Source organism: Hymenobacter guriensis, from assembly GCF_015773195.1.
Lineage (GTDB): Bacteria > Bacteroidota > Bacteroidia > Cytophagales > Hymenobacteraceae > Hymenobacter > Hymenobacter guriensis.
The window spans coordinates 57672-477654 of sequence record NZ_JADWYK010000003.1 but is presented as its reverse complement, the minus strand read 5'-3'; the positions used below and the strand labels follow the sequence as shown (position 1 = coordinate 477654).

General features: G+C 59.3%; 348 protein-coding genes, 3 tRNA genes, 2 pseudogenes and 1 riboswitch (1 of these 354 running past the window's edge). Of the genes and pseudogenes, 145 read left to right on the top strand and 208 right to left on the bottom strand.

Features of this window, described 5'->3' with window-relative positions:
* Positions 1 to 418: 418 nt before the first annotated feature.
* From I5L79_RS07960 to ahcY, 4 genes are all read right to left on the bottom strand, one after another.
* Positions 419 to 1732, bottom strand: a complete 1314-nt coding sequence (locus I5L79_RS07960) for a serine hydrolase (protein WP_196954486.1) — start codon at positions 1730 to 1732, stop codon at positions 419 to 421.
* A 364-nt stretch (positions 1733 to 2096) separates the two neighbouring features.
* Positions 2097 to 2912, bottom strand: a complete 816-nt coding sequence (locus I5L79_RS07955; RefSeq protein ID WP_196954485.1) for a formyltransferase family protein — start codon at positions 2910 to 2912, stop codon at positions 2097 to 2099.
* A 4-nt stretch (positions 2913 to 2916) separates the two neighbouring features.
* Positions 2917 to 3846, bottom strand: a complete 930-nt coding sequence (locus I5L79_RS07950; protein WP_196954484.1) for a polysaccharide deacetylase family protein — start codon at positions 3844 to 3846, stop codon at positions 2917 to 2919.
* Positions 3847 to 4057: 211 nt separating this feature from the next.
* Positions 4058 to 5377, bottom strand: a complete 1320-nt coding sequence (gene ahcY, locus I5L79_RS07945; protein ID WP_196954483.1) for an adenosylhomocysteinase — start codon at positions 5375 to 5377, stop codon at positions 4058 to 4060.
* Between the two features lie 373 nt (positions 5378 to 5750).
* Between ahcY and I5L79_RS07940 the strand changes: the two genes are divergently transcribed.
* Together I5L79_RS07940 and I5L79_RS07935 are read left to right on the top strand one after the other, a co-directional pair.
* Positions 5751 to 6341 (top strand): hypothetical protein, encoded by a 591-nt coding sequence (locus I5L79_RS07940; RefSeq protein ID WP_196954482.1) that lies wholly within the window; start codon positions 5751 to 5753, stop codon positions 6339 to 6341.
* Between the two features lie 82 nt (positions 6342 to 6423).
* Entirely contained in the window at positions 6424 to 7626 is a 1203-nt protein-coding gene (locus tag I5L79_RS07935) for a class I SAM-dependent methyltransferase (protein ID WP_317191367.1), read from the top strand.
* A gap of 81 nt (positions 7627 to 7707) precedes the next feature.
* Here the strand turns inward: I5L79_RS07935 and I5L79_RS07930 are convergent, their stop codons facing one another.
* Positions 7708 to 8307: a DNA-3-methyladenine glycosylase gene (locus tag I5L79_RS07930; protein ID WP_196954481.1), complete on the bottom strand. Its 600-nt coding sequence runs from the start codon at positions 8305 to 8307 to the stop codon at positions 7708 to 7710.
* A 53-nt stretch (positions 8308 to 8360) separates the two neighbouring features.
* Positions 8361 to 8580, top strand: a riboswitch (cobalamin riboswitch).
* A gap of 218 nt (positions 8581 to 8798) precedes the next feature.
* Between I5L79_RS07930 and I5L79_RS07925 the strand changes: the two genes are divergently transcribed.
* Both I5L79_RS07925 and I5L79_RS07920 read left to right on the top strand, forming a co-directional pair.
* Positions 8799 to 10703 carry a TonB-dependent receptor gene (locus I5L79_RS07925; RefSeq protein WP_196954480.1) on the top strand — a complete coding sequence of 635 codons (1905 nt, stop codon included), beginning with the start codon at positions 8799 to 8801 and terminating at the stop codon, positions 10701 to 10703.
* Positions 10704 to 10748: 45 nt separating this feature from the next.
* Positions 10749 to 11837, top strand: coding sequence for a DUF5074 domain-containing protein (locus tag I5L79_RS07920; RefSeq protein WP_196954479.1), 1089 nt, complete (start codon positions 10749 to 10751; stop codon positions 11835 to 11837).
* A gap of 84 nt (positions 11838 to 11921) precedes the next feature.
* Here I5L79_RS07920 and I5L79_RS07915 read toward each other — a convergent pair whose 3' ends face one another.
* Complete coding sequence (locus I5L79_RS07915; RefSeq protein ID WP_196954478.1) at positions 11922 to 12191, bottom strand: hypothetical protein; 270 nt, start codon at positions 12189 to 12191, stop codon at positions 11922 to 11924.
* A 534-nt stretch (positions 12192 to 12725) separates the two neighbouring features.
* On the opposite strand from I5L79_RS07915, the gene I5L79_RS23630 reads away from it, so the two are divergent.
* Together I5L79_RS23630 and I5L79_RS07905 are read left to right on the top strand one after the other, a co-directional pair.
* Positions 12726 to 13298, top strand: a complete 573-nt coding sequence (locus I5L79_RS23630) for an AraC family transcriptional regulator (RefSeq protein ID WP_196954477.1) — start codon at positions 12726 to 12728, stop codon at positions 13296 to 13298.
* 216 nt (positions 13299 to 13514) lie between these two features.
* The gene (locus I5L79_RS07905) at positions 13515 to 15791 is read left to right on the top strand and encodes a B12-binding domain-containing radical SAM protein (RefSeq protein WP_196954476.1); all 2277 of its coding nucleotides are present in this window, start codon (positions 13515 to 13517) and stop codon (positions 15789 to 15791) included.
* A gap of 6 nt (positions 15792 to 15797) precedes the next feature.
* Here the strand turns inward: I5L79_RS07905 and I5L79_RS07900 are convergent, their stop codons facing one another.
* The 3 genes from I5L79_RS07900 to I5L79_RS07890 all read right to left on the bottom strand — a co-directional run bounded on the left by I5L79_RS07900 (position 15798) and on the right by I5L79_RS07890 (position 17729).
* Positions 15798 to 16757 carry a hypothetical protein gene (locus tag I5L79_RS07900; protein WP_196954475.1) on the bottom strand — a complete coding sequence of 320 codons (960 nt, stop codon included), beginning with the start codon at positions 16755 to 16757 and terminating at the stop codon, positions 15798 to 15800.
* Between the two features lie 170 nt (positions 16758 to 16927).
* Entirely contained in the window at positions 16928 to 17464 is a 537-nt protein-coding gene (locus I5L79_RS07895; RefSeq protein WP_196954474.1) for a GNAT family N-acetyltransferase, read from the bottom strand.
* Between the two features lie 13 nt (positions 17465 to 17477).
* A complete protein-coding gene (locus I5L79_RS07890; protein WP_231402911.1) occupies positions 17478 to 17729 on the bottom strand; it encodes a hypothetical protein in 252 nt (83 codons plus the stop codon).
* A gap of 153 nt (positions 17730 to 17882) precedes the next feature.
* Between I5L79_RS07890 and I5L79_RS07885 the strand changes: the two genes are divergently transcribed.
* The 4 genes from I5L79_RS07885 (at position 17883) to I5L79_RS07870 (ending at position 21618) form a co-directional block, all read left to right on the top strand.
* Positions 17883 to 17955: transfer RNA gene (locus I5L79_RS07885), tRNA-Gly, on the top strand.
* A 206-nt stretch (positions 17956 to 18161) separates the two neighbouring features.
* Positions 18162 to 19214: a hypothetical protein gene (locus I5L79_RS07880; protein ID WP_196954472.1), complete on the top strand. Its 1053-nt coding sequence runs from the start codon at positions 18162 to 18164 to the stop codon at positions 19212 to 19214.
* Positions 19215 to 19294: 80 nt separating this feature from the next.
* Complete coding sequence (locus I5L79_RS23745; protein WP_196954471.1) at positions 19295 to 19576, top strand: helix-turn-helix domain-containing protein; 282 nt, start codon at positions 19295 to 19297, stop codon at positions 19574 to 19576.
* A 1862-nt stretch (positions 19577 to 21438) separates the two neighbouring features.
* Positions 21439 to 21618, top strand: a complete 180-nt coding sequence (locus I5L79_RS07870) for a DUF4328 domain-containing protein (RefSeq protein ID WP_317191366.1) — start codon at positions 21439 to 21441, stop codon at positions 21616 to 21618.
* Positions 21619 to 21670: 52 nt separating this feature from the next.
* On the opposite strand, the gene I5L79_RS07865 is transcribed toward I5L79_RS07870, so the two are convergent.
* Together I5L79_RS07865 and I5L79_RS07860 are read right to left on the bottom strand one after the other, a co-directional pair.
* Positions 21671 to 23164 (bottom strand): ADP-ribosylglycohydrolase family protein, encoded by a 1494-nt coding sequence (locus I5L79_RS07865; RefSeq protein WP_196954469.1) that lies wholly within the window; start codon positions 23162 to 23164, stop codon positions 21671 to 21673.
* A 493-nt stretch (positions 23165 to 23657) separates the two neighbouring features.
* A complete protein-coding gene (locus I5L79_RS07860; protein WP_196954468.1) occupies positions 23658 to 23981 on the bottom strand; it encodes a hypothetical protein in 324 nt (107 codons plus the stop codon).
* A 63-nt stretch (positions 23982 to 24044) separates the two neighbouring features.
* Here I5L79_RS07860 and I5L79_RS23495 point away from each other — a divergent pair, with 63 nt between their 5' ends.
* From I5L79_RS23495 to I5L79_RS07835, 5 genes and pseudogenes are all read left to right on the top strand, one after another.
* A complete protein-coding gene (locus I5L79_RS23495; protein ID WP_196954467.1) occupies positions 24045 to 24350 on the top strand; it encodes a helix-turn-helix domain-containing protein in 306 nt (101 codons plus the stop codon).
* 235 nt (positions 24351 to 24585) lie between these two features.
* The gene (locus I5L79_RS07850) at positions 24586 to 25404 is read left to right on the top strand and encodes a HipA family kinase (RefSeq protein WP_196954466.1); all 819 of its coding nucleotides are present in this window, start codon (positions 24586 to 24588) and stop codon (positions 25402 to 25404) included.
* Positions 25401 to 26249 carry a DUF3037 domain-containing protein gene (locus tag I5L79_RS07845; protein WP_196954465.1) on the top strand — a complete coding sequence of 283 codons (849 nt, stop codon included), beginning with the start codon at positions 25401 to 25403 and terminating at the stop codon, positions 26247 to 26249. The genes I5L79_RS07850 and I5L79_RS07845 overlap by 4 nt, the downstream gene beginning before the upstream one ends.
* Positions 26250 to 26430: 181 nt before the next feature.
* A pseudogene (locus I5L79_RS23235) lies at positions 26431 to 26853 on the top strand (DUF4007 family protein).
* Positions 26735 to 27706, top strand: a complete 972-nt coding sequence (locus I5L79_RS07835) for a cysteine desulfurase family protein (protein ID WP_196954508.1) — start codon at positions 26735 to 26737, stop codon at positions 27704 to 27706. Before I5L79_RS23235 ends, I5L79_RS07835 begins: the two are co-directional and overlap by 119 nt.
* Positions 27707 to 27863: 157 nt before the next feature.
* Here the strand turns inward: I5L79_RS07835 and I5L79_RS07830 are convergent, their stop codons facing one another.
* The 13 genes from I5L79_RS07830 to I5L79_RS07770 all read right to left on the bottom strand — a co-directional run bounded on the left by I5L79_RS07830 (position 27864) and on the right by I5L79_RS07770 (position 50673).
* Positions 27864 to 28370 (bottom strand): cupin domain-containing protein, encoded by a 507-nt coding sequence (locus I5L79_RS07830; RefSeq protein WP_196954463.1) that lies wholly within the window; start codon positions 28368 to 28370, stop codon positions 27864 to 27866.
* 32 nt (positions 28371 to 28402) lie between these two features.
* The gene (locus tag I5L79_RS07825; protein WP_231402909.1) at positions 28403 to 30037 is read right to left on the bottom strand and encodes a carboxylesterase/lipase family protein; all 1635 of its coding nucleotides are present in this window, start codon (positions 30035 to 30037) and stop codon (positions 28403 to 28405) included.
* A 120-nt stretch (positions 30038 to 30157) separates the two neighbouring features.
* Positions 30158 to 32752 carry a beta-mannosidase gene (locus tag I5L79_RS07820; protein WP_196954461.1) on the bottom strand — a complete coding sequence of 865 codons (2595 nt, stop codon included), beginning with the start codon at positions 32750 to 32752 and terminating at the stop codon, positions 30158 to 30160.
* A 49-nt stretch (positions 32753 to 32801) separates the two neighbouring features.
* Complete coding sequence (locus I5L79_RS07815; RefSeq protein WP_196954460.1) at positions 32802 to 35666, bottom strand: glycoside hydrolase family 2 protein; 2865 nt, start codon at positions 35664 to 35666, stop codon at positions 32802 to 32804.
* Positions 35666 to 37465: a cellulase family glycosylhydrolase gene (locus tag I5L79_RS07810; protein ID WP_196954459.1), complete on the bottom strand. Its 1800-nt coding sequence runs from the start codon at positions 37463 to 37465 to the stop codon at positions 35666 to 35668. The genes I5L79_RS07815 and I5L79_RS07810 overlap by 1 nt, the downstream gene beginning before the upstream one ends.
* Before the next feature lie 75 nt (positions 37466 to 37540).
* Entirely contained in the window at positions 37541 to 38503 is a 963-nt protein-coding gene (locus I5L79_RS07805) for a glycoside hydrolase family 26 protein (protein WP_196954458.1), read from the bottom strand.
* A 96-nt stretch (positions 38504 to 38599) separates the two neighbouring features.
* Positions 38600 to 39478 carry a hypothetical protein gene (locus tag I5L79_RS07800; RefSeq protein WP_196954457.1) on the bottom strand — a complete coding sequence of 293 codons (879 nt, stop codon included), beginning with the start codon at positions 39476 to 39478 and terminating at the stop codon, positions 38600 to 38602.
* A gap of 12 nt (positions 39479 to 39490) precedes the next feature.
* Complete coding sequence (locus tag I5L79_RS07795; RefSeq protein WP_196954456.1) at positions 39491 to 40969, bottom strand: RagB/SusD family nutrient uptake outer membrane protein; 1479 nt, start codon at positions 40967 to 40969, stop codon at positions 39491 to 39493.
* Positions 40970 to 40988: 19 nt separating this feature from the next.
* Positions 40989 to 44120 (bottom strand): SusC/RagA family TonB-linked outer membrane protein, encoded by a 3132-nt coding sequence (locus I5L79_RS07790; protein WP_196954455.1) that lies wholly within the window; start codon positions 44118 to 44120, stop codon positions 40989 to 40991.
* 306 nt (positions 44121 to 44426) lie between these two features.
* Positions 44427 to 45683, bottom strand: a complete 1257-nt coding sequence (locus tag I5L79_RS07785; protein ID WP_196954454.1) for an AGE family epimerase/isomerase — start codon at positions 45681 to 45683, stop codon at positions 44427 to 44429.
* Positions 45680 to 46903 (bottom strand): glycoside hydrolase family 130 protein, encoded by a 1224-nt coding sequence (locus tag I5L79_RS07780; protein ID WP_196954453.1) that lies wholly within the window; start codon positions 46901 to 46903, stop codon positions 45680 to 45682. The genes I5L79_RS07785 and I5L79_RS07780 overlap by 4 nt, the downstream gene beginning before the upstream one ends.
* A 26-nt stretch (positions 46904 to 46929) precedes the next feature.
* Positions 46930 to 48603, bottom strand: coding sequence for a glycosyl hydrolase (locus I5L79_RS07775; protein ID WP_196954452.1), 1674 nt, complete (start codon positions 48601 to 48603; stop codon positions 46930 to 46932).
* 237 nt (positions 48604 to 48840) lie between these two features.
* Entirely contained in the window at positions 48841 to 50673 is a 1833-nt protein-coding gene (locus I5L79_RS07770; RefSeq protein WP_196954451.1) for a sodium:solute symporter family protein, read from the bottom strand.
* A gap of 285 nt (positions 50674 to 50958) precedes the next feature.
* Between I5L79_RS07770 and I5L79_RS07765 the strand changes: the two genes are divergently transcribed.
* Positions 50959 to 51834, top strand: coding sequence for a helix-turn-helix domain-containing protein (locus tag I5L79_RS07765; RefSeq protein ID WP_196954450.1), 876 nt, complete (start codon positions 50959 to 50961; stop codon positions 51832 to 51834).
* A gap of 282 nt (positions 51835 to 52116) precedes the next feature.
* On the top strand, positions 52117 to 53793 hold the full coding sequence (locus tag I5L79_RS07760; RefSeq protein ID WP_196954449.1) for a glycosyl hydrolase: 1677 nt from the start codon (positions 52117 to 52119) through the stop codon (positions 53791 to 53793).
* A gap of 114 nt (positions 53794 to 53907) precedes the next feature.
* On the opposite strand, the gene I5L79_RS07755 is transcribed toward I5L79_RS07760, so the two are convergent.
* From I5L79_RS07755 to I5L79_RS07740, 4 genes are all read right to left on the bottom strand, one after another.
* Positions 53908 to 55266, bottom strand: coding sequence for a site-specific integrase (locus tag I5L79_RS07755; protein ID WP_196954448.1), 1359 nt, complete (start codon positions 55264 to 55266; stop codon positions 53908 to 53910).
* 276 nt (positions 55267 to 55542) lie between these two features.
* The gene (locus I5L79_RS07750; RefSeq protein ID WP_196954447.1) at positions 55543 to 57444 is read right to left on the bottom strand and encodes a DUF294 nucleotidyltransferase-like domain-containing protein; all 1902 of its coding nucleotides are present in this window, start codon (positions 57442 to 57444) and stop codon (positions 55543 to 55545) included.
* A gap of 391 nt (positions 57445 to 57835) precedes the next feature.
* Positions 57836 to 58510, bottom strand: coding sequence for a 3'-5' exonuclease (locus I5L79_RS07745; RefSeq protein WP_196954446.1), 675 nt, complete (start codon positions 58508 to 58510; stop codon positions 57836 to 57838).
* Positions 58511 to 58531: 21 nt separating this feature from the next.
* Positions 58532 to 59593 (bottom strand): LacI family DNA-binding transcriptional regulator, encoded by a 1062-nt coding sequence (locus I5L79_RS07740; protein ID WP_196954445.1) that lies wholly within the window; start codon positions 59591 to 59593, stop codon positions 58532 to 58534.
* 269 nt (positions 59594 to 59862) lie between these two features.
* On the opposite strand from I5L79_RS07740, the gene I5L79_RS07735 reads away from it, so the two are divergent.
* The 4 genes from I5L79_RS07735 (at position 59863) to I5L79_RS07720 (ending at position 65465) form a co-directional block, all read left to right on the top strand.
* Positions 59863 to 60846: an arabinan endo-1,5-alpha-L-arabinosidase gene (locus I5L79_RS07735; protein ID WP_196954444.1), complete on the top strand. Its 984-nt coding sequence runs from the start codon at positions 59863 to 59865 to the stop codon at positions 60844 to 60846.
* 129 nt (positions 60847 to 60975) lie between these two features.
* Entirely contained in the window at positions 60976 to 63027 is a 2052-nt protein-coding gene (gene tkt / locus I5L79_RS07730; RefSeq protein WP_196954443.1) for a transketolase, read from the top strand.
* A 223-nt stretch (positions 63028 to 63250) separates the two neighbouring features.
* On the top strand, positions 63251 to 64399 hold the full coding sequence (gene tal / locus I5L79_RS07725; RefSeq protein WP_196954442.1) for a transaldolase: 1149 nt from the start codon (positions 63251 to 63253) through the stop codon (positions 64397 to 64399).
* Between the two features lie 46 nt (positions 64400 to 64445).
* Positions 64446 to 65465: a glycoside hydrolase family 43 protein gene (locus tag I5L79_RS07720; RefSeq protein ID WP_231402907.1), complete on the top strand. Its 1020-nt coding sequence runs from the start codon at positions 64446 to 64448 to the stop codon at positions 65463 to 65465.
* A 197-nt stretch (positions 65466 to 65662) separates the two neighbouring features.
* Here I5L79_RS07720 and I5L79_RS07715 read toward each other — a convergent pair whose 3' ends face one another.
* From I5L79_RS07715 to I5L79_RS07705, 3 genes are all read right to left on the bottom strand, one after another.
* On the bottom strand, positions 65663 to 68038 hold the full coding sequence (locus tag I5L79_RS07715; RefSeq protein ID WP_196954441.1) for a glycoside hydrolase family 127 protein: 2376 nt from the start codon (positions 68036 to 68038) through the stop codon (positions 65663 to 65665).
* A gap of 96 nt (positions 68039 to 68134) precedes the next feature.
* Positions 68135 to 69127 carry a glycoside hydrolase family 43 protein gene (locus I5L79_RS07710; protein WP_231402905.1) on the bottom strand — a complete coding sequence of 331 codons (993 nt, stop codon included), beginning with the start codon at positions 69125 to 69127 and terminating at the stop codon, positions 68135 to 68137.
* Between the two features lie 64 nt (positions 69128 to 69191).
* Complete coding sequence (locus tag I5L79_RS07705; protein WP_196954440.1) at positions 69192 to 71039, bottom strand: NPCBM/NEW2 domain-containing protein; 1848 nt, start codon at positions 71037 to 71039, stop codon at positions 69192 to 69194.
* A gap of 464 nt (positions 71040 to 71503) precedes the next feature.
* On the opposite strand from I5L79_RS07705, the gene I5L79_RS07700 reads away from it, so the two are divergent.
* A complete protein-coding gene (locus I5L79_RS07700; RefSeq protein WP_196954439.1) occupies positions 71504 to 72349 on the top strand; it encodes an RICIN domain-containing protein in 846 nt (281 codons plus the stop codon).
* A gap of 400 nt (positions 72350 to 72749) precedes the next feature.
* On the opposite strand, the gene I5L79_RS07695 is transcribed toward I5L79_RS07700, so the two are convergent.
* From I5L79_RS07695 to I5L79_RS07645, 11 genes are all read right to left on the bottom strand, one after another.
* Positions 72750 to 74801, bottom strand: coding sequence for an alpha-L-arabinofuranosidase C-terminal domain-containing protein (locus I5L79_RS07695; RefSeq protein WP_196954438.1), 2052 nt, complete (start codon positions 74799 to 74801; stop codon positions 72750 to 72752).
* Positions 74802 to 74813: 12 nt separating this feature from the next.
* Complete coding sequence (locus tag I5L79_RS07690; RefSeq protein ID WP_196954437.1) at positions 74814 to 76514, bottom strand: sodium:solute symporter family transporter; 1701 nt, start codon at positions 76512 to 76514, stop codon at positions 74814 to 74816.
* A 129-nt stretch (positions 76515 to 76643) separates the two neighbouring features.
* Positions 76644 to 78134, bottom strand: a complete 1491-nt coding sequence (gene araA / locus I5L79_RS07685; protein ID WP_196954436.1) for an L-arabinose isomerase — start codon at positions 78132 to 78134, stop codon at positions 76644 to 76646.
* Between the two features lie 67 nt (positions 78135 to 78201).
* The gene (locus I5L79_RS07680; protein ID WP_196954435.1) at positions 78202 to 78903 is read right to left on the bottom strand and encodes an L-ribulose-5-phosphate 4-epimerase; all 702 of its coding nucleotides are present in this window, start codon (positions 78901 to 78903) and stop codon (positions 78202 to 78204) included.
* Positions 78900 to 80633 (bottom strand): ribulokinase, encoded by a 1734-nt coding sequence (locus I5L79_RS07675; RefSeq protein WP_196954434.1) that lies wholly within the window; start codon positions 80631 to 80633, stop codon positions 78900 to 78902. The genes I5L79_RS07680 and I5L79_RS07675 overlap by 4 nt, the downstream gene beginning before the upstream one ends.
* A 41-nt stretch (positions 80634 to 80674) precedes the next feature.
* Positions 80675 to 81871: an aldose epimerase family protein gene (locus I5L79_RS07670; protein WP_231402903.1), complete on the bottom strand. Its 1197-nt coding sequence runs from the start codon at positions 81869 to 81871 to the stop codon at positions 80675 to 80677.
* Positions 81872 to 82257: 386 nt separating this feature from the next.
* Complete coding sequence (locus tag I5L79_RS07665) at positions 82258 to 83970, bottom strand: family 43 glycosylhydrolase (protein ID WP_196954433.1); 1713 nt, start codon at positions 83968 to 83970, stop codon at positions 82258 to 82260.
* A gap of 35 nt (positions 83971 to 84005) precedes the next feature.
* Positions 84006 to 85070 (bottom strand): glycoside hydrolase family 43 protein, encoded by a 1065-nt coding sequence (locus I5L79_RS07660; RefSeq protein ID WP_196954432.1) that lies wholly within the window; start codon positions 85068 to 85070, stop codon positions 84006 to 84008.
* A gap of 81 nt (positions 85071 to 85151) precedes the next feature.
* Entirely contained in the window at positions 85152 to 86654 is a 1503-nt protein-coding gene (locus tag I5L79_RS07655) for a RagB/SusD family nutrient uptake outer membrane protein (RefSeq protein WP_196954431.1), read from the bottom strand.
* 44 nt (positions 86655 to 86698) lie between these two features.
* Positions 86699 to 89842, bottom strand: coding sequence for a SusC/RagA family TonB-linked outer membrane protein (locus tag I5L79_RS07650; protein WP_196954430.1), 3144 nt, complete (start codon positions 89840 to 89842; stop codon positions 86699 to 86701).
* 383 nt (positions 89843 to 90225) lie between these two features.
* Positions 90226 to 90648 (bottom strand): DUF4177 domain-containing protein, encoded by a 423-nt coding sequence (locus I5L79_RS07645; RefSeq protein ID WP_196954429.1) that lies wholly within the window; start codon positions 90646 to 90648, stop codon positions 90226 to 90228.
* A 218-nt stretch (positions 90649 to 90866) separates the two neighbouring features.
* On the opposite strand from I5L79_RS07645, the gene I5L79_RS07640 reads away from it, so the two are divergent.
* Positions 90867 to 91571 (top strand): HAD family hydrolase, encoded by a 705-nt coding sequence (locus I5L79_RS07640; protein ID WP_196954428.1) that lies wholly within the window; start codon positions 90867 to 90869, stop codon positions 91569 to 91571.
* 2 nt (positions 91572 to 91573) lie between these two features.
* Here the strand turns inward: I5L79_RS07640 and uvrB are convergent, their stop codons facing one another.
* The 5 genes from uvrB to I5L79_RS23625 form a co-directional block, all read right to left on the bottom strand.
* Positions 91574 to 93610, bottom strand: coding sequence for an excinuclease ABC subunit UvrB (gene uvrB / locus I5L79_RS07635; protein WP_196954427.1), 2037 nt, complete (start codon positions 93608 to 93610; stop codon positions 91574 to 91576).
* Positions 93611 to 93799: 189 nt separating this feature from the next.
* Positions 93800 to 95593, bottom strand: coding sequence for an outer membrane beta-barrel protein (locus I5L79_RS07630; protein ID WP_196954426.1), 1794 nt, complete (start codon positions 95591 to 95593; stop codon positions 93800 to 93802).
* Positions 95574 to 96155 (bottom strand): RNA polymerase sigma factor, encoded by a 582-nt coding sequence (locus tag I5L79_RS07625; RefSeq protein ID WP_317191365.1) that lies wholly within the window; start codon positions 96153 to 96155, stop codon positions 95574 to 95576. The genes I5L79_RS07630 and I5L79_RS07625 overlap by 20 nt, the downstream gene beginning before the upstream one ends.
* A 389-nt stretch (positions 96156 to 96544) precedes the next feature.
* Complete coding sequence (locus I5L79_RS07620) at positions 96545 to 97270, bottom strand: LytR/AlgR family response regulator transcription factor (RefSeq protein WP_196954424.1); 726 nt, start codon at positions 97268 to 97270, stop codon at positions 96545 to 96547.
* Positions 97271 to 97450: 180 nt separating this feature from the next.
* Positions 97451 to 98617, bottom strand: a complete 1167-nt coding sequence (locus I5L79_RS23625; RefSeq protein WP_196954423.1) for a sensor histidine kinase — start codon at positions 98615 to 98617, stop codon at positions 97451 to 97453.
* Positions 98618 to 98869: 252 nt separating this feature from the next.
* On the opposite strand from I5L79_RS23625, the gene I5L79_RS07610 reads away from it, so the two are divergent.
* From I5L79_RS07610 to I5L79_RS07595, 4 genes are all read left to right on the top strand, one after another.
* Complete coding sequence (locus I5L79_RS07610) at positions 98870 to 99799, top strand: ABC transporter ATP-binding protein (RefSeq protein WP_231402901.1); 930 nt, start codon at positions 98870 to 98872, stop codon at positions 99797 to 99799.
* The gene (locus I5L79_RS07605) at positions 99799 to 100644 is read left to right on the top strand and encodes an ABC transporter permease (RefSeq protein WP_196954422.1); all 846 of its coding nucleotides are present in this window, start codon (positions 99799 to 99801) and stop codon (positions 100642 to 100644) included. The genes I5L79_RS07610 and I5L79_RS07605 overlap by 1 nt, the downstream gene beginning before the upstream one ends.
* Before the next feature lie 231 nt (positions 100645 to 100875).
* Positions 100876 to 103452: a TonB-dependent receptor domain-containing protein gene (locus I5L79_RS07600; RefSeq protein ID WP_196954421.1), complete on the top strand. Its 2577-nt coding sequence runs from the start codon at positions 100876 to 100878 to the stop codon at positions 103450 to 103452.
* A 194-nt stretch (positions 103453 to 103646) separates the two neighbouring features.
* Positions 103647 to 106169 carry a TonB-dependent receptor domain-containing protein gene (locus I5L79_RS07595; RefSeq protein ID WP_196954420.1) on the top strand — a complete coding sequence of 841 codons (2523 nt, stop codon included), beginning with the start codon at positions 103647 to 103649 and terminating at the stop codon, positions 106167 to 106169.
* Between the two features lie 232 nt (positions 106170 to 106401).
* Here the strand turns inward: I5L79_RS07595 and I5L79_RS07590 are convergent, their stop codons facing one another.
* The 10 genes from I5L79_RS07590 to I5L79_RS07545 form a co-directional block, all read right to left on the bottom strand.
* On the bottom strand, positions 106402 to 107139 hold the full coding sequence (locus I5L79_RS07590; protein WP_196954419.1) for a shikimate dehydrogenase family protein: 738 nt from the start codon (positions 107137 to 107139) through the stop codon (positions 106402 to 106404).
* Positions 107140 to 107231: 92 nt separating this feature from the next.
* Positions 107232 to 107882: a DedA family protein gene (locus I5L79_RS07585; protein WP_196954418.1), complete on the bottom strand. Its 651-nt coding sequence runs from the start codon at positions 107880 to 107882 to the stop codon at positions 107232 to 107234.
* Between the two features lie 74 nt (positions 107883 to 107956).
* Positions 107957 to 108601 (bottom strand): spermidine synthase, encoded by a 645-nt coding sequence (locus I5L79_RS07580; protein WP_196954417.1) that lies wholly within the window; start codon positions 108599 to 108601, stop codon positions 107957 to 107959.
* A gap of 86 nt (positions 108602 to 108687) precedes the next feature.
* Positions 108688 to 110043: a PQQ-dependent sugar dehydrogenase gene (locus I5L79_RS07575; RefSeq protein WP_196954416.1), complete on the bottom strand. Its 1356-nt coding sequence runs from the start codon at positions 110041 to 110043 to the stop codon at positions 108688 to 108690.
* A 260-nt stretch (positions 110044 to 110303) separates the two neighbouring features.
* Complete coding sequence (locus I5L79_RS07570) at positions 110304 to 111137, bottom strand: phosphosulfolactate synthase (RefSeq protein WP_196954415.1); 834 nt, start codon at positions 111135 to 111137, stop codon at positions 110304 to 110306.
* A gap of 197 nt (positions 111138 to 111334) precedes the next feature.
* Positions 111335 to 112732, bottom strand: a complete 1398-nt coding sequence (locus tag I5L79_RS07565; RefSeq protein ID WP_196954414.1) for a tetratricopeptide repeat protein — start codon at positions 112730 to 112732, stop codon at positions 111335 to 111337.
* Between the two features lie 92 nt (positions 112733 to 112824).
* Positions 112825 to 113844 carry an NAD-dependent epimerase/dehydratase family protein gene (locus I5L79_RS07560; RefSeq protein ID WP_196954413.1) on the bottom strand — a complete coding sequence of 340 codons (1020 nt, stop codon included), beginning with the start codon at positions 113842 to 113844 and terminating at the stop codon, positions 112825 to 112827.
* A gap of 70 nt (positions 113845 to 113914) precedes the next feature.
* Positions 113915 to 114676 carry a tyrosine-protein phosphatase gene (locus I5L79_RS07555; RefSeq protein WP_196954412.1) on the bottom strand — a complete coding sequence of 254 codons (762 nt, stop codon included), beginning with the start codon at positions 114674 to 114676 and terminating at the stop codon, positions 113915 to 113917.
* 24 nt (positions 114677 to 114700) lie between these two features.
* Positions 114701 to 117175 (bottom strand): GumC family protein, encoded by a 2475-nt coding sequence (locus I5L79_RS07550; RefSeq protein ID WP_196954411.1) that lies wholly within the window; start codon positions 117173 to 117175, stop codon positions 114701 to 114703.
* A 68-nt stretch (positions 117176 to 117243) separates the two neighbouring features.
* Positions 117244 to 118146 carry a polysaccharide biosynthesis/export family protein gene (locus I5L79_RS07545; RefSeq protein ID WP_196954410.1) on the bottom strand — a complete coding sequence of 301 codons (903 nt, stop codon included), beginning with the start codon at positions 118144 to 118146 and terminating at the stop codon, positions 117244 to 117246.
* A gap of 237 nt (positions 118147 to 118383) precedes the next feature.
* Between I5L79_RS07545 and I5L79_RS07540 the strand changes: the two genes are divergently transcribed.
* From I5L79_RS07540 to hpf, 4 genes are all read left to right on the top strand, one after another.
* On the top strand, positions 118384 to 119523 hold the full coding sequence (locus tag I5L79_RS07540) for an acyl-CoA dehydrogenase family protein (RefSeq protein ID WP_196954409.1): 1140 nt from the start codon (positions 118384 to 118386) through the stop codon (positions 119521 to 119523).
* Between the two features lie 81 nt (positions 119524 to 119604).
* The gene (rpsU, locus tag I5L79_RS07535) at positions 119605 to 119802 is read left to right on the top strand and encodes a 30S ribosomal protein S21 (RefSeq protein WP_196954408.1); all 198 of its coding nucleotides are present in this window, start codon (positions 119605 to 119607) and stop codon (positions 119800 to 119802) included.
* Positions 119803 to 119937: 135 nt separating this feature from the next.
* Entirely contained in the window at positions 119938 to 120825 is an 888-nt protein-coding gene (locus I5L79_RS07530) for a tyrosine-type recombinase/integrase (protein WP_196954407.1), read from the top strand.
* Positions 120826 to 120860: 35 nt separating this feature from the next.
* A complete protein-coding gene (hpf, locus tag I5L79_RS07525; RefSeq protein ID WP_196954406.1) occupies positions 120861 to 121160 on the top strand; it encodes a ribosome hibernation-promoting factor, HPF/YfiA family in 300 nt (99 codons plus the stop codon).
* 78 nt (positions 121161 to 121238) lie between these two features.
* Here the strand turns inward: hpf and I5L79_RS23490 are convergent, their stop codons facing one another.
* The 6 genes from I5L79_RS23490 to I5L79_RS07500 all read right to left on the bottom strand — a co-directional run bounded on the left by I5L79_RS23490 (position 121239) and on the right by I5L79_RS07500 (position 127550).
* Positions 121239 to 121370, bottom strand: a complete 132-nt coding sequence (locus I5L79_RS23490; RefSeq protein WP_262894860.1) for a hypothetical protein — start codon at positions 121368 to 121370, stop codon at positions 121239 to 121241.
* 12 nt (positions 121371 to 121382) lie between these two features.
* Positions 121383 to 122645, bottom strand: a complete 1263-nt coding sequence (gene metK / locus I5L79_RS07520) for a methionine adenosyltransferase (RefSeq protein ID WP_196954405.1) — start codon at positions 122643 to 122645, stop codon at positions 121383 to 121385.
* A gap of 184 nt (positions 122646 to 122829) precedes the next feature.
* The gene (locus I5L79_RS07515; RefSeq protein WP_196954404.1) at positions 122830 to 123735 is read right to left on the bottom strand and encodes a hypothetical protein; all 906 of its coding nucleotides are present in this window, start codon (positions 123733 to 123735) and stop codon (positions 122830 to 122832) included.
* Positions 123736 to 123874: 139 nt separating this feature from the next.
* Positions 123875 to 126316, bottom strand: coding sequence for a S9 family peptidase (locus tag I5L79_RS07510; RefSeq protein WP_196954403.1), 2442 nt, complete (start codon positions 126314 to 126316; stop codon positions 123875 to 123877).
* An 81-nt stretch (positions 126317 to 126397) separates the two neighbouring features.
* Positions 126398 to 127045, bottom strand: coding sequence for an HD domain-containing protein (locus I5L79_RS07505; RefSeq protein WP_196954402.1), 648 nt, complete (start codon positions 127043 to 127045; stop codon positions 126398 to 126400).
* 43 nt (positions 127046 to 127088) lie between these two features.
* The gene (locus I5L79_RS07500; protein ID WP_196954401.1) at positions 127089 to 127550 is read right to left on the bottom strand and encodes a GNAT family N-acetyltransferase; all 462 of its coding nucleotides are present in this window, start codon (positions 127548 to 127550) and stop codon (positions 127089 to 127091) included.
* A 105-nt stretch (positions 127551 to 127655) separates the two neighbouring features.
* Between I5L79_RS07500 and I5L79_RS07495 the strand changes: the two genes are divergently transcribed.
* Positions 127656 to 129050, top strand: a complete 1395-nt coding sequence (locus tag I5L79_RS07495; RefSeq protein WP_196954400.1) for a PQQ-dependent sugar dehydrogenase — start codon at positions 127656 to 127658, stop codon at positions 129048 to 129050.
* Between the two features lie 106 nt (positions 129051 to 129156).
* On the opposite strand, the gene I5L79_RS07490 is transcribed toward I5L79_RS07495, so the two are convergent.
* A complete protein-coding gene (locus I5L79_RS07490; RefSeq protein ID WP_196954399.1) occupies positions 129157 to 130143 on the bottom strand; it encodes a cation diffusion facilitator family transporter in 987 nt (328 codons plus the stop codon).
* A 185-nt stretch (positions 130144 to 130328) separates the two neighbouring features.
* Here I5L79_RS07490 and I5L79_RS07485 point away from each other — a divergent pair, with 185 nt between their 5' ends.
* The 3 genes from I5L79_RS07485 (at position 130329) to I5L79_RS07475 (ending at position 135014) form a co-directional block, all read left to right on the top strand.
* Positions 130329 to 131714, top strand: a complete 1386-nt coding sequence (locus I5L79_RS07485) for an Nramp family divalent metal transporter (protein ID WP_196954398.1) — start codon at positions 130329 to 130331, stop codon at positions 131712 to 131714.
* A 90-nt stretch (positions 131715 to 131804) separates the two neighbouring features.
* A complete protein-coding gene (locus I5L79_RS07480; RefSeq protein ID WP_196954397.1) occupies positions 131805 to 134072 on the top strand; it encodes a TonB-dependent receptor in 2268 nt (755 codons plus the stop codon).
* Between the two features lie 99 nt (positions 134073 to 134171).
* On the top strand, positions 134172 to 135014 hold the full coding sequence (locus I5L79_RS07475; RefSeq protein ID WP_196954396.1) for a transporter: 843 nt from the start codon (positions 134172 to 134174) through the stop codon (positions 135012 to 135014).
* A gap of 22 nt (positions 135015 to 135036) precedes the next feature.
* Here I5L79_RS07475 and I5L79_RS07470 read toward each other — a convergent pair whose 3' ends face one another.
* The 11 genes from I5L79_RS07470 to rpmH all read right to left on the bottom strand — a co-directional run bounded on the left by I5L79_RS07470 (position 135037) and on the right by rpmH (position 143519).
* Positions 135037 to 136254 carry a hypothetical protein gene (locus I5L79_RS07470; protein WP_196954395.1) on the bottom strand — a complete coding sequence of 406 codons (1218 nt, stop codon included), beginning with the start codon at positions 136252 to 136254 and terminating at the stop codon, positions 135037 to 135039.
* 48 nt (positions 136255 to 136302) lie between these two features.
* Positions 136303 to 137139, bottom strand: a complete 837-nt coding sequence (locus I5L79_RS07465; RefSeq protein ID WP_196954394.1) for an ion transporter — start codon at positions 137137 to 137139, stop codon at positions 136303 to 136305.
* 17 nt (positions 137140 to 137156) lie between these two features.
* On the bottom strand, positions 137157 to 138473 hold the full coding sequence (locus tag I5L79_RS07460) for an APC family permease (protein WP_196954393.1): 1317 nt from the start codon (positions 138471 to 138473) through the stop codon (positions 137157 to 137159).
* 329 nt (positions 138474 to 138802) lie between these two features.
* Entirely contained in the window at positions 138803 to 139315 is a 513-nt protein-coding gene (locus tag I5L79_RS07455) for a DUF2480 family protein (RefSeq protein WP_196954392.1), read from the bottom strand.
* A gap of 101 nt (positions 139316 to 139416) precedes the next feature.
* Positions 139417 to 140124, bottom strand: a complete 708-nt coding sequence (gene tsaB, locus I5L79_RS07450; protein WP_196954391.1) for a tRNA (adenosine(37)-N6)-threonylcarbamoyltransferase complex dimerization subunit type 1 TsaB — start codon at positions 140122 to 140124, stop codon at positions 139417 to 139419.
* The gene (locus I5L79_RS07445) at positions 140117 to 140455 is read right to left on the bottom strand and encodes a DUF5615 family PIN-like protein (RefSeq protein WP_196954390.1); all 339 of its coding nucleotides are present in this window, start codon (positions 140453 to 140455) and stop codon (positions 140117 to 140119) included. The genes tsaB and I5L79_RS07445 overlap by 8 nt, the downstream gene beginning before the upstream one ends.
* The gene (locus tag I5L79_RS07440) at positions 140452 to 140676 is read right to left on the bottom strand and encodes a DUF433 domain-containing protein (RefSeq protein WP_196954389.1); all 225 of its coding nucleotides are present in this window, start codon (positions 140674 to 140676) and stop codon (positions 140452 to 140454) included. Before I5L79_RS07440 ends, I5L79_RS07445 begins: the two co-directional genes overlap by 4 nt.
* Before the next feature lie 32 nt (positions 140677 to 140708).
* Positions 140709 to 141053 carry a hypothetical protein gene (locus I5L79_RS07435; protein ID WP_196954388.1) on the bottom strand — a complete coding sequence of 115 codons (345 nt, stop codon included), beginning with the start codon at positions 141051 to 141053 and terminating at the stop codon, positions 140709 to 140711.
* Positions 141054 to 141111: 58 nt separating this feature from the next.
* Positions 141112 to 142806: a S41 family peptidase gene (locus I5L79_RS07430; RefSeq protein ID WP_196954387.1), complete on the bottom strand. Its 1695-nt coding sequence runs from the start codon at positions 142804 to 142806 to the stop codon at positions 141112 to 141114.
* A 71-nt stretch (positions 142807 to 142877) separates the two neighbouring features.
* On the bottom strand, positions 142878 to 143327 hold the full coding sequence (locus I5L79_RS07425; RefSeq protein ID WP_196954386.1) for a ribonuclease P protein component: 450 nt from the start codon (positions 143325 to 143327) through the stop codon (positions 142878 to 142880).
* Between the two features lie 33 nt (positions 143328 to 143360).
* A complete protein-coding gene (gene rpmH, locus I5L79_RS07420) occupies positions 143361 to 143519 on the bottom strand; it encodes a 50S ribosomal protein L34 (RefSeq protein WP_084444044.1) in 159 nt (52 codons plus the stop codon).
* Between the two features lie 241 nt (positions 143520 to 143760).
* Between rpmH and I5L79_RS07415 the strand changes: the two genes are divergently transcribed.
* Both I5L79_RS07415 and I5L79_RS07410 read left to right on the top strand, forming a co-directional pair.
* The gene (locus tag I5L79_RS07415) at positions 143761 to 145497 is read left to right on the top strand and encodes a M61 family metallopeptidase (protein WP_196954385.1); all 1737 of its coding nucleotides are present in this window, start codon (positions 143761 to 143763) and stop codon (positions 145495 to 145497) included.
* Positions 145498 to 145504: 7 nt separating this feature from the next.
* A complete protein-coding gene (locus tag I5L79_RS07410; RefSeq protein WP_196954384.1) occupies positions 145505 to 146332 on the top strand; it encodes a hypothetical protein in 828 nt (275 codons plus the stop codon).
* A gap of 90 nt (positions 146333 to 146422) precedes the next feature.
* Here the strand turns inward: I5L79_RS07410 and I5L79_RS07405 are convergent, their stop codons facing one another.
* The 3 genes from I5L79_RS07405 to I5L79_RS07395 form a co-directional block, all read right to left on the bottom strand.
* Entirely contained in the window at positions 146423 to 146692 is a 270-nt protein-coding gene (locus I5L79_RS07405) for a hypothetical protein (RefSeq protein ID WP_196954383.1), read from the bottom strand.
* 85 nt (positions 146693 to 146777) lie between these two features.
* On the bottom strand, positions 146778 to 147722 hold the full coding sequence (locus I5L79_RS07400) for a PfkB family carbohydrate kinase (RefSeq protein ID WP_196954382.1): 945 nt from the start codon (positions 147720 to 147722) through the stop codon (positions 146778 to 146780).
* 159 nt (positions 147723 to 147881) lie between these two features.
* Positions 147882 to 147955, bottom strand: a tRNA-His gene (locus I5L79_RS07395).
* A gap of 179 nt (positions 147956 to 148134) precedes the next feature.
* Between I5L79_RS07395 and I5L79_RS07390 the strand changes: the two genes are divergently transcribed.
* Positions 148135 to 149568, top strand: coding sequence for a DEAD/DEAH box helicase (locus I5L79_RS07390; protein WP_196954381.1), 1434 nt, complete (start codon positions 148135 to 148137; stop codon positions 149566 to 149568).
* A gap of 170 nt (positions 149569 to 149738) precedes the next feature.
* Here I5L79_RS07390 and I5L79_RS07385 read toward each other — a convergent pair whose 3' ends face one another.
* The 3 genes from I5L79_RS07385 to I5L79_RS07375 all read right to left on the bottom strand — a co-directional run bounded on the left by I5L79_RS07385 (position 149739) and on the right by I5L79_RS07375 (position 152134).
* Complete coding sequence (locus tag I5L79_RS07385; protein WP_317191364.1) at positions 149739 to 150191, bottom strand: hypothetical protein; 453 nt, start codon at positions 150189 to 150191, stop codon at positions 149739 to 149741.
* 306 nt (positions 150192 to 150497) lie between these two features.
* A complete protein-coding gene (upp, locus tag I5L79_RS07380; RefSeq protein WP_196954380.1) occupies positions 150498 to 151172 on the bottom strand; it encodes a uracil phosphoribosyltransferase in 675 nt (224 codons plus the stop codon).
* Positions 151160 to 152134, bottom strand: coding sequence for a GNAT family N-acetyltransferase (locus tag I5L79_RS07375; RefSeq protein ID WP_196954379.1), 975 nt, complete (start codon positions 152132 to 152134; stop codon positions 151160 to 151162). The genes upp and I5L79_RS07375 overlap by 13 nt, the downstream gene beginning before the upstream one ends.
* Positions 152135 to 152232: 98 nt before the next feature.
* On the opposite strand from I5L79_RS07375, the gene I5L79_RS07370 reads away from it, so the two are divergent.
* Both I5L79_RS07370 and I5L79_RS07365 read left to right on the top strand, forming a co-directional pair.
* Complete coding sequence (locus tag I5L79_RS07370; protein WP_196954378.1) at positions 152233 to 154128, top strand: capsule assembly Wzi family protein; 1896 nt, start codon at positions 152233 to 152235, stop codon at positions 154126 to 154128.
* 13 nt (positions 154129 to 154141) lie between these two features.
* Positions 154142 to 154498, top strand: a complete 357-nt coding sequence (locus I5L79_RS07365) for a hypothetical protein (RefSeq protein ID WP_196954377.1) — start codon at positions 154142 to 154144, stop codon at positions 154496 to 154498.
* Positions 154499 to 154571: 73 nt separating this feature from the next.
* Here I5L79_RS07365 and I5L79_RS07360 read toward each other — a convergent pair whose 3' ends face one another.
* The gene (locus I5L79_RS07360; RefSeq protein ID WP_196954376.1) at positions 154572 to 155018 is read right to left on the bottom strand and encodes a QcrA and Rieske domain-containing protein; all 447 of its coding nucleotides are present in this window, start codon (positions 155016 to 155018) and stop codon (positions 154572 to 154574) included.
* 118 nt (positions 155019 to 155136) lie between these two features.
* Here I5L79_RS07360 and I5L79_RS07355 point away from each other — a divergent pair, with 118 nt between their 5' ends.
* From I5L79_RS07355 to I5L79_RS07335, 5 genes are all read left to right on the top strand, one after another.
* Positions 155137 to 156987, top strand: a complete 1851-nt coding sequence (locus I5L79_RS07355) for an ABC transporter ATP-binding protein (RefSeq protein ID WP_196954375.1) — start codon at positions 155137 to 155139, stop codon at positions 156985 to 156987.
* Between the two features lie 161 nt (positions 156988 to 157148).
* Positions 157149 to 157616 carry a hypothetical protein gene (locus tag I5L79_RS07350; RefSeq protein WP_196954374.1) on the top strand — a complete coding sequence of 156 codons (468 nt, stop codon included), beginning with the start codon at positions 157149 to 157151 and terminating at the stop codon, positions 157614 to 157616.
* Between the two features lie 9 nt (positions 157617 to 157625).
* The gene (gene lpcA / locus I5L79_RS07345; protein WP_196954373.1) at positions 157626 to 158213 is read left to right on the top strand and encodes a D-sedoheptulose 7-phosphate isomerase; all 588 of its coding nucleotides are present in this window, start codon (positions 157626 to 157628) and stop codon (positions 158211 to 158213) included.
* A gap of 168 nt (positions 158214 to 158381) precedes the next feature.
* A complete protein-coding gene (locus I5L79_RS07340; RefSeq protein ID WP_196954372.1) occupies positions 158382 to 159920 on the top strand; it encodes a YifB family Mg chelatase-like AAA ATPase in 1539 nt (512 codons plus the stop codon).
* Between the two features lie 104 nt (positions 159921 to 160024).
* The gene (locus tag I5L79_RS07335) at positions 160025 to 161059 is read left to right on the top strand and encodes a quinone-dependent dihydroorotate dehydrogenase (protein ID WP_196954371.1); all 1035 of its coding nucleotides are present in this window, start codon (positions 160025 to 160027) and stop codon (positions 161057 to 161059) included.
* A gap of 109 nt (positions 161060 to 161168) precedes the next feature.
* Here I5L79_RS07335 and I5L79_RS07330 read toward each other — a convergent pair whose 3' ends face one another.
* A complete protein-coding gene (locus I5L79_RS07330; RefSeq protein WP_196954370.1) occupies positions 161169 to 161819 on the bottom strand; it encodes a DUF2306 domain-containing protein in 651 nt (216 codons plus the stop codon).
* A gap of 188 nt (positions 161820 to 162007) precedes the next feature.
* The gene (locus I5L79_RS07325; protein WP_196954369.1) at positions 162008 to 163129 is read right to left on the bottom strand and encodes an acyloxyacyl hydrolase; all 1122 of its coding nucleotides are present in this window, start codon (positions 163127 to 163129) and stop codon (positions 162008 to 162010) included.
* A 179-nt stretch (positions 163130 to 163308) separates the two neighbouring features.
* Here I5L79_RS07325 and I5L79_RS07320 point away from each other — a divergent pair, with 179 nt between their 5' ends.
* From I5L79_RS07320 to I5L79_RS07310, 3 genes are all read left to right on the top strand, one after another.
* Entirely contained in the window at positions 163309 to 164052 is a 744-nt protein-coding gene (locus I5L79_RS07320; RefSeq protein ID WP_196954368.1) for a porin family protein, read from the top strand.
* A gap of 158 nt (positions 164053 to 164210) precedes the next feature.
* Complete coding sequence (locus I5L79_RS07315; RefSeq protein WP_196954367.1) at positions 164211 to 164966, top strand: porin family protein; 756 nt, start codon at positions 164211 to 164213, stop codon at positions 164964 to 164966.
* A 214-nt stretch (positions 164967 to 165180) separates the two neighbouring features.
* On the top strand, positions 165181 to 165849 hold the full coding sequence (locus I5L79_RS07310) for a porin family protein (RefSeq protein WP_196954366.1): 669 nt from the start codon (positions 165181 to 165183) through the stop codon (positions 165847 to 165849).
* A gap of 78 nt (positions 165850 to 165927) precedes the next feature.
* Here I5L79_RS07310 and I5L79_RS07305 read toward each other — a convergent pair whose 3' ends face one another.
* The 8 genes from I5L79_RS07305 to uvrA form a co-directional block, all read right to left on the bottom strand.
* On the bottom strand, positions 165928 to 167295 hold the full coding sequence (locus tag I5L79_RS07305) for a dipeptidase (protein WP_196954365.1): 1368 nt from the start codon (positions 167293 to 167295) through the stop codon (positions 165928 to 165930).
* Positions 167296 to 167881: 586 nt separating this feature from the next.
* Entirely contained in the window at positions 167882 to 168526 is a 645-nt protein-coding gene (gene plsY / locus I5L79_RS07300) for a glycerol-3-phosphate 1-O-acyltransferase PlsY (RefSeq protein ID WP_196954364.1), read from the bottom strand.
* A gap of 143 nt (positions 168527 to 168669) precedes the next feature.
* On the bottom strand, positions 168670 to 173955 hold the full coding sequence (locus tag I5L79_RS07295) for a hypothetical protein (RefSeq protein ID WP_196954363.1): 5286 nt from the start codon (positions 173953 to 173955) through the stop codon (positions 168670 to 168672).
* 213 nt (positions 173956 to 174168) lie between these two features.
* Entirely contained in the window at positions 174169 to 174999 is an 831-nt protein-coding gene (gene prmA, locus I5L79_RS07290; RefSeq protein WP_196954362.1) for a 50S ribosomal protein L11 methyltransferase, read from the bottom strand.
* Between the two features lie 155 nt (positions 175000 to 175154).
* Entirely contained in the window at positions 175155 to 175538 is a 384-nt protein-coding gene (locus I5L79_RS07285; protein WP_231402899.1) for a DUF6150 family protein, read from the bottom strand.
* Positions 175539 to 175671: 133 nt separating this feature from the next.
* Positions 175672 to 176436 (bottom strand): triose-phosphate isomerase, encoded by a 765-nt coding sequence (gene tpiA, locus I5L79_RS07280; protein WP_196954361.1) that lies wholly within the window; start codon positions 176434 to 176436, stop codon positions 175672 to 175674.
* Between the two features lie 81 nt (positions 176437 to 176517).
* Positions 176518 to 177291, bottom strand: coding sequence for a TspO/MBR family protein (locus I5L79_RS07275; protein ID WP_196954360.1), 774 nt, complete (start codon positions 177289 to 177291; stop codon positions 176518 to 176520).
* A gap of 117 nt (positions 177292 to 177408) precedes the next feature.
* The gene (gene uvrA, locus I5L79_RS07270; RefSeq protein ID WP_196954359.1) at positions 177409 to 180243 is read right to left on the bottom strand and encodes an excinuclease ABC subunit UvrA; all 2835 of its coding nucleotides are present in this window, start codon (positions 180241 to 180243) and stop codon (positions 177409 to 177411) included.
* 176 nt (positions 180244 to 180419) lie between these two features.
* On the opposite strand from uvrA, the gene I5L79_RS07265 reads away from it, so the two are divergent.
* The 5 genes from I5L79_RS07265 (at position 180420) to I5L79_RS07245 (ending at position 183478) form a co-directional block, all read left to right on the top strand.
* Entirely contained in the window at positions 180420 to 180848 is a 429-nt protein-coding gene (locus I5L79_RS07265; protein WP_196954358.1) for a hypothetical protein, read from the top strand.
* A gap of 101 nt (positions 180849 to 180949) precedes the next feature.
* Positions 180950 to 181513: a DUF4256 domain-containing protein gene (locus I5L79_RS07260; RefSeq protein ID WP_196954357.1), complete on the top strand. Its 564-nt coding sequence runs from the start codon at positions 180950 to 180952 to the stop codon at positions 181511 to 181513.
* Between the two features lie 171 nt (positions 181514 to 181684).
* A complete protein-coding gene (arr, locus tag I5L79_RS07255; RefSeq protein ID WP_196954356.1) occupies positions 181685 to 182101 on the top strand; it encodes an NAD(+)--rifampin ADP-ribosyltransferase in 417 nt (138 codons plus the stop codon).
* 120 nt (positions 182102 to 182221) lie between these two features.
* Positions 182222 to 183124 (top strand): ADP-ribosylglycohydrolase family protein, encoded by a 903-nt coding sequence (locus I5L79_RS07250; RefSeq protein ID WP_196954355.1) that lies wholly within the window; start codon positions 182222 to 182224, stop codon positions 183122 to 183124.
* A 144-nt stretch (positions 183125 to 183268) separates the two neighbouring features.
* The gene (locus I5L79_RS07245; protein WP_196954354.1) at positions 183269 to 183478 is read left to right on the top strand and encodes a hypothetical protein; all 210 of its coding nucleotides are present in this window, start codon (positions 183269 to 183271) and stop codon (positions 183476 to 183478) included.
* Positions 183479 to 183550: 72 nt separating this feature from the next.
* On the opposite strand, the gene I5L79_RS07240 is transcribed toward I5L79_RS07245, so the two are convergent.
* Entirely contained in the window at positions 183551 to 184258 is a 708-nt protein-coding gene (locus I5L79_RS07240; RefSeq protein WP_196954353.1) for a GDSL-type esterase/lipase family protein, read from the bottom strand.
* A gap of 294 nt (positions 184259 to 184552) precedes the next feature.
* Between I5L79_RS07240 and I5L79_RS07235 the strand changes: the two genes are divergently transcribed.
* Complete coding sequence (locus tag I5L79_RS07235; protein WP_196954352.1) at positions 184553 to 186007, top strand: alpha/beta hydrolase family protein; 1455 nt, start codon at positions 184553 to 184555, stop codon at positions 186005 to 186007.
* A gap of 212 nt (positions 186008 to 186219) precedes the next feature.
* Here the strand turns inward: I5L79_RS07235 and I5L79_RS07230 are convergent, their stop codons facing one another.
* From I5L79_RS07230 to I5L79_RS07215, 4 genes are all read right to left on the bottom strand, one after another.
* Positions 186220 to 188370, bottom strand: a complete 2151-nt coding sequence (locus tag I5L79_RS07230; protein ID WP_196954351.1) for an LVIVD repeat-containing protein — start codon at positions 188368 to 188370, stop codon at positions 186220 to 186222.
* A gap of 162 nt (positions 188371 to 188532) precedes the next feature.
* Entirely contained in the window at positions 188533 to 190425 is a 1893-nt protein-coding gene (locus I5L79_RS07225) for a hypothetical protein (RefSeq protein WP_196954350.1), read from the bottom strand.
* A gap of 71 nt (positions 190426 to 190496) precedes the next feature.
* Positions 190497 to 191573, bottom strand: coding sequence for a FecR family protein (locus I5L79_RS07220; RefSeq protein WP_196954349.1), 1077 nt, complete (start codon positions 191571 to 191573; stop codon positions 190497 to 190499).
* A 155-nt stretch (positions 191574 to 191728) separates the two neighbouring features.
* Positions 191729 to 192454, bottom strand: a complete 726-nt coding sequence (locus tag I5L79_RS07215; protein WP_196954348.1) for a head GIN domain-containing protein — start codon at positions 192452 to 192454, stop codon at positions 191729 to 191731.
* Between the two features lie 473 nt (positions 192455 to 192927).
* On the opposite strand from I5L79_RS07215, the gene I5L79_RS07210 reads away from it, so the two are divergent.
* Positions 192928 to 194379 carry a T9SS type A sorting domain-containing protein gene (locus tag I5L79_RS07210; protein WP_196954347.1) on the top strand — a complete coding sequence of 484 codons (1452 nt, stop codon included), beginning with the start codon at positions 192928 to 192930 and terminating at the stop codon, positions 194377 to 194379.
* Positions 194380 to 194472: 93 nt separating this feature from the next.
* Here I5L79_RS07210 and I5L79_RS07205 read toward each other — a convergent pair whose 3' ends face one another.
* Positions 194473 to 195054: an RNA polymerase sigma-70 factor gene (locus tag I5L79_RS07205; RefSeq protein WP_196954346.1), complete on the bottom strand. Its 582-nt coding sequence runs from the start codon at positions 195052 to 195054 to the stop codon at positions 194473 to 194475.
* Between the two features lie 115 nt (positions 195055 to 195169).
* Between I5L79_RS07205 and I5L79_RS07200 the strand changes: the two genes are divergently transcribed.
* A complete protein-coding gene (locus I5L79_RS07200) occupies positions 195170 to 195604 on the top strand; it encodes a copper resistance protein NlpE (protein ID WP_196954345.1) in 435 nt (144 codons plus the stop codon).
* On the opposite strand, the gene I5L79_RS07195 is transcribed toward I5L79_RS07200, so the two are convergent.
* On the bottom strand, positions 195605 to 196906 hold the full coding sequence (locus tag I5L79_RS07195; protein WP_196954344.1) for an MFS transporter: 1302 nt from the start codon (positions 196904 to 196906) through the stop codon (positions 195605 to 195607).
* Positions 196907 to 197049: 143 nt separating this feature from the next.
* On the opposite strand from I5L79_RS07195, the gene I5L79_RS07190 reads away from it, so the two are divergent.
* The 4 genes from I5L79_RS07190 to nth all read left to right on the top strand — a co-directional run bounded on the left by I5L79_RS07190 (position 197050) and on the right by nth (position 199496).
* Positions 197050 to 197607 (top strand): DUF6799 domain-containing protein, encoded by a 558-nt coding sequence (locus I5L79_RS07190; protein ID WP_196954343.1) that lies wholly within the window; start codon positions 197050 to 197052, stop codon positions 197605 to 197607.
* A 262-nt stretch (positions 197608 to 197869) separates the two neighbouring features.
* On the top strand, positions 197870 to 198505 hold the full coding sequence (locus I5L79_RS07185; RefSeq protein ID WP_196954342.1) for an RNA polymerase sigma factor: 636 nt from the start codon (positions 197870 to 197872) through the stop codon (positions 198503 to 198505).
* Positions 198444 to 198674, top strand: a complete 231-nt coding sequence (locus I5L79_RS07180) for an anti-sigma factor (RefSeq protein ID WP_231402897.1) — start codon at positions 198444 to 198446, stop codon at positions 198672 to 198674. Before I5L79_RS07185 ends, I5L79_RS07180 begins: the two co-directional genes overlap by 62 nt.
* Positions 198675 to 198794: 120 nt before the next feature.
* A complete protein-coding gene (gene nth, locus I5L79_RS07175; protein ID WP_196954341.1) occupies positions 198795 to 199496 on the top strand; it encodes an endonuclease III in 702 nt (233 codons plus the stop codon).
* A gap of 58 nt (positions 199497 to 199554) precedes the next feature.
* Here the strand turns inward: nth and I5L79_RS07170 are convergent, their stop codons facing one another.
* Positions 199555 to 200757: a glycosyltransferase family 4 protein gene (locus I5L79_RS07170; RefSeq protein ID WP_196954340.1), complete on the bottom strand. Its 1203-nt coding sequence runs from the start codon at positions 200755 to 200757 to the stop codon at positions 199555 to 199557.
* A gap of 69 nt (positions 200758 to 200826) precedes the next feature.
* On the bottom strand, positions 200827 to 201834 hold the full coding sequence (gene gldB, locus I5L79_RS07165) for a gliding motility lipoprotein GldB (protein WP_231402896.1): 1008 nt from the start codon (positions 201832 to 201834) through the stop codon (positions 200827 to 200829).
* Positions 201835 to 201940: 106 nt separating this feature from the next.
* Here gldB and I5L79_RS07160 point away from each other — a divergent pair, with 106 nt between their 5' ends.
* Positions 201941 to 202618, top strand: a complete 678-nt coding sequence (locus I5L79_RS07160; RefSeq protein ID WP_196954339.1) for a porin family protein — start codon at positions 201941 to 201943, stop codon at positions 202616 to 202618.
* 131 nt (positions 202619 to 202749) lie between these two features.
* Here I5L79_RS07160 and I5L79_RS07155 read toward each other — a convergent pair whose 3' ends face one another.
* From I5L79_RS07155 to I5L79_RS07145, 3 genes are all read right to left on the bottom strand, one after another.
* Positions 202750 to 204357, bottom strand: coding sequence for an Rne/Rng family ribonuclease (locus tag I5L79_RS07155; RefSeq protein ID WP_196954338.1), 1608 nt, complete (start codon positions 204355 to 204357; stop codon positions 202750 to 202752).
* 333 nt (positions 204358 to 204690) lie between these two features.
* Complete coding sequence (locus I5L79_RS07150) at positions 204691 to 205578, bottom strand: tetratricopeptide repeat protein (RefSeq protein ID WP_231402894.1); 888 nt, start codon at positions 205576 to 205578, stop codon at positions 204691 to 204693.
* 75 nt (positions 205579 to 205653) lie between these two features.
* The gene (locus I5L79_RS07145; RefSeq protein WP_196954337.1) at positions 205654 to 205959 is read right to left on the bottom strand and encodes an HU family DNA-binding protein; all 306 of its coding nucleotides are present in this window, start codon (positions 205957 to 205959) and stop codon (positions 205654 to 205656) included.
* A 192-nt stretch (positions 205960 to 206151) separates the two neighbouring features.
* On the opposite strand from I5L79_RS07145, the gene mutY reads away from it, so the two are divergent.
* From mutY to recG, 4 genes are all read left to right on the top strand, one after another.
* Complete coding sequence (gene mutY, locus I5L79_RS07140; protein ID WP_231402892.1) at positions 206152 to 207231, top strand: A/G-specific adenine glycosylase; 1080 nt, start codon at positions 206152 to 206154, stop codon at positions 207229 to 207231.
* Positions 207232 to 207332: 101 nt separating this feature from the next.
* Positions 207333 to 207761 carry a single-stranded DNA-binding protein gene (locus I5L79_RS07135; RefSeq protein WP_196954336.1) on the top strand — a complete coding sequence of 143 codons (429 nt, stop codon included), beginning with the start codon at positions 207333 to 207335 and terminating at the stop codon, positions 207759 to 207761.
* A 110-nt stretch (positions 207762 to 207871) separates the two neighbouring features.
* Positions 207872 to 208465, top strand: coding sequence for a gliding motility lipoprotein GldD (gldD, locus tag I5L79_RS07130; protein ID WP_196954335.1), 594 nt, complete (start codon positions 207872 to 207874; stop codon positions 208463 to 208465).
* Between the two features lie 91 nt (positions 208466 to 208556).
* The gene (gene recG, locus I5L79_RS07125; protein WP_196954334.1) at positions 208557 to 210656 is read left to right on the top strand and encodes an ATP-dependent DNA helicase RecG; all 2100 of its coding nucleotides are present in this window, start codon (positions 208557 to 208559) and stop codon (positions 210654 to 210656) included.
* Between the two features lie 57 nt (positions 210657 to 210713).
* Here the strand turns inward: recG and I5L79_RS07120 are convergent, their stop codons facing one another.
* Positions 210714 to 210857, bottom strand: coding sequence for a hypothetical protein (locus tag I5L79_RS07120; RefSeq protein ID WP_196954333.1), 144 nt, complete (start codon positions 210855 to 210857; stop codon positions 210714 to 210716).
* Between the two features lie 449 nt (positions 210858 to 211306).
* On the opposite strand from I5L79_RS07120, the gene I5L79_RS07115 reads away from it, so the two are divergent.
* Positions 211307 to 212761: a hypothetical protein gene (locus I5L79_RS07115; protein WP_196954332.1), complete on the top strand. Its 1455-nt coding sequence runs from the start codon at positions 211307 to 211309 to the stop codon at positions 212759 to 212761.
* A gap of 112 nt (positions 212762 to 212873) precedes the next feature.
* Here I5L79_RS07115 and I5L79_RS07110 read toward each other — a convergent pair whose 3' ends face one another.
* From I5L79_RS07110 to I5L79_RS07085, 6 genes are all read right to left on the bottom strand, one after another.
* On the bottom strand, positions 212874 to 214661 hold the full coding sequence (locus I5L79_RS07110) for an acyl-CoA dehydrogenase family protein (protein WP_196954331.1): 1788 nt from the start codon (positions 214659 to 214661) through the stop codon (positions 212874 to 212876).
* A 193-nt stretch (positions 214662 to 214854) separates the two neighbouring features.
* Positions 214855 to 216033 (bottom strand): acetyl-CoA C-acyltransferase, encoded by a 1179-nt coding sequence (locus I5L79_RS07105; protein WP_196954330.1) that lies wholly within the window; start codon positions 216031 to 216033, stop codon positions 214855 to 214857.
* A gap of 59 nt (positions 216034 to 216092) precedes the next feature.
* Positions 216093 to 216443 carry a four helix bundle protein gene (locus I5L79_RS07100; protein WP_196954329.1) on the bottom strand — a complete coding sequence of 117 codons (351 nt, stop codon included), beginning with the start codon at positions 216441 to 216443 and terminating at the stop codon, positions 216093 to 216095.
* A gap of 39 nt (positions 216444 to 216482) precedes the next feature.
* Entirely contained in the window at positions 216483 to 218891 is a 2409-nt protein-coding gene (locus I5L79_RS07095) for a 3-hydroxyacyl-CoA dehydrogenase/enoyl-CoA hydratase family protein (protein WP_196954328.1), read from the bottom strand.
* Positions 218892 to 219058: 167 nt separating this feature from the next.
* Positions 219059 to 219538, bottom strand: coding sequence for a MarR family winged helix-turn-helix transcriptional regulator (locus I5L79_RS07090; RefSeq protein WP_196954327.1), 480 nt, complete (start codon positions 219536 to 219538; stop codon positions 219059 to 219061).
* A gap of 127 nt (positions 219539 to 219665) precedes the next feature.
* On the bottom strand, positions 219666 to 221447 hold the full coding sequence (locus tag I5L79_RS07085) for an AMP-dependent synthetase/ligase (protein ID WP_196954326.1): 1782 nt from the start codon (positions 221445 to 221447) through the stop codon (positions 219666 to 219668).
* A 207-nt stretch (positions 221448 to 221654) separates the two neighbouring features.
* On the opposite strand from I5L79_RS07085, the gene I5L79_RS07080 reads away from it, so the two are divergent.
* From I5L79_RS07080 to I5L79_RS07065, 4 genes are all read left to right on the top strand, one after another.
* Positions 221655 to 222803, top strand: a complete 1149-nt coding sequence (locus I5L79_RS07080) for a formimidoylglutamase (protein WP_196954325.1) — start codon at positions 221655 to 221657, stop codon at positions 222801 to 222803.
* 152 nt (positions 222804 to 222955) lie between these two features.
* Positions 222956 to 223207, top strand: coding sequence for a cytochrome b5 domain-containing protein (locus I5L79_RS07075; RefSeq protein ID WP_231402944.1), 252 nt, complete (start codon positions 222956 to 222958; stop codon positions 223205 to 223207).
* 229 nt (positions 223208 to 223436) lie between these two features.
* A complete protein-coding gene (murQ, locus tag I5L79_RS07070) occupies positions 223437 to 224234 on the top strand; it encodes an N-acetylmuramic acid 6-phosphate etherase (RefSeq protein WP_196954323.1) in 798 nt (265 codons plus the stop codon).
* Positions 224235 to 224694: 460 nt separating this feature from the next.
* The gene (locus I5L79_RS07065) at positions 224695 to 225333 is read left to right on the top strand and encodes a hypothetical protein (protein ID WP_196954322.1); all 639 of its coding nucleotides are present in this window, start codon (positions 224695 to 224697) and stop codon (positions 225331 to 225333) included.
* Between the two features lie 426 nt (positions 225334 to 225759).
* On the opposite strand, the gene I5L79_RS07060 is transcribed toward I5L79_RS07065, so the two are convergent.
* Positions 225760 to 226479, bottom strand: coding sequence for a hypothetical protein (locus I5L79_RS07060; RefSeq protein WP_196954321.1), 720 nt, complete (start codon positions 226477 to 226479; stop codon positions 225760 to 225762).
* Between the two features lie 517 nt (positions 226480 to 226996).
* Here I5L79_RS07060 and I5L79_RS07055 point away from each other — a divergent pair.
* Positions 226997 to 227563 (top strand): hypothetical protein, encoded by a 567-nt coding sequence (locus I5L79_RS07055; RefSeq protein WP_196954320.1) that lies wholly within the window; start codon positions 226997 to 226999, stop codon positions 227561 to 227563.
* Between the two features lie 218 nt (positions 227564 to 227781).
* Here the strand turns inward: I5L79_RS07055 and I5L79_RS07050 are convergent, their stop codons facing one another.
* The 3 genes from I5L79_RS07050 to era form a co-directional block, all read right to left on the bottom strand.
* Positions 227782 to 228021, bottom strand: coding sequence for a hypothetical protein (locus I5L79_RS07050; RefSeq protein ID WP_196954319.1), 240 nt, complete (start codon positions 228019 to 228021; stop codon positions 227782 to 227784).
* A 120-nt stretch (positions 228022 to 228141) separates the two neighbouring features.
* Positions 228142 to 229464 (bottom strand): ribosome biogenesis GTPase Der, encoded by a 1323-nt coding sequence (gene der / locus I5L79_RS07045; protein ID WP_196954318.1) that lies wholly within the window; start codon positions 229462 to 229464, stop codon positions 228142 to 228144.
* Positions 229465 to 229630: 166 nt separating this feature from the next.
* Positions 229631 to 230527 (bottom strand): GTPase Era, encoded by an 897-nt coding sequence (gene era, locus I5L79_RS07040; protein ID WP_196954317.1) that lies wholly within the window; start codon positions 230525 to 230527, stop codon positions 229631 to 229633.
* Between the two features lie 211 nt (positions 230528 to 230738).
* Here era and hemH point away from each other — a divergent pair, with 211 nt between their 5' ends.
* Positions 230739 to 231779 (top strand): ferrochelatase, encoded by a 1041-nt coding sequence (gene hemH, locus I5L79_RS07035; protein ID WP_196954316.1) that lies wholly within the window; start codon positions 230739 to 230741, stop codon positions 231777 to 231779.
* A gap of 78 nt (positions 231780 to 231857) precedes the next feature.
* On the opposite strand, the gene I5L79_RS07030 is transcribed toward hemH, so the two are convergent.
* Both I5L79_RS07030 and I5L79_RS07025 read right to left on the bottom strand, forming a co-directional pair.
* Positions 231858 to 232340, bottom strand: coding sequence for a PRC-barrel domain-containing protein (locus tag I5L79_RS07030; RefSeq protein WP_196954315.1), 483 nt, complete (start codon positions 232338 to 232340; stop codon positions 231858 to 231860).
* A 33-nt stretch (positions 232341 to 232373) separates the two neighbouring features.
* Complete coding sequence (locus I5L79_RS07025) at positions 232374 to 233027, bottom strand: hypothetical protein (RefSeq protein WP_196954314.1); 654 nt, start codon at positions 233025 to 233027, stop codon at positions 232374 to 232376.
* Between the two features lie 218 nt (positions 233028 to 233245).
* Between I5L79_RS07025 and I5L79_RS07020 the strand changes: the two genes are divergently transcribed.
* Complete coding sequence (locus tag I5L79_RS07020) at positions 233246 to 234235, top strand: DUF2157 domain-containing protein (protein ID WP_196954313.1); 990 nt, start codon at positions 233246 to 233248, stop codon at positions 234233 to 234235.
* On the top strand, positions 234232 to 235431 hold the full coding sequence (locus tag I5L79_RS07015; protein WP_196954312.1) for a hypothetical protein: 1200 nt from the start codon (positions 234232 to 234234) through the stop codon (positions 235429 to 235431). Before I5L79_RS07020 ends, I5L79_RS07015 begins: the two co-directional genes overlap by 4 nt.
* Positions 235432 to 235489: 58 nt before the next feature.
* Here I5L79_RS07015 and I5L79_RS07010 read toward each other — a convergent pair whose 3' ends face one another.
* Both I5L79_RS07010 and glmM read right to left on the bottom strand, forming a co-directional pair.
* Positions 235490 to 236638: a cysteine desulfurase family protein gene (locus I5L79_RS07010; RefSeq protein WP_196954311.1), complete on the bottom strand. Its 1149-nt coding sequence runs from the start codon at positions 236636 to 236638 to the stop codon at positions 235490 to 235492.
* 132 nt (positions 236639 to 236770) lie between these two features.
* Positions 236771 to 238159, bottom strand: coding sequence for a phosphoglucosamine mutase (gene glmM, locus I5L79_RS07005; protein WP_196954310.1), 1389 nt, complete (start codon positions 238157 to 238159; stop codon positions 236771 to 236773).
* 166 nt (positions 238160 to 238325) lie between these two features.
* Between glmM and mazG the strand changes: the two genes are divergently transcribed.
* The 9 genes from mazG (at position 238326) to I5L79_RS06960 (ending at position 246380) form a co-directional block, all read left to right on the top strand.
* Positions 238326 to 239153 carry a nucleoside triphosphate pyrophosphohydrolase gene (mazG, locus tag I5L79_RS07000; RefSeq protein WP_196954309.1) on the top strand — a complete coding sequence of 276 codons (828 nt, stop codon included), beginning with the start codon at positions 238326 to 238328 and terminating at the stop codon, positions 239151 to 239153.
* A gap of 253 nt (positions 239154 to 239406) precedes the next feature.
* Positions 239407 to 240279: a MotA/TolQ/ExbB proton channel family protein gene (locus I5L79_RS06995; protein WP_231402890.1), complete on the top strand. Its 873-nt coding sequence runs from the start codon at positions 239407 to 239409 to the stop codon at positions 240277 to 240279.
* A gap of 60 nt (positions 240280 to 240339) precedes the next feature.
* Positions 240340 to 240963, top strand: a complete 624-nt coding sequence (locus I5L79_RS06990) for an ExbD/TolR family protein (RefSeq protein ID WP_196954308.1) — start codon at positions 240340 to 240342, stop codon at positions 240961 to 240963.
* Between the two features lie 8 nt (positions 240964 to 240971).
* A complete protein-coding gene (locus tag I5L79_RS06985; protein WP_196954307.1) occupies positions 240972 to 241493 on the top strand; it encodes an ExbD/TolR family protein in 522 nt (173 codons plus the stop codon).
* Entirely contained in the window at positions 241490 to 242317 is an 828-nt protein-coding gene (locus tag I5L79_RS06980; RefSeq protein WP_231402888.1) for an energy transducer TonB, read from the top strand. Before I5L79_RS06985 ends, I5L79_RS06980 begins: the two co-directional genes overlap by 4 nt.
* Before the next feature lie 217 nt (positions 242318 to 242534).
* Positions 242535 to 243359, top strand: a complete 825-nt coding sequence (locus I5L79_RS06975) for an energy transducer TonB (protein ID WP_196954306.1) — start codon at positions 242535 to 242537, stop codon at positions 243357 to 243359.
* Between the two features lie 164 nt (positions 243360 to 243523).
* A complete protein-coding gene (locus I5L79_RS06970; protein WP_196954305.1) occupies positions 243524 to 243772 on the top strand; it encodes a hypothetical protein in 249 nt (82 codons plus the stop codon).
* Complete coding sequence (locus I5L79_RS06965; RefSeq protein ID WP_196954304.1) at positions 243762 to 244727, top strand: PstS family phosphate ABC transporter substrate-binding protein; 966 nt, start codon at positions 243762 to 243764, stop codon at positions 244725 to 244727. Before I5L79_RS06970 ends, I5L79_RS06965 begins: the two co-directional genes overlap by 11 nt.
* 51 nt (positions 244728 to 244778) lie before the next feature.
* Positions 244779 to 246380 (top strand): tetratricopeptide repeat protein, encoded by a 1602-nt coding sequence (locus I5L79_RS06960; protein ID WP_196954303.1) that lies wholly within the window; start codon positions 244779 to 244781, stop codon positions 246378 to 246380.
* An 87-nt stretch (positions 246381 to 246467) separates the two neighbouring features.
* On the opposite strand, the gene I5L79_RS06955 is transcribed toward I5L79_RS06960, so the two are convergent.
* The 14 genes from I5L79_RS06955 to I5L79_RS06890 form a co-directional block, all read right to left on the bottom strand.
* Positions 246468 to 247529, bottom strand: a complete 1062-nt coding sequence (locus tag I5L79_RS06955; protein ID WP_196954302.1) for an RluA family pseudouridine synthase — start codon at positions 247527 to 247529, stop codon at positions 246468 to 246470.
* 84 nt (positions 247530 to 247613) lie between these two features.
* The gene (locus tag I5L79_RS06950) at positions 247614 to 248261 is read right to left on the bottom strand and encodes an OmpH family outer membrane protein (protein WP_196954301.1); all 648 of its coding nucleotides are present in this window, start codon (positions 248259 to 248261) and stop codon (positions 247614 to 247616) included.
* 38 nt (positions 248262 to 248299) lie between these two features.
* Positions 248300 to 248983, bottom strand: a complete 684-nt coding sequence (locus I5L79_RS06945; RefSeq protein WP_196954300.1) for an OmpH family outer membrane protein — start codon at positions 248981 to 248983, stop codon at positions 248300 to 248302.
* Between the two features lie 36 nt (positions 248984 to 249019).
* Positions 249020 to 251614 (bottom strand): outer membrane protein assembly factor BamA, encoded by a 2595-nt coding sequence (bamA, locus tag I5L79_RS06940; protein WP_196954299.1) that lies wholly within the window; start codon positions 251612 to 251614, stop codon positions 249020 to 249022.
* A gap of 10 nt (positions 251615 to 251624) precedes the next feature.
* On the bottom strand, positions 251625 to 252314 hold the full coding sequence (gene uppS / locus I5L79_RS06935; RefSeq protein WP_394368785.1) for a polyprenyl diphosphate synthase: 690 nt from the start codon (positions 252312 to 252314) through the stop codon (positions 251625 to 251627).
* 118 nt (positions 252315 to 252432) lie between these two features.
* Entirely contained in the window at positions 252433 to 253182 is a 750-nt protein-coding gene (gene porG, locus I5L79_RS06930) for a type IX secretion system protein PorG (protein WP_196954297.1), read from the bottom strand.
* A gap of 39 nt (positions 253183 to 253221) precedes the next feature.
* Entirely contained in the window at positions 253222 to 254142 is a 921-nt protein-coding gene (locus I5L79_RS06925) for a DUF6089 family protein (RefSeq protein ID WP_196954296.1), read from the bottom strand.
* A gap of 128 nt (positions 254143 to 254270) precedes the next feature.
* Positions 254271 to 255167 (bottom strand): NAD kinase, encoded by an 897-nt coding sequence (locus I5L79_RS06920; RefSeq protein WP_196954295.1) that lies wholly within the window; start codon positions 255165 to 255167, stop codon positions 254271 to 254273.
* Between the two features lie 26 nt (positions 255168 to 255193).
* Entirely contained in the window at positions 255194 to 256624 is a 1431-nt protein-coding gene (locus I5L79_RS06915; protein ID WP_196954294.1) for a BamA/TamA family outer membrane protein, read from the bottom strand.
* A gap of 11 nt (positions 256625 to 256635) precedes the next feature.
* Positions 256636 to 257313, bottom strand: coding sequence for a CBS domain-containing protein (locus I5L79_RS06910; protein WP_196954293.1), 678 nt, complete (start codon positions 257311 to 257313; stop codon positions 256636 to 256638).
* A gap of 100 nt (positions 257314 to 257413) precedes the next feature.
* The gene (locus tag I5L79_RS06905; RefSeq protein WP_196954292.1) at positions 257414 to 258196 is read right to left on the bottom strand and encodes an alpha/beta fold hydrolase; all 783 of its coding nucleotides are present in this window, start codon (positions 258194 to 258196) and stop codon (positions 257414 to 257416) included.
* Positions 258180 to 258812 (bottom strand): anthranilate synthase component II, encoded by a 633-nt coding sequence (locus I5L79_RS06900; RefSeq protein WP_196954291.1) that lies wholly within the window; start codon positions 258810 to 258812, stop codon positions 258180 to 258182. Before I5L79_RS06900 ends, I5L79_RS06905 begins: the two co-directional genes overlap by 17 nt.
* Before the next feature lie 110 nt (positions 258813 to 258922).
* Positions 258923 to 259444 (bottom strand): CvpA family protein, encoded by a 522-nt coding sequence (locus I5L79_RS06895; RefSeq protein ID WP_196954290.1) that lies wholly within the window; start codon positions 259442 to 259444, stop codon positions 258923 to 258925.
* Between the two features lie 146 nt (positions 259445 to 259590).
* A complete protein-coding gene (locus I5L79_RS06890) occupies positions 259591 to 260055 on the bottom strand; it encodes a GatB/YqeY domain-containing protein (protein ID WP_196954289.1) in 465 nt (154 codons plus the stop codon).
* A gap of 213 nt (positions 260056 to 260268) precedes the next feature.
* Between I5L79_RS06890 and I5L79_RS06885 the strand changes: the two genes are divergently transcribed.
* The 7 genes from I5L79_RS06885 to I5L79_RS06855 all read left to right on the top strand — a co-directional run bounded on the left by I5L79_RS06885 (position 260269) and on the right by I5L79_RS06855 (position 267357).
* The gene (locus I5L79_RS06885) at positions 260269 to 260985 is read left to right on the top strand and encodes a pyridoxine 5'-phosphate synthase (RefSeq protein ID WP_196954288.1); all 717 of its coding nucleotides are present in this window, start codon (positions 260269 to 260271) and stop codon (positions 260983 to 260985) included.
* Positions 260986 to 261091: 106 nt separating this feature from the next.
* Positions 261092 to 262138 (top strand): tRNA 2-selenouridine(34) synthase MnmH, encoded by a 1047-nt coding sequence (mnmH, locus tag I5L79_RS06880; protein ID WP_196954287.1) that lies wholly within the window; start codon positions 261092 to 261094, stop codon positions 262136 to 262138.
* A 38-nt stretch (positions 262139 to 262176) separates the two neighbouring features.
* Positions 262177 to 263235, top strand: coding sequence for a selenide, water dikinase SelD (selD, locus tag I5L79_RS06875; RefSeq protein ID WP_196954286.1), 1059 nt, complete (start codon positions 262177 to 262179; stop codon positions 263233 to 263235).
* A gap of 3 nt (positions 263236 to 263238) precedes the next feature.
* A complete protein-coding gene (locus I5L79_RS06870) occupies positions 263239 to 263832 on the top strand; it encodes a hypothetical protein (RefSeq protein ID WP_196954285.1) in 594 nt (197 codons plus the stop codon).
* A gap of 105 nt (positions 263833 to 263937) precedes the next feature.
* A complete protein-coding gene (locus tag I5L79_RS06865; RefSeq protein ID WP_196954284.1) occupies positions 263938 to 265794 on the top strand; it encodes an ATP-binding protein in 1857 nt (618 codons plus the stop codon).
* Between the two features lie 33 nt (positions 265795 to 265827).
* Positions 265828 to 266607 carry an alpha/beta fold hydrolase gene (locus tag I5L79_RS06860; RefSeq protein WP_231402886.1) on the top strand — a complete coding sequence of 260 codons (780 nt, stop codon included), beginning with the start codon at positions 265828 to 265830 and terminating at the stop codon, positions 266605 to 266607.
* Positions 266608 to 266646: 39 nt separating this feature from the next.
* The gene (locus I5L79_RS06855; RefSeq protein ID WP_196954283.1) at positions 266647 to 267357 is read left to right on the top strand and encodes an SAM-dependent methyltransferase; all 711 of its coding nucleotides are present in this window, start codon (positions 266647 to 266649) and stop codon (positions 267355 to 267357) included.
* 137 nt (positions 267358 to 267494) lie between these two features.
* On the opposite strand, the gene feoB is transcribed toward I5L79_RS06855, so the two are convergent.
* Positions 267495 to 269606 (bottom strand): ferrous iron transport protein B, encoded by a 2112-nt coding sequence (gene feoB, locus I5L79_RS06850; RefSeq protein ID WP_196954494.1) that lies wholly within the window; start codon positions 269604 to 269606, stop codon positions 267495 to 267497.
* Positions 269607 to 269687: 81 nt separating this feature from the next.
* A complete protein-coding gene (locus I5L79_RS06845) occupies positions 269688 to 269951 on the bottom strand; it encodes a FeoA family protein (protein WP_394368784.1) in 264 nt (87 codons plus the stop codon).
* Positions 269952 to 270161: 210 nt separating this feature from the next.
* On the opposite strand from I5L79_RS06845, the gene I5L79_RS06840 reads away from it, so the two are divergent.
* Together I5L79_RS06840 and I5L79_RS06835 are read left to right on the top strand one after the other, a co-directional pair.
* On the top strand, positions 270162 to 271064 hold the full coding sequence (locus I5L79_RS06840) for a carboxypeptidase-like regulatory domain-containing protein (RefSeq protein ID WP_196954282.1): 903 nt from the start codon (positions 270162 to 270164) through the stop codon (positions 271062 to 271064).
* 186 nt (positions 271065 to 271250) lie between these two features.
* Positions 271251 to 272150 carry a carboxypeptidase-like regulatory domain-containing protein gene (locus tag I5L79_RS06835; protein ID WP_196954281.1) on the top strand — a complete coding sequence of 300 codons (900 nt, stop codon included), beginning with the start codon at positions 271251 to 271253 and terminating at the stop codon, positions 272148 to 272150.
* Between the two features lie 179 nt (positions 272151 to 272329).
* On the opposite strand, the gene I5L79_RS06830 is transcribed toward I5L79_RS06835, so the two are convergent.
* Positions 272330 to 274828 carry a bifunctional UDP-N-acetylmuramoyl-tripeptide:D-alanyl-D-alanine ligase/alanine racemase gene (locus I5L79_RS06830; RefSeq protein WP_196954280.1) on the bottom strand — a complete coding sequence of 833 codons (2499 nt, stop codon included), beginning with the start codon at positions 274826 to 274828 and terminating at the stop codon, positions 272330 to 272332.
* Between the two features lie 96 nt (positions 274829 to 274924).
* Here I5L79_RS06830 and I5L79_RS06825 point away from each other — a divergent pair, with 96 nt between their 5' ends.
* On the top strand, positions 274925 to 275800 hold the full coding sequence (locus I5L79_RS06825; protein WP_196954279.1) for an EamA family transporter: 876 nt from the start codon (positions 274925 to 274927) through the stop codon (positions 275798 to 275800).
* Positions 275801 to 275868: 68 nt separating this feature from the next.
* Here the strand turns inward: I5L79_RS06825 and I5L79_RS06820 are convergent, their stop codons facing one another.
* The gene (locus I5L79_RS06820; RefSeq protein WP_196954278.1) at positions 275869 to 278493 is read right to left on the bottom strand and encodes a DUF5686 and carboxypeptidase regulatory-like domain-containing protein; all 2625 of its coding nucleotides are present in this window, start codon (positions 278491 to 278493) and stop codon (positions 275869 to 275871) included.
* 140 nt (positions 278494 to 278633) lie between these two features.
* Between I5L79_RS06820 and I5L79_RS06815 the strand changes: the two genes are divergently transcribed.
* Positions 278634 to 279146 (top strand): regulatory protein RecX, encoded by a 513-nt coding sequence (locus I5L79_RS06815; RefSeq protein WP_196954277.1) that lies wholly within the window; start codon positions 278634 to 278636, stop codon positions 279144 to 279146.
* A 170-nt stretch (positions 279147 to 279316) separates the two neighbouring features.
* Here I5L79_RS06815 and I5L79_RS06810 read toward each other — a convergent pair whose 3' ends face one another.
* Together I5L79_RS06810 and I5L79_RS06805 are read right to left on the bottom strand one after the other, a co-directional pair.
* The gene (locus I5L79_RS06810; RefSeq protein WP_196954276.1) at positions 279317 to 279904 is read right to left on the bottom strand and encodes a GNAT family N-acetyltransferase; all 588 of its coding nucleotides are present in this window, start codon (positions 279902 to 279904) and stop codon (positions 279317 to 279319) included.
* Between the two features lie 26 nt (positions 279905 to 279930).
* Positions 279931 to 280563, bottom strand: a complete 633-nt coding sequence (locus I5L79_RS06805) for a DUF4230 domain-containing protein (protein WP_196954275.1) — start codon at positions 280561 to 280563, stop codon at positions 279931 to 279933.
* Between the two features lie 89 nt (positions 280564 to 280652).
* Between I5L79_RS06805 and I5L79_RS06800 the strand changes: the two genes are divergently transcribed.
* On the top strand, positions 280653 to 281882 hold the full coding sequence (locus I5L79_RS06800) for a hypothetical protein (RefSeq protein WP_196954274.1): 1230 nt from the start codon (positions 280653 to 280655) through the stop codon (positions 281880 to 281882).
* Here the strand turns inward: I5L79_RS06800 and I5L79_RS06795 are convergent.
* The 5 genes from I5L79_RS06795 to I5L79_RS06775 form a co-directional block, all read right to left on the bottom strand.
* The gene (locus I5L79_RS06795) at positions 281808 to 282758 is read right to left on the bottom strand and encodes a 1-aminocyclopropane-1-carboxylate deaminase/D-cysteine desulfhydrase (protein WP_317191362.1); all 951 of its coding nucleotides are present in this window, start codon (positions 282756 to 282758) and stop codon (positions 281808 to 281810) included. The two genes, I5L79_RS06800 and I5L79_RS06795, sit on opposite strands and share 75 nt — an antisense overlap.
* A 130-nt stretch (positions 282759 to 282888) precedes the next feature.
* Positions 282889 to 285456 carry a YfhO family protein gene (locus I5L79_RS06790; protein WP_196954273.1) on the bottom strand — a complete coding sequence of 856 codons (2568 nt, stop codon included), beginning with the start codon at positions 285454 to 285456 and terminating at the stop codon, positions 282889 to 282891.
* 215 nt (positions 285457 to 285671) lie between these two features.
* Complete coding sequence (locus tag I5L79_RS06785; RefSeq protein ID WP_196954272.1) at positions 285672 to 285944, bottom strand: DUF4834 family protein; 273 nt, start codon at positions 285942 to 285944, stop codon at positions 285672 to 285674.
* Positions 285945 to 285956: 12 nt separating this feature from the next.
* Positions 285957 to 286718, bottom strand: a complete 762-nt coding sequence (locus I5L79_RS06780; protein WP_196954271.1) for an FkbM family methyltransferase — start codon at positions 286716 to 286718, stop codon at positions 285957 to 285959.
* A gap of 45 nt (positions 286719 to 286763) precedes the next feature.
* The gene (locus I5L79_RS06775; RefSeq protein ID WP_196954270.1) at positions 286764 to 287234 is read right to left on the bottom strand and encodes a hypothetical protein; all 471 of its coding nucleotides are present in this window, start codon (positions 287232 to 287234) and stop codon (positions 286764 to 286766) included.
* Between the two features lie 136 nt (positions 287235 to 287370).
* Between I5L79_RS06775 and I5L79_RS06770 the strand changes: the two genes are divergently transcribed.
* The 7 genes from I5L79_RS06770 to I5L79_RS06740 all read left to right on the top strand — a co-directional run bounded on the left by I5L79_RS06770 (position 287371) and on the right by I5L79_RS06740 (position 295232).
* A tRNA-Thr gene (locus I5L79_RS06770) sits at positions 287371 to 287443 on the top strand.
* Between the two features lie 647 nt (positions 287444 to 288090).
* Positions 288091 to 289317 carry a DUF1624 domain-containing protein gene (locus I5L79_RS06765; RefSeq protein ID WP_196954269.1) on the top strand — a complete coding sequence of 409 codons (1227 nt, stop codon included), beginning with the start codon at positions 288091 to 288093 and terminating at the stop codon, positions 289315 to 289317.
* A gap of 80 nt (positions 289318 to 289397) precedes the next feature.
* Positions 289398 to 290591 carry a sensor histidine kinase gene (locus I5L79_RS06760; protein WP_196954268.1) on the top strand — a complete coding sequence of 398 codons (1194 nt, stop codon included), beginning with the start codon at positions 289398 to 289400 and terminating at the stop codon, positions 290589 to 290591.
* Complete coding sequence (locus I5L79_RS06755) at positions 290588 to 291355, top strand: LytR/AlgR family response regulator transcription factor (RefSeq protein ID WP_196954267.1); 768 nt, start codon at positions 290588 to 290590, stop codon at positions 291353 to 291355. The genes I5L79_RS06760 and I5L79_RS06755 overlap by 4 nt, the downstream gene beginning before the upstream one ends.
* A gap of 23 nt (positions 291356 to 291378) precedes the next feature.
* Positions 291379 to 292221, top strand: coding sequence for an alpha/beta hydrolase (locus tag I5L79_RS06750; RefSeq protein WP_231402883.1), 843 nt, complete (start codon positions 291379 to 291381; stop codon positions 292219 to 292221).
* A gap of 469 nt (positions 292222 to 292690) precedes the next feature.
* Positions 292691 to 293896: a helix-turn-helix domain-containing protein gene (locus tag I5L79_RS06745; RefSeq protein ID WP_196954266.1), complete on the top strand. Its 1206-nt coding sequence runs from the start codon at positions 292691 to 292693 to the stop codon at positions 293894 to 293896.
* A 127-nt stretch (positions 293897 to 294023) separates the two neighbouring features.
* Entirely contained in the window at positions 294024 to 295232 is a 1209-nt protein-coding gene (locus tag I5L79_RS06740; RefSeq protein ID WP_196954265.1) for an acyltransferase family protein, read from the top strand.
* A 93-nt stretch (positions 295233 to 295325) separates the two neighbouring features.
* Here the strand turns inward: I5L79_RS06740 and I5L79_RS06735 are convergent, their stop codons facing one another.
* Positions 295326 to 296045: a hypothetical protein gene (locus tag I5L79_RS06735; RefSeq protein ID WP_196954264.1), complete on the bottom strand. Its 720-nt coding sequence runs from the start codon at positions 296043 to 296045 to the stop codon at positions 295326 to 295328.
* Between the two features lie 300 nt (positions 296046 to 296345).
* Complete coding sequence (locus I5L79_RS06730; protein WP_196954263.1) at positions 296346 to 296708, bottom strand: hypothetical protein; 363 nt, start codon at positions 296706 to 296708, stop codon at positions 296346 to 296348.
* Between the two features lie 315 nt (positions 296709 to 297023).
* On the opposite strand from I5L79_RS06730, the gene I5L79_RS06725 reads away from it, so the two are divergent.
* Both I5L79_RS06725 and I5L79_RS23620 read left to right on the top strand, forming a co-directional pair.
* Positions 297024 to 297632 (top strand): C40 family peptidase, encoded by a 609-nt coding sequence (locus I5L79_RS06725; protein WP_196954262.1) that lies wholly within the window; start codon positions 297024 to 297026, stop codon positions 297630 to 297632.
* Between the two features lie 151 nt (positions 297633 to 297783).
* Positions 297784 to 298137: pseudogene (locus tag I5L79_RS23620) on the top strand (YkvA family protein); the annotation flags it as partial.
* Between the two features lie 392 nt (positions 298138 to 298529).
* On the opposite strand, the gene I5L79_RS06715 reads toward I5L79_RS23620, so the two are convergent.
* From I5L79_RS06715 to I5L79_RS06695, 5 genes are all read right to left on the bottom strand, one after another.
* Positions 298530 to 298802: an acyl carrier protein gene (locus tag I5L79_RS06715; protein ID WP_196954261.1), complete on the bottom strand. Its 273-nt coding sequence runs from the start codon at positions 298800 to 298802 to the stop codon at positions 298530 to 298532.
* A gap of 32 nt (positions 298803 to 298834) precedes the next feature.
* Positions 298835 to 302347 (bottom strand): efflux RND transporter permease subunit, encoded by a 3513-nt coding sequence (locus tag I5L79_RS06710; RefSeq protein WP_196954260.1) that lies wholly within the window; start codon positions 302345 to 302347, stop codon positions 298835 to 298837.
* Between the two features lie 81 nt (positions 302348 to 302428).
* Positions 302429 to 303586, bottom strand: a complete 1158-nt coding sequence (locus I5L79_RS06705) for an efflux RND transporter periplasmic adaptor subunit (protein WP_196954259.1) — start codon at positions 303584 to 303586, stop codon at positions 302429 to 302431.
* A gap of 45 nt (positions 303587 to 303631) precedes the next feature.
* Entirely contained in the window at positions 303632 to 305293 is a 1662-nt protein-coding gene (locus I5L79_RS06700) for a TolC family protein (protein WP_196954258.1), read from the bottom strand.
* 33 nt (positions 305294 to 305326) lie between these two features.
* Positions 305327 to 305941: a TetR/AcrR family transcriptional regulator gene (locus tag I5L79_RS06695; protein ID WP_196954257.1), complete on the bottom strand. Its 615-nt coding sequence runs from the start codon at positions 305939 to 305941 to the stop codon at positions 305327 to 305329.
* A 298-nt stretch (positions 305942 to 306239) separates the two neighbouring features.
* On the opposite strand from I5L79_RS06695, the gene ispF reads away from it, so the two are divergent.
* The 3 genes from ispF (at position 306240) to I5L79_RS06680 (ending at position 310415) form a co-directional block, all read left to right on the top strand.
* Positions 306240 to 306719 (top strand): 2-C-methyl-D-erythritol 2,4-cyclodiphosphate synthase, encoded by a 480-nt coding sequence (ispF, locus tag I5L79_RS06690; protein ID WP_196954256.1) that lies wholly within the window; start codon positions 306240 to 306242, stop codon positions 306717 to 306719.
* A gap of 144 nt (positions 306720 to 306863) precedes the next feature.
* The gene (locus I5L79_RS23480; RefSeq protein WP_196954255.1) at positions 306864 to 308543 is read left to right on the top strand and encodes a M28 family peptidase; all 1680 of its coding nucleotides are present in this window, start codon (positions 306864 to 306866) and stop codon (positions 308541 to 308543) included.
* Between the two features lie 204 nt (positions 308544 to 308747).
* Positions 308748 to 310415 carry a M28 family peptidase gene (locus I5L79_RS06680; protein ID WP_196954254.1) on the top strand — a complete coding sequence of 556 codons (1668 nt, stop codon included), beginning with the start codon at positions 308748 to 308750 and terminating at the stop codon, positions 310413 to 310415.
* 9 nt (positions 310416 to 310424) lie between these two features.
* Here I5L79_RS06680 and I5L79_RS06675 read toward each other — a convergent pair whose 3' ends face one another.
* Positions 310425 to 310811, bottom strand: a complete 387-nt coding sequence (locus I5L79_RS06675; RefSeq protein ID WP_196954253.1) for a hypothetical protein — start codon at positions 310809 to 310811, stop codon at positions 310425 to 310427.
* A gap of 44 nt (positions 310812 to 310855) precedes the next feature.
* On the opposite strand from I5L79_RS06675, the gene I5L79_RS06670 reads away from it, so the two are divergent.
* Complete coding sequence (locus I5L79_RS06670; protein ID WP_196954252.1) at positions 310856 to 312238, top strand: LutB/LldF family L-lactate oxidation iron-sulfur protein; 1383 nt, start codon at positions 310856 to 310858, stop codon at positions 312236 to 312238.
* Between the two features lie 7 nt (positions 312239 to 312245).
* Here the strand turns inward: I5L79_RS06670 and I5L79_RS06665 are convergent, their stop codons facing one another.
* Complete coding sequence (locus tag I5L79_RS06665; RefSeq protein ID WP_196954251.1) at positions 312246 to 312992, bottom strand: hypothetical protein; 747 nt, start codon at positions 312990 to 312992, stop codon at positions 312246 to 312248.
* A gap of 119 nt (positions 312993 to 313111) precedes the next feature.
* Between I5L79_RS06665 and I5L79_RS06660 the strand changes: the two genes are divergently transcribed.
* Positions 313112 to 314158, top strand: coding sequence for a hypothetical protein (locus tag I5L79_RS06660; protein ID WP_196954250.1), 1047 nt, complete (start codon positions 313112 to 313114; stop codon positions 314156 to 314158).
* A 15-nt stretch (positions 314159 to 314173) separates the two neighbouring features.
* Here the strand turns inward: I5L79_RS06660 and sdaAA are convergent, their stop codons facing one another.
* The 3 genes from sdaAA to I5L79_RS06645 form a co-directional block, all read right to left on the bottom strand.
* On the bottom strand, positions 314174 to 315079 hold the full coding sequence (gene sdaAA / locus I5L79_RS06655; RefSeq protein ID WP_196954249.1) for an L-serine ammonia-lyase, iron-sulfur-dependent, subunit alpha: 906 nt from the start codon (positions 315077 to 315079) through the stop codon (positions 314174 to 314176).
* Between the two features lie 195 nt (positions 315080 to 315274).
* A complete protein-coding gene (gene msrB / locus I5L79_RS06650) occupies positions 315275 to 315742 on the bottom strand; it encodes a peptide-methionine (R)-S-oxide reductase MsrB (protein WP_196954248.1) in 468 nt (155 codons plus the stop codon).
* 81 nt (positions 315743 to 315823) lie between these two features.
* The gene (locus I5L79_RS06645; RefSeq protein WP_196954247.1) at positions 315824 to 316609 is read right to left on the bottom strand and encodes a M949_RS01915 family surface polysaccharide biosynthesis protein; all 786 of its coding nucleotides are present in this window, start codon (positions 316607 to 316609) and stop codon (positions 315824 to 315826) included.
* A 39-nt stretch (positions 316610 to 316648) separates the two neighbouring features.
* On the opposite strand from I5L79_RS06645, the gene I5L79_RS06640 reads away from it, so the two are divergent.
* Positions 316649 to 318157, top strand: a complete 1509-nt coding sequence (locus I5L79_RS06640) for an NAD(P)H-hydrate dehydratase (RefSeq protein ID WP_196954246.1) — start codon at positions 316649 to 316651, stop codon at positions 318155 to 318157.
* A gap of 8 nt (positions 318158 to 318165) precedes the next feature.
* Here the strand turns inward: I5L79_RS06640 and I5L79_RS06635 are convergent, their stop codons facing one another.
* From I5L79_RS06635 to I5L79_RS06620, 4 genes are all read right to left on the bottom strand, one after another.
* Entirely contained in the window at positions 318166 to 319071 is a 906-nt protein-coding gene (locus I5L79_RS06635; RefSeq protein WP_196954245.1) for a UbiA prenyltransferase family protein, read from the bottom strand.
* A gap of 60 nt (positions 319072 to 319131) precedes the next feature.
* Positions 319132 to 319815 (bottom strand): DUF6766 family protein, encoded by a 684-nt coding sequence (locus I5L79_RS06630; protein WP_231402881.1) that lies wholly within the window; start codon positions 319813 to 319815, stop codon positions 319132 to 319134.
* Positions 319816 to 319931: 116 nt separating this feature from the next.
* Complete coding sequence (locus I5L79_RS06625; RefSeq protein ID WP_196954244.1) at positions 319932 to 320510, bottom strand: inorganic diphosphatase; 579 nt, start codon at positions 320508 to 320510, stop codon at positions 319932 to 319934.
* 130 nt (positions 320511 to 320640) lie between these two features.
* Positions 320641 to 322419 carry an alkaline phosphatase family protein gene (locus I5L79_RS06620; RefSeq protein ID WP_231402879.1) on the bottom strand — a complete coding sequence of 593 codons (1779 nt, stop codon included), beginning with the start codon at positions 322417 to 322419 and terminating at the stop codon, positions 320641 to 320643.
* 112 nt (positions 322420 to 322531) lie between these two features.
* Here I5L79_RS06620 and I5L79_RS06615 point away from each other — a divergent pair, with 112 nt between their 5' ends.
* Complete coding sequence (locus I5L79_RS06615) at positions 322532 to 323257, top strand: HAD family hydrolase (protein ID WP_196954243.1); 726 nt, start codon at positions 322532 to 322534, stop codon at positions 323255 to 323257.
* Positions 323258 to 323444: 187 nt separating this feature from the next.
* Here the strand turns inward: I5L79_RS06615 and atpG are convergent, their stop codons facing one another.
* From atpG to I5L79_RS06575, 8 genes are all read right to left on the bottom strand, one after another.
* On the bottom strand, positions 323445 to 324335 hold the full coding sequence (gene atpG / locus I5L79_RS06610) for an ATP synthase F1 subunit gamma (RefSeq protein WP_196954242.1): 891 nt from the start codon (positions 324333 to 324335) through the stop codon (positions 323445 to 323447).
* A 111-nt stretch (positions 324336 to 324446) separates the two neighbouring features.
* Positions 324447 to 326030, bottom strand: a complete 1584-nt coding sequence (atpA, locus tag I5L79_RS06605) for a F0F1 ATP synthase subunit alpha (RefSeq protein ID WP_196954241.1) — start codon at positions 326028 to 326030, stop codon at positions 324447 to 324449.
* Positions 326031 to 326036: 6 nt separating this feature from the next.
* Positions 326037 to 326597 carry an ATP synthase F1 subunit delta gene (gene atpH, locus I5L79_RS06600; RefSeq protein ID WP_196954240.1) on the bottom strand — a complete coding sequence of 187 codons (561 nt, stop codon included), beginning with the start codon at positions 326595 to 326597 and terminating at the stop codon, positions 326037 to 326039.
* 90 nt (positions 326598 to 326687) lie between these two features.
* Positions 326688 to 327179, bottom strand: coding sequence for a F0F1 ATP synthase subunit B (locus I5L79_RS06595; RefSeq protein ID WP_196954239.1), 492 nt, complete (start codon positions 327177 to 327179; stop codon positions 326688 to 326690).
* 153 nt (positions 327180 to 327332) lie between these two features.
* On the bottom strand, positions 327333 to 327593 hold the full coding sequence (gene atpE, locus I5L79_RS06590) for an ATP synthase F0 subunit C (RefSeq protein WP_044511419.1): 261 nt from the start codon (positions 327591 to 327593) through the stop codon (positions 327333 to 327335).
* A gap of 62 nt (positions 327594 to 327655) precedes the next feature.
* A complete protein-coding gene (atpB, locus tag I5L79_RS06585; protein ID WP_196954238.1) occupies positions 327656 to 328735 on the bottom strand; it encodes a F0F1 ATP synthase subunit A in 1080 nt (359 codons plus the stop codon).
* A 33-nt stretch (positions 328736 to 328768) separates the two neighbouring features.
* Complete coding sequence (locus tag I5L79_RS06580; protein ID WP_196954237.1) at positions 328769 to 329146, bottom strand: hypothetical protein; 378 nt, start codon at positions 329144 to 329146, stop codon at positions 328769 to 328771.
* Between the two features lie 178 nt (positions 329147 to 329324).
* Complete coding sequence (locus I5L79_RS06575) at positions 329325 to 329552, bottom strand: AtpZ/AtpI family protein (RefSeq protein ID WP_196954236.1); 228 nt, start codon at positions 329550 to 329552, stop codon at positions 329325 to 329327.
* A 209-nt stretch (positions 329553 to 329761) separates the two neighbouring features.
* On the opposite strand from I5L79_RS06575, the gene porW reads away from it, so the two are divergent.
* From porW to uvrC, 3 genes are all read left to right on the top strand, one after another.
* Positions 329762 to 332731 carry a type IX secretion system periplasmic lipoprotein PorW/SprE gene (porW, locus tag I5L79_RS06570; protein ID WP_196954235.1) on the top strand — a complete coding sequence of 990 codons (2970 nt, stop codon included), beginning with the start codon at positions 329762 to 329764 and terminating at the stop codon, positions 332729 to 332731.
* A 75-nt stretch (positions 332732 to 332806) separates the two neighbouring features.
* Positions 332807 to 335143 (top strand): penicillin-binding protein 1A, encoded by a 2337-nt coding sequence (locus I5L79_RS06565; RefSeq protein ID WP_196954234.1) that lies wholly within the window; start codon positions 332807 to 332809, stop codon positions 335141 to 335143.
* A gap of 209 nt (positions 335144 to 335352) precedes the next feature.
* On the top strand, positions 335353 to 337164 hold the full coding sequence (uvrC, locus tag I5L79_RS06560) for an excinuclease ABC subunit UvrC (protein WP_196954233.1): 1812 nt from the start codon (positions 335353 to 335355) through the stop codon (positions 337162 to 337164).
* A gap of 106 nt (positions 337165 to 337270) precedes the next feature.
* On the opposite strand, the gene porN is transcribed toward uvrC, so the two are convergent.
* From porN to lipB, 10 genes are all read right to left on the bottom strand, one after another.
* Complete coding sequence (gene porN, locus I5L79_RS06555; protein WP_196954232.1) at positions 337271 to 338167, bottom strand: type IX secretion system ring subunit PorN/GldN; 897 nt, start codon at positions 338165 to 338167, stop codon at positions 337271 to 337273.
* Between the two features lie 49 nt (positions 338168 to 338216).
* Entirely contained in the window at positions 338217 to 339794 is a 1578-nt protein-coding gene (porM, locus tag I5L79_RS06550; protein WP_196954231.1) for a type IX secretion system motor protein PorM/GldM, read from the bottom strand.
* Positions 339795 to 339851: 57 nt separating this feature from the next.
* On the bottom strand, positions 339852 to 340658 hold the full coding sequence (gene porL / locus I5L79_RS06545) for a type IX secretion system motor protein PorL/GldL (protein ID WP_196954230.1): 807 nt from the start codon (positions 340656 to 340658) through the stop codon (positions 339852 to 339854).
* A 59-nt stretch (positions 340659 to 340717) separates the two neighbouring features.
* Positions 340718 to 341737, bottom strand: a complete 1020-nt coding sequence (porK, locus tag I5L79_RS06540) for a T9SS ring complex lipoprotein PorK/GldK (protein ID WP_196954229.1) — start codon at positions 341735 to 341737, stop codon at positions 340718 to 340720.
* A 236-nt stretch (positions 341738 to 341973) separates the two neighbouring features.
* Positions 341974 to 342969, bottom strand: coding sequence for a PorP/SprF family type IX secretion system membrane protein (locus I5L79_RS06535; protein ID WP_196954228.1), 996 nt, complete (start codon positions 342967 to 342969; stop codon positions 341974 to 341976).
* A 131-nt stretch (positions 342970 to 343100) separates the two neighbouring features.
* Complete coding sequence (locus I5L79_RS06530; protein ID WP_196954227.1) at positions 343101 to 343919, bottom strand: uroporphyrinogen-III synthase; 819 nt, start codon at positions 343917 to 343919, stop codon at positions 343101 to 343103.
* A gap of 99 nt (positions 343920 to 344018) precedes the next feature.
* Positions 344019 to 345170, bottom strand: coding sequence for a DUF4271 domain-containing protein (locus tag I5L79_RS06525; protein WP_196954226.1), 1152 nt, complete (start codon positions 345168 to 345170; stop codon positions 344019 to 344021).
* A 19-nt stretch (positions 345171 to 345189) separates the two neighbouring features.
* Positions 345190 to 346245 (bottom strand): MraY family glycosyltransferase, encoded by a 1056-nt coding sequence (locus tag I5L79_RS06520; protein WP_231402875.1) that lies wholly within the window; start codon positions 346243 to 346245, stop codon positions 345190 to 345192.
* A 70-nt stretch (positions 346246 to 346315) separates the two neighbouring features.
* Positions 346316 to 346732 carry a hypothetical protein gene (locus I5L79_RS06515; RefSeq protein ID WP_196954225.1) on the bottom strand — a complete coding sequence of 139 codons (417 nt, stop codon included), beginning with the start codon at positions 346730 to 346732 and terminating at the stop codon, positions 346316 to 346318.
* Between the two features lie 6 nt (positions 346733 to 346738).
* Positions 346739 to 347542, bottom strand: coding sequence for a lipoyl(octanoyl) transferase LipB (gene lipB, locus I5L79_RS06510; protein ID WP_196954224.1), 804 nt, complete (start codon positions 347540 to 347542; stop codon positions 346739 to 346741).
* A 193-nt stretch (positions 347543 to 347735) separates the two neighbouring features.
* On the opposite strand from lipB, the gene I5L79_RS06505 reads away from it, so the two are divergent.
* Positions 347736 to 348095 (top strand): YraN family protein, encoded by a 360-nt coding sequence (locus tag I5L79_RS06505; protein ID WP_196954223.1) that lies wholly within the window; start codon positions 347736 to 347738, stop codon positions 348093 to 348095.
* Between the two features lie 78 nt (positions 348096 to 348173).
* Here the strand turns inward: I5L79_RS06505 and I5L79_RS06500 are convergent, their stop codons facing one another.
* Positions 348174 to 349130 (bottom strand): toxin-antitoxin system YwqK family antitoxin, encoded by a 957-nt coding sequence (locus I5L79_RS06500; RefSeq protein WP_196954222.1) that lies wholly within the window; start codon positions 349128 to 349130, stop codon positions 348174 to 348176.
* Between the two features lie 312 nt (positions 349131 to 349442).
* Positions 349443 to 351275 (bottom strand): molecular chaperone HtpG, encoded by a 1833-nt coding sequence (htpG, locus tag I5L79_RS06495; RefSeq protein ID WP_196954221.1) that lies wholly within the window; start codon positions 351273 to 351275, stop codon positions 349443 to 349445.
* Between the two features lie 239 nt (positions 351276 to 351514).
* Here htpG and I5L79_RS06490 point away from each other — a divergent pair, with 239 nt between their 5' ends.
* Positions 351515 to 351799, top strand: coding sequence for a YidH family protein (locus I5L79_RS06490; protein WP_196954220.1), 285 nt, complete (start codon positions 351515 to 351517; stop codon positions 351797 to 351799).
* Here I5L79_RS06490 and I5L79_RS06485 read toward each other — a convergent pair.
* The gene (locus I5L79_RS06485) at positions 351739 to 352239 is read right to left on the bottom strand and encodes a hypothetical protein (RefSeq protein WP_196954219.1); all 501 of its coding nucleotides are present in this window, start codon (positions 352237 to 352239) and stop codon (positions 351739 to 351741) included. The two genes, I5L79_RS06490 and I5L79_RS06485, sit on opposite strands and share 61 nt — an antisense overlap.
* A gap of 547 nt (positions 352240 to 352786) precedes the next feature.
* Here I5L79_RS06485 and I5L79_RS06480 point away from each other — a divergent pair.
* The 7 genes from I5L79_RS06480 (at position 352787) to I5L79_RS06450 (ending at position 361425) form a co-directional block, all read left to right on the top strand.
* A complete protein-coding gene (locus I5L79_RS06480) occupies positions 352787 to 353119 on the top strand; it encodes a hypothetical protein (RefSeq protein WP_196954218.1) in 333 nt (110 codons plus the stop codon).
* A 282-nt stretch (positions 353120 to 353401) separates the two neighbouring features.
* Complete coding sequence (locus I5L79_RS06475) at positions 353402 to 355852, top strand: TonB-dependent receptor (RefSeq protein ID WP_196954217.1); 2451 nt, start codon at positions 353402 to 353404, stop codon at positions 355850 to 355852.
* A gap of 697 nt (positions 355853 to 356549) precedes the next feature.
* On the top strand, positions 356550 to 358526 hold the full coding sequence (locus I5L79_RS06470; RefSeq protein WP_394368790.1) for an NHL repeat-containing protein: 1977 nt from the start codon (positions 356550 to 356552) through the stop codon (positions 358524 to 358526).
* A 165-nt stretch (positions 358527 to 358691) separates the two neighbouring features.
* The gene (locus tag I5L79_RS06465) at positions 358692 to 359939 is read left to right on the top strand and encodes an MFS transporter (protein ID WP_196954215.1); all 1248 of its coding nucleotides are present in this window, start codon (positions 358692 to 358694) and stop codon (positions 359937 to 359939) included.
* A gap of 88 nt (positions 359940 to 360027) precedes the next feature.
* Positions 360028 to 360429: a hypothetical protein gene (locus I5L79_RS06460; protein WP_196954214.1), complete on the top strand. Its 402-nt coding sequence runs from the start codon at positions 360028 to 360030 to the stop codon at positions 360427 to 360429.
* A 103-nt stretch (positions 360430 to 360532) separates the two neighbouring features.
* Positions 360533 to 360988 carry a DUF6526 family protein gene (locus I5L79_RS06455; protein WP_196954213.1) on the top strand — a complete coding sequence of 152 codons (456 nt, stop codon included), beginning with the start codon at positions 360533 to 360535 and terminating at the stop codon, positions 360986 to 360988.
* A 134-nt stretch (positions 360989 to 361122) separates the two neighbouring features.
* A complete protein-coding gene (locus I5L79_RS06450; RefSeq protein WP_196954212.1) occupies positions 361123 to 361425 on the top strand; it encodes a DUF4286 family protein in 303 nt (100 codons plus the stop codon).
* 105 nt (positions 361426 to 361530) lie between these two features.
* Here the strand turns inward: I5L79_RS06450 and I5L79_RS06445 are convergent, their stop codons facing one another.
* The 15 genes from I5L79_RS06445 to I5L79_RS06375 all read right to left on the bottom strand — a co-directional run bounded on the left by I5L79_RS06445 (position 361531) and on the right by I5L79_RS06375 (position 379226).
* Complete coding sequence (locus I5L79_RS06445) at positions 361531 to 362031, bottom strand: GNAT family N-acetyltransferase (RefSeq protein WP_196954211.1); 501 nt, start codon at positions 362029 to 362031, stop codon at positions 361531 to 361533.
* 145 nt (positions 362032 to 362176) lie between these two features.
* Positions 362177 to 362413: a hypothetical protein gene (locus tag I5L79_RS06440; RefSeq protein ID WP_196954210.1), complete on the bottom strand. Its 237-nt coding sequence runs from the start codon at positions 362411 to 362413 to the stop codon at positions 362177 to 362179.
* 96 nt (positions 362414 to 362509) lie between these two features.
* Positions 362510 to 364714 (bottom strand): prolyl oligopeptidase family serine peptidase, encoded by a 2205-nt coding sequence (locus I5L79_RS06435; protein WP_196954209.1) that lies wholly within the window; start codon positions 364712 to 364714, stop codon positions 362510 to 362512.
* Positions 364715 to 364803: 89 nt separating this feature from the next.
* Entirely contained in the window at positions 364804 to 365499 is a 696-nt protein-coding gene (locus I5L79_RS06430) for a hypothetical protein (protein WP_196954208.1), read from the bottom strand.
* A gap of 39 nt (positions 365500 to 365538) precedes the next feature.
* A complete protein-coding gene (locus I5L79_RS06425; protein ID WP_196954207.1) occupies positions 365539 to 366033 on the bottom strand; it encodes a hypothetical protein in 495 nt (164 codons plus the stop codon).
* Positions 366034 to 366161: 128 nt separating this feature from the next.
* Complete coding sequence (locus I5L79_RS06420; RefSeq protein WP_196954206.1) at positions 366162 to 367622, bottom strand: hypothetical protein; 1461 nt, start codon at positions 367620 to 367622, stop codon at positions 366162 to 366164.
* Between the two features lie 61 nt (positions 367623 to 367683).
* The gene (locus I5L79_RS06415) at positions 367684 to 368085 is read right to left on the bottom strand and encodes a DUF6188 family protein (RefSeq protein ID WP_196954205.1); all 402 of its coding nucleotides are present in this window, start codon (positions 368083 to 368085) and stop codon (positions 367684 to 367686) included.
* An 18-nt stretch (positions 368086 to 368103) separates the two neighbouring features.
* The gene (locus I5L79_RS06410; RefSeq protein WP_196954204.1) at positions 368104 to 369579 is read right to left on the bottom strand and encodes a hypothetical protein; all 1476 of its coding nucleotides are present in this window, start codon (positions 369577 to 369579) and stop codon (positions 368104 to 368106) included.
* A 426-nt stretch (positions 369580 to 370005) separates the two neighbouring features.
* Positions 370006 to 373482, bottom strand: a complete 3477-nt coding sequence (locus tag I5L79_RS06405) for a hypothetical protein (RefSeq protein WP_196954203.1) — start codon at positions 373480 to 373482, stop codon at positions 370006 to 370008.
* An 80-nt stretch (positions 373483 to 373562) separates the two neighbouring features.
* Entirely contained in the window at positions 373563 to 373949 is a 387-nt protein-coding gene (locus I5L79_RS06400) for a hypothetical protein (RefSeq protein WP_196954202.1), read from the bottom strand.
* Between the two features lie 73 nt (positions 373950 to 374022).
* Complete coding sequence (locus I5L79_RS06395; RefSeq protein ID WP_196954201.1) at positions 374023 to 375471, bottom strand: hypothetical protein; 1449 nt, start codon at positions 375469 to 375471, stop codon at positions 374023 to 374025.
* A 101-nt stretch (positions 375472 to 375572) separates the two neighbouring features.
* Complete coding sequence (locus I5L79_RS06390; protein ID WP_149069572.1) at positions 375573 to 375965, bottom strand: hypothetical protein; 393 nt, start codon at positions 375963 to 375965, stop codon at positions 375573 to 375575.
* Positions 375966 to 376070: 105 nt separating this feature from the next.
* Positions 376071 to 377441 carry a hypothetical protein gene (locus tag I5L79_RS06385; protein WP_196954200.1) on the bottom strand — a complete coding sequence of 457 codons (1371 nt, stop codon included), beginning with the start codon at positions 377439 to 377441 and terminating at the stop codon, positions 376071 to 376073.
* Positions 377442 to 377564: 123 nt separating this feature from the next.
* Positions 377565 to 378206 carry a DUF4272 domain-containing protein gene (locus I5L79_RS06380; RefSeq protein WP_196954199.1) on the bottom strand — a complete coding sequence of 214 codons (642 nt, stop codon included), beginning with the start codon at positions 378204 to 378206 and terminating at the stop codon, positions 377565 to 377567.
* Between the two features lie 21 nt (positions 378207 to 378227).
* On the bottom strand, positions 378228 to 379226 hold the full coding sequence (locus tag I5L79_RS06375) for a sugar phosphate nucleotidyltransferase (RefSeq protein ID WP_196954198.1): 999 nt from the start codon (positions 379224 to 379226) through the stop codon (positions 378228 to 378230).
* Between the two features lie 228 nt (positions 379227 to 379454).
* Between I5L79_RS06375 and I5L79_RS06370 the strand changes: the two genes are divergently transcribed.
* The 3 genes from I5L79_RS06370 to I5L79_RS06360 all read left to right on the top strand — a co-directional run bounded on the left by I5L79_RS06370 (position 379455) and on the right by I5L79_RS06360 (position 381435).
* Positions 379455 to 380033 carry a LemA family protein gene (locus I5L79_RS06370; RefSeq protein ID WP_196954197.1) on the top strand — a complete coding sequence of 193 codons (579 nt, stop codon included), beginning with the start codon at positions 379455 to 379457 and terminating at the stop codon, positions 380031 to 380033.
* 122 nt (positions 380034 to 380155) lie between these two features.
* On the top strand, positions 380156 to 380608 hold the full coding sequence (locus I5L79_RS06365) for a TPM domain-containing protein (RefSeq protein WP_196954196.1): 453 nt from the start codon (positions 380156 to 380158) through the stop codon (positions 380606 to 380608).
* Entirely contained in the window at positions 380605 to 381435 is an 831-nt protein-coding gene (locus I5L79_RS06360; RefSeq protein ID WP_196954195.1) for a TPM domain-containing protein, read from the top strand. Before I5L79_RS06365 ends, I5L79_RS06360 begins: the two co-directional genes overlap by 4 nt.
* 86 nt (positions 381436 to 381521) lie before the next feature.
* Here I5L79_RS06360 and I5L79_RS06355 read toward each other — a convergent pair whose 3' ends face one another.
* Positions 381522 to 382118 (bottom strand): exonuclease domain-containing protein, encoded by a 597-nt coding sequence (locus I5L79_RS06355; protein WP_196954194.1) that lies wholly within the window; start codon positions 382116 to 382118, stop codon positions 381522 to 381524.
* A gap of 418 nt (positions 382119 to 382536) precedes the next feature.
* Here I5L79_RS06355 and I5L79_RS06350 point away from each other — a divergent pair, with 418 nt between their 5' ends.
* The 3 genes from I5L79_RS06350 to I5L79_RS06340 all read left to right on the top strand — a co-directional run bounded on the left by I5L79_RS06350 (position 382537) and on the right by I5L79_RS06340 (position 388693).
* Positions 382537 to 383283, top strand: coding sequence for a hypothetical protein (locus tag I5L79_RS06350; RefSeq protein WP_196954193.1), 747 nt, complete (start codon positions 382537 to 382539; stop codon positions 383281 to 383283).
* Positions 383284 to 383337: 54 nt separating this feature from the next.
* On the top strand, positions 383338 to 386106 hold the full coding sequence (locus I5L79_RS06345) for a TonB-dependent receptor (protein ID WP_196954192.1): 2769 nt from the start codon (positions 383338 to 383340) through the stop codon (positions 386104 to 386106).
* 172 nt (positions 386107 to 386278) lie between these two features.
* Complete coding sequence (locus I5L79_RS06340) at positions 386279 to 388693, top strand: MG2 domain-containing protein (RefSeq protein ID WP_196954191.1); 2415 nt, start codon at positions 386279 to 386281, stop codon at positions 388691 to 388693.
* A gap of 72 nt (positions 388694 to 388765) precedes the next feature.
* Here I5L79_RS06340 and I5L79_RS06335 read toward each other — a convergent pair whose 3' ends face one another.
* Entirely contained in the window at positions 388766 to 389407 is a 642-nt protein-coding gene (locus I5L79_RS06335; protein ID WP_196954190.1) for a DUF1684 domain-containing protein, read from the bottom strand.
* Positions 389408 to 389482: 75 nt separating this feature from the next.
* Between I5L79_RS06335 and polA the strand changes: the two genes are divergently transcribed.
* The 4 genes from polA (at position 389483) to I5L79_RS06315 (ending at position 394494) form a co-directional block, all read left to right on the top strand.
* Positions 389483 to 392365, top strand: a complete 2883-nt coding sequence (polA, locus tag I5L79_RS06330) for a DNA polymerase I (RefSeq protein ID WP_196954189.1) — start codon at positions 389483 to 389485, stop codon at positions 392363 to 392365.
* Between the two features lie 15 nt (positions 392366 to 392380).
* Positions 392381 to 392863 carry a DinB family protein gene (locus I5L79_RS06325; RefSeq protein ID WP_196954188.1) on the top strand — a complete coding sequence of 161 codons (483 nt, stop codon included), beginning with the start codon at positions 392381 to 392383 and terminating at the stop codon, positions 392861 to 392863.
* A gap of 137 nt (positions 392864 to 393000) precedes the next feature.
* Entirely contained in the window at positions 393001 to 393414 is a 414-nt protein-coding gene (locus tag I5L79_RS06320) for a DoxX family protein (protein WP_196954187.1), read from the top strand.
* A gap of 66 nt (positions 393415 to 393480) precedes the next feature.
* Positions 393481 to 394494, top strand: coding sequence for a YpdA family putative bacillithiol disulfide reductase (locus I5L79_RS06315; RefSeq protein WP_196954186.1), 1014 nt, complete (start codon positions 393481 to 393483; stop codon positions 394492 to 394494).
* Positions 394495 to 394560: 66 nt separating this feature from the next.
* Here I5L79_RS06315 and I5L79_RS06310 read toward each other — a convergent pair whose 3' ends face one another.
* From I5L79_RS06310 to I5L79_RS06295, 4 genes are all read right to left on the bottom strand, one after another.
* Positions 394561 to 395040, bottom strand: coding sequence for a hypothetical protein (locus I5L79_RS06310; protein ID WP_196954185.1), 480 nt, complete (start codon positions 395038 to 395040; stop codon positions 394561 to 394563).
* A 253-nt stretch (positions 395041 to 395293) separates the two neighbouring features.
* The gene (locus I5L79_RS06305) at positions 395294 to 396733 is read right to left on the bottom strand and encodes an SGNH/GDSL hydrolase family protein (protein ID WP_196954184.1); all 1440 of its coding nucleotides are present in this window, start codon (positions 396731 to 396733) and stop codon (positions 395294 to 395296) included.
* Between the two features lie 20 nt (positions 396734 to 396753).
* Positions 396754 to 398019 (bottom strand): OmpP1/FadL family transporter, encoded by a 1266-nt coding sequence (locus tag I5L79_RS06300; protein ID WP_196954183.1) that lies wholly within the window; start codon positions 398017 to 398019, stop codon positions 396754 to 396756.
* An 80-nt stretch (positions 398020 to 398099) separates the two neighbouring features.
* The gene (locus I5L79_RS06295) at positions 398100 to 398942 is read right to left on the bottom strand and encodes a cyanophycinase (protein WP_196954182.1); all 843 of its coding nucleotides are present in this window, start codon (positions 398940 to 398942) and stop codon (positions 398100 to 398102) included.
* Between the two features lie 244 nt (positions 398943 to 399186).
* Between I5L79_RS06295 and mgtE the strand changes: the two genes are divergently transcribed.
* Positions 399187 to 400572 carry a magnesium transporter gene (gene mgtE / locus I5L79_RS06290; RefSeq protein WP_196954181.1) on the top strand — a complete coding sequence of 462 codons (1386 nt, stop codon included), beginning with the start codon at positions 399187 to 399189 and terminating at the stop codon, positions 400570 to 400572.
* An 82-nt stretch (positions 400573 to 400654) separates the two neighbouring features.
* On the opposite strand, the gene I5L79_RS06285 is transcribed toward mgtE, so the two are convergent.
* Together I5L79_RS06285 and arfB are read right to left on the bottom strand one after the other, a co-directional pair.
* Complete coding sequence (locus I5L79_RS06285) at positions 400655 to 401068, bottom strand: hypothetical protein (RefSeq protein WP_196954180.1); 414 nt, start codon at positions 401066 to 401068, stop codon at positions 400655 to 400657.
* A 106-nt stretch (positions 401069 to 401174) separates the two neighbouring features.
* Positions 401175 to 401582, bottom strand: a complete 408-nt coding sequence (arfB, locus tag I5L79_RS06280) for an alternative ribosome rescue aminoacyl-tRNA hydrolase ArfB (RefSeq protein WP_196954179.1) — start codon at positions 401580 to 401582, stop codon at positions 401175 to 401177.
* Positions 401583 to 401736: 154 nt separating this feature from the next.
* Between arfB and I5L79_RS06275 the strand changes: the two genes are divergently transcribed.
* From I5L79_RS06275 to I5L79_RS06265, 3 genes are all read left to right on the top strand, one after another.
* Positions 401737 to 403794, top strand: a complete 2058-nt coding sequence (locus I5L79_RS06275) for a M13 family metallopeptidase (RefSeq protein WP_196954178.1) — start codon at positions 401737 to 401739, stop codon at positions 403792 to 403794.
* Positions 403795 to 403981: 187 nt separating this feature from the next.
* Entirely contained in the window at positions 403982 to 404725 is a 744-nt protein-coding gene (locus tag I5L79_RS06270; RefSeq protein ID WP_196954177.1) for a head GIN domain-containing protein, read from the top strand.
* 133 nt (positions 404726 to 404858) lie between these two features.
* Positions 404859 to 405914 (top strand): DUF3667 domain-containing protein, encoded by a 1056-nt coding sequence (locus tag I5L79_RS06265; protein ID WP_196954176.1) that lies wholly within the window; start codon positions 404859 to 404861, stop codon positions 405912 to 405914.
* 13 nt (positions 405915 to 405927) lie between these two features.
* Here I5L79_RS06265 and I5L79_RS06260 read toward each other — a convergent pair whose 3' ends face one another.
* Entirely contained in the window at positions 405928 to 406500 is a 573-nt protein-coding gene (locus I5L79_RS06260; RefSeq protein ID WP_196954175.1) for a hypothetical protein, read from the bottom strand.
* Between the two features lie 155 nt (positions 406501 to 406655).
* On the opposite strand from I5L79_RS06260, the gene I5L79_RS06255 reads away from it, so the two are divergent.
* Positions 406656 to 407603, top strand: a complete 948-nt coding sequence (locus I5L79_RS06255; protein WP_196954174.1) for a 3-oxoacyl-ACP synthase III family protein — start codon at positions 406656 to 406658, stop codon at positions 407601 to 407603.
* A gap of 3 nt (positions 407604 to 407606) precedes the next feature.
* On the opposite strand, the gene I5L79_RS06250 is transcribed toward I5L79_RS06255, so the two are convergent.
* Together I5L79_RS06250 and I5L79_RS06245 are read right to left on the bottom strand one after the other, a co-directional pair.
* On the bottom strand, positions 407607 to 409718 hold the full coding sequence (locus tag I5L79_RS06250) for a matrixin family metalloprotease (protein WP_196954173.1): 2112 nt from the start codon (positions 409716 to 409718) through the stop codon (positions 407607 to 407609).
* Positions 409719 to 409808: 90 nt separating this feature from the next.
* Positions 409809 to 410717, bottom strand: coding sequence for a DUF72 domain-containing protein (locus tag I5L79_RS06245; protein ID WP_196954172.1), 909 nt, complete (start codon positions 410715 to 410717; stop codon positions 409809 to 409811).
* A gap of 352 nt (positions 410718 to 411069) precedes the next feature.
* Between I5L79_RS06245 and I5L79_RS06240 the strand changes: the two genes are divergently transcribed.
* The 3 genes from I5L79_RS06240 to I5L79_RS06230 all read left to right on the top strand — a co-directional run bounded on the left by I5L79_RS06240 (position 411070) and on the right by I5L79_RS06230 (position 414995).
* A complete protein-coding gene (locus I5L79_RS06240) occupies positions 411070 to 411879 on the top strand; it encodes a septal ring lytic transglycosylase RlpA family protein (RefSeq protein WP_196954171.1) in 810 nt (269 codons plus the stop codon).
* A gap of 205 nt (positions 411880 to 412084) precedes the next feature.
* Positions 412085 to 414517, top strand: a complete 2433-nt coding sequence (locus tag I5L79_RS06235; protein ID WP_196954170.1) for a penicillin acylase family protein — start codon at positions 412085 to 412087, stop codon at positions 414515 to 414517.
* 91 nt (positions 414518 to 414608) lie between these two features.
* A complete protein-coding gene (locus I5L79_RS06230; protein WP_196954169.1) occupies positions 414609 to 414995 on the top strand; it encodes a hypothetical protein in 387 nt (128 codons plus the stop codon).
* A 91-nt stretch (positions 414996 to 415086) separates the two neighbouring features.
* On the opposite strand, the gene I5L79_RS06225 is transcribed toward I5L79_RS06230, so the two are convergent.
* The gene (locus tag I5L79_RS06225; RefSeq protein ID WP_317191360.1) at positions 415087 to 416304 is read right to left on the bottom strand and encodes an alpha/beta hydrolase family protein; all 1218 of its coding nucleotides are present in this window, start codon (positions 416302 to 416304) and stop codon (positions 415087 to 415089) included.
* 262 nt (positions 416305 to 416566) lie between these two features.
* On the opposite strand from I5L79_RS06225, the gene I5L79_RS06220 reads away from it, so the two are divergent.
* From I5L79_RS06220 to I5L79_RS06205, 4 genes are all read left to right on the top strand, one after another.
* Complete coding sequence (locus I5L79_RS06220; protein ID WP_196954168.1) at positions 416567 to 416980, top strand: BlaI/MecI/CopY family transcriptional regulator; 414 nt, start codon at positions 416567 to 416569, stop codon at positions 416978 to 416980.
* The gene (locus I5L79_RS06215; RefSeq protein ID WP_196954167.1) at positions 416937 to 418334 is read left to right on the top strand and encodes an energy transducer TonB; all 1398 of its coding nucleotides are present in this window, start codon (positions 416937 to 416939) and stop codon (positions 418332 to 418334) included. The genes I5L79_RS06220 and I5L79_RS06215 overlap by 44 nt, the downstream gene beginning before the upstream one ends.
* A gap of 190 nt (positions 418335 to 418524) precedes the next feature.
* Positions 418525 to 419559, top strand: coding sequence for a hypothetical protein (locus I5L79_RS06210; RefSeq protein WP_196954166.1), 1035 nt, complete (start codon positions 418525 to 418527; stop codon positions 419557 to 419559).
* Positions 419560 to 419743: 184 nt separating this feature from the next.
* Positions 419744 to 419983 carry the beginning of a response regulator transcription factor gene (locus tag I5L79_RS06205; protein WP_196954165.1) on the top strand. 408 nt of this gene lie beyond the right edge of the window, so only the first 240 of its 648 coding nucleotides appear in the window; it begins with the start codon at positions 419744 to 419746; its stop codon lies off the right edge, out of view.

The following is a 419983-nucleotide window of genomic DNA, read 5'->3' as shown; positions in this document are numbered from 1 at the left end:
AGCAACTCCCCCTTCCGGTTGAAGCGGGCTGCAAAGGTAACAACACCTTCTCCCCTTTTGCAAGCCTGACACAAAAATAAATTTTGTGTTATTCCTACTTATCCAGTCAGCGCGTTTCGCTTCGGGAGGACAAAGGTACGAAACCTCTATCCGCTTTTGCAACCCTGCTGGCAAACTTTTTTCTCTTCCGGAGTTACATCCCATGAATACCAGAAACCAGCCCTATATAGGACTATTCCTGCGTTTGCTCGGAGTACTGCCCAACCGCGTCCCGGTTTGGGAGTGCAAAAGTGAGACTTCCTGCCCGCTTTTCCAAACCTGGCTTCAGTATTCCTTAAGTTAAATGGGTATTTAGCATCCAACGCATATTGCACGACCATGCTAAGCAGCTCTTTTCCAGAAGCAACTGCTGGTTAAGTCAACGTGCATTCTCCTTTAAAAAAAATGGGGCTGTCTGTAATTTGAATAGATGGGGGCGCTCCTCTTCATATTGCTGAATAGCTTGGCCAAGCTCAGCAAGAAAGGGAAGTCCGATGCTTTCGTATTCGTAGGCGCCATCATTAAGGATATCATCTTGGTTTACATAGAGTACAGCACTAAGTAAAAATTCTGTTTGCTGAGTTACATTGGTGATATAGGCGACATCGGCCAAGTAACCGTGGGACATACCTACTATATTATAGATGCGCAAATCAGGTTGCGCTGGTCGGTCAGATTGACGGCCATATATTAAGTACTTCTTGTAGGCATCGAAGTAGCGTGGACTCTTATATAATGAGAAACCCGAACCATGGGGCGTGCTACGCAGGTAATAGCGCAGGAAGGCGTAATCATCGGGAGTAAGCTGTAGGCGGGCGGCAGGTGGTGCTTCCTCAGGAAAAAGAACGGTCTGCAGCATATCGTGAACATTCTGCAGAGGCAGGTAATTGGCCGTAGTGAAGTCGTAGGGCTGTTGGATAAGCTTGCCACTGGCGTAGTACCCTTTGCCTTTGCGAACCTTCCCCAGTGGAAAAGTGAATGGCTGGGAGTTGAAAGCGGCGGGCTGCTGATATATGACCGTGCCTGAGCGGGCATCTAGGAACGTAATGGGGTTGGTGTGACGGTTGGCAGCAGTATCGCAAGGAGCAAAGCGCCGGGTGATACGGGCCTCGGGGTAGCCCAGTGCTGCTAGTCGCGCGTTTAGGGGGCGCTGCCCCAGGAACTCGTAGAGGCGGTTGTAGGCCACATTGTCGCTGACGAGCAGCATGCGCTTGATGTAGTTGCCGACGGTATTCACCCGGTCGGAGTCGGCGGCGGGAACGTATGGCGCAGCCGTCTGACAGCGGTAAGCGGTTCCGGTAGCCATGGGCGTACGGCGCGTGAGACCCGGCTTATTGAGCTGGTTGAGCTTCTCAAGAGCCAGCACAGCAACCGGCAGCTTCACCAGACTGGCCGGATTGAAGTACTGACGGGCGTTGAGGCGGTAGTTGTGCTGCACAAAGTGCGGCTTGCCCTGCGCATCCCGATTGATCTGGGTATAAATAATCTGGAGTTCGTAGTGCTCAGCCCGCTCAGCAATCGGCCACAGGCGTGGGTTGCTGCGAAGCAGGCTGTCCAGCAGTGGACTATCGGTAAGAGCTGCTGGCAATGAAGTTACAGTAAGGCAGGTCCTCTTCTTTGCCCCATCTACCAGCGCCCAGCCCAGCATCAGCCATAGCCCGCAACTCAGCCAAACTATGCGCAAGGTTGTCATCCTAAATCAACAGTAATTGATGCCTGGTTTTACGTTAGCTTCCTGCCTTTGGCCACTTTTGAAATGAACCCTGCGTTAAGTATTCATTTTGCTGAACCTACTTACCCTCGGCTTATAGATGCCCAGACCGATGAGTGAGCTTGCTAAATAAGGCAGTTAGTTCAACCACATCAACTCACAAGCCCCCTTATATACATATAGCGGATCCAGGAACGATGAGACGCAAGTAGGCGTCTTTACACCGTTCCTGAATTCGCTATAACATGACGAAGAGCCGGCTACTGCTCAAGACGCTACTTTTCTCCTTACTTATGCATAATTAAGCTACTATGTAACGACGGGACCAGAACTAATTTATGGATATTTATTCTAATGGCAATACCGTATACTCACTGCGCTTTTTTACGAATTCCGGGCTATTCACCTGCTTGGAAAAATTTTTAAAGTTCTTCACCAATTTTATTTTCTGAGGCAGGCCCCACATTTTGGTATAGTACGTCTTGCCAATACCTAACTCCTTCTGTGGCACTGAAGGGCATGATGCTTTATCTTCTATAGCTCTCATAATAGATTTGACATACAGATCATGCGCATGATTCATCACCTTGACATGAACTTCGCTTAATGTTTCATTGCCGGTGAAATTAACAAAGTCGGTAGCAATGATACTTCCGGTATCTATCCCTTCATCAATCCACATAGTGGTGTTACCAATAAGATGTGGCTCATTGTTAGCAATACACCAATTCGTGCAGTTCGGCCCTCCTTTGACGTATGGTGAAAGACCGGTATGCAAATTCACAACACCAATAGAAGCTTTAATATCAAACATGTGTTTCTTTACCAGGCGGGTTCCTGACACTACAATAATATCAGGCTTATGACTACGGGTAAATTCCAAGCATTCTTCGCTATTGATATTCTCAACTTCTAGTACGGCGCAATCAGGAAGATTAGGGTATTTATTTTTATATGCAGCCTGCATACTGTTCCATGACTCACTGATTTCTTGCAAAAATATTCTTTGATAAATTTTCTCGTAAAGCTTGGAGGCCGTCATTTTCTCCGTTGACTTACGCTTTTCGACTACAATAGCCTTAACCTGATATGCTTCATTGATTTTATTGGCAAGAGCAACCTGGTTGCCTTGCCCATTAATCCAGAGTACAATGTTTTTCATGAGCTTATCTTAACATTTTAGTAAGGCTTTTTACCAACTCCAGGCTGCCATTAATACGACTAAGGGTTTTCAGCCAGCTTTCATTATATAGTTCAGTCCTTGGAATAGCAAATATATCATCCTTGTTCGTATCATAAAACTTCTGATGAACTGCCAAACCCAGCTTATAACCAGCTTTTTTGCTTAACTCGATTGTTTCCTGTGTATAACTACCAATAGGGTAGCTGATGGTAAGTGGAAATTCACCTACCGCCTTTTGAATTTTACCAGCAGATACCTCAAGCTCATTTTCTACTATCGTGCGATCTGCGATAGTACCCAACATAGGATGCGTATGGGAATGCGAACCAATTACGAAGCCAGCAGCTTGTAACTGCCGGATATCATCCCAATTCATCATAAGCTGTGGAATTTCTACATCATTGAAACTCCCCTCAATAACAGAGAGTATTTCCTCACGCTGCACATGAGTTAATTTCTTCAGAAATGGCTTCAGCTTCTTTACGTAGCTTACGCGCTCTGCTTTATTGGCCCACTTAGACACCCACATACCCCGCGGCAGCGCGGCGTGTTCCAGGTTTATCGTAAGCTTGTTGGTATGTTGAAATAAGTATTCCAACACATAAGTCCAGGTAGGATAATTATTGTCGATAGATGATGTTACTACATAGAAAGAAGCCGGGCAGCTATATTTTGTCAGTATAGGTGCTGCATATTCGATATTATCTTTATATCCGTCATCAAATGATATAGTTGCAATGGGCTTCTTACCTTTTTGCCCATAGCCATTCACAACTACATCTTCGATAGTGCGAACAGAATATTTATCTGTTATATATTTAATTGTTTTATCGAACAACGCTACGTCCATGGGGTCCCACAGCGAGTCACGTACCGGATTTACCCGGTGAAAGAGAAAATTTTTGATTTTCATTACCAAAAAATACACAAAATTTAAACCAAAACCTTCTGGATGCTTGCCCAACGAAATTTTCAGCTATCAGCCTACAATACCTTGTACATAGGGCCAGAAGATTTGCCAAGCAATATTCCCGCCAAAGCCCCTTAGTCTTTGCATATACCCCATAACCGACAAGTGGTGGCCTGAGACAGCTCAGGCCACCACTTGTTGCGATTATACTAGCTTAGTAACGGTACAGATCCGACTTGAACGGGCCCTGTACATCTACCCCAATGTAGCTGGCCTGCTTGGGCTTCAGTTCGTCCAGCTCCACGCCAATCTTGGCGAGGTGCAGGCGGGCTACCTTCTCATCAAGGTGCTTGGGCAGCGTGTACACTTTGTTTTCGTAAGCGGCGGCGTTTTGCCACAGCTCCAGCTGCGCCAGCGTCTGGTTGGTGAAGGAGTTCGACATTACGAACGAGGGGTGGCCGGTAGCGCAGCCCAGGTTCACGAGGCGACCTTCGGCGAGGATAATCACCTCTTTGCCGTCGATGGTATACAGGTCTACCTGCGGCTTCACGGTGTCCTTGGTATGGCCATAGTTTTTATTGAGCCACGCCATATCAATTTCATCGTCGAAGTGACCGATGTTGCAGACAATGGCTTTGTCCTTGAGGGCACGGAAGTGCTGCTCGGTGATGATGTCACAGTTGCCGGTGGCAGTTACCACGATATCAGCCTCCTTGATGGCGTTTTCCATCTTCTTGACCGCGTAGCCGTCCATAGCAGCCTGCAGGGCGCAGATGGGGTCAATTTCCGTGACGATAACGCGGGCACCGGCGCCGCGCAGCGAAGCAGCCGTACCTTTTCCTACGTCGCCGTAGCCGGCTACCACGGCAATTTTGCCGGCCATCATCACGTCGGTAGCCCGGCGGATGGCATCCACCGCTGACTCTTTGCAGCCGTATTTATTATCAAACTTCGATTTGGTAACCGAGTCGTTGATATTGAAGGCAGGCATGGGCAGCGTACCGGCTTTCACGCGGTCCATCAGGCGCAGCACGCCCGTAGTGGTTTCTTCCGAGATGCCTTTGATGCCAGCAGCCAGCTCCGGATACTCATTCAGCACCATGTTGGTCAGGTCGCCACCATCGTCCAGAATCATATTCAGGGGCTGACGCTCCTCACCAAACCACAGCGTCTGCTCAATGCACCAGTTGAACTCTTCCTCACTCATGCCTTTCCAGGCATACACCGGAATGCCGGCGGCGGCAATAGCAGCGGCGGCGTGGTCCTGGGTGGAGAAGATATTGCAGGACGACCAAGTAACCTCAGCGCCCAGCTCTTTGAGCGTTTCGATGAGCACCGCCGTCTGGATGGTCATGTGCAGGCAACCGGCGATGCGGGCTCCGGCCAACGGCTTGCTGGCGCCGTACTCCGTGCGCAGGGCCATCAGACCTGGCATTTCAGCTTCGGCCAAACGAATTTCCTTGCGGCCCCACTCGGCCAGTGACATGTCTTTTACTTTGTACGGAACGTAAGCCGTGGTCTTGGTATCCACCATGATGCAGAAAGAATTTGCGAATCAACAGCAAAGGTAGCCAATTTGTTAGGGAGTCAAACCTTTTAACGGCGGCTGATGTGGCCAAAATATTGTTTCTTTGCTTTGTCTGGTAATCTATTGGCGTGGCATTATACTAAACGGTAAATAATGAGCGTTAAGTAGCTATACTTTATAAGTTCGTTCAACCTGCTTTACTGCCAGAATTGTATTTGCAGATTAAGTGCAATTGATAATCAAATAAGTTTAATTATATATAATTAATTTTGTATAGCACTGAGTGAACGTTCGTTAGGGCAGCTCTGTTGGCCCCGCAACAAAGATTTTTAAGCCGTTAGAATGCACATAGTAACGCGCTTATTCTTAAATTTGTACTATGCACACCACGACCAAAAACACCTTGCGCTTTCTCACAGTTTTCCTGCTTGTATTGGTAGTCTCGGCTTCCGGCCTGCGGGCCCAGTCGACCACCATTCAGCTGAGCCCCGAAGATCAGGAACGCAGCTACAATGGTTCACAGAAGAATTTCTTTTTTCAGCCCGAAGGTGAAAAAGACTATCTGAATGCCGGCTTCTTTGGGCAGCATCTGCGCCCCTACGTGGCCGGTAACGCCCAGGCCCTGGAGCACCTGAATGACTACCGTCGGCAGAAGTGGATGCACCTGGGTGAGCGGGCGGTTTTTCTGGGGGCGCTGGGCTTCTACAGCCAACAGGTGCTGGCCCGGGACGAGCGGCAGTACTTCAACAGTGCGCAGAAGGGTGCTCTGGGCGTGGCAGCCGTGAGCCTGCTGGCCAACGTTCTTATCAACCGCAACACCAACTGGCATTTCCGCCGGGCGGTGGAGGCGCAGAATGCTGCTATGCCGGCCGCCCGTGCCGGGGCCTGGCAGCGCATGCAGCCCACCAACGTAGGCGTGGCAACTTTCAGCGGAAAACCCCAGCTGCTGCTAACTTGGTCGCTCCGCTAACGTAACTTGCGGCTGGGTTTTCCGTCTTAACGGGAAGCCTGGTCTGGCGCCCACCCCAGCCGGGTGGGCTTTTTCTTTGCCTGTGGATATTCAACCCGATTTTGCGGGCCTTTCGGACGCGGCCCGCACCTACATTGCGCAGCACCTGCACGATGACCCGGCCAAGCTGGCCCTGCAGGCCCGGCGCCACCCGAGCCTACCCGTGCCGGAGCTGGTACGCCAGATTCAGGCCCGTCAGAAAGCCCGCACTAAATTGCCTGCCTGGGCCGATGACACCAAGCTGATCTTCCCCGCTGCCTTATCGGTAGAACAGGCTTCTTCCGACCGCACGGCAGCGTTCAAGGCCTCGTTGGTGAGCGGTGCGCGGCTGGCGGACCTGACGGGCGGCTTTGGAGTGGATGCCAGTCATTTTGCCCGGCAGGTAGCCGACGTGCACTACGTGGAGCGCAATGCTTCATTGGCGACCGTGGTAGAATATAACCTGCGTCAGCTGCAAATCGGGAACGTGCACGTGCACGCCGCCGACGCTGTGAGCTTCCTGAGAAATACCGAACTCGCCTTCGACTGGCTGTACCTCGACCCGGCCCGGCGTGACACGGCCGCGCGCAAGATTTACCGGCTGCAGGACTGTGAGCCCGACGTAGTGAAGCTGCTGCCTCTGCTGCTACACAAAAGCGAGCGGGTGCTGCTGAAAACTTCGCCCATGCTCGATATTGAGCTGGCGGTGCAAGAGCTGGGCCACGTGCGGCGACTGTGGGTGGTGGCTGTAGACAACGAATGCAAGGAAGTACTGTACGAGTTGGGTCAGGAAGCAGCTATTGACCCGGAGCGGCTGACAGTAAACCTGCGGCGTGACGGTACGCAACAGGAATTCCGCCTGAACCGGGCCCGTGAAGCCCGCGCTATTCCGCGCTATGCCGAGCCGCAGCAGTACCTCTATGAGCCCAACAGCGCTATTCTCAAAGCCGGTGGTTTCCGCAGTATCGGCACGGCTTTCGAGCTGCTGAAGCTGCATCAGCACAGCCACCTGTATACCTCCGATACATTGCGTTCTGAGTTTCCAGGACGCATTTTCCGCATCCGGGCCGTGGAGAAATACGATGGCGTGGCGCTGAAAGCCCACCTCGGCCCCGAGGCCCGCGCCCACGTCACGACCCGCAACTTCCCCGATTCGGTGGCTGATTTCCGCTACCGTACCGGCATCCGCGAAGGCGGGGACCTATACCTGTTCGCCACGACTAATCTGGAAGGCCGGCTGATGGTGCTGGTATGTGAGAAGCTGTGAAATAGTGCGACTGACGGTCTGATCGGACTTCTTGCGCAGACCGCACCAGCGGCACGTCAAACTCACCCTTTCACTGCTTCACTACTTCGCCGGGCTCGTCCAGGGGCTGCCGCGCAGGCGAAAACGCCAGGGAAGGGCGGCATCATCCCCGGCGTAGTCGATGCCAACGCGGGGCGATGCTATAACCTGGTCGGCAGGCACCGGCTCGTTACGGTCCTCCAGCCAGATTTCGGGGCCGGTGAGTGGCGTGCCGTAGCTCCTGGTGCTGATGCCCAGGGCCTGAGTGAGTAAACCGGGGCCACCGGTGAGGTTACGCTGCACCTGCGTGAGGCCCCGGCGAAGCTGCATTTCCGCTATGCCGTGCGTCGGTTCCAGCCCCCTAATCAGAACGGCATCGGCCTTACCAGCTTCGTTGGTGATGACGTTGACCAACGTGTAGCGGCCGTAAATCAGGTAGGCATACGTCACGCCCCCGGCCTCGTACATGATGCGCGTGCGCGCCGTGAACCGCCCCAGGTGCGAGTGGCAGGCCTGGTCGCCGATGTGCGCGTAGGCTTCCGTTTCCACAATGCGCCCACCCGTAAGCTGTCCGTCGAAACAGGTGAACAAGTATTTACCGAGCATATCCCGGGCCAGGGCTACCACGTCGGGCTGCTGATAATATGATAAAGGCAGAATCATGCCTTGGTATACGCATAGCCAGCACTTGGGCTGCTATCATTCGGGAAGGACGCGTATCTTTGCCCCGTAACGGTGGCCGGACTCCAATTGCGGAGCGAGGCTGAAAAGGGAATCCGGTTCAATTCCGGAGCTGTCCCCGCAACTGTACGCTTCATGAGTTTGGCGCGCCTCTGCTGCCACTGTTTCGATAACCGCTACTTACTGCGGCCAGAGAAATGGGAAGGCGGCGCGCCGGAAGCAAGCCAGGAGACCTGCCGCTACAGTACCCTGTTCAGCGCCCGCGGAGGACGGACGGAGAATGAATGCAGTGGCCGCTTCGGTGGCCGGTTTCCCTGTTTTCGGCCTCGGCTTTGGAGGTTTGCAGCTCTGGCTGCCAACTGCCGGAGTTTTGAACTGAATTTTCCTATGGAAATTTAGTTCGGATGGATTGTGCGCGTAGCAGCTGGACCATTGGTCTTGGTCTGGTTGAAAAATATCGGTTGACATTTCTAATGCTGGGCCTACTCGGGCCCGCTCAGGCGGCGCTGGCACAGCAGGCAGCTTTCATCGATTCGGTGCGGGTGTTACCAGCGGTGCGGGTGGAGGTGGAGCGGCCCCGCCGCTTTGCCGTAGGCACCCGCGTCCTCACCCTGGATTCGGCTGCGCTGGCTTCCTATCGTACCGCCACCCTGGCCGATGCGCTGGCGGCCCGTACCCCACTGTATCTAAAGAATTACGGCCCCGGTCAGCTCAGCTCCATTACCATGCGGGGCACCTCAGCCCAGCATACGGCCGTGCTCTGGAATGGCTTCAACGTGATGCTGCCCACGCTGGGCCAGAACGACTTTGCGCTGCTGCCGGTGAGTGGGGCTACGCAGGTGGAAGTGCAGCCCGGCCCGGCCAGCGCCCTCTACGGCTCCGGCGCCATTGGCGGCACCGTGCTGCTGTCGTCGCCGGTGCGGTGGGCGCAGGGGCTGCGGGGCGCGGCGCAGGCCGATGCAGGCAGCTTTGGTTTGCGGGCGGGCAGTGTGGAAGCCGGGTTCAGCAACACGCGCCTGGCGTTGCGCACCAGCGCCACGTACCGCACCGCTACCAACGATTTTCCCTACGATGAGCCTGGTGGCGCCCGCCTGCGCCAAACCAACGCGGCCTTCTGGCAAGGCAGCCTGGCTCAGGATATTGCCTGGCGCGTGGGCAAAGCCGGACAAATACAGGCCGCCGCGTGGCTCACCAAGGCCGACCGCCACATTCAGCCCGCCATTGGCACCCAGAACGATAACGCCCGCCAGCTCGACCAAAACAGCCGCCTGCTGCTGGGCTACGAGCACACCACGGCCCGCCACGAGTCGAGCGTGCGGGTGGCGTGGTTTGAGGATATTCTGAACTACCGCACCAACACGTTTCAAAGTAACTCCCGGGTGCAAACTACCCAGGCCCAGGTTAGCCACACGGTGCGCTTCAGTCAGGCCACCAGCTTGCGCGTGGGAGCCGAAGCCCAGCATTTTGCCGTGCGCATGACGGATTATGGCGGCTTTGTGAGTGAAAACCGCTTTGCCGGCTTTGCCTTGCTCCGCTACGACCCCACGGCCCGTTTGCGCTTGTCGGCCACGCTGCGGCAGGCGGTGCTGCCGGGGCGCCGGCCGCCCTTCACGCCGGTACTGGGCGCAGAGTGGCAGGCGCTGGCTACCGCCCAACACGAATTGCTGCTGAAAGCCAGCGCGGCCCGTGGCTACCGCGCCCCCACCCTCAATGAGCGGTACTACCAGCCCGGCGGCGACCCAAACCTGCAGCCCGAAACCAGCCAGGGCTACGAGACAGGCCTTACGCACAACTGGCATGGCCCGGCGCATCCCGCGCTGAAGCTCCAGACGGAGCTGACAGGTTATCAGCAGTGGATTGATAACTGGGTGATGTGGTGGCCGAAGCCGGGCCAGAGCTTTGTGAGCCCACGCAACCTGCGGCAAGTGCGTACCCAGGGACTGGAAGCATCTTCGGGCCTGCGGTGGCACAATAAAGTAAGCTCCATGCAGGCGCGGGCTGCCTATGCCTATACCCGGGCCTTCAAAACCCGCGACGCGGTAGAAAGCGTCGTGCCAACGCGGCGGCAGTTGGTGTACGTGCCGCTCCATAGCGCTGCCCTGAGCCTGGATGGGACCCACCGCGCTTGGCAGGCCGGGAGCACGCTCACGTTCACGGGCTACCGCTATACGGAAGATGCCGGCACCAACTTCCTGCCTTCCTACCTCCTGCTCGATGCCTACGTGGGCTATACGTGGCGGCAGAAAGCCCCGGCCGGCGCGGCGCTTACGCTGCTAGCCCAGGGCCGCAACCTCACCAATCAGTCCTACCAGAGCTACCTCTACCGGGCTCAGCCCCTGCGCTCCGCGCAACTGAGTTTGCGCGTGGCGTGGCGCTAGGGTTACTCTTTATCTGTCACTCATCTTTCATTTTTCTTTTTCACCATGCATTTGCCCTCTTTCCTACAACGCTGCGCCTCTGCCCTAGCCTTCGGTAGCCTGCTGCTTTTCACGGCTTGCGACCCTGACAACGAACCCGACCCCGTATCCGAAGGTCGTTTTACCAACGTGTACGTGGTGAACGAAGGCGCCTACGGCACGCCCAACGGCAGCGTGAGTTTGTACGACAAAGTCAGTGGCAAAATAACCTCGCTCAACGTGTTCAAGGCCGCCAACGGCCGCGAGATGCTGGCCGATGTGGCGCAGTCGATGACAATTGCGGGCGACCGGGGCTACATCGTGGCCAACAACAACAGTAAGATTGTAGTCGTCTCCCTGCCCGATTTCAAGAGCGTAGACACCATCAAATCCACACTTTCCCAGCCCCGCTACCTCGTGGCCGCTTCCACCGACAAAGCCTACGTGAGCGAGTGGATTCAGGTGCCGTACCCTTCGGCGGTAGCGGGCCGCGTGGCGGTGGTTGATCTGAAAACGAATAAGGTAACCAAAACCGTGGCTGTGGGCCGGCTCCCGGAAGAAATGCTGCTCGTGAACGGCCACTTGTTCGTGACCAACTCCGGCGATAATACGGTTACCGTCATCAATACCAGCACCGACGCCGTGGAAACCACCCTGACGGTGGGCGCCAACCCCGCCAGTCTGGTGCAGGGCTCCGATGGCCGCGTGTGGGTACTGAGTAATGGCGATACGGACTATACTACCCCGGCCAACTCCACAAAAGGCAGCGTGAGTGACTTTGCGCCCACGGCTCCTTATACGGTGCGCCGCCGCGACCTGAACTTTACGGCGGGCTACGGCAGCCGCATCCGGCGCAATGCCAAGGGCACTGTATTCTACCTGAAAACTGCCGAAGGAGTGTTCCGCATGGCCCCCACCGATGCCAGTCTGCCTGTTACTCCATTCCTCAAGCGCAATTTCTACGGCCTCGATGTGGACCCGGACAGTGACGTTATCTATACCGGTGTGGCGCTTTCCTATAACGGCCCGGGCCGCATGGTCACGTACCAGACGGGCGGCCTTCCGCTCGACTCGGCCGAGGTAGGTATTCTGCCCAACGGCTTTGCTTTCTATTAACAAATACCTCCTGTACCAACACAGCAACGGCTGCCCGAACTCTTCGGGCAGCCGTTGCTGCTTTAAAAACGAGTGACAAGAAGCTTAATCGGCAATACCGTCGTTGTTGCGGTCTTTGGTTTCGCCGGCCTGCTCGTACAGGTCGCGGCCGGTAGGCCGGCGGGCCGTATCAGCCTGCATGCCGGCCGCGGCCGAGTCGCTGTTGTTGGGGGAAAGCGCGGCTGGGTCCGTGTCCTTGTGGGCATCGCGCTCCACGTTGGTTTCACCGGCATCGTTCCCGGTGTTGCAGGCCGCCAGGGCAGCCGTGAAAGTGAAAGCAAAAAGGGCCGAGCGAAAAAAACGGGCAGCAGTCATGGCAGATAACGAGGCTTGGAGTGGAAAAAGGAAGAGAGCAGCAGGCTGCTGCCCAATCCTACGGGCGGCAGCCTGCGAGGTTGGTTTCAAGGGCCGGATTTGAGCCTGCTCCATCCTAACCTTCTCCGACCGGGCACGTAACAGAGCGCAGTCGAATCCGGTATATTTGCTGGCATGGCTGTTCGTCGTTCCGCTTCTCTTCGCTCTTCTCCGATCTTACGCCGTACGGGCATTGTAGCTGGCATCAGTCTGCTGCTGGCTCTGTTACTTATCAGCTATCTGTACGGATTTTCCAACGAGTTCTTCGCCAGATTATTCGGCGCTTTTTTCGTACTTTTCTGCCTACTAGCCGTCACCTTTCTTGGTGTGGTGCCCTTTGTGAGCTGGGCTGCTACGCACTGGTTTGGGCCCGGCTGGGAGGACTCCGCTCTGAACACCACCCCACCCCGGAAAAAGGCCTCTCCTGCTGTTTCCGGGAAACCATTGCGACAACGCGTGCGGTCCAATCCTTAACCTCTCATTTCAGTAACCATCGTGAAAACAACCCGCTTGCACATCAAGAATATGGTTTGCCCACGTTGCGTGTCGGCAGTTCGCAATCTGCTCGAACAGGCTGGCTACCGGCCGGCGCAGGTAACGCTGGGTGAAGCCGTGCTGGCCAAAGACACCCCTGCCGACCCCAAAGACGTGGCTCCCCTGCTGCGCGAAGCTGGCTTCGACGTGCTGATGGACCGGGCCGAACAGCTTACCGAACAAATTAAAGGTGCTCTGAGCGACTACCTGGAGCACCTGCGCACGGCGCGCATGCCGCTGACCACCTCCGCTTTCCTCTCCGACCGTTTTGCGGCCACATACTCGCACCTAAGCAAAGTGTTTTCGCGCACGGCCAACCTCACCATCGAGAAGTATTTGATTCGCATGAAGATTGAGCGCGTGAAAGAGCTGCTCAGCTACGGCGAAATGACCCTGGGCGAAATTGCCGACCTGATGCGCTACAGCAGTGGTCAGCACCTAAGCAACCAGTTCCGCCAGGTGACCGGCCGCTCCGTAAGCGAGTTCCGCCGCGACCTGATGCCCCGCCGCATAGCCATGGATCAGCTGGCATAATTTCTACGCATTCCCACGAGGGCCGGAAAAGCAGCGCGAAACTCCCGCTGCTTTTCCGGCCCTTTTGTGTGTACTCTCAGTTGGCCTGGTCAAAGCTGTGTGACGCTACGGGAAGGAAGTGACCAAGCGTACTTGGTCCAGGCGGAACCGGGAAGCAGTTGGGGCGGTTAGAGGCGCGGCGGCGCCGTATCTTTGCAGCTCGCCGATCTGCTGCCCGTGTCCGTTCCTTCGCCCCGCATTCTGCTCATCACCCCGCCGCTCACGCAGCTGAACACGCCCTATCCGGCCACGGCCTACCTGAAGGGCTTTCTGGGCGGGCGCGGCTACCACGTGTCGCAGGCCGACCTGGGACTGGAGCTGGTTTTGAAGATTTTCTCACCGGAAGGCTTGGGGCGGGTATTCGATGCCATTGAAGCCGGCAGATTTCCGCTCAGCGACAATGCCCGACGTATGATACGGCTCCGGCAAAGCTACCAAAGCACCATTGGCCCGGTGATGCGGTTTCTGCAGAACAAGGACAATACCCTGGCCCCGCGCATCTGCCACTCGCGCTTTCTGCCTGAGGCCGGCCGCTTCGACAACGTGGCCGATCTGGAAAACGCTTTCGGCACGATGGGCCTCACCGACCAGGCCCGCCACCTGGCCACGCTCTACCTCGAAGATCTGGCCGATCTGCTCAAGGAAACGGTGGGGCCGCAGTTCGGTTTTTCGCGCTACGCCGAGAAGCTAGGTTTATCGGCTACCTCGTTTGATGAACTTCATGCCGCCCTGCAGACTCCCCCCAACCTGCTTGATGAAATGCTGCTGGAGCTACTGGACGGGCTGCTGGCCCGCACCCAGCCCGACGTGGTGGGCTTTACGGTACCTTTTCCCGGCAACCTCTACGGGGCGCTTCGGCTGGCCGGCCGCATCAAAGAAATCAGCCCAAGTACCTACACCTGCATGGGCGGCGGCTATCCTAACACCGAGCTGCGCACCATCCGGGAGCCTCGCTTCTTCGACTACATCGATTTCCTGACGCTGGATGATGGGGAAGGCCCCTGGCTGCGGCTGCTGGAGCATGTTTCTGGTTGCTTGTTGCTGGTTTCTAGTTCGGACGAATTATCCGCTGGCATTCAACCAGACGTGCATCAACCAGAAACCAGCAACGAGCAACCAGAAACTTACCTGCTCCAGCGCACCTTCCTCCGCAACGCTGCCGGAGAAGTGGAGTATATCAACCAGCCCTTTGCCGATGTACCGCACGCGGAAGTAGGCACTCCCGATTACTCAGATTTGCCCCTTACGGAGTATCTGTCGGTGATTGAGGTGCTGAATCCTATGCACCGGCTCTGGAGCGACGGACGTTGGAACAAGCTTACCGTGGCCCACGGCTGCTACTGGAAGCGCTGCTCCTTCTGCGACGTCACGCTCGACTACATTGCCCGCTACGAAACCGCGCCCAGCACCTTACTGGTAGACCGCATCGAGCAGATTGTGCGCCAAACCGGGCAGACGGGTTTTCATTTCGTGGATGAGGCCGCCCCACCCCTGGCTTTGCGCGACCTAGCCATCGAGCTGCTGCGGCGGCAGGTACGGATTACGTGGTGGGGCAACATCCGCTTCGAAAAAACCTTCACCCCTGATTTGTGCCGACTGCTGGCCGCCTCGGGCTGCATTGCCGTGAGCGGAGGGCTGGAAGTGGCGTCCGATAGGCTGCTGGCTTTGATGGAAAAAGGCGTGACCATTGCCCAGGTAGCCCGCGTCACGGACGGCTTCACCCAGGCCGGCATTATGGTACACGCCTACCTGATGTACGGCTTCCCCACCGAAACAACCCAGGAAACGGTGGATTCGCTGGAAGTGGTGCGGCAGTTGTTTGCGGCGGGCATTGTGCAGAGCGGCTACTGGCACCGCTTCGCCATGACGGCGCACTCGCCCGTAGGCCGCAACCCGGCCAAGTATCAGGTGCAGCAGATTGGCCCCGAGCCCGGCCCCTTCGCCTGGAACGACCTCTGGCACGACGACCCCACCGGCGCCGACCACGAGTTGTTTGGTCCGGGCCTGGCTAAGGCGCTTTACAACTACCTGCACGGCGTGGCCCTGCAAGAGCCGCTGGGTTTCTGGTTTGACTTCAAAGTACCCAAAACCACGGTGCCGCGCCAGCTGATAGCCCAGGCCCTGCAGGAACCCGCAAAACCCGACGTCGCCCGCCCCAACAACCGCCTGTTCTGGCTGGGCAATGCCCCCGAGCTACGCCAGGAATCCGGCCCGAAAGCGGCCCGCGCCATTCTCACCTTCTACGAGCAGGCCGAGGACTTCGAGATAGCCGTACCCGCCGCTGTAGGCGCGTGGCTGCACCAGCTGCTCACCCGCCTCACCACCGACTACGACACCAAGGTTACGCTAAAAGACGCGGCCGGTTCCTACCCCACCAATGCCCAGCCCTGGGAGCAGTTTCTGCAGAGCTCAGCCTGGCGGCAGCTGCGGGAAAAAGGCCTGCTGGTACTATAGGCGGCGCTATTTCAGCTGTCGGAGCCACTGCTCCAGTCCTTCCCACAAGCCCGGGGTAGGCTGCGGCCATTGCCAACGCCCATCGGCGGCCGGGCGACCAGGCAGGTAAAAGCCGGGCCAAGCCGAATCAAACACGCGTACCTGCACGCCCCGCCGCTGGCCAAGGGCTTGTCGCAGTCGGCGGCTGCTTTCGCGCACGCTCAGGGTAGTATCACGCCCCGCGTAGAAGCCAAAAACCGGGATACGCGCCCGCCCCAGCGCCCGAAACGGCTGGCTGCCGGCTTCATCCATCACCTCCACGCTTTCGAGCACCAAGAAGCTGGCCGAGGCCCGGCGGGCAGCCACCGCTACCTCCGATGCCGTCGGCCCACGTCCCCAAGCTCCCAGTCGGGTGGTATCAGCTTCAGGCCGGCGCCGCAGCCACTGTAGCGCCGCCGCGGTAGCATGGGCTACTGCCGAGTCGGCAGGTGCGGACGGAGCTAGCAGCAGCGTAGCTACGCTCGCTTGGCTTAGGCGCAGCACCTGATCGAGGTGGGCGGGCGTGGCCGAAGCCCAGGCAACTATTACCGGGTGACGAGTCAGGGTATCATCCGGCACGTAAAAGGTAGCGGACTGCGCCTTACTGAGGCCCGGCAGGCGCACCGCATGTTCCCGCCACGGGCGCGGCGCGGCGTCGCCGCGTCGTACCAGCACAAACTCGCCGCGCAGGCTATCCAGCTGAAGGGTGCCGCGCAGGAAGTCTCCCTCCCGCAGGGCACTGATGGTGAGGCGGCCCGGGAAACCACCAGCTTGCTCCAGCTGAAGCTGCGGGGCCCGGTAACGCACCGTCCCCAGGGGAACCATGGTGGTCTTTTCGCCCAGGAGCGCCAGCTCAGCCTGCAGTTGCCCGGAAGCCATTTTGCGCAGCTCCAGGCCTATGCGTGCACCTGTACCAGGCATATTCACGGCCCCTTCGTAGTGGCCCAAAGGTGGCGGTACAGTATCGGCAACCGGTTGGTCGGGAGCGGAACAGGCGACCAGCAGCATCAGGCTGCCAACGGCCGGCCACCGGCGGCCGGCAGTCCGTAAAGTACGCGTACAAATAAAGAATACAGAAGCCACCGGCGGCAAAAGTACGAGGGCGCGGCCGTACCCGTTCACAGACCCTTGCGCAGAATCAGATCCTGCTGGATATCGGTGCCTAGCGCAAAGGTGTGCTGCCCGATGGTTTTGAAGCCGAAGCGGCCGTAGAAAGCCAGGGCCCGCGTGTTCTTTTCCCACACGCCCAGCACCACGGCCCGACAACTCTGCAGGCGGGCTTCCTCAATAGCCCGACGCATGAGCGAAGCACCTAGGCCAGTGCCAATCCAGTCTTCGCGCACATACAACCGCTCTATTTCCAGCTGCCGCACGCCCACTTTTTCGGGAGGCAGCCCCAAATCGGAGCCGATGTGCAGCTTGGCGTAGCCTACGAGTTCCTGCTCAAAGTATGCCAGCAGGAAGGTTATTTCGGGCTGCTGTAGCTCGGCAAGCTGAATATCGGGGCTGAAGCTGGCGGCCAGATAGGCGGCCATATCTTCGGGTTGGTTGTCGGCCGCAAAGGTGTCGTGGAAGGTCTGGCGGCCCAGATCAGCCAGCTGTGCTGCTACGGCGGCGGTACGTTTGGCCACCTGAATGCGGAGAGGAGAAGACATGGGGGAACGAGCGTCAGGAAATGGAATGGTCGCCGGGCTCATCGGAAATGCGGGCGTCGCGGCGCATGCGGCGGCCAAAGCGCGTGATGAGCACAAAAGCGGCCAGCAAGGCCAGCGTAGTGAGCAGGTCGGTGGTAGACGGCAGGGCCGCGGGCTGATCGGGCAGCACCCCGGCTCCGGGCAGATAGCCGCTCACGTAAAGCAGCAGCGCCGCTCGCAGCAGCATCAGCGCAATGCCAATCCAGCCCATACTCAGGAGCAACATACCAAACGCGCGACGCCCCGCCGGACTAGCCATAACAAAGAAGCTTGCAGGAAAACCATGACCGGCCGCCGGGCCGGCAACGCCAAATATACTCGGCTAAGAATACGCAGGGCCGTTGTAAATTGGTTTCGGCTCCGTATTTTTGCTTGCCCTGCGGGAGTAGCTCAGTTGGTAGAGCATCAGCTTCCCAAGCTGAGGGTCGCGAGTTCGAGCCTCGTTTCCCGCTCATTACAAATCAGCCACTTAGACACAAGTCTGGGTGGCTGATTTGCTTTTGGTTTAAATACTGGTTTAAACACGTGGGTATTTATGCAAATCTGATTTGCTTAAGCAAAATAGTTTCTTCCAAGCAGGTACCCTGTTCAATTATTATTTACGATGACTTTTGCTGCTATTAAGGACCTACTAGCCTACTTGGCTTCTCCTACCAGTATGCGTCCCGAACCAAAAGTGAACGAAGTGCCCTTGGTCTACCCAACGGATAGCTCTGTTCCTACCGTTAAACAGTTGCGGGCACTGAAAGAGCAGCTCTCAGTAGAGGTTTGGCTGTACTTGCTGTGCGCCGAAGAGGTGGCCCTTCCGGTGAATGAGTCTTTAGTGCAGCATGAGTTGCGTTCCCACCAATACCGAGTGTTGATCCTGATCGGTCAAGATCTGGGCGATGATTTATTAGCCTCTCCTAAGCTACCTCTGCGCTTCCAATGGGTACAATACCAGTTGTTACATGCCTCAGAGGAACAGATACCTTCTGTGTACTACGAGCAATCCGCTCGTGCACTAGTTGCTGAGGCGAAGCGCCTGCAGACGGATAACCAAATCTGGCTCGAACTGAGCCCAGAACTACAGGCAGACTACCTATACATAAAGCGGCCCCCGATAGCTGCTATTCCCTTAGCACCACGTATTATCTTTTCGGGGGGACTAAAGCACCCAGGTCTAGGGAAGTGGCTGGTGCAAGAACTAATCCAGCGTCCTTTGCCAGAAATTGAGCCTTACCTGACCTTAACTTGGGTCTTTGTAGCTCCCGACTTGCGTCGCAGTCTTTGGGACCATCGCCGCACTTTTACTCGGCAAGACATTACTTATCTACTGGATTTGCTAGATGGTGACTGGAGCTATCTGACAACGGGTGGTCGGCCACAGCTTGCCCGTGCCCACACTTGGTTTGCTCGACATCAGTATACTTTGCTTGAGGCACCTGCAGTAGCTTCACAAGGATTGACTGCTCAGCAAGTGGCGCTGATATCTATCTATCGAGGAGAAAAAATAACTAGCCGAAAGGCGGAACAGTTAGCGCAGCAGACGCCCGGTACCAGTGGCAAGAAGATTTACAATAAGTATCGACAACTAGAGCTAGACATTGACCGTCTTAACACAGAAGGCAAGAAACGAAGTTTTCTTATCAAGGATATTGAAGCGGTACTCTTGCATCTAACAGGGCCTGCAAAAAAGCACGCTGAAGATGAGCTATTTAAGTTAAAGTAAGAAATATTTTCCCCGGGGAAACCCGGGGAACTGGAGTTGGCAGGTGCGAGTATTGGGCCGTTCAGTTGACACCCCGCTCTATGCACAACCCTTTCGACATCTTAGATAACCGCCTTCGTCAGGTGGAAACCTTACTACTAGAGCTGGTCCAACAGCAGCGCGCTCAAATAGTCCCTGCTCCCGAAATCGGGGGTATTGAGCTAGCCCAGCAGATTACGCGGTTGAGTAAAGCCCGCCTGTATGCGCTCGTGAGTGCACGCACTATTCCACACGCCAAGCGCGGTAACAAACTCTTTTTTAACAGAACGGAGTTACTCCTGTGGGTAGCTGCTGGCCAACGAGGAACGCACTCGGGTCAATAGGCCCACGAGTTAATCGCCTCCATGGGGCGTACCCCGAAGGCATAGCTCTGCTTATTAAGCTACCTGCCTACCAAGCCAATTGCTGGCCTTACCACCGCTACCTGCCTTCTCTCTTTCTTCTCAGTTGACACAACGGACGCCTCCAGATTTTGGGGGCCGGTTGACGTTCTATGTACGACTGCCTGCACCTGCGCTTTACTCTAAACCCTGAGGAGCCTGGCTATGCTGCCTTCCAGGACTCACTGGCGCTGCGGCTAGGTACAATCACTAGACAGGAGCCTACACACTGGCAACTACGTTATCGTGGCATGCGCCTAGACTACTGGCCCTGTACTGGCCGGGGCAAAATTCGCGGGTCCCTACACACCCTTTTTCATGGCCATAATAGCGGGACCTTTTTCGCTACAGATGTTCCTGTAGCCTGCCAGTTATTATCCGACGCTTTTGGGTTAGCTGTTCAAACTCTTATAGTAGAGCACTTGGAGGTTGGGATAAATTTATCATTACCGAACGCTCCCACTAACTTCCTAGACACGCTGCTTTCCCACAAGGGCAGCCCTTTCTATCCCCAGGAACCGCCCGCTGGCACTACCCGCCCGCTTCTGTTTGTAGCCACTCACCTCGATTACCGTGTCAAGGCCTACGATAAGGGCAAGTATAATAAGGTACAGGGTCTTCACATCCGGCATGCACCTGCTCACCTACTCCGATTCGAAGTAGTCTTCACTCGTTCCCGCCCACTGCAGAGGCTCCTACAGTGTCCTGTCCTAACGCTAGAAGCCATCGCCCAGCCAGTGGCTTTACAAAAACTGGCTCAGGTATTGCGCCAGCATTGGCGCAGTGTCGAGCATCGGTTTGAGCCAGAATTCACTGGCCTGACCTTTCCCGATATGCTGCTGTTACATGCTGCCACCGTGCCTGCCCTTTGGCAAGCCGCGCGTCAGTGTGTCCCTGCTCGTACCCTCACCCGACACCGAGCCCGTAGCCGACACCTGCGGCAGCAGGCTGAGCAATCTACTGCCTTGGCTACCTATCACCAATGCTTTGAGCAGCAATTGACCTGCTTATTATCTAGAGCAGAAGGAATAGAACCAGCAGTGGAAACAAACTCCACTGATTCTACTGTATCAATACCAACGTCCCGCCTTGGCTGCATGCTGTGGCCTAATTTCCACCCATGTAATCAGGTGGAATCTTTCCCAGTAGTGATAGAGGCTTGCCATGCCGTTCATCCTATCCAGCCTGCACTTGGCCTTTTACGACCTGCTCCAACACAATCCATCCTACATGTCGAACACGCAGTTGACCTGCCCATCTCTGCTAGGCTCACTTTCACCACCAAGGCCCTAGCAGACAATCTGACTATCTCCGCTCTTCATTTAGCCGGCCCCCTCCGACCTGCTCCACCCTACCTATCCACATCACTACGACCAAATGGCATAAGCCACAAAATTGTAATAAATCAACCAACGCGGCCTGCTCATCAAGCATACCAACCTGCCGATAAAGACGGCCTGCATTTATTACATCCAGCAAACAACCATTTGTATTGCTGGCACTTACACCAAAAACTCGTTATTAAGCGTGTACGCCCCCCACCAACCCACCCAATTCACCCTAGTTCTGGGATGCGACTTCGCTATAGACGTTGCTAGCAAGTGGGTTTTTAGCGAGTATCACGGGCCTGTTAGCGAGTACATGACAAAGTATTCTGTGGTTACACAGTCACCTCTTTTGTCAGGCCTATCACGATCTACTACAAACTAGGATTGAACCCGGAAAATGAAAGCTGCGACTCCGTACTGCGTTTGAGTGAAGAGATGCCCCAAGGTGCGAGTCTTAGCCATGCGAATGATGTGTAGGTGAAAATCCTTTTCCAACTCGTCACCATGTTGCTTGGGCTTGTGGCTGAAGCTCTCTGGATGTACCGCGCCTACCACAACGAACATCAGCTGTCCCTGGCCTCCTACAGTAAGAGCATGGCAGCCTGGAGCTGGTTTGTTCCGATCCTGAACATTTGGCTCCACTACCGCATCATGTAGGCGTCTGTTCTAACCCGACCACCTCATTTTCCCCACTAGTCCATAACAGGCTCTAGTGAAATGCCTCTACCAACCGGAACTGGGCATCGGTTTCGGGCGATCGGGGGATACGGCAGCTCTTCTCTACCCCTTTCCACTCATGCGCAATGTGTGCCAAAGCCTCAGAACCGCTGAACTTTTGGTAGCGCACCAAATAGCAGCCTATCACGGTACCCGTGCGCCCAATTCCACCCCAGCAATGCACAGCCGCCTTTCGGCCAGCTGCCACTGAGTCGGCTAGCGAGGCAAGGATAGCCTCTAGAGTAGCTTCGTCGGGAAGACCTGCATCTGGTATAGAAAAGCGGTGGTAATGAACCGTCTGCCGACGAGTAACGGCTACCTGTTGAAGAAGTATGTCATAAGGCACCAACTCATGCACTTCGGTTAAATCGAAGAAGTCGGTAATCCCAGCATCAAGGAGGGCATTGAGTTTGACTGTAGCCTTAGCTGGGTTTCGGTCACCAGGATACTCACAGGCCAGTATATTAGGAGTCGCCCAGTAGCTATTAGGAAGCGGACGAGGCACAGCTGCTTTGCTTAACGCGGGCGCTAGCGTAGCAGCGATACGCTGCGCCAGATCTTCGATATTAGCACGGCGGGCCAGCACAGAAAGCCACTCGGCAGGTATAGCTACGTCCCCGTAATAGAGCCCGGCCAAGCCACCCGTGACGGCGCCGGTGGTATCCGTGTCATCGCCCAGGTTGACAGCGGCCAGCACCGTCTCAGCGTAAGTATTGTAGCGAAGCAGGCACCACAAAGCTGCCTCCAACGTGTGCATTACATAGCCGCCACTGCGGATAACCTGCTCGGGCAGGTCAGCTAAGTGTCCTGTCAACAGATACTCAAACTCCTTGATTTCGTTAGCAGGAATGTTCAAGACCTTCAATTGAGCAGGAGCCTGCTCACAGAGCAGAGCATACGCTTCCGCAGGGGTATGCCCAGCACGTAAATGGCTGGCCATTTCCAGGTAAAGAAAGCAGGCTACGGCTGAACGGATGTGCCCATGCGTAATGGCGGATACGTCGAAGATGAGCTGAAACCGGCTTTGGAGGGAAGTCTCGGTAGAGTAGAAAGCTAACGGCAGAATCCGCATGAGAGAGCCGTTGCCATTGCTGTATTCGTCCGTACCGCCGGCCTGTATCAAGTCTGGGTTTGCTTGCAAACGGCTTAATGCCTCACGCGTGGTGACGCCAATATCGAACACGCGACCGTGGGGCGTCCAGAAGTTGTGGTAGTACCATAGGCAGCAGTTGTGCGCCACTTTCGCCAGGCTAAAGCCATCTGCTATGGACTCCGCCAGACAGAAGGTGAGGGAGGCATCATCAGACCAGGTGCCGGCAGGTTGATGGTGCGTACCAAACGCACGCATATGCAGCACAGGATCATGGCGGCGAGCGGTGCGGCTCACAAACTCGACCGGTACACCGAGGGCATCCCCTACAGCAAGACCAAGTAAAGCGGAGCGGAGTTGGTTTTCTAATGACGGCACAGGAGTAGAAGCAAGCATAAGGGCAACGGATTAAGAGAGGTGGGATATTAGGTTCAAGTGGCAGTGTTAGAAAAGGCAGCTGCTCCGCAGTAACTCTGCCATACCGAAGGGAGAAGCATTGTTCTGTCTAGCAAGATAAGTTGTGTGGACACACTTAAGATGCCTCAGAAAGGCAGATTCGCTTGCAAGAAGGGAACACGCTATTTAGCAACATCGATACTTGTAAGACGCACTAAAACCACGGAATTTTGGTATTCGACTTTGCAATTTGCAGTAGTATGAGCCGCATAATTAGCGTGAACTGACATCCTCGGTTTGCCAGACGAAATTCTATCCGCTTTGCTCGCTATTGGTGCGCTATCGATCGAACCCGTACAATAGCCTTGTCAACGCGCACGAGGAAGAAAGCCTCTGACCTAAGCAGTACCCTAAGCACTGGCTTCCAGGATGTTCAGGCTGACTATTTTAGTGGGCCAGAGCAGTAGGCTCCAGCTAGACAGAGAAGCTTGTCTTATTCATGCACGCGCACATAATCGGCATTCCCCATTAACCCCATCGAGGTGCGCAAGGTATCGGGGTGCACTATGCGAAAAGCCAAGCGTGTGTGGTCATCCATTTGCAGGTAAACTGTGCCATCTTCGACAGTATAGTCCAATACAAATTCTCCTACCGTAGTCCCATAGATGGCATTGCGCTCCGTCAGTACTAATCGACCCAAGGGCAAGCTTTGCCGAAACGGGCCCCAAAAGGCATAGGTGCCTGTAACATCTTTCTGATTCAGATGATGGCAGCTACTCAGGGTGGCAACAATACTCAGCAAGAACAGTCGGGCCATAAGGCAGGGGCGTTGATCTAGTGTTTGGGTAGAGCCAAAAAAGCCCCTCCTTATCCAAAGCTAGTGTTTTTTCGCTCTGTAATCATATATGATTACACAAGAATTTATCTAGAGGGCGAGCTTGCCAGGGTGAAACACCCGGTTGTTCGACTTGCTTTTGGCGCACACTTGCGTACGCTGCGCGAAGCTCGGGGCTGGAGTCAGCAAGAGCTAGCCGATCGAGCAGACATATCCAAACCTACTGTCTATCGAATTGAAACCGCACGCTTCTCAGCAACCCTGGATGTACTCGCGGCGCTAGCTCAAGCCATGGATATTCAGCTGCGCGACTTAGTAGACTTTCCGTCGCGTGAAGTACTGTTAGCTTAAGGTTTTATCAGTACAACGCATCTGCTTTAGGTCAGAATGATCATCCACCAAGGAAGCACATAGTTCACTTGTCGGCAGAAGATTTTTTAACCAACTACCTCTGTATAAGTGCTATAACCGGTAGTTTCAAGTCACAGCTAGCAGAGTTAGACCAAAGCGCCCTTTCAACGCAGCTGACTGTTGGTGACCTAATCCAGTTTTCTATGCAATTTCGCAGCCCTAAACACCCGCCCTTGTGTTGATTACTGATAGCTCCTACCAACTTCCCGTTGTTTATGCTCTTAAGCCAGACAAAACATTCGAGAACGGAGCAAATAAGCCACTACTAATCCGCGGCTATAATGACCTCCTAAAATCCGAGGGTGAATACGTTATCAAATGCGTAGATGCCGAGCGCATGAAGGGTGCCGCTTTCCAGCGCGAATTATTAGGCTGTTGGGCTGCTTGGCAGGTAGGGCTACATGCCGTTGAACCGGTTGAGGTAGACATCAGCCCTGATTTTTTGGAGTTGATGAAGGGCCGCGACGAGTATGGTATGGTCAGCCGCTCGTTAGGTCGCAACTTTGGCTCTAGCTACGAGCAAGGATTTAGGGAATTTATCACCGGCCAGCCCCTCACCGATGCTGAAAAGGAACAAGCCTATCTGATTTTTGCGTTTGATGTTTTGTTGAACAACGTTGACCGCAACGCCACCAAGCAAAACATGCTAACCAACGGGCAGCAAATTATGTTGCTCGACCACGAGTTGGGGTTTTCCTTCACTCAGGTCTTTTCGTTTTTACGTTCTCCCGAACCATGGCTGTTGCAACCAAACGATGTAAGCGGCTGGATTGAAAAGCACTACTTTTTTCCGCAGTTGCGCGGCCAACAGTTCGACTTCACCACGCTAACGCCTGCTCTTCAGCGCTTAGACGGTCAATTCTGGCAGGCTGCCCGTCAACATATCCCGCCCACTTGGCGCACACCGGAAATTGACGACATTGAGGCTTATATCTCTCAAGTGCTAGCACACGTATCATCCTTTACTCAAGAACTCAACCGCGTAACCCAATGAAAACGTACCAGTACCAGGTTCTGCGTTACCTGCACGACCACGTGACGGGCGAGTTCGTGAACGTCGGTCTTGTTTTCTACGAACCAGAAACCCGATTCCTCCGTGCCCAGGTTATTACCAAGACCCAACGCCTGACCGGATTTTTCCCCGGCTTGCCGGCTCGGCCTATCATCTCGACGCTACGGCACTTTGCCGTTGCTATCAACCATCGGGCTGAGGCAATATCGGTCAACCCGTTATTCGAGAGCATTGATGACCTCAGCAGCGTCACTTCTGTCCTCATTCGGCCTAACGACGCCGCCTGGCAACTCACACCCGTGCAAAAAGGTCTCACCATGGACCCCGAGCCCGAACGTGTTTGTCAAGAGCTATATCATCGTTTGATTGGGGAATACCAGGAAGAGGCCGCGCCAGCTCGTACCGACGACGAGAAAGTGTGGCGGCAATCGTACAAGCAGTATTTCGACCGCTACCACGTGACCGAAAAGCTGCAACCAAGTCAAATAGCTACCGCAAACGACCAGATTCTCTTTTCTCACACGTGGCAAAACGGGGTGCTGAATTGCTTGGAGCCTGTTACGTTCCAGCTCAAGAATCCTGCTCGTGCCAAAGACAAAGCGTACAAGTGGGCGGGCCGCATCACCGCCCTTAAAACGGGAGATACCCCTCTACACTTGTATTTGCTTACTGCTGCTCCCGCCAATTCTGACCTCCGCAACTCCATCGAGCAAATCATCAAGTCAGCGAGTAGCACCGATGTGCAGGTAGACTTTGTGCACGAAAACGAGGCGGAGTCCTTTGCCCGTAAGATGCAACATAAGATGGAAGCTGCAGGCCACGAGTAACTTCTTATCTACCACCCTCCAACCGCCGGGCGGCTCACGAACAGTGGGCCGCCCGACTTATTACCGGCTAGTCGTAGTTGTAGCCATTTGTAACCAAATCGTAGCAAATGCCACTTTCCTTGCCGACCTTTAAACTTGGATTACCCACCTTATTTCTTAGTGTGGTTAGCTAGTTTACGACATGTCTGTCCAGCCCCCACTCACCACCATTACTGAGATGTTTGAAGCAGTTCCTGCTACTCAAACATTGCTGCCCAGCCCGCCCAGCTTCGCTGGGCATCAAACCTTTGCCATGCGGTCAGCTTGGCTCAAAAAAGGGGTAGATGCGTTGCTGCAAGACCCTGCGATTTTCTCTGCGGAGGGCGCATTGGTTGAGCTGGGGGTAGGCAAAAATATGGTGTCTGCTATCCGCCATTGACTGCTAGCCACGCGGTTAGCAGCCCCAACCGAGAGAGGCAGCTATATCCTGCCCACAGAGCTAGGTCATTCTGTTCTTACCGACAACGGCGCCGACCCCTACCTCGAAGACCCTGCCACCTTGTGGCTACTGCATTGGAACCTCTGCAACCAACCCGCGCCGTCGTATCATCATTTCGGCTATTGAGCACAAGGCCATTGCCAACCCAGCCAAGCAGCTCGTGCGTGAAGGCTTTGAAGTAATTGTTCTTCCCGTTAATGCACAAGGAACAGTAAGTATGACGGCAGCGGCAGAAGCTATAAATGCTAATACGCTTTTGGTTTCCATCCACACTGCTAATGGGGAGGTTGGTACCATCCAGCCCATAGTCGCGCTAGCCCAACTTGCTCACGCCGCCGGAGCCCTCATGCACACCGATGCCGCTCAAGCCGTTGGCAAAATCCCGGTTGACATGCTAGCTTGGGGCGTCGATATGCTCTCCCTCAGCGGCCACAAGCTCTACGGACCCCAAGGCGTAGGAGCCCTCATCGTGCGCCACCCCCGCCGCACCCAACTGGAACCACTCGGCTATGGTGGCGGCCAGGAACGCGGCTGGCGCGCTGGCACCCTCAACGTCCCCGGCATTGTCGGCCTTGGTGCTGCCTGTGCCCTCTCCTCCCAATTATTGCCCGAAGAAAGCTCTAGTCTAGCTACACTGCGCGACGAGTTCGAAGCAGCTGTTCTCTCAGCCATCCCAGGTGCTTACCGCAATGGCAATCCCCAAAACCGGCTCCCTAATAATACAAGCCTAACCATCCCTGACATCGAAGCTGACGCCCTGCTCGCGCGCCTGCCCACTTTGGCCCTCAGTACTGGTTCTGCTTGCGATGCTGGCACTGTCGAGCCATCCCCTATCCTGATCGCCGTTGGCCTTTCTCGTAAGGATGCCCGCGCCACTGTAAGAGTTGGACTAGGCCGATTCAACACGCTACAGGAGGTAATCCTAGCATCATCATTACTCACGTTGCAAGCTTCGAGATTAAGCCAATTGTTAGCGTAAGTTTTCTTGTCTTAGTGCGTGTTTGGGAATTGTTATGCTGAGCCTGTCGAAGCAGCTTTACCGCTTCGTTGAAAAAGCCTCATACGACACGATAGAGCTGCTTCGACAGGCTCAGTATGACGGAATTGCCGCTTGTGCAAAATCCCAAAACATGCTCTTAACGCCCGAAGTCGTCCTGTACGCGTACGATATCATCTTCGTCGGAAGGGTATTGTGCATGGGTGTGCTGCCAGATTTCGGCCACTATTCCCCACCCATCGAGGCCCACTAGGCGGTGCCGCTCGCCCTGGCCAAGAATAATCTGCTCTCCAACGGGGTAGATGCCCAGTGAGTCTTCCTCATCCGTAGGACTAGTGACCACCCCCACCGGTCCCTGGACCACGCGCCAGATTTCGGCCCGGCGGTGGTGGTACTGCCACGACAGGCGCTGCTGCGGGGCTACCACGAGGATTTTAGGACTTAGCTTGCCCGCAAGGCGCAGCGAGTCCACGGCTAGGCCATCGAAATACCTGTCGGCGAACTGCTGAGCCTGCCTTTCGTCAATGACAAAAAAGCCGCCCCAGGGGCGCGCCCAGTCCTGGCGCTCAATCATGAACCCTTGCTGACGTAGCTGCTGCTCAACCTGGGCAAAAAGCTGTTCTCGGGAAGGTAGCGTGTCTTGCATGTAGTTGGAATGGTTAATTGGAGGTCATTTACTTATCGATTTACCTGATCAAGAAAGAGGTACCGCTCCCGGTGGGGCTCAGGTTCGGCGCGGGTTGTCACGTCCAAGTGTAGTACTTGCCCACCGTGTCTGGAGTCATTAGCAGCAGGCCAAGCCGGCAGGCGACGCCCACCAGGGTTGCCGGTTTTGATAAAGTTGGCCAGGTAGGCCTGAAATTGTTCCGCCACTTGGTAATCGGCCTTTTCCCAGGCAAATGCCTTGTTGGTCGCCAGGTTGCCCAGGGCGTACTCAATTTCGGCCGCGTGCACGGCCCCGCGGACGGGTGAAGGGGCAGGCGTTGGGGCTTCCGTATTTTTTAGCAGCCCACCCGCCAGGCCCGGCCTCACGTCGCCGAGCTCAGCTACCAGTGCCGGCCGGGGCCGGGCGAAGATGTAGCGGTACACCGGCTGACCACTGGTCTGCGCGTGCAGGTCGGCCCACTTCCAGGTGCTGTACACAGTAAATCGGTCACAGGCCAGGTCGGTAGCTGCCTGCTCGGCTTCGGCATCGGTGGCGGCGGGGTATAGACGGAGTATTTCGGCGGCCTGCGGGCCATACAGGTGCTGCACGGCCCGCTGGAGGTTGGCTACCGTAGGCGGATCGGTACCCAGCAGGGAATGGTAGGTGACTTCCTGGGAGTTCCAGCCCACCAGCAGCGGCACCAGGGCTTGCTTGCCCGCGGTGAAAACGGCAGCTGGACTTTGGGGAAGAAAACTACCGTCGAGCACCGGCCCAAAGCGCGGGGCTCCAGCTTGGCCTGCCACTTGTAGCAGCTCGGGAGCAGGCAAGGCTCGCAGCGCGGCCAACGACGCGGCGCCCAAGCTGCTGCCAAAGGCTACTCCCTTGCGCTCGGCATCAGGCAGCGGCTCCGGGCTGCGGGCCTGGCTAAGCATGGAGCCGCTTTCGCCAATGGCGCGCACAAACAGCCCCTTTGAGCCTGGTGCCGCCATTTGGGCGCTAACCGATACGGACCCCGCTGACTCCCCGCCGATGGTCACGCGGGCAGGGTCGCCGCCAAACGCGGCAATGTTCTGCTGCACCCAGCGCAGGGCGGCCTGCTGGTCGAGCAGCCCATAGTTGCCGGAGCCCTGCGTACCTGATTCCTGCGTTAGTTCCGGGTGGGCAAGGAAGCCGAACACGCCGAGGCGGTAGTTGACCGTGACTGTGACTATGCCGCGGCGGGCCATGCTTTCCCCGTCGTAGCGGGGCTCGGAGCCGTCGCCGGCCACGTACCCGCCCCCGTAGAAGTACACCAGTACCGGCAGCCGTTCCCTACTAGTGCGCGCCGGCGTCCACACGTTCAGGTAAAGGCAGTCTTCGGCCATGTTGGCGGCGCGGGAGTTCATGTCGCCGTACACGGGCAGCTGCATGGGCTTGGGACCAAACGCACGGGCCGGCCGCACCCCGGTCCAGGTGGCGGCGGGCTGCGGTGCCCGCCAGCGCAACTCACCCACGGGCGGTGCGGCAAACGGTACGCCCTTAAAAACGTGGATGCCCGCCGTCCCGGCTTCGCCTTCGAGCAGGCCGGAAGCTACCAGCACCCGGTGCTGGCGCAAGTTGGCCGTCGTGGATGTCTGGGCGTTGGCCCTTGCAGGCCACAGGCTGCCAAGTAGCAACAAGCTACTCAAACCCCATCCCTTAGATGAGCACAAAAGCTTGGCTAGTATGTGACAAGGGTTTGATATACAGCCTTCGTTGTCAAAAAAAAACGTGTGCATAAGGCAAAGAGAAGGCGTTGCGGCCGAAGGCTAAAATGCATCTACCAACGACTGCACGCGCAGGCGCTGCCGCAGCTCGGCCGCGGTGGTGCCTGCGGCGGGACGCAGGATTACCCTACGGGCCTGGCCGGGCAGCAGGTCGAAGTAGTTGTCCTCAAAAAATCCGTCGCCCTGCGCTAGGCTCAGGTTCACGTCTCGGACCAGCTGCTTGCTTTTTAGGGTAAGCTGAAACGTGCTGTCGTTGAGTTGCTTCCAAGTGGTGGCAACACGGGCCGCCGGCAGGTTAATATCCTTGGGCGGGGCGAAATAATGGGTATTGGCAGTGAGCATTGTACCATCCGCCTCCTGCACTTCACAGCTCAGCACCACTTGCTTAGGGTCGTGGCCCTGCAGGAGCTTGGCGCGGGGGATATCGAGGTACGATCTGCTGGTCAATGGATCGATTTGCAGGGCCTGGGCTTGCTTGTACAGCACCTTGCCGTTGAAATCCAGCAGGCGCACCTGCAGCCGGGCCGGCACGGGGGCCGTGCGGTCGGACACCACGTAGATGCGCACCGTGTCGCCTTCTTCGTGGGGGCTGACTAGCACCGGCGCGTAGAAGCGGCGGGCGTAGTACTGCAAAGCTTTCCAGCGTCCGTAGTAGTCGATGGATGACCAGGAGGCGCCTCCCCAGCAGTCGTTGAGCTGCCAGTACAAAGAGCCCATGACGCGGGGCCGGTTGCGGCGCAGGTGCTCGGCGGCCAGCTTGATGGCGTGGGCCTGCAGCACCTGGCTCACGTAGAGAAACGCGGGAAAATCCTTGGGTTCCCGGAAGTCGCGGCGCAGGTATTCGAGCAGGCGCGGGTTGCCGGCCTGGCTGCGCTGGTGCTGGCGCATCACGGGCGAGGCAATGTCGAAGTCAGTGGGCAGGGCATACTGCTGTACCGATTTCAGCTCCGGAAACGACTGGAAGCCGTACTCGCTCATGAAGCGCGGCACCTGCTGCTCGTAGGCCGAGAGCGGGTCGGTGCCGGCCCACACGGCCCAGTAGTGCATGTCGCCGTTGCGCTGGCGGCTGGCCAGGTCTTCGTAATTAGCCGAGGGGCTGGAGGGCCAGTAGAGGCGGCTGGGGTCTTGCTCGCGCAGCACGGAAGGCAGAAGGTCGTTGAACAGGCGCAGGTAGTCGCCCCAGACCTGCTTCTGATGCGCGGCCCCAATGATGGCCGGCATATTCCAGTCCTGCCAGGCTACCTCGTTTTCGTTGTTGCCCACCCAGATGGCCAGGCTCGGGTGGTGGCGTAGGCGGCGCACCTGGTAGGTGGCTTCTTGGCGCACATTGCTGAAAAAGGCGTTGTCGCCGGGATAAAAGGTGCAGGCAAACATGAAATCCTGCCACACCAGCAAGCCTAGCTCATCGCAGAGGTCATAGAAAACGTCGTTTTCATAGATGCCCCCGCCCCAGACGCGCACCATGTTCATGTTGGCGGCTTTGGCAGCCTGCAGCAGCTGGCGGTACTTGCCGGGCGTCACGCGATTCGGGAAAATATCAGCCGGAATCCAGTTGGCCCCCTTGGCGAAGATGGGAAGGCCATTGACCACGAACTCAAACGACTTGCCGTACTGATCGGCCTGCCGGCGCACTTCCAGGGTGCGCAAGCCAATGCGCCGGGTGGACTTGTCCAACGCCTGGCCGTTGAGCACCAACTGCGCCGTGACGGTATACAAGGGCTGAGCACCGTAGCCGGCCGGAAACCACCGTTGCGGCTTTTCCAGCTGCAGCGGCACCATCAGCACGTGGCGGCCAGGTGTCAGTGAAACAGGTTGATTTATAGTAGGATGAGCGAGCTGGCCGTCGGGGCCTCGGGTTTCAAGCTGCAGCGTGGCGGTGGTGGCCGCCCCCGCCTCGTATTCCACTTCCGTGGTCAGCTCCGCCCGCTCGGGCGTGAGGGTGCGCTGCACCAAGTGCAGATTCGTGAGGCGGGCCTCCGTCCAGGCTTCGAGCTTCACGGGCTGCCAGATGCCTGACGTGACCAGGCGCGGGCCCCAGTCCCAGCCGTATTGGTAGGGGGCTTTGCGGGTGTAAGGGCTCAGCGGCGGGCCTTTTTCCCCCACCACCGTCATAGACTGCTCGTCGTTGCCGGCATACAGCGAAAAGCCCGCCTTAGCCGGCAGGCCGGCTACTTCCTTGAGGGGGGAGCGGAACCGGACGTGCAAGCGGTTTGGGCCTACGCGCAGCTGCGGCTTCACGCTGGCCCGCCACTCCCGGAACATGTTGTCGGAGTGCAGAACAGCTACTTCGTTGAGCGTGACGTCGGCGTACGTATCCAGGCCCTGAAAAACCAGCTCCACGTTGGCTTGCTGCAGGGTTTCGGGGGTGATGGTAAACGTGGTTTCGTACTCCCAGTCGACTTTGCCAATCCACTGCAGCTGCAGCTCGTTGTCGCGGTAGAGCGGGTCCGGAATCTGCCCGGCTGCCAGCAGATCAGTGTGCACGCAGCCGGGCACGGTGGCCGGGGTCCAGGTCTCTTTGCCTACCTGCCGAAAGCGCCAGCCCGAGGTCAGCGTCTGGGTGTTTTTTGCCGCCGGGGCAGCAGGCTTGGGCGGGCCGGCCAGCGCGGCTATGGCCAGCCCAAGCAGGGGTACCATAAGTAAGCGGCTCAGTTGGTAAGGAAGGTGAAACAGGGAAGAAAGCATATCAGTGGTTGTAGGCTTCGGCGCGTAGCTGCAGACCAAGCAAAGGCGGCGAGTCTTTGACTTGCAGGGTCACGATTTTCCGCTCCCCCGGCAGCAAGGTAAAGTAGCCGGCCGAGTAAGTGACGGGCAGCACGGGTTGGCCCTGAGTATTTTGCAGGCTCAGCGTCACGGCCACGGCGGGTACAGTGCCGGGGTTGCTGATTTCGCAGGTTAGTGTGTGCGTATCGGACGTAGCGGGCAGCATACGGGTTTGCAGCTGCGCGGCGGGTAGGGTGTTAAATACTTGAAAGTCGGCGCCGGCCGCGTGCTGCCAGTACTCGTTTTCCGACACTACCTGTCCCTGCGCATTTAGCAGCCGCAGGCGAGTCAAATACACCGGCGGCAAGGAGGCAAGCGGTGCAGGCGTGAGTACCGCCGTCAGCTGGTTGGCCGGGACAAGCGCTACTGCGCGGGTTTCGGTGCTCAGCTGACGGCCCTGCGCATCGTAGCGGGCGTACTGCACCAGGGCGTGCTGCAGTGGCTTCAGGGTGGTATTGACGATGACGACCTGCCCATCGTCGAGGTTTTGCTGGATGTGCACCGGCTCGCAGGCTTTCTGCGCCCCGTAGTAGGCGCCGTGGGTGGAATAGTCGCTGGAATACAGCTGCCAGATCATGCTGGGCCAGGCCGGGTGGCTCATCCATAGTAACACGCCGCTGGTGTTATGCCACAGGCGGCTGTTCCAGGCCTCGAAAATAGCGCGGTGGCTGTCGTAGTTGAGCAGTTGCACTTTCCGGGTGAAATCGTCGAGACTGACCGGAGGGCCGTAGCGCCGAGCCACGTCTGCCAGATAGACTTCTTGCTCGTGCTCGACGTGCAGGTCATGGTAGTACCAGGCGTCAGTGATGGGCCACTGATCCTGGGGAGCCAGAAACTGCCGGATGGCTGCTGCCCCGGGCACGGAAAACGTGCCGATTTCGGTGGTGAATCCCTGGCCGTTCTGGCGGAAGTAGTCGGCTGGGTCGTGGAAGTAGTGCCAGGGGCCGCTGGGGCGCAGGTTGAGGTTGCGGGAGTTGGGCTGGTAGTAGCGGGTACCGTCGTCGGTGGCAATGAGCTGGGCCAAGCTGTCTTCCAGGGCGACGGGGGCGTAGCCTTCGTTGCGGGGGCACCAGAGGGCAATGCTGGGATGGTTGCGGAAGCGGCGCACCACGTCGCGGGCGTTGGCCAGGAACAGGGCGTTATCCGTGGGCTCCAGGTTGTAGCCTTCGGTGGAAAGCCAAAAGTCGTTCCAGATAAGCTGCCCGTACTCGTCGGCCAGGGCGTAGAAATCCTCCTCGGTACTTTCCCCGGTCCAGTTGCGGATCATGTTCAGCCCGGCTTGCTGATGCAGCTGAAAGTAAGGCTCCAGCCGGGCGCGCGACACACGCTTCAGCGCGTCATCCATGCCCCAGTTGCCACCCCGGCAGAAGATGCGCTGCCCGTTTACCTTCAGCACCAGGTAGGGCGCGGCGGCCGGCTGAGGTACCGGCAACAAAACAGTTTGGTCAGCCCCGGGGCGCAAACGGGCCACGTATACTCCGGGCTCTACCTGACGGCGGTTTACATTGTCAAACAGCAGCTGCCCGGCCGGAGCCCGCAACGGGTTGAACTCCACCCGCTGTCCGGTTTTGGTGGGCATATCTACGGTCATTTCGTAGGTTAGCTCCCGTACCCCAAAGCGCACTGATTGTGCATCGGACGTGGTGCCGTTGGCTTCTACCACAGTAAGCGGCAAAGTGTACAGGGCGGGGCGGCCGTAGCCGTTGGGCCACCACAGCCGAGGCCGCGTCAGGCGCAGGGCCTCAAAGTCGGCGGCGCGGAACGTCACTTCCTGGCTTGCCCCGGCGGGTACTGTCACCTGCCGACTGAACGAGCTGCCTTCCAGCTGGCCCGATACGGTGACACGCTGCGGGCGGCGGGTGGCGTTGTACAGGGTGGCGCGCACGGTCAGCTCGGCGCGGGTGGTGTCGGGCAAAGGCAGGTCGGTAATTACCTGCGGATCGAGCAGCGTAACGGGACCGGAGAAGCGCAGGCGCACGGGCTGCCAGAGGCCAGTGTTCCGGTCCCGGATGCCGGGCATCCAGTCCCAGCCCTCAGAGGCAATGAACGTAGGTCCATCAGTGGCCAGCATGCCGCCGTTGGGCCCCTGGCCGCTCCGGGCTGATTCCTCGTGCGGGCGACCGGGGTGCGGCGGGGGCAGCACGCGCACCGCCAGCACGTTTTCCCCGTTGGCGCGCAGCAGCTTGGTTGCGTCGAAGCGGCCGCGCCGAAAAGCGCCCTTCATGAAACCCAACCGGTGGCCGTTCAGCCAGATGTCGGCGGCGTAGTTGATGCCGTCGAATACCAGCCAGGCGCTACGGCCGCGCTGACCTTCAGGCACCCGGAAGCGCAGACGGTACCACCACGCCTGGCGGCTGAGCGTGTCGGGAATAGCCAAGTTGTTGAGGCCAAAAAACGGATCGGGGTACACGCCCTGCTCCACCAGCGTGGTCAGCACAGTGCCAGGCACCATGGCGTTGTACCAGCTGCCCGTGCTCAGACCCGGCCGACTAATCTTTGCCCCCGGGGCAGCTACGTCGTTGGCAGAAGCCAATTCCCAGCCCTGATTGAGTTGAAACTCGCCTTCCGCTACTGGCGTCAGCACGGTCCGCGCGGGCACTTTGGCTTTGCGCACGGGCATAGTCGCGGCTGCGCGGGAGCGGGGCAGCGTGGCTGGGTCCTGGGGAGCGGTCAGGCCGTGGTTGAGCTTGGATTGCTGGGCGTACGCGGGCACCAGCAGCCCCCAGCACGCCAGCAGCCCGACGCTTCGCCACCAGGCGTTGCAGCACCTGGAAGAAGTTGTTGCCATCAGCGTACGGCGGCTGAGCCGCTGGAAGCACTGGGCCCCGACTGGCCGGAGGCGGCAGATGGTGGCATGGGCGAAGAGGTGCGTCGGGCTGTTTGACGTTGAGTTTTGCCGCTGGGCTTGGCCGTGATGATGAGCACGCGCTCCTGCTGCGGCGCCAGCGTGAGAGCAGGCAACGTGAGCGTGCCCCCCTGCTGCCGCAACCCGCTTACGGCCTGGTACTGCAGGCTGGTAGGCTCGAAGAATTGGACCGTGAGCTGCCGGCCGGCCAGCTCGGCCAGGGTGGGCGACGCCGTAACCGGGGCTGGGCTGGCGTTCAGCACATACACGAAATACTGGCTGCCGCAGCGTATCCCGAAGCTCTGCAAGCCCCCCGCTGACACGGTGAATGGCTCGAACTCGCCCTGGCCAGCCGCCAGCATCCGGTCACTGATGGCGCGCACGCCCCGGAAATAAGGCGTCATCTTCTGGTCGTCGAACAGCTCCCACCACCACGTCATGGGCAGAATAGGCGTCGGGCTGAACAGGCCGTACCAGAGGCCGCGCCGGTAGTCGTAGTTGAAGCCGTCCTTATAGCTGGGATTAGCATCTTCCCAGCGGTAGCCGAACTCACCCACTACGTACGGCTTGCCGTAGGTCTGTATGTAGTTAGGGTAGATGGACGGAATTTTTTCCGTGTGCTTGTAGATGTGCTTCTGGTGGAAGTCGAAGTAAGCCACTGCGTTCAAGCCCAGAATGTCGCGGTGCGAGATGCTGGTGGTAACCAAGTGCTGGTAGGGGTCGATATCCTTGAGGTAGCGGCTCATTTCCCCATGCCAGAGCGTAATGGCTTCGTGCGGAATCAGCACGCTGTCCTGCTGGGTGAAGGCGGCGTTATCAACTTCGTTGAAGAATTCCCAGGCGGCAATGTTAGTGCTGTAGCCCCAGCGGGCCACCACGTAACGCAGCTTGTTCTTGTACTTCTCCCGTGCGGCGGGCAGCGTAAAAAACCCGGTGGGCGTGCGGGCCGGGCCGCCGTTTGACTGGTTGTATGCGCTGTTTTTCCAGCCGCCCTGTTCCATCAGGTGGCCGTGCCAGTCGAGGGTGAGCATGAAGTACAAGTTCAGCGAGTCGGTCAAACTCACCAGCTCATCCATGCGCTTGATGGCGCCGGGATGAAAATAGGCTGAGCTGTTGGTGTAGCGCTTGGTAGAGCTGACTTTCGGCCACTCCAGCGGCAGGTTCCAGTAGCACATCCAGGTGCGGAAAAAGTTGGCGCCGTTTTGGGCCAGCGTGGGCAGCAGGTAGTCGTAGGTGAACTTCTGGTCTTCAAACGAGCGGGCCTCCCAGGCAACGTTCTCGCCCACGCCCCGAAACAGCGTCCCGTCGTCGAAGCGGAATGTGTACAGGTTATTAGGGTGCAGAAAGCCCGGCTTGCGGCCCGCCCCTACCGAAAAGGGGCTAACGGCCAATTCCACGGTGCCGGCCTTGCGCGTCAGGCGAAAAACCCCGGCGTAGGGCCCGGTTTCCTGGGGCGCAAACCGCGCTTTCCAGGTGGAGCCCGCGCTCTCGTTGCGCTCAAAGTAGCAGGGCAGCACCACGGGCCGGCCGGTGGGCGAGGTCAGCACCAGATCCAGCGTCACCTCGCGCTGGTTGTAGGCGTTGCGAAACTGCTCGGCCACCGTGATGTCCCACTCCGCCTTTTCGTACTGGCGCACGGGGGCCGTAAGCAGCCGCGGGCTTTGGAGTACGCCCTGGGCATAGCCCGGCCGGGCCGACAGCAGCGCGAGCAGCGTCAGTAGCAATAAACAGCAGTTTTTCATGGTCTGATGGAAGAAGTTGCTGGCTGCTACTGCTTGGTGAATCGGCCAGCAGCAAGTATCCCTAAACCCAAAGGCTTACCGCTTCGGCAGCTCGTCGCGGGTGAGCACGCGCGGGTCGCTGTAAAGGCGCTGAATAACTTCCGGGGAGTTGTTTTCCTGCACCAGCTCGGCCCAGGCCATAAAGAACGTCCAGCGCGGCTGCTGGGCCAGCACTTCGGAGGTGGGCAGCTTGGCACACTCCCCAATGGCCATGGGCTTGTCGCCCACGATGGGCAGGATGTAATCGTACCACGATTTGTCAAAGCCCTGGTCGTACACGTCGAAGGCAAACACGTCCCAGTACTGTGGGCCGGGGTTGTAGGCGGCGAAGTCGCGGCTCATGTCCTGCATATCCCAGACCCAGATCAGGTTGGTCAGGCCCTTGGTGTTGCGCAGGTAGTCGTGGGTGATTTGGTAGAGGCGGGCCGTGCCGTTGGGGCCGGGGCGGCCGCCCCACCAGAACTTGCCCTGGTTCATTTCGTGCAGGGGCCGGAACAGCACTTCCACCTTCTTGTCCTTGAGGTACTGCAGGTAGCGGGCCACGTCGTCCATGCGCAGCTTCCAGGCCTTGTTCAGGGGCGTGCCGTCGGTAATGAGCTCCGTCCACTGGGCATCGGTAAGCAGCTGGTTGAGCAGGCCGGGGTCCCAGCCGCAGGGCTCCCCGGTGGTGGGCGGGCAGGCGTGCCACATCAGGTTCACCACGGCGCCCTGCTGGTACTGGCGCTCAGCTTCCCTGATCATGTCCCAGCGGTGGTCGATGTCGCTCTGGGCAAACAGGAAGTCGCCGCTCCACAGCGCGGGGTACTTGCCCGTCACGCGGTGCACGTAGTCGGTCCACTTGGTAGGCTCAGCAGTAGGCTCCTTGTTGTGCTGGCCCGCCAGCGTCTGCTTGCCGGAAATCTGCTGCAGGTAGGGTAGTACCCGCGGGGCCTGGGCCGCGCAGCTGGCCAGTAGGGTCAAGTGCAGAAAAAGAAGCGTGGTGCGAACAACAGAAGGCATGAACAGAAATCAGGAGAAAAGGCCGGAGAACCGCATAACCCGGCGGGAAAGTCGAAAAAACGTCGGGCGCAGCCCCCGGCCACGCCCAACAAGAAACTAGATTTTCTGGAGCGTGTACCAAGTGGTTTTGGCCCCGCCCAGCTCCATCTTGTTGCCTTCGCCGTTCCAGTCAATGTCGTAGGGCTGCACGTTGAAGGGCATTTTCATCACGGACTTGTCGAAGCTGAATTCCAGCGTGGCCGTTTTGGTCTGGCCGGCCTGCCCGGGGTTGAAGGTGATGGTGTTATCCGAGAAGTCCCGCACCCAGGTGCCCTGGCCCTTGGGCAGGCGCCGGAACTTGTAGTTGTAGTCAGTGCCCTTGAAGTTGAAGTCGGCGTAGGCGTTGTCGGGGCCGGGCTTATGGTCGTAGGTGCCTTCCAGCTTGCCGTCGGGCTGCACGCCGGTTACCTTGAACTCGATGGTGTTGTCGTTTTCCTTGCTGGCGTCGGCAATGTTGTCGGCCACTTTCTTGGTGCCGCTCCAGCCCCAGCTTTCCCCTTCGCCAATGAAGTACTGGAACTGCAGGTTGGTAACCTTCCACGTCCCGTCCATGTCCGACTCATACTCCTTGATCTGCACTTTCCACTCCCGGGTCTGGCCGGTTTCGGAGGTCACGGAGTAGGTGCGGGTGCCGTTGCTGGCCGCAAAGTTGGTCGCCACCCCGGAGGCCGGGTCTACCTTGGCTTTGTAAGAGGTTTCGATGCGCGGCACCACGCTGGACAAGTCGGTGCCCTTCACCACGTACACCGTCACGGTGCCTTCGGTGGGGGTGCGGGTAATTTCGGCCACCCCAATCTGGCCTTTGTCTAGGGTGAAGTTGGTGATGGCGCGCTCATTGCTTTCCACGCCTTCAAAGGGGTCCTGGGTGCAGCTGTGGAGCAGGAGCAAGCCTGGCAGCAGGCCGGCCCAGAGCCGGTAATTCACGGATATATGCATGGTGGGAGGAGGTTAGAGGTTGGTATTCAGGTCGGTTTCCCGGGTCGGAATCGGGTAGAAGTAGGAATTGCCGGGCTGTATAGTCTTGCCGTACTGCTGCACCAGCACCTGCTCCATCTTGTGGGTGCGGCGCAGGTCGAACAGGCGGTTGCCCTCAAAGGCCAGCTCCCAGGCCCGCTCCTGCACCACGGCGTCGCGGAAGGCAGCCGTGCTCAGGCCCTCAGTCAGGTTAGGCAGGCCCGCCCGCTGGCGGATTTGGTTGATGGCGGCGTAGCCTTCGGCCGTGGGGCCACTGGCTTCGGCGAAGAGCAGCACCACATCGGAGTAGCGCAGCACCGGCGTGTTGGCGCTGGTTTGTTCGCCCACTTGCTTGGGGTCGAGGTACTTGCGGGTGAACGGGCGGCTGTAGCCGGTAATGCTAAGCGTGGTTTCCTTTTTGCCGATATAGACTTTTGAAGGAATCAGCTCGGTTTTGCGCTTGTCGGTGTCGGCGAAGCTGTTGTAGATGGCCGGCTCCGTCACGAAGTGGTTGTAGCCCGAGCGGACGCTGGTGCTGTCACTGAGCTTGAACACGGCCCCGTCGATGTAGGGAATGAACATCAGCGGCAGCTTGGAGAAGTTGCCCTCCGAAAGGCCGGAGCGGTCGGTAGCTACGGCGAAGATGTGCTCGGGGCCGTTCTTCTTGTCCACGTCGAAAATGGCTTTCAGGTCCGGGTCGAGGCCGTAGCCGGCCCCGCCGCTGAGCACGTTGCCGGCGTAGGTTTTGGCCTGGGCATACAGGGCATCGGCATTGCCCACGAACTCGTAGCCGGGGGAGCTGGTGGTTTTGCCCGAAGCCTGGGTGAGGTACACCTTGGCCAGCAAGCCCCAGGCGGCTACTTTGTTGACCCGCCCGTCGCGGCGGGTGGCGTCCATCAGCTCACTGGCTTTCTTCAGGTCGGCCTCAATCAGCGCGTAGATAGCCTGCAGGCTGGCTTTGGGCGAGTTGGCCTGGTCCAGGGACGTGACGGGCTCCGTTTTCAGGGGCACTTCGCCAAACAAACGCACCAGGTTGAAGTAGTGCAGGGCCCGCAGGAAGTAGGCCTCGCCCACAATCTGGTTGCGGTTGGCCTCGCTCATGGCCGCAATGCCGGGTACGTTGGCAATGACGGCGTTGGCTCGGTTGGCCCCGATGTAGGCGTAGCGCCAGGCGGTGGTCAGCTCGGGGTTGTCGGCGCGCACGGCCAGCTTGTCGAACTCGAAGTTGCTGGCGCCGGCGTCGGGCTTGAGCGTGATGTTCTCGGTGGGCAGCTCCGTGACCAGGATGAAGTTGCGGGAGTAGTACTCAATTTCCGGCAGGATGGAGTAGGCGTAAATCAGCGCCGCGTTGGCGTCGGCCTCCGTCTTGTAGAAGTTGTTGGTGGAGTTGAAGCCGTAGGGCTCTTCCTGCAGGGAGCAGGCCGTGAGCAAAGCCAGCGCCCCGGCCAGGCAAAGTTGTTGGGGGAGTTTCATGGGAAGGCAGTTGCGAAACTTAGATACCAAGGTTTACACCCAGCGAGAAGGCACGGGGGCGTGGGTAGGAGCCAAACTGCTGGCCGTTGGCAGGCACTTCCGGGTCGAAGCCGGTGTGGTACTTGGTGAAGTTGTAGAGGTTGTTGCCCGAGAAATAGATGCGCAGGCTCTCAATGCCCTTCACGAAGTTGGACTTGAAGTTGTAGCCCAGCGTCACGTTCTGCACCCGCAGAAACGAGCCTTTCGTCACAAACCAGTCGGAGCCGTAGTAGGCGCGGTTGGCGTTTACGCTGGGGTACTCGTTGGTAGGGTTGTCGGGCGTCCAGCGCTGGAGCTGGCGGCTAGGCGAGAACTTGCGGAAGTCGAACACGTCGTTGCCGTACACGCCGTAGAGCTGGGCCGACAGGTCGACGCCGTGGCTGCTCACGCTGGTATTGAGGCTGTACAGGAACTTGGGATTCGGGTTGCCGATGATGGTGCGGTCCTTGTCGTCCACCACGCCGTCACGGTTCAAGTCCACGTACTTGATTTCGCCGGGCTTGGCCATGTCGCCCGTCAGGCCGGCGGCCTGGCCTTCCTCCACGGTCTGAATGATGCCGTCGGTTTTGTAGCCGTAGAACACGTTGATGGGCTCGTTCACGATGAAGGCGTTGAGCGGGGCGCGCAGCATCTCAATGCTGCTGCCGTTCCACACGAAGTTGTCTTCGCCCATGCTCAGGAGCTTGTTGCGGTTGAGGGTGAAGTTGCCGCCTATGCTCCACTGCACCGGCCCTTCCAGGATGTTGGTGTTCACGCCCAGTTCAAACCCCTTGTTTTCAATTTCTCCATCGTTGATCCACAGCCGGTCGTAGCCGGATGATGGGGTGATGTAGGTTTGCCGCAGCAGGTCGCTGGTGCGCTTGTAGTAGTAGTCGGCGCTCAGCGTGAGGCGCTGGTTGAACAAGCCCAGGTCGAGGCCGGCGTTCAGCTGGGAGGTTGTTTCCCAGCGCAGGTCGGGGTTGGGCACACCTTCCCAGATCTTGTTGTAGCCGTCGTAGCCGAAGGTGCCGGGCCCAAAGCCGGTCTGGAACTCGCCGCCGGTGAAATAGCGGCCCGAGCCCAGGCGGTCCAGCGTCTGGTAGGGGCTGATGCCCTGATTGCCGGTCAGGCCGTAGCTCAGGCGCAGCTTGGCTTCCGTTACGGCGGACACGTCGCGCAGGAAACCTTCTTCGTGCAGCTTCCAGCCCAGGGCCGCTGAGGGAAAGAACGCCCACTTGTTGTTGGCCCCGAACTTGGACGAGCCGTCAGCCCGGCCAGTGAAGGTGAAGAGGTACCGGTCGAGCAGGGAGTAGTTCACCCGCCCGATAAAGGAGTTCAGCAGGGACTTGGTCTGACCGTTCGTGGTGTACTGCGTTTTCGCCGTGTTGAGGTTTTCGTTGCGCAGGGCATCGTTGATAAACCCGCGGCCTTCGAGCCGGGAAGTGCGCACCGTGAAGTTTTGCGTGGTGTAACCAGCTACAATATTTAAATTATGCGCCGTGCCAAGATTTTTATTAAAGGTGAAATAATTTTCATTCAGTAATTCATTGCCATTGTAATTATCGATTACACCGTAGCCATTAAATAAATAACCCGTACCAGTAATATCACGAGGCTCGTACACGTCGCCTACTGAGTTGCCGTATTTATCACTAACCTGCGTGCGGAAATTTAGCCAATTAGTAATATCCCAGCTCAGGAACAGTGTACCGAGTACGTCAATGGTCTTGCTTTTATTTAATACCTCGTTGGCGTAGGCTATGGGGTTGCCAAAATCCCGCGGACCGATTTTAAAGTAGGTGCCGTCGGCGTTGTAAATCGGGAATACCGGGGAGCGGTCGGCCGACAATCCCCCGCCAGTGCGCTGGGTATGCGTTAGAATCAGGTTCACGCCGGTCGTCACGTTGTTGAGCAGCTTCTGCTCCAGGTTCAGGCGGCCGTTGTATCGGTCGTAGTAGTTCTTGATGGCCAAGCCTTCTTCCTTGTAGTAGTTGCCGGAAACCGAGAACTTGGTTTGCTCGTTGCCGCCGCTACCTGTGAGCGTGTAGCTCTGCGAAAAGGGGTTGCGGTACACTTCATCGGGCCAGTAGGTGCGGGTAGGCCACTTGGGTTTGTTGGGGTCCTCGCCGCGCAGCTCGGCCACCGAGGGGTAGTAAGTACCCAGGTAATCCTGGCCGGTGAACAAGGGCGTGAGGCCCGCATTCTGCCGCGCTTCATTGTCGATAACGGCCACATCTACCGGGTCCGACCACACATCCAGCTTGCTGGGCAGGGTGGAAATGGTGTTTAGGGTGCTGAGGGTAATGCGGGTCTTACCGGCCTTGCCTTTCTTGGTCGTTACCAGAATCACGCCGTTGGCACCGCGGGAGCCGTAAATAGCCGACGCTGAGGCATCTTTCAGCACCTCAATGCTTTCAATGTCGTCGGGATTGATTTGCTTGAGGTTGCCAGCCTCGCCCCAGGGGTAGCCATCTACTACCAGCAGCGGGCTGTTGGAGCCGTTGATGGAGCTGGCCCCGCGAATGCGCACCGTAGCGCCGGCGCCCGGCTCGCCGGATGGCACCACTACCTGCACACCCGCAATCTTACCCTGCAGCAACTGGTCCACGGAGGAAGCCGGTGTCCTGTTCAGGTCGCTGCCTTTTAGGGAAGCTACCGAGCCGGTCACGTCGCTCTTGGCCACAGTGCCGTAACCAATTACTACGGCTTCATTCAGCAGATTGGCGTTTTCCAGCAGAGCCACATCGGCCATGGCCAAGTTCTGACCTGCTACCACCGTTATGGCCTTTTTCAAGGTGTTGAACCCCACAAAGGAAATCACCAGGTTGTGGCCCCCAGCGGGCACATTCTGCACCGTGTAGGTACCATCGGCATTGGTAGAGCTACCGAGCGAGGTGCCCTCCACGAGGACTGTGGCGCCTGGTATCCCCACCTGCTTCTCGTCCAGCACGCGGCCGCTTACCGAGCCAGTTTGGGCGTAGGCCGTACCAATCGTCGCGGTGCAAGCCAGCACCAGCAGCAAGAGCAGCTTGCTGGCAAAGGCGCGGCACCCAAGCCCGGTGCTGGCTAACCAAGGAATCCATTGCAGCAGCGGTTGCGGGCTGCGGTGTTGGAAGGGGTAGTGTTGTCGCATATGCGTAGGATCAGGTGTTATTAAAATGAGTGGGATTTACTTTAGGCAGGAAAATAATATTCTTATATAGGGCATAGCAATAGCTGATATAAAAGCTGATACTTTATTTATTGAATGACCTACTCTTTACTTATAAATAATACTCAAATTTATCAGTCTGTTAACCAAGTAAATAATACTTTTTTATCAATTAATTATCATGAATTCAATCATTGATCAAAAGCATTCCATCCTAATTTATGAAATCGATGAATCCCGCTTTTAAAACCACGCAATCGGTTCCTGTAATTGCCTGAAACGATTGCACTAAACGGGCACTGAAGCCCGCAGCAGATGCAGCCGAGCCGTTTCCTTTTTGCAACGCTCAATGACTTCCAGGCAGGCCCGCATATTGTGGTAAGGGCACTTCCAGAAGCCAACTTTATCCTGGCCCGTCATGGGTTGGTAGTCGGCCTCTACGCCCCAGTGCCACTCCCCCTGGGCATAGTCCAGCAGGTGCTGCTTGACAAAAAGCCAGGCCCGGCGCGAGTGGCGCAGCATCAGCTCATCTTGACTTAGCTCGTAAGCATTGAGAAAACCGACCATAGCCTCGGCACTCACCCACCACTCGCGGTGCAGATCCAGGTGGCCGGTGCGGCGGTTCAGCTCGTGGGGCAGGCTGCCGTCGGGCAGCAGGGCTGCGGCAGTGGCCTGGGTAAGCTGCCGGCCCGCCGCGTTTATCTGCGTCAGCAGGTCTTCGTCGCCCAGCACCTCGGCCGCCTCGCGCAGCAGCCAGGCCGCTTCAATGTCGTGCCCGTAGGATTCCAGCTCGGCTACGGGGCGCCAGTCGGCGGTGAAAAACAGGCGCAGGTGTCCGGTTTCCGCGTCTACGATGTGGCTGAGGAATGTGGTGAGCAGGCCGCGCAGCTGCGCACCCAGCCCGGCTTCCGGCCAGATGCGATACAGGTTGGCGTAGGCTTCCAGAATATGCAGGTGCGTATTCATGGTTTTGGGCGCGGGCTGGTCCTTCTCACTCAGGCGCACATCGGCCAGCGGCTCGCCCCGGCGGCCAAAGGCCTCGAAGTAGCCGCCGTGCTCGGCATCAAAGCTGTGCTGCTCAATCCAGCGAAACAGCTCCTGGCTTACCTGCAACGCCAGCGGGCACTGCGTAGCCCGGTGGTATTCGCTCAGCCCATAGATGGCGAAGGCCAGGGCGTAGATCTGCTTGCGGGTATCGAGCGGCTGTCCCTGGGCATCGAGCAGCCAGTAGATGCCGCCGTGCTCGTGGTCGAGGAAATGGGCCAGCAGATAATCCAGGGCCCGGGCAGCCGCGACGCGGTGCTTTTCCTGCCCGGTGTGCCGGTACACGGCCGAAAATGACCACAGGATGCGTGCCTGCAATATTCCTCCCCGACCGGCGGCCGGGTCTACCGCGCCGTTGCTGTGCATCCGGCCAATGAAGTCCCCGGCAGGGTTCACGGCTTTTGTCAACCAGAACTCCGTGAGGCGCATCAGCTCGGCTTCGGCTTCCTGCTGGTAGGCAGCCAGCTGCTGCAGGCGCACCTGGATGGCGTGCGGGCTCATACCGTTACGCCATTGTAGTGCGGGGCGGCCTTGCGTGGAGCCCGGTCCTGGTACGCCTGGTTCTGGTCGATGAGGGCATTGATCTGGCGGACCGAGGCGGCAGAGCTGAACTCGTCGGCCGGCGTGTGCAGGGCATAGTCCACGAGCTGCTCCACAGTGGTAGTGGCCACGTGGGTGCGAGTGTCGGAGGAGGCGTAGTAAATGAACACGGTGCCGTCCTCGTCCAGAATCCAGCCGTTGCTGAACACCACATTGGATACGTCGCCCACTCGTTCCTCGCCTTCGGGGGCAATGAAGTAGCCGCCCGGCTTGTGCAGCACCTTGGCCGGCTCGTGCAGGTCGGTCAGGAACACGTAGAGCACGTAGCGCAGGCCGGCGGCGGTGTTGCGCACACCGTGGGCCAAGTGCAGCCAGCCCTGGTCCGTTTTGATGGGCGCGGGGCCCTGGCCGTTTTTCGCCTCGTATACCGTGTGGTACTGCTTGCCGTCCACAATCCACTCCTGGTCTACCACCGCGTTTTCCATCGAATCGGTCAGACCAAAGCCGATGCCGCCGCCGGCGCCCGCCTCAATAAAGCTGTCCTGGGGCCGGGTGTAGAGGGCATACTTGCCTTGCACGAACTCCGGGTGCAGCACCACGTTGCGCTGCTGGGGCGAGGGTGTGCGCAAGTCCGGCAGCCGCTCCCAGGAAACCAGGTCGCGGGTGCGGGCAATACCGCACTGGGCCACTGCCGCCGATTCGTCGCCGGGGCGGGCGGTGGGGTCTTTGCGCTCGGTGCAGAACAAGCCGTAAATCCAGCCGTCCTCGTGCTGCACCACGCGCATGTCGTACACGTTGGTATCGGGCTCCGCGGTTTCCGGCATGGTGATGGGCCGCTCCCAGAACACAAAGTTGTCGATGCCATTGGGGCTTTCGGCCACCGCAAAAAAGGACTTGCGGTCCAGCCCTTCCACCCGGGCTACCAGCAGGTATTTGCCCTCGTGCTTGATGGCGCCGGCATTGAAGGCGGCGTTGATGCCCAGCCGCTCCATCAGGTAGGGATTAGTACGGGGGTTGAAGTCGTAGCGCCAGCTTAGGGGGGCGTGAGCGGCCGTGAGCACCGGATGCTGGTAGCGGGTAAAGACGCCGTTGCCCAGGGGCTGCGGCTTGTTGGGGCGGGTGAGCAGCGACGACTGGTAGTTTTCCAGCGCGTGGAGGCGTTGTTGAAATAAGTTTTCCATCAGAAAACGACTGGGTGAAGCGAGGCTTATTGCTTGGTAATCTTGAGAGTGTGTACCTGCGTTGCGCTCTGCACGCGCAGCAGGTAGAGGCCGGCGCGCAGGCCGGCCAGCGGCAACCGGCGGGCACTACCGGGGTCGGAGTAGGTGGCCACCGTCTGGCCGGTGCTGGTGAGCAGGGTGAGCTGGGTAGCGGCCGGCCAGCCAGCGCCCAGCGCCACCGTGAGTTGGTCGGCGGCTGGGTTTGGGTAAGCCTGCACGCGGAGAGCGGGGTTGGCGGCCGGAGTTGCGGCGGTAGCCAGGCCGCCGTACACGGCCAGCTCCCGGATGGAAAAGCCGTAGGCCGTGCCCCGTGCCGTTCCGCGCAGCTTCACGTAGCGTGCCGTGGTGTTCAGGTCGGGGTACTCGTTGAATAGGCTGGTATTGCCGGTTACTTTCCGCAGCGTCGTCCAGGTAGTTTGGTCGGTGGAAGCCAGCAGCTCGAAGTCCTTGCCAACGGCTGTTTCCCACAGGATGGTGAGGTAACTGAGCGGGTAAGTGGCCCCCAGGTCCACGACCAGCTCCTGTGGGTCGGCGTAGAGGGAGCTCCAGCGGGTGGTTGGGTCGCCATCCACGGCAAACCGGGCCTCGTTCGGGGCTTCGGTGGAAGATACCGTGACGGGGCGCTGGTAGGCCAGGTTACCCGCGTTGGGATTAGCGGCATTCCAGCCGGGCATTTCTTCCAGGGTCAGCACGTTAGCGGCCGAGTACAGGGCCTGCAGCTGGGCGGTGGTATTCTGCGAAAAGACCAGCTCCGACCAACCCATAAAATACGTCCACTTGGGTTGGGCCTGCAGCTGGGCGGCGGTGGGCAGTTGGCCCAGCTCGCCAATGGCAATGGGCTTGCCCGCCGCCACGGCCAGCATGGCCTCGTACTTGGCCGTGGTCAGTCCGTCCCCGTTGTAGAAATCCAGCGAAGCCACGTCGAAGTAGTCGGCGCCGGGGCTGTAGTCCGCTACGTCGGTGGGTAGGGTCGGGAAGTCCTGGATGTTCCATACCCACACGATGTTCGACAGGCCCTTGGTATTTTTCAGGTAGTCGTGGGTGATTTGGTAGAGCTTACGGGAGCCGTTGGGCCCAGACCGCCCGCCCCACCAGAAGGCGCTTTGGTTGGTTTCGTGCAGGGGCCGGAACGCCACTTCCACGCCCCGGCTTTTCAGGTACTGAAAGTAGGGCACCAGCTCATCAAGCCAGGTTTTCCAGCGGGCGTTCAGCACGGTGCCTTCCGTGACCAGGGCCGTCCAGTCGGCGTCGGACATGGTGCTGGTGACGCCGCCCGCGAACTGGCAGGGCGACACGTTCTGGGCGGGGTTGCAGGCATGCCAGGTCAAGGTAACCAGGGCGCCCTGCTGCCACTGTTTCTCGGCTTCCAGCACCATCTGCCACCGGTCGTTGTACTCCCGAAACAGGAAGTCGCTACCCCACAGGCCGGCGTACTTGCCGGTGGTAAACTGCAGCTTGTCGGTGTAGAAGGTAGGCTCGTTCAGCGGCTCCTTGTTGTGAATGCCGCCGATGGTTTTCTTGCCGGAGATGCTGTACAAATAGTTGAGCGACTTGAGCGGCGTTTGGGCCGCGGCAGGCCAGCAGGCCGCCAGCAGCAATAGGGCGGCCAGCCACCGCAAAACCGGGCGGGCAGCTAAAAATGAAGTAGAGAAAGCAGGCATGGGGTGGGAGTTCAGATAAGCGAGCCGGCAGCAACCGATTGATACTATTTTGCAGCTCCCCACGCGGAGGAGCTGCAAAACGAGTTAAAAAGCGTTGGTAGTGGGCAGCAGTAATTTCCCCTTACCCTAGTACTGCCGAGCCAAACGCCACATTCAAAGATACCTGGTGCCCGGCCCGCCGGTGTAATGAATTCTTAGCGTTGTCTTGTAGAAAATTAACCCGGCGAATCCCGCCACCTAGTAGTCCGACAAGCGGTTCCACCAGGTTTTTTTCAGGATGGTTACGACCACGGCCAGAATGGCAAGCGCCACGAGCATTGGCAGCTTCTGGGAAAGCAGCAGGTACATGGGTAGAATGGTGAGGCAGAGCTGCGCGATGATGCCCAGCACCACGTTGAACATGTTCAGCCGAAAATTGCGGTTGGGCTGGAACGCCGGGTCTTCGGCCACCACTAGGGCATTGATGGGACCCCAGAATCCCCAAGGCCGCACGTTGCGGTAGAACGCCTTGAGCACCTCCACGTCGGTAGGCGGCGAGAGGTAAGTCCCAATTACCGAGCCCGCCATCGACAAGGCAAACAGCACGGGGAAAAAATACAGGAACTCCACGCCCTCAAAAAACCGCGAGGCCACCAGCGCCGACACGATGCCAGTGAGCATACCCCAGAAAAAGCCCGTGGCATTGAAGCGCCACCAATGCCACTTGAGCACGTTGGAAGCAATGTAGCCCCCGTACAGCGCCGACACTATCCATTGCAGCACGCTGTTCACGTCCTTGGCCAGAAAGCCCAGCAGCACGCCCACGGCCACCACCACCACGCCCACCAGATAGTTGATGGACATGATTTGCCCGGTACTGGAATGGGGGTTGATGTACTTCAGGTAGATGTCGTTGACGATGTAGGCCTGGGCAGCATTCACCGTGCCGCTGAACGTGCCCATAAAGGCGCCCAGCAAGCCCGTCAGCACCAGGCCCATCAGGCCCACGGGCAGAAACCGGTTGATGGCCTCAGGCAGGATCCGCTCAAAGTCCATGGTGCCGTTGGGGGCGACCAGGTTCATTTGGTCGTAATAGAGCAAGCCCAGGATGGTAAGGCCCACGATCAGCGAGTAGCGGATGGGCAGCAGGATAATGGACACGAACCCGCTCATCTTGCTGGCCTCCTCGGGCGAGCGGGTCGAGAGAATCTTCTGCATATCGTAGTTGGGCGCCGGGCCGGCCAGGGAAGCAAATACGCCCTTGAAGGCCATCATCATAAAGAAAGTGGCGAACAGAGAATACCCGTCGCTGTCGATTTTCTGGTTGACCTGCCCGATGATGCGTGACCAGTCCAGGTCCAGCCGCTGCCCGAAAAACGGGTTGTACCAGCCCGCGGGCACGTTCAGGCTCTTGCCCTGCAGCTCCAGGTAGGCAATGACGGCAATGGCCAGGCAGGCCACCGTCATGATGGCGTACTTGATCAGGTCGCCGAGCACGATGCTGTGCATGCCCCCGATGATGGAGTAGAACATGGCAAAGAGCGTGAACACGATGCCGTACATGTGCGGCACGTACTGCGGGGCCACGGCAAACGGCACGTAGTCCTTCACCAGCGTCCAGGGCACGAAGATTTCAATGAACTTGCCCAGCCCCACGAAGCCGTAGGCCAGAAAGCCCAGGCAGCTGAGCAGCGCAAAGGCAATAACCACCTGGTGGGAGGCCGCCACGCCTGGCCCGCGGGTGCCGAAGCGCGTGGCCAGCCACTCGGCCCCGGTGGAGGCGTTGGAGCGGCGCAGCCAGCGCGAGAGGTACATCATCAGAAACACTTGGTTGAACACGGGCCACAGCCAGGGAATCCAGATGCTTTTCATCCCATACACAAAGCACAAGCTCACCATCCACATCGTGCCGCTGATGTCGAACATATCGGAGGCGTCGCTCAGGCCGAGCTTGTACCAGGGCAGGGTTTTGCCGCCAAGCAGGTAGCTGTCCTTGTCTTCGCGGGCCTTTTTGCGGTACCACAACCCAATGAAGACGGTGGTGAGCAGGTAGGCGGCAATGATGAGCAGGTCGAGCAGATGTAGGCGCATACAGGAATGGTGGGAGGTGAGAAACGCAGCGGGTAGAACACCCTTGATCAGGTGGTGCCAACCTGCCTGCCGAATAGATCCAAAAGTACCGCGCCCTCCACGCCTTTATTAATGATGTTTTAGCATAATCAGATACTTAAATAGCCTAGCACAGGATCATGTCTATTAAATATAGCCTCTGTGCCCTCTATTCAGTGTTTTTACGGTCAGCGGTGCCTGATACATGACAGATACTATCTTATCAAAACCTTGTAGTTTTAACGCATCCCACTACTGTTTTCTCCTATGGCCCACCAGATGATGCGGGAAATAACCCCGCTGACCCAGAACGACTGCTTCATGATTTTCTCCCGCGTCAAGCAGGAGTTCAACTTCCCGCTGCACTACCACGAGGAGTTCGAGCTGAACCTGATTGTGAATGCGGCCGGGGCCAAGCGCATCGTGGGCGACCATATCGAGGTGGTGGAGGACTTAGAGCTGGTGCTGGTAGGGCCCAACCTGAGCCACGCCTGGTTTACGCACCAGTGCCAGAGCCAAGAAATCCGGGAAGTCACCATTCAGTTTCATAAGGACCTGCTGGACGAGCGGTTTCTGCGCCGCAGCCAGCTCAACTTCATCCAGAAGATGTTTGAGAATGCGCAGCGGGGCATCCTGTTCTCGCGCGAGGCCACGGAGCGCATCCGGGACCGGCTCCTGTCGCTGGAGCGCAAAACCGGCTTCGACTCGGTGCTGGAGCTGCTCTCCATCCTGCACGACCTGTCGGCCTCGCGCAACATGCGCATCCTCTCGGATTCCTCCTTCACCAACGACCGGCTGCACTACAACAGCCGGCGCATTGAGAAGGTGTTTGAGTACATGAACGCCCACTACAGCCGCCCCGTGACGTTGGCCGAGGTGGCCAAGGTGGCCAACATGCCCGAGGTGTCGTTCAGCCGCTTCATCAAAAAGCGCACCGGCACCACCTTCATCGACAGCCTCAACGAAATCCGCCTGGGCCACGCCTCCCGCATGCTCATCGACACTACCCACAGCGTGGCCGAAGTGGCTTACAAGTGCGGGTTCAACAACATATCCAACTTCAACCGCATCTTCAAGAAGCGCAAGAACTGCACGCCCAAGGAGTTCCGGCAGAGCTTCTCGGGCACGCGCCTATTTATCTGAGTCAGGGCTTCTGCCTCGCTCAACCTCCTAATTCTTATCGTTTTATTGCCATTTTTTAACGACCTGGCGGGCTCGTTGCTTTTTTCCGGTTGATTGGCAACACCAACCGCCTACCGGCCGGCCCGCTTGCTTTGAGCGGCTCCCTGGCCCCGCCCTATTGCTTACTGCTGCCTGACCAGCCGTCCCCTTCTCGGGCAGGTGCGGGCCGCGCTTTGCCCCGGCCTGTAGCGCCGGCACCCTCCTGCTCTGACCCATCTTTTCCAACCCACCAATTCACTTACCATGTTCAACCTCAAACTCTGCGGGGCTATGGCTCTGCTGCTGCTGGCCGGTACTCAGGCTCTGGCCCAGACTTCCTTTAAAAGCCTGAACTACCTCTACTCCAACGCCGGGCAGCGCACGGTGGCGGGCCAGCACAACCGGGAGCCTAACTCCTCCCCTGCCGTGCAAACCAACCGTATCTACTCCATCACGGGCCAGTACCCCGGCCTGTGGAGCGGGGACTTTCTGTTTGCGTCCTCCGATGTATCGAACCGCTGGACGATGATCAACGAAGCCAAGGCCCAGTGGGCTAGCGGGGCCATCATTAACCTGATGTGGCACGCCTGCCCACCCACTCAGCCCGAGCCGTGCCAGTGGGAGGGCGGTGTGAAAAGCTACCTCAACGACACCCAGTGGAACGAACTGATTACCAACGGCACCCAGCTGAACAACAACTGGAAGGCCCGCCTTGACGTCATTGCCACCTACCTGCAGGACCTGGAAAATAACGGGGTGGAAGTGTACTTCCGCCCCCTGCACGAAATGAACCAGGGCATTTTCTGGTGGGCGGGCCGTCCCGGCGCCAATGGCACCCGCCGCCTGTTTCAGCTTACCCGCGACTACCTACGCAACACCAAGGGCCTGACCAACCTGATCTGGGTGTGGGATTTGCAGGATTTCAGCTCCCTTTCCTCCGACCTTACTAACTACAATCCCGGCAGCAGCTATTGGGACGTGCTGGCCTTGGATATGTACTATACCGATGGACAAGGCTACACTACGGCCAAATACAATGCGATGGTGAATGCCTCAGGGGGCAAACCCATTGCCATTGGCGAGTGCGAAGTGCTGCCCTCGGCCGGCCTGCTGGCGCAGCAGCCTCGCTGGGGCTTCTTCATGGGCTGGGCCGAGCTGGTGTTCAACACTAATTCCAACTCCAACACCAGCATTCAGAATACTTACTTCGCCAGCAACGTGCTGGTGCGGGGCGAGATGCCCGGCTGGGGTGGGGCCTTGCCCACAGCACCGAACCTAGCCTACAACCGGCCGGTAACCGTGTCGTCCTCGGAAAACACCACCAATACGGGCTCCAAAGCCGTGGATGCCAACGGCACCACGCGCTGGGCGAGTACTGCGGCCAACAACCAGAACATTATGGTAGACCTGGGAGCTACCTACAACATCAACCGGGTGCGCCTGGCCTGGGAGGCCGCCTATGCCCGCGACTACCAGGTGCAGGTATCTACCAACGGCACCACTTGGACAACCATAAAAGACGTGTGGGGCAAAGGATCAGCCGCGGCCGACGACCACACCAGCCTCAACGCCCAGGCTCGCTACGTGAAGGTTTACTGCATTAACCGCGCTACCAGCTATGGCTTCTCGCTCTTCGAATTTGAGGTGTATGGCACGGCTGCTGGGGCCCGCGCCCTGGCCACTAGCACGGCCCGGAACTTAGCCGAAACGCCTTTACAAGTGTACCCCAATCCGGTCACCGACCAGCTCACAATGCGCTTGGCACCAGGATGGGAGAGCAGCCAAGTGACACTATTCGACAGCCAGGGCCGCCAGGTATTGCGGGAACAGGTGGCGGGACTGAGTCACCAATTGCGCCTTTCTGTTCTTCCAGTAGGTATGTATCAATTACTGCTCAACAATGGGCGCCAGCAGGTAGTGCAGAGATTTACAAAACGCTAGTATGAGAAGGCGGTGGTTAAGTGCTGCCGCCTTTTCTACGCTTTATTCAGTGTTACCTTTTCAAATGTACAGTTGGCTTATGCTTTAAAAGGGGTAACTAAGTGGCTTCTACTCCTACAACAAACCTTCAAAAGCGGCATCCACGTGCTGAGAAGCAAAAGAATCCAAATAGATTGCAGTTACAGCTTCTGACTTATGCCCCATAGCCTGTGAGATAACCGCTGTGTTAGCCCCACTCCGGCGTAATGCAGTAGCAAAGGAATGGCGGGCTACGTAAGTAGTAAGCGGAACAGCAATGCCTATCCTCTCCCCTAGCTCCTTTAAGTCAGTGTTAACTTGGCCCAAAATCTTGTGTAGCCGATTTTTCACTTGGGTGGGTGTAAGATGCTTTGCAGCATCTAGAATGGGGAAGATATAGCAATTTGGGCTTGCTTGGGTACTGGCACGGTACTGCTCTACAATTGCTTCAACTGGTGCTAGCAACTTAACAGAGAACTTGCCACCTGTTTTCTGACGCAGGTAGGTAAGTCGTAGCCCATCGTCAGTAGCTAACAGGTTCTGCCAACGTAGCTGCGCTAGGTCAACGAAGTTGATACCCCCACAGTAGAAAGAGAAGACAAACACTGCCTTTGCCAGTTGATGGCGTTCCGTAGTTACAACCATATTCTCTAGTTGGCGAATATCGTCTCGGGAGATGGCACGCTTAGCAGTGCTTATATCAAACTTGCCGACCTGGAATTTATGCTTCTCTGCAGATGACCGTGCGAAAGGGTACTTTTCTCCCTTCGCTACACCGGCGGCAATGGCTTTATTTAGCACGGCCCTCAATGTTCGAAAGCGAAGCGACAGAGTAATTTCTTCTACTCCCGAGCTTCGCAAAGCCTCCTCCCAATTCAGGCAGAAGGCAACTGTTACCTGCTCAAATGGAATGTCATGTTGCTCTACCCAAGTGGCACGTTGCTGCTCCATCCCTTTGCCGAGAGGGGGTTCACCTATGCCCGCCTTAACAGCAAGGTATTTTGCCACTTGGTTTCCCAAATCACGATACACCGTAGAATTCCCGACCTGACCAGCCGCTACCATCCCGGCAGCCACCTCCTCGATATAGGCTAACAGCTTGATGCGGCGTTGCGCTTTGCGGTTTTCAATTGCCTTCTTCGCAATAGCTGGAGCGTCATGCTGCTCATCGGCCAGACTCAGTGCCTTAGCTGCCTCGGCGTATTTCTTCTCCCACTCCGCCAGTTTCACTATCAAGTCCTCTCGACCAGGTTCCGGATAGCTGCGGCGGATTTCCTTTTTTTTAGGATTCCAGTAACTCGGATGCAAACTCAAACCAGTAGCAATGTATTTCAACTTCCGGTCCTTGGTAATGCGAATCATGAACGGATGAGAGCCATCTGCTAGCACTTTAGAAGTGTAGTAGACAGTTTTTACCGAGGCCTTGCTCTCCTTGTGTTCTGTTGTTTTGCTCATGGCGTTTAAACCGTCGCTGGTTTAAACGCCAGTTTAAACAAGTATACTAAATAACGCTGAAAGATGATTGCAGGCGCTAAGCATGATCCGCTAAAATGAGCTTAAAACATAGATTCGGCAAACGATAACAACTTATAATAACACTAAAGGCTCAGCTTCCCAAGCTGAGGGTCGCGAGTTCGAGCCTCGTTTCCCGCTCATTGTAAATCAGCCTCCGGCTCCTGTGAGTCGGGGGCTGATTTCGTTTTGGGCTGGAATAAGCAGCTTGGACACCGCCTACAGCGTCTTCGTGAAGCCCACTTTGATTTTAAGCTGGAAGTCGCTGATGACTTTGAAGATTTCCTTGAGCGTGACCTGCTCTACCTGGGTGAGTACGCTGGGGTCGAGGTAGTTGGTGGGCGCAGTGCGGTCATCCATGAGTTGCTTTGCCTGCTTTTTCAGGCGCATGGCCATCAGGTAGTAGTAAGCCTGCAGCAACTCCTGGTATTCCTTTTCGCTGAACACGCCCTGCTGGCGCAGCAGGGTGAGCCGCTCCCCGGTGTTGGTGCCGGCCACCTGGTGACGCAGGGCGTACACCCGCACCAGATCCACGATGGGCGTCATCGTCTTCTTGAGGTCGAACACCTGCTGGGTGCCCTGGGCGAAGGTGCGGAAGTTGCGGAAGAAGGTGAGCGGGGGCTCGTACTGTAGGGCATTCTTGGCCATGAAGTAGAAGAACCGGTCCTGGGGACCGCGCAGCTCCGCGTGCAGAAACGCCTGCAATTCCTGCATAATGGCCTCCTCGCCGTAGAGGTAGCGGCAGTCGAAGAAGGTGGAGAACTGCATCACCGTCTCGGGGTTCGACTCGGTCATCCACTGCTGGTAGTTGCGCTTCCAGTGCGAGAGGGAGTGCGTCCACTTGGGGTTTTTGGCCATGAAGCCGCCCGTGCAGAAGTGCAGCCCGATGTGGTTGAGTTGGTCGGAAACGGCGGTGGCAAAGCGCAGAAAGTAGGCGCGCACCAGCTCCCGCTGCTCGTTGGCCTTGTCTTCGTAAATGATGGCGTTGTCCTGATCCGTGAGCAGGGTTTGCTCCTTGCGGCCCTCACTGCCCAGCACCATAAACACGAACTTGGCCGGGGCGGGGCCGTGCTCGGCCAGCACGCCCTCAATCACCTTCACGGCAATGGTATCGGCCACGGTGGTGATGACCTGGTTCACGATTTCCGCCTTCACGCCCCGGCTCAGCAGCTGGTTAACGATGTCGGGCACCATTTCCCAGCGGCGCTTCAGCTCCCGGTTGCTCTCGGCCAGCTTCACGGCCTGAATAAACATGAACGGCGACTGGGCTAGATCCGATAGCAGCTTATTGCGGCTCAGGAAACCCAGTACTTCCTCGCCCCGCTGCACCAGCAGGTAACGGGTTTTGGTCTGGAACATCAGCAGGATGGCCTCATACACGTAGGCCTCGGCGCGGATAGACACCAGCGGCGTCGCCATAATATCGGCTACGGGCTGACTGGCCGGCAGCTGGCGGGCCACCACCTGGTCGCGCAGGGTCATGTCGGTCACGTAGCCCTGCACGGTGCCGGTGGCGTCCGTCACGAACAGGCAGCTCACGCGGCCAGCCTTCATGCGCCGGGCGGCCTCGAAGATGGGCGTATCGGCGGAGCAGGCCACAATGGCGCGGGTTTCCAGCGTTTCGATGCGGCGGGAAAACAGCTGATCGGCGGCAATGAAGTTCTCCTCCGGGGCGGGCGCGGGCTTCACGAAGTGGGCGTACTCGTCGTTGAGCATCCGCTCCCCGTAGCGCGCCGTGAAGAAGTGAAAGAACTCCTGGTACGCCAGGCACAGCCCCCGGAAGTCGCGGCGGGGCAAGGCCAGCACCCGGGTGCCCTTGCGCGCCACCACCGTGCGGATGGAGCGTTTCTTATTGAGTAGGATGGACATGCCCCCGTAGCAGGTGCCCGCCCCGTAGACTTCGGGCAGGCGGTGGTTCAACTCACTGTCGTAGAAAAACGTGTCGTAGGCACCCTCCACAATGATATCCAGCCCCCGCAGCTTCGACACATCCTGCTGATAGATGAGGGCTTCCTTGGTATGCGTTACTTCCTGTAACAGGTCCACTACCCCACTCAGCACGTCCTCGGGCAGCAGGCTGAACGGCGCCACGGTTTTCAGAAAGGCAAGGCGGTTTTCCATACAAGGGGTTTTGCTTCGGGGAAGGGGTGTTTCGTCTTACGTCGGGGGTGTTTCGTGGCCGGGCGGTAGTGTTTTGTGTCCGGGCGGAGGTGTTGCGCTTACCGTCGGTGGTGTTTTACCTTAAAGCGGAGGTGTTTTGCGTTCGGGTGGTAGTGTTTTCGATTAGGGCGGTAGTGTTTTGTGTTTGGGAGGTTGTGTTTTGCCTTGGGGCGGAGGTGTTTTGTATCTGGGCGGGGGTATTTTGGGTTTGGTCGGAAGCCCGAGGTAGAGACGCGACACTTCGCGTCTCGTCGTTGAACGACAGCACCCGCGCCGTTTCAACGATTGTCGTTCAACGAGGAGACGCGAAGTGTCGCGTCTCTACACGGGTTTCGACCAAATCCCCCTGCCCCTACGCAAACCAGAACGCGGCTTGCTGCAGAAAGCGGCGTAGCCAGGGCGTGGGGGTTTCGGGGATTTCCAGGCGAGGAGCCCGCGCTACCATGTCGTCGGTGAGCAGGCCGCGCTGGCGCAGGGCGAAAAAGCAGCGGGCCGTGGCGTCGGCATCTACCCAGGCATCGTGGGCACTTTCCAGGGGCTCCCCGAACAGGCGGCGGTACAGGTCGCCGAGGCGGCGGTTGGCCAGCGCGGTAGCCTCCGGGTTGTCGTTGGCGGCCAGCTGCATGGTGCAGAACGTGGGCAGCTCCCGCAGCGGGTTGGGCAGGCCCGCCCGGTGGAATTCAACGCCCAGCATATGAAAATCGAGCCGGATGTAGTGGCCCACCACCAGCGGCTGGTAGGTACGCAGGTCGCGTAGCAGCTCTTCTAGCACCGGGCGCGGCTCGCGCCCCTGCGCCGCCAGAAACGCCGGGCTCAGCCCATGAATAGCCTCCGAAGATGCCTGCATACTGCCCGCCGGAATCTGCAGGTAGTAATTAGCCGATTTCACCAGCTCCCCGCCCCGCGTGTACACCGCCCAGGCCACCTGGGCCACGTGCGGCCAGTTGCGCTGGGCGGCGTAGGGCCGCGTCCAGCGGCGCGGCAGCCCCGTGGTTTCGGTATCAACAAACAGGAGATAGTCTCGCACGGCGCAGGCTCCGGAGTTGAGTTACTTGGCGCCGTGCAACGACGATTCGCGCACGAACAATTCCGGCTGCAGCACCACCTGCCGCTGGGTGTAGGCCCCGCCGGCCGAGTCAATCAACTCCAGAAACAGTCGCACGGTGGCCTGGCCCATTTCCTCGCAGCGCTGATCTACGGAGGTAAGCATGGGCTCGGTAATGGACGTGAAGGCCTCGTTGCTGAAGCCGGCCAGGGCAATATCCTGGGGCACGCGTAACCCCTGGCGCTTTACTTCCTGCAAGGCCCCGAGCACTGAGGAGTCACCGGCCGAGAAGACGGCATCGGGCGGGTTGGGCAAGGCCAGCAGGCGGCGCATGGCCTCGGCGCCTTCCTCCATGGTCATATCCGAGTACACAATCAGCTCCTCATCCTGGGGCAGACCGGCATCGTGCAGGGCATCGAGGTAGCCTTGCCGACGATTGCGGTAGATGTTGAGGTGCTGCAGACCGGCGAAGTGGGCAATGCGCCGGCAGCCCTGGTCGATGAGGTGCTTGGTGGATTGGTAGCCGCCTTTCCAGTCGTTCAGCACCACGGAGTTCACCGCGTCGCTGTCCATAGTACGGTCGAAAAACACCAGCGGAATGCCTCGCTTGCGCACTTTCTCGAAGTGGCGGAAGTCGTTGGTGGTGCGGGCTACCGACACCAGAATACCGGCTACCTGGGCGCTGAGCAGGGTTTCGATGTTCTTCCGCTCGTGGGCCGCGTCCTCATTCGACTGGCAGATGATGACGCTGAAGCCGGCTTTGCTGGCCGCGCTTTCGATGCCGTGCACCACCGACGGAAAAAACCGTCCTTCTATATAAGGCACTATCACGCCTAGCAGCTTGCTTTTGCCTTTGCGCAGGGCTGCGGCTAGGTGGTTGGGCTGGTAGTTGAGCTTTTTGGCCAGCTTCTGCACCTTTTGCTTGGTGGCCGGCCCAATGCTGTGGTGGTCGGACAGCGCGCGTGAAATCGTGGTCATGGATACGCCCAGCTCCCGAGCCAGGTCGGCCATGGAAACGGGGGTAGTCGGCGGCTGGGGTTGCTCCTGTTTAGCGCGTTGGGCCATAGAACAAGGGGTGCGGGCGGTAAGGCAGAAGTGAAAAGAACCCTCGGAGAGGGAACGTCAGCGCGGCCGATAATCGGCCGCCGGCAAGGTAAAGAAGCAATGCAGACACCAAATGATACCCGGCAAAGATACATTTCCCGGCAACGTGTGTGCTGATACATCCAACAAGGACATTACCAGAAAAAATTAAGGCTGCTCGTACTTGGTGTGGTGAATTTAGGTAACTAGCAAGACTTACACAATCGTTTATGTAATTCTCGCACTTTTTCATGCAAAAACTCCTGCTTTCCCTCCTGCTGCTTTTGAGCAGCGCCGTCGCGTGGGCCCAGGCCCCGCCCCGTATTCCGGCCCACGACCCGGTGATGATTCGGCAAGACACCCGCTACTACCTGTTCTGCACCGGCCGGGGCATTGCGGTGTGGTCGTCTAGCGATATGAAAAGCTGGCAGCCCGAGCCGGCGGTGTTTGCCGAGGCGCCCGCCTGGGCCACAGCGGCCGTGCCCGGCTTCCGCGGCAACCACATCTGGGCGCCCGATATCTCCTTCCACAACGGCCAGTACAGCCTGTTTTACTCGATTTCGGCCTTTGGCAAAAACACCTCCTGCATCGGGCTGGCTACCAATACCACCCTCAACCCCAAGGACCCCAAGTACAAGTGGGTGGACCACGGGCGCGTGCTACAGTCGGTGCCGGGGCGGGATATGTGGAACGCCATCGACCCCAACCTGATTCGCGACGCGGCCGGTACGCCCTGGCTTACGTTTGGCTCGTTCTGGAACGGCATCAAGCTGGTAAAGCTCCGCCCCGACCTAAAGGCTCCCGCGCAGCCCGAGCAGTGGCAGACGCTGGCCAGCCGCCCCCGCTCCGCCCAGCTCGCCGACTCTCTGCCCGGCGACGGCGCCATTGAAGCCCCGTTCATTTTCCAGAAAAACGGCTTTTACTACCTGTTTACCTCGTTCGACTACTGCTGCCGCGGCGTGGAGAGTACCTACAAAATCATGGTGGGCCGCTCCAAATCCCTGACCGGTCCCTACCTCGACCGCGCCAACGTGCCCCTCACCCAGGGCGGCGGCACCCTGGTGCTGGCCGGCGACAACAACTGGTTTGGCCTGGGCCACAACGCCGTCGTAACCTTCGATAAGACCGATTACTTGTTGTTTCACGCCTACGATGCCGCCGACCAGGGCCACCCCAAGTTGCGCGTGGAAAAGCTGGGTTGGGACACCGCCGGCTGGCCTGTGGTGAAACCGTAAAAGGATGCTTTTGCTGATTTATATACACAATCGATTGTGTATAGAAGTAAAATTCTTACTTTGCTGACCCGTGTGCTGCTTCCCAGCCATTCGGCTTCCTCCTGTACCCGTCAACTATTGATCTGCCCTATGGCCGCTCCCACTCTCTCGCTCGACGAGCTTAGCGTCACCACCCTCCGTTTGCTGTCCGTGGATGCGGTGCAGCAGGCCAACTCTGGCCACCCCGGCCTGCCGCTGGGCGCGGCGCCCATGGCCTACGTGTTGTTTTCGCGCTTTCTGCGCTTCAACCCCCAGGACCCGAAATGGCCCAACCGGGACCGGTTCGTGCTGTCGGCGGGGCACGGCTCGGCTTTGCTCTACAGCCTGCTGCACTTATATGGCTACGATCTGAGCCTCGACGACGTGAAGGCCTTCCGACAGCTGCACTCGCGCACGCCCGGCCACCCAGAGTCGAACATGACGCCGGGCGTGGAAGTAACCACGGGTCCGCTGGGGCAGGGTTTTGGGAACGGTGTGGGCATGGCTATGGCTGAGGCGTTTCTGGGCGCTACCTACAACAAGCCCGGGCACGAAGTCGTGAACCATTACACCTACGCCATTGTAAGCGACGGGGACCTGATGGAGGGCATTGCGGCCGAAGCAGCTTCGCTGGCCGGCCACCTCAAGCTGGGCAAGCTCATCTACCTCTACGACGACAACGACATCTGCCTCGATGGACCTACTAATCTTTCCTACACCGAGGACGCCCTGGCCCGCTTCGAGGCCTATGGCTGGCATACGTCCCGCGTGGCCGATGGCAACGACCTCGACGCCATTGAGGAAGCCATTCGGGCCGCTCAGCAGGAAACCGAGCGGCCCTCGCTGATTTCCATCAAAACCATCATCGGCTACGGCAGCCCCGGCGAAGGGACCAGCAAAGTACACGGCAGCCCGCTGGGGCCCGACAACCTACGCAAAGCCAAGGAGTTTTTCGGCTGGGACCCGGCGCAGTCGTTCGTGGTACCTGAGGACGTGCGCCGGCACATGCTAGAGCCCGGCCAGCGCGGCGCCGAGCTGCAGCAAGCCTGGAATGCGTCGTTCGCTAATTACCAGCAGGAATTTGCGGCTGAAGCGGCGCAGTTTCAGACCTCGTTTGCGGGTGAGCTGCCGGCGGGCTGGGATGCGGAGCTGCCGATTTTCACGGCGGCCGATGGAGCCCTGGCTACGCGTCAGGCTTCGGGCAAAGCCCTGAACGCGCTGAAAAAGACGGTTCCTTACCTGTTTGGCGGCTCGGCTGATTTGGCCAGTTCCAACGAAATGCCCACCAGCAGCGACATCAGCTTCCAGCCCGGCCAGTACCACTACAACAACGTGTGGTTTGGAGTGCGCGAGCACGCCATGGGCGCGGCCCTGAACGGCCTGTCGCACCACGGCGGGCTGCGCGTGTACGGCGGCACCTTCCTCTCCTTCTCCGACTACATGCGCGGCGCCATCCGTCTCACGGCCCTGGCCGAGTCGGCCGTGACGTTCGTGTTTACTCACGACAGCATTGGGCTGGGCGAGGATGGGCCCACGCACCAGCCAGTAGAGCACGTGGCGGCTTTGCGCACCATTCCCAACATCATCTTGCTGCGCCCCGGCGACGCCAACGAAACCGTGGAAGCCTGGCGCGTGGCCATGACCAAGCCTAAGTCGCCGGTGGTGCTGATTTTATCGCGCCAGAAGCTGCCCGTGCTCGACCAGAACCAGTTCGGCTCGGCGCGTGAAGGCGTGGCGAAGGGCGCCTACATTCTGAAAGAAGCCGAATCGGGTCAGCCGGAGCTGATTTTGCTGGCCACGGGTTCGGAAGTTTCGTTGGCCCTGGAAGCGCAGAAAGCCCTGGAAGCAGAAGGCCACGCCACCCGCGTGGTAAGCATGCCCAGTTGGGAGCTGTTTGAGCAGCAAGACAAAGCCTACCAGCGCCAAGTGCTACCGCCCTCGGTGCGCAAGCGGGTTTCCATCGAAGCCGGTTCGCCCATGGGCTGGCACAAGTACGTCACCGACGAAGGCACCGTCATCGGCATCAACCGCTTCGGCGAGTCGGGGCCGGGCGAGGTGTTGATGGAGCTGTTTGGCTTTTCGGTGGAGAACGTGGTAGCCAAAGCCAAAGGCCTGCTGCAAGACGAGCCCGCCGAAACTGAGCCGAAGGAAGTGCTTTCCTAAGCTGTATAAAAGTCAAGGGTTCTGGACGAATTAAACCCATCATGCGAAGTATGAACGCCATGTAGAGCGCAGCGAAGCATCTCGTATGCAGTCGTAAGCAGATTACGTTGGCAACATCAGCACGCGAGATGCTTCGCTGCGCTCTGCATGACGGGCTATTAGTCATTCCACAAAACTTAACCCGCCTTCCTCGTACCCTCCTACCGCTTCACCGACAATTCTCATGAATCCATTAGTAGCCATTAAACAACACGGCCAGAGCATTTGGTTGGATTACATCCGGCGCAACATTTTAGTGAACGGGGAGCTTTCACGCCTGCTCGCCGAGGACGGCCTGCGCGGGGTCACGTCGAACCCGGCCATCTTCGAGAAGGCCATCGGCGGCAGCGCTGACTACGAGGCCAGCATCCAGGCCCTGGCCCGGCAAGGCCTTTCCGCCGAGCAGATCTACGAGCAGCTAGCCATCGAGGACGTGCAGCACGCCTGCGACCTGCTGCGTCCGCTCTATGATGCCCCCGACAGCGGCGGTGACGGCTACGTGAGCCTGGAAGTCTCCCCCACCCTGATTCACGACACCCAGGGCACGGTTGCCGAAGGCCTGCGCTTCTGGCACGCCGTGAACCGGCCCAACGTGATGATCAAGGTCCCCGCCACGCGCGAAGGCCTGCCGGCCATCCGCCAGCTTATTGCCCACGGGGTGAACGTGAACGTGACCTTGATCTTCGGTTTGAACCGCTACAAAGCCGTGGCCGAGGCCTACCTGCAAGGCCTGGAGGACCGCGCTGCCGCCGGCTTGCCCCTGTCGCGCATCGACTCGGTGGCCAGCTTCTTTCTCTCGCGCATTGACGTGCTGCTGGACCCGCAGCTCGAGCAGCTGGCCCAGCAGGGCGGGGAGAAAGCAGCGCTGGCCCAGTCGCTGGTGGGCGAGGTAGCCTTGGCCAGCGCTAAGCAAGCGTATCAGCTCTACAAGGGCATCTTCAGTGGAGCGCGCTGGCAGGCGCTGCAGGCGAAGGGCGCGGCCGTGCAGCGGCTCTTGTGGGCCAGTACGGGCAACAAGAACCCCAAATACGACAACCTGAAGTACGTCGAGCAGCTGATCGGGCCCGAGACGGTCAACACGATTCCCGTCGAGACGTTGGACCTCTACCGCACAGGCGGGCAGCCGCAAAGCCGCCTGGAAGAGGGCACTGAGCAGGCGACCCAGGTGCTGGCCCGCTTGCCCGAGCTGGGCATCGCCTTGGAGCAGGTGAGCCAGCAGCTCGAGGACGAGGGCGCCCATAAATTCAATGAACCCTTTGCCAAGCTGATCAGCACCTTAGAGACGCAGCGCCAAGCGGCCCTGCAATCGGCCACGGCCGAGCCAACCGTTTAGTCCGGTTTTATCACCCAACTGCTTGCTTCTGCCTCCCACCCTATCTATGATGAAGTACCTGATGTCTACCAATATGCTGCGGCAGCCCCTGCGCCTCGGGCTCTTGGGGCTGCTCGGCCTCACGCTGCCTAGCTGCGCGGCCGTGGCCCAAACCAGCCCGGCTACGACTGCTTCTGCCAGCGGCAGCAACCCCATCATCAAGCAGAAATACACCGCCGACCCCGCCGCGCTGGTGCACAACGGTACAGTGTACCTCTACGCCGGCCACGACGAGGCCCCTGCACCCCAGCAAGCCTACGTGATGCATGAGTGGCTGGTGTTTTCTTCAAAGGATATGGTGAGCTGGCAGGAGCATCCCTCACCGCTGAACGTGAAGGCCTTTGCCTGGGCGCGGGATGATGCCTGGGCCTCGCAGGTGGTGGAGCGGGATGGCAAGTTCTATTGGTACGCGGCGGTGGAGCATGGCTCCATTCCTGGCAAAGCCATTGGCGTGGCCGTGGCCGATAACCCGCTCGGGCCGTTCAAAGACGCCCGCGGCTCGGCCCTGATTACGAACAACATGACCACGGACGTGAAGATCGGGTGGGACGATATTGACCCGACGGTGTTCATCGAGAAAAACGGGCAGGCCTACCTGTACTGGGGCAACAGCCAGTGCTACTACGCCAAATTGAAAGCCAACATGACGGAGTTGGACGGCCCGATTCAGAAAGTGACGCTGCCGAACTTCACCGAGGCCCCTTGGGTGCACAAACGCGGCGACTGGTACTATCTCTCCTACGCTTCGGGCTTTCCCGAGAAGATTGTATACGCTATGAGTCGCAGCATCGAAGGTCCGTGGGAATACAAGGGCATCCTGAATGAGCTGGCTGGCAACTCCAACACCAACCACCAGGCCATCATCGACTTCAAAGGCAAGTCCTACTTCATCTATCATAACGGCGGCATCAACACCGACGGCGGCTCCTTCCGCCGCTCCGTGTGCATCGACGACCTGTATTACAACAAGGATGGCACGATGAAGCGGGTGGTCATGACCTCAGAAGGCGTGAAACCGGTTAAGTAATCGTCTCCGCTTTATAGAAAAAGCCCGCTGGAAGCATTTCCAGCGGGCTTTTTCGTCTTTCAGCTTAAAAAAACATCATGCTGAGCGGAGTCGGAGCCTCTCTAGCTCTAGCTACTGATTAGTAATCCAACGCAGCAGCAGAGAGGCTTCGACTCCGCTCAGCATGACATTTACTGTCACAAATCAGTATGCGACAATTACTTGTCGCGGACCATGCGGCAGCCGTAGACGCCGCCGGCGGTTTTGCCGGGGTGGGCCTGCAGCTTCACCAACACACTGTTTTTGCCCTTGGTGAGGGCGGCTGGCAATACATAGGCTTCCTCAAAGTATTGGCCAGGCTTATTGTTTTCGAGCACCTGCGTGGCCACTTTCTGGCCGTCTACCAGCACGTCGAAGGCGCGGTTGTAGGCGTCGCTGCCCCAGTATCTGATAAGGAGCTGGTGAGTGGACTTGGGGTCGGTTTTCAGGCGAAAGGCGAAGAAACCGCCGTCGGTAGCGTGGCGCCACTTGTTGCCGTTGGCGTCACCGGCCACGGAGTTCTGGCTGGTAAGCTCATGGTCGCGCTCCGGCTGCATTTCCCCAATGCGCAGCTCGTCGGTGGTGCGAGCGGTCAATTCCCGCTGGCGCAGCCGCTCGGCCTCAAACTCAGCCTGTCGGGTGGCCCACTGGGCGGGTGTGAACTGGTCCCAGTATACGTTGTAGTGCTCGTCATAAACCTGATAGAACGGCACCAGCCGCACGGGCTGCGACTGGCTGAGCTGGCTTACCTCAAACGCTACCGCTTGCTGGTCAACCGGCTGCACAAAGCTGCTGATTTCGGGTTGGGTCGTGACGAGCACTGGGGCACCTTTCTGTGCATCAGGTGCCTGCTTTCCGAGCTGACCAGCCAGCAGCCAGGGGCCGTAGAGCATAGCCAAGCGCTGCTGATTGTCGGGCAGGGCTTCGGTGTAGAGGCTCTTGGGCAGCACAAGTTCAACCCGGTCGCCGGAGCGCCATTTGCGGGTTAGCACTACGTAGCCATCCGAGCCGGCTTTGGCCTCTACTGCTTTGCCATTGAGGCGCAGCTTCAGGCCGCCCGTAGCCCAGCCGGGCTGGCGCAACTTCAGAGGGAACTTGGTGGCTTTGCGGGCCTGCACCGTCAGGCGCACAGTGTCGGCAGCGGGAAAGCGCGCATCCTGCTTTATGACCACGCTTTTCTCGCGCCACTGTAGCTCCGAGGGTACATAGAGGTTCACGTACAGGCTTTCATCCTGGCCCCGGAAGTAGATACCCTCCCCGTACTTCACGTGGTTTTCCATGCCCGTGCCGGTGCAGCACCAGAACGACTCGGTGGGCGTGTTGTAGGCTTTTTTGCCCCCGGCCACCAGCGGCACGAAGTAGCACATCATGCCCGTTTCCTGGTTTTGGGAAGCCAGAATATGGTTGTAGAGCCCCCGCTCGTAGTAGTCGGCGAGGGCCGCGGTGGGCTGCCAGGCAAACAGGTGCCGGGTCAGCTTGAGCATGTTGTAGGTATTGCAGGTTTCGGTGGTTTCCATGTTCAGCCGGTCCGCGAGCTTGTCGGGCGCGCCCAGGTGCTCATGGTCGCTGTTCCCGCCGTTGGCGTAGGAACGATGCCGGACAATAGCATCCCAGAAGAACTCTGACGTCGTTTTCTCGGCAGCATTACCCGTCAGCTCGTACTGCTGGGCCGCCCCCAGGATCTTCGGAATCTGGGTGTTGGCGTGCTTGCCGGTCAGCTCGTCGCGGCGTTGAGCGAGGGGGCTGAGGATGGCCTGGTGATTGAAGCGGTAGGAAAGCGTGAGGTACTTTTTGTCGGCGGTGAGGGCGTACACGCTAGCCAGCGCGTCGTTCATGCCCCCGTGCTCACAGGCCAGCATCTGCTGCATCTGGGCTTCGGAGAGGTTCTGCGTCACGTCGCCCACCCAGTCGGCCAGCTTCACGGCCACGGTTTTGGCCTGCTCGTTGTCGGTGTACAGGTACGCATCCACCAAGCCGGCCAGCACCTTGTGCACTGTGTACCAAGGCACCCAACCGCCATTCAGATCGAAGCCGCTGGAGCGAATGTCGCCTCGCTTGATTTCGGCAAACAGCTGGTCTTCCTTCGGGATGCCACCTACGTAGCCGGTCTGGCGCTTGCTCTGGCACAAAGCCAGCTCCTGCACCATGTAGTCGACGCGCTGCTTGAACCGGGTGTCACCCGTGGAGGCATACGCCAGCGCACAGGCAGCCAAGTAGTGTCCCAGCGAGTGGCCCGAAATGCCCTGACTTTCCCAGCCTCCGTACTCCTTGCCCTTGGCCGGCAGCCCGGCATTCTGGCGGAAGCGGGCCAGCAGCCGGTCGGGCTCCAGGTCCAGCAGATAGCGCACGTCGCGCTCCTGCGCCGCCTTAAACGGACTATCGAGCAAACGCACATCGCGCAGCGGAAACGCGTAGGCCTGCACCGGCACCACCGGCTCTACCTTGATTTTGGGATTGCGCCACTCCGGCGCGTACGACTGCGCCGCCACCGGACCAGCCGCCAGCAACAGCGCGGCGCTGGTCAGTAGCCAAGTGGAAACAGGTTTGTTTTTCATAGGAAATAAAAGACGTGTTTTGCAGCTATGGTTAGGTCATGCTGTTTTTTCTCTTTCTGGCTTTTCACCTGCCCACGACTGAACAACAGCGGCCAGTTACTCCGCCGGAGCCACACCTGCCTTGGTCATGATGACTTTTTGGATGGTGCCGTCAGTGTTATAGTACAGGTAATCCACGCATACGGAGCGGCGAAACGAGCCACCGGCGGGGCCGTTGGCGCCGTTGTGGTACACGAAGTAAGACTTGCCCTTGAAGTCGATGATGGCCTGGTGGTTGGTGTTGCTGTTCTCGGCCAGCTCATTCAGAATGCCCTTGTATTCCCACGGCCCCTCGGGGCTGCGGCCCATAGCGTAGGCCAGCTTCTCCGGGAATTCGGTGGCGTAGGACAAGTAGTACCAGTCACCGCGCTTATGTACCCAGGGCGCCTCGGTGTAGCTAGGAAGCACAATGGTGTTGATGGGCCCGTCCAGCTCCGTCATGTTGGCTTTGAGCTTGGCGTAGTAGCAGGCCGTATTTCCCCAGTACAGATAAGCTTGACCCGCGTCGTCGATAATAACCGTGGGGTCAATATCATCGAAGAAGCTGTTCACCTTCGTGGTCATATCGTTCGTAACCAGGGCCGAGCCGCGGGCGTCTTTAAAAGGACCAAGCGGGTTATCGGCCACGGCCACGCCTATGGCCTTGCCGGGCACGGTGCGGTGGTCCACGGTGGCGTACCAGTAAAACTTCCCGTTGCGCTCCACCACTTGCGAGGCCCAGGCATCGGCGCGGGCCCAGGTAAAGTCCGTCACGCGCAGGGGCACGGGGTGCTCAGTCCAGGTTACCATGTCTGGGGAAGAGTAGCACAGCCACTCCTTCATCTGGTAGCCTTCCTGCGGAAACGGAGTTTCGTCGTGGCCGGCGTAGATATAGACCTTGCCATCGTGTACCAGCGCGGCCGGGTCGGCTGTGTATTTGTCCCGGATGATGGGGTTGCGATTGGCATCGGGTGTAACAACCGGTGGCACGAAGGGCGCAGGCTTCTCCTTCTGGCAAGCTGACAGCAGGCCCAGAACGGCAACCACCGGCAGGCACATGTATTTTTTCATTGGAAAGGAATTATCCGTTTTTGATATAAGCACACCTACTTATCAGCTTGGGCGCGTAATCAGCCTAGTTGTTCTTTATTGCTGAAATCCGGTAAAGCCCCGCGCCATGGCGGCGGATGTAGGGCGCGAACTCGCCGGTAACCTGGCCCAGATTTTTCCCTGTCCACAGGTCGCGTACGGTGCAGGCGCCTTTCAGTCCCAGACTCTGCAGCGCCACGGCCACACGGCTAGAGTCGGCGGGCATGGGCCGGTAGGGGTTTTTCGTGAACACCAGAAAGTTGAGCGTGCCGCCCGTATTCTGGGCTGCCCCGGCCTGGTCAAGGCCTACTTCACCGGCGAGGTGCGTGAAGCCGGCGGGCAGCTCGTAGGTAATCATGGAGTTGGCGTGCGTGCCGATGCCGCTGGCGTAAGCCTTCCCTCCTACCACTAGTCCGCCACCCGACACACTTTTGTTGGCCACAACCTGCCCCCAGCCGGCGGTGGCTTTTTGCCAGGGCAGGGAGGAGAGCAGCACGGTTTTCTGCCCATCTGAAAGTGTTATGTTCAGCCAGTCGGCATGGTCCCAGGCAATGTCGTCGCCCCCGTCGCGCACGTTCAGGTATAGCTGGCGCGCCCCGCCGATATTGGCTTTGAGCTCTTCGCGGTGGCCGGGCGTCTGGCGCGTAATCGGGCCGCTGGCCCACACGGCCTCGGTTTCGGGCAGCAGCTCCTGGTCCTGGGCATTGAAGACGGCCAGGAACTTGTCGCCGGTTTTGGGGTCGTCGGCGGCCCAGGCAATCAGGTCGTTCCGGCGAAACAGCTGGCGGTTACGGGTGCTGCTGCGGTTTACGGCCAGCACGTCGGAGTTGGTAAGCAGGCTCAGGGTGAAGGCGTCGTTGCTGGGCAGGTCGCCACCGAACATGAGTGGGGAGCGGAAAATGCTCCACAGGGTCATCAGGGTGTACTGCTCGTCGCGGGTGAAGCGCGTCATCCTGTCTTCGCCACGCTCGGCCCGGATACCCAGGCGGCCCAGCGGCAGCATATCGGCATCGGGGAAAGCGCCGGGCCCGATGTAGGGCGCCCAGCGGTTGCATACCTCGAAGTGCTCCTTTAGCTGCTCCCAGGAGTCCCAGAAGTCGCCCACAGTGCGCCACATGTTGGCGTGGGCAGCCACGTGACGGGCCTCCGCAATGGGCGTTTCCCCCGGCGAAGTACTCAGCACAATCTTCCGGCCCGACTTATCAATGGCCCGCCGAATCATCTCCACCTCCGCCTTGTGGTAGGGCAACGACAAGTCGTCTACCTTCACAAAATCGACGCCCCAGCCGGCATAGAGCTTGAACAGGGAGTTGTAGTACTCCTGGGCTCCTGGGCGGCCGGCCACCACCGTGTACATGTCGCGGAGCCAGCCCGCCTGCCCTTCTTTGGAGTAGATATCGGCGGCCGTGGCTTTGCTGCCGAGAATGGGCAGCTTGCGCTGCACTGCTACCACCGGCACTCCGCGCATAATATGAATCCCGAACTTGAGGCCCTTGGCGTGCAGGTAATCGGCCAGAGGCTTGAAGCCTTTACCGCCGGCTGCCGACGGGAAGCGGTTAGGCGCGGGCACGAAGCGCCCGTACTGATCGATGTTCCAGGCGGGGTCTTTCTCGTTGTAGCCGTGGGCCGTGTCGTTGCCCACGTACCAGCGGATATCTACTACTACATACTCCCAGCCGCTGCTTTTCAGGTTGCGGGCCATATAGTCGGCATTGGCCTTCACCTCGGCTTCCGTTACGGTGGGGCCGTAGCAGTCCCAGCTATTCCAGCCCATGGGCGGCGTGGCGGCCCACTGGTGAAAATCGGGCGTGGCGCGTTGAGCCACAGCGGGCAGTGCGCCGGTGGTCAGCAGCACGCCGGCCGCCAAGGCCAGCAGTTTCCGAAAATTGGGCATAAGGAGCTGAGTTGATATCTGGCCGGAAAAGCCGAGGCGTTGTGTAGTTGAGTGTGTAGTTAAGAAAGCCAAGACCCCACTCATTCGCAGCTAGTCCACGCTCCTTTTACCCACCTCTGGTCCCGCAATAAGCTCAGGTAAGCAAAGCTGATAATTTTTCTGGTGCAACGCAATCGATTGTGCAGATTTTATGATTACTTTAGTCCCGCGTTCCTCGCTCAAGAACCAGGCAGGAGCGCTTGCGGCCGAAAACCTTCGGCTTTTCGATTTTACACGAGGCGCAGTACGTTGCCCTCCCTGCTGCGCGTTTCACTTTGCTGCCAATCACTATTCTATCCGTAATGCCCCATATAAACACAATCGTTTGTGACAGTAAACCCAGTATGAACTTGCTTAACCCCCTCTCCTCCTTCAGGAACAACGGCCTTTTCCTTAACCCTTCTTCACTTCTCAATTCAAATCCCATGAAAAAATCAGTACTCTTCGGTTCATTGGCTACGGTATGCCTGCTGGGCATAAGCCAACTGGCAATGGCTCAGGCCCAAACGCTGGTAGACGGCGGCACCTACAAAATCACGCACTACGGCAAAGTGGATCCGACCACGAAAACCCCGCTGTGTCTGGACGTAGACTTCGACTCCAAGGAAGCCGGGGCTAGCGTTGGTCAATATCTCGACAACGGCATTGATGCCCAGCGGTTCGTGCTGGAAGCCCAGACCGACGGCTCCTATAAAATACGGCACACCGGCTCCACCATGTATCTGCAGCCCGTAGCCCTGAACACGGCGGCCGGCACGCAGATTGAGCAGAACGTAACCTCCGACAGTGACGCCCAGCGCTGGCTGATTACCAACACCGGCAACGACCTTTTCGAGTTGATGCTGAAAGCCACCAAGGACGCTGCCAAGCCGCAGGTGCTGGAGGTAGGCTTTGCCAGCGACATTCCCGGGGCCCGCGTGAACCTGTGGGATGACACTGACTTTGCCGAAGCCCAGCGCTGGCAGCTCACGCTCATTTCGAGCCCCACGGCCAACCGGAAAACCAACCCCGCCGAGCTGAATGCCGAGGTGTACCCCAACCCGCTCAGCCGCAACCAGGCGCTGTCGGTAAAAGTAACTACCGTCCGTAGCGGTGCCGCTGAGGTAGAGCTGCTGGATGTACTGGGCCACAAAGTGCTCAGCCAGCGTACCGCTCTGCGAGCTGGCACCAACGCCGTCAGTCTGAGCCGCCAGTCGCTGGCCGCCGGTATCTACATCCTGCGCGTGAGCCAAGGCAACTACGTCCAGCAAACCCGCATTGTGCAGCAGTAACTGCTGCGTGGCCGCGGACTAAAATAGGTAAAAATGAAAGAGCCGGTTCTTGCGAACCGGCTCTTTTTGTTGGTAGTCGTACCTACGTCTTGGCTGATATAGAGACGCATACTTGAGTCTCGTCGTTGAACGACAGTCAGCCTTATGTGGCAACGACTGAGACGCGTGTATGCGTCTCTACAACGACAATTGCTCTTAGTTAAGCGTCAATAAGTATCAACCAGCGGCAGACCGGTGGCTAAGTGCACATACTTACCCGGAAAAATAAAAGAGTGAGAAACTGCCCGCATACAGCCTGCAAAACCAGCCCCTTACCTCTGGTATTGCCGCCTAACGAACAGCCCTCACTCTTTCTCCACCAGTACGTATTGGCTACCCGCAGGTAGCGCCTATTCACTATTTACTTCTTGCCTGCCACCCGCAACACCGTGAAAGAGTTAGGCGCCAGTGTGTACTCCAGCGTAGCCGATGACACCTTGAACTGCAACTCCTTAGGAGCCACGTTCAGCGGCTGCTCCAGCGTGTTCTGGGCCTGCAGGTCGGGGCTGGCCAGTACGGTGGCCTTGCCGGTTTTGCCCAGCTTTTTGGCTCCGGCCAGGTTTACTTTCACCGCGCGGGCTTCCGGCGAGTAGTTTACCAGCTTCACCACCACTTCGCCAGTACCATTATCGGCCACAGCACTCACGAACAGGTTGTCCTGCCCGTTTTTAGCATTGCCAGGCAGTTGCACGGGCAGAATGGTAGTGCCTTTGTTCAGGGCGTACAGCTTCTGCACGTAGTAGTTGGTGGTGCCGTAGGAGTTCAGGTTGTCGAACCAGATCATGTTGGGCGTCCACTGCCAGGCGTCTACATGGGCCAGCATAGGTGCGTAAGAAGCCATGCCCACCACGTCGGCGTTGCGCTCCAAGCCCGTCATAAAGGCGGCTTCCGACAGGGCGCAGTCCCAGTTGTTCTTGTTGTCGGGCGAGCCGATGGCCACGCTTTGGGCGGCGTACTCGCCGGCAAAAATCTTGGGGCCTTTGCGGGAGTACTTGTCGTAGCGGTCGGCGTGCTCCCGGAACCACTCGGGCTTGGCGTAGTAGTGCTCATCCACGTACTCGGCGTTCAGCTCGCCCAGCCGCTTGCTGGCTTTCTCGAACAACTCCCCATCGGGGCTGGGACCGGCGCTACTCACGATCTGGATATTGGGGTACTTGGCCTTCACGGCCTTGGCAAACGGCTCGTAGCGCTCCAGGTACTGGGGGCCCCACTGCTCGTTGCCGATGCCAATCATCTTGAGGTTGAACGGAGCCGGATGGCCCATAGCTACGCGCTTGGCGCCCCAGGGGCTGGTGGCGGGCCCGTTGGCAAACTCAATCAGGTCGATGGCGTCCTGAATGAACGTATCCAGGGTCGGGTCGCCGGTGTTGGGGTCGTTGCCGGCATTGGGGCCGCCGGCGGTGCTGCTCATCGGGGCCAGCTCAGCCGAGTTGAACTGGCAGGCCATACCCACGTTCAGAATGGGCAGAGGCTCGGCGCCAATGTCTTCGGAAAGCTGGAAATACTCGAAGAAGCCCAGGCCGAAGGATTGGTAGTAGTCGGGCGTGGAGCGGTGCTTGAACTCCATGTTCCAGCGGTTGATGAGCGGCTCCCGGGAAGCCACGTCGCCGATGGTTTTCTTCCACTGATACCGCTCGGCCAGGGTGCGGCCTTCCACAATGCAGCCGCCTGGAAAGCGCAGGAAGCCGGGCTGCATGTCTTTCAGCAGCTGCACCAGGTCGGTACGCAGGCCGTTGGGGCGGTTGTTCCAAGTGTCTTTCGGAAACAGAGAAACCACGTCCACGTCCACGGCGCCGGCCCCATCCAGCGTAATCTTCAGGTGGGCTTTGGCGTCGGTGGCGGAGGGCTTGATGGGCAAGGAATACTTCTTCCACTCACTCGTCAGGCCCGAAACCTGGGCCTGGGCCAGAGGCTGGCCTTTCTCACTTTCCAGCGTCACCGTCAGGCTGTTCACGCTGCCGGGGCCTTTGCGGGCGTAGAGCGAGAACGTGTACTCAGCGTTCTGCTTCACGCCCATGCCGCGGAAGCCTTCGTTCACCATGCCCGCATCGGGGCCGGCCACGCGGGCATTCAGTCGCACGAAGTGGCGGTTGGTGGCGCTAATAGGCTGCTGGGAAAGCACGGCATAGGTTTCGAGGCCGGCGCCCCCGCGCAGGGCCTTCCACCCTACCAGGTGCTCATCGGTTTCAAACGACTTGTTTTTGACGAGCTCGGGGTACAGCCCACCGTCGGCGGCGAAGTTGATGTCCTCGAAAAACAGACCATACATGTTTTTCGACACGGCCCCGCCGGGTTTGTTTACCTGCACCGTGATGGTGGCGGGAGCAGCGGATTGGGCGGCGGCGGGCAGCCAGCTCAGCCCCGTGAGGCCAGCGGCCAGCAAGCGTACGCGAAAGGTGGGAAGTGGAAGCATTAGAAGAAGGAGTTACCAGAATTTGACGTAGAGCGCCGTGAGCAGCAGCATCGTGATGACGATGAGCGTCATCGTCTGCCGGCTCACGCGGAACATACCGGGGTTGAGGTCAATGGCCTTGGCATTGATAGCCGGGCCAGCGAGGCTGGTGCCAATCATCAGCACCATAGTGATGGCGAAGGATAGGCCCATGCAGATGAGGAAGGGAATTTCAAACTCGCCCTTGCCATTGGGAAAGGCCGTGTAGAGCAGGGTTTCGCGGCCCAGCACCGCGGGAGCATATTCGTTGAAGAACACCGACAGCACGAAGCCGGCCAGGATGCCCACGATGCCGGCCGTAGCCGTGGTGCGCTTCCAGAACATGCCCAGCAGGAACACCGCCAGGATACCGGGCGAAATGAAGCCCGTGTACTTCTGAATGAATTGGAACCCGCCTTCGCCGCCGATGCCCAGCAAGTCCTTCCAGGTGAAGGCCACGCTCAGAACTACCGCCGCCAGAATGGTGAGTCGGCCCACCCACACCTGCTTTTTCTCCGAAGCCTCGGGGGCCAGGTAGCGTTTATAGATGTCGAGGGTGAAGATGGTGGAAATGGAGTTCACCTTACCGGCCAGCGAGGCCACAATGGCCGCCGTCAGCGCCGCCATCGACAAGCCTTTCAGGCCGTTTGGCAGGAAGGAGAGAATAGCGGAGTAGGCGTTGTCGGAGTTGAAGGAGCCAGTGCTGGCCATTTCGGCCTGTAGGCTACCATTCTTGTAGAGCACGTAGGCGGCAATGCCGGGCAGCATCACAATCACGGGCATCATCAGCTTGAGAATACCGGCGAATAGGATGCCGGTGCGGGCCGTGTGTAGGTCGGCGCCCAGAGCGCGCTGGGTAATGTATTGGTTGCAGCCCCAGTAGTTGAGGTTCACAATCCACTGGCCGGCCAGGTACATGGCAATGCCGGGCAGGGCCAGGTACTTATCTACCTCCGGCTGCGGGGTAGCATCCGTAGGCTTGGGGAAAATCATGTGAAAGTGGTCGGGGGCCTTGTCCATGAGGGCCGTGAAGCCCGAGAAAGCGCCGCCGCCGAGGCCGAACTTGGTGCTCACCAAACTCAGGGCAATGTAAGTGGTGACGAGGCCGCCCACAACCAGTACCACTACCTGCACCACGTCGGTGTAGCCTACCACCTTCATGCCGCCAATGGAAATAAGCAGGGAGAAAATGGCCAGCAGGATGATAATGGTGTGGAAACTGTCGCCGCCGATGAGGTTGCTGAGCGCCAGTGCACCCAGGTACAGGATGGACGTGAGGTTGACGAGCACGTAGAGGAACAGCCAGAAAATGCTCATAATCAAGCTGAGCGTGGAGTTGTAGCGCTGCTCCAGAAACTGCGGCATCGTGAAGATCTTATTCTTCAGGTACACCGGCATAAAGAACACGGCCACAATGATGAGCACCACCGCCGCTACCCACTCGTAGGCCGCTACTGCTACCCCTACTTTGAAGCCGGAGCCCGACATGCCGATAAACTGCTCGGCCGATATGTTGGAGGCAATCATGGAAGCCCCAATGGCCCACCACGTCAGCGAGCCTTCGGCCAGGAAGTAGTCTTTGGTGCTTTGCTCGGCCTTCTGCTTGCTCTTGTAGATGTAGAACCCGTAGGCCGAAACCCCGATCAGGTACACGAAGAAGACGAGCAGGTCTAGCGTCGTAAGGTTATTGCTCATGAGGAGAGTTGAAAAAAGGTAGAGGTTGAGAGCCGGAAGATAGGCCGCACACGTTTGCTGCGGGCTATGCTGCCGCCAGTAATTGCGAGGCCGGCACGCAGCCCGGCCCCGCAATTACCGCTGCTGCCTCTACCGCTGGCTGAAGGCCACGTCGTTGTAGCGCAGCTCGTTTTTGAAGGTGCGCAGCTTGGTTTCGTCGTCGATGATGACGTACTCGATGCCGGCCATTTCGGCGAAGTCTTCGAGGTACTCGGCCGTCAGGTTCTGGCTGTAGCCGGTGTGGTGGGCGCCTCCGGCCAGAATCCAGGCGGCCGCGCCGGTGCTCAGGTCGGGCTTCACTTTCCAGAGCACGCGGGCAACGGGCAGTTTGGGCAAGTCCTGTTCGGGCGCTACGGCTTCTACCTCATTCACCACCAACCGGAAGCGGTGGCCCAGATCCACAATCGTGGCATTGAGCGCCGGGCCGGCGGGGCAGTTGAACACCAGACGGGCCGGGTCGGCCTTGCCGCCGATGCCTAGTGGGTGTACTTCTACCTTGACTTTGCCTTCGGCGATGCTGGGGCAGATTTCGAGCATGTGGGAGCCTAGCACCAGTTCGTTGCCGGGCTGGAAATGGTAGGTGTAATCTTCCATAAAGGAGTTGCCGCCGGGCAGGCCCGCGCCCATCACCTTCATGGCGCGCACCAGGGCTGAGGTCTTCCAGTCGCCTTCCCCGCCGAAGCCGTAGCCCTCCGCCATCAGGCGCTGGGTGGCAATACCGGGCAGCTGGGCCATGCCGTGTAGGTCTTCGAAAGTATCGGTGAAGCCAATGGCCTTAGTGTCCTGTAGGAACTTGCGCATGCCCACTTCAATGCGGGCTGCCTCGCGCAGACTTTCGCGCTGGGCTCCGCCGGCCTTTAGGGAGTCACCCAGCTCGTATTCCTGCTCGTAGGTAGCCAGCAGGTCGTTCACCTGTTCGTCGGTGGCGGCGTTAATCACCGCTACCAGGTCGCCGATGCCGTAGGTGTTTACTGAGTAGCCAAACTTCAGCTCGGCTTCTACTTTGTCGCCCTCGGTCACGGCCACGTAGCGCATGTTGTCGCCGAAGCGCACGATGCGGGCGCCCTGCCAGTCGGCCCAGGCGCAGGCGGCGCGGGCCCAGATGCTGAGGCGCTCCTGCACGTCGGCACTCTGCCAGTGACCTACCACTACTTTGCGCTTCACCTTCAGGCGCGCCCCAATAAAGCCAAACTCCCGGTCGCCGTGCGCCGATTGGTTGGTGTTCATGAAGTCCATGTCGATGTCCTGCCACGGAATGTCACGGTTGAACTGGGTGTGCAGGTGCGCCAGCGGCTTCTGCAGAATCTTCAGGCCGTTGATCCACATTTTGGCCGGCGAGAAGGTGTGCATCCAGGCAATCAGGCCCACGCAGTTGGAAGTCGTATTGGCTTCCTGCACCAGCTTGGTAATGCCGTCCGGGCCAGTCAGCACCGGCTTATACACAATCTTGATGGGGAGGGCTGAGCCCAGGGCTTCGGCAATCTGCTGGGAATGCTGCGCCACCTGCTCCAGGGTTTCGGGGCCGTAAAGGTGCTGGCTGCCGGTGATAAACCAGGCTTCGTAGTGGGAAAGGTCAATCATGGTCGGGATGAAGTATCGTGGGAATGGTTGGTCCCGCTAAGCGAAGCAGGACCTGTTCATTGAGCGTCTAGCGCTGGCCGTAGTAGGAGTTGGCGCCGTGCTTGCGCTCGTAGTGCTTTTGGATGAGGGCTTGCTTGAGGCGGGGCACATCGGGGCGGAGGGTGCAACTGAGGTAGGCCATGCGGGCTACTTCTTCCAGCACGGCGCTGTTGTACACCGCTTTTTCCACCGTTTTGCCCCAGGTAAAGGGCGCGTGGTTGCTGAGCAGTACCATCTCCACTTCCTTGGGCGAAAGGCCGCGCTTTTCAAACTCGTTGATGATCTGCCAGCCGGTCTGGTGCTCGTAGTTGCCGGCAATCATGGCATCCTCCATGGGCGGGGCGCAGGGCACATCGGCCGTAAGGTGGTCGGCGTGGGTGGTACCCAGGATGGGAATATCCAGCTGAGCCTGGGCCCAGGCCGTGGCGTAAGTGGAGTGCGTGTGCACGATGCCCCCGATTTCGGGCCAGTGCCGGAACAGCACCGCGTGGGTTTTGGTATCCGACGAGGGCCGGCCGCTGCCTTCCACCGTGTTGGCGTCGAAGTCCACAATCACGATGTCCTCGGGCCGCAGCGTGTCGTAGGGCACGCCGCTGGGCTTGATGGCAAACACGCCCTTGTCGCGGTCTACCACGCTGGCGTTGCCGAAGGTGAACAGCACCAGCCCGAGCTTGGGCAGCTGCATGTTGGCTTCGTAGCACGCCTGTTTCAGGTCCTGGTACTGGCTCATGCGGTTTGCTCGGCTAAAGAAGGTTCAACCACGGAGGCTTCGCGCTTGGTCTGACTTTCCACGAACTGGCCCAGGGCCTGGTACTGCTCGTAGCGGGCCTGGTAGTCAGCTACGCGGGCGGGGTTGGGCTCGTAGGTTTCGGCAAAGCCGCTGCCCATAGCTTTCTGCGCTGTCAGCACATCGGCGTGGATGCCGGCGGCCACGGCCGCGTACATGGCCGAGCCCAGGGCCGGCGCCTGCTCCGACTTGGCAATTTTGATGGGGCGGTTGAGCACGTCGGCCAGGGTCTGCATCACAAACTGTGACTTCTTAGCCACGCCCCCGATGCCGATAACCTGCTTGATGGGAATGCCCTCCTGCTCGAAGCGCTCCACAATCATCTTGGAGCCGTAGCAAATGGCCTCTACCAGCGCCCGGAAAATCTGCGGGGCCGAAGAGCCCATGGTCAGGTTCATCAAAGCGCCTTTCAGGGCCTGGTTGGCGTCGGGCGTGCGGCGGCCATTCACCCAGTCCAGCGCCAGTACCTGCGACTCCGCGGGGTCTACCGCGGCGGCGGCCTTGGTCAGCTCTACCAGCAGCTTGTCGCTCAGCTCTTCGCGCAGGGCTTCCTGCTGTTCTTGGGTTAGCACATCCGACTGCGGCAGTAAGGCCTGCAGGGGCCATTCCACCAGCTGTCGGAACCAGGCCAGCAAATCACCGAATGCCGACTGGCCGGCTTCCAGCCCCAGCATGCCGGGAATCACGGAGCCATCTACTTGCCCGCAGATGCCCTGCACCAGCTTGCTGCCAACTTCGGCAGTTGGAGCCACTACGATGTCGCAGGTGCTGGTGCCCATCACCTTTACCATGGAGTAGGCTTCAATTTCGCCCGCCACCGCACCGGCGTGGGCATCGAAGGAGCCTACGGCTACTACGGTGTTGGTTGTCAGGCCCAAGCGGGCCGCCCACTCCTCGGAAAGATGACCGGCAATTTCGTCGGCCGTATAGGTTTCTTCGAACAATCGATTGCGCAATTCCCCCAAAGAAGGTTCGAGGTGATTCAGAAACTGAGCTGAGGGCAGGCCGCCCCAGCTCTCGTGCCACATGGCTTTGTGGCCGGCCGCACAGCGGCTTCGCTTGAACGTAGCCAGGTCCTGGCCGGTAAGCAAGAGCGTTACCCAGTCGCAGTGCTCCATCCAGGAGTACGCGGCCTGGGCTACGACAGCGTCTTCGCGCGTCACGTGCATGATCTTGGCCCAGAACCACTCCGAAGAGTAAATACCGCCCTCGAACTTGGTGTAGTCCTCGCCGCCCCAGCTACGGGCTTTGTGGTTGATTTCGGCGGCTTCGTCCAGGGCCGTGTGGTCTTTCCAGAGCACGAACATGGCATTGGGGTTGTCCTCGAACCCAGGCTTGAGTGCTAGGGAAACACCGTGCTCATCCACTGCGCCGGGCGTAGAGCCAGTGGTATCCACGGCTATGCCCACAATCTGCTCTGCGGGCACGTGCTGGGCTACGCGGCGGATGCTGGCTTCCAGCCCTTCGATGTAGTCAAGGGGGTGCTGGCGGAACTGGTTGCGGGCGGGGTTGCAGTACTGTAGCTTTTTCCAGCGCGCGTAGTAGTGCACGGCCTGCGCCACTTCGGCGCCAGTGCGGGCATTGACCAGCAGCGCCCGCACAGAATCAGTGCCATAGTCGACGCCAATTACGTAGGCGTCGGCGCCCGAAGTACCTGTTGGAGAATTTTGCACGGCTTGAAAAACGTAGTGAGGAAAATCAGAATAACAGCTGGCTACTTGCGCACGCCAAACTGATAAATGGTGGAGGATTTGAGCGTGTCGCCGGGCTTGAGAATGGTGCTCGGAAACTTGGGTTGGTTGGGTGAGTCGGGGAAGTGCTGAGTTTCCAGGCAGAAGCCCGCGTGCTTGCCGTACACGGTACCGTCCTTACCGGTGAGCGTGCCATCGAGGAAGTTGCCGGTGTAGAACTGAATGCCAGGCTCGGTGGTGGTTACCGTCATAGTGCGGCCGGTAACGGGCTCATACACCATAGCTGCGGCGTGCAGGCCGCTGGTTTGGTTGAGCACCCAGTTGTGGTCGTAGCCGCCGGGCACCTGGTCAATTCGCTCCCCAATGGCGTGGGGTGTGGTAAAGTCGAAGGGTGTGCCGCGTACCGGGCGCAACTCCCCGGTCGGAATCAGGCCGGCATCTACCACCGTGTAGCGGTCGGCGGGCAGGGTCACCTCGTGGCCCAGAATATCCTTGCCAGCGCCGTGGTTGAGGTTGAAGTAGGCGTGGTTGGTGAGGTTGACGGGCGTGGCCTTGTCGGTAGTAGCCGAATAGTCGATTTTCAGCGCGTCGTCGTTCGTGAGCGTGTAGATAACCGTCACGTTTAGGTTGCCGGGGTAGCCCTCCTCCCCGTCCTTGCTCAGGTAGGTGAGCTTCAGCGTCTGCCCTTCAGCTGAAGAACCGGGCTCGGCCTGCCAGATTACCTGGTCAAAGCCCTTGTTGCCGCCGTGCAGGGTGTTGGCCCCGTTGTTTTTAGCCAGCGTGTATTCCTTGCCATCGAGGGTAAACTTGCCGGCTTTGATGCGGTTGCCATAGCGCCCGATCAGCGCCCCAAAGTAGGGGTTTGACTTGCGGAATGCCAGGCTCTGGTAGCCGCTCACGTCATCAAACCCCAGCACTACGTCGCCGAGCTTGCCGTCCTTATCCGGCACCAACAGGCTGGTGAGCGTGCCGCCAAAGTTGCTGATAGTAGCTTTCAGGCCGTGGGCATTGGTGAGCGTGTAGAGCTGCACCTCGGTGCCGTCGGTGGTTTTGCCAAAATAAGCTGAAGCAGGCACGGCGGCAGAAGCAGTTTGAGTAGTGTCAGCAGAAGTGGCGGTGGTTTCGGCCATTCCAGCCGATTTCTGCTGGTCACAGGAAGCCGCGGTCAGCAAGGTGGCCAGGCCGCCCATAATCAGTCCGCAGGAAGAAGAACGTAGCATTTCGAAAACGAAGGAGGTGGGAGTTTCAGGCGGAAAGAAGCGCAGTTGAGTTAGGTTAGACTCAGCGCAAAAGCAGTGTTTTTGACTACTTGCTCCTATCCTATCCCGGTTGCCCGCTGGTCAGCGGCGGGCATTGCTGGAATCTGGCATCCAAAGTAGAAACTATTATTGATTTACACAATCGTTTGTGTTTTTTTATCTGCTTTTTTTCTTCTGCCGACCGTCTTTTCGCCCATCATCCCGAAACTTCTGTGCAAGTTCCAGCTTGGATTTCGAAGCCTGAGACCAACAAAATAGCCGCTTCGGGTTGCAGCCCGAAGCGGCTATACCACTCCCACCCCATTCGCTCATTGTAGATGGGCTTGAGCAAGCCTTGGGCCCGGTGTTTAGAGCACCGTAATCGACTGCGTAAACTGGCGTACGCCCTGCTGCACCCGCACCAGGTATAAGCCCGGCACCAGCGTCGCCGCTACCTGCTGCCGCACCTGCGGGCGCTCCAGCGTTTGCCGCACCACGGCCTGGCCTTGCAGGTTAAATACTTCCACCGTTACGGCCGAAGCTGCGCGCAGCTCGGGTAGCTCCAGCGTGAAGCCCGTGCGGGAGGCCGGCACCGGGTAAATGCTTACCCCGGTTAGCTTCTGGCCAGCTTTCGTAGCGGTACTAGTACCGGGCGCGGCCACGGCCCAGCGCTGCGCGGCGGTGCCGGCGTAGTCGGCCAGGCTGAGTTGCGTACCGGCAGTGGTAGAAGCGGCGGGCACGCTCACGACGCGGTTGCCGTTCAACGAGGCAAATACGTAGGAACCGTCGTTGGCACGGTCCACGTGGAACTGCTTACAGGTGCTGAAAGAATACGTACCCAGCTGCAGCAGTGCCCCGTTGTTGGGCGAGCAGCCGGCCACCGTCACGGCCAAGCCACCCAGTGCGTTGGTAATCTTGTAGTCGCCGGTGCCCAGCGCGGTGAAGTCCCACTGCTGGCAGGTGAGGCCCGCGGGCGTACCCTGGGCTACGGCCTGCCCGCTTACGCCGGTGCAGCCCCAGGCGTCCCACACCAGGTCGCTGCTTTGGCTGGTGATGGTGTAACGGCCGGCCGGCAGCCAGTCGCGCGTAACCACGGGCCAGTTGGCCGGGCTCCAGGTAAGCTTGGCCAAGCCCAGCTTGGGGGCGCCGTTGTCTTCGCCATCGTAGTAATGGTGGGAAAAATACGTAGCGCCATTCTCCTCAAACAAGCCCGCGTGGCCCGGGCCCACGTAGCGGCCATCCACGTTCAGCACCAGAGTACCGCCACCTTTGTTGAGGTCCACGCCATTCTGATCGAGGAAAGGCCCGGTGGGCGACGTGGAGCGTCCTACCATGATGTAGTAGGAGCTGTTGACGCCCCGGCAGCAGGCCCCCCGGTTGAAAAACATGTAGTAAAAATTACCGTGCTTGGTCAGGAAGGCGGCTTCAGGGTCGCCGTTCACCACAGAAGACTGGGTAGTGGCGGGGCCGTTGAGGGGTTTGCCGGTGGTGGCGTCCAGTTCCAGCACGCGCAGTCCGCTCCAGTAAGAGCCGTAGCTGAACCACACCCGGCCGTCACTGTCCTTGAACAGGGAGGGGTCAATGGCATTCACATTGCTGCCCGCGTTGGTCGAAATTACTTCGCCCTGGTCTTCCCACTTATAGTTGGGGCTGGCCGGGTCCAGCGTCACGTTGGTGGCCAGGCCAATGGCCGACACGCTGGAGCCGAACGTGGAGCACGAGTAGTACAGGTAATACTTGCCGTTCATGTAAATGCAATCCGGGGCCCAGAACGTGCCTTCAAAGCCAGGTACCTTGGTTTTGATCCAGGCCGGGAAGGCTACTTTGCTGAAGACGGTGCGGGAGCCTACCTGCCAGTTCACCAAATCGGTGGAGTACATGGTGGCAATACCGTCGCCGGTACCAAATACCCAGTACTTGTTGCCCTCCTTCACGATGTTGGACGGGTCGTGGACGCCGGTAGCGCCCTGCAGGGCGTAGGCCGCGGGTCGGGCCGCGCCCAGCAACACCAGCAGCACCAGCAGCCACCGGAGGGGGCGCAATTGTGGCGCGGCGGCCTTGGGGAATAAGCGTGTAAGCATAAGGAAAGTTGAATTCGCTGAAAACCGGCGGTTTTCTATTCGCCGCTGGGTTTCAGAATCGGTTGGTTGATGGCCACCGGCACCCCGAAGTTGGGCGTACCGTCGGCGTTCCAGGTGAACTTCTGCATGCGCGGGTTGCGCTTTTCCACGCACCCTTCGTTGGGGTTGGAATTGGCGTGGTAGATAATCCAGTCTTCCTGCCCGTCCTTGGACCGGAAGAAGGAGTTGTGGCCGGTGGCGTAGGCGCGGTTGGCGGGGTTCTGCGCAAACACGGGCTGGGTTGATTTCGTCCAGGAAGAAGGCTGCATGGGGTCGGCGGTGTTGCTGGCCGTGAGCATGCCCAGCGTGTACTGGTCGGTGCCGCAAAAGCTGGCCGAGTACACTAGAAACGTTTTGTCGCCATGCTTCAGGATTTCGGGGCCTTCATTCACGAAGGGCGGCCCCACGTTTTCCCAAGCAAATTCGGGGTGCGAGAGTTCCACCCGCGGGCCGGTGAGCGTGGTGGGGCTGCTCATTTCGGAAATGTAGATGCGCTGCACGGCGTCGATGCCGTTGTGGCCCGACCAGAGGAAGTACCGCTTGTTGTTCTGCTCCAGCACGGTGCCATCAATAGCCCAGAAGTCAGCCGAAGAATTGAACAGCCGGCCCCGGTCTACCCAAGTGCCGGTGGTTGGGTCGGCCGCGGCATTTTCGAGCACCCAGGTGCGCTGCATGCCAAAGGTGCCGGCCTGCCCGGCGGTGTAGTAGATGTACCACTTGCCATCCAGGAAATGTAACTCCGGGGCCCACAGGTTGGCCGAGGCGTTGCCGTTGGGTGCGGGCGTCCATACCACCGTGCTGGGCGCGGTATTCAGGTCCGACATCTTCGGCGTTTTCCAGATGGTCAGCCGCTCGTTGAGCGTGTGCATGTAGTAGTAGAAACCATCTTTTTGCACCACCCACGGGTCAGGGCCGGAAGGCAGCAGCGGGTTCTGGAAGGTGGTAGCCGTGGTAGTGGGCGGCACCACCGGCGGCACAAAGGGCGCGGGCTTGCTGTCCTGGCAGCCCGGGGCCAGCAGAAGCAGGCCAAGAACCACGTAGAGGCGCGTAAATAGTCTCATGAGGACACTAGACAACGATTAACTCAACGACAGAACAGCCGCTCCCGGCAGGTGCCCGGAGCGGCTGTTCAAAGGAGCGGCTTAGAAACCGGGGTTCTGCTTCAGGTTTTTGTCAATGTCGATATCCGTTTGCGGAATGGGCAGCAGCTTGTTCCGGGGCGTAATGAAGTTGTTGAAGTCGGCGTCGCGGCTGCGCAGCTCGTTCAGACCTTCTTCGGTGTCGAACAGGCCGTAGCGCACCAGGTCGCTCCAGCGCACGCCTTCACCCGCCAGCTCCGTAATCCGCTCGTGCCGGATCTGGGTTTGCAGGTCTGCCTTGCTCAGGCCGCCAGCCAGCTCGGTGAGCTGCACGCGGCGGCGTACCTGGTTGATGAGCGGAATAGCCTCTTCTCCCCGACCCAGCTCGTTCAGCGCCTCCGCCTGCATCAGCAGCACGTCGGCGTAGCGGATCAGGCGGATATTGATACCGGAGAAGAAGTCCTCGAAGTTGCGGGTGCGGTCGTTCTGGTACTTGCGCCACAGCAGGCGGCTGGGGTTGATGTTGAGCCCCCCAAAGCCGAAAGCCTGACCGTAGAGCGTAGGCGTGCCCACGGAGCTGAACAGGGTGGCGTCGCGACGCGGGTCCACGGCGCCCGTGGTGGTCTTGTCGGTGTACTCTTCAAACAGCCAGCGGCGCACTTCCACGTCGGTGAAGCCGATGCCGGGAGGGCCGAAGAACTGGGCCCGCTCGTTGCCCTCGGCCCCGCCTACAAAGTCCTGCCCGAAGTTCTTGTTCACGCCCGAGAACTGCACCTCGTAAATCGACTCGCTGTTGTTCTCGTTGTTTTCGGTGAAGTTGTCGGCGTAGTTGGGCACCAGGGAATATTGCCCCGAGCTGATAACCTCCGCAAACTGCGTGGAGGCCTCGGCCCACTTGTGCTGTTGCATGAACACCTTACCCATGAGGGCAGCCGCAGCGCCGCGGGTAGCCCGGCCCTTGTTGGCCGCGTCGTAAGAGAGCGGCAAATCGGCCTTGGCCTTGGTCAGGTCGCCGATGATCTGGGCGTACACCTGATCCTGGGTTGCCTGGGGGGCGCGGGTGCTGGCATCGGCCTGGGTGAGCACCAGCGGGATGTTGCCGAACAGCAGGCCCAGCTCGTAGTAGCACAAGGAGCGCAAGTACAGCGCTTCGGCCAGCAGTCGCTTTTTCAGGTCCGCATTCATGTCAATGCCGGGCACCTGGGTCAGCACCTGATTGGCCCGGTAAATCATCCGGTAGGTGTCGTTCCACAGAAAGGCCGAGCGGCCATCGGTGGTGCTTACCTGCCGGAACACGAGGTACTGGTTCAGGCCCCCGTCCGGCGTGTTCGTAAACGACTCATCGGTGCGGCCGGTGGTAGCAAAGTGCCAGTACAGGCTGTACGACGAGAAAATCTGCTGGGTGGAGTACACCGCAATAACGGCCTGGTTGGCATCGGCTTCGGTTTTCCAGAACTGCCCGGTGCTGGGCACGTTTGGGTCTACCTGGTCCAGCAGATTTTTGTCGCAGCCCGTCGTCAGCAGCAAGGCTGTCAGGGCCGCAAAAGAAAGCTTGGAAATATTCATGGGAATTGCGTCGAAAGAGAAAGGGTATGGCGTTTCGTGGCGCCTTAGAAGTTCACCTGCAGGCCGCCCGTGATGGTGCGCACGTTGGGGTAGGTGCCATTATCGATGCCCCGGCCAAAGAAGCCCGTGCCGGGCGTTTCCGGGTCGAAGCCGGTGTACTTGGTGAAGGTCACCAGGTTGCGGCCGGTCACGTACAGGCGCACGCTGCCCAGGCCATCTACTTTGCTGAGCAGGCTGGCAGGCAGGGTGTAGCCCAGCTGCACGTTTTTCAGGCGCAGGTAGGAGCCGTCTTCCACCCAGCGGGTGCTGGCTATTTCGTAGTTTTTCACTTGCTCAGCACCGCCGCCGTACACCAGGCGTGGCGTGGTGGTGGAAGGGTTTTCCGGCGTCCAGGGCGACAGGTCGCGGCGGAAGTTGGTGTCGCCGTTGAGGCCATCCACGGCCGAGCGGGTCACGTTCAGCAGGTCGTTGCCGGTGACGCCCTGCCAGAAAACACTTAGGTCAAAACCTTTAAAGCCCGCCGTCAGGTTCAGGCCACCCTGCAAAGTCGGGAACGGACTGCCCACGTATTTCCGGTCGCCGGAGTAGGTGATGGCGCCGTCGCCGTTCACGTCTTCAAACTTCACGTCGCCGGGCTGGGCCAGGGGCTGAATTACTTTGCCATCGGCGCTCTTGTAGTTCTGGATTTCTTCCGTGCTCTGGAAAATGCCCATCATCTGCAGCACATACAAGCGGCTCAGCGGCTGGCCTACTTCGGTGCGGGTAGCGCCAAAGTCGCCCGGAATTACGGGCTGAATATCCGAGAGGCGCAGCACTTCATTGCGCAGGGTCGTCAGCGTCAAATCCACGCCATAGGTGAAATCCTTCCGCGTCTCGTGGAAGCCCAGGGCCACTTCCAGCCCTTTATTGCGGAGCTCACCTACGTTGGCAAACGGCTGAGCATTACCAGCGGTGCCCAGATAGCCCGGCAGCGGCGGGCTCACCAGCGCGTCTTTGGTAGTGGAAATGTAGTAGTCGGCCGATAGGCTCAAGCGGCTGTTGAGTAGCTCCATGTCAAGTCCAAAATCGGTGGTGTAGCGCGACTCCCAGCGGATGTCCTTGCTTTCGACACCGGGCTGAATGGCACCGGGCACCAGCACCTGGCCCGTACCCAGCGGGTAGAAAACAGTAGGGTTTATGCGGGCTTGGTACAGATAGGAACCAGGCAGCAAATCGTTGCCATTCACGCCGTAGCTGGCCCGCAGCTTCAGGCTATTTACCATGGGCAGGGCCCCCTTGAAAAAGTCTTCCTCGCTGATACGCCAGCCCACGGAGCCGGCACCGAAGTTGGCGTAGCGGCGGGAGGCATCAAAGCGCGAAGAACCGTCGCGGCGGAAGCTGCCCGTAATCAGGTAGCGGTTTTTATAGTCGTAGTTAACCTGGCTGAAGTAGGAGCGTTTGGCAAATACATCCATACCACCACCCACGGTGGCCGGCGAGGCCGAGTTGGAGCCCTGGCTCAGCACAAAGAAGTACTGGGGCGTGGAGGCAAACCCCGTAGCGTTGGCCGTGGCGTTGTTTACCCGGTTGGATTGCTCCGAGTAGCCCACCACCGCATTCACGTTGTTGTCGCCGAACTGCTTGTTGAAGTTCAGCGTGTTTTCGACCATGGTGAACATGGACGTGCCGCGGTTCTCGAACAGGTAGGTGGTATTAGGGTTCGACTCGCCCAGGCGGATGTAGCCTTCCCGGCGGGCGTTTTTGTCGTTGTAGTCGTGTACTTCCAGGCCCAGGTTCAGGCGGTACGAAAGGAAGTCGAAAATGGAAAACTCCCCGTTGATGCTGCCCTGCAACAGGTTGTTTTTCTGGGTGCGCCGCAGGATTTCCTGGGCCCCGATGGGGTTCACGGAGTAGTTGAACAGGTTGGCGCTGCCGTAGCCATAGCCCCCGAAGTTGGCGGGGTTGTACACCGGAATGCCGGGCAACTCGGCCAGCACATCCACAAACGGCACTTCGTTGAGCAGGGTGGTATTGATGTGGGTGAGAAGGGCGCTCTGGCCCAGCTTGAAGCGGCCGCGCGTCATGCCCGAGTTCAGGCGCACGTTGTAGCGCTCAAACGAAGGGCCTTTCACGATGCCATCCTGCCGGAAGTAGCCGCCCGAAATCAGGAAGTTGGTGGCGCTTTTGCCGGTGGCATTGCCGCCCGAAAACGTCAGGTTGTAGTCTTCTACCTTGCCCGTCTGGAAAAACTCTTTCTGCCAGTCCGTGTCAATAGCCTCGCTGTAGGCCGCCGTGCCCTTCACCGCGCCGGGCATGCGCACCGTGGGGTCGAGGCCGGCATTGCGGTAAGCTACGGCAGCGCGGTCGGCCCACTCGCTGTGGTTGGTCAGGTCGAACTTGCGGTAGATGTCTTCTACCCCTTTATAGGCATTGAAGCTGATTTTCGGCTCCCCGGCCCGGCCCCGCTTGGTGGTAATCAGGATAACGCCGTTGGCTCCGCGCGAACCGTACACGGCCGTGGAAGAGGCATCCTTCAGCACCGTCGCCGACTCGATATCCGTGGGGCTCAAGTCGCGGATGTTGTCGGTCCACAATCCGTCAATCACGTACAGTGGGTTGCTGCCCGAGCCGGTAGTGCCGATACCGCGGATAACCACGTTGGGCACGGCGCCGGGGTTGCCGGCACTTTCCACCAGCACGCCCGCTACCCGGCCCTGTATGGCCTGCGTAAGCGTGGGCACCGGCACCTTCACACTCTCCTTGGCATCCACGCTGCTCACGGCGCTGGTCACGTTCTGGCGGTCCTGGGTGAGGTAGCCCACCACTACCACGTCGCTCAGCGTTTTGGCGTCGGCAGCCATACTCACATTAATGCTGGTGCGGCCCGCTACGGCAGATTCCTGGGAAGTATAGCCCACAAAGGAGAATACCAGAATGGCATTGTCGGGGGCCACCAGCGAGTATTGGCCGTTCACATCGGTTTGCGTACCCACAGTAGTGCCTTTGACTACCACGTTCACCCCCGGCATAGCCTCCCCTTTCTCGTCCGTCACCCGGCCGGTTACCGTCACATCGGCCAGACGCAGGCCCATAGTGCTGGTATCATAGGCCGGGGCCGCGTGTGCCGTTGCGCTCAGCAACGCCAGGGGAGCACAAAGCAGGATTGCCGGCAAGGTAAGCCGGCGCACAATGGGTATGGGCTTCTTCATAGGGGGAAAGAGTGTGGGGATTTTTATGGATAACACAATCGTTTGTGTTTTTAAAACAATCACAATCGTTTGTGTAGATGGTCAAAAAAAAAGCGCAATGGATTTTACCTTATTCCGGGTCTCCTGCCAGGAGACGGCAGGCTTTCTGCTCCCAGGTGTAATTCGCGGAGAGACAACGAACAGGGCAAGATTAACAAATTTGTAACAGATAATCAACAAAAAATATTTTCTTTTACGAAGAAGCCTGCTCCTGCGCGTCTGCACAACGCAATTCTACATAATCGTTAATGTAATACTAGCTCAGGTAATGCCTCCTATATCCGGGCTACAGGCCGACAGAAAGCCCGCGGGTGCCTGCCAAACAACCAGGCACCCGCTCCCTGTTACTTGGCTTTGCGGAACAGATAGCGCGTAAGGAAGATGCCCTGGCCGGTGGTACCGCCGCTGACCAGGGTTTGGGTAAGCGGCGTGGTTTGCATCAGCTCCCAGCCGTCGGCGGCCAACTCGTTCAGATACCGCATAATCGTTTCCTCGTTGGCGTGCACGTTGCCCAGATTCAGCCCGGTCAGGCTGAACAGGTTTTCCATATTGGCTTCCTTGGTGCCTTTAAACTCGGGCGTAAACAGAATGCGGGAACGGCCCATGCCGCCTGCCACTACCGACTCGATAGTGGTCATCTGCAGGTACTGATACTGCGGAGCCGGTACGTAAGCCGGTACTTGCGGGCGGGCAGCCCGGGCAGTGGTCGGGCCGGAATAAGCCAGGCTCAGCCCCAGCGCAAGCAGAGAGGTAACGAAAAGCTTCATAAAGCAGAGAAAGGGGAAGAAAGCGAAAAGTGAAGACTACCCCAATATAAGTCAGAACCTATACAAGTAAAAGTTCTGCGACGCGCCTGTGCCGCGCACTTTTTCCCTGCGCGGCTGGGGTAGCATGCTTCACTTCTCCGGCTGCCGCTTCCTTTGTGTACCTATGGCCTTTTCGGCCCCTTACGGTAGCTTTGCCGGCCTCACCCGTTCTGCCCACTATGGCTGCTCCCAAGCTTGTTGCCTTCGATGCCGATGATACTTTGTGGCCCAACCAGCCGCACTTCGATTACGCCGAAGCCCGCCTCTACGCCCTGCTCACGCACTACGGCGACGCCGACCTGCTGGGCAGCCGCTTCTACGAGGTGCAGCGCCAAAACATGCAGCTGTTCGGCTACGGCGCCAAGTCGTTTATGCTGTCGATGATTGAGACAGTTATCCAGCTGACGCAGGGCGCCGTCACAGGCACCGAAATTCAGCAGATTCTCGACTATGGCAAGCGGCTGCTGGATTTCCCGATTGAGCTCCTGCCCCACGTGCCCGAAGTGCTGGCCGAGGTGAAACGGCGCGGGCTGCCGCTGCTCCTGCTCACCAAAGGCGACCTATTCGACCAGGAAAGCAAGCTGGCCCGCTCCGGCCTTGGCGACCTGTTCGACCATGTGGAAATCGTGAGCGAGAAAAACGAAGCCACCTACCAGCGCATTATGCGGCGCTACCAGGTGCCGCCCGAGGCGTTTGTCATGATTGGCAACTCGCTGAAGTCGGACGTGCTGCCGGTGGCGCGGCTGGGTGGGCGGGCTGTGTATGTACCCTACCACACCACCTGGGTGATGGAGCGGGTGTCGGAAGCCGAGCTGGCCGGCGTGTCGTTTCGGGAAATGGCCTCCCTGGCGGAAGTGCCAGCCTGGCTGGATACCTTGCGGTAGCCCTAATCCCGTTTGGTTTTGAGCACCTGCTTCAGCCCGGCCAGCTCGTCGCGGAGCTTGGCGGCGGTGAGGAAGTCGAGGTCCTTGGCGGCGGCTTCCATCTGCTTTTCGGTCTGCTTGATGAGCTTCTCCAGGTCGGGGCGCGTCATTACGGATACCACCGGCTCGGCCGCAATGGCCAGCGCCACATCCGCATCGGGGCCGGCGTAACCCTGGGCCTCCACCACCCGGTAGTCCGACAGAGAAGTCTGCCCCATGATTTCGGCGTGGCTCTTGCGCACCGTGCGCGGGGTGATGCCGTGCTCCTCATTATAGGCCAACTGGGTGGCACGGCGGCGGTTGGTTTCGTCGATGGCGCGCTGCATGGAGCCCGTCATCCGGTCCGCATACATAATCACCTTGCCCCGGTCGTTACGAGCGGCACGGCCCATCGTCTGAATCAGGCTGCGCTGGTCGCGCAGGAAGCCTTCCTTATCAGCATCCAGAATGGCCACGAGGCTTACTTCCGGCAGGTCGAGGCCTTCACGCAGCAGGTTTACACCGATGAGCACATCAATTTCGCCCAGGCGCAGCTGACGCAGGATTTCTACGCGGTCCAGGGTTTTCACGTCGGAGTGAACGTAGCTGGATTTGATGCCCAAGCGCTCCATGTACTTCTGCAGTTCCTCGGCCATACGCTTGGTGAGGGTGGTCACCAGCACCCGGTCACCCATTTTCACGCGGTTATCTACTTCGTCCAGTAGGTCGTCAATCTGGTTGCCACTGGGGCGCAGGTCAATTTCGGGGTCGAGCAGGCCGGTGGGACGGATAATCTGCTCTACCACCACACCATTGGCCTGGGTAAGCTCATAATCGGCGGGCGTAGCCGATACATACACGGCCTGGCGCACCATGCCCTCAAACTCATTGAAGGTGAGCGGACGGTTATCCATAGCGCTGGGCAGCCGGAAGCCGTATTCTACCAGCGCCGTTTTGCGGCTCCGGTCGCCGCCCCACATGGCCCGAATCTGGGGCATAGTGGCGTGGCTTTCGTCTACCACCAGCAGGTAGTCGTCGGGGAAGTAGTCGAGCAGGCAGAAGGGGCGGCTGCCGGGCTGGCGGCCGTCGAAGTAGCGCGAGTAGTTCTCGATGCCCGAGCAGTAGCCCAACTCCCGAATCATTTCCAGGTCGAATTCCGTGCGCTCCATGATGCGCTTGGCTTCCTGGTCGCGGCCCTCCTTTTCGAAGTAGGCGTGCTGCTGTACCATGTCGAACTGAATTTCCTTGATGGCCTGGTTCAGGCTGTCCTTGCCCGTCACAAATAGCTGGGCCGGGTACAAGGTCATCGACTTCTCGTCACTGAGCTTCTTGCCGCTGGCGGGGTCAATCTTATGAATGGCCTCGATTTCGTCCCCGTAGAAAAAGATGCGGTAGGCGTGGTCGGCGTAGGCCGGGAAGATGTCTACCGTGTCGCCCTTCACCCGGAAGGTGCCGCGCGTAAACTCCATTTCGGTGCGCGAGTACAGAATCTGCACAAAAGAATAGAGCAGGTTGTTGCGGGAGTAGCGCAGGCCCGGCGCCAGGTAAATTACGTTTTTGCCGAACTCCTCGGGGTTGCCGATGCCGTAGATACACGACACCGAAGCCACCACAATCACGTCGCGGCGGCCACTCAGGAGCGTGGAAGTGGTGTGCAGCCGCAGCTTCTCAATTTCCTGGTTGATGGCCAGGTCCTTTTCGATGAACACATCGGTGCTGGCAATGTAAGCCTCGGGCTGGTAGTAGTCGTAGTAGCTGATGTAATACTCGACGGCGTTGTTGGGGAAGAACTGCTTGAACTCGCCGTAGAGCTGGGCCGCCAGGGTTTTGTTGTGGCAGAGCACCAGGGCCGGCTTGCCGGTTTGGGCAATGACGTTGGCCATGGTGAAGGTCTTGCCCGTGCCCGTAGCACCCAGCAGCACCTGGGCCGGCTCACCGTTGTTCACGCCCTCCACGAGCTGGGCAATGGCGCGGGGCTGGTCGCCGGTGGGCTTGAATTCTGAGGTCAGTTGGTAATCCATGCGGGGAGAAAGAGGGCTTAGCGAAACTGCCTTTGCGGCGGCGCCTGCGTGGGACAAAGGTCAGCCTTTGATAACTACGTTAGCTAAATAGAGGTTTCCTCGGGAAAGAAAAAACCCCGACTGCAGACGCAGCCGGGGCGAGGATTTCAAAAGTAGCCGAAACCAAGCGTTTTATAGGCTGAACTTGGCTTAGTGTGCGGCCAGAGCTGGTGCGGCTTTGGCGCCAAACTCCACGCTGGCTTCCAGGCCCACGGAATAAGGCCGTGACTGTTGCCAGTAAGTTTGCGTAGGGTTGGCATTCAGCGTGTTGAGGCCGGTTTCGGCCGCCGGCCCAAAGGCCAGTGCCCACGAAGCGCCCACCGGACGGTACTGCATGCCGGCCCCACCGCGCACGGAAGTCAGCACTTTGCGGTAGGGAGAGTCGCTTGCACCAAAGGAGTAAGACTTTTGTGTTACCAGGTTCTCGTCTTCACCCGAGAAACGGGTGCCCAAGAGCACATTTACAGCAGCCCCTACGCGGGCATACAGCGACCAGCCGTTTTTGGCTCCGTTGCCGTACTGTACCAGCACTGGCACCCCGGCGCTGCGGTATCGGTAGCGGGTTTTCTGCGGCTCATTCAGCACCGTCAGGTCGGTAGCCATCTGGGTACGCACGCGGTCAGTGGATGAGAAACCGCCCGTGAAGGTAGTAGCCGCAGTTGGCTCCAGTGCCGCGTAGGATGTGCGGGAACTGGCCCGGTATTCGGCTGCTTCAACGCCCGCAGCCACGCTCCAGCGGCTGGATAGCCGACGTCGGGCCAGCAACATAATCCGCTGCCCTAGGCCCGCCTGCAGGTTTTCCCGGTATTCTTCGGCTCCGTCCTCATACATGCGGGCATTTACCAGAGCAGTAGACGCAATACGCACATTTGATGCTGGTAAGGCGCCACGTGAGAAATTCACGTTCGGGTTATAAGATGACAGCGTGTGCCCGCCCCCAAACGTCCAGCCAGTAGCCGTGGTCTGTTTTTTCTCATCTTCTCGGCTCAGTTCATCGGCCCAGGCCAAAGCCGAACTGGGGTACGCCGGCTGCAGAGAAGAGGGCAAGTTGCTGACAGCCGTTGCCAACGCGGTTTCGCGGGGCGTCAGCGCGGCCAGATCAGTGAAGGAGGCAGATTTGCCGCTAGTTAGCAGAGAAGCGGAAGCAGCTGCGTCAGCTAGCGTACCTGAAGCAAGTCCATCAGCAGTTGAAACGTCAGTACCCACTTGCGTAGCTGCAGCTGCCGGGCGGAGCGCCGCCATCGAGCCAATGCCGGAACCCGAAGTTTGAGCAGCAAAACCCGAGGCTGGCAAGCCCATTTCGGTAGTAGCAGTAGGATTTGTGGTAGTAGCTGTTGATGCGGCCACGGCAGCCACTGTAGCAGATGGGTTAGCTGGATTAGCAGAAGAACCCGTCCACCGGTAAGCGCGCTCCTGGCTTGTTGGTGCAGACTCATTGTGGGCTACGGAGGTCCCAACTGCCCGGCGCCCGGCAGGCATCGTGTAGCGGGAAGCTGAAGCTTCGGCAGCACCAGCGGCAGCCGGGCTCGTCTGCGAGCGGCCGGTCGTAGCGGTGGCTACGCTGGCCGTGGTGCGGGCAGCGTTGGAACGGGCAGGCGTTGAAAGGGACGCCGGGGCTTCTCCGTTCAGAGCAGGCTGGGCAGCCGAGGCTGAGCGGGAGGCAGCCGAGGTGTTGGCCGCCAGCCCGGCTTCGTGACCACCGGAGTAATGCAGCGTAAACCAGGCGCCCATAGCCATGGCAAACAGCAGGCAGGCGGCCGCCGCCCAGCGGTGCAGCTGCAGGCGCTGGCGGTAGGTTTCATTTTGCTGAACCAGCAGGTCGTGGTCAATCTGCGCCCACAGGTCGGCCCGGGGCGCTATTTCGGCTTCCTCGAACTTCTGTCGAAACAACTGCTCCAGGTTGCCGGTCTGAGGGTTCTGTGGCTTATCGGCTGAAGGTTCCATTGTGACGATGAGCGTCGAGGCGTTCCAGTTTGTTTTTGAGAATAACCCGGGCCCGGGCGTATTGGGATTTGCTGGTACCTTCCGATATCTGCATCAGCTCACCTATTTCCTTGTGGCTGTAGCCTTCGATGGCGAACAAGTTGAATACCATGCGGTAGCGCGGGGCCAAATCCTGAATCATCGTAAGCAGTTCCTCATAACCATAGTTCGCCAGCGTGAATTCCTCGTCGGCCAGCGTTTCGGGGTATTCACCCTCACTTACGGCTACCAGCGGAGCGTTGCGGCGGTGCTGGCGCAGGGCCGCATTCACCATAATACGGCGAATCCAGAATTCCAGCGGACACTCGCGCCGAAAACCCGGCAGATTGCGAAACACCGTCACGAAGCCTTCCTGCAATACGTCTTCGGCCTCGAAAGTGGTTTGGGCGTAGCGCATGCACACGGCCATCATCTTGCCGGAGAACCGCTCGTATAATTGTTTTTGCGCCAGCCGGCTCCCCGCCAGGCAAGCATCGAGCAGGGCCGATTCGTCTAGGATAGCAGGAGAAGCAATAGGACGCACGGGAGCGGTACGGGTAACCGTTTCACGGGAATAACTGGAATCGGCGAGCAGACCACGCAGGCCCGACGCCCCAAAACTGGCCGACAGAGCACTCATACGGCACTCCGATCAACCAGACCGGCTCCCAAAGTTACGGCGGAGCAGCCGGTTGGCAGCCCCGCAAAGGCGGATAGATGATGCATAAATGCAGTTGGCTTCGAAGAACCCTATTCAGCCGGCTGGCTACCGGCTTATAAGGGAGAGGCAGCGGCCCGCAGGGAGGTTGCATGCAGGCTTTGCCGCCAGCCAAATAACCACCTATCCATCTATAAAGCAACCTTTTACCGACACACAATATCCACGAAGGCTAATAAAACACGAAAGTCGAAGCTGGGAGCAACGATTCTAGCTTAAAGCATATTACTTGCGCGGAGCACGGCCGTTACGGCGTCGCGGTACGTGTCGCCGATGGGCAGCAGGCGGCCGGCAATCTGAACTTTGCCCCGTTCAATGTGCTCGATGCGGTTGAGCGCCACCAGAAACGACTTGTGGATGCGCGCAAACCGCTCGGGCGGCAACACCTCCTCCACCCGCCGGAACGACTGCAGCGTCAGCACCTTACCGCTGGTGGTATAAATCATCAGGTACTCCTTCATGCCTTCGATGTAGAGAATATCGTCGAAAGCCACGCGCTGGAGCCGGTGGTCATTTTTCACGAACATGGCATCGGGCGCGGCAGTGGCCTCGGCTGGCGCGGGGGCAATGGCCGCCGGGGCCGGCGCGGCCAGCTGCTGGCGTACCTTCTGCACGGCCTGCACGAACCGCTCGAAGGCAATGGGCTTGAGCAGATAATCGGCCGCGTTCAGGTCGTAGCTGCGGACGGCGTACTGGTCGTAGGCCGTGGTGAAAACCACGCGCGGGCCGGGCTGGGGCAGCAGCTGCGCCAGCTGCAAGCCCGTGAGGCGGGGCATGTGAATATCGAGAAAAACTACATCTACAGGGTTATCCTGCAGAAATGCCAGGCCCGCCAGCGCCTCATGAAACTGCCCCTTCAACTCCAGGCCGGGTATCTGCGCGCAGTAATCGGCCAGCAGCTCCAGGGCCAGGGGTTCGTCGTCCAGAATAGCGCAGGTCATAGGAGAAGGTGATGAGGTGACAGGTGATAAGGGCAATAGGGTGGGCAAGTACGCAAAAACCAGCCAGGGCCCCTACGGTGCGGTGCTGGAGGGCCGTTTTGCGGCTACCACTCAGGAGACTGGCCTTTATCCTCCGGCGGGCAGACGCCCCCGCTGTGCGGGCTACGTCTGCCGCCAGACCTATGGCAGCAGCACCATGGTCACAATGTGCTGGCCGGGCGGGGTTTGCACATCCAGGGCGTAGCGGCTGGGGTAAAGCAGCTCCAGGCGGCGGCGCAGGTTTACCAGCCCCACGCCGCCGGGCTGCCGGGGCAGGTCCCGCTCGGCATCGGCAGGCGCTACGTGGTTGAGCACCGAAAACCGCAGCAGGCCGTCCGCGGCCAGGTGAAGACTGATGTGAACCGCTACGGGGCGAGCGGCCAGGTCGCCATGCTTGAAGGCGTTTTCGACCAGCGGCAGCAGCAGCAGTGGAGCAATAGGGTGGGCACAGTCGGGCCCCGCCCCTTCCACATCAAAGCGGATGGCCTCGGGCGCGGAAGCTGGCAGGCGCAGGCGCTGCAGATCCAGGAAGCTGTGCAGGTGGGCCAGCTCCCGGCTCATGGGTACGGTGTCGGTACTGCTTTCGTAGAGCAGATAGCGCATGATTTCGGCCAGGCGCAGCACGGCCTCCGGGGCTTTGTCGGACTTGCGGCTGGTGAGCGAGTAGATGTTGTTGAGCGTGTTGAACAGGAAGTGCGGGTTGATCTGGGTTTTAAGCATGGCCAACTCCGTGAGCAGCTGCTGGCGCTCCAGCTCCCGGCGGTTGCGCAGCCCGCTGAGGTAGTCGCCCGTGATGCGCAGGCCCGAGCTGAAGAAGATAGTGCTCAGCCCCATCAGCGTGTATGGAATAATCATCATGAGCTTTTGCGGGGCAGTCTGGGCTTCTTCCATAGCGCCGCCCCCAATCAAGCCGGAAATGCCAAAGCGCAACGGCACGTAGGCTGCCAGCAACAGCAGCACGCCGCCCAGGTACGGCCAGAGCCGACCCCGGCCCACGGTGCCCGGCACGAGTACCATCCAGTTGAAATAGAAAATACTCGCCGACAGCACATTCGTGAGCAGGGCCCGCAGCACCAATTGGTTTTGCGGCATCCGCTGCTTGGGCCCGGCGTTGAGGTTGCTGTAGACGGCCAGTCCGTCGAACAGCAAGAGGGCGCCCCAGAACAGGAAATGTACCCATTTAGGCACGGCGGCTTCCTCGGAGCGGGGCCACCACTCCAGGCGGGAAAAGGCGCGCAGCCGGGCACGGCGGCTTTGCGGGGAGGCGGCCGACGAGGGCGCCGCAAGAGGAGAAGCAACGGTTTGCACCCCGGAAGATAGGCAGGCGCCGGATTTTGGCGGGTTCATCTTCAACCAACGCCCCGCCCGGCTTCAACCAACGGCGCACTTTCTGCCCCCAATCCGTGGCCCCGGCTGATTAGCTGAGTTTCTGGTCTGTTTTTCGGGTTGAAGCGGCAAAAACCGCCATTGCCGGGAAAGCCGGCCGGCTTGGTTGAATACCCGGAAAAGCACCGGAAGCAGCCGCTACGTTTGCTGTCGTCTACTCTGCTTTTCTGCGCTATGAACTCAACTGCTCCGCTCCTGGTCGAAACCCGCGACCTGTCTTTCCAATTCGGCCAGCGGCCCATTCTACACAGCCTGCCACTGCAGGTACCGGCCGGCAGCATTTATGGCTTTCTGGGGCCCAACGGGGCTGGCAAAAGCACCACTATGCGGCTGCTGCTGGGGCTGCTACAACCCACGGCCGGCTCGGTTCACCTGTTCGGCTACGAGCTGCGGCGGCACCGCGTGGCTTTGCTCAGCCGCGTGGGCGCCCTCATCGAAAACCCTTCGCTCTACGACCACCTCACGGGCTTTGAGAACGTGGAAGCCACCCGCCGCCTGCGCGGCGTGCCGGCCCACCGCACCGCCGAGGTGCTGGAAATAGTAGGCCTGACGGAAGCCGCCCGCCGTCCGGCCCGCGAGTATTCCCTGGGGATGCGCCAGCGCCTGGGCCTGGCCACCGCCCTGCTCTCCGACCCCGCCCTGCTGCTGCTCGACGAGCCCACCAACGGCCTCGACCCTAACGGCATCATCGACATGCGGGAGCTGCTGCGCCGCCTGCGCGACGACCACGGCAAAACCATCATTGTCTCAAGCCACCTCATCAGTGAAATAGAGAAGGTGGCCACCCACGTGGGCGTCATTCAGCAGGGGCGCATGGCGTTCCAGGGCAGCCTGCCCGACCTGCAGCGTCTGCAAACCGGCCGGGCACGCCTGGTGCTCGAAACCGAAAGTGCCGACACCTGCCGTAACCTGCTGCCCCGGCTACTGGGCTCGGCCCAGGTAATTGGCACCGGCACGCTGTGGCTGCCCTGGCTCACGCCCGCCCAAACCGCTGAGGTGGCCGCCGCCGTGGTGGGCGCCGGGCTGCCGCTCTACGGACTGCGCCTGGAGCAGCCTTCCCTCGAAGAAACCTTTCTGCACCTCACCGAAAACGCCGCTGTATAATGACTACGCTTTCTGCCTCCGACTCTTTCCTGGCTTTGCCGGTTGCCCCGGCTCCCCTCACCCAGCTGCGCCGCAGCCTGCAGGCCGATACGCTCAAGCTCCGGCGCACGGCGGCCCTACGGCTGACGCTTTTCAGCGGGGCGCTGCCGGTCTTGCTGGTGTTCATGATTTACCTGTTCAAGGGGCACGCCATCGTGAAGCCGGGCACCGACCCGTGGCCGAGCTTCCTGATGCGTTCCTGGCAAACGGCAGGCACCCTGCTGCTCCCATTGTTTGTGGTGCTGCTTACCAGTTTGCTCGTGCACGTCGAAACCAAGGCTACGGCCTGGAAGCACCTGTATGCGCAGCCGGTGGGCCGCGGGGCAGTATTTGTTTCCAAGCTGCTGGTATTGCTGGCGCTGAACGCGGTGGCGCTGCTGCTTTTTGCCGGCCTGCTGCTGGGTGCCGGCGCCCTGCTGATGCTGGTGCGGCCCAAGCTGGGCTTCCAGAGCCACGCTATTCCGCTGGAAACCATCGTCTGGATGCTGGGCCGCACCTATGTGGCTACGCTTGGGCTACTGGCTGTGCAGTACATCGTGAGCTTGTTTTGGCGCTCCTTCGTGGTACCAGTAGGTATCGGCATGGGCGCGGTGGTATCGACCATTGCCTTGCTGCAGTGGGAGCATGCCGATAAAATCCCGTACGCGGCCCCACTGGGCACGGCCGTATCCCTGCGCCTCGATAAAGTAAAGGGCATTGTGGTGGCCCACGAGCTGGCCCCGCATGAGTGGTACAGTCTGGCCTGGTTTGCGGGCGCTCTGGTAGTTGGCTATTTTCTGCTGCAGCGGCGCACCATCACTGCCTAAGGTGGCATGGGTATGGCCGGCTGGCGTGCCCGTTCACGCCGATAAATGGCCCGTTGGTTGGAATAAAACCGGCCTGCCGCAACCCTACCGTAGTTTTGCAGTCCTTAGCGCGCTGCTCATACCACTCGGCCAACAGGCTTGTCGGCTGACTTCAATCCCAGTCCTGATTGACCTGCCTGAGTTATACCAGCACCCTGCTCCGCTCTTTTTTCACGCTTCCTTCTTACCGCTATGAAACACACATATCTTCCCTTGGTCCTGACGAGCCTGCTCGCAGCCCCTGCCCTAGCCCAAACCACGCCTGCTCCTGCTGGCCAGCGGCCTACCGGCGGCACCGTAACGGCCACCAGCACTGCCCTGCCCGCCGCGCCCCAAGGCACCGGCCGCCTCGAAGGCACCGTGCTGGATGCCACCACCAAAAAGCCTGTGGAGTATGCCACCGTGGCTTTGCTGCCCGCCAACGGCGAAGTTCCGCTGGATGGGACGGTGGCCGACGACCGGGGCCGCTATCAACTGAAAAACCTGGCTCCCGGCTCTTACCGCCTGCAGATCAGTTTTATTGGTTATACAGCTCAGTTGGTGCCCGTCACCGTAACCAGCGGCGCTACCACGGTGCCCGCCGTGAGTCTGGCTTCCAGCACCCAGAAGCTGGGCGAAGTAACGGTAACGGGTGAGCGTCCCGTAGTAGAAAGCAAGCCCGACCGCCTGGTTTACAACGCCGCCCAGGACGCCACCAACCGCGGGGGCACCGCCGCCGACGTGCTCCGCAAGGCGCCTATGCTGAGTGTGGACCCCGACGGTAACCTGCAGCTGAACGGCTCGGCCAACGTGCGGGTGCTCATCAACGGCAAGCCCTCGGCGGTGGTATCCGGCGACCTGGCGCAGGCCCTCAAGCAGCTGCCCGCCGACCAGATCAAGAACGTGGAGGTAATTACCTCGCCCTCGGCCAAGTACGACGGTGAAGGCTCCGGCGGCATTGTGAACATCGTGCTCAAGGAGAATAACCTGCAGGGCATCAACGGGAACGTAGGTCTGGCCGTGGGCACGCGCAACTCCAACGGCAACCTGGGCCTCAATGCCCGTAAAGGCAAGCTGGGCTTGTCGGCGGCGCTGAATGGGTGGGGCTTCTACGCCCCTGGCGACCAAGAAGTGGACCGCACCGACCGCAACGTGTTAAATAAACAGAAAGACCTGACCACAGGCTATTTGCGCCAGCGCAACGACGGCTTCGGGGGCGGCGGGGGCGGCAATGGCCGCATTGGGCTGGACTACGAGCCGGCTCCGAACCACGCGCTCAGCCTAGCCTTCAACGGTAGCCTGTTCCGCAACCGCTTTGACGTGGATATTGATAACCGGTATGACGTCGCTTTAGGTGAACCTGCTGACAGCACTGGTCAGTTGGGCAACTACCAGCGCGAAACGATGCAGAAGTTTCGCACCCAGAGCTACGATCTGACGGGCACCTACACGCGCACCTTCGGGCAGGGCAGCCGCCGCGAGTGGACGGTGCTGGCCCAGCACTCCCGCAACCGCAACTACCGCTTCTACGATGTAGACCAGTTTCCGCTAGAGGCCAGTACCGATGGAATGCCGGTATTTCAGGAGTTCAGCCCCAACACGGCCCGCAACCTCGAAACCACTATTCAGACCGACTACGTACTGCCTATCAAGGAAAAGCAGACGTTGGAGTTTGGCGGCAAGCTGATTAAGCGCACTGTAGAAAGTGACTACCGCGTAAGCCGGGCCGACGGGGATGCCCCCTTTGCAGAAGTAAGTGCCCTCACCAACACCTACGACTACAACCAGGATGTGCAGGCCGGCTATGCTACGTACGCTACCCCCCTGGGCAAGCTCTACAACGTGCGGCTGGGGGCCCGCGTGGAGCGCACCGACCTGCAGGGCAACTTCCAGAACCAGGACAAGCCCTTCAGCCTCGACTTTACGAACGTGCTGCCCAACGTGGCCCTTACGCGCAACCTCAAGCAGCCGGGCTCTACGGTACGCCTGAGCTATTCGCGCCGGATTCAGCGGCCCAGTATTTTCTACCTGAACCCCTACCGCAACGTAACCGACCCGCGCAACATCTCCCAGGGCAACCCCGAGCTGAAGGCCGAATTCACCGACAACTACGAGGTGAACTGGAATACCTTCGTGAAAGGCTCCGTGCTGAACGTGACGGCCTACTCGCGCCAGACCAACAACGCCATTGAGCGCATATACAAAACCGATAAGCAGGGCCGGGTAGTATCGACCTACGGCAACGTGGCCCGAAACCAGACCTACGGCCTCAACCTGTTTGGCTCGTTCAAGCCTCTGCCCAAGTGGGACATCAGCGGCAACGTAAGTGCCTACTATGTGTACCTCTTCAGCCAGTCGCTGACTGACCTGGGCCAGCGCGGCAAGAACTCCGGCGTGGTGTACTCGGCCAATATCAACTCGGGCTACAAGTTCGACAAGGGCTTGAGTCTGCAGTTCTTCGGCATGCTGAACTCGCCCCGCATTCAGCTGCAGGGCAAAAGCTCAGCCTGGCAGATGTATTCCATTGGCCTGCGCAAGGAAGTGCTGAAGGGTAAAGGCGACTTCACGCTCAACGCCGACAACCCCTTCACGCGCTACGTGAAGCTGGCCAATGACTTCGACAACGGCTTTTCCGACTCGCGCAACACCACCTTCATCTATAACCGCGGCGTGCGGGCCGCCTTCAGCTACCGCTTCGGCAAGCTCGAAAACAAGCCCCAGCGCCCTAAGCGTAGCATCCGGAACGACGACCAGAAAGCCGGCGAGGGTGGCGGCCAGGGTCAGCCGTAAGACTTTGATTGGCTGTTTGAGTGAAATTGGTTGGAACGGCCCGGGGTATTACCCCGGGCTGTTTTTTTGCGGCTCCTGCCAACGCCGGCCCTATTTTCCGGCTCTCTGCGTGAAATAACGGCCGGGCTTGCAGCGTTTCCGAAATTCCACTGTTAGTGGCGTGTCTGTCGATTCTTCTTTTATCCTTTCGTTTTATGAAGCAGTGGTTACACCTGCTGCTGCCGGCGCTGCTGGCAGCCTCTCCTACCCTGGCCCAGACTACCCCGGCCACTCCTACCCAAACGGCTACCAAAGGCACCGGCCGTCTTTCCGGCCGGGTGCTGGACGCGGCCACCCAGAAGCCCGTAGAATACGCCACCGTAGTGCTGCTACCCGCTACGGGCACGGCGCCCCTGGCCTCGACTACCGGCGACGAGCAGGGCCGGTTTGAGCTGAAAAACCTGCCGGCCGGCTCTTTTCGGCTGCAGCTTAGCTTTGTGGGCTACACCACGCGCATCGAAAATGTGACGGTGACGGGCCAGCTGACGGATCTGGGCGCCCTCACCCTGGCTACCAGCACGCAAAAGCTGGGCGAAGTAACCGTGACCGGAGAGCGGCCCGTTATCGAAAGCAAGCCCGACCGGCTGGTATACAACGCCGACCAGGATGCCACCAACGCCGGCGGCACGGCCTCGGACATCCTGCGCAAAACGCCCATGGTGAACGTGGACGGGGACGGCAACGTGCAGCTGCGCGGAACCTCCAACGTGCGTATTCTCATCAACAACAAGCCTTCGGCCATGCTCTCGGGCAACCTGGCGGAGGCCCTGAAGCAGATTCCGGCCGACCAGATCAAGGCCATTGAAGTGGTGACTTCGCCCTCGGCCAAGTACGATGCCGAAGGCTCGGGTGGGGTCATCAACATCGTACTGAAAAAGAACTCCCTGGAAGGCACCAACGGCAGCGTAGGTGCTACGGCCGGCAACCGCAACCAAAGCCTGAATGGCTCCCTTAATGCCAAGCGCGGCAAGTTTGGCGTTAATACCAAGCTCACGGGCTTCCGCAACCTCTACCCCTACCGCTCCAGCACCACCCGCACCGACTTTGTGCCAGGCTCTGGTGGGGAACGGCAGGTGCTGGGGCAGCTGGAGCAACGCACCGTGTCGGAGAATACGGGCAAGGGCGGCTACGGGCAGGTGGAATTCACCTACGACCCTTCGCCCCTGCACAGCTTCACGCTCAGCGGCAACGGAAACCAGTACCAAAGCAGCTCACCCCAGGAGCTGTTCAACGAGTACCGGCAAACTACGCCCTCGGCCCCCGGGCAGTTCTCGCTCGATACGCTGTACTCCCGCGACATTGTGCAACGCTTCCAGTTCCGCAACTACGACCTGAACGCAGGCTACACGCGTACCTTTGGCGAAGCCCAGCCCCGCCGCGAGTGGAGCGTGCTGGCCCAGCACACCCAGAACCGCAACACCCAGGAGTACAGCCTCGACCAGTACCACTCTGCCGATGTGCAAAAGGGCCCGCTGGAATACCAGGAGCGTAGCAACAACCTGGCCCGCAACACCGAAACCACCCTGCAGACGGATTACACGCACCCGTTCAGCGCAACCAGCACCCTGGAGGCCGGGGCCAAGACCATCCGCCGCACCGTCAGCAGCGACTACAGCCTGGATACTTTGCTCACGCGGGTGCAGCCCGACTTTATGCGCAGCGTGCGCCGCTCCAATGCCTTCGACTACAACCAGAACGTGCTGGCAGCCTACGCCACCTACGGCTTCACGCTCGACTCGGTGTACAACTTCAGCCTGGGTGCCCGCCTGGAGCGCACCGATATCAAAGGGGAGTTTCAGGGGGAAAACGGCCGGTTTTCCAATGACTACCTAAACGTGCTGCCCAACCTGAGCGTGACGCGCACCCTTGGCAAGCCGGGCCAGACGTTGCGCTTCAGCTATTCCCGCCGCATTCAGCGCCCCCAGATTTACTACCTGAACCCCTACGTGAACCAGAGTACGCCCAGCAGCATCAGCTACGGTAACCCCAACCTCTCGCCCGAAATAACGGACTCCTACGAGCTGAGCTACGGCACCTTCGGGGAGAAAACCTCCTTGAACGTGTCGGCCTACACGCGGCGCACCGGCAACTCTATTGAGGAGTTCAACCGTTACAACGAGGAATTGGCCCGCACCGAAACTACCTTCGGCAACCTGGCTACCAACACCACCTTCGGGCTGGGCCTGTACGGCTCCTGGAAGCCCGTGAAGGGCTGGGACATCAGCAGCAACCTCAACACCGACTACACCCGCATCTACAGCGCCGCCCTGAGCCGCACAAGCAGCCGCCTGAACGGCTCCATGAACCTGAACACGTCCCTGAAGCTGGGCAAAGCCTACTCCCTGCAGGGCTTCGGCGGCGGCTGGACCGGCGGCGTGCAACTGCAGTCGCGCTACGCGGGCGGCATTTGGTACGGCGTTGGGGTGAAGCGCACCCTGCTCAAGGAAAAGGCCGACCTCACGTTGAACGCCAGCAACTTTCTGCAGAATGGACGGGCTTTCCGCAACACCACCGAAACCGACCAGTTCCGCAGCACCGGCACCTGGTTTCAGTACAACCGCGGCGTGCGTCTGTCCTTCAACTACCGCTTCGGCAAGCTGGATAGCGGCTCCCAGCGCCAGCGCCGCACCATCCAGAACGACGACTCCAAGCAAGGCGGCAGCAAAGGCGGCCAATAGCGGTGAGAGGGGTGACACGTAACACGTTGTCATAGCGAGGCCTGTGGCGCATCAAGCCAGTGTCCGAAGCAATCCGTCCTGAGCAGCGTACCAAGCCCCTAAGGCACAAAGCCCCTGACGCCAGCACGGACGTCAGGGGCTTTTTGGTTTATAACCGGTCTGGTTTTGTCTAGGACGGATTGCTTCGCCTCGCAATGACACCGAAAACTCACTATTTCACTATCTCACCATTTCACTTCTTCCAGATATCCCAGGCGGCTTCGGCTTGCAGGCAGAGCATTTCGAATCCGTTTTTGGTGGCCGCGCCCTGCGCCTGACCCCGCTTCATAAACTCGGTTTCGCGGGGGTTGTACACCAGGTCGTAGAGGAAGTGCTCGGGGGTGAGAGCTTCATAAGCGAGGGTGGGGCAGTCGTCTACGTTGGGGTAGGTACCCACGGGCGTGGTGTTGATGATGAGCTGATGACCGCGCAACAGCTCCGGCGTAAGCTCCTCGTAGGTGAGGCCTGCGCCAAGTGGGTGCCGCGACACAATCCAGTAGCCAATGTTCAGGTCGCGCAGGGCTACCTCCACGGCTTTGGCGGCGCCCCCGTTGCCCAGCACCAGCGCCCGGCCCTCGAAGCCCCGGGGCAAAAAGTCCCGCACCGACTCCCGGAAGCCAATCATGTCGGTGTTGTGGCCGATCAGCCGACCATCGGGGCGAAACTCAATGACATTAACGGCTCCTACGCGGGCAGCCGTGGGCGCCGTATCGTGCAGGTAAGGCCACACGTTTTCCTTGTAGGGTATTGTCACATTGAGGCCGCGCAGCTCGGGGTGGCGCTCCAGCAGCGCCGGCAGCTCATCAATGAATGGCAGCTCAAACAGCTCATAGTGATGATCCGCCAGCTGCAGGCTTTGAAACTTCTGGGTGAAGTACGTCTGGGAAAACGAGTGGGTCAGGGTGCGCCCCAACAATCCGTAGGTAGGCATAAGAACTGAAAATAGAGCGGTAAGCAACGAAAAAACCACCTCAACCCCATGCGGCCAGGTGGTTTTTCTACGTAAAGTTCCGGCAGCGCGCCTTAAGCCTGCCGCGGCGCCAAACGGCTTTTCACTACTTCCCATACCGCCGGCAGCACCGACACCACGATGATACCGATGGTAAACAGCCCGAAGTTCTGCTGGATCCAGGGCAGTCTGCCCAGGAAGTAGCCCGCGCCCGTCAGCAGCGTCACCCACAGCACAGCCCCCACCACGTTATAGCTCAGAAACTTGCCGTAGCTCATGGTGCCTACGCCCGCAATAAAGGGCGCAAACGTGCGAATGATGGGAATGAAGCGGGCGATGATGATGGTTTTGGCTCCGTGCTTTTCGTAGAAGGCCTGGGTGCGCTCCAGGTGTTCCCGCTTCAGGAACCGGGAGTTTTCGCGAAATACGCGGGGCCCCAGGTAGTCGCCAATGTGGTAGTTGAGCGTATCACCCAGCACAGCAGCCAGAATCAGCAAGCCTATCATCAGCCACACATTGAGCGGGGAGTCTGGCAGGGCCGCCGCTGCGCCGGCCGCAAACAGCAGGGAGTCGCCGGGCAGGAAAGGCAGAATAACCACCCCGGTTTCCACGAAAATAATCAGGAAAAGGATGGCGTAGGTCCACGCCCCATACTGCTGGATTATCTCGGCTAGGTGCTTATCGAGATGCAGAATAAAGTCAAGAATCTGTTTCAGAAAATCCATCAGAAGAAGAAAAGGCGCGACCAGCCGCACCACAAAGAAAGCAGGCCCGCCGCACATATCCGTGCCACCTTACCTTACGGCTTGCGGGCCACTACCAGCTGGTTGAGCTTTTCTACCCGTTGAAACACGCGCAACTCCAGGCCCAGTTGCGTGGCGTGCTGGTGCAGAGTTTCCGTAAGGGCCGCGTGGCTTGGGGCTTCAATGGCATTGAGCAGCACCGAGCCGCCAGACTCCAGCAGCCGGTGCAGCGCCTGCCAGAACGGCCAGCCAAACACTTCCGGCGGTATCTGGCTGTCAATCGAAATATCCACGATAATGAGGCCGAATCTTTCCGGAGCCTGCTGCACCCAGGCAAAGGCATCGGCCGGCACAATGCGCAACTCCGGGCCGGCTGTGATGCCAAACTCCTCGGCGGCCAGCTGAATCACGGCCGGGTCCAGCTCCACGGCCGTTATAGAGTGGCGGTACTGCAGCTCCTGGCGCAGCGTCTGTATTACGGAACCGCCGCCCAGGCCCAGCAGCAGCACGTGCCGCACGGCTTCCAGCGGAATCTGCTGCAAGCCAAATCGAAGCACCCGCTGTAGCGCGCCGTAGGAGTAGTTGGCGGTGCGGGAGTCGAGTACCTTACGCCCCTGGTAGAGCGTGACCTCAAGCTCCCCGCTCACGGCCGAAGGCACGCGGCGCGTAAACGGAAACAGGTAGCTCAGAAGCTTTTTCATAGGCCGCAGATTTCCGCGAAAGTACGCCACTGCCAAGGTAATATGCATACGCCTTTTGAACGGTGGAGAGACGCCTGATACCCGCCCTACCCTTCAGCCGTAATGCGCCAGAGCTTACCAGCGGCATCATCGGCGACGAGCAGGGCCCCGTCGGGCAGCACGGTGATGCCCACGGGGCGGCCGTACACTTCCTTTTCGGCTTCGTTGGCTATGAAACCCGTCACGAAGTCTTCCATCGGGCCGCTGGGCTTGCCGTTCCGGAATGGCACGAACACCACTTTGTAGCCTGAGAAGTCAGCGCTGTTCCAGGAACCGTGTTGCCCAATGAACGCACCGTTCTGGTATTTGGCAGGAAAACTCCTCTGGTCATAAAAAGCCAGACCCAGCGAGGCTGTATGCGGGCCCAGCGCTACCTCCGGCACCAGGGTTTTGGCTACTAAATCGGGCCGCTCGCCTTTGCGGCAGGGGTCTTCGTGCCGGCCAAAGTATGCGTAGGGCCAGCCGTAGAACCCACCTGCGCGCACACTTGTCAGGTAGTCGGGCACCAGCTCGTCGCCCAGCTCGTCACGCTCATTCACGGCCGTCCAGAGAGTAGCGGTGCCGGGGGCCCAATCCATACCCACGGGGTTGCGCAGGCCGCTGGCGTAGATCTGCTCACCCGAGCCGTCGGGGTTTATTTCCAATATGTTGGCGCGGCGTTCTTCTTCCTTGATGCCGTGCTCCGCCACGTTGGAGGCCGAGCCCACGCTCACGTAGATTTTTCGCCCATCGGCCGAGGCCAGCAGGTTGCGCGTCCAGTGGTTGTTGTAGCCGCCTTTGGGCAGCTCCAGGATTTTCTCGCCCCGGGCGTTGATGGTCGTTTGGCCGGCCTTGTAGGGGTAGCGCCACACGCCGTTGGTATTGGCCACGTAGAAGTGCGCCCCCAGCAGCAACATGCCAAACGGCTGCTCCTGATCTTTCAGAAACACTTCCCGCATCTCAGGTTTGCCATCCTTGTTGGCGTCGCGCAGCAGCGTAATGCGGTTGGCACTCGTCAGGCGCAGGGACCTGGATGGGTCAAGTTTGAGGGCAGCCGCGGCTTTTTCCTTGGCACTGGAGGGCACCGTGTTGGCTTCGGCCACCAGCACGTCGCCGTTGGGCAGCACGTAGGTGTTGCGGGGGCTTTCGAGGTTGGTGGCATATTCCGTCACGCGGAAGCCGGCCGGTACTATGGGCAGCTTGCCCGCCGGCCAGCCAATAACCTTGCTGCGCTTGGTGTTGGATTTGGTGGAATAAGGTGCAGGCAGATTCACCCCCGTAGCCGCCGTAGCCACAGTATCGGTGGGGGTAGCGGCCTGGGCTTCGGCCTTTTCCTGCTGGCTGGGCTGGGAGCCGCAGGCGGCTAGGAATGTCAGCGCGGCCAAGCCGGTTGGTGCGCGAAAAGAGAAGAGCGTGTTCGACATAAGCAGTGCAGGCAAGGCTCCGGCTGGGTAGCGGACCTTTGCTTGTACTACCAGCAGCAGCAAGAGGTTGGCCCCCGCCGGCGGAAGCTCCCTGAGCAACACAGGCTGCTAAGGGTTTCCTCTTTGTTCATCCCCGCAGCTTCACTTTCTCTGCCTGAGTGCACATCTTGGGTTATTTGCTGTTCTTTTCCACGCAAACAGGCTGCCGATGGAGCATCAGCAGCCTGTTTGCGTGGAATTACTATCCCTCTGTGTTGAAACTAGCCGCGCGGCATGGAGGTGCCGGGCTTGCCCTGCACTTTGGGCTCGGGCTTGAACATGTCGTCCACGTTCTCCAGATCCAGGAAATCCAGGAAAGTGTCGCCGCGCAGCCCCAGCCGGATGGTTTCTAGGCTGATGATTTCGTTGGGCGCGATGTTGCCCAGGTTTACATTGGGCCCGAGCAGCTTGATAAACCACACCTGCTGGGCTTTCTGAGGCGCTTCCCAGATAATCTTCTCGAAAGGAATCTGAGTCAGAATTTCCTCTACCAGACCTGAGCGCACCTCACCGGTGCTACGGAACAAGCCCACGTTGCCGGCTTCCCGGGCTTCGCCAATCACCTTCACGGCGCCGGCCTCCAGCTCCGTTTTCATCTGCGAAATCCACTTGTAGGGCGGAATAATCTTTTCCGCATCCTTGGAGCCTACCTCGCTCAGCACCTTCACATCCTGCGACAGGGTGCGAATGAACTCCAGCTTCTTGTCGTGGTTCAGGTCCAGGGAGCCGTCCGATACCTCGGCGTATTCCATGCCCATCTTATCGAGCAGGCGGCGGTAGTCCTCGAACTGGTTGCGGATGATAAAGGCCTCGAACAGCGTACCTCCGAAATATACCGGAATGCCAGCCTCGCGGTAGACGGCCAGCTTACGCTCCAGGTTGGGCGCTACGTAGGACGTGGCCCAGCCCAGCTTCACAATGTCGGTGTACGCCGCCCCTACTTCCAGAAAGTCTTCCACTTCCCGCACGCTGGAGCCTTTGTCCATCACCATGGTAAAGCCTTGTTCGCGGGGTTTTTCGGTGCGCTCCGGCAGCTGGGTCAGGTTGTAATTCATGTAGTAGGGTCTTGGGGTCTTGGGGTCTTGGGGTCTTGGTCTAGGCCAGACTTCATTTCCCGGAAAAAACAACGTGGGCAAAAGTACGGCTGTTTTTTGGGTCTTGGGGTCTTGGGGTCTTGGGGACTTGGTTGACCGGCGACGAAGCGTGGGCTTCCTTGCGCGGAAACCAAGTCCCCAAGTTTCGGCTCACGCGCCTATTTTCGGTACTGGTCGATGAGGCGGGCCAGGGCCTTCTGGGATTCCAGCTCAGGGAAATAGTCGAACAGTAGGCGGTGCTTGTCGAAGTCCAGCACCAAGGCATTTTCCAGGGTTTCGTAGGCCTCGCGGTAGCGCCCGGCCGCCAGCAGGTAGGCGCACAGGCGGTACTGCAGCTCGGCCTCAGCTGGCTGAATCTCCAGGGCGTTGCGCATCAGGTCCACGGCCCCGTCAAAATTGCCCTGCTCGTAGAGAATGATGCTCCAGTTCAGCCAGGCGTCCTTGCTGTCGGGCGCCACCTGCGTGGCTTTGTCGTAGGCTTCCAGCGCACTTACGATGTTGCCTACCTGGTACTCGGCGGCGGCCAGGGCCATCCAGTACTCCAGGCTTTCGTCGTAGAGCGTCACGGCCTTACGGAAGAAATGAATGGCCTCAAAAGCCCGATTCTGGGCAATGAGCACAATGCCGATGCCAAACCAGGCCTCATCCATCGTGTTGTCGAGGTCAATGGACTTCTGATAAAAGCGGCGGGCCAAGTCCCACTCGGCCAGCTTCTCGTGGCACTCACCAATGTTGCAGAGTGCCTCGGGCGTGGGCTGGCCTTCGGGGTAGCTGAGCTCAAACTCCTCAATGGCCTTGCGGTAGCGCTCCAGGCTCACATAGGTACTGGCCAGGTAGCCATGCGCTTCGTAGAACTTGGCATCAATCAGCAGGGCATAGTCGAAGGAGCTGATGGCGTCGTCGAACTTGCCGGCGCGGAAATACGCCTGCCCCAGGTTGTACCAGGCAATGGCCGAATACGGGTCGTCGTCGGTAAAGCGGCGGAAAAACTCCAGATTTTTTTCTAGCCGGTCGCTTACTTCCAGGCAGTACAGCAGCTCCTGCACGGCCACATCGTTGTCGGAGTTGATGCGCAGGCTTTGCTTGTAGTGCTTGGCGGCACTTTTGTACTTCTGCCAGCTCTGGTAAGCCAGGCCCAGGTTGAAGTGGATGTCGTCGCGCTCGGGGAAGCGCTCCACGGCACTCAGAAAGAAAGCTACGGCCTCGGCAAACTCGCCCTTCTGGGTGGCAATGATGCCGCGCGTCACAGCCACGTCGGGGTTGTCGGGGTCGAGCAGGGCCACGTTCTCAATCTGGTCGGCGGCGGCGGTGTACTCGCCTTTCATGGCCAGCACCTGGGAACGGTCAATCAGCAGCTCGGTGCTGAACGGATACAGGGCAATAGCCGCCTCACAAGCCTGCAGGGCCTGATCGTACTGGGTGTGGGTGGTATAGTGGTCGATGATATTCTCGAAGTCGGCCAGGTCGAAAAACACCGGCTCGTTGCTGGCCATCATTTCCTCAAAACGGCGCACGATGTCCAGCACTTCGTCCCGGTCCTCAAAATTCTCATTCATTCGCATATTCCTACAATCGGCAAAGAGAACCGCCAAAACGGCAGTTCTCCGAGGAAAAGACGCCTGCTCCGCGCAGTGAGCAAGCTACCAGCCTAAGATACAACAACCGCACCGGAGGCCACTACGTTCCGCCGTAATTCCTCGCAGCACCAGGCAATGGTATCGGCCACGGGCCGAAAGCCCAGCCCGGTAGTGCGCTGCACTTTGCCGGCCTCGTACACCAGCGGCTGACGACCGGCACGGGCTGTGTCTTTGGTGATAAGCGGACGGCTGCCCGTGAGCACGCCGCGCGCGTGCTCCAGGCGCCAGATGACCTCAGCGGCCCAATTGGGCACGGCCGTGGTGGGAGGCTTTTTGCCAAAGCAGCGCGCCGCCTGCGCCAGCAGCTCCCGCAAAGGTACGGCTTCGGCGCTGAGGATGTACCGCTCCCCGCGCACCGGCAGCTCCAGCCCCAGCCGCAGCATCTGGGCCACCACTTCGCGCACGTCCACCACGTTGATGGTGCCAGGCGTGTAGAAGCGGTGCTCCTGGTAGGCATAGCGCAAAAGCCGGGTGCTGCTGCGCGTCCAGTCAGCCGGGCCCAGTATCACCGAGGGGTTCACGATGACGGCGGCCAGCCCTTCCGATATTCCCCGCCACACTTCCAGTTCGCCCAGGTATTTGGAAGTAGCATAGGCGGCGTGGGCAGCGCCAAGGTCCCACTTGGCGTCTTCCGTCACCACCAGCGGAAGCGTATTGAGCGTTTCTTCTGAAGCCGCTCCACCGCCCAGTGCCGCCACCGACGACACGTGGCACAGGCGGATACCTGGGCGCTCCAGGCAGGCGTCCACCAGGTTGGCGGTGCCTTCCACATTGATTTGCAGCAGGGCGTCTTCGTCCTGCGGGGCGTAGGAAACCAGCCCGGCACAGTGAAACACGTGCGTGACGCTCTCCAGCGCCTGTCGCAGCAACAATGGGTCAAGCAGGTCACCTTGCAGCCACTCCACCTGTTCGGCAGCGGGCACTGCCGGAATGTGCTGCCGGTACAGGGCCCGCACCTGCTCGCCCCGGGCTATCAGGGCCGGAATCAGGAAAGAGCCAATTAGGCCGCTGCCGCCGGTAACGAAAATCATAGAGGTACTTGGGAATTAGGGACTTGAGGCTTGATTGATGTTTAATTACATCCAATCCCCCACGTCCCTATTACAGACTTCGATTCAGCAGTGGCAAAGCCAGGGCTTTGGCCAGGTAGCCGGTGGGCAGCACTTTGTGACGGAGCGTATCCACGTGCTTAAGGTGATGCGCATCGGTGCCCAGCATATCCACCAGCCCGGCGTCTATCAGCTTTTCGGCTACGTGCCTGGCGCCAGCCGAGTAGTAGCCACACAAAGAGTTCAGGTTCACCTGCAGCATCACGCCCATTTCGCGCAGCCGGGGCAGCTCGTCAAACTTGCTGTAGAGGTAGGTATACCGCTCGGGGTGGGCCAATACCGGCTGGTAGCCCGCCGCCTGCAAGTCGAAGACAATCTGCGGCAGGTTGAAAGGCTCGTTGATGTAGGAGGTTTCTATCAGCAGGTACTTCTTCTCCCCCCCGAAGCTCAGCATTTCTTCTCCGTTTTCGAGGCGGCGCGGAAACCACTCGTCCAGGTAATACTCGGCGGCACACTCCAGCACCACATCGGTGATGCCCGCTGCCGTAGCCGCTTCCTGCAATTGCCTGAGTGCCCCCCGGATGCCTTCCGGCGTGTTGCGGTAGAAGTCGCCCATCACGTGGGGGGTCATGATGAGCTTACGGTAGCCCAGCCCGCGCATCTCCCGCAGCAATTCCACCGAGTGCTCCACGGTTTCGGCACCGTCATCAAGGCCGGGTAGCAGGTGGGAGTGCATATCCGTTAGCAGTTCTCCCAGCGACGCGGCCGGAGCCGGGGCACCTCTACTGAAAATCTTGCGAAACCATAATGCCATGGGGATGCGAACTACGGCCGATTGCTAGGAAAACTGTTTGCGTAGCCGCTGCCACCAGCTACGCCTGGGCTGCGTGTCCTCGTAATAGCCCTGGCCATAGCCGTAGCCGTAGCCATAGCCGTACCCATACCCGTAGCCATACAGCCCGCTCGAGCGAGCATCGTTCAAAATGGTAGCCAAACGGGTAAAACCGTTGGTACGCACCAGCTTGTTGATGTTCTTGAGGAAGGCCTTTTTAGAATAGTCGGCGCGTACGATATAGATCGGCACATCGGCCTTGCGCATGATCAGGATGCCGTCCGTCACTAGTCCTACCGGCGGGGTATCAATCATGATGACGTCGTAGTGCTGGTGCAACTCGCTCAGCATCTCGTCGAATTTGGGGTTCAGAATCAGCTCCGACGGGTTGGGCGGCGTCGGGCCCGCTGAAATAAAGTCCAGAGTAGGAATGGACGTGTGCTGAATACACTCCTGCCAGGTATGGCGCTCAATCAGGATAGTACTGATGCCCTTTACGTTTTCAGCGCCGAATGCCAGATTTACCTTGGGCTTGCGCATATCCAAGTCCAGAATTACCACGCGCTGGTCCGACGAGGCAATAATTCCTGCTAGGTTAACGGTAACAAAGGTTTTTCCTTCGCCGCTAATCGTTGAGGTAATAGAAATCAGCCGTTTCTTCTTGGACGAGGCCATAAACTCCAGGTTCGTACGAATGGAGCGGATAGACTCAGAAATAGCTGATTTTGGGTTTTTGTCGACAACCAGGCGGGATACCAGCAGCTTTTCCTTGTCATAGGTGGGTATGACGCCTAGCACCGGGGCAATGCTGTTACGCTCCAGTTCCCGGATGTTGGTTACGCTATTGTGCATGAAATAGCGCGTAGCTACCAGTCCCAGTCCCATGAATATACCGCCGGCCAGGCCAATGGCGTACACAATCAGACGGACCGGCGAAATGGGTGCACTAGGCATGGAAGCCGGGGACAGAATCTGAAAATCGGGCGTGGTACCGGCTTTTGCGATGCTGTACTCCACCCGCTTGTCCATCAGCATCAGGTACGACTTCTCGTACAAATCGAAGGGGCGCTGCAGGCGGGCGCGCTCGGTTTCGCGCTGCGGCAGTACCTGCAGTTCACTGTTGAGCTTATCGCGCTGCTGGTTGAGCGCACCAAGCTGCTCCCGTACTACGCGCAGGCTCTGCTCCAGCGACTCGCGCACGTTGCGCTTGGCGTATTCGACGGCCGCGCGGCGCTGCTGCACGGCTTCGGTAGCTTCGGTATTAGAGCGCAGCACGCGCCGTAAGTCCTGCTGAGCGAGATTAAGTTCAGCTATCTGCTGAGTAAGGACGGGGTCTTCCAGCAACGCCAGGCCCGGCACACTCTGCTCCACTCCCGTATTCTCGTCGCGCGAAATCTGCTCGCGCGAGGTGAGCCGCGCCACGCTCGTGAGCAGTTCCAGCCGGCGCTGCAGGGCCTGGCGCTCTTTTTCCTGTCCCTCCAGCTGCTGGGTGATAGTGGCCACTCCACCCCGGACGTCGTACATCTTGGCGCGCTTGGCAAACGACTGCAGCGCAATTTCGGCCCGCTGCAGGCTGTCGCGCGTGAGTTCCAACTGCTGATCCAGGTACTGCATAATCTGCTGCTGGCCCTGCGTGTTCTTACTTAGCTTAGCCAGCAGGTACACGGTGTCGATACGGTTGACGATATCGTGCGCTTTGCGCAGATTATGATCCGTAAAGGAGATGCTGATTGTGCTGGCCTCCGGGTTAACAATCTCAACCGACAGGTTATCATCAAAGTATTGATTGATAGCCGCGTCGTCATTGATTACGAAGTGGTAGTTGTTGTTAACAACGTCCTCATCAAAATGCCGGGTTTTCGTAATAACGACTTTCGCGCCACCCAGATCCACCGGAGTGCCTACCCGGTATTCGCGCGGCTCTTCGTTTTTCTCGTGTGTCAGCTGAAAGGTTTCGGGGCCGGTGAACAATACGCCAAAACGCGTGTTGTAAAACCGTGAGTCCTGCACATCATACTCCACGTGAAACGGCGAAGTACCATACAGCTCAGCTTCCAGCACCGTGCCCTGTGAGTAGTAGTTTACATCCAGGTTCAGGGAATCCTTCAGCTGCCGGTAAATGAGGTTGGACTTTATCAGCTCCACTTCGCCGGACAGGTTATTCACGGTCTGCAGCCCTTCGGCCCCACCCAGCGTCTGCCCCAGCCCCAGCGCCCCGGCCTCCTGCTTTTCGTCAATCTTCAGTGTTGAAGAAGACTTATAGGTTGGCTTGGTGTAGCGCAGAAACATCCAGGAGCTGGTTACCCCCAGCAAAATGAGCAGGATAATCCACGGCACACTCCGCCGGGCTACCATCAACAGCGTTGTTACATCGAAGCCGGAGCTTTCTTCTTCAAAGCCAGACTCGATAACGGGCGAGGGGGCCCCATTACCCGCGTTTCTGATCAGTTCTTCTAGCTCAGCGTTTTCGTTGTTGGCCATTCCAGACTACAGAAGTAGATTCTTAATGTTCAGCGTACCTAATAGGCCACGCGACCTGTTGCAACTGCTTATTGCTTGATATTTATAATCAGCAGAACGGTGGTAACAGCGGTGGTTACTACCTGTAACACCGGGATTATGTCAGTTAGTGCCTCTCGGAAGGGCCGGCGCACTGGTTCAATATAGACGATATCGTTTGGCTGCATACGCAGGTCGGCCCGGCGCATGCCTTCAATGGTTGACAGGTCGATAATCTGTACCATCGGATTTTTCAAATCTCCCCGGATCAGGCGGATATTAAATGCCTTTCCGTACCGCGTAGCGCCACCACTGCTACCCGTGTTGGTTCGGGCATCAATCCCATTTACGGTTGCCAGAATCTCGATCAGATTCATATTGTCATTGTACAGTGGCACCACCACACCGCCGGGGGTACCTAGTACAAACACCCGGCTATTGGTTACCCGGGTGGCCACAAAAGCATCCTTGTAAAAGGCATTGTACCGAAGCTGCAGCAGGCTATCGGCCTGTAGCAGCGTGTTGCCGGTGATTTTGACGTAGCCCACCATCGGAAGCTTTACTACGCCGTCGCTCTGCACCAGAAACTCTGAGTCGCCGGCCGGGCGGCTGCCCACATCACCACCGCGGGTTAGCTCACCGCCCGACTGCGTTGCGCCCGTGACAAGGCTCTGATTGCCTGGCACTCCGAAGCGCAACTCCCCGTTGGGGTCTACCAGCCGCTCACCTTTATTGGTGTACACCCGCACCTGCAGGTAATCATTGGGCTTGATGACGTAGTTCTGACTTAGTTTTCTCAGGGCCGTTTGCAGCCGTGCCGTATCCACGGAGGTGCTGTTCTCCGTTTGAAACATGATGTTCTGCCGGTACGACCGGGAGGTGGCACAGGAGGCCAGCAGTACGACCGGAGCCAGCCACAGCCAGCTAAGAAGACGAAGAAGGGGAGTGCGCATGCAGGCTGCTGAAGCCATAAGGGAAAACAAATCCAGCCTCGTGAAAAGCTGGATACCAGAGAATTTTTTCTTAAAAACCTTCAAAGTAACCGAATACGGTTGCCGATTCAAAATTAGCGGGTTCTGCGGACTTCGGGCCCAAAGCAGTTGGTAGCGGCAAAACCGGTAGCTTCGTGGACCCAAATCCAGCTTCGGCTGGTTACGCTCTTACCCTTCCCCACCCAAACCTTTACGAAAATGGAACTGGTAGCAACTGAGAACCAGACAATGATTGCGCAGATGGTGCGCGACTTTGGTGCCACCCACATCAAGCCGCACATGATGCGCTGGGACGAAACCCAGGAATTTCCCGCCGACGTTTTTCACAAGCTCGGTGAACTTGGCCTAATGGGGGTACTGGTGCCCCAGCAGTACGGCGGCTCCGGCTTCGGCTACACGGAGTACGTAACGGCCATTGCGGAGTTGGCTAAAATCGATGGCAGCATTGGCCTGAGCATGGCGGCGCACAACTCCCTGTGCACCGGCCACATCCTGCAGCACGCCTCAGAGGAGCAAAAGCAGAAGTACCTGCCCCGGCTGGCCAGCGGGGAATGGATTGGCGCCTGGGGCCTGACGGAGCCCAACACCGGCTCCGACGCCGGCAACATGCGCACCGTAGCCGTGGAGGATGGGGACTTTTATGTGCTGAATGGCGCTAAAAACTTCATTACGCACGGCAAAAGCGGCCACGTAGCGGTGGTTATTGCCCGCACCGGCGAGGTAGGCGACTCCCGCGCCATGACGGCCTTTATTGTGGAGCGGGGCACGCCCGGCTTCGAGGGCGGCCGCAAGGAAGACAAGCTGGGCATGCGCGCCTCCGAAACCACCGAAATGATTTTCACTGACTGCCGTGTGCCCAAGGAAAACGTGATTGGCAGCGTCGGCGACGGGTTTGTGCAGGCGCTGAAGGTGCTGGACGGGGGCCGCATCAGCATTGCGGCGCTCAGCCTGGGCATTGCGCAGGGCGCCTACGAGGCAGCACTGCAGTACTCCAAGGAGCGGCAGCAGTTCAACCAGCCCATCAGCAACTTCCAGGGCATCAGTTTCAAGCTGGCCGATATGGCCACGGAAATCGAGGCTGCCTCGCTGCTCACCTACCGCGCCGCCGACATGAAGGACCGGGGCCTGAACGTGAACCGCGAATCGGCCATGGCCAAGTTGTATGCCTCGGAAGTGGCTGTGCGCGCTGCCAACGAAGGTGTGCAGATCTTTGGCGGCTACGGCTACACCAAAGACTACCCGGCCGAGAAATACTACCGCGACGCCAAGTTGTGCACCATTGGCGAAGGAACTTCCGAGATTCAGAAGCTGGTTATTGCCCGCACTATTCTCAAGTAACCTTGTCGGGGCTTGCGTAGTAAGCTACAGCCATTTATCTTTGCAGCCCTTAACAGGAGAAGTCTCAACCTCATTGACCATATGATCATCGTCCAAATCAAAGAAAACGAGTCGGTTGACCGCGCCCTCAAGCGTTTCAAAAAGAAATTTGAGCGCACCGGCGTATTGAAGGAACTGCGTCGTCGCACGTTCTTCCAGAAGCCGTCCATCACGAACCGCAAGCAGAAGCAGAAGGCTATCTACAAGCAGGTAACGTACGGCAACGACGCTGCCAACTAACTGACGCGACCTGTGGTCAGGATTTGACCGCCTGAAGGGCTATTCCAGCTTTTCAGGCGGTTTTTTCGCGTTCGTACTTTTCAGTTTAATTCCCTACATTGGGTATCCCGACCTCAACAGTCGGCCTTTTGGTGTATGGAATTATTTTTTTCGTATCTGCGGTCGGAGCGGCGCTATAGTCCGCACACGCTGCTTTCGTACCAGACCGATTTACGGCAGTTCAGCGAGTACCTGAAGACTGCATACGAGCTGGACGACGCGGCCCTAGCCGACCACACCCTCATTCGCTCCTGGATTGTGGAGCTGATGCAGCAGAACCTGGACCCGCGCACCGTCAACCGCAAAATTGCCTGCCTCCGCTCCTACTACAAGTTTCTGCTGCGCACGGGCGTCGTCAGCAAAAATCCGATGCTGCGCATCACGGCCCCCAAAATGGCCAAGAAGCTGCCGGACTTCGTGCCCGAGGAGTCGTTGAACGGGCTGCTGAACTCGTTTGAATTTCCGGAGTCGTTTGAAGGCGCGCGCGACCAACTGGTGCTGGAGCTGCTTTACGGCACCGGCATCCGCCTCTCCGAGCTGCTGGGCATCCGCCACGACGACCTAAGCTTGCCCGGCCGCACCGTGCGCGTCACGGGCAAAGGCAACAAGCAGCGCATCGTACCGCTCAACCCTACGCTGGTGCAGGTACTGGAGCGGTATATAGCCCGGAAGCAACAGGAATTCCCGGCGGGCGGCAACGCGGGCGGCCCCCTGCTCGTTACAAACAAGCAGGAACCGCTCTACGAAAAGTTCGTGTATCGCACCGTGAAGCACTATTTAAGCCATATCACAACGGCCGCCTCGCAGCAGCACCCACACGTGCTGCGGCATTCCTTTGCCACGCATCTGCTCAGCAAAGGGGCTGATCTGAATGCCATTAAAGAGCTGCTGGGCCATGCTAACCTAGCCGCCACGCAGGTGTACACGCACTTATCGATTGATAAGCTGAAAGCGGTTTTTGAAAAGGCCCATCCCAAGGCCTAGTTGTTCCTTTTTCCTACTCCCTAACCCCACTACTGATGAAAGTACAGATGCAATCGGTGCATTTCGATGCCGACCAAAAACTGCTCGACTTCATTCAGAAGCGCCTTGATAAACTGGAAACCTTCTATGACCGTGTTACGGAAGGTGAAGTAATCATGCGCCTCAACAACAAGGATGGTATAGCCAATAAAACGGTAGAAATAAAAGTACTGGTGCCCGGCACCATGCTGTTTGCCCAGGAAGATGCCGGCACTTTTGAAGCCGCCACCGACGCCGCCGCCGACAGCCTGAAGCGCCAGATCACCAAGTATAAGGACAAGATGGTCAGTCACTAACCAGCTGGCAGCTCATAGATTTTAATAAAAAGCCCCGCCTGACGATGCCAGGCGGGGCTTTTTATATTTCGGGCTTGCCTAGTGCTGCACGTAATACAGGAACTCACCCGTGCTGACGCCCGCGCGGTAGATGAAGTACGCCGCCAGCACCGCTAGTCCAAGACGGGCGGACTTGCTGACCGGCAGCAGGGTTTCCATTAAGCGAAGCATAATTTTTAGCGTTTACAGGGCAAACTCGGCTTTGATCTGGTCGACGTAGTCGAGCTTTTCCCAGGTGAAGGTTTCCACAGTGCGGATGCTGCCATCGGCGGCCTGTACCTGCTTGGTGCCGGGCTGGCGCCCCATGTGCCCGTAAGCGGCCGACTCAGCGAAAATCGGGTTCTGCAAGCCCAGACGCTGCACAATGGCGTAGGGGCGCAGGTCGAACAGCTTCTGCACTTTCTCGGCTATTTCGCCGTCGGTGAGTTGGTGCCCGAAAGCGCCGTTGGCTTTGGTGGTGCCGTAGGTCGTCACGAAGACGCCTACCGGCTGAGCAACGCCGATGGCATAGGCTACCTGCACCAGCACCTGGTCGGCCACACCGGCGGCTACCAGGTTTTTGGCAATGTGCCGGGCCGCGTAGGCCGCCGAGCGGTCCACTTTCGAGGAATCTTTACCGGAGAAGGCGCCGCCGCCGTGGGCCCCTTTGCCGCCGTAGGTATCCACAATGATTTTGCGGCCGGTGAGGCCGGAGTCGCCGTGGGGGCCGCCAATCACAAACTTACCCGTGGGGTTGATGTGGTAGGTGATATCGGAGGTAAACAGGGCCTGAACTTCTTCGCCCAACTGCGCCTTCACCCGCGGAATCAGGATGTTGATGATGTCCTCCTTGATGCGGGCCAGCATGGTTTCCTCGCTTTCGTCGAAGTCATCGTGCTGGGTGCTCACCACAATGGTTTCGATGGCCTCGGGCGTGTTGTCGTCGTTGTAGCGGATGGTTACCTGGCTTTTGGCGTCGGGGCGCAGGTAAGTCATTTCCTGCCCGGCCTTGCGAATGGCCGACAGCTCGCGCAGCAAGCGGTGCGAGAGGTCGAGGGCCAGGGGCATGTAGTTCTCAGTTTCGCGGGTGGCGTAGCCGAACATCATGCCCTGGTCGCCGGCGCCCTGCTCTTCGGCCGTGGCGCGCTCCACGCCTTGGTTGATGTCGGCCGACTGCTCGTGCAGGCGGTTCATCACCTCACAGGTGTCGGCGTTGAACAGGTATTCGGGCTTGTTGTAGCCGATGCGGCGGATAACGTCCCGAATGATGGGCTCGGCCTCTACGTGAGCGGTCGACTTGATTTCGCCGGCTACCAGCGCAAAATCGGTGGTCACCAGGGTTTCGCAGGCTACTTTGGCCGTGGGATCCTGGCGCAGATATTCGTCGAGGATGGCGTCGGAAATCTGGTCGGCTACTTTATCAGGGTGACCTTCCGAAACAGATTCGGAGGTGAACAGGTACGGCATCAGCTTGTAAGGTAGAAGTACGCGAGGGGCCGGCAGCCCCACCCTGCCTCTTGAGAATCAGGCAGGCCGCAAAGCTACAAGTTTTCTACGAGGCGAATAAGCTGGGCTGGCAAATCCGTACGCAGCAAGCACCCACACCCCGCAGCCCAGCGGGCGTTTGGTCTGTGCGCGGGCGCATGGACGGCTAGCCGGAAGCCGGCCCGAAACGCGTGGACAGCTCTTGGCAAACATGGGGCGGTACCCGCAGATATTCCAGCACGTCGGCCGTTTTTTCGGATGGCTTGCCTTTTTTATCAGTTTCCATGGTTACGTTTTCCAGGGACAGGAAACAGCAGTCGGGGTCGGACGGGGCGCGATACACGTGCAAACGGCCAAACGGGGCCAATTCATCCTCACTCGTATGCAGCTCTAGGTGGTTCCAGTCGGCGGCTTCGAGGGCCAGCTTGGTGGCGACAGCGTCGGAAAAAGGCGCGGCGGGCCGGGGCAGCGTTAGTTTCTCCGCCCATTCGTTGGACAGCTCTGAGAAGGGCACCTCGGCCTGGCTGCGCGGCATATTCCACGTCATGAGCACGATAATCAGAAATTCGGCCAGCCAGATAAGGTACAGAAAAATTCCGCTGATGGTTAAGCCAAAGATGCTCCAAGTACCTTCGGTGGCAATAGAGGGCAGGGCCCCCAGCACGGTGCCGGGGCTTAGCACCAAGCTCAGAAATACGGTGGCGTCGAAGGTGGTGTGCGTGAAAGAAGCCCGGCTGCCCAGGCTCTCGGTTTCGCCAGCACCGGCCAGCAGTGTCAGGTATACGCACCACTGCACGTACCAGGCCCACAGCGCCACCGCCAAGCCCAGCCAGCCCACTAAGGCCGGATTGCGCAGCTTACCGGCTTTGGTAACGGTTCGAAGTACGTAGCCGAGCACCAAGCCGAACCCCAGCGTCAGGGCAAAATTGATATAGATAAAGGGGATATACCACACGGCATACACGTACACGAAGGCCAGCGGAACCGCCGCTACTGCCCCTACCAGGAGCAAGCCCAAAATACCGCTCACGGTGAAGCGCCCCGAGGGTTGATAGTAAACAGGTGCAGTCATAAAAAGGAAATAGGTGAAAAACGGTTCAACCTAGCACTTTCTATTTGACTTATCCGCTAAAAATTTAGCCTTTCCTTAGTTTTTGAAACTTCGACCTATTCAAAGTGGCTTTCCGAGCCATACGCTTTGCCTAACTAAGTCAGTTTTGCCCGGTTGCTCCTGGGGCGGGGCCTGCTGGCTTCAGGTTGGCATTGAAGAGCTTAAGAATGCGCCGGTATTCGTCGGTCCAAGAGGAAGGCTCCACGAAGCCGTGGTCTTCAACGGGGTACACGGCCAGCTCCCAGTTTTCCTTTTTCAGCTCAATGAGCCGCTGCGAAAGGCGCACAATGTCTTGGAAATGCACGTTGGTATCGACCATGCCATGGCACATCAGCAGCGCACCCTTCAGGCCCTCGGCGTAGTAGATAGGCGAAGAGCGGGCATAGGCTAGGGAGTCGTTGTAAGGCTCGTTGAGGATGTTGTCGGTGTAGCCGTGGTTGTAATGTGCCCAGTCGGTGACGGAACGAAGGGCAGCCCCGGCCCGGAACACCTCAGGCTGGGTGAACATAGCCATAAGCGTGATGAAGCCTCCGTAGGAGCCCCCGTAGATACCGATGCGCTGGGGGCTTATGCCGTATTTTTCCACCAACAGCTTGGCCCCATCTATGTGGTCGTCGAGGTCTTTGCCACCCATGTAGCGGTAGATGCCGGTGCGCACGTCGCGGCCGTAGCCGCTGGAGCCGCGGTAGTCGATGTCCAGCACGGTGTAGCCTTGGTCGGCCAGCAGGTTGTGGAACATGTACTCGCGGAAGTACTGGCTCCACCACTTGTGCGCGTTCTGCAGGTAGCCGGCCCCGTGCACGAATACCACGGCCGGGCCCTGAGGAGCAGCGTTGGCGGGGCGGTACAGGCGAGCATATACATCGGCCCCGTCGCGGGCTTTAATGGTAATAACTTCCGGGTCGCGCCAGGGGTAGCTTTCAAACTCCGGCGTGGTGCTGTGGGTGAGCTGCCGCATTTTCGCGCCGGGCTTGTTGTCCATCACAAACAGCTCCCAGGGCTTGTTGGCGTAGCTGTAGCGCACTAGTAGGGTCTTTTCGTCGGGCGAGAGGGTAACCTCGCTGGCCCCGGGACGCGAAGTAAGCTGAGTGAGTGGGCCTCCGTCCAGGGGCATGCGGTAGAAGTGCTGCTCGCCGGGGTGGGTTTTGTTGGCGGTGAGGTACCAGGTTTTCTTGTCCCGGCTGAGCTGCGCCTGCTGAATCTCAAACTTGCCGCTGGTCAGAGCCTTCTTCTGGCCCGTAGTCACGTCCACGGTGTAGAGGTGAGAAAAGCCGGTTTCCTCGCTCTGAAACCAGATGCGGCGCGAGTCGGGGAGCCAGCCCACGTTGCCGGCCTCGTAGCCAATGCCGGGGCCGTTGATCCAGGCTTCGTCGCGCTGCCGGTCGAGCAGGCTGATTTTCTGGGTGGTCGGGTCGAGGGCAACAATCCAGCGGTCCTTGTTGTCCTGGGAACGAACGACCAGGAAGGCGCGCTGGCCGTTGTCGGACCAGAACGGGCCGTAAGGCGCCACGCGGCGCACTTCGGTGGCGGGCCTTCCGGCTTTGGTTTTGGCGGTGTCGGTGGGGGCTTTGGCCGTGAGCTGGTATTCCTTGCGGTAGGCGGGCAGCTCGTCCAGCCCTTTCAGCTCCTTGTAGCCCAGCACAAACGTGGTGTCGCGCCCGATGTCGTAGATGCCTAGTTCGTAGGCAGTTTGGGGCGCACCCACTTTTGAACGGGTCGGAATTTCCTCGGTGAAGCCCGATACCGTGACGAAATTCGGTACCAGTGCCAGCTTATCGGCGGCCGGTTCCTGCACCAGGGTGTAGGTCACGTAGCGCCCATCGGGACTGAGCTGCAGGTTTTCGACGGTCTTATTGCCCAGCCAGATACCCTTAGGCCGCAGCCGAAGCAGGGCTTTCTGGGCCCGCTCCCGCGCTTTGGCGTCTTGGTCGCGCTGCCGAATTACCTGAAACAGCGCCAGCTGCTGGGCCTTCAGAAACTTAGCCGACTTATCCAACTCGCCGGGGCCGGGCCGGTTACCGCGCCGGAAATCGGTGCGCTGCACGGTTTCGCCGGTGGCGGGGTCCCAGGTGAACAGGTTGCCGCCGCGGGTATAGCTCAGGAGCTTGTCCTGCAAGGCAAAACCGGCCTCCGTTTCCCGCTCGGCGGTGTTGGTAACGCGGCGCACTTTCTGGCTTTTCAGGTCCAGCAGGTAAATGTCGCCGTCCTTCTCGTACACCTTGCGCTGGTGGCGCTGGTCGTAGCGCCCCCGCACGGAAGGCAGCCCGCGCTGCTCGGCCAACGACACTTTGCGCGGGGTGCCGCCTGCGGGACTCACCTCGTAGAGCGAGTCGCGGCGGGCCTGGGCGGGGTTCCACTGGAAGTAGATGTGCTTGCCGTCCTCGCTCCAGTACGGAGCCGAGGGCAACCCGCCCAGCCACTGTGCCGGCTCACGCATAATTTTTTCGACGGTGAGCGGGGCCAGGGCCGACGGAGCCGTTTGGGCCAAGGCCGGTGCGGCCAATGAGGAAGCTATAAAAAGGCTTAGGTAAACAACACGCATACGCTACGAAGGCTTGACAACGGGCCGCAACATACGCAGCCTGCGCCAAGGACTACCCCAAATGCCGGGCGTTGCAAGCCACTAAGCCAGCCCGCCCTGCTCCCAGGCTTGCAGCTCGGCCTGCAGATTGCGCCGGGCAGCGTCCTGCAGTTTGTCCCGAAACGTGGCCGTGCGGTATAGCTGCGGGACGGCCAGCAGCTTCTCCAGCACTTTGCGCCGCCCGCGCCGGTAGAGGACATCAGGCACCAGGCGGTATTCCTGGTGAATCTGGCGGGCATACTGCCAATAGTCGGCTTCGGGGCGGCCAAGCACCTGCAGGTCGGCATCCAGAAAGAAGTGCAGGTCGCTATCCTGCGGCTGGGGCTGGGTGTGGTCTTGGGTGCGCTCAATCAGCAGCACTACCCGCTCCTGCCGCTCGGCGGGCCACTGGCTATGGCGCAGAAACTCGCGGGCCAGCTCAGCACTTTTAGCTTCGTTATCGGAATGCAAGGGGTTGTAGATGGCATCGTGAAACCACGCGGCCAGCTGCACCACGGCCACATCCTGCAGATTGTTCGCGTACTCGTCGATGGTCTGCAGCAGATCCTGCACGTGGGTGAGCGTGTGATAGTGCCGACCAGAGCCGGTATACAGCTCCGTGAGCTGCCGCAACGTTTCTGTACGGCAGGTTTCGTCAGATACTATCGGCGTCGTGAGTTGCTCCCAGCGGGCGGGCAGGGTTGTTTGCATGATTTCGTATGGCTGAGCTGTTGTATGTTTTCTGGTTGGCCACTCAGTTAGCCGTGGGAGTGCCGTAGGGATTGGCGAGCTTGATTTCGAGGTAACGCTCGGGGTTGGCCAGGGGCTGGAACCCGAACTGCTGGTACAGGCCGTGGGCGTCCAGCGTGGCCAGCATCCGGCGGCGCACCCCCTGGATTTCTGGTGCGGCCCACACCACTTCCATCAGCCACTTCGAAAGGCCCTGTCCCCGGAATTCGGGCAACACGAACACGTCACACAGCCAGGCGAAGGTGGCGCGGTCGGTAACAAGGCGGGCAAAGCCAGCCAGCCGGCCATCGGGCGCAAACAAACCGAAGTTCAGGGAGTTGGCTATAGCGCGTTCCAGGGTGGCAAGGGGCATATTTTGCGCCCAGTACGAGTCCTGGCTCAGGTAGCGGTGTATGGCTAGTATGTCTAGGCGGGCAGAGTCGGAACTGATGACGAACTGGCTGATGGGGTGCTGAAACTCGGGCATAGACGAAAATCAGAAAGCTGAAAAACAAAGCTACTGCCCCCGCCGACCCGCGCAATTTTTCGTAGCGTTTAGTTCAGCCCGCTTTTCCCATAACTGCTTCGGCCCATGAAACGATTGTACGCCGCACTATTGCTGCTGTTTTGCTGGCAATACCCTCTACTTGCCCAGCCCGCCTCGGTGCCGGTTGGCGCTACCACCGTCAGCATCCGCACGCTGGCTACGGGGTTTGATACGCCCTGGGAAATGCTCTGGGGCCCCGACAACCAGCTCTGGTTGACGGAGCGCCTCGGCCGCATCAGCCGCGTAAACCCTGAAACCGGCGAAAAAACCCTGCTGCTCACGGTGCCCGATGTGACGGAAAACGTTGAAAGCGGTCTACTGGGTATGGCCCTCCACCCCGACTTCACGGCCTCGCCCTACGTGTACATCGTGTACAACTACACCCAGGACGGCCTACGCGAAAAGCTGGTGCGCTACACCTACAACGGCACCACCCTCATTAACCCGCAAGTGCTGCTGGAAAATATTCCCGCGAGCCCCTATCACAACGGTTCCCGTCTGATCATTCTGCCCGACCTCACTATGCTGATGTCTACCGGTGATGGCAACATCGACTATGAAGCCCAGAACATAGCCTCACCTAGAGGCAAAATCCTGCGCCTGAACCTGGATGGCACCATTCCAGCCGATAACCCCACTGCCGGCAGCCGCGTGTACACGCTGGGTCACCGCAACCCTCAGGGCCTCGTGCGGGCACCCTCGGGCCGCATTTACAGCTCGGAGCACGGCCCCAGCAACGACGACGAAGTAAACTTGATTGAGGCGGGCCGCAACTATGGCTGGCCCACAGTCCAAGGGTTCTGCAACCTGGCGGCTGAAGCCACCTTCTGCGCGGCCAACAACGTGCGGGAGCCGCTCTACGCCTGGACGCCCACTATTGCCGTGTCGGGCCTTACCTACTACGACCACCCGGCCATACCCGGCTGGCAAAACTCGCTGCTACTGCTTAGTCTGAAGGCCGGTCAATTGCTGCAGCTCCCCCTCAATACTGCCGGCGACGCCCTGACCTCGGCGCCCAACCTGGTGCTAAATAAAGAAGCCGGCCGCCTAAGAGCTATCTGCGTGTCGCCGGCCGGGCGGGTGTACGTGGGCACCAGCAACCGGGACGGCAGCGGTTCGCCTGCCGCCTCCGACGACCGGATTATGGTGCTGGAAAACCTGGCCTATACCCCGACGGCTACCCGGCAGCCGGCTCACGCTGCGCTGGACGTATGGCCTAACCCCGCCCACGAAAAGCTGACTATCAGCTTCCCGGCTCCGCTGGCACGAGGAACTCAACTGGTGCTGCAGGATGCTCTGGGCCGGACGGTTCGCTCGGAGCCGCTGGCGGCTGGTAACAGCACACATACTGTTTCACTGAAGGCCCTGCAGCCAGGCGTGTACCAGGCCTTGGTAAAAACTTCTGCGCGCCTGTACCGCCAGCGCATTGTGGTGCAGTAAGGAAAGCATGTTGTAGCCGACGCAGCATCGGCTACAGTACAAGCCCTCCAACTAAGCTACGGCACGAAATTCCGTCTGGTACGCGCCAGACAGCACATTCCTCATATCACACCAACCGGTGCCGCTCGTTTTTGACGACGTTTTCCAGCGTCCAGGATATTTCCTGGGTGAACGGGTGCTGACGCACCGGGCAGTCGGGCATGTGGCAGTGCGAGCAGGCCGCGAAGGTGCAAGGGTCGGCGTGCACAAACATTTCGACTGGCACGGCAAACTCCTGACTGAACAGGTGCTCGATGCTGTGAACCTGCGCGTGGGTCTGCTCCAGGGAAAAGTAGTACGGCATAGTCACGTGGCAGTCGATGTGCAGGTTGGCACCGTAGCGCACCACGCGCAGGTTGTGCACGTCAATCCAGGCCGGTTCGCGGTGCTCCTGCAATTCGGCCACTACGTGCTGCACGGTGGCCTCATCGGTTTCATCCATTAGCCCCGATACCGAGCGACGCACCATGCGGTAGCCATTCACCACAATAAATACGCCCAGCAGCAGCGCCGCGCCCGAGTCGAATAGTACGTTGTCGGTAAAGACGACCAGTAAGAGCGCCACGCACGAAACCAGGGTACTCACGGCGTCGAGGTAGAGGTGCTGCCCGTCCCCAACCAGCGTGGGCGAGTGATGCTCACGCCCGGCCCGTACCAGCAGAAAGCCCACGCCCAGGTTTACCAGGGCCGTGAAGGCCAGCAGCGCCATGCCCCAGTCGGGCTGGGCAATGGCGTGCGGGTGCAGCATAGCCTGCAGGGCCGAATAGAAGATGTACACCCCGGCCATGAGAATCAGGCCGCCCTCGAAGCCCACGGAAAAGTGCTCAATCTTGCCGTGGCCGTAGGGGTGGTTTTCGTCCTTGGGCAGGCTGGCCAGGTAGATGCTGTAGAGCGCAAATCCGCTGGCTACCACGTTAATGATGGACTCCAGCGCGTCGGTGAGTACGGCCTGGGAGCGGGTGAGCAGCCAGGCGTAGAACTTGACGGCCACCAGCACCACGCTTACTACCAGGGACAGCAAAGCAAAGCGTGTTTTGAGGGGCAACGAAAACATAGGCGGGAAACCGAACGGCGGGGCGCAAAATTCCGGGAAAATTCCGGCACCTGCAGGTATACGCAACTTTTTACAACAAAATCGGTAAGCAGACTGTCTTAAAAATAAATTTAGATACGTCTAAAAATTGTTTCTTTGTACGGCTAAGCTCTTCTGAATCTGTGCCGATGCTTCTTTCTGACTCAATGCCTGAAACCTTACCCGCACCCAATCCGGCTGTTCCCGATACCCCTACGGCTGATGCTCCCTCGGAAAGCGGCTGGCGCAAGCCGCGCACGGCCCCGTCCCTGCGCGAAGTCTACGCCAGCATCAAGGTACCCGGCCAGGATGCTTCTTTCTGGCGCAAGCTGATGGCCTTCTGGGGGCCTGGCCTGATGGTGGCCGTGGGCTACATGGACCCCGGCAACTGGGCCACCGACATTGCCGGCGGCTCGCGCTTCGGCTACACGCTGCTGTCGGTTATTCTGATTTCCAACCTGTTTGCCATGCTGCTCCAGCACTTGGCAGCCAAGCTAGGCATCGTGACGGGGCGCGACCTGGCTCAGGCCTGCCGGGACCATTTTTCCAAGCCGGTATCCATGGTGCTCTGGCTGTTCTGCGAAATTGCCATTGCCGCCTGCGACCTGGCTGAAGTCATTGGCTCGGCCATTGCCCTAAACCTGCTGTTTGGCTTGCCGCTGCCCTGGGGCGTGGTACTCACCATTCTTGATGTGCTGGCGGTGCTATACTTCCAGAACAAAGGCTTCCGGGTAATAGAAAGCATTGTAGCGGGCCTGATTGTCCTGATTTTCGGCTGTTTCGTCTACGAAATCCTGGTTTCCAACCCCGATTATCTGGGCATTGCCAAAGGGCTTGTGCCTCAGAAAGAGGTAGTCACCAACCCCGGCATGCTCTACATTGCCATTGGTATTCTGGGGGCTACCGTGATGCCGCATAATCTGTACCTGCACTCCAGCATTGTGCAGACGCGCCAGATCGAGCAAACCGAGAGCGGCCGCCGCATGGCCATCAAGTTTGCCACCATCGACTCTACGGTAGCCTTGTTTCTGGCTTTTTTCGTGAATGCGGCTATTCTGATAACGGCGGCGGCCACGTTCCACAAAAACGGCTTGTTTGATGTGGCTGACATCAACGACGCGCACAAGCTGCTGGCTCCCGTGCTGGGCGCCGGTGCTGCCGGTGCCGTATTCGCCATTGCGCTGCTGGCCTCGGGCCAGAACTCCACGCTCACCGGCACGCTGGCCGGGCAGATTGTGATGGAGGGCTTCCTGAACCTGAAGCTCAAACCCTGGCTGCGCCGCCTTATCACGCGCGGTATTGCCGTAGTGCCCGCCCTCATTGTAACCATCCTCTACGGAGAGAAAGGCACTGCCGATCTGCTGGTGCTTAGCCAAGTGATTCTGAGCTTCCAGCTGAGCTTTGCGGTAGTGCCGTTGGTGCTGTTCACGGGCAGTAAGGCCAAGATGGGCGTATTCGTAAACCGGCCATGGGTGCAGGCCCTGGCCTGGCTGGTATCGGGCATCATCATCGTACTAAACGTCTACCTGCTCTACGAAACCTTCCTGGGCTAACTGGTCCGTCAGCGCGGCAGCTTGAGCTGCCGCGTTTTTTCGGCCTTAGGATTTAGGCTCATCTAAATAAATAAAGTGCCAGCACCTAAAATGAAACATACATTACTACTGGTTTTCCTGTTCATCTTCTCCGTTAGCGGCCGGGCGCAGTCTACCGGCAAGCTGACGGGAGTGGTCCGATCGGACAGCAAGGAAGTTCCTTTTGCCAGCGTGGGGCTGAAAGGCACTACGCTGGGTGCCACGGCCGACGAACACGGCCGCTTCACGCTGGCAGCGGTGCCCGTTGGTGCCTACAAGCTGGTGTGCAGCGCGGTGGGTTACCTGGCCACGGAGCGGGGAGTTGCGGTAGCCGCCGGGCAAACAACCACCGTCAACCTCAGTCTGAACCCGAGTGCCAGCGCCCTGGGCGAAGTGGTGGTGAGCGGCACCCTGAACGAAGTGATGCGCGGAGAGTCGCCGGTGGCGGTGGAGCTGTACTCGCCCAAGCTGTTTCGGAAAAACCCCGCGGTATGTTTGTTCGAGAATCTGGCCATGATCAACGGGGTACGGCCGCAGCTCAACTGCAACGTGTGCGGCACCGGCGACATTCACATCAATGGACTGGAAGGGCCTTACACGATGGTGCTGATTGACGGCATGCCGCTGGTTAGCTCCCTGGGTACGGTATATGGGCTGAGCGGCATTCCGAGCAGCCTGATTGAGCGGGTGGAAGTAGTAAAAGGCCCGGCTTCTACGCTCTACGGCTCCGAAGCCGTGGGCGGCCTCATCAACGTCATCACGAAAAACCCTTCCAAAGCGCCCCGCTTCTCGGCTGATGTACTAGCTACTTCCCACCGCGACGCCAACCTGGACCTGGGTGTGGCCCGCAACATTGGCTCTGCCTCTACCCTGCTAAGCACCAGCCTCTACCACTACACCCAGCGCCGCGACGTGAACGAGGACGGCTTCACGGACGTGCCCACCCAGCAGCGCGTTTCGGTGTTCAACAAGTGGAGCTGGGCGCGGCCCGAACAGCGCGTGGCCAACGTGGCGGGGCGCTACTACTACGAAGACCGGTTTGGGGGACAGCTGGGCTGGGCGCCCGCCCACCGCGGCGGCGACAGTGTGTACGGGGAAAGCGTGTATACCAGCCGCTACGAACTGCTGGGCCAGTACCAGCTGCCCATTGCGGGCCAGAAGGTAATACTCAGCGGTACGCTTAACCAGCATCAGCAAAACTCGGCCTATGGCACTACACTCTACCGCGCCAGCCAGCGCGTGGGCTTCGGGCAGCTTACCTGGGCGCGGGAGCTGAGCATCCGGCACAATCTGCTCGTCGGGGCTACCTACCGCACTACCTGGTACGACGACAACACGCCCGCTACGGCCAGCCCGGCCGGTACCGAACCGCCCCGTAACCAGCCCGACCTGGTGCAATTGCCCGGCGCTTTCGTGCAGGACGAGTGGCGCCTCACGCCCGACGCTACCCTGTTGGCCGGCCTGCGCTACGACTACAACTCCCGGCACGGCAGCATCCTGAGCCCGCGCCTGAACTACAAGTGGGGCCGCCCGGATGGCAGCCGCGTGTGGCGCGTGGGCCTGGGCAATGGCTACCGGGTGGTAAACCTGTTCACGGAAGACCACGCGGCCCTCACCGGCTCCCGGCAGGTAGTGGTGCCCGAGGCCCTGAAGCCGGAGCGCAGCTGGAACGTGAACGTGAACTACAACCGCTTCCTGACGACCCGCAGCGGCAGCACCATCACCCTCGACGCCAGCCTGTTCTACACTTACTTCACCAACAAAATCAGTCCCGATTACGACACCAACGCCGACCAGATCCTGTACCGCAACCTCGACGGCTACGCTGTAAGCCGGGGCCTCACGCTGAATTCTGAGTTTGCCCTGGCCCGCCCATTGAAAGTCATGCTGGGCGTGACGCTGCTGGACGTATTCCGGCAGGAGCGCACGGCGGCCGGTCCGCTACGGCGAGTAGCGCAGCTCCACTCTCCCCCATTTTCGGGTACCTGGGCCGTAAGCTACACGCTGCAGAAGCTGGGCGTGGCGCTGGACTACACGGGCCAAGTGAGCAGCCCCATGCCGCTGCCGGTATTCCCAAACGACTTCCGGCCCGGCCGCTCGCCGTGGTTTGCCCTCCAGAACGTGCAGGCTACCCGCAAGCTGCGTGAGGGGCTGGAAGTGTACGGCGGCCTCAAGAACCTCTTCAACTTCCTGCCCCGCCACCCACTGCTGCGCCCTTTCGACCCCTTCGACAAGCAGGTAGGTGTGGATAATCCGCAGGGCTACACCTTCGATACCAGCTACAACTACGCACCTATGCAGGGGCGACGGTTGTTTCTGGGTATCCGGTACGCCCTGTAGCTGCTACCAGAGAATCGGCAGGTGTAGCTCGACACTTGCACCTTCTATCAACAAGTGTGCGTATCAGGCGGCACCCTCCCACATTTTCTCTCCGGAAGTATGTACTTGTTGCGTGTGCTGGCCGCCTGCCTGTGCCTCTCAGTTGCCGCCCAGGCGCAGGATAAACCCAAAACCTGCCCCTACGATTCCGCGCATTTCAGTTTGTTCAAGCCCGTACCCCGCAACCAGTTGCGCCCCCTACGGCCCGACCGGCCCGGCGTAACGGAAAGCCCATTTACGGTAGATGCCGGCCACTTTCAGCTTGAAATGGATGCCCTGCGCCTGATCAACTCCCGGGAGGATGATGAGCAGAGCCGCACTTGGAAAGTGGCCTACGCCGTGGCCAAGCTCGGCCTCAGCCGCCGCACCGACGTGCAGCTGGAAGTGCCGCTGTACAAGATTGAAAAAGAGCGCACCGCCGATGCGCCCTGGCAGCGCCGCGCCAGCTTCGGCGACCTGACGCTGCGAGTCAAGCACAACTTTCTGGGTGATGATCAGGAAGGCCCCGTGGCCATGGGGGTAGTGGCCTACACGCGCCTGCCTACCAGCGGCCGGGGCGCCGTGGAAGGCGGGCTTATTCTGCCCGTGAACGTGGAGCTGCCGCACCGCTGGAACTTCGACGTACAGCTGGAAACAGACCTGAATTACGATCAGGAAACTCACAACCACTACCTGCGCCTGATGCCCTCCGTGGCCCTCGACCACGAGTTCAACGACACCTTCAGCTTTCTGGTGGAAGGCGTGACGCAGTGGGACGAGCTGCACAGCGGCTGGCGCTCCTCGCTCAATTTGGCGCCTATCATTTCCTTCGGGGAAAATTTTCAGGCCGACCTGGGCACGCATCTGGCGCTCAGCAGAGAAGCCGAGCGGGAGTTCTTTGTGGGGTTCACGTACCGCCGCTAGAGCTCCGGATGCGGGCTTCGGCTTACTCCAACGGCTTGGTACGACGGGCCAGCAGCAGGTTCGAGTCGTTCTGGCGCCAGTTGTAGCCGGTGCCGAAGGGCAACGGGCGCACGCGGTGCACCGTGTCGGCGTAGGCGCGGGTCAGCTCGGGCTGGTAGTGCTTGGCGAAAAGGTTGATGGGGCGCTTATAGGTGCCGTAGTGGGTGAACTGCCAGGTACCTGGCCGGAAGTACTTCATGGCAATGCCCGAATCGTCCTGCAAAATATAGCGGCTGCGCTCCATGGCCAGGTTGCGCACTTTGCTGAAGTAGGACTTGTGCATCAGGTAAGAGGCCGACTTCACGTAGGTGGTTAGCGGGCCGAGGCTGCGCACGTACTTAAGGGCGGCTTCCTGGGTCTGACCCAGCTTCCAGTCGCTGAGGTCGGCGGAGAAGTAGTAGGCTTTCTTATCCTGGCCGGCTTTGTCGCGCATCGTCAGCTCCACGCCGGGCACCACCTTTGGGCCGGGCCGGCTGATGGTGGCCGAGTCGGCTTCGGTGAGCTGGCCTTCGGTATCGAGCTGCACGTAGCGTACGCCGGTTACCTGGTGGTTGGTGCGGGCAGCAAAGAGCAGCATCAGCGGCAATGACCCATCAAGCTCCACCGACTTCAGATCCACGGCCATGTCGTTGGTGCGGAAAAAGCTGAACTCCAGCACCGACCACAACGACTTTTTCAGCATGGTAAACAGCTTCGGATTTTCGAGGGTGCGCTGGTGCGGCACGCTTCCCACCGGCTCCAGGCCCACCAGCACGTAGGTCTGGCTGGTCGGGAACATGGTCACCACGTTCAGCAGATCGGGCCCGCTGAAGGGGTAGAAGATAACGGGGCTCTGGCGGCGCACCGAGTCTAGCTCAGTAGCAGCCCACTGCTGAATCTTGTCGGTGCGGGCGGCGTGGTACTTGCTCCAGCTTTTGTCGGCGTCGGTGGCGTAGGCTTGCCAGGTGGGGCGCTGGGCCAGGGGCCGGAGGGCACTGCCCTGGCTTAGGCGCTGCCCGGCCAGGTAGGCGGCCACGTCCTGTACGGCGGTGGTATCGGGGGCGGCCGCAGTAGCCGGGGCGGCGGCTACGGTATCGGGCGTGGCGGGAGTCGGCGTGGGCGCGGCGGGCTGCTGCTGGGGGGTGGAGGTTTTGGGGTCCGAGCAGGCCGCCAGCGTCAGGAAGAAAGCCGGCCATAGCAACCGGGCAACGGGAAAGCGCATAGTCAGGAGAAATGCGTGGGAGAGAAACAAGCTCGTCAAAGGTACACGTCAAAGCTTCTCGCCACAGTGCCAGCAGTATTCGGCTTCGGGGCGGTGCTCGGTGGCCTGGCACACGTGGCAGATAACCTGCTTGAAGGCCGGGGCCGCCGGCCGGGCGGGCGTGGCCATCTGGGCCGATACGATGCCCGTAGGTACCGCAATGATGGCGTAGCCCAGAATCATAAGCACCGAAGCCAGCGTCTGGCCCAGCACCGTCACCGGGGAAATGTCGCCGTAGCCCACGGTGGTGAGCGTGACGATGGCCCAGTAAATGCTCTTCGGAATGCTGGTAAAGCCATTCTGGCCGCCTTCCACCACGTACATGAGCGTGCCAATGACCACCACCAGCGTAAGCACGGCCGTGAGAAACACCAGAATCTTGTAGCGGCTAGCCTTCAGAGCTGTCAGAATAAACTCGCCTTCGCCCACAAACTGGCCCAGCTTGAAGATGCGGAACACGCGCAGCAGCCGCAGCGTCCGAATCACGATGAGGTTGCGGCTGCCAACGGACAGCAGGCTGGCCAGCGTGGGCACAATGGCCAGAAAATCGATGATGCCGAGCCAGCTGAGCGCATAAGCCAGCGGGCGGCGCACCACCAGCAGGCGCAGCAGGTATTCGATGATGAACAGTCCCGTCATGAACCACTCCACGGCGCGCAGGATAGGGCCGTAGCGGGCATCAATGGGACGCACGCTTTCCAGCATCACGGCCAGCACGCTAAAGCAGATGGCCACCAGTAGCATAATATCGAACGCCCGCCCGGCGCGCGTATCCGATTCGAAGATGACGCTGTACGCCCTGCGTTTCCAGGAGGCGCTGCCGGGGTCAGGGGGAGTGATTTTCATAGCTCAGACCAATAAGCTTAATCCCGGCGGCCTACCCGGCGCCCCACGTAGTACACCAGCAGCCCCACCAGCAGCGTGAGCAGGCCATAGCCGGTTTCGCGGGGCTTGTCTTCGATGATAAACCAGAGCGTCCAGCCATTGAGGGCCAGGAACAGCAGCGGGGTGATGGGGTAGCCCCAGGCGCGGTAGGGGCGCAGCAGCTCGGGCCGGCGCCAGCGCAGCACAAACAGCCCAAGCACCGTGAGGAACGTGAACAAGCTAAGCACGAAGCCCGCGTAGAGCAGCACCTGCTCGAAGGTGGCCGTGAGCAGAAACAGCAGCGTGAGGGCCGTTTGCAAGAGCGTGGCCCGCACCGGAATGCCGGCCGAACTTACTTTGCCCAGGCCTCGGAGCGGGGGCAGGTCCTCCCCCATCACCTGCACAATGCGCGGCCCGGCAAAAATCATGGAGCTGACCGTGGACACCAGTAGCACCGCAATGACGCCGCCCATCAGCCGACCCGCCGCCGACCCGAAGATTTCCGTGGCGGCCACGAAGCCCACTTCCACCTGACCGGCCAGCCGGGGGATGGGCGTAGAGTACAGAAACACGAAGTTCAGCCCCACATAAAGCAAAAGCACCAGCGCGGTACCCAGCAGCAGAATGCGCGGCAAATTGCGCTGGGGATTGGCCATTTCGCCGGTCAGGTAAGCCGCCGCGTTCCAGCCCGAGTAGGCGTACGACACATACACCAACGACACGGCAAAGGCCGGGCTCAGCAGCTGCTGCCAGTCGGCCGCCTGGGGCACAAACGCCAGGTCCGTAGGCGTGGCTGCCGCCAGCCCCGCCCCGATAAACAGCACCAGCACCAGCACCTTCACTGTGGTAATGATGACCTGCAGGCGGCTGCCGGCCTGCTTGTTGGTGGCGTGCACGGCCGTGAGGGCCAGTACCACCCCCACCGACAGCCATTGCGGCGACACCGCCGGCCACACGCTCTGGGCGTAGCGCCCCAGCGCCATAGCCGCCAGGGCCGTGGGCGCCGCAAACCCCACCGTAGCCGACACCCACCCCGACAGAAAGCCCAGGGCCGGGTGATAAATCTGCGACAGGTAGTGGTACTCCCCGCCCGAGCGGGGCATGGCCGCCGCCAGCTCGCCGTAGCACAAGGCCCCGCACAGAGCAATGAGGCCACCCACCACCCACAGCATCAGCAAAGCAAACCCGCTCTGGATGCCCAGCACCTGAAACCCCAGACTGGTAAACACGCCCGTGCCCACCATGCTGGCCACCACAATGGCCACGCCCGTAAGCAAACTAAGTTTATAGGAGTTGACGGCGGCGGGCTCAGACATATAGAAGGTGGATGTGCGCCCCAAAGATGCAACCGTACCCGGCATTTGGCGCGGGGGCCTGCGCCGCGCCGCTTCTACGCGCCTTCACACCGCTTCTATGGGTCTTCACATCAGTTCTACGGGCCTTCACACCGCTTCTATGCACCTTCACATCACTTCTATGGGGCTTCACACCGCTTCTACGGGTCTTCACACCGTTTCTACGAGGCTTCACACCGCTTCTACACGCCTTCACACCGTTTCTACGCGTCTTCACACCGCTGTGTAAGCAACAAAAAGCCCTTCTGATGTATCAGAAGGGCTTTTGAGTTGATAACCGGCCAGACGGCTCAGGCTTTGGGACGCTTGTAGAGGGGCACGGTGCTGCACGGCTCCCCGTACATGATGCTGGCGGCCACGGGCAGCAGCTTCTGCATGATGGCCACGTAGGCGTAGGTGGGCACGGGCTTTTCGCCGCAGCCTTTTATCACCAGCTTGGCGTCACGGTACTGCTCGGCGTCGATACCGGCAATGGCTTCCTGGAACAGCTCCTGCTCCAGCGCTTCCAGATTGCCGAACACGTAGCGGTGGGCGTGGCTCTGGAGCTTGGAGGCCAGCAGCATGTAGGCCCAGGTGGGCACAATGGCATCGGCCGAGCAGATGATGGCCACATTCTGGCCCGCGTACTGAGCCCAGTCGTGGGTTTTAATAAACTCGCGGAAGTCCTTTTCGCGCAGCATCAGCCCATGAAACAGGTTGTCCTTGATGTCATACACCACCCGCTCACCCGGATGAATAAACTCTTCCAGGTTAAGCGTGGTGAGGGCGCTTTGCGCCACCCGGTTGATGAGGATGTCTTCCATGATATAGTTACTGAGAACTTAGATAGTAGAACTTAGAGCTTAGAACCAATGCCTTAGTAAGTAACCTATCGGACTGGGTCTATGTTCTCAGTTCTAACCTTCTAAGCTCTAGTCTTCGGGGTTGTGGTGTACACTTCCTTCAAATAAAACGGCTCGTAGTAGGCCACGCTGCGAAACTCCTGCCGCTGGTAGGCGCCGAGGGCCAGCTCACCCACGGCCACGGCCGAGGGCTCGATGCCCGCCAGAAACCCGGCGTGCGGGTGCTCCGCCACGAGCGGCCGGAACTTGGCCGCGCCGTTACCAAAGCATAACAAGGAGTGGTGGGCTAATTGTTCGCGCAGGGTATCGGCATCGAGGATGAGGGGCGTGGGCGCCAGCTCTTCGGTGCCGTCGTGCCGGTAGAGGGCGGCGTACACTTCCATGCGCCGGGCGTCGAGCATGGGGCAATACAGGTAGGTTTCGGGGCGGGCCGTGTGGCGGGCTACCTGGTAAGCCAGGCTTTGCAGGGTGCCGATGGCCAGCAGGGGCACATCCAGCGCGTAGCAGAAGCCCTTGGCGGCGGCAGCCCCAATCCGCAGCCCGGTGTAGGAGCCCGGCCCGTCGCTCAGGGCCACGGCGGCTACGTCCGGCAGCGCATGGCCAGTATTTTCCAGCAGCTGGCTCACCAGCACACTCAGGTGCGAGGAGTGCGACTTCTCCAGCCGCAGCTCCGTCTGGCCCACCAGGGAGCCATCGGCCACGCGGTGCAGCGCCACGGAACAGACGGGCGAAGAGGTTTCGAGGGAGAGGATGAGGGAGGGCTCAGGCATCTTTAATTTCAACTAGCGGTTCACCGCGTCTCAGCCATTCCAGCGCGGTAGAAAAGGTTTTTAGGAGAACTTCCTGCAGCCGTTCGTTCGAAGTATTTCCGCAGGTGAGCCATAAAATCTGCGGTGGTGGCCCCTGTTGCTCCAGCAAGTAACGGAAGTCGGCATCTTTCGTGATGATAGTAACGCTGGCCGCTTTGGCTGCTTTAAAGATGACGTCATCATCGGCATCACGCAACCCCAGTTCCCGTAGTGGCCAGGCATCCACAGCAAACTTCCAGCGTAACCAAGCCGCCAAAGCCGGTGAAAGCTGGGCGTCAATCCAGAATGTCATGCGGCCAGTTGCGGATAATCGAGCCGTTGCGCCGCGTACTGCAAAGCAGCCTGAATATCGAGCGGCTCAAGGTCGGGCAGTTCCGTCAATACCTGCTCATTTGTCAGGCCCGCGCTCAGCAAACTCAGTACATCCGAAACCCGAATGCGCATCCCCCGAATACAGGGGCGCCCGCCGCACTGGTGTGGATTGGTGGTAATGCGCTGACGAAGATTTTCCATAGGGGCAAAGGTAATGGCAATAAGCGCCTCCACTATGAGTGCTCAACATGTAACTGCTGCAACTTGATCTTCTTAAACAGTCTTTGCAGCAGCCAGGCAATGAAGAGCGAGTCGAGAATAATTGCTACCAGTGGTAGTATCGTATCGGTTTTCACATACAATAGAGGAATTCCAAAAGGGAAATACAGGAATGAACAGGTGGCATACGTTAGCTTGATTTCCCAGTAGCCCGAGGGCAACGCCAATAGCTCCCAGAAACTGTAGTCTTCTTTAAGCGGCCCAGTGAACTCAAAGAAGAACAACTCTACTATTCTATAAACAAACAACGCCACGTAAAGCCCGCTGAACGAAGCGTAATACAGCAGCTTCTTCCACATAAACTATAGAATCAAAAAAGAGCAGACTTTTCAGGGTCTGCTCTCTGGTTGGTAACTTCTACTTCGTGCCGGCACTTTTGCTGGCGCTGGCGGCGCGGCCGTTGGGGCGCAGCAGGGCGGCATAGCGGTTGGGGTCGTTGAGCACCTGCACGGCGGCCAGCACGTTGGGGTCGTCGTCGAAGGAGGCTTCGATCTGGCCTTTCTGGAAGTAGTAGCGCGACACAATTTCCTGCTCCAGCAGCTCCTTGATTTCGGGCTTGAAGCGCGTCAGGTCGTTGCTCTTGTTGGTGGAAACCTTACGGCGGATGGACTCCAGCTCGGTTTTCACATCCTCGTAATGCTTCTCGTCCTTGGCTTTCTTCATCAGGTCGGAGAGGCTTTTCTCGACCTCCGTGGAGTAGCTCACGTCCTTGTTCTGCAGAAACTGCACAAACTTCTGGTACTCCACATCGGAGAGCTTGAACTCGCGGGCCGGCGGAATAGTGGCGTGCTCGGCCCGGTAGCGCGTGGCGTAGTCGAACAGGTAGTTCTTCTGGAGCAGCAGGCGGGTAATTTCGGCTACTTCACGCTCCTGCACCTCTACGTCGGGGGCCACGCCGCCACCGTCAAACACGGTGCGGCCGGCCTGGGTTTTGAAGGCCGTGCGCAGGGAGTCGGGCACTTTGCCCAGCGTGCCGTCGTCGGCGCGGTGCGAGTAGTCGATTTCCTGAATGCAACGACCGCTCGGAATGTAGTATTTGGCGGTCGTCACTTTCAGCTGGGAGTTGTAGCTCAGCGGGCGGGTTGCCTGCACCAGCCCTTTCCCGAACGTCCGCTCCCCTACCAGCACGGCGCGGTCGTAGTCCTGCAACACCCCCGACACAATTTCGGCGGCCGAGGCGGAACGGCTGCTCGTGATAATGGCAATGGGCAGCTGCGTATCCAGCGGGGTATCCAGCGCCTTGTAGGTTTTGTTCCACTCCGTCACCTTGCCCTTGGTGCTCACAATATCGAGGCCCTTCTCCACAAACAGGTTGGAGATATTCACGGCCTCGTTGAGCAGCCCGCCGGGGTTGTCACGGATATCGAACACAATCTTCTTGGCGCCCATTTCCTTGAGCTTGCCCACGGCCAGGCGCACTTCCTTGCCGGCATCCACCGTGAAGCCCGTGAGCTGGAAGTAGCCGATATCGTTGGTGAGCATGCCGTAGTAGGGCACGTTGTCTACCTGAATCTTGTCGCGGGTGATGTTGATTTCCACCGGCGCATCTTGGCCGTAACGGGTCACCATCAGCTTCACCTGGGAGTTGGCCTGCCCTTTCATCAGCTTGCTGATATCGGAGCTGCTCTTTTTCTCCAGCGAAATGCCGTTGATGCTCAGGATTTCGTCGCCGGGCAGCAAGCCGGCTTTCTGGGCGGGGTAGCCTTCGTGCGCGGCTTGCACCACGGTCTTGGTGCCCCGCTTCACTACCAGCACCCCAATGCCACCGTACTGGCCGGTAGTGAGGGTGCGAAAGTCCTCGATATCGTCTTCAGGAATGTAGTTGGTATAAGGATCAAGGCTCTTGAGCATGGCGTCAATACCGGTTTTCACCAGCCGCCCGGGCGTTACCTCATCCACGTAATAGGTATTCACCTCCTTGAACAGGGTGGCGAAAATATCCAGGTTCTTGGCAATTTCGAAGTACCGCTCGTTGTCGGAAACCGAGCGAAACGAGACGAGCAGCGTAGCTCCTCCCAGGAGCAGGCCGGCGGCAATAGACTTTTTACGCATATACGGGCGGGAGGCAGATAAAGACCCTTCACTCAAACGCAGACCAAGCGCCTCAGCAACCCGGTTTTACGTTACCCAGCCGCCGAAGGACGAGACGTGGTAACGGGTGTTGCAGCGGGGGCAGAGGCTTCCTGCAGCAAACGCTCTAGCCCTGAAATTAATTTTTTTTCGATGAGCGTGAAAGGCTTTTTTTCCTTGCCGCTGTAAATAAGGGCCAATACGGCCACCGGATGCCCATTGGCGGCTTCCACGAGCCGATATTTATTGAGCCGGTATGCTTCGCGCAGCAGTCTTTTTAGATAATTCCGGTCTACGGCCCGCTTGAACGTGCGTTTGGAGACACTGACTAGGACTTGCGGCGGAGCCTGTGTGGGCGCGGGCGCGGGCAGCCACACCAGCCGCAAAGGGTATAAACCAAAAGAAGAACCCCGGCCGAACAGCTCTTCAATGAGCTTTTTTCGACACAAGTGTTCTTCTTTCGGAAACGAATAGGAGCGCGCGCCCGGCGCAGGAGTACTCATGAGCGGGGCGAGCCGGCCGGAGCCGGCAGAGGCTTAGCGCTTATGACGACCTTCGTCGGATACGGTCAGGCGCTTGCGGCCTTTGGCACGACGGGAGGCCAGCACGCGGCGGCCGTTGGCGGTTTCCATGCGCGAGCGGAAACCGTGCTTATTGCGGCGCTTGCGCTGCGAAGGCTGAAAAGTACGTTTCATGGTATGTGTAGTGACTCAATGGCAGGTAAGGCCGGCAAAGGTAACAGGTTGGTTTGGAAAAGACAACGCCTTTGTTCACCTTTTTCCTGACCGGCTCGGTCTTGGCAGAGGTCAATCGGGCAGCGGCCGGTGTTTTTGAAGCCCCAAATACAAGCGGAAAACTACCATTTTCTCCCGGCCTTTTCCGCCGGATAGCCGTACCTTTAGGCAGGATTTTCTGCCCCTGCCGCCACGCGCTGCCATGATTCACTACCACGTCTCGTTTGAGAACCCGCTGACCTTCTACGTACAGGTTCAGATGACTTTTGAAGTGCCGGCCGACGCCGCCGAAACTGTAGAGCTGCAGCTGCCCGCCTGGCGCCCCGGCCGCTACGAATTGCAGAACTTTGCCCAGAAAATTCAGCGGGTAGCGGTGCTGGACGCCAACACCCAGGCTATCCTACCCTACCGCAAGCTCACCAAAGACCGGTGGGAAATCCGGGATGTGGCGGGCCGTACGCTGCAGGTACGCTACAACTTCTATGCCCACCAGATGGACGCCGGCGGCTCTTGGCTGGACGAGTCGCAGCTGTATTTGAACGGGGTGCAGTGCTTTATGTACATCGACGGCCGCCAGAACGAAACCTGCCAGCTGAGGCTGGATTTGCCCGAAAACTGGCAGATAGCCTGCGGCCTACCTCAGAGCGGCCCCAATACCTTACAAGCCAACTCTTTCGATCAGCTGGCCGACTCCCCACTGATTGCCAGCCCCACGCTGCAGCAGCGCACCTACCAAGTGCTGGGCCTGCCCTTCACCGTATGGATGCAGGGCGAGTGCGCGCCCGATTGGGAGCAAATCCTACGCGACTTTACGGCCTTCACCGAAGAGCAGATGGCGCTGTTCGGCGGCTTCCCGGTTTCCGACTATCACTACCTGAACCAGATCCTGCCCTACAAGCACTACCACGGCGTAGAGCACACCAACTCCACCGTGATTACGCTGGGCCCGGCCGAGCTGCTGATGACGGAAGGCCTGTACAAGGAATTTCTGGGCGTGAGCTGCCACGAGCTGTTTCATACCTGGAATATCAAAAGCATTCGGCCCGCCGAAATGCAGCCCTACGATTACGCCCGCGAGAACTACTTCCGAACCTGCTACATAGCCGAGGGCATTACGACTTACTACGGGGAATACCTGCTGGCCCGCAGCGGCGTGCGGTCCGTGGAGCAGTATTTCCAGGAGCTGAACACGGTGTTGCGCAAGCACTACGACGACTACGGCCGCTTCAACCTGTCGTTGGCCGATGCCAGCGTGGATTTGTGGCTGGATGGCTACAAGCCCGGCGTGCCCGACCGCAAGGTGTCGGTGTACCACAAAGGAGCACTGGTGGCCTTGCTGCTCGACCTTACCCTGCGCCACCTCACCGGCCACCAGCGCAGCCTCGACGACGTGATGCGCCGCCTGTACGAGGAGTTTGGCTTGAAAGGCATAGGCTACACCGAGGAAGACTACATACGCCTGGTGACGGAAACTGCCGGGCGCGACATGCGGGCGTACTTCGATAAGTTCGTGTACGGCACCGCGCCGCTGGAAGAGCCGCTCGACAAAGCCCTGAGCTGGGTGGGCTGCACCCTGCGCGTTGAGGAAACCGGCTCAGCTTCGGAAAGCTACTTCGGCTTCCGTACAGTGGTGAAAAACGAACGAACGGAGGTTACCGACATCCTGCCCAACTCACCTGCTGCCGTTGCTCTGACGGTGGACGACGAAATAGTGGCCGTGAACGGGCGCCGCGTGGATATGAACCTGCAGTCCTTGTTATCGACCAACAGTGACCTGCGCTACGAGGTAAGCGTGTTTCGCCAGAACCGGCTGCTGACGGTGGTGCTGGAAGCCCAACCCGGCCAGCGGTTCTGGCAGAAGCTCACCGTGGAGAAACTGCCCTCAGCCACCGCCGCGCAACAGGCCAGTTTCCGCCAGTGGATCAAGCAGGACTTCTAGGCCCGTGTTGAAAACCGTTACCCTTATGCCGGCCGGGCGCATTTTCTCAAAAACCTGGATGTTGGCGCTGATTCCGCTGGCGGCCTGCTCCCTGCGCATGCAGCCCAAGGAAATGCCCAAGCCCGACCCTAGCCAGCCGGCCCTGAGAAAGGCGGCGCCCCGTCCCGTGTACCGCTGGGCTCACCTCGATACGCTGGTGCTGGAAGGCGGCCGGGTGTTGCAGCTGTATCCGGCCCCGCCTTCGGTGTACGAGCGGCTGCCGGCGCCTGAGTGGCTGCAAACCGCCGCCACCGCCGAAGCGGAGGAAAACGACCTAGACATAGCTGCCGAGGAGCGGCGGCGCCTGAAAACCGCCGGCCCGCGCGTGCGGCGCACGGGCCGCACTTTGCTGCTGCAGCCGGCTACAGGAAAGCCGCTGCGCTTCGTGGATAACCCCGCCGAAGACTACGAAGCCAACATAGCTTACGAATACGTAGCCGCGCTGCCCAGCATCCGGCACTGGCTTTTATCGGTCCACCTCTATGAGGGCGGCTATTACCTGCTGGTAAGCCAGCAAACCGGCCGCCGCACCCAGGTGTGGAGCCCCCCCGCCGTAGCCCCCGACGGCCGTCATTTCGTGTGTGGCAACTCCGATGTGCTGGCCCGCTACGAACCCAGCGGCCTGCAGGTATGGGAAGTGGAAGCGGCCGGCCTGCGTATGCTCTGGCAGCGCCAGACGGAGTGGGGCCTCAACCAGCCTCGCTGGCTCGACAATCGCACCATCCTTTTCGGCCAGGACTACTTCGACAACGGCGACGTAGATACCCGCGTGATGCGCCTGGCGGTAGTGCCGTAAAAGTTACTTGCAGCTAGGGTTGCCATCAGATCTAAAGAAAAAGCCCCACTGGAAGTATCCGGTGGGGCTTTTCAATGGTTTAAATATGGTCTAGTCGGCTTTGCGGCCAGGGCCTTTCTTGGCGCTGTTCGTGTCGATAGACATAGGCGCGTTTCCTTGAGGGTTGCTGCGGGGCTTGTTTACTTGGGTGCTACGCACGTCCTTGCTTTTGCCGCCGGGGGTGTTGCCTTTGGTTTCGTTGCCCTCTACGGTAATATGGTTATTGCTCGGGTTCTGCACCATCGTGGAGTGGCCTTTGGTATTGGCAAACGGGTTGACCGAGGTTTGCTCGTTGGCGAGGTCGTCTTGTTTGTTTGGCATGACACAGGATGGAAAGGTGGAAAGATGTTTCCTTGTACCCATGCTGCTGCAAAAGAGTTGCCGCCCTGCTCCCCTCGGACGGACGTTACACCGCCGGCACGTTGGCAATGGCCGAAGCGGGCACTACCCTCACCAGGTCGCCAAACTGCGCCTCGCGCGCCTCTATTTCCGCAGGCGTGAGGTTGAGCAGCCGCTCGGTCCCAAACTTCTCCACGCAGAACGAGGCCATGGCCGAGCCGTGAATGACCGCGCGCTTCATGTTTTCAAAGCTGATGTCGTCGGTGGCGGCTAAGTGACCGATAAAGCCGCCCGCGAAGGTGTCACCGGCTCCTGTCGGGTCAAATACTTCTTCCAGCGGCAGCGCCGGGGCGTAGAACACTTTGTTTTTGTGAAACAGCAGTGCGCCGTGCTCCCCTTTCTTGATGATGAGAAACTTCGGGCCCATAGCCAGAATCTTCTTGGCCGCCTTCACCAGCGAGTACTCACCCGAAAGCTGACGGGCTTCCTCATCGTTGATGCTGAGCACGTCCACCATCTCGATGGTGGAGAGCAGCTCGTCGAGGGCAATGTCCATCCAGAAGTTCATCGTATCCATCACAATCAGCTTGGGACGATTCACGAGGCGCTGAATCACGAGGCGCTGAATGGCGGGTGTCAGGTTGCCCAGCATCAGGTATTTGCAGTCCTGGTAGGCATCGGGAATGATGGGGTCGAAATCGGCCAGCACGTTGAGTTCGGTGACCAGGGTCTCGCGCGAGTTCAGGTCCTTGGCGTATTTGCCCGACCAGAAGAACGACTTTTCACCTTCCTTGATCTGCAGACCCTCGGTGTCCACGCCGTGTTCCTTCAGCAGCAGAATATCCGACTGCGGGAAGTCGTCGCCCACTACGGCTACCAGCTTCACAGGCTTCAGCGAGTACGAGGCCGATAAGCCAATATAAGTGGCGGCGCCGCCAATGATTTTGTCGGTTTTGCCGAAGGGCGTTTCCAGGGCGTCGAAGGCAACGGTGCCGATAACAACCAGACTCATAGACAGGAGAAAAAAGGTGATGCGTGCAAAAGTACTACTAGGGCGCTAACACGGCCAGCCCACGAATCCTTCCCTTTTCGGGGCAAAAGCAACGCACGCAAACCAAATCAGCAAACAAAAAAGGTCTCTACCGTAGCGGAGAGACCTTTTTTGAGAGTGGGTAAATAATGGGGCTCGAACCCACGACCTTCGGAATCACAATCCGACGCTCTAACCAGCTGAGCTATATCTACCGTGTTGGGTATTGTAGGCACAAAAGTAGCGCCCCTGCATCGATATGCAAAAAAACCAGGCAGTTTTTTTCGGCGCTGGGGCGAAGTAGCTGAGTAGCTGCGCGGCCACTGGCGCGCTCAACCGTGCTATGCCGCCCGTATTCCCCGTACCTTTGTGCTTTCACTAGTTGCCCAGTACCATGTCAGAGCCCACGCCCGCCCCCGTCACGTTTGCCGATTTCAAGCTGAACAAGCAGCTCCTGACGGCCGTTGCCGAAGCGGGTTTCACCGAACCCACGCCCGTGCAGGAGCAAACCATTCCGCTGCTGCTGGCCGGCCACGATGTGCTGGGCATTGCCCAGACCGGCACCGGCAAAACCGCAGCTTTCGGTCTGCCGCTGCTGATGAAAGTGAAATACGCCCAGGGTACCCACCCCCGCGCCCTCATCCTGGCACCTACCCGGGAGCTGGCCATGCAGCTGGAAAACCATCTGCAGCGGCTGGCCACCCACACCGACCTGCGCATTTTTGCCATTTACGGCGGCCTGGGACCCAAAACCCAGATTGAAACCATTGCCAAGGGTGTTGACATCCTCATTGCCACACCCGGCCGCCTGATGGAGCTGTACCTGAAAGGGGCCCTGGTGCTGAAGGAGCTCAAAACTCTGGTGTTGGACGAAGCCGACAAAATGATGGATATGGGCTTTATGCCCCAGATCCGGCGCATTCTGGAAGTCATTCCGAGCAAGCGGCAGAACGTGCTGTTTTCGGCTACCATGCCCGAAAAGGTGACGGAGCTGAGCGGGGAATTCCTGGAGTTTCCGATTCGGGTGGAGGTGACGCCCGCGGCTACCTCGGCCCAGAACGTAAGTCAAGAACTGTACGAAGTGCCCAACCTCGTCACTAAGATCAACCTGCTGGAGTACCTGTTCCTGGACTGGGACACCTTCCACCGCGTCATGATTTTTACGCGCACCAAGGAAAACGCCGAAAACGTAGCCAGCTTCCTCAAGCGCAAGGCCCACGGCGAGGTACGTGCCATTCACGGCAACAAGGGCCAGAACGTGCGCATCAATGCCATGGAAGCCTTCAAGGAAGGGGAAGTGCGCTTTCTGGTAGCTACCGACGTGGCGGCCCGCGGCATCGATGTGCCCCAGGTAAGCCACGTCATCAACTTCGATGTGCCGCTGGTGTACGACGACTACGTGCACCGCATCGGGCGCACGGGCCGGGCCCAGCACACCGGCGCGGCCATTACCTTCGCCAACGAAGCCGAGATGCACCACATCAAGCGCATTGAGGAGCTGATCCGGCAGCCTATCCCGCTGCTGCCGCTGCCGCCCGAAGTAGCCGTGGTGGAAACGCCCTTCGAGGAGCAGCAAACCATGAACCGCGAGATGGACGACCGGCGCAAGCGCGAAGACCCCAATTACCAGGGTGCGTTCCACGACCGCAAGGAGTGGGTGAAGGCCGGCGAAACCATCGACAAGCGCACCGGCCGCACCTACGAAGCCCGCCCCAACCGCAGCCAGAAGGGCAGCAAAGTAAACCCCTCGAAGGGCAAGTCCTCCTCCCCCGCCGCCAAAGCAGCCCGCGCCGCCCACGGCCGCGCCGAGCACCGGCGGAAGAAGTAAACCACGGATTCGTGCGGATTTTTCGGATTGCACGGATTTTGTAGTTGGCGCGGTTTCCAGTCAGCCGCCCAGCCGCAAACAAAAAGCCTCGCAGTGTGCGGGGCTTTTTTGTTGGGGAAGAATCGTCTACAAAATCCGTGCAATCCGAAAAATTCGCGCGAATCCGTGGTTCAGTGCTGGAAAATAGCCAGGTGGCTGAAGCGGGAAGCCAGCAGCGTGAACGCGCCACCCCAAAGCACGGCGCTCCAGAGCATGTGCAGCAGAATGCGCCAGCGCGGCACGTGCAGCTGGGTGGCAATGACGGTGCCGCCGATCGGGCTGAATAGAATAGGCGTGAGAAACGCAATGCCCCCCATCCCGAAGCGCCGGTAGACACGCACGATGCGGCGGCTGCGGCGGCTGAACAGCGGTTTGCCCTTCTGCTCCCGCTTGCGCCGTAAGTGCAGCGCCCAGGCTTTGCCCACGCTCGAAATCAACAGGACCGTCGTCATCATACCAGCCACGCTCAGGCCCCAGGTAAGCCCGGCCGGCACGCCCGCCGCCACGCCCGCTACCGGCCCGGCCACGAACTTGAACATGCTAACGGCGAAAACAGAGGCGTATTTGAGGATTTCGGGCAGCACGGCAAAAGCAGATGAATAGGTGGGGCAGTCAGGCAGTAAGACGAAGAACAGGGACCAACGCCGCCGGGTGGCGCCGGTTGACGATGCTGTAGTTGGTCGCAACGCCAGCGGATAGCCAGGGTGTTTCCGATTAGTCAGGACCTATTTCGGATTAGTCGGGACGTGTTTTCGGCTGGTCGAAGGGTGTTTTGCTTAGGTCAGGATGTGTTTTCGATTCGTCGGGACGTGTTTCTGAACAGTCAGGACGTGTTTCGGATTAGTCGGGAGGTGTTTTTGAACAGTCGGGAAGGGTTGCGGAACGCGGCCCTACAGCTTGCTGCCGTACGACAGGTCGCCGGCGTCGCCGAGGCCGGGCACGATGTAGGCCTGCGCGTTCAGGCCTTCGTCGATAGCGGCCACCCAGAGCGTGGCCTCCGGAATTTCGCGGGTGATGTGCTCCACGCCTTCAGGGCTGGCAATAACGGCTGCAATGTGCACCTGCCGGGGCGTGCCGAAACGCAGCATGGCCCGGTACGTTTGCACCAGGGACTTGCCCGAGGCCAGCATCGGGTCGGCCAGAATCAGCACCCGCTCGTCCAGGCTGGGGGCCGTGAGGTAGTCGAGCTGCACCTGCACCTGGGCCGTGCCCTCGATGCGGTACGCTGCCGCAAAGGCCGAAGGCGACTGGTCGAAATAATTCAGGAAGCCCTGGTGAAACGGCAGCCCGGCCCGCAGCACGGTAGCCAGCACCGGAAAGTCCTGCAGCAGCATCCCCGTCGACTGGCCCAGGGGTGTGGTCACGGTCTGATGGGTGTAGCTGAGCTGGGAGCTGATGCGGTAGGCTATGATTTCGCCCAGGCGCTGCAGGTTGCGGCGGAAGCGCAGCGAGTCGCGCTGCTTGTCTACGTCGCGCAGCTCGGCCAGAAAATGATTGGCCACGGAAGGCTCGGCGCACACCACGTGTACGCGTTCAGAAATAGCGGGGGGCGTTAGCGCATCCATTGCAGGTACCAGGGACGTTGGGTGAAGGAAATAGCCGCGTAGGATACGGGCGTGGCTCCGAAATTGGCGAAAAAACGGGCAATTGACGGTATCATGCTGCCTTCAAAATCGAGAATCAGCCCGGGTGTGCCCGCATGCCGACGAATAACGGCATCCACCAACACTGACGGCGCTGCCACCTTTTTACCTTCCGATGAAGCCGCCGCAAACAAATAAATCAGCCGCTGGCGGTAATGCACGAACAGGGCCCCAGCCATCAGCTCGCCCGTAGCTGGCTGGCGCACCTCATACACTTCCAGCAAATTGCGCTGCCGCAACGCGAGGGCGAGCAGCCGGAGCTTCTCGTAGTGGCGGGGTTCCAGGCCCGCTTCCGACCCTTTGGTTTGCTGAAAAAGCTGCAGCAGCGGCTCCACGTCGGCCGTTTCAGCTGCAGTCAGCGGCACACTGGCGCTTTCCTGCTGGCGCAGGCGGCGGCGGTAGTCGGCCGCGTAGGCAGCGCGCAGCGTTTCGTAGGGTGCCTCCAACAGCAGATGGTACGTCTGGCGGCGCTGAAGCAGCACGAGTGGTTTGCCCGCGTTGCGCGGCAACGGGCTGCTTGTTGGCAGCCCGTTGGCGTCGTTGAGCTGCGCGTAGAACTGTGTGTACCGGGGCGTCAACTTATCAATAACTAACAGTGCTATCCTGGCCTGCTTTCCGGCTTCATCTGCAAGACTATAAGCGCCCAGCTGCTGGGTAAACGGCGGTTGATACACTTGCCGCCCCCAGGGCCGCCACTTCACGGGCAGGGGCCAAACGGCTAGGTAGCGGCCGGTACCAGCCTCCACTTCCACCAGCGCGTCCCAGCGGCCGGCCGTAGCGTGCAGCCACCAGGAGCAGGCATACGGCAGTCCTTCCCGCGCCGAGCCCACGCAGGCATCCCAGGCAGTTAAATCCAGTTCTCGGTAGCGAAGCAGGCGCGGCATCGGGCAAAGGTACAGGCCGCCCGGCACTCCCGGTTTGGCTGCAACTGCGTAGGTTTACCGACCTGCCCGCCGCTTTTGCGTAAGCGGCTCTGCTACCTATGAAAAAACCGCTTCTCCTCCTTGCCGTCGGGGCCCTGCTGGCCACCCGGGCTTCGGCCCAGACTGACTCTACTGCAACCACTCCCGGCACGCCCGCGCCCGGTGCCCCCGCGCCAGAGGCTTCGCCGTGGAAAATCTACACTGATCCGCCCGCGCCCGACCGCCGGGCTGAGCGGGCGGCACGTACCTCTACCAGAATCGCCGAGCCGGAGCTGACACCGGCCGCCGGGTATGGCGGCCGCCAGGGCACTACCTACGTGCCGCTGGATGCCGATGTGTATCGGCTCATTGACCGCTACGCCCTCAAACTGGGGGCCGACTCCCTGCACGACCCGCACACGGCCGTGCGCCCCTACCCGCGCGCCGTGGTAGCCCGCCTGGCCGAGCGGATGTTGCGCGATACCACAGCCGGCCTTTCGCGCGCCGACCGGTTTAATCTGCGCTACCTGCTGCGCGACAACTGGGCTTACACAAGTCTGGATGCGGGGCTGAACACCAGCCGTCAGCCTATTCTCAAGCACTTCTACCAGCGCCCTTCCGACCTGCTGGCGGTCGAAACGCCCGACTTTACGCTGCGCGTGAACCCCGTACTGGGTTTGCAGGCCGGCCGGGATACCGACATCGACGGGTTGCGCTACATCAACACCCGGGGCGTGCAGGTAGAAGGTACCATCGACGAGAAGCTGGGCTTTTACACCTTCCTGGCCGATAACCAGATGGCCGTACCGGAATACGTGCGCCAACGCGTGCTGCGCGACAATATCGTGCCGCACGAGGGCTACTGGAAACGCTTCAAGAACAAGCCCGGGCAGTACGATTTCCTGTCGGCGCGGGGCTACGTGACGTATGCGGCCTCTAAGCACATCAACGTGCAGTTGGGCCACGACCGGAACTTCATCGGCAACGGCTACCGCTCCCTGATTTTGTCGGACTACGCCGCCCCGTATTTCTACCTCAAGCTGAACACGCGCATCTGGAAGTTCAACTACCAGAACCTGTTCGCGGAAATGACGGCCGACAAGGCCAATGCCGACACCATTTATCAGAAAAAGTACTTTGCCCTGCACCACCTGAGCTTCGACGTGACACCGAACCTGAACATCGGGGTGTTTGAGTCGGTAGTATTCGGGCGCGGAAAGGGGCGCTTTGAATTGCAATACCTGAACCCGATTATCTTCTACCGCAGCGTGGAGCAGCAGCTGGGCTCCAACGACAATGCCCTGCTGGGCCTGGATTTCAAGTGGAACCTCTTCCACACCGCGCAGCTCTACGGGCAGGTGATGCTGGACGAGTTCAAGATCAGCGAAGTGCGGGCCGGTAAAGGCTGGTGGGCCAACAAGCAGGCGTTTCAGCTGGGCGCCAAGTACGTGGACGTAGCCGGCATCCGCAACCTCGATCTGCAGGCCGAGTTCAACTACATCCGGCCCTTCACTTACCAGCACGAAGACAAATTCCGCAACTACCAGCACTACGACCAGCCGCTGGCCCACCCCATGGGCGCCAACCTCTGGGAAATGCTGGGCGTGGTCAGCTACCAGCCCCTGCCGCGCCTGAATGTGGTAGGCAAGGTCTTTTACTCCGAGCAGGGCCTCGACCGGCAGGTAAACCTGGATTTTCCGCCGTACACCGGGTACATCAACTACGGCAGCAACGTGCTTAACTCTTACCTCACCCGCCCAAGCGAATATGGCTTCTCGCTGGGCAGCGGCAACCGCTCCCGCCTGCTGCACGCCGACCTGACGGCTACCTATCAGGTGCGCCACAACCTCTGGCTGGATGCTACCCAGATTGTGCGCAACCGCAGCTCGGCTCAGCCCACCGCCCTCGAAGGCAGCGAAGCCTATTCGGCCCTGAGTTTGCGCTGGAATATTCCGCAGCGTGTCCACGAGTTTTAAGCCAGCTTCCTCAATGCGCCACGATCCGGCTAATGTGCTGCTGTTTCGGCCCGTCAACCAGCAGGAGCTGGATTTGATTGCGGCTTCGGGCTGGCTGGAGTTTCCACCCCGGCTACCGGAGCAGCCCATTTTCTACCCCGTCCTAAACGAGGACTACGCCGCCCAGATAGCCCGCGACTGGAACGTGCCTTACTACGGTATTGGCTACGTGCTCCGCTTTGCCGTGGACGCCGACTACGCGGCCCAGTTTCCGGTGCAGAACGTAGGCGACCGGCAGCACGACGAGCTGTGGGTACCCGCGGAGGAGTTGGCCGAGTTCAACCGCCACATTGTGGGCCGCATCGAAATCGTGAGCATTTTTCGGGCGTAGCTGCCAAGCACTCAACAAAAAGCCCAGGCTCAGCTATAGCAGCTAGGCCTGGGCTTTTTGCTGTGCTTTCCGTTTACCCGGTGATGCGCAGGCTGTTGCCGTTTTGCGTCACGGTGTATTTGGCCAGCGCGCGGGCCGCCGGGCCATTCGATACGGTACCGTCGGGTTGGAAGGCCGAGCCGTGGTTGGGGCACACAAACATATTCTGATCAGGAAAAAACGCTATGGTGGCTCCCTGGTGGGTACAGGGCGCCTGCACGGCCACGTAAGCCCCCGCCGTAGTGCGAGCCACAATCACCTGCCCATCGGCGCTGTACACGTACCCAACGGCCGGATCCTGCAGGGGTGCGTTGGCGGCAGCCGTCAGGTCCAGCGTGAAGTCGGTTTTGCCGGGCGTGGGCGTGGGAGTTGGGGTAGGCTTTACGTCTTCCTTGTCGCTGGAGCAGCCACCCAGGCAGCCTCCACTTAGCAGGGCCACGGCGCCCAACCCGAAGAGTTGAATAAATTCTTTGCGTTCCATACAGTATGTGGCGGAAAAGTACGTGTCCCCGTTTGCCGGGCTTCTTTTCCCCACTCGGCGCCGCCGCCGGATTGGTTGCCTGCCTTCCCGACAAATGCCGGTACCTTTGCCGCTTCCTATGAAGACTTACCTCCGCATTCTGCAGTTTGCCCGCCCCTGGGCCGATTTTCTGCCGCTGTACCTGGTGTATACCATTCTGGGTATATTCTTCGGTATTGCCAACTTCGGCATGCTGATTCCCCTGCTCAACATCCTCTTCGATACCACCGGCAAGATGCTGGCGGAGGCCCCGAGCGTGCCGCCGGCGTTCAGCCTGTCCCTGTCGTTCATCACGGGCACCTTCAACTACTACTTCCGCCAAGTGGTCGAAACGCAGGGCCGGCTTAGCGCCCTGTCGTTTGTGTGCATGCTGCTGATTGCCTCAGTGTTTCTGAGTAACCTGTTTCGCTACCTCAGCTTGCGCCTGCTGGCCAAAGTGCGGGCTCGGGTGATTCGCAACCTGCGCGCAACGCTATACCAGCGCGTGATGCAGCTGCAGCTGAGCTACTTTACTTCCTCCCAGAAAGGCGACCTGATGTCGCGCTTCACCAACGACGTGCAGGAAGTGGAAACCTCAGTGGTGAATTCCCTCACGGCCGTTATCCGGGAGCCGCTCTACATCATCAGCTTCTTTGCGGTGTTGTTCTTTATGTCGTTGAAGCTGACGTTGTTTACCCTGATCCTGCTCCCCATTTCGGGCGGGCTGATTGCCGGAATATCCAAGCGACTGCGCAACCAGGCCAAGCAAAGCCAAAGCACCCTGGGCACCATGCTCTCGGTGATTGACGAGACGCTCAGCGGCGTGCGGGTTATCAAAGCCTTCAACGCCGAGCCCTACATTACCACCAAGTTCCACGACCAGAACGAGCAGTACGCCCGCACCCAGCGCAACATCGACAACACCCGCGACCTGGCCTCGCCGTTCTCGGAGTTTGCCGGGGTTTCGGTGGTGGCGGCGCTGCTGTACTTCGGGGGCACGTTGGTGCTGGGCGGCGAGTCGGACCTCACGGCGGCCAACTTTATCACGTACATCGTGCTGTTTTCGCAGGTGCTGGTGCCGGCCAAGGCGTTGTCGTCGGCATTTAGCAACATCCAGCGCGGGCTGGTAGCCGGGGAGCGGGTACTCAGCGTAATTGACACCGAACCCAGCATTCAGGACAAGCCCGGGGCGCTTAGCTTGCCGCCTTTTGCCAGCTCCATTGAGTTTCGGAATGTGGCCTTCAGCTACGGCGACAAAAACGTGCTCGAAGACATCAACCTCACCATCGGGAAAGGTAAAACCGTGGCGCTGGTGGGCCCCAGCGGCGGCGGCAAAAGCACCCTGGCCGATCTGGTACCGCGCTTCTACGACCCCTCGGCCGGCCAGATTCTGCTCGACGGCCAGGACCTGCGCGATGCTACGCTGCACTCCGTGCGCGACCAGATGGGCATCGTCACCCAGGAAAGCATCCTGTTCAACGACACCATTTTCAACAACATTCGCTTCAACCAGACCGAGGCTACTGAGGAAGAAGTGGTGCGGGCCGCGCAGATTGCCAACGCCCACGACTTCATCACGGCCACGCCGGAAGGCTACCAGACCATGATTGGCGACCGGGGTGCGCGGCTGTCGGGCGGGCAGCGCCAGCGCCTGAGCATTGCCCGCGCCGTGCTGCGCAACCCGCCCATCCTCATCCTCGACGAAGCTACCTCAGCCCTCGATACTGAAAGCGAGAAGCTGGTGCAGGAAGCCCTCACGCGCCTGATGCAAAGCCGTACCTCCCTGGTAATTGCCCACCGCCTGAGCACCGTGCAGCACGCCGACGAAATTGTGGTGCTGCAGCACGGCCGCATTGTGGAGCGGGGCACGCACGAGGAGCTGCTGCGCAACGAAAATGGCCTCTACAAGCGCCTGAGTTTGCTGCAAAGCAGCGCCAACCCACTACAATAAGGCACAGCCGGCAGCAACTATGGCCGGTTGAGGAGCAGCACAATCGTTGGTGCTATTTTGCCGTATAGCCTTCTACTCATCTAATCTTCTCTATATTTAACCTCAACCGTGGCCTGGCACGTACTACGGCTACTTTTTTTCATCTCAGCCTGACCTCTCCCATGCTTGCTCTGAAACGTTTGGTAACCATTCTGGTGATGGTATTTGTGCTGCTGGCCCTGCTGGTGTTACTGGTCCCATCGGTCCGAAGCAGTTTTGCCAGCATGGCCGGCTCCTACGAGTCCCTGTACTTCGGGCTGCTCATTACGGCGGTGGTGCTGCTGGCCATGCAGCTTATCACCGAAAACCTGGATAGCACCCTGCTGCGCCGCAACATCAGCCTGCACGAGGGCAAGATCAATGAGCTGAAGGCCCGCCTCTACGACCAGCAGATGGAGCTGCGGGAGCGGGAGTTTCAGCAGCGCCCCGGCACCGTGCCCGGCACCACCACCTACCCCGACCCGGCGCCCGAGCCCAGCCGGCCTATTTTTCCGCAGTCGGACCCCAGTTTGTCGAACGCCCCCATCGACCAGCCCAACTCCATTATCCCGCCCAACACGCCCGGCTCACCACAACCGCCGATGCGGTAACTTTGCGGCGTGACTACCTCGCTAACCGAACTTATCCGCGCCGAGCTGACCGAGGCGCAGGCCGTGCTCGACCGTTTCGTGCAGAACCCGGCCAACCTGGCCGCCATTGAGCAGGCCGCTCGCCTTATGGCTGACAGCCTGCGGCAGGGCGGCAAAATCCTGACCTGCGGCAACGGCGGCTCCCTCTGCGACGCCCAGCACTTTGCCGAAGAGCTGACCGGCCGCTACCGCCAGAACCGCCGCGCTCTGGCGGCCATTGCCCTCACCGAAGCCTCGCACATGAGCTGCGTGGCCAACGACTTTGGCTACGACCACGTGTTCAGCCGCTACGTGGAAGCCCTGGGCCGCCCCGGCGACGTGCTACTGGCCATCAGCACCAGCGGCAACTCCCCGAACATTCTGCTTGCGGCCCAGGCGGCCCGCGCCGCCGGGATGCAGGTAGTAAGCCTCACCGGCAAGGGCGGCGGCCAGCTGGCCAGCCTCAGCGACGTGGAAATCCGCCCCCCGCACACTGGCTACGCCGACCGGATTCAGGAAATCCACATCAAAGCCATCCACATCATGATTATGCTCATTGAGCAGCTGGTGAACGAGTAAATCCTGTTTCCGCCATCCCGGGCTGCACGCAGGGCCTTATTTCGTTGGAAAGAGTCGTTGATACGTCCTCTACTCCAGCGTTATAAGGCCTTTTGCATGGGAGTAGATGGCAGTTTCTTTTAGCGGGTTCCGTATCTTCCCTCGGCTTCCTTTATACCCTACTTATTTATGCTGACGAAAACCTTCGGCTCGGCCGTGCAGGGCGTGAATGCCTATACTATTACGATTGAAGTGGTGGTGTCGCAGGGCACCAATTTCTACGTGGTGGGCTTGCCCGACAATGCCATCAAGGAAAGCCAGCAGCGGGTGGAAGCGGCCCTTAAGTTCCGAGGCTACCGGATGCCGCGCACCAAGGTGGTGGTAAACATGGCCCCCGCCGATATTCGCAAGGAAGGCTCTTCGTATGACCTGCCCATTGCACTGGGCATTCTGCACGCCTCCCAGCAGTTGGCCACCGAGCGGCTCCCGGAGTACATCATCATGGGCGAGTTGGCGCTGGATGGGGAGCTGCGGCCAATAAAAGGCGTGCTGCCCATTGCCATTCAGGCCCGCAAGGAAGGCTTCAAGGGGTTTATCCTGCCCCGCGAAAACGCCCAGGAAGCCGCCATTGTAAACAACCTCGACATTATTCCGGTGGGCACCATGCAGGAGGCCGTCGATTTTCTGGAAGGCCGCCTGGACATTGAGCCCCTGGTAATGGATACGCGGGACGTATTTCAGCACACGGCCAACCAGTACGCCGCCGACTTTGCCGACGTACAGGGCCAGGAAAACATCAAGCGGGCCCTGGAAATTGCGGCCGCCGGCGGCCACAACGTCATCATGATCGGGCCACCCGGCGCGGGCAAAACCATGCTGGCCAAGCGCCTGCCCAGCATTTTGCCCCCGCTGAACATGCAGGAGGCCCTGGAAACCACCAAGATTCACTCCGTAGCCGGCAAGCTGGGCGCCAATGCTTCCTTGCTCAACACGCGGCCGTTTCGCTCGCCGCACCATACTATTTCTGACGTGGCCCTGGTGGGTGGGGGCGGCAACCCGCAGCCGGGCGAAATATCCTTGTCGCACAACGGGGTGCTGTTTCTGGATGAGCTGCCCGAGTTCAAGCGCACGGTGCTGGAAGTGATGCGCCAGCCCCTGGAAGAGCGGCGCGTGACGATTTCACGGGCCAAAGTCAGCATCGACTTTCCGGCTAATTTCATGTTGATAGCCTCTATGAATCCCTGTCCTTGTGGATATTATAATCACCCCGAGAAAGAGTGCGTGTGCGGGCCGGGCGTGGTGCAGCGCTACCTCAATAAAGTGAGCGGGCCGCTCCTGGACCGCATCGACCTCCATGTGGAAGTAACGCCCGTGACGTTTGACCAGATGACGGAAACGCGCAAGTCGGAAACCAGCGCCGACATCCAGCTGCGCGTGACGGCGGCCCGCCAGCGCCAGGCCGGTCGGTTCCGGGACTTCCCTGACATTCACTCCAACGCCATGATGCCCTCGCAGATGGTGAAGGACGTGTGCCGGATTGGCCCGGCCGGCCTCACGCTCCTGAAAACCGCCATGGAGCGCCTGGGTCTTTCGGCCCGCGCCTACGACCGGATTCTGAAAGTGGCCCGCACCATTGCCGACCTTGCGGGTGCCGAGGAAATCCAGCTTCAGCACCTGGCCGAAGCCATCCAGTACCGCAGCCTTGACCGGGAAGGCTGGGCAGGTTGAAACGGTGAATGAACGGATGAGTGAGCTGGGTAAATGTGCAAGTTGTTCTGCCACTTAACTCACTCGCTCATTTACTCATTCACCGTGCGTAGCTTTGCGGCGCTATGTACCAAGCCCTGCTGAAGCCGCTGCTGTTTCGCCTTGATGCGGAAAAGGCCCACCATTTTGTATTTCAAAATCTGCAGCGGGCTTATCGGCTGCCAGGCGCGCAGGCGCTGTTGCGGGCTTCATACGACTTCCAGCACCCAAGCCTGGAGCGGGAGGTGTTCGGGCTGAAGTTTCGGAACCCGGTGGGTTTGGCGGCGGGCTTCGACAAGAACGCAGAGCTGACCGACGAGTTGGGCGCACTGGGCTTTGGCTTCGTGGAAATCGGGACGGTGACGCCGCGCCCCCAGCCAGGCAACCCCACGCCGCGCCTGTTCCGGCTGCCGCAGGACGAGGCCCTGATCAACCGTATGGGCTTCAACAACCACGGGGCCGAAGCCGCCGCCACCCGCCTCCGCCAGCGCCACAACCACGGGCTCATCATTGGCGGCAACATCGGCAAGAACAAGGACACGCCCAACGAGGATGCGGCCCGGGACTACGTGACCTGTGTGGAGGCCCTGCACGAAGTGGTCGATTATTTCGTGGTGAACGTGTCGTCGCCGAACACGCCGGGGCTGCGGCAGCTGCAGGAGCGAGAGCCGCTGATCCAGCTGCTGCAGCAGGTACAGGAGCGCAACCAGGCGCTGCCCCAGCCCCGGCCGCTGCTGCTCAAAATCGCGCCTGACCTCACCGACGGGCAGTTGGACGACATCCTGATCATCGCCCGTGAAACCAACCTGAGCGGCCTGGTAGCCACCAACACCACCATCAGCCGGGACAATTTGCGCACTCCCGCGGGTGAGGTTAGCAGCCTGGGCGCGGGTGGCCTCAGTGGCAAGCCCCTGCGGGAGCGCGCCACCGAAGTTATCCGCTACCTCAGCCAGCATAGTGCCGGCAACCTGCCTATCATTGGAGTAGGCGGCATTCACTCGCCCCAGGATGCGCAGGAAAAGCTGGCCGCTGGTGCCGCACTGGTGCAGCTGTACACGGGCTTCATCTACGAAGGCCCCGCCCTGGTGAAGCGCATCAATCAGGCGCTGGCCGAACAGTAACGGCTAAACCAAGTCACGCGCTGAACTGGCTTAGCGAATACGCTTCCCGTACTTCGTAAAATGATTTCGTACGAAGTGGCAAAGAGGCTTGGATAAGCCCAGGACGGCATCACAATTTCACGGCTTCACCTTTCGGCACGTGGCGGCGCTGAAACCAGACCAGCAGGGGCACCAGCACCAGCGTAGGCCACAGGAAGTTGAGCGGAAACGCAATGAACTTGAGGCTGGTAACCGAAAATGCAGATACGGCGGCAATATAGGAGCCCACGAAGCCCGAAATATGGTTGCGCAGCCACTGCCTGGCTGGCCAGGGACCCGGCCGCCAAAACCCGCGCAGCTGCCGCATTGTCGTCATCAGGCCAATACCGCCAAATACAACGAGCACCGGGTTGAAAGGCCGGCTGAACAGGCCATAGACCAGCGTGGTCAGGAATATAAGCAAGCCCACCAGCACGCTCACCCAATCGTACAAAGCCGGCCCCTGACCCGCACCCATGCGCTTGTGGTGCAACGACCGGTAGCCGAACTGCGCCAGATACAGGCTAAAGATGCCCGTAAGCAGCAGAAACGTCAGACCGTTGAGGCTGGCTGAAACTATAGCGGTACCACCGGCTACCAGCATGGCCCAGAAAAACACCTTGCCCCAGAGCCGGTGCGCCGGCCCGCCCTTGCGCACTATCAGGGCCACGGGCGCCACAAAAAAGCCGGTAAAGCCCGCCGCAATGTGCAGCCAGCGGTTCAGGAGCAGGAAAGTTTCCATTGGGTAAGTGGCGGGATGGTCGAATGGCTGAAGGGTTGAATAGTCAAAGCAAGCAGCTCAGCCCGGGTCCAGCCACCTTTTTGCGCCGAAGCGTCATTTTGGGCACCTCAGCTTCAGTTTCCGGCCGCTGAGCTCTGCTCCTTCTTTCCCTTTCTAAGAGCCATAAAACCATTCTCCCATCCAACCATTCACAGCTTCGCGCCCAGCTTGAACTCCAGCACGTCGGCGGCGCCACGGTGCACTTTCAGGTCGAGGACGCCGAACAGGTGGTCGGTGAGGTGGTATTTCAGCCCGATTCGCTCGTAGTAGAACTTGTTGGATTTGTACGGATTGTACACGTAGAAACCCAGGTGCGTGACGAAAGCCAGCCGGCCGAACAGCAGCTCATGGCCCAGAAACACGCCGGCCTTTTTCACGTCGGGCAGCGGGCGGCTGGTATCGGCCGTGTCGCGCAGCTCGGCTTGGAGCGACCGGTCGTAGAAGCCCTCCACGCCCAAGAGCAGGTTGCTTTTGCGGTTCATGCGCCGCCCGCCGGCTACCGTCACGGAGTTTACCAGGTACTTGCGCGTATCGGTTTCGTTGCGCTGCTTGTAGCCCAGGCTCGAACTCAGGTTCAGGAAAAGACGGCCCACGTCGGCAGGCTCGGGTGCGGGCAGCTGGTCGAGGGGGCGAAAAGGGCGCTGATTATGCATGTTGAGCCCCAGCACCAGCGTGGGCATGTTGATGCCCAGGTTGGGCTTGGTGGTGGCCCCGTTGGAATAGTGGTTCAGCCCCAGACCGGCCAGCAGCCCCAGGTGGTCCGATAAGGCCACGTCGTACTCCACGCGTGCCAGAATCAGCGCGTTCAGGCGGGAGCTGACGAAGGTGTTTTTGTGGTTGGTGGCCTGGTCGAACGCCTGACTGAACCAGCCCAGGCCGCCGCCCAGTCGGAAATTCAGCTCCTGCCGGGCCGTGCGCCACAGCGGCTTGCTCAGGTATACCCCGGCCCCGTAGCTGCGGCCCAGCGTGGCGTTGTGGTAGTCGTAGTACAGCAGGGCCAAACCCACGCGCGGGTAGCGGTGCCAGGCGTGCCAGGGCTGCTTGCCCTGGGTCTGGCGCTGGAAGTTCAGCTCCACCCCCGTGGGGTGCGCCCGCACCAGGTGGCGCACGCGCGGGGTGTGGGAAATGATGAAAGCGCCCTGCGCATATGCACCTACCACCACGGCCTGCGCCGGTCCGGTTTCGCCTTGCTGCGCGACGGCCAGGCGCGGCAGCACCAGGCACAGCCCCAGCAACATCCTCGTATAGTGGCGCATGGCGTCAGATATCATAGGGGCCAAAATACGGTAGAAATGCGCTGTTAGCGCCAGGGGTGCAACTTCCTTTCCGCAGAATGGCTCCTTCCGGCAAGCCGGCGCCGCGCAACTCCGCGCTTTGCCGTAACATTGTGGCCGCATGGCGCGGCGGCTCATCTGGCCAAAAAACGTAGCCGCGTCTGTTTGTACTGTCTATGCTGATTTCTGACTTTTTCCGCCCCGTGGCGCGAGTAGCCGCGGCGGCTTTGCTTCTGCTGCCCGTAGCCGCTTCCGCCCAAAACGCCGGCAAGCCCCGCCTCGGCCTGAAAACCGGCCTGGTTTTGAGCCGCCTTACCGGCGACGATGTAGACCAGCTGGGTGGCGCCGACTACCGCACCCGCACGGATGGGCGCCGCCCTGATTTCTTTGTAAGCCTGGCCAGCACTATCCCGCTTTCCGGCACCGGCCGGTTTACCGTAGCACCCGAACTGAGCTTCAGCCGCAAGGGCTACCGCATCACCAACACCTTCATTGGCACGACGGGCCTGGAGTCCGGGGAGACGCAGCGGGTATTGCTGACCAAGCGTACGCTCAACTACCTGGAGCTGCCGCTGGCTTTCCGGGTAAATACCAACGGGGGCCTGTACTTTGAGCTGGGGCCGCAGGTGTCGTACCTCATGGGTAGCAAAAGCACCACCGAAACCACCAGCACGTTTGCCGACGGCCGCGACCAGGCTCCTTCCGAAACTTCCGCCACCACCACCAGCGACGTGCAGGGCTTCGATTTCGGGGCTATTGGCGGCATCGGGTTTCAGCACCGGAGCGGGTTCACGGCGGGGCTGCGCTACAGCCGCGGCTTTAAGACGGTGCTGGAACGGGAGGCTCTGCCGGGTAAGCCCATCACCAACAACGACGCCATTATCGTACAGTTCGGCTACCTGCTTCAACTGGGCAAGTAGTCAGTTGTTTACCGGCTTTTTTATGTGAGCAGACCCTGCGGTCTGCTCATTTTTTTTGGCGCGAGTACGGCATTTTTCTGAAACGGGCCGTTTAAGGCCCCAAAACCGCACCATGTGGCGCGGCCTGTGCAATGTTTCACTAACCCCTTTGTTGCACCATGAAAAAGACTCCCCTTCTCGCTCTTTCGCTGCTGTCGGCAGCGGCTCTTTCTGCTTCTTCGGCCTATGCTCAGGGCCCTACCGGTTTTCGGGTGGGACTGAAAGCGGGCGGTACCTACTCCAATGTGTCGGGCGACGACGTGAAGCAGTTTACTGGCTCCGGCTACGATACCAGCTTGGGCTCCTACAAGCTGGGCTACAACGCCGGCCTGACCTTCAACCTGCCCGTTACAAGTGACGGGTTCTTCTCCATTGCTCCGGAGCTGCTGTACAACCGCAAGGGCTACGAAATCACCTCAGATCAGAAAAACGGGCTACCGAGCGGCGTCTCGAAGTACGAGATAGAGCAGCAGCGCGTGCTGCACTATCTCGACCTGCCCATCATGGCGCGCATCAACGCCGATGGGTTCTTCTTTGAGGCCGGCCCACAGGTAAGCTACCTGTTCGGCTCGCGCACCAAAACGCAGACAACTACTAAGTACACCAACGGCGACAAGGACAAGACTGAAGACCGCTCGGAGTTCGTAGACTACCTCGGTGGTATCCGGAAAGAGAAGTACAAAGGCGACCTGTCGAACGTAGACATTAGCGCCGTAGCCGGCCTGGGTTATCAGACTGAAAGCGGCATGAGCCTGGGCCTGCGCTACGCCCGCGGCTTCAACTCCCTCATCGACAGCAAAGACTCCGACAACGAGCCGAAAGTCTTCAACAATGCTTTCACGCTGCAGGTAGGCTACCTCATTGGTGGCAACTAATCTGCGTGGCAGGTTCCCAAAACTATCCTCAAAAGTCCGGCTGCTAGTGGTGGCCGGACTTTTTTTGTTGAGCAACGGCTTTGATACGCTGGCCGATAGCAATATCAGCTAAGCATGTTGCCTTACGGGTAGCTCCGCGCAGCAATAGGCTGGCACGCTTTTCGTTTTGAGTTCCCCATCTGTGCAATTTCCCTAACCTAACTTCATTGCACCCATGAAAAAGACTTCTTTGCTTGTGGCCGCTGCCTTAGTAGCCGGCGCTTTTGCCTCTTCCTCCGCGCACGCCCAGGGTATCCGCCTCGGCTTCAAGGGCGGGGCCAACTACTCCAACCTCTCCGGCGACCTTGTTAACGAAAACCGCTTCCAGAACAAGTGGGGCGCCCACGGCGGTATCATGGCCAACATCAGCTTCACCGACGACGGCTTTCTTTCGATTCAGCCCGAGGTGCTATACTCGCAGAAGGGCTTCAAGTTCAATGACAGTGAGGTATTTGGCATAGTAAAATACCAGGGTAGCCGTACCTACAACTATATTGACGTTCCCGTACTGGTCAAAATCAATGCTGATGGATTCTTCTTCGAAGCCGGCCCGCAGTACAGCTACCTGCTAAAGGTAAAAGATGAGACCGAACGCAGCACAAACGGCGGCATTAGTTACAATAAGTACTCCGGCACCGAAGACTTGGGCGACGTAAACCGCAGCGAAATCGGGTATGCAGCCGGGCTGGGCTACCAGTCGACGGCGGGTTTCCTGGTAGGTATTCGCTACAACGGCTCCTTCACTGACTTCGCCAAGGACGGCTACACGGGCGACGCCGACGTACGCAATGCCCGCAACTCCGTGTTTCAGGCCTCTATCGGCTACCTCATCCCCAGTAAATAAGCTACTTGGCCCATTACACAGCAACGCCCCGCCTGCCAATCGGCAAGCGGGGCGTTGCTGTTTCGCAGCAGCGGTGGCTTAGCTCCGGCTGGCGGCTACGTAGTTCTGGAAGAAGTGCGGAATCGTCTCAATACCCTTCAGGAAGTTGAATACCCCGTAATGCTCGTTGGGCGAGTGGATGGCGTCGGAGTCCAGCCCAAAGCCGAGCAGCACGGAATCCAGGCCCAACTCCGTTTTGAACATGGCCACGATGGGAATAGAGCCCCCGCCCCGGGTTGGAATGGGCTTTTTGCCGAAGGTGGTTTCAAGGGCCTTAGCTGCTGCCCGGTAAGCCACCGAATCGGTGGGCGTAACCACCGGCTCACCGCCGTGATGAGGCGTTACTTTCACCGTGACGCTGGGCGGGGCAATACGCTCAAAGTGCTGCTGAAACAGCTGGGTGATTTCGTCGGAGGTCTGGTTGGGCACCAGGCGCATGGAAATCTTGGCGTAAGCCTTGGAGGCAATAACCGTTTTGGCACCTTCGCCGGTGTAGCCGCCCCAGATGCCGTTTACGTCCAGCGTAGGCCGGATGCCGATGCGCTCCACGGTGGTGTAGCCTTGCTCGCCGTAGATGTCCTTCAGGCCGATGCTTCGCTTGAACTCCTCGTCGGAGTGCGGCACGCGGTTCAGCTCGGCACGCTCCTCGGCGCTGAGCACGGCCACGTTGTCGTAGAAGCCGGGGATGGTGATGTCGTTGTTTTCATCGTGCAAGGAGGCAATCATCTTGCAGAGGATGTTGATGGGATTGGGCACGGCCCCGCCGTAAAGGCCGGAGTGCAGGTCGCGGTTGGGGCCCGTCACTTCTACCTCGTGGTAGCTGAGGCCCCGCAGGCCTACTTCGATGCTGGGCTGGTCGTTGCTGAGGATGCCGGTATCGGAAATCAGGATGACATCGGCCTTCAGCTTTTCCTTGTTGGCGCGCACGAACAGGGCCAGGTTGCTTGAGCCCACTTCCTCCTCGCCCTCAATCATGATCTTCACGTTGCAGGGCACGCCGCCCTGGCTGCGCTGCATCAGCTCGAAGGCCTTCACGTGCATGTACACCTGCCCTTTGTCGTCGCAGGCGCCGCGGGCATAAATCTTCTCATTCTTGATAACGGGCTCGAAGGGCGGCGAATCCCAAAGCTCGTAGGGGTCGGCAGGCTGCACGTCGTAGTGGCCGTAGACGAGGACAGTGGGCAGGCTGGGGTCGATGAGCTTTTCGCCGTACACGATGGGGTTGCCGGCCGTGGGGCACAGCTCTACGTTCTCCAGGCCAGCTTCTTCCAGACGCATTTTCAGGTAGTCGGCGGCCCGCAGCACATCCTGGTGAAATTTGGGGTCGGCCGAAACAGAAGGGATACGGAGCCACTCCAGCAGCTCGCTCAGAAACCGCTCCTGGTGTTGTTCAATGTAGGTGGACATAGGCGGGAAATTAGGGATGAGCGCAAAAGTAGGGAAGGAAATGGTAGGGCTTAATACGAAGCCCATAGAGCTAAGAGTACTCAAAGACCATTTTTCTGGTCTTTGGTCTTACCAATTAAGCATCCATCGTCAAATACCCTATCCACACTAGAAGGCAGCTTACTGCTAGAACTAAAGCCCGATATGGCCATCGACGTATCACAGCCAGCATTATAAGTATTGCGGTTGGCAATAAATAAATGACACCCTGCTTGGTTTTGTTGGGCACTTCTAAAAAGCTCCATGTGGCAGAGTCAAATACCCAGATTAACCATACATATATGCTATTGAATAGGGTAGTCAACAGGCCAACCAACAGCAAACGACCTACCTGCAACTTTGCCGTTTCCTGACCTTGTAGCGTTGCAAGGAGAACAAGCCAGAACAATCCGATTGCCACTGGAAGGCCAACGACTAATCCGAAAGTTTGAGGAATTATAAAATCTCCCAACGCATACGCGGGCTGGCAAACTGCTGCAAACAGTATAATAGCACCGATGCGTCGTAGAATTTGATTCATCAATAGCGACCTGGCTTGTTATATGCTTTACTTCTTATCCCACGGCATGGGCACGCGGCTCTCGGTGCCGGTGCGCAGGCGGCCGATGTTGGCGCGGTGGGTGTACACGAGCAAAGCCGCCAGCACGAAGCCCACTCCAATGAGGAAGGGCTGCGGGGGCCGGAACTGGGGCAGCAGCTGCAACAGGGCAAAGCTCACGCCGGCTGTCATACTGCTCAGGGACACGTAGCGCGAAGTCAGCAGCACCGCCAGAAAGATGAGCAGGCATACGCCCACGGTAGCCGGGGCCACGCCCAGCATCATGCCCAGGATGGTAGCCACGCCCTTACCTCCCCGAAACTGCGCAAACACCGGGTAAATGTGCCCTACCACCGCCAGCACACCACAGGCCAGGCGGTAGTACACCTCGTGCTCGGGCGCAATAGCGCCCTGGCTTACCAGCCAGGCCGGCAGCACGTAGGCCGCCACGAAGCCCTTCAGCGCATCGACCACCAGCACGAAAGAGCCGGGCTTTTTGCCCAGCACCCGAAAGGTGTTGGTGGCGCCCGCGTTGCCGGAGCCATGCTCACGCACATCAAGGCCGTAGAAGCGGCGGCCCACCCAAAGCGCAGTGGGAATGGAGCCAAGCAGGTAAGCGGCCAGCAGGGCGCCCAGAATCAGAATCAGATGCATAAGCGGAGGAACGGGGAGGGAAGAGTTCAAAGATAACGGAACCGCATTGGTGGCCTTCCTACGGTTTTCGTCAATAGGAAGGTACAGGCGCAAAAAGCCCCCGCCAGCAGAACCAGCGGGGGCTTTCCTATTGCCAAAAGAGCTTACTGCTCGCCGAAGGGGTCGTCGGCGGATTCCTTTTTCTTCTTTTTCTTTTTGCTGGTATCCTCGGTCGGGGTCGTGGGCGTGTCCACGGTGGGCTCGGTAACAACCGGCTCGTCTTTCTTCTTTTTCTTTTTGCCAGTGTCTTCGGCTGGAGCAGCATCGGTGGGCGTGGCAGCCGGGGCTTCGGTGACTTCGTCCTTTTTCTTTTTCTTTTTGCGGTCTACCGGCGCATCGTCAACGGGAGCATCGGCGGCAGGGTCGGTAGCTACGTCGAACTCGGAGCCTTTCTTTTTCTTTTTCTTGCCCGTTTCCTCGGTAGCATCGGGCTCCGGCTCGGGCTGGGTGGTCACAATCTTCTTGGCCGCGTCCTTGCCCGTGAGGCCCAGGTAGGTTTTGCGGAAGCGCGTGAGGAAGGACTGCACCTCCTGGTCGTCGCCCAGGAAGAAGCCGTATTCCGTGGCCGTGTTGTAGTCGCCCTTGGCCTTGAAGCCCACGATTTCGTCGTAGGAGCCGTGCTGGGCCTTGGTGAGTACCGTATTGTTGGAGTACTTGATGTAGTACCAGGTCTGGGGCTCGGCCTCCAGGTACATTTCCACCACGTCCCCCGTCGACTCTTTCTTGATTTCGATGAAGCCGTCGATTTCCGCGTTGATGTCCTTCTTGTAAATGCTGACCAGGCCAATCTTGCCAGTGGAGTACCAGGCCCGCTGCTTGTCGGACCACGTGAGCTTCACCCGGTTGAGCACGATGGTGCGCAGCAGCTTTGGCGAGAGTTTCTGCAGGGGCGAGTAGCCGCCTTTGCGGTTCTGGTACTGCTGCACGGCCTTGCTGCCCACAAACTCGCCCAGCTTCAGGTATTCCTCGCGGGTACCGGTCATGGCCTCGGGCAGGCCTTTGGCGTAGCGGCCCATATCCTCGCCCATAGCTATAATGGCTTTTTCGGGCAGGTTGATGTCGAGGGCCATAAACGTGTCCATGGTATAGCGGCTGCTATCGGGCTTGCCAAAGCCGATGGCCGACGCCTCCAGGGTGTAGTCCTTGTTGGAGTTTATCAGCTCCACCTTGCCCCGGAACGTCATGGTGGTGGTCGAGTCGTTGAAGGTCATTACGCTGCCTTCGTACACGTCGGGGCTTTCTTCCTGGCGGCCCATACGGAAGGTGCGCTTGGCCGCATCAAAGCTCAGGGTGCCATCCACCTGAAACACGTTCAGGTCCGTCACGCTGGGCTTCTGCCCCACAAACAGCGGGTACACCTTGTTGCTTTCCGACAGAAACAGCCCCGTAAACAGCGGGGTGCCGTCCTCCGCCTTCGGATCCTGCACCCGCAGCTGAATGCGTTTAGGGTCGATGGAGTCCTGCACGGCAAACCAGGTGGAAGCGTTGGGGCTTTTCACAAACTCCAGCTTCGACTGCCCATCGAAGGCAAAGCGCTTTTTCTTGGAGTTCATGATGGCGCTGCCCCGGTAGGCAATGCGCGGGGCTAGGTGAAACTTATCCTCCGCTTTGATGGACGCCGTAGCCAGCGTCACCGGGCCCGCTTTGTTGTCGCCGTTGCGGCCCAGCAGGCGGGAACCCAGCCCTTTGCCGGTGCTGGCCGTGAGGCCCGCCAGCCCCTGCGTGGAGTCGATGCGGAAGTTGGCAAACTTCAGGGCAAACGAGTCGGCGGCGGCGTTTTTGTAGCTGTAGAGCGCGCTGCCGGTAAAGGCCAGGCGCGACTGCACGTCTACTTCGCCCTGGTAGAGCGCGTGGTATTTCTGCAGCGTGTCCATCGTTACGCGGGCGTTGCGGAAGGCGCGCATATCGGCGCTGGCAGCCACGTACACTTTGTTGGAGTCGGGCTCAATCCAGGCATCAGCCGAGGAAATGCGCGGCACGCCGCCGGCCAGCAAGGTATACTGCTTCAGGTCGTAGACCCCGCTGGAGGCCTGGAACTTGAGGCCGTGCTGGTCGGGCCGGGTGGAGTAGAAATAAGAACGAGTAGAATCAGCCCCGGGCGACACCCGGAACACCACGGTCTTTTTCTTGAAGTCCCACTTGCCGCCGCTCAGCGACGTGCGGTACTGGGTGTAAGGCAGCTCTACGTTGGCCGAGCCGGTTTTCTCGGGCGAGAAGTCGGCAAAGCCCTGCTTGATGTCGTAGTCGATGGCAACGTCGGTAGCCTGCACGGCCGGCTTGTTCACCTCGCTGGATTTGATGCTGAGCGTGGCGCCGTTGCCCTTGTAGTGGTGCTGCAGGAAGGTGAAGCTGCGCGAGCGAACCAAGGACTGCGGCCCCTCGATTCGGCCGTTGCCATACAGGCCGGTGGGCGTCAGCACGGCCTCGCCCCGGTACGAGAAGGCCCCGCCGTAGAAGCGCATATCCTGCCCCGATTTAGCCGTGCTCCAGTACATAGAGTCTTGACGCACGGCCCACTTCATCTGATAGCCGGGCAGCAGATCCACCTTTGGGTACTCGGCTCCTTTGTACGGGCCCTCGGCCAGGGAGGCGGTAGTGCCCACCGTCACCACCGAGTCTTTGTAGAAGATAAACTGTTTGCTCTGGAGCGTAGCGGCCAGGTACTTGATTTCGCCCACGCCCTGGATACCGCGGTTGCTCATCTTCACGGTATTATACAGGCGGCCTTTGTTGCCGTAAAGCGGGAAACCTTCCTTGGGCAGCTGGTACACGAAGCCCAGGGAGCCGTCGTCCTGCATCGTGAGCTTGGTGTCGAAGGACGGCATGATGTCACCCGTCACAAACTTGCCTTTGAAGCCTACCGCCGAGCGGTTCTTGTTGTTCAGGGAGTCGATGCGGAACGGCGGAATATCGAAGTACACGGTGGTATCGTAGGCGCCGCCCAGCACCTCGGGCTTATTGAAGAATACGTAGGCCCCGGTGGTAGCGTCGAACGACGGGTAGGAACCGATTTTCTTGCGCCCCGACTTATTTTTGGGGTGGTTGATGTAGAGCTTGCCCGCCGAGTTCTTGCTCTTGTTGGTCAGGGCCCAGTCCACGTCCTTGCGGGCCTTGATGGAGGTGCCTTTCGAGTTTTTGCCCTTCACGATGATGGAGTCAATCTTGACCAGGTCCACGAAGAACCCGTCGTAGTCGAAGCGGAACTCCCGGCCCTTGAACACGAAAGCCGAGGCCACCAGCGTACCGTTGAACTCGATGTTGCGGTTTTTGAGGATGCGCACCACGCTGCTGTCGGGCTGCACGTACACGGCCACCGAGTCGTCGGAAAAGTTGAAACGGTCCACGCCGCGCACCGTCAGCACTTTGTTATCGAGGTTGAGCACGGCGTTGCGCCCGCCCGGCGCCACCGATTTGATGGCAATGTGGTCGTAGTCTTTCTTGCCCTGCGCCGAGTTTACGTAGTGCGAGGCTTTGGGCAGCACCGTCAGACTGTTGCCATCCGGGTTCAGGCGCACGTATCCATCCCGCGCCAGGCCCGACACGGCGGAGCGCACGTTTGGCTCACTAAGATTGTACTCCTGCACCAGCTGGCTGATGGTAAACGTCTTCGCATTGGAGTGCGTCTTGCTGTAGCTCACCACCATCTGCAGCGGGTGCATACGGTTGATGCTTTTCACCTGCTGGTAGCGCGTGTTGGTGTAGAACTCGCGCGACTCAAACTTGGCGGCCACCTGGTTTTTGGCCGTTAGCATCGAAAAGTTCATCAGCGGGGTATTGATGGGCCAGGTGAGCAGCTCCGTCGTAATTTCCATCTGATGGTAGGAGTCGTAGTAGGGCGTGGTTTTGTAGAGACCTTCTTCGCGGGCCAGTTGCAGCACCTGCCGGGCCTTCGAGAACTTGAGCTTCACGCCGGGGTGATACACGGAGTCCAGCTTGTCTTCGTAGATGGACACGGCCGCCCGGCTCGAGGACAGCAGCGTGTCGCCCAGCTCGTAGGCGCGGGCCGAGGCCTTGAACTTGGTTTGGCCGTTCGACTGCACACTGATGCTCGACAGCGACCCGTCGAGGCTGGCGCTGAAGGTGCGCTGCCCGTTCAGGGCGAAGCCCCCCACGTACTTGATATTGTCGCCGATGTTCTTGACGCGGGCATCGTTGGTGAGGGAGATAAAGCGCGGGTACGAGGTGTCGGTACTGCCGGGCTTTTTCTTGAAGCTCTTGAACGACAGCGCCCCGCGCACCGGGCTTTCCAGCACGGCAGGGTACGTCAGGGTCACGGGCTCGGCCTTGAACTCCGGCTTGCCCATGTCAAAGTCGAAGTGGGTGAGGTCGGCGGTGGCGGGGTTTGCCTTCACCTGCCAGGTGTACTGCCCGCCGTAGCCTACAAAGCGGTTGGTGAGCGGCACCACGTAGCCCGTGGTTTTGGTGATGACGGCCGAGTCGGCCCCAAAGCTGCCTATCAGCAGGTCTACGTCCTTGAGCACGATAACCGGGCCGCGGGTGGTTGGGGCCATGTAGTCGTCGTAGTAGGCGGGCGCCACCATCGTTGGCTCGGGTTCGGGCTCTTTCACCGGGGCTGCAGCGGCTTTGGTGCCGGCGGTTTTCGGAGCTGTTTTGGCGGGCGCAGGCTTCTTGGCCGGCGTGCTCCACCCATCGTTCGACGATGAGCTCCACCCGTCGTTGGTGCCCCAGTCCGAAACTGTGTCCCAGCCATCCGAGCTTTTCTTTTTGGCCGGCTTGGCGGCGGGCTTGGTGGTTTTGATGGCCGCTCCCGTGCGCACCGGATCCGAGGCCGTGGGCGTAGGCTCAGGCGCTACGGCCGGCTCCAGGGACTGGTCGCTCTGGTTGTAGGCAAACGAAAAAGCCCCACGCACCAGCTGCACGCGGTTGTAGCGGGAGTAGTACAGGCGGTTGGTTTGCAGAAACTGCGCGGCCATGGTCATGAACCTTTCCGTGTCGCGCACCTGCTCCCGGTCCAGGGTGGTGCTAATGGTCGACAACAGCCCATCCATCTGCTGGTCGCTCAGGTTCTGCTTGGTCGAGCCGGCCAGAATCACGTTGAAGAACGTTTCGAAGTGAGGCCGGGGCTTAAAGCGCTTGGCCAGCAGCCGCTGTGAAATATCCACAATCAGGCGCTGCTGGGAAGCCGTGAGCTTGTTGCTGGCCCAGAGCGTTTGCAGGGCAGCAGCGCTGGCAATAGCCGCCGGGTTTTTGGTTGAGGCCATCATGGCCTGCACATCCACAATGTACTGGGCCGGGTCGGTTGACAGCTTGCCGGGCTGGGTGCGCGGGGCCGCGGGAGCCGTGGCCGGAGCCGCCGGCTGCTGCGCCCAGGCCCCTACCGATACGAGCAGCAGCGCCGCCCACAGCCAACCAATTACTACTTGCTTCATACTCACTACCGTCAGAACAAACTTATTCGTCTCCAATTTCGCTAAAATTCACCGCATTTGCGCATTGGCCCGCTGTTGCCCGTTTCGGGGCAGCAGCACCGTGGCAGGCAGGTTCTTGCGCTGGCTAACGCTAACCAGACGCGCAATAGTGCCCACAGTTACCCCCGGTTTTGTACTATCCGGGCGGGCGGTAAGCAGCAGCTACGGTCCGGCCTATTTCCGGAAAACGGCCGACACCCAGTGGTTGCTGGTTCGCATCGATTCATAGGTGAAGCCGGCCTGCTCGGCTGCCGCGCGGATCAGGGGCAGGTCTTCTTCATAAAAGCCGGAAAACAGGATGGGGCCGCCCGCTTTCAGGTACTGCCCGTAGGTGCCCATATCTTCCAGCAGTACGTTACGGTTGATGTTGGCCAGGATGATATCGAATGGCGCCTCCCCTTCCAGGGCCGTTACGTCGCCCAGGCGGGCTTCTACGCGGTCCTGTACATGGTTTTCGGCGGCGTTGTCGGCGGCATTTTCGGCCGTCCAGGGCTCCACGTCCACGGCCAGCACCGAGGCAGCGCCGAGGTGCACGGCCATGACGGCCAGAATGCCCGTGCCGCAGCCCATATCCAGCACGCGCTTGTTCTGGTGGTCGATGGTGAGCTGGTTTTCAATCATCAGCGCCGTGGTGTCGTGGTGGCCGGTGCCGAAGGACATGCGCGGCATAATCACGATTTCGTAGGGCAGATCAGGCCGGGCCGGGTGGAACGGGGCCCGCACCGAAACTTTATCGGCAATAACCAGGGGCTGAAAGTTCTTTTCCCACTCGGCATTCCAGTTCTGGCGCGTGATGGTGCGGTGGCTATACTCCAGCTCGCCCAGTCCCTCGTAGCGGCTCATGATTTCGGCTACGTCGTCGGGGTTGAACACGTCTTCGGTGGTGTAGGCGCAGAAGCCTTCGTCGTTGTCTTCGAAGGTATCGAAGCCCACTTCGGCCAGTTCAGCCACCAGTATGTCCGACAGCTCGCCGGGTGCTTTTACGCGCAGTTCAATGAAATCCATGGTATCGGAATGAAAATGAGATGGACGCCAACTGGCGGAGTGTTCCGCCGGGTGTTTCCGTATCAGCGTACAAATAACCGAAATCAAACAGGAAGCCCCGCTACCGGGCTGCGGCGGTAGCGGGGCTTCGGGGCCGGAAGGAGTAGGCTCAGGCGCTACTTACCGTTGCGGCAGCCGGCGTAGGATCGGATTTTGGTGTACTGAATGCTGAAGTCAGCCAGGGCGCGGTTATCGGTCACGAACAGCACGTAATCGGCAAAGTCGCGGGCCCCGGTGAAGTACCAGAAACCCGTTTTATCGGCGAAAAGCTTGTTGCTTTCCTCGTACACCAGCACGTCGGCAAAAGCCTCTTCCGGCTCCACATACACCGTAGCAAAGGACTGCCCCCGGCGGCGCGGGTCCTTCTCCAGAAAGATGGAACCGTAAATCCGGCAAGGCTCCACCGAGGTAGCTACCGTGGCCGCGGTGAAGGGCACAGCCGGTGCGGGCTGAAACGGATTCAGCGTGAGGAACCCGGAAAGTAGCAGACTTGTGAGCATGGAGAATTGCTAAGACTTGCCCTTCCGACAATTATCTGGCCGAAAAAGGTTCTTTGTCATTCCGAACAAAGTGAGGAATCTGGGTCGGCTGCTAGCAGGTACCTCAGATTCCTCACTTTGTTCGGAATGACAGTTAGAACGACTTGATAATCTCGGTGAAGTCGCGGGACTTGAGGGAAGCACCACCGATGAGGCCGCCATCTACGTCGGGCTGCGAAAACAGCTCCCGGGCGTTCTGGGCGTTGGCCGAGCCACCGTACAAAATGCTCGTATTCAGGGCTGCTTCGGCGTCGTAGGCGCGGGCAATCTGCTCCCGAATGAAGGCGTGTACTTCCTGGGCCTGCTGGCTCGTAGCCGTTTTGCCGGTACCAATGGCCCAAATGGGCTCGTAGGCAATAACTACCTGGTCGAACTCCTCATTGCTGAGGTGAAACAGGCCGTCTTTCAGCTGCTTGCTGATGAAGCTGAAAGTGTCGTCGGCTTCGCGGGTTTCCAGCGACTCGCCCACGCAGAAAATGGGCTTCAGGCCGGCGGCCAGGGCGGCTTTCAGCTTCTGGCTCAGCAGCTCATCGTCCTCGCCGAAATACTGGCGGCGCTCCGAGTGGCCCAGAATCACGTACTCCACCCCTACCGACTGCAGCATTTTGGCCGATACTTCGCCGGTAAACGCGCCGGTTTCCTTCTGGTGGCAGTTCTGCGCACCCAGGTGCAGGCGGCCACCCTCGGGCAGCTGGCGGCCAATGGCCGACAGAAACGGAAATGGCGGGCACACCACCACCTCTACCGAGGAGCCGGTGGTTTCGTCCTGCACCATGTTCACAATTTCAGAAATCAGGGCCTGGCCGTCCTGCAACGTGGTGTTCATTTTCCAGTTGCCGGCCACAATGTTCTTACGCATAGCGAAGGGAGAGTTTGATCAGAAGGTGAATTGATTGCAGCCGCAAGGTAAGCGCTACGCCGTGGAATGCCCTAGCCTGCCCTACCGGCGTTTCTGCCACACCAGCCAGGCGGCAGCCAGCACCAACGTGAGGGCCGCGCTCAGGGCCACGCCCGCCAGCCCCGGTGCGTTCCCGCTCCGGGCCAGCGCTATGCCCACCAGCCCCCAGGCTAGCGTGAGCGGGTAAGCCAGCTCCCGAAACTGATGCGTGACGACCACCCCCAGCACCAGCACCACGTTCAGCAGCAGCATAGCCGCGGTGGCGGCAGTGCCGGCGGCGGGTTGCCAAACCGTGCTCAGCCATAGCGTAGCGTTGACCACCGTGGCCACCGTAACCCAGCCGAAGTACAACCCCAGCGGCACGCTGCTGCCCCAGCCGGCCTGCCCGCTGCGGATCAGCCGTCGCGCCCGACCATACGCCACGGCCAACGACCCGAGAATCAGGAATATAACCAGCACGCTCAGTCCCAGCTGCTCATAGGCAAAGACCACTAGCCAGCCCGCCGTAGCCAAGTTGGCCAGAATGAAGGGCTCGGCCACGGCGTCGGGCAGCGGATTCTGGCGCTGCGCGGGCAGCAGCTGCCAGATGGCGTAGCCCAGGATGCCCAGAAAAATCAGCCCCCAGATGCTGAACGCGTAGCCGGCCGGCGTAAGCAAGGTGTAGTACTTGCCGGAAACCACCGCATTGGTTTGCCCATTGAACGGGTAGCGCTGCGCCACGTAGTTGCACAGAATATTGCCCAACACTGCGGCCAGGGCCAGCCAGCGCCACACACGGCTTTCGGGCTGGGTGGCGGAAGAAGAAGTAACGTCCATAAGGCGAATATGCTCTTGAAACTGTCATTCCGAGCGAAGCGAGGAATCTGGGTTACAGGCCAACCCAGATTCCTCGCTTCGCTCGGAATGACAGTTTCGTTTGCTGTTGATGTCTGATTACAGCTTATCTACCAGGAAGCGGGCGGTGTGGTTGGTGTCCTTGAGCTTCACCATTTCTTCGGGCGTGCCCTCGAACAGCAGGTGCCCGCCGTTGATGCCGCCCTCGGGGCCGAGGTCGATAATCCAGTCGGCGCACTTGATGATGTCCATGTTGTGCTCGATGATGAGCACGGAGTTGCCCTGCTCCACCAGCGCGTTCAGGGCCGTCATCAGCTTGTTGATGTCGTGGAAGTGCAGGCCGGTGCTGGGTTCGTCGAAGATGAACAGGATTTTATCGTTCTGCAGGGTGTTTCCCTTAGTTAGGAAGGAAGCCAGCTTCACGCGCTGGGCTTCCCCGCCCGACAGCGTGTTGGCCGACTGTCCCAGGCGGATGTAGCCCAGTCCCACATCGTCGAGCGGTTTGAGGCGCTCCACAATCTTCGGCTGGTCTTTGAAGAACTCGATGCTGTCCTCAATGGTCATTTCGAGCACCTCGTTGATGCTTTTCTCCTTGTACTGCACGTCCAGCACGTCCTGCTTGAACTTGCGGCCCTCACAGGCTTCGCAGGTCAGGTAGATGTCGGCCATGAACTGCATTTCAATCTTCACCTGACCTTCGCCCTGGCACACCTCGCAACGGCCTCCGTCGATGTTGAAGCTAAAGTGTGAAGGTTTGAAGCCCCGGGCTTTGGCTAGCTGCTGGTCGGCAAACAGGCTGCGGATGGCGTCGTAGGCCTTCACGTAGGTGACGGGGTTGGAGCGGCTGCTCTTGCCGATGGGGTTTTGGTCGACGAACTCGACGTGGGTTACCTGCCCGTTCACGCCGGTGAGTCGGTCGAACTTGCCGGTGGCTTCGCCGGCGCCGCCACCGAGCTGCTTGAGCAGGGCCGGAGCCAGAATCCGCCGAATGAGCGTGGATTTGCCGGAGCCGGATACGCCTGTTACCACCGTCATCACGTTCAGCGGAAACTTCACCGACACGTTTTTGAGGTTGTTTTCGCGGGCGCCGGTCAGCTCCAGGGCGTTGCGCCAGGGGCGGCGCGTTTTGGGCACGGCTACCTGCATGCGGCCGCTCAGGTACTGGCCGGTGTAGGTGTCGGAAGTCAGCACCTCGGCGTAGGTGCCCTGGAACTGCAGAATACCGCCGCCACTACCGGCCTCGGGCCCGATGTCGATAATCTGGTCGGCCTGCTCCATCATCTTGTCCTCGTGCTCCACCACAATCACGGTGTTGCCAAGCTGCTGCAAGGAGCGCAGCACCCCAATCAGCTGCTCCGCATCCTTGGGGTGCAGGCCAATCGAAGGCTCATCGAGAATGTACATGGAGCCCACCAGTGCCGAACCAAGCGAGGTAGCCAGCGAAATGCGCTGACTTTCCCCGCCCGAGAGCGTGCTGCTTAGGCGGTTGAGCGTGAGGTAACCCAAGCCCACGCGGTTCAGGTACTCCAAGCGGTTCGTGACTTCCGTCACGAGGCGCTCGGCTACTTTGGCTTCGTGCGCAGGCAGGTCGAGGTTCTGGAAAAACTCCAGGGCCCGGCTCACCGGCAGCAGCACCAGATCGGTAATGCTCTGGCCCTGGATTTTCACGTACTGGGCGTCCTTGCGCAGGCGGGTACCGCGGCAGTCGGGGCAGGTGGTACGACCCCGGTAGCGGCTTTGCAGCACGCGGTACTGAATTTTGTGGGTCTGCTCCGATACCCACTTGAAGTATTTATCCAGCCCGTCGAAGTACTTGTTGCCTTTCCACAGCAGGTTTCGCTCGGCCTCACTCAGTTCGTTGTAGGGCCGGTGAATGGGAAAATCGAAGCGGATGCCGTTTTTGAGCAGGGGCTTCAACCACTCGCTCTGCTTATCGGTGCGCCAGGGGGCAATGGCACCCTCGTACACCGTCAGGCTCTTATCGGGGATGACCAAGTCCTCGTCAATGCCCAGCACCGAGCCGAACCCTTCGCAGGTCTGGCAGGCGCCGTAGGGGTTGTTGAAGGAGAAGAAGTTAACGCTCGGCTCCTCAAAAACCAGTCCGTCCAGCTCAAACCGGTCGGAAAACGTGCGGGTTTCCTCGTCCATCTTCACGACGCAGGTACCGTGCCCCTCGAAGAAGGCAGTTTGCACCGAGTCGGCGAGGCGGAACATCAGGTCTTCGTCGCCGGGCTGAATGGCGGTGCGGTCAATCATGATGAACACGTCGCCCTGCACTTCGGGCTGGCCTTCGGCAATCAGCTCCTCGATGAAGGCGGTTTCGCCGTTCACCACCACGCGGCTATAGCCTTTCTGGAGCAGCAAATCCAGCTCCTTGCTCATGGGGCGACCGTCTTCGGAGGGCAGCAGTGGGGAGAGCAGCGTCACGCGGGTGCCCTCAGGCAGCTGCATGAGGTGGTCCACCACGTCGGCGACGTTGTCCTTCTTCACCTGCTCCCCGCTCACGGGTGAGTAGGTGCGGCCCACCCGCGCAAACAGCAGCTTGAGGTAGTCGTAGATTTCGGTGCTGGTACCCACCGTGGAGCGGTTATTCTTGATGCTAACCTTCTGCTCGATGGCAATGGCCGGCGAAATGCCGCGGATGTAGTCCACGTCGGGCTTGTCCATGCGGCCCAGAAACTGGCGGGCGTAGGAGCTTAAGCTTTCCACGTACATGCGCTGGCCCTCGGCATACAGCGTATCAAACGCCAGCGACGACTTGCCCGAGCCCGAAAGGCCCGTGACCACAATGAACTTATTGCGCGGCAGGGCCACGCTTAGGTTTTTAAGATTATGAACCCGGGCGTTTTTGATGAGGATAAACTCGCGCGGGTCGAGCTGGTCAATGGGGTCGGCCGCGGGGGCAGCCATTTGCAGAGCGGAGTTGTCGGCCATAGGTCGTTAAACAGCCGCAGCCGGGGGTTTGGTTTCCTGTAGCTTCCCGAGGCGCGGTTTACGTCCGGCGAAGGTACGGCGGGGGTGGCTGGGATAGTAAGCGCAGACAACCAAATACCCGATACGTAGTATTCCAACCCCAACAGGCGCCTCATCGGCAACTTAGACAAGGACATATGGACGCATCTGCCCACAACGAAATCGACCTTCTGTTAGCAAAAGCCAAAAGTTCTGGAAGACCTGAAGATCTTTCCGCCTTATGGAAAGCGGCCCTCAACTTGCCGCAATGGCATTTTATAACGCGGCAAACGGCGAATATTGAGGACCGGAAACCGTTCGTGGGAGTTATGGATAATAAGCCCTGGGCATTCCTGTTCACTGACAGACAAAGGGCGCAGGAGTACGCAAGAACAATCCCAAACAGTGGATTTGTGGATGAAAGCGGCAACGTGCTGGTAATATCCACGGACACACAAAAAGCCATTGACTACCTGCTAGCGCTTGCCTCACAAGGCGTATATGGCCTAAGATTCAATGAGCTGAATGGCTGGTTTTCACCAATTGAGAATTTGCCAGCTATTATAAAGCACGTGAATAAAAGTTAATCCGAGCGAGGCTATACCTCGCACCAGAATAGCCCAATTGCTTTATTGCCTCCACGTTTGCTGTTGAGCCTGATGCTCTGCACAAAAAAACACCCCTGCCCATGAATACCAAACGGGAGTTGCCGCCAGAACAGCGCGAAGAATTACTCAGCCTGCTGCAAGCCCGCTTCGAGAAAAATATGGTGCGCCATCCGGGGCTGGTTTGGAGCAACGTTCAGGAAAAGCTGGAAGCCGCGGGTGAGAAGCTCTGGTCGCTGCAGGAAATGGAAAGAACCGGCGGCGAACCGGACGTTGTGGGGTATGACGCCGACACGGGCGAGTATGTTTTCTATGATTGCGCCCCGGAAAGCCCCCAGGGCCGCAGAAGTTTCTGCTATGACCGGGCAGCGCAGGATGCCAGAAAAGAGGCCAAACCCGTCAACAACGCGGTGGACATGGCCGCCGCTATGGGCATTGAGCTGCTGACGGAAGCGCAATACCGGCACCTGCAGCAGCTCGGCCCGTTTGATGCAAAAACCTCCAGTTGGCTAAAAACGCCGTCAGAAATCCGGCAGCTTGGCGGCGCCCTTTTCGCTGATTACCGCTACGGCGCAGTTTTCGTGTACCATAATGGCGCCTCAGCTTATTATGCAGCCCGGGGGTTTCGGGGAGTGCTAAGCGTCTGAGGTGGCCGTTGTGGCTGCAGCGGCTTTTTGTATGGCTAATACCCTGCCCCTGCTGAAACTGACGCCCGCCAACCAGCAGCTACCTTCCGCCGTGTCATTCCAGCTTGCACGCTACACCCGGCATCGTTGAATAGCGTCAAGCAGCAAACGTATTAACCGCTTCAGAATCCCATGCAAACTTCTCCCGACCCCGGCTCCCAGCCATTCTACCACGGTACTAAGGCCGCGCTGCAACCCGGCGACCTGATTGCGCCCGGCTACCAGTCCAACTACGGCCAGCGGAAGAAGGCTTCCTTCGTGTACCTGAGCGCTACCCTGGACGCGGCTATCTGGGGCGCCGAGCTGGCTCAGGGCAAAGGCCCGGGCCGCATCTATATAGTGGAGCCCACCGGCCCGATAGAAGACGACCCTAACCTGACGGACAAGAAGTTTCCCGGTAACCCTACCCGGTCTTACCGCTCCCGCAGTCCGCTACGGGTTGCCGGTGAGGTGACGCAGTGGCAGGGCCACTCGCCCGATAAGCTCAAGGCTATGCGGGATAATCTGGAGCGCCTCCGGCAGCAGGGAATTGAGGCAATAGAGGACTAATGGAGCACGGCTCTGCCGCAGTTGCTTGGCTGCGCTGAGTAACATTACGCCTGAGAAGTTATTCCTTGAATCTCGCCCGTCGCCTTTGGTTCAAAAATCAGGATGCAGCTGCTGCAACATATGCTATATGAGAAATTTCAGGGCTGTCTGCTGGCCGGGGCCATTGGTGATGCCTGGGGCAGCAGCTTTGAAAACGAGCAAGCACTTCCTGCGGCTTCTACCTTCTACCTCGGCGGCCAACCGGCCCGGACCCGGAACTGGGCCCTGACCGATGACACGCAACTGACCTTGGCAACGTGCGAAGTGCTGGCCGCCGGCCCCTTCGACCCGGGCCATCTGGGGCAGCAGTTTGTGGCGTATTATCGGCAAGGCAAACTCACCGGTCTGGGGGCCACTACGCTGCAGGCCATCCGCGACACGGAAGCGGGTATGCACTGGACGCAAACCGGCCGGCGGGGGCATTTTGCGGCAGGCAACGGAGCCGCCATGCGCATAGCTCCCTTCGCCTTTTACCCGACCACCACCCGGAAAACTATTTACGACGCCTGCCGCATTACGCACCAGAACGAAGACGCCTACGCCGGCGCGCTGGCCGTGTATCTGGCTATCAGGGCCGCTTTGCACCAGACCTGGACCGGCCGCAACAATCTGCTGGCGCTTGTTCTGCCCGAACTGCCGGATACCAATCTGAAGGACCGGCTGCAGGAACTAAGCCTCTACCCACCCGAGGCCACTATTGTTGAGGCCGCCCGGCTGGGCAACAATGGGCACGTTGTCAACTCTGTCCCGTTTGCTATTTTTTGCGCCACCAAAGTTCCGGACCTGGGGCTAACCCGCCTGCTGCAGCAGCTTATGGCCACCGGGGGCGACACTGATACCAATGCCTCTATGGCCGGCCAGATTGCCGGGGCGTTGGTTGGGCTGGCCGGTGTGCCACCGGAGTTGCTGCAGAAGCTGGCACAGCTGCCGGATTATCAATGGCTTAGGGATACCATAACCCGTACCATGCCTAAAGTTTGGTAGTGCAGTTCACTCAGGGCTTCCCAGCAGTTCGTTGCGGGTAGCGGATGAGGCTATTTGGCAGTGCTTTCTATTTCTCTCTTCTCCCGCCTTTCTCTCTTCTCCCGCCCTACCGCGCCAATTAATCCTCTAAACCGATAAAATTGTGTGTTCACCTTTCGTGCTGAATGCTTCAGCTCCTTTATTGAACGCATCAATGAGCAGAAAAGTCGGAAGGTGGCGAAAGCCGGGTTCCACACCGTGCTCAACGCTGCCGGCGTCTACAAGCTCGACAACGCCAAATCGAAGGCCGGCCAGAACATCTACCGCGCCGTGCGGGAGGCCAACTTCACCATCGGTTTCCTGCTGAGCAAGTAGCCCCGGCGCAGCTTTCCTTTTGCTGAAACGGGCCGACAGATACGTTCTGCCGGCCCGTTTTGCTTTTTCTGCTTACCGGCGCAGATAAGGTGCCAGCGTCTGCGTCCACACCTTATAGCCGGCGGAGTTCAGGTGCAGGCTGTCGGCTTCGTAGAGTTCCGGGCGGGGCTTACCGCCGGGGCCCAGCAGGGGCGTAACCGTGTCCACGAAGCGCAGGTACTGCGGGTGCGCCTCAATGTAGGTGCGGATAAGCCGGTTGGCTTCCTGCACCTTGGAGTAGAGCGCCCAGCGCAGCGGGCTGGGCTTGATGGCCAGAAACACCAGCGGCACCCGGCGCAGGGGCTTATGCTGGCGCATACGCCGCTCAAACTCCAGGAAAGAGGCATACACTTCCTGGGCGCTGGCCCCGGCCCCGATGTCGTTGTCGCCCTCATATATCACCACTTGCCGGGGCTCGTAGCCCAGCACTACAGGGTCGAAGAAGTACAGCGCGTCGGGGAAGCGCGAGCCGCCGAAGCCCCGGTTGAGCACCGGCAGGCCCGGAAAATCCTGCTGGAGCGTCGTCCACTTGCGCAGCGAGGAGCTGCCATAGAACAGGATGGGCCGCCTGGGTGGCGGGGTAAGACTATCCTGACGGGCGAAGGCGCGCATTTCGGCGGTCCACTGCGCTGGGTCAGTAGATGACGCGCCCGGCGCAGCGTTTTGTGCCAAACCGGCGGCGGACGTCAGCACAAGCAGGGCCGCGCCGCTGAAGAAACGAGAGAGAACAGCGTGTAGCATACAGCAACGAATATAACGGATGACGCCTGTTGCCGCTCTGTTGCAGGTGCGGCAGCAGGCGTCCCGGCGGCTCAGATGACATGGTTTTCCGGCAGCTTCTCAAACATAAGGGTTGGCCCACGAACTGCTGTTGAAGACGGCCAGTGACCGGCAGATTTTTTCAGCGTTTTTCGCACCGCAAGCGTCATCCTGGCCGCAATGCCCAACTCCAACGGGCAAGTCTACGCCTCTTTTGGTATTTTCCCTGCCGCTTAGCACACCTTCCTGCATTTAACCACTGCTTATTTTAATTTTATGAAGAAAATGTTACCCGTATTCCTTCTTATCTGGGGCTTTTTGTGGTCGGTGTCTTCGGCCTGGGCTGGTGCCGAGCCTCCCGTACTAAACGGACAATGGACAGGGCAGCTCAAAGTGCCCGGCGGCGAGATGGAGCTTATCGTCACCATTGTACCGCTGAGCACCGGCGGCTACTACGCGGCCCTCGATGTGCCCAAGCAGAAGGTAAGCCGCATGCCGGTGGAGGCCCAGGTGAAAGGCCGGGACGTGCAGCTGCGCATCGACCAGGCCGGCAGCCGCTTTGTGGGCAAGCTGAGTGAAGATGGCAAGCTTATGGCCGGCACCTGGGAGCAGCCTGGCCTCAAAAGTGAGCTGATCCTGACGCGCACGGCCACCTCGGCCGTCAACGCCGCTTTCAAGGCGGCCCCGCCTTATAAAAAGGAAGAAGTTATTGTGCCCAATAAAGTAGCCAAGCTGCGGCTGGGGGCCACGCTCACGATGCCCAGCGGCACCGGGCCGTTTCCGGCCGTGGCGCTGGTATCGGATATGGGCGCCCAAGACCGCGACGCGTCCCAGGAGCAGTACCGCATGTTCGCCATTCTGGCCGACTACCTCACCCGCCGGGGCTTTGCCGTGCTTCGCTACGACGACCGGGGCGTGGGCCAATCCAACGGCAAGTACCTGGCCGCCACTACCGCCGACCTGGTGAGCGACGCACAATCTGCGCTGGGCTACCTGCGGGCCCACTACCGCGTGAAGAAAACCCAGGTAGGCCTGATCGGGCACGGCGAGGGCGCCAATATCGCGCTGCTGGCCGCCGCCCAGCCCAAAGGCCCCGATTTTCTAATTTCGCTGGCGGGCTACGGGCAGCCCGGCCGGGAAGTGCTGCGCCAGCAGCAGGTAGAGATTATGCGGCTGATTGGAGCCAACACGGCCCAGGTGAAGGCGGCGCTGGATCTGGAAGACCGCATGGTGGAAACCATCCGCCAGACGCCCAACAACGCCTTGGCCCGTGCCAAAGTAGGTGTGATGCTGCGCCAGAACAACGCCGACATCGACCATACCATGGTATCGGCCCGCGCCGACCAGCTTACCTCCACCTGGCACCGGTTTTACCTGGACTTTGATCCGGCGGCCCGGCTGGGCGAGGTGAAGTGCCCCGTGCTGGCCCTCAACGGCACCGACGACCTGCAGGTGGCCTCGGGAAAAAACCTATCGATTCTCAGCAAAGGCCTGCGCAACAGCCCGGAGGTGAAAACCGAAAAGCTCGCCAACGTGAACCACTGGTTTCAGCCGCCTGTAGCTGAATGGGCTATGGTGAGCGGCCAGCAGCAGCCCGTTTTCTCGCCCAAAGCCCTGCAGCTGATGAATGACTGGCTGGTAAAGCAAACCCAGCCCACCGTATCATCTTCCCTGAAAAGCCGGCTGTTGCCTACCAAGCGCGCCCCCGCCCCCGATAAGCCACGGGGGTGATATGGCTGGATGGCTGGATAGTTGACTGCGTAAATAGTTGAACGGCTGGCCGTGCCAGTTGTTGAAACGCTGGGGCACAGACGGCTGCTCCTCGTTTTGCACTTTTTTACTAACGGGCAAGCTGGGGGGTCCAGGAGGAGTTCGAGAGAAGTCTATTAGAAGCCTATACCAACCCTAGGCCCCGAATAAGATAATTCTGAGGAAAGCCCGCGCTAATTGTCGCTGTAGGACACCTCAAACCACTTAGTGCCGCTCCAGATAAGCTGCAGCACGTCGCCGGCGGTGAGAATACGCGTCTGGCTTAGGTTCACCACACCAGTGAAATCCACCAGTTCGCAGTTGTTGGCCATATTCATCAAATAAAGCACTTGCCCGGCCTGCGTCCCGGCCCCAAGAACAATGGTGCGGTCGGTGGCCGTGACCGAGTTGGAAGATACCTGCAAAAACGAGCGGTTGCCCACCGCCACGGCTTGGTTGTCCCCGGTCAGGTTGATGAGGGCGGCATTAGGCCGTAGCGTCAGAGCACCATTTACATCCAGGGAAGTGGCCGCCGCGCTGCCCGTACCAACGCCTACGTTACCGGCTTCCGTCACCACCAGGTCGGGAGCATCTGGGTTGCCGTCCCCGCTCACCGTCACCGATTTCACCCCGCGCAGCTCCAGCGCCCCCTGCCGGTTGGCATCCCCAAAGTCGGTGCCGATGTAGTCGACCACGGCGGTGCCGGCCCCGGTCTTGGTTAGCTGCAGGTGCGGGCCGGCGTTGCCGCTTTCGAAGGTTGCTACGTCGTAGGAGCCGCTATTGAGTACGTGCAGGCGCGAGGCAGCCGGCGCACTGCCCACGCCTACGTTGCCGGCATTGTCTACCCGCAGGCCTTCATTGCCGCCGTCGTTGCTGAGCCACTTGCCGGTCAGCTTTAGATTTTCCGTGGCCGTATGGTTGCCCAGGTTGTCGCCGGGCGTGGCGGTGGAGGGTAGCGTTACGCTATTGCCTCCGCTGATGCTTAGCGTTTGGCCGCTCAAACTCAGCGTAGGCGCGGGCGTCGGCGCGGCGGGTGCCGGTACCGAGCCCAACGAGCCGTCTGGCCCGACCACAACCACGCGAGGGGCCCCGCCCAACGTCACCACACCAATCAGGCTGGAAAAATCAACGCCGATGTATGCCGTGGTGCCATCCGTAGCCAGGGAGTACGGATAGGCATAGCTGGGCACGGTAGCCGCCACGGCGGCCGGAAGAGCCGGGCCGGTGCTTTCCAGCGTAGGGGCGGCCGGATTGCTTATGTCGAATATCTGTACGCCGGTAGCGTCGTAGTTGACCAACACGGCTTTCGTGCCCGCCACGGCCAAGTCGATGGGGGACGAGCCGCCCGCCGCGCTACCCAGCAGCGTCGGGTTGGCAGGGGTAGCTACATCATACACGTGCAGTTTGCCGTCGTTGGTGGCAATGTAGAGGGCAGTGCCGGCCAACGCCAGTCCGTACGGAGCTGCACTCAGCGCGAGGCCACCAGCACCATTCAGGCGCGTGGGGGCGCTGGGGTTGCTGGCATTATACACGTACAGCGCCTTGTTTTCAGCATCGATGATGTACACTGTAGTACCCGCCACGGTCACGCGTAGGCCATTCAGCGTGCTGGTGTAGGGAGCCAGCAGCGTGGTGCTGCGGCGCACGGGCGGCGCGAGAGGGTTGCTCACGTCAAATATTTCCAGGGTATTGCCATCAGCATTAACGACGTACACCGTCGTACCGCTCACGGCTATATCAATAGGATACGAGCTGGTGGGTGAGCCTTCTCCCGTAGCCGCTTGGCTAAGCAAGGAAACGGCGGCCGGGTTGGTGACGTCGAATACCTGCAACAGGTTACCATAGTCGGCCGAGTACAGCAGGGTGCGGCCGGCGCTGGTGCTTACCGCTATGGCGTTGGCGCCGCTGGCCTGCTGCCCCAGCAGCACGGGCACCGCGGGGTTGCTCACGTCGTAGATTCGCAGCCCGTTGTCGGTGGCGGCATAGAGGCGGTTGTTGTACAGCACCACATCATAGGTGCGCTCTTCGCCATCCGGCGCAATGCGCAGCGCGTCCAGCGGTAGAACCGAACCACCCGGAGCCGAGGAGAAAAGTGGAGCCCCCACCCCAAGAGTACCATCGGGCTGAACCTGGGGCAGGCGCACGCCGGTGCCGGAAAGGCCCCGAACGCGCAGGTTGCCATCCACATCCAGCTTTTGCGTGGGGGCAGTAGTGCCGATACCTACGTTACCGGCCGGCGTTTGGGCCCGGCCGGGCAGGGCGCCCAGCCCCAGGCAAAACAGCAGGCAGGCAAGTAACCAGAATTTCAACCGGCAAACTGCCGTAGTACGTAGCACGTGTAGCATGGGCTAGCTGGAATAGAAAGCCCAAAGGAAGCTGCCACCGGTACGCAGAGCCGGGAATAGGTAGTCAACAACCGGATTTATGGAGGCAGACAACCCCGTTTGGTAGGCCGATGCTGTTGGACGCTTTGCCTGGCTGCGGGCAGTTTTCCGGCGATGCAGAAATCAGAAACGCACCCCGGCGCTGTATCCGGCCCAGACGCGCACCAGCGTAGAGTTGTTCAGGTTTTCGGTTAGCAGATGCTGGCCCTGCCCTATCTGCGAATACACCGCCTGGCGGTCGGCGTCATAGCGCTGCGATACCAGAACATTTACTTCCGGCCCGGCGACCATGCGTATCCTGCCTCCCTTCCACAAAGCCCAGCCCACCAGCAGCCGGAGCTGGCTTTGCAGGTTCAGCTTTTTCGTCCAGCCGCTGGGCTCCTCGTTTACGTGCAGGGCCAGCGCATCGAGGCTAAGGCTGAACCGCCTCCGGGCGGCCACCTCCGTGCCCAAACCGTACCCAAGGCCCCAGCGCAGCTGACCATCGAATGGCTGCGCTGCCCCCACAAACTGCGTGTAGAACAGCGCACTGCCGCCCAGCTTGAGCGTGGTCAGCATGGGCCAGGTTTTACTGTAGAGCACATCCAGGCGGTGGTAGCCGTGACGCACAAAGTTGAGCAGACCAATACTTGCTCCGGTTACCGTATCGGCTACGTTGAGTAGGCCCAGCTGCACTCCGCGCACGCGGCGGGCTACGTTCAACACGCCGGCGGCCTGTAGTCCCCGCACCTCGGCCAAAGACACATTCAGCACACCCGCAGTTTGCATCAAAGGACCACTAGGCTCCGTTGCATCGGGGCGGGGCGGGCCGGCATAGTTGAGCACACCGGCCGCCTGCCAGCCGGCCAGGGGGCGCGCCGCTATGTTCAGCACCCCGGCCAGCTGCACACCCCGGCCCCTGCCCCCTACTACGTTGAGCGCGCCGGCGGCCTGCAATCCGCGCAGGTGGCGCCCGGCCAGATTGCCTACCCCCGCCAGCTGCCCGCCGCGCACCGTGTCACGGTCGAGGTTGAGTACTGACCCCAGTTCCAGACCGCGCAGCCCGGCGGCGTAGCCTACCAGCACATTCACGGAATAGCGGTTAACGGCCCGGCCGGCCCGGAGCCCGTTGGTGCCCAAGGGTGGAACCAGGGTTATCTGCCATTTGTGCTCGTCATACAATGAGTTATCAGAGCGTGGGAATACTACGTTGGCCAGAGCCGTGTCGCGCGCGTGCAGGCCCGCTTTTGCCCGCATGATGCTCACGGTAAGGCTGTCGATGAAATGGGAAGCCCGCGCGCCCCGCTGATGCCAGCGGGCCGAGTCGGCGCTAAAGTCCAGGGGCGGCACGGCGGCCACGCGCTGGGCAGTGGTTTTCAGCTGCCGGCCCTTGATCTGGGCCTGGCGCTTCATGGCGGCTAAGGTCTGCTGCGCCTTCGCCATAATATTGCCCAGGTTGAAATACGCGGCTGTATCGGCCGCCATGTTGATGGTATCGGCGGCGGAGAGCGTCGGGCCTGATAAGTCAGGCACCGGCATAGCGGCCACGGAAGCCGTGGCATTAGCGGTAGTGGTCAGTTGCCGGGCCAAAGGGGACTTTTTTACCCGCACTCCTACCCGGCGGGTAGGCAGGGGGCGCAGCGGTACCGCCTGCCGGGGTGGAGCCGGTGGCCCAAGAGGCTTGGGATAAACGCCCGCGCCCGCCAAAAGTCCCGCCGGGGGCCGGTCGTCGGTGCGCCAGAGCACTACCTGGCCTTCCACCACGGCGTAGGAGAGTCGCAACGGCCGGCAGAAGGCATCAAGGGTATAATATAGGGGCCGGGGCGGGCCCGGTGGAATCGTAACGCGGGTTTGCAGCGGTACTACGGTACTGCTATAGCTAAATGATACGCGCGCCTGCCGGCTCAACTGGCGTAGCACGATGCTTAAGGGCTGATTCTCGGCTGTAACAGGCACCGGCCGCTGGAGCACCGGGGGCATCTGGGCCCAGGTCAGCAGGGGCAGCCAACAAAGCAGAAACAGGAGCAGGTGCCGCATACAGACCGGATAGCCCAGCAAAAGTACGGAGCGTCGGTATAGAGCCGGAAAGCAAAAAATAGTGGCGTTGTTTACGGACGCGGAGCCCCCGCCGCGGAGCAGCCGGCCCCACGGAGCACGTAGCTGCCGTCTGGGCTGGTGGAGAGTTCAGCACTTAGGGCCAAGCTAAGCACGCGCAACACCTGGGCGGGCGTAGGCGCCGGAAACGTGCCCGTAAAGCGGCAGGTGAGCAGCGCTGAATCGGACACCGCTACGTGCGTGTGGAAAGTGGTTTCGAGGGTGCGCAAGACGTGCGCTACCGGCGCATTGTCGAAGCTCATTTCCTGCTGCTGCCAGGCCCGGAAGTTGGGGTCAGCCGTAAGTGTACGGCGGGGCCGCTGGGACTGCTTACCCTGAACTACGCCCCGCCGGCCGGGCAGCAGCAGCACGGTATCGGCGGGCGCAGCCCGGGGCCCAAAGGCTACCTTACCCGTTACTACGGAAACTTCCACGGAGTCCTCCCCCGGATAAGCCCGCACGTTAAACGATGTGCCCAAAACCTGCGTGCGGGACGTTGAACTCAGCACGGTGAAGGGCCGCTGCGGGTTTTTCGTAACTTCGAAGAAAGCTTCTCCCGTCAGCTGTACTTCCCGCTGCCCGGCCCTGAAACCAGCGGCGTACCGGAGGCTGGATTGGCGGTTCAGCCACACCTTGCTCCCATCCGGCAAGCCTACCACGCGCACCGCGCTGCCGGCCTCCACGGCCACCATTGGGAGGCTGGCCGGAGCCCCGGAGCGGGTTAAGCGCCACAAGCCCACGGCGCCCAGCAGCAACAGAATGGCCGCCGCTACGCGCAACCAGCCTTGCGAGGCCCACATCGATACCACACGTGCCTCGGGCTGGGCCGCAGCTTCGGCTTTTGCAGCCGGAATGTTTTCCCGTGTCCGAAAGCGTTGCCAAGCTGTTTCAACACTGGCTTCCGTAAAGAGCACGGTTGGTGGGGTGGCCTGCTCCCAGGCCCGGGTAGTCTCCCGCAGCCACTGCTGCCGCTCGGGCTGGGCCTGAACCCAGGCCTGTAGCTCGGCCTGCTCAGCCGGCGTCGCCTCGCCCGCCAGCTGCTTGGCAAGCAGCTCCCAGGGAGCATCGGACGCAGGAACGGGGGCAGACATAGCGCGAAGAAACGATGAGTCAGCCAATGGCTGGTACCAAAGGAACCGACTGGCCCGCCAAATTCGGGATTTTCCGACTGGTGCCCACTATGTCCGGTCCTGGAAAGTGTCGCTCTGCCCCCTCCTTCAACCCAGGCGGGCAGGGCGGCCGGACGCTAGTTGTCGCTCAGCACCCGGCCCGAGCCCGATATCTGGGTATTGATACTGGGCTCGCCTTTGTAGTACACATTGCCGCTTCCGCTGATGCGTACATCCAGCTTTTCGGTCGCGCTTACCCGTGCCCGGCCCGAGCCAACCAGATCCACGTCAACGGCATCGGTATCGAGGTCATAGCTGTTTACCTGCCCGGAGCCGCTGATGCTGATTTCGTGGCGGGCGGCGTTGCCCCGCCAGTTAGCGCGCCCGGAGCCCGAAATCGTAGTAGCCACGGCCGTAGCCTGCTCACAAGCCAGGTCGGTGCTGCCGGAGCCGCTGATGGACACCTCAAGGCGAGGCAGCAGCCAAGTGTTGGTGCTTTCGATACGTCCGGAGCCCGCCAGAATAACCCGGCTGAGCGTGGGTGTGGTGAGGTACACGCGAATCCGGTCATGCTTGCGCACGGTGGTGCGGCCAAAGTCAATGTGCAGCCGGTTGCCCTCTACGTCGGTTTCCAGCACGTCAAGAATGTTGCGCTGCGCTTCTACGCGCACTTCCTGCGTGAGGCCCTGGGTGAGGTATACCTCCGCATCGATGGGCAGCTCAAGCTCCGTGAAGTCCCGGATAGAACGGTTTTCCGACGTCATGGGGCCGCTACCGCGCACGGTAGGGCCCATGAGGTCGTTGTGGCAGCTGGCCAGCAGAACGGTCAGCGGCAGCAGAGCGGAGAGCAGGAAAGTTTTCATAGCAGAAAAGGGGGTTGAAGAGAACAGAAGATTGGTTTCTCTTCTAAGACCCACAACCCGGCTCCTACCCCTACGCGGCCGAAAGTTTTTTCAAAAAAGTTTTTCAGCAACTCAGCTGCCGCCCCAATGCGCTGGCTATTTTGCCCCGTTGCACCCGCTTCCGGTACGTTCATGCCCTCATAAGCGAAGGCGTAGCCACGGTCCGAAAGCACCCGCTCACCACCCAAACCCGGTCGTTGGCATTCATCACGGGTAAGGAATAGCAGCCTATTTCCTATATTCGTTTGATAAGTCCTTGGCAGCGAATGCGCGCCGTACCCAGGCATAGCTGTAGCAGGGCTCCAAGCACCCAGCATGTTTATGCCGGTACAGGAAAGCTACCCCGCCTTGTATCTTTATGCCGGATAGTAGATGTTTTTGTTTGTGTCTCTGCCATTTACCGTTTTTCGCACCGCTCTTTCCTGCCTCTATTGATGAAAACGCTACTCGCTCAACGAATGACAGCCACGTTGCTGGGGCTGACCCCTCTTGCCGCCGGGGCCCAGGGCCTTACCAATGATGGCGCCGTCATCACCATCGAAGCCGGGGCCACGGTCTACGTTTCGGAAGCTGTAACCAACAAGGCAAGTAGCACGCTTACCAACAACGGCCGGCTGGTGATAGGGGGCAACCTCACCAATGCCGGCAGCCTTACGTCCGGCGGGCAGTTGGTATTTGCAGGCAGCGCACCGCAGGAGCTGGATGCCACCGGCGCCACCCTGGCCCGCGTGCGCGTGAGCAACTCCGGCCCCGACGGCAGCAACCAACTGAAGTTTCTCGCCAACACCACTATCACCGATTCGCTCACGCTCACCAAGGGCATGGTGCAAACGCCGGTGGCCGTTACCATCACCTTACCCAATGACGCCGTGCTAACCGGCGAAGGCACCAAACAGTACGTGCAGGGCAATCTGCGTATTGAGCGCAGCAGCCTGGCTGGCGGCAGCGCCACCGATTTCGGCCACGGCTTCAGCCTCAACCCCGGCACCAACGCGCTGGGCGCGGTAGCCGCCACACGCACGGCCGGCCTGCAGACTGCTGGCGTGAGCTACGGTCAGCTGGGCAGCAACAAAGGCATCGACCAGCTGTGGTGGGTAGACGCAGGCACCGCGCCGACCACGCCCGTGCAGGTGCAGCTCAGCTGGCTTGCGGATAATGATAATGGGCTGACGGATTTCTCGCAGGCCCAGATCTGGCGCGGTTCGGCCGCTGCGGGCCCCTGGGTGGCACTGGGCGCCCCCACCAACGCCAGCAGCCGCAGCATTAGCGGCAGCTCCAATGCGCTGGGCTTTTTCACCGTCAGCAACCTGGCCAACCCGCTGCCGGTGGAGCTGCTTAGCTTCACGGCCGAGCGCCAGGGCGAAAATGGCATCCTGCGCTGGACCACAGCCACCGAAAAGGACAATGCCCACTTCGTAGTGGAAGCCTCCGTGGATGGCACCACGTTCCGGCGCATTGGGCAGGTAGACGGGCACGGTACCACCGCGCAACGTCAGGATTACCGGTTCAAGGACGTGAACGTAGCTCGCTACGCCACGGAGCTGGTTTATTACCGGCTGCGGCAGGTAGACAATAACGGGGTGGAGCACCTGGCCCCGGTGCGCACCATCAACGTGCCTTTACAGGCATTTTTCGCAGTGCAGGCGTATCCCAACCCTTTCCAGAATGCGGGCGTGGGCGTGGTAGTCCGTACGTCGCAGACCAGCCCCGCCACGCTGCTCGTGACCGATGCCGTGGGCCGCGTGCTGGTGTCGCGGAAAGTAACGCTGGGCAAAGGCAGCAACGAAGTAGCGTTGCCGGAAGCTCAGCAATGGTCACAGGGTTTCTACTTGCTGCGCGTACAGCAGGGTCCACAGCAGGAAGTCCTGAAGCTTATCCGGGAATAACTCCCAGTCGGTCAGCAAGGCCCGTTGGGGTCCGGTTGTTGGTTGAATTTCTCAGCTAACTCACCGGCCTCAACGGGCCTTTATTGGTCACGGCTAAAACAGCCAGCTGTATAGGTTACGCAGAACGCCGCTTAGCTGCTGACGCAGCACCCGCAGGGCTTTGCCCATCTGATTTTCCACGGTTTTCGGCGAAATTTCCAGCGTTTCGGCTATCTGCTGGTAAGTCATTTCCTCGTAGCGGCTTAGCATAAACACGGCCCGGCACTGCGGCGGCAAGGCAGCCAGCGCCGCTTCTATCGACTCAGTTGCTTCCTGGTGGTGCAATTCCTCGTCGGCGCTCTGCCCGAGGGGTTCCGCATTGCCGGTGGCTTCGTCCCAGGCTACCTGCCGCTTGCCCCGCTCCACGTAGCGCAAAGCCGCGTTCAGAGCTGCCCGGTAGAGGTAGGCCCGGTAGGTTGTGGTAATGACAAGCGTTTCCCGGCTTTGCCATACGCGCGCAAACACATCCTGCAACAAATCCTCCGTGGCCTCCCGGTCCTGCACTACGCGCTGAATCACCTGCCCCAGGGGCCGGTAAAACTCCCGGAACAGCACTTCCATAAATGCGGCCTCGTTGGTACTGCGCAGCTGCGCCAACCGGGTTTCAAGCGCGTCGGAAGAAAGGGCTGCAGCCATGCGTATGAAGGCGAATCGCGGCCTAAAGCTACAGGTTTCGGCGCGTTTCTGCGGCCGGATTTTGACCCTTCGCACGGCGTCTGTCGTATAGCGGGCATCTTACTGCTTTCTGCTTATGCCTCGCTCCTCTACCTCTGCCGCCGTAGCGGCGCTGTTGCTGTTTGCCGCCTGCCAGGGTCGTGAAAACCCGTACGGTACCGGCCCAGAGAATCCGGCCGCCGAAAAAGAGGCACCGCCCGTGGCTCAGCGCCTGGCCGGTACCTACACCGATACCATTCCCTGCGCCGACTGCCGCGGCATCCTCACCAATCTGCAGCTGAATGCCGACAGCACTTACGTGCTGCGGGAAACCTACCTCGATAAGCAGCCTGCGCCAACCGCGCAACGCGGCAACTGGCGCCTGCGCGGGCAGGTACTCACGCTGCCGCCCAGCGGCACCCATCCCGGCCGCAGCTACCTGGTAGAAACCAGCAGCCAGCTTTTGTTGCTGGATGGCAGCGGCAAGCCCATCCGGGACGCCAACCTCGACTATTCGCTGGAGCGGCAGTAATCAGGCGGTCGGAGCAGGCTCAGCGGGTTTGGTGGGCGTCATGTCCAGCTCGCGCAGCTTGTTGGCGCGCCAGGCCGTCACCATGACTACCAGTATCGTCATCGAGCCCCCGAAAACCACCGAGGCCGCCGTGCCCAGCCACTTGGCCATAGCGCCCGACTCAAAGGCCCCAATTTCGTTGCTGGAGCCGATGAAGATGTTATTAACAGCCGACACGCGCCCTTTCATGTGCTCCGGCGTGAAGGTGTGCAGCAGCGTGGAGCGCACAATCACCGATACGGAGTCGAACACGCCGGTGAGGAACAGCAGCACCAGGGAAAGCCAGAAGTTGCGCGACAGGGCAAAGCAGATGGTAGCCAGCCCAAAGCCGCCCACGGCCCACAGCAGCTTGCGGCCGGCGTGGCGCCGCAGCGGGAAGTAGGTAAGCAGCACCGCCATCAGCACCGAGCCCACGGCCGGCGCGGCCTCCAGGTGACCCAGCCCGGCGGCCCCCACCTTCAGAATATCTTCGGCGAAAACCGGCAGCAGCGCCACCGCCCCCCCAAACAGCACGGCAAACAAATCCAGGGAAAGCGCCGCCAGCACCAGCTGATTGGAAAAAATAAACTGCAGGCCCGTGAGAATACTCTCGCGGAAATCGAGCCGGGCGCCAACCTGCGCGGGCAGGGGCCGCGACGCAATACTGCCGAACATCAAAAGTGTCAGCAGCAGTAGCACGGTAGATACCGTGTAGGCGCTGGCTACGCCCAGGTGCGCAATGAGGTAGCCCCCGATTACCGGCCCCAGCACCGAAGAGCCTTGCCAGGTGGTGCTGTTCCAGGTAATGGCGTTGGCCAGCTTTTCGCGGTCGGGAAGCAGCTGCGGCATAAACGAAAACAAGGCCGGTCCCAGAAAACCCCGTGCAATGCCACTCACGAAGATGACGGCGTAAATAGGCAGTGTGCCAAGTCGGCCGTCTTTTAGCAGCTCCAGGCCGTAGGGCGAGGCCAGCAGCGCCAGCGCCCCGGCACATAGCAGCAGCACCGCCACCGCCGACATAATGATGTTCTTGCGCCTGACGGAATCGGCCAGGTGCCCGGCGTACAGGGAGACGGCAATGCTCGGAATAGCTTCCGTCAGGCCAATCAGCCCCAGCTTCCATGGGTCACCGGTAAGCTTGAACAGCTGCCAGCTCACGACCAGCCCCTGGATGCGGGTAGCAATAACGAACAGCGCGCGGGCACTGATAAACCGCCGGAACTCCGGCAGGCGAAGCGCAGCGTAAGGGTCGTGGCCCGGGCGGGCAGCGGCAGGGTCGGGCATAGGGCAAGGCGGGCGTAGGCCACAAAGGTAGGGCCTGCCCCATGGCCTCACCAGCCCGACAATGGCAAATCGACTTCTTGACCGCAATTGCGTAGTAGGCTGGCATCCCGGTTTCATTGCCCACCTCCTACCGTCTGGTTTCTATGTCACGCCTCCTCTACATTTCCCTATTTCTGGCAGCTCTGGGCGCTACGCCCGCGCATGCTCAAACCACCGCGCCCGCCAATGTTGGCGTGAAAACGGCTCTGAAGGATGGAGCCTTCCGTCGCCAGGGCACCATGATGCGCATCCAAAGCGGCAAAATCTCCCGTCTGACTGCTCCCCTCAAGCTCACCAATGGTACCATCGTGCACCCCGATGGACGCATCGTAGGTAAAAATGGCACCCAGCAGCTCCCCAATGGCCGCGCCATCAATATGCAGGGCGATATTGTGGGCCTGAGCGACGATATGCTGACAGCCGACGCCATTCAGCAGCTGGATGAGATGGTGACGGGCTACAAAGGCACGACGATAGCCATGCCCAACGCCGTGCCTGCCGATGCGGCCAAGGCCCTTGCACGCCTGGAACGCAAGGCCGCGTTGGTGCAGCAGTTCACGGAAAAGCTGGCGGAGCGTACCGCCCAGGCCGTACCGGTATCGGAAGAAGCTACCCGCATCAACGCGGAGCTCAGCGCGCTGGAAGCCCGCCAGAAACCTTGATTCTGGTGCTCTTAGTTAGCTTTAGCGCCAAGTGAGCAGCTCTGTTATGGAGTGCCCAGCCCTTTTTAACGCCCGATTAGCGGACTTCGTGAAGAAGGCGTGAAAAAAAGTTTGGTTTTGGGCCCGGCCGGTATTGTGTTTGGTCAGCCGGTTTTCTACATTTGGTCAGGAGGTTGCTCCAATCCCCAAATTTTATACCCCTTCTTCTCCCTTAGCTGCGCAATATGGCCTAAAGCTCTACGTTCCCTTACCCGTAGCCTTTATGGAAACCATGCAGCCGAGCGACTCCGCGTTGATTTCGCTCTACATCAACGGACAAGAAGATGCCTTTGCCCTCTTGCTGGCCCGGCACAAAAGCCGTGTATTTACCACCATCATGCTGATCGTGCGGGACACCGACGTGGCCGATGATCTGCTGCAGGATACCTTTATCAAGGCTATTCACACCATGAAAAGCGGCCGCTACAACGAGGAAGGCAAGTTCTCGTCGTGGATCTGCCGTATTGCCCACAATCTGGCCATTGATTTCTTTCGCAAGGAAAAGCGCAGCCCCCTGCAGAACCTGGATACGTCCAGCCACGCCTTCAACGCGCTTTCCTTTGCGGAAGAGGGTGCAGAGGCCGCTTTCACCCGCGAAGAAACCTATGCCCGTCTGCGGGAGTTAATACAAGACCTGCCGCCCGCGCAAAAGGAAGTACTCATCATGCGTCATTACGGCGAGATGAGCTTCCAGGAAATTGCCGACGCGACGGGGGTGAGCATCAACACGGCGCTGGGCCGGATGCGCTACGCGCTGATCAACCTGCGGAAAATGATGTCCGCGCAACCCGAACTCTATGATCAAAACCTTTACCCACGAGAAGCTCCTCCGGTACGTGTACAACGAATTGCCGGCTGACGAACAAAGCGAAATCGAACAGGCCCTGGTGCACGACGCCGACCTGGCCGCCAAATGCGCTGACTTGCTGCTGGCCCAGCGCGCCCTCAACTCGCTGCAACAGAACCCGCGCCCTGATACCACGCAGGCCATCCTGCAGTATTCGCGCACGTTTCTGAAGGCCGGCTAGGCTGCCCTTCTTTCCTCCGGCATCTGATACCTGTATACTTCCTGGCTGCCGCCGGGGTATGCTGGTATTGGATGCCATTTTTTTGGCCGAACTTGCGGGCTCCCGTTGCCCCGTTGCGTTATGCGTAAAGCCGAGCGTTTCCAGCGTTTTCTGGAATACTTTACCACCCACTTTCCCGAGCCCGAAACGGAGCTGCAGTACGGCAGCCCCTACGAGCTGATTGTGTCCGTAGTCCTGAGTGCCCAGTGCACCGACAAGCGCGTGAATCAGATAACTCCGGAGCTTTTCCGGCAATTCCCCACGCCCGCTCACCTGGCCGCCGCCACCGCCGACGACATTTTCCCGCTGATTCGGAGTGTATCGTACCCCAACAACAAAGCCAAGCACCTGGCGGGGCTGGGCCGGCTGTTGGTTGAGGAGTTCAACTCCGAAGTACCCAGCAACCTGGAAGACCTGCAGCGCCTGCCCGGCGTAGGCCGCAAGACGGCCAACGTGGTGATGTCGGTGATTTACAACCAGCCGGCTATGGCCGTGGATACGCACGTGTTCCGGGTTTCGCACCGGTTGGGACTCGTGAGCAAAGCCGCCAAAACACCGCTAGCTGTGGAGAAAGAGCTGGTGCGCTACATTCCAACAGAGCTTATCCCCAAGGCACATCATTGGCTGATTCTGCACGGCCGCTACATTTGCGTGGCGCGCACGCCTAAGTGTGCCGTGTGCCCGCTTACTTCTATCTGTGCCTACTACGCCCGGCAGATAGCACCTTTGCTGGAAAATTTACCGAGCTTGCCATCAGCACCTGAACTGCCACCTCAGGCCTGAAAACGAGGATTATGCAAGCTTTTGAGTTTATCTTAGTATAAAATCAGTACTAGTGAGTCTATAATCCCCTGGCTCGTTCCAATACTTCTTGCACCACTGCAGCAATCTGTTGCCGGTCAAAATACTTTACTGCTACTTGCCGACCGCGCTGGCCCGCTGCCTGAAGCTGCTGCGGATTATTCAGCAGCATCTGTAGTTGTTGCGCCAGCCGTACCGGCTCCGAAGCGGGTACGTACCATCCAACCTGTTCCTTTTCCACTAGCTCCCGTGTCCAGCCCTTGTTAGTGACGATGACGGGCGTACCCACCGCGAGACTGTCGTAAAACTTGGCCGGGGAATTGGCGTCCAGCACCGGCAGCGCCAGAAATGATGCCACTGATACCTCCGCCAGCTTAAACCAGGCAAACACCGCGTGGCGGGGCTGTGGGGCCACGAGCCGGATGCCCTGGCACCGCGCCGCCGCTTCCCGTACCAGCGGCTCGTGGTAGCCGTGCCCCATAAACAGCCAGCACACGCTGGCATCCTGGGCAAAGAGCTGCTCAGCGGCTTCCAGCAGGGTGGGAATATCGTTGGCGCGCCCAAACGTACCGGCGTAGAGGAGCACGCGCCGACCGGTTAGTCCATGTTGCTCCCGTAGGGCCCATACCGATTCTGCGGTTGCGCGGGCCGCCAGGTCCAGATCAGTGCCGTTGAGTACAGTGGTAACTTTTTTCGGCGCAATACCGACCTGCTCCACGTAGCGCGTCATATCCGGGGACAATGGAAGTATGTGTCGTGCCGACTGGTACAGGCTTTTTTCCAATGCATACAGCCCGCGTTGCGCCAGCTTGCTCGGTACGGCGCCCATGGCAATAGGAAAGGAAGGCCACAAGTCCTGTACTTCAAACACCCAGGGAACCCGCCGTAAGCGCGCCACCTGCGCCGCTGCCCAGGCTGCCGTGAGTGGCGTACTGATGCCCCAGATAACGTCGGGCTTCTTTATTCGCAGGCCCTCGCGCACAGCATAGGCAGCATACTGCCCAAACGACACGATGCGCCGCGCGACGCCCATCCGGTTCTCATAGGGCACGTCGGCCGCGCGCATTTCCACGCCGGCTGGCAGCCACGGAAACTCGTGTGTCAGCCGTTGCCGCTCCCAGGTGCTGGTGGTAATCAGCGTGACGCGGTGCGTGCGCGCAATATGCTCCAGCAGGGCATAGTGCCGACTGGTAGCCGGGCAGTCGGGGTTGGTGTGGTACTGGCTGAAGACGGCAATATGCACAGCAGATTACTTCTGAATTATGAATTCCTCTTCGCTATGCCTATCCATCCAGTCCGCATCATTTTGAGGCTACTTCTTGCGCGGGCGGTACTTCGACTGCGTGAGGATGCGCTGGGCATCCTGCTCGGCCATCAGCTGGCGTAGCGTCACGTTGGGGTGCTCAGCCATGTACTTGCGCACGATCTGCCAGCCCAGCCACGTACCGATGCGGCCCGGCGCGGCGCGGTCGATTTCGGGCGTATTGGGCCGCTCGCCCACATATTTCTGAATAACGAACGGCGTGGTATTGTACAGCAGGTTCTTTTCGATGAAATGCCCCCATACTTTGCCTTCATTGAACTCCAGCCCCTCCAGTTCCCGGCCGGTGTAGCCAATCAGCAGTGAATCGGGGGTGCAGGGCAGGATTTTTTCGGCGAAGTACAAGGCCTTGCCAAACTGCACCATCTCACTCAGCATCGTGGGATTGGTGCGCGGGCGCTGGTTGTACTTGCTCGATACGGCCAGCACCACGGTGGGCAGCAGGTGCGCCGGCGTGTAGCGGCGCAGAATATACTCAGGCACGTTGGGCCGGTAGCTCGCCTTGGGGCCCACAAAGAAATCCAGCCCCAGCACCAGCAGGCTGTCGTTCACGAACACATCCTGGCTCAGGCCGCTCACAAACAGATTGACGGGCGGCACCCGGAAATCCGGAAACTCGTAGCGCACGTGCTGAAACGCCTGGTGCAGCTGCTGGCGCAGGGCGGCCGTGTCCTGGAAAGCCGCTTCGGTTTCGCGTCCCAGCTTCTGCAGGCCCGCATTAGTGGCCAGCTGCGTGAGGCGCTGGGCCAATACATTATCCGAAGGAAACTGCCGACGCTGCAGAAACTGGTTGGCAAAGCCGGGGTGCGCCTGCAAGAACTGCTGCGCATCGGTGGGGTTCTTTATTTGAAAGAAGGGCTTAATCAGGCTTTCCAGATGCACCGGGGCAGCCACGCGGGCAACTTCAGGGTTCTGCTCGCAGGTTTGCTTGTCGCGGCCGCAGCTGGCCAGGCCCGCCAGCAGCCCTACGCTCAGCGCCATTTGGAATACTGCCCGCATACAAATTCGTTTAAGGTTCACGTTTCTATCTTTGAGGCGAAATTAGCCAAAACCGAACGCCTCAACGTAGGCGCTAGTATCTGACCCTTCATTTCTTCGCTGCTTTATGAAAAAACTCTTTCTAGCACTACTGGCCGTGGGCGTTTCGGCCTCGGCGGCTTCGGCTCAGGTTGAAATCGGCCTGCGCCTTTCGCCCGCTGTTACCTCTCTGCGCGCCGATGGCTCGGCCAATAAATTCGAGGGCAAGTCGAAAGTCAGCCTCGGGGGCGGCCTGGTGGTCGATTATTTCTTTGGCGAAAACTACGCCTTTAGCACCGGCATCGACCTGGTAGGCAAAGGCGGCAAGCTCACGTACACGGACAAAGATCCTAATACTCAAGCCACTCTTCAGCAAGAGCTAAAAATCGGCGCGCAATATTTGCAGGTGCCGCTTACCATCAAGCTGTTCACCAACGATATTGCCACCGATACCAAGCTATATTTCCAGCTGGGCGGCTATTTAGGCGCCAACATCGGCACCCGCATTGATGGTGAAAAGGAATTTACCGACCCCGGTTCCGGTGAAACCTTCAAGAGCAACAAATTTCTGCTGATTCCTGATGCCGGTGTGCTGGCGGGCTTCGGCACCGAATACCAGGTTGGCCAAAGCACCAAGGTATTTGCCGGCCTGCGCTACCAGCGCGGTTTGCCCAACATCGACAACTATTTTGAGGACGAGCGGAGCTTCAGCAACGTTGTTATCAAAAACAGTGAGTTCGTCTTAGACTTGGGTATGAAATTCTAAGTGGTTGACTTGGCAGCATAATTAGCCAGTCCATATAATCTGCCATAAACAGATAACGCCCGCGTTGCTTAAAGCAGCGCGGGCGTTTCTTCTACTTGTTCAGGCGGAGTTTCGCAGAAAACGGCCGTCAATTAATCAATAATTTCCACTTCGCGGTCCTGCAGGCGGCTCATGGCCGCCGCTGCCGAGTGCAGCTCGATTTCCTCGCCGTACTCGTCCTCGATGCGGTATTCGGTAATGCCGAGGGAAGTGTCTTTCATCACTTTCACCCATTTGTAGTACTTCAGGTACCACTTCATCTGGCGGCTCACCAGCCCTTTGGTGTAGTAAGCGTGCAGGAAGGGATGTACGTTCAGCGTGACGCCCGACTGGTTTTGAGTTACCAGCAGGTCTTCAATGCTGTTGTCGATTTCATCCGTTACCAGGATGGAGGCCGAAATCTTGCCCGTGCCGCCGCAGGTGGGGCACACCTCACCGGTCACGATGCTTTCGGCGGGCCGCACGCGCTGCCGCGTGATTTGCAGCAGCCCGAACTTAGTGATAGGCAGCACGGTGAAGCGAGCCTTGTCGTGCTTCATCACGTCCTTCACCACATCCTCCACCTTTTTGCGGCTCTCGGCCGACTTCATATCAATGAAATCGACCACGATGATGCCGCCCATGTCGCGCAGGCGCAGCTGCCGGGCTATTTCTTTGGCTGCCAGCATGTTCACCATTAGAGCCGTGGCTTCCTGGTCGCCTTCCTGGTTGCTTTTGTTGCCCGAGTTTACGTCTACTACGTGCAAAGCTTCAGTGTGCTCAATCACGAGGTAGCCGCCGCCAGGCACGGTCACGGTCTTGCCAAACAGCGACTTGAGCTGCTTCTCGATGCCGTGGTGCTCAAACACCTTCACTTTGCCGCTGTGGAGCTTGAGCAGGCCTACTTTATCGGGGGCAATCTTCTGCAGGTAGCTCCGCATCTCCTCGTACATCGGGGGCGAATCCACGATGATAGAGTCGAAGCTCTCATTCAGCATGTCGCGCAGCATGGAACTGCTCCGGCCCAGCTCGCCCAACACTTTATCGTTGGGCTTGGCTTTGCGCAGCGTCTGAAACAACTGATTCCAGTTGTCTACCATGCTTTGCATGTCTTTGTCGAGCTCCGCTACTTCCCGGCCTTCGGCCACGGTACGGATGATGACGCCAAAGTTGTCGGGCTTGATGGAGGCAATGAGGCGCTTGAGACGCTCCCGCTCCGTGCGGCTCACGATTTTCTTTGAGACGCTGATGGTATTGGAAAAAGGAACCAGTACGAGGTAGCGGCCGGCCATGGAAATATCCGTGGACAGGCGTGGGCCCTTGGTCGAAATCGGTTCCTTGATGATCTGAACCAGCAGCTGCTGGCTCTTCTTCAGGGTGTCGGCAATCTTGCCAACCTTGTCGAGCTGCCCGTCAAACTGAAAGGTTTTGAGCGGTCCAACGGCAATTTTCTGCGAATGCACACCTTTCACCCACTTGTTGAGCGAGGGGAAATTCTCCCCTAGGTCTCCGTAGTGCAGAAAGGCGTCTTTTTGATACCCGATGTCAATGAACGCGGCGTTCAGACCGGGCATAACTTTCTTGACCGTGCCCAGGAAGATGTCACCAACCGAGTAGTTGGTGTCGTTGCGGTCGAAATGATATTCGATGAGCCGCTTGTCCTGTAGCAGGGCAATCCGTTCTCCGTCCTGAGTAGAATTAATGATTAATTCGTTACTCAATGGATTAAGCGGTTAGGAAGCACCCACAAGTGCGTGGCGGAGCCAGCGGCCCGGAAACCCGCAAAGGGAAGCCGGTGCATCAGAGCACCAGCTTCCCTTCCAGGCCACGGGGAAAGCGCAGAATCAGCCACTCTCGGGGATACTAAATGAGAGATAGACGAATGCTTGGTCGGCCGCCGGTAGCGGCTACATTCGCCAGCAAACCCCGAAAGGCTTACTTCTTCTTGTGACGGTTCTTGCGCAGACGCTTCTTGCGTTTGTGGGTAGCAATCTTATGACGCTTTCTTTTTTTACCGCAGGGCATGGGTTAAAAGGGTTAGGTTGAAGAAATGATTATTGCAGCTTCTGCAATTCCTGATCGACCGATGCCGACAAGGCCGGATCGGTGCTGTTTTGTTTTAGTTGGGTGAAGACCTTGCGCGCCTCGGCCCGGTTCTCCGTCTGCGCCAGGGAAACCCCGAGGTAGAACTGGCCGCTTTCGTTTTCGGGGTGATATTTCACCAGCTCCCGGAAACGCTCCACGGCTTTTTCGGCCTGGTTGCTCTGCAACGACAGCACGCCCAGGTTGTAGAGCGCCTTTTCGTTGCGGGGGTCAGTAGCCAGCACCTCGCGCAGGAGCACTACGCCTTGTACGGGGTTTTCGCTGGCCATGTACGCCATTCCCAGGTTGGTTTTGGCGTCCAGGTTGTCGGGGTTGTTTTTCAGCACCCGCTCGTATAACTCCCGGGCTTTGGCACTGAGCGTTTTGGCCCGCTCCTCAGTAGCTGCAAAGCTGAACGCCTCGAAGTACTGATCTGCTGCTTTTTTCCATGCCTGCTCGCCGGGCCGGGCTACGGCTACTTGCTCGTAGTAGTAGCCTGCGCTGTCGAACTTGGTTACCGCCGCGTACTTAGCCGCCAGCTCCGACGCCAGCTGCAGCTTGGTGCTGGCATTGGCGGCGGTGTAGCGGGCGCGCAGCTTAGCCAGCTCTTTCTGCTGGGTTGGCGTGGCGCTCATGTGTGGCTTTTCGGCGGAAGCACCCGCAGGAGCAGCACCCTCTACGGAAGCCGTGGAAGGAGCTGCAGCGCCCTGGTCACGGTTGGCCGTACGGGCCGCCGTCTGGGCTAGTTCCCCTTTGCCTTCCTTGGGCTTCACAATGCCTTTGGGCAGGGCAAACAGGGCACCCACAACCGCCAGCGCGACGAGAACCAAAAGAAGTTGATGCGAGGAAGTACGGGTCATTCGGAGAAAAAAGCAGGCCGCCCGGCTTTCATGGAAAACCCAGCGGCGCTGCCACAATGTTACGAAGAAACGAACTTAGGCCTGAGCCAGTTCTTTGATCTTCTTGCTGTTTTTGATCTTGCCGATGAAGGTTTTCGACGGCTTGAAGCTGGGGATGAAGTGCTCGTCGATGATAATCGACGTGTTTTTCGAGATGTTGCGGGCCACTTTCTTCGCGCGTTTTTTGTTCACGAAAGAGCCGAAGCCGCGCACGTAAATGTTGTTGCCTTCGGCCATCGAATCCTTCACGACTTTGAAGAAAGCCTCTACGGTAGCCGAAACGTCTGCTTTCTCGATGCCGGTCTTGTCGGCAATTTCGGCAATTACTTCTGCTTTAGTCACGCTGGTAAGTGTACTATGGGGTGAAAAAAATTGGGGTCTGATTCCCCGGAGCCAAACGTAAGCCTTTGCCCGATAGGCGGTTCGCTTACGAATTGGGGCCACAAAGGTAGTCCCCTTTTTTTGTTTTACAAACGTTTTCGCCTAAACCATTCGGGCATCTGCCTTTCCGACAACCCTTTCTGCTTCAACTTCTTGTCTGTATCCACTTCTCTACCGCCTTCGTCCTTTTTTGCTAATGCCCTGTTGGGGTGGTACCCACGCCACCGCCGCGACCTGCCCTGGCGCCATACCCGCGACCCGTACGCCATCTGGCTGTCGGAGGTAATTCTGCAGCAAACTCGGGTTAAGCAGGGCCTCCCCTACTACCTCGACTTCATCAGCACTTACCCTACCGTGCACGATCTGGCCACCGCGCCGGAGGATGAAGTGCTACGCCACTGGCAGGGCCTGGGCTACTACTCCCGGGCCCGCAACATGCACCACACGGCCCGGCAGGTGGTGCAGGAATATGACGGCCGTTTTCCGGGCTCCTACGCCGGACTGCTGAAGCTGCGCGGCGTGGGCCAGTACACGGCCGCCGCCATTGCCTCCTTTGCCTACGATGAGCCGGTGGCCGTGCTGGATGGGAACGTATACCGGGTGCTGGCGCGGGTGTTCGGCCTTACGGCCGATATTGCGGCACCTGCCAGCCGTAAGATATTCCAGCAGCTGGCCGATACGCTCATTCCGGCCGGGCAACCCGCCGAGTTCAACCAGGCAGTGATGGAGTTCGGGGCCCTGCAGTGCACGCCTGCCAAGCCTGACTGCCTGTTCTGCCCGCTGCAAAGCCAGTGCTTTGCGTTTCAGCACGGCATGGTGCACGAGCTACCCGTGAAAAGTAAGGCCAAAGCAACCCGCACGCGCCACTTTCACTACCTGGTGCTGCGCCACAACGATACCGTGTACATGCGCAAGCGTACCGGTAAAGACATCTGGCAGGGCTTGTACGATTTCGCCTTGCTGGAAACTGATTCCTCGGAGGTGGCGGCTACGGCAGTAGTAGCACATGTGGAACAGATGGGCGGCCAGCTAGCCCCCAACCGCGCCGAGGAGCCTAGCGCCACGTTTCGCCACGTGCTCAGCCACCAGAAACTGGAAGCACGCTTTCACCCGTTGTGGCTGCAGGCACCGCTGGCTGCCGAGCATCTGGCAGCATCGGGGTTGCAGCCGTTCACGCTGGCCGAAGTGGAGAATCTGCCCAAGCCAGTGCTAATTACTAATTTTTTTAGCTGATATTTTAAGCTAATTTCTTTGGTATTTTGTTTTCGCTATAGTATCTTTAATACCAGAAAGCATTCCTGTATTTACTCTCTTAACTTTCTACAGATCAGAACATGGCAGGCATCAACAAAGTAATCCTGATTGGCAACCTGGGCAAAGACCCGGAAGTACGTCACCTGGAAGGCGGCGCCAGCGTAGCCCACTTCACGCTGGCCACCAACGACCATTATAAAGACAAGCAAGGCAACCGCGTAGAGCGCACTGAGTGGCATAACATCACGGCCTGGCGCGGGCTGGCCGAAATGGCGGAGAAGTACCTCAAAAAGGGCCACCAGGTGTACATTGAGGGCAAGCTGCGCACCCGCCAGTATCAGGACAAGGACAACCAGACCCGCTATATCACCGAAATTGTGGCTGATGAAATTACCATGCTCGGTGGGCGTCCTTCCGGCTCCGACGGCCCGGCAGCCCCCGAGCAGGCGGTTGCCGTGGCTCCTGTCACTTTCCGACAGGAGCCGGAGTTGGACCAGCTGCCGTTCTAATATTTTCACTCTTTCTTCCTGATAGAGCCCTGGCACGTGGCCGGGGCTTTTTGCGTTATAGGGTACAGTGCCCGGCAGTGGTTACCTTTGGTAGGTAAATGCATTTCTGAATGTCTGTTTTCTCCTTTTTCCGGGCTGCGTTGATTGCCGGCCTCACGCTGATGCTGGCTGGCTGCTTGTCGGCGCCCGAGTACACGCCCAAGCCCAAGGGCTACAACCGCATCGACCTGCCGCCGCACCGCTACCAGCAGCTGGCACCGGGCCACCCGTACACGTTTGAGTACTCGCGCTACGCTAAAATCCTGCGGGACTCCTCCTACCTGGCGCAACCGCACTGGATAAACGTGTACTACCCCTCGTTGCGAGCCAACGTGCAGATTACCTACACCAACGTGCAGCAGAACCCCAAGCTATACAACAAGATGCTGGAAGACGCCCGTAAGCTCACCAGCAAGCACGAAATCAAGGCGTCGGCCATCGATGAAACCGTGCTGAAAACACCCAGTGGCGTGCGGGTTTCGGTGTTTGAGCTGAGCGGTGAAGTACCCAGCCAATTTCAGTTTTACACCACCGACAGCACCCGGCACTTCTTCCGCGGGGCGCTGTACTTCCGCACTGCCACCGCCAACGACTCCCTCGCCCCGGTCATCGACTACGTGAAGACGGACATCGTGCGGCTGCTGAATACGCTGAAATATCAATAGGTCAAATTGTTGAATGGCTGAATAGTTGGCTGTTGATCACACCTCTCCGCAGCCGACCATTCAGCCATCTGGCTATTCAACCATTTATTCCTTGAGTACTTTCTTTCAGACCAAGATTGAATATCTGCGCGGTGTGGGCCTGCAACGGGCTCAGCTGCTGCAAAAAGAGCTGGGACTGTTCACGTACGGGGACCTGATCCAGCGCTACCCTTTCCGCTACCTCGACCGCACGCAGTTCTACAACATCTGCGACCTGCACGACGATCTGCCCTACGTGCAGATAAAAGGCATTTTGCGCAACCGCGAAGTGCTAGGCGAAGGCCCCAAAAAGCGCATGGTAGCCAAAATAGCCGATGCTAGCGGGGAAATGGAAGTCGTGTGGTTTAAAGGGGTAAACTACCTGGAGAAAATCATCAAGAACCACCAGGAATACATTGTCTTTGGCAAACCCACCATGTTCAACGGGCGGCCGCAGATGGCTCACCCTGAGTTGGAGGAAGTAACCGAGCAGAAGCCTGGCCAGAGCTTTTTGCAGCCCGTCTACAATACCACCGAGAAGCTCAAGAACTACCACCGCGTCGACAGCAAGGCCATTGCCCGCATGGTGGCCGACTTGCTGAAGATTGCGCTGCCGCAGGTAAACGAAACGCTGTCGACCGACCTGATCCGGCAATATGGGCTGATGGACAAAGCCACGGCGCTCCAGCAGATTCACTTTCCGCAGAGCACTGAGTTGCTGCAGGCCGCGCGCTTCCGGCTGAAGTTTGAGGAGCTGTTTTACGTGCAGCTTAAGCTGCTGCGCCAGCGCGACCAGCGGAAGGTAGAGCTGGCCGGGCAGATATTCCGGGAAGTGCCTTCCCTGGTACACTTCTACAAGAACGTGATGCCCTTCGACCTCACCGGGGCCCAGAAGCGCGTTATTCACGACATCTACAAGGACTTCTGCTCGGGCAAGCAAATGAACCGCCTACTCCAGGGCGACGTAGGGTCGGGCAAGACCATTGTGGCCTTCATCAGCATGCTCATGGCGGCCGACAATGGTGCCCAGAGCTGCCTGATGGCGCCCACCGAAATTCTGGCTGACCAACATTATGTGGGCCTGAAGCAGTATGCCGACCTGCTGGGGCTGAAGATTGGCCTGCTTACGGGCTCAACCCGCACGGCCGCGCGCCGCGTGTTGCACGAGCAGCTGCGCTCCGGCGAAATGCACATGCTGGTGGGCACCCATGCCCTGCTCGAAGATGTGGTGCAGTTCCGCAACCTCGGCCTTACCATCATGGACGAGCAGCACCGATTCGGCGTGGCCCAGCGCTCCAAGCTCTGGCAGAAAAATCCACACGTTATTCCGCACGTGCTGGTAATGACGGCCACGCCCATCCCGCGCACCCTGGCCATGACGCTCTACGGTGACCTGGATGTGTCCGTCATCGACGAGCTGCCGGCCGGCCGCAAGCCCATCGTTACGGTGCACCGCTTCGACTCCAACCGCCTGAAAGTGTTTCAGTTTCTGCGCGACCAGATCAACTTGGGCCGGCAGGTCTACATCGTGTACCCGCTCATCGAAGAAAGCGAAGCCATGGCCGACTACAAGGACCTCATGGATGGGTACGAAAGCATTGCCCGCGCTTTTCCGGAGTTCCAGATCAGCATTGTACACGGCCGCATGACGTCCGGCGAGAAAGATGCCGAGATGCAGCGCTTTATTGAGCGCAAAACCCAGATTATGGTTGCTACTACCGTTATCGAAGTGGGAGTGAATGTGCCCAATGCGTCGGTAATGGTGATTGAAAGCACCGAGCGGTTTGGCCTCTCGCAGCTGCACCAGCTGCGCGGTCGTGTAGGCCGGGGTGCCGAGCAGAGCTACTGCATTCTGATGAGCGGCTACAAGCTCAGCAAAGACTCCCGTACCCGCATCGAGACGATGGTGCGCACCAATAACGGCTTCGAAATTGCCGACATCGACCTGAAGCTGCGCGGCCCCGGCGACCTGATGGGCACGCAGCAAAGCGGCGTGCTGGATCTGCTCATTGCCGACTTAGCCAAAGACGGTCGTATCCTGACGGAAAGCCGCGCCGCAGCGCAACAGCTCCTGCTCGAAGACCCCGAACTAGCCAAGCCCGACAACCAGCCCATCCGGCGTCATATCGAGAGTCTGCCGGCTACCGCCGTCAATTGGAGCCGCATCAGCTAGATACCTATATAGCTGAATAGGCATAAAAAAAGCGGAACAACTGTCCGCTTATTGCTTTTACTCGATGCTCATTACCGCTGAGGTGGTGGCTATAGGCGCCGCTCCCGGTACCTGTCGGATGCCGTTGGGGTGGGTACTTACCTGCTGCACCAGAAACGGCAGCGCCTGGGCTACCGGCTGAGGCTTGCGAACAGCCGTCACGGGCTGTTCTGATGTTCTTACGAAACGGCCAGCAACAATAAGTACGAAAAGGAGAAAGGTCTTAAGTAAAAACTTCATAGTAACAGTACCACGGTTGTGTGGCGGCTTTTGTGCAAAAATTGAGCCAAAACTCATTGGCTCCTTAGTAAATTGGTGTTCGGGTTGGCGGAGTAGCGCGGAGGAGGTTATACAACTTACACAATCTGAGGTAGATTTTATCTACATGATTATGGCAATTATACAAAAACAGGCAAAAACACAAGGCAAAGTAAGCTGATTTGCAGCATAAAGACCTTCAAAGCGGCATTATGAAAGAATGAACTTTTTTTCTGCAAACTGTAGCTTACTACGATAAGCCGGGTCGTTTACGGTAGTAAGGCCAGAGTTGATACCTTTGAACAGGACTTTTTTCCGGTTTTTTCCCTTTTTCCCGCTAACTCACTCCTTCCGTGCATTTTATCCTGAAATATATTGGAGCCGCTCTAATTCTGGTGGGTCTTCTGCAAACAGCACCCGCGCTTGCCCAGAGTGTAAAGAAGACCGCGTTCAGCTACTTGCCGGAGCAAACCGACGACCGCTACAACCAGCGGGTGCCGCGCAAAACGCTGCCCATACCTGGCACCACCGACTTTGTAGTGCTAGGCCACAAGTCAGCTTCGGAGTACACCGTTGAGCGGTATGATATAGAGCTAAAGAAGGTGTGGACGGCCACTATTCCCATAGCGACGGGCGAAAGCATAGAAACCTTTGCTGCTAATCCAACCCAGGCCCTGGTAGTCGTCCATCATAAGGATGACGCCGCTCAGTACCTGGCCGTAGTGCCCGTAGAGCTGAGTACCGGCCAGAAAGGGGGCGCTAAAAAGCTGATGGACGCTGCCCCCCGCGACCGGCGGCCCGGCATAGCTGTTTCGCCCGATGGCAAGCGCCTGCTGGCTTTCCGCTACCTGACCCGTGGGGTGCAGATTCGCGCTATCAGCGCGACGCTCTACGATCAGCAACTCGCCAAAATCAAGGACCGCACTTACGATTTCCATGACCTAGGAGACTTCTTTTCGCCGGCAGTGCACGTGGCCAACGACGGCACCCAGTATGTGACGCTGGTAAGCGACGGAATGAAGAAAATAGCTGTACGCCGCTACCGCCTCGATTCCAACGATGTGCAGGTAATGGCCGTGGCCGTTGGTGGTACGTTCGGTGGCAAGGTGGTAAACGTGTTCGATACCAAGTTCACGATGCAGCCAAACGGCGTCATCTTTGGCGCGGCTATCTGCACGGAACGCGAAACCGGCCAGTACTACAGCCTCAAGCTCATCAAGTTCGACCCCACCCAGGGCGGCGACTTGAAATTTGCCCCTGAGTTCCGCTTCACGCCCGAATACCTGGCCGAGGTAAACAAGGCCAGCCAAACCAACGCCAAGCGCCTTGAGGACGTGTATCTGTCGGACATCGTCTTCACCCCCGATAGTGCCTTGGTGGTCATGGCCGAGAAGAAGTACGAAGAAGGCGGCGACAACTCCCCTACTCACGCCCGCGAGCTGCACTTGTTTGGCTACAACCAGTTCCAGACACCCACCTGGCACAGCATCATCGCCAAGGACCAGGTTGCGTCACCCGCCGAGGGTTTCGCCGGTATAGGTTACCGGGTAGCTGCTTTTGGCAATGAGTTGCAGATTGTCACCCAGGAGAAGCTCAAGAATAAGTCAGACCTCTACCTACGCCGGGTAAATGCCCGCACCGGGGTGGTCACGGAGCCAAAGAAGTTGGGACTGAACGTAGCCTCGGACCAAAGCCTGGCTTACGTGAAAGATTTTACCACCTGGCTCGATGCCAAAACTATCATCGGGGTGAGCCGCCCCAACAAGAAGTCGGCGGCCCTGATGCTGAATAAGATTGTGATAAAGTAAACCACGGATCCGCGCGGATTTTGTGGACGATTAAACCAAACAAGAAGGCCTCGTGAAAACGAGGCCTTCTTGTTTGGTTTAATCGTCCACAAAATCCGCGCGAATACGTGGTTTAGTAGGTGTACTCGTTGGCCGCAATCATGTGGTCAGCAATGCGCCGACGCGCCTCCTTGGCGTTGTAGAGGTCGGCTTTGGTAAAGCGCTTCAGGCCCATGGCCAGCAGACGCTGCTCGTCGCCCTCAGTCATGGTGCCGATGGCGTCTTTGCCAAACTTGTTTACTTGGTCTACGGTGTCATAGAGGTACACACGAGCAATGTCGATCTGCGTCGAAACGGCTTCTTCACCTTTGGTAGCGGCTTCCTTCTCCACGCGCAGCAGGGTGCTTTCGGCAGTGTAAACCTTGATGGCCATGTCGGCAATGTTCATCAGTACTTCCTGCTCTTTGGCGAGCGAGTTCATGTACTTCTGCACGGCCGTACCAGCTACCATCAGAATGGCCTTCTTCAGCTTAGCAATGGTTTTCTTTTCAGCAGCAAACAGGCCGGTTTCTTCCTCCAGGTTGAAGTCTGGAATGGCCATCAGCTCCTGTTGCACGGCCTGGGCCGGGCCCATCAGGTCCAGTTCGCCCTTCATGGCCTTCTTCAGGATCATGTCGACGGCCAGCATGCGGTTGATTTCGTTGGTGCCTTCGAAGATACGATTGATGCGCGAATCCCGGTAGGCGCGGTCCATGGGGTAGTCGGCTGAGAAGCCGTAACCGCCGTAGATTTGCACGCCTTCATCCACCACGTAGTCCAGCACTTCCGAGCCTTCTACTTTCAGGATGGCGCACTCCACGGCAAACTCGCGGGCGGCTCCCAGTAGGGCTTCGTTGTGGCTCTGGCCTTTGCTGAGCAATTCCTGCTCCATGCGGTAGATGTCCATGCCAGCGCGGTAGATAGCCGATTCCACGGCGTAGATGCGCACAGCCTGCTGAGCCAGCTTATACTTGATAGCACCGAACTTGCTGATGGGCAGCTTGAACTGCACCCGCTCGTTGGCGTATTTCACGCTCAGCGTGGCAGCCATTTTGGTAGCTCCTAAGCAAGCGGCGGCCAGCTTGATGCGACCGATGTTCAGGATGTTGAAGGCAATGAGGTGGCCTTTGCCAATTTCGCCCAGCACCGCCGACTTCGGTACTTTCACGTCGGACAGGAAGACCTGGCGCGTGGAGGAGCCCTTGATGCCCATCTTGTGCTCCTCGTTGCCGAGGCTCAGACCGGGCGTGTTTTTCTCCACGATGAAGCCGGTGAACTTGTCACCATCCACCTGGGCAAACACGATGAATACGTCAGCGAAGCCGCCGTTGGTAATCCACATTTTCTGGCCGTTGAGCACATAATGCTCGCCGTCCTCGGTAGGCATAGCCTTGGTTTTGGCGCCCAGGGCGTCGGAACCGGAGCCAGGCTCGGTTAGGCAGTAAGCCCCCATCAGCTGACCATTGGTAAGGCCGGGCAGGTACTTGGCCTTTTGCTCCTCATTGCCGAAGTACAGAATGGGCAGCATGGCAATGCCCGTGTGGGCCGCGAAAGCTACCGGGAACGAGTGACCACCACCCACGCCCTCGGTCACGCGCAGCGACGTGGGGAAGTCCATGTCCAACCCGCCGTACTGCTCGGGAATGCTCACCCCAAACAAACCCAGCTCGCCAGCCTTTTCCATCAGGCCACGCATAAGGCCTTCCTCGTGATTATCGAGGCGGTCCAGCAGGGGCATTACTTCCTTATCCACGAAGTCCAGAGCAGTCTGGTGCATCATGTTCTGCTCCTCCGAAAAATCGGCGGGCGTGAATACATCCTGGGCGTCGGTTTCCTTGATGATAAACTCGCCGCCTTTCACAAGTTGGTTGGTTACTTCCATGACCGGGTGAGGTGAAATTGAGTGGGAAATATTAAAGTCAAAAAGAAGAACTACTCGGCTTACCTACTATTTACCGGCATGCAAGCCCCGTTGTTCTGTCGTACCGAAAGATACAAAAATTTGTTATGCTTGCCGACTACTTCCCAAAAAGAAAACCTCGAATGGTTCGAGGTTTTCTTTTTGGGAAAATGGTTTATTTGAGCAACTCGTAGATGCCTGCTACGCCCTGACCACCACCTACGCAGGCGGTTACCATGCCGTACTTCTGGCCGCGGGCACGTAGCTCGTGGAACAGCTGAATGCTGAGCTTAGCGCCGGAGCAACCCAGCGGGTGACCAAGGGCAATAGCTCCGCCGTTCACATTGAGCTTGCTTTCATCTATGCCCAGTTCACGCACTACCGCAATGGACTGAGAAGCAAAAGCCTCGTTCAACTCAAACAAGTCGATATCGTCGAGCTTCATGCCAGCCTGCTTTAATGCCTTCGGCACGGCTTTGATGGGGCCCATACCCATGATGCGCGGATCGATGCCCTCGGTGGCGTAGGTTACCATGCGAGCAATGGGCTCCAGGTTCAGCTCCTTCACCATGCGCTCCGACATAACGATGACGAAAGCCGCACCATCGGAAGTCTGGGACGAGTTGCCGGCCGTTACGGAGCCATTGGCAGCAAATACCGGCTTCAGACGGGCCAGCGCTTCTACCGAAGTATCGGCGCGGGGTCCTTCGTCAGTGTCCACTACGAAGGAGCGGGTTTTCTTTTTGCCAGTAGCTTGGTCGAGGTAAGTTTCCTCTACCGTTACGGGCACAATCTGCTCCTTGAACTTGCCTTCCTGAATGGCTTTAATAGCCTTCTGGTGAGAGTTGTAGGCAAACTGGTCCTGGTCTTCGCGGCTGATTTTGTAGTCCTGGGCTACGGCTTCGGCGGTTAGGCCCATGCCGAGGTAGTAGTCGGGGTGCTGCTGGGCCAGCTTGTAATTGGGCACGGTTTTCCAGCCTACGGTGGGCACTAGGCTCATGCTCTCGGTGCCACCGGCCACGATGCAGTCGGCCATACCGGCGGCAATTTTACCGGCAGCCATAGCAATGGTTTCCACACCCGAGCCGCAGTAGCGGTTCACGATGAGGCCCGAGACGTTCATGGGCAGGGCCAGCAGCGAAATCAGGCGGCCCATCTGCAGGCCCTGCTCTGCTTCCGGTACGGCGTTGCCCACAATCACGTCGTCGATGCGGGTGGGGTCGAGGGCTGGCACCGAGGCTACCAAGTGCTTGATGACGTCGGCGGCGAGGTCATCGGGGCGGGTGAAGCGGAAGCCGCCGCGGTTGGCTTTGCCAACGGCCGTGCGGTAACCAGCTACGATATATGCATTCATTTCTTTAGTACTGAGTAGTGAGACGTGAGTAGTTAGATGCTGTCCTGCTCCAGCAGATTTTAAGTCAGTGACTTCTGTAGGCCAAACAGCATTTTCTGCAATTCTGTGAGTTGCGAGGAAATGGTATTAAGATTTTCTTCTGAAACATAACCGAAGGAAGCAGCTAGCAAGAATTGGGTTTCCAGTTCGTAAGCTGAGCCATTTGCTATGGCCAGAAACTGCCGGAATTCCGGCTTGGAATTTCGGCCTGCACCCTCCGCAATGTTGGAAGGCAAAGACACAGCAGCCCGCCGCATTTGCGAAACCAGACCGTACCGTTCGTTATCCGGAAATCCGGCGCAAAGCTGATATGTGAGCTTGGTTATGCTCATCGCCTTCTGCCAAACCTTCAGCTCCTTATACTGATGCACAGCCAGAAAATCTCAATACTCAATACCAACTACTCACTACTAATTACGAAGCGGTTTGCCGGTGGTCAGAATCGACTGGATGCGCTCCAGCGTTTTCCGCTCACCGGTCAGCGAGAGGAAAGCCTCACGCTCCAGGTCCAGCAGGTATTGCTCCGACACTTCGGTGGGGCTGCTCAGGTCGCCGCCGCACATGATGTAGGCCAGCTTGTTGGCAATCTTCACGTCGTGGTCGGAGATGTAGCGGCCTTCCTTCATGGCGTGTACGCCCGTCATGAACATGCCAAGGGCGCCTTTGCCGTGTACTTTGATATTGGTTTTCTGTACGGGCATGGTGTAGCCGTCTTCAGCCAGCTCAATGGCCGCAGCTTTAGCCTGGGCCAGCACGCGGTTGGAGTTCACCACCACTTCGTCGCCGCGGCGCAGGAAGCCCAGGTCGAAAGCTTCGTGGGCCGAGGTAGACACCTTCGCCATGGAAATCGTCATGAAGGTGTTGCGGAGCAGGTTATACTCCGGCTCACCTTCCTCGTACTTGGCGGCCGTGCGCAGGGTCATTTCCTTGGAGCCACCGCCGCCCGGAATCAGGCCCACGCCGAATTCCACGAGGCCCATATAGGTTTCCGCGGCTGCTACTACCCGGTCGCAGTGCAGGTTCAACTCGCAGCCGCCGCCTAGGGCTAGGCCGTGTGGGGCGCCTACCACCGGAATGCTGCTGTAGCGCATGCGCATCATAGCCTGCTGGAACTGAGCAATCATCAGGTTCAGCTCGTCGTACTCCTGATCCAGCGCGAACATGTACACGAGGCCCAGGTTGGCGCCGGCCGAGAAGTTAGGCGCATCGTTGCCGACTACTAGACCGCGGAAGTCCTTTTCGGCCAGTTCCACGCCTTTCAGCAGACCCTGAATTACGTCGGAGCCCAGCGCGTTCATCTTTGAGTGGAACTCCACATTCAGAATTCCGTCGCCCATATCGAGCACCGAGGCCCCGGCGTTTTTCCACAGCACTTTGCCTGTAGCGCGCAGGTTATCCAGAATGATAAAGTTCTCGACGCCCGGAATAGCCTTGTAGCTCTTCGAATCAATGTCGTAGAACTGCTTTACGCCCTGCTCGCTCACCTTATAGAAGGCAGCGTTGCCGGCGGCCAGCATTTCCTCTACCCAGGGAGCAACAGTCTTGCCTTCAGCCTGTGCTAACTCCAGTCCTTTCTGTACGCCCAGGGCGTCCCAGGTTTCAAAGGGGCCCATGTCCCAGCCGAAGCCGGCGCGCAGGGCGTCGTCAATCTTATAGAGTGAGTCGGTGATTTCCGGAATCCGGTTGCTCACGTAGGCAAACAGACCTGCGAAGGTCTTGCGGTAGAAGTCTCCAGCTTTGTCTTTACCAGCAGCCAGCACCTTGAAGCGGTCTGCCAGTTTCTCAATCGGCTTGGTGGCTTCCAGCGTGGCAAACTTCACCTTGGCGCTGGGCTTGTATTCCAGCGTGTTCAGATCCAGAGCCTGAATTTCGGACTTGCCGCCGGCTCCCTTCACTTTCTTGTAGAAGCCCTGGGCGGTTTTGTCGCCCAGCCACTTGTTCTCGGCCATCTTTTTGATGAAGTCCGGCAGCTGGAATACCGCTTTAGCTTCATCATTCGGCAGGTTTTGGGCGAGGCCGTTGGCTACGTTGATCATCGTATCCAGGCCCACCACGTCGGAAGTACGAAAGGTAGCCGATTTGGCGTGGCCAATAACCGGACCGGTGAGTTTATCTACTTCCTCCACCGTGAGGCCGAGCTGGCTCATCACCTGCACCACGTCCATGATGGCGAAAACGCCCACGCGGTTGGCAATGAAAGCGGGCGTGTCTTTGGCCAGCACGGTGGTTTTGCCCAGGTACAGGTCGCCGTAGTGCATCAGGAAATCTACCACCGACTGGTCCGTGTCCGGGGTCGGAATGATTTCGAGCAGCTTCAGGTAGCGCGGCGGGTTGAAGAAGTGGGTGCCGCAGAAATACTTTTTAAAGTCGTCGGAGCGGCCCTCCGTCATCATATGAATCGGGATGCCGCTGGTGTTCGAGGTGATGAGCGTGCCGGGCTTGCGGAACTGCTCCACGCGCTCAAACAGGCTCTTTTTGATATCGAGGCGCTCCACTACTACCTCAATCGTCCAGTCGCAGCCGGCAATGTCCTTGAGGTTGTCGTCGAAGTTGCCGGTTTTGATGCGCGCGGCATCGGCCTTGCGGTACAGCGGTGAGGGGTTAGCCGCTACGGCCGCCTGCAACGAGCTGTTGACAATGCGGTTTTTCACCGCCGGGTTGTCCAGCTTCAGACCTTTGGCTTCTTCGGCGGGCAGCAGTTCCTTGGGGGCAATGTCGAGCAGCAGCACCTGCACCCCGATGTTGGCGAAGTGGCACGCAATGCGCGAGCCCATCACCCCGGAGCCTAATACAGCTACTTTTTTGATGGTACGATTCATTCTTGGAGAGGAATGAGGTGGGTGAGAAATGAGTTAGTTGGTTGTCGGTCGACAGCTTCGGCGGCTGTCAGCTTTCAGTTGAACTATTCGTCATGCCTACTTTATAGAAGCATGGAGGCACTGCAAAGGTTTGCGGGCAGCTTGTAGCCACCCCGAAACTGACGCTGCTAGGCGGCGGAAGATTCGGAGCGCAGGGGCTTTAGCGTGAAGTCGTCGTAGAGGGTTTTGCTTTCAATCATGCCGGTAATCTGCCCGACAACTTTGAAGAACACATTCAACTCATTCTGCGGGATTTTCTCGCGCACCTTTAGGTTGAAGTGGCGCACCGTCTGGCGGGAAATTTCCTTGCCGCGCAGGCCTTCTTCGGTCAGAAAAATGCGCACCGAGCGTTTGTCCTGGGCATCGGCCTGCTTGTAGATCAGTCCCTTTTCCTCCATGCTGCGCAGGATGCGCGTCAGGGAGCGGGTTTCGAGGCCCAGCAGCGGGGCTATTTTGGTGGCTGGCGTCCCATTTTCCTGGTCGATGTTCAGCAGCACGAAACCAATGCTGGTGGTAATGTCGTGCTTGGCCGCCTGCGTATTATACATGCGCGAAATGGCGTGCCAGGCAACTTTGATGTTATAATCGACAGTTTCTTCGGGGGTCATAGGATGGGATGGCAAGTCCGGTAAACATACGAAAATATGTTATGCTTGCATACTAACTTCCCCTAAAAAAGTTTTGACATAACTACCAGAGCGGCCCCGTAGCACTATCTACAGGGCCGCTCTGGGTTTAGCGCTGGCCGTTCTGGTTATACAGGCCTTCGATGATGTCCTTGTTGTTCTCGGTGATGACCTTGCGCTTCACTTTCATGGTGGGCGTCATCTCACCGGTTTCCACAGTCCAGAGCTGGGGAAGCAGGGCAATTTTCTTTACCTGCTCCCACTGGGCGAAGCCGCTGTTGTATTTCTGCACGAGGTCCTCATACATCTGCACTACCTTCTCGTTTTTCACCAAATCCTGGTTGGAGCAGTTGTAATCTACGCCGTTGCGCTTGCACCAGCCTTTGAGGTCATCAAAGGAGGGAATGACGAGGGCCGAGGGAAACTTCTGCCCGTCGCCGACGACCATAGCCTGCTCTACCAGCGGCGACTCTTTCAGCTTGCCTTCAATTACCTGCGGGGCAATGTACTTGCCGCCCGAGGTCTTGAACATTTCCTTTTTGCGGTCGGTGATTTTCAGGAACTTGCCGTCCACGATTTCGCCGATGTCGCCGGTGTGGAACCAGCCTTCCTCGTCGAATTCCTTGGCCGTCAGCTCGGGTTTGTTGTAGTAGCCTTTCATCACCGACTCCGACTTAGTGAGAATTTCACCGTCTTTGGCAATCTTCACTTCGGTGTTATTGATGATGGGGCCCACGGTGCCAATCATGTTGTTTTCGGGCTCGTAGCCGCCCACAGCAATTACCGGGGAAGTTTCCGTCAGGCCGTAGCCTTCCATCACCCGAATGCCGCCGGCCCAGAATACGCGGGCCAGACGCGGCTGCAGAGCACCGCCCCCACTCACGATGCAGCGGAGGTTGCCGCCCAAAGCCTCACGCCATTTGCTGAAAATAAGCTTGTTGGCAAGCTTCAGCTGGGTGTTGTACAGGAAGCCATTGTCCTTCTGGTTGTCGTATTTCAACCCTAGGTCCAGGGCCCAGAAGAACAGGCTTTTCTTCACGCCGGTTTGCTCGTGGCCCTTCGCTACAATCTTATCGTAGACCTTTTCCAGCAGACGGGGTACGGTCGTGAAGATTTCGGGCTTCACTTCGCGCAGGTTGTCGGCAATGGTTTCCATGCTCTCGGCGTAGTAGATGCTCACGCCGTTGATGAGGTAGAGGTGCGTGACCATCCGCTCGAAGATGTGGCAGAGCGGCAGAAAGCTCAGAGCTTTGTCGTCCTTGGTGACGGGCACGAAGGGCTGGGAGTTACGGCAGTTGCTGAGCAGGTTGTTGTGTGTGAGCATCACCCCTTTGGGCTGGCCGGTGGTACCCGAGGTGTAAATGAGCGTGAGCAGGTCGTCGGGCTGCACGGCGGCTTTCAGGGGCTCCAGATCGGCGGGGTTGCCTTTTTTGCCCAGCTCCAGCAGCTCGTCGAAGTGCCGGGCGCCTTCTATCTTATCGAAGGTGAAGACGTTTTCCGGGGGGATGTTCAGGCCCTGGGTAGCTTCGCGCACTTTGTCGAGCAGCTTCTTATCCGACACGAACACGGCCTTCACGCCGGCATCGGTGAAGATGTACTTGTAGTCCTCAACCGTGATGCTGGGGTACATGGGTACGCTGGTAGCGCCCAGCTGCGCGATGCCGAAGTCGGCGAACATCCACTCGGGGCGGTTCATGGAGATAATAGCCACCTTGTCGTCTTTGCCGATGCCCAAGCTGCGCAAACCCAGGCTGGTCTGATTGGCCTTTTCCACCACCGTATCGGTGCTGATGGGCACGTATTTGCCGTCGATTTTGGCGGCAAAGCAGTCGGGCTTATTGTACTTCTGCTGCAGGTGGGGCAGGATGTCGAAGGTACGGCGAATGTCCATGAAGAGAGAAAGGCACTGGTGGGAAGATGCAAAGACGCGGAACGACGGACCGGAGGGCGAAGAACTTCTGCCCAACACAAACCGCAGCTTAAATAACTACTTTTTTTGCCGGTTGTCCAGCTTATCCTGCAAGAATGCTCTACGCAGCAGCTAGGGCCGTGGCCGGGTTTTGCGTAGCTTTGTGGGAGTCCGCTCCGTCTGCGTCCGATGAATCTCGCTATCTTTTTTGATCCATTGCCCGAAGACCCGCTGGCTGCTGCGCCGGCTCCCACCACGCTGGGGGCCTACGCCTCGCGCTTTGTGGATACGTTTCCCGACTGGCGCACGGCCGATCTGGCCCTGATTGGGCTGGACGAGTGGCGAGGCAGCGCAGCCGGCCCTCCCGCTGCCCACGGGGCCAACGCGGTGCGGGAACGGTTTTACCAGCTGCAGAAAGGTACCGGCCCCATCCGGCTGGTAGATCTGGGCAACCTGCGGCCCGGCCTTACCCTGGAAGACACCTACCTGCGGCTGCGCGAGATTGTGGCGGCTCTGCTGGAAAACAAGACCATTCCGCTATTGCTGGGCGGCTCACAGGACCTCGACTACGGGCAGTTTCTGGCTTACGAAACCCTAGAGCGCCCCGTCAGCCACGTTACCATTGATGCCCGCGTGGACATGGCCGAGCACGATGGCGCCACGGCCGAAGACACGCATCTGCGCCGCATTCTGATGCACGAGCCGAACTTTCTGTTCTGCTTCAGCCAGATCGGGCACCAGCAGTACCTGGTGCCGCCGGGCGTGCTGGGCACCTTGGAAAAGCTGCACTTCGAAACGCTGCGCCTGGGCGAGGTACACACCGACGTGCGCCAGGCCGAGCCACTCATTCGGCAGGCCGATATGCTCAGCTTCGACCTCTCGGCCCTGCGCTGGCCCGATTTCCCTGGCTACTACCCGGCCAGCCCCTACGGCCTCACGGGCGAGGAAGCGTCGCAGCTATGCTGGTACGCCGGCCACAACGACCAGCTCAGTTCCTTTGGCCTCTACGGCTACCGCCCCTGCCGCGACGAGCATGGCCTGGCCGCGTTTGCCGCCGCTACCATGCTCTGGTACTTCATCGAAGGGTTCTACCACCGCCTAGGCGAAACCGACTTCCAGAGCCGCCGCTTTATGCGCTACGCTATTGGGCTGCCGGGCACGCCGGCCAAGCTGGTGTTCTACAAAGCCCGCCGCACCGAAAAGTGGTGGCTGGAAGTGGAAAGCATGGCCGACAGCTCCGTGAAGCGCATTGTGCCCTGCAGCTACCAGGACTACCTGCACGCCTCCCAGGGCGACCTGCCCAACCGCTGGATTCTTACCCAGGCCCTTTTAGGGTAAGTTGCTGGTTTATGGTTTTTAGTTTCTAGTTAATGTCTACGCCAAAGCCTGTTGCGCCTGATGATTCTTCTGCGGAAGCAGAAAAGCTTGCCACTACTGCAGACGCAGACGCCACTGGGGCAACTTCCTTGCCTTCGGCGGGCCTGCCTGAACTGGCAACCAGCAACCAGCAACTAGAAACCTATACCCGCGCCCAGCTTGCACTGCGCAACGGTCAGGACCGGGACGAAATCTGGGTGGCGTACCAGGGGCAGATTTACGACGTGACCCGCTCCCGCCTGTGGCGGCGCGGCAACCACTACGAGCACTGGGCCGGCCAGGACCTCACCGGGGAGCTGGATAAAGACGCCCCGCACACCGCGCACGTCTTCGACAACTTCAAGGTGATTGGCCGGTTGAAGTGAACATGCCCTGGCAAGAAAACGCTGTTATTGCGAGCTTAGCGAAGCAATCCGTCCTGGGCAAAACCAGGCACTTTCTTCTACCAGAAAGCCCCTGACGTTTGTGCGTATAGCAAGAGCTTGTCACATCTGAGGGCGTAGCACATTGTCCAGGACGGATTGCTTCGTCGTGCCTCCTCGCAATGACAGCGCTTCACCACTTCACCTTTCACCACTTCACCTTTCACCTCCCGTGACCACCGAAAGCCCTTCCAACTTCCACGACCTCGAAACCCTTTCTACCCGCGAGCTGCTGGCCGGCATCAACAGCGTCGACCAGACGGTGCCACAGGTGGTGGCCGGTGCTCTGCCGCAGATTGAGGCGCTGGTAGAAGCCACGGTGGCCCGGTTGCAGCGTGGGGGACGGTTGTTCTACATCGGGGCGGGCACGAGCGGGCGGCTAGGCATTCTGGATGCCTCGGAGTGTCCGCCTACGTTCGGGGTGCCGGCCGGCTTGGTAGTGGGCCTCATTGCCGGCGGCGACACCGCCATCCGCCAGGCCGTGGAAAACGCCGAGGACGACCCGCGGCAGGCCTGGCTGGACTTGCAGGCTCACCACATCACGGCCGATGATATGCTGGTGGGCATTGCCGCCTCGGGCCGCACGCCCTACGTCATTGGCGGCCTGGAGCAGGCCCGCCTCCGGGGCATTGCCACCGGCTGCATTGTGTGTAATCCTGCCTCCGCCGTGGCCGCCGTGGCCGACTTTCCCGTGGAAGTGGTAACCGGCCCCGAGTTTGTGACGGGCAGCACCCGCTTAAAGGCCGGCACCGCCCAGAAGCTGGTGCTCAACATGCTCACCACCGCCACTATGATTCGGCTGGGTCGGGTGAAGGGCAACAAGATGGTGGACATGCAGCTCTCCAACCACAAGCTCGTGGACCGGGGCGAAAAGATGATCATGGACGAGTTGGGCATCCCCCAGGCCGAAGCGGCGGCGCTTCTGCAGCAGCACGGCTCCGTGCGGGCCGCTATTGAGGCCGGGCAGTAGGCTTTCGTAATGCCATGTACAAGGTGCGCTTTCTAGCTATCCGGGCCGATTATTTTGGTATAACTCTGCTTGCAGTGCATGTAGCTGTGGTTGTGTTTCTGTGGACCCTGGATGCAGACGACCCGCTAATGGGTATTGCCGATTGGGGTTTTATGTTGCTGCCGTTTAGTGCTTTGCTGCTTGGTCTATCGGCATGTTATTTTCGGGCCAGACATTGGGTGAGCGGAGTAAGCACGCTGCTTTTAAGTGCATGTAGCCTACTTGTCTCGGGCGGCTCTATGTATATGTTAGTGCTTTAATTAAGTACCTTCGGGAAGCAGCCCATATCTGGCTTGCTTCCCGAAGGTTTTTCGTGTACTTAGCACCGCTTTACGAAACTGGTTGGTACATTAACCTTCGGGGATACAAATGTTGTAAGCATTTTCTGTATTCCCTCTAGCAAATACTTCATTTGGACACTGTGAGAAAATTTATTTTATCTATCCTCTTACTCGTTTCTATTAATACTTATTCTCAATCAACAAAAACGAAAGAAGCAGTCCTTATAGCCGATAGCATTTTAAAATCGCAAATTGGAGAAAGATTATTTCAATATTTTATCCTTTCTGAAGGCTCCTATTACAGTTACGAAGATAGACGTGAAAAACAATGGACTGGGAAATTTTTAGAAAAAAACCGACTTCCTAAGTCCTTCGTAACACTGCATTTTTTGTATCATTTCGATTACCCTAATGTAAAAGGTATAAGAGGTGGTCTTTGGTTAATAGTTGACAATAACTTCAAATTAATTGATACTTTAAATTTTGAATTCATTCCAAGATTTATTACTGAAGACAAGCCTTTGGATTTTATTTCTGTTGATTCAGCTTTGACAATCGCAAAATCAAATAGTAAGCCTAACATCTACAAAGTATCTATTCCAACTCTTGCTTACAACGAAAAGCTAAAACAGTATATCTATACTTCTTCACACGATTTGACTGTTGTGTTAAATAGTACAGGCAAAGACATTGGAGAATTTGAAATCATTAAAATAGACGCTAAGACAGGAAACCTCATAAATATCAGCAAAGGATATAAGGGAATTGTGATTAGATAAACTGCATACAACATTGGCATTGCCAACAGTGGGGCGGGACATTGGATCAATCAGCAGCGGTACTTCTGCTGTGCTGTGGTTCGGGGCTTGACGAGCAAAGCCCATCTTTTATTCTTAATATTTAACTTTATCAAAACGCCAGCCAGTGGTTCCGGACGGACGAATATAAAATCCTCACTATCGGCAATACCTGCTCGAGATATAGTTTCTATATGTAGCAGGTTCACAAATGCTGTAGCGGCTATGTAGAGACGCATACTTGCGTCTCATAGTTGAACGGTACGAGGCGCGTACGATGAGACGCAAGTTGCGTCTCTACACCGCTCAGAAAACTGCTTTGTATTCGTCGCGGAGTGGTTTGCGACGAGTATATACAGAAAACGGGCACCCAGTTGGGTGCCCGTTGCTCTTTCAAGCCATTCTCCGCTACCCCTCGCTCTCCCCTTCCTCCGGCTCCTGGCGCTGCTGGCGGACGCGCTTGAGGAGCTGGCGGAGGGTGTAGCTTTTGAGTTTGGCCTTGTCGGTGCCCCGGTAAAGGCTTTTGCCGTCCTGCATCAGCTCCCGCATGAGGGCGTAGAGTTGGTTGAGCACCGTGATGTTGGCGGCCGTGATGCGCTGGTTGCTGGTTTGGGTGGCGTCCTGGGCGGCGCTGTCGGCCATGAGGGCGGTGTGCAGCTGGCGGATCTTGGTGGTTTCGGCGGCGGTGTGGCCCTTGGCGGCCAGGGCGGTGGCATTGTCGGTGAGGTTCTGGAGCAGGTCTTTGAGGGCGGTATCCAGGTTTTCCAGGTCGTTGCTGGCGTAGGCGGCGCGCACTTCCTTCAAGCCGAGCTTCTTCAGGGGCACGGTGAGGCCGGTGACGCGGCGGGCGCGGGCTTCGAGGCGGTTGAGCAGCGCGGGCAGGGCCTCGCCCTTCTCTTTCAGGCGCTGGCCGATGGCGGCAGCCTGCCCCTGCCGCACCAGCTGGCTCACGAGCTTGCCTGCGGCAGCCAGGCGCCGGTCGTACTCGGTCAGGAAAGCGTCGGTGTATTCATCAGGTAACAGGTCCACGAAGTCGGCTTTGTCGCGGGTGTACTGCTCGCGCAGCAGCTTGGCCAGGGGTACCAGCTCTTCGTGGCGAAAAGTAAATTCAGCGGGGTTTGCAGGCATACTATCAGACAGTTAAGGTGAATACCGCCGGTAAACTACCAGAATTTTCAGATTATCAAAATGTCCTTTGCGGCGCAGCCGTTTCCTGCTCCGCCTCCGGTTTGGAAGCTACGGCAACGCCTGCTGCCACAGTAGTAAAGCCTGCCAGAATAACGGCGAAGCCTGCTAAGACGACAGCGAAGCTTGCGAGAGTGACAGCGAAGCTTGCGAGAGTGACAGCGAAGCTTGCGAGAGTGACAGCGAAGCTTGCTGCAACGGTAGCGAAGCCTGCTGGAACGGTAGCGAAGCTTACAGGACGACAGCGAAGCTGGCTAGTATGCTAGCGAAGGTTGCTAGGACGACAGCGAAGTTTACTACATGACAGCGAAGGCTACGACACCACTTGGCTTACCCTAAGCATTGCCCCGCCCAACCTGCCGGCTCCGGTAGCCGCCACGCCAGAATCCGCGTATGCCTACGGGAGCTTTTTCCGCCCCGAGTTGTTGCATCTGTCCCTACCACCACACCCGCCTCTGCCGTGCATACCATTGAGCCGCACTACGCCTGGATTGACCAGTACTCCGCTACCGAAGACCCCCGCTCCCCGCTGTTCGAGGCCGAAAACAGCCTGGAAACCTTTACCAATACCATCTACGGCTACTACATTCACCCCCAGTGGGACAGCCTCGAATCGGAGACGCTGTACCTGAAAATCCTGTTTGTGGATTACGACCTGGGCACGGCCGTCATCGAGTTTATCGGGGAATGGAACGACGCCATCGAAAACGACATCATGCACCTCAAGCGCAACATCATTGATTTGATGACGCATGAGGGCATCCGCAAATTCGTGCTCATCGGCGAAAACGTGTTCAACTTCCATGGCTCCGACGACTCGTACTACGAGGAGTGGTTTGAGGACGTGGAGGACGGCTGGATTGCGGGTGTCAACTTCCAGGAGCACGTGGTGCGCGAAATGCACCAGTTCAACATCGACAACTACGTGAACTTTGGCGGCCAGCTCGACGAGCTGCCCTGGCGCACGTATGCCCCGCGCAAACTCTTCGAGGTGGTGGATGGGTTGCTGCGCCGCCGGTTGGGGTAGGACCGATTGGCCTCACCCCCCGGCCCCCTCTCCCGTGGAGAGGAGGAGCCTCACGATTTCGTTCTGACGTTGCGGGGCTGCTTCGCTCGCGCTACGCAGCCCCGCCGTGGTTTGCTCCGGCGGCTGGGCCGGCGCCCGGCTTTGAGGATTTACCGCAACAAAAAAAGGCCACCTCTTTGCAGAGGCGGCCTTTTTTGTGCGCCGAGAGGCGCAGCAAACTACTTAGCGTCGGTTGCGTCAGCAGCGTTTTCCATAGCGTCAGCCTTGGCTTCGCCAGCGGCTTCTACAGTGTCAGCAGCGGCATCCGAAGCACCGGCATCTTCCATAGCATCAGCCTTGGCTTCAGCATTTTCTTCTACCTGCTCAGCAGCAGCTTCCTGGTTGTTTTCGGTTTTGCTGTCGCAAGAAGCGAAGGTGAACGAAGCAGCAGCCAGGGCGAGGAACAGAACCTTTTTCATTGTGGGGGTTGGGTAAAATGGATGTCGAAAGAAACGTAGCGGCACCGGCGTTCCACCGGAAGTTTTGGTGAGCTACGGGGCTTTATACCCTCCCCCCCGGAAGGTAACCCGACAGTACGATTATTTTTTTCGGAACACGATACCGATGGGCACGCCCGTAAAGTCGAAATGCTCGCGGAGGCGGTTTTCGAGGTAGCGGGCGTAGCTTTCCTTCACGTACTGCGGCAGGTTGCAGAAAAAGGCAAACACCGGATTGTGCGTGGGCAGCTGGGTGGCGTACTTGATGCGCACCAGCTTGCCCTTCTGGATAGGCGGCGGGTACTTCTCGATTTCCTTCAGCATCACCTCGTTCAGCTCCGAAGTCGGGATTTTGCGGCGCTTGCTCTCGTACACCTGCACGGCGGTTTCGATGGCCTTGTGCACGCGCTGCTTGTTGAGCACCGACACGAAAATGATGGGCGGGTAGCTAATAGGCGCAATCTTCTCGCGGATCTTTTCCTCGAACTCCTTGGCCGTATTGGTTTCCTTGTTTTCGATCAGGTCCCACTTGTTCACCAGAATCACGATGCCCTTGCGGTTCTTATCGGCCAGGCCGATGATGTTCATGTCCTGGGCCTCAATACCGCGGGTGGCGTCGAGCATCACGATACACACATCCGACTCTTCCAGCGCCCGCAGGGAGCGTAGCACGGAGTAGAATTCGATGTCTTCGTGCACCTTGGTTTTGCGGCGCAGTCCGGCCGTATCTACCAAGATAAACTCCTGCCCGAAGGCATTGTAGCGGGCCTGGATAGAGTCGCGGGTGGTGCCGGCAATATCCGTCACGATGCTGCGCTCGGTACCCAGCAGCAGGTTCACGAATGAGGATTTGCCCACGTTGGGGCGGCCCACAATAGCAATTTTGGGCACGCCGGCGTCGGGCTCTTCAATACCTTCTTCGGGGAAGTGGCTCACCACGGCATCAAGCAGGTCGCCGGTGCCGGAACCGCTCTGGGAGCTGATGGGGAAAATTTCCCCGTCGCCGATGCCGAGGGCGTAGAACTCGCCGGCAGCATGGGCACGCACGTTGGTATCAGCCTTGTTGGCTACCAGGTACATGGGCTTTTTGCCCTGGTAGCGGCGCAGCACGTTGGCAAACTCTTCGTCGAGGTGGTGCAGGCCGGAGTCTACATCCACCATAAACAGCACTACATCGGCTTCTTCAATGGCCAGCTTTACCTGCTTGTTGATTTCGCCCTCGAAGATGTCTTCGGAGTTGTGCACGTAGCCGCCCGTGTCAATCACGGTGAAGTATTTGCCGGTCCAGTCACCGTAGCCGTAGTGCCGGTCGCGCGTCACACCCGACTCGTTGTCCATAATAGCTTTGCGCTGGCCCACCAGGCGGTTGAACAGCGTGGACTTACCCACATTCGGGCGGCCCACAATGGCAATGGTATTTTTCATGTTGTCTGACTCCAGCCGCCGGCCCGACCAGTTTCGGCAGTGCCCGGAGTAGTTAAGTGAGTGTGAGGTCGGGGGTTGTTTTAGTAGTGAGTAGTTGGTATTGAGTAGTGAGACTCTTGAATATCAATAAAGACCTGTCTCATTACTCAATACCAACTACTCACTACTACTGGTAGCCGAACCGGCTCAAGGCTTTGGGGTCGGTGCGCCAGTTTTCGTTGACTTTGACATGGATTTCCAGGAACACTTTTTTCTGGAAAAACTTCTCCATTTCCTCTCGCGCCCAGGTGCCTACTTTTTTGAGGGCCGCGCCTTGCTGGCCGATGATGATGCCTTTCTGGCTGGGGCGCTCCACGTAAATGATGGAGCGCATGCGGATGATGTCGTCGTCTTCCTTGAACTCTTCGATGGCCACCTCGCAACTGTAGGGCACCTCTTTCTTGTAGAGTTTGAAGATTTTCTCCCGAATCATTTCGGCCGCGAAGAAGCGCTCCGGCTTGTCGGTCAGCTCGTCTTTGGGGTAGTACGGCGGGTGCACAGGCAGCTTTTCGAGCACAAGGTCCAGCAGTTCGCCGGTCCCGAACTTCTCCAGGGCCGAAATGGGCAGTACCCGCGCCGCGTTGGGCAGGTGCTCCTGCCAGTAGGCTACTTTCTCCTCCACGCTGGCCTGGTCGGCCTGGTCGATTTTGTTTACCAGCAGTAGTATGGGCGTGTCCACCATTTTGCGCAGGCGCTCTACTACCGGCTCCTCGTCGTGCTTTTCGTAGATATCCGTCACGAACAGAATTACGTCGGCATCTTCCAAGGAGGAGTACACAAACGACATCATGGCGTTGTGCAGCTCGTATTTGGGCTGGATAATGCCGGGCGTATCGGAGTATACCAGCTGAAAGTCGTCGCCGTTGAGGATGCCCAGAATGCGGTGGCGCGTGGTCTGGGCTTTGCTGGTTACGATGCTGAGCCGCTCGCCCATGAGGGCGTTCATCAGCGTCGACTTGCCCACGTTGGGCTTGCCGATAATGCTCACAAAGCCAGCGCGGTGCGGTTTAGGTTCGGTATTCACTTCAGTGTCTGAAAATTGGCCTGCAAAGGTACGGTTATTCTGAGCGGTTAGCTGTCGGCAGTTAGATATTAGCTTTTTTTGCAGCTGAAACAGAGCCAAACAGCTTTCTTTTTGGTTTAACGCACAGTTCTCCCTCAGACGCCCGCGCCTGGCGGCCGCCTTCCTTGCGAAAGGCCGGCGGCTACAGGCTAACTGCTAACCGTTGCATATAATGCCCTCATCCGCTTCTAAAGGCCGCATCGGCGTACTCCTCGTGAACCTGGGCACGCCCGACTCGCCCCGCACCCCGGACGTACGCCGCTACCTCAACGAATTCCTGACCGATGCCCGGGTGATTGACATGCCGGCCGCCATCCGCTACCCGCTGTTCCGGGGGCTGGTGGTGCCTTTGCGGGCGCCCAAATCGGCCAAGATCTACCAGCTGCTCTGGACGGACCGCGGCTCTCCCCTGCTCTACCATGGCCTCGATCTGCAAAAGCTGGTGCAGGAGCAGCTGGGCAAAGACTACCTCGTGGCCTTCGGGATGCGCTACCAGAACCCCAGCATCGAAAGTGCCCTGGAAGAGTTGCGCGACGCGGCTGTAGAGCGGATTATCGTGCTGCCGCTGTTTCCGCAGTACGCGGCGGCCAGCACGGGCTCGGTGCAGGAAAAGGTGATGGACATTGTGAAAGACTGGTGGATTGTGCCCAGCATCTCGTTCATCAGCAACTTCGTGGAGGAGCCGGGCTTCATCGAAACCTTTGCCACGCTGGGCAAGGCCGAAATGGAAAAGCACGCCTACGACCACATCGTTTTCAGCTACCACGGCATCCCAGAGCGGCACGTGCTGAAGGGCAGCCACAAAGGCTACTGCAAGCTGGGCAGCTGCTGCGCCAGCTACAACAAAAACAACCGTTACTGCTACCGGGCGCAGTGCTTTGAAACGTCGCGGCAACTGGGCAAAGCGTTGGGACTAACTCCGGAACAGTACACTACTACCTTCCAGAGCCGCCTGCAAAGCCGCCTGCGTGACCCGTGGCTGCAGCCCTACACCGACGAGGTGCTCAAGGAACTGCCCAGCAAGGGTATCCACAACGTACTGGCCTTCTCCCCGGCTTTCGTGGCCGACTGCCTGGAAACGACTATTGAGGTAGGTGAAGAATTCAAGGAAATGTTTGAGCAGGCCGGCGGCAAGCACTGGCAGCTGGTGCCTTCGCTCAACTCGCACCCACAATGGGTAGACGCCGTGGCCGATATGATTCGGCGGAATTAGCGTCTTCTTCACTGTAAAGCACGCAGGCCCGCCTCCAGTAATCTGGAAGCGGGCCTGCGTGTTTCAGCTGGCAAGCACTTATCTCAGCCGACGGCGCTGGTAGAACTGGCTGTCGTCGTAGCCGGGCTGGTTGTAAAAACTCTGTTCTCCCTCGGGCAGCTGCAGATTTAGGGCACGCAGCATGGCTTGCTCATACTCGCGGGTAATCTGGATTTCGGCGTAGGGTGGGTAGTCCAGCACCGACTGGGCCGTGAGCGAGGGCACAAACACGTTGTCGCCATCCTCATCCAGTGCAGCCACGCCAATAGGCAGCAGAATGTGCCGGTCCCGCTCGTTGATGTGCAAAGTCTCGTCCAGCTCCACATCCAGGTAGCGGACTTTCAGGGCCTCGGCATCCACAATCAGCTCGTACACCTGGCCAAATTGGCGGCCATCGGCCCCGCGCACGGCCCAGCCGCGTACGTCGGGGTTGCCATCGGCTACTTCAAACTCCGTCAGGTCGCGCAGACGGCGCAGGTGCATACCCTGGGCAGAGGGAATCGGGTCGGTAACGGGTTCCATGGGCAAAACTATCGAAGGGAATACGGCGGCCGCTTAGCGCGCCGGGGGTTGATTGAGAGCCTGCACTACGCGGGCCGCGTGGGTCAAGTAGGCCTTCAGTGCCTGCTGGTCCTGGGGCGTGACAGCCCGACCGGTCAGCGCATCGGCCTCAGTCGTCAGCTGGTTGACTTCTGCCTCCAACTCAGGATAAGCTTTCTGCTGCATAGCCTGCATGAGGGCCGTGGCAGCTACGTAGCCGGGCCGCAGACTGGCGCCGGCCTCATCAAGCCGGCTGGTAGCGCTGGTCAGATCGTCGCGGCGGGTGCTGATGGCCGGGTCGCGCAGGTCGCCCCGGTCGGCAAGGCTGCTGAGTACGGCACTCAACTGCTGCAGGCCGCGGCGGCCGTAGTCGGGCGTGGCGGCATCGGCCGCAGCAAAGGAGGCCAACTCTTCCGGGGTAGCCGCAGCTTCCGTGGGGGTGCTCATATCGGCCACAGCCGCATTGTTGTCGGGACGGGGGCCAGTTTCGGCGCCGGTAGTGCTGTCGGGGGCCGGGTTGGCAGCGGTAGCGGCTGGGGGTGGCGTGGTGGAGTTGGTATCGTGCCTCAGCAGAAAGTAAGCGGCGGCCGCCACCACGGCCAGCACCAGCAGAATCAGCAGCCAGGGACTGGGAGAAGACTTCTTGCGTTGAATATTGATGTCGGCCATAGCAGGGAGAGCAGGGTTTTGGGCTGTCCATACGCATTATAGGAGAAATACGATACGTCCCTTTTCGACGAAGCTTACCCTGACAGCACTGGCAGGAGCTTACATCCGGCGAAGCGCGCTACGAAACTCCCTTCGCCTTTATGGCTATTATCCGGTTCCTCATCTAAGAAGTGCTATGTTTAAGCCCGAAGCTTTCGTGAGCCGGCTTACTACTTTGCATGATACCAGAGCAACTTCTGACTGACTTACAGAATGCCGAGCTGCTACCAGCGGCCCAGGCTGCGGCTATCCGAGAAGATGAGCGGACGCGTCCTTTTTCCCTGCACTATGAGCTGCGCGCCGGGCTGTACCTGGGCATTACCCTGCTCACCGGTGGGCTGGGTGTACTGCTGTATCAGCATCTAAGCGAAATCGGGCACGGGGTCATTATCGGGAGCATGGTGCTGCTGATGGCCGCCAGCTTTGGGTACGCGGCCCGCCACCGGCAGCCCTTCACTTGGGGGCAAACCCGGCCCGTTAGCTTCGTGCCGGACTATATCCTGCTGCTGGGCTGCCTGCTGTTTCTGGCCCTGGAAACGTATCTGCAGGTGCAGTACAACTTCTTCGGGAGCCGCTACGGGCTGGTTACCATTCTCCCGGCCGCGCTGTTCCTGGCCCTGGCGTATAGCTTCGACCACCGGGGCGTGCTGGCTATGAGCCTTACGGCGCTGGCGTCCTGGGTGGGCGTGAGCATTGCTCCGCTTTCGGCCTTCACCGAGAATAGCTTTCTGTCTTCGCGGCTGGGAGGGGCGGCGGTGCTGCTCGGGCTGCTGCTGGCCGGCGTGGGGTTCTATTCCGATTTTGCGGATCGGAAGCGGCACTTTGCCTTCACCTATATTTCCTTGGGAGCCAACCTGGCCCTGCTGGCTGCTACTGTTTCCCTGTTTGATTTTTACCTGTCCAGCTTCTTACCCAATGCGGTGCTGGTGCTGCTTATTCTGGCGCTGAGCGCCGGCCTGGTGTGGTATGCCCGGCTCCGTCATTCCTACCTTTTCCTGCTGATGGGCGCCGTGTATGGCTATATCACCGTCACCTACCTGTTTTTCCATTTGCTTGATTTCAACGACGGGGAAGCTGCTATTATGCTGGGCTTGTTCTATTTCATGGGTTCGGCGGTGGCCGTTATTCTTTTCTTCGTCAACGCCAAGAAATTTCTTCGCCTAGCATGAGCCTGAAAGCCTACAACCCTGCCTGGGCTTACCAGGAAGCCATGCAACAAGCCGCCGCCCGCTGGCACCGTCGCGGCTTGCTTACCGCGGAGCAGCACCAGGCTATCCGGGCGCGCTACCCGCTGGAATTTTACCGGCCCGGGCTGTTTCTGCGCATCGGACTGTTTCTGTTCACCTGCATAGGCGTTGCCGGGGCCGCGGGTTTTCTGGCGCTGATCCTCTCCGACGTCGTGTCCTCTTCCTTCCTGAAAGTGCTGGCCTTCCTGTGTGCCGCCGGGAGCCTGGCTGTGCTGGAAATGAGCATCCGGGGTTCCCGTATTTACCACGCCGGAGCCGACAACGCGCTCCTGTATTGCTGCCTGGGGTGGGTTACTGTTCTTTTCACCGGTGTAGTCTACGACGTAATTCCCGTAGCCAGCCGGCACTACGAATCCCTGGGCAACCCGTATCTGCAGTTGGCACTGGGGCCGCTATTCGTCGTTTTTCTCGTAGCCACCATTCGCTACGCCGATAGGCTGGTGGCCGCCGCCACCTACCTGCTGCTGCTGTTGCTGGTCGTCAATGCCGCGCTGCAGGTGCCGTATGGACAGGCGCTGCTGCCATTTGTGCTCATGCTGGTGGCAGTGGGAGCTTATTGGCTCGTGCGCCAGCTGCATAAGCGCCCTGATTACCTGTACTATCGGTCTTGTCTGACGCTGCTGGAGGTTTTGGTGCTGCTCACGTTTTATGCGGCCGGCAACTATTACGTGGTGCGGGAAGCCAATGCTATGCTCAGCGGTGCCTTCACCTCAACGCAAATTCCGTTGGCCCCGGTCTTTTATGCTCTGACGGCAGGTATCCCGCTGTATTATATTGTAACCGGCTTGCGGCGCCCCAGCCGGATCTGGCTGCTGACGGGGTTACTGACGGCGGTCTGCTCGGTGGCTACGTTGCGGTACTACCGGTCACTGCTGCCACCCGAAATAGCCGCCGTACTGGCCGGTGTGGTGTTGCTGGCCGTAGCTGCCTGGGCTGCACGCTACCTCCGGCCGGAGCGGCATGGGCTCACGTCCCTGCCGGATGATGAGCAGCCGCCTCACTTCAATCTGGAGTCATTGGTGGTGGCCCAAACGGCCGTTGTGCCGCAGGCGCCTCAGCCGGGCTTCGAGTTTGGCGGGGGCCAGTTCGGCGGTGGCGGGGCTGAGAGCACCTATTAGCTGCCATAAGTTCGAATAAGCCAAAGCCTGAACAGGGCCACCATCTACTACTGACTGACTAAATGCTTAGCGGCTCTTTCCGATACATGCGCGCCAGCTGCGCCACGGCGTAATCCACTTCCTCTGCCGTGTTGTACTTGCTCATGGAAAAGCGGATAGTGCCCCGGTCGGGGTCGGCGTTGAGGGCATTGAGCACGTGCGAGCCGGCATTGGCGCCGCTGGTACACGCCGAGCCGCCCGACACCGACACCTTGTTGATATCCAGATTGAAGAGCAGCATCTCGTTCATCTCCGAGGGCGGCAAGCTCACGCTCAGCACCGTGTACAGGCTGTGAGCCGCATCGGCCGAGGTGCCGTTGAACTCCACGCCATCCACTTCAGCGCGCAGCTTCTCGATAAACCGGTCTTTCAGACCCTGAATGTGGCTTTGGTGCGCGGCCATGTCGCGGTAAGCAATTTCCAGCGCCTTGGCCAGGCCGATAATACCATACACATTCTCGGTGCCGGCGCGCTGGTTGCGTTCCTGCGAGCCGCCATGAATAAGGGCATCGACCAGCAGGCCCGAGCGGCGGTACAGGAAGCCTACGCCTTTCGGCCCATGAAACTTGTGGGCCGAGCCTACCAGGAAATGCGCCTTCAACTGCTGCACATCGTGGCGGTAGTGGCCCATCGTCTGCACCGTATCGGTATGAAATACCGCATTGTGCCGGGCACAGATGTCGCCGATAGCGGCAATGTCGTTGAGGTTGCCAATTTCGTTGTTGGCGTGCATCAAACTCACATACGTGCGTGGGTGCGAGGCCAGCAGTTCTTCCAGGTGCTCCAGATCGAGGCGGCCCTGCGCGTCGTGGCGCAGGTAGCTCAGCTTCAGGTCACCGCACTTTTCCAGCGCCTGCATGGTGTGCAGCACGGCGTGGTGCTCCAGCTTGGAAGTAATGCCGTGCTTGAGGCCCAGGGTACGCACACTGCCAAAGGCGGCATAATTATCGGCCTCCGTGCCGCAGGAGGTGAATACGATTTCAGCCGGCGCAGCATTGATGAGGTGCGCAATGGTCTTACGGGCATTTTCGATGGCGGCGCGCACCTGTCGGCCGTGGCCATGAATACTGCTGGGGTTGCCGAAGTGGTTTTGCAGGAAGGGCAGCATAGCATCCAGCACTTCGGGGTCCAGCGGCGTGGTGGCGGCGTTATCGAAATACACGTTCATGAGCAGGGCAACAGCTTATTCAACAGAGACTGAAAGTCTGACGCCACAAAAATACAGGATTCCGACCGGGTAGCCGAAATCCTGTACGTTTATAGCCCCTTCGCAAAGGCCAGCACTTACTGAAACAAGAAGTTATTTGCTGATAATCTCCTTGATGTCGCCGATGATTTTGTTGGCCAGATAGTCAGCCGTGGCGTTGGAGGTCGACTCGGCGTAGATGCGGATGATAGGCTCGGTGTTGGATTTGCGCAGGTGCACCCACTCCTTGTCAAACTCGATTTTCACGCCATCAATCGTGTTGATAGGCTGCTTGGCGTAGCGCGCCTGCATCTGCACCAGTACCTCGTCGGTATTGATTTCCGGGGTCAGCTCAATCTTGTTTTTCGAGATGAAGTAGTTTGGGTACGAGGCACGAAGCTGCGTCATGGTCAGGCCGGTTTTAGCCAGATGGCTTAGGAACAGGGCAATGCCCACCAGGGAGTCGCGGCCGTAGTGCAGCTCGGGGTAGATGATACCGCCGTTGCCTTCCCCACCGATAACGGCGTTGGTTTCCTTCATCTTGTTTACCACATTCACCTCGCCCACGGCGGCGGCGGCGTACTGGCCGCCGTGCTTTTCCGTCACGTCGCGCAGGGCGCGGGTACTGCTGAGGTTGCTCACGGTGTTGCCACCGCCATTCTGCTGCAGCACATAGTCGGCCACGGCCACCAACGTGTACTCCTCCCCGAACATGGAGCCATCCTCATTCACCAGGGCCAGGCGGTCCACGTCCGGGTCCACCACAATACCGAGGTCGAAGGAGCCTTTTTCCAGCACCCGGGCAATATCGCGCAGGTTCTCGGGCAGCGGCTCGGGGTTGTGGGCAAAGTCGCCGGTAGGCTCACAGAACAGCTTTTCGATGATTTCCACGCCCAACTGCTCCAGCAGCATCGGCACGGCAAAGCCCCCCGAAGAATTCACCGCATCCACTACCACCCGGAAGTTTTTGGCTTTAACAGCGGCTTTGTCTACCAAGGGCAGCGCCAGAATAGCGTTGATGTGCTCCTGCAGGAAGGTGTCGTCGGTAGAGTACTGGCCCAGCTTGGTGACGGGCGCAAAGTCAAACGACTCGGAGTCGCCCAGAGCCAGTACCTGCTGGCCGTCTTTGTCGGAAATAAACTCCCCTTTCTGATTCAGCAGCTTCAGGGCATTCCACTGCTTGGGGTTGTGCGAGGCTGTGAGGATGATGCCACCGCCCGCTTTTTTGGCCGGCACGGCCATTTCCACGGTAGGCGTGGTGCTCAAACCCAGGTCGATAACATCAATGCCCAGCCCCTGCAGGGTGGCCGACACCAGGCGACTGACCATTTCGCCCGAGATGCGCGCGTCGCGGCCAATCACGATGGTGTTGTTCTGGGTGGTGTTCAGCACCCAGGTACCGAAGGCAGCGGCATACTTTACTATATCAATCGGCGTGAGGCCGTCGCCGGCCGCGCCCCCAATGGTTCCCCGGATGCCCGAAATAGATTTGATCAGTGCCACAGTGCCAGTAAAAAGTGAAGCGTTGAAAAGTCAACTAAATGCGGGGCAAAAGTAGGCAACTACCCCGGGTTTCGCTACGCCACCCCACCAACCAGCCGGGGCGTGTACTTCCCCGCTATTTGATGTCGATACAGCAGAAGCCGGCGGCCGTTGTATATTTGAACTAATGGAATACTCCCCTGCTGCCCGCCGCCCCGCCCAATTGGAGGCTTTTAGCCGCCTGCTCGATGTGCTGGACCGCCTTCGTGCCGAGTGCCCCTGGGACCGAAAGCAAACCCTGGAAAGCCTGCGCCACCTTACCATTGAGGAAACCTACGAGCTCAGCGACGCCATCATCCGCGGCAACCTGCCCGACCTGCAAAAAGAGCTGGGCGACGTGATGCTGCACCTGACTTTTTACGCCAAGATTGCCAGCGAGCAGGGTGCTTTCGACATTGCCGACGTGCTGAACGCGCAGTGCGAAAAGCTCATTTTCCGCCATCCGCACATCTACGGCAATGTGCAGGCCGAGAGCGAGGAAGACGTAAAGCGCAACTGGGAACAGCTTAAACTCCAGGAAAAAGGCAACTCCTCGGTGCTTGGTGGCGTACCTGCCTCGTTGCCCGCGCTTATCAAAGCCATGCGAATTCAGGAAAAGGCGCGTGGTGCGGGGTTCGACTGGGAAAAGCCGGAGCAGGTGTGGGAAAAGGTGCAGGAAGAATTGCAGGAGTTTGGGAATGAGTTTGCCGATGCGGTGCCTTCCGAAGGCCGACAGGAGCGGGCCGCTGCCGAGTTTGGCGACTTATTATTCTCGCTTATCAATTTTGCCCGCCACGCCGGTATCAACCCCGAAGAAGCCCTGGAACGCACCAACAGGAAGTTTATTCACCGCTTTCAACATCTCGAAACTGCCTCTGCGCGCGACGGATACCAACTGCGGGACCTAACGCTGGCGCAGATGGACGTGTATTGGAACCAGGCCAAGCAGCTGCCGACTGCCGGCTCCCCGGAATAGCGTTTTTTTAAGACCTGCCCTGCATGAAAGCCTTTAAACGCATTTTGGATTTGGCAGCGCGCAGGGTTTTGTTTAGGTTTGCCAGAGAGAGTCTAACTTTCGGAACTGACCCCGCGCACGAGCAGACCCACTTGCTTGCCTTTAGTACGGCAATGGTGCGGGTGAGCGGGGCGTTTCCGTCTTAAAGCCTTTCGTCACAGTTTTCACTCACAACTTCATCTTTCACCAACCAACCTCCTAATTTTCCGGAACAATGGAACAAAAGAATGCCATGAACAAGAACGTGCGGCCTGCCGCTCCTGCTGCACCTAAGGGTGAAGCAAAAGGCGGTTCCGCGTTTGCCGCCATCGTGATTCCGCTGGCTTTTATTGTTAGCATCCTGATCTTCATCTTCGTGTTGGGCAATGGCGCTAACTTCCAGGGTGGTGACAACGCAAATGCTGCTCTGCCAGGCAACTACCTGGGCACCATCTACAAAGGGGGGGTTATCGTACCTATCCTGATGACGCTTTTCCTGCTGGTTATTACGTTCTCGATTGAGCGTTTCCTCACCATCAGCAAAGCCAAAGGCTCCAAGAGCATCGAAAGCTTCGTGCGCTCGATCCGCCAGAAGCTGAACGCCAACGACATCTCGGGTGCTATTGCCGTCTGCGACCAGCAGAAAGGCTCGGTAGCCGCCGTAGTTAAGTCGGGCCTGCTGAAGTACCAGGAAATGTCGCGCGAGCGTGGCCTCGACAAAGACCAGAAAATCCTGGCTATCCAGAAGGAAATCGAGGAATCGACGACGCTGGAGCTGCCTATGCTGGAAAAGAACCTTGTTATCCTCTCCACCATTGCTTCGGTATCGACGCTGGTAGGTCTGCTGGGTACGGTATTCGGTATGATCAAGGCCTTCTCGGCTCTGGCCCAGGCTGGTAACCCCGACGCCGTAGCCCTGGCTGAAGGTATTTCGGAAGCACTGATCAACACGGCTATCGGTATTGCCGGCTCGGCCATTGCCATCATTGCCTACAACTTCTTCACCAGCAAGATTGACGAGCTGACCTACAGCATCGACGAAGCCGGCTTCAGCATTATTCAGACCTTCGCGGCTCAGCACGGCGAAAAAGAAACTTACACAGCTTAAGTTGCGGTTACGCAATAAAGCCAGTGTACGTATCGTTGTCTGAATAAAACCACGCAAGAAATGCCTAAAGTTAAGCCCCATAGAACGTCCCCTTCGCTGGATATGACCCCGATGGTGGACCTGGCCTTCCTGCTGGTGACGTTCTTTATGCTCACCACCAAGTTTGCCCCCGAGGAAGTGGTGATAGTGGATACACCCTCCTCTACCTCGGAAATCAAGCTGCCGGAAAGCAACGTTATCCGCTTGCTTATCGACAAGGATAAGCGCGTGTTCTTCGGGCTGGAAAGCGACAAAGCCCGGGCTCTGCTCCTCGACCGGATGGGCGCCAAGTACGGCGTTTCGTTCACCGAAAAGCAGAAGCGCGCCTTTGGTGGTCTCAACAGCTTTGGCGTGCCGGTTCAGCAGCTCGGCTCTTTGCTCGATATGAGCACGGAGCAGCGCAAAGAGGTAAAGCAGCCTGGTCTGCTTTCCGAAGCTGATACGGTGCAGCTCATCGACTGGGTAATGACCGCCCGCCAGGCCAATATGGACGCGGTGAAGAAACCCACCTTTATTGCCATCAAAGGCGATAATGACGCTGATGTAGCCACGGTAAGAAAAGTTATCCAGCTGTTGCAGAACAAGAACATCAACCGTTTCAACCTCATTACCGACTTGGAGAACAAGCCGGTAGTGAGCCGCTAAGCGCAGCCATGGCAGAAATACAACAACAAGCCGACTCCGGTAAAGGAGGAAAGAAGCGGGCCAAAAAAATGTCGACCAAAATCGACATGACACCGATGGTGGACTTGGCCTTTTTGCTTCTGACCTTCTTTATGCTCACCACCACGTTCAACAAGCCGAACGTGATGCAGGTGACGATGCCCGTGAAGGAGAAGAACAAGGAAGAACAGTCGGAGCTGAAAGCCTCGGATGCCTTTACTATCCTGATGGGTGAGAACAACAAGGTGTACTACTACGAAGGTCTGGCCGATGCTACGACCAAGCCCGAGCTGAAGCTTTCGAGCTACGATGCGAACGGCATTCGGAAAGTGCTACTCCAGCGGCAGCGCCGGAACCCCAAGACGGTGGTTCTGATCAAGCCGGATGACAAGTCCAACTACAAGAATATGGTGGACATCCTGGATGAAATGAACATCACCGACCAGAAAAAGTACGCGCTGGTGCCCATTTCGAAAGTCGACACTGAACTTATTGCAACCTCCGGCTTATGATGGATAACGCGCAACTAGCGCACGCTAGCCTCAACGACATCGTGTTCGAGGGCCGGAACAAGGCCTATGGGGCATATGTGTTGCGGCGCTTGTACAACAAGCACGTGACGCGGGCACTGCTCATTGCCGTTGCTCTTTTCGCCTTGCTCGTAACGTTCCCGCTTCTGGCGCGCATGTTTGGCAGCAACGACGTGGTAGAGGACGACAAGATGCTCAAGGAAAACGTTCTGATGGATGCTCCTCCACTGGACGAAACCAAGCCCCCACCACCACCGCCTCCCCCCGAGGCGCCGCCCCCACCACCGCCCAAACTCTCGACCATCAAGTTCACTCCGCCCGTCGTGAAAAAGGACGAGGAAGTGCGCAAGGTGGAAGAAATTCCGGATCAGAAGGAACTGGAAGAAAAGGTAGTGGCCGCCGTAACGGTGAAAGGCAACACGGACAACCCCAACGACCTGACGGGCCTCGAAGGCACCGGCGACAAGGTAGTGGAGGAAGTGGTGGAGCAGAAGGTATATACCTATGTAGAGCAGATGCCGGTATTCCCCGGTGGTCAGGAAGCCCTGCTGCAATACATCGGTAAAAACATCCGCTACCCCGCCCTCGCCCTACGCAACCAGATCGAAGGCAAGGTATTCGTGAACTTCACCGTAGGCCCTGATGGTAGCGTAACCGACGTAAAGGTTACGAAGCCCCTGGGCGGTGGCACCGACGAAGAAGCTGTTCGCGTAATTAAAACGCTACCGCGCTTCGCTCCGGGCAAACAGAACGGCCGCGCCGTAAGCGTGTCGTTTACCGTTCCGGTGACTTTCGCCATCAAGTAAGCGTTTGGCTTCGGCCCCTAAAACCCGAATCAGGCTCCGGCCTGGTTCGGGTTTTTTCGTGCCCAAAAATATTCTCTAAAAAATACAGCGGGGTATATACTAGCCGTTTCAGCCGGGGCGTTAAGCAGATGAAAGCCAAGCAGGGTTCTGTGAGTGAGAAGGTTGGCTTGGATACTACGCGCTGTGTACCATCGTTCACCTTTAACCTATACCACCTATGACCACGCTCAACCTGCTTACCGCCTCCCTCGACGACATCGTGTTCGAAGGGCGCAACAAGGCCTATGGGGCTTTCGTCCTCCGGCAGCTATACCACCGCCATTTGCAAGCCGCCGTGGGTATTGCCACCGCACTGTTTCTGCTGCTGGTGGCAACGCCCGTATTGGTTCGCTATTTCTGGCCTGAGCCAGTATTGGTTTCTCCGCCAGTGATAAATGATGATGAAGGGGTTCGGTTTACTGAGATAATAGAGCCTAAACCGAAAGAGCTGGGCCGGGCTCCGGTAGCGCCGCCAGTAGTGCGCCCTCCAGATGAAATAGTACCGACTGTTAAACCAGATGAGCAGGTAACAAAACCTGATATAAAGCCCGTAACTCCTGCTGTTAGTGATTACGCAGAGTTCCCCTCTGGTGCTCAGGTTGGGCCGGTGGCTATTCCGGGCACTGGTACTGGCAAAGGTTCCTCAGACAGCAGTACTGCCGGTCCGGCAGTAGCCGTAGCACCGCCTAAGCCATTCCTGACGGCGGAGATTATGCCTGCGTTTGCCGGGGGAGACAAAGCCCTCGGGGAATACTTCCGCAAGAATCTGCACTATCCGGGTCCAGCGCTGCGGAACCAGATTTCAGGGCGGGTGTACGTTTCCTTTACGGTAGGCACCAACGGCGAGGTAATGGACGTGGAGGTACTCAAAGGCTTAGGCTACGGCACCGAAGAAGAAGCCCAACGGGTGATTAAGAGCATGCCGCATTGGGTGCCGGGCCAGCAGGGCGGCCGTGCCGTACCCGTTCGGTTCACGCTGCCTATTACCTTTCAGTTTCAATAAGCCTCCGCCGTAGATTTCCGGGCGCCCTTCGCTGGCCTAGACAACTAGGTGGCGAAGGGCGTTTGTGCGCCTTTGGAGCCAGACTAACTGCGCTGGCCAACCTGCCCCAACAATCTGGCTACCTTTATGCGTTTAAGCTTTTTCTGACCTTCATTTTCTCCTGCATGCTCGACCGCCGCCCCGCCCGCGAACGACTGGGCCAAAAAAGCCCGCAGCGTCTGACACGCTATTTCGTGCTCGTCATGGCCATTGTGTATACCGCCTTGGGCCTTTACCTGCTGCTCGTACCAGTTTCCATTTTCTCATTGCCCACCACGCCCCGCCGTCTGCTGGGAGCCGTGTTTGTCCTCTACGGAATTATTAGATTTGTTCGCAACTACCGCAGCATAACTGGCAAAGACGATGAAGAATAAGCTTTTTTCCCTACAGCTGGGTGCCTTTCTGCTGGCGAGTGTGGTGGTTACCAGCTGCAACAGCGGTGGACCACCTACGGCCGAAAATATCGACGACACGCCCACCAGCGGCGTGCTGAAGGTAGCGGTAGACGCTACCTTCGAGCCCATTGTGAAGTCACACGTCGATACGTTTCAGCAGCTGTATCAGTACGCCAAGATTCAGCCGCAATACGTGCCCGAGTCCGACGCCATGCAAGCGCTGCTCAACAACAAAGTGCGCGTAGCCATTATATCCCGGGAGTTGACTACCGAGGAGAAAACGCATTTTGAGCGGCTCAAGCTCTTTCCCCGCACCACGCACGTTGCCATCGATGCCCTGGCTATTATCGTGAATCCGGCAAATGCCGATTCGCTGCTGACTATAAGCCAACTGCGTGATATTTTCACGGGCAAGGCTACCCAATGGCAGCAGATAAGCCGTAGCAGCAAGCTGGGGGATATTACCGTGGTGTTCGACTCGAATAACTCCAGCACCAGCCGCTACGTGCGCGACTCCGTGACGCGCGGCGCCGAGCTGACAAAGAAGGCATTTGCCTCAAAATCGAACCCCGCGTTGCTGGATTACGTTGCTACCCACACCAATGCCATTGGGGTCATTGGCGTCAACTGGATCAGCGACCGGGACGATGCCTCCGTACAGAGCTTTTTGCGCCGCGTACGGGTAGCTGGCATCAGTACGGCCGAAGCCCCCAAGAGCACGGAAGATTATGTGCAGCCCTATCAGGCCTATCTGGCGCTGAAGACCTACCCGCTCCGGCGCAATGTGTACGTCATCAGCCGGGAGGCGCGGGCAGGACTTGGCACCGGTTTTGCATCCTTCGTAGCCGGAACCAAGGGACAGCTCATCATCCTCAAATCCGGTTTGATGCCAGCCGTCGGTCAGACTCGCATCGTGACGACGAAACCCAACTAGCTTTGCTCCCTATTCACTTTTTTTCTTACGCTTTCATTTAATTTTTCGCACATGAAGTTCAAGCCCTGGAAGCTCTCCCTCCTCGTTGCTTTGTCCGTCAGCACCACGGCTGCCGTGGCGCAGAATGTAGCTGGCGCTCAAAAAGCCATTGAGCTGGAGCGATACAGCGACGCCCGGCGCCAGTTGGGCCAAGGCCAGACGCCGGAGTCGGCGTTCGAGCTGGGTCGCCTGTACCAGATGATGGAAAAGCCGGATTCGGCCGCCTATTTTTTCACGCAGTCGGCTACTGCCTCCAAAGGAGCGCAGGCGCAGATTGCCTCCGGTCGGGCTTACCTGGCCCAAGGCAAGAACGCCGAAGCCCAGATTCAGTTCGAGCAGGCCGTAAAAGCTACTAAGTCGAAAGACAAGGAAGTACTCACGCAGATTGGTCAGGCCTATGCCGAGTCGCCAACCAAAGACAATGGCAAGGCGGTAGAATACCTGACCCTGGCCAACAAGCTGAACAAGAAGGATGACCCGCGCATCATGAACTTGCTGGGCGACATCTATCTGAAGCAGGAGAATGGCGGCGGTGAAGCCATGAACAACTACGAGCGCGCCATTCTGGCCGACCCGAACAACGTAACGGCTTACTACCGCAAAGGCCAACTGAACGTCCGTTCGCGCAACTACAACGGCGCTCGTGACGCCTTCCAGAAAGCCACTATTCTGGACCCCAACTTTGCTCCCGCTTACCGTGAGCTGGGCGAAATGTACTACTTCGTAGGGAAGTACGACGATGCCCTGAGCACCTTCCAGAAGTACCGCGACATGGCGGAAAACACGCCCAGCACGCAGGCTAAGTACGCTTCGTTCCTGTTCCTGACGAAGAAGTACCCCGAAGCGCTGACGGAAGTACAAACCATTCTGCAGCGTGACTCGAAGAACGTGACGATGAACCGTCTGCAGGCGTACTCGCTCTACGAAACGGGCAAAAACGAAGAGGCACTGGCGGCTATGGATGCCTACATGAAGCTGGTACCGGCCGATAAGCTCATCACCGAGGACTACGTGTACTACGGGAAGATGCTGGCCAAAGCTGGCCGTACGCAGGAAGGCATTGCCACCATCGAAAAGGCCATCAAGAACGACCCTGCCAAAGCAGAAGAGCTTCAGAATGACCTGGCGCAGGCTTACCTGGCATCCAAGAACTATCCGAAGGCAATCCAGATGTATAGCATCATTGCCAAGAAGAACCCGGATGCCCTGACCAACAAAGTGTACCTGGCCCGCGCTTACGAGTTCAACAAACAGTACACCCAGGCCGACAGCCTCTACGGCGTTATCACCACGGCTAAGCCTGACTACATTCCTGGCTACTTGATGCGGGCCCGTGCCAATGCTAACCTTGACCCCGACTCCAAGCAGGGTTCGGCCAAGCCTTACTATGAGAAGTACCTGGAGCTGGCTACTGATCCCACCAAGTATAAAGACGGCATTGTGGAAGCCAACAAGTACCTGGGCTACTACTACTACCAGAAAGGCGACAAGGCTGCTTCGCTGCCCTACTGGCAGGCTGCCAAGGCCCTGGACCCAGCCGATGGACAAGTAACTACCGCCATCAATGAAATTACGCGTAAAGCTCCGGCTAAAGCTCCGGTGAAACGCAAGTAATTTGCTTGATGCCTTCTAAAAAAGGCCGCTACTCTCACGAGTAGCGGCCTTTTTTGTGTGGTTTGATAAACCAAATGCTATTGCATGTTACGGCTGTGCAGCGTATGATTCCCACTTCTGCAGCACCGCTTCAAAGTCGGAGGGCAGCTCTACCTCGAACTGCATATTCGCCCCGGTTGTAGGGTGGACGAAGCCCAGGGACTTTGCGTGCAGGGCCTGACGGGGCATCACGGCAAAGGCATCCTCCACAAAGCTCTTGTAGGCGCCTGTACGCTGCCCATACAGCACCTTGTCGCCGCCGTAGGTGGCATCCGAAAACAGTGGGTGGCCTATATGCTTCATGTGGGCTCGGATCTGGTGGGTGCGGCCGGTTTCCAGATTACACTGCACCAGCGCTACGTGCCGGAACTCCTTCAGTACTTTATAGTGCGTTACGGCGGGCTTGCCGTACTCGCCGCCCGGGTATACCGCCTGCACCTTGCGGTCCTTCAGGCTGCGCCCTATATGGCCCGTAATGGTGCCCCGCGGTTCCTTAGGGATGCCCCACACCAGAGCCAGATACGTCCGCTCAATGGTGTGGTGAAAAAACTGCTGCGAAAGGTGCGTCATAGCCCACTCGGTTTTGCCAATAACCAGCAGCCCCGACGTATCCTTGTCGATGCGATGCACAAGGCCGGGTCGGATTTCGCCATTCCGGCCGGTGGGCAGGTGCTGAAAGTGATACGCCAGCCCATTCACCAGCGTACCCTGCCAGTTGCCATAGGCTGGATGTACTACGAGGCCCGCCGGCTTGTTTACCAGCAGCAGTGAGTCGTCCTCATAGCGGATATCCAGCTCCATGGGCTCGGGCACTACTTTGCCTTCGCGCGGCGGCTCGGGTAGGGTAATGGTGATAACGTCGCCGGGCTTTACGCGGTAGTTGGACTTCACGGGCCGCTCGTTTACCTGCACGGCCTCGGCCCTAATAGCGTTCTGGATTTTGGTCCGGGACGCGTTGGGCAGGCGATTCATGAGAAATTTATCGAGCCGCAGAAGCTCCTGGCGCTTATCGGCCTGAATGCGGTGATGCTCGTACAGTTCGTCGCCGGAGTCCTGCTCATCATCGGGCAGCAACAGGTCATCAGGAAGTAAGTCGTCGTCCGGCAACATAAGGCAAAGTGGCTATAGGTAAAAAGAAGAAAGCCGGAACACGGTTCCGGCTTTCCTGTCAGCTAAAGCCCGGAGGCTGTAAGCTTACTTCTTGGTTTTCGTCTTGGTTTTGGTGCTGGTAGCGGCGGCAGGTGCAGGCGTAGTAGCCGGTGCAGTAGTGGCAGGCTTAGCAGCGGCGGCAGCACCAGGCGTAATGCCCATTTTCTTCAGCACCAGCTCCGAGATGTCGCCATCCTTGGGGCCGTGCAGCAGAATAGGCGTAGTGCCGTAACCAGCGTCGGAGTTCAGCACGTAGGCGTAGCCATTTTCCTCGGCTACGGCATCAATGTTCTTTTGCAGCTTGTCCAATACCGGCTTCAGCAAGGTTTGCTGCTTTTGCTGAACGGAAGATTCTGCATTACGCTGAAACTCCTGAATGGACTGCTGCAGGTTCTGCAGCTCCTTTTCTTTATCGGCCCGCACTACGTCCGACATAGTAGCAGCCCCTTTTTGATACGCCTCGCCTTTGGTCTGGTATTCCTGGTATTTAGCCTTGAGCTGGTTTTCCAGCTGGGTGCTGTAGTCCTTCAGCTGCGACTCTATCTGCTTGCTTTCGGGCATCTGGCTCAGCACGTAGTCTACGTTGGTATAGCCTATTTTCTGGGGAGCCGTCTGGGCCAGCGTGACCGTAGCCGTGGTGAGCGTGAGAGCGGCCGCGGCCAGCAACAGTCGGAATTTGGGAAATGAACTCATTCGGTAAAAGAGAAAGGTCTGAGAGTTAGAACGCAAAGTTAATTTTTTCGGCCGGTTGAGCGTGGTGCCGGCTTGGTAGTCGTTTTCTTGGCCGGGGCCGTGGCGCGGGTACCCGCTTCGTCGGCGTTAGGCTCGTCGGTAGCCGGAGTAGCAGGCGTGGCTACAGTGCGTACCGCGCCTTTTTGTGCCGGCTGATTCCGATCTTCTGACCCTAAACCCAATTCCTCCAACACAAATTCCGTGTAGTCGTGCGTCGGGTTGGTATAGAGCATCGTCAGGTCGCCCGATTTGTCGAATACAATCGCCAGCTGCTTTTTCTTGGCTACTTTTTCTACGGCCTCAAACACCTGATCCTGCACGGGCTTGGTGAGTTCCTGGCGCTTTTTGAACAGCTGCCCTTCGTAGCCGAAAATCTTGTTCTGATAGGTTTTAATATCCTGCTCCTTCTGCAGAATCTCATCCTGCCGTTTCTTTTTCATCGGGTCCGTCAGCAACACCTCTTCAGCCTGGTAGGTGCGGTACATCTTGTCGAGGTCCTTGCGCATCGACTCGATGTCCTTCTGCCAGTTCTGCGAGAGGGTGTTCAACTCCTGCTGGGCAGCCCCGTAGGCCGGCATCTTACCCATGATAAACTCCGAATCGATATACCCGAATTTCTGCGCCCACGCGGTAGGCGCCGCCAGTAGCATCAGCAACGGCAGCAAGCTCAGAAGTTTTTTCATAGCGGTAGAAAGTGCTGGTTGGCCAAACAGCTTCCGTTAGCGAATCTGCTGACCAATGATGAAGTGGAAGTGGCCTTTTTCCTGCTTTCCCTGCGAAGTGGACGTGTTATAGCGGTCCACCGCATCGAAACCATAGCCGTAATCGAAGCCTAGCAAACCAAATGCCGACATGAAAATGCGGGCTCCTACCCCTACCGAACGGTAAAGCTTATACGGGTTGTATTTAGAGTACTGGTCGAACGAGTTCCCGGCTTCGGCAAAGCTCAGCACGTACACCGTAGCGGCCGGGTTGAGCGAAACCGGGTAGCGCAACTCCATCACGTACTTGTTGTAGGCTACCCCACCGGTTCCGTTGGGGTCCTGAACGGCATTTGGGTCAGTGGGGTCATCATAGCCGCGCAGACCTACGTATTCGGTGCCTACGAGGAAGTTTGACTGGCCCCCGGAGGCCAGGCCCGAGCCACCAAGCTTGAACCGCTCGAATGGCCCAATTTTGCGGCTGCTGTTATAAGAGCCGATGAAGCCGAAGTGGGCCCGGGTATTCAGCACCAGCTTGCCCACAATAGGCGTAAACCAGGAGGCGTCGAACATCCATTTATGAAACTCCACCCATTCATTTACGCTGGGGTGTGAGCCTTTGAACACCGAATAAGGCGGAGTCAGGTTCACGCTCAACGCCAGAGCCGAGCCCCGGCGCGTATAGGTGGGGTTGTCGGTGCTGTTACGGGAAAGCGTGGTATTGAAGGTGATGTTGTTGGCGTTGCCCGTGCCGTTGTTGCCGAAACCCTGCAGGTAAGTGTAGTTATTCAGCTTGTACTGGCTTACCGACAGGGAGTTACTCAGGGAGAAATAGTCATCGGGCCAGCGCAGGTAGCGGCCCAGGCTCACCGAGGCACTGTTTACCTTGATAGAGCTGCCATTTTTTACGTCGAAGTTGGTGCCCACGCGCTGAATGCTTTTGTTCAGGCTCACCGTAAGTGAGTTGCGCTTGCGGCCACCCAACCATGGCTCCGTAAAGGAGAAGGAGTAAGCCTGGTACTGGATACCGTTGGCCTGCACGTTCAGGGCCAGGCGCTGACCGTCGCCGGCGGGCACGGGGCGCCAGTTGCTGAAGTTGCCGGCCTTGCGCAGCGAAAAATTATTGAATACCAGCCCCACGGTCCCAATAAAGCCCGCGTAGCCGCCCCAGCCGCCCGAAAGCGTAATCTGGTCGGAAGGCTTTTCTTCCACGGTGTAGTTGATGTCCACCGTACCATCGGCCTGGTTGGGCACCGGGTTGATGCCTACTTTCTCGGGGTCGAAATAGCCCAGAGAAGCCAGCTCACGCTGGGAGCGGATGAGTAGCTCGCGGTTGAATTTCTCGCCCGGCAGCGTCCGCAACTCCCGGCGGATTACATGGTCGCTGGTTTTGGTGTTGCCGGCAATGTTGATGTCCTTGATGCGGGCCTGCACGCCTTCCGTCAAGCGCATCTCAATGTCAATCGAGTCACCTTCTACTTTCGTCTCAATGGGCTCGATCTGGAAGAACAGGTACCCATCGTTCATGTAGAGCGAGGTAATATCCTGGCCGGCGGGGTTGTAGTTCAGGCGTTTGTCCAGCGTTTCCTTGCTGTACACGCTGCCTTCCTTAATGCCGAGGATAGAAGCCAGCGTGCGGTTGTCGTACAGGTAGTTGCCCGACCAAGTGATGTTGCGGAAGTAGTACTTGGTACCTTCATCTACCCGGATGTGCAGCGTGAGCTTATCAATATCCTGCTGCGTGGTGCGGTGAATACCGAATTTCCCGTTCTCGGTTCCCAGCCAGAGGTAGCTGCGGGTCTGCGGCACCGAAATCAGCGAGTCGGATACAATAACGGCGTCGCGGTAGCCCTGCGCGTTGTAGTACTCAATCACCTTTTCCTTGTCTTCCTCAAACTCCTTGCGCTGAAATTTCCCGGCGTTCAGAAACTTATAGGGCTTCTTCTCCTTGGTCTTCTTCATCTGCGACTTGAGCTTCCCATCCTTCACGGCCGAGTTACCGGCGAAGTCAATATCGGTGATATGGACTTTCTCGCCCCGGTTTACGTTGAACACCAGCACCGCGCTGTTGGGCAGCGTCGAGTCGGGCTGCTGCGTAACGGTTACTTTGGCGTTCAGGAAGCCCTTATTGGTGAAGAACTTCCGGACCTGCTCCCGCGTGTTGCTCAGCAGCGCATCCGTCACCACTTTGCCCCGGATCAGCTTGATCTTGTTTTTCAGGTCGTCCGACTGCGTTTTACCGATGCCGGTGAAGATAAAGTTCGACAGGCGCGGCCGTTCCTTCACGTCGAAGGTGAGGAAAATGCGGGAGCCCTCGGTGCGGTCTATGGAAACGTTGACATCTCCCACGATACCCTGGTCCCAGAGCCGCCGAATAGCCTTGCCAAGTTCTTCGCCCGGAATATTGATCGGGTCACCGACTTTCAGCCCCGTAATACCGATCAGGGTATTGGGGTCGAGGTAGCGCGTGCCCGTGAATGTGATACCGCCCACCTGATAGTGTTCCGGCTCCCCGGCAGCACCGGCCTTCTGGGCATGTGCAGAACCCCAGGTGCCGCCTATCAAAAGCAGTGTCGCCAGAAGCGCGCCAATGCGGTTAATCAAAAATTTCATTCCCAAAAACTTACGAAACGTTGAGCTGCTCACTGGTTTTACCAAATCGACGCTCCCGCTGCTGATACACGCGGATAGCCTCCTGAAAGTGTTGACGTCTAAAATCCGGCCACAGCAGATCGGTAATATAAAGCTCGGTGTAGGCCAGCTGCCACAGCAGGAAATTGCTGATGCGCTGCTCCCCGCTGGTCCGAATCAGCAGTTCCGGGTCGGGCATTCCGGCGGTGGATAAGTAAGCTGATATGGTCTTTTCCGTTACGTCCGTAGGCTGCACGGTGCCCGCGGCTACGGCCTCACTTAGGAGGCGGGCTGCCTGCGTCAGATCCCAGCGCCCACTGTAGCTCAAGGCCAATACCAGCGTCATGCGGCTGCCCTGCTTGGTCAGGTCAATAGCTTCAGCCAGTTCCCGCTGGCATGAGGCAGGTAAGCTTGCCGTGTCGCCAATGGCTTGCAGCCGGATGTCATTTTTGAGCAGCGTGGCTGTTTCCTGGCGGATGGTATGCACCAGCAGCTGCATCAGGGCCATTACCTCATGCGCCGGCCTGGCCCAGTTTTCCGTGGAAAAGGCATAGAGCGTCAGGTACTGCACACCAAGCTCGGCAGCGGTTTCAACGGTTTCACGCACCGCTTTAATGGCGTTCTGATGGCCAAAAATGCGCAGTCCGCCTTTTTGCTTGGCCCAGCGGCCGTTACCGTCCATGATGACAGCAACGTGCGCAGGAATACGGGAAGGATCTAATTCAGCCGGGGCGGCCATGCGTACTTGTTTGCGTAAGGAGCCCGCAAGTTACGCAAATGGTTGCATTGCACCTGCCTGGCTAGCGCCCTGCTTTGCCTTCACCCTTGGTTACTTCCGGGCAGCGGATTTTATAGAAGGTGTAGGAAATACTCACGCCCCCGTAATAATACCAATCCTGGTCGTGCCGGTTGGCTACCAAGTCGCTTTGCTGGCTCACGTTATCCAGCTGGTCGGAAAACGCTTTGCGGGCGCCGGCCTCCGCCCCCAGGTTCCAGTGCGTCGACAAGCCAAGCTTAAGGCCAATTCCCATAGGCACTGCCAGACCGATCAGCGTGTTTTTCTGCTCCGGCGACGTATAAGAACCGGTAAACTGCGTGCGTACAGGTGCCAGAAAGCCTGCCACGCCAATAAAGGCAAATGGCGTAAAGCGGGTTTTTACCTGTTTGCTGTAATAGTCGAAGAAGTTGTATTCCAGTATCCCGCCTAACTCATAGAGGCTGCCTTTTACATTGGCACTCCGGTACTGGTTTAGGGGCATTGGATTGCCGTTCAGCCCTTGCACCTGTCGGTCATCCGCCCGCAATAAGCCCGCCAAAATATTTCCGCGCAGAGTCACTGCTTTGGAAACATCCTTACGATAAAAGGCTGATAAAGCCGGGCGGTTGTTGGCAATGCGGTATTCCGGGGCCAATTCCCCTTTGTAGCTCAGGGCCCCGAGTCCGAGTCCTATTTCACTGGTGTTCTGCGCGTGAGCGGTGAGGGCAAAAAAAACACTCCCTATTTGCAAAGAGCAAACAAGGAGTGTTTTGAAGAAGGAATCCTGCGTCATCAGACTGGCTGTGGGTGAAACATGACAGCCAGGCGTTGGCTATCGGAATTTGGGGCTCTTTACGCGGGGCGAAAGAATGTAGTTCAACGTCAGACCCGTAACGATGTACCAGTCCTTTTCCTTGCCATGGCCACGAATTTCGTCCATCTGGTTGGCTTCCGTGAAGGTGCCAGGCACCCCTTCGCGCGTGATTTCGTAGCCAAAGTACTTACCACCAGCGCTGGTCAGGTCGTCTTTGCTACGCACATAGTTGCCGCCTACATCATCAATGTAGTCGGTAAAGGTCTTCCGCCAGCCGATTTCGAAGCCAAGGTCGAAGTGGCGGTCCAGCTTGTAGCGGATACCAGCCCCAAAAGGAATTGAAATAGACGTGCGCTTATAAGGCGAGTCGTAGCCAGCGCCTCCCTGTCCCTCTGTGTGCAGAGGTTGCAGAGCCACATAGTCACCTTTAGCCAAGCCAAGCGTGTTGTCGCCTACCAGACCCTTAGGATTGTGGTGGAATACCGCTACACCAGCAAAAACGTACGGCACGAAGTCGGGACGGCGAATGTAGTTGTTGCGGTTTTCCAACAAATCGAAAACACCCACTGCCGCAAACTCGAAAATGTCGTTGCGGAAGTTCATATTCCGGGTGTAGCGGAACTTGGCCTCGCTGTCTTTATCGTCGGCTGCTTTAGCGTCATCACCGGTCACGCGGCCATAGGAGAGCGAGGCACGACCGGAAAGGCGGGGAGCAAAGCGGCGGGTAAACGTAAAGCCAATGTTGGGACGGGTAGCACCCAGCCGCAGACTAGCAATGTTCGTTTTCGGTACAACGTCGCCAAAATAGTTCATGGCGTTAAGCGATACACCTACCGAGTTGTACATCTTCCGTTTCGTGAAACGCTGCGCACTCGCCTCGGTGGCAACCAGCGCCAAGGCTAGTACAAGTGCCAGGGTGAGGGGAAAAAGTTTCTTCATAATCGGGCGAAGTTAGGAAATATCGAGGTTTTGCAGGAGACGCTGACCCATATGGACGCGGCTACACTTGGTTACAAAAGTACGGTTTGCAGGCAATTATAAAAACAACTGCCCGAAAAAGCCTGGTTTTACCCTAATAAAATCCCCTCAGGGTTGCGCCGGTCCAAGCCCCAATTCAGCTTGCTGCGCAACGTACTCAGGAAATTCACATGGTTTAGACGAACCAAACGGGCCGCGAAATTTTCACGCCGAACTGCTATCTGAATAGTGGAATCGACCGTGACAGAGCGGGAATCCAGGGAAAGCAGGAAGTTGTTGCTTCTTCCTTCAATCTCAAATGATATCACGCTTCGGTCGGATACAACGAGCGGACGCACGTTTAGGTTGTGTGGGCACACCGGAGAAATAATGAAATTATTGGTTTGTGGCAGCATTACCGGACCGCCACAGCTCAATGAATACCCCGTGGAACCTGTGGGCGTAGATACAATCAACCCATCGGCCCAGTAAGAGTTTAAATATTCGCCATCGATATAGGTGTGGACCACAATCATGGAGGAAGTATCCCGCTTCAGAATGGAAAACTCATTGAGGCCGAAGGTAATGTCGCCAAACACATCCGGGTCCGTGTCCACGCGAATCAGGCTGCGCTCATCCAGCACGAAGTGGCCTTTAAACAGCGCGTCAATGGCCTGCGGAATCCGGTCGGGGGTGACGGTGGCCAGAAACCCGAGCCGGCCGGTATGAATACCCAGAATCGGAATCTGCAGGCTGCCTACGTAGGTAACGGTATCCAGCAGCGTGCCGTCGCCGCCGATGCTGAGCACGAATTGCATCCCCCGCAGCGAGTCGCCGCGCCGGAACGTGCGGATGTGCGCCGGCACTTGCAAATGCGTTTGCAGATACACCCAAAAAGATTCTACCACGAACAACTCTGCTCCCCGCGCCAGTAGATCATCAAACAGCCCCTGAATGGCCGGCGCCACATTTTCGTCGAAAGGCTTACCGAGAATGGCTATTTTCATAACAGGATGGCAGCGCGCCGAACAATTCAGATGGGAAACTCGGTGCGAATGTAGAAGCCCGCGCCGCCCGTAACCGTACGGGTATACTCCAGCGTCAGAACCCGGTCGTAGTACGTGACCAAATGTACTCCAAGGCCGGCGGAGGCCAGCAGATGATTAGGAAAGCGGTTATCAGCCGGTACCTGGCGGGCGGCCACGTAGCCGGCATCGACAAAGGTATTTAAATATATGGCCAGCGGCAGGGAGCTGAACTTGGGATTGTCGGTGACGCCCACTTCCACGCGGCGCGTAGCCAGCAGCGGGTAAGACAGCCCCTGCTGCACCACCGCGTAATGCTTTCCGTCGATTACGTACCGGTCGTAGCCCCGCACCAGCGTAGCGTAGCCCAGGGCACGGGTATCGGCGTAGGGCAGCAAGGCTTTGCCGGTTAAGCGGGCCTGGCTGGTTACCCCAATACTATAATATAGCTTATGCGGCAGGGCCCAGTAGCGGGCCGCCTGCAAAAAGAGTGTGGTAAAAGCCGGGCTGTTGGAGTTCACATATACCCGCTGCGCCACGGCCAGCTGCAGGTAGCGCCCGGTGAGTGGGTAAGCAAACGTGTTGCGCTGGTTGAAAGTGCGCGTAAGGCGCAGGTCCAGATAGTGGCGCGTGGTGCCCTGCCGGAAGAAGTCGGGGTTGCCGAGGCGCACGGAGTCGGCTATCCACTCGCGGTAGGCCGCCAGGTCCAGGGCCGTACGCCGCTGCACGGTGTTGCGCCAGCGCAGGCCCGCCGTTACGTACTCGCGGCGAACGGCAAACCCTGCAGCGGCGCGGTACGTCAGCAGCCGGTCATTACGGGTCTGGTAGTCGAGGGCGCGGCTGCGAGTAAGGGACGCGCCCAGCGCCAGCCCCGGCCGGTGGCGGGCGCCGGGGTTTTCAAAGAAGACTTCGTATTTCTGATTGAAGCCCAACTGCAGGTTGCCGCGCAGCAGTTCGTTGCGCCCCCGGAAGTTGTAGCGCACGAGGTGCACCCCGTAGTCTACGCGGCGCCACCGGTCGTTGCGGTCGAGCCAGGAGCGGATGTTACGGTCGGCCAGGGAAAAGATGGGCACGGGAAAGGTATACCAGCGTTCCTGCACCCCAAACAGCACCGTCAGGGCGCCATCGCGGCAAACCGTCTGCACGCCTACCGTGTGAAAAAGCTGGAGGTTGAAGAGTCGGCGCCGGTTGCTTTCGAGGCGCTTGGCCAGGTTTTCGACGGTCAGCGTATCGCCTTCGCGGAAATCCAGCTCGGCGCGCAGAATCCGGTCTTTGGTAATGGCATTGCCCGCGAATACGATGGAGGCTACCCGAAGGCGGGTATAGCCCGGGCACTGGGCCCGCACCACGCTATCGGGGGGCATGGCCCGTGCAGTATCGGGGAGGGCACGCGGGCCGGCGGCTGCCAGCAGGCCAGCCGCCAGAATACTTTCTATCACCAGCGCCGCGCTTACAGACTCAGGTACTTCAACAGGGCATCGTAGCGCTCCTGCTCGTTTTCGCCCAGCTCGCCGGCTCCGCTGAACTGGGCCGTGATGAGGTAGCCAAACCGCTCCAGTGTGGCGGCAATGCGCGTCAGGCTGGGCGTATTTACTTTCAATGTGAGGCGAATTTTGTAGGCGTTGGCATCATCCTGGGCTACGTGGGCGCTGAGGATTTTGGCGTTATTTTCCTCCACGTAGCGGCTGATCTGCGACAGGGAGTAGTCCCGCTCATCCATCGACAGCACCAGAATACCGCCCTGGCCCAGGGCAATAGGCATCTGCCCGAAAGCGGCCAGCGTGTCGCCCACGGTTACTACACCCAGGTATTCGTGCTGATCATCAAGCACCGGCACGAGCTGCACTTTGTTTTGCACTGCCTGCTCAATGATGCTGTAAAAATGCTGGTCGCGCTGTACGTGTACATCAGCAAAGCCGAAGTCAATAGACGACAGCAACCGGTCGGCCTGGTCCATGTCCAGCACGTCAGCTTCGGTAATAAGGCCGCGGTACTGGCGGTTTTCCAGCACGGGCAGTTGATCTACGTGAAATTCCTCCAGCCACTTGGCGGCTTTGCTGGCCGAGTCCGACACCTTGAGCGGCGGAATCATCTGATTAATCATGTCTGCGGCTATCATCGTCGACATCGGCATTAGGTACTGAGAAGCGGAAGTTAATGGCCCGGCAGTCGAGACACAAACGCTACGCCCGTTTCTTTGTTCACGAAGCAGGCAGAAAGTAACCCGCTCAGGTAGCCGATACCTGCTGCACCGCCGTGCGCTGCAGAAATTGCCGCAGCCGGGCATTGAAGGCGGCAGGCCGCTCCATCATGGGCGCGTGGCCGCAGTGGTCGAGAAAGTGCAGCTCCGACTTGGGCAGCAGGCGGTTGAACTCGTGCGCCACCGTTGGCGGCGTGATGGTGTCGTTCAGCCCCCAGATCAGCAGCGTGGGCACCTTTATTTTGCTCAGGTCCTTGCCCATGTTGTGCCGCTGGGCCGAGCGCGCAATGTTGATGATACGCAGGCACTTGGCGTTGGAATTGGTGATACTGAACACTTCATCCACCAGTTCCTTGGTCGCCACGGCCGGGTCGTAGAAGGTATAAGCCACGCGCTCCTGCACGAAATCGTAGTTGCCGCGCTTAGGGAAAGAGCCGCCCATGGAATCCTCGAACAGGCCGCTGCTGCCGGTGAGTACCAGTCGGCTTACCTGCTTGGGGTTGCGCAGGGTGTATACCAGCGCAATGTGGCCGCCCAGGGAGTTGCCGAGCAGCGTGTAGGCACCAGGAACGGCTACGGCGGCTACAAACCGCTCCACAAACTTCACCAGCCCGGGCACATCGGCGCTGAGCAGGGGCATTTCGTAGATGGGCAATAGCGGAATCACCACGCGGTACTGCTCGCGGAAGGTGGCTACCACGTCCTGCCAGTTGCTGAGGGCCCCGAATAGCCCATGCAGCAGCAGCAGCACCTCGCCGGTACCTTCATCGATATACTGGTAGCCGTTGTGTTCCTTAATCTGTAATTCCATGGGCGGAAAAGCTGGAGCCGGGGCGGGGCCGCTCCTTTGCAATGATACAATACTTGACCCAATTGCCCAGCAGGGCCAGGCCGTGGGCCGTCAGCAGCGCCTCGGGGTGAAACTGTACCCCGTAGAGCGGCAGCGTGCGGTGCCGGAAAGCCATCAACTCTTCTGAGGCATCGGCGGAGTACGCCAGGGGAACCAGAATTTCGGGTAACTCCTGCAAAACCAACGAGTGGTAGCGGGTGACAGCAAACCGGAGTGGCAGCCCGGTCCATAACGGGTCCTGTGGGTCCGTCAGTATAATATCCGCCACTTTGCCGTGCATGGGCCGGGCCGCCCGCACTACCCGCCCCCCGAAAAACTCGCCCAGCGCCTGGTGGCCCAGGCACACACCCAGCATGGGCATTTGCTGATGATACTGCCGGATGACCTCAGGCATGGTGCCAGCGGCGGCCGGCGTACCCGGGCCCGGCGACAACACGATACCGTCGAAAGATGCTTGCCGCAGTACATCCAGCGCCACATCGTTGCGCGCCACCTGCACCTCGGCCCCGAGCTGACGCAGATAGTCCAGCAGGTTGAAGGTAAAGGAGTCGAAATTATCGAGCAGTAATAAGCGCATGAATTCTGTGGCTTAATGGCTGCATAGGTTTCTGGTTGAATGGCTAAGTTAAAAACTACAAGGCAACCATCTAACAACTCAATCCCTCAGCTATTCAACCCGAAACCCATTTAAAACACGCCGCGCAGCTTATCGAGCAGGTCGGTGGCGAAGGGCAGCACCAGACCTACTACCTGCAGGGCCAGCGGGGTAGCCTCGCGCACCAGCGGCAGCACCTCCGAGTCAGCCACGAGCTGCGGGGAGAGCAGCGTCAGCCCCGTGAGGCCCACGCCGTGCAGCAGCAAACTCAGCCCCAGCACCCATTTCAGCACCCCGGCCGCCCCGCCCAGCACATTGTCGAGCATGCCGAGGGGCGTCAGGTGTACGGCCGTTTTTACGAAGGAGCCCAGCAGGTGCACGCCCCAGAGAATAAGCGCGAAAACCAGCAGAAACGTCACCAGCGGCAGCATACCAAAGGCCTCGCCCACGTAGTGACGCACCAGCGGAATGGCATCCTGCAAGAGCAGCAGCCCGCCCACGGCCCCCAGCACGAAAGCCAGCAGCGAGGCCACTTCCAGCACCAGCCCGCGCCGGAAGCCTTTCACGGCTCCCACGCCCAGCGGAATCAGCAGCAGGATATCGAAGGCGGACACGTTGTTAATGTGCTAATGTGGAGGAATGTGCTGATGTGAAGAATGTGCTGATGTAGGTAAATGCGTTTTTCTCACGCGCCAACTGCCGGCAGTAGAACTGCCATTAGCACATGAGCGAAGCGCAGTTCATTCCCCACATGAGCACATTACACATTCGTGTTGTTGAGCAGGTTGTTGACTACCTGCGAAATGATGCGGCCATCGGCTTGGCCGGACAGTTCGCGGGCGGCGACGCCCATTACCTTGCCCAGGTCAGATGGGCCGGTGGCACCCACGCGCTGGATAATGGCCACCAGCTTTTCTACCAGATCAGCCTCCGAGAGTTGCTGGGGCAGGTATTCTTCGATGATAGCCAGCTCGGCCAGCTCAATTTCCTCCAGATCGGAGCGAAACTGTTTGTTGTAGGTATCGGCGGCCTCGCGGCGCTGCTTGGCCTGCTTGGTGAGCAGCTTGATTTCGGCATCTGGCGAGAGAGAGGCGCCGTGCTGGCCTTCGGCCGTTTCCGCCAGTAGAATCTGGGACTTGATGCTGCGCAGGGTGGTCAGACGAACTTTGTCTTTGGCCAGCATAGCCTGCTTGATATCGGCGTCGATGGTTTCTTTCAGGGCCATGGAATAGAAAGTAGAAGGAAATACAAGATTACGGGTTATTCCGCATTCGGGTGGCAAAGCCGCGCCGGAGCCCGGGCCGCAGAACTCGTGGGGCCTACTCCGGCAATTCCTCTTATCAACAACGAAGGGGCCGGAACAAATCAGCCGGAAATACCCCCGCTGCCCAGAGGCACGTATCTTTGACCAAGTAGCCGCCTTTCTTGCCTTTTGGATATGACCAAGCTTAGCGTAAACATAAATAAAATAGCCACGCTGCGGAATGCCCGCGGCCACAACCGCCCCGACCTGCTGCAAACCGCCAGCGACTGTGAGCGGTTCGGCGCCCAGGGCATCACGGTGCACCCCCGCCCCGATGAGCGTCACATCCGCTACCAGGACGTGCGCGACCTGAAGGCCATTGTCACCACCGAGTTCAACATCGAAGGCAACCCAACGCCCGCCTTCCTGGACCTCGTGCGCGAAGTGCGCCCCGAGCAGGTGACGCTGGTGCCCGACGCCCCCGACGCCATTACCTCCAATGCCGGCTGGGACACCATCACGCACCAGGTGTATCTGCTGGGGGTGGTGCAGGAACTGAAAAGCCTGGGCTGCCGCGTGAGCATCTTCCTCGACCCCGACCTGGCCATGGTGAAAGCCGCCCTGGGCACCGGCACCGACCGTATTGAGCTATACACCGAGGCCTACGCCAGCGGCTACGCCGCCGACCGCGAAGCCGCTGTGGCCCCCTACCGGGCCGCCGCCGCCTTGGCCCACGAACTGGGCCTGAGCGTGAATGCCGGCCACGACCTCGACCTCGACAACCTCGCCTTCCTGCACCAACAGCTGCCCGGCCTGGCCGAAGTCAGCATTGGCCATGCCCTGGTGTGCGACGCGCTGTATCTGGGCCTCGAAAACACCATCCAGCTCTACCGCCGCCAGTTAAAGAATTAGTAATTAACAATTAGTAATGAAGTGTCAGGGAGTAACCGGGGCAATGCCCAAGGGTGCAGTCCCTTTCATTACTAATTATTAATTCTCAATTATTAATTAAAAATCCATGCCTCGTCTGTCTATCGAAGACTTCCTGCAGGGCCCGGCCGATGCACCTATTCTGGATGTGCGGGCACCGCTGGAGTACGCCCAGGGGCATATTCCGGGCGCGGTAAGCTTTCCGCTGTTTTCGGATGAGGAGCGCGCCCGCATCGGCACCACCTACAAGCAAATCAGCCAGGACCGGGCCGTGCTGCTGGGCCTGGATATGTTTGGGCCCAAGATGAGCCGCATGGTGCAGCAGGCCCACAAGCTGGCGCCCGGCAGGCAGGTGCGCCTACACTGCTGGCGCGGTGGTATGCGCAGCGGGGCGGTGCAGTGGCTGCTGGAGCTGGGCGGCCTGCAGGTGCAGCTGCTCGACAAAGGCTACAAAGACTACCGCCGGTTCGCGCTGGCGGAATTTGAGCGCCCGCGCCAGCTGCTGGTGCTGGGCGGCCTCACAGGCTCCGGCAAAACCGATGTGCTGCACGCGCTAACCCAGCTGCAACAGCCGGTCCTGGATCTGGAAGGACTGGCCAGTCACAAAGGCTCGGCCTTTGGCTCCATCGGGCAGCCTGCCCAGCCTACGCAGGAGCAGTTTGAGAATGATCTGGCCTGGCAGCTGGCTCAGTTGCCGACCGCAGCGCCCGTGTGGGTGGAGGATGAAAGCCGCACCATCGGCAGCGTGCATTTGCCCACGCCCTTGTTTGCGCAGATGCAACAGGCTCCGCTGGTGCTGCTTGAGATTCCGCGGGAAGTGCGCGTGCGCAAGCTGGCCGGGGAGTACGGCCGCCAGGATGCTGGCGCCCTCGCCTCTTCTATCCTGCGCATCCGTAAGCGGCTGGGCGGACTAGCCACCAAGGAAGCCCTGGCGGCCATTGCCGAAGACGACATGGAAAAGATGGTCAGCCTTGTGCTCGACTACTACGATAAAACCTACACCCACAGCCTGGGCGGACGCACCTTCCTGCGCGTGCCCTCCACCACCTGCGACGCCGCTGTGAATGCGGAGCTGGTGCTTCGGGCCGTACAAGCCAACTTCCCGGCCCCGCAGCCCGTTGCCCAGCCCCGGTAGCGGCCGGCTCTCTCCCACTCTTCTGTTGCTTTCTGCTTATGAACTCTCCCGAAACCACCGCCGAAACCGTCCGCCTCACCCAGTACAGCCACGGCGCGGGCTGCGGCTGCAAAATTGCGCCCAAGGTCCTCGACCAGATCCTGCACACCAGCATCCCGCAGCCCCACGACGACAAGCTGCTGGTGGGCAATAGCAGCCGCGACGATGCCGCCGTGTACGATATAGGTGGTGGCCAGGCGCTGATTTCCACCACCGACTTCTTCATGCCTATTGTGGATGATGCGTATGATTTCGGCCGCATTGCCTCGGCCAACGCCATTTCCGATGTGTATGCCATGGGCGGACGGCCTGTGCTGGCTATTGCCGTACTGGGCTGGCCCATCGATAAGCTGGCGCCCGAGGTGGCCCGCCGCGTGATTGAAGGCAGCCGCAGCATCTGCGCCGAGGCAGGCATTCCGCTGGCCGGCGGACACAGCATCGACTCGCCCGAGCCGATTTTCGGGCTGGCTGTGACAGGGTTGCTCGACATCAGTAACCTGAAGCGCAACGACACGGCCACGGCCGGCTGCGAGCTGTACCTCACCAAGCCGCTGGGTGTGGGCATGCTCACCACGGCGCAGAAGCGCGGCCTGCTCCAACCCGAGCACGAGCAGATTGCCCCACGCAGCATGATGCACCTCAACAAGATTGGCGCCGACCTGGGTCCGCTGCCCGCCGTGCGCGCTATGACGGACGTAACCGGCTTCGGGCTGCTGGGCCACTTGTCGGAAGTGTGTGAGGGCAGCCAGCTCACCGCCGAAATTGACTTCAGCAAAGTGCCGCTCCTGCCCGAGGCGGAAGTGTACCGGCAGCAGAAGGCCATTCCGGGCGGCACCGTGCGCAACTGGGACTCCTACGGCCACAAAATCGGGAAGCTGACGGACGAGCAGCGCCACTGGCTCTGCGACCCGCAGACGTCCGGCGGGCTGCTGGTGTGCGTGGAACCGGCCGGCCGGGAAGCCGTGCAGGCCGTGTTTGCGCAGTACGGACTGGCGCTGGAAAGCTTCGGGACGCTCCGGGCGCACCAGCCCGGGGAGCCGTGGATTCTGGTACGGTAAGGCATGAAGCTGTTTCCCTTGCTGCGGCAGCTGCTGGAACTAGGGGCGCTGCTGGTGGGCGCCCTGCTGGCCGTGCGCTTCGTAACGGGCCTCTTCAGCCGCCGCCAGTCGATGTACCGCGTGTCGGTGGCCCGGCAGGTGCAGCTGCTGTTCTGGCCTTTGCTCACCCTGGCCGTGGGGTTACCGCTGGTTTGGTCGGCCGGGCTGGCTGCTCCGCTTTCAGCTTACGAATGGCTGCTGACGGGGGCGCTGGCCGCGCTTGTATTGGTGTTTGCGGGGCCGGCCCTGGTGCTGCACCTACAGTACTACCTGCACAACCAGGCTACTACCCTCTGCTTCGAGCCCAAGAAAAACCAACTGGAGATATACGAAAATGACCAGTTGGTGCCGTTTAGCCGCCAGGATGTGGTGCGCGTGCAGTGGGTGCGCTGCCGCTCCCGGCGCTTTTTCTGGAGCCAGTACAGTTTCCTGCGGCTGCATCTGCGCAACGGCACCACCCTCACGCTTACTTCCCTGCTCACCAACCTGACGCCCGTGGCCGAGTTTCTGCGCAACACCCACTTGCAGGAAATTCGCCGCTGGTGGTGTATACTATAGTTGATTTTCTCTTCTTCGGCCATTATCGTGCTTCTCTCAGCTTCTGGATATTCGCGGCGGCCGGTTTCACTTCTACGAAAAGCCGGCTGGCTGCTGGCTTTCTTTGTGCTGCAAGCCAATGCAGGCTACGCGCAGCCTACAGAAGCGGGGCGGCTGGAAGCCCGGCTGCGTCGGCCTCTCACCCCCAGCAGCCGGCTGCAGGTGCTGGACTCCCTGTGTGCCGCCTGGGAGCCATATGATATCAACCGGGCTATTCATTACGGGCAGCGCAACCTGCGGCTGGCCCGGCAGTTGGCGCAGCCTGCCGCTGAGGTGCGGGCGCTAAACCGGCTGGGGCGCTGCTACGTGGCCGTGGCCGATTACCTTACCGCCCGTCAGCTGTACGACCAAGCCCTACACCTGGCCCGCGAGGCGAATAACCCCGATGGAATTGCCTCCACCTACAGCCACCTGGGTGCCCTGCACTACTACCGCAACGACACGATAAGCGCGTGGCGCAACTTTCGGCGGGCCTTGCAGCTGCTGCCTGAGCCCGGCGTGCAGCCCAGAACCCGGGTGAAGGTGCTCAGCAATTCCAGCGACCTGCTGTTTGAAACCCACCAGCCCGGCCGCGCCCGGCAGCTGGGCGAGCAGGCCGTGCAACTGGCCGAACCGCTGCACGATATGGAGCCTGCCATCAAGCACCACCTGAACCTGGGGCTGCTGGCCGTAGAGCAGCAGCAGCCTGCCACGGCGTTGAGGGAGCTGTCGGCTTCCGTTGTGCTGGCTCATCAATATCAGCGCCCTGGCCACGAGGCGGCGGCGCTGCTGGAACTGTCCAGCCTGCATTTTCAGCAGAACAACCTCCCACAGGCACTTACCGAAGCCCAGCGGGCCCTGCGGCTGGCCCAGAACTGGCACGACCGGGAACGGGTGCTCAGTGCCTATGATCTGCTGGCCGAAATCTACGCGGCCCAGGGGCAGTACCCCACTGCCTATCAGTGGCGAATGCTCTACCAGGACCTCAACGACAGCCTCAATGAGCGCCGTCAGCTGACGACCCTGGCCGCCTGGGAAAGCCGCTATAACCTGCGCGATAATGAGCAGCAGATCCGGCAGCTGACCCAGCACACCCAGCACCAAACCACCCGCAACCGACTGCTGCTGCTGTTTTTGGGCGTGCTGACGCTGGCGCTGCTGGGCGCGGGCCTGCTCTATTGGCAGCTGCGCCGCAGCCGGCAGGCACTGGTGCGCAACCACCTGGCTTTGCGTGAGGCCAACCTGCAGGTAGCCCGGCTGGCCGCCGCCAAGGACCGCCTCTATACCATCGTGGCCCACGACCTGCGCGGCCCCGTCACGGCCTTTGCGGGCGTAGCGGAGCTGATTGAGTTCTACCACCGCGAAAACAACGAGGAAGGCCTGCGCAGCCTGCCCGCGCTGGTGCGCCAGTCGGCCGGCGGCCTCAATCATTTACTGGATAACCTCCTGCACTGGGCCGTGATGCAGAGCGGGGAACTGCAGCCCCAGCTGGAGCCCCTGGAAGCCGGGGAGCTGCTGCAGGAGTGTGCGGCCATCTACGCCACACTGGCCCACGCCCGCCACCTCACGCTAACCGTGGAGCTCCTGCCGGCCCGCCTCTACACGCATGCCGACCGCAACATGCTGCGCACCATACTGCGCAACCTCACGGGCAATGCGCTGAAGTTTACCCCGGCCGGGGGAAGCGTCACGCTCAGCGCCCGGCCTGAAGCCGACCGCATAGTATTTCAGGTGCATGACACCGGCACAGGCATGACGGCCACGCAGGTAGAGCAGATTCTGACGCCTTCGAGCCTGCCGCAACCCCCAGCCGCCGACCGCACCGGCACAGGCCTGGGCCTTGCGTTGTGCCGCGCCTTTATCACCCGCCTGCGGGGCACGCTGCGCTTGGTGAGTGTGCCGGGTACGGGCACTACGGTGCAGGTGCGGCTGCCGGCGGCGTAAGTTCGGCGCCGGGGCTGCATCTTTGCGGGTACTATGATCTTGCCCCTCCACTACCGCGAACTGGGCGCCGGGCGCCCCCTGGTGATTCTGCACGGCCTGTTTGGCACCCTCGACAACTGGCAAACCCTGGCCCGCCGCTGGGCCGAGCAGTTTCGCGTCGTCGTGGTAGATTTGCGCAACCACGGCCGCTCCCCGCACTCGCCCGAGCATTCCTACTCGCTGATGAGCCAGGACGTGCTGGCCTTGTTCGACCAACTCAGCCTGCCTGTCGATACTACCCTGATGGGCCACAGCATGGGCGGCAAAGTAGCCATGCGCTTTGCCCTGGACTACCCCGAGCGGCTGGGCCGGCTGATTGTGGTGGACATTGCCCCACGCCTTTCCGATATGCGCCACCAGGACGATATTCTGGCTGGCCTGAATGCCGTTGACCTTTCCACCATCCAGAGCCGACAGCAGGCCGACGATGCCCTGGCCCTCCACATTCCGCAGCCGGGGGTGCGGCAGTTTCTGCTTAAAAACCTCTACCGCCGCGAAGACAACTCGTTTGCCTGGCGCCAGAACCTGCAGGCTCTCACGGCCCAGATGGCGGCCATCGGTGAAGAAATAACCGACCCCGACCCTTTCCTGAAACCCGCCCTGTTCATCCGTGGGGGCAAGTCGGACTACATTTCCACCGAGGACAAGCTCTACGCTATTCCGGCCCTGTTTCCCAACTCGCAGGTGGAAACTGTGGTGGATGCCGGCCACTGGGTGCACGCCGAAAAGCCCGAGGAAGTTTTTGCCCTGGTGCAGGCCTTTGCCGCGCAGTAAGCCCGTAGGCACTTCGTTTTTTTGCTTAGCTGATTTCTTATGCCCGCCGGAACGCTTTACCTCATTCCCGCCACCCTAGCCGACGATACGCTGACGCAGGTCCTGCCCGCCCAGGTGCCGGCCCGGCTGGCGCAGCTGCGGTATTTCCTGGTGGAAAATGCCCGCACGGCCCGGCGCTTTATTAAGCAGGCCGCTCCCGAGCAGGTGATTGAGGAGCTGCGCATCACCGTTATCGACAAAGACAGCCCACCGAGCCAGATCCAGGCGAGCCTGAAGCTGGTGCTGGCCGGCCAGGACGCGGGCGTGATTTCGGAAGCGGGCTGCCCCGGCATTGCCGACCCCGGCGCGGAGCTGGCCAAAGCCGCGCACCAGTTGGGCATTCGGGTGGTGCCGCTGGTTGGGCCGTCGTCGCTGCTGCTGGCGCTGATGGCCTCGGGCATGAACGGGCAGAGCTTTACTTTCCACGGCTACCTGCCCATTGAGCGGGGCCGACGCGGAGCGGCTATCAAGCAGCTCGAAAAACTAGCCCAGGCCCAGCACCAGACGCAGCTGTTCATCGAAACGCCCTACCGCAACATGCAGCTGCTGGAGGATTTGCTCAGCCAGCTGCACGGCAGCACGCGCCTGTGTGTGGCCGCCAACCTTACCGCGCCCAACGAGTACATCCGCACCGATACGATCAGCAACTGGAAAAAAGCCGGCCCGCCCGATCTGCATAAGCAGCCGGCAGTGTTTCTGGTGGGCGTTTGATGGGAGAGTGACGAAAGCAGCCGCCTGATAGTAGGGCGCGGGGCTTGTCCCCGCCCGTCGTTGAACAGATTCGTTAAGACGGCGCAAACGTGCGGTCGGGGACAAGCCCCGCCCCTACTTCCTGGTGGGTATAACCCTTACTTCAGCAACTGGTACACCAGCAGGGCTGAAAAATAGGCCAGCCCGGTCATGTACACCATCTGAAGCAAGGGCCATTTCCAGCCTTTGGTTTCGCGGTAGGTGGTGGCCAGGGTACTCATGCACTGCATGGCAAACACGTAGAATACCAGCAGGGAAGCCGAGCGGGCCGTGGTGAAAAATGGCTGGCCGTCTACGTCCTTGGCCAAAGCCAGCTTCTGCTGCACGGTACGCATATCGGCGTCCTGGCCCACGCTGTAGATGGTGGAAATGGTACCCACAAACACTTCCCGGGCCGCAAACGAAGTCAGCAGCGCAATACCGATTTTCCAGTCGAAGCCCAGGGGGCGGATGGCGGGCTCCAGCGCCCGGCCGAACACGCCGGCGTAGGAGTTTTCGAGGCGAATGGCGGCCACCTGCATGTCGGTTTCGGCAGCGGGACGGGCCTGGGCAGCGGCCTGCTCCCGCACCTGGGCTTCGGCTTTTTCCAGGGTTTGGCCCGGCCCGAAGGAAGCCAGCACCCACAGCATCACCGAAATGGCCACAATCACCTTCCCGGCCTGAAACACGAAGGTTTTGACTTTCTCCACGATGGTGATGCCCACGTTTTTCCAGCGCGGCCACCGGTACACCGGAAACTCCATGATGAAGTAGCTTCGCTCCTTGGTTTTAAGCAGCAGCTTCATGGCCAGGGCCGAGAAAATAGCCGCGAAGAAGCCCAGCAGGTACAGCCCCATCAAGGCAATACCGCGCAGGTTGAAGATACCCAGCACTGGCTCATCAGGCACCACCAGGCCAATCAGCACGGTGTAGATGGGGATGCGCGCCGAGCACGACATGAGCGGCGTGACGAAGATGGTGATGATGCGGTCCTTCCAGTTTTCGATGGTGCGGGCACTCATAATGGCCGGCACGGCGCAGGCCACCCCCGAAATCAGCGGGACTACGCTCTTGCCGTTCAGCCCGAACTTGCGCATGATCTTGTCCATCATGAACGTGACGCGGGCCATGTAGCCGGTTTCCTCGAGCACGGCAATGAAGGCAAACAGCAGGGCAATCTGGGGCACGAACATGAGTACCCCGCCCAGCCCGGCCAGCACGCCCTCCGTGAGCAGATTGATGAGCGGGCCGTCGAAGTTGGTTTGGATAAGGCTGTTGATGAAGGCAATGCCCTCGTCAATCAAATCCATAGGGTAGCTGGCCCAGGCAAACACGGCCTGAAACATCAGAAACAGCACCCCGAAGAAGATAAGGTAGCCCCACACCCGGTGCGTGAGTACCCGGTCAAGGCGGTTGCTATAGGGCTCCTTGCGCTCCGTGCGCGTCACCGACACGGTATCGAGCAGGATGTCGTTGATGCGGGCGTACCGGTCGATGGTTTCCTGGGCCTGCCGCGGCGTGGCTTCAAACCCATACTGCTGCACCAGCTCTCCGATGTACGCCTTATCATCGGCCGACAAAAAGCTGATTTGCCGGTACTGGTGCGCGTAGTGCAGGGCCAGGTAGTCGTTGTGCAGGTTGAAGTAGTAGCGGATCTGCCGGATCATGGGCAGCAGAGCCTCCTCGGGCGCGTAGAACCGCACGGCGGGCGCGTCGAGCTGCTGCGCCATCACAATCTTGAGGGCCGCAATGCCAATGCCTTTGCGGGCATTCATGGGTATCACGGGTACGCCCAGCTCCTGCTGCAGGGCCTGAATGTCAATCTTTACCCCGTGCTGCTCGGCCACGTCCATCATGTTCAAAGCCAGCACGGCGGGCAAGCCCAGGTCGGCCAGCTGGGTGAACAGCAGCAGGTTGCGCCGCAGGTTGCTGGCGTCGGCCGTGATGATGACGAAGTCGGGGTACTGCTGGGACGTTTTGTCGTAGAGCAGGTCGGTTATTACCTTCTCATCAAGGCTCTTCGGGTAAAGAGAATACGTGCCGGGCAGGTCGATGATTTCAGCGCGCAGGCCGGGCGTAAGCTGAGCTATGCCGGTTTTGCGGTCTACCGTCACGCCGGGAAAATTGCCGACCTTCTGGTTCAGCCCCGTCAGCTGGTTGAACAACGACGATTTGCCGGAGTTGGGGTTGCCGATCAGCGCAATGCGCGTGAGGGTGCCCGGATGCCGCATGGCCGCTGCCTCCAGCCTGGCGGCCGAAGTGGCGGCTCCGGCCCGGCCGGTAATCGTATCTGCACTGGCCATACGCAATGGCTACTCCTTCAGCATAATCGTGGCCGCCTCATTCACCCGCAACGACAGCGTGTAATCTTCGCCGTCGCCCACCATCACAGTGATAGGGCAGCCCAGCGGGGCCCGGCTGTTGAGCCGAATGCGCGTACCCGGAATGCACCCCATTTCCAGCAGCTTCAACGCCATTTCGGGGTCATTGAGGCAGCAGATCGTGCCAGCTTCGCCCATGCCAAGGTCTTTGACGCTGCGGGGAGTGGGCTGAGCAGGGGTGAAACGGGTAGACACAGGCAGGTTCTCTATTTAGACTTACTTTAAACAAAGGTACGCCCCATTTGGGTTTCGGCCAAGCCGATAATATCTTTACCTCCTTCCCTGGTAAAGCACGCAATCTATGGTGGTACTTTTCCGAAATGGAATTGTTGTTTATAAACAATCATAGATAATGGCTTTACACTTAGGGGTTTTGTTGTATTTTTGACATACAATCGACCACATATGCAACAACGTCTACTTTCCGTATTAGCCTTTTTCCTGTTCTTGCCCCTGCTGGCCTCGGCCCAGGGCACAGAGAACCGCATCACCGGCCGCATCGTGGACTCCAAAACCAAGGAGCCGATTCCGTTTTCATCCATTGGGATGAAGGAAGAGCAGACCGGGGTGCTTACCAACGAGTATGGCTTCTTCCAGATTGCTATGCCCGAGAAAAATGAGTCGGACTCGCTCGTGGTTATTGCGCTGGGCTACTTCCGCAAGACGGTACCGGTTAAGCGCGGCACCAAGATGGAGGATATCTCTATCGAGGTGGTAAAGCGTGTAATTGAGCTGAAAGGCGTGACCGTAGAGGGCGGCAAAGTGAAGGAGCTGGGCCTCGGCTCCCGCTCCAGCGACCCGGGCGAAGGCATGATTCAGGGCCAGCCGGGCAGCCAGTACGCTTTCTTCGTGAAAAACGACAAAGGCAAGAAGCTGGGCAATATTCGCTCGGTGTCGTTCTACATTGGGGAGCATGGCTTCCCGCGGGAGCCGTTCCGCGTGCGCCTGTACAAAGCCGACGGTGACTATAACTCGCCCAACACCGACCTGCTGACGGAAAACGTGGTAGTATCGGCCCCCGGCGGCGGCCAGTGGTACACCATCGATTTGATCAACTACAACATCCCAGCGCCCGAAGAAGGCTTCTTCGTAGCCATGGAGTGGGTTGTGAGCGGCGACAAGTTCTACACCACCAACTTTGCCGACAACTACACGCCCTACGGCCAGATCATGCGTCCCACGTTCGAGTTCAAGGAAAGCCGTACCTGGAACTACAGCATCGGCAAGGGCTGGAGCCTGATTACGCTCGTCAACAACGGCAAGTACTACAACGCCATGATCAAGGCGGAGGTAGACATGATTAAATAGATGCCGGGCTTGCTTACCTGTTAAAGCCGCCGCCTTCCCAGCTTTTTTCTGGTAAGGCGGCGGCTTTGGCTTTCCGGTCGGGTCAGTTGCCCGGCCAAAACCAGTTGGGCAAAATTGCTGACACCGGTCCGCAACGCTTAGAAGTTGCGGGAACTCATTGTATTTTTGGGCAGTAAACCCTGAACCATGCCGCAACGCGTACTTTTTCTATTTGCTCTGCTTCTTCTGCTTCCGGCCCTGAGCTTTGCGCAGGCCAACCGCATTTCGGGCCGGGTGGTAGACCAGAAAACCAAGGAGCCCATTTCCTTTGCCTCCATTGGCCTGAAGGAAGAGCAGGCCGGTGCCCTTACCAACGAGTACGGCTTTTTCCAGCTGCCCATGCCGGACAAAAACGCCACCGACTCCCTCATCATTATGGCGCTGGGCTACAAGCGCACGGCTTTGCTGGTGCGCAAAGGCACCAAAATGGATGAGCTCATCATTGAGGTTCCCAAGCTACCCATTCTGCTGGGCAACGTCAACATCTCGGCCAGCAAGGTAAAGGAGCTGGAAATGGGCGCCCGCAACAATACGCCCGGCGACGGGATGATTCAGGGCATGCCCGGCAGCCAGTACGCCTTCTGGGTGAAGAACGACAAAAGCAAAAAGCTGGGCATGATTCGCTCCGTTTCCTTTTTTCTGAGTGAAAGTGGCTTCCCCCGGGAGCCTTTCCGCGTGCGCATCTACAAGGCCGATGGCAACTACAGCTCCCCCAACACCGACCTGCTGACGGAAAACGTGGTGGTGTCGGCGCCCGGTGGCGGCCAGTGGTTTACGATTGACCTGGGTGCCTACAATATCCTGGCGCCCGAAGACGGTTTCTACGTGGCCATGGAGTGGATTGTGAGCGGCGACAAGTTCTACACCACCAACTTCATGGATTCCTACACGCCCTACGGCCAGATTCTGCGCCCGACGTTCGAGTTCAAGGAAAGCCGTACCTGGAACTACACCATCGGCCGGGGCTGGACGCTCATCACCCTCGCCAACAACGGCCAGCGCTACAACGCCATGATTAAGGCCTCGGTGGATATGTATAAGGACTGAGAGCTTAGAGCTTAGAGCTTAGAGCTTAGAGCTTAGAGCTTAGAGCTTAGAGCTTAGAGCTTAGAGCTTAGAGTGTATGATAAGGCCCCGCAATGGTTGTTGCGGGGCCTTACTTTTTCTCTTTTCTTATATTTTGCCTGCTGACGCATTACGTAAGCACGAGGCACAAAGCACTAAACTCACTCCGCCACGAACACGCGCTTTACCCGGGTGCTGACGTTAGTGAGCAGCTCGTAGGGAATGGTGCCGATGCGGGCCGCCAGCTCCGAAAGCGTGATGCCGGGGCCGAACACCTCAGCTACGTCGCCGGCCTGCACGCCCGCTATTCCCGTAACGTCGGCCATGCACATATCCATGCATACGTTGCCCACGATGGGGGCGCGCTGGCCGCGGATAACCACTTCGCCCCCGCCGTTGCCAAAGCGCCGGTCGTAGCCGTCGGCATAGCCGATGGCCAGGGTGGCAATGCGCCGCTCATACTCCGTGGCCTGACCGCGGCGGCCGTAGCCCACCGTCTCGCCTGGGGCCAGGGTTTTCACCTGCGACACGGTGGTGCGCAGCGTGCTCACGGGATGCAGCGCGTCCTGCTGCTGCCCGGTGGCCTCCACTCCGTACAGCCCAATGCCCAGCCGCACCATGTCGAAATGACTATCGGGAAAACGGATGATACCGGCGGAGTTAAGCGCGTGTTTCAGCACCGGGTAGCCTAATGCTGCCTCCAGACGCGGGGCCATGCGGCCGAAGGCGGCCAGCTGCTGGCGCGAAAAGTCGTTGTGCTGGGCTTCATCGGCGCCAGCCAAGTGGGTGAGCAGGCTGGCTACGCGCACATAGCCGGCGTGGGCCTGCAGCAGTCCGCACAACTCATCCAGATCTTCTTCGGCGAAGCCCAGGCGGCGCATGCCGGTATCAAGCTTAAGGTGAATGGGCGGCAACGGCTGCTCTTGGGCGGCGCGCACGTACTCCCGCAGCATCTCAAAGGAGAATATTTCGGGTTCTAAGTGGCACTGGCGCAACTTCTGCAACGAGTCGGGCGAGGGATTCATCACCATCAAAGGCAGGCTGATGCCCTGCTGGCGTAGTTCTACTCCTTCGTCGGCGTAGGCCACGGCCAGGTAGTCGGCGCGGTGGAACTGAAGCAGGTTGGCTACTTCATAGGAGCCGCTGCCGTAGGCAAACGCCTTCACCATCACCATGAGCTTGGTGCCCGGCTGCAGGCGGCTGCGGTAGAAGTTGAGGTTGTGCACCAGCGCATCCAGGTTCACCTCCAGCACCGTACCGTGGATTTTCTGCTGAAACGCGGCCACAATCCGCTCGAACCCGAACCGCCGGGCGCCCTTCACAAGAATGGTTTCGTGCCGAAACGCATCGGGCCGGAAGCTGGTCAGAAAGGCCTCGGTATCGGCGTAAAACTCGGCGGCGAAACCGGCAAACAAGCTCTGATGGGCGCTGATATCGGGGCCGATGGCCAGCAGCCGCTCCACGCCGTGCGTGACCAGCTGGGCTGCCACCCGGGCGTACAGTTCCGCCCCCGCGAGTCCGGATTCCAGCACATCAGACAAAATAAGCGTGCGGCGGCCGCGCCGGGGCTGGCGCACCAGCGCATCGAGGGCGAGGCTGAGGCCGGCCAGGTCGTTATTGTAGGTATCGTCGAGGATGTAGCAGTCGTTGAGGGCCTGCTTCATTTCCAGCCGCATGGCCACGGGGTGCAGCCTATCGAGGCGGCGCTGAATTTCGGCGGGTGCCACCTGCCGCCACAGCAGCACCGTGAGGCAGTGCAGAGCATTTTCGAGGGAAGGCTCATCGGCAAAAGGCACCGTGAACGTGTGCTCCTGCGGCAGCGGACGGCGCTGGACCACGCGTACCAAGGTGCGGTCGGCGGAGGCTTCCAGCACCGTTACGGCCACGTGGGCGTCGTGCGGGTGCTGGCGGCTCCAGCTGAAGGTGCGACTGGCTCCAAGCTGTTGCTGGGCCGCGGTATGAATCAGGGCGTGGTCGCGGCAGTAGAACAGCGTATCCACCTCCCGGAACAGCTGCATCTTTTCGGCTACTTTCTCGGCGGGCGAGCTGAAACCGGCGTCGTGGGCGGTGCCCAGGTTGGTGAAGACGCCCAGCGTGGGCTGGATGACGGCCGCCAGCCGAGCCATTTCGCCCTGCTCCGAAATACCGGCCTCGAAAATGCCCAGCGTGTGCGTACGGTTCAACTCCCACACGCTCAGGGGCACGCCCACCTGAGAATTGTAGGAGCGCGGACTTTTGCACAGCAGCTCATCCGGGCTTAGCAGCTGAGCCAGCCACTCTTTCACAATGGTTTTGCCGTTGGAGCCCGTGATGCCAAACACCGGCAGGCGAAATTGGGCCCGATGGTGGGCCGCTACCGCCTGCAACGCCAGCAGACTATCGGCCACGAGCACAAACCCGGCCTCGGGGAAAGCCGCCACGCCGCCCGGAATTTCCCGGGCGCTATCCACCACAAACTGCCGCACCCCGCGCTGGTAGAGCTCCGGCAGGTAGCGGTGCCCGTTGTGCTGTGTTCCGCGGATGGCAAAAAATAACGACCCGGCCGCCACACCCACGCGCCGGCTATCGAGCAGCAGGTACTGCACCGAAGTCGCCGGAGCGGCCGGGGCCTGAAGCAACGTGCCACCCACCAGGGCCGGCAAATCAGAGAATAGCAGCATACAACAAAGGTACGACTAGGTGCGCGCTACCATCGGCACATCGGAAGCGTTGCGGTACCTTTGGCTGTTCTCCGGTTCCACACCCACCCGTTCCCTTTGTCTCGTCATCATTCCGCCGCACTGCTGGCGTTTCTTATCTGGGGCTTTTTCCCGATTCCGCTCAAAGCCCTGGCTTCTTACCCCAGCGGGCAGATTCTGCTGTTTCGGGTGCTGGTGTCGCTCGGGCTGCTGCTGGTCGTGAATCTGGTTTTGCGCCGGGCGGCCCTGCGCGGGCTGGCAGCGCAGCTGCGGCAGGCGTCGCGCCCGGAGCAGCGGCGCGTGCTGGTCCTGGCTGTAGGCGGGGGCCTGCTGCTGGTGGGCAACTGGCTCTTGTTTATTTACACCATCAACCAGGTGAGCGTGCAGGCGGGCTCGTTTGCTTACCTTATCTGCCCCATTCTGACGGCGCTGCTGGGCTTTGCGGTGCTGCACGAACGGCTGCACCGCGGCCAATGGCTGGCCATCGGCCTGAGCACGGGCAGCTGCGCCCTGTTGGGTATGGGCGACTTCCGCTCCCTGGGCCTCAGTGTGGTAGTGGCCCTCACCTACGCTTTCTACCTGATTTCCCAGCGCCTGCTGCGCGACTACGACAAGCTGATTCTGCTGATGCTGCAGCTGGTACTGGCAGCCATTATCCTGGTGCCACTGGCGGGCGTGCTGGGCGCCAGCCTCCCACAAGGCCTGCACGATGCTTACCTGCTGCGCATGGCGGTGGTGCTGAGCGTGTGCTTTACCATCATCCCGCTGTTTCTGAATCTGTACGCCCTCAGCGCGCTGCCCTCGGGCACGGTGGGCATCCTTATGTACGTGAATCCGCTGGTGAGCTTTGTGCTGGCCTTCCTGTACTTCCACGAAGCCGCCACCCTCACGCAGGCGGTGGCCTACACCATCATTCTGGCCTCGGTGGTGCTCTATAACCTACCGCGGAAGTAGCTGTTTTGCTAACCGTTATCCGTTGTTAGCATCAGGCGTGCACTTATACATCTGACAACCAGAAATCCTTAAAATCCTGCCCCTATCCGGATACCGGTGCTGAGCTGCTGGCCGGAGCGCAGGCCGGTGTACACATCTACCCGGAAAACCTTGAAAATGTGCTCGATACCGGCACCCAACTCTACGTAGTGGCCCACGGTGGGCGTGCTGAGGTAGTTGAAAGAAGCCACTTCCTGCCATTTGAGGCGGCGTAGCAGCGGGATTTTATTGAGAAAAAACCCGTTGAAGTGGTGGTTGACGTGGGCTTCCAGGTAGCGCTGCCGGGTGCTGAAGCGGTAATAGTCCAGCAACTGAAACTGGTCGAAGTTGGCGGCAAACCCGGTGAGGTTGCCCGAAAAGTGGCGGTAGTCCATAAACGACAGGCGCGAGTTGCCCAAGAAGCCGCCCACGGTACCATCGAGGTGCATTTGACCCAGGAGGCCCAGCTCCAGGTCCTTGCGCACGCCGGCTTCCAGGCGGGTGTAGCGCACGTCGGAGCCCAGCACGCCACTTATGCCCTGACGCCAGGCAGCACGCAGCCTGGGGTATTTCGAGCCCATGTTGAACTTGCCATCGGGCCGGGTCATGTACTCCTGGCCGGGCTGCCACGTCAGCTCCGCGAAAGCGGTGAGCGACTGGTTGCGGCCAAATGAAGGATCGGGCAGCTCTTCGTTCACGGGCACGTTGGGCGTGAAGGCGCGGCCAGGCACGTCGATGACGACTTTGTTGCTGTGGTTTTGCAGCTCGCGGCGGTCGGCGTAGCCCAGGGCGGTGCGCAGCGTAAGGCCGTTTACCAGTTCGTGGCGGAAGTTGATTTCGCCACCGTCGCGCTGGTAGTACTTGGCGTAGTTGCGGTTGCGCAGCAGTGTGTAGCTGGTGTTGATGAAGGGCGTGAGCTGGGTGGCGGGGTCGAAGTCCTCGATGGTGCGGCCCACCATGAAGCCCACCCGCGTGAACGATAGCGGCCGGAACGTGTAACCCCCGGCCAGGCTGGGGCTGAACAGGCGCGCCCCGAATCCGTAGCGCAAAGCCGGCGTGAGCGAGTAGCTGCGCCGGTCTTCGTAGCGCTGGGTGTAGGTAGCTTCCAGGTTCAGCGTCACGCCTTCTACCGTATTGTAGAGCAGCCCGTTGAAGATGGATGAGACATAGATGCTGCGGCGCCGGAACGAGTTGGAGTAGTTGTATCCCGTGAGCAGCACCTGGGCCGGACTAAGCTGGTTGCGCTTGCGGTCCAGGGAGTCCTGGTAGGGCCGGGAGCGTTTGATGACCTCGGCGCTGTCCTTCACGTGGTAGTCCTTGCGCTCCTCGGCCGTAAGCGGAATTGGCCGCACCTCGTTCCAGAACGTGGAGTCCCGCTCGTTGGCTCCTTTCTCGATGCGCAGGACTTCGCCTTTGCCCAGGGGCTCCACCCCGGCCACGGCTTCTGGCTGACCTTCCACTACTTTCACCTGCTCCCGCACCCGACGCTTGAGATTGGGCAGGCTGGGCCGCTGCTTTTTCACCTCGGCCACGGTTTCGCGTGTTATCGGAGCCTCGGGCTTGGCGGCGGCCACGGCTTCTGCCTTCTCGGTGGGCCGGGCCGGGTAGGTGGCCTGCACGCGGTAGTTGCTGAACACGGCATTGAAGGAGCCACTGCCTTTGAAGCCCATGCCCTGCCCGGTCATACTCAGCTTCTGCGACTGCAGCACCCACACATCGGGGCGGCTGGGCGCGGGCATAAACTGCTGCTCAATGCGGATGGACTCCACGTACTCGATGCCGGCGTTCTGGCCCAGACTCAGATCCAGGCTGTGCAGGTGCCAGTCGCCCTCGTTGAGGTAGATGTAGCCCGAGAAGGCCGGGTCGTTGCGGTGGCGCGGACTCACTTTGATTTTATGAATCTGGTGGCCGTTCTGCTCGGTGGTGCCCACCAGCTCGTAGCGGTAGAACAACATAGCGTTCTGGGCAATGGGCGACACAAAGCCCCGCTCCGAAAAGCCCGACTGCAGCAGGTTGTCGTAGAAATTGAAGCTGCGGCCCGAGGCGCGGTTGAAGCTGAAGCCCCGGCTGTTGCCGCTCACCCGGGAGGCAATCATCCGCTCCCGTACCACGTTGGGCTGCCGGAACGTCAGCTCCGATACCGATTCCGACAAATAAATAACGCCCGGCTTCAGGCTGGGGTCAGTTTTGATGATGCCCAGTATTTTGGCCGGCACATCGAGCAGGCGCACCAAGCCTTTGAGGTAGGTGCGGGCGCTGAAGCCAGCCACTTCGGCGCGGTGGTAGCGGCGCCACTCAATGGCGTGCTGCACCAGGGCGTAGGCCGGGTCGCGGTCCTTGGCGCGCACCAGCACTTCCTTGAGCTGGTAGCTTTCGGGCAGCAGCGTCACGTCGAGGGTGGTGGCCGTGTCGCCGCCGGCTACGCGCACGGTGGTAAACTGCGGCCGGAAGCCCACGTACTGAAACACCAGCTCGTAGGAGCCTGCCTCCAGGCGAAACTGGTACTGGCCCTGCTCGTTGGTAGCGGTGCTTTGGGTGGTACCGCGCACGGCCACGTTGGCAAAGGCCAATGGCGCTTTATCGGGGCCGCTTACCCGCCCGCGTACCACGCCGGCCTGCGCCGCAAACGTCGCCCATACCAATAATAGTAATTGCAGTAATCCAGCACGCCACATCACAAAGTCGGGTTCAGTCGTAGTTTCGGTGAAGATAGATACAAAGACCGGCCCGCAGGTTGCCAGCCGCTACCGAACCACTTGCCGCGCCCAGCCGTTACCTTGGCACTGGGCTGCACCTGCGGCGCTTTTACCTGGCTATGCAACAACGCCCTACCAAAACCTACACGCCCACCGAAGCCCTGCAGAAAATAGCTGCTTTCTGTACCTATCAGGAACGAAATCAGCGGGAAGTGGCCGAAAAGCTGCGTAGCTACGGGCTGGATGAGGACGAAGCCGGCGAAATCATTATCCGCCTCAGCCGGGAAAAGCTGCTGGATGAGGAGCGCTACGCCAAGAGCTTTGTGCGGGGCAAATACCGGCAGAAGAAGTGGGGCCGCCGTCGCATTCAGCAGGAGCTGAAGCAGAAAGGCCTGTCCGACTACTGCATCAAAGCCGGCATGAAGGAAATCGACGGCGACGAATACTACCAGAACCTGACGTCGCTGCTGGAAAAGAAGGACGCCCAGGAAAAGGAGCGTCACCCGGCCAAGCGCCGCCAGAAGCTCACCCAATTCCTCACTCTTAAAGGCTACGAGCAGGACCTCATTCGCATGGCCCTGGAAGACCTGGGCAAGCCGCCTGAGGACGAAGATGAGGCCTACGAAGACTAATGCCGCACTTGCACTTATTGTGAGGAAAAACAAGCCTTATTAAGGAGTAAAATAAGACTTATTCTTCCTCGCAATAAGCACAGGCATGGCTTTACGAGCAGCTTACGTTGTCCGTCGCCTGGGCCAATCCGACTGTTGCACACCTAAAGCACCGACGCGAAGATGCGCCTCTAGATTGATGAGGCAGCCTGGTACTCGGCGCGGAGCAGGCCGAAAAGCTGGGCATCCTGCCATTCGTTGTAGAGGAAGTACCGCTCGCGCTGGAGGCCTTCTTCCCGGAAGCCCTGTTTTTCGAGGCAGCGGCGGGAAGCGGTGTTGCGCGGGTCTACGTCGGCTTCGAGGCGGTGCAGGCTGAGCTCTGTAAAGGCAAATTCCAGCAGGACCGCCAAGGCTTCGGAGGCGTAGCCCTGGCCCCAATGCCCCGAGCCCAGCGCGTAGCCCACGCCCGCGTGGCGGTGCTGGGCGTGAAGGCCATAAAGGGTAGCGGTGCCAATTACCTCGTCGTCGGTGAGGCGGGTGAGGCCCCATTGGAACAGGCTCCGCTCCCGAAATAAGGTTTCTATCTGGGTTTGCAGCTCAGCGGCTTCGGTGAGGCTCGTAAACGCCTCCCGGCTCCAGTAGCGCATCACGGCGGGGTCGGAGAAAATGGTAAACAGGGCCGGCACATCGGCCGGGGCAAGCCAGCGCAGCCGCAGCCGGCGAGTGGTGAGTGTAGGAAGTTGGGTGAGGCCAGGCAGGAACGAAGGAGCAGCAGTCATGTCGCAAGCTTACCACTAGGCGGGCGCTATTGCAACCGGGGCCGGACCGGAGCCGCCAGTTGGCGCGTGAGCACTACGCGGCGGCCCGTCATGGTTTCAAGCATGGGCCGCAGAATCAGCTCGGCGTTCTGGTTGGTCTGAGCCAGAATACCCGACTGCAGGGCGGCGCGGCGCACATTCTGCTCGGCGTACTTATAGCCGGCATCCACCAGCTCGGCATCCTGAAAAAACCCGTTCTCGACGCTGTAAACCTTGCTGTTCTTGTGGTCGATCTGCCAGGTGCAGAGCTCGGCCGGGGGCAGGGCCACGCGCACCACCGAGTCGCCCTCGAACACCACATCCTGAGGGCGCACCTTGCGCAGGTCGAGGCAGCCGACGGCGTCGCCGGCCACAATGAGGGCCACTTTGGCATCGGGCAGGAAGCGGTACGTGCTTTTCTTGTACTCCACCACGTCTTTGAAGTGGTAGCGCACCAGTTCCAGCCGGCCCAGGCTTTCCACCTTCTGCAGCACCGTGTTGTGCGTCACGGTCACGCGGGGCTCGGAGCGCAGCGGGTCGAAGTCAGCCAGGGCGGGCTGTACCTTTTTCCAGAGAAACCAGCCCAGCCCTACCAGAAAAGCCAGGGGCAGCAGGCGGCGCAGAAGACGAGCAAGGGGCATACTCAAGCAGAAATGGTTGGCTGAACCTACGCAAGCTGCGCGGTTTTGGCTGAGGAGGTGGCCGGGGTTTGCGTATTTTGCCGGAGCCTATGCCCTTGCCCGCTCTCCCCTTTCCTGGCTTCTTGCGCGTGTCGGCCGGCCAGCGGCGCTGGCTGGCGCGCTACCACGGCTGGCTGCTGGGGGCCCTGTGGCTGCTGGTGCAACTGCTGCTGCTCTGGAAACACGGCGGCCCGCGTAGCGTAACCGACAGCCGGCGCTACCTGCTCTACGCCCAGCAGATTGCGGAGCAGTGGTATTTCGAGCACGACCACAACCTGCGCTACGTAGGCTATCCAGTGTATTGTAGTCTGTGGCTGAAGTCGGGGGCAGGCCTGTGGGGCATCGTGCTGGGCCAGATGGTGGTGGCTGGCTTGGCTGCTTGGGCGTTTTATCGAGCGCTGCTTCAGCTCACGGGCCGACGCCTAGTGGCTGCCGGCGCTACGGCCTTGCTGCTGCTCTGGCCCGATACGCAGAACCTGAACGCCTATATCCTCACGGAGTCCCTGTTCACGAGCGGCATTCTACTTTGCTTCTGGGCTCTCACGTTTGTCTCAGGTCGTTGGGGAATAACTCGCTTGCTGGTGCTGGCCCTGGCTACGGCGCTGTTGCGGCCAAATGGCTTTCTGATACCGATGGCGTTGGCTGGGGCGGCCGGCTGGCAGTTGTGGCCCCGGCTAACGCCCCGGCAGCGCGGGGTAGTAGTGGTGGCGGTAGCAGCAGTTATGCCCCTGCTCTGGATGGTGCTCAACAAGCTGCTGCTCACGTTTACGCTGATAGAAACCTACTTGCGTGGCGAAATTATCTACCTATACCCCGGCTGGACCGTACAGCCCCGGCAGCCGCTGCAGCTCCCTCCCGCCGACCTGGGGCCCGTCCTGCGGCTGGCATATTTCATCCTGCACAATCCGGCTTACTTCGCCCAGCTCGCTTTGCTGAAAGCCTTTGCCTTGTTCAGCGGCCTCAAGCCTTACTATTCCCGGGTGCATATCGTGGCAGCAGTGGTCGTGCTCTACCCCTGCTACTGGCTGGCCTGGCGCGGCAGTCGGGCTGCCGCGTTTCCAGGTATTGTGCGCTGTTTTCTGGTAGCCCTCATCGGCTTGCAGGCTTTGGTGGTAATGCTCACGATTGAGGACTGGGACGTCCGCTTTCTGGTGCCTATGCTGCCCGCCATCTTCGCGCTGGCCGCCCTGGGTATGGCGGCGTGGTTACCTGGCTGCCTCGGTGGGCCACCACGCGCTGCGCTTCCCGAAACGCTGCCGGAAGCCCGCCCAGCCTTGTAGGCCACCCGTGTGCACGGCTACCAGGGTGCTGCCTGGCCGAAAATAGTCCTGCTCCAGCAGCTGCAACACGCCCCACAGCAGCTTGCCGGTGTAGACGGGGTCGAGTAGCACGCCATGCCGTGCCTGAAACTGCCGGATAAAGTCGAGCAGCCCGGCCGAAAAGCGGGCGTAGCCGCCGTGGTGGAACCCGGAGTGCAGGACCCAGTTTGACGAGGCTGATTCATTTCCAAGTAGCCGCTGCACCTCTGCCCGCAGTAGCTCCCCTTCACGCAGGGCGGCTATGCCCACGGCTGTTTCGGGCGGCAGCAACCCGGTTACCAGCCCGGCCAGCGTACCACCCGTACCGCAGGCCACGGCCACGTAGTCGAAGGACGTGCGCGTGCGCAGCTCGGTGAGCAGCTCAGCGCAGCCCGGCAAGGCCAGCGCATTGGACCCACCCTCGGGCAGTACGTAGGCGGGCCCGAAGTCCTGCTGCAGCTCAGCTACCCACCCCGACTCGTGGCGGCGCTGGTAGGCTTCCCGGCTCACGAAGCGCAGCTGCATTCCATCGGCTCGGGCGCGGGTGAGCGTAGCGTTAAGCGGCCGGTGCGCCAACTCTTCGCCCCGGATGATGCCGATGGTGCGCAGGCCACTGAGGCGCCCGGCAGCGGCTACGGCGGCAATATGGTTGGAGTACGCGCCCCCGAAGGTCAGAAGCTTGTCGTGACCCTGCTCCCGGGCGGCCTGGAGGTTGTACTTAAGCTTGCGCCACTTGTTGCCGGGCAGCTCGGAGTGCGTTAGGTCGTCGCGGAGCAGCAGCAGGCGGATGCCGCGCGCTGCCGCCGCTGGTTCGTCCAGGGGCTGGAGCAGCAAGGGCGCAGCAGGAGGCATCATCATAACAAGGAGGAAACACGACGGCCCCTTATCGGCCGCTGGTGAGCAAGCAGACAAGGGGCCGTAGCATAAGTGTTCAACTCAGGAAAAGGCCGTCATCAGGATGAGCTAACGCCCAACAGCAGTAGCTTCCTTAAGCGACCAGCTGCTCCTGCCCCACCACCGTTTCCGGCCGGCGGCGCAGCGCGTACACTACCGTGCCCAGCAGCGCCAGAATCAGCAGGATAGACGACACGAGCGAAACGGTATTGCCGACGGAGTACGACGTTGGCTCGAAGCGGAACTCGATGGTGTGCTGCCCGGCTGGCACTTGCATGGCGCGCAGCACATAGTTGGCGCGCACGTAGGGCGCAGGCTTGCCATCGATAAAGGCATTCCAGCCGTCTTTGTAGTAGATTTCCGAGAAAACCACGAAGCCGTCCTGCACGGCGTTGACTTTGTACACGAGCTTATCGGGCGAGTATTCCGACAGGGAAATGGTGGAGCCGACGGTGATATAATTGGTTTTGCTGAGCGGAAACTTCGCTGCATCCACTACCGCTGCCGTGGCTGGGTTCAGCCCCGTCAGCGCCTTTATTTCCTCGTCGGGCGTCTGCACTTTCTGGATTTCGCTTACAAACCAGGCGTTGCCCAGCGCGCCGGGGTTGCGCTGTACCTGCACGCCGCCCTGGGCCTGCTGACTGGGCACAATCACGTAGCGGGTGTTCAGCATGTTCAGCACGCCGGGGTTGCCCTGGGCCAGCTGACGCTCAATCAAATCCTGGTAGCGGCGCAGCTTGGCGCCGTGGTAGCCGCCAATGCTTTTGTGGAAGTAGGAGGTGTTGGCTTCGTTGAAGGGGTTGGCCGTGTTGTACACCCGGTAGCTCAGGCCCTTGTCCTGCAAAATCTGCTGGTCGGCGGCCGTGGGCACAAACTGCTGGGCTACGGTTTCGCGCTGGAAGTTGTCGTCGTTGAGGTAGCGCTTATCCACGCCCCACAGGTCTACCAGCGTGAGTACGCCCACCAGCGCCGCGGCTACCGTAGCCGTGAGCTTGCGCTGCAGGTAAAACCATAGCACGGCGCCCGTCAGCAGAATAAACACCAGGGACCGGAACACGTCTTTGTGCATAAGCGAAGCACGGTCCTGCCGGATGGCGTCGAGCGGGAAGCCCTGCTGCTGGAGCACACTGTCGATGGGCGAAGCAAAGTCAACTAAGTCACCACTCCAACTCACTATGTAAGCCAGCAAACACAACCCGGCCGTGATGCCCACGGCGTAGAGCAGGTTACGCTTGAGGAGGGCAGTTTCGGGCGTAGCCACGGGCACGGCCACCAGCGCCGGATGTGTATTCGGCGCGGCCGCTACCACCGTTTGCGGGCGCAGCACGCGGGCCAAAGCCAAAATGGCCAGCAGCGGCACCGCCAGCTGCGCAATAACCAGGGCCATGCTCACCGAGCGAAACTTGTTGTAGCCGGGGAAATAGTCGAAAATCAGGTTGTTGAACGTCTCGAAGTTCTTACCCCAGGCCAGCACAATGGAAAGCAGCGTAGCCGTCAGCAGCCACCAGCGGGTGCGTCGGTCGGCCACAAACAGGCCCAGTACAAACAGCAGCAGCACACCCGCGCCCAGGTACACCGGGCCGCTGGTAATGGGCTGGTCGCCCCAGTAAAGGGGCAGCTGCCGCAGCACATCCTGCAGCTGCGCGGGCGGCACGCCCAGCTGGGCCAGTGCCTGCCCGGTAGCCGAATTCTCGCTTAGGGCACCCTGGGAGGCCCCGCCGTAGTAGTTGGGAACGAGCAGCGTAATGGTTTCGCCCACGCCGTAGCTCCACTGGAAGGCGTAGTCCCGGTCGAGGCCGGAACCCACGTTTTCTTCGGTAGCCGCGGCTGGCTGGCCGGGCGCGGTGGGGGCGGGCGTCTTCAGCTCCGAACGGCCCCGGATGCTGTACTTGCCGTATTCGAGGGTAGTGTAGAGCCGGCCGAAGCTCACACCCACGGCCAGCCCGGCCGCCAGGGCCAGCACAGCTACCCGACTCAGCAGGGCCGGCAGCCGGTTTTCGCGCACGGCAGCCACCAGCTCTATCACGCCAAAGATCAGCACCATCAGCAGCAGATAGTACGTAATCTGCAAGTGGTTGGAGCGCAGGTTCATGGTCAGGCCTAGGGCAAACAGGGCCGCGCCCAGCCACATATTGCGGCGCAGCGCTACCAGCAGCCCGGCCAGCACCAGGGGGGCATAAGCCAGCGCCAGGGACTTGGTGTTGTGTCCAGCCGAGAGAATGATGAGGTTGTAGCTGGTGAAGCCCAGCGCTACCGCGCCTACCACGGCCAGCAGCGGCCGCACGCCCAGCGCTACGAAGAGCAGGTAGCCGCAAAGCAGGGCCAAAAACAGGTTGGCCACCACGGCCGGCAGGTTCAGCGTGAAAATCTTGTGCAGGTAGCCTGATAAATCCCCCGGAAAGTGGGTGCTGATCAGGTAGGTAGGCATCCCCGAGAACATGGAGTTCGTCCAGAGGGCCTCTTTCCCTATTACCTCCCGGTACTGGGCCGCCTCGTGGGCTCCACCGTTGAACTGCACGATGTCGTGCTGGGCCAGGGTTTTCCCGTCGAAGAGGATAGGGGAGAAATACACGGCGGCCAGCACCAGGAAAAACAGGACGGCCAGCAGGTGCGGCAGCACCCGCTGCCACAGGGGCGCGGGGCCGGAGGAAACGGTTGTCATTCGGCGTGAAAAGAAGCTGATATAGTACAGACCCGGCGGGTGCTACGCCCGCCAAAGCAGCCCGAAGGTAGCCCGATTATTTCATTTCCCGGAACCCGGTCGTGCGGTTTTGGGTACTATGCCGGAGCCGGCCGGCCCACAAAAAACCCTTCCACCCACCGACGGATGAAAGGGCTTAATCAGGTTTGAAGGCCTGTGAGAACCTGCCAAAGCCTTTATTTCAACTCCTCAAACTCCACGTATTCGCCGCCCTTGAAGTTGCGCGGCTGGCGCTTGGGCTTGGGCGGCACATAGTCGACGTGTACGTTGCCGGATGCGGGCCGGGGCGGCGTGGAGGGCTGCTCGAAAGGGGCGGCACCGCCAAACTGCTGGCCAAAGTTCTTCATCTGTTTTTTGACGACGCGGCCCAGCGCCCACCGCAGCACTACCGGCAACACGAACCGCACAAGCAGGGCAATAATGAAGAGAGCAAGCAGGAATTTTGGCATCAGGCAAATACGCTAACCAACAAAGCTGGCGGGTTGAAAGTAAAAATCGGCTGTAGCGGCGCTGTCGAGTTGCTCGGGCGGGCACGGCTCCAACTCCCAACGCGCCGACAGCACAAATGGTTTATAGCCCAGTCCGGCCAGCAAGGCTACCACCTGGCGGCGGTTTTCGAGGCCGTTCAGTTCGGTTTGAATAACGGGCTGATGCCGACGCAGCGTATGCTGCATGTGCCGAAAAACTTCGTACTCGAAACCTTCCACGTCGCATTTCACGAAGTCGAGGCGGGGCAGATCGGCCAGCAGCTCATCGGGCACGCGCATGGGCACTTCGTAGGTGCGCACGTAGCGCTCCTGGGGGTTGCTGGCCGCTATTTTGGTCATGCCGTGGTGCAGCAGGCCGTCCCGCTCGGGTGTGCCCATCTGCACGGTGGTGTTTTCGCCGCCCAAGGCGTAGGGCAGCAGGGTAAGGTTGGCGTGGCCGCTCAGCTGCACGTTGTCGCGCCAGATTTCCTGAAAAGCCGGAATAGGCTCCACGGCCAGTACCCGGCCCGTAGGCCCGGTCAGCTTCGAGAGCATCACGGAGTAGTAGCCCAAGTTGGCCCCGATATCCAGGCACACGTCGCCGGGCTTTACCAGTTGCTGCAGAAAAAACAGCTCCGGGTATTTGGCCTTTCCCCAGCCCGCGCCTACCAGCCGCAGATACACGCGACTCACCAGCCGGATGTACCGCTCAAAGCCCAGAGTGCGTACCAGCAGTTTGCGGAGGTCTTTCATCATAACAGCCGCAAAGATGCCGGAAAGCCACGAATTGGCACACGCCGCCTACTGCCGCTCGCGCCGGGGCTGCAGCGCCCTGGCCGTAGCGGCGGCTACCAGCCCACCTATCAGGTACCAGGCTACTGTCATAGCCTTGGTTTGAGGGGTTCGGTTGCTGGGGCCGTTGCCCAGGCCCAGCGGCCCCGGCAGCTTCACGCCGCCTACCCCAGCTGCCAGCCCCAGCATGGCTCCACGCCACCAGGCTCCCCGCCCGCTGCCCACCAAGCTGTAGTATAGCCCATTGCTGAGGATGTCGCCGGCCAGGGTAAGGCCGTAGGCAGCTTTGGCATCAGGCTGTGGTGCCCCCGCCGCCCGCAGCATTTTCCGCAGGCCTCGCTCCCCCAGAACGTCCATACGCGGCGCATCTTCGGGACGCACCCGGCGCACCGTTTCGTGTATCAGGTTGAGCACAACGGCGCCGGTGAGGCCGCTGCCCAAAGCCCGCAGTACGGGCGACGATGATGAAGACTTCTGCATACTCATAGAAAATGAAAATTTGAAAAAGCTTGCTGCAGCTAGCCTTAAGCCGGAAAAAATTAGGCGGCTGCTTGCGTGGTTTCGGCGGGGCTGTATATCTTTGCTGCCCCACAAAGCCAATCGGGCTCCGGGAAATGCCTGTTTAGCTCAGTTGGTAGAGCAGCTCATTCGTAATGAGCAGGTCGTTGGTTCGAGTCCAATAACAGGCTCAGTTATTTAAACCCGTAAAATCGCATATCTGTCCATAGAAGCGGTTTTACGGGTTTTTTACGTTTTGAAGAGCCCATATTTCTGGGGCCGAATCTTTGCCTTCTGGGTAAGAGCTACGCTTGCTTTACGCCCCCCCTTTTTTTATGGTTACTCGGTGAACTGTTCCTAATAAGTACCCATCGATGTGAAGCTTGCCGGTTAACCAGTTGCCGGAGCGGAAGGAGCTTCTGTTCTCCTGCTTGATACTACGCTCCTCGAAAGTGGCCGAGGCGCATAAGGGCTAACCTACTCCCGCGTCACTTGTGACCATCATCACTACGACTAACTTGGCTCAGGTCTACTGCCGGCAACACCCGACACAGAAGCCCCTTCCTCTAGTGCCAAGAAGTGCGGCGAGCCATGACGCTGCTGAAAGTGAAGAGCCTGCTTGCCACCCTACCCGTGGAGTTAGAAGTCACCGCGCAGTGAAATAGTATTCCCTGATTGCATCCTTGGGTCCTACCAAAAACGGATAGCTTAGAGGATAGCCACATCCGGATAACAAAAAGCGTAAATGGGATAAAAAAAGCGCCGCTTGAGCATGTTTTGGCTTGCGGCGTGGCAGCCGACTGATTACTTCGCAACTGAACGAAAACCCGCTATATCCATGGCAGTGCCGCAGCATACCTTTCTCCCTGCCCCAACAGCTCCTACTGCGGGCGAATCGGACGCTGCCCCCACAGAGCATAGCCAAGCGCGGGTACAAGCCGTCGACGTGGTGCGGGGCCTCGTTATGGTCATTATGGCCCTCGACCACATTCGGGAGTTCTGGTCGCCCATGGCTGTGCGGGCAGAGGATGTGGCGCATGCCTCCGCCGCACTGTTTTTCACGCGTTGGGTGACGCATTTCTGCGCCCCCACCTTCGTATTCCTCTCGGGCGTGAGTATCTGGCTGTCGGCCCGGAAGCACGGCTCCCGAGCTTACACAAGTCGTTTTCTGCTTTCGCGCGGGCTGTGGCTGATCGTGGTAGAAGTAGTGCTTATCAGCTTGGTGCTGCAGTGGCAGTATAATTTGTTACTGCTGGAAGTTATCTGGGCCATTGGCGGAAGTATGGTACTGCTGGCTGCCCTGCTTTGGCTCCCGCGCGCCGTGCTGGCCGGGCTGGCCGTAGTCATCATTGGCGGGCACGATGCCCTGCCGGTTATCCAGCCCGTTACGGCGAGCAATGCGGGCTGGGCACTGCTCCACAACCCGCCCTTTGTGCTGCCGGTTGGGGGGTTGCCCCCACTGCTGGTTGCGTATTCTGTGGGGCCGTGGCTGGGCGTGCTGCTGGCCGGCTACGTGCTCGGGCCCTGGTTTGCGCTGCCGCTGCCGACGCGTAATCAGCGCCTGCGCCACTTGGGCCTGTTAGCGCTGGGACTGTTTGGGGTATTGCGGGCCACCAACTGGTACAGCGACCCGGCGCCCTGGAGCGAGCAGCCGCGGGGCCTGGGCTATAGCGTCCTTTCCTTTCTGAACGTAACGAAGTACCCGCCCTCCCTGCTGTTTCTATGCCTCACTTTGGGCGGGGCGCTGCTGTTGCTGAGCGTAACGGAGCAGGCAACGAGCCGGCCGGCCCGGTGGGCCCGCACCTTCGGGCAGGTGCCCCTATTCTACTTCGTTGGCCACCTTGTGCTGGTCAGCGGCGCGGCTTTTGTCTGGACCCGGCTGGCTTTTGGCCAGGCGGTGAACTTATCTTTTGCCGCCGTCAACCAATGGCCTGCCGCCTACCAGCCCAGCCTGTTGCGGGCCTACGGAGTGTGGGTGCTGGTGGTGCTACTGCTGTATTGGCCCTGCCGCTGGTACGGGAACTATAAGCGCCGCCACACGCACTGGTGGCTGTCGTACCTATAAGGGCAACGGCGGCGTAAGCTACGGGGCTCGTTTGCCTGCTACCAGATGGCAGCAGTTGGGTATAGCGTACATTCAGCGTGATGAACATTTTGCAATCTGTGTTTCAGGCTGCCGGCATTCCGTTTCGCCCTCGGGTGTTTTGGGGAATGGCGGCCGCGTTCTGGGGCAGCTTTACCCTGCTGGGCTATCTGCAAACCTCGGCTTACTGGTCGCTGCAGGGCGGCCACGGCCTCACGCGCACCGAGACGCTGGACATGGTGCTGCGGAGCGGACTCTGGCTGCTCAGTACGCCCCTGATTTTAGCCTTGGCGCACCGCGCGCCCCTTACGTCGCCGGGCCGGCTGGCTCGTAACCTACTGTTGCACCTGGGGGCTCTGTTTTTGCTCAACCTGCTCATCTCGGGGCTGGTCTACGGCCTACTCTACCAGGTAGCAGGGCTGCGCACGGGTCGGGCCTGGGCTCCCGACGGCGTGTGGGCCAGCATGCTCCTGCGCCTGAGCAATTCGCTGGCATTGTATCTGCTGTTGGTGTTTGTGTACAGCGTAGCGGCCTACGCTTACCGCAACCAGGCTTTACACCACCAAAACACCCGCTTCGAGCTAGCCAATGAGCAGCTTAAGGCCCAGCTGGCAGGTGCCCAGCTGCAGGCCCTGAAAATGCAGCTCAACCCTCACTTCCTGTTTAACACCCACCATGCTATTGTGGGCCTGATTCTGGAGCAGGAAAATGAACGGGCTATGGCCATGGTTACCGCCCTCAGCGACCTGCTTCGGGCCGTACTGGCCAACGGTGATGCGCAGCTTATTCCTTTGCGGGAGGAGTTGCAGTTCACGACCAAATACCTGCATATTCAGCAGATTCGCTTTCAGGACCGCCTGCGCATCGAGTTGGCTATCGACGATGATGCCCGCGGGTGTTTGTTTCCGCAGTTTCTGCTGCAGCCACTGGTGGAAAATGCCATGGTGCACGGCATTGAGCAGCTGGCCGGCGACGCCCTGGTACGCATTGCAGCCCACCGCGAGGGAGAACAGCTGCTGGTAGAAGTGCGCGACAATGGGCCGGGAGCTTCTCAGCCTGCTGGCCGGCGGCGCAACGGCTCGGCTGAAGGTATCGGGCTGAGCAACACCCGCGCCCGACTGGAAAAGCTTTACCACGGCAGGGCGCACCTCGGTTTCTTCCAACCTGACACGGGCGGCACTATCGTGACCCTACGTGTGCCGTTCACCGAGGCTTTGGTTCAGGAATTCCAGTATGCTACCCCTGCTGCCCTATGAGTTTCCGTGCCTTGATTGTGGACGATGAACAGATTTCCCGGCGCATCATCCACACGTTTCTCCGCGACGAACCCGCAATAGAGGTGGTAGGGGAAGCTGCCAACGGCACCGAGGCCGTGCTGCAAATCCTGCAGCTGCGGCCTGACCTAGTGTTTCTGGACGTGCAGATGCCGGAGCTCGACGGCTTTGAGGTACTGCGCGAAGTATGGCCTTATCACCAGCCCTTCGTGGTGTTTACTACCGCCTACGACGCCTACGCTCTGCGGGCTTTCGAGGTAAGCGCAACGGACTACTTGCTCAAGCCGTTTGACCGGCTGCGCTTTCAGCAAGCAGTGGAACGCGTGAAAAAGCCCCTGGCGCAGCGCCGCGACGCCGAGGCCATTCCGACACTACTGCCCCTTCCGGCCGCCGTGGGCCCACCAGCCCCAGGCTTTCTGCAGCGCCTGCTGGTGAAGGAGCAGCGCCGGCTGTTCTTTGTGAAATCAGCCGACATTCTGTATTTCGAGGCTGACCGAAACTACATCAGCGTGCACACGGCCGTCCACACCCACCTTATTTACCAGAGTCTGACGCAACTAGAGTCGCAGCTGGCACCACAGGATTTTACCCGCATTAGCCGCTCCTGCATTGTGGGCCTGAACCACATCGTTGAACTGGAAACCTATTTCAATGGCGAGTACCTAGTGAAACTGCTCAACGGTGAAATGCTCAAATGGACCCGCAACTACCGCGCTAACCTGGCCTCCTTTCACGGCCGGCAGTAATTCCCCTTTTACTTCTTCCTCTCTTGAAAGCTTCCACGCTGTTTTTGCCAGTTCTGCTTCTGCTTTGGCTGGCCGCCCACTTCCCGGCCAGTGCCCAGGACCGCCCCACGCCTTTGGTAATGGGGCAAACCTTCACAATGGCCTCAGCTGCGCTGGGGGAAACCCGGCGCATCAACGTCTACCTGCCGCCCGCCTACGCCGACTCCTCCGGGGCGGCCGGGCTGCCGGTTCTGTACATGCCCGATGGGGGCATGGGTGAAGACTTTTTGCACGTGGCCGGACTCGTGCAAGTACTGACCGGCAACGGCACCATGCGCCCCTTCATCCTGGTCGGCATTGAAAACACCCAGCGCCGGCGCGACCTGACCGGCCCGACCACGGATCCGGAAGACCAGAAAATTGCCCCGAAGGTCGGCGGCTCAGCGGCCTACCGCACATTTCTCCGCACGGAGCTGATGCCCCTTATTCGCCAACGCTACCGCACGAGTGCCGAAACGGCTCTGGTGGGTGAGTCACTGGCCGGCTTGTTTGTAGTGGAAACCCTGCTGCTGGAACCCGCGCTGTTTGATACCTACGTGGCCTTCGACCCGAGTATATGGTGGAACAAAGGCCAGCTCGTGGGCCAGGCAGATAACCTACTACGCGCTTACACCGGCCCGGCCAAAACGCTATACGTAGCCTTAAGCCGCGACACTGGGCAAACACCCGAGTCGCGACGCCTGGCATCTGTGCTGCGCAGTGCCTCCAAGGGTCGCCTCGTCTGGTATTACCAACCAATGCCGCAGGAGACGCACGCCACCATTTATCATCCCGCCGCGCTTCAGGCATTTCGTCTGGTGTTTAAACCCAATCCCACTAATAAATAACAAGGTTGTAGTATCCCTGGCTCACTATAACTTCGACAAGCACCTCAATCAATGGGCTTGTTCTCTGCAGCGAAGGCCTTGCTGGCAGTATTTGAGCGTGTGGTAGCCAGAAGGGTACAAGTAAAAACTTCTTGGTTGAGCTTCCTCACCAACCGAGTTGGCGGGTTTATCCTATGCTGTGTGGACAGTAACCGCACAGAGGACTTTTACACCTTCAGGACGTCCAGTTGAGCGCAGCCGAAAATATCCTTACCGAACGATTTTGCCTTTACGAAGCGGTAGATATGCCTCGGCTGGGCTCAACTGGACAAACGTTTTTGGTTAATGTCCTAAAAGGCTGGTAGGTTGGCGGCACGTATGGTGGATAAGAGTTAATCTAGTTACAGACGGGAACCAGCCTTTGTCATGCTCAGTCTGACAACTTGCTTAAATTGTCCGCGTGACGAAACAACTGCTTTAACTGCCCGCCATGCTGCCTTTCCTTGATTTGTGGTCGGTGTTGATTCTGCTGGGTGCCGTGCAGGGGCTGTTTCTGAGCTGGACATTCTTTTTTTCCCCGCAGGGAGCACGCCTGAGCAACCGCCTGCTAGGGCTGCTCATGCTCAGCCTGGCCCTGCCCGTCGTGGAAATCCTACTCTGCTACTCGGGCTACATTCGGTTCGTGCCCTTCTTCGTGAGCCTCACCGAGCCGCTCACCTTCGTGATTTCGCCCCTGCTCTACCTCTACGCCCGCAGCCTCACCACTCCCGCCTTTCACTGGCGCCCGCGCTACCTGCTACTGTTGCTGCCCGCTGTCCTGCACGCCATTTACCAGATTCCCTTCTTTGCCCAAAGCAATGCCTGGAAGCTGCGCACGGTGGCCGAGTCGTTTCACCAGCCGCATTCGGAGGCCCCGGTTGCCGCGCATCCTTTCTGGTGGTTCGCCAGCTATGACCTGTTTTATCCGGTCTTCTATCTCGTACTGGGCAGCTACCTGCTGGTGTATCTCGGGCTGCAACTGTGGGTCCTGTTCACGTACTGGCGACAACGGGCCTCACTTCCCGCCCACTCCGCAGCGGCACTTGTCTGGCTTACCCGCCTGGGTGCCGGCTTTGTGTTGCTTCTGCTGGTGTACGTCGGCACCACCGCCTACTACCACCACGCCACCGGCGACGTCAACGACACGGGCGACGTCTGGCTGGCCTCGGTTATTTCTCTGCTATTTTATGGCATGAGCGGCCGGGCCATTAGTCGCTCCAGCCTGCTGGCACTGTCGAGCCCGCTCGAAGCATCAACAGAGCCCGCCGCCCCGCGTCGGAAATATGAAAAAACTGCGCTGAGCCCCGAAGCCACGCACGACATCCTTGACCGGCTCCGCACCCTTATGGCTACCGCCCACCCCTACCGCAACCCCAACCTCTCCCTGGCTGAGCTGGCCGCGCAGCTGCGCCTGCCTCAGCACCACCTCTCCCAGGTCATCAACGAGCAGTGCGGGCAAAATTTCTTCGACTTCATCAACGTCCACCGCATCGAAGAAGTGAAACGGCAGCTCCTGCAGCCCGAAACCGCTCACCTAAAGCTGGAGGAAATCGGGTTTGCCGCCGGGTTCAATTCGAAATCGTCCTTCAACGCCGCTTTTAAAAAGAGCACCCAGATTACACCCTCACAATTTCGCAAAACCGCGTTGGCGCACTAGAAACGCATTTTACTTTAATCCGACGCGTCCGGATTCGTAAGGTAGTACGCCTGGTTTGCGAGGCGTGTCGTGGGGCGTAAAGCCAAAAAGTAGGTTTGAACATCGATTCACCTACTTCCCATTGGCCATGAGCCCTACCACTCCCGTACTTTCCACCCCTACCCGCCGCTATGACCTCGACTGGCTCCGGGTCCTCGCCTTCGGCTTGCTGATTTTCTACCACACGGGCTTGATTTTCGTGGGCTGGAAATTCCACATCATGAGCCGCGTGAGCAGCCCTGCGATGGAGCTGCCCATGGAGTTCCTCAACCAGTGGCGCATGCCGCTGCTGTTTGTAATATCCGGGGTCGGCGTCACCTTCGCTCTAAGCCGCCGCACCGCCGGCCGGTTCGCCGTCGAGCGGCTCCAGCGCCTGCTGCTGCCGCTGATTTTCGGCATGGTCGTCGTTGTGGTTCCGCAGGTCTATTACCAGCGCCTGTCGGAGGGCGCCCACTATTCCTCTTTACTCGACTTCTATCCCCACTACTTCAACGGCGCCGCGCCGAAGGGTAATTTCACCTGGAACCACCTCTGGTTTATCGCCTACCTGCTGGTGTTCTCGCTGCTCAGCCTGCCCGTGTTTCTCCAGCTGCGCAGGCCCGCCGCCCAGGCGGCCCTCGCCCGCTTGGGCAAGTGGCTGGGCCGGCCCGGCACGGTGCTGCTCTTTGCTGTGCCCCTCATTCTCATCCAACTCGTGCTGCGCCCCTACTGGCCCGATACCCGCAACCTAGTGCACGACTGGTTCAACTTCGCCTTCTACCTCACCTTGTTCATCTACGGCTACCTGCTTGGCCCCCTGGCTGGCTTCTGGCAGGCCGCCGAGCGGCAGCGCTACCTGCTGCTGGCCCTGGGTCTGGCCACGTTCAGCTTCTATTACTGGGGCGACGACTACTATTACGAGCTGATTGGCGGGGCCATCAAGCGCGGTGTACAGGGCTTCAACTGCTGGTGCTGGATCCTGATCTGCATCGGTTTCGGCCGCCGCTACCTCAACCAGAATTCTCCCTTGCTGCAGCGTGCCAACGAGGCGGTGTATCCCTTCTACATCCTGCACCAAACCGTTCTTATAGCTCTGGGCTACTATGTTTTGCAGTGGCCCGCCACCAACGCGGCGAAGTTTGTCATCCTCAGCCTGGGCACTTTCGGCTGCACCCTGCTCCTTTATCTCGTCATTCGGCGCTTCTCGGTGCTGCGGGTGCTGTTTGGCCTCAAGCCTCTGGCGCGGGCCAAGGCAACCGCACCCCCACAAACCCCTGGCAGCCCGGTTAGCGTTGAGCACCTGAACTTTGCCGAATAACCTGAGCGCCGAATATCAATCCCACAAAAAAGCCTCCGCATCAGTAAGTTGATGCGGAGGCTTTTTTGTGGGTTGCCCCAACAGGTTCTCGGCTTAGCTGTCGAGGTTTACGTGGCCGATGGGGCCCCGATCCTGCCGACGCGAATCCTGGTCCTGGTTATAGGAAGTCGACGAAGCGGAAGGCGACGAAGTCGTGCGCTTATCCCATTCCGAGGAGCGGTACGAGCCTTCAGCGCGGGGGATGTTGCCCGAGCGGTAGTCGTTGCGACGAGCCTTGGCGCTGCTCCAGTCCGAGTCTTTTGATTTTGGCGTGGAGCGTGAAGCCAAGTAGCCCAGGCCGCCCAGCAGCAGAGCGCCGCCTACCATTTTCTGCGTAGTCGTCAACTTGTTGAACTGGTCAACGGCTTTCGTGCCCAGGTCTTTCACCGACTGGGGCAACTGGTTTACGGTTTCGCGCCAATCGGTTTCGCTGATCCAGGACTGCACTCCCGACTTGCCTTGGTTGAAACGGTCTTCTACCGTGTCGCGCAGGGTGCTGATGCTATCCGTCAGCGAAGATTTGTTTTCCGAAGAAGAAGTATCCGTAGCCGACGAGGGCGAATCACTGCTCAACGTACGGCCGCTGGGCTGCTGAGATGTCGTGTTCTTAGCCGATACGGCCGACGATGACGCTTGCTTATCTTTCTGGGGCTGGCTGGCAGCACCGGAAACCGAATCGGCATTCTGCTGCGAGAAGGAAGAATCAGAAGCAGACTGCGAAGCTTTATTGGAAATAGAGTTACCCGATGAAGGCTGATTTTGCTTATTTTCCATGACTAGGGAGGGTGGTTAAATGGGAGAAAGAATATGCCGCCGGTGAGGCAGCTTCTGAGGTACTATTCGTAAAGCAGCCACGCTAGGTTTCAAAAATATCCGGGTTTTATACACTCATACTCTGGCACTAAGGCAACAGGCCTCCGCCAGCTGCCTCTATTAGTTGCAGTATTTCTTCGGTTGCAGGCCCTGGCACGGCGAATTAAACGCCCCTCTACTCTTCATCATCGAAGCTGCAGCCCACCTTCATATAGAAAATGGGAACGATGCAGTTGGTCAGAGAACCGCGCCTTCGTCTCGCTAGGCCGGGCCGGCACCGCGGTGCATCGTGGCGGGGTCGGGCAGTGGCAGGCCGTTGGCGTAGAGGTGGGCTTCGGCGCGGCCCGCCTGGCGGGCTTCGGCTTCAAAGCAGTTGGCATAGTACCCCACCCGCATCGACTCCAGCAGGTACTTGCGCAGGAAGCCAACGTAGCCATGTTCCCGATACTGCCGGATGTGGCACATTTCGTGGGCTACCCAATACGGGTCGCGCAGAAAATCGACCCGCTTCACCCCGCTCAGATGGATGCTGTTACCCAAAACCATGGCCACGCTCGACGACTTGAGCACCATGCGGGCAATCCGGGCCAAAGGTGAGTTTTCGATAATGCGGGGAGGGTTCATAAGTAGCGGAAAATCGGCCGGAATATACGGGCCATACTCCTAGGCGGTTGCAAGCTCGACCATGAATATTTGCCGTTTTACCTGTATTTAATAAAGTATTTAAGTCGAATACGGCTTCAAAATTTGGATGCCGACTTTTTTTGAGGTTAGCTTTACTCAACGGGCCAGCTAGAGTCTTCACCGATTTTCACTGGTTTCGGATGTCTTTCTCTTCTTTTCTGCGGCTACCGCTCTGAGTATCGAGTAACACGAAGTACGCTAAGGTCCCTGGTTGGGGCCGACCCTTTAATTGATTCTGCCACCCTACGACGGACAATGAAAAACAGAATTCTGTATTGCCTCGCCGCTGCCTCTCTGGCTCTATCTTTCTTCTTCGAGCAAGCTCCTGCTCCCGCAACTTCCGGTGCTCCCGTAGCCGCCGAAGCTTCCTTCCTCCCCGATTTCCTTTCGAGTGACCCCGACGGCGGCGCCAACGACCGCGCCTCCTACCGCGACTCGCTTCAGTACAGCCAGTATGCGCACGCCCTGGGTGTGAAGCTGGAATACACCGAAGACAAAGACCTGCTCCGCACCGTTACCGACTGGCTGGGCACTCCCTACCGCTTCGGCAGCAACACCAAGCGCGGCACCGACTGCTCGGGCTTCGTTACCCGCGTCTTCAAAGAGGTCTACGGTATCACGCTGCAGCGCAGCTCCCGCTCCATGTTTGAGAAGGTGCAGCGCGTAGCCAAGGACGAAATGCAGACCGGCGACCTGGTATTTTTCCGTCGTGGTCCGGGCCAGCCCATCTACCACGTAGGTATTTACCTCACCAGCGGCAAGTTTGCCCACTCAGCCACCAACGGCGGCGTAATGGTAAGCTCCCTGAACCAGGCCTACTACCACCGCAATTTTTACGCGGCCGGCCGCGTGGCCCGCAACTAAGTAGCGCAGCCTTTTTTAGCCGAACAGCCCCAGTCGTTTTCACGGCCGGGGCTGTTGCTTTTCGGGCAGCCAACTATTTTCGCGCTTCGTAGTATAGTAGCTCGGGCAGCCCTACGCCCCGTACTTTGTCTCCCCTTACTTTCCTCCTACTATGGCAAATCAAGCTCCGAGCGGCGACCAGATCAGCTCCTCGCCCTTTTTCAAGCGTGCCCTGCACTCGGCCGAAGAGTATGTGCGCAAGCCCCTTCGTGTAAAGCAGCTTCTGAATGATGCTTACCAGAAAGCCAGTGAAAAGAAAGACGTGGGCACCATTGCCCACGAGGCCTGGGAAAGCATGCAGCGGCTGTTCCGCCTGATCAAGGCGTCGGTGTCGGGGGAATATACGGGCCTGCCTACTCCTACCATTGTAGCGGCCGTGGCGGTAGTGCTGTACTTTCTGAGCCCCATCGACCTGATTCCGGACTTTATCCCAGTGCTGGGTTTGCTTGATGACGTAGCGCTGGTGGCCTGGTTCTCTTCTACCCTGGCCGACGAGATGGACAAGTTTGAAGCCTGGGAAAGCAGCCGCGCCGTAGTTGTCGACAGCCAGCTCAGCGCTAGCGGGCACACCGCCAAGCAGCAGGCCGAGGCTACAGCCGCTACGTTTGTGCCCACTGAAGAATCGGCCAAGAAAGCTGGCGTCACCGACCTGCCTTCCTCGCCCTCGGTGCCCAGCGCCGAATCGACTACGCCCCACACCGACGTAGCCGCCAACACCACCGACGGAACCCGCGTACCCAGCCACGACTCGCAGACGCCCTCGGGCGATACGGGCGGCAACGTCCGATAATTCAGACACGTCATGTCAAGCAAAAAGGCCCGAACCAAATTGGTTCGGGCCTTTTTGCTTGAGCTTGCTTAGGCAGCTACCTGCGCCTGGGGCGTGTGCGAAGCCACGTAGTCCACAAAGTCGCCCACGGTGCTCAAGGGCACCTCGTCGGGGATGGTGATGTGGAAGCTACGCTCCAGCTCCAGAATAATATCTACTACATCCACGGTATCGAAGCCCAGCTCGCGGCTCAGATTACTGGAAATACGCAGACGCGACTGGCGAATGTGCTTGCGCTTGCTGATAATACGCAACACTTGCTGCGTGATGGCCGGTTGGGCCAGAGTCGTCGAGGCAATCATGGGGGAAACGACGTTCAGGTAAGAGGAAAAGATCAGTATTCAGCAAAAACGGGCGGGTTGACCGCCTGCACTTCCTCGGCACCGACCGTCGAGGCCGCCGGGCCGTCAGTGGGATGACCGGAGATTTTTCCTTTCAGCGTTTCGCTGAGCAGATACATAACCGGGACTACAACGAGGGTAATCAAGGTTGCAAACACCAGCCCGAAAATAATGGTCCAGGCCAGCGGCCCCCAGAACGTTACCGACTCACCACCGATAAAGAAGTTGGGCTCGAAAACGGAGAACATTTCATAGAAGTCCACATTCAGGCCTATGGCCAGCGGAATCAGGCCCAGCGTGGCGGCCGTAGCCGTCAGGATTACCGGGTTCAGGCGGGTGCGGCCGGCCAGCACAATGGCTTCACGCAGGGGCATGCCCTGGGAGCGCAGAATATCGGTGAATTCGACCAGCAGGATGCCGTTCTTCACCACGATACCGGCCAGGGCAATGATACCCACGCCCGTCATCACGATGCTGATATTCATGCCCGTGATGGCCAGCCCCCAGAACACGCCGGCCACAGAGAATAGCACTTCGGAGAGAATGATGACCGGCTTGCTGAACGAGTTGAACTGCACCACCAGAATCAGGAAGATCAGGGCTAGGGCGCCGATACCAGCCAGGGGCAGGAAGTCGGAGGTTTCCTTCTGGTCTTCCTGCGCCCCACCCATCTTAATGGTGTAGCCGGCGGGCGTCGGGTAGGCTTTCAGAGCCGTTTCAATGTTGCGTACCACGTCGGGACCGGTGAAGCCCGACAGCACGTTGGAGGAAATGGTGATGACGCGCTTCACGTCCTTGCGCTTGATGCCGCCGTAGGTCGTGCTGTATTTCACGTCAGCCACGGAGCTGATGGGCACCTGGCGCATCTGGCCGGTGGCGTCGCGGAAAGTCAGCGGCGAGTTCAGGATGGCATTTACATCTTCGCGGTAGGGCTTGGCGTAGCGCACCTGGATGGGATACTCGTCATCAGCCGTCTTGAATTTGCTGGCCTCGTAGCCGTAGATGGCCGTGCGCACTTCCATACCGATCTGCGCCGTGCTGATACCCTCGCGGTTGGCGCGGGTCCGGTTGATGTTCACGGCAATTTCCGGGTTGCGGTCCTCCAGGTTGGAGCGCAGCTGCTCGATACCGCCGATGTTCTTGGAGGTGATGTAGCGAATCACATCCTTCGACAAGGCAGCCAGTTTCGGGTAGTCGTCGCCGGCTACTTCGATGGCAATTTCCTTGCCCGTGGGCGGGCCGCTCGACTCCTGGTCCACTGAGATTTCAGTGCCGGGAATTCCTTTCACTGCCTCGCGGATCTTGTCCATGTAGGTGCGGGTTTCGGGGCCGGTCCGCTCACTCATTTCCTTGAAGGCCACGGCCACCTTAGCCAGGTGCGACTGCGACACCCCCGAAGCCGTAGCCTCGCCCGGGTCGCCAGCACCGATGGCCACGTTGGTGATAACCGATTCTACGTCCGGGTTTTTCTGGCCGATGACGCCGTAGATGCGGCGCTCCAGAATGCGGGCTACAGAGTCGGTCACCTCTACGCGGGTGCCTACCGGCATCTTCAGGTAGGTATACACGAACTTCGGGTCACCCTTGGGGAAGAAGTCCACCTTAGGGCTGCGCATGCCCACCGCCACAAACGAAGCGAAGAACACGATTACTACCCCAACCATAACGATAACCGGGTGGCCAATAGCCCAGCGCACCAGGCTGGCGTAGCCATCCATGAAGCGCGGCAACGCCCGGGTCTGGAACCAGGCAATACCCTTGCTGAAGACGAACATGTTCAGCCAGATAAAGGCCGCCACGAACAGCAACAGGTTGCCAATGAAGTGACCGTGCTCCTTGAAGAAGCCGGGGGCTTCGGTGCCAGCTGCCAGGGCTGCGGCGCCCTCGGCCGCGCTGGTGTGGCCACCAATGCCCACCAGGTTGAACAGAATGCCAAAGCCAACTAAGCCAGCCGTCCAGATCAGCAGGTTGCGCGTCACGCGGGGCTTGCTGTCTTCGTGGTGGTGGTCTTCGCGCTCCATGAACGACACGGCAAATACCGGGTTCATGATGAAGGCCACCACCAGCGAGGACATCAGCGTAAGAATAAGCGTGACGGGCAGGTAGAACATGAAGCTACCCACGATGCCGGGCCAGAACATCAGCGGCACGAAGGGGGCCACCGTGGTCAGTGTACCGGCCAGTACCGGTACAAATACCTCACCGGCAGCGTACTTGGCGGCCTGGGCCGTGGTCAGCTTGGGGTGCTCGTGCAGCAGGCGGTGGGTGTTTTCAATCACCACAATGGCGTCGTCTACCACGATACCCAAGGCCAGCAGGAAGGCGAAGAGCACAATCATGTTCAGCGCGAAACCGAACATGGGCAGCATCACGAAAGCCAGGAACATCGAAATCGGCACCGAAAGGCCCACAAACAGCGCGTTGGTGGTGCCCATGAAGAACATCAGAATCACCGTTACCAGGATAAAGCCGATGATGATGGTGTTGATCAGGTCGTGCAGGGTTACGCGGGTGTCGTTCGAGGTGTCACCGGTGATGGTAATGCGCAGGTCGCTCGACAGGCTCTGTTTCGAGTCGTCCACCAGGGTCTTGATCTTGTCGGAGGCGTCGATGAGGTTTTCCCCCTGGCGCTTAATCACGTTCAGCGTAATCGAGGGCTTGCCGTCGAGGCGGGCGTACGATTCGCGGTCCTTGAAGGCGTCCTCCACGGTAGCAATGTCGCCAAGGCGCACGGCTGAGCCGCTCAGGTTCTTGATCTGAATGTTGGCAATGTCGGCAGCGTTGACGTACTGACCGGCCACGCGCACGGCGCGCTTCTGGTCGCCCACGTCCACCGAGCCGCCTGAGATGGTAATGTTCTCCCGGGCAATGGCGCCTTCGATGTCGCCGAAGCCCAGACGGGCGGCGCGGAGCTTGTAGAGGTCTACGTCCACGTTCACCTGCTGCTCCAGCGCCCCGATGATGTCGACGCGGGTAATTTCGGGCAGGGCTTCAATCTTGTCCTGGAAGTCGTCGGCCAGCTTCTTGAGCTGGGCTGCCGGCAGGTTGCCGGCCAGGTTGATCTGCATGATGGGCAGCTCCGACAGGTTTACTTCCTGCACGGTGGGCGGAGTGGGCAGGTCGTTGGGCAACTCGTTGCTTGCCTTGTCCACCGCGTCCTTGATGAGCTGCTTGGCGTACTGCACGTCCACGCCGGAGTTGAACTCTACGTCCACGATGCAATAGTCCTGGTTGGAGGTGGAGTTGATTTTCTTCACCCCGTTCACCGACTTGATTTCTTTCTCAAGCTGGCGCGTCACCAGGTTTTCGATGTCGGTGGGCGAAGTGCCGGGGTACACCGTGGCCACGATGATGCGCGGAATCACGATGTCCGGGAATTTCTCCTTGCCCAGCTTGATGTAAGCAAATATGCCCATCACGCACAGAATCAGCGTGATGATGTAAATACTGGTCTTGTTATTGATGGACCAACTGGTGGGTCCAAACTCTTTTTCGATATCCTGCATGGCTGTGAAAAGCTAGGATGTGAGACGAATCAGGCAGCGCCAGCTGAGGCCGCGGCGGCTTCAGCTGGCACTGGTCCCGGCTTATCCGGCCGAGCCGGCAGGAGCCACCGGCTGACCTTCATTAAGATTTTGATAACCAGCGGAAATCACCTGGTCGTTGGCATTCAGGCCGCCCGTAATTTCCGTACGGCCGTTGTAGGTAGCGCCGGTTTGCACCACACGCTTGGCGGCCACTTTCTTGCCGCCTTTATCGGCTACCACAAACACGTAGCTGTTCTCCTCATCGCGCTGCACCAGATCAACCGGCAGCACCGTGGCGCTGTTCTTATTGTAGTTCTGGATGCGCACGGTGGCTACCATGTTGGGCCGCAGTTGCTGGGCTACCGGGCCGCTCACCCGCAGCTCAATTGAGAAGGTGCGGCTGGCCGGGTTGATGATGCGGCTCACGGTGCGCACGGTAGACGGAATATCCGTAGCTCCCAGATCAGAAATGGTCACCAGGGCTTTGTCGCCGGCTTTGATCTTGTTGGCATAGTTTTCCGATACGTCGGCAACCAGCTTGCCGCCGCCGCCGCTGAGCAGGCGTACCACCGGTACGCCGGGGTTGCCCATTTCGCCCACTTTGGCCGGAACTTCATCCACGGTGCCGCCGAAGGGGGCTACCACGTTGTACATGGCCCGCTGCTGCTGCTGGGTGGCTAAGCTGCGGCGCAGGGCATCGTAGTTGTTTTTGGCCTGCAGGTACTGGATTTCGGTACCGATCTGCTGTTTCCAGAGGCGGTCCTGCTTTTCGAACACCGTTTTGGCCAGTTCCAGGCGGGTGCGCAGCTCGGCAATGCCCGATTCGAGCACGGCTGCGTCCTGAGTGGCAATAACCTGGCCCTTGCTTACCCGGTCGCCGCGCTGCACGCGGATGCTGGTGAGCACGCCCGGCACGCGGGGCGACACATTGGCGTTTTCGTCGAAGTCGGCGCGGCCCTGCACTTCCACGTAGCTGGTGAAGCTTTCGGGCTGCACGCTGATAACCGACACGGGCGTGGCGGCCAGGGTAGCGCCTGCGGTCGGACCGGCTTTGGCTTCCAGCTCGGCAATTTTGGCGGCGTTGGCGGCCTGTTCTTTTTTGAGCTTTTCCAGCTCAGCTTTGGGGTCCTTTTCCCCGCCGCAGCTGGTCAGCTGCAAGCTACCAACAGCTAGCAGGCCGAAAGTGAAGAGACGAAGGGACGTGGAAGGAGTATACATGACGACAGTCGGGAGTTGCGAAAGAAAGAGTTGGAAAGAGGCGCCTTAGTTGCGGGTGCGGCTGTACAGCTCGCCGGTAGCTTTGTCGCGGTCCACTTTGGCTACCAACACATCGTAAATGGCGGCGTAGTAGTTGGTTTGGGCCTCACGCAGCGAGGTTTCAGCCGTCACCACTTCCAGGTTCGAGCCTACGCCTTCCTGAAACTTGATGCGCGAGACGCGGGCCACATCGGCAGCCAGGTCCAGGTTGGCGCGCTGGTTGTCCAGCACATCCAGGGCGTTGATGAGGGTAGTGCGGCTCTGCGCGTCCTGCAGGTCGATGCTCTGGCGCAGGGTTTCAAAGCCTTTCTCAATGCTCTGCTGCTGAATGCGGGCCTGCTGCACCTGGTACTTGCGGCGGAAACCGTCAAACACGGGAATCTGCAAGCTCAACCCCACGTTGCCGAAGCCAAACCAGTTCTGGTTGGGGAAGCCATTGGCAGACCGGGAATCGGGTCCGCGGAAAGCAAACAGGTCGCCGGGGTTCTTGGCGGAGCCCGAAAAGCCGTAGGCTGCCGTAGCCAGCAGGCGCGGGTAAGCGCCGGCGCGGCGGTTGGCCAGGTCCAGGCCGGCCAGAGCCTGCTGGGTTTCCAGGGTGCTGAACTCAATCCGGTTGTTGTAGTTGAAGACGGCAGCCAGTTGGCCGGTGCGGGCCCCGCTGAGGGCCGTTTGCTGGTCCTGCTGCCGCTGGGCATCGGTGGTGCCGGATGGCGCCGTGCCGGTGGGCACGCTGCCAAGGCCCGTTACACCGCCGCCCGTGCTAGTGCTGGCCACCCCGAGGCGCTGCCGCAATTCGCCGGCATCCACCACGGCGGCCCCCAGCGAGTCGGTTAGCTGCACACCCTGGTTTTGGGGTAGTCCCATCTGAAACTTCAGCAACGCCACGCTCAGCTCGGTGAGGCGCTGGGCCTTCTGCTGCTCTACCAGCAGATTATTGCGCTGCACCTGCAGGCGCTGCACGTCCAGCTTCTCGGCAAAACCAGCTTTAAAGGTTTCGTTGGTCTGGTACAGCACCGTATCCAGGCGCTGCACGTTGCGGGCCAGCAGGCCAAGCCGCGCGCGGGCTACCAATGTGCTGTAGTAGGCCTTGCTGACCTGCTCCACCACGTCGATTTCGGCTTGCTGGGTTTGCTTCTGGGCCAGCTGCTCGTATACTTTGGCGGCTTTCAGACCAATCAGGTAAGAGCCGTCAAACAGCAGCTGCGACACCGAAGCGCTGGTGTTGCCGGCCCATTGCAAGCCAAAGGCAAACGCCTGCGGCGGAACTGGCTCCGAAGGCAGCGCTACGGTGCCCAGGTTTACCGTCTGGCCGTTTTCTGCGGCGGCAATATCCTTGGCCGTGAGCGTAGTAGCGCTGCCGCCACCACCCAGTGCTCCAAAGTCGACCAGGCTTTTCTGCAGCTTGAAGTTGTCGGCCACGTTGGCGGCCACGTTCACCTGCGGCAAACCGGCCGATTTGATTTCGCCCACCTTGGCCCGGGCAGTCTGCTCATTTAGGCGCGTGGCCAGCAACGAGGATTTGTTTTTGATGGCGTAGTCGATGGCCTGCTGCAGGCTCAGGTCCAGCGGCCTGTCGGAAACGGCGGTGGGGGCTTGCGCCAGCAGCTTGTGCAGACTCAGAAAGCCCAGTACCGCCAGTAGCAGCGCGGCACGCAAAGCGTTTTTCATAGTGTGATTGGTAAGAAAAGAGCGCGGAAAACGTTATTCAGTTTCCGTCACCTGACGGTATTCATTGATGACTTTGTGGCCTTTGAGCGTGGAAATACCCGTGAGAAAGTGCTCTACTATCACGGAGTTCACGCGCTGGATGTCGAATTGCCTGACCGGAAACACGGCGTTGTTGAACATCAGCTCGATTTCGGCCAGGTGCAGGCGCGACAGCACTTCCACGTCCAGATCGGGGCGGTACAGGCCCTCTTCCATGCCGCGGCGGATGTTGGCGGCTACTTTGGCCAGGATGAAGGTGTTTTTGTGCTCATCGAACAGGGCCCAGGCCTGGGGGTAGTATTTCTGCAGATCATGAAAAATGCTGGGGTGAATGTTGGTGAGCATGTCCCGGTGCCACTGAATCAGGCTGAACATGGCTTCCAGCGCGTTCGAGCCCTGGGCAAAAGCCGTTTCGCAGTCATCTTCCTCGCGGTTGAGGCGCTGCTGCATCACGGCCAGCACAATCTGATCCTTGTTTTCAAACCACTTATAGAGGGTTTTCTTCGACATGCCCAGGCTGGTGGCTATGTCGTCCATCGACACGCTGCGGATACCTTTCCGCATAAACAGCTCCACCGCCCCGACGATAATCCGGTCCTTGATTTCCATTGCGGCTCAAAGGTACTGCGGAAACTCCAAATGAATCCAAAGTTTCCATAACATTTTTTCTATTTTATTTTCTCCGGGCAGAGTTTCCCGGGGAAAGTGGTGGCTTGTTGCCGGCCGGACCAGTTGATTTTTCAGCGGCCAAAGCTGCCTCAGTATTACAGACGGACAGGCCGCAGGTTTACTTTACCGGCCCTATATATTTTTTTACGGGGCCGTTCCGGCCGGCTGGCCCAGGCACCCGGCCGCGAAAAAGCGCCAGCCGTTGTACCTTGGCAGCCTACATTCTTGCCTTGCTTTTATGAAAATCCGCACCGGCTTCGGCTACGATGTGCATCAGCTGCGCGAAGGCCTGCCCTTCTGGCTTGGCGGCATCCAGGTACCGCACACCCACGGCGCCCTCGGTCACTCTGATGCCGACGTGCTCATCCACGTTATCTGCGACGCGCTGCTGGGCGCAGCCAACCTGCGCGACATCGGCTTCCACTTCCCCGATACCGATCCTCAGTACAAGGGCATCGACTCCAAGCGGCTGCTGGCCGAGGTAATGCGCCTGCTGCGCGAGCGGGGCTACACCATCTCCAACATCGACTCCACCATCTGCCTAGAAGCGCCCAAGGTGAACCCGCACATTCCCGAAATGCAGCGCGTGCTGGCCGAGGTAATGGGCATCGAAGCCGACGACATCAGCATCAAAGCCACGACCACCGAAAAGCTGGGCTTTGTAGGCCGCCGCGAAGGCGTAGCCGCCTATGCCTCGGTGCTGATTGTGAAGGGATAAATGGCTGAACGGCTAAATGGCTGAGTTTGTCATGGCGAGCATTCAGCAACTTAAGCCATCCAGCCAGAAAACCATCCGGCCCTTCAGCCGTGCAACCATTCAAGTAAAAACCCATCTAACAGAAAACCCATCACCCCTTCTCATATGAAACTCTCCTTCCTGGGCGCGCTGCTGCTCGCCGGGGCCTGCACCACGGCTGCCGTGGGCCAGCAGCCGGAAAACAAGCGCAAAATCAAGGTAAAGCGCAAGACCAAAACCGAGCAGCCCGCCGCTACCGAGCCGGCCACCGCACCCGCCGCCGCGCCCACCGACTGGGCCCGCCAGTACGGCCAGACCATCACCCAGGCTGATCTGCGCCAGCACCTCACTGTGCTGGCCTCCGATGCCTACGAGGGCCGCGAAACCGGTGAGAAAGGCCAGAAAATGGCCGCTGATTACATCAGCAACCGCTTCAAGGAGCTGGGCCTCACCGGGCCCGTGCAGGGTTCTGACAACCCCTACCTGCAGCACTTCACCATGATTCGTTCTTCATGGAAGGATGGTGCCACGCTGAAAGTGGGCAGCCAGAGCTTTGCCTGGCTCCAGGATTTCTACGGCTACGGATCCTCGCCCTTCCAGCAGGCCACGGTGGTGCAGCCGGTGTTTGCGGGCTATGGTATCGAGCAGGATGGCTACTCCGACTACGCGGCCCTGGGCGACGTGAAAGGCAAGGACCTCATTATTCTGACCGGTGAGCCGATGAAAGACGGCAAGCCGCTGCTGGGCAAGGACGGACAGCCCAGCAAGTGGGGCATGGACTACCGCGGTAAAGCTACCGTGGCCACCCAGAAAGGCGCGCGGAGCGTGTTCTTCGTGAGCTTCAACCCCAACGACAACTTCCAGAAAACGGCTGCCCGCTTCGGTCCTTACCTGAAAAAGCCCACCATCACCTTCGCCGATAAGCCCTCGGACCGCGTGGCCACGTTCTTCGTGTCGCCTGCGGTGGGCTACAAGCTGCTGGGCACCACGGCCGCGGGCGTAACCAAGTACACCGATGCTACCGCCGCCGGGGGCAAGCCGCTGAAATCAACCTTCAAGCCGGCCAAGTTCACCATCACCGCGCCCAAAGACCAGCAGCCTTTCACCACCGAAAACGTGCTGGGCTTTATGGAAGGCTCGGATAAGAAAGACGAAATCCTGGTGGTTTCGGCCCACTACGACCACATCGGCATCATCGACGGCGAGGTGCACAACGGGGCCGACGACGACGGCTCGGGCACGGTATCGGTGCTGGAGCTGGCGGAGGCCTTCACCAAAGCCAAGGCTGAAGGTCACGGCCCCCGCCGCAGCATCCTGTTTTTGACGGTGACGGGCGAGGAAAAAGGCCTGTTGGGCTCGGAGTACTACACCGACCACCCCATCTTCCCGCTGGCTCAGACGGTAACGGACCTCAACATTGACATGGTGGGCCGCACCGACAAAGGCCACGAAGGCAAGGGCGACTACGTGTACGTTATCGGCTCCGACAAGCTTTCCTCGGAGCTGCACGCGGCCCTGGAAAACGCCAACAAGCAGTACGTGCAGATGGACCTGGACTTTCAGTTCAACGACCCGCAGGACCCCAACCGCTTCTACTACCGCTCCGACCACTACAACTTCGCCAAGCACAAAATCCCGGTAGCCTTCTTCTTCAACGGGGTGCACGACGACTACCACGGCCCCAAGGATGAGGTAGACAAAATCGAGTTTGCGAAGATGGAAAAGCGCGCCCAGCTGGTGTACTATCTGGCCTGGGACATTGCCAACCGCGAAAACCGTCCCGTTGTCGATTCCAACAAACCGTAAACTTTGTGCTTAGTGCGTAGTGCCGCGTACTTCTCAGTGCAAGCGTAACCAAACGGCGGCTGCTCCTGCGGCCGCCGTTTGCGTGTCGGACGATGTAGAGACGCATATTGCGTCTCGTCGTTGAACGCTTAGTCAGCAACGGCGAGCCGCAAATAGGCCTCACTCTTTCTAAGCACGAGGTACTAAGCACCAATAACTCCTATTATGAAAAACCTGTACCGTTACGCGCTGGTCCTGGCCCTGGCTGGCCCGGCGGCGCTGCCAGCCGCTGGCCAAGGTAAAATCAAAGTAAAAGTGAAGTCCAAGGGTGAGCAGCCTGCCGCCGCTCCGGCGTCTGCCGCCCCGCCCACCGACTGGGCAATGCAGTACGCGCAAACCATTGATGCGGCCGACTTGCGCCGCCACCTTACTGTGCTGGCTTCCGACGCTTACGAGGGTCGTGAAACCGGTGAGAAAGGCCAGAAAATGGCCGCCGACTACATCAGCAACCGCTTCAAGGAGCTAGGCCTCACCGGGCCGATGACGGGCTCCGACAACCCGTATCTGCAACACTTTACCCTGGAGCGCACCCGCTGGAACGGCACGCCTACGCTGCTAGTAGGCAAGCAGCCCTTCGTGTGGAAGCGCGACTTCTACTCCACTGCCTCCTCGCCGTTCCTGCAGGAAACCACCGTGCAGCCGGTGTTTGCGGGCTACGGCATCGAGCAGGATGGATACTCCGACTACGCCGCTTTGGGCGACGTGAAAGGCAAGGACCTCATCATTCTGACTGGGGAGCCGATGAAAGACGGCAAGTCGGGGCTGCCGGCCGTGGCGGCGGGCGGCAAGGCCTTTGTGCCCAGCACCCGCAGCAAGGTGGCGCTGGCCACCCAAAAAGGTGCCCGCAGCATTTTCTTTGTGAACCTCGATACGGCTGACTACCGCAAGAGCCGGAACTTCGTGCTGCCTTACGTGGAGCAGGCCCGCATGAATATGCTGAGCCAGCAGGCCCCCGCGCCCCGCGCCAACTACTTCTTTGTGTCGCCGGCGCTGGGGCAGGCGCTGCTGCACACCTCGGCCGAAAAGCTGGCTTCTTACCGCGACGCCACGGCTGCTGCCCGCCAGCCGGTTGCGTCCTCCTTCAAGCCCGCGGCTTTCACCATTAAAGCGGCCCGCAAGCAGGAAACCTTCGCCACCGAAAACGTGCTGGGCTTTCTTGAAGGCACCGACAAGAAAGAGGAAGTGCTGGTGATATCCTCGCACTACGACCACCTGGGCATCAAGAACGGCGTGGTATACAACGGGGCCGACGACGACGGCTCGGGCACGGTAGGCGTGCTGGAGCTGGCCGAGGCCTTCACCAAAGCCAAAGCCGAGGGCCACGGACCGCGCCGCAGTATTTTGTTTCTGGCCGTGACGGGCGAGGAAGAAGGCCTGTTTGGTTCCGAGTACTACACCGACCACCCCGTGTACCCGCTGGACCAAACCATTGCCGACCTGAACATGGACATGATTGGCCGCACCGACAAGCAGCACGAGGGCAAGCCCGACTACGTGGACCTGGTGGGCTCCGACAAGCTTTCCTCTGAGCTGCACGCCATCAATGAGGCGGCCAATGCCAGGTACACCAAGCTGGAGCTCGACTACCACTACAACGACCCCAAAGACCCCGAGCGAGTGTACTACCGCTCCGACCACTACAACTTCGCCAAGCACAAAATCCCGGTCATCTTCTACACCACCGGCGACCACGCCGACTACCACCAGCCCACCGACGACGTGGAGAAGATTGAGTTCGAAAAGCTGCAGAAGCGGGCCCAGCTGGTGTTCTATACCGCCTGGGAGCTGGCCAATCGCGACCAGCGCATCGTCGTCGATTCCAACAAGCCGTAGCCTGGCCGGTTACTGGCTCAGGGCCAGCAGTGCGGCTCCCGACAGCTTCCAGCCGCGCTGCTGGCAAAACTGCAGAAAGGCCCGCCTGATGGCCGTTGAAGATGGGATAAAGCTGTAAATGGCTTGGTTGGCTGAGTTGAGGTAGATGGCCACGCGCTCCTGCCGCAGCCAACCGGCGGGCCGGTAATCAACCCGTTTGATGGCCGTATATTCGTAGATGCTGGCCGTTACTACCTTTATTTCCAGCCGATCGGGGTAGAGCACCAAACGCGGGTTTAAGTCGTTACGCGAGTGGCCCGGCAGGAAACCCCAGGTTAGAAAGCTTCCCTGAATTTCATCGACGGGCAGCGCAAAGCCTTCGGGCGGCAAGGGGTCGGGAATGTGGGAGAAGGCCACAGGCGTGAAATGAGGGAGCGAAAACGTGCCCGTAATCTAAAAAAATGCTTACCAAACCCAGTCAATTTCAGCGCGACAGCGAAGCCAAGGCCTTCGACCTGGAGCACCGGCGCAAGATTCGCTTCAACATTGGCAAGTACAACGCGGCCGTGCAGACGGGCCTGGGCTGGTACCAGGACCACGAGCTGGCGCGGGAGCGGGCCTCCTACCTCAAGGCCAACGTCATCAACCACCTCGATGAGTACCTGCTCGAGTTTGAGCGCAACTTCACCGAGCGGGGCGGGCGCGTCATTTGGGCACAGACGGCCGAGGAAGCCCTGCACGAAATCGGCAAGATCATGGCCCGCAAGCATGCCCGCACGGTGGTGAAGGCCAAGAGCATGACCACGGAAGAAATTCACCTGAACCCGTTTCTGGAAAAGAACGGCATCGAGTCCATCGAAACCGACCTGGGCGAGTACATCGTGCAACTGAACGGGGAGCGGCCCTACCACATCGTGACGCCGGCCATGCACCTGAGCAAGCAGGACATTGCCGACATCTTTGTGAAGCACCTGGGCATCAAGCCCACCGACGACGCCCAGGAGCTGGTGCTTACGGCCCGCCGCCTGCTACGCCAGAAGTACACTACGGCCGAGGTAGGCATCACCGGGGGCAACTTCCTCATTGCCGACGTGGGCGGCGTAGCCGTGACGGAAAACGAGGGCAACGCCCGCCTGTCGGCCACCTTTCCCAAAACGCACATTGCCATTGTGGGCATCGAAAAGCTGATTCCCAAGCTGGCTGACCTGGATTTGTTCTGGCCCCTGCTCAGTACCAGCGGCACCGGCCAGCAGCTCACGGTATATAACACCGTGTACACTGGCCCGCGCCAGCCCCTGGAAAAAGACGGCCCCGACGAAATGTACGTGGTGCTGCTCGACAACGGCCGCACCACCCTGCTGGCCCAACCCGACAAGCGCGAGGCACTGCACTGCATCCGCTGCGGGGCCTGCCTGAACGTGTGCCCGGTGTACAAGAACATCGGTGGGCACACCTACGAAACCACTTACTCAGGGCCCATTGGCTCGGTGATTTCGCCCCACCTGGCGGGCATGGAGGAAAATAAGCACCTGAGCTTCGCCAGCAGTTTGTGCGGGGCCTGCACCTCGGTGTGCCCCGTAAAAATCAACCTGCACAGCCTGCTGCTGCGCAACCGCCAGCAGGCCGTGCAGGCCGGCTTCACCGATAAGGAAGAGCGCCGGGCCGTGGGCTTCTGGCTCTATGGCATGAAGCACCGCTGGGCCTGGGATGCCGCCCCGGCCGCCGGCAAAAACTGGGTACTCAGCCGCCTGCTGGGCGAAGTAGGCTGGAGCAAGCGCCGCGACGCCCTGCAGATAGCGCCCAAGTCGTTCCGGCAGCTCTGGAAAGCCCGGCCTAAGAAGTAAGCGGTGCTTACCGCTGGTGCATGAGCAGGGCCGTAACGGCGGCCACCACCGGGCCTTTGGTTTCAGGCTGCAGTGCAGGGTTCAGCCACACCCGGCCACGCCCCAGCAGCTCCACGGCAGCTACTACCGAGCCATTGGCCCGCACAAACTCATAACCGATGGGAGTGCCGGTGGGAAAGCGCATGGGCTGGCCGTCGCGGCGCATGAGGTGGGCAATGGGCCGTACCGTGAATACCGAGTCGCCGTTGGTAAATGAGCCAGCAGGCATTTGCAGCCCCCGGCCCAGGCCCAGGTGGTTTTCAACCACCAGCTGCCACACCGGCTGGTTGAGGGCGACAATGCTGCTGCGGAACACCTCGTCGCTTTTCAGTGTGACGCTGGTGCGGGAGTGGGCGCCGGTAGAGATGCCCAGGTCATTGTCGCTCATGAAGTAGGCCGACTGCGCCTGCCAGGTAGTGCCCTGCACCGGCTGCATTACAAACGACGACTTTTGCCGGACGCGGGTAGCATCAAACCCTACCGATTTGCCAAAGGAATGATTCGTAGTGCTGCGCCAGCCTTTGTGCACAGAGGCCGTGCTGAACTCGCCGAACTGATATCTATAGCGAAACCCCTGCTTGCCCGTAACCGGCAACGGCGTGGTGGCCTGCAGGTCATCGGGAACCTGCATGGCTACGCGGCTGGCGGAGCAGCCCACAAAAGAGAATAGCACGGCGCCGGCTGCCGCCCCGAGGAACAGGGTAGAAAGTTTCATACAGCAAAGTAGTTGGTTGCTGCTCTTACTGCGCGAAAATCAGACCAGAAGCTTCAGCTCAACTGTAAAAGCTTTGAGCCGTACAACCGCCCCGTATACTGGCCTTACCTGCTTAGCTGATGCCCTGGGACTTATTGCTGCATGTGTTGGCCTTCGGGGCCGGGGCAGTGCTGGTGCTTATGACGTTGCTGGGTGCTATTCGCTCCTTTGTGCTGCCCCGCAACGAGTCGGTGCTGATTACGAACTGGCTTTTTCGCAGCATCCGCTACGCATTCAGCGGGCTGGCGCGGCTGCGCACCACCTACGGCGCCCGCGACCGGGTGATGTCGCTCTACGCACCGGTGGCTTTGGTGGCGCTGCCGGGGTTGTGGCTGGTGCTCTTGGGCATAGGCTACACGGCCATCTTTTGGGCCCTGGGCGAAGGCGACCTGGACCGCTGCTTCCGCATCAGCAACAGCTCTTTATTTACGCTGGGCTCGGAAGAACCCAGCGACCATTTCCTGGCCAACGCCATGTCGTACTCCGAGGCCGGGCTGGGGCTGCTGCTGGTTACGCTGCTGATTTCGTACCTGCCCACCATGTACCAGGCGTTTTCGCGGCGGGAGCTGGTGGTGGCCCGGCTGGAGCTGCGGGCGGGTGCCCCTGCCTCGCCCGTCACACTGCTGGAGTGGCTGCACCGCACCGGCTCCCTGGCCGACGACGGCGTGCAGTGGGACCAATGGGAAGCCTGGTTTATGGAGCTGGAGGAAACCCATACCTCCATTGGCATCCTGGCGTTTTTCCGCTCGCCCCAGCCCGGCCGCTCCTGGGTAATGGCTGCCGATATTGTTCTGGATGCCGGGGCTTTGCTGCTTAGCGCTGTCGATGTACCCCGGAACCCGCACGGGGAGTTGTGCTTTAAAGCTGGCTGCATCAGCATCAACCGCATTTACCGCTACTTTGAGGGCGCCAATGCCAGCCCTGACGTCGTGCCCGATTCCATTATTGAAGAACCTACCAGCCAGGATTTCCGCGACGCCTGCCAGCAGCTGCGAAAGGCCGGGATTCCACTGCACGCCAATGAAGCCGCCAGCTGGCACACCTACCAGGAGCTACGCAGCCGCTACCGGCGCGCCATCCACTATCTGGGTCAGCTCACAATGACGCCGGAGATAAAAGCGCTATAGCCCCCGAATATAAGGTTAGGCGCTTTCCTCGTCGGGCAGAATGTTCACGTCCTGTACCAGCACCATCTTCTCGATTTCGCGCCCCCGGGTAGTATTAGCTAAGCCGCCCAAAGCCGTTTCCTTGTAACGGGTCTCCATGCTCTGGCCCACTTCGCCCAGCGCTGCCACGCACTGATCCACGGGAATTACCGGGTCGACGCCGGCAATGGCAATCTGGGCGGAACTGAAGGCAATGGCCGCCGCAGAGGCGTTGCGCACCACGCAGGGCACTTCTACCAGGCCCGCCACCGGGTCGCACACCAGGCCCAGCATACACTGGATGGTGATGGCCACAGCGGCAAACACGTGCTCTACCGAGCCGCCCAGGCAGTACACAATGGCGCCGGCGCCCATAGCCGCTGCCGAACCCGTTTCGGCCTGGCAGCCCCCTACGGCCCCGGCCAGGGAAGCATTTTGCTCGATGATGAGGGCAATGCCCGCCGCTACCAGCAGGCCCTCCAGAATCTTGTGGTCGTCCAGCTTATGCAAGTCCTGCAGCGTGACCAGCACGCCCGGCAAAATACCCGAGGCTCCGGCCGTGGGTGCCGCCACCACCCGGCCCATGCAGGAATTCACTTCCTTGGCGCCCAGGGCGCGCACAATGAGGTTCTTGAACTCGGGGGAAAGCACTGTGACGGGCGAGGCCGCAATTTTCTTTGCCCCGTTGTTGATCATGCCGGAGCGGGACGTCATGTCGCCGGTTAGGCCGGTGTGTACGGCCTCGCGCATCACGTCGTAGGCGCGCTGCAGGCCCGGCCAGATCTGGTCTTCGGTGCGGCCTTTCTGCTCTATTTCGTAGGCCAGCACGGGCTGGTAAAGCGGCTCCCCGGTACTGGCGCAGTGGGCCTGCCAGGAAGCAAAATCAGTGAAGAGAAGTGACATGGGTGGGGTGGGATTATCAGTTGCCTGGTTTCAGTTGTCAGTCGCCAATCAACAGCTGGCTTCTGGTTACTAACAACGGATAACTGCTACAGGTGGGTGGGGTGCGAAAGTCGGGAGAAATTTTGGTCTGCTCCCAGGCAGCAAAAAGCCGCCCCGGCCTGAGGCCAGCGGCGGCTTCGCTTGATGTGGCTGAGCCTACTGCGCAGTTGCTGTTTGCGGCTCAGCCACCAGCTTGACACTGGCTGAGTTGATGCACAAGCGCAGGCCGGAGGGCGGCGGGCCGTCGGGGAAGACGTGGCCCTGGTGGGCGTCGCAGGTGTTGCAGAGCACTTCCACGCGCGTCATGCCGTAGCTGGTGTCTTTCTTGTACTGCAGGGCATTGTCCTTAACGGGCTGGGTGAAGCTGGGCCAGCCCGTGCCCGACTCGAACTTGGTGCGCGAGTCGTAGAGCGGGGTGCCGCAGCACACGCAGGCGTAGAGGCCGGCTTCGTGGGCTTCGCAGTACTCACCGGTGAAGGCCCGCTCGGTGCCGTGCTCCCGCGTGACATGGTACTGCTGGGGCGTGAGTTGCTGGCGCCACTCTTCATTGGTTTTTTCTACGCGCTTATCGGGGGCCGGGCTGCCGTGGTTGGCCAGCCGGATAACGTCGTTCCAGGTTTGCATATTAAAAGGCAGTGTTCAGTTAGAAGTATTCTGAAAACGCCGGGGCCGTGCCAGAAGTTTTCTTCCGCTGGATTATGCCAGCTACAGCTGCCCCATTTCCTGCTCTACAACCCACCGTCGCCAGTGCTGCCGGGCAAAACGCAAAAAGGCTGGCGGAGCTTGCCGAAACGCTTTTTCTGTTTCGTAGCGGCCCATCAGCAGTTCGTACTCCTCTTCCAGCCGCGCCGCGCTGATGGTATCGAGGCAGCAGGCATTGGCGGGTATGCGTTGGGCAGCCGGCACCGAGTCGTATTGCACGACGGTATGGCCGCGCAGGGCGTATTTGGCGGAGCCTTCGCGCATAATTAGCTTCAGGTCAGCCGGGCTTACGTCGCTACGACACACCAGCTTATAAACCAGCGTGGTTTCCGTGCGCCCGTCTACGTCGAGGTCAGTAATGGCCGCCGCGCCGGGAACCGGGCCCAGCCACATGTCGAAGGCGCACTGCTCCACTGCATCCTGCAAGTGCCATAGCTCCTCCCATTTGCCAGCCCGCTGCACATACTGGCGGGCGTATAAACTCACCGATTGTGTATCGTTCGGGTCGTCAAGGCCGGCGGGCAGCGTCTGGACGGAGGAGCGGCTTATCCGCAGTAGATTCGGGCCGTTGGCATCCATCCAACGCTTTAGCTCCAGCACCTGCCCCGGTTGGCGTGGTACGCCAGCGGGCAGCTGGTTGAGTGGCAGATTCTTAACGGTCGTTGAATCGAAAGCAGCGGAGACATTCTTAGCCACAGCTGGTACGGCCGCTTTGGTTTCGGTGGGGGAACGATGTTCGGAGCAGGCTGCCATCAAGGGCAGAGTTGCCCACCAGAGGATAGGGCGCATAGTGTATCTGAGAAACCAGATTCCAAGTATAGCCAGAATATGAAAATCCTTTCCGCTGCCCAAACCCGCGCCCTCGATCAGGCCACCATTCAAGACGAAGGCATTATGTCCTTGGAATTGATGGAACGGGCCGCCACCGCTTTCACGGAGTGGCTGCTGAACCGGCTGAGCGCCGGGCGGGAAGTGCACATCTTCTGCGGGCCCGGCAACAACGGCGGCGACGGGCTGGCGGCGGCGCGCCTGCTCCATCAAGCCGGCCAGCCGGTGCGTGTATGGCTGCTGCCAGCCGCCCGCGACTCCGCCGACTTCACCGCTAACCGCCACCGCCTGCCCCCGGAAGTGCCGTGCGCGGAGCTGAACACCCGCAGCCTCCCCGAGCTGCCGGCCTCGGCAGTGGTGGTGGATGCCCTGTTCGGGACGGGCCTGAGTCGGCCATTAACCGATGAGGCCGCTACCGTGGTGCAACATATCAACCACTCGGCTGCCTCCATCGTGGCCGTGGATATGCCCTCGGGCCTGCTCACCGACGCACCTCAGCCTGCTGGCAGCGTGGTGGTGCGGGCGCGGTACACCGTCAGCTTTGAGTTGCCCAAGCTTGCTTTCTTTTTGCCGCAGAACGCGGAGTTTGTAGGCCTATGGGAAGTGCTGCCGATTGGCCTGGACGAGGGACTTATCCACAATACCCCTGTGGATAACCACACTATCGACTTAAAACTGTTGACAAACCGCCTACCGGCCCGGCAGAAGTTCGGACATAAGGGTACTTATGGGCACGCACTGTTGCTGGCAGGCAGCTACGGTAAGGTGGGTGCGGCGGTGCTGGCCGCCCGGGCCTGCCTGCACGGTGGCGTGGGCTTGCTCACGCTAGGCGTTCCTACAGTCGGCTACGATATCGTGCAAACAGCGGTGCCGGAGGCTATGGCCCTGCCCGGGATTGGACAGGAGCACGTAACTTCTTTGCCCGATCTGGCACCGTACTCCGCCGTAGGTATCGGCCCCGGTTTGGGGCAGCATGACGACAGCCACGCCGCGCTGGAAAAGCTGCTGCGCACGGCCACCGTGCCGCTGGTGCTGGATGCCGATGCGCTGAACCTGCTGGGCGCGAATCGGGCGCTGCTGGATCTGCTGCCGCCCGACGCTATCCTCACGCCCCACCCCAGGGAGTTTGAGCGCCTCACCCAACCCGCCTGCCACGACTACCACCGCCTGGAGCTGCTGCGCGCGTTCTGCCACCGGCATCAGTGCTACGTGGTGCTGAAAGGTGCTCATACCTGCGTGGGCACCCCGGCCGGTGACCTGTACTTCAACACCACCGGCAACGCGGGCATGGCCACCGGTGGCAGCGGCGACGTGCTGACGGGCCTGCTCACGGCGTTGAGGGCCCAGAAACTATCGGCGCTGGATGCCTGCCTGGTGGGCGTGTATGCCCACGGCCGGGCCGGCGACCTGGCCGCGCAGCAGCTGGGCGAAATGGGCCTGGCTGCCGGCGACATCGTGACGCACCTGGGGCCGGCCTTGCAGAAGCTGGTAACGCCCAGCGGTTTCTGAAGTCTGCCTCACCCCGGCAGCCAGCAGGCAGTCAGCCACGGCCCCAGCATCACGGCATCGGCCAGGAGGGCGTAGTAGTAGTCGGAGCGGGTTTCGCGGGCAAAAATGACGACCAGCGCGGCCAGCACCAGCGGCAGCGTGAATACGCCGAGCGGCGCGCCGGTCAGGCCCGGGGGAACCAGCAACGCCGCTCCCAGCAAGGCCAGCAAGGCCAGTACCTGCGCCGCCCGGATGCCAAATACGCCGGGAAAGGTGCGGGTACCGCTCAGACGGTCCTTGGTGTAGTCGCGGATATCAAACACGAAGGTGAGGGCCAGGATGAACAGGAAGCGCCGCCCGAACAGAATTAGCACCACCGGATCGGCCAGCGCCTTGCCCAGGTGCAGGGCGGGCAGCCACACGCTCACGGCCGCCCACACGTAGGCAATCAGAAAGCCTTTGAGCAAGGGCACCTCCCGCAGGCTGCGCCACCGCTGCCGCCAGCGCACTACCGGCAAAGAATAGAACACCGACACGGCCGCCAGATGTCCCAGAAATGCCAGCAGGTGCCAGCTCAGCCCGGCCACAAACAACCACCCGGCGCAGGCCAGGCTCAACAAAGCCAAAGCCAGTAAAATCCGTCGATGAGCCAGCATCCAGCGTTTGCGCGCCGAGAGCAGAGCTGGCTGCGCGTACTTGTAGGGCAGGATGCTGTCGAGGTTATACAGGAACAATGTGGCTGCGAAAACGAACAACCCCAGGCGCGGCGACAACGGCTGCTGCCAGAACAGACCGGTAGACGCGGTAAGGCTGGCAGCAGCAGCTGCTACCAGCACGCTGCTGTAAAGCAGCGCATCCACCGCTGGCCTGATGGCCGCCGGCAGCCAGGCCGGCGCGTGGGCCGCGGGCGGAAAAGAAGAGTCGGCTGAATCCATACCCACCGGGGGCGCAACTAATAGGGCCTACGCACCGGCGAAGATACGCAGCCGGCCGGCTCACTGGCCGGTTTCGTTGTGGCTGGCATCTACGGGCTTCGACTCAGGGGAGCCTTTTTGCCGCAGGAAAATGGACAGACCCACAATAGAAACGATGGACAGAAACTCACTCTGCCAGTTCTGAAACGACTCAAACCAGAACCGGCTGGTGCCCAGGTATTGCCAGAGTGTGATAGTGGGCTGCCCCTCGTGCTGCTGCTCGATGTTGTAGACCTCGGTGCCGCCCTTGGCGTGCAGCCACAGCGAGACGATGAAAAGCAGCAGAAACGCCAGCGTGAGGGAGTTCTTATACAAGGTCAACTGCCAGCCCCCGCGCTTTACCGGGCCGGGCGCATCTTCCTGGTACGGGTTAGGCTCCCGGTCCACTTCCTCCTCCTCGTAGAGCTTTTTCGACTCCGAAGAGCCCTTCTGCCGCAGCCAGATGGTGAGCAGCACGTAGAGCCCCATTTGCAGGAACTCGCTTTCCCAGTTCTCGAAAACAGCTTCCAGGAAGTGCCCTGAGCCCAGGTACTGGCCCAGTGAAAGAGCCGGCAGCTGCAGTTGCTCCAGGTCGTCGTTGTACTCGTGCCAGCCGGTAAGGGCTTGCCCTACCAGCGTGAGCAGCACCAGGACGGAGCCTGTCAGCAGCAGGCTATTCTCATACAGAAACCGCAGAACGGAATTTTTGGGTGGTTTGGAGGGCATAGCAGCCGGTACGTAGCCCGTCGGCAAAGGGTACGGTGGAGCTTCGTGCTGCCAACGCAAAACGTCCCCGCCCGGCGCCAGGCCAGACGGGGACGTTTCGGCACCGCTGCAGTGGGCTACAGCTCCACGCCGGCCGACTGCGGAGCGTCCTGCGTGGTGTGCCCGAAGGTTTCGTTGTAGAGCGCAATGCTTTTCTCTACAATCTTGTAGGCTTCTTCGCGGCCCATAAAGCGCTCCACGCTTACGTGCTTGTGCTCCAGAGCTTTGTAGTCCTCAAAGAAGCGCTGCATCTCGCGCAGGGTGTGCGGGGGCAGGTCATCAAGGTCGTTGTAGTGGTTCACGGAAATGTCGTGGGCAGCTACGGCAATGATTTTGTCGTCTTCCTCGTCGCCATCCACCATCTGCATCACTCCAATCACCTTGGCTTCTACCAGGCACATGGGCACAATGTCCACGGAGCACAGCACCAGGATGTCGAGCGGGTCGTTGTCGTCGCAGTAGGTGCGCGGAATAAAGCCGTAGGCGGCGGGGTAGTGCACGGCCGAGAACAGCACCCGGTCCAGCTTGAGCAGGCCGCTTTCCTTGTCGAGCTCATACTTGCCTTTCGAGCCTTTCGGAATTTCAATGATGCCATTAACTACGTGGGGGGCGTCTTCGCCGCGCGCTACGTCGTGCCAGGGGTTAAAGTGGGCCATTCTCTGTATGAGTTGTTAGTTGTTCGTTGTCAGTTGTTTGTTATTCGTTGTCAGTTGTCAGTTGTTCGTTTCAGGGCCGGGTGCCAGGAAGTGGCACCCGGCCCTGAAACGAACAACTGACAACTGACAACTAGAAGCCGAGCACCTCGGGCAAGGGCTGGCCGGTGCAGCCGTTGGGTTCCTGGATGTGCAGCCACCGGGCTAGGGTGGGCGCAATATCGGTAATCTGGGCCGCGCGGCTGGACTCGCCGTGCTTTACGTGCCAACCCCAAAAAAGTAGCGGCACGTGCGTATCATAGTTGCCGGAGGAGCCGTGCGTGGTGCCCCGGTTCACCGGAAAGGTGTAGGATTCGAGCCAGCCCGGGGCCAGCACCACCAGCACGTCGCCGCTGCGCTTGGGGAAGAAGCCGTTTTCGAGGTACATCAGCATCCCGCTTTCCCAGTGCGACTTTTCCAGGTCTTCGGCCGTGATGGCGCGCGTGACGCCCGCAAACTGCAGCATCACGTTGGCTACCTCCCGCTGGAAGGCCGCCAAGTCCAGCTTCTTCTGGGCCAGCAGCGGACGGTTCAGGTACACCTGCTGGTTTTCGAAGCTAAGCACCCACTGGCCGGGGCCGTGGCGGCGCACCAGCTCGTGCTGCAGGGAGTCGCGCATGAGCTTGGAGCCCACGTTGCCAGCCGGAACCCCGTGCTCCAGCAGGAAGTCGGGGGCGTGGGCCGCGCCGTGGTCGGCCGAGAGGAACACCAGCGCTTTGCCTTTGCCTACGTTGGCATCCAGGTAGTTGAGCAGGCGCTCCAGGTCACGGTCGAGGCGCAGGTAGGTGTCTTCGGCCTCAATGGAGTTCGGGCCGAACTGGTGGCCTACGTAGTCGGTGCTGCTGAAGCTCAGGGCCAGAAAATCCGTGACCTCGCGCAAGCCCATTTGCTCGTTTTTCAGGGCTTCCAGGGCAAAGTCCAGCGTAAGCGAGTTGCCGAAGGGCGTAGAGCGAATCAGGTCGTAGGTGGCCGATTTGCTTGCGGCTGAGGCATCGACGCCGGCCCGGAGTCCGGCCCGGGCAGCGGCCACGTCCACCCCGCTCAGCTTGGGCAGGTCGTGGGGAAACACCGGTTTGGCCTCGCCCTTGAACGCGCCTTCCCATACCGCATCGTCGGCGGTGCTTTCGGTGTAATCCTTCAAGGGCAGCAGCGTTTGCCAGGGCTTGCTTAGGTACTCGGCTGCGTGCAACTCCCCGTTGAACTTGCTGGCCCAGCCTGGCAGCGTGGTTTGGTAAAAGGTGCTGGTGATGAAGGCCCCATTGGCCCCGTCAAACCAATAGGCGGCATTGGCCGCGTGCCCGGCCGGCAGAATGGAGCCCCGGTCCTTGATGCACACTCCTATCACCTTGCTCTGAAAATTGGTAGCCAGGCGCAGCTCGTCGGTGATGGTAGTGGAAAGCATGTTCTTGGGCGACTGTTGCCCGGCCGCGGCCGAGCCGCCTACGGCTTTCACACTTTTGTCTTCAGTCACATAGGTGGCCTTGCTGTCTTCGCGCACCCACCAGTTGTTGCCCACTATGCCATGCACCGAGGGTGTGGTCCCGGTATAGATACTGGCGTGGCCCGGCCCAGTGTAGGTAGGCACGTAGTTGTAATGGGTATTCTCGTAGCTGAAGCCCTGGCTGAGCAGGCGCTTAAAGCCCCCGTCGCCATACTTTTCCCAGTAGCGGTACAGGTAGTCGTAGCGCATCTGATCTACCACGATGCCGACCACGAGCCGGGGCCGGTCGAGCGGAGCCGTCTTTTTCTGCGCCAGCCCGGGCAGGGCCAGCGCCGCCAGCAGCAGCAAACACAAATGCTTTTTCAAATCAGCAGACAACAGGGTGAACAGCCCGGCCGCCAGGCAAACAGCGGCAGCTACGGGCAGGGGCAAAGATACTGGCCCGGGGCCGGAGTTGCACCCCGGGCAGCCAAATTGGTGATGGGCGCGTACAGGCAGCAGGCGGCGCCCCGCTCCTTCCCTGTTGTTTCCTGCTTTCCTGCTCATGGCCGATTCTGCTCCCTACGCCCTCCTTTTCGACATGGATGGCGTCCTCGTCGACAACACCCGCTACCAGGCGCGGGCCTTCCAGCTGCTGTTCCGCGAGCATGGCCTTACCACCAACGCCCGCCGGCTGCTGGCCCGCCTCAACGGCATGCCGGCCACCAACATTCTGCAAACCGTATTTCGCCACCCTGTGCCCAAGAAGCAGCTGGAGGAGTACGCCTCCCAGCGGGAGTTCCTGTATCGTACCCTCTACTGGAACCACCGCCGCGAGCTGCCGGGCCTTACGGCCTTCCTGCAGGCCGCCCGCGCCGCCGGCTTTCGCCTAGCGCTGGGCACCGGCTCCGCTCCCGAAACCATCGGCTACATTCTCGACCACCTGCACCTGCGTTCCTACTTCGATGTGATTGTGGGCAAAGCCGACGTACCCAACGGCAAACCCCACGCCGATACCTTTGCCGTGGCGGCCCGCAAGCTAGGCGTGCCACCCGAGCGGTGCGTGGTCTTCGAGGATGCCATTCTGGGTGAGCAGGCCGCTTACCGGGCCCGTATGCGCTGCATCGGCGTGAGCACCACGCTCAGGGCCGGTCAGTTTCAGGCTCCCCTTACCGTCATCAAGGACTTTACCCAGCTCACGCCTGAGCAGGTCTACGAGCTCTTGGAAGATACCCCTACCGCGCCCCGCCCCGATAAGGCGCTGGCCAGGCGCCAGTACATGCAGCTGTAGCCGGCTGCAAGAGCATGCTTGCCTTTCATCAGTCCCGCTATAAGGGCAAGTCAAGCACATACCTTCACCAATGAGAGAACAACAAAAGGCGCCGCGACGCTCGAGTTAGGTAGATGACACGTTCTTTATCGAACAAAAAAGGCCCGCCTCCTTCCGGAAGCGGGCCTTGTAGTAAAAGCCAGGAAAACTACCGGCTTGACGCCAGGGCCTCGGCCCCACCTACGATTTCGAGAATCTCGGTGGTAATGGCCGCCTGACGGGTACGGTTATACGTCAGCTTGAGCGACTTGAGCAACTCACCAGCGTTGTCGGTTGCCTTGTCCATAGCCGTCATGCGGGCACCGTGTTCCGAGGCGTTGCTTTCCAGCACGGCCTTGTAGAGCTGCACCTTCAGAGACTGTGGAATCAGGGTCTGCACGATTTCCTCCTTCGATGGCTCGAAGATGTAGTCCACGTTTGAGGCAGCAGTAGCCGTGGCCGCAGGCTCGGCAGGCACCAGCGGCAGCAGCTGCTCGGCGCGCACAATCTGCGTGGCTACGTTGCGGAACTCGTTGTACACCATCACTACCTCGTCGAACTGGCCGGTGCGGAAACCTTCCATAGCGGCCTCAGCAGCTTCGCGCACAGTATCAAACGACAGCTTGCCGAACACGTGCTGATAGTTGCCCAGCAACGGACCGCGCTTAGCGAAGTAGTCGTGGGCCTTCTTACCGATGGCCATGAAGGTTACGGTCCCGGCGGCAGCCTGGGCAGCATACCGCTCGCGCAGCAGCTGGTTCACCCCCTTGAAGATGTTGCTGTTGAAGGCACCGGCCAAGCCCCGGTCGGAGGTAATGGCAATGACCAGCACGCGGCGCACCTCGCGCTGCACGGCGTACTCGCTCACTACCTCGCCGCCCGTGAGGCCGGTAAGGTTGCTCAGAATGCTGTTGAGCCGCTGAGCGTAGGGGCGCATGCGCAGGATGTTGTCCTGAGCCCGCCGCAGCTTGGCCGCCGCCACCATTTTCATGGCTTTGGTGATTTGCTGCGTGCTCTGCACCGATACGATGCGGTTCCGAACTTCTTTTAAGCTAGCCATTCTCGTGAAAATGAGTTGTCAGTTGCTCGTTGCCGGTTGTCAGTTTTAGTGAAGCGGCCTTACGGCACCTTCTTCCTGACAACTGACAACCGGCAACTGACAACTAATGAATTACTTATTGGCGTACACCGCCGACAGGTCTTTGGCTACCTGACGGATGGCGTTGGTGATGGTGTCATCCAGCTTGCCGGCTTTCAGGGACTTCAGCACGTCGGGGTGACGGGTGTTCATCACCTGTACAAACTCCTTTTCGAACTCGCGCACCTTGTTTACGGGCACCTGGTCGAGCAGACCGTTGGTAGCGGCGTAAATCACGGCTACCTGATCTTCTACCTTCTGGGGCGAGAACTGGGGCTGCTTCAGGATTTCGAGGTTGCGACGGCCCCGCTCAATGGTGAGCTTGGTCGAGGCGTCGAGGTCGGAGCCGAACTTGGCGAAGGCCTCCAGTTCGCGGAACTGAGCCTGGTCGAGCTTCAGCGTACCAGCCACTTTTTTCATCGACTTGATCTGAGCGTTACCCCCCACGCGCGATACCGAAATACCTACGTTGATGGCTGGCCGGATACCCGAGTTGAAGAGGTTGGTTTCAAGGAAGATCTGCCCGTCCGTAATCGAAATTACGTTCGTGGGGATATACGCCGAAACGTCACCTGCCTGGGTTTCGATGAGGGGCAGTGCCGTGAGCGAACCGCCGCCTTTCACGAGGTGCTTGATGCTCTCGGGCAGGTCGTTCATGTCGCGGGCAATAACGTCGGAAGCGTTGATCTTCGCGGCGCGCTCCAGCAAGCGGCTGTGCAGGTAGAATACGTCGCCGGGATAAGCCTCGCGTCCGGGAGGACGACGCAGCAGCAGCGACACCTCGCGGTAAGCCACCGCCTGCTTCGACAAGTCGTCGTACACCACCAGGGCGGGACGGCCCGTGTCGCGGAAGAACTCGCCGATAGCGGCACCGGTGAAGGGAGCAAAGAACTGCATAGGAGCCGGATCCGAAGCCGAAGCCGAAACCACTACGGTGTAGTCCATAGCACCACCACGCTGCAGGGAGTTTACTACCTGGGCTACAGTGGAGGCTTTCTGGCCTACGGCTACGTAGATGCAGAATACTGGCTCACCGCGGTCGAAGAACTCGCGCTGGTTCAGGATGGTGTCAATAGCCACCGCCGACTTTCCCGTCTGACGGTCGCCGATGATCAGCTCACGCTGGCCGCGCCCAATCGGAATCATGGCGTCAATAGCCTTGATACCCGTTTGCATGGGCTCGGTTACCGGCTGGCGGTAGATTACGCCGGGAGCCTTACGCTCCAGGGGCATATCGTAGGTTTCGCCCTGGATGGGGCCGCGGCCGTCGATGGGCTGGCCCAGCGTGTTCACCACGCGGCCCACAATGCCTTCGCCGACGTTGATAGAGGCAATTTTATTGGTGCGACGCACCGTAGCGCCTTCCCGGATTTCGCTGTAGTCGCCGAGCATTACGGCACCTACATTGTCTTCTTCCAGGTTGAGCACGAGGGCTTGGAGGCCATTTTCAAATTCGAGCAATTCCCCCGACTGGGCATTGCCCAGGCCGTAGATGCGGGCTACACCGTCGCCAACCTGCAGTACCGTACCAACCTCTTCGAGCTCGGCGGCGGTTTTGAAGTTGGACAACTGCTCCCGCAGAATGGCGGATACTTCATCCGGACGTACTTCTGCCATGGTGGATTATAGTTGGGATTGGTAGGGGTTCTTCGAGAATTCGCTGCGCAGCTTGCGCAAGCGGTAACGTACCGAGTCGTCGATCTGCTGGTCGCCCACGCGCAGCACAAAGCCGCCGATGAGCGAGGCATCTACTTTCTCGGTGAGGGTGACCTGCTGGAGGCCGGTTTGCTCGCGCACCATCTGCACTACCTGCAGGCGCGTGGGCGCATCCAGCGGGGTAGCCGTGGTTACTTCGGCCGTTTGCACGCCACGCAGCTGGTTGTACTGGGTCCGGAACTCGGAGCCAATGAATTCCAGGGCGCTTTCGCGGTTTTTCTGGGTGACGATAGTGAAGAACTTCTCCGTGAGGTCCGACACTTTGCCCCCGAACACCGCCCGCAGAATGGCGAGCTTTTTATCGTGGTTCACGATGGGGTTGCGCAGCAGCAGGCGCAGGTCGCGGTTCTCGTCCAGCGTCTTGCTGAACAAGTCCATATCCTCTTTCACCTGCGCCAGCGTCCCGCGCTCCTCAGCCAGGTCCAGCAGGGACTTAGCGTAGCGGGAAGCAACTCGTTGTTCAGACATTGATTTTAGTATTGAGTAGTTGGTAGTGAGTATTGAGACAGGTGTTATCCGGCTGACCGAACCTCACTACTCAATACTTAATACTCACTACTAATTCAATTTTACTTCCTTCAGGTACGAGTCCACGAGCTGCTGCTGAGCGGGCTGGTCGGCCAGCTCGCGGCGCAGGATGCGCTCCGCAATGTCGATGGACAGCTTGGCAGCGGTGTTTTTCACCTCGGCCAGAGCAGCATTTTTCTCGTTCTGAATGGCTTCGCGGGCCTGCACAATCATGCGGTTGCCTTCTTCGGTTGCCTTGGTCTTGGCCTGCTCAATGAGCTGGTTGGATACCGTGGTGGCTTCCTTCAGAATACGGTCGCGCTCCATGCGGGCTTCGGCCAGCAGCTTTTCGTTGCCGGCTTTAAGCTCCTGCATTTCCAGCTTGGCCTGGTCGGCCATGCGCAGCGCACCTTCGATGGAGCTTTCCCGCTCGCGCAGGGAGCTAAGGATAGGCTTCCAAGCGAACTTGGTGAGCAGGAAGAGAAGAATCAGGAAAATGACCAGCTGCCAGAACAGCAGGCCAATACTAGGGTTGGTAAGCATCAGGGCTCAGCTAAATCGGTGAATAATGAAGGCAGACGACTGGGCGCGGGGCCCAGGCTTCATCTGACCACTTCAACCCAAAGAAACCACAAACCCGATGCACCGGCCGGGCTACAGACGAGCCCAGCCGGCGAATCGGGTCTGGCAGATTCTCTACTGAAGCTTCAGGGCAATCAGCAGGCAGACTACTACTGCGAACAGAGCAGCACCTTCTACCAGAGCAGCTACGATCAGCATAGCCGTCTGGATTTTGCCGGAGGCCTCCGGCTGACGGCCGATGGCTTCCATGGCCGAGCCACCGATGCGGCCGATACCCAGACCAGCACCCAGAATAGCCAGACCGGCACCGATACCGGCACCCATTACAGCCAGACCAACAGCATTAACAACCTGCAGCAACAGAGAGAGCAGCATAAGACAAAGAGTTTGAAGAATGTGTGAAGAAAAAACGCAGAAAAAAAGGGGGAATTTGGAGCTTAGTGCGCGTGGCCGCCCGAAACGTGCAGCGGTGCGTCGGCATCGTCACCGCCGATGCCATAGTCGTGGTCGTGGTGCTCTTCCACCGCCCCACCGATGTACATGGCCGTAAGCAGCGTGAAGATGTAGGCCTGCAGAATGGCTACCAGCAGCTCCAGCACGTTGATGAACAAGCCAAAAGCTATGGACAGCGGCGCAATCTTGATGTCATTGAAGATAAAAATCAGTCCAATGAAGCTCAGGATGATGATGTGACCGGCCGTGACGTTGGCAAACAGTCGAACCATCAGAGAGAAAGGCTTCGAAATCACGCCAATGAGCTCCACCGGAATCATAATCGGACGCAGCCACAGTGGAACACCAGGCGTCCAGAAAATGTGCGACCAGTAGTACTTATTGGAGCTGAACGTGGTGATGAGCAGCGTGAGGAAGGCAAATAGGAACGTCACGGCCAAGTTACCGGTGAGGTTGGCCGCGCCTGGCAGCAAGCCCAGCAGGTTGTTGAACCAGATAAAGAAGAAGATGGTGAGCAGGTACGGCAGGTACCGCTCGTACTTTGGGCCAATAGCTTTTTTGGCTACTTCGTCGCGCACAAAGATGATGATGGGCTCGAAGAAGGATTGCACACCCTTGGGTGCGTGGCCGTGGTTTTTGCGGTAGCCGCCGGCCACCGTGAAGAACACCGCAATCAGCAGCACCACGCTCAACAGCAGGGAAGCTACGTTCTTGGTGATGGACAGGTCGTAAACCTTGCTGCCGTCAACGGCTTCGAGGGTTTCGTGCTCCAGCTTGAGGCCTTCGTGCACAGTGCCCTCAGGGTAGAGATGGTGCGAGGAGAAAACCGACAGACCTTTGCCGGGCTGGTACGCCATAACGGGCAGCGGGAGCGTGAAGTGTGGACCTTCACCTTCTTCACCGAAGAAATGCCACTCGTGGGCGTCGCCTACGTGGTGCAGGATCAGCTCACCGGCGTTGAAGGCCTCTTCTTCTTTGTTAGCCTCGTGGACGGAAGCCGTTTGCTCTTGAGCAAAAACAGGGAAAGAAAGAACACAGAAGAGGGCTATCAGTAAGCGCTTCATTCAGAAGACCTTAGGGTGGGGCGGAGCGGGAACCTAAACGGCAGGTTCACCCGGTTTTGAAAACGGGCGCAAGTTAGTCAGAACGCTCCAGACTTCAAACCCAGTAAAGATAAAATACCCAAGAAAGAAGGCCCCCAAGAAGGTGTAAGTACCCCGTCCTTCGTGCGCGCCCCCTCTATATAGGTATACCAGCACGATGCCGATGCTCAAAAACATGCGCAGCACCATGGAGCCGAAGTAGGCGGCCATGAAGTTCTCGGGGTTGGCTTTCACCATCCGGGCCGTCGTCCAGTAGATGGTGCCCGTGAGCAAGGCAAAGTAGCCCAGAATGTAGCCAGCCAGCGGATGCACCGCTGCTTCGCCATAGCGGGCGTTCAGCAGGTACAGGCTCCCGTATAAGAGCAAGCCCAACAGTAACAAGTTGCGAAGAAAGCGAAGCAAGGGCTATACCGGAAGATGATGGGCCGGCAAAGGTAAGGGTTAATCCTGTGGGTTAAGGTGCTGCGCTTAGCTAATGTGGAGAATGTGGTTGAATATGCTGATGCGAGACACATTCTCCACATTAGCACATTCAACCACATTCTCCACATTAACTCTTCTCCGATACTGCCCGAATAACCTGGTATAGGGCAACGAAGATACCCAGTAAGCTTAGGCCCACCGTAGCCCAAGGGCTGCTGTGGTAGCGCCCGTCGAGCCACACGCCCAGCCAGGTGCTCAGACCAATAATGGCCAGCATCTGCATACCGGCACCGGCAAACTTGCCAAATGTGCTGCCGGTTGAGCGGGAATCCTGCGGTGTGGGCGAGTCAGACATAGCAAACCAAGTAAAAGTGACGGGCAGCCGAAAGTACGGATTTTGGGCGGCTGAGGTATGGTTGCCGGTTTCATCCAAAGTGGGTCGGGAAAAAGCGTACTTTTACCCAATGTGCGACGTTGTAGCCCGGAGCAGGTAGACGACTGAACAAATCCGGTCGTTTGGCCCGTTACTGCTTTATTGCTTCGGCATCTGATTATTCTGCTGTTTTGACCCGAACTCTGCTTTCCCGTCTTCTTTTCTGGCCCCTGGCGGCGTTGGTGCTGGCCGCTGGCTTAGCTGGCTGCGCCTCCGAGCGGGGGCCCGTCGGCCGCGCTTACCAGAACGTTGTGGCCCGCGACAACGCCTACTTCCTGGCGCGGGAAAAGATGCGCACGGTGGAGGCCGACCTCGATAAAGGCCGCCTCAACGACTACAACCGCGTGCTGCCCCTTTTTCCTACCATCGACTCGCTCACGGCCGTGAAGCTAGCGGGGGATATGGAGGATATTATAAAGAAGACCTCGATTCCCATCCAGTATCACCCCGGCTCCGACTGGACCGACGACAGCTACATCCTAGTAGGCAAAGCGCGCTACTACAAGCGTGAGCTGGAAGACGCGGTGAAGACCTTCAAGTATGTTAACACAACCAGCAAAGACCCGCACGCCCGCCACGAAGCCCTGATCTGGCTGATGCGCACGTTTCTGGCGCTGAAAGAGTACGAAAGTGCCTCGGCCGTGTCCGACATTCTGGACAAGGAAGTGGGCACGGAGCGCAACGCCCGCGCCCTGTTTACGACCCGCGCCGAGTACCACCTGCGGACCGACAACCCCAAGCTGGCCATTGAGAACCTGGAGAAGGCACTGCCCTACATCACGCCCAAAAACGAGCAGTCACGCACGCGCTACGTGCTGGCCCAGCTTTACCAGGAGCAGGGCGACGATAAGAAGGCCTACGCGCAGCTCAACCAGATTTTGAAACGCAACCCGCCCTACGAGCTGGATTTCTACAGCAAGCTGATGCTGGGCCAGGTATCGGACCTGAACCAGAACGACCGCGCCCGGCTGGATAAATACTTCGCCAAACTCCTAAAAGACACGAAGAACAAGGAGTACGGCGACAAGATCTACTACGAAATGGCCCGGCTGGAATACCGCCAGCAGCGCTACCCCGAGGCCCTGAAGCTGCTGGAAAAATCGGCCCGCGCCGGGGGCGGCAACCAAGCCCAGAAGTCGTACACCTATTTGCTGGCTGGCCGCATCAACTACGAAAACCTGCAGAAGTACCGCGCCGCCGCGGCCTACTACGACAGCACAGTGCAGAACCTGTCGCGCGAGTCGCCGCAGTACGCGGCCATAGCGGAGCGGAGCACCATCCTGCAAGACTTCGCCAAGCAACTGACCATTGTGGAAACGCAGGACAGCCTGCAGGCCTTGGCCCGGTTGGACACGGCTGCGCTTCGGGTGCGCCTAACGGGCTATGCTGAGGCCGAGCTGGCCGCCAAAGCCGCCGAGGAAAAGCGCCTGGCGGCCCAGCGCGAGCGGGACGACCGGCGCCAGACGGGCACTGGCATAAGCAACGTGCGCTCCGGCAACCCCGACATCGACCCATTTGCCTTTGCCAATACCAACACCGGCGCCCAATGGTATTTCGACAACCCAACTTCGCTCAGCACGGCCCGCTCGGAGTTTGTACGCCGCTGGGGCGACCGGCCGTTGCAGGACAACTGGCGCGTAACCAGCGTAGCCAGCGCCTCCCCGGCAGCGGCCCGCGGGGGCAACGTCCCGGTTTCGCTGGCCGGCAACGACGCTACTCAGGTAAATGCCGAAAGCGCCGCCGCGGCGGTCCTCAGCCCAGCCCAGCAGGCCGCCACGCTGGTAGCCCAGTACCGCCAGAGCATTCCGCTGAGCTCCGAGCAGCTGGAGGCATCCAACCAACTGACGCAAGAAGCACTGTTTGCGCTGGGCGGCATCTACGGGCAGCAGCTGCGCGAACCCGCCCGCGCCGCCGAAACCTACGAAAAGCTGCTGACCCGCTTCCCCGGCGGCAAGCACACCCCGGAAGTATACTACAGCCTTTTTCTGCAGTATCAGGCCGCCGGAGATACCAAGGCCGAGCAGTATGCCCAGCGCCTGCGCCAGGAATATCCGACTTCCTCCTACGCCCGGCTGGTGGCCGACCCCGAGTTTCTGCGGCGCATGTCGGTGGCCAATGCAGGCGTGAGCGTGCAGCTGGATTCGGCGTTTGCCCTCTATAAAAAGCAGGAGTTCAAGAAAACGGCCAAGGTGCTGGAGCGCACCCGCAAGCTTTATCCCGAAAGTGACTACAACGACCGGGTAGCCTACCTGGGTGTGCTGCTGGCCCTACGCACCCAGCCACCCATCATTACCAAGGCGCAGGTAGCGAAGTTTGTGAAGGACTACCCCAACAGTGCCCTGAATACCGACGCCCAAACCCTGCTGGCCACCTTCGACCGGTATGAGCAGGGCAGCCTGCCCGGGGCGCTGGCCTCCACCGAAAAGCCCCGCGTATCGTACTTCCGCCCCGGCGAGGTAGACAACCGCATGCGCATTTTCTACGGAGCCAATGAGTCGCCGGTGGTGGTCCCCAAGCCTGCTGCGCCTACCCCGGCGCCCAACATGCCGGTGACAACCCCGGCAGCTTCTGCAGCTCCGGCAGCCGGCCAAAATGATAAGAAGCCCACTACAACGCCACCTACCGTAGCCTCGCCAGCCACCAATACGCCGGCGGCTCCGGCGCAGGCGGTACCTGCCCCGGCCACAGCTACCCCCGGCGGCCCCGACCCGGCTCCTACAGCTCCGGCAGCGCCCTACGCTACCAACCTAAGCGCCAACCATGCGGTGGTGCTGGTTGTACCTAAAGACGCTCCTTTATTGGCTACTCTGCCCGCTCAGCTTGCTGCCTACCACAGCCGCTACTTCCGGGCCAGCAACCTGCAGGTGCAGCAGCAGCCCCTCGGCGACTCGCTGGTGGCCGTAGTGGTCCAGTCCTTGGCCGGGGCCAAAGTAGCGCAAAGCTACGCCCTGAAACTGCGCGGCCCCCAGAGTCCGTTGGGCCGGCTGCGGGGCGTGGGTTACCAAACCCTGGTTGTAGGTATTGAGAACCTGCCGGTGCTGCTCCAACGCCAGAACGTGGCCGAATACGAGCAGTTCTACCAGCAAGCATATCGTCCGTAACTTTGCGGGCGCGCTACCTCATTCGCTGAGCCGGCTTTCCGGCCAGTTGCGCTGGTTGACTTACTTCTTTATCCAATGGCATATTCTGCTGCCCGAAAACCATCGGGCTTGCGCAAGCCGGCCCGCTCTGGGCGTTTCGCGGCCTTTATTCGTACGCTGTGGACGCTGTTCGGCATCGGCCTGCTGGCGTTTCTGTTTTACATCTGGGCCGTCAGCGCCAACTTCCTGAATCTGTTTGGGCGGATGCCCAACCTGAAAACGCTCGAGAATCCTAAAAGCGAGCTGGCCTCGGAAGTGTATTCGTCCGACAACGTACTGATGGGCAAATACTTTCGCGAGAACCGCACACCGGTGGAGTATGAAGACCTTCCCCAGCACCTGGTAGATGCTCTGATTGCTACCGAGGATGCCCGCTTCGAGGAGCATTCCGGCATCGACCCCAAGGCCACCGGCCGGGTAGCGGCGGGCCTGCTTACGGGCGGCAGCGGTGGCGGCGGCTCCACGCTCACCCAGCAGCTGGCCAAAGTGCTGTTTCATACCCGCGAGGATCTGAGCGACGGCCGCCTGAACGACGTGCCGGGCGTACGCATGCTCATCACCAAAACCAAAGAGTGGATTCTGGCCATCCGGCTGGAACGCAGCTACACCAAGCGCGAAATCATGCGCATGTACCTGAACGTGACGGACTATGGCTCCAACGCTTTCGGCATCAGCACGGCGGCCAAGACGTTTTTCGGCAAGAAGCCCAAGGACCTGACACGCCCTGAGGCAGCCACTCTGGTAGGCGTGTTGAACGCGCCCAGCCGTTTCAGCCCCAAGTTTAACCCCCAGCGCAGCAAAATGCGCCGCAATTGGGTGCTGCGCCAGATGCACAAGTATGGCTACATGGATGCCCAGGCGCTTCAGGCCGACACCGTGAAGCCGATTGTGCTGCGCTACAACGTGGAAAACCAGAACGAAGGCATTGCGCCCTACTTCCGGGTAGAAGTAAGCAAGATGCTCCGCGACTGGGCCCGGGAAACCGACCACGACCTGTACGCCGATGGCCTGAAAATCTACACCACGATTGACTCGCGGATGCAGAAGTATGCCGAAACCGCCATTGCCGACCACATGAAGCTGCAGCAGCGTTGGTTTGACACGCACTGGAAAGGCCAGCTGCCCTGGCGCGACGAGAACGGCAAAGTTATTCCCGGCTTTCTGAATACGGCCATCAAGCGCACGGAACGGTACCGGTCCCTGGCGACCCGCTATGAAGGCCAGCCCGATTCCATCAAGTACTACCTCAACAAGAAGTACAAGATGAAGGTGTTTACTTGGCAGGGCGAGAAGGAAGTGACTATGTCGCCCATGGATTCCCTGGCTTACTACAAGCGTTTCCTGCACGCGGGCTTTATGGCCATGAACCCGCTCAACGGGCAAATCAAGGCCTGGGTGGGCGGCACCAACTACAAGTACTTCAAATACGACCACGTAAAGCAGGGCAAACGTCAGCCCGGCTCCACGTTCAAGCCCTTCGTATACACCGCCGCCATTGACCAGGGCTACTCCCCGTGCTACCAGCGTCCCGACGTAGCTACTACGTTCCCGGCCGTAGCCGGTCGGCCGCCTTACACGCCCCGCAACTTTGAGGGCAGCTTCTCGGGCCGAACCTTCACGATGCGGCAGGCGCTGGCCCGCTCCATGAACTCCATCACGGCCTGGCTGGTGCAAAAGCTGGGGCCCGAAACCGTGGTAGCCTACGCCAAGCGCCTCGGCATCACCTCTCCCATCGAAGCGGTGCCGGCCGTAGGTTTCGGCTCCTCCGATGTGAGCATCTACGAGCTGACGGGCGCCTACGGCACCTTTGCCAACCATGGCGTGTGGACGGCGCCGATGATGGTGATGCGCATTGAGGACAAGAACGGCAATGTGCTGCGCGAATTCGTGCCCCAGACCAAGGAGGCGCTCAGCGAGGAAACGGCTTACCTGATGACCTACATGATGCGCGGCGCGGTGGAAGAGAAAGGCGGCACGTCCATTATCCTGCGCGGCGGCTTCAACTTCCCCTACCAGATTGCGGCCAAAACCGGCACCACGTCCAACTACTCCGATGCCTGGTTTATGGGCCTCACGCCCGACTTGGTATGTGGTATGTGGGTGGGCGGCGAAGACCGGAGCATTCACTTCCGCACGGGGGCCTACGGGCAGGGTTCCCGCCTGGCGCTGCCTATCTATGGCATCTTCATGAAGCAGGTGTATAAGAACAACAAGGAAATAGGCATCAGCACCAAGGACTTCCCATTGCCTCAGCAGCCGCTCAGCATCGAAATCGACTGTTCCCGCTACTACGGCGGCCAGCGCGACACGATTCCCTACGAGCAGAAACTAAACCAGGTAGACCTCGGCGACCTGGACGACCAGGACATCTAGGACCACGGACCCGCGCAGATTTCAGCGGATTTTGGCAAATTGCCTCTGCGAGGCCGGGACTTCCCGGCCTCGTTTTTTGTTGTAGTATTCCGGAATTACGGCCGGTTCTGAACCTGGCCCTTACTGGGTTACGTACCCTTTTTACCTACTGCGTACGGCGGCTGATTTCTCCCAAAAGCGCACCGTACCATTGCCAAATTTGTGTTTCTATGGCTGCCAACCCTGAGCTGCAAGACCAAATCCGCCAGCTTCCCCATCGCCCTGGCGTCTACAAGTACTTCGGCGAGGAAGACACGATTATCTACGTAGGCAAGGCCATTGACCTGCGCAAGCGGGTGAGCAGCTACTTCACCAAGCAGGACCACAACAAGAAAACCCAGCAGCTGGTGAAGAACATCCGCCGCATCGAATTCACCATTGTGGACTCGGAATCGGATGCCTTTCTGCTCGAAAACAACCTTATCAAGCAGCATCAGCCCAAGTACAACATCCTGCTCAAGGACGGCAAGACGTATCCGTACCTGCTGCTCACCAACGAGCGGTTTCCGCGCCTGATTCCGACCCGCAACAAAGTACCCGGCCAGGGCCGCTACTACGGCCCCTACGCCAACGTCACGGGCATGAACCTGCTGCTGGAGCTAATCCGGGCCTTGTACCCGCTGCGCACCTGCACCTACAACCTGTCGCCGCAGAATATTGAAACCGGTAAGTTCAAGGTGTGCCTGGAGTACCACCTGGGCAACTGCAAGGGCCCCTGCGAAGGACTCCAGGATGAAGAAACCTACAACCAGTACATCCAGCAGATCAAGCAAATCCTGAACGGCGACCTGCGCCTGCCCAAGCAGTACTTCCGCGAGAAGATGACGCTGGCCGCCCAGGAGCAGCAGTACGAGCTTGCTCACCAGTTCAAGCAGAAGCTCGACCGGCTCGACGAGTTTCAGTCGAAAAGCACCATTGTCAATCCGGCCTTGTCCAACATTGATGTGTTCAGCATTGCGGCCAACGAGAAGTCGGCATTTATCAACTACCTCAAGGTGATGAATGGCAGCATTATCCTCACCCAGTCGCTCGAAGTGCAGAAGAAGCTGGACGAGCCTGATGGGGAAATCCTGGCCTCACTGATTATGCAGATGCGCGAGGAGTTTGAAAGCGAGTCAAAGGAAATCCTGACCAACGTGCCGATTCCCGGCCTGCCCCTGCCCGGCGTCAGCATTGCCCAGCCCCAGATCGGCGACAAGCGCAAGCTCATGGAGCTCAGTATCAAGAATGTGCTGTACCTGCGCAAGGAAAAAGAAAGCATGAACGACCGGAGCAAGGACCTGAATGAGGTGCGCATCATGGAGACCATGAAGAAGGATTTACGCCTGACGGAGCTGCCTAAGCACATCGAATGCTTCGACAACTCCAACTTCCAGGGCGACAATCCGGTAGCGGCTATGGTGTGCTTCCGCAACGCCAAGCCCAGCAAAAAGGACTACCGCCACTTCCATATCAAAACCGTGGTAGGCCCCAACGACTTCGACTCGATGTACGAAATCGTGACGCGCCGCTACCGCCGCCTGCTCGACGAAGGAACCAGCCTCCCGCAACTAGTGATAGTGGATGGTGGCAAAGGGCAGCTGAGTATGGGCGTAAAAGCGCTGAAAGACCTTGGTCTGTGGGGCCAGATTCCCATTATCGGCATTGCCAAGCGGCTGGAGGAAATATACGTCCCGAACGACCCGCTGCCACTTTATATCGACAAGAAAAGCGAAACCCTGCGCCTGATCCAGCGCATGCGCGACGAAGCTCACCGGTTTGGCATTACCTTCCACCGCTCCCGCCGCGACGCCGCCACGCTCAAAACCGAGCTTACCGACGTCAAAGGCCTTGGCCCCGTTACGGCCGATAAGCTGCTCACCAAATTCAAGTCGGTCAAGAAAATCAAAGAACTGTCGGAGGCGGAGCTGATAGCCGAAGTAGGCAAAGCCAAAGCCCGTATTCTGCTCGACTATTTCAGTCAGCCTGACGCTACGGCTTAACCGTTACAGGCTGTTTTGTTAGCTTGGAATATGACTTAAAACAAAAAGCCCCAGACAGCTGTCCGGGGCTTTTTTAGTAGCATAGCTGACTGTAGTTAATCTGCTATTAGAAGGACCACAGGTTGTACTCGTACTCGATGAGGTCGGTAGCGGCTTGCTGCGAGGCCAGAATGCCTTCCCGCTCCCCGCCATACACGTCGGAAAGACGCGCGTTGTTGGGGTTGGATACCTTCACGATATAAGAGTTGAACAGCCAGAGCTCAAATGCATCAGCCAGGTTTTTGTGCTGAGCATCGTTTTGCGGGTTGAACCAGATGGCTTTGTCCGGATTGTTACGGAACATGCGCACCAGGTCGCTGTACTTGAAGGTGCCGATGGCTACGTCGTATGGCTTCTCATTGCCGGGAGCACCAGCGGGCACGAACAACGTCAGCGTTTTGATGTCATGATACATTCTTGACCGTTTCTTGTCAAAAATCATATCCTCCTTCAGCTCAATCTGATACAGGTCTTTTGCCCGGTAAGCGTTGCTTGGGGGAGCAACCGGCTTGGGAGGCGTAGCAGCCCGGGCGTTACGTCCGTTGCGGCCATTGCGGGCAGCAGGCGCCGGAGTATCCCAGCTGTCACCGGCATCCAAACCAGCAGCACGCTCCTCGTCGCTCAACGAAACGCTGGTCTGATCGGTGTAGGAGCTGTTGGCAGCCACTTCCTCACGGGTCAGCGTGCGGGCCAGCGAATCATCCTTGTACGCCTGCAGTTCACCACGACGGACCGCATCCAGAATAACCTGGCTTATCTCCCGCCCCGACGAGAACATCGGTTTGTTTTGCTTTTCGCGCAGGTCAATCATACGCCAGATCGTCTTACGGAACATAATGTCCGAGTTGGGAATCGGGCGGTACGAGCCGTTGCTGCTCGCGGTAGTGGCTTGTTCCTGAGCCGATGCTGCTACCGACAGCGTCAGGCCGGCCGCCAGAGCGGCGAAGGAGAGGAATTTGTTCATACCGGAGTAAGTGAAAAAGCTGTTAGTACAAAGACAATGCTAACAACGCTTACAGCAAGGGAATATTGAAGCTCTTGGCAACATTTACATTCTCAGTGTTATCCTGGAAGTTTTTGCGCTGTACTTCTTTTACTTCAATGTAGAGACGGTCACCCGATTGAGCGGCATTTACCACGTCCGTCAGGTTGGCATCAGGACCACTGATGGAACGCGTGCCCATGGCCGGACGACGGCCACGTACCAGCGTCACTTCGTAGCGGGATACCCGGTACCGGGCATCTTCGGGCAGGAAGGTAGCAAAGCCGGCATCCGGCACCGCTCTCATATTCATGTTCCGAACGGCTACAATGGGCGTTCCTTGTTTTTCGTTGGCTTCACGGCCGCCTACAAAGCACTTGATGTCGGGCTTGGGAATGGGGCGTACCTGGAACGTCTGCGAACCAATGGCATTGCCACCGCTGCTTACGCTGAGCGTTACCTCACGAGCATTAGGAACGAGGGTCACGTCACCCGTTTTCGAGCCGGGAATTACCGAAGCACCCGAAGCCGAGAAACCAGGCTTATACTGCGCCCCCAAAGCAGGAACCGATACATTCAGCTTGTTGCCACACTTGAAGTACAGCGCCTGTACCGAAGCCGACTGGATCTGCATCACGGGTTTGGTGACGGTGTAAGGTACCGTTACGTTGAAGGTTGTATCACGGCCATTCTGGTTGAAGCGGATAGTGCCTTTCCAAGATGCCTTAGCACTACCAGAGGCATCGAAGTTGCCAGGACGCGCTGTAAATTCCACTTTACCATGGCCATCAGGGCCAACCTGCAGAGGCGAACCATTCAGCGTCATGCTCGGGCGCAACGACGAAGCAGAAGCGGTCAGAAACAGTTCTGCTTTATACTTGGTACCGGCAGCTACTGTATTCGACTCAGCGCTGGCAAAAGCACCTACTTTATCGAAAACGATAGTTTGTGCACCTACTTTCTGTCCCAATTGGTTCAGAGCATCGGCCTCGTATTTCAATACTTCAGTTTCCTTTTGGGAAAGAACCGCTAAAGCGGCTACTACGGGAGTATTCTCGAAGTTAAGCTCGGCGAAGTCTTTGTTTTTCTGGTCTTTCTCCGTTACGGCTTTGTCGTCTTTTGCATCCAGGGCCAGCGGGCCGGCAGTTGGCACGAACTGCTTGATGTAGGTGGAGTATTCGTTCAGCACAGTTTTCAGGGGATAAGCTGCGCCATCTTTCTTGCCACCCAACATCGTCATGGCGACTTTGTCTTCGCCACTCATGTTCATCTCAGCTTTGCCTTTCTCCTGAGTAGCTGCCAGCAGCTTTTCACGGATATCGCGCAGGTAGGCCACCATTTTAGCCGTCCGCTCACGCACTTCCTGCCCTTGCTTCAATATGGCAAGGTCACGGGCCTGGTTACGGTTTTTGGCTACTGCCGCCTCAATGCCTTTCACGGCACCCTGGTTAGCCTGGGTCGTCTTATCGTTTACTCCGATCAGGCTGTCATCCAAAAATTTGAATTTGAGCAGAATCGCAGAGTTTACTTGTAGCGCCAGAAGGGCAGTCAGTACTAGGTACATCATGCCTATCATCTTCTGCCGCGGTGTCTCTTTAGCACCCGCCATCGTTTCTTTCTATTCTTATCTGTGAAACTGACACTAACCTCCTGCTAGCCTTCCGGCTTAGCTGGTAGCCCGCATGGCGTTCAGCATGTTGCCGTACACGCGGTTGAGCGAGGTCAGGTTGGACGTCAGGCTCGTTACTTCCTGCTTGAACTGCTCGGTTTCTTTGCCGGCTTCGGTCAGGTTCTCCATTGCCTGGCTCAACGTTCCGTAGAACTTGTTCATGGACTTCAGGTGCGTGTTGGCATCCTGCAGTTCCATTTCGTACACCGCATTCAGCGCGCCCAGATTCTTGGTTACGTTCTGTACCTGCAGGTGATACTCCTTGGCATCAGAGGTAGCATTCGACATAGCCGAAATAGCGTCTACCGTGTTCGAGTAAGCCACGTTGATGCGCTCCAGCGACTGAGCAGCGGTGCGCACTTTAGCCGTATATTCGTCCGTTACGTTAGTAGCCTCACCCAGCGAAGAAAGCTGCTGCGTGGTGGTGCTCAAACGGTTCAGGCCGGCACCCAACGAGGAAATAGCCTCGGGCGTTACGTTGGCATCCTTCAGCATATCGTCCAGCTTGCGGGTCAGGCCCTTGCTGTTTGACTCCGCCGCAAAGCTGGCGTTGCCGGTCGAAGGGTCATAACCTTCGCTCAGCTCAGGGTATACCAGCGACCAGTCGGGGTCTTTGTGCGTGGGCTGGAAGGCACTCAGGGCAAAAATCACCGCTTCCGTGCCCAGACCTACGATGAGCATAATGTCAGCACCATCCCAGTGCTGGATTTTAAACAATGCGCCTACGATTACTACTGCTGCACCCAGACCGTAGATCTTCGGCATTAATACGTCATACAGGAAACTGCCGCCTTTTTGTGCCATTGTACTTGTGTTGTTGGTGAAATTGGAGTTGTTGAAAACACTAAGAGAGTAAAGCGGACTTAGTTCAAAGAGGTGTTAGTACCCATACCAATCTGAATCATTGCCGTCCGGAAGCCAATGTACGAACGGGCCGAATCCTGATATTCGAAGTTGCGCGTACCGGTTTCGAGGAAGTAAGCAATGTCTTTCCAAGAGCCGCCGCGTACTACTTTGCGGGGTTCGTTGTCATCGGGGTTGGTTGGGTTCAAGTCCCACACCACGGGCACCGAGGCTTCCATGTAGGCGTCGTCGCACCACTCGGATACGTTGCCCGACATATCATAGAGGCCAAAATCGTTCGGGAAGTAAGAGCCTACTGCGGAGGTATAGGCAGCACCATCCGAGGCATAGTCGCCACGGCCCGGCTTAAAGTTGGCCAGCATGCAGCCATTCTGGTTGCGCAGGTAAGGGCCACCCCAGGGATACGTAGCCAGGTCGCGGCCACCACGAGCGGCGTACTCCCACTCGGCCTCAGAGGGCAGGCGGAAGTTGGGCGTGGGAGCCAGGCCCAGTTCTTCGTTCGAAGCATTTTTGTTTTTGGTGCGCCAGTTGCAGAAATACTTGGCCGCAAACCAGTCGACGCCCACCACCGGGTAATCGTCGAAAGCAGGGTGCGTGTAGTAGTACTCCATCAGCGGGTCGCCCATGTGATAGGTGAAGTCACGCACCCACACCGTAGAGTCGGGGTACAATTCCGTCATCACGTATTCCTCGCCGAGCACGTCAATAGAGTCCTGCCGGATGGCGTCCATGAACTGACGGTATTCATTGTTGGTAATTTCCGTCTCATCCATGTAGAAGCCGGCAATGGTTACCTGCTTGTTCATGTTTACCATGGAGGCCGAAATATCCTGGTCAGTCTGACCCATGTGGAACGTGCCACCGGGGCAGGGCACCATGCCAAAAGGCACTTCCTGCGGGTTGAATTCCGGGCGGTCTTCGGAGCCAATCAGGTCACCCTGCGGCCCTTTGCCAAAACCACAGCTTCCCAACAACAGGGCCGAAGCAGCAACGAGAGGAAATAAGAAAAGCTTGTTCATAGTCCGGAAGCGAAAGTCTTGTGAGGCGCGATACCCAAAGATTACAATTTTTGCAGCAGGCAAATTTAATGTGTTCAACTCTTGTACGCAAGTATTTCGTTCAACTTCACGTAGCTAGCCGCGAATACCGGTTTATACGGGTTAAAATGAAGGGGGTCAAGGTTCTTCGAAAACTTAAACCGACTGCTTGTTTTACCTTCATTCAACGGCAGAAAAGGCCGAATCACGCTTGAAGCCTAGAAACTGTAACGTGGAGTGCGAATGGCTGGGCGAGAGATACTGACAGGGCGCGGCAGGCGGTAGGAGAGCATAATCTCATGTGAGCTAAACGCACGCGCTTCTTGATTAAATGCAATAAAATCAAAAGCGTACCCCACTCGCAGGGCATTGTCTTTAGTGAAACTCGCTCCCAGCATTCCCTGGAACGACTCTTGAAAACGATACCCAAGCCCTGCCCAATACTTGTCGTCAAGCGTAGCACGCCCACCTAGTTCGAACGAAGTACTTTTTTGCGAAAACTTGCCCCCATCCCCTACTTTACCCGGCAATACCATCTTCACTAAAGCAGTGGGTGTTACCACAACGGAAGGTGTAGCTTCAATATTATACCCCAGCGTGAGATACGCATGGTTCTCACCTGTTACGGACGAGGCCGTATTGCCATCAACATTCTGGAACTGGTACTTCGACCGAAGCAGGTTGTTTACGCTTAGCCCGGCATAGAGTTTTTCGGACTCGTACCACACCCCGGTACCCAGATCAAACTTTCTATCGGCGCTTTCATTAGGCACGGCTGGGTCCCCCTCTTCGGCAGGCCGGTATGTGCCTTTTCCAAGATGGGTGTAGATTCCCTGGACACCGATTCCCAGCTTTCCTTCCCCTATGGTTATATGGTAGGCGTAAGAAACGTTAGCCGTGGTTATTTTGGTTTCCGCAATACGGTCACGATATAAAACTGCTCCTAGCCCACCATGCAGGAACTTTACGGGCACTGAGGCCGACAACAGATAGGTTTGTGGGGAGCCACCCGCATCTTCCGGCAAAGTAGCCTGATATCCCAGATATTGGTAGCGGCCTATAGTAGTAATTTCCCCATATCCTTTCACGCCCGCGTAGGCAGGGTTCAGGTATATACCATTGAAGCCATAGTGCGTAAACTGGGGCTGCTGCTGAGCCAGCGCCGAGCCAGTTGCCAGACAGGCCAATGTACCAATCAGTACTGGAACCCTCATAGTTGTGTTCGAATAGGACCGTATTACGTGAAAAGTGGGACAGGGCTGCTCTACCAAATGTAACGAAAAAGGTCATTACACTGGTTCAGGGCAGCTGGCCCACTCTTCAACGGAAAACGCGGATAGTTAGTCTATTTATTTGACTTGGCTTTTGCATTTGCCTGGGCACCGCTGTGCAGCAGGATATACTGCTCTATAGCCCCGGTCATAGAAGGCGCATTGGGGTGCGGTGCCTGGATGTCAAGCTCCAGGCCGGCATCAATGACTGCTTTGGCCGTGGTGGGGCCAAACGCCGCGATACGCGTTCCGTTCTGCGTGAAGTCGGGAAAGTTGATAAACAGGGAGCTGATACCCGACGGGCTGAAGAAAGCAATGCAGTCATACTTCACATCCGAGAGGTCCGACAGGTCGCTGGCTACGGTGCGGTAGATAACGGCTTCGGTGAATTTGAAGCCATTGGCCCGCATAAACTCCGGGATATCATCCTTGCGGATATCCGAGCACGGATACAGGAATTTCTCGCCCTTGTGCTTCTTGATGACGTCAAACAAATCGGCAGCGGTGCGCTGGCCCACGAAGAGCTTACGCTTGCGCAGTACAATGTACTTCTGCAGGTAATTGGCCGTCTGCTCCGAAATACAGAAGTATTTCATCTCAGCCGGCATCTCAATCTTGGCTTCCTGACAGATGCGGAAGAAATGGTCGACGGCATTGCGGCTGGTGAAGATGACGGCCGTATGCTCCTGAATATTGACTTTCTCTTTACGAAAATCCTTATAGGGAACCGGATCAACCTGGATGAATTCCCGAAAATCTACTTTAATGCCGTATTTCTCCGCAATGGCAAAATAGGGTGATACGTCTCCTGTCGGCTTGGGCTGGGTGACCAGTATGCTCGCGATGCGCTTCGCGTGGCGGCCAGTTCCCGGTTGCTCTTTGCTGTCGGCCATGGTAAGAAAAAAAGGTAAAACTAGGCAATAAGGAGAATGAGAAAGAAGCGAAAAGTCTGAGTGGCACCTTGCCGGAAAGATGGGAAAGCAGTTTAAGTGCTAGAAAACGATAAGCTTTAGCAGAATAATGAGGGGTATAACTTCCGTGGCGCAAAGGTACGAAAACAAATGTAGATTCAGTACCGACGACTTCCGATGCAGGGTAAGGGCAATGCGGACAACCGTGGCCACTAACAGAAAGCTAATCACCCCGTTGGAAAGCCAGAGAACCAGAGCCGGCGCGGCAGTATTAAGGGTAAGGTAGATGATAACGACGAAGGGAAGAGCTAGGCCAATCAGCAGGATAGTGCGCACAAACTCGCGATACTGCACCGTAACTACTGGCAGCACGTCGAAAATGTAGCCCATGATGGAGATGTAAGGGTATTTCAACAGCACGAATGCCAGTACCAGCCCGGTATATAGCAGCACCCGTAGCACAATGGCCGACTCTGGCACGTTGAAAAGCCGCCGCAGGATCAGCACGTTTTGCAGGCTGGTATGCACTGCTACCAGCAGCAGCGCAAACGACAGCGAGAATACCAGCAGCAGCAGCAGATTGAGCCAGGTAGCAGTGGGCTTGATCAAAAAATCCTGGTCGGCAGAATTGTTCAGAAAGCTTCTGAGCTCATAAATCCGGCTGAAACCTGGCCGGTACGTAACACGCACACCCCCATAGAGCAGCCCCAGCAACAGCAGAAAGCACACGTAGGCATTGTGGTAGCCCAAAACCCGCTCCTGCGGCAGCAAGGGGGCCACAGCGTGCGTACTTCGGGCTATAGGTGCCGGTTCGGCATCCACGAACGAAGCGTAAGCGGGCGGCGCAGTTGGATGCCATATGCACAGCAGGTGCTTCGCCGTGAGGCCGGTGGCGGGCACAAAGCGGGCCAGATCCAGCGTGTAGGAACCAGCCTCGGGCGCGGTAAAAACCAGCTGGTTATCGAGGAAAAGACTGAGGTTCTGAAGCGCGGTAAACGTAATAACCGTAGGCTGACCAGATTGTAAGCTAACCCATTGATAGTAAGCACGGCTGGGCTGATGGTAGCCCGCCAGGTACAGCGTCAGCCGATTCTGGCCCGGCTTGTAAATCAACCAATCATCCGACAGGCCAACGGGGGGCGGGGGCGGCAACGGGCGGTACTCGGCCGCGCGACCGGGCACTGCCGCCAGCAGGAGCCAGCTTACCAGCAGTACGAGTTGCCGCCAGTTCATACGGGAAAGAAGAGCCAGCTTAGGACGCCACCCGCTGCCGGGCACTTCTGCTCTGGTACACGCCCAGAAATATGCTTAGCCCCAGCGAAAAGACTACCAGCCCGCCAATCAGCCAGGTATTGCCCAGGTAGGCAAAGTTGATGACGAACAGAATAACCACTAAGTTCAGCAGGGCCAGCAGCATAACGGTGCTGATTTGCTGGAAGCCCATGGCCAGAATGCGGTGGTGAATGTGGTTTTTATCGGGGGAGAAAGGTGAGCGGCCTGCCATCATGCGCACGATAAACACGCGGATGGTATCAAACAACGGCACGAACAGCACGCCCACGGCCACCGAAGGCGCCGACGTGGGAAACGGCTGACGCATCTCAATAAACTGAATCGTGAGAAACGACACGATAAAGCCACAAACCAACGAGCCGGTGTCGCCCATGAAAATGGTGGCCCGGTGGAAGTTGTAGCGCAGAAAACCCAGCATTCCCCCAATCACGCAGATAGATACAAAGGCGTAGTTCCCGTAGGTGGCGCCGCCGTAGCGGTAGAAGTAGTACCCGAATGTACTGACGATGATAAGCACAATACTTCCTGCCAGGCCGTCGAGACCATCAATGAGGTTGATGGCGTTGGTGATGCCCACAATCACGAAGAAAGTGAAGGCATAGCTGATGCCGATAGGCAGCTCATGAATTCCCAGAATACCCTGGAAGCTGGTCAGGCGAATGTCGGCCATAATCATGACTACACCGGTAGCCAGCAGCTGGCCCACAAATTTCTTGGAAACCGAGATACTGACCAGGTCATCCTTGAGCCCCACAAAAAACAGGATGATGCAGCCGGCCAGCAGCTGCTGCACGCCATGCTCCAGGTTGGCGAAGATGGTAAGCGCCGACATGAATCCGGCAAACACGGCTACTCCCCCCAGGCGCGGCGTCAGGGACTCGTGCACGGTGCGCACGTTGGGGGTATCGAGCATGTTCTTCAGGTGGGCGATATAAATGATGGACGGCACCGCGAACAATGCCACCAAAAACGCCCACAGAAAAGAGAGGCCCAGAGAAATACCGAGTGGATTCATAAATCAGAGCTCAAAGAGAAGCATTTACGCCAATGACAGCAATAGAGGATGTACTGCCTTGTTCTTTCTTTTAGTGATGCAGAATACCTTCCTGGTTGAGCAGGGCTATAGGGATGAGGTTAGCCGGCACAATGGAGTCGGGCACGAAGATGTATTTTTTGTCAAAGATCTGCGCACCACGGTAGTAGCTCACCCAGTACTGGTTGTTGAGGTGAAACAGCCCGGGGTCAATAGGCTCGATGGGCACGGCGCTGTGGGCCGGCACTTCCAGCAACACATGACGTAGCGTGGAGGTGCGCACGGCTTCGCCGGTGGGTTGGGTGCCGTAGCCGTTGGAGTTCACAATGACGTTCTGAAGCGGAAAGTCGTTGTAGTTGAGCAGGTACACCAGCCAGCCGGGCTGGCCGTCTTCGGTGGCTGCCGCTTCATCGGGCACCACGGCCATGGCCACACCTTCTACCGGGTCAAACTGAATGTCCTCTTTCATAGCAAATCAAACAGCGTATTCGGCGCCCAGAAGCGTAGCCAGATGCGGGAGCAGGCGGTTTTCAACTTCCGTTACGGGTATTTCACGGCCCAGCTCGCGCTGCATAGACGTCACCGCCTTGTCCGTGATGCCGCAGGGCACGATGTAGCCGAAATACGTGAGGTCGGTATTGACGTTGAGGGCAAAGCCGTGCATGGTTACCCAGCGGCTGCACTTCACGCCCATTGCGCAGATTTTGCGTGGATTGGGGGCTCCTACCTCAAAATCAAGCCATACACCGGTGAGGCCCGCAATGCGCCCGGCCGCCAGGCCATACTCGGCCAGCGTACGGATGACAGCTTCCTCCAGCACACGCAGGTAGCGGTGAATGTCGGTGAAGAAGTTGTCGAGGTCCAGGATGGGGTAGCCCACCAGCTGGCCGGGGCCATGAAAGGTAATGTCGCCGCCGCGGTTGATGCGGTGGAAGGTGGCCCCGTGCGCCGCCAGGGCGCTTTCATCTAGCAGCAGGTGCTCGGGCTTGCCGCTTTTACCCAGCGTATACACCGGCGGGTGCTGGCACAGCAGCAGGTGGTTTGGCGTAGACACCGGAAGCTCGCCGGCCTCAGCTGCTGCGCGGTTACGGGTTTTCAGGGCCAGCGTGGCCGCCAACAGCTCTTCCTGGTAATCCCAGACGGTTTGGTACGCTACCTCGCCCAGCCGCTCTACCTGCACCAACCTGTTTTGTCCGGGCTGCCGGCCCCCCGCCGCAACGGGGGCCTCGGGGGCGGCTACCGGAGGGGTTGTTACGCAGGTAAAGAGCAGAGAATTCATGCGGGGAGCGTAGGGCAGGCCCTTCGGCAGGCAAGACGGGCGCAGGTAAGGCCATCAGCCGAAACAATGGCTGATCAGACACTTTGGCAACGGCCGGGCTTGTTCCGCCGGGGCTAAATTCTCCGCAAAGGTACTAGATTTAGCTCCAATCTGTTTTTCCAGCTATGGATTCCTGGCTTACGCGCTTGCCGGCATGAGCAACGCGGCTCACCAACTCGGGGCGGCCGGCGAGGACGCCGCCGCCGATTTTCTGCAGCAGCAGGGCTACATGGTGGTGCACCGGGGCTACCGCTACCGCCGCGCCGAGGTAGACCTGATTGTGCAGCGCGGGCAGGAGCTGCTGGTGTTTGTAGAGGTAAAAGCCCGCTCCGGCACGCAATACGGCTACCCCGAAACCTTTGTCACGGCGCGCAAGCAGCAGTTGTTTCGGCTGGCCGCCGAGCAGGTGCAGGAAGAGCTCAACTGGCCCGGCGACATTCGGTTCGACATCTTGGCCCTTACCCGCACCACGCACGGCTTCCGCATCGAGCACTTCGAGGATGCATTTTATTAAATTAATAAGGTAAAGCCCCCCGCAACCGATGCATGACGGGCAGCCATTCAGCCTTTAAAGCAGAAAGCAATTGACGTCCTAATTCCGGGCGCCGGGGCGGGAGTTATCGGGCTTGCCTCGGTTGTCGAGCTTATCTTTCTCGAAGATCAGCACGGCGTTGCGGTTGTACTCCTTTATCAGCTCAGGCGTGGTTACTTCGGGGTCGTAGCCGGTTTCGCCGTACTGGTACACATAGTGGCGGCGGTTGCGGAAACCCCAGTACTTCGTCCACTCCCCTACTTTCTTGCCGTTCTCAAACTGCCCGTCCCAGTCGCGCTGCCCGTTGTCGAGGTAGCGCACGTAGTCACCTTCCAGTTTGCCGTTCAGGTACGGTATAACCTCCTTGATCAGCTTCTGCTCCCCATCATAGTAGGTAATGGCGGCGTCGCGCGGGAAGCCCATTTCGTAGTGGACTTTGCTGAGCAGGATGTTGTCTTTGTTGAACCGCTCCCAGCGCAGGTGGCGCGTGCCCACGGCGTAGTAACCGGTTTCTACCACTTTGCCACCCTGCAGCTTCTTGTAAGGGCCGTGCAGCACTTTGTCGACAGCCGGATCAAGCTCGGTGGTGGCTTTGAAAATCTTCTTTTTTCGGGGGTTGAAGTAGTAGCGGGCCGGAGCGTAGGCGTTGGGCTGCTGGAAGGTTTTCAGGTAATAAAACACCTCAATCACCTGATTTTTACCTTTCGGCCCCGACTTGGTATAGCCGCGCTTGATTCTTTCCCCGAGGAAGATGTTCTTCTTTTTCTTCTTGGTTTTTCGCTGCGCTGCTTTTTCGTTTTCCTTGGCCTGCTTTTCCTGCTCCTTGGTCAGGGCCACGCGCTTGGCCACCAGGGAAGGTGAGCCCACCGTGTCGCGGGCGGTAGTGAGCGTGTCGGACGGGCGGTTCTGGATGGCAGGGGCCTCCGGTTTACTATTGAACGATACCAGCTGCGGCGAGCAGGCCCCCAGGCCCAGCATCAGCCCCAACCCTACGTACAGCAAACGAAACAGGCGCATTGGCGAAAAGTGAAGTAGCTAGCGGACGATAAAACGTAAATATACCGACATATAGTGCCCTGCGATGAAATGGTGAGTTGGTGACTTAGCGAGTTTGAGGTTCTACTGTCATTGCGAGTCATGTGGCGCATCAAGCCAGTGTCCGAAGCAATCCGTCCGAAGCCCTACTATGTGAAAAGCCCCTACCCGTTGCGTACGAGTAAGGGCTTTCTGGTAAAAGAATGGAAAGCACAGCTCAGAGGGCAGATTGCTTCGCTAAGCTCGCAATGACAACTCACTAAATCACTAACTCACCATCTCACTAGCTTACCGCTACTCCGCGGCCAGCAGGTCGGCGCTGCGCTTCACAAAAGCTGTGAGGGCCTCACCTTTCAGCATGCCCTGGGCCAGCAGCGCGAGGTCGTAGGCCTGGCGGGCCAGCTTGCTGCCGGCTTCGCCCTCGGCGTGCAGCACACGCTGGGCAATGGGGTGGTTGGCATTCACACTCACGGTGTAAGAGTCGGGCAGGGAGCCAAACATCTGCATGCCACCGCCGCCACCGGCACGCTGCATATCCTTCATGCGGCGCATGAACTCGGGCAGGGTGATGATAACCGGTGCATCCTGGGGCGACAGGGCCTCTACCTGTACATGCATCTGCTCGTTGCTGATGGCTGCCTTGTAGAGCTCCTGCAGCTTGGTTTTGTCGTCGTCGCTGAGTACGCTCTCGGTGCTTTCCTCCTTCTCGATGAGCTTGCCGATGGTGTCGGCGTCCACGCGCTTGAAGGTGGTTTTCTCCAGTTTCTGTTCCAGCTGGCCAATAAAGTGCGAGTCGAGGGGGCCGTCGAGCTTCAGCACGTCGTACCCGCGGTCCTGAGCGGCCTGCACGAAGCCGTGTTGGGCTTCGGCGTCGGTGGTGTAGAGAACCACGGTCTGCTCGCTCTTGTCTTTCTGGTTGGCCTGCACAAACTCCTGGTACTCGGGCAGGGTGAAGAACTTGCCTCCCACGTTCTGCACCAGCGCAAAGTCCTTGGCTTTGTCGTAGAACTTCTCGTCCGACAGCATGCCGTACTTCACAAACAGCCCAATGTCGGACCATTTCTGCTCGTAGCCCGCGCGGTCCTTGCGGTAGAGCTCAGCCAGCTTGTCGGCTACTTTCTTGGTGATGTAGGTGTTGATTTTGCGCACCGCGGCGTCGGCCTGCAGGAAGGAGCGCGACACGTTCAGCGGAATATCCGGCGAGTCAATCACGCCGTGCAGCAGCATCAGGAACTCAGGCACCACGTCCTTCACCTCATCGGTAATAAACACTTGGCGCGAGTAGAGCTGGATTTTGTTGCGCTGGAACTGCAGCTCGTCCTTCACCTTGGGGAAGTACAGAATGCCCGTCAGGTTGAAGGGATAATCGACGTTGAGGTGAATCCAGAACAGCGGCGGCTCCGAAAACGGGTACAGCTCCTGATAGAACTTCACATAGTCCTCGTCGGTCAGCTCCGAGGGCTGCTTAGTCCAGATAGGCGCCGTCTGATTGATAACCTCGCCTTCGAACTCGATTTCGATGGGCAGGAACTTGCAGTACTTATTCAGGATGCCTTTCAGGCGGGCAGGCTCCAGAAACTCGTCGGAGTCTTCGGCTACGTGTAGTACGATGTCGGTGCCGCGGTCGGACTTCTCGGTGGTTTCGAGGCTGAACTCGGTGCTGCCGTCGCACACCCAGTGGGCGCCTTCGGTTTCTTCCTTATAGCTCTTCGAGAAGATTTCAACTTCGCGGGCTACCATAAACGCCGAGTAGAAGCCCAGGCCAAACTGACCGATAATCTGGTCTTTGGCGGCGGCATCCTTTTCCTTGTACTTCTCCACAAACTCGGTAGCCCCGGAGAAGGCAATCTGGTTGATGTACTTCTTGATTTCCTCGGCCGTCATGCCCAGGCCGTGGTCGGAAATGGTGATGGTGCGGGCTTCCTTATCCACGCTCACCTTCACCTTAAGCTCGCCCAGCTCCCCTTTGAACTCGCCTAGCTGGCCCAGGCTTTTCAGCTTTTGGGTGGCGTCCACGGCATTGCTCACCAGCTCGCGCAGGAAGATTTCGTGGTCGGAGTACAGGAATTTCTTGATGATAGGAAAGATGTTCTCGGTATGAATCGAGATGCTGCCTTTCTCTTGCATGGCGGGTTGGTAAAAACTAGACGGAGGTAAAACACAAAACTCTTCGCCGCCCGGCGGTTACCCCGCCGGCGGCCATAGCGCCGCTAGTCAAAACCCATTCCAGTCGGGCTTTACGCTGCCAGATTGACAGCAACTATAGGCCCTTACTCCATTCCTGCTCACGCCAACCGAAGCAATTTTCGTTGCGTACATACCGGCATCAACCGTCAACACTACAGGCTCTCGGCTACTACATCAGCATGGCTGGCTCTTCCACCCGAATTCGTGAACTGCGCGACCTATTAGCCCTGGAACGAACCCAGATGGCCAACGAGCGGACGCTGTTGGCGTACGTGCGTACGGGTATGGCCCTGGTTATTGCCGGTTTCTCGCTTATTCAGTTTTTCCGGCAGAACCTTTTCGTGTGGGCCGGCGTGGCGCTGGTGCCGGCCGGCCTGGCCGTAGTGCTGCTGGGCTGGCTCCGCTACCGGCACAAAGGCAGCGCCTTAACGAGCAGAGCCTCCACGTCGTCGTACACCGAATGAGGGCTGTGCCACTCATCCAGCAGGTGCTGGGCGGCTTCTTCCTGGCCACCCACCAACCAATCGAAGGCCGCTTCCAGCTCGAAAAATAGCTGCACCTCGAAGTGAATAAAACGGCGGCCAGCCCGCAGGATATTTTCAATCACCATCAGATTATACTGACGGCTCCCCACAATCAGGGCCACGCACTCTACCGTGGGCACGCACACTTTGGGCAGCCAGGTATGCAGCAGCCAGAACTGGTCTTCGACGCTGATAGCCGGCAGCGTGCTTATATCGAGCAGGCACTGCCGGATCCGGAGCTTTTGAGCCAGCACGGCAATGGCCTCCAGCGCCGGGCGCAATCCATCGGTCGTAATAGTATCCCCGCACCACCCGTAGTGGAGCAGCTGCGCTTCGGCATTGTAGTGCACCCGAACACAGTTCTCAATATAACATATCACAGTCGTCAGGCTATTAGCTTGACTACAAAAAAAGCATAATAACCACACTACGCCATACACTTACCCGTTTTTATTAACCTCCTATAGAATGTTTATATTTTCTTATACATAGATCCTAAACGCTGCCCGCTGCTCTCCAGAACTACGGTTGTTTCCTTGATTTCACGGGCTTGTATGTTACCTGGTTCTACGCAGGCATTCACACTCAGCCCATATTCTATTCGTCTATAAGCTCCCTGACCTGCCTTTTATAAATCAAATGAAGAGTGGGGGCTCAGCAGTAGCGCGGCCAGGAGCCCGCAGATTATTCGTTAGAGCAAGCAGTAGACGGAAAGCCAGGTGTTTCATAGGATAGAAGCTTTTCAGTGAGAACATGCGCAAAGGTGAAGCGGAAACATTACGTCAATATTTTTCCCTGATGATCAATGCGTTGCCAATTAATGTGCACAGGTATCCGTTACTGCTACCAGGCATAGCGGCAGGCAGTGTGCTTCGGAAACGAGTATCTTGCGCCGGGCTTTTAGTTCGGTCCTGCTGATTTTTTGTCATGGCGTCGCGTCGTTCCTTGCTGGCTGGCTGGCTGCTGCTCTGCTTTTTGCGGGTGCTGCTGCCGGAGGCGTGGGTGCTCCAGCTACACGCGCACGAACACACCACGGAGGAAACAGCGTCGGCGCAACCGGGCAAAAAGCTGGTCAGCCCCAAGCACCAGCACTGCCCCGTCGACCAGTTTCACCACGTCCCGTTTCAGCTGGCTCCACCGCTGGAATTGCCTGTACCCTTTTACCAATATGTAGCGCCTGCTACGGAAGCTGTAGCTTCTGTGGGCCGGGCCGCTACGGTACCTACCGCATACCTGCGGGGCCCGCCGGCCCGGGCATAAACCCTACTGTATAGCCCTGGAGCGCGCCATCTGCCGCCGCGGTCCACTTCGCACTGGCCAGTCGGGCGCTTTCGCCTGCTGGCTCACTGCTCGTCACCTCCATTCCAGCCTTAGCCTATCTATCTGCTTTCCTTCGCCGGATACAGCAGACGGTACGCTGTATCTGTTCCAGGCTGAGCAGAAACCGGAGGTTGACGCCTGGGCTTCTCCGGCAGCTTCACTTACTTCTTCGCCCTGAATGCCCGGCCATTGCTGCCTGCCTCAGTGCGCACATTTTTCAGCATGAAATCATCCTTTATAGCTGCGGGCCTACTGCTGCTGGCCGGCAATAGCGTAATCCAAGCCCAAAACGCCCCGCGGCCGAGCCTGCCGGCCCGGGCTACCCGCACGGCGGCCCCCGTAACCGGCCTGGTAACCGATGCTGCTACCGGCGAACCGCTGCCGGGCGCTACGGTAATTTTCCCCGATGTAAAACAAGCCACCGCTACGGCAGCCGATGGCACGTTCCGGTTTGCCAACATGCCGCAGGGCCGCTTTCTGATGCAGGTGCGCTTCGTGGGCTACACGCCCGTGGTGCGCACCGTAGACACCAGCACCGGCACGGCGCTGGAGGTTGCCCTCACCCCCGCCGAAACTGAAATCGGGCAGGTGATTGTGACGGGCGTATCGGCCAGCACGGAGATGCGCCGCTCCCCGGTGCCCACCAGTGTGGTAGACCAAACGCGCCTGCGCCAGACAGCCGCCACCAACGCCGTGGATGCCCTGGCCCACACGCCCGGCCTCAACCAGATTACCACCGGCGCGGCCATCAGCAAGCCGGTTATCCGGGGGCTGGGGGCCAACCGCGTCATCACCCTGAACAACGGGGCCAAGCAGGAAGGCCAGCAGTGGGGCGACGAGCACGGCATCGAAATCGACGAGTTCAGCATCGACCGGGCCGAGGTGATTAAGGGCCCCGGCTCCTTGCTGTACGGTTCCGACGGGCTGGCCGGCGTCATCAACTTTCTGGCGCCCGACCCGGTGGAGGATGGCCGGATTCTGGGCTCCGTGACGGCCAACTACCAGACCAACAACTACCAGCAGGGCTACTCGCTCTGGAACGCGGGCAACCTGGGTGGCCTGAACTGGCAGGTGCGCGGCTCGGGCAAGGTGGCCGCCGATTATAGGAATAAGTACGACGGCCGGGTGTACAACTCGGGGTTCCGGGAACTGGACGGCAGCGGCTACGTGGGCCTGAACAAAAGCTGGGGCTACACCCACCTCACCTTCAGCTCCTTCAACCAGATCCTGGGGTTGATTGAGGGGGAGCGGGACTCTACTTCGGGCCGGTTTACGCGGGTAAACAGCCTGGGCGAAACGCAGTTAGTGAACGGGAGTGGCTTTTCCGGCTACGGCCTCGACGTGCCCCGCCAGCAGATCAACCACCTGCGCATCGGCACCGACAACAACTTCATCCTGGGCCGGCACCGCCTCACGCTCAACGTGGGCTGGCAGCAGAACCTGCGCCGGGAGTTCGGCAACCCCGAGGACTACTACGAGAAGTCGTTGTTTTTTCAGCTGCGCACCGTGGATTACGCCCTGCGCTGGTTTTTGCCCGAGAAAAACGGCTGGCACACCACACTGGGCTTGAGCGGCATGCAGCAGGAGAACCAGAACAAGGGTGTGGAGTTCCTGATTCCGGCTTACCGCCTGCTGGATGGCGGTATGTTCGGCGTCACCAAAAAGAGCTTCGGTAAGCTCGACCTCAGCGGCGGCCTGCGCTACGATGTGCGCCGCATCACAGCCGACGCGCTGTTTCTGGATGAGGAAGAACAACCGGTACCCCCGGGCCTGGGTGAGGAAAAATTTGCGGGCTTCCAAAGCACCTTTCGCAATGTGAGCGGGAGCGTAGGTGGCGCCTATAACCTGAGCGACAAGTGGCTGCTGAAAGCCAATGCGGCCCGGGGCTTCCGGGCACCCAACATTGCCGAGCTGGGCTCCAACGGCATCCACGAGGGTACCACCCGCTACGAAATCGGGGAGCCGGGCCTGAAGCCGGAAACCAGCTTCCAGCTGGATGGAGGCCTGAGTTTCACGGCCGACCACGTGAGCTTCACGGCCGATGTGTTCCGCAACCGCATTAGCAACTACATCTTCCCGCGCCGCCTGGCTTCTCAGGATGGCACTGACTCCCTCTCGGCGGATGGCGACCGGGTGTTTCGCTACGGGCAGGGTGATGCCCGCCTGGCCGGGGGCGAAGTAAGTCTGGACCTGCACCCCCACCCACTCGACTGGCTGCACTTCGAAAACTCGTTTTCGATGGTGCGGGCGGTGCAGCTAGACCAACCGGCCGGGCAGCGCTACCTGCCGTTTACTCCCGCCAACCGGTTTCAGTCGGAGCTTTGGGTGAACTTCCGGAAGGTGGGCCGCTCGGCGCTGCGCAACCTGTATGCCCGGGGCACCGTGGAGCACAATTTCGCCCAGAACCGCGTGTTCTCGGCCTTCGATACCGAAACCCGCACGCCCGGCTACACCCTGGTAAACGTGGGCGTGGGCACCGAGGTAGCCTCCGCTAAAGGCCGCACGCTGTTTTCGCTGTATCTGGCCGCCAACAATCTGTTCGACGTGGCCTACCAGAACCACTTGAGCCGGCTGAAGTACGCGGCGGCAAACAACGCCACCGGCCGCGCCGGGGTGTACAACATGGGCCGCACGCTGAGCGCGAAGCTGGTAGTGCCCCTGTCGTTTAAGTAAAGCTGCCGTTTACCGCTGCTCGCCACCGGCCTCGGGCAAAGTTGTCCCAGAGTGTCTCGCCCCGCTTTACCTGGCTATAATCGTGTAAGGCAACCATGACCGCATCATTCGGCTGCTTAGCCCCTACTGGGATAGGAGCGTTGAGAAGCTCTACCGATAACTAGTTGCGTCGCGTGACCGAAAAGGGTTCGATCCAGAAGCGGTGGCAGAGCAAGATGCAGATTGTTGTTCGCTTTCGGGCACGCAGTTCATCCGCTTCGATTGTAGTAAATGACAAACGCGAAAGCGCCCCCGTGCTGGCTGGTACGGGGGCGTTTTCGCGTTCGGAGCTGGTTTCTCAGAAACCCAGGTCGTCAGGCTCATTCAGCCCCGGCGGCGCGTGGCTGATACCCAGACTGCTCCGCCAGTAGCTCCCGCAGGCTCGTTTCGGCTAGGCTGTCGGCTTCGAAGCGTAGTGCATTAGTGGGCATATCGGCCACGAGCAGAATGCATAAGGCCTGATCCGAGGTTCGGGGAAGGTACGGCTCGGCAGTGCCCAGGGCGGGGCCGACTCCGTAAGCCTGGGCGTTGACCTCCCGCTATCCGTCGTTCACCCACATTCCCTGGCACCCTATCCGGCTGGCGGATATTTTCGCCCCTGTTGGTTTGCAACGCCGCGCGGCCTAATGCCGGGCGGGTACCGCACAAGTTTCCTGTGATGCACTCGATACGTTTCCTGCGCGCCGGTTTGCTCGCTTTGCTGCTGGTTGCGCCCGCCGCAGTCTTCGCCCAGAACGTGGGCATCGGTACCACCACGCCCGACGCCTCCGCCGCCCTCGACGTAAAGGCCACCGACAAGGGCCTGCTGCCACCCCGCCTGACTTCGGCCCAGCGCGCTGCCATTCCGAGTCCGGCTACTGGTCTGCTGGTGTACCAGACCGATGGCGTGGCTGGCTACTACTATTTCTCCGGCACCGCCTGGCTGAACCTGAGCACCGGCATCCAGCCCGATGCCAGTGGCCTGCTGCCCGGCGTGCCGACCAGCGGATTGGTCAGCACCCTGGCCGGCTCGGGCACTAATAGCTACACCGACGGGCCGGCTACTGCCGCCGCCTTTCGCGCCATCCGGGGCGTCGCGGTGGATGCGTACGGCACGGTGTACGTGGCCGACCAGTTGTCCCACCGCATCCGCGTGATTCGCAACGGGGTGGTGAGTATGCTGGCCGGCTCCGGCAACCCCGGCAGCGCCGACGGCCACGCCGCCTCGGCGCAGTTCAACAACCCGGTGGGCGTGGCCGTCGACGCGGCCGGCACTACGGTGTACGTGGCCGACCAGAACAACCGCAAAATCCGCGTCATCAACAATGGGCAGGTGAGCACCCTGGCTGGCACCGGCGCCGTCGGCACCGCCAACGGGCCCGCTGCCGCCGCTACCTTCCGCGAACCGTTGGGCGTGGCCGTCGATGCCCAGGGCCGGGTGTACGTGGCCGACTCCCAAGGCCACAATATTCGCCTTATCAGCGGCGGGGTGGTGAGTACGCTGGCCGGTACCGGCACCGTCGGCAGCACCGACGGGCCCGCCGCCTCGGCGCAATTCAACCAGCCCTACGGCTTGGCCGTGGATGCGGCCGGGGCCGTGTACGTGGCCGATCAAGGCAACGCCAAAGTCCGCCTGATCCGCGACGGGCAGGTAAGCACCCTGGCCGGCTCAGGCACCCTGGGGTACGCCGACGGGCCGGCCGCCACCGCCCAGTTCACGTCGGTTACCGGGGTGGCCGTCGACGGGCAGGGCGCCGTGTACGTGGCCGACCCCAACAGCCACCGGGTGCGCGTGGTGCGCGGCGGGCAGGTAAGCACGGTGGCCGGCACCGGCACTGCCGGCAGCTCCGACGGGCCCGGTGCCGCCGCCTCGTTCAACACGCCCATCGGCCTGGCCGTGGACCGGCAGGGCACGGTGTACGTGGCCGACTACAACAACAACAAAGTCCGCCTGATCGGGGGCGCCAATTCGCCAGTGCCGGCCCTGAGCGTGAACGGGCAGACGCTGACCGTGGCCGGCGGCAACTCGGTGACGCTGCCCACGCCGGCGCCGCAGACGCTGACGCTGAGCGGGCAGACGCTGGGCATCAGCGGGGGCAATTCGGTGACCTTGCCCGATAACGCCGACAACCTGGGCGACCATACCGCCACGATGCCCATCCGCTACAGCACCAACGACGCGGACAAAATCTGGTTTACCCAGGCCGTCGGGGCCAACGGCTCCAAGCTCGAACACGCCGCAGGCTGGCTGCTCAACTACTACGCCGGCCCAAACAACGGCCTGGCGGGCACCCACCGCTTCCTCACCGGCACGGGCAGCGGCTGGCGGGAGCGGATGCGCATCGATGACAGCGGCAACGTGGGCATCGGCACCGACAACCCCCAGCGCACCCTCGACGTGAACGGCAGCATCCGCCAGACCACCTATTCCCAACCCCTGAGTCTGGGCGCCAACATCCGGGGCCACTTCCCTTGGACGCACAACCTGGGCTACAAGCCCACCCTGATGCTGAGCGTCGAAGACACCGGGGACCCGGGCGCGGGCCGGTACGTCAGCCTCAGCTACGAGTACGTCAACGACAACACAATCAACATCTGGGTGCACAACACCGGGGCCGCGGCCACCTTTCGCGTCCGTTGGATTCGCGTGGATTAGAGACCTAGCCGTAGCCGAAAACTCTCGAACGGCATGCTTTAGCCCTGCTCAGCATGGCGTTTCAAGAGCTGAAGGAAATGATTAAGGAGTAATACCGCCGTTGCCATGCGTTGCGGAGCAAGTAAATCTTCGTAATCTGCGGGGGCGAACTTCTTTCCTGCCTGCATGTCTGCCCCCGCTTCTCCCAAAACTACCGGCCTGTTTTCGGCCATCGTCATTGTTGCTTCGCTGGGCTATTTCGTGGATATCTATGACCTGATTCTGTTCAGCATAGTGCGGGTGGATAGTTTGAACGAGCTGGGCATCACGGCCAAAGACGCGGTAACCAACCAGGGCCTGTACCTCATCAATATGCAGATGGGCGGTATGCTGCTGGGCGGGGTGCTGTGGGGCATTCTGGGGGATAAGCGCGGGCGGCTGTCGGTGCTGTTCGGCTCCATCCTGCTCTACTCACTGGCTAACCTGGCCAACGGCTTCGTGCAGACCATCGACCAGTACGCCTGGCTGCGGCTGATTGCCGGCATCGGGCTGGCTGGGGAGCTGGGCGCGGGCATCACGCTGGTGGCCGAAACGCTGCCCAAGGAAAAGCGCGGCTACGGCACCATGATTGTGGCCACCGTGGGCGTATCGGGAGCCATGCTGGCCTATTGGGTGGGGGCTCGGTTTGGCTGGCGCAATGCCTACTTCGTGGGTGGCGGGCTCGGCTTAGCGCTGCTGGCCTTGCGGGTAGGCGTGTACGAGTCGGGTATGTTCGAGCAAACCAAGAAAAGTGACGTGGAGCGCGGAAACTTTCTGGCCTTGTTCACCAACCGCCGCCGGCTGGCCCGCTATGCCAAGTGCCTGCTTATTGGGGTGCCGCTGTGGTTTGTGGTCGGCATCCTGATTACGCTGGCCCCGGAGTTCAGCACGGCTATGGGCATCACCGGGCCGGTCACGGCCGGACTGGGCGTGTTTTGGTGCTACTTCGGGCTGGTGTTCGGGGATTTTGCCAGCGGCACGCTCAGCCAGGTGCTGCGCAGCCGCAACCGGGCGCTGCAGTTGTTTCTGGTGTTTTGCGGCGTGATGGTGGGCGTGTACCTGTTTGCGGTGCATGGTGCCTCGCCCACGGTGTTTTACGCCGTGTGCTTTGTGCTGGGCATTTCGGTGGGCTTCTGGGCGCTGTTCGTGACGGTGGCCGCCGAGCAGTTCGGCACCAACCTGCGGGCCACGGTAGCTACCACAGCACCCAACTTTGCCCGCGGCTCGGTGGTGCTGCTGGTGCCGCTGTTTCAGGCGTTGCGGGGGCCGCTGGGGCTCATCGGCAGCGCGGCGTTGCTGGGCGCGGGCTCTTTGCTGATTGCCTTCTGGGCCGTGAGCAGCCTACCCGAAAGCTTCGGCAAAGACCTCGACTACGTGGAGCAGGACGAAGCTTAGCCGGGCTGCCGGGCAAAGACGCCTTGCGGTATAAAGTGCGAATCCCAACTCTGCGGGGTGGGCGCCGTACCTAAAGGCGAATTCTCCTATGAACTCGACCGTAGCCATGAAATTATTTGTCGCGCTTCTGGCAGCTGCCTGGTGCAGTGTTGCCGTTGCCCACGCCCAAACCACGCCTGCGGTAACTGACTCAACCCAGCTCACGCTCCAGCAGCAACAGAACCGGGCCTCCGCCGCCCAAGGCGCTCTGAATACCCAAAAGCAGGAATCCGCCGCTTCCCGCACGGCCGTAAACGATTCGAAAGCGCAGCTCAGCGACCAGAAGCGCGCTATGAAGGAGCAAAAGCAGCAGCTGAAAGACCAGAAGCTGGAATTGCGCCGTCAGCAGGAAGTAGCCAAGGCCGACCGCCAGCGCGAAAAGGCCGCCAAAGTGTTGATGAAAGAAGAAAAGCAGCGGGCTAAGGAAGCTAGGAAAGCGGCCCGCGCCTAACGCGTACAGTTAATGGAGCATCAGGCACTCGCCGCGTAGCTCCGCCCCGGCACACGGCGTATGTGTGCCAGATACCAAGTAGTGCTCTTCACCGCCACAACCCATGCCTTCTTCTTCTCCCACCAACCGCCCTACCGTGCGCTGGTACGTGCCGCACCACTTTATTCTGCTGCCGGCGGCACTGGTCATGGCCTTTTATGCCGGGCGGCGCTACGCGGCCATAGCTGGTACCGATGACAACAATGCCCGCCTGTGGTTTTGCGTGGCCGCCGGGGCCGTCATTGTGCTGGGCATGCTCATCATGATGCGCCAGCACTACGCCCTCACCTTGCAGGACCGCATTATCCGGCTGGAAATGCGTCAGCGTTACTTTGAAATCACCCGCGACAGTTTTCAGCCCTTCGAGCAGCAGCTCACCTTTAAGCAGATAGCGGCCCTGCGCTACGCCTCCGATGCCGAGCTGCCCGGGCTGCTGCAGGCGGCTATCCGTGAGAAACTTTCTCCCGCCGCTATCCAGGAGCGCATCGACCACGTGGTGCCCGACAAGATGCGGGTGTGAAAACCCGCCATGTCGCGGCCGTTAGCTGGACTTTTTGTCTGAACTTTGTGTTGCTGGCCTAACCTATGGGCAAGAAAGGCCACCTGCCTTTCTTGCCTCTTTGGCCGTATTCACTCGCTTCGCTGATTTTCCCGATGATTCTTTACAACGTAACTACCAGCCTCGACCCGGAAATTGAAGAGCAGTGGGTTGCCTACATGCGCGACACGCATCTGCCCGAGGTAATGGCTACCGGCTTCTTTCTGAAAAGTCAGCTCTGCCGCCTCCTCAATGAGGAAGATGGCGGCATCACCTACGCGGCTCAGTATTACTGCGTGAGCTTAGCGCAGTTGGAGGAGTACCAGGACGTAGCTGCCCCGGCACTGCGGCAGGAAATCGAGAAGCATTTTGGCGGCCGGTTTGCCTCTTTCCGCACCATGCTGGAAATTGTGGACTAACTCCACAGTATGCCTCTTAGCTTGAAAAGCCGCCTCTTCGGAGGTGGCTTTTCTGTTTTCGGGCGGTACGTTTTGGCAACCCGTTACTTAGAGAGTACCCTATGGCTAACCCTGCACGGCGGCTTCCACTTCCGGGTGGCAGGTGTAGGCCGCCAGCTGCTCGGCCGTCATATTGCCGTTGTGCCATTCGGGGTCGAGGTTGGCGCCTATTTTCTTGTAGAAGCCGATGGCGGGCTCGTTCCATTCGAGTACCTGCCACTTCAGCCGGTGCGCCCCGCTGCGGCGGGCTTCGGCTACCACGGCATCAAACAGCAGCTTGCCAATGCCGGTGCCCCGGGCTGCTTCCGTCACCACCAGATCTTCGAGGTAAAGCATCCGGCCTTTCCAGGTGGAATACGCCGTGTAGTACAGGGCAATACCCAGAATACCCTGCTCTGGCGCCTCAGCCACGAAGAAGCTGAAAATGGGCTCTGGGCCGAACCCGTCGCGGCGCATATCCTCCAGGGTATTGGTGACTTCCTGGGGTGCGCGCTCAAACACAGCCAGCTCAACAATAAGCTCGTGGACGCGGGGTAAGTCGGCTTCGGTGCCGCGGCGGATGATCATAAGTCGGTGACGAGTAAAGGGTGTGGTATTAACTGACAAACCGGCGTCAGGCAAAGGAAAGCGTTGGAGGAATTACCTACCAAAATAAATGAGCAACAGCCTCCGGGGCCATTGCTCATCATGGGTTGCCTACAGCAGGCAGCGCCTACATCTGCGGCTGCATTTTCTTGATGGCCTCCGTGGCGTTTACGGCGTTGATTTCCTGCTTGGCAGCAGTAGCAGCGGCAGTGGCCGAATCCTGCCCGGAAACCTCGGCGGGCAGCGGCGGCAGGGGCTGCACGGTTACGTCCTCATCCTTCTTGTAGTCGGGGTTGCTGCACGACGATACCGTGAGCGTCAGGGAAGCGCCGGCCAGCAGACCAAGCAAGAGCGTTTTTTTCATGGATATAGCTAAAAAAGGCAGGGCCGTTCGGGGTTTGGGGCCGCAAGATACACACGCTGCCCGGAAACGCCTATACGTGTACCGGGCTAAACGAGGCTACTTCACCAGCTTGGCTTGCTTGCCGTAGGGGTTGAGGCCCATGTTGTAGAAAGCAAACGACCAGATATCGGCCCACTCGTCTATCAGCAGCTTGGTGCTTTTGCCGGCGCCGTGGCCGGCGTTTACGTCGATGCGGATGAGCTGAGGCTCGGTGCCGGAATACACGGCCTGCAGGGTGGCCGCAAACTTGAAGGAGTGCGCCGGCACCACCCGGTCGTCGTGGTCGGCGGTGGTGATGAGCGTGGCCGGATACTCCACGCCGGCGCGCAGGTTGTGCAGAGGCGAGAACTTATACAGGTTCTGAAACTGGTGGTAGTTGTCGGAAGTGCCGTACTCGGGCGCCCAGTTCCAGCCAATGGTAAACTTCTGGTAGCGCAGCATATCCATCACGCCCACGGCAGGAAAAGCCACGCGGGCCACATCGGGGCGCTGCGTCATGGTGGCGCCCACCAGCAGGCCGCCATTGGAGCCGCCCGCAATAGCCAGCTTTTCGGGCGTGGTATAACTCTGGATGGCCAGGTACTCGGCGGCGGCAATGAAGTCGTCGAACACGTTTTGCTTGCGGGGCGTCATGCCGGCCTGGTGCCAGGCCTCGCCGTACTCGCCGCCCCCACGCAGGTTGGGAATGGCCAGCACCCCACCGTTTTCAAGCCACAGCATGCGCGCAATGCTGAACGAGGGCGTGAGCGACACGTTGAAGCCGCCGTAGCCATAAAGGTACGTGGGGTTCTGCCCGTCCAGCTTCAGGCCTTTCCGATGCACGATAAACATCGGAATCTTCGTCTTGTCCTTGCTGGCATAGAACACCTGGCGCACCACGTAGTCGTCGGGGTTTACGGCTACTTTGGGCTGGCGAAACACGGTGCTCTGGCCACTGGCCAGATCGTAGCGGTAGATAGTGGTGGGATACGTGAACGAGGTGAAGGCGTAGTACACTTCCCGGGAATCGGGGCGGCCGCCGAAGCCGCTGGCCGTACCCAGGGCGGGTAGCTCCACGTTGCGCTCAAACTCGCCTTTCGCGGAGTACACCTTCACGGCGCTGCTGGCGTCTTTCAGGTAGGTGGCTATGAGCTTGCCACCTACCTGCGCTACTTCTTCCAGCTTGTCCTCCGTCTGGGGCAGTACGTCCTGCCAGTTGCTTTCCTGGGGCCTGGCAGGGTCTACCAGCACCAGCCGGTAGCGCGGCGCCTGATAGTTGGTAAGCACCAGCAGCTTGCCCCCCACGTTCCCGACCACGGAATGGTTGTGCTCGTAGGTTGTGCCGATGGTCTGGAAGCGGCCGGCCTCCTTGTCATTGCTCAGGTCGCGCACCAGCAGGCGGTTGCCGTCGGCCTTGCCATCGGTAAGGTAGATGATAAGGAACCGCTCGTCGTCGGTGGTGCCGGCGTAGCGGAAACCCAGGGGCATTCTGGCGTCCTCGTACACCAGCTTATCGGCGCTTTGCGCAGTGCCCAGCTGGTGGTAGTAGACCTTATGAAATTCGTTTTTGCCAGAGAGCTGACTTTCGCCGGCTTTGGGGGCATCGTAGCGGCTGTAGTAGAAGCCGTTGCCGGCCCAGGCCGCGCCCGACACCTTCACCCATTCCAGCTCATCGGTTAGTGGCTGGCGGGTTTGCAGGTCCAGCACGCGCAGCTTCTGCCAGTCGGAGCCGCCGCCGGAGGTAGCGTAGGCCAGGTAGCGGTGGTCGGGCGAGAAATAGGTGCCGGCCAGGGCCGTGGTACCGTCGGCTGAAAGCTTGTTGGGGTCGAGCAAGACTTCTTCTTTCTCCTCCCCTACCTTCTGCACGTACAGGACCGCCTGGTTTTGCAGCCCGTCGTTTTTCTGGTAGTACAGGTAGTCGCCCTCACGCTGGGGTACGCCGTACCGCTCGTAGTTCCACATCTGCGTCAGCCGCGTCCGGATCTGGTCCCGAAACGGAATCCTGGCCAGATAATCAAACGTGACCTTGTTTTCGGCCGTCACCCAGGCTTTGGTTTCGGGCGAGTCGGGGTCTTCCAGCCAGTGGTAGGGGTCGGTTACGGGCGTGCCGTGGTAGTCGTCGGTATGGTTGCTTTTGCGGGCGGCGGGGTAAGCAGCCGCGTGGTGGCGGGTATTATTCACAGCGGAAGAGGTTGAAGTGGCGTCCGGGCCCGTGGCCGTGCAGGCCGCCAGGGAAGTCACGCCAAAAATCAGCAAAGCCGGTAAGCGTAGAAGGGTGGGCATGGCGGTGGGAAAGAGGGCGGAAACGACCCGGGCGGAAAGGCATTGCTACAAGGTAACAGCCGCAAGCTAAAGCGCCCGGCGTCTCCCCGCTACAGCCGCTGCATGCGCCCGACTTTGGGGATTACCTGAATCAGGAAGCGTTTGTTCCGTTCTTCCTGCCCTTTCGTGGAAGGATAGCGCCCGGTGCCGTAGAATCCGCTTCCCCCGATGATAAGCTCAATGCTTTTGTCCTGACTGAAATTCAGGCCATTCTGCCGCCAGAGGTTAAGCAGATTGAGGGCGCGGCGGTAGCTGAGCTGATAGGCAAACTGCTCGTCGCGGCGGTTGCTGGCTTCGTTATAGAGGTAGCGTGCGGCCATGCCCTCCACTATCACCAAGTAACGCACGTTCTGGGCGCGGGAGCTGGCGCTGAGGCTGCGCAGCTGCTTCTGGAGCAGGCGCCCGGCAGCCAGTAGGGCCGGCTTGTCGCGCTCCTGAATTTCATCACGCCCGGCTTTGAACTGTACGTCCAGCTTCAGCTCGTAGCGCTCATTAGTGGCGTCGTAGCGGAAGTAGCGCCCCTCCAGCCGCCGCAGCGACTCCCGGATGCGCTGGATCTGCTCCAACTCAATGGCTTTGGCGCGCAACTCGCCGTTGGCTTCCTTCAACTCCTTTTCGCGGTCTTTGAAGAGCTTGAAGCTGTACACGAACAGCACCAGCATCACCACGAACAAGGACGTCATCAGGTCCACGTAGCTGGGCCAGAAGAAGTCATTGGATTCGCGGTTTTTGGAGGGGTTGTTCATGAAATAAGGTTGATTCTTGAAGAATTGTTGATTGCCTAGCTATTTATTGAGTTCAACTAGATTGGTTACTTGCTTTATCAACGGGGTAGAGTTGTCGAACGTGATGCATTTATCACTGATAAGGGTTTGAGAATAGTAAATATCAATTAGCTGTCGGTGCGCAACTACGCTTTTGCCGCTCCTAACGTACTGCAAATCATTGCCAACCTTCGTCACTACCTGATATTGTACACCGGCTCTGCCAATTCCCCTACTATCATAATAGTACACACCATTACCACCACATACCGCCAAGGAAACCAAAGCCGCATCAGTAGTGGAGACATGCTGGGCTTTACTGAGCCTAGGGCGAATGAGCAGGCGCTTTATGATTTCTTCAGTGGATAGCTTGCGGTACTGGGCTGGAATTTCGAGCATGATTATCTCATTCTGTTGCGCGTAGATTTTCGTCCTTACTCCTGCCAACAAAAACAGTAGTAATGCACAGCTAAGCCAGAGGGGGATGCAGACCTGGCTTTTGGAGGAGTTGCTCATAATGAGTTATTAAAGCGGAGCTATGCTGAGCTTGTCGAAGCATCTCTACCGCTTCGTCATGGTGGTAATCCAACGAAGCGGTAGAGATGCTTCGACAAGCTCAGCATGACGCTCTTCTACTGTATTGACTACTGAGGCTGCACGCCACCGAATAGCTTATCCAAAAACCGCTGGAAACGGTTTTTGGAGGTGGCCTTTACCAGCACCGTATTTAGGTTCGACAGCTCCGACAGAAGCTTGGCCTGAATCTGAGAGTCCAGCTCTACTTTGCGGAGCAGCTCGCGCTGGGTAGCCGTTACGTCGCGGCTCAGGGCCTGCTGGTTGGCATCCACACTCTTCAGCGGGTCGAGCTGGCGCATGATGCGCTCAAATACGTTGTCCTGGTTGATACGCTGGAAGTACTCGCCCCACTTTTCGTAGGCCTGCTGGGCGTCGCGCTCGTGGTACTGCAGGCGCTTCTGCATCAGGTCAGTCAAGGAAAGGCTGGCTTGGTCGAAGTATTGCTCGGTGCGGCTGCGCAGGGCATCCATTTCCTTTTGATGGCGCTGGAAGAAGTCGAGCTGGTGCTGGATGAGGTTGTCGTTCTGGCCGATGTACTGGCCCAGGTCGTTGATGCCCCGCTCAAAGCCGCGCAGACGGTCTAGAATGCCGGCCACGCTGTGGGCCGTATTGGTGCCCTCGGCCAGCATCTGGTTCAGCTTCTGCTGGTAGCCGGTGAACTGACTGAACATTTCGGCCGACTCCCGGACCTTTTCGAACACGGCAATATTGGCCGCCGCCATCTTGTCGTAACCGATGGTATCGAGGCGCTCCAGAAACTCGCTTTGCACCCGGATGTTCTCCGTTACCTTCTGCATCAAGGGGTTGAACAGCTCAATCTGCCCCACAAACTGCTGGTTGAAGGCATCGAGCACCGACTTGAGGTTGGTGAGCGAGCCGGCCATATCGGCGTGCAGCACCGGCAGCAGCTTCACCTGCAGGAAGGTGTAGTACTGGTTCTGGCGCTCATCTACACGCTGGCGGGCGCGGCGCACCAGGCCTTGGCCTAGCAGCGTAAGCAGCAGCCCCACGAAGGAGCCCGTCATGGCGATGAGTACGCCCGTAAGGAAAGGCCGCAGGGCATCCTCATCCGAAACCCCATTGCGAGCAATGCCTACCAGGCCTAGAATCACGCCCAGAAACGTGCCCAGCAGCCCCAGGTACAGCGGCGTGGCCATACCCGACTGCGCGTCGGTTTCGAGCACCTCGGAGCGGCGCTCCGAAATGTCCTTCAGAATGTCGAAGTCGGCCGCTGCACCTTTGTTGTGGCGCAGGTAGTCGTTGGTATCCAGCAGGATGTCGCGAAAGTCCTCGGTGGCGGGCTCGGCTTTCAGCAGATCGGCCAGGTAGGCATCGGCGGGGGCGTCGGCGGCGTAGTCGGGCAGGTCGCGGCCGTCGGGCGTAACGAGGCGGCGCTCCACGCGCAGGGCAGTTCGCTCGGGATAAAGCAACTCCAGCCGCCGGGCGCGGGCACGCGTCTGCAGGAACTCGCGTACCTGCAAGCCCACTACAACCAGTACAACGACCAGTTCGAGAATGATTTCCAGCATAGTGCTACGAAGCTACACAACTCGAAGTAAGATAGCAGTCGACTCTCCTGCTGATATAATATTAGAAGATGCTAGTGCACCCTACCCCACCATGCATAGTCAGCGCCTCCCTGACATTATGAACGTTCCTTTTGGTATAATGCCAGTTTTCATACGGGCCATCCTCCACCCGAAGCTCCCAGCCATTTATAAAAACCAGGAACAAGTTACCTACCCTATCTGCTAGCGCCGACTTCACCTCTACCTGAAACAGGTCATACCACACGGACCAGGCTTCTTTGCTTCTAGGTTTAAGCTGGCTTTCCTGACCGTAACGCGTTAACACAAACGGACCGTGAATATCTAAGTAGCTCTTCTCTGCATCATTGAAAATAAGCCGTGGCAAACCAGTAAACTGGACACTATTGACTTCTAAGCCAACAATGGGTAGTTCGTAGTATCTACCAACCTCTCTTACTTTCATAAATTAAGCCTTAGGGCTTTACTCAAACCGAATAGCCGCTTTCTGCTCGATCTGCCAGGCGCTGCCTACGCGGCGGAGGGTGCCATCTTCCTCCGTGACGATGCGCGACACCGAGCCGCTGGGCTGCTGGTAGCGGCAGGCCTCACGCAAGGAATACTGGGCGCTCTGAATAGCGTAGGCATGCACGGCCGGATTCGGATTCACGCGGAACGTGGCCGTGTCGGGGTTCTGGGGGTTGAGGCTGATTTGGTAGATGCTGTCGTGCTGGGGCTGGTCCGAGAGGTCGTACTCGCTGAAGCCGCCATTCACGGGCACCTTCACGTAGCGCAAGGCCGGGCCAGGCGCGGCGGGACGCTCCGGCGTCGGCAGCTGCACCGTCGGTACCAGGCTGTCGAACTCATCCCGACTGTCCGGCGTCGGAGTATTTGTTGAGGCGGCCGCAGCATCGTAGGCGGAAGGAGCCTCGCTGATATTTGTAAACGGAGTAGCAGTTGGTGCCGGAGCTTCGGCAGCCGGGGCGGGCGCTGGCTTGGGCATTGGCGCAGGAGCCGGCGCCGACCGAGGCTTTTCCACCGGCCGGGGCTGCGGCTGGCCCTGGCCGGGGTTCGGCCGCACCGCCGTAGCGGCGGGCGCGGCAGCAACCGGGCGCTTGCCCAGTTCCTCGGCCACGCGCTGCTGCACTAACTGCTCAATCTGCTGGCGCAGCTCGGGCGTGAGGCGGGCCGGGGTTGAGCCACTACTCGTGCCGGGACTGGTTTGCAGGGCCTGAATTTCGTCCCGGCGCTTATCGATGCGGCTGCTCAACTCCTTCTGAAATCCATCGAGGCTGCGGCGCATGAGCACGTACAGAAACAGGCTCAGCAACGACACAATCAGCGCTAGCGGGGCAAAGAACTTGCTCATCAGGCTTTCCCCGCTCCCACTGCGGGCGGGCGCGGCGGTTACTGTATTATCTGAGGTAAGCTCCTCCCCTACCGGGGCAGCCGCGTCCTCTGTCATCGTGGTGTCGGGAGCTGCTTCAGCGGCCGAAGCAGCTACATCGGTGGGCGGGGTGCCGTTCTGCACGTAGCCGTTCAGCTGAGTTGCCAGGGCTTCCACGGCCTGCATCCGGGCCGGGTTGCCTCGCCGGGCCGGTGAGGACTTCAGCCGGTTGATGATTTCCGTAGCCAGCTTCTGCACCCGCGCCTTGTCCGAGCTCAACCCTTTGTACATCACGCCCCGACCTTCCAGCGGCTGGTACAGCGCACTGTACACCCGCTGGCTGTCGGCTTTAATGCTGCTGGCAAACTCCTTTAGTCCGTCGCCGCAGCGCAGGGAGTTTTTGAGGTTGGGCCGGCCGGTGTCGTCGTACACAAACTTAATGGTAGCGCACCAGATCTGCACTTTCTGCTCGTCGAGCGTGGGCTGCCCGAGGGCCGTTTGAGCGTGGCTGCTGGCTGCCGCTAGGAGAAGCAGGCTGGTGGAGAAGGTAAGTAAGCGCAAGGTAAAGTTCATTGGGCGGCTAAGCATCTGGTGGGGAATGGTTCTTATTACACTTAGTCGCTCTCATAAGTCCACATATCTCTGTATTCTTTCAGAGAATATGCATTTACAAACGCCTGAGGAACGACTAGGATATTGGAAAAATAAGCTACTTCCATGCAGTCTTCCGTCAGAAATACGCACTTCTTGCCAGTGTATACCTCAGTCTTATGGAAGCTGTAAATAGCGTCTTCGTGTGTTAGTGCCTCAATAAGCTTCTCACGATTCGTCAAAGAAACCAAGTACGTTTCTTCCTGCCCTAAAACAGAATAGCCTATGCTTAGCAGATTATCTAATAGCCCTTCATCATTGCTTACATGATAAAAGAGAACCACAGAGTAATCCGGCAACCACCTGAAAGTGTCTATCAAAAACAAATAGTCCCTATTTCTTGGTCTGCTATGCATTTGGACTCTGCAACTCTCGGCTCAGGTTGTACAGCGCTTGTTTCAGGGGGAGGAAGAACAGGGTTTCCGGCAAGGTTTCGTCGGCCGACAAGAGGCGCTGGAACTGGTGCAGACCCAGGCTCAGGCTGTCCTCGATTTCACGGAGTAGAATGTCTTTCACGCGCTGCCGGTCCACGTCCACGCCCACTTCGCGCATATAAGGCGCTACTTCGTCGCCTTCCAGCACTAGCGTGAGGAAGTTGCGCACATTGTCGAGCACCTGCGTTTTCAGATCAGCATCTACCTGGGCCAGCTTGAGGCGGCGCTGCCCGATTTCGCCCGAGTCTGGCGCGCCGGTGAACTTCACGGGCTTGATCCGGTCGTAGTCGGCGGTGGAGGCCCCGTCTTCGTAGAGCACGCCGCCGTTAGTGGTGGCTTCCTTGGGGTTGTCGGCCAGAATCACACGAAAGTTATGCGGCGGCTCGGTGCCGGTTACGGCCTGGAAAATGGCTTTCGTAATCTTCTCAATAGCCCCCAGGTTACTGCCTCCGGCCAGCAAGCGCAGGTACAGGCTGCCTTTGCCGGAGAAGCAGAGGTAACGCGGCGTTTTCAGGCCGAGGTGCTGCACCAGTTGGGCAGTATGATAAATGATGCTGGTGTAGTGCAGGTAGAACAGCACCCGCAACTGCCGCCCTTTGCCCAGACCCAACGCCTGCGAGAAACGCAGGGCATCGTCGTACTTAAACAGCAGTGAGGTCACGTCGGCCGAGCCGAAGTCGGCGTTGCGCAGGGCTGCGTTCAGGTAGCCTTTATACTCCTGGTTCTGCTCCGAGTCGGGCAGGCTTTCGGCATGGGCCACACCCAAGCGCAGCAGGCCGTTTTGCTTGGGCGCCCCCTGCACGCGGGCGTACCCGTCGCCCCACAGGTCGTCGCCGGCAAAGCGGAACGAGGTGCTGAAGGCCGGATGCTGCTCGGCAAACACCAGCAAGTCGGTGGTGCCGCCGCCGATGTCGATGTTGATGACGTTTTCGTCGCGGTTGGGTACTACCTGATTGGTGGCCGTGAGGTAGTAGTACGGCGCCACCGACTCGGTGAGGCAGATGGTGGAGCGGCGCACCTTGAACACCTCCTGGAATTTCTCGTCCCACACCTGCTGGAACTGGTTACGCAGGAACCCGTCAAAGCTCAGCGGGGCAAACCACACCACACGGGTATCTTCCAGAATACCGCCGTGCAAAGCCGCCTTGTGGCGCATCAGCAGCAGCATTTCCTTGAAGAAGGCCTCAATGCGCGACACGCCCTGCGGGTCCAGCTCCGCCGACCACTTCAGGTTGGTCACAAAGCGGTTCTGGGGCAGCTCCGAAAGGGTTTCGGTGTTAATGCTGAAGCCCACGTTGATGTTGCTGAGCACCTTGGCCGGCTCGTTGGCGAAGCTCAAGGTTTCGCACACGGCCGTTCGGATCGGAAACTCATACGCGGAGCCGCCTTCGCCAATAAAGCTGGGCACAAACTCGCGGGTTTGGAGCGTAGCCACATCACTCTGCAGTTGCCCGGCACCTGAGCGGTAGCGCTGCGTAGCCGACTGCCCAGCATCGGGCAGCGGGGCGTGCAGCCACTCCACTTGCACGTCGGCCTCGCCAATGGTGAAGGGACGCGGATGCGCCCGGGGGCTGTCGGCGTAGGCAATGTGGGTGTTGGTGGTGCCAAAGTCCACGGCGAAGGTGAAGCGACGGGTACCGCGCTCCAGCTCACGCCAGCGCGGCACTACCAGGCCCCGGGCCGGGGCAGCTCCCAGCACGGCGGGCGGGCAGGTAAGCTCGGCAATATCGAAGTGGGTGCCGGTAATTTCGTAGTAGGTGCTGCCGGCGCTGGCCACGCTTTTGGTAGTCCGCTCCTGGCGGGTAGCGCGGCGGGCGGCACCCTGGTCGGTTATCCGCTCCCCACCGGCAAAGAAGGCCAGCTCGTAGCGGCGCTGCAGCATGGTAGGCGAGTTGTCGGCATCCACCAGCATCACCTTGTACAGGTCGTTGTACTCAGGCTGCTGGCGGAACACGTAGAACGGGAAAATGCCCACGCCCACGTTGGCCCGTACAATGCGGCCTTTTTCCAGAATTTCGCGACCCTGCGCGTCTTTCGGGTTCTGCGGGTTGGTATAGTAGCTGCGCTCGAAGGTGATGAAGCGGCCACCCTGCACCGGCACCCGCAGCTGCACGCGCACGTGGTTCAGGTCGATGGTGAAGGTAAGCAGCTCGGCCAGTTCGTGCTCCGTGAAGTACTCAAAGAAGGCCTGACGCAACGGCAGCAGGTAGGGAAAACGGGCCCGCCCCTGCCCATCAGCCCCGTACTGGAACGTAACTTTGCCGGTATGGTAGCGCTGGGTATTTAACTCGTAAGGCAGCTCTACCAGAGAATCTTCCAGGAAGTCCCCAACGGTCAAATAAGGGTACTTGAAGCCTTTGCCGGGCAGCACGCGGCTTTCCAGCGCCAGCTCATCGTGGTAGGGCACGGGTGTGCGGTCATCCCAGGGCTGGCCGTTGAGGTAGTTGGCCCCGGCCATGGTCAGATTCGGGCGCAACACCAACGGGCGCGGACGGCCGGTGCCGGCTTCACGCGTGGGCTGAATGAACAGGTCGGAGCTGGTCACGGCCGACTGGTCGGCGCGGCCGGGCAGCGGCACGCCTTTTACGGTTACCAGGTTGCCCTGAGCATCGGGCAACGCCGGGAAGCGGCTCTGGTACTGCTGGGCTGTCCGGTCACCCTGCATCTGCATTTGGTTGATGCGGGTGCGGTCGAGGGCGGCATATACGCTGCCGGCAAACTCGCGGCCGCGCAGCTGTGGATAGGCCAGAAACAGCTCGTACACAAACTCCTGAAACTGCGGGTCGCGTTGCTCCAGCAAGACGGTCTGCCCATCAAAGTAATGCCCCCGGGCCTGCGGACGCTCCAGATCCAGCGGCTTCACGGCCGGGCCGGTAAACAGCAGGGTGAGCGGCGAGGTGCCCCCCAGCAGGCGCGGACCGCCCGCCAGCTCCGGCGACTCATAGAAGATGAGGTACATGTCGGAGAAGCCCTGGAAGCGCTGGTCCTGGAAGAACAGCTGCAGGGTTTCGCCCAGCAGACGGGTGCCTTCCTCGCTGCGCATCTTCCGGATTTCGGCCTCTGTGTTCCAACGGCGCAGCGTGATTTTGCGGCCAGCCTGGGAGTAGAGGTGGAAGTTGTAAAGCAGCTCCAGCAAGTCCCAGTAGTGCGTCACCAACTCGTGGTACACCGAGCCGGGGTTGCGCTGCCCTTCGCGGGCCAGGAAATCAAACGCCGTTTCAAACAGGTGCATCCGCGCAAACGGCGTCGGGATGCTGATTGCCAGGTTACGGGCCTTACCGCCGGTGGGGTCGGTTACGGTGTTGATTTCAGTACTGGTGACGGGGGCAGTTTTCTGCCAGCCTTGAACTTGCTGGGAACCGTTATTGTGCAGGCGAAGGACTTTAGCCATTCTGAGTTTGCTTGGTTAATGGAACCGCAGTAGAAAAGCGGTGGGGCGGCGGGAGAAGAAAGTCAGAAATCAAGAGCGCGTCATGCTGAGCTTGTCGAAGCATCTCTACCGCTTTGTTGAAGAAGTAAGTCGTTCCAGTTATCTAGTAATGACGCGTAGAACGAGGCAGAAGCAGTTGTTTGATATTCGTTGTCAAGTGCATTTACCTCTAAGCCGCAGAGCATTGAAATGATGCTTTCAATATCCTCATCAGGAAGACTGACATAGCAGAAACTAGCGTGCTTGTTCTGATTATCATGCTGACTTGGCTTGTCGATTTCTTCGTCTGCGAGGATATCGGCAATGCGCTGGGCTAATTCAGGCTTACCATCTTTCTCTAAGAGTTTGAGAGTAGTAGTAAGTGTAGAGAAAGCAAGACCGTTGCTTTGTTCCTTGAGCCGCTTATACCCACCTACTTTCATTTTCAAGAGTAAAAGTCATTTAAACGAAGCGGTAGAGATGCTTCGACTGCGCTCAGCATGACGGCCTAGCGGCTAACGCTTACACCACTTTCACCTTCTCCTCGAAGGCCTTGTCGGTTACATCGTAGAACAGGGCCAGCAGCTTCTTAAAGTTGTCGGGCTCGTTGATGGACTTGTCGGCTTTGTTGAGGTTATCGAGCAGCCAGTTGTGGCTAAGGCCTTTGTTGAAGAAGTCGTTCCACTTCTTTTCCACGGGCTTGCCAGCAATCATGGCGTTGAAGTCGTCGGTGTTCAGGTCGAAGGGGCGAAAGGCGCGGCGGTTCTGGGAAAGTTCCTGGAGCCACTGGTCTATCCCGAACTCGGGGCTGTGCAGCAGGTTGTTCAGCTCCCGGAAGATGGGCTCGTTGCGCAGGGCATAGTCCAGCTTCAGGTTGTCGTGGTAAGGCGCCTTATCAGTGGGCAGGTGCTGCTTGTGGTAGCGCGAGAAATACAGCATCTGCGTGAGGTGCTTGGCTACCAGTTCGCGGGTTTCGTCGGGCAGGTGGCCAAACTGCACCTCCATCGAGTCGCCACCCAGGCCATATTCGTGGAAGTGGGGCGCGCCGCTGCGCAGCTCGGCATCGGAGTACTGCATAAAGTCCACGATGCTGAGGGCGGCCAGCAGCTCGATCAGGTGAGCTTTGTTTTTCTGCTGGGTACCGCCAGGCTGGTTGTCGTAGGGCGTATCGGGCGTGTCGGCGAGGTAGTACAGCGCGTCCAGGCCCGGCAGGTTGTGTTCGTAGTAGCTAAGCGCCGCCTTAGTCTTGGTCAGGAAGTTGTTGGAGTCGATAACCTGATTTTCCTCGCTCTGCAGCGCGAAATAGGGCATCACCGTCACGGCACCGGTCAGCGCCTCGCGCAGGTAGCGGGCGTTGCTGAGGCGGGTATTCGAGTCTTTCAGGTTCTTGAGCAGCAGCGGGAAACCAGCCGCCCCGGTCCCACCAAAGATGCTCGATACGAAAAACACCCGGTCACCTTCCTGGAAATTGTCGGCGAAAAACCGCATTTCCGGGCTTTCCACTACCTTATTCAGCACCACAGAGCCCACGTTGGGCGAGCCGCGGAAGCCGATGGTGAGCGGGCTTTCCAGGTTATCCTGGGTGAAGAGCAGCTCCACCATAGCCTTGGAGTCCACGGAAAGCTGGTCGTAGTGCAGGTACTGGCGGAAGCTCTGATTGATGCCGCCGAAGTCGAAGATGAAGGTGTCCTTTACGCCGCCATTGGCATCGGCCGAAATATTGCTCAGCGTGCTGATGTCGGTTTTGAAGAAGCCTTCCTCTTGCTGTCCCAGGCGGCGGTGTACCTGCTGGTAGCTTTGCAGCAACGCCACCGTGCGGTTCATGTCGCCGTTGTGTGCGTCGGGGTCGATGATGATGGGCACCACCCGGTCGCAGTTGGGCAGCTCTACGCCCGAGGCCAGTAGCATGGTCAGGGAGCGAATCACGCGGGAACCCGTGCCGCCGATGCCAAATAAAAACAGTTTAGCCATGAGAAGTAATGAGTATTGGGTATTGAGTATGTAGAAATGGGATTGAGTTTACAGCAACATTGGCTCATGCCAACTCACGACTCAATACCCAATACTCAATACTAAAACGGGGTGGTGCTGGCGTTGGTGGAGGTGCGCTTGAGCAGCAGGGAGAACAGGAAAAACCAGAGCATGCTCAGCACCGCGTTCCAAGTGGCCAGCCAGTAGATGTAGCTGTGCTGGGTAGCCTGCTGGGCGCTGGTTTGCCAGAGGGTGATAACGAAAGCCAGCACCGCGTTCAGTGCCAGGAAAATGCCCCAGTGGCGTCCCTTATTGAAAGTAGCCACGCCCATAGCGCGGTTGATGCCTAGGTAAAACAGCAGCACCAGCGCCAGAGAAAGGCCCCAGTTCAGCAGCCCCAGGTTGGGAAAGATAACGTCGCGGTACACGGGCGTATCGGCGGGCGGCTGGGGCTGGCCGATGAGTTCGTAGATGGTCTGAAACAGTGCTTTCATAGAAGCTGAGGGAAACGCGGGAATAAGTTAGAAGAGAGGTACGCGGGGAGGATGAAACGGCAAAAGGCCGCATATAGTGTACGCAGCGCGGTTGCGGCGGGGAAATTACCGGGCCGGCTGCAGAGTCAGGTCGATACGAAAGATGGGTTGGGCGTCCTGCTCACCGGTGGTTACGGCCTGTACCCCATCTACCAACGAACTGAGGGCAAACGTCTTGGCGCCGCTCTGATTGGGGTTGCTGTCGTTTTTGGTGGTCCACTGATTTACCCAGGCCGGCCGCCGGTCATTCAGTACCACTTGCAGGGGCCGGGCCGCTTTGCCCAGACGCGTGAGGCGCACTTTCACAAAGTGGGTGTAGCCGGACTCAGGGCCGCTGCTGGCGCGAGTCTGTTCGGTGGCCGCAAACACCTGGGTGATTTTGGCGTCAGTGTCCTGGCCGATGAGTTGGAGATTTTGCTTAAGGTAGGCCACGTCTTGGTACAAAGCCGGCAAGGCTTTCAAGTTCAGACCCAGCACAAACTCCACCGGCTGCGCGGCAGAGGCTTCGGCTACCGTAATGGTGTGGTAGGAAGCCCCTGCGGCTCGCTTGCTGGCGCCTTCATCCCCGTAGTACCAGCTGCCCTGGTTCTGGAATTTGCTCAGCAACGACGACGCAGGTACCGGATACGTAACCCCAAAGTGCGCCTGCTCGGCCGACTGCTTGCTGAGTAGGGCGGCATCGAAGCGGCGCACGGCGTCGGCGGGGCCCAGCACCCAGAAGTAGTAGGGAATATCGGTGTCGCAGCAGCTGGCACGCTTGGCCCCGGCGGTTTTCAGGGCCGGGTAAAAGGCGCCCTTGAAGTCGGAGGTGAAGCCGTAGACCGACACGGCCAAGTCGGAGCGGCCGGCGCGGTTCAGGGCGTCGGTAATATCGGTTTTGATGTAGGGAATGGCGCCGGCGTTTTTCGGAGAGTAGATAAAGTCCGAAATCAGTACGCTCACGGAGCCGGGCTGGTAATAGCGGCTCACCAGCGTATCGAGCACCGAGGGAATATCCGTGCTCTTGGCCGGCTCCTGAATACCCCCACGCACTGTACCCGAGAGCTGCTGGTACGAGTCGCGGTAAGGCTTTTCCTTGATGCGGAAGAACTGCTTTTGCTGGACGGCCGTGCTGCGGTTTACATCCGACAGAAATTGGGCCACGTGCTGCTGAAACCGGGTATTCTCGGCCCCACCACCGGGCTTGGGCATAAACCCTTCCATCGACCCCGACACTTCCAGAAACACGTTCACCTGCGCGAGTGGCGCATTGCTAGCTTCGCTGGGCGCAGCGGTATTTTTGGACGCTACGGCCCCGGGCACTTCCGTAGGCGGCACTTCGGCGGGCGTAGTGGCAGTGCCGCCTTCCGATTTGATGTCTTCCCGGGAATAGCAGCCAGTGAGCAGCAAGGTGGCTGCCACGGCCGGCAGCAGGGTAAGCAAAGTGGGTTTTCGCATCGGGCCAAAGTACAGGTTGGCGGCCGAAGCCGCAACCCCGCGTACTGCCAAGCCCGGCGGAAGGTTGTGCGCCGGCGAGGCGAGTGGCAGAAATTTAGTTACCGGCCCACGCTTTCATAGCCGCTACGTGCTCATTTCCACGTCGTCCCAGTCTTGAGCCCGGTTGAAAATCCACTCCAGGCCTTTACGGCGCTCATACACCAGGCTCTCCGATACCAGCGCCTCGCGCCCCTGCAGGCGCTCATCCACGCAGTACCAGTGCAGTCGATAATAATAGTCCAGCATGCGGTACAGCTCCTCAATGGGCCGCAGTTGCTGCACCCGCGCCAGTTTTGTGTTATCCTCCCCCGCCTCCAGGTTGGGCAGCCTAGCGGCCATATCGTCGCCGCACCATTTGGTGGGCACCAGCTCCGGCGTCATGCCGGTGGCCCACATCATCGCCCAAAGGCTTTCCAGGCTCCAGCGCAGGTTAATCAGCTCCTGCTCCGTGAGTTCTTCGTTGCTTTTGCGGAGCAGAAGCTCCTCTTCTGCTGACAAAAACACGAGCAAATCCTGCTCGGCAAGCCAGTCACGGATAATGCCTACCGGGGCCTGAAAGGAAATATTGATCAGCGCGTTCAGCACGCTCATTCGGCCCTTTACCTCCTCTGTCGAGCGCACCGCCGGCGTATCCAGGATCGGAAGCCAGTCGCAGATGCGGCCACCCAGGGCCAGCACCTTGCCTTCTGACTCCGCTTTCGCTTGAAACTTGAATTCGTCGTTCATCCCTGCACCACTAAATAGCCGTTAGCTGTAGTCTATTTCCGTGTTGTCGCCGATGTTGAGGCTGTGGTTCATCCCGCGGAACGAAGCGTCGGAGCCCACGATGCAGTCGTGCAGCACGGCGGAGCGCAGCTCGGAGTAGGAGCCAATAATGGCGTCGCTGAGGATGGTGTTCCGTACGATGGTCCGGTCGCCGATGGCCACGTTGGGGCCAATGATGGCGTGCGAAATCTGACAGTCGCGGCCGATGCTGACGGGCGGGATAATGATGGTATCCGGAAACTCGGGGTACTCGCGGCGGCCCAGAAACTCGGGGCGGTTGAGCAGGCGGGCGTTGGCTTCGAGCAGGGTTTCCTTGCGGCCGCAGTCAAACCAGTTGTCTACCGGCGTGGTCGTGATGGCCTCACCTTGCTGAATCATGCGCATAAGGGCATCAGTCAGTTGAAACTCGCCGTGGGTGCGCTGATCTTCGTCGATGATCTGCTCCAGGGCCTGGGCCAGTCCTTCCGGGTTGGCAATCTTGTAGAGGCCCACCATAGCGTAGTTGGACTTCGGAATCTTGGGCTTCTCCACCACCTTGGTTACGCGGCCGCCGGCGCCGGTTTCCACCAGCCCAAACATCGTAGGAGTCTTCACTTCCTTCACGGCCAGCACCGTGCCGGGCGTGCGCAGCAGCTGCGCCAGGTCGATGTCCACGATAGTATCGCCGAGCAGGATAAGCACGCCCTCGTCGTGGCGGAACGTGTCGCGGGCCAGCCACAGGGCGTGACCGATGCCCTCCCGCGGCTCCTGCACCACAAACGTAGCCTGCAGCGCCGGGTACTGGCGGCGCACGTAGCGCTCCACTTTCTCGCCCAAGTAGCCGATGATGAACACAAACTCCTCGATGCCCGCGGCCTGGAGCCGGTCGATGATGTGACCCAGGATGGTGGTGCCCGCCACGGGCACCAGCGACTTGGGCTGGGTGTGCGTGTGAGGGCGCAGGCGGGTGCCGATACCAGCAACGGGAATAACTGCTTTCATACCAAAACGGGCGAGGAATAGATTCGCAAAATACAGATTCGATTGGTTTGGCCAGCCTGTATACAACCGGCGGCGCCCGAATTCGTACTGGCAGCACGTGTATATAGGATTTCTTCCATAGGTTTGGTTGACCAAGCTCCGCCGTACCGCCTCGTATAACCGCCCCTTCGGCTCAGCAGTTTTCCTCTTGTTTTCTCTCTCCCTCACTTCCTTTTTCCAACTTCTTCTATGAAACGTTTCCTTCTCTACTTTGCCGGTCTGGTGATTATGCTCAGCCAGACTTCCTGCGGCTACAACTCCATGGTGCAGAAAGATCAGGCCGTAAAAGCCCAGTGGGCCAACGTGCAGAACAGCTACCAGCGCCGCTCCGACCTGATTCCGAACCTGGTAAATACCGTAAAAGGCGCCGCCAACTTCGAGAAATCGACGCTGACGGAGGTGATTGAAGCGCGTGCCAAGGCCACCAGCGTGCAGGTGAACTCCGACCAGCTGACGCCCGAAAACATCAAGAAATTCCAGGAAGCTCAAAGCCAGGTTTCGGCCGGGCTGGGCCGCCTGCTGGCCGTTTCGGAAAACTATCCTGATCTGAAAGCCAACGCCAACTTCCAGGAGCTGCAGGCCCAGATTGAAGGCACCGAAAACCGCATCAACGTGGAGCGCCAGAAGTTCAACACCGTCACCAACGACTACAACGGCTACATCAAGTCGTTCCCGAACAATCTTTTTGCCGGCATGTTTGGCTTCGCCGAGAAGCCTTACTTCGAGGCCGATGCCAGTGCTCAGAAAGCTCCCACGGTACAGTTTTAATCTGGTTTAAGGGGACTTTGGGACTTAGGGACTTGGTTGTGTTCAAAGAAGATTCCAAACGCGGTTTTTCAGAACCTCAACCAAGTCCCCAAGTCCCAGAGCCCCTAAGCCCCCAACCACCCATGACCAACCCGCTCACGCCCCAGCAGGAAGCTTCGCTCATAGCCGCCATCCGGCAGGCTGAGGTGCGCACTTCCGGGGAAATTCGCGTGCATCTGGAAAACCAGTGCCCTACTCCCGAGCCACTGGACCGCGCCGCGCAGGTTTTTGCCCAGCTCAACATGCAGCACACCGCGCAGCGCAACGGGGTGCTGTTCTACGTGGCCTGGGACTCGCGGCAGTTTGCCGTGATTGGCGACGCCGGCATCAACGCCGCCGTGCCCGATGACTTCTGGGAAAGCACTAAGGAAATAGTGCTCGACAATTTCCGGCTCAACAAGTTTGTGGTGGGCCTGGAGAAAGGCATCCAGCTGGTGGGCGAGCAGCTACAGCGGTATTTCCCCTACGATGCCACCACCGACCAGAACGAACTCGACGACTCCATCTCGTTTGGCGACTCCGCGCCACGCAAATGACCGTATCTACTCTTAGGTTTTTTCGGCTGAAGCCAACGGCATGGTGCCTGCCGCTGCTGGCTCTGTGGTTGCTGGTTACTTCGGCAGCTGTGGGCCAGAATCTGCCACCCCGGCCCTCTCCTGCGCGCCTAGTCAACGACCTGGCCGGCCTGCTCAGCCCCGACGAAGAAGCCCGGCTGGAGCAGAAACTGGTAGCCTACAACGACTCTACCTCCTCGCAGATTGCCATCGTTACGGTGCAGACGCTGGACGGCTACGAGGTAGCCGACTACGCGCAGCGCCTGGGCGAAAGCTGGGGCGTGGGGCGCAAAGGCAAAAATAACGGCTTGCTGATCCTGGTCAGCAACGTGGAGCACAAAGTGACCATTCAAACCGGCTACGGCTTGGAGGGTGCCATTCCCGATGCACTGGCCAAGCGCGTTATCAGCAACGTTATCGTGCCCAATTTCCGGGCGGGCCAGTACTATACCGGTCTGGATGAGGCCACCACCCGCCTGATTGCGCTGGCCAGCGGCGAGTACAAGGCTGAGCCCCGCGCCACCGGCGACTATGAAGACAGCAGTGGCTCCGGCTGGATGTTCTGGGTGATACTCGGCATTCTGATCATCATCCTCATTTCCCGTATGCGCGGCGGGGGTGGTGGCGGAGGCGGCTTTGGCGGCCGCCGCAACCGGGGTTTCGGGGGCGGATTTATTCCGCCTATCATCCTGGGTGGCGGTGGTTTTGGGGGTGGCGGCTTCGGCGGTGGCGGCGGTGGGGGCGGCGGCGGCTTCGGTGGCTTCGGTGGCGGCTCCTTTGGCGGCGGCGGTGCCTCCGGTGACTGGTAGAAGCGAGATGGTGAAATAGTGAAGTGGTGAGTTTGATGTTCTGCTTGTGCCATTCGTGCGGCCAGAACACCAAACTCACCACTTCACTATTTTACCATTTTATACCCCGGTAGCTCATAAAACGGACGGAGCAGCTGCACCACATCCAAGGCATCGGCCAGGGCCTCGTGGGCTACGGTGTCGTCCTCGAAGCCGGCGCGGGCCTTACACGTTTGCATGGTAGGCAGACGAGTGTCCTTGTGCCAGTTCAGGTAGAAGGCTGCCGGGTCGAGCATGGCGGGCTCGGCACGTACCAGGGTTCCATAGCCCGGCAGCTCCCGCAGAAACCTTAGGTCGAACACCGCAATGTTTTTGCCGGCCATTGTGACGGCCACGCAGTCGTGCTTATCGGTTTTGAAGCCGTGCGCCAGCAGGAACTCCCGCAGCTGGGGTAGCAGTTCCTCCGGCGTGCATAGCTCCGGGTTGGGCTCCTTTCGGGCCAGCTCCGCCAGCAGGCGGGCATTCAGGGCCAGGGCACCGGCCGTGCCTGTGTACTCCGGGTGGCGCACTACGCGCCGAAAGGCGGGCAGTTCTGCCAACGGCCGCAGCTGCCTGGTGTCTTCCACCACGGCAGCCAGCTCCAATATCTGGTGGCGCTGTGGGTTGCTGCCGGAGGTTTCGAGGTCGAGGGAGAGGTAGCGCATACGTAGCCTCTACGCGAAGGCACGCTACCGGGATAAGCAGCTGAACAGGGTAGCGCACTTTTAGTAGTGCAGGCCTCTGGTATTGCAGGTTTCCGAATGCCTTTTATGCCTCCTCCCGAACAGCTTACCTGCTTAAAATCAGGGCAGAGCACCGTCATTTACCATCCTCTCGCTGGCTGCCCGGGCAGCAATATGCTGCCCCCAAAGTTGCCGTAACCAGAAGCTGTTCAAGTGAAAACGATAAGCCGGGGCCTCGTGGGGGCAAAGAAAGAAGGGAAAAGCCGCCCCGAAAAGAAAGCGGATACCGGCTGCCGGCGTGCAACCCTCTCAGCCCTTCGCACCTCTATACCTCACGCAGTGAGGTGGAAACTGAATCGGCTTTCGTTATTTCGCCCCTGACTTATTGACGAACCTACCCATGTCTATCCGACGGAATATTCCTGTGCTTTGCCTGCTGCTTTTTGCACAACGAGCATTTTCTCAGACCTCTGCTTCTAGCCCTGTCCCCTCGCTTGCGGCATCAATAAGCCAGCTTCAGCAGCAGTACGCCCAGGCATTTCCCATCAACGCCCAACTATATAACGGACCGGAGTACGTTGATTTCGCCAAACGTTACCGGCAGAATATCGGGCATCAGTTTTTTCTTTCTCCGGAAAAGGCAGCCGGCAGTGTCTATTATAATGACCATTATTTCCCCGACCTGCAGCTGGTGTATGATATTCTTGCCGACCAGGTTATTCTGCAGCAGCCCACCAATCCCCTGCGCTTCAGATTAGTTAGCGAAAAGCTGCGTGAATTCACTATTGGCGGGCATCAATTCATTCGTATAGAAACCGACAGCGCAAATCAGAAAGTTATTCAGACAGGATTTTATGAGCTATTAGTGGATAGTACGATCCAGGTGCTGGCTAAGCGCGCGAAGCGCATGCAGGAGCACGTGAATCAGAGAGAGAAAAGCCTGGAGTTTGTAGCCACCAACAAACTATATCTAAAGAAATCGGGTGTCTTCTATGCTGTGAGTAACCGAGGTTCCGTTACGCGCCTCCTGGCTGACCGCAGTAAAGAAATTCAGAAATATATCCGGGACAACAAGTTGAAATTCAACAAGAGCACCCGTGAATCTGACATTATCCAGACTGCGCGTTTCTACAACAGCTTATTGTAACAGTTCTTTGACAACCCTTCCTTTAAAATCCTGTTTTTTCTATAGTGCCTTTTTATGAAGCATTGGTACCAATTGGTTGTTTGCTTATTTTTCTTTCTGCTTAGCACCAGCAGCTTTGGTCAGAAATCGGAACCGGAGAAATTAGTCAGCGGCAATTTCACTCAAACCCCCTTTGAGCAATTCGTCGGTCAGCTGGAAGCACAGACCGGCACCCGCTTTTATTTCGATCCGACAGCCGTCGACAGCCTGTTTATTACCGTGCAGGTGAAGAATCAGCCCGTTCAGGCGGTACTGGAGCAGGCCCTTCAGAACACCGGATTCCGCGCCGCCTTCGACGATGAGAACCGGATATTCATCACGCGGGGCACGGTTATTTCCGCCACGCTGCCCAGCCGCTTCTTTGGCGACACCACCGGCCTACCCCTCACCGACGACGCCCAGGAGCCGGAACCCGCAGCCGATCAGGCGCGCGCCGTGGGTAACGCGGAAAATATGGTGCTGGAAATAGGCAGCGGCAACTCCGGGAAAAGCCAGGCTACTATTGCCGGCCATATCCGCGAAGCGAAATCGGGGGAGCCCGTTATCGGGGCTACTGTGTATATCGAGTCGCCTTCTATCGGCACCAGCACCGACCAGTTTGGCTACTACTCGCTCACCCTGCCCGTAGGCCGGCACAACATCAAAATCCGGGGCATTGGCATCAGGAACACGAGGCGGCAGGTGCTGCTGCGGGGCAATGGCAAGCTGGAGGTGGAAGTGGACGAAGACATTACCACGCTGAAGGAAGTGGTAATTGAGGCCGAAAAAGACAAGAATGTGTCGGGCATGCAGATGGGCCTGGAAAAACTCGACATCAAGACCATTCGCCAAGTGCCCACGGCTTTCGGGGAGGCCGACATTCTCCGGGTTATCCTTACGCTGCCCGGCGTGAAGTCGGTAGGCGAAGGCAGCACGGGCCTGAACGTGCGCGGCGGCTCCACCGACCAGAACCTGATTTTGTTCAACGGCACCACCATCTACAACCCGTCCCACCTATTTGGCTTTTTCTCGGCGTTCAACCCCGACATTCTGCAAACCGTGGAGCTGTACAAAAGCGCCATTCCGGCCAAGTATGGCGGCCGCCTGTCCTCGGTGCTGGAAATCAAAACCCGCGAAGGCAACAAAAAGAAGTTCAGCGGCTCCGGCGGCATTGGTCCGCTTACCAGCCGCGTTACGTTCGAAGGCCCAATTGTAAAGGATAAAGGGGCGTTTATCGTCAGTGGCCGGAGCAGTTACTCCAACTGGATTCTGAAGCTGCTGGACGATCCTAAACTCCGGCAGAGTTCGGCTTCCTTCTACGATGTGAGTGCCCACCTGAACTATCAGCTGGATGACCGGAACTCGGTGTACGCCACGGGCTATTTAAGCGCCGACAAGTTTCGCCTGGCCGGCGACACGTCTTATCAGTATACCAACCGCAATGCCAGCCTTAAGTGGCAGCACAACTTCAGCAACAAGATCTACGGAGTGTTCACGGGGGCCCACAGCCAGTACAGCTATAACATAGCCAGTGACGAAAACCCGGTGAATGCTGCCCGCCTGCGCTACGGCATCAAGCAAACCAATCTGCAGGCCGACTTCAGCTACTTCCCAAGCGCCAAGCATACGGTGGAATTCGGGGCCGGCACGCTGCTCTACAATATCTCCCCCGGCAGCCAGACGCCCGTAGGCGCCGCCTCCCTGATCAAGGCAGATATCCTGGCCCAGGAGCAGGCCCTGGAAAGCGCCCTCTACGCCTCGGACCGCATCGACCTGACGCCCCGCTTTTCCGTGGCGCTGGGCCTGCGGTACTCCATATTCAATGCGCTGGGCCCACGCGACGTGTACCGGTACGCCCCGGGCGAGTCGCGCTCGGAGGCATCTATTATTGACACCGTACGCTATGGGGCCCGCAAAGTACTGGCCACGTACCACGGCCCGGAATACCGGGTATCAGCGCGCTACTCGCTTACCGACAATACCTCGGTGAAAGTGAGCTACAACCGCACTCGTCAGTACATCCATCAGCTGACGAACACGGCCTCCGTATCGCCGGCCGATACCTGGAAACTAAGTGACGGCAACATCCGACCGCAGGTAGGCGACCAGTTCGCGGTGGGCTACTACCATAATTTCAAGTCCAATACCATCGAAACGTCGGTGGAAACCTACTACAAGTCAATCCGGGACTTTGTGGACTTCAAGAGCGGTGCTACACTAATCCTGAACCACCACATCGAAACGGATATTGTGAATGCGGTGGGCAAAGCGTACGGCGTAGAGGTGATGGTAAAGAAAACGACGGGCAAAATAAATGGCTGGGTCAGCTACACCTATTCCCGCTCGCTGGTGCAGGTAAATGGCGGCACTCCTGCCGAGCGCATCAATGGTGGTAAGTACTACCCCAGCAACTTTGATAAGCCCCACGACTTCACCCTCATCGGCAACTACCGCGTCAACCGCCGCCTGAGTGCCTCCATGAACCTGACGTACAGCACCGGCCGGCCCATTACGCTGCCGCTGGCCAAGTACTACATTGGCGACGTGCCCCGCCTCTATTACTCAGACCGCAATGCGTACCGCGTACCCGACTTTTACCGGGCCGACGTAGCGCTGAATATTGAGGGCAACCATAAGGTGAAAAAGACGGCGCACGGCTCCTGGACGGTGGGCGTGTACAACGTGACGGGCCGGAAGAATGCCTACTCCGTGTACTTCAAGTCGCAGAACGGCCAGATTAAAGGCTACAAGCTCTCGATTTTTGGCCAGCCGATTCCGACGGTTACCTACAACTTCAAATTTTAATTCTGCCGGTTCCTTTTAACCTGCGGCCCGGGCGGAAAAGCACATCTTTATCGGCCTGGGCTTCTGAAATACCGCTTGCCAGCAGTTTCCCTGCAACCGCCCGTTTAGCCCGCCACCTGTGCGGCCCGCTCTATCCGTTCGCGGGCTCGTTCTTCCTGAAAGTTCTTATTTGATGGCTCTTCTTACGACAAATCCCGTCAGCTTTTCTCCCCGGTACGCCTGGTGGCTGGCTTTGCTGCTGTGGCTCACCAGCCTGCCCGGGTATAGCCAGCTCGACTCCCTCAATGGTCTTACGCGCAAGCTGGTTCGCTACCAGCAAGCCACCTTGCCCGAGAAGCTCTTCCTGCACCTTGACCGGCCTTTGTACCTGAGTGGCGAAACCATTTGGTTTAAGGTGTATGCCGTGGAGGGTACCACCCTCCGGCCATTGTCGCTAAGCAAAGTAGCGTACGTGGAAGTGCTGGATAAAGAGAAACGCTCGGTGCTACAAGCCAAGATCGGCCTCAGGGATGCGCAGGGGCAAGGCTCTTTTGCTATTCCGGCATCAATGCCTTCGGGCTCTTATACTGTGCGGGCCTATACCAGCTGGATGAAAAACTTTGGGCCGGAATACTATTTCCGCAGCCCTGTAACTATTGTAAATACCGCTGCCTCAGCCGGCGTTTTTACCCGGCCCGACACGGCCCGGTATGATATGCAGTTTTTCCCGGAGGGAGGCAACTTAGTGCAGGGTCTGGCCAGCACCGTTGGGTTCAAGGCCACTGACAACAAAGGCCGCGGTGTGGCCGTCGAGGGCAAGGTCTTGACAGCGCAAGGCGCGGTAGTGGCGCAGTTTAAGTCGTTGCGGTTTGGTATGGGTAACTTTCGCTTCACGCCCAAAGCGGGGGTAGCGTACACAGCCGTAATCAGCCTCGATAAACGCCCTGCTGTTACGTATGCGCTGCCCAGGGTGTATGAGCAGGGCTACGTTTTGCATGTGGAAAACAGCTCGGCCACTGCTCTTACCGTGACGGTGACTTCCAGCAGCGCCCAACCCGAACGAATTGCCCTGCTGGCGCATTCCCGCCAGCAGGTAGCAGTAGCCACCCAGCAGCAGCTGGTCAACGGTCAGGCCGTATTTACCATTGACCCATCCCGGCTTTTGGACGGTGTATCTCACCTCACCGTGTTCAATGCGGCCCAGCAGCCGGTGTGTGAGCGGCTATATTTCCAGCCGCCCCGGCATACGCTCACTATCACGGCCCGGCCCGATAAATCAGCTTATGCCGCCAGGGAGAAAGTAAGCATACAGCTAACTACGGGCACTGGCGCTGAGGCTTTGCCGGCCAACCTGTCGATGGCGGTGTACCGGCTGGATTCGCTTACCACTGCGCTTACCCCGAACATCAACAGCTACTTATGGCTTTCCGCCGACTTACGCGGCACGGTTGAGCAGCCTGCCTACTACTTTTCGGCCGCTACCCCCGAAGTGGCGGAGGCCACCAATAACCTGATGCTGACGCAAGGCTGGAGCCGGTTCAGCTGGTCGCAGGTGCTGGCTGCCCAGCCTCCGCGGTTCGAGCATCTGCCCGAGCTCAACGGCCTGCTGGTGCGGGGCCGCCTTAGCAAGCCAGGCTCGCAGGGCCCGGCAGGCATTACCACGTACCTGTCCTCGCCGAGCCGCATCGTGCGCCTGCAGAATGCCGTGAGCGGACCCGATGGCAGCTTTCTGTTCGAGCTAAACCGTTTTTATGGCTCCAGAAACATCGTGGTGCAGACAGATCCGCGCCAGGATAGCACCAGTCAGGTAGAAATCCTTTCACCGTTTTCCCAGCAGTATTCCGCGGCCGATGCGGCCCTGCTGCCCCGGTTGCCCCGCCTGGAAGCGGCCTACAGCAAGCGGCACTTCCAGAACCAGGTTCAGCAGGCCTTCTCCGGTAGATTTGCCAGCCAGTATAGACTCCCCCCCACCGACAGCGTGGCGTTTTACGGCAAGCCCGATGAACGCTACCTGCTGGATAAATACACCCGGTTTAAGGTACTGGAGGAGGTCATGCGCGAATACGTGCCCGGCGTAGATGTGCGGCGGCGCAAAGACGGCTTTCATCTGCTGGTGAAAGACAAGATGAATGGCGGCCTGCTCACGCAAGACCCGCTGGTGTTGCTGGATGGTGTGCCCATATTCAACATGAACAAGGCCATGACCATAGATCCGCTCAGCATTCAGCAGTTGGAGGTGATGGACAGTCGCTACTTCCACGGCTCCTCCATTTACGATGGCATAGTCAGCTTTATCACCTATAAAGGCGACCTGGCCAAGGTTTCCCTCGACCCCAGGGTACTGGTACAGCAATATGACGGTCTGCAAGGACAACGGGAATTCTATGCGCCCCGCTACGATACGCCATTAGCCCGCCAAAGCCGTCTGCCCGATTTGCGCAACCTGCTCTACTGGAATCCGGCTATTTCAACCACTGCGCAGGGCAGCAGCACCACGTTTTATACCGGTGACCAGACGGGCCGCTACCTGGTAGTGGTGCAGGGGCTGGCTAACAATGGTGTGGCTGGCAGCACTACCTACGTGCTGGATGTGAAGCAGCCTTTATAAGCCTTCCGTGCACCCCAGGCACGCCGCTTCCGGGCCAGCTTACCCAGATGGGCCGGAAGCGGCGGACTTTTGTTAATGGCTGTTCATCACGCCGGCTTCAACAGCCACGGTCAGGCGGTTTTCGGCGGGCGGCACCGGGCAGGAGTACTTGCTGCTGTAGGCGCAAAAGGGATTATAGGCCCGGTTGAAATCCAGAGCTAGCCTGCCGCCCCGCAGCTGAGCCCGGCGCAGGTCGATGTAGCGGCCGCCCCCGTAGCTGGTATGGCCATTGGAGCGGTCGGTAAACGGCACAAACAGGTAGTCGCGGTACTCGGGGCGGCGCTGCAGGTCCAGGCTCTGGTATACGGTCAGCTTCTGCGGCTTGCCGTTCAGCTGGAAATGCAGCTCCCCGTATTTGCGGTAGAAGGGCCGGCGGTCGGTGCTGGTTTGCATCACAAACGGCGCACCCAGCGAATCGGCGACGAACTGTGCCTCCACGCAGGCCGCGTAGTTGGCCGGGAAAAACGGCAGGCCGGAGAAAGTAGCACGGGCTTCGCGGGGCAGCGGACTGCGGGTAGAGTCCTGGCACTCCGCGTTCAGCTCCTGCTGAAATGCGGCTACCTGCCGGGCGTGCTCTTCTAGAGCAGGCCGTGGCGAGTTCGTGGCCGCCTGCTGGGCTACGGCCGGCAGCCCGCTACCCAATCCAAGTAAAAGAATAAAATAATGCCCTTTCATAAAGGAAAGATAGGACGGCGCGTACGTATCTTATCCTTTTCCCGCCCCGAGCCGCTTCCGTACCTTCGCCTTCCTATGACTGACGCCTCCGCCAACCAGCCCCACAAGCTTTTCCTGCTCGACGCCTTTGCCCTGATTTACCGCGCCCACTTCGCCTTCAGCAAAAACCCGCGCGTAAACTCCAAGGGCCTGAACACCGGAGCCATTCTGGGCTTCACGAATACGCTGGTAGAAGTACTGCAGAAGGAAAAGCCCACGCACATAGGGGTGGCGTTTGATGCGGCCAAGAAGACCTTCCGCCACGAGCAGTACGCCGAGTACAAGGCCCAGCGCCAGGCTATGCCCGAGGATATCGGCCTGGCTATACCCTACATCAAGCGCATTATCAAGGCTTTCCACATTCCCATTCTGATGGTAGAAGGCTACGAGGCCGACGACGTGATTGGCACCCTGGCGCGCCGGGCCGAGGCCCAGGGCTTCGGGGAAGTGTTCATGATGACGCCCGACAAGGACTACTGCCAGTTGGTGACGGACTGCATCAAAATTTACCGGCCGGCCTTCATGGGCAACGCCGCCGAGGTGCTCGACGTGCAGCACGTGCTGCAGCGCTTCGAGATTGAGCGGGTAGAGCAGGTCATTGACATTCTGGGTTTGCAGGGCGACGCGTCCGACAATATTCCGGGCATTCCGGGCATCGGCGAGAAAACCGCCAAGACCCTGATTCAGAAGTATGGCTCGGTGGAAAATTTGATTGCCAGCGTGGATGAGCTCAAGGGCAAGCAGCAGGAAAACGTGCGCAACTTTGCCGAGCAGGGCCTCATGAGCAAGGAGCTGGCCACCATTCACCTCGATGTGCCCATTGAGTTTGAGGCCGACAAGCTGGTGCTGGATAAGCCCGACGAAGACGAGCTGCGCCAGCTGTTCGAGGAGCTGGAATTCCGCCAGCTGGCTGCCCGCGTACTGGGTGGCGGCAGTCCGGCCGGCGTGAGTGCCGCCCCTACCCCGCGCGGTGCCCGCCGCCCCAAAGTGGCCGAGGGCCAGGGCAGCCTGTTTGGCTCGTCATCGGATGCGGCCGTAGGCATTGCCGCCGAAGAAGGCGAAACCGGCTCCTTCGGCGCCCCGGCCGGTCCGCGCCGCACGCTGCAGGATGTTCCGCACCAATACCACCTCATCGACACGCCCGAGCTGCGCAAGTCCTTGCTGGAATTCCTGCTGCAGCAAACCGAGGTCAGCTTCGATACCGAAACCACCGGGCTGGACACCATGACGGCCCGGCTGGTGGGCCTTTCCTTTTGCTGGCTGCCGGGCGAGGCCTACTACGTGCCGGTACCGCACGACGACCACGCCGCCGCCCAGGCGTTGGTAGACGAGTTCTGCCCGTTTTTCGAGGCCACGCACATCACCAAAATCGGGCAGAACATCAAGTACGACCTCACCATTCTCAAGCACTACAAGGTGCAAGTGAGCGGGCCGCTGTTCGATACGATGCTGGCGCACTACCTGCTGGAGCCCGACATGCGCCACAACATGGACGTGCTGGCCGAAACCTACCTGCATTACACCCCCGTCAGCATTCTGGAGCTTATTGGCCCCAAAGGCAAAAACCAGAAAACCATGGCCGACCTGCCCCCCGCCGAGGTATCGGACTACGCCTGCGAGGATGCCGACGTGACCCTGCAGCTTAAGCATGTGTTTGAGCCGCTGCTGAAGGAAGTAGGTTTGCTCGACTTGCTGAACGAGGTGGAAAACCCGCTGGTGCCGGTGCTGGCCGACATCGAGTACGAAGGCGTAAAGATTGACTCCTCCGCCATGGGCGAGTACTCAGCCGAGCTGCAGGGCTATATTATAGACATCGAGAAGCAGATTTTTGCGGAAGCCGGCCAGGAGTTCAACATCGGCTCCCCCAAGCAGCTGGGTGAGGTCCTGTTCGACAAGATGGACCTGGGCCGGGGCAAAATCAAGAAAACCAAGACCGGCCAGTACGCCACCGGCGAGGAAATTCTCAGTCAGCTGGCGGCTGATGCCCCCATTGCCGGTCTCATTCTGGAGCACCGCCAGCTCACCAAGCTGCGCAGCACCTACGTGGAGGCCCTGCCCCAGCTGGTGTGCGTGGCCGATGGCCGCGTGCATACCAGCTTCAACCAGGCCGTAACGGCCACCGGCCGCCTGAGCAGCACCAACCCCAACCTCCAGAACATTCCGATTCGCACCGAAAAGGGCCGCGAAATCCGCAAAGCCTTCGTGCCCCGAGACGACCAGCACGTGCTGTTGGCTGCTGACTACTCGCAGGTGGAGCTGCGCATCATGGCCGACTTCTCGGGCGACAAAACCATGATTGAAGCCTTTCGCCAGGGCCTTGATATCCATACCAGCACGGCCAGCAAGGTGTTTAAAGTGCCGCTCAATGAGGTGGACAGTGAGATGCGACGCAAGGCCAAAACCGTCAATTTCGGCATCATCTATGGCATTTCGGCCTTCGGACTTGCCCAGCGCATCGGCATTTCGCGCAAGGAAGCCACCGAAATCATCGACACCTATTTCGAGGAATTTTCGTCGGTGAAGCAGTTCATGGACGACAGCATCAACAAGGCCCGGGAGCTGGAATACGCTACCACGCTGCTGGGTCGCCGCCGCTACCTGCGCGACATCAACTCGCGCAACGCCACCCTGCGCGGCTACACGGAGCGCAACGCCATCAACGCCCCCATTCAGGGCACGGCCGCCGACATCATCAAGAAGGCCATGATCAACATCCACGAGTGGCTGATTCAGGAGAGGCTCGGCACCAAGATGATTCTGCAGGTGCACGACGAACTGGTGTTCGACGCGGTGCAGGAGGAAGTTGAGTTTATCACGCCCAAAATCAAGGAGCTGATGTCCAACGCCCTCCTCTTGCCCCACGGCGTGCCGCTGGAGGTGGAAGTAGGCACCGGCCGCAACTGGCTGCAGGCGCACTGATAAGGCAACATTCTTATGGACCAGACCACAAAACAGAGCATCGTTACCGAGCTCATCAGCCTGCTCACCAAGGGCAACGCCCACGCCACGTTCGAGGAAGCCTGCGCGGGCCTTATTCCGGATCAGTGGAACAAGCATGTGGCCGGGGTGCCGTACACCATCTGGCAATTGGTAGAGCACGTGTGCATTGCGCAGTGGGATATTGTGGAGTTTTCCCTAGGCAGTGAGCATACGTCGCCGGACTGGCCCACGGGGTATTGGCCGGCACCGACGGCCACCGCCGATGAAGTCACCTGGCAGCAGACACTCCAGCAGGTTCAGGTTGACCTCCGGCGCTTTATCGACCTGTTGCACGCTCCGGCTACTGAGCTGCTGGCTCCCATTCCGCATGGCGACGGTCAAACAATTCTGCGTGAGGCCATGCTTATTGCCGACCACACCGCTTATCATACCGGCGAAATCATTCTGATCCGGCGGCTGATAGGCGCCTGGAAATAGCAGAACCGGCCTGCTGGCGGCTGGCTGGCCGGGCGCAGGCAGAAGAGTGGTTGAGCTTGGTAAATAGCCGCAGTGGTATCTACCCAGGCAAAGCGGCCGTATAGCCCAGGGTACCACTTACCTCAACCAGCACGCTCATGTCTCCTCAACCTCATACCACCAACCTGCAAAACGTAGCCCGCGGCCTGCTCGGCACCTTTATGGTAGCAGCCGGTACGGGCCACCTCACCTTCGCGCGGCGGGAGTTCCAGGCCCAGGTGCCCGATTTTGTTCCCTTGGATAAAGACACCACAGTGCTGGCCTCCGGGGTAGTGGAAATCGGACTGGGACTGGCCTTGCTACTACTGAAAGGCCGGAACCGACAGCGGATGGGCCTGGGGCTGGCAGCCTTCTACGCGGCCGTTTTTCCCGGCAACGTTCACCAGTACACGCACCACATTTCCGCCTTCGGCCTCGATACCGATGAGAAGCGGCTGGCACGGCTCTTCTTTCAGCCCGTGCTGATGGGTTGGGCCCTGTGGTCGACAGGCGCACTGTCGTCACGCAAGTAGCAATTTCTTTGCAGTCCTAAGTAAGTCTGGTAAAAACTCCTAGCCCTGGGGCCGGTATTACAGTGCATGAAGACAGATTCCGCTTTTGATGTGGTTGTAATCGGGGCCGGCCCGGTTGGCCTTGCCTGCGCGCTGGAAGTGCAGCGGCGTGGCCTCACGGTGTGCGTGGTGGATAAAGGCGCCCTGGTGAATTCCCTGATCGGCTACCCCACCAACATGGAGTTTTTCTCCACGCCTGAGCTGCTGGAAATCGGGGGCTACCCCATGACTACGCTGCACTACAAACCCCTGCGCGAAGATGCCCTCGACTACTACCGCCGCGTAGCCTTTGCCGAAAAGCTCACGCTACGCCTCTACGAGCGGGTAACCGGGCTGGAAGGTGAGCAGGGAAGCTATGAGGTAGTGACAGAGAAAGGCCGCATCGGTGCCCGCTCCGTGATAGTAGCCACGGGGTTCTACGATATACCCAACTACCTGCGCGTGCCCGGCGAAGACCTGCCCCACGTAACGCACTACTACAAGGAGCCCTACGCCCACGCCGACCAGGATGTGGTTGTCATCGGGGCCAAAAACTCTTCGGCTAAGGCGGCGCTGCAGCTGTTGCGGGCCGGCGCACGGCCGGTGCTGGTGGTGCGCAGCGAGGAAATCAGCCAGTCGGTGAAGTACTGGATCCGACCCGACCTGGTCAACCGCATCAAGGAAGGGCGCATCGGCTGCCTGTTCAATACCACTGTGCAGCGTATCACGCCTACTACGGTAGAGGTACTCACGCCCGATGGCCCGCGCACGTTGCCAGCCCAGCACGTGTACGCCCTCACCGGCTATCATCCCGACTTCCGGTTTCTCACCGCGCTGGGCATCACCTGCCAGTCCGACGCGGCTCAGACGCCCACGCACAACGCCGACACCCTGGAAACCAACCGTCCCGGATTGTACCTCGCCGGCACCGTCTGCGGCGGGCTCAATACCAGCCGCTGGTTTATCGAAAACGGCCGCTACCATGCCCAGCTTATTGCCGCCCGCCTGGCCGGTGAAGCTGCTCCGTCGCTGCCGGAAGTGCTACAGCCGGTGCAACTATAAGTAAAGCCAAAAAAAGCCTCCCCAACAACTGAGGAGGCCTTTGCATTTGCAGAATCTACCGGGCTGCTACTGTTTGGCGTAGGTGTAGGTATAGGTATGGTCTACCCCTTCAATCGTGCGGATTCCCTTGATCTTCATGGCCGACTCCGACAGTTCCAGCACGTTGAAGCTGCTGGAGCCCAGGGTCTGTAGGTTGGTTTTCAGGATGGTTTCGTTGGCCTCAAACGACCAGGTACCGGCAAACTGCTCCGGGCCTTCGCCACACCGGGTTGGGCCTTCCTGCAGCGCGCACGTCCCGGCTTTCTCGAACCGCATGATATCATCCTGGTCGCACTCCTTCATGTAGGCATACACGTCGGTAATCAACTCCCCATCATCCGCGCGCACGGCCGGCGTCACGGTTTCGGCGGTGAGCTTCCAGTTCTTTTCCGCGAGCAGCTCGGTTTTTGTTTTAGCTGGCTCGGCTTCGTTTTCTTTTTCGCAGGAGGAAAACAAACCAGCTGTCAGCAGCACGGCAATAAGAGGGGTACGCAGCAACGTTTTCATAGCAGGCAGGGGAGGTTGGGAGTGAGTGGTTTCAGCTTATTTAAGGCTGATAATCTGGCTTTTACCAGAACACTACAAAGGTACTCCCCTGCCTTCCGCGCTTCCAACTGCGTGGCCTCACATCATCAGGGGAGAAAAGTGCTCCAACCCTCCTCAGCCCCCTCACATGATCCGGTACACATACTGCCCAGGCAAAAAAAAGCCCTCTTCCAACTAAGGAAGAGGGCTTTGCTTGATTAGGGAACGAGTGCCTCTAGGGCAGCTTCACGCCACGGTAGGCATTGGGGTCAACCTGCGGGATAGAAGAGCCATACTTGCTGTTGATGGCTTTGATCATCTCGTTGGCTACAATAGCATAGCCGCGGGGCGTCGGGTGCACACCATCCAGCGAAAACAGGTTGCCGGTAACGAAGCTGGTCGTGTTGTTTACTCCGTTGATTACGATGCCGGTGCGGGCTACCGTGTTGAAGAAAGCATTGGCATCGAATACGGCCAGCCCTTTGCGCTCAGCAGCGGCTTTTATTACCGTGTTCAGCTCGGCCGTACGCGTTGCTACCGCAGTTGTTTCGCCTGAGTCCAACACTAAGTTGTTAGGCAGAGGATTGGCGAACCCAGCCAGGGCGGCGGCCACCGGGGCCGAAGCACCGGGTATCACCAGGCCGATACCGTTCGGGAACGGACTGGTAGCCGAAGCGGTGTTGATAACCGAGCGGGCGGGCAGCAGCAGCAGGTCGTTGGCCGTAGCCTCGCGCACCGGTGCAGTAGCACTGCTGGTGCGGATGTACAGGCCAAAGCGGGTGCCGGTGGGCAGCGCCGAGCCGGCGGGCAGGCCCAATGCGGCTACAACGGTTGGCACCAGCGCCGCCGGAATTGGCGTAGCGTTTACCTGGGCAATAACGGCGGCCGTGGGCACCGTGGTAAACAGTGGCACCGTCGTCACGTTCGGGATGGTAGCTACCAGGCCCTTGGCATTGTTGGCCGTCAGCACATCCACCATCTGGTTGTACTTGGTCGTGAAATCCTCTACGGGCGTGAGGGGAGCCGCCGTGCCGCCGGAGCTGGCAAAGCCCAGCACGTCGTTGTTGCCCAGCCAGTTGGTGAAGAACGTCGGCTTCACCGTACCTACCCGCTCCTGCACGTATTGCACGTAGCTGCGTAGGTCACCGGCCGGCAGCAGCCGCTCGAAGTAGGGGTTAAAGCCCAGCGGATTGTTCAGGCCGTAGCCGTTGGTGGTGATATCAGCCACCCGGATGCCGGGCACGCCCAGGTTCTGGTTGTCAGTGCCCGTGTACAGGGTCAGGGGCATGGTTTTGCCATCCAGACCTACACCGCGGGTCATGGCCGTGTTAGCCGTTTCGAGGCCAATCGAGGGCGAACCGTTCGAGAAGCCCGTGATTTTCAGGTAGCCGCTGCCATTGGATTCGCTGGCCGCGAACAGGGGCTGCTTGAACTCGCCCCCGCCCACTTTCTGGAACTGCTGGGCCAGAATAGCCGGATACGAGTTCTGCTGGCCTTCCAGGTACAGGCCATTGTCTCCGTAACCAGCCGTAAGCGAGTTGCCCACTGCCAGGTACTTGGAGAAATCCGCCGAGCCACCGTCGGCTTTGGGGGCATCCAGCTCCGGCTGGCACCCGCCCAGCACCAGCCCGAGCAGGGCCAAGGCCGGCAATGTGTTTTTGAAAAACGTACGCATTGGAATCAGAGGTGGGAAGCTTAGAAAGTGTAGTTGAAGCCGATACCGGGAATCACGATGCTGGTCTTGTAAGTTCCGGCCACCCGGTCGGTCGTGCCATTATCCTGCAGCTCGGCCTGCGTCTGGCTGCGCTTCATGATGCTGATGAACTGCGTTGACACGTCCACCGAGAAATGCTCCCCGGCCTTGTAGGATACGCCCAGCGTACCGCCAATGCGGTTGGCATCCGGCGTTTCCGGCGACACGTAGCCATCCTTCACCGGCGACATATCATAGGAGCCCCCGGCCCGCACCGTGAAAGCCTCCGTGAGGGCATACTGCCCGCCCAAACGGAACGTGAGGGCATCCTGGTAATAGCGCTTGGAAGTAGAGCTGGTGATGCCGGCCCCGCCTACGTTGTTGTTGAATTTGAAATTCAGGGCGCGGTACTTGCTCCACTGCACGTGGTTTACGTCGATGGCCAGGGTCAGCTTTTCGGTGGGCATGATGCCGATACCGATAGACGCCGTAGCCGGCAGCGGAATGGTCACGTCAAACTCCGTGGCCTGGAAGCTGGGCTTGGCCGCCTCCGGCAGGTTGCTGAACGTCACGTCGCCGCCTTTTACGGTAGCGTCAATCTTGGAGCGGTACGAAACACCTACGCTCAGTTTCTCGGAGGGCTTAAAGTATATTCCGGCGTTGAATCCTACTTTGTTTTCGGCTTTGCCATCCAGCTCCACGTGGCCATTCTGGCCCTGTCCGTTGGTGGTAGGCACGTCGCGCTGCAGGTTTACCGCGCCGTAGGCCAGCACGGCCACGCCCACGCCCACGCTCAGGTTTTCGGTGATGGCATAGCTGATGGTAGGCTGCACGAAGATGGACTTCAGGTCGATATCCGTGAGCGAGAAGCGGCCTTCCCAGCCCTCGGCGTACTGCAGCTTGCTGCCGAAGGGCGTGTACACGGCAATGCCGGCTTTCCACTTGCCTTCCGCCGGGCCAAAGCCCGCAAACAAACTAAAGGGCGTCACCACGGAGTTACGCAGGGTGCGGTCTTCGGTGCCATTCTCCGCGCGGAAAGCCTGGCGGGCGAAGGTAGCGTTGGCGCCAATCTGCACGCCCCGCTCACGCACCATGGCCAGGGCGCCCGGGTTGTAGAACATGGAGGCCTGATCGAGGGCCAGGCCCGTCCCTACGCCGCCCATGCCGTTATTTTTGATGCCGGCCAGGGAAACCTGGAAGCCACCCGCCGAGGCAGCCGTGCCCGAAAGCAGCGCGCCCCCCACGAGGAGTAGAGATTTTAGCTTCATAAGAAGAAAAGGGTGAGAATGTGAGGTTGTGGAGCTAAATGTAGGGAGAAAAACTCAGCTACTAGTAGGCAAGCCGAGTATTATTCGGGCTTGGCGGCGGGCCGTGAAGATGCGCTGGCCGCAGCAGGCAGCACCCGCCGGGCCGAGCAGTCGAAAACCTGGCCGGCCACCAGCAGGTGCACGCGGTAGTCCTGCCCGGCTACCGGCTCCCCGCGCCCGATGCCGCTGAGGTTGTCGTGGTGCAGATGCTGGCCGTCCACCACCATCACGCTGCCGTCGCCAAACACCTCAGCCTCAAACCCGTGCCGCAGAATGACGCCGGTTTCTTCCGACAAACCCAAACCAAGGCTGGTGGGATAGGTGAGCACGGCGTGCAGCAGGCGGCCCATGCGGCCCCGCTCGGCAAAGTGCTGGTCGATGAGCAGGCCGGGCCGCAAAGCCAGGCCGGGCCGCGTCTGGATGCCGCCTTTGCGCAGGGCACGCCAGCCGTAGCCATCCACCAGCATGTAATCGGGCAGGGCGGCGGCCCCGGCGCTGGTGCCGGCCACGATGAAGGCCGCATCCGTAAGGTAGCGGTGGTGCAGCTGGCGCAGAAACTCGGTACCGAGCAGAAACTCGGTAATCAGCTCCTGGTCGCCGCCGGTGAAGAACACCAGCCGGGCCTGGGCCAGGCGGCGCAGCGTGGCGGGCGTATCGGCGGGGCGGCGGGCATCAATGCACAGGTGCCGGGCACCGGGGCAGCCCAGCTCCCCGAAGGCTTGCTCGTAGGCCTTGGCCGTGCGGCGCGGTTCCTGCGAAGCCACCGACACTATTTCGATAGAGGCATTGGGGTCGGCCAGCAGGCGGCAGAGCAGCGCGAGCAACGCGTCATCGTCGCCGCCACCCAGGGCTACCAGCGTTCCAAGAGGAGAAGAGTCAACCATGCGGGCACGTACGTCAGAAACAGCAGGAAGATATGGTTTGATCTGGCCGAGGCGCGTACAAGAGCTGGAAAGCTGAACCGTAGCTGCCGCGGCGCTAAATTGGTTTTTCTTCGCGGAGAAAGTCTATTTGCGCAGCGGAAAAATAGCCCGGGCGTGCGGAAGAGGCCGGCATTTCTCCTATTTTTGCGCGCCGATTTTCACTTCAACCCGCTTGCCTAGCGAAGCATAACCGCCCTCTGTTCCGATGATTCAGCAACCAACCGCGGAAACCATCACGTCCCTGATTCAGGAGGGCGAGTTTTTCAAGTTAAAGGAAGTCCTCAAGCACTTCGAGCCGGCCGAGCTGGTGGCCCTGCTGGAGGAAGAAGAGGAGCGCGAGCAGCTGATTATTTTCCGGCTGCTGCCGCTGCGCCTGGCCACGGAGGTATTCGAGTACCTCAGCCTCGACATTCAGAAGCACTTCCTGGCCAACCTGGCGCAGGAGAAGATGACCGACATTCTCAATGAGATGTCGCCGGACGACCGCACGGCCCTGCTGGAGTTTCTGCCCGACGAGCTGGTGCGGGAGCTGATTCAGACGCTGTCGGAGCCGGAGCGCAAAGTCACGCTGGAGCTGCTGGGCTACCCCGAGTACTCCGTGGGCCGCCTGATGACGCCCGACTACATTGCCATCCGGGAAAACTGGACGGTGCAGCAGGTGCTCGACTACATCCGGCGCCACGGCGGGCAGTCGGAAACGCTGAGCGTACTCTACGTGACGGACTCGCGCGGCGTGCTCATCGACGACATTCGCATCCGGGAAATGTTGCTGGCCGACCCGCAGAAGCGCGTGAGTGAGCTGATGGACCGGCGCTTCGTGTCGCTGAAAGCCATGCAGGATCAGGAAGAAGCCATTGAGGTGTTCCGCCGCAACGACCGGGTGGCTCTGCCCGTGGTCAACAATGAGGGCGTGCTGTTCGGCATCGTCACCATCGACGACATCCTGGACATCCGGGAAGAAGAAGACACCGAGGACATCCAGAAGCTGGGCGGCTCCGAAGCCCTGGACGAGCCTTACCTCGATACGCCGGTGCTGGACATGGTGAAGAAGCGGGCCGGCTGGCTCGTGATTCTGCTGATCGGGGAAATGCTGACCACCTCGGCCATGCACCACTTCGAGGACGACCTGCAGCGGGCGGCGGTGCTGGGCTTGTTTATTCCGCTTATTATTTCGGCCGGCGGCAACGCAGGCTCCCAGGCTACTTCGCTCATCATTCGGGCCATGAGCCTGGGCGAGTTTTCACTTTCCGACTGGTGGCTGGTAATGCGGCGCGAGTTGGTATCGGGGGCATTACTGGGTGCTATCCTGGGCGTGGTGGGCTCCTTGCGCATCGTGCTGTGGGCCAAGGTTATCGACCCCGGCTACTTCGGGCCGTTCTGGCCGCTGATTGCCGTGACCGTGGGTATTTCCCTGCTGGGCATCGTGCTGTGGGGCGCCTTATCGGGGGCTATGCTGCCCATGCTGCTCAAGCGCCTCGGCCTCGACCCCGCCACCGCCTCGGCGCCCTTTGTGGCTACCCTGGTCGACGTAACCGGACTGATTATCTACTTCTCGGTGGCTACGCTGGTGCTGCGCGGAACGCTGCTGTAGCGCGCTTCGCTGTATGCATGAAAATGACCCGGCTGCAGCATGCAACCGGGCCATCTTCGTCTAAAGCAATTGGTATGTTTCGCTACTTCTGGGCGCTCAGCCATTGTACGGCTTCGGCTTCGTCCACAAACTGGTTGATGGAGCAGTTGTCGCCGTAGGTGTGGGGCAGCGGGGGCAGCGAGTCGTCCTGCACATCGTCGAGCTGGTAGGGCGCTATCAGAAAGGCCAGGTACACGTGCGCTTTCAGGTGCTGACGCAGCGTGGGGTAGAACACTTCCGCCAGCCAATGCACGTCGCGGGCATCTACCTGGGTGCGGCGGCGCGAGTCGATAAGCCAATGGTGGCAGGCCTCACAGCCGCTGGCGTACTGCAACAGCTCCTGGTAGCCGGCACGCAGCTCGGTGGAGGTAGCTGGCCGCGTCCAGCGGGCCGTCACGATGCCCAGATCCGGGCGGTGCGTCAGCGTCAGATAATCGTTGATAGAAGTCGAAGTCATGCGAAAAACAGGAATGACAGTCTCCCAAGGTACGGACATTCCGTTACGCACGCTGGCCGGATTGTGTTGAGCTTCCGCTGACGCCCCCTCTGCCCGGCACCAGCGGCTACTCGTCTACGCGGCCGCGGCCGGCCTTTTTCTGACTGTGTTTTTTCTTGGATTCCAGCCGCTGGCGCACGGCGCCTTTGCTGGGCTTGGTGGCGCGGCGGGCCTTGGGGCGGTGCAGGGCCTTCACCAGCAGCTCGTGGAATTTGCGCAGGGCAGTTTCCTTGTTGCGCAGCTGACTGCGGTCTTCCTGTGCGGTTATCAGCAGGGAGCCGTCGGCGGTGAGGCGGGACGCCAGCTTCTGCAGCAGAACTTGCTTTTGCTCGTCGGAAAGCAGCTGCGAAGTAGGCACGTGAAACCGCAGCTCCACCCGCGACTCTACTTTGTTGACGTTCTGCCCGCCCGGGCCGCTGCTGCGGCTGGTTTGGAACTGGAGTTCGGGCAGGAAGGCATCGGCGGCAGGCAGCATAGCGGGCAGGGAAAGAAAGCGGAAAACGGCAACCGGGGCAATACGCAGATTTGCCCCCCTTCGGCTGCCTATGCAACCTTCGGGGCACAAAGTTCACCCTTCACTACCTTCCGCGCCTATCTTCGCTTTCTTTCTCACTCTCTATTCTTTCCCCATGAATTTCTCCTTTGCGCTGCGGCGCTGGGCGCTGGCGGCTCCGGCCCTGGCCGTGGCCTTAAGTAGCTGCCAGCCAGGCGGCAATTCCGGCGCCGGCCAGCCCGATCTTATCCAGGCCAACCTGGACACCACCGTGCACCCCGGCGACGACTTCTACGCCTACTCCAATGGCAACTGGTTTAAGCAGCACCCCATTCCGGCCTCCGAAAGCAACTGGGGCATTGGCAAGGAAGTGCAGAATGAGGTGTACGCCCGCCTGCGCAGCCTGAGCGAAGAAGCCGCCAAAGCTAAGGCCGCGCCCGGTACCACCCAGCAGAAAATCGGGGACTTCTGGGCCACGGGCATGGACAGCGCCACCATCGACAAGCAGGGTGCCGCGCCTTTAAAGGCCGAATTGGACCGTATTGCCGCTATCCGGTCGGTGGCCGATGTGCAGGCGGCCATTGCCCGCCTGCAGCCGCTGGGCGTAAATGCCTTGCTGGGTCTGTATGTGGGCCAGGATGCCAAGAACAGCGAGAAAATGGCGCTGCAGCTCTGGCAATCGGGCCTGGGCTTGCCCAACCGCGACTATTACTTCAACAAAGACGCCCGCACCAGCAACATCCGCAAGGAGTATGGCCTGCACGTAGCGCGCATGTTCCAGCTGCTGGGGCAAGATGCTGCCACCGCCCAGCAGAACACCCAGCGCGTGCTGCAGCTGGAAACCAAGCTAGCCGCTGCCTCGCGGAAGCTCGAAGCCCTGCGCGACCCGTACGCCAACTACAACAAGATGACGGTGGCCGGCCTCGATAAGCTCACGCCGGGTATCAGCTGGAAGCCCTGGCTGGCACAGATGGAGCTCAGCAAGGTGGATACGGTGATTGTGGGCCAGCCCGAGTTTTACCGCGAAGCCGGCCGCCTGCTTTCCACCGCTCCGCTGGCCGACTGGCAGGCCTACCTGGAGTGGCAGCTGGCGCACGCCTACGCTCCCACCCTCAGCCAGCAGTTCGACCAGGAAAACTTCCGCTTCTACGGTACTGTGCTGCAGGGCGCCAAGGAGCAGCGCCCGCGCTGGAAGCGGGTACTCGATGCCGAAGAAAGTGCCCTGGGAGAAGCCCTGGGCCAGTTGTTCGTGAAGGAATATTTTCCGCCGGCCACTAAGGAGCGGTACGAAAAGCTCACGGCCAACATCATGGCCGCCTTCCGGGAGCATATTCAGCAACTCGACTGGATGAGCGACTCCACCAAGCAGAAAGCCCAGAGTAAGCTCACCAAAATCACCCGCAAAGTAGGCTACCCCGACAAGTGGAAAGACTATTCTTCCCTGAAAATTGACCGCAGTTCCTACGCCCAGAACGTGATGCGCGCCAACGAGTGGCGCTACCGTTACGAGCTGGCCAAGCTGGGCAAGCCCGTAGACCGCACTGAGTGGGGTATGACGCCCCAGACCTACAACGCCTACTACAACCCCTCCAACAACGAAATTGTGCTGCCGGCCGCCATCTTCGCCATTCCCGGCCTGAAGGATGCCGACGCCGACGACGCCATCATTTACGGGTACGCAGGCGCCAGCACCATCGGCCACGAGCTTACCCACGGCTTCGACGACGAGGGCAGCCAGTACGACGAGAAAGGCAACCTGCGCAACTGGTGGACCAAGAAAGACCGGCAGCTGTTCCAGCAACGCGTAAACGGCATTGTGCGCCAGTTCAACGGCTACACCGTGCTTGATTCGATGCACATCAACGGCAAAGCTACGGCCGGCGAAAACATTGCCGACCTGGGCGGCATCGTCATTGCCTTGGATGCCTTCAAGAAGACGGAACAGTACAAGAAGGGCGAGAAGATTGGCGGCCTTACGCCCACGCAACGCTACTTCCTGGGCTATGCCCTGGGCTGGCAGGTGCACCAGCGCGACGAGCGGCTGGCCCAAAGCATCCTCACCGACGTGCATTCGCCTGCGCAGTACCGCATCAACGGCCCCTTCGCCGACGTGCCGGAGTTCTACGAGGCATTCAACGTGCGCCAGACCAACAAGCTCTGGCGCCCCGACAGCACCCGGGTAAAGATCTGGTAGACCGTCCTGCCGGATAAAAATTTCAAAAGCCTTTCTGCCATAGCGGAAAGGCTTTTTTGTATATTCAAAGACCGAATTTCAGCAGACCTTCCTGCAGGAAGTAATCCAACTGAAAAAACGTCTGAGGCGCAGGCAACGCTTCGGGCCGGGGCGCCATCTTACCGGCATTCACTCTTTTCCCTTTGCTATGAAAACCGCTACGCTCCTGCTGTTGCCGCTCACTTTGCTGGGCACGTTGTCTTCCTTTCGGCCTGCTGCTTCCGCGGCTACGGCCGTAGTGGCCCCAGCCGTTCAGCGCGAGGTGCGCACGGTGGGTGCTTTCCAGGAACTTTCGTTGGGGCTGCCGGCCGAGGTGATTGTGCGCCAGGGCGACGAGCAGCGCGTGGAAGTTGATGCCGCCGCCGAAGACCTCCAGCAGATTGAAACCACGGTAAAAGATGGCCGCCTGCGCATCCGGCGGCCCGAGAAAAGCGGCTTCCGCTGGACCGACGACTATAAGTTCAAGCAGCCGGTTAAAATCTACGTGACCATGACGACCCTCAAACTACTGAGCGTGAGCGGCTCGGGCTCCATCCGCACCGAAACGCCGGTGAAAGCCACCCAGCTCAAGCTGAGCATGAGCGGCTCGGGCCGCCTGCAGGTAAACGCGGTAGCTGATGCCCTGACAACGTCCATTTCGGGCTCGGGCCGGATTCTGGTGTCGGGCAGCGCCGATACCAACGATGTTTCCATCAGCGGCTCGGGGCGCATCGAGGCCCAGGACCTGCGCACCAATACCACCAGCGCCAGCATCAGCGGCTCGGGCAACTGCCGCGTGTACGCCAGCAAAACGCTGGATGCCCGCATCAGCGGCTCCGGCTCCATCATGTACCAAGGCAGCCCGCAGGTGTCGACGCACATTGCCGGCTCCGGCTCGGTGCGCCGCGGCTAGGCTAGGGAATCCGCCCACCATATTTTTCGGGTCGTTTCGCCGGGGGCGGAGCGGCCCGAAGTTTTTGGGAGTGGGCGCTATCTGCTTACTTGCGGGCCGGTGCTGGCTACGCAGCCGCGCCGCTCTTCGCATTATGGCGCACTCCAGCATCAAACTCCCGGCCTGCGCAAACTGCGGGCACACCTTCCAGCCCAACCAGCCCGACGAATTCTGCCCCAGCTGCGGGCAGCAGAACCACGACCTGAACGTGTCGTTTGGGCACGTGGTGGAAGAAACACTGGAAGGCATCTTTCACTTCGACAGCAAGGTGTTCCGCACGGCCGGGCTGCTGCTGTTCCGGCCGGGGCAGCTCACGCGCCGCTTTATGCAGGGCCACCGCGTGAGCTACGTGCCGCCTATTCGGCTCTACATCTTTATCAGCTTCGTGTTCTTTTTCCTGCTCTCCTACTTCGGAACGCATTCCAAGGACAAGGTGCTAGACGTTTCGGAGAAAAATACCAAGGCAGCCGAGGTCCGTAGCCAACAGCAGCTGGATTCCTTGCTACAGGCCAATGCCAGCCTGGCATCACCCAGCAAGCGGGCGGCCCTTACCCGCGCCGCCGATTCCCTAAAGAAATCCGGCGGCAACTTCCACTTGGAGTTTCCCATTGGGAATATCTCGCTCACGGGCGCCGACATCAAGAGTCTGCCAGAGGAGCCAACTCAGGCGCAGATAGACAGCCTTATTCATAGCAAAGGCGGCCACCCTTCCTTTCTCACCCGGCTCTCGGTGAAGCGGGCCGTGCGCTGGCGCGATGCCACCACCAGCGAGGTAGTTCACCAGCTAGTGCGGGCCGGCTCTATTATGATGTTTCTGCTGATGCCGCTGGCAGCCCTGCTACTCAAAGGAGCCTATATCCGGCGCAAGCGGCGCTACGTTAGCCACCTCATTTTTACGGTACACCTGCACTGCTTCCTTTTCCTGCTGTTCTCCCTGTGGCTGGGCGTCAGCGCCGTGCCCTGGCTCAACAACCTTTCCGATTGGCTCTGGCTGGTACCAGCCGTGTATTTCGTTGTAGCCCTGCACACATTCTACGAGCAGAGTTGGGGTAAGACATTAGCCAAAAGTCTGCTGCTGGGCGTCACGTATTTCTTTACCCTGGCCTTGTGCGTGGTAGCGGGCATCCTGCTGGGGGTGGTTATTTTCTAGCACCCTGCCCCGCTTACAGGCCAAAGATGCCGCTGCCTTTCTGTTTGGCTTTGCCTTCTTTACTCTTCGACTTTTTCTTGTCCTTGTCGGAGCCGAAGATGCCGAACAGGCCGCTGGACTTATCCTGGATGATGACGTAGCGCAGCGAAAAGCCCACCGGGAACCGCGCCCAGTCTTCACCCCCAAACTCCACGCTGGGCTTGAAATCGGCCGAGAGCAGCAGGCGCGTGAAGGCCACTTTATACTCTACGCCAATAATTCCGTCGAACCCGCCAAAGCCGCCGTTGTCTTTGTGCGTGCCCAGGTGGCCGCCGGCGCCCAGGTAGTAGTTGAGGCTGGGCCCTAGCACCGGAAAGTGCCGCTCGGCCAGCACCGTAGCCGACAGCTCGCGGCTGCTGGCCAGGGCAATACCTTCGAGGGTGGCCTTTTCCAGGATTTTTTGCTGCACCGTGAGGCCCAGGCTGCCGCTGCTGTAGCGGATGCCGCCGGCAGTGCGGTATTTCTGGGCCTGCGCCCTCTGTGGAGCCAGCAGCCAAACCAAGACAAGAACGGCCCCCAGGCGACCTACCAAGCGAATCAAATTCATAACAACGACTATCAGAGGAAAGACGGAACCCAAATGGCCGCGTACCGTTGAACGACTGCGGCGCGTGCAAAGTACGCGCCACTTGTTGGATTTAGCCAATATGTTCGGTAGAGCCCGTACCTTGCGGCCCGCTTCTCACCTCCCCGTTTTCTTCCGTGTATCTTCACCATCTGGCCTATTATCTACCCACGCAGGTAGTTACCAACGAACATTTTACCCAGCTCAACGGCCTGTCGCACGAGTGGATTATGGAGCGCACCGGCATTCGGGAGCGGCGCAAAGCCGGGCCGGGCGAGAACACCAACACCATGGCCATTGAGGCCACCCGCCGCACGCTGGCCGAAGCTCCTGCCTTCCCGGCCGAGCAGATAGACCTCATCGTAGGCGCCACCTACACGCCCCACGACACCATTGTGACGCTGGCCCACGCCGTGCAGCACGCCATCGACGTGGCCGATATTCAGGTGGTGAGCATTTCCTCGGCCTGCTCCTCGCTGCTGAACGCGGTGGAAATCGTGGAAGGCTACTTTGCCATGGGCAAGGCCACTCGGGCGCTGGTGGTGGTATCGGAGCACAACACGGCCTACAACAACGAGGAGGATACCATGGCGGGCCACCTTTGGGGCGACGGCGCAGCCACGCTCCTTATTTCCAAAGAGCGCCTGCACGAAAACGACCTGCGCATTGTGGATGTGAAAACCGGCGGCGCGGCTACCATGGGCAAGGCTACTATCAGTGTGACACTGAAGCCGGTGGAGCGGGGGCTGATTATGCCACACGGCCGCGACGTATTCACGCACGCCTGCCAGTACATGGCCCGGGTTACCCGGGAAATCGTGGAGCGCAACGGCCTCACCGTTTCCGACATCAACTACCTGATTCCGCACCAGGCCAACCAGCGCATCACCAACAACGTGCTGCAAAATCTGGAGCTGCCCGAAGCCTGCGCCGTGTCCAACATCGAGCGGCTCGGCAACACGGGCTGCGCCGGCGCCGCTATTGGCCTGGCCGACACCCTGCCCCAGCTGACGCCCGGCCAACGGGTGGTTGTTACGGTATTTGGGGGCGGCTACTCGTTTGGCGCCATGCTGCTGGAAAGGTAGGCGCTACGGCCCTAGCAGCACCAGCGGCACTGCGCCCCGGTGCCCGACCTGATCATCCCAGCGCACCAGGTACCAGCCACTGCGCAGGCCCGGCGGCAACTGCAGGGGCAGCACGTTGTAGCCCGCCTGCAGCAGCGTGGCCTGCACGCTTAGTTTGCGCCCGGTCGCATCATACAGCCGCAGCACCAGCGTCGCCCCCTTGTCGGCCAGAATCTGGACCTGTAGCGTGATGCCGGCACTAACCGGATTCGGGTACAGTTTCAGCTGATTTACGGCCACGGAACCATCGGTTACCAGTTGGGGGCCGGTATAGTCCGTTTCGCCGGAAGGCCGTACTAGCCCGATGCGGTAATACACCAGCCCGCCGGGGGCCTGCGCATCAAGCAGCTGATAAGTAGGGCCACCCGTGGAAGCCACGCGGCCCAGGCCAATCCAGTTGGTGGTATCGGCGCTGCGCTCCACCACAAATTCCTGCACAAAGCACTCATCAGTTGTCGTCCAGGCCACGTTCACCTGGCCGGCCGTAATGGTTTCGGGGGCTACCGTTACCAGCGGAGCGGGTAGCATGGGCCGGGCACTACACCCGAGGCTGCGGAAGCTCCGGGAGCGAAGCACAAAGCGCCCCCCGGCCACCTCACTCGCGGGGTTCAGCTCCCGGCTGACTTGCCGTGCCCCAATGGCGTAGTGCATGATGGCGCCCGGCAGAATAAGGTGCGAAAGCTGCTGGGCGTGGCCCAGCTCGTGCACCACCACCGACTCGAAATCGAACTGGTTGCCCGTGGGCGCAGCTGGCCCGAACTGCCAGCTCTGCGCGTCGTCGAACACCATATCAATTTCCTTGACGGTAAAGACCACGCTACCATTGGGGCGGCGGCAACCCTCGTAGTAGCTGGTGGTGCGGCCCAGCACGCGGGCCGGCAGCTGGTTTTCGTTGTCGAAGCCCAGGCTGTTGGCATCATCTTCGTCGGCTACTTTGCCGGTACGCTGGGTTCCCAGCTCCCAGTTTACGCCCGTCTGGCAGCGCCAGGTGGTGAGGGCGCGCCGGAAGGCATCGGCCGCCCCTGCTCGACTGGTAAAGTTGGCCACCGGCTGAAAAGTATAGCCGCCCCGGTCGTTGTCGTTGATGTGGTTGGGCCGCACGATTTCGTTGGTACTGGCTTGCACGGTGCTCACGGCATACACCACCGTCAGTGTCTCGGCACTTAGCGCCTCTTCCTGAGTGTTGCTCACCACTTTCACCGGCCCGCTGCCGGCGGTGTTTTTTTCGAGGCTGAACGAAGGCACCTTCACCCGAATCTGCGTATCGGTCCAGCTCACGTAGTCCGAATCCTGAGGCTTCACTTCGGTTTTGCCGCCGTCGTCGGCATTTTTGAACGCGACGTAGCCGCTGCCCCGAGTGCCACCAAAGCCACTGCCGCTGATGGTGAGCACCGCACCGGTACCTGCCGTAATGCTCAGGGGGCTGAGCGTGGCCACTACGGCCTGCCCCTGCCGGGCCTGGCGGACTGTCCGGCTCAGTGAAGTGTTCAGCACTAGATTGGCCTGTAACTCGCGTGCCCGACCATTACCTGCCTGTGCCTGCACCTGTGCATAAAAATCAGGGCTGATGCGGCCGTACTGCCGGAAAGTTTCGGTGGCCGTGCCTTCGGCCAGGCTGTAGCGAATAACGCCCTGCTCACTGCCATACGCCATCCAGCTACCGGATGCACCAGTACCGGGCAGCGACGAAGCGGCCAGGAAGAATACGCCCTGCTCGCCGGGCGTAAGGCGCAGCGTATTGGTAAGAATCTGTTGGTTTAGGCCCACCGTGCCACCTTCCGTCAGCACCGTAATGGTAGCCCCCACAGCTCCCTTCCATACCTTATATATACGTAGCCGATGGGCGGTGTAAATGCGACGGTGACGGGCATCCCAGAACCCGTGTGCGTCCAGCACTTCCCCTTCCACAATAAGGCTGGCCTGGGCGGCGCGCACAGCCGGGTCAAGCGGGATCAGCAGGCAATGCGCTTCGGAAATACCGGGTGCAACCTGTGCCGGCTGGGCCCGGGCGACGGGCCCACAGGTAAGCGCGCATAGTACGGCGGCCAACAGCCGCGAGAGGAAACGTCGGAGCATACACAGTCAGGAAAGGCGGAGGCGGGCAGGTTCGGTTTCCATACGCAGCACAGCCCGGACCAGTCGCCGGGCACGGACTATTTATTTCCGCTAAAACAAGCTACCCTGGACCGGCTGCGGAATGATGCACGGCGGTTCCAGCGCCAGGCCGGTGCGGGCAGTGAGTTGCGCCATGAAGTGCTGCGTCCAGAGCGGGGAGTGCATAATATCTTTCTGGTGCACGAAGAAGTACACCGTTTGCAGCCCCGCAGCCAGCCAGTCGGCTATGCGGGCGGCCCAGTCGTCGGCGCGGCGGTAGTCGCTCGGCACCAGGCCGTGGCCGTTGAAGCGCACCAGGGCTGTAGCTGTTGTCAGCCGCATGTGCAGCACGTCGCGGCGGCCGGCCACATCCGTTAGTACCAGCGTTTTGCCCAGGGCTTCCAGCATTTCAAACACAGCTTCGCGCAGACCGGCATCGGTGTACCAGCCGGGGTGGCGCAGCTCCACGGCCAGGGGCACGGTCGCCGGGAAATCGAGCAGGTAGCGCTCCAGCCGGGGCAGGCTTTCGGGCCCGAAAGTGGGCGGCAGCTGCAGAAACGCCGTCCCCAGGTTTGGGCCCAGCTCCTCAATAGCCCGGCAGAACGTGAGCGTCAGGTCGTCGGCGTTGTAGAGCTGCCGCTCGTGGCTGATGCTCTGGGGCAGCTTGGGGCAAAACCGAAAGTGGGCCGGAACGGCAGCCTTCCACTTGCGCACGGTGGGCGCATCAGGAATGCGGTAGTGCGTGGTATTCAGCTCGATGCTGTTGAACTGCCGGGCGTAGTAGCTCAGCAACTCGGCGTCTTTGATACCCGCCGGGAAGTAGCTGCCCAGCCAGGCTTTGTTGGTCCAGATGGGGCAGCCTACGAAGATGACCGGTGGTTGTGGGGCGCCCGCGCGGGCCAGGGTTGCGGCCGTGCCGGGGTGGTCCGGCGGCAGGCGAAAGTCAACGTAGCGCAGGTCGGAGAGGCGGCCAAAATCCATGCGGCAACTTACGGCAAAAACCGCTGTCCGGCTGACCTTACTCCCATAGCCATTTTTTCGGACCTGTGCAACCAACCGTTTCAACTAGCCGGCTGCCAAATGACAAAATTTTTTAACCGTCGGATTATCTTATTTATACGTGCTCCGGCCAGTGGCCCCTATATAATGCAAAAAAACGCGCTACCCAATCCAAAGCGCTATTTTATTTGCTCGACAGTACATATATTTTGTGCAAATATTCTATAAAAAGGACAAAAAACCACCCTATACCAGGTTCGCTGATTTGGGCGTTGCCAAAAGCTTTTGCACACTGCCAGTAGTTTTGTCCCGCTCACCAACGCAACGAACACCTATGAAGTTTCTTTACCGAATGGATGTCTCGGCCTTGATGATAGCGCTGATTCTAGTGCTACTCTCAGCTCCGACGACCGGGGCCTGGGCCCGCACCAGCACCGCAGAAGAAGTTCCGGCCAAGAAAGCTACCCGCAAAACCGTGCTCAAGGGCCGCGCCTCTTGGTACGGCCGGGAGCACCAGGGCCACCGCACCAGCAACGGGGAGCGGTTCGACCGGAACAAGTACACCTGCGCCCACAAAACCCTGCCATTCGGGACCCGGCTGCGCGTCACCAATCCTCAAACCGGTAAAGCCGTCGTCGTGCGCGTTTCGGACCGCGGACCCTTCCGTCACCAGCGCATTCTGGACCTTTCCGAAATTGCGGCCCGTCCGCTGGGCATCGTTACGCACGGGGCCGTATCAGTCGTAGCCGAAGTAGTATCGCCGGAGACGCCCCTGGGGCCCACTGATGCCCCCGCCGACCTGGCCGAGTTGGCTGCCGACTCCACCATCACCAGTCTGGTTACTATTATTGAGCCCGGCGCTACCGAAGCCGCCGACGTGGTGAAAGTAGCTGAGCCGGCGCCTACCTTTATTGTACAGGCCGGCACCTTCGGCGACGTGCGCAACGCCCAGGCCGTGCAAAGCAAGATTCTGGCCCTTGACAACAAGCTGAGTGTGCGCGTGGCCACCAATCTGCAAGAAGGCAAGCCCCTGAACCGCGTGATTGTGGAAGGCCTCGCCGACCGCGCCGCCGCCGAAACCGTGCAGAAGCGCCTCCAGCAGTGGGGCATTGCCGGACTCGTCCGTCAGAAAGAGAACTTATAAGTAGCCTGCGCTACGCTAATTGAAAGCCCGCCGGACGCCTGGTCGTTCGGCGGGCTTTTTGGTGCCTGTGATTTCGGACGACGCCCGGAGAGCGGACAGGTTTTAGCGCATCGAACTCCGCACCGGAACCGGCAGGCGCGAGCAGTGTTTGCGTGGGGCGTTTTTTTATCGGATGTTCAGGGCGGGCTTTTCCCACTTACTGCCTATGCTACTCTACATCCGGGCGCTGCTGCTATTGGCTCTGACGGGCGCCCTGACCTGGGTGCTCAATACCCAACAGGGCACTGTGCCCCCAATGGGCAAGTTCCTGAGCCCTTACCAGGGTTTCTGGCGCAACGGCGAGGCCGACGACGATTTCCCCACCGCCCAGACGCTGTCGCTGCCCGGCCTGCAGCAACCGGTGCAGGTGCGCTTCGATGACCGGCACGTGCCCCACGTATTCGCCCAAAACGACCACGACCTGTACTACGCCCAGGGTTACCTCACGGCCCGGGACCGGCTCTGGCAGATGGAGTTCCAGACCCACGTAGCGGCCGGCCGCCTGTCGGAGATTGTGGGGGACAGTCGCCTGGAAACCGACCGGTTTTTCCGGCGCATGGGTTTGAAGCACGGCGCCGAGCAGTCGTTGAAGGTGATGATGGCCGACCCCACTATTGGCCTGGTGATGCAGTCGTACTCCGACGGGGTGAATGCCTATATCCAGTCGCTCACGCCCCGCACCCTACCCTTCGAGTACAAGCTGCTGGACTACCAGCCCGAGCCCTGGGCCCCGTTGAAGTCGGCGCTGCTGCTCAAGTTCATGGCTTTCGACCTCAGCGGCCGCTCCGACGATTTGCGCATGTCGAACATCCTGGCCAAGTACGGGCCGGCGGTAGTAAAAGACCTGTTTCCCGATTATCCGCAACGCGAAGACCCCATTGTGCCAGTAGGCGCCCCCCGCGACTTTACGCCCGTGCCCGTGCCGGAGGTGCCCGCCGCGTTTCAGGCTGCACTGTCCAGTAAAGTGCCCCAAAACGAACCCGACGCGGAGCTGGGCTCGAACAACTTTGCGGTGAGCGGGGCGAAGTCGGCTACCGGATTCCCGATGCTCGCCAACGACCCACACCTGCAGCTTAACCTGCCCAGCATCTGGTACCAGATGCAGTTGGTAGCGCCAGGCGTGAACGTGTACGGCGTCACTATTCCAGGCGCACCCACCATCATCATCGGCTTCAACCAGCAGGTAGCCTGGGGCGTCACCAACGTAGGAGCCGATGTACTGGACTGGTACCAGTTGAAATTCCGGGATGCCTCGAAGCGCGAGTACTGGCACGACGGGCGCTGGAAGCCGGTGCGCCGGCAGCTGGAAACCTTTCACGTGCGGGGCCGCCCAGACCGGGTAGATACGGTACTCTACACGCATCATGGCCCCGTGGTGTACGATGAGGACGAGAAGCCTTTTCTGGCTGAAACGCCCATTCGGCACGCTCTGCGCTGGACGGCTCACGAAGGTGCCAACGAAGTGCTAACGTTCTACCGCCTCAACCGCGCCCGGAACTACCAGGACTATACCACCGCGCTGAGCACGTACGCCTCGCCGGCCCAGAACTTCATTTTCGCCAGTACCCAGCAGGATATTGCCATCTGGCCCAACGGCCGCTTTCCCTTGAAATGGCGCGACCAGGGCAAGTTCGTCCTCGATGGCACCGACCCGGCCTATGACTGGCACGGCTGGATTCCGCAGGCGCACAATCCTCACGTGAAGAACCCGGAGCGCGGCTTTGTGTCGTCGGCCAATCAGTTTTCGGCCGGGCCGGAGTATCCGTACTATATCGGGTGGGACTTTGCGCCCTGGGACCGGGGCCACCGCATTAACGAGCGGCTGATAACAATGACGAAGGTGACGCCCGACTCCCTGCGCCTGCTGCAAAATGACGACCTGGGCGTGAATGCCCGCACCGTACTACCGCGCCTGCTGCAGTTGGTGCAGCCCCGGCAGCTGCCCGCCGACCAGCGCCGGGTCTACGAAGAGCTGAGCCGCTGGAACTACCGCTACGCCGCCAATGCCATTGGCCCCAGCCTATTTGAGCTGTGGTACCCAAACCTGGTAAAGCGCATCTGGGACGACGAGTTTGGCTCGACGCCGGAGCAGCCTATGCGCTACCCCTCCCGCGACCGTACCACCACGCTCCTGCTGAAAGAACCCAACGCCCGCTGGATCGACGACCAGCGCACCCCCACCCGCGAAACCCTGGCCGAGTTGGCACAAAAGTCGTTGCAATGGGCAGCCGATTCGCTCACGCGCAAGTTTGGGCCGCTGGGGCCGGAGTGGCGCTGGGCCAACCAGAAAAGCACCGACATTCTGCACCTGGCCCAGCTGCCCGGTTTCGGCCGTATGGACATCGACTGCGGGGGCGGGGCGGGCATCGTGAATGCTACCTCCCAGCGCAACGGGCCTTCCTGGCGCATGGTGGTGGCGCTGGGGCCGCAGCCCCGGGCCTACGGGGTGTTTCCCGGCGGCGAGTCCGGCAACCCCGGCTCCCGCTTCTACGACGATATGATTGACACCTGGCGCGTAGGACAGCTTGACGAGCTGGTCTACCTCACCTCCCCCACCCAAAAGCACCGTCGCCTGCAAGCCGCCTGGACGCTGCAATAATCAGTTGCCAGTTGCGAGTTGCCAGTCCTGAGACGACCAACACCTTACAACTGGCAACAGACCACGGGCAACTCATAACTGACAACTAACTATGATGCTGTTTCTGCTGATTTTTCTGGGGGCCGTGGTGGCACAATTGGTGCTGCCTTGGTGGATTGTTGGCCCGGTGGCGTTTGTGCTCAGCTTCTGGCGAGGCCAAACGGGCGGACGAGCTTTTCTGGCGGGCTTCTCGGGTGTGGGGCTGAGCTGGCTGCTCCCAGCAGCGTGGTGGCAGGTGCATACGGGCAGTATTCTTAGCCAGCGGGTAGCCACGCTGCTGCCGCTGGGCGGCAATGGCTGGGTGCTGGCGCTGGTAGCCGCCGTGCTGGCCGGCTTGCTGGGTGGCCTGGCCGCGCTGGCCGGCGTGTGGCTGCGGCAGGCTTTCCGGCCGCGCCCGCCTCAGCCCGCTACCGCTGATGCATCAATGGCAGCCAAGTAGATTCCGTCTCAGAAAACTTAAATCAACAGCGGCCCACCTTTACAAGAGGCGGGCCGCTGTTGATTTAAGCGCTTGAAGGTTATGATGCCTACTAATAATACTGCGAAATGAAGGCGTAGGCTCCCAATGTGTAAGTGGCAGCAGAGGAGAAATGGTCGCCGCCCTGGATGGGGTGCAGTTCTACCTGAGTAGCTCCCTTAGCTTGCATCGCCTTGTAAGCATCTTCGGAGTTGAAGTAAGGAACGTAATCATCGGCAGTGCCGTGGAAAAGGGCTAGCGGGGCCTTAGGCTTCCAGTCGTAGATGTCGTTGGCCTGGAAGGCGCTCAGCAGGGGCTGATCGGTGCCGTTGAGTACGCCGGAGCGCAGCTGAGCAGTAAACAGCTGCTCGGGCAGCCGAGGCACGTCGCTGGAAGGATTGGCTTGCAGACGCGTGGCGTAAGGCTCTTTGAAATAGGCTGTCAGCGGGCGGTTCAGGCCATACACCTTGTTGTAGGTGGCCAGCACCCACACGTAGCTGCTCAGGAAATCAAGCGGCTGCTTCGACTGCAGAATGTAGCGGGCAAAGGCCGTTTTGTGGTAGGCGCCGGCGCCCGGTGCGCTGGCCGTTACGGTAAACTCGTTGGCGTATTTTTCTTCCAGCAACTTGTGCAGCGCCATCGTGGCAAAGCCGCCTTCGGAGTAGCCCAGCAGAAAGTTTTTCTGGTTGAGGGCCACTTTCTCTTTGGCGCAGAACTCGCGGGCAGCTCGCAGCATGTCGGCCGAGGCGGAAGCCAGGGAAGCGGCATGCTCGTAGGGGTGCGCCAGCGCCTTGGAGGCGCCGTAGCCAATGTAGTCGGGGGCCGAAACGATGTAGCCGTTGGAGGCCAGCACCGATACTGCCGACCAGATTTCGCTGCGGGAGCTGTAGTAGGAAGGCGCGCGGCTTTCGTCGGCGGGCGAGATGGTACCGTGCTGGTAGCTAAGCAGCGGCAGGGCCTGGGCCACCGTAGGCACCAGCAGCGCCCCCGAGGCCGTTACTTCCTGGCCATCGGTGCCCAGGGTGCGGTACGTAAGCCGGTACACTTTGATCGGATACTTAGCCAGCGCGCCCACGAAGGGAATTTCGGCCACCCGGGCCGCCACGGCGCTATTGGTGTACTCACCGATGAAAGTACTGGTGAGCAGGACGCCGGGCGCAGCCGGAGCTTCCGGCGTGGTCGTTGGCGCAACGGACTCGGACTTGCAGCCCGCACCGGGCAGCACAAGCAGCGCCGCCCACAGCGCCCACGTCAGGCGCAGCAAACGAAAATGAGAGGAAGTTCTGGGCACGTACTCGCTGATTCAGGTGAAGGATGTGGTTACAACAGTGCCGGCGCTGAAAAGGCTCCCTGTTGCCATACTCTTACCCATCAATCCTTTAGCCTAAATATTAGGCACTATCCTGTGGTAGAGGCGACACGTGGCGAAGGTGTTCCGTCTGCGCCAGCCATAATGGCGCGGTAGATTTTTGAGTGTTTTCCAAAAAATAACTATGTAATTAGTTGTTAAACTAAATACATAGTTATACATTGGGGTATTGATTCAGAAAGCTATGGAAAACCTTCCCGAACTAACGCGCGCCGAGGAACAGGTGATGCAGGTGCTGTGGCGCCTGGGCCCGGCCTTTGTGAAAGACGTGCTGCCCGAGCTGCCCGCTCCTACTCCAGCCTACACCACGGTATCTACCATCATCCGCATTCTGGAGCAGAAAGGCTACGTGGGCCACGAGGCCTTCGGGCGCACCCACCGCTACCACGCGCTGGTAGCGCAGGACGCCTACCGCCGCTTTTCGCTGGGCAAGCTGCTGGGCGGCTACTTCAACGGCTCCTTCACGCGACTGGTGTCCTTTTTCGCCAAAGAGGAAAACCTGGACGCTGCCCAACTCGACGAACTGCTCCGCCACGCCCAAAACGCCCCCACCGATGAGCCCGACTCTACTCCTGACGAGCCTGCCCGGCCCGCTTAGCTGGCTGCTGCAAACTACCGTGCTGCTTACAGCCGGCTGGCTGTTTTACCGCACGGCGCTGCGGCCGGAGCGTTTTTTCCACTTCAACCGCCGCTTCCTGCTGCTCACGCCCTGGCTGGCAATGCTGCTGCCGGTGCTGCTCGGCTTTGCCGGGCCATTGCTGCGCAGCTGGCTGCCCCCCGAGGCAAGCTCCGGCCGTTGGCTGACCAGCAGCTGGCTTCCTGACGTGACGGTGCAGGCCGAAGCCACGCCCGCTTCCGCCCTGTTATCCGGAGGCCAGTGGCTGCTGGGGCTGTACGCCGCAGGGGTCGGGCTGCTGCTGGGCCGGCTGAGCTGGCAGCTGCTACGGCTGTGGCGCACCACCCGCCACTGGCCCCGCGAGCCGGCCGCCGGCTACACGCTGGTGTATACGGGTGGCCGGCGGCCGGTCAGCTCGTTTGGGAAGCTGGTGTTTTGGGATGAAACTGCCAACCTTTCGGCCGTTGAAAGCCAGGCCGTGCTGGCCCACGAGGTAGCCCACGTGCGCCAGGGCCACACCTACGAGCGGCTAGCGCTGGAAACGGCCCGGGCCCTGCTGTGGCCCATTCCGCTGGCGCACTGCTACCCTCGCGCCCTGGAGCTGACGCACGAGTTTCTGGCCGATGCCGCCGCCTTGCAAACCACGGCCCCGCTGGTGGCCGCCAGCTCCGAGTCGTACGCCACGCTGCTGGCCCGGCTGGCACTGCGCCAGCTGCACCCCAGCCTGCCCCTTAGTCATTCTTTCACCCATTCACTTACTCTTACCCGCATTCGTATGCTTGCTTCTACCACTCCCCGCCGCCGCTGGAAACAGTGGCTGCTTTTGCCGCTGAGCGCCCTCGTGCTACTGGCCCTCGGCTGCGAACAGGAATTTGACAACACGCCGCCCCCACCGCCACCACCGGCGCTGACTCCCGCTGCACCCGAAGCGCTGGCCCCACCTCCCCCGCCCCCGCCCGCTTTCACCTCCGCCGAGCAGATGCCCGAATACGAGGGCGGTCAGGCACAATTGCTGGCCGATATTGGTAAGGCTATAAAGTATCCTGCCGTAGCAAAAGCTGAAAAGCTGGCAGGCAAGGTGTTCGTGCGGTTTATTGTGGATGCCCGCGGTACACTGCAAGCAGCCGAAGTAACGAAGGGCATCGAACACACGGTGCAATATCCGGGCAGCAATGGTGAGCAGCAATCCACCCGCGTAATCACGCCCGGCGCCCAGGCGCTGAATGAGGCGGCGCTGAACGCGGTGCGTAGCTTGCCAGGCAAGTGGAAGCCGGGCCGGCAGGATGGCAAGGCAGTGGATGTTATGTTTACTATCCCGGTTTCCTTCGCCCTCTAGACTCCGGGCCAACAGCATGATAAAGCGGCCGCCTGCTCTGCTCAGGCGGCCGTTTCACGTAGAAACCGAACCCAATTAAAATCCGATTAAAGTTGGCCCCGAGGCTACTTCCGGCGGTTGCGGTTGGCGCTTTTCCCCGGAAAAGCTTCTACCTTCGGGGCTCCATTCGCCTTCAACCCGTTTCTTCTCAGTGTCTTATTTCCGGACTGCTTCGCGCCTTACCGCGCCCGTGTTTGCTTCCCTGGGCCTGGCCCTCTCCCTGACTATGCTACCCGGCTGCGGCGCCCGCCAGGAAGGCGAAACCGCTACCGCCACCGCCGATACCACCACCCAAAAGCCTGTGATAGTGGATACCGTGGCCCTGAAGCGCCAGGCCATGCGCCGCGACTCGCTTAAGGCCGATTCCATCGTCAGGAAAAGCGGTCAGCTGCCCGGCGCTATTCTGCCCGGCCACCGCATTGTGGCATTCTATGGCAACATCCGCTCGAAGGGCATGGGCATCCTGGGCCGGGAGCCCAAGGAGCAGATGCTGGCCAAGTTCCGCAAGGTGCAGAAGGAGTGGCAGGATGCTGATCCTTCCCTGCCTATTCAGCCGGCCTTGCACAGCGTAACCATCACGGCCCAGGCGGCGGCCGGCAAAGACGGCAAGTATCGGCTGATGAACTCCAAGGCTACCATTGAGGAAACCATTCAGTGGGCCAAGGACAACAACTGCATTGTATTTCTGGACGTGCAGGTAGGCCTGAGCAACCTGGAGCACGAGCTGCACAAGCTGGAGCCTTACCTGAAGGACCCCATCGTGCACATGGGCATCGACCCGGAGTTTGCCATGGAAACCAAAGGCGTGCGCCCCGGCAAGAAAATCGGGACCTACGACGCCAAGGACGTAAACTACGCCATCAACTTCCTGGCCCGCATTGTGAGCGAAAACAAGCTGCCGCCGAAAGTACTGACGGTACACCGCTTCACCCAGGGCATGATTACCAATTACCAGAACATCAAGCTCGACCCGCGCGTGCAGGTGGTAATGCACATGGACGGCTGGGGCAACCCTACGCTGAAGAAGGACTCGTACAAAGCCTACGTGGAAAAGCAGCCCGTGCAGTACACCGGCTTCAAGCTGTTCTACGAGTATGATGCCCGCCCCGCGCCCCACCACATCATGACGCCCAAGGAAGTGTTGGCCGAGCTGAATCCCAAGCCGCTGTACATTCAGTATCAGTAGATTAATACACCTGCTGCTTTCCTGCAGGAAGTTAACGGCCCCGCTGGTTCTCGGACTAGCGGGGCCGTAGCCGTATAGAGGAGCTTAAGCCAGGCACCCGGGAACCATTAAAGAAAAGACTGCATCTTCGCGGCCGAAACTCCGTTATTGTCCTACGGTTTCGCCTTTCTTTCCTGCTTCTGCTATGATCCGCGTTTTGCTTACCGACGACCATGCCATTATACGGGAAGGCATCCGTGCGCTGCTGGTGAAGGAGCCCGGAGTGGAGGTAGTGGGCGAGGCCAACAACGGCCGGGAGCTGCTGGAGCTGCTGGCTACCACGCCCGCCGACGTAGTGCTCATGGACATCAACATGCCCGAAATGGATGGCCTTACGGCTACCCGGCTGGTGCGCGAGCAGTACCCCGAGACGCGGGTGCTGGCG

Bases quoted from the DNA above. Each gene is read 5' to 3' on its own strand.
- I5L79_RS06365 (WP_196954196.1), top strand. From the start codon at position 380,156: ATGACCAACCCGCTCACGCCCCAGCAGGAAGCTTCGCTCATAGCCGCC.
- porM (WP_196954231.1), bottom strand. From the start codon at position 339,794: ATGGCGGGTGCTAAAGAGACACCGCGGCAGAAGATGATAGGCATGATG.
- I5L79_RS07240 (WP_196954353.1), bottom strand. From the start codon at position 184,258: ATGCTACACGCTGTTCTCTCTCGTTTCTTCAGCGGCGCGGCCCTGCTT.
- I5L79_RS07430 (WP_196954387.1), bottom strand. From the start codon at position 142,806: ATGCGTAAAAAGTCTATTGCCGCCGGCCTGCTCCTGGGAGGAGCTACG.
- I5L79_RS06950 (WP_196954301.1), bottom strand. From the start codon at position 248,261: ATGAGTTCATTTCCCAAATTCCGACTGTTGCTGGCCGCGGCCGCTCTC.
- gldB (WP_231402896.1), bottom strand. From the start codon at position 201,834: ATGCGGGCAGTATTCCAAATGGCGCTGAGCGTAGGGCTGCTGGCGGGC.
- I5L79_RS07160 (WP_196954339.1), top strand. From the start codon at position 201,941: ATGAAAAAACTCTTTCTAGCACTACTGGCCGTGGGCGTTTCGGCCTCG.
- I5L79_RS07315 (WP_196954367.1), top strand. From the start codon at position 164,211: ATGAAAAAGACTCCCCTTCTCGCTCTTTCGCTGCTGTCGGCAGCGGCT.
- I5L79_RS07415 (WP_196954385.1), top strand. From the start codon at position 143,761: ATGATTCACTACCACGTCTCGTTTGAGAACCCGCTGACCTTCTACGTA.
- I5L79_RS07435 (WP_196954388.1), bottom strand. From the start codon at position 141,053: ATGTGGAAGAAGCTGCTGTATTACGCTTCGTTCAGCGGGCTTTACGTG.
- I5L79_RS06385 (WP_196954200.1), bottom strand. From the start codon at position 377,441: ATGCGAAAACCCACTTTGCTTACCCTGCTGCCGGCCGTGGCAGCCACC.
- I5L79_RS07575 (WP_196954416.1), bottom strand. From the start codon at position 110,043: ATGTCGAACACGCTCTTCTCTTTTCGCGCACCAACCGGCTTGGCCGCG.
- I5L79_RS07250 (WP_196954355.1), top strand. From the start codon at position 182,222: ATGCTATATGAGAAATTTCAGGGCTGTCTGCTGGCCGGGGCCATTGGT.
- I5L79_RS07220 (WP_196954349.1), bottom strand. From the start codon at position 191,573: ATGTCTGCCCCCGTTCCTGCGTCCGATGCTCCCTGGGAGCTGCTTGCC.
- I5L79_RS06350 (WP_196954193.1), top strand. From the start codon at position 382,537: ATGTCTATCCGACGGAATATTCCTGTGCTTTGCCTGCTGCTTTTTGCA.
- mnmH (WP_196954287.1), top strand. From the start codon at position 261,092: ATGCCTCGTCTGTCTATCGAAGACTTCCTGCAGGGCCCGGCCGATGCA.
- I5L79_RS06805 (WP_196954275.1), bottom strand. From the start codon at position 280,563: ATGCCCCTTGCTCGTCTTCTGCGCCGCCTGCTGCCCCTGGCTTTTCTG.
- I5L79_RS06390 (WP_149069572.1), bottom strand. From the start codon at position 375,965: ATGAAAGCACTGTTTCAGACCATCTACGAACTCATCGGCCAGCCCCAG.
- I5L79_RS07695 (WP_196954438.1), bottom strand. From the start codon at position 74,801: ATGCTTCCACTTCCCACCTTTCGCGTACGCTTGCTGGCCGCTGGCCTC.
- I5L79_RS07210 (WP_196954347.1), top strand. From the start codon at position 192,928: ATGAAAACGCTACTCGCTCAACGAATGACAGCCACGTTGCTGGGGCTG.
- I5L79_RS06490 (WP_196954220.1), top strand. From the start codon at position 351,515: ATGGCTGGCTCTTCCACCCGAATTCGTGAACTGCGCGACCTATTAGCC.
- I5L79_RS07920 (WP_196954479.1), top strand. From the start codon at position 10,749: ATGCATTTGCCCTCTTTCCTACAACGCTGCGCCTCTGCCCTAGCCTTC.
- I5L79_RS07915 (WP_196954478.1), bottom strand. From the start codon at position 12,191: ATGACTGCTGCCCGTTTTTTTCGCTCGGCCCTTTTTGCTTTCACTTTC.
- I5L79_RS07370 (WP_196954378.1), top strand. From the start codon at position 152,233: ATGAAAAAACCGCTTCTCCTCCTTGCCGTCGGGGCCCTGCTGGCCACC.
- I5L79_RS07735 (WP_196954444.1), top strand. From the start codon at position 59,863: ATGCAAAAACTCCTGCTTTCCCTCCTGCTGCTTTTGAGCAGCGCCGTC.
- atpH (WP_196954240.1), bottom strand. From the start codon at position 326,597: ATGTCTGAACAACGAGTTGCTTCCCGCTACGCTAAGTCCCTGCTGGAC.
- I5L79_RS07020 (WP_196954313.1), top strand. From the start codon at position 233,246: ATGATACCAGAGCAACTTCTGACTGACTTACAGAATGCCGAGCTGCTA.
- I5L79_RS06340 (WP_196954191.1), top strand. From the start codon at position 386,279: ATGGCTCTTCTTACGACAAATCCCGTCAGCTTTTCTCCCCGGTACGCC.
- hpf (WP_196954406.1), top strand. From the start codon at position 120,861: ATGAAAGTACAGATGCAATCGGTGCATTTCGATGCCGACCAAAAACTG.
- I5L79_RS07775 (WP_196954452.1), bottom strand. From the start codon at position 48,603: ATGCCTGCTTTCTCTACTTCATTTTTAGCTGCCCGCCCGGTTTTGCGG.
- I5L79_RS07515 (WP_196954404.1), bottom strand. From the start codon at position 123,735: ATGACTGCACCTGTTTACTATCAACCCTCGGGGCGCTTCACCGTGAGC.
- I5L79_RS06285 (WP_196954180.1), bottom strand. From the start codon at position 401,068: ATGACTTCGACTTCTATCAACGATTATCTGACGCTGACGCACCGCCCG.
- I5L79_RS06375 (WP_196954198.1), bottom strand. From the start codon at position 379,226: ATGAAAGCAGTTATTCCCGTTGCTGGTATCGGCACCCGCCTGCGCCCT.
- I5L79_RS06380 (WP_196954199.1), bottom strand. From the start codon at position 378,206: ATGAACGACGAATTCAAGTTTCAAGCGAAAGCGGAGTCAGAAGGCAAG.
- I5L79_RS06410 (WP_196954204.1), bottom strand. From the start codon at position 369,579: ATGAACTTTACCTTGCGCTTACTTACCTTCTCCACCAGCCTGCTTCTC.
- I5L79_RS06320 (WP_196954187.1), top strand. From the start codon at position 393,001: ATGTCTCCTCAACCTCATACCACCAACCTGCAAAACGTAGCCCGCGGC.
- I5L79_RS06325 (WP_196954188.1), top strand. From the start codon at position 392,381: ATGGACCAGACCACAAAACAGAGCATCGTTACCGAGCTCATCAGCCTG.
- I5L79_RS06215 (WP_196954167.1), top strand. From the start codon at position 416,937: ATGAGCCCGACTCTACTCCTGACGAGCCTGCCCGGCCCGCTTAGCTGG.
- I5L79_RS07355 (WP_196954375.1), top strand. From the start codon at position 155,137: ATGAAGACTTACCTCCGCATTCTGCAGTTTGCCCGCCCCTGGGCCGAT.
- I5L79_RS06890 (WP_196954289.1), bottom strand. From the start codon at position 260,055: ATGGCCCTGAAAGAAACCATCGACGCCGATATCAAGCAGGCTATGCTG.
- I5L79_RS06465 (WP_196954215.1), top strand. From the start codon at position 358,692: ATGTCTGCCCCCGCTTCTCCCAAAACTACCGGCCTGTTTTCGGCCATC.
- I5L79_RS06760 (WP_196954268.1), top strand. From the start codon at position 289,398: ATGAACATTTTGCAATCTGTGTTTCAGGCTGCCGGCATTCCGTTTCGC.
- I5L79_RS06900 (WP_196954291.1), bottom strand. From the start codon at position 258,812: ATGCGCTTATTACTGCTCGATAATTTCGACTCCTTTACCTTCAACCTG.
- I5L79_RS06425 (WP_196954207.1), bottom strand. From the start codon at position 366,033: ATGAGCAACTCCTCCAAAAGCCAGGTCTGCATCCCCCTCTGGCTTAGC.
- I5L79_RS07180 (WP_231402897.1), top strand. From the start codon at position 198,444: ATGATCAAAACCTTTACCCACGAGAAGCTCCTCCGGTACGTGTACAAC.
- I5L79_RS06995 (WP_231402890.1), top strand. From the start codon at position 239,407: ATGGAACAAAAGAATGCCATGAACAAGAACGTGCGGCCTGCCGCTCCT.
- I5L79_RS07275 (WP_196954360.1), bottom strand. From the start codon at position 177,291: ATGGACGTTACTTCTTCTTCCGCCACCCAGCCCGAAAGCCGTGTGTGG.
- I5L79_RS06705 (WP_196954259.1), bottom strand. From the start codon at position 303,586: ATGTATACTCCTTCCACGTCCCTTCGTCTCTTCACTTTCGGCCTGCTA.
- tsaB (WP_196954391.1), bottom strand. From the start codon at position 140,124: ATGCCTGAGCCCTCCCTCATCCTCTCCCTCGAAACCTCTTCGCCCGTC.
- I5L79_RS07845 (WP_196954465.1), top strand. From the start codon at position 25,401: ATGAAAACGTACCAGTACCAGGTTCTGCGTTACCTGCACGACCACGTG.
- polA (WP_196954189.1), top strand. From the start codon at position 389,483: ATGACTGACGCCTCCGCCAACCAGCCCCACAAGCTTTTCCTGCTCGAC.
- I5L79_RS07595 (WP_196954420.1), top strand. From the start codon at position 103,647: ATGAAGCAGTGGTTACACCTGCTGCTGCCGGCGCTGCTGGCAGCCTCT.
- lipB (WP_196954224.1), bottom strand. From the start codon at position 347,542: ATGAATTCTCTGCTCTTTACCTGCGTAACAACCCCTCCGGTAGCCGCC.
- I5L79_RS07080 (WP_196954325.1), top strand. From the start codon at position 221,655: ATGAATCTCGCTATCTTTTTTGATCCATTGCCCGAAGACCCGCTGGCT.
- I5L79_RS07015 (WP_196954312.1), top strand. From the start codon at position 234,232: ATGAGCCTGAAAGCCTACAACCCTGCCTGGGCTTACCAGGAAGCCATG.
- rpmH (WP_084444044.1), bottom strand. From the start codon at position 143,519: ATGAAACGTACTTTTCAGCCTTCGCAGCGCAAGCGCCGCAATAAGCAC.
- I5L79_RS07640 (WP_196954428.1), top strand. From the start codon at position 90,867: ATGGCTGCTCCCAAGCTTGTTGCCTTCGATGCCGATGATACTTTGTGG.
- I5L79_RS06800 (WP_196954274.1), top strand. From the start codon at position 280,653: ATGCCCTTGCCCGCTCTCCCCTTTCCTGGCTTCTTGCGCGTGTCGGCC.
- I5L79_RS06980 (WP_231402888.1), top strand. From the start codon at position 241,490: ATGATGGATAACGCGCAACTAGCGCACGCTAGCCTCAACGACATCGTG.
- I5L79_RS07440 (WP_196954389.1), bottom strand. From the start codon at position 140,676: ATGGAAAATCTTCGTCAGCGCATTACCACCAATCCACACCAGTGCGGC.
- I5L79_RS07215 (WP_196954348.1), bottom strand. From the start codon at position 192,454: ATGAAAACTTTCCTGCTCTCCGCTCTGCTGCCGCTGACCGTTCTGCTG.
- I5L79_RS23490 (WP_262894860.1), bottom strand. From the start codon at position 121,370: ATGCTTCGCTTAATGGAAACCCTGCTGCCGGTCAGCAAGTCCGCCCGT.
- I5L79_RS07570 (WP_196954415.1), bottom strand. From the start codon at position 111,137: ATGAATTACAACCTGACCCAGCTGCCGGAGCGCACCGAAAAACCCCGC.
- I5L79_RS06640 (WP_196954246.1), top strand. From the start codon at position 316,649: ATGAAAATCCTTTCCGCTGCCCAAACCCGCGCCCTCGATCAGGCCACC.
- I5L79_RS07510 (WP_196954403.1), bottom strand. From the start codon at position 126,316: ATGCGTGTTGTTTACCTAAGCCTTTTTATAGCTTCCTCATTGGCCGCA.
- I5L79_RS06395 (WP_196954201.1), bottom strand. From the start codon at position 375,471: ATGGCTAAACTGTTTTTATTTGGCATCGGCGGCACGGGTTCCCGCGTG.
- I5L79_RS06615 (WP_196954243.1), top strand. From the start codon at position 322,532: ATGGCCGATTCTGCTCCCTACGCCCTCCTTTTCGACATGGATGGCGTC.
- I5L79_RS07030 (WP_196954315.1), bottom strand. From the start codon at position 232,340: ATGGAACCCGTTACCGACCCGATTCCCTCTGCCCAGGGTATGCACCTG.
- tkt (WP_196954443.1), top strand. From the start codon at position 60,976: ATGGCCGCTCCCACTCTCTCGCTCGACGAGCTTAGCGTCACCACCCTC.
- I5L79_RS06525 (WP_196954226.1), bottom strand. From the start codon at position 345,170: ATGAACTGGCGGCAACTCGTACTGCTGGTAAGCTGGCTCCTGCTGGCG.
- I5L79_RS07225 (WP_196954350.1), bottom strand. From the start codon at position 190,425: ATGCGGCACCTGCTCCTGTTTCTGCTTTGTTGGCTGCCCCTGCTGACC.
- I5L79_RS07860 (WP_196954468.1), bottom strand. From the start codon at position 23,981: ATGGCCCGACTGTTCTTGCTGAGTATTGTTGCCACCCTGAGTAGCTGC.
- I5L79_RS07865 (WP_196954469.1), bottom strand. From the start codon at position 23,164: ATGCTTGCTTCTACTCCTGTGCCGTCATTAGAAAACCAACTCCGCTCC.
- I5L79_RS06245 (WP_196954172.1), bottom strand. From the start codon at position 410,717: ATGGATTTTGGCCGCCTCTCCGACCTGCGCTACGTTGACTTTCGCCTG.
- I5L79_RS06635 (WP_196954245.1), bottom strand. From the start codon at position 319,071: ATGGATTCAGCCGACTCTTCTTTTCCGCCCGCGGCCCACGCGCCGGCC.
- I5L79_RS06715 (WP_196954261.1), bottom strand. From the start codon at position 298,802: ATGATTGCCTCGACGACTCTGGCCCAACCGGCCATCACGCAGCAAGTG.
- I5L79_RS23745 (WP_196954471.1), top strand. From the start codon at position 19,295: ATGCACAACCCTTTCGACATCTTAGATAACCGCCTTCGTCAGGTGGAA.
- I5L79_RS07540 (WP_196954409.1), top strand. From the start codon at position 118,384: ATGGAACTGGTAGCAACTGAGAACCAGACAATGATTGCGCAGATGGTG.
- I5L79_RS06420 (WP_196954206.1), bottom strand. From the start codon at position 367,622: ATGCTGGAAATCATTCTCGAACTGGTCGTTGTACTGGTTGTAGTGGGC.
- I5L79_RS07490 (WP_196954399.1), bottom strand. From the start codon at position 130,143: ATGTTTTCGTTGCCCCTCAAAACACGCTTTGCTTTGCTGTCCCTGGTA.
- I5L79_RS06315 (WP_196954186.1), top strand. From the start codon at position 393,481: ATGAAGACAGATTCCGCTTTTGATGTGGTTGTAATCGGGGCCGGCCCG.
- I5L79_RS07425 (WP_196954386.1), bottom strand. From the start codon at position 143,327: ATGAGTACTCCTGCGCCGGGCGCGCGCTCCTATTCGTTTCCGAAAGAA.
- I5L79_RS06500 (WP_196954222.1), bottom strand. From the start codon at position 349,130: ATGCGCCTGTTTCGTTTGCTGTACGTAGGGTTGGGGCTGATGCTGGGC.
- I5L79_RS07325 (WP_196954369.1), bottom strand. From the start codon at position 163,129: ATGATATCTGACGCCATGCGCCACTATACGAGGATGTTGCTGGGGCTG.
- I5L79_RS07465 (WP_196954394.1), bottom strand. From the start codon at position 137,139: ATGAAAATCACTCCCCCTGACCCCGGCAGCGCCTCCTGGAAACGCAGG.
- I5L79_RS07950 (WP_196954484.1), bottom strand. From the start codon at position 3,846: ATGAAAATCAAAAATTTTCTCTTTCACCGGGTAAATCCGGTACGTGAC.
- I5L79_RS07010 (WP_196954311.1), bottom strand. From the start codon at position 236,638: ATGAACGTGTATTTCGATAACGCCGCCACCACGCCGCTGGACCCCGAA.
- porK (WP_196954229.1), bottom strand. From the start codon at position 341,737: ATGAACAAGCTTTTCTTATTTCCTCTCGTTGCTGCTTCGGCCCTGTTG.
- I5L79_RS07350 (WP_196954374.1), top strand. From the start codon at position 157,149: ATGCTTGCTCTGAAACGTTTGGTAACCATTCTGGTGATGGTATTTGTG.
- I5L79_RS07560 (WP_196954413.1), bottom strand. From the start codon at position 113,844: ATGATTTTCGTTACCGGCGGCAGCGGCCTAATTGGCTCTTTCCTGATT.
- I5L79_RS07320 (WP_196954368.1), top strand. From the start codon at position 163,309: ATGCTGATTTCTGACTTTTTCCGCCCCGTGGCGCGAGTAGCCGCGGCG.
- I5L79_RS07530 (WP_196954407.1), top strand. From the start codon at position 119,938: ATGGAATTATTTTTTTCGTATCTGCGGTCGGAGCGGCGCTATAGTCCG.
- I5L79_RS07340 (WP_196954372.1), top strand. From the start codon at position 158,382: ATGCTGACGAAAACCTTCGGCTCGGCCGTGCAGGGCGTGAATGCCTAT.
- hemH (WP_196954316.1), top strand. From the start codon at position 230,739: ATGCCCTCATCCGCTTCTAAAGGCCGCATCGGCGTACTCCTCGTGAAC.
- tpiA (WP_196954361.1), bottom strand. From the start codon at position 176,436: ATGCGTAAGAACATTGTGGCCGGCAACTGGAAAATGAACACCACGTTG.
- I5L79_RS07780 (WP_196954453.1), bottom strand. From the start codon at position 46,903: ATGGAAAACTTATTTCAACAACGCCTCCACGCGCTGGAAAACTACCAG.
- I5L79_RS06975 (WP_196954306.1), top strand. From the start codon at position 242,535: ATGACCACGCTCAACCTGCTTACCGCCTCCCTCGACGACATCGTGTTC.
- msrB (WP_196954248.1), bottom strand. From the start codon at position 315,742: ATGCAAACCTGGAACGACGTTATCCGGCTGGCCAACCACGGCAGCCCG.
- I5L79_RS07185 (WP_196954342.1), top strand. From the start codon at position 197,870: ATGGAAACCATGCAGCCGAGCGACTCCGCGTTGATTTCGCTCTACATC.
- I5L79_RS06220 (WP_196954168.1), top strand. From the start codon at position 416,567: ATGGAAAACCTTCCCGAACTAACGCGCGCCGAGGAACAGGTGATGCAG.
- I5L79_RS06630 (WP_231402881.1), bottom strand. From the start codon at position 319,815: ATGCCCTCCAAACCACCCAAAAATTCCGTTCTGCGGTTTCTGTATGAG.
- I5L79_RS23480 (WP_196954255.1), top strand. From the start codon at position 306,864: ATGAAACTCTCCTTCCTGGGCGCGCTGCTGCTCGCCGGGGCCTGCACC.
- I5L79_RS07960 (WP_196954486.1), bottom strand. From the start codon at position 1,732: ATGACAACCTTGCGCATAGTTTGGCTGAGTTGCGGGCTATGGCTGATG.
- I5L79_RS07200 (WP_196954345.1), top strand. From the start codon at position 195,170: ATGCCTCGCTCCTCTACCTCTGCCGCCGTAGCGGCGCTGTTGCTGTTT.
- I5L79_RS06860 (WP_231402886.1), top strand. From the start codon at position 265,828: ATGATCTTGCCCCTCCACTACCGCGAACTGGGCGCCGGGCGCCCCCTG.
- I5L79_RS06305 (WP_196954184.1), bottom strand. From the start codon at position 396,733: ATGCGTACGTTTTTCAAAAACACATTGCCGGCCTTGGCCCTGCTCGGG.
- I5L79_RS07660 (WP_196954432.1), bottom strand. From the start codon at position 85,070: ATGAGACTATTTACGCGCCTCTACGTGGTTCTTGGCCTGCTTCTGCTG.
- I5L79_RS07025 (WP_196954314.1), bottom strand. From the start codon at position 233,027: ATGGCCGACATCAATATTCAACGCAAGAAGTCTTCTCCCAGTCCCTGG.
- I5L79_RS06300 (WP_196954183.1), bottom strand. From the start codon at position 398,019: ATGAAGCTAAAATCTCTACTCCTCGTGGGGGGCGCGCTGCTTTCGGGC.
- I5L79_RS07610 (WP_231402901.1), top strand. From the start codon at position 98,870: ATGAACTCAACTGCTCCGCTCCTGGTCGAAACCCGCGACCTGTCTTTC.
- I5L79_RS06505 (WP_196954223.1), top strand. From the start codon at position 347,736: ATGAGCAACGCGGCTCACCAACTCGGGGCGGCCGGCGAGGACGCCGCC.
- I5L79_RS07360 (WP_196954376.1), bottom strand. From the start codon at position 155,018: ATGGAACGCAAAGAATTTATTCAACTCTTCGGGTTGGGCGCCGTGGCC.
- atpA (WP_196954241.1), bottom strand. From the start codon at position 326,030: ATGGCAGAAGTACGTCCGGATGAAGTATCCGCCATTCTGCGGGAGCAG.
- I5L79_RS07405 (WP_196954383.1), bottom strand. From the start codon at position 146,692: ATGCCAAACAAACAAGACGACCTCGCCAACGAGCAAACCTCGGTCAAC.
- I5L79_RS07890 (WP_231402911.1), bottom strand. From the start codon at position 17,729: ATGTTGCTCCTGAGTATGGGCTGGATTGGCATTGCGCTGATGCTGCTG.
- I5L79_RS07505 (WP_196954402.1), bottom strand. From the start codon at position 127,045: ATGCAAACAACCCTGCCCGCCCGCTGGGAGCAACTCACGACGCCGATA.
- tal (WP_196954442.1), top strand. From the start codon at position 63,251: ATGAATCCATTAGTAGCCATTAAACAACACGGCCAGAGCATTTGGTTG.
- I5L79_RS07285 (WP_231402899.1), bottom strand. From the start codon at position 175,538: ATGCTCACAAGTCTGCTACTTTCCGGGTTCCTCACGCTGAATCCGTTT.
- I5L79_RS06780 (WP_196954271.1), bottom strand. From the start codon at position 286,718: ATGATGAAAGACCTCCGCAAACTGCTGGTACGCACTCTGGGCTTTGAG.
- I5L79_RS07445 (WP_196954390.1), bottom strand. From the start codon at position 140,455: ATGACATTCTGGATTGACGCCCAGCTTTCACCGGCTTTGGCGGCTTGG.
- I5L79_RS06790 (WP_196954273.1), bottom strand. From the start codon at position 285,456: ATGACAACCGTTTCCTCCGGCCCCGCGCCCCTGTGGCAGCGGGTGCTG.
- I5L79_RS06945 (WP_196954300.1), bottom strand. From the start codon at position 248,983: ATGAAAAAACTTCTGAGCTTGCTGCCGTTGCTGATGCTACTGGCGGCG.
- upp (WP_196954380.1), bottom strand. From the start codon at position 151,172: ATGGATGCGCTAACGCCCCCCGCTATTTCTGAACGCGTACACGTGGTG.
- I5L79_RS07050 (WP_196954319.1), bottom strand. From the start codon at position 228,021: ATGAAAAAGGTTCTGTTCCTCGCCCTGGCTGCTGCTTCGTTCACCTTC.
- gldD (WP_196954335.1), top strand. From the start codon at position 207,872: ATGTCTGTTTTCTCCTTTTTCCGGGCTGCGTTGATTGCCGGCCTCACG.
- I5L79_RS07455 (WP_196954392.1), bottom strand. From the start codon at position 139,315: ATGGAAGACATCCTCATCAACCGGGTGGCGCAAAGCGCCCTCACCACG.
- porL (WP_196954230.1), bottom strand. From the start codon at position 340,658: ATGGCACAAAAAGGCGGCAGTTTCCTGTATGACGTATTAATGCCGAAG.
- I5L79_RS06240 (WP_196954171.1), top strand. From the start codon at position 411,070: ATGAAGTTTCTTTACCGAATGGATGTCTCGGCCTTGATGATAGCGCTG.
- der (WP_196954318.1), bottom strand. From the start codon at position 229,464: ATGAAAAATACCATTGCCATTGTGGGCCGCCCGAATGTGGGTAAGTCC.
- mgtE (WP_196954181.1), top strand. From the start codon at position 399,187: ATGATTCAGCAACCAACCGCGGAAACCATCACGTCCCTGATTCAGGAG.
- I5L79_RS06645 (WP_196954247.1), bottom strand. From the start codon at position 316,609: ATGCGCCCTATCCTCTGGTGGGCAACTCTGCCCTTGATGGCAGCCTGC.
- I5L79_RS07820 (WP_196954461.1), bottom strand. From the start codon at position 32,752: ATGGTACCCCTGCTTGGGCTGGCCATAGCCGCGCTGGCCGGCCCGCCC.
- I5L79_RS06745 (WP_196954266.1), top strand. From the start codon at position 292,691: ATGCTGCCTTTCCTTGATTTGTGGTCGGTGTTGATTCTGCTGGGTGCC.
- I5L79_RS06775 (WP_196954270.1), bottom strand. From the start codon at position 287,234: ATGCAGAAGTCTTCATCATCGTCGCCCGTACTGCGGGCTTTGGGCAGC.
- rpsU (WP_196954408.1), top strand. From the start codon at position 119,605: ATGATCATCGTCCAAATCAAAGAAAACGAGTCGGTTGACCGCGCCCTC.
- I5L79_RS07650 (WP_196954430.1), bottom strand. From the start codon at position 89,842: ATGAAGAAGCCCATACCCATTGTGCGCCGGCTTACCTTGCCGGCAATC.
- I5L79_RS07400 (WP_196954382.1), bottom strand. From the start codon at position 147,722: ATGAGTCTGGTTGTTATCGGCACCGTTGCCTTCGACGCCCTGGAAACG.
- I5L79_RS06710 (WP_196954260.1), bottom strand. From the start codon at position 302,347: ATGCAGGATATCGAAAAAGAGTTTGGACCCACCAGTTGGTCCATCAAT.
- I5L79_RS06870 (WP_196954285.1), top strand. From the start codon at position 263,239: ATGAAGCTGTTTCCCTTGCTGCGGCAGCTGCTGGAACTAGGGGCGCTG.
- I5L79_RS06990 (WP_196954308.1), top strand. From the start codon at position 240,340: ATGCCTAAAGTTAAGCCCCATAGAACGTCCCCTTCGCTGGATATGACC.
- I5L79_RS06680 (WP_196954254.1), top strand. From the start codon at position 308,748: ATGAAAAACCTGTACCGTTACGCGCTGGTCCTGGCCCTGGCTGGCCCG.
- I5L79_RS06735 (WP_196954264.1), bottom strand. From the start codon at position 296,045: ATGGAAAATAAGCAAAATCAGCCTTCATCGGGTAACTCTATTTCCAAT.
- I5L79_RS06955 (WP_196954302.1), bottom strand. From the start codon at position 247,529: ATGTTGCCGGACGACGACTTACTTCCTGATGACCTGTTGCTGCCCGAT.
- I5L79_RS06885 (WP_196954288.1), top strand. From the start codon at position 260,269: ATGACCAAGCTTAGCGTAAACATAAATAAAATAGCCACGCTGCGGAAT.
- I5L79_RS07260 (WP_196954357.1), top strand. From the start codon at position 180,950: ATGAATACCAAACGGGAGTTGCCGCCAGAACAGCGCGAAGAATTACTC.
- I5L79_RS06265 (WP_196954176.1), top strand. From the start codon at position 404,859: ATGGCGCACTCCAGCATCAAACTCCCGGCCTGCGCAAACTGCGGGCAC.
- I5L79_RS07230 (WP_196954351.1), bottom strand. From the start codon at position 188,370: ATGCTACACGTGCTACGTACTACGGCAGTTTGCCGGTTGAAATTCTGG.
- I5L79_RS06960 (WP_196954303.1), top strand. From the start codon at position 244,779: ATGAAGTTCAAGCCCTGGAAGCTCTCCCTCCTCGTTGCTTTGTCCGTC.
- bamA (WP_196954299.1), bottom strand. From the start codon at position 251,614: ATGAAATTTTTGATTAACCGCATTGGCGCGCTTCTGGCGACACTGCTT.
- I5L79_RS06415 (WP_196954205.1), bottom strand. From the start codon at position 368,085: ATGAAAGTAAGAGAGGTTGGTAGATACTACGAACTACCCATTGTTGGC.
- I5L79_RS06840 (WP_196954282.1), top strand. From the start codon at position 270,162: ATGCAACAACGTCTACTTTCCGTATTAGCCTTTTTCCTGTTCTTGCCC.
- I5L79_RS07335 (WP_196954371.1), top strand. From the start codon at position 160,025: ATGTACCAAGCCCTGCTGAAGCCGCTGCTGTTTCGCCTTGATGCGGAA.
- I5L79_RS06925 (WP_196954296.1), bottom strand. From the start codon at position 254,142: ATGAAGAAACTTTTTCCCCTCACCCTGGCACTTGTACTAGCCTTGGCG.
- I5L79_RS07545 (WP_196954410.1), bottom strand. From the start codon at position 118,146: ATGCGCACTCCCCTTCTTCGTCTTCTTAGCTGGCTGTGGCTGGCTCCG.
- I5L79_RS06235 (WP_196954170.1), top strand. From the start codon at position 412,085: ATGCTACTCTACATCCGGGCGCTGCTGCTATTGGCTCTGACGGGCGCC.
- I5L79_RS07295 (WP_196954363.1), bottom strand. From the start codon at position 173,955: ATGAAGCAAGTAGTAATTGGTTGGCTGTGGGCGGCGCTGCTGCTCGTA.
- I5L79_RS07305 (WP_196954365.1), bottom strand. From the start codon at position 167,295: ATGTCCACCTACATTGAACAACACCAGGAGCGGTTTCTGAGCGAGCTG.
- I5L79_RS07720 (WP_231402907.1), top strand. From the start codon at position 64,446: ATGATGAAGTACCTGATGTCTACCAATATGCTGCGGCAGCCCCTGCGC.
- I5L79_RS07110 (WP_196954331.1), bottom strand. From the start codon at position 214,661: ATGGAAGTAACCAACCAACTTGTGAAAGGCGGCGAGTTTATCATCAAG.
- I5L79_RS06970 (WP_196954305.1), top strand. From the start codon at position 243,524: ATGCTCGACCGCCGCCCCGCCCGCGAACGACTGGGCCAAAAAAGCCCG.
- I5L79_RS06260 (WP_196954175.1), bottom strand. From the start codon at position 406,500: ATGAATTTGATTCGCTTGGTAGGTCGCCTGGGGGCCGTTCTTGTCTTG.
- feoB (WP_196954494.1), bottom strand. From the start codon at position 269,606: ATGCGGCATCCGGGCACCCTCACGCGCATTGCGCTGATCGGCAACCCC.
- I5L79_RS07060 (WP_196954321.1), bottom strand. From the start codon at position 226,479: ATGCCTGCAAACCCCGCTGAATTTACTTTTCGCCACGAAGAGCTGGTA.
- I5L79_RS06785 (WP_196954272.1), bottom strand. From the start codon at position 285,944: ATGCCAAAATTCCTGCTTGCTCTCTTCATTATTGCCCTGCTTGTGCGG.
- I5L79_RS06250 (WP_196954173.1), bottom strand. From the start codon at position 409,718: ATGCTCCGACGTTTCCTCTCGCGGCTGTTGGCCGCCGTACTATGCGCG.
- I5L79_RS06455 (WP_196954213.1), top strand. From the start codon at position 360,533: ATGCCTTCTTCTTCTCCCACCAACCGCCCTACCGTGCGCTGGTACGTG.
- mazG (WP_196954309.1), top strand. From the start codon at position 238,326: ATGGAATACTCCCCTGCTGCCCGCCGCCCCGCCCAATTGGAGGCTTTT.
- I5L79_RS06730 (WP_196954263.1), bottom strand. From the start codon at position 296,708: ATGAACCCTCCCCGCATTATCGAAAACTCACCTTTGGCCCGGATTGCC.
- I5L79_RS07600 (WP_196954421.1), top strand. From the start codon at position 100,876: ATGAAACACACATATCTTCCCTTGGTCCTGACGAGCCTGCTCGCAGCC.
- I5L79_RS07940 (WP_196954482.1), top strand. From the start codon at position 5,751: ATGCACACCACGACCAAAAACACCTTGCGCTTTCTCACAGTTTTCCTG.
- I5L79_RS06595 (WP_196954239.1), bottom strand. From the start codon at position 327,179: ATGCTTACCAACCCTAGTATTGGCCTGCTGTTCTGGCAGCTGGTCATT.
- plsY (WP_196954364.1), bottom strand. From the start codon at position 168,526: ATGCATCTGATTCTGATTCTGGGCGCCCTGCTGGCCGCTTACCTGCTT.
- arfB (WP_196954179.1), bottom strand. From the start codon at position 401,582: ATGCTGCCTGCCGCCGATGCCTTCCTGCCCGAACTCCAGTTCCAAACC.
- I5L79_RS07565 (WP_196954414.1), bottom strand. From the start codon at position 112,732: ATGAATGAGAATTTTGAGGACCGGGACGAAGTGCTGGACATCGTGCGC.
- I5L79_RS07760 (WP_196954449.1), top strand. From the start codon at position 52,117: ATGTTCAACCTCAAACTCTGCGGGGCTATGGCTCTGCTGCTGCTGGCC.
- I5L79_RS06445 (WP_196954211.1), bottom strand. From the start codon at position 362,031: ATGATCATCCGCCGCGGCACCGAAGCCGACTTACCCCGCGTCCACGAG.
- I5L79_RS07265 (WP_196954358.1), top strand. From the start codon at position 180,420: ATGGACGCATCTGCCCACAACGAAATCGACCTTCTGTTAGCAAAAGCC.
- porG (WP_196954297.1), bottom strand. From the start codon at position 253,182: ATGACGCAGGATTCCTTCTTCAAAACACTCCTTGTTTGCTCTTTGCAA.
- I5L79_RS07955 (WP_196954485.1), bottom strand. From the start codon at position 2,912: ATGAAAAACATTGTACTCTGGATTAATGGGCAAGGCAACCAGGTTGCT.
- I5L79_RS06855 (WP_196954283.1), top strand. From the start codon at position 266,647: ATGCCCGCCGGAACGCTTTACCTCATTCCCGCCACCCTAGCCGACGAT.
- I5L79_RS06810 (WP_196954276.1), bottom strand. From the start codon at position 279,904: ATGACTGCTGCTCCTTCGTTCCTGCCTGGCCTCACCCAACTTCCTACA.
- I5L79_RS07795 (WP_196954456.1), bottom strand. From the start codon at position 40,969: ATGAAACTCCCCCAACAACTTTGCCTGGCCGGGGCGCTGGCTTTGCTC.
- I5L79_RS06310 (WP_196954185.1), bottom strand. From the start codon at position 395,040: ATGAAAACGTTGCTGCGTACCCCTCTTATTGCCGTGCTGCTGACAGCT.
- I5L79_RS07655 (WP_196954431.1), bottom strand. From the start codon at position 86,654: ATGAATATTTCCAAGCTTTCTTTTGCGGCCCTGACAGCCTTGCTGCTG.
- I5L79_RS06230 (WP_196954169.1), top strand. From the start codon at position 414,609: ATGATGCTGTTTCTGCTGATTTTTCTGGGGGCCGTGGTGGCACAATTG.
- I5L79_RS06920 (WP_196954295.1), bottom strand. From the start codon at position 255,167: ATGAAAATAGCCATTCTCGGTAAGCCTTTCGACGAAAATGTGGCGCCG.
- I5L79_RS06345 (WP_196954192.1), top strand. From the start codon at position 383,338: ATGAAGCATTGGTACCAATTGGTTGTTTGCTTATTTTTCTTTCTGCTT.
- I5L79_RS07135 (WP_196954336.1), top strand. From the start codon at position 207,333: ATGGCAGGCATCAACAAAGTAATCCTGATTGGCAACCTGGGCAAAGAC.
- htpG (WP_196954221.1), bottom strand. From the start codon at position 351,275: ATGCAAGAGAAAGGCAGCATCTCGATTCATACCGAGAACATCTTTCCT.
- uvrA (WP_196954359.1), bottom strand. From the start codon at position 180,243: ATGGCCGACAACTCCGCTCTGCAAATGGCTGCCCCCGCGGCCGACCCC.
- I5L79_RS06765 (WP_196954269.1), top strand. From the start codon at position 288,091: ATGGCAGTGCCGCAGCATACCTTTCTCCCTGCCCCAACAGCTCCTACT.
- selD (WP_196954286.1), top strand. From the start codon at position 262,177: ATGAACTCTCCCGAAACCACCGCCGAAACCGTCCGCCTCACCCAGTAC.
- atpG (WP_196954242.1), bottom strand. From the start codon at position 324,335: ATGGCTAGCTTAAAAGAAGTTCGGAACCGCATCGTATCGGTGCAGAGC.
- I5L79_RS06530 (WP_196954227.1), bottom strand. From the start codon at position 343,919: ATGGCCGACAGCAAAGAGCAACCGGGAACTGGCCGCCACGCGAAGCGC.
- I5L79_RS07475 (WP_196954396.1), top strand. From the start codon at position 134,172: ATGTACTTGTTGCGTGTGCTGGCCGCCTGCCTGTGCCTCTCAGTTGCC.
- I5L79_RS06695 (WP_196954257.1), bottom strand. From the start codon at position 305,941: ATGGAAATCAAGGACCGGATTATCGTCGGGGCGGTGGAGCTGTTTATG.
- I5L79_RS07590 (WP_196954419.1), bottom strand. From the start codon at position 107,139: ATGCCTACCTACGGATTGTTGGGGCGCACCCTGACCCACTCGTTTTCC.
- I5L79_RS07205 (WP_196954346.1), bottom strand. From the start codon at position 195,054: ATGGCTGCAGCCCTTTCTTCCGACGCGCTTGAAACCCGGTTGGCGCAG.
- metK (WP_196954405.1), bottom strand. From the start codon at position 122,645: ATGCCGTACCTGTTCACCTCCGAATCTGTTTCGGAAGGTCACCCTGAT.
- I5L79_RS06815 (WP_196954277.1), top strand. From the start codon at position 278,634: ATGCAACAACGCCCTACCAAAACCTACACGCCCACCGAAGCCCTGCAG.
- I5L79_RS06515 (WP_196954225.1), bottom strand. From the start codon at position 346,732: ATGAAAGAGGACATTCAGTTTGACCCGGTAGAAGGTGTGGCCATGGCC.
- I5L79_RS07480 (WP_196954397.1), top strand. From the start codon at position 131,805: ATGAAACATACATTACTACTGGTTTTCCTGTTCATCTTCTCCGTTAGC.
- I5L79_RS07375 (WP_196954379.1), bottom strand. From the start codon at position 152,134: ATGCCGCGCCTGCTTCGCTACCGAGAACTGGATTTAACTGCCTGGGAT.
- I5L79_RS07580 (WP_196954417.1), bottom strand. From the start codon at position 108,601: ATGAAAAAGCTTCTGAGCTACCTGTTTCCGTTTACGCGCCGCGTGCCT.
- I5L79_RS06985 (WP_196954307.1), top strand. From the start codon at position 240,972: ATGGCAGAAATACAACAACAAGCCGACTCCGGTAAAGGAGGAAAGAAG.
- I5L79_RS06295 (WP_196954182.1), bottom strand. From the start codon at position 398,942: ATGGTTGACTCTTCTCCTCTTGGAACGCTGGTAGCCCTGGGTGGCGGC.
- I5L79_RS07585 (WP_196954418.1), bottom strand. From the start codon at position 107,882: ATGGATTTTCTGAAACAGATTCTTGACTTTATTCTGCATCTCGATAAG.
- I5L79_RS07700 (WP_196954439.1), top strand. From the start codon at position 71,504: ATGAAAAAATCAGTACTCTTCGGTTCATTGGCTACGGTATGCCTGCTG.
- I5L79_RS06430 (WP_196954208.1), bottom strand. From the start codon at position 365,499: ATGAACAACCCCTCCAAAAACCGCGAATCCAATGACTTCTTCTGGCCC.
- I5L79_RS07095 (WP_196954328.1), bottom strand. From the start codon at position 218,891: ATGAATCGTACCATCAAAAAAGTAGCTGTATTAGGCTCCGGGGTGATG.
- I5L79_RS07495 (WP_196954400.1), top strand. From the start codon at position 127,656: ATGAAACGATTGTACGCCGCACTATTGCTGCTGTTTTGCTGGCAATAC.
- I5L79_RS06405 (WP_196954203.1), bottom strand. From the start codon at position 373,482: ATGGCTAAAGTCCTTCGCCTGCACAATAACGGTTCCCAGCAAGTTCAA.
- I5L79_RS07880 (WP_196954472.1), top strand. From the start codon at position 18,162: ATGCGTCCCGAACCAAAAGTGAACGAAGTGCCCTTGGTCTACCCAACG.
- I5L79_RS06370 (WP_196954197.1), top strand. From the start codon at position 379,455: ATGAAACGTTTCCTTCTCTACTTTGCCGGTCTGGTGATTATGCTCAGC.
- I5L79_RS06625 (WP_196954244.1), bottom strand. From the start codon at position 320,510: ATGGCCCACTTTAACCCCTGGCACGACGTAGCGCGCGGCGAAGACGCC.
- I5L79_RS06755 (WP_196954267.1), top strand. From the start codon at position 290,588: ATGAGTTTCCGTGCCTTGATTGTGGACGATGAACAGATTTCCCGGCGC.
- I5L79_RS06460 (WP_196954214.1), top strand. From the start codon at position 360,028: ATGAACTCGACCGTAGCCATGAAATTATTTGTCGCGCTTCTGGCAGCT.
- I5L79_RS07755 (WP_196954448.1), bottom strand. From the start codon at position 55,266: ATGAGCAAAACAACAGAACACAAGGAGAGCAAGGCCTCGGTAAAAACT.
- uvrC (WP_196954233.1), top strand. From the start codon at position 335,353: ATGGCTGCCAACCCTGAGCTGCAAGACCAAATCCGCCAGCTTCCCCAT.
- sdaAA (WP_196954249.1), bottom strand. From the start codon at position 315,079: ATGTCACTTCTCTTCACTGATTTTGCTTCCTGGCAGGCCCACTGCGCC.
- I5L79_RS07310 (WP_196954366.1), top strand. From the start codon at position 165,181: ATGAAAAAGACTTCTTTGCTTGTGGCCGCTGCCTTAGTAGCCGGCGCT.
- I5L79_RS06670 (WP_196954252.1), top strand. From the start codon at position 310,856: ATGCTTACCAAACCCAGTCAATTTCAGCGCGACAGCGAAGCCAAGGCC.
- I5L79_RS06480 (WP_196954218.1), top strand. From the start codon at position 352,787: ATGGCGTCGCGTCGTTCCTTGCTGGCTGGCTGGCTGCTGCTCTGCTTT.
- I5L79_RS06820 (WP_196954278.1), bottom strand. From the start codon at position 278,493: ATGTGGCGTGCTGGATTACTGCAATTACTATTATTGGTATGGGCGACG.
- I5L79_RS07195 (WP_196954344.1), bottom strand. From the start codon at position 196,906: ATGCCCGACCCTGCCGCTGCCCGCCCGGGCCACGACCCTTACGCTGCG.
- I5L79_RS07365 (WP_196954377.1), top strand. From the start codon at position 154,142: ATGCGCCACGATCCGGCTAATGTGCTGCTGTTTCGGCCCGTCAACCAG.
- ahcY (WP_196954483.1), bottom strand. From the start codon at position 5,377: ATGGTGGATACCAAGACCACGGCTTACGTTCCGTACAAAGTAAAAGAC.
- I5L79_RS07810 (WP_196954459.1), bottom strand. From the start codon at position 37,465: ATGAAAAACTGCTGTTTATTGCTACTGACGCTGCTCGCGCTGCTGTCG.
- atpE (WP_044511419.1), bottom strand. From the start codon at position 327,593: ATGCTGCTCTCTCTGTTGCTGCAGGTTGTTAATGCTGTTGGTCTGGCT.
- I5L79_RS07790 (WP_196954455.1), bottom strand. From the start codon at position 44,120: ATGCGACAACACTACCCCTTCCAACACCGCAGCCCGCAACCGCTGCTG.
- I5L79_RS06665 (WP_196954251.1), bottom strand. From the start codon at position 312,992: ATGAAACTTTCTACCCTGTTCCTCGGGGCGGCAGCCGGCGCCGTGCTA.
- I5L79_RS07770 (WP_196954451.1), bottom strand. From the start codon at position 50,673: ATGCGCCTACATCTGCTCGACCTGCTCATCATTGCCGCCTACCTGCTC.
- I5L79_RS06830 (WP_196954280.1), bottom strand. From the start codon at position 274,828: ATGCTGCTATTCTCTGATTTGCCGGCCCTGGTGGGTGGCACGTTGCTT.
- I5L79_RS06335 (WP_196954190.1), bottom strand. From the start codon at position 389,407: ATGAAAGGGCATTATTTTATTCTTTTACTTGGATTGGGTAGCGGGCTG.
- I5L79_RS06275 (WP_196954178.1), top strand. From the start codon at position 401,737: ATGAATTTCTCCTTTGCGCTGCGGCGCTGGGCGCTGGCGGCTCCGGCC.
- I5L79_RS07390 (WP_196954381.1), top strand. From the start codon at position 148,135: ATGTCAGAGCCCACGCCCGCCCCCGTCACGTTTGCCGATTTCAAGCTG.
- porN (WP_196954232.1), bottom strand. From the start codon at position 338,167: ATGAACAAATTCCTCTCCTTCGCCGCTCTGGCGGCCGGCCTGACGCTG.
- I5L79_RS06660 (WP_196954250.1), top strand. From the start codon at position 313,112: ATGCCCTGGGACTTATTGCTGCATGTGTTGGCCTTCGGGGCCGGGGCA.
- araA (WP_196954436.1), bottom strand. From the start codon at position 78,134: ATGATTGACCTTTCCCACTACGAAGCCTGGTTTATCACCGGCAGCCAG.
- I5L79_RS07470 (WP_196954395.1), bottom strand. From the start codon at position 136,254: ATGCGCTTTCCCGTTGCCCGGTTGCTATGGCCGGCTTTCTTCCTGACG.
- I5L79_RS07815 (WP_196954460.1), bottom strand. From the start codon at position 35,666: ATGGCAACAACTTCTTCCAGGTGCTGCAACGCCTGGTGGCGAAGCGTC.
- I5L79_RS06905 (WP_196954292.1), bottom strand. From the start codon at position 258,196: ATGGAATTACAGATTAAGGAACACAACGGCTACCAGTATATCGATGAA.
- ispF (WP_196954256.1), top strand. From the start codon at position 306,240: ATGAAAATCCGCACCGGCTTCGGCTACGATGTGCATCAGCTGCGCGAA.
- I5L79_RS06520 (WP_231402875.1), bottom strand. From the start codon at position 346,245: ATGAATCCACTCGGTATTTCTCTGGGCCTCTCTTTTCTGTGGGCGTTT.
- I5L79_RS07785 (WP_196954454.1), bottom strand. From the start codon at position 45,683: ATGAGCCCGCACGCCATCCAGGTGCGCCTGCAGCAGCTGGCTGCCTAC.
- I5L79_RS06360 (WP_196954195.1), top strand. From the start codon at position 380,605: ATGACCGTATCTACTCTTAGGTTTTTTCGGCTGAAGCCAACGGCATGG.
- I5L79_RS06450 (WP_196954212.1), top strand. From the start codon at position 361,123: ATGATTCTTTACAACGTAACTACCAGCCTCGACCCGGAAATTGAAGAG.
- I5L79_RS06270 (WP_196954177.1), top strand. From the start codon at position 403,982: ATGAAAACCGCTACGCTCCTGCTGTTGCCGCTCACTTTGCTGGGCACG.
- I5L79_RS06795 (WP_317191362.1), bottom strand. From the start codon at position 282,758: ATGATGATGCCTCCTGCTGCGCCCTTGCTGCTCCAGCCCCTGGACGAA.
- I5L79_RS06965 (WP_196954304.1), top strand. From the start codon at position 243,762: ATGAAGAATAAGCTTTTTTCCCTACAGCTGGGTGCCTTTCTGCTGGCG.
- I5L79_RS07090 (WP_196954327.1), bottom strand. From the start codon at position 219,538: ATGACCCCCGAAGAAACTGTCGATTATAACATCAAAGTTGCCTGGCAC.
- I5L79_RS06725 (WP_196954262.1), top strand. From the start codon at position 297,024: ATGAAAAACAGAATTCTGTATTGCCTCGCCGCTGCCTCTCTGGCTCTA.
- I5L79_RS07555 (WP_196954412.1), bottom strand. From the start codon at position 114,676: ATGGCATTATGGTTTCGCAAGATTTTCAGTAGAGGTGCCCCGGCTCCG.
- I5L79_RS07710 (WP_231402905.1), bottom strand. From the start codon at position 69,127: ATGAAAAAATACATGTGCCTGCCGGTGGTTGCCGTTCTGGGCCTGCTG.
- nth (WP_196954341.1), top strand. From the start codon at position 198,795: ATGCGTAAAGCCGAGCGTTTCCAGCGTTTTCTGGAATACTTTACCACC.
- I5L79_RS07190 (WP_196954343.1), top strand. From the start codon at position 197,050: ATGTCACGCCTCCTCTACATTTCCCTATTTCTGGCAGCTCTGGGCGCT.
- I5L79_RS06565 (WP_196954234.1), top strand. From the start codon at position 332,807: ATGGCATATTCTGCTGCCCGAAAACCATCGGGCTTGCGCAAGCCGGCC.
- I5L79_RS07750 (WP_196954447.1), bottom strand. From the start codon at position 57,444: ATGGAAAACCGCCTTGCCTTTCTGAAAACCGTGGCGCCGTTCAGCCTG.
- I5L79_RS07930 (WP_196954481.1), bottom strand. From the start codon at position 8,307: ATGATTCTGCCTTTATCATATTATCAGCAGCCCGACGTGGTAGCCCTG.
- I5L79_RS07645 (WP_196954429.1), bottom strand. From the start codon at position 90,648: ATGAAGCTTTTCGTTACCTCTCTGCTTGCGCTGGGGCTGAGCCTGGCT.
- uvrB (WP_196954427.1), bottom strand. From the start codon at position 93,610: ATGGATTACCAACTGACCTCAGAATTCAAGCCCACCGGCGACCAGCCC.
- atpB (WP_196954238.1), bottom strand. From the start codon at position 328,735: ATGAAGCGCTTACTGATAGCCCTCTTCTGTGTTCTTTCTTTCCCTGTT.
- I5L79_RS07105 (WP_196954330.1), bottom strand. From the start codon at position 216,033: ATGAATGCATATATCGTAGCTGGTTACCGCACGGCCGTTGGCAAAGCC.
- I5L79_RS07085 (WP_196954326.1), bottom strand. From the start codon at position 221,447: ATGGACATTCGCCGTACCTTCGACATCCTGCCCCACCTGCAGCAGAAG.
- uppS (WP_394368785.1), bottom strand. From the start codon at position 252,314: ATGGACGGTAACGGCCGCTGGGCCAAGCAAAAAGGCGGACTGCGCATT.
- I5L79_RS07500 (WP_196954401.1), bottom strand. From the start codon at position 127,550: ATGCCCGAGTTTCAGCACCCCATCAGCCAGTTCGTCATCAGTTCCGAC.
- I5L79_RS07605 (WP_196954422.1), top strand. From the start codon at position 99,799: ATGACTACGCTTTCTGCCTCCGACTCTTTCCTGGCTTTGCCGGTTGCC.
- I5L79_RS06910 (WP_196954293.1), bottom strand. From the start codon at position 257,313: ATGTCGACGATGATAGCCGCAGACATGATTAATCAGATGATTCCGCCG.
- I5L79_RS07550 (WP_196954411.1), bottom strand. From the start codon at position 117,175: ATGGCCAACAACGAAAACGCTGAGCTAGAAGAACTGATCAGAAACGCG.
- I5L79_RS07765 (WP_196954450.1), top strand. From the start codon at position 50,959: ATGGCCCACCAGATGATGCGGGAAATAACCCCGCTGACCCAGAACGAC.
- I5L79_RS06440 (WP_196954210.1), bottom strand. From the start codon at position 362,413: ATGAAAAAAACGCTCTTGCTTGGTCTGCTGGCCGGCGCTTCCCTGACG.
- I5L79_RS06470 (WP_394368790.1), top strand. From the start codon at position 356,550: ATGCACTCGATACGTTTCCTGCGCGCCGGTTTGCTCGCTTTGCTGCTG.
- I5L79_RS07690 (WP_196954437.1), bottom strand. From the start codon at position 76,514: ATGAGCAATAACCTTACGACGCTAGACCTGCTCGTCTTCTTCGTGTAC.
- I5L79_RS06835 (WP_196954281.1), top strand. From the start codon at position 271,251: ATGCCGCAACGCGTACTTTTTCTATTTGCTCTGCTTCTTCTGCTTCCG.
- I5L79_RS06575 (WP_196954236.1), bottom strand. From the start codon at position 329,552: ATGTCTGACTCGCCCACACCGCAGGATTCCCGCTCAACCGGCAGCACA.
- I5L79_RS06700 (WP_196954258.1), bottom strand. From the start codon at position 305,293: ATGAAAAACGCTTTGCGTGCCGCGCTGCTACTGGCGGTACTGGGCTTT.
- I5L79_RS06475 (WP_196954217.1), top strand. From the start codon at position 353,402: ATGAAATCATCCTTTATAGCTGCGGGCCTACTGCTGCTGGCCGGCAAT.
- I5L79_RS07805 (WP_196954458.1), bottom strand. From the start codon at position 38,503: ATGCCTTCTGTTGTTCGCACCACGCTTCTTTTTCTGCACTTGACCCTA.
- I5L79_RS07235 (WP_196954352.1), top strand. From the start codon at position 184,553: ATGAAGAAAATGTTACCCGTATTCCTTCTTATCTGGGGCTTTTTGTGG.
- I5L79_RS07330 (WP_196954370.1), bottom strand. From the start codon at position 161,819: ATGGAAACTTTCCTGCTCCTGAACCGCTGGCTGCACATTGCGGCGGGC.
- I5L79_RS07925 (WP_196954480.1), top strand. From the start codon at position 8,799: ATGCTGGGCCTACTCGGGCCCGCTCAGGCGGCGCTGGCACAGCAGGCA.
- I5L79_RS07150 (WP_231402894.1), bottom strand. From the start codon at position 205,578: ATGACCCGTACTTCCTCGCATCAACTTCTTTTGGTTCTCGTCGCGCTG.
- I5L79_RS06355 (WP_196954194.1), bottom strand. From the start codon at position 382,118: ATGCGCTACCTCTCCCTCGACCTCGAAACCTCCGGCAGCAACCCACAG.
- I5L79_RS07895 (WP_196954474.1), bottom strand. From the start codon at position 17,464: ATGTCTTCTCCTCTCCGCATTCAGGTGGCCAAACGTACCGCCGCCGTA.
- I5L79_RS07485 (WP_196954398.1), top strand. From the start codon at position 130,329: ATGCCTGAAACCTTACCCGCACCCAATCCGGCTGTTCCCGATACCCCT.
- I5L79_RS07680 (WP_196954435.1), bottom strand. From the start codon at position 78,903: ATGAGCCAGTACCAGGACCTGAAACAGGCGTGCTACGAAGCCAACATG.
- I5L79_RS07620 (WP_196954424.1), bottom strand. From the start codon at position 97,270: ATGACCTGCGCTATTCTGGACGACGAACCCCTGGCCCTGGAGCTGCTG.
- I5L79_RS06435 (WP_196954209.1), bottom strand. From the start codon at position 364,714: ATGCCCACCCTTCTACGCTTACCGGCTTTGCTGATTTTTGGCGTGACT.
- prmA (WP_196954362.1), bottom strand. From the start codon at position 174,999: ATGGATTTCATTGAACTGCGCGTAAAAGCACCCGGCGAGCTGTCGGAC.
- I5L79_RS06535 (WP_196954228.1), bottom strand. From the start codon at position 342,969: ATGAGGGTTCCAGTACTGATTGGTACATTGGCCTGTCTGGCAACTGGC.
- arr (WP_196954356.1), top strand. From the start codon at position 181,685: ATGCAAACTTCTCCCGACCCCGGCTCCCAGCCATTCTACCACGGTACT.
- I5L79_RS07630 (WP_196954426.1), bottom strand. From the start codon at position 95,593: ATGGAACCTTCAGCCGATAAGCCACAGAACCCTCAGACCGGCAACCTG.
- I5L79_RS07665 (WP_196954433.1), bottom strand. From the start codon at position 83,970: ATGCTTACACGCTTATTCCCCAAGGCCGCCGCGCCACAATTGCGCCCC.
- I5L79_RS07800 (WP_196954457.1), bottom strand. From the start codon at position 39,478: ATGCATATATCCGTGAATTACCGGCTCTGGGCCGGCCTGCTGCCAGGC.
- I5L79_RS07740 (WP_196954445.1), bottom strand. From the start codon at position 59,593: ATGGCCCAACGCGCTAAACAGGAGCAACCCCAGCCGCCGACTACCCCC.
- I5L79_RS07670 (WP_231402903.1), bottom strand. From the start codon at position 81,871: ATGCTACGTTCTTCTTCCTGCGGACTGATTATGGGCGGCCTGGCCACC.
- I5L79_RS07705 (WP_196954440.1), bottom strand. From the start codon at position 71,039: ATGCCCAATTTTCGGAAACTGCTGGCCTTGGCGGCCGGCGTGCTGCTG.
- I5L79_RS06740 (WP_196954265.1), top strand. From the start codon at position 294,024: ATGAGCCCTACCACTCCCGTACTTTCCACCCCTACCCGCCGCTATGAC.
- I5L79_RS07830 (WP_196954463.1), bottom strand. From the start codon at position 28,370: ATGCAAGACACGCTACCTTCCCGAGAACAGCTTTTTGCCCAGGTTGAG.
- I5L79_RS07460 (WP_196954393.1), bottom strand. From the start codon at position 138,473: ATGTCTGAGCCCGCCGCCGTCAACTCCTATAAACTTAGTTTGCTTACG.
- I5L79_RS07715 (WP_196954441.1), bottom strand. From the start codon at position 68,038: ATGAAAAACAAACCTGTTTCCACTTGGCTACTGACCAGCGCCGCGCTG.